Here is a 452,467-nt window from a genome sequence, read left to right on the forward strand (position 1 = left end):
GGACGGTTGGCGGGAATCCTGGTGGCGGGCAAGCGGGTCGTCATCGTCACGGCCCGCACGGCCGCCGACCCGGGGACCGCGACCGTGCTGGGCCGCATCGCCGAGCTGCTCGGAGCGCCGGTGATCGATCAGGGCGACCGCGCCAACCTGCCGCCGGGGCATCCGCTGCACGTGGTGGGCGACGCCACGCCGCTGGAGAGTGCCGACACGGTGCTGCTGCTGGACTCCGAGGTGCCCTGGGTGCCGTCGGAACTGGCCCGCCCGCGGACGCGCGGGTGGTGCAGATCGACGGGGATCCGGTCAAGCCGAGCATGCCGCTGTGGTCGTATCCGGTCGAGGTCGCATTGACCGCCGACACCCGCGTGGCGTTGCTGCTGCTCGAGCAGACACTGTTGCGGCTGGCCAACGACGAGCTGCGGGAGAAGTGGGCCGCGCGCCGGCAGGCGGCGGAGGCCGAGACCGCCGAACGCGGCCGCGACGCGATCCGCCGCGCCGCCTCCGACCGGCCGGCGGATCTCCCCGATGCGATGCTGGCCGCGCTGGCCGGCGCCCTACCCGACGACGCGGTCGTGGTCCAGGAGGCTGTGACCAACCGGGCCGCCGTGGCGCGGCAGGTGCGCCGGGCGCCCGGGCACCTGTTCGACACGGGCGCACCGGCTTTGGGCTGGGCGCTCGGCGGCGCCTTCGGGGTCAAACTCGCCCGGCCGGAGGCGCCCGTCGTCGCCATCTGCGGTGACGGATCGTTTCACTTCGGCGTGCCCACCGCCGCGTTGTGGTCGGCACATCGCCACGGCGCGCCGTTCGTGACGGTCGTCTTGAACAACCGGTCTTACCTGGCCTCCAAACTGCCGGTGATGGGGCTGTACCCGGACGGAGTGTCCGTGCGGGAGAACGACTTCGGCGAAACGCGGCTCACCCCGGACACCGACTACGCCGCCCTCGCCAAGGCGTGTGGCGGCAGCGGACGCAGCGTGCACACGCCGGCGGAGATGAGCGATGCCGTCAAATGGGCACTCGCCGAGGCCGAACAGGGGCGTTGCGCGGTGCTGGACGTGCGGTTGCCGGAAGCCTGACGCCGGTCAGTGGTGATGTTCGGATTCGCCGGCGCCGGGCGAGCCGCCCATCATGCGCACCATCGGCAGGCCCCCGGAGGTGACGAACCGGGCGACCAGGATGGCCGCGAGCGCCAGGAACGCGATGTTGAGCCAGGTCGTGTAGTTCCACGAGATCGACGCCTCGATCACCGTCGCGTTGCGCTGAGTGGGAATGAGATGGGTTGTGCCGAAGATCAATTCGACCAGATACCCGGCGGCGACCATCGCGGCGTAGAAGGTACCCAGCAGCGTCAGCATCATCTTGGTGCCGTAGTACTTGCGGTAGATGTTGAGGATCGGAAGGATCAGCAGGTCCGCGTAGATGAATGCGATGACGCCGCCGAAGCTGATGCCGCCGTTCCACAGCACCGCTGCCAGCGGGACATTGCCGATGGAGCACACGAAGGACACGATCGCCACGATGGGCCCCACGATCGGTCCCCATAACGCCGAGAGGCCCGGGTGATCGGCCAAAAAGAAGACCTGCCAAAACTTTTCGGGGACCCAGGCCCCCACGGCGCCCGCGATCAGCAGGCCCAGGACGAGGTCGCGCAGGATCGCCAGCCACTCCATCACGAATACGTGCGAGACCGACGTCAGGCCCGCGGGGGAGAACAGCCGTCGCCAGAACGAGCCTTCCCCCTGGATGGACATGTCCATGGCGGCGTGGCCTTCCATCGAGCCGGCGATTCCCCGCTCGGCCTGCTCGCGGGCGGCGTCGACGAGCCGTGACCGCACGAACAGCCGGAACAACACGGCCAGCACCACGATCATCAGCGGCCCGCCGACGAACTCGGCGGCGGTGAACTGCCAGCCCATCAGCAGCGCCAGGATGATGCCCAACTCCACCACCAGGTTGGTGGAGCCGATTTCGAACGCCATCGCGGCGGTGAAGTCGGCGCCCTTGCGGAACAGGGACCGCGCCAACGCCACCGCCGCGTACGAGCACGACGACGACGCCGCACCCAGGCCGGCCGAGATCGCCAGCGTGCGCGGGCGGTCGTCGCCCATCAGCGCCACGATCGTGGAGCGGCGCACCACGGCTTGCACCACCGCCGAGAGGGCGAAGCCCAGGATCAGCGCCCACAGGATTTCCCATGTCATCGAGCCCGCGAGCGTCAGGGCGTGCCCGACCGCTGATAGCACCGTCACTGTGTCCTCCTGCGGGAAACGAGTCGTTTCGGGGGCCGCCGGACCCCAGTGCGGAGTATACCCCTCGGGGGTATAGGTGACGGGCGAAACGTCGCCGTTTTTGCAAGACTCCACCCCGTGTGGATCCGACTGCTCGGTGCGCCGTGGTGGCAGCGGTGGCTGGTGCAGTTGTGCGTCGCCGTCGTCTGCTTCGGCCTGATCGCCCCGTTTGCCGCGCCGCACCTGATGGCCGGGATGCGCTGGCCCTGGCGGCTGCTGTTTGTCGGCGGTGCCGCCGTCTTTTTCGCCGCACTGATGGCGGTGTCCACCCGGCGGGCCTCCCGCGAGTATCGGGCGGCCACGCGCGGCCTTGACCGTGCCGAGCGATCGCGGGCGATCCGGGCGAGCCTGCGTGGCGAGGTGCCTGCCGGCACGGCCGTCGTGGCGGCGGCGCTGCGCATCGGCGCCATCCGGCTCGGGCACGGCCGGTCGACGCCGAACCGCATCGCCGTCACGTACGGCCTGCTGTTCGCCGGCTGGCTGCTGCTCACCGTCGGGGGCGTCTCCACGAACGCCACTCGCCAGACCGTGCTGCAGGGCACGTTGACCGTGTTGGTCGGCATCACCGGATTCCGTAGCTGGTTCGTTGCGCGCCGCGTCGAGCGTCGAGTTGCGTTGTTGCAGAGCGTATTAGAGCGTACCCCGGATGGGGTCGCCGCTCTCGCCGCGGTGCGGCGTGACACCCGCCGCCCACGCGACCAGTGGCGGCCGTCCGTGGTGCTGGTCACCGGCATGGTGCTGGTGGTCACCGGGGCGTTGGCGACGGTGTACCTGGCTCACCGCCCGCCGGCCGATTGCCGCGCCGTCGCCGACATGGAGCGGTTCGTGATCGCGCGTCGCGACATGCTCGACCCGGCCTTCATCTCCGCGGACAGCGGCGGGCCCGGTCTGGGCGACTACCAGGAGTGGAGCCGGCGACTCCGGGATTACGCGGCGAGCGTTTCGGCCCCCGACGTCGCGCCCCACGTGCGCAGCGTCGGCGATCTGTCCGATCAGGCCGTGGCAGTGGTCCGAGCCGCGCGGGCCGACCCGGTCGATGCGCAGGCGCCATCCCAACAACAGCGCCGGGGCTCCTATGCCGACATCATCGGCAAGCTGCTCGCCGAATTGAAGGCGCTCGACGCCGCGTGCCCGGCTCGGCGATGAAGGCTCGGATAGTGCCCCCGCCGCTCGCGACCTAGACTCGCTGGCAAATAGCCGGGACCCGGCAACGAAGATAAATGAACCACCCCGCGCGGTCGTCGTGGCCGCGCTAACAGCGTGAACGGGCGCTTCTGCGATGACACTGAGTTACCACCGCCGGACGGGAAACGCCGGACGAGGGCGTTTGAGGGGCCCCGAACGGGCGAATACCCGACACACCGGTGTCGCCACCGCAGTCACAGCGGCATCACCAGGCACACTAGTAACAACAGGATTTTGGCAGACGCCAGGAGGGTATGGCCGTGTATCGAGTCTTTGAGGCGCTGGACGAACTCAGCGCCATCGTGGAAGAAGCCCGTGGCGTTCCGATGACGGCCGGCTGCGTGGTGCCTCGCGGCGACGTGCTGGAGTTGATCGACGACATCAAGGATGCGATCCCGGGCGAGCTGGATGACGCCCAGGACGTCCTGGATGCACGCGACTCCATGCTGCAGGACGCCAAGGCGCACTCCGAGTCCATGGTGTCCTCGGCGACCACCGAGTCCGAGTCGATGCTCAACCACGCCCGCTCGGAGGCCGACCGGCTGTTGTCCGACGCCAAGGCGCAGGCCGACCGCATGGTGAGCGAAGCGCGTCAGCACAGCGAGCGGATGGTCGCCGAGGCCCGCGAAGAGTCGGTGCGCATCGCCACGGCGGCCAAGCGCGAGTACGAGGCGAGCGTCGGCCGCGCCCAGGCCGAAGCCGACCGGCTGCTGGAAAACGGCAACATCTCCTACGAGAAGGCCGTGCAGGAGGGCATCAAGGAGCAACAGCGCCTGGTCTCGCAGAACAGCGTGGTGGAGGCGGCCAACGCCGAAGCCACCCGGCTCATCGACTCGGCGCACGCCGAGGCAGACCGGCTGCGCGGCGAATGCGACATCTACGTCGACAACAAGCTCGCCGAGTTCGAGGAGTTCCTCAACGGCACGCTGCGGTCGGTGGGGCGCGGACGCCACCAACTGCGGACCGCGGCCGGGACCCACGACTACGCGGTCCGTTAGCCCTTCGCGGCGGTTCGCCGGGCGGGCGCGCCCTGGAAATATGCGGTCAGCGCCGTAGGATTTCCTGTTATGACGCGGCAGCACAGCACACCATCGACTCGGTCACGCCTGGCCGCGCCGATGGCGTTCGACATCAGCCGGCTCGGGCGCCGCCCCGGGGCGATGGTGACCTTGCGGAAAACCGTGCCCAGTCCGTCGCGCATCGGGCTGGACATGATCGCGATCGAGGCGGGCGCGCCGCTCGAGCTGGACTTGCAGATCCAATCGGTCTCCGAGGGCGTCCTGGTCACCGGGACGGTGACCGCGCCCACCGCCGGCGAGTGTTCGCGCTGCCTGACCCAACTCGAGGGGCAGGTGCAGGTACGGCTCACCGAGCTGTTCGCCTACCCGGACAGCACCACCGAGGCGACCACCGAGGAAGACGAGGTGGGCCACATCGTCGACGACACCATCGACCTCGAGCAATCCATCGTCGACGCGGTGGGCCTGGAACTTCCGTTCTCGCCCGTGTGCACGCCGGACTGCCCGGGGCTGTGCCCCGAATGCGGTGTTTCGCTGGCCGCCGAGCCGGATCATCAGCACGACCGCATCGACCCGCGCTGGGCGAAGCTGGCCGGCATGTTCACCGCGGAGTCGGACGAGCCGCGGGGTGAGCGGTGAGTTCACGGCAACTGCTGCTCGACGCCCTCGGGGTGGAGCTGTCCGAGGAACTGCTGTCCCTGGCGCTCACGCATCGCAGCTACGCCTACGAACACGGTGGCCTGCCGACCAACGAACGCCTGGAATTTCTGGGCGACGCCGTGCTGGGCCTGACCATCACCGACGAGCTGTACCACCGGCACCCCGACCGCACCGAGGGGGACTTGGCCAAACTGCGGGCGAGCGTGGTCAACACCCAGGCGCTGGCCGATGTTGCGCGCAAGCTGTGCGAGGGGGGCCTCGGCGTTCACCTGATGCTGGGGCGCGGCGAGGCGAACACCGGCGGCGCCGACAAATCGAGCATCCTGGCCGATGGCATGGAATCGCTGCTGGGCGCGATCTACCTCGATCACGGCATCGACGTCGCGCGCAAGGTGATTCTGCGGTTGTTCGGCCCGCTGCTCGACGCCGCGCCCACGCTGGGCGCCGGTCTGGACTGGAAGACCAGCCTGCAGGAATTGACCGCGGCCCGCGGCATGGGCGCGCCCTCCTACGTCGTCACCTCCACCGGGCCCGACCACGACAAGGAATTCACCGCGGTCGTGGTGCTCGCGGAGACCGAATACGGCACGGGCGTGGGCCGCTCCAAGAAGGAAGCCGAGCAGAAGGCCGCGGCGGCCACCTGGAAGACGCTCGACGTGCTGGACCCGGCGGGGAAAACCAGCGTCTAGATGCCCGAACTGCCCGAAGTCGAGGTGGTGCGCCGCGGCCTGCACGCCCACGTCGTCGGCAAGACGATGACGGCCGTGCGCGTGCATCACCCGCGCGCGGTGCGCCGCCACGAAGCCGGGCCCGCGGACCTCACCGTCCGGCTGCTGAACGCGCGGATCACCGGCACCGATCGGCGCGGCAAGTACCTGTGGCTGCTGCTCGACACGGAACCCGCTGGGCAGGAATCGGATACGGCGCTGGTGGTGCACCTCGGCATGAGTGGACAGATGCTGCTGGGCGAGGTGCCGCGCGCCGACCACGTCCGGATCTCCGCGCTGCTCGACGACGGGACCGTGCTGAGCTTCGCCGATCAGCGCACCTTCGGTGGGTGGATGCTGGCCGATCTGGTGGAGGTGGACGGCAGCGTGGTGCCGGAGCCCGTCGCACATCTGGCGCGTGACCCGCTGGACCCCCGCTTCGATGCGGATGCGGTAGTGAAAGTGTTGCGGCGCAAGCACTCCGAGATCAAACGGCAGCTTCTCGATCAGCAGGTGGTGTCCGGCATCGGCAACATCTACGCCGACGAGGCGCTGTGGCGGGCCAAGGTGAACGGCGCCCGGATCGCCGACACGCTGAGCCGCAAGCAGCTGACCGCGGTGCTCGACGCGGCCGCCGAGGTGATGCGCGATGCGCTGGCCCAAGGCGGGACCTCGTTCGATTCGCTGTACGTCAACGTCAACGGCGAGTCCGGATACTTCGACCGATCGCTGGACGCCTACGGCCGCGAGGGCGAAGCCTGCCGTCGTTGCGGGGCGGTGATGCGCCGGGAGAAGTTCATGAACCGCTCCTCGTTCTACTGCCCGAAATGTCAACCGCGACCGCGTGTTTGAACTGCCGCTCAATCGAAGATGTCGCGGTGCAGCGTCCCGGTGGGCAGCGCCGGGTCGACGAACCACTCGTGGCTGAACAGCGCGCCGAACACCTGCGGCGGCAACCGGAGTAGCAGGCCGAACACCCGCGCGGCCGGGCCGGAAGCGCCGATTTGGGAGCGGTGCGCGGCGAATGCGTCGCGCTTCTGGCGCGCGAATCCAAAGACGTTGACCCGGTGGGTGATGGTGGCCCGTGGCGCGTACGCGCCACGGACGATGTTGCGCTCGTATGGTCCGGGTAGCCGCAGCAGGTGCGCGACATCGCTGACGCGGAGCAGCATTTCGCGCGGCATCGTCACCTCGAGCACCCGCGGGGTGGCGGCGAGTTCGGCAGCCCGCTTGCCGACGTGATGCACCTGGACGTGGTCGCGGTGGCCGTAGCCGCCGTTGGGCTGGTAGCTGAGCAGCAGGTCGGCGCGTTCGTCGCGCAGGATGCCGGCCAGCCGCGCGGCGGCCTCGTCAAGATCGGCCCGCCCGAACCGGGTGCGCCCGGGTGGGTCCGGATAGAACAGGGGGCCGTAGCCGCTGTCGGCGTACCCGAGGCACTCCACCCGGTGCGCCCCGAGAATCCTTGCGCTTCGGCGTAATTCGTCGAGGCGGTGGTTCTCGTCCTCGTTGTGGACGCGCCCGTCGGTGGCCGTGACCACGACCACCCGGTGCCCGGCCGCGGCCGCCCGCGCCAGGGTGCCGCCGGTGAGCACGACCTCGTCGTCCGGGTGGGCGTGGAAAGCGACCACGGTGGCCATGCCAAGCAGTATGCCCGCGCGCCCGGGTTCGCCTCGCCCGGTAGAAATGAGCCATGGCCGAACTATGGGTGGAACGCACCGGAACTCGCCGCTACACCGGGTACAGCTCGCGCGGGGCGCAGGTGCTGATCGGTTCCGAGGACGTCGACGGCGTGTTCACGCCCGGTGAGCTGCTCAAGATCGCGCTCGCGGCGTGCAGCGGGATGTCCAGCGACCTGCCGCTGGGCCGCCGGCTGGGCGACGACTACAAGGCGGTCATCAAGGTCTTCGGTGCCGCCGACCGCGAGCAGGAGCGCTACCCGCTGCTCGAGGAGACCCTGGAACTGGATCTGTCGAACCTGGCCGACGAGGAGAGGGAGCGCTTGCTGGTCGTGGTCAACCGGGCCATCGATCAGGTCTGCACCGTCGGGCGCACGCTCAAGTCCGGCACGGAGGTCAAGTTCGAGGTGGACGATGTCGGATCGTGACGTCAGGCTCACCGCCTGGGTGCACGGGAAGGTCCAGGGCGTCGGCTTCCGCTGGTGGACGCGCAGCCGCGCCCTCGAGCTGGGCCTTAGCGGTTATGCGGCCAACCAGGCCGACGGTCGCGTTCTGGTGGTCGCGCAGGGGCCGCGCGACGCCGGTGAGAAGCTGCTGGAACTGCTGGAAGGCGCCGAGTCGTGGCCGTCGCGGCCGGGCCACGTGGACAAGGTGGTCGCCGACTGGTCGCCGCCGCAGGAGCGGTTCGAGGGGTTTGTCGAACGCTGAAACGGCGCCGCCATCGGCGCCCGGGGGCACGTCTGTCGCACCGAGACCGGCTGGGGCTTCGATGGTCGAGTTGGGAACCCGCCAGCACCGGTGCTAGCGCGTTTGCGACGGCCACATTCCCCTGTCTCCGTGGCTGATGTGACCACTGTGACCAGTGCGCCGACCGCTCTGAGCGCGGCCCCATTTCGGGCCTGCCGACACCCCCCGGTGAAGCCGTCCGGGGCGATTTGAGCGGTAGTCTGGCTCGCCGTGTACCTCAAGAGTCTGACGCTGAAGGGCTTCAAGTCCTTCGCCTCGCCGACGACTCTGCGCTTCGAGCCGGGCATCACCGCCGTCGTCGGGCCCAACGGCTCCGGCAAATCCAACGTCGTCGACGCGCTGGCCTGGGTGATGGGCGAACAGGGGGCAAAGACGCTGCGCGGCGGCAAGATGGAAGACGTCATCTTCGCCGGGACCTCGTCGCGGGCGCCGCTGGGCCGCGCCGAGGTCACCGTCACCATCGACAACTCCGACAACGCGCTGCCCATCGAGTACTCCGAGGTGTCGATCACGCGGCGGATGTTCCGCGACGGCGCCAGCGAGTACGAAATCAACGGCAGCAGTTGCCGTTTGATGGACGTCCAGGAGCTGCTCAGCGACTCCGGGATCGGCCGGGAGATGCACGTCATCGTCGGGCAGGGCAAGCTCGACGAGATCCTGCAGTCGCGCCCCGAGGACCGCCGCGCGTTCATCGAAGAGGCCGCGGGCGTGCTCAAGCACCGCAAGCGCAAGGAGAAGGCCCTGCGCAAACTCGACGCGATGCAGGCCAACCTGGCCCGGCTCACCGACCTGACCACCGAGCTGCGCCGCCAGCTCAAACCGCTGGGCCGCCAGGCCGAGGTCGCCCGTCGCGCCCAGACCATCCAGGCCGACCTGCGCGACGCCCGGCTGCGGCTGGCCGCCGACGACCTGGTCAACCGGCGCGGCGAGCGCGAGGCCATCTTCGAGGCCGAGGCGGCCATGCGCCGCGAGCACGACCAGGCCGCGTCGCGGCTGGCGTTGGCGTCCGAGGAGCTGACCACGCACGAGGCCGCGGTCGGGGAACTGTCGAGCCGGGCCGAATCGGTCCAGCACACCTGGTTCGCGCTGTCCGCCCTGGCCGAGCGGGTCGCCGCGACCGTGCGCATCGCCAGCGAGCGGGCGCACCACCTCGATGTGGAGCCGCTCGCCCCCAGCGACACCGACCCCGATGCGCTGGAAGCCGAGGCCGAGCAGGTCGCGATCGCCGAGCGTCAGCTGCTCGCCGAACTGGCCGGGGCGCGCACCCGCCTGGACGGCGCCCGCGCCGAGTTGGCCGAGCGCGAGCGCGAAGCCGCCGAGGCCGACCGGGCCCACATGGCGGCGGTGCGCGCGGAGGCGGATCGCCGAGAAGGCTTGGCGCGCTTGGCCGGTCAGGTGGAGACCATGCGGGCGCGCGTCGAATCGATCGACGACAGCGTGGCGCGCCTGTCCGAACGCATCGAACAGGCCGCCGCCCGCGCGCAGCAGGCCAAGGTGGAATTCGAGACCGTGCAGGGCCGGGTCGGTGAACTCGATCAGGGCGAGGTGGGTCTCGACGAACACCACGAGCGCACCGTGGCCGCGCTGCGGCTGGCCGATGAGCGGGTGGCCGAGCTGCAGTCCGCCGAGCGGGACGCCGAACGCCAGGTGGCGTCGTTGCGGGCCCGCATCGACGCGCTCGCGATCGGGCTGGACCGCAAGGACGGCGCCGCGTGGCTCACCCAAAATCACGGCGGCACAGGGATTTTGGGCCCGATGGCCAAGATGGTCAAGGTCCGTTCCGGCTACGAGGCGGCGCTGGCCGCGGTGCTGGGATCCGCGGCCGACGCGCTGGCCGCCGACAGCTTCGGCGCGGCCCGTTCGGCCGTCGCCGCGCTCAAGGAGGCGGACGGCGGCCGGGCCGCGCTGGTGCTGGGCGACTGGCCCGGCGATCAGCCCGCGCCGCAGCCCGCCCCGGCCGGCGCGCGGTGGGCGCTCGACCTGATCGACGCGCCGGCGCGGCTGCGCGGCGCGATCACGGCGATGCTCTCCGGTGTCGCGGTGGTCGACGACCTGGACCAGGCGCTGGCCCTGGTGGCGGCGCACCCGCAGCTGCGCGCGGTCACGCTCGATGGTGACCTGGTGGGCGCGGGCTGGGTGAGCGGCGGCTCGGACCGCAAGCTGTCCACGCTCGAGGTGACCTCGGAGATCGACAAGGCCGGCGACGAGCTGACCGCTGCGGAGGCCCGGGTCGCCCAGCTCGGCGCGGCGCTGTCCGGCGCGCTCACCGAGCAGGCCGCGCGCCAGGACTCGGCCGAGCAGGCGCTGGCGGCGCTCAACGAGTCCGACAGCGAGATCTCGGGGATGTACGAGCAGCTGGGCCGGCTCGGCCAGGAGGCCCGGACGTCCGAGGACGAGTGGAGCAGGCTGCTGCGACAGCGCGAGGAGCTGGAAGCGGGCCGGACCCAGACCGTCGCCGAGGTCACCGAACTGGAGACCCGGCTGCGCAACGCCCAGGAAACCCAGCACGCGCCGACGGAAGAGCCCGTGAACCGTCAGGAGATCGCGGCGGCCACCGAAACCGCCCGCAGCGTCGAGGTGGAGGCCCGGCTGGCGGTGCGGACCGCCGAGGAGCGGGCGAACGCGGTTCGCGGACGGGCGGATTCGTTGCGGCGCGCGGCCGCGGCCGAACGCGAAGCCCGGTTGCGGGCCCAGCAGGCGCGGGAGGCGCGGCTGCGCGCCGCCGCGGTGGCGGCGGCGGTGGCCGACTCCGGGCGACTGCTGGCGCAGCGGCTGACCGGGGTTGTCGGCGCCGCCTCCAAGATCCGCGACGCGCTGGCCGCCGAACGCCAGCAGCGCGCGACCGCGATGGCCGCGGTGCGCGACGAGGTGAACGCGCTGAGCGCAAGGGTGGCCGCCCTGACCGATTCGCTGCACCGCGACGAGGTGGCCAACGCCCAGGCCGCCATGCGGATCGAGCAGCTCGAACAGATGGTGCTCGAGCAGTTCGGCATGGCGCCGGCCGACCTGATCGCCGAGTACGGCCCGGACAATCAGCTGCCGCCCTCCGACCTGGAGATGGCCGAATACGAACAGGCCAAGGAGCGCGGCGAACAGGTCTTTGCGCCCGCGCCGATTCCCTACGACCGGCCCACCCAGGAGCGGCGGGCCAAGCGTGCCGAGCGCGAGCTGGCCGAACTGGGCAGGGTCAACCCGCTGGCGCTGGAGGAGTTCGCCGCGCTCGAGGAGCGCTACAACTTCCTGTCCACCCAGCTCGAGGACGTCAAGGCCGCCCGCAAGGACCTGCTCGGGGTGGTCGACGAGGTCGACGCCCGCATCCTGCAGGTGTTCAGCGAGGCCTACGCCGACGTCGAACGCGAGTTCACCGACGTCTTCACGGTGCTGTTCCCCGGCGGCGAGGGCCGGCTGCGGCTGACCAACCCCGACGACATGCTCACCACCGGCATCGAGGTCGAGGCGCGCCCGCCGGGCAAGAAGGTCACCCGGCTGTCGCTGCTGTCCGGCGGCGAGAAGGCGCTGACGGCGGTGGCGATGCTGGTCGCGATCTTCCGGGCCCGCCCGTCGCCGTTCTACATCATGGACGAGGTCGAGGCCGCCCTCGACGACACCAACCTGCGCCGGCTGATCTCGCTGTTCGAGCTGTTGCGGGCGCGCTCGCAGCTGATCATCATCACGCACCAGAAGCCGACGATGGAGGTCGCGGACGCGCTCTACGGCGTGACCATGCAGGGCGACGGCATCACCGCCGTCATCTCCCAGCGGATGCGCGGCCAGCAGGTGGACCAGCTGGTCACCAGTTCGTCGTAGCCGGACGATCGCGCGTCCGGAGGTGGTGGCTGCCGGGCGGCCATGCTGTCCCTGAAACAATGTCAGCGTGTCCCAAGGTCTTTGGATCGCCATCGCGGTCGTCGCTGCCCTGGTCGTCATCACCGCGCTGGTCCTGGGCCTGCTGCGGTATCGGCGGCGCCGCATCAGCTTCTCGACCCGGACAGAGCCCGGGGCGATCGACCGGTCCGGCGGCTACACCGCCTCCTCGGGCATCACGTTCAGCCAGACCACGACGGCCGACCGGCTCGACACCACCGGCCTGCCCGCGGTAGGCGACGACGCGGCCATTCCGCACGACGCGCCCCGACGCACCATCTCCGAGGTCGAACTCCCCGAACCCGAACCCGCACCCGAGCCCCAGCCCCCGGCGCCGGAAGCTACGGCCCGCCGGCAGCCGCGACCCCGGCGCCGCCAGCCCCGGCGCCCGAAGTCCCGGCGCCGGAAGCCCCCACATCGAGGAGATCGCGCCCACCGAGGGCCGGCTGGAGCGGCTGCGCGGCCGGCTGGCCCGCTCGCAGAACGCGCTCGGCCGCAGCATGCTGGGCCTGATCGGCGGCGGCGACCTCGACGAGGACGCCTGGCAGGACGTCGAGGACACGCTGCTGGTCGCCGACCTGGGCCCGGTGGTCGCCGAATCGGTGATCTCCCAGCTGCGCGGCCGGCTGGCCAGCAGTGACGTGCGTACCGAGGCCGACGCCAAGGCCGTGCTGCGCGACGTGCTCATCAAGGAGTTGCAGCCCGGCATGGACCGGTCGATCCGGGCGCTGCCGCACGCCGACCATCCCTCGGTGCTGCTGGTCGTGGGCGTGAATGGCACCGGGAAGACCACCACCGTCGGCAAGCTGGCGCGGGTCCTGGTCGCCGACGGGCGGCGCGTCGTCCTGGGCGCCGCCGACACGTTCCGCGCCGCCGCCGCCGATCAACTGCAGACCTGGGCGTCGCGGGTGGGCGCGGAGGTGGTGCGGGGCCCGAGGGAGCCGACCCGGCCTCGGTGGCGTTCGACGCCGTCGACAAGGGCATCGCCGCGGGCGCCGACGTGGTGCTCATCGACACCGCGGGGCGGCTGCACACCAAGGTCGGGCTGATGGACGAGCTCGACAAAGTTAAGCGGGTCGTAACACGGCGTGCCGCCGTCGACGAGGTGTTGCTGGTGCTCGACGCCACCATCGGGCAGAACGGGCTGGCCCAGGCCCGGGTGTTCGCCGAGGTGGTCGAGATCACCGGTGCGGTGCTGACCAAGCTGGACGGAACGGCTAAGGGCGGCATCGTTTTTCGGGTTCAGCAGGAGCTCGGCGTGCCGGTCAAACTCGTCGGGCTCGGGGAGGGCCCGGACGATCTCGCGCCGTTCGAACCGGCCGCTTTCGTCGACGCTCTGCTGGGCTGACACCCCTTACACGGCGAGCGGGACGTTAATCCCGCCGAAACACGGCGGCACCATCGCCGAAACAACAATCTCGCAATGTTCTGGTCAGGTCATCAGGCGTGTGTCTGGCGGCCAAATGTGGGCGACCGGAGGAGATTGCGAGTGACATACCCGATACTTGGCCAGCCCAATACCGGCGATACCGCCTGGATGTTGGCCAGTTCCGCGCTGGTGCTGTTGATGACGCCGGGTCTGGCGTTTTTCTACGGCGGTATGGTGCGCGCCCGAAGCGTGCTGAACATGCTCATGATGAGCATCAGCGCCATGGGCGTGGTCACCGTGCTGTGGGTGCTCTACGGCTATTCGATCGCCTTCGGTGACGACGCGGGCGGCGTTGTAGGAAAGCCGACCTCGTTCTGGGGCCTCAAGGGCCTCATCGGGGTCAACGCGGTGGCCGCCGACCCGAGCAAAGGCGTTGCGGCAACGGACATCCCGCTGGCGGGCACCCTGCCCGCCACCGTGTTCGTGGCGTTCCAGCTGATGTTCGCGATCATCACCGTCGCCCTGATCTCGGGCGCGGTGTCCGACCGGCTGAAGTTCGGCGCCTGGCTGGTGTTCGCCGGCCTGTGGGCGACGTTCGTCTATTTCCCGGTCGCCCACTGGGTTTTCGCGTTCGACGGCTTCGCCTCCGAGAAGGGCGGCTGGATCGCCAACAAGCTGCACGCGATCGACTTCGCCGGCGGGACGGCGGTCCACATCAATTCCGGTGTGGCGGGTCTGATGCTGGCGATCGTGCTGGGTAAGCGGCGCGGGTGGCCCACCACGTTGTTCCGGCCGCACAACCTGCCGTTCGTGATGCTCGGTGCCGGATTGCTGTGGTTCGGGTGGTACGGGTTCAACGCCGGATCGGCCACCAGCTCCAACGGCGTCGCCGGGTCGACGTTCATGACCACCACGGTCGCGACGGCCACCGCGATGCTGGGCTGGATGCTCACCGAACGCATCCGCGACGGCAAGGCGACGACGCTGGGCGCGGCGTCCGGCATCGTCGCGGGCCTGGTCGCCATCACGCCGTCGTGCTCGTCGGTCAACGTGCTCGGCGCGCTGGTGGTGGGACTGGTGGCCGGCGTGGTGTGCGCGCTGGCGGTCGGCCTGAAGTTCAAGCTCGGCTTCGACGACTCGCTCGACGTGGTCGGGGTGCACCTGGTCGGCGGTCTGGCGGGCACCCTGCTGGTGGGGCTGCTCGCCGCCCCGGAGAGCCCGGCCATCAACGGCGTCACCGGGGTGTCCAAGGGTCTGTTCTACGGCGGCGGCTGGGCTCAGCTCGAGCGGCAGGCAGTCGGCGCGTTCAGTGTCCTCATCTACTCTGGGGTGGTTACGCTGATCCTGGCGTTGATCCTGAAATACACCATCGGGCTTCGTCTGAACCCAGAGGCGGAAGCCGCGGGTATCGACGAGGCCGAGCACGCCGAGAGTGGATACGATTTCGCCGTGGCAACCGGTTCGGTTCTCCCGCCCCGGGTGGCTGTGGCGGATACCCGCAACGGCCTGGAGGAGGAGCGAGTGGGCGACAAAGTGGAGGCAGAGCAGTCATGAAGCTGATCACCGCGATCGTAAAGCCGTTCACGCTCGATGACGTGAAGACCAGCCTCGAGGACGCAGGCGTCCTGGGGATGACGGTCAGCGAAATCCAGGGCTACGGCCGGCAGAAGGGCCACACCGAGGTCTACCGCGGCGCCGAATACTCGGTCGACTTCGTGCCCAAGGTGCGCATCGAGGTCGTCGTCGACGACTCCATCGTCGACAAGGTCGTGGACAGCATCGTCCGGGCCGCGCGCACCGGCAAGATCGGTGACGGCAAAGTGTGGGTGAGCCCCGTGGAAACCATTGTGCGGGTGCGCACCGGCGAGCGTGGAACCGATGCGCTATGACATCCGCTGTCAATTGCTGATTCGACCCGGGCGGGCGCCGACGGCGTGACCCCGAACGACCCCGACCCGTCCGGGCATCTGGGCGGGACAGAAAGCGCCTGCGGGGCAGTCGATCTGGCTGCCTCGCGGCGCCAACTGCTATCTGAGGGCGGCAAGTTGCACGCCGCCGAACTGCGGCACGCCTGGCTGGATCTGCACGAATCGTGGTTGATGGCAAAGGCCGCCGAGATCGGAATCGCCGAAGACAGCGGCTTCGCGGTCGTCGGGATCGGGGGCCTCGGGCGCCATGAGCTGTTGCCGCATTCCGATCTTGATCTAATGCTGTTGCACGACAACAAGTCCGACGATGTGCTGGGCAAGGTCGCCGACAAATTGTGGTATCCGTTGTGGGACGCCAACGTTCGGCTCGACCACAGCGTGCGGACCGTCTCCGGGGCCTTGAGCGTCGCCAATGCCGACATGATCGCGGCGCTGGGCATGCTGGATGCCCGCCACATCGCGGGCGACGCGCGGCTCTCCGACGAGTTGATCGCCGGGGCACGACGCCAGTGGCGCAGCGCAATTCGCTCACGCATGAACGAGCTCGTCGAGATGACGCAAGCCCGCTGGGACCGGTGCGGCCGCATCGCGCAACGCGCCGAGCCGGACCTGAAGTCGGGTCGCGGCGGCCTTCGCGACGTGCAACTGCTCGACGCGCTGGGCGTGGCCCAGCTGATCGACCGCCACGGCATGGCGCGTCCGGAATCGCCGGGGGGTTCCCTCGACGATGCCCACCTGACGCTGCTCGACGTGCGCACCGAGCTGCACCGGGTGTCGGGGCGCGGACGCGACCAGCTGCAGGCCCAATACGCGGACGAGATCAGCGACGCCCTGCATATCGGGGACCGATTCGACTTGGCGCGCAAGCTATCCGATGCCGGACGCACCATCGCCTACCACACGGAGACGGGCATTCGGACCGCCGAGAACGCGCTGCCGCGCCGCGGGGTGACGGCGCTGGTGCGCCGCCCCAAGCGCCGCCCGCTGGACGAAGGCGTCGTCGAATATGCCGGCGAGATCGTGCTTGCCCGCGACGCACGCCCCGATACCGACGTGGGTCTGGTGTTGCGGGTGGCCGCCGCTTCGGCCGACACCGGCCTGCCGATCGGCGCCGCCACGCTGAGCCGGCTGGCCGCCAGCGCGCCGGAGATGCCTGTGCCGTGGCCGCGAGAGGCGTTGGACGACTTGCTGGTTGTGCTGTCCGCCGGCCCGACCACGGTGGCGACCATCGAGGCGCTCGACCGCACCGGGCTGTGGGGCCGGCTGCTGCCCGAATGGGACGCCATCCGCGACCTGCCGCCCCGCGATGTCGCGCACAAGTGGACGGTGGACCGCCACGTCATCGAGACGGCCGTCAACGCCGCACCGCTGTCCACCCGGGTCGCGCGGCCCGACCTGCTCGCGCTCGGCGCGCTGCTGCATGACATCGGCAAGGGCCGCGGCGTCGACCACAGCGTGCTCGGGGCCGGCCTGGCGCTCGAGATCGGCCCCAGGCTGGGCATGCCGCCGATCGAGGTCGAGCTGCTGGCGCAACTGGTGCGCCACCACCTGCTGCTGCCGATGGTGGCCACCCGCAGCGACCTCAATGACCCCAACACCATTGAGCGGGTGGTCAAAGCGCTGGGCGGGGATGCGCTGCTGCTCGAAGTGCTGCACGCGCTGACCGAGGCGGATTCCAAGGCCACCGGCCCCGGGGTATGGAGCGAGTGGAAGGCGTCGCTGATCGAGGACCTGGTCCGGCGCTGCCGGCTGGTGATGGCGGGGGAGTCGCTGCCTGAGGTGGAACCCGCTGCACCCCAATATCTTTCGTTGGCCGTGGACCGCGGCGTGCATGTGGACATCAAGCCCAGTGGCGGTGAGCGCCTGGACGTGGTGATGGCCGCACCGGATCAGCGGGGGCTGGTATCCAAGGCCGCCGCGGTGCTGGCGCTCAACTCGCTGCGCATCCATTCGGCCTCGGCCAGCACCCACGAGGGATTCGCGATCGTCGAATTCGTGGCGTCGCCGCTGTTCGGTTCGCCGCCGGAAGCGGGACTGCTGCGCCAGCAGTTCACCGGCGCGCTAGCCGGTGACGTCGACGTGCTGGGCACGCTGGAGAAGCGCGACAGCGACGCCGTCAGCGCGGCGACCAGCCGGGCCGGCGAGGTCCAGGTCGGGGTGCCCGTCACCCGGTCGAGCGCGCCGCCCCGCATCCTGTGGGTCGACTCCGCCTCACCCGACCAGCTGATCGTCGAGGTCCGCGCGATGGACCGGCTCGGGCTGCTCGCGCTGCTGACCCGGGCGCTGGAACGGGCCGGCACCGACATCGTCTGGGCGAAGGTCAACACCTTCGGCTCGACGGCGGCCGACGTGTTCTGCGTGACGGTGTCGGCCGAGGCGGCCGACGCGGCCGGAGACGCCGAGCACGGCGCGCGGGACGTGGTCGAGCAGGGCCTGCTGGCCGTGCTGGGCGGGCCGGCGGTCGAGGTGCTCGAGGAGCCCGTCGGCGACTGAGCCTATGGTGGCGACCCGCTGCGCCCGGCTACGCCGCGCTTGCGATCGCCACTGAGCCTAGCGCTCGGCGTTGAGCTGGCGCACGGCGTCGATGCGTGCGCGCAGCTGTTCGCGGCTGGCCGCGGCGATCGGGGGCCCACCGCAGCGGCGCCGCAGTTCGTTGTGGATCCACCCGTGCGGCTTGCCGGTGCGGTGATGGGCGATCGACACCAGGGTGTTCAGCTCGCGGCGGAGCTCCCGCAGCTGGCCGTGCACGGTGGCCGACGGGGCCTCGACGCCCGGCCCCGACCCGGCTTGTTGGGCCCGCTTCTGCAGCTGTTCTTCCTGGCGCTGGTGCAGCAGCGCGCGCATCTGGTCGGCGTCGAGCAGGCCCGGGATGCCGAGGTAGTCGGCCTCCTCGTCGCTGCCTGCCGCGGCGGCGGTGCCGAACGATGAGCCGTCGAAGATGAGCTGATCGAGTTCCGCGTCGGCGCCCAGCGACGTGAACCCCTTGTCCAGGTCGCTCTTCTCGTCCTGGGCCTTGGTGGCGGGATCGTTCTCGAGCGGGTCGCCCTCGGACACGCGATGCGGCTCGCCGAGCACGTGGTTGCGCTGGGCCTCCAGCTCGCTGGCCAGCTGCAGCAGGTTCGGCACCGACGGCACGAAGATGCTCGCGATCTCGCCCGGGCGCCGCGACCGCACGAACCGGCCGATCGCCTGGGCGAAGAACAGCGGCGTCGAGGCGCTGGTGGCGTAGATCCCCACCGACAGCCGCGGCACGTCGACGCCTTCGGAGACCATGCGCACCGCCACCAGCCAGCGGCTGGTGCTCGCGGCGAAGTCGCTGATGCGCGCCGAGGAGCCGGGGTCGTCGGAGAGCACCAGCGTCGGCGCCTCGCCGGTCAGCTTGGTCAGCAGGACGGCGTAGGCGCGGGCGGCGGTCTGGTCCGACGCGATGATCATGCCGCCGGCGTCGGGGATGTGGGTGCGCAGCTGGCGCAGCCGCAGATCCGCGGCGGTGATCACCGCGGGCATCCATTCACCGGCCGGGTCGAGCGCCGTGCGCCACGCGCGCGCGGTCTGCTCGGCGGAAAGCGGCTCGCCGAGCCGCGCGGCGTGCTCCTCGCCGGCGCTGTCACGCCACCGGGCCTCCCCGGAGTAGGCGAGGAAGACGACCGGCCGGACCACGCCGTCGGCGAGCGCGTCGGTGTAGCCGTAGGTGTGATCGGCCTGCGACCGCCGTATCCCGTCGGGACCCGCCTCGTAGGTCACGAACGGGATGGGGCTGTCGTCGCTGCGAAAGGGCGTCCCCGTCAGGGCCAGCCGGCGGGTGGCGTCGCCGAACGCCTCGCGGATCGCGTCGCCCCACGTCTTGGCGTCGCCGCCGTGGTGGATTTCGTCGAAGACGACCAGCGTCTTGCGCTGTTCGGTGCGCACCCGGTGCAACGTCGGATGCGCGGCGACCTGGGCGTAGGTGACCATCACGCCGTGATACTCCGGAGCGATCCGCGCATTGCTGTTGGAGAACTTCGGGTCCAGGGCCAGGCCGTAGCGCTGCGCGGCCTGCGCCCACTGCACCTTCAGGTGCTCGGTGGGCACCACGACGGTGATGTGCTCGACGGCCCGCTGGCCGAGCAGTTCGGCCGCCACCCGCAGGGCGAAGGTCGTTTTCCCCGAGCCCGGCGTGGCCACCGCCAGGAAATCGCGCGGCTGGGCGGCGAGGTACTTGACCAGCGCCCTGCGCTGCCAGCCGCGCAGCACGCCGGTGCCGCTGGTGTCGCCGGGAACGCTGTCGGGCTGCGCGTGGATGCTGCTGAGCGGCACCGACACAGGCCCCCCGTTCGTTACTCGTCGACGCGGCTGACTCGATTGAGTCGCGGCTGTGAAATCTAGCACGCCAACGCTTTTCGGCGCAGTAACGACTCGACTGGCTATCGTGTCGGGCTCACCGTTTCGCGGGTCTGCAGCCATTCGTCGATGCGTCCGGCAACGTCGGCCCAGCCCGGTTCCAGCATCATGTTGTGGCCCATGGAAAAGAATTCCGGCTCGGTCTTGTAGGCGCGCGCGGTGTTGCGCACCTCGCGGACGCTGACGAAGCCGTCGTACTCGGCGCCCAGGACGAGGATCGGCGTCCTCACCCGCTTGGTGCGGACGCGGCGGACGATCGGGTCGGTCATGGCGGCGCGAACGCTCTCGGCCCCGGCGCGCTGCCGGCAGGATTCGACGACGGCCTCGGGCGTGTCGGCGCAGAACAGGTACTCGCGGGCCAGCGCCGGGGTGGCGAGGAATCTGAGCAGCGTGGGATCGCTCCACGATTCGATCGTCATCGACGGCCGGCGGCGCCACACCCGCAACGCCAGGGTGAGCACGCCCTGCGGCGGCACCGAGCCCACCAGCACCGCGGCCGGGGTGCTGCGATCTTCGAGGTAGCGCTGGATCACGAAGCCGCCCAGGGAATGGCCGACCAGCACCGGCGCGCCGCCCAGGTCGTCGGCCACCGAACGGACGTCGTCGATGTAGTCGGCGATGGACACCTTCGGCAGTGGCTTGGCCGTGGGGCTGGCGCCGTGCCCGCGCAGGCTCATCGCGACCGCGCGGTAGCCGGCATCGGCGAAGAAGTCCAGGAAGTGTTCCCAGCACCACGCGCCGTGCCAGCCGCCGTGCACGAAGAGCAGCGGCACGGGATGCGCTTCGCTGCAGGACCCCTTGTCGATCACCTCGAGCATGAGCTGACCTTCGTTTGCCCGGCGGCCGGTCGTCAAGGCTTTCCGGCCTGTTCAGAGCCGCGGGTGTGCGGTTGGCCGCACACTCGACGTCGAGTGTGAAGCCAGCGGCACACTCGCGCACGCGCACGACCACTAGGCTGGCGGGGTGTTTGAATCGCTGTCCGACCGTTTGACCGGTGCCCTTGCCGGGCTGCGCGGCAAGGGTCGATTGACCGACGCCGATATCGAGGCCACCACCCGCGAGATCCGGCTGGCGCTGCTGGAAGCCGACGTGTCGCTGCCCGTGGTGCGCGCCTTCGTCACCCGGATCAAGGACCGCGCCAAGGGCGCCGAGGTGTCCGGCGCGCTCAATCCGGCGCAGCAGGTCGTCAAGATCGTCAACGAAGAACTCATCGGCATCCTGGGCGGCGAGACCCGCCAGCTGGCGTTCGCCAAGGCGCCGCCGACCGTGATCATGCTCGCGGGTCTGCAGGGTTCCGGTAAGACGTCGCTGGCCGGCAAGCTGGCCTCCTGGCTGCGCGGCCAGGGCCACACCCCGCTGCTGGTGGCGTGCGACCTGCAGCGCCCGGCCGCGGTGAACCAGCTGCAGGTCGTCGGTGAGCGCGCCGGCGTGCCGGTGTTCGCGCCGCATCCCGGCGAGTCGCCCGGATCCGGCCCCGGCGATCCGGTCGCGGTCGCGGCCGCCGGACTCGCCGAGGCCCGGGCCAAGCACTTCGACGTCGTCATCGTCGACACCGCCGGCCGGCTGGGCATCGACGACGAGCTGATGTCGCAGGCCGCGGCGATCCGCGAGGCGATCAATCCCGACGAAGTCCTGTTCGTGCTCGACGCGATGATCGGTCAGGACGCCGTCACCACCGCGGAGGCGTTCCGCGAGGGCGTCGGCTTCACCGGCGTGGTGCTGACCAAGCTGGACGGTGACGCCCGCGGTGGCGCGGCGCTCTCGGTTCGCGAGGTGACCGGCGTCCCAATCCTTTTCGCCTCCACCGGCGAGAAGCTGGAGGACTTCGACGTCTTCCACCCCGACCGGATGTCCAGCCGCATCCTGGGCATGGGCGACGTGCTGAGCCTGATCGAGCAGGCCGAGCAGGTCTTCGACGCCGAGCAGGCCGAGGCCGCCGCGGTCAAGATCGGCAGCGGCGAGCTCACGCTCGAGGACTTCCTGGAGCAGATGCTGGCCATCCGCAAGATGGGCCCGATCGGCAACCTGCTGGGCATGCTGCCCGGCGCCGGGCAGATGAAGGACGCGCTGGCCCAGGTCGACGACAGCCAGCTCGACCGCCTGCAGGCCATCATCCGCGGCATGACCCCCGCCGAGCGCGCCGACCCGAAGATCATCAACGCGTCGCGGCGGCTGCGCATCGCCAACGGCTCGGGCGTCACGGTGTCCGAGGTCAACCAGCTGGTGGACCGCTTCTTCGAGGCCCGCAAGATGATGTCGTCGATGCTCGGCGGCATGGGCATCCCCGGCATCGGCCGCAAGTCGGCGACGCGAAAGTCCAAGGGCGCCAAGGGTAAGGCGGGCAAGAAGGGCAAGAAGGCCGGACGCGGCCCGACGCCGCCGAAGGCGCGCAACCCGCTGATGCAGGGCATGCCGGCCGGATTCCCCGACCTGTCGCAGATGCCCGAAGGCCTCAACGAGCTGCCGCCCGGCCTGGCCGACTTCGACCTGTCCAAGCTGAAGTTCCCCGGAAAGAACTAGCCGCCCGGTGCGCATGCACGTGCGGGGCGTGGGGCTGCCCGACGAAACCGAGATCGAACTGTGGATCGTCGACGGCCGCATCAGCGCCGAACCGGTCGCCGGCGCCGACACCGTCTTCGACGGGGGCTGGATCCTGCCCGGGCTGGTCGACGCCCACTGCCACGTCGGCCTCGGTGATCACGGCGAGATCCCGCTGGACGACGCAATCGCGCAGGCCGAGATCGAACGTGACGTCGGCGCGCTGCTGTTGCGGGACTGCGGCTCGCCCACCGACACCCGCAGCCTCGACGACCGCGACGATCTGCCCCGCATCATCCGCGCCGGTAAGCACCTGGCCAGACCCAAGCGGTACGCGGCGGGCTTCTCGCGCGAGCTGGACGACGAATGGCAGCTGCCCGACGCGGTGGCGCAGGAGGCGAAGCGCGGCGACGGCTGGGTCAAGCTGGTCGGCGACTGGATCGACCGCGGCGTCGGCGATCTGGCCCCGCTGTGGTCCGACGAGGTGCTCAAGGCCGCCATCGAGACGGCGCACGCGCACGGTGCCCGGGTCACCGCGCACGTCTTCAGCGAGGACGCGCTGCCCGGCCTGATCAACGCCGGCATCGACTGCATCGAGCACGGCACCGGCCTGACCGACGACACCATCGAGTTGATGGTCGAGCGCGGGACCGTGCTGGTCCCGACGCTGGTCAACATCGTGGAGAACTTCCCCGGGATCGCCGAGGCCGCCGCGAAGTATCCGGCGTACGCGGCACACATGCGCGACCTGCACGCTCGCGGCCTGTCCCGGATCGCCGCGGCCCGCGAGGCGGGCGTGCCGATCTACGCCGGCAGCGACGCGGGCACCATGGTGGCGCCCGGGCGCATCGCCGACGAGGTCGAGGCGCTCAAGAGCATCGGGATGACCCCGACAGACGCGCTGGGCGCGGCGTGCTGGGACGCGCGCCGCTGGCTCGGCCGGCCCGCCCTCGATCACGGCGCATCGGCGGACCTGCTGTGCTACTCGAGCGACCCGCGCTCGGGCGCCGCCGTGCTGAAGAGTCCCGACCTGATCATGCTGCGCGGCAAGATCTTTCGTTCACCGGCCGGTTAGCCGCGCGTCGCGGCGCGCGGGCGGATAGGATCGCCGAATGTCGTTGCCCAGCGGCGCGAGCTTTGCCGGCTACATCGTGTCGCGAGGGCTGGGTTCAGGAGTGCGGGGTGAGGTCTACCTCGTCCAGGATCCCCAGTCGATGCGCCGGCAGGCGTTGAAGGTGCTGTCCGGCGAACTGTCGGCGGACCCCGATTTCAAGGCGCGGTTCCGGGAGGAAACCCCGATCGTCGTCAACCTGCACTACCCCCACATCGTCGAGGTGCACGAGCGCGGCCAGTTCGACGGGCGGCTCTACGTCGCGATGGAATACATCGAAGGCACCAGCGCCGCCCAGCTCATGACCGACCGGTTCCCGGCCGTGTCGCCGGCCGACGAGGTGCTGACCATGGTCACCGCCGTCGCCGGCGCCCTCGACTACGGCCACCTGCGCGGGCTGACGCACCGCGACGTGAAACCGGCCAACATCCTGCTGACCGATCGTGCCGGCGGAAAACAACGAATCCTGTTGACCGATTTCGGCATAGCCCGCCAACTCGCCCATGCAGCTGTCGACGCGACACATGTCAGTGTTGCTTACGCGGCACCGGAACAGTTGAGTGGCGGCGACGTCGACGGGCGTGCCGACCAGTACGCGTTGGCGGCCACCGCATTTCACCTGCTGACCGGCACGCCGCCGGTTGCGCATGCCGACCCCGCGGCCGCGCTGCGCCGGCACCGCGACGGCAAGCTGCCGCGGCTCAGCGACCAGCGTCCCGAGCTGGCGCACCTGGACAGCGTCTTCGCCAAGGCGCTCGCCGAACGACCCGAGGACCGATTCGAAACCTGCCACGACTTTGCCCAGGCGGCAAGCGAACTGGCGGGCCTGTCGACGGGTGTACGCCCCGAACCCGAAGCCGACCCTGAGTCGGACGACGACGAAACGGACACGGCGGCAGTGCCGGAGGGCGTCGCGGCCACGACGCCTGAACCGGACGTGCCCCGCAAGCGCGGGCCGCGAAAGCTCTTGGTGGGTGCCGCGGTGGTGGCACTCGTCGCGGGGGCGCTGGTTGCGGGCATCGCCATCGGGCGCCACACCGGCACCACGCCCAAGCGGGTCGCCGCTGCGGCGCCGACCACACCGGCGCCCCGGCCCGCCCCACTCGACGGCAGCTACCGCATCGAGGCCCAGCGCACCAAGCAGACCTACAACTACGTCGCCGATCCGCAGCCGCCGGACGTCAGTACGTGGTGGGCGTTCCGGTCGTCGTGCACACAGAAGGGCTGCTCGGCCGCCGCGATGCAGCTCGACGACAACGACCACGTCCAGGCAATGTCACCGGGCGGGGGATCCCTCTTCATGCAATTCGCGGACGGCGAGTGGCAGTCCGCGCCGGTGGACCTCGACTTCCCGTGCGTGGGTCCGGACGGATCGCAGTCCGCCCAGAGCACGACGATGGTGCTGGCGTTGCGACCGCAGCCCAACGGGGAGTTCGTCGGCGAGGAGGTCGTCACCGTGCGAACGGATGAGTGCGGCCAGCGGTCGGCCGTGATCAGGGTGCCCACGGTGGCGCGCCGGACGGGCGAGGTGCCGCCGGCCGTGGCCGTGCCGGAGCCCGGCTCGGGCCCGCAGAGCCCGGAGCTGCACCCGCCGAGCGCCGCGCCGACGGCGGCGCCGTTTCGGCCTCAGAACTGATCGATGACCGGATGAGCCGGCAGCTTTACCGGGTCGGCGTGTCGCCCCGGTAAAAGATTGCGAGTGATCGCTATCTATGTTAGCGTTCCGGGCATCGACGACATGGAGGAAACCATGGCCTACGACGTGATCATTCGCGACGGATTGTGGTTCGACGGCACGGGCAGCGCCCCGCTGACGCGCACGCTCGGCATCCGCGACGGCGTCGTGGCCACGGTGTCCGCCGAGCCGCTGGACGAGACCGGGTGCCCCGAGGTGATCGACGCGGCCGGCAAGTGGGTGGTGCCGGGGTTCCTCGACGTGCACACCCACTACGACGCCGAGGTGCTGCTGGATCCCGGACTGCGCGAGTCGGTGCGCCACGGCGTCACCACGGTGCTGCTGGGCAACTGTTCGTTGTCGACGGTGTACGCCGATTCCCAGGACGCCGCCGACCTGTTCAGCCGGGTGGAGGCGGTGCCGCGCGAATACGTCTTCGGCGCCTTGGATGCCAACCGGACCTGGTCGACGGCCGAGGAGTACATCAAGGCGATCGACGCCCTGCCGCTGGGGCCCAATATCGGTTCGCTGCTTGGCCATTCGGATCTGCGGACCGCGGTGCTCGGGTTGGATCGGGCCACCGACGCGACCGTGCGGCCCACCGAGGGCGAGCTGCAGAAGATGGCCGGCCTGCTCGACGAGGCCCTCGACGCCGGCATGCTCGGCATGTCCGGGATGGACGCCCCGATCGACAAACTCGACGGTGAGCGGTTCCGGTCGCGCGCCCTGCCGTCCACCTTCGCGACGTGGCGGGAGCGGCGCAGGCTGATCAAGGTGCTGCGCAAGCGGCGCCGCATTCTGCAGAGCGCCCCCAACGTGGCTAAGCCGTCGACGGGGATGCTGTTCTTCCTGGCCAGCAGCCGGATACTCAACTGGGGCAAGGGCGTTCGGATGAGTATGCTGGTTTCCGCCGACGCCAAATCGATGCCCCTGTCGGTCTATGTGTTCGGCCCGGGCACGCGCCTGCTCAACAGGCTGCTGGGTTCCCAGGTGAAATTCCAGCACCTGCCGGTGCCCTTCGAGTTGTACTCCGACGGAATCGACCTGCCGGTCTTCGAGGAGTTCGGCGCCGGGACGGCGGGCCTGCACCTGCGGGACCAGTTGGAGCGCAACGAGTTACTGGCGGACAAGGACTACCGCCGGCGCTTCCGGCGCGAGTTCGACCGCGTCAAGCTCGGGCCGTCGCTGTGGCACCGTGACTTCCACGACGCGGTCATCGTCGAATGCCCGGATAAGTCGTTGATCGGCAAGAGCTTCGGCGCGATCGCCGACGAGCGCAAGCTGCACCCGCTCGACGCGTTCCTGGACGTGCTCGTCGAGAACGGTGAACGCAATGTCCGGTGGACGACCGTCGTCGCCAACCACCGCCCGAAGCTGCTGGACGCGCTCGCCACCGAAAACAGCGTGCACATGGGCTTCTCGGATGCCGGTGCGCACCTGCGCAACATGGCGTTCTACAACTTCGCGCTGCGGATGCTCAAGCGCACCCGGGACGCCTACCGCGCGGGCGTGCCCTTCATGTCGATCGAACACGCCGTGCACCGCCTCACCGGGGAACTGGCCGAGTGGTTCGGCATCGACGCCGGCACGCTACGGCAGGGCGACCGCGCCGACTTCGTGGTGATCGACCCGGCCGGGCTCGACGGCTCCGTCGACGGCTACCACGAGGAGGCGGTGCCGTTCTACGGCGGCCTGCGGCGCATGGTCAACCGCAACGACGACGCCGTGGTCGCCACCGGCGTGGGTGGCGTGGTCGTCTTCGGCGGAAGCCATGCCAAAGGCGAATTCCGGGACGGCTACGGGCAATCCGTGCGGTCGGGCCGCTACCTGCGGGCGGGGGAGCGCGCCCGCCGGGACAGCGGCGCGCTGGGCGTCACCGCCTGACATGGCCAGAACCCAGCAGCAGCGCCGCGAGGAAACCGTCGGACGGCTCATCGACGCCTGCATCGCCACCATCATCGAGGTCGGCTACGCCCGCGCGTCCGCCGCGGTGATCACCAAGCGGGCCGGGGTGTCGGTGGGCGCGCTGTTCCGCCACTTCGACACCATGGGCGATTTCATGGCGGCCACGGCGTCCGAGGTGTTGCGCCGCCAGCTGGACTCGTTCACCAAGGGCGTCGCCGAGATACCCGCCGACCGGCCGGCGCTGGAAGCCGCGCTGGGCATCCTGCGCGACATCACCAGCGGCCCGGCCAATGCCGTCATCTATGAACTGCTGGTCGCCGCCCGCACCGACGAAAAGCTCAGGGAGACTTTGCAACACGAGCTGGGGCAGTACGCCGCGAAAATCCACGACGCGGCCCGCGCGCTCCCGGGCGCCGAGCGGTTCCCCGAGGACACCTTCCCGGTGTTCGTCGCGCTGATGACCAACGTGTTCGACGGCGCCGCCGTGGTGGAAGGCGTTCTGCCGCAACCGGAGATCGCGGCCCAGCGGATCCCGGTGCTGATGGCGCTGCTGACCGCGGCGCTGCCCGAAAACTGACGAGAACGGTTACAGCGAGCCGATGCTGGACTGCGGGCTCTGCGCGAATCCCCAGTCGAACAGCGTCGCCGCCTGATCCCAATACGTCGGTCCGCCCTCTTTGATCAGCCCGTACATCATGGCGATCACCAGCCGGCGGCCGCCGCGCGCTGCGGCCCCGACGAAGGTCTTGCGGGCGGCGTTGGTGAACCCGGTCTTGCCGCCGATGGCGCCGGGATAGCGCTGCAACAGCTCGTCCTGGTTGGTGATCGGGTGATCGCCGTTATCGCCGGGGAACATCGCCGACGGCTCGGCGGTGATCTGCGCGAACACCGGGTTGGCCATCGCCGCGCGGAAGATGACCGCCAGGTCATGGGCCGTGGACGCGCCCGACCCCCCGGGGCCGTCCAGGCCGGACGGGGTCGCGGCATGCGTGTTGGTGGCGCCGAGCGAGGCCGCCTTGGCGTTCATCTTGGCCACGGTGACGTCGGGGCCGCCGAGCATGTGCGCCAGCGTGTTTGCCGCGTCGTTGCCCGAGACCAGCAGCAGGCCGTCGAGCAGTTGGCGGGCGGTGTAGGTGCGGCCCGCTTTGACCCCGACGCAGTTGCACTCCACCTGGGTGTCGGCGACGTCGGCGACCACCGTGGAGTCCAGGCTCACCGAGTCCAGCACCACCTGGGCCAACAGGGTCTTGATGGTGCTCGCCGGCGGGTGCGGCACGTTCTGGTCGCGGCCGGCCAACACCTGACCGCTGTCCAGGTCGGCGACGATCCAGGTTTGCGCCGGCCCGTCGGGAATGGGGAGCGAGCCGACCGGTTGGCTGTTGTCGGCCCACGCGGTGGACATCGCGACGGTGGCGGTGCAGGTACCGAGGGCGAACAGGGTGGCGGCCATCCTGAACCCCAGGGCCGTGAGCTTCCGCATGGCCGCAAAGTCTAACTTCCGCCCCTGTCCGAGGCGGATCTTCAGTACTGTCCGATGCATGTTGAGCCTGGAAGAGATCTCGGATCGGCTCGAGATCCAGCAGCTTCTGGTGGATTACTCCACCGCCATCGACAACCGGCGATTCGACGACCTGGACGACGTCTTCACGCCGGATGCCTACATCGATTACACGGCGTTAGGCGGCATCGAGGGTCAATACCCGGAGGTCAAGAAGTGGCTGGCCGAGGTACTGCCCAACTTCCCGGTGTACGCACACATGCTGGGTAACTTCTCGGTCCAGATCGACGGCGACACGGCCTCGTCACGGGTGATCTGCTTCAACCCGATGGTGCTCGGTGGCACCAAGGACGGCGACGAGGAAAAAGCGCTGTTCTGCGGACTCTGGTACGACGACGAGTTCGTGCGCACGCCCGACGGCTGGCGCATGAGCCGGCGGGCCGAGACCAAGGTCTTCCAGAAAGTGATGTGACCCCGGGGTCCGGCCGCGGGTCGCGCGATTTCTGCTCATCGCGCCTGTTCTGGCACAATGGGCGGCTGTCCGCCGAGCGATCACGCATCGCCGACCGGTCACACACGCGAGGCAAAACCGGATCCGGGCATCCCGCCCCGATCGCTGAATTGCAGCGTGACACACACAGGAGCGCTCAACCATGGCTGTCAAGATCAAGCTCACCCGGCTTGGCAAGATCCGCAATCCCCAGTACCGCATCGCCGTCGCCGACGCACGCACCCGGCGCGACGGCCGCTCCATCGAGGTCATCGGCCGGTATCACCCGAAGGAAGAGCCGAGCCTGATCGAGATCGACTCCGAGCGCGCGCAGTACTGGCTGTCCGTCGGGGCTCAGCCCACCGAGCCGGTCCGCAAGCTGCTGCAGATCACCGGCGACTGGCAGAAGTTCAAGGGCCTGCCCGGCGCCGAGGGCCGCCTGAAGGTCGCCCCCGCCAAGCCCAGCAAGCTGGAGCTGTTCAACGCCGCGCTGGCCGACGCCGACGGCGGACCGACCACCGAGGCCGCGAAGCCGAAGAAGAAGACCCCGGCCAAGAAGGCCGCCAAGGGCGCGGACGAGGCCGCCGAGACTCCGGCCGAGGCCGCCGCCGAGGTTCCCGCCGAGACCGCCGCGCAGGCCGAGGCGCCCGCCCAGGGCGGCGAGCAGGCCGAGCCGACCACCGAGAGCTGACCGCGGCGATGAGTACGGTTGTCGTTGACGCTGTTGAGCACCTGGTCCGCGGGATCGTCGACAATCCCGATGACGTCCGGGTCGACATGGTGACCAGCCGCCGCGGGCGGACGGTCGAGGTTCACGTCCATCCCGACGACCTGGGCAAGGTGATCGGCCGCGGGGGTCGCACCGCGACCGCACTGCGCACCCTGGTCGCCGGCATCGGCGGTCGCGGCATCCGCGTCGACGTGGTGGACACCGACCAGTAGGCCGGCGCTGCTCATGGAACTCCCTTGGAGTTGACCGTCGGGCGCGTGGTGAAAGCCCACGGCATCACCGGCGAGGTGGTCGTCGAGGTTCGCACCGACGACCCCGATGCCCGGTTTGCGCCGGGAAACGCGTTGCGCGCCAAGCATTCGCGTGCCGGCTGGGAGCGTGAGCTCACCGTCGAGAGCGCGCGCGAACACGGCGGACGGCTGCTGGTGCGGCTGGCCGGCGTCACGGATCGGGACGCCGCCGACGCGCTGCGCGGCACCCTGTTCGTGGTCGATTCGGAGGCCTTGCCCGCCATCGACGAGGCGGACACCTACTACGACCATCAGCTCGAAGGCCTGCGCGTGCGCACCATCGCCGGCGAGCAGGTCGGTGTCGTGGCCGAGGTGTTGCACACCGCCGCCGGTGAACTGCTGGCGGTACGGCAGGATGCGGGCGACGAGAAGCGGGAAGTGTTGGTGCCGTTCGTGTCCGCGATCGTCACCTCGGTGTCGCTGGACGACGGCACCGTCGACATCGATCCGCCCGAAGGCCTGTTGGACCTGTAGGCCTCCGATATGAGAATCGACGTCGTCACGATCTTTCCGTCCTATCTGGACCCGCTGCGGCAATCGTTGCCGGGCAAGGCGATTCAGTCCGGCCTTGTCGATCTGGCGGTGCACGACCTGCGGCGCTGGACGCATGACGTGCACCGATCGGTCGACGATTCCCCCTACGGCGGCGGCCCCGGGATGGTGATGAAGGCGCCGGTGTGGGGTGAGGCGCTGGATGAAATCGCTTCCGAGGAAACACTTTTGGTCGTCCCCACCCCCGCAGGCCGGTTGTTCACGCAGGCGACGGCAGCGCGCTGGAGCGCCGAGTCCCACCTGGTGTTCGCGTGCGGCCGCTACGAGGGCATCGACCAGCGGGTCATCGACGACGCCGCGCGGCGGATGCGGGTCGAGGAGGTCTCGATCGGCGACTACGTGCTGCCCGGCGGCGAGTCGGCGGCCGTGGTGATGATCGAGGCCGTGTTGCGGCTGCTCGACGGCGTGCTCGGCAATCCCGCGTCGCACCGCGAGGATTCGCACTCGCCGGCGCTGGACCGGCGCCTGGAGGGGCCCAGCTACACCCGGCCGCCGAGCTGGCGCGGACTCGAGGTCCCCGAGGTGCTGCTGTCGGGCGACCACGCGCGGATCGCCGCGTGGCGCCGGGAGATCTCGCTGCAGCGCACCCGCGAACGCCGGCCCGAACTGCTCGAGCCCGGCCGTCGGGTCGAGCCGGACGACGATCGGACTCCTTAGAGCCCGTGTCGGGGCGCGTCGATGCGGCCCTCGGGAAAGATCGTCTTCACCGCGCGGGTGATGGTGTCGCGGGCGGTGGCGTCGTCGGCGGGCTGCAGGGACTGGACCACCATGATGTAGCGGTGGTCGGCCCCGATCACGCCGGTGGACAGGTGCATCCAGTCGCTGCCGATGCAGCACATCCAGCCCTGCTTGACCGCGACCGGCTCGGCGTACAGACCGTCCGGGATGCCGAACCGCTGCGGGTAGCCGTCGAGCCCGTTGGGGGTGGACTGCGCCAGGTCGTTGACGATGATCTTGGCGTCATCGGCCGGTAGGCCGCCCGAGCCGTCCAGCAGCATCTCGTAGTAGCGGATCAGGTCGGTCACCGAGCTCATGGTGTTCCACCACCGCCCATCGCTGGGCGGGGTGGTGGAGGACAGGCCGTAGCGAGACGCGACCTCCGTGATGATCGCGGCCCCACCGCCCTGTCCCCAGAACCTCTCGGCCGCGCCGTCGTCGGATGACTGCAGCATGATGTCCAGGGCCTGGCGGTCATCGGCGCTCAGCGGCGTCTTGCCCTCGGACTCGTGCAGCAGCAGATCGTCGGCGATGAACAGCTTGGCCACCGACGCGGTGCCGACGACCTGGCTGTTGCCGTTGGAGACCAGCTGATGGGTGCTGCGATCGAGGATGGCCACCGACAGGGCGGCGCCGTTGCCGGCGGCCTCGTCGGCGGCCTGCTGCACGCGGGCCTGCAACTGGCCGAATCCCGGGCCCGGTAGCGCCTGGGCCGGCTGCGGGGGCGTGGCCGCTTCGAGCATCAGCGCGGTCGGCTGCGGGGTAGTCGAGGTGGGCGGCGCGGAGATGACCCGGACGGGAGCGGTGACCGGCAGGCTGTACACCTTCGCCTGCACCAGCGCCTCGGAACCGGCGGCAACCACCAACGTCACCGCCGCGGTGGCGGTGAACAGCGTCAGCGGACGGACCCGCAATTCGACTCCTCAGGCGTGACCTCGACACAGTGCAACAGCGGGTCCGTCGCGCCACCTGCACCGGCCATCACGCTGCCGCGCGGGTAGCGCGTTCTGACCCCAGTCATATGTACCATTTACCAGCGCGTTTGGCGCGTTGTGAACCGCCGACTCGCTGTGATTTTCGCAGCACGCGCCCCGTCTGGCACAATTGACCAGTTGTCTCCAGCGGTTGCAGGCCGGTTGGGCCGTTTTCCGCCCGCTGCGAGATACGCCAGAAAGCCAAAACCATCGGCTGGGCGACGGCCTCACACCTGCGTGTGGGTAGCTGCCGTCGGCCGCGACCTCAAGGAAGTGTCTCGCATGAACCGGCTGGACTTCGTCGATCAGGCGTCGCTGCGCGACGATATCCCGGTGTTCGGCCCGGGCGACACCATCAACGTGCACGTCAAGGTCATCGAGGGCGCCAAGGAGCGCATCCAGGTGTTCAAGGGCGTGGTGATCCGTCGCCAGGGCGGCGGCATCCGCGAGACCTTCACCGTGCGCAAGGAGAGCTACGGCGTGGGCGTCGAGCGGACCTTCCCGGTGCACTCGCCCAACATCGACCACATCGAGGTGGTGACCCGCGGTGACGTCCGCCGCGCGAAGCTGTACTACCTGCGTGAACTGCGTGGCAAGAAGGCCAAGATCAAGGAGAAGCGCTGAGCCGGGACGCCTTGGCGGCGCTGCTGATTCGTCCCACCGTTTCTGCGGTGCGCCGGTTTAGGCGGCCCCCACGTGCGCTGGCTACGCTGATCTCGTGACCGATACCGCGGATTCATCGAAGCCCGAGCCCCACGCCGGCGAGTCAGATCCGAAGGTCTCTACCCGCGCCCCGGAGACGCCCCCCGACGAGGCCGCGACGGCCGCCGGATCGATCCCCGAGCCGGGGCCTGCGGCGAAGGCGCCCGGCGAGGGCGAACCGGAGGAGCCCAAGCGTTCGACGCTGCGCGAATTCGCGCTCTTGGCGGTGATCGCCGTCGTCCTCTACTACGTGATGCTGACGTTCGTGGCGCGGCCCTACCTGATCCCGTCGGAATCCATGGAGCCCACGCTGCACGGGTGCACCGGCTGCGTGGGCGACCGGATCATGGTCGACAAGGTCAGCTACCGCTTCAGCGCGCCGAGTCCCGGTGACGTCATCGTCTTCAAAGGCCCGCCGCCGTGGAACCTGGGCTACAAGTCGATCCGGTCCAACAACACCGTGCTGCGCTGGGTGCAGAACGCGCTGTCCTTCGTCGGCTTCGTGCCGCCGGACGAGAACGACCTGGTCAAACGCGTCATCGCGGTGGGCGGGCAGACGGTGCAATGCCGCGCCGACACCGGGTTGACGGTCGACGGCAAGCCGCTGAAGGAACCGTACCTGGATCGCACCACGATGGCCGCCGACCCGTCGGTGTACCCCTGCCTGGGCAGCGAGTTCGGGCCGGTTCACGTCCCGGCCGGACGGCTGTGGGTGATGGGCGACAACCGGACGCACTCGGCGGATTCGCGGGCCCACTGCACCAGCGTGCCGGCCGAGGCCCTCAAGGGTGTGCTGTGCACCGGCGACCCGACGTCGGGAACCGTGCCGGTGTCCAACGTGATCGGAAAAGCCAGGTTCATCGTGTGGCCGCCGTCCCGATGGGGCGGCGTGGGATCGGTGAACCCGCAGCAGAATCGGTAGCCATGGCCACGACGTGGCCGCCGCGGACGGTGATCCGGAAGTCGTCGGGGTTGCGCACCCTGGAGTCGGCGCTGTACCGCAGCGGGTTGGGCCCGGTGGCGGGCGTCGACGAGGTGGGTCGCGGCGCCTGCGCCGGACCGCTGGTGGTGGCGGCCTGCGTGCTCGGCCCCGGACGAATGGAAAGCCTTGCAGCGCTTGATGATTCCAAGAAGCTCACGGAGGCCGCCCGGGAGAAGCTGTTCCCACTCATCCGCCGCTACGCGCTGGCCTACCACGTGGTGTTCATCCCGCCGGCCGAGGTGGATCGGCGCGGCGTGCACGTCGCCAACATCGAAGGGATGCGCCGCGCCGTCGCCGGGCTGTCGGTGCGGCCCGGCTACGTGCTGAGCGACGGCTTCCGGGTGCCCGGGCTGGCCGTCCCGTCGCTCCCGGTGATCGGCGGCGACGCGGTCGCGGCGTGCATCGCGGCGGCCAGCGTGCTGGCGAAGGTCAGCCGCGACCGGCTGATGGTCGCGATGGAGGCCGACCATCCCGGCTACGGCTTCGCCCTGCACAAGGGCTACAGCACGCCCGCGCACAGCACGGCGCTGGCGCGGCTGGGCCCCTGCCCCGAGCATCGTTATTCGTTCATCAACGTGCGGCGGGTGGCCAACGGGTCGGGCGAACGGGTGGTGGCCGACTGCCAACCGGACCCACCGATGGAGCGCGACGGATATCGGTGAGGAAAGATGGGGCCAGGGTCCCGGGGACACTATGTGGGAGAAGGACGTCTGAGCGGATGAGTGGCAGATGAGTGCAGAAGATCTCGAAAAGTATGAAACCGAGATGGAGCTCTCGCTGTACCGCGAATACAAGGACATCGTCGGCCAGTTCAGCTACGTCGTGGAGACCGAACGGCGCTTCTACCTGGCCAACAGCGTGGAGATGACGCCGCGCAACGCCGACGGCGAGGTCTACTTCGAGCTGCGGCTGTCCGACGCCTGGGTGTGGGACATGTACCGGCCGGCGCGGTTCGTCAAGCAGGTGCGCGTGGTCACCTTCAAGGACGTCAACATCGAAGAGGTCGAGAAGCCCGAGCTGCGGCTGCCCGAGTAGCCGCTACGCGTTCGGCGGAAGCGGGTTGTCGCCGGGCACCGGCAGCTGGCCACGCTGCTCGATGACCTCCCGGGCGACGTCGGCGAGCTTGATGTTCAGCGCCTGGGAGTGGCGCCGCAACAGGTCGAAGGCGTGTTCCTCGTTCATGTCGTGCAGCATCATCAGCATGCCGACGGCCTTGCCGATCTCACGGTTGCTCAGCAGCCCGCGCCGCAGGCTCGCCGCGTCCTCGCCCTTGTTGACGGCGTTGATCGCGACGCTGGCGAACGCGGCCAGCACCGCCGCCCGCCCCGCGGATTCGGCGTCGAACATGTTCGGTGTGTCGCTGAACAGATTCAGCGCAGCGCCTTTGCGTTTGTCGACCAGCAGCCGGAACCCCATCGCGCCGCGCACCGGTGTCTCGGCGACCAGGACGGCCGCCAGCTTCGGCCACAGCGACGGCGTGGTCAGGTCCGGGTCTATCTGGGGTGTCTCTTCCTCGATCGCGTCGATACACGGGCCGTCGCCGGCACGCCGTTCGAGCTCGTCGATTGCCTGCGCCAGCCGGTCACTGGCGCCGACGGTGACGTATTTGTCGTTCTCGCGCACCAACAGGCTGGCGTGGTCGCAGCCGCGGACGGTCAAGGTGGCGGCGATGCAGATGGCGGCATACATCTGGTTGGCGTCGGAGCCCTGATAGATGATCTCGGCGAGCGCGGCGAAAACCGTCCCGGGGTCGGCCTTCTCCCCGCCATTCACGGACGCGTCCGCGCCGGTCCTCGATTCGTCCGCCATGCTGGGCCTCGTTTTCTGCGGTGCGTTCTCTGCGGTGTCGGACCGCTTTCGATCGCCGTAAATTATCGGTTGCCGAGACCAGCCTTACACCCGGTTTCGTCTGGTTGCGGCCAATCCGCGGGCATCTTGTTGGTCACCGTCGACCGCCAAGCTACCGCTGAGAAAGCGGTAGGCGCGCACTCCAGCCGCTCACGAACCGCGAGACGCTGGAAAGATGGTTCTACCACGCGCCGATCGCGCGCGCCCGGGGGCTCGGTGAGGTTCCGCACGCCCGGGTTTCGGCAGGCAGCGGTAGGGAAGGACGTTCTGATGGGAGTGACCGTCGCGGTGACCGGGCCGACCGGCGAGATCGGCCTCTCCGCGGTGACGGCGCTGGAACGCGAACCCGCCGTCGACGCGATCATCGGGATGGCTCGCCGTCCGTTCGACCCGCCGTCGCGCGGCTGGCTGAAGACCACCTATCAGCAGGGCGACATCCTGGACCGCGAGGCCGTCGACGCCCTGGTCGCGCAGGCCGACGTGGTGATCCACCTGGCCTTCATGATCATGGGTTCGCGTGACGAGAGCGCCCGGGTGAATCTGGAAGGTTCCCGCAACGTGTTCGAGGCGACGGTGGCCGCCGAGCGGCCCCGCCGCCTGGTCTACACCTCGTCGGTGGCGGCGTACGGCTACCACTCCGACAACCCCACCCCGCTGACCGAGGACGTGCCGGCCCGGGGATCCGAGGAGCACTACTACTCGGCGCAGAACGCGGCGTCCGAGGCGCTGCTCGCCGAGATCACCAAGGACTCGGCGCTCGAGGTGTTCGTGTTGCGGCCGTGCGTGGTCGCCGGGCCCAAAGCCACCGCGCTGGCCGACGCAATGCCGTGGAATCAGCTGCCCGGCCCGATGCGGGCCGTGGTCAAAGCCGTCCCGGCGCTGAAGCCGGTGGTGCCGGATCCGGGCTTCCCGCTGCAACTGGTTCACCACGACGACGTCGCGGCAGCGATCGCGCTGGCGGCCACCGCCCCGGCCCCGCCGGGTGCGTACAACATCGCCGGCGACGGGGTCGTAACGGTGGGCGACGTGGCCAGGGCGCTGGGCGGACGCCCGGTGCGGGTCCCCGCGGTCGCCGCCACGGCGGCCTCCGCGGCGATCTCGCGGGTGCCGCTGGTGCCGTCCATGCTCGAGTGGCTGCACACCGCGCGGACGTCGATGGTGATGGACACCACCAAGGCCAAGACCCAGCTGGGCTGGCGGCCGCTGCACTCGTCGGCCGAGACGCTGGAAGCGCTGGCCGCGGGGACGTGAGAGCGGTGTTGTTCCCGGCGGCCGCATGCCGGGTAGTTTGATCCGGTGGGGTTCCAGCGTTCTGGCGGTGAAATCGCCTAGTGGGGCACGTAACGTCGCGCCGGCGGGTCACGCATCTGACCGCAGAGGAGGCGGTCACCCGAGCGGAGACCCTGGTCGTCGAGGAGCCGCTGGAGATCCGGGTCGACGGCGCGGCCGTCACCGTGACGATGCGGACTCCGGGATCGGATTTCGAACTCGCCCAAGGCTTTCTGCTCACCGAAGGCGTCATCGCGGGCCGTGACGACGTGCACAGCATCCGCTATTGCGCCGGGCGCGACGACGAGGGCGCCAACACCTACAACGTGCTGGACGTGACGCTGGCGCCCGGGGTGGAGAAACCCGGCCTCGACGTCACCCGCAACTTCTACACCACCTCGTCGTGCGGGGTCTGCGGCAAGGCGTCGCTGGACGCGGTGCGACTGACCAGCCGGTTCGCGCCGGGTGCCGACCGCGCGACCGTGGCGGCGGAGACCCTCAAGGCGATGCCCGACCAATTGCGTTCGGCGCAAAAGGTTTTCGACAGCACCGGTGGCCTGCACGCCGCCGCTTTGTTCGGGGTGGACGGCACAATGCTGGTGGTCCGCGAGGACGTCGGGCGACACAACGCGGTCGACAAGGTGATCGGCTGGGCGACCGAGCACGAGCGGATACCGTTGCAGGTCTCGGTGTTGCTGGTCAGCGGGCGGGCATCGTTCGAGCTGACACAGAAGGCCGTGATGGCCGGCATCCCGGTGCTGGCGGCGGTGTCCGCGCCGTCGTCGCTGGCGGTATCGCTGGCCGAGGAGTCCGGCATCACGCTGGTGGCGTTCTTGCGGGAGGACTCGATGAACATCTACACCCGGGCGGACCGGATCACCTAGCCCGATTGGCGGCGACCCGTGGCGCCCGGCTACGCCGCGCTTGCGATCGCCGCTCGCCGATTGGCGGCGACTGTGGATGGGCGCCGCACTGGGGATAACCGGCCGTTCCGCGGGCCGCGGGTCGCGATGCCGGCCCCGCCCGTCGGGGGGATCGGGCACGGTGACCCCCATGACGACCGAAACGACGATGACCCGGATCCAGCTGGGGGCGATGGGCGAGGCGCTGGCCGCGGACCACCTGATGCGGATGGGCTTCCGGATCGTGGCGCGCAACTGGCGCTGCCGCTACGGCGAACTCGACATCATCGCCCGCGACGACGCCACGTCGACGGTGGTGTTCGTCGAGGTGAAGACCCGCACCGGGGACGGATACGGGGGGCTGGCCTACGCCGTCACCCCGCGCAAGGTGCTCCGGTTGCGCAGGCTGGCCGGCCTGTGGCTGGCCGGCCAGGACCAGCGCTGCGCGGCGATCCGCATCGACGTGATCGGCGTGCGGGTCGGGCGCCGCCGCACCCCCGAGATCACCCACCTGCGAGGGATCGGCTGATGGCGCTGGGACGCGCGTTCTCCGTCGCGGTGCGCGGCGTCGACGGGCAGATCGTGGAGATCGAAGCCGACATCACCTCTGGGCTGCCTGGCGTGCACCTGGTGGGCCTGCCCGACGCGGCCCTGCAGGAGTCGCGCGACCGGGTCCGGGCGGCGGTCGCCAACTGCGGCAACGAGTGGCCCCAGGCGCGGCTGACCCTGGCGCTGTCGCCGGCGACGCTGCCCAAGATGGGGTCGGTCTACGACATCGCCCTGGCCGCCGCGGTGTTGTCGGCGCAGCGCAGGAACCCGTGGGACCGGCTGGAAAAAACGGTGCTGCTGGGCGAGTTGTCGCTGGACGGCCGGGTGCGGCCGGTGCGCGGGGTGCTGCCGGCGGTGCTGGCCGCCAAGCGCGACGGCTGGCCGGGCGTGGTGGTCCCGGTGGACAACCTCGCCGAGGCCAGCCTGGTCGACGGCATCGACGTGTGGGGCGTGCGCACCCTGCGGCAGCTGCAGAAGTGGCTCAGCGGCTCGGGCGCTCTGGACGGCAGGATCGACGCGAGGCCGACGGACGGGGAACCCGCGGCGGATCTGGTCGACGTGGTCGGGCAGACGCAGGCGCGCTTCGCGGTGGAGGTGGCCGCCGCCGGGGCGCACCACCTGATGCTCACCGGCCCGCCGGGTGTCGGCAAAACGATGCTCGCGCAACGCCTTCCGGGGCTGCTGCCGCCATTGACGGATGAGGAGTCTTTGGAAGTCACCGCGATCCACTCCGTGGCCGGATTGTTGTCGGGTGACACACCGTTGATCACCAGGCCGCCGTTCGTGGCGCCACACCACAGCTCCAGCGTCGCCGCGCTGGTGGGCGGGGGATCGGGAATGGCCCGCCCGGGCGCCGTCAGCCGCGCCCATCGCGGGGTGCTCTTCCTCGACGAGTGCGCCGAGATCCGGGTCAGCGCGCTCGAAGCCCTACGAACGCCCTTGGAGGACGGCGAGATTCGGCTCGCCCGGCGCGACGGGGTGGCCTGCTATCCCGCCCGGTTCCAGCTGGTGCTGGCCGCCAACCTGTGCCCGTGCGCGCCGGCCGACCCGCAGGACTGCATGTGCGCGGCGTCGGCCAAGCGCCGCTACCTGGGCAAGCTGTCCGGGCCGCTGCTGGACCGCGTGGACCTGCGCGTGCAGATGCATCAGGTCAAGGCCGGGGCGTTCGCGGGCCGAGCCGGTGAATCGACGGAGCAGGTCCGACACCGGGTGGCGCAGGCCCGCGCGGCCGCCACCGAACGCTGGTCACCGCACGGATTCCACACCAACGGCGAGGTCAGCGGAACCCTCTTGCGCCGAAAGTTCCGTCCCAGCAACGCCGCGATGCAGCCGCTGCAACGGGCGCTGGACGGCGGGCTGCTCAGCATCCGCGGACTGGACCGCACGTTGCGGGTCGCGTGGAGCCTGGCCGACCTGGCCGGGCGCACCACGCCCGGGACCGACGAAGTCGCCGCCGCACTCAGCTTCCGTCAGCCCGGGACGCAGCGATGAGCGCCGCGGTCCACCGGCCGGACGCGCTACCAGCGCGCCATGCTCAGCCAATCGGTGTGCCCGCCCCGCACCGCGATTGCGGCGGTCACCAGGATCGCGAACGCGCGGGCGAATTGGGCCAGGGCGCGGCCGCTTTCACCGCGCTGTTCCATCTCGCGCAACCCGATGCAGGCCAGGCCGATGCTGATGATGGGGATGGGAAAGCCGATCCAGCTGACCAGGCTGAGCGCGAACGCCGCGACGGCCCAGGGGTTCTTCGGGCGCTCGGACACGCGGTACACCATCGGCGGGTCGAGGATCATGGTTCGTTCCGTTCCTTGCGGGCCGGCGTGCGGCGGGCGGCTGACGACACCACGTTCGCGCGCGGGGCTGCAAGGATCCTTGGCGGATTCTTGAAGCCGGGGGCGCGCCGATGACGACGGCGCTCGACGATCCCGCGCTGCGCGCGTGGGCCTATCTGTCCCGGGTGGCCGAGCCGCCCTGCGCCGAGCTGGCCGCCCTGGTGCGCCACGTCGGCCCGGTCGAGGCCGCCGAGCGCGTCCGCCGCGGAGTGGTCGACGACGACCTGGCCCGGCGCACCGAGGCACGCCGCGAGATCGACTGCGCTGCAGCCGATCTCGAGATGCTCGCCCGCCGTGGCGGGAGGTTGATCACCCCGAATGACGACGAGTGGCCGCTGCTGGCGTTCGCCGCCTTCCGCGGTGCCGCACCGCGACCCGGGGGCGCGCCGATGGTTGCGCCGATGGCTGTGTGGGCACAGGGACCCGTGCGGCTCGACGAGGTCGCGCACCGCGCGGCCGCCGTGGTCGGGACGCGCGCGTCGACCACCTATGGCGAACACGTCGCCGGCGACCTGGCGGCCGGGCTGGCGCAGCGCGACGTCGCGGTCGTCTCGGGCGGCGCGTACGGCATCGACGGCGCGGCACACCGCGCGGTGCTGGACTGCGACGGCGTCACCGTGGCCGTCCTGGCCGGTGGGCTCGACGTTCCCTACCCGAGCGGTCACACCGCGCTGCTGCACCGGATCGGCCAGCACGGGCTGGTCTTCACCGAGTACGCGCCCGGCATCCGCCCCGCCCGCCACCGGTTCCTGACCCGCAACCGCCTGGTGGCCGCCGTCGCGGGGGCCGCCGTCGTGGTCGAAGCCGGGCTGCGCAGCGGCGCGGCCAACACCGCGGCCTGGGCGCGCGCATTGGGGCGGGTGGTGGCCGCGGTGCCCGGGCCCGTCACATCGTCGGCGTCGGCGGGCTGCCACGCCCTGCTGCGCAACGGCGCCGAACTGGTCACCCGGGCCGACCACGTCGTCGAACTCGTCGGCCGCATCGGCGAACTGGCCCACGACGAGCCGCACCCCGCGACGCCTCTCGACGGCCTCAGCGACGCCGAGCGCCGGGTCTACGAGGCCTTGCCGGGCCGCGGCGCGGCCACCGTCGACGAGATCGCTGTCGCATCGGGAATGGTGCCCGAGCTGGCGCTCGGGCCGCTGGCGATGCTCGAACTGGCCGGACTGGTGCAGCGTCAGGACGGGCGGTGGCGGCTGGTCCGGGGTGCTGCGGCCCAAGCTGCGTCAACGCCGCGACTCGTATAGTCGACCGGGGGTCGGGGTTTGGACAGGAGGACACGTGGCAGGTCGACCACTGCAATGCTTCGAAGTTGTCGGTACCGAACAACTCACACCGCACATGATGCGGATAGTGCTCGGCGGCAAGGATTTTGACGCCTTCGTGCCCAGCAAGTTCACCGATTCCTACGTCAAGCTGGTGTTCGTCGCCGACGACGTGGACGTGGCCGCCCTGCCCGAGCCGCTGACCCTCGACAGCTTCGCCGACCTCCCCCCGGAGAAAAAGCCCTCGGTGCGGACCCTCACGGTCCGCCGCGTCGACATCGAGAAACGCCGCATCACGCTGGACGTCGTGGTGCACGGCGAGCACGGTATCGCGGGTCAGTGGGCGTCCACGGCCCAACCCGGCCAGTCGATCTACCTGATGGGCCCCGGCGGCGCGTACACGCCCGACCCCGCCGCCGACTGGCACCTGCTGGCCGGTGACGAATCGGCGCTGCCCGCCATCGCCGCGGCGCTCGAAGCGCTGCCCTCCAGCGCGGTCGGCAAGGCGTTCATCGAGGTCGCGGACCCAGAGGACGAGATCCCGCTGACCGCGCCCGAGGGCGTCGAGGTGCACTGGGTCTACCGCGGCGGCCGCGCCGACCTGGTTCCCGAAGACCGCGCCGGCGACCACGCGCCGCTGATCGAGGCCGTCACCAGCGCGCCCTGGCTGCCCGGACAGGTGCACGTCTTCATCCACGGCGAGGCCCAGGCCGTCATGCACAACCTGCGGCCCTACATCCGCAAGGAGCGCGGCGTCGACGCCAAATGGGCGTCGTCGATCTCGGGGTACTGGCGCCGCGGCCGCACCGAAGAGACCTTCCGGCAGTGGAAGAAAGAACTGGCGCAGGCGGAGTCGGCCGGCTCGTCAGGCTGACGGCCGCCTGGCATTGTCTTTTCCATGGCATTCGGCGACTACCAGAACGAGATCTACTTCAAGGGCCTGGGCGGGGTGGCTCCCGCGCTGCCGATGGCCTTCGCCGAGCTGGAGGCGCGCGCCGAGCGGGCCATGTCGCCGTCGGTGTGGTCCTACGTCACCGGTGGCGCCGGTGACGAACGCACCCAGCGGGCCAACCGCGAGGCGTTCGACCGCTGGGGCCTGATACCGCGCATGTTCGTCGGCGCCGCCGACCGCGACCTGTCGGTGGAGATGTTCGGCCTGAGCCTGCCGTCGCCGGTGTTCATGGCGCCGATCGGGGTCATCGGCATCTGCGCCCAGGACGGCCACGGCGACCTGGCCACCGCGCGGGCGGCCGCGGCCACCGGCGTCCCGATGGTCGTCTCCACGCTGACCGCCGACCCGATGGAAGACGTCGCCGCCCAGTTCGGTGACACCCCCGGCTTCTTCCAGCTCTACACGCCGAAGGACCGCGACCTGGCCGCCAGCCTCGTCCAGCGGGCCGAAGCCGCCGGCTACCGGGGCATCGTCGTCACCCTCGACACGTGGATCCCCGGGTGGCGCCCGCGCGACCTCAGCACGGCGAACTTTCCCCAGCTGCGCGGGCTCTGCCTGAGCAACTACACCAGCGATCCGGTCTTTCGCGCCCAATTGCAACGCCCGCCGGAAGAGGATCCGCAGGGCGCCGTGCTGCAGTGGGTGACGACCTTCGGAAATCCGTTGACCTGGGACGACCTGCCGTGGCTGCGCTCGCTGACGGAGCTGCCGCTGATCATCAAGGGCATCTGCCATCCCGACGACGCGCGGCGCGTCCGGGACGGCGGCGTGGACGGCATCTACTGCTCCACCCACGGCGGCCGCCAGGCCAACGGCGGCCTGCCCGCCCTGGCGTGCCTGCCCGCCGTCGTCGAGGCGGCCGACGGGCTGCCGGTGCTGTTCGACTCGGGGATCCGCAGCGGCGCGGACGTCGTCAAGGCGCTCGCGCTGGGCGCCACGGCCGTCGGCATCGGCCGCCCCTACGCCTACGGCCTGGCGCTCGGCGGCACCGACGGCATCGTGCACGTGCTGCGCTCGATCCTGGCCGAAGCCGACCTCATCATGGCCGTCGACGGCTACCCGACGCTCAAAGATCTCACCCCGGACACGCTTCGGCGCGTCGACTAGAACGCCGAGGGCCGCGCCTGCGACCGTGGGGGAGTGCAGGCGATCCTCGACGAGTTCGACGAATACCTGGACCTGCAGTGCGGCCGTTCCGCGCACACCCGTCGGGCCTACCTCGGCGACCTGCGCTCGCTGTTCGCCTTCCTCGGGGACCGTGGCGCCGGCCTGGACGGGCTGAGCCTGCCGCTGCTGCGCTCGTGGCTGTCCGCGGCGGCCGCGTCGGGCGTCGCCCGCACGACGCTGGCCCGGCGTACCTCGGCGGTCAAGGCCTTCACCGCCTGGGCCGTGCGGCGCGGCCTGCTGAGCACCGACCCGGCCGTGCGGCTGCAGGTTCCCAAGGCGCACCGCACGCTGCCGTCGGTGCTGCGCCGGGACCAGGCCGCCGACGCCATGGCCGCCGCCAAATCCGGTGCGCAGCAAGGTGATCCGCTGGCGCTGCGGGACCGGCTGATCGTCGAGATGTTGTACGCCACCGGGATCCGGGTCAGCGAGCTGTGCGGCCTGGACATCGACGACGTCGACACCCATCACCGGCTCGTCAGAGTCCTCGGCAAGGGCAACAAGCAGCGCAGCGCGCCGTTCGGCCGGCCCGCCGCCGAGGCGCTCGACGCGTGGCTGGCCGACGGGCGCCCGGCCCTGGCCAACGCCCAGTCGGGCCCGGCGCTGCTGCTGGGCCCGCGGGGCCGCCGGCTCGACGTCCGCCAGGCGCGCACGGTGGTGCATCAGACCGTCGCCGCGGTGGACGGCGCGCCCGACATGGGGCCGCACGGCCTGCGGCACAGCGCGGCCACGCACCTGCTCGAAGGCGGTGCCGACCTGCGCGTTGTCCAGGAGCTGCTCGGGCATTCGAGCCTGGCCACCACCCAGCTCTACACCCACGTCGCGGTGTCCCGGTTGCGCGCGGTGCACGACCAGGCCCACCCGAGGGCCTGAAGCCGCTCAGCGGTTCAACGGCTTGAGCCGCACCGGCGTGGAGCTCAGCAGGCCCAGCGGATCGACATAGCGGGCGCCCGACGCCGGGCCCCACATCGCACCCCAGTGCAGACACGCCGCGCCCGGACAGCCGGCATGCCCGGGCATCAGTTCCCCGAGCACCGTCGCGGCCGTCACGCGCTGGCCGGCCCGCACCGCCGCCCGCACCGGCTCGTAACTGGTGTGCAACCCACCGGGGTGGGCCAGCGACACCACCGGCCGCCCGGCCAGCACCCCGGCGAACACCACCGTCCCGGCGCCCGCGGCGTATACCGGCTGACCGGCGGCCCCGGCCAGGTCCACGCCCCGGTGTCCGGGATTCCAGTCGGGCGACGGGGCGTCGAATCCCCGGGCGACGGCAGGCGGCGGGCGCAGCGGCCAGTCCAGGCGATCCGCGGCGGCACCCGCCGGCACCGCGCTGACCAGGCCCGCACACAACAGCAGCGCCGTCCATCGCACCCAGGCAGTTCAGCGCGCCGCCGCCGCCCCGGCCACCCGGCTTCGCCGGTCTTGTGGACGAACGGCCCCGGCTGGGGAAGCGTGGCAAAACCACCTGCTGAGTCGGTGTAAACTGCTGGTCGCAGCTCGTTCGCGGGCTGACTTCGCGCGTCTGCATCGCGTCTCTGGTTCCACGAGGAGAACGCATCGCATGCCGGGCGGTCCCGTCCAACAACGGGTCCGGCATCGCAGCAGCCGCCAGGGCCCGGCCTCAACCCGATGCCAGGCGACAACCGACACACGTAAGGCACAACCATGGCCGTCGTAACCATGAAACAGCTGCTCGACAGCGGCACCCACTTCGGGCACCAGACCCGTCGCTGGAATCCCAAGATGAAGCGGTTCATCTTCACCGACCGCAACGGCATCTACATCATCGACCTGCAGCAGACGCTGACCTTCATCGATCAGGCATACGAGTTCGTCAAGGAGACCGTCGCGCACGGCGGCAGCGTGCTGTTCGTCGGCACCAAGAAGCAGGCGCAGGAATCGGTCGCGGCCGAGGCGACCCGCGTCGGCATGCCGTACGTTAACCAGCGCTGGCTGGGCGGCATGCTCACCAACTTCCAAACCGTGCACAAGCGGCTGCAGCGCCTCAAGGAGCTCGAGGCGATGGAGCAGACCGGTGGCTTCGAGGGCCGCACCAAGAAGGAAATCTTGATGCTGACCCGCGAGAAGAACAAGCTGGACCGCAGCCTCGGCGGTATCCGCGACATGGCCAAGGTGCCGTCGGCCATCTGGGTCGTCGACACCAACAAGGAGCACATCGCCGTCGGCGAGGCCCGCAAGCTCGGTATCCCGGTCATCGCGATCCTGGACACCAACTGCGACCCCGACGAGGTCGACTACCCGATCCCGGGCAACGACGACGCGATCCGTTCGGCCGCGCTGCTGACCAAGGTGATCGCCTCGGCGGTCGCCGAGGGCCTGCAGGCCCGCGCCGGAGTCGGCCGCGGCGACGGCAAGCCCGAAGCCGAGGCCGCCGAGCCGCTCGCCGAATGGGAGCAGGAGCTGCTGGCCTCCGCTACCACCACCGCCCCCACCGAAGCCGCTGCGGGCGCGCCCGAATCAACACCCACGGAAGGCTGATATGGCGAACTTCACCGCCGCCGACGTCAAGCGGCTTCGGGAACTCACCGGCGCCGGCATGCTCGACTGCAAGAACGCGCTGGCCGAGAACGACGGCGACTCCGACAAGGCCGTCGAGGCGCTCCGGATCAAGGGTGCCAAGGACGTCGGCAAGCGCGCCGAGCGCGCGACGGCCGAGGGTCTGGTCGCGGCCCAGGGCGGCGCGCTGATCGAGCTGAACAGCGAGACCGACTTCGTCGCCAAGAACGCGGAGTTCCAGGCGCTGGCCGACCAGATCGTGGCCGCGGCCGTGTCGTCGAAGGCCAAGGACGTCGACGAGCTCAAGGGCGCCAGCGTCGGTGACAAGACCGTCGAGGAGGCCATCGCGGAGCTGTCGGCCAAGATCGGCGAGAAGTTGGAGTTGCGCCGCGTCGCCAACTTCGACGGCACCGTCGAGACCTACCTGCACCGGCGGGCGGCCGACCTGCCCCCCGCGGTCGGCGTGCTGGTCGAGTACCAGGGCTCGGACACCGAGGCCGCGCACGCCGTCGCGCTGCAGATCGCCGCGCTCAAGGCCCGCTACCTGTCCCGCGACGACGTGCCCGAGGACGTGGTGGCCAGCGAGCGCCGCATCGCCGAGGAGACCGCCAAGGCGGAGGGCAAGCCGGAGCAGGCCCTGCCCAAGATCGTCGAGGGCCGGCTGAACGGCTTCTTCAAGGACTCGGTGCTACTCGAGCAGCCGTCGGTGTCCGACAGCAAGAAGACGGTCAAGGCGCTGCTCGACGACGCCGGCGTCACGGTGACGCGGTTCGTTCGCTTCGAGGTGGGTCAGGCCTGAGTCACGCCTGACCGCCCGGCACCGATCGCCTGGGCCTTGCATCCGCCGGGAAACCTCCCGGTGGCGCGGGTCCGCGGGCTAGCGTCAGTGCCATGCGACACGTGCATGCGTTCGGCGACGATGCCCTTGGCGACCTGGACGCGGTCGGCCTGGCCGACGCGCTGAAATCCGGCCGGGTCGGCAGGGCCGAGGTGGTCGAGGCCGCGATCGCCCGCACCGAGGCCGTCGACCCACTGCTGAACGGGTTGGCGTACGCGGCTTTTGACCAAGCGCGGGCGGCCGCGGCCGAACCCCCGAGCGGTTACTTCGCCGGCGTCCCGACGTTCATCAAGGACAACGTCGACGTCGCCGGGCAGCCCACCATGCACGGCACCGACGCGTGGACGAGCTGGAACGCCGTCGCCGACAGCGTCTTCACCGAGCTGTTCCTGGCCACCGGGCTGACCTCGGTGGGCAAGACGCAGTTGTCCGAGTTCGGGTTCAGCGCGTCGGCCGAGCACCCGCGGCTGGGCCCGGTCCGCAACCCGTGGGACACCGACTACACCGCCGGCGCGTCGTCGTCGGGGTCGGGCGCGTTCGTCGCCGCGGGTGTGGTGCCCATGGCGCACGCCAACGATGGCGGCGGTTCGATCCGGATCCCGGCCGCCTGCAATGGGCTGGTCGGGCTCAAACCCTCGCGCGGGCGGCTGCCGCTGGACGCGACGCTGCGCCGGATGCCGGTCGGCGTCGTCGCCAACGGGGTGGTGAGCCGTTCGGTGCGCGACACCGCGGCCTTCTACCGTGAGGCCGAGCGGATCTGGCGCAACCCCAAACTGGCGCCCGTCGGGGACGTCAGCGCGCCCGGCCGGCAGCGGCTGCGGATCGCGGTGCTGACCCGGTCGATACAGCGCGAAAGCAGCCCCCAGGTGCGGGAGCTGACGCTGAAGTCCGCCGGCCTGCTCGAGGAGCTGGGCCACCGCGTCGAACACGTCGACGAGCCCCCGGTCGCGGCCAGCTTCGTCGACGACTTCGTCATGTACTGGGGATTTTTGGCGCTGGCCCAGGTGCGCGGCGGTCGGCACATGTTCGGGGAGACGTTCGATCGCAGCAAGCTGGACAGCCTGACCCTGGGCCTGCTCCGGCACACCAGCCGCAACCTGCACCGCCTTCCCACGGCCATCGTGCGCCTGCGCCGGGCGCGCAGACGCACCGCGCGGTTCTTCCGCACCTACGACGCGGTGCTCACGCCGACCCTCGCCGACGAGACGCCGCGCATCGGATTCCTGGCGCCCACCGATTACCAGCAGGTGATCAGCCGGCTGATCGACTGGGTGTCGTTCACCCCGCTGCACAACGTCACCGGCGAACCCGCGATCTCGCTGCCGCTGGCCCAGTCCGCCCAGGGCATGCCGGTGGGCATGATGCTGTCGGCCGACGTGGGGCAGGAGGCGCTGCTGCTCGAATTGGCCTATGAGCTCGAAGAAGCCCAGCCGTGGGCGCGCATCCACGCCGCCGGGTGACGCGACTCCGGTGACCCGCGCGGCTAGTCGGAGCCGAGCTTCTCCAGCATCCTTTTGAATTCGCGCTGCTGAGGTTCGGTGAGCTTGGCCAGGATCCGGGCGTCGGCGCCGCGAACCGCTCCTTCGGCGCGCTTGAGCAGGGCCCGGCCCTGGCCGGTCAAGTTCGCCGGGAGCGCGCGCCCCGAGGACACCGACGACGGCCTTGCCACCGCCCCGACCTCCTCGAGCTTGCGCAGCACCGTGTTCATCGCCTGCGGGGTGACGTTGGTGTGGCGGGACAGCTCGGCGCTCGACATGCCCGGGAAGATCGAAAGTATGCGCAGGCAAACGAATTCGGGCAGGGTCAGGCCCAGCGGACCCAGCGCGGTGGCAACTTCCGGTCGCAGCACCGCCCCCACCCGGTAGAGCAGATAACCCAGCGGCGCATCGTCGGCCTGAATCATGTCAACGATATTGACATATTTCCGCCGGGCCGAGGCGCACATTGTTCGAACCGTGATTGTGCGCGCCGCGACGGGGTAACCGACCGGTTACCCGCAGCCGTTGCGGCACACGAGGAGGTTCGATGCCGAAGACGACGAAAGGCGGCGCCGCGAAGAAGAGCGAATTGCCCAGCACTCTGCGACGTTCCAGTGCGAAGGCCCAACGCACGTTCGCGAAAGCCCATGACGCGGCCGCCGACGAGTACGGCAGCGAGGAGCGCGCCCACCGGGTGGCGTACGCCGCGGTCAAGCACAGCTTCGAAAAGGTCGGCGACCACTGGGAGGCCAAGGACGAGAAGGGCCCGTCCGACGAGCGGGCCGAGAGGGGTGGCCTGCGGCCGACCGGGGAGTCGGCCGAGGGGGTGGACGCAAACGCCAGCAAAAAGCACCTGCTCGAGCTGGCCCGCCGCCTCGACATCGCGGGCCGGTCCACCATGAGCAAGCCGGAGTTGGTCGAGGCGATCAAGAAGCACAACCGCCGGGTCCGGGGCCGCTGACGTAGTTGACGCCGCCGAAATGGCCGCGCAACGCCCAGCCCCCGTCGTCGACGAGGTGGGTGCGGACCGGGGCTCGTGAGCGGTGCTGCGGGAAAACGACTTTCGTTAGAGAATCGGCCGGCCGCCGGTGACGGCCACCCGAGCCCCGGAGATGTAACTGGCGTCCTCGGAGGCCAACAGCACGTAGATCGGCGCCAGTTCGGCGGGTTGGCCGGCGCGCCCCAGCGGCACGTTGTCGCCAAAGGACTCCACACTGTCCGGCGGCATGGTCGACGGGATCAACGGCGTCCATATCGGCCCGGGTGCCACGCTGTTGACGCGAATTCCCTTGTCGCCCAATAACTGCGCCAGGCTGGCCGAGAAATTGGCGATGGCCGCCTTTGTCGCCGCATAAGGCGCCAGGGTGGGATTGGGTGTATCGGAGTTGACCGATGAGCTGCCGATGATCGACGAGCCGGGTCGCATGTGCGGCACGGCCGCCTTCGCGAGGTAGAAATAGGCACCGATGTTGAGCCGGAAGGTGTACTCCCACTCCTCGTCGCTGATCTCGTCGAGGCTTTTGTGCATCATCTGATAGGCGGAGTTGTTCACCAAAATGTCCACGCCACCGAGTTCCCGCACCGCCTGGTCGACGACCGCGCGGCAGTGCGCAGGGTCGGACAGATCCCCGGGCACGAGTACGCATTTGCGGCCGGCATTGGTGACGTAGCGGGCGACCTCGCGCGCGTCGTCGTCCTCGTTGAGGTAGGCGATCAGGACGTCGGCGCCTTCGCGTGCGAAGGCGATCGCGACCGCGCGGCCGATGCCGCTGTCTCCACCGGTGATGATCGCCTTTTTGCCCAGCAGTTTTCCCGAGCCTTGGTAACTGTTTTCACCACAGTCCGGAATCGGGTCCATCTGCGCCTGCACGCCGGGGACGGATTGTTGTTGCGCCACAAAGCCCATGCGAATTCCTTTACGGATTGTTCGGGTGATTGATAAACCGGGCGAGCCGGTCGGGGCGGCCGGCCTTGGCGGCCACCGCTTTACGTTTCGTGCCGTGTCGGACCGGCGGTCGGGACTTCCGGGTCGTCGTCGGCCGGCGGCTCCGGGTCGCGCCACTCCTCGCTGCGGCTGGAACGATTGCCGCGAACCGTGCCCTCCAATTCCTCCTTGAGCGCGTCGTCTTCGCGCGCGCCGTGCTTGGAGTTTCCACGCTCCACCTGACTGCCCCCCTTTTTCTGCGGCGGTCTCGGCTCGCCCACACCCGCGCCGATTGCCGGGTGTAAATGCCTCAGCGCACCGACTACCCGCCAGCGCACCGCGTAATCGCGCCGGCCGGCTGTGAGTATTGGTGCAGGTGTTATCCACCGGTGCCAAAGATGCTGTCCAAGAATGCAATCCCATTTCGCTGGCTAACCGGCCGATATAGGCGTTTTGCGGCCACAAATGTTTAAAGCTGTGGCCGGATGGCTATTTGCTGCATATATCTGTCTGCCCTTCGGGGGGCAATTGTTCGATACGAAAGGAATGAACAATGAAGGTCACCAGGATCGCTGCGACAGCTGCCGCTGCCGGGGGTATAGCGGTGGCAAGCGTTTTCGCGGCGACGCCCGCATCCGCCGCGCCCAACATTCAGGGCTTCGGCACCAGTGAGCAGCTTGTTGACGGGCCGCTCATCACCAACTACACGGTGAGCAACCTGCAGCCGAGCAACGTCGCCATCCCGGGCTACACGCCGAAGGGGACGCTGTATCAGGCTGACATCACCGCCAGGTCGGACGGCGGGCTCGTCACCCCGATGGTCAACGACTTCATCGCCCGCGGCCCCAACGGCCAGAACTACCGGGTGATCGACAAGGTGGGCGTCCCGAACGGGCTCAACCCGGCGCCGATCGCGCAGGGCAACGAGGCGACCGGCACGCTGTACTTCGACGTCACCGGTGCGCCCCCGAACGGGGTCGTCTACAACGACGGGATGCAGGACGTCCTGATGTGGACCTCCAACGTTCAGGGTGGCTCGGCGCCGGCCGCGCCGAACAGCCCGGCACCGGGTGCCCCGGCTGCGCCCGCGCCGGCACACACCTAAACCGGCTGTGAAATCTCCCCGCGCCGCGCCATGCGGCGCGGGGAGATTTGCGTCTGAGCGAATCGTGCGCGCCCGAATCGGGTATGCGACAAGGCATGAGTAATCCGGATCACAGGCCGGCGCCGATACGTGCTCAGGCGAAGCGGCATGCCGAAGAGGCCCGCGAGGCGATGGAGGAACGTCGCGACAAGCAAAGCGGCGGCCTGGGCGGCTGGGTGGCCGAGCGGGCCGCGCAGTGGGACCTCTCCGGTCAGGACGAGACCACCCTGCAACGACAGAAGTATCTGTGGAATGTGCTGGTGGACTATTGGTTCCGCATGGAGATCGACGGCTGGGAGAACATCCCGGAGTCACCGCCGGCGCTGCTGGTTGGCATCCACTCGGGGCCCCGTTTGTCTGGGACGCCTGGACCGTGGGATTGCAATGGTGGCGGCGGTTCGGCCAGGAGCGCCCCCTGCACGGCACCGCTCACGATGCGCTGATGGCAATCCCGTTGTTCGGGCGATACTTCCGGTCGATGGGGGTGCTGCCGGCGGCCCCGGACGCGATCGCCACCGCGCTCGCCGAAGGGCGCGACGTGGCGCTGTGGCCGGGCGGCGAGGTGGACTCATTGCGCCCGTGGACGGAGCGCGATCAGGCCAACCTGGCGGGGCGGACCGGTTTCGTCAAGATGGCGATCCGTGCCGGCGTGCCGATAGTTCCGATCGCCACGGTCGGCGGCGCCGACGCGATGCCGGTGTTGATCCGCGGCGACCGGCTGTCGAAAGCCCTGCGCCTGGACCGCATTCTGCGGCTCAAGGTGTTTCCGCTGGCCGTCTCGCTGCCATGGGGGATCGCGCCGGCGGCGCTGCCGCAGCTGCCCCTGCCCGCCAAGATCAGGACCCGGTTCATGCCTGCCGTGGAGCTCGACAACGATCCCGCGCGGGCCGACGACGACCAATACGTCGACCGCAAGTACCACGAGGTGCAAGACGCCATCCAGGACGGAATGGATGCGCTCGCGCGCAAGCGCGCCTTCCCGCTCTTCGGCTGATGGTACCACCAAAGGCGTTGCGGCGAAACGCGTTAGGACTCTGAGACTTGGGGGTCCGGCCGACCCGCCGGCGCGGTCGGCGAGGTCCAGATCGGGGTGAGCGCCGAGTCGGCGACGACCCATTCCGGCTGCGGCGGCGTCGCCGCCCGGTAGCCGACGCCGCGGACGGTATCCACCAGGAACTGGTGGCGCGTGCCCAGCTTGGCGCGCAGTCGTCGAATGTGCACGTCGACCGTGCGGACCTTGCCGGTGCTGTCGTGGCCCCACGCCTCCTGCATCAGCCGCGTCCGGGTGAATGCCTGACCGGCATGCTGCACAAGGAAATTCAGCAATTTGAACTCGGTGAGGGTCAGGCCCAGGTCGTTACCGTCCAGCGTGGCGGTGAAACTGGCCGGGTGCAGCTGCAGGTCTCCGAACCGCAATGTGCCGTCGACCGCGCCGCGCCTGCGGCCGATGGCCAGGCGCATCCGTGCCTGCAGTTCTTCGGCCCCGGTACCGGGCAGCATCACGTCATCGAAATTGCAGTCGACGTCGACGGCGGCACAATCGGCCGGGGCGACCAAAGCGACCACCGCGGTTCCGGGGTTGTCGGCCGTCAGTCGATGGCTGACGGCCTGTGCGACCTCGATGTTGCTGCGCGCATCGATGATCGCGATGTCGGCCGTGGCGAAATGCCCGTCGGGCTCGGCCGCCAGGGTGATGCGGCGCATCGGCTGCGCGAACGTCGCCAGATCCGGTAGGGCCGATTCGAAATCGTCCTCGTCCGTGAGCACCACCACGTCCAACGGCCATCTCCAAACTCATAACGTCCCGGCTTCCCCCCGGTCCGTAGGCACCTCTGCGGAGATGTCTTACAGCGCTACGCGTGAATACCCACCCTGCCCAAAACTATGCAAAGTCGTGCCGCTCTCAGCCTAGAGAGAGTCGACAAAAGCAATGGGCCCGGCCCGTTTCCACGGACCGGGCCCATCGACAACCACGTGCTACTGGTTGTCTTTCTGGCGCTCTTCGGCTGCCTTGGCGCCGCCGCGCGCGGCTTCGGCTTCGGCTTCCTTCTTCGCCGCGTCGCGCTGTGCGTCGGCCTTGTCCTGCTGCGCCTGGCCCTCGCGGGTGAGGTCATCGCGACCGGCCACCGCGCCTACGGCCTCCTTGGCCTTGCCTTTGACGTCCTCGACGACGCCCTTCACGGCTTCGGCAGGTCCCGACTTGTTTTCTTCAGCCATGGAAGTAACTCCTCCTCGTTGGCGTACTGCGAGCGATTGGCGCTCAACGGCGATCGCAAGCGATCGACCGGGTCATACGGCGAGGCCGGTCCTTATTGCTTAAGACCGCATAATTCTGCCGCGTTGATGCGGATTCCCAAGCCAACCGTCGCTCAAACGCGGGTCCGACGAACGGAATCTCGGCGTGAGCACAATCGTCGGCACAATCCGGGCCGGCAGCGGATCGGTGTGAAGCGGCGCTATCCAGCGCGCCGGTGGTGAAAGGCGTGGCGCTGGTGTGCGTGGCAGGTCCCGCATCCGCCTTGATGTCCCTGCACTGCGTGGTCCACGACCTTGGCCTGGGCGGGGGAGGCGGCGGTCGCCGGAACCAGTCCCAAACCCGCGGTGCCAAGCATTGTTACGGCTGCCAGGCGCGCCAATCGTCGCTGCATCAGTTAAGAATACCATACCCCCCTTGGGTATATGTCCCTCCGGTGGCGGTGGGGTCCGCTTTCGCGGCGACCCACTACCGAGAGGCTCCAAAATTGGTCCGGCGCGCCAACTATGCGCATAATGCACCCCGCCGACGCCGCATTGTGCTGCGATGAGGCAGGATGTGAAATGCCGTTCCGGGATCCAGATCGCCCGGGATGGCACTCTCATGCGAGGAGTCTGATGACGGAGTCCAGGGAGCCCCAAGTCGCCGGCTCGGCGGCTCCGAGGCCGGAGCCGACAGCCACCAGCAACGGCGTAACCGGACAGCCACCGAGCCGGGCCAGGTATTCGCGAGTGTTACTCAAGCTCGGTGGTGAGATGTTCGGCGGCGGCCAGGTCGGCCTGGATCCCGATGTCGTGGCGCGGGTGGCTCGGCAGATCGCCGAGGTGGTCCGCGACGGCGTCCAGGTCGCCGTCGTGATCGGCGGGGGCAACTTCTTCCGCGGGGCGCAACTTCAGCAGCGCGGCATGGAACGCACCCGCTCGGACTACATGGGCATGCTGGGCACCGTCATGAACAGCCTCGCGCTGCAAGACTTTCTGGAGAAGGAAGGCATCGTCACCCGGGTCCAGACCGCGATCACCATGGGCCAGGTGGCCGAGCCGTATCTGCCGTTGCGCGCTGTGCGCCACCTGGAGAAGGGCCGCGTGGTGATCTTCGGTGCCGGCATGGGGCTGCCGTACTTCTCCACCGACACCACCGCCGCGCAGCGTGCGCTGGAGATCGGTGCCGAGGTGGTCTTGATGGCCAAGGCGGTCGACGGCGTGTTCGACGCCGATCCGCGGCAGCATCCAGATGCCGAACTGATCGCGGCGATCAGTCACCGTGAGGTGATCGACCGCGGCCTGCGAGTGGCCGATGCCACCGCGTTCAGCCTGTGCATGGACAATGGCATGCCGATCCTGGTGTTCAACCTGCTGACCAATGGCAATATCGCCCGGGCGGTCGCTGGTGAGAAAATCGGGACTCTGGTCACCACCTGAGGGGAAGACGCGCACATGATTGACGAGGCTCTCTTCGACGCGGAAGAGAAAATGGAGAAGGCTGTGGCGGTTGCCCGCGACGACTTGTCCACCATCCGGACCGGGCGCGCCAACCCGGGCATGTTCTCGCGGATCGTGATCGACTACTACGGCACCGCCACGCCCATCACGCAGCTGGCCAGCATCAACGTGCCCGAGGCGCGCCTCGTCGTCATCAAGCCGTATGAAGCCAGCCAGGTGGGCGCGATCGAGACGGCGATTCGCAACTCCGACCTGGGGGTCAACCCCACCAACGACGGCACCCTGATCCGGGTGGCCGTGCCGCAGCTCACCGAGGAACGCCGCCGGGAGCTGGTCAAGCAGGCCAAGAGCAAGGGTGAGGACGCCAAGGTCTCGGTGCGCAACATCCGCCGCAAGGCGATGGAGGAGCTGCATCGCATCCGCAAGGACGGCGAGGCCGGCGAGGACGAGGTCGGCCGGGCCGAAAAGGACCTGGACAAGACCACTCACCAGTACACCACCCAGATCGAAGAGCTGGTCAAACACAAAGAAGGCGAACTGCTGGAGGTCTAGGCCTCAGCAGCTCAGTCCATCCAGGCCAGTGGCTACCCCAGAACCCAGCGCAGGCGACCCGCCCGACGATCCGTCGCGCGCCGCCAAGGAGACGATCGGACAGCCGGCCGAGAAGACATCGCGGGCAGGACGCGACCTGCGCGCCGCCATCGCGGTGGGTGCCGGCATCGGCGCCGTGCTGGTCGTGACGCTGGTGTTCGCGCCGCGCTTCTGGGTGCTGATCGTCGCGCTCGCCATCGTGGTGGCCACCCACGAGGTGGTTCGGCGGTTACGCGAAGCCGGCTACGTCATCCCGGTCATCCCACTGCTGGCCGGCGGCCAGCTCACCGTGTGGTTGACCTGGCCCTTCCACGCCGCGGGCGCACTGGCAGGCTTCGGCGTCACCGTCGTGGTCTGCAACGTGTGGCGGCTGTTCATGCAGGACAACCGCAAACGGCCGGAGCCGTTCGCCGGCTCGCCGTCGGCCAACTACCTCCGCGACGCCTCGGCCACCGCGTTCCTGGCCGCGTGGGTGCCGTTGTTCGCGTCCTTCGGCGTGCTGCTGGTCTACCCGCACGACGGCGCCGGGCGGGTGTTCTGCCTGATGATCACCGTCGTCGCCTCCGACACCGGCGGATATGCCGTGGGGGCGCTCATCGGCAAGCACCCGATGGTCCCGGCGATCAGTCCCAAGAAGTCCTGGGAGGGATTCGCCGGCTCCTTGGTGTTCGGCATCACCGCGGCGACCCTGACGGCGACCTTGCTGGCCGGCAAACCGTGGTGGATCGGCGTGCTGCTGGGTGTCGTCCTGGTGCTGACCGGCACGCTCGGCGATCTGGTGGAATCCCAGATCAAGCGCGACCTCGGCATCAAGGACATGGGACGGCTGCTGCCGGGCCACGGTGGTCTGATGGATCGGCTCGACGGCGTCCTGCCTTCGGCGGTCGCGGCCTGGACGGTGCTGACACTCGTTCCCTAGGCAGGGCCGAACGTGACCGATACTGGACAGGTCATGGTTGCACAATTGGTTTTCTCCGAGCCCCGGCGCGGCAAGCCGCCGCGGCACCTGGCCGACCTCGATGAGGACGGCCGCGCGTCCGCCGTCGCGGAGCTGGGCCTGCCCGCGTTTCGCGCCAAGCAGCTGGCGCATCAGTACTACGGCCGGCTGATCGCCGATCCGCGGCAGATGACCGACCTTCCGGCGGGCGTGCGCGACGCCATCGCCGAGACCATGTTCCCGATCCTGCTCTCCGCGGCCTCCGAGGTGACCTGTGATGCGGGCCAAACCCGAAAGACGTTGTGGCGCGCGCTCGATGGGGTCACCGTCGAGTCGGTGCTGATGCGCTATCCGCAACGCAACACCGTCTGCATCTCGTCGCAGGCGGGCTGCGGCATGGCCTGTCCGTTCTGCGCGACGGGCCAGGGCGGGCTGACCCGCAACCTGTCGACCGCCGAGATCCTCGAGCAGGTGCGCGCCGGCGCCGTAGCGCTGCGCGACGACTTCGGGGACCGGCTGTCCAATGTGGTGTTCATGGGCATGGGGGAGCCGCTGGCCAACTACGCCCGGGTGGTCGCCGCGGTGCGGCGCATCATCGCCGCGCCGCCACACGGTTTCGGCATCTCGGCCCGTTCGGTGACGGTGTCGACGGTGGGTCTGGCCCCCGCCATCCGCACCCTCGCCGACGAACGGCTCGGCGTCACGCTGGCGCTGTCGCTGCACGCGCCCGACGACGAACTGCGCGACACGCTGGTGCCGGTCAACAACCGGTGGAAGATCACCGAGGCCCTCGACGCCGCACGGTACTACGCCGACGTCACCGGTCGGCGGGTGTCGGTGGAGTACGCGTTGATCCGCGATGTCAACGACCAGCCTTGGCGCGCAGACCTTTTGGGGCAGCGCCTGCATCGCGCGCTCGGCCCGCTGGTGCACGTGAACCTGATTCCGCTCAACCCGACCCCGGGCAGTGAGTGGGACGCCAGCCCCAAGGCGGTCGAGCGGGAGTTTGTCCGGCGGGTCCGCGGCAAGGGGGTGTCCTGCACGGTGCGCGACACCCGCGGCCGGGAGATCAGCGCCGCGTGCGGACAGCTGGCCGCGGAACGCGGGTAGCTGGAGCGCAGGCGTTTCAGCACCGGCGTGCGGACAGCTGGCCGCGGAACGCGGGTGAACCTGGACGACGACGCTCACGTCTATAAGGCATAACGCCAGCAAACGGGGGTGCGTCATGATTCGCTTGTTCTCGCCGCTCAGGTTGTTCGCCGCGGCCGTTCTCGCCGCTGCACTGATATTCGTGCTGGGCGGCGCGCCCCGCGCGCTCGCCGCCGACGACCGGCTGCAATTCACCGGGACGACGCTGAGCGGTGCGCCGTTCAACGGCGCCAGTTTGCAGGGCAAGCCCGCGGTGCTGTGGTTCTGGGCGCCGTTCTGCCCGTTCTGCAACGCCGAAGCCCCGGGCGTCAGCCAGGTGGCGGCCGCCAATCCGGGTGTCACCTTCGTCGGGGTCGCCGGGCACTCGGACGTCGGCGCGGAACAGGCCTTCGTCTCCAAATACGGCCTGAACTTCACCAACCTCAACGACGCCGACGGGTCGATCTGGGCCCGCTACAACGTCCCCTGGCAGCCGGCCTACGTGTTCTACCGCGCGGACGGCAGCTCGACGTTCGTCAACAACCCGACTTCGGCGATGTCCCAGCAGGAGCTCTCGGACCGGGTCGCCGCCCTGAGGTCCTGACTTGGGGGACCAGGGTCTGGTCGGCCTCGCCTCCGCCGCGGGATTGGTGGCCGCGCTGAACCCGTGCGGGTTCGCCATGCTGCCCGCCTACCTCCTGCTGGTGGTGCGCGGCCAGCGTGCCGGGGCTTCGTCGGGGGTGACCGCCGCCAGCCGGGCGCTGGCGGCCACCGTCGGGATGGCGTTGGGCTTCCTGACCGTCTTCGGCGTGTTCGGCGCTTTGACCGTCTCGGCGGCCACCACGGTGCAGCGCTACCTGCCGTACGCGACCGTGGTCGTCGGCGTGGTCTTGATCGGGCTCGGGGCGTGGCTCCTGTCGGGCCGGGCGCTGTCGGCCCTGACTCCGCGGCCGCTGGCCCCGCGGTGGGCTCCCACCGCCCGGCTGGGCTCGATGTACGGCTACGGCATCAGCTACGCGATCGCCTCGCTGTCGTGCACCGTCGGGCCGTTTCTGGCCGTCACGGCCGCCGGTCTGCGCGGGGGATCGATCGCCACCGGCGTCGCGATCTACCTCGCCTACAGCGCGGGGCTCACCCTGGTGGTCGGTGTGCTCGCCGTCGCCGCGGCGACGGCGAGCTCGGCGATGGTGGACCGGCTGCGCCGCGCGCTGCCGTTCGTCAACCGGATCGGCGGCGCGCTGCTGGTGCTCGTCGGGCTGTACGTGGCCTATTACGGCAGCTACGAGGTGCGCCTGTTCGGCCCGAACGGCAACCCGCGTGACGCGGTGATCAGCGGGGCCGGGCGGCTGCAGGGCGCGGTGGCCGGCTGGGTACATCAGCACGGGGTGTGGCCGTGGGTGATCGCCATGGTCGCGCTGGCGGTCGTCGTGATCGGGGGCGCCTGGCGTCGCCGGGCGCACCGCTAGGACAAGGGGGTGGCTACCTGATCCAGCCGCGCCGGCGGCCCCACAGGTCGCGGATCAGCGCCACCAGGATCAGCGCCGCAAACCCGATCAGGAACCAGTTCTCGATATGACCGACGTGGTTGCCGCGCAGCATCGCCAGCAGGAAGCCGAAGCCGATCAGCCCGGCGATGTGCCAGGTTCGGTGGTTGATCCTGCTCCAACCCCACGCTGCCGACGGCACCTCGACGGCGTCGACGCCGTTGAAGTGCTCCACCTCGGTACTGGCCACGGCGAATCCCCTTCGGATCGGATTGGCTTGTCGAACCCAAATTCTGGCATACCCGCCACCGGGCCTGCGGGGCATGGCCCGCGTCGACGCCGGGCGGCACAATGAATGGGTGACCAACCCGACCACCGATGGGCAAACGCGGGACCGCCTGCGCGTGCTGGTGCTGGGCAGCACCGGTTCCATCGGCACCCAGGCGCTGGACGTCATCGCCGCCAATCCGGACCGCTTCGAGGTGGTCGGTCTGGCCGCGGGCGGCGCCAACCTGGACACGCTGTTGCGCCAGCGCGCCGAGACCGGTGTGACCAACATCGCGGTCGCCGATGAACGCGCCGCGCAGCGGGCCGGCGACATCCGGTTCTCCGGGCCCGAGGCGGCGACCCGGCTGGTCGAGGAGACCGAGGCCGACGTCGTGCTCAACGCGCTGGTGGGGGCGTTGGGGCTGCGGCCCACGCTGGCCGCGCTGGCGTCGGGCGCCCGGCTGGCGCTGGCCAACAAGGAATCGCTGATCGCCGGCGGACCGCTGGTGCTGCGGGCCGCCGCGCCAGGGCAGATCGTGCCGGTGGACTCCGAGCATTCCGCGCTGGCGCAATGCCTGCGCGGCGGAAGCCCCGACGAGGTCGCCAAGCTGGTGCTGACCGCCTCCGGCGGGCCGTTCCGCGGCTGGACGTCCGCCCAGCTCGAGGACGTCACCCCGGAGCAGGCCGGCGCCCATCCGACGTGGTCGATGGGCCCGATGAACACGCTCAACTCGGCCTCGCTGGTCAACAAGGGGCTGGAGCTCATCGAGACCCACCTGTTGTTCGGCATCCCGTACGACCGCATCGAGGTGGTCGTGCACCCTCAGTCGATTGTTCATTCGATGGTCACGTTCGTGGACGGCTCGACGCTTGCCCAGGCCAGCCCGCCGGACATGAGGCTGCCGATCTCGCTGGCCCTGGGCTGGCCCCAGCGGGTGCCCGGGGCGGCGGCCGGCTGTGACTTCAGCACGGCATCTAGCTGGGACTTCGAGCCGCTGGACGCCGACGTTTTCCCCGCGGTCGAGCTGGCCCGGCACGCCGGGCAGACCGGGGGCTGCATGACCGCGGTCTACAACGCGGCCAACGAGGAGGCGGCGGAGGCCTTCCTCGCGGGCCGGGTCGGGTTCCCCGCGATCGTCAAAACCATCGCCGACGTGCTGCACGCCGCCGACCAATGGGCCGTTACACCCGCTAACGTGGATGAGGTACTCGATGCGCAGCGCTGGGCACGTGACCGGGCGCAGCGTGCCGTCGCGCAAGCCCAGCCCGCCAAGGTGTCAGCAAAAGCCTCCGGAGTGGTGTGAGAAAGGTCCTCGCAGCCAAATGATGTTCGTCATCGGCATTGTGCTGTTCGCACTGGCCATCCTGATCTCGGTGGCCCTGCACGAGTGCGGGCACATGTGGGTCGCGCGTGCGACCGGCATGAAGGTGCGGCGCTACTTCGTCGGCTTCGGCCCCACCCTGTGGTCGACCCGGCGCGGTGAAACCGAGTACGGCCTCAAGGCGGTTCCGCTGGGCGGCTTCTGCGACATCGCCGGCATGACCTCGGTGGAGGAGCTCGCACCCGACGAGGCCGACCGCGCCATGTTCAAGCAGAAGGTCTGGAAGCGGGTCGCGGTGCTGTTCGCCGGCCCCGCCGCGAACTTCATCATCTGCCTGGTGTTGCTCTACGGCATCGCGTTGATCTGGGGGCTGCCCAATCTGCATCCGCCGACCCAAGCGGTCGTCGGCGAAACCGCTTGTGTGGCACCGGAAGTGGCTCCCGGCAAGATCGCCGACTGCACCGGGCCCGGGCCGGCGGCGCTGGCCGGAATCCGGCCCGGCGACGTCATCGTCAAGGTGGGCGACACCCCGGTGTCGACCTTCGACGACATGGCCGCCGCCATCCGCAAGGCGCACGGCAACGTCCCGATCGTCGCGCAGCGCAACGGCGCCACGATCACCACCTACGTCGACGTGACCACCACGCAGCGCTACCTGACCAGCGGGCAGGGCGCGCAGCAGCAGCCCTCGACGGTCGGCGCCATCGGCGTCGGGGCCGTCAAGGTGGCGCCCACGCGCTACGGGGTGTTCACCGCGATCCCGGCCACCGTCGCCTTCGCCGGTGACCTCACCGGCGAGGTGGGCAAGGCCCTGGTCGCGATCCCGACGAAGGTCGGCGCGCTGGTGCACGCCATCGGCGGGGGGCAGCGAGACCCGCAGACGCCGATGAGCGTCGTCGGCGCCAGCATCATCGGCGGCGACACCGTCGACCACGGGTTGTGGGTGGCGTTCTGGTTCTTCCTGGCGCAGCTGAACCTCATCCTGGGCGCGATCAACCTGGTGCCGCTGCTGCCGTTCGACGGCGGCCACATCGCCATCGCGGTGTTCGAGAAGATCCGCAACCTGGTCCGGTCGGCCCGCGGCATGGTCGCGGCCGCGCCGGTGAACTACCTCAAGCTGATGCCCGCGACGTACGTCGTGCTGGTGTTCGTGGTCGGCTACATGCTGCTGACCGTGACCGCCGATCTGGTCAACCCGATCAGGCTCTTCCAATGACGAAACCGAAGGAATCAACACCGTGACCACTGGCCTGGGCATGCCGAAGACCCCGGCGCCCACGCTCGCTCCCCGGCGAAAAACGCGTCAACTGATGGTCCGCGACGTCGGGGTCGGCAGCGACCATCCGATTTCGGTGCAGTCGATGTGCACCACCAAGACGCACGACGTCAACACGACCCTGCAGCAGATCGCCGAGCTCACCGCGGCCGGCTGTGACATCGTCCGGGTGGCCTGCCCGCGTCAGGAGGACGCCGACGCGCTGGCCGAGATCGCCCGGCACAGCCAGATCCCGGTGATCGCCGACATCCACTTCCAGCCCAAGTACATCTTCGCCGCGATCGACGCCGGGTGCGCCGCGGTGCGGGTAAACCCCGGCAACATCAAGGAATTCGACGGACGGGTCGGCGAGGTCGCCAAAGCGGCTGCGGCGGCGGACATCCCGATCCGCATCGGCGTCAACGCCGGCTCGCTGGACAAGCGGTTCATGCAGAAGTACGGCAAGGCCACCCCCGAGGCGCTGGTCGAGTCCGCGCTGTGGGAGGCCTCGCTGTTCGAGGAGCACGGCTTCGGCAACATCAAGATCAGCGTCAAGCACAACGACCCGGTGGTGATGGTCGCCGCCTACGAGCAGCTGGCCGAGCAGTGCGATTACCCGCTGCATCTTGGGGTCACCGAGGCCGGTCCGGCCTTCCAGGGCACCATCAAGTCCGCGGTCGCCTTCGGGGCGCTGCTGTCGCGCGGCATCGGCGACACCATCCGGGTGTCGCTGTCGGCGCCTCCGGTCGAGGAGGTCAAGGTCGGCATCCAGATCCTCGAGTCGCTGAACCTGCGGCCGCGCGGGCTGGAGATCGTGTCGTGCCCGTCGTGCGGTCGCGCGCAGGTCGACGTGTACACCCTCGCCAACGCGGTGACGGCCGGCCTGGACGGTCTGGACGTGCCGCTGCGCGTGGCCGTGATGGGCTGCGTCGTCAACGGCCCGGGGGAGGCCCGCGAGGCCGACCTCGGCGTCGCGTCCGGAAATGGCAAGGGCCAGATCTTCGTTCGTGGTGAGGTCATCAAGACCGTGCCGGAAGCCCAGATCGTCGAGACCCTGATCGAAGAGGCTCAGCGGCTCGCCGCCGAAATGGGCCACGAGATGAACAGCGAGGACGGACCGGAAGCAACATCCAGCGGTTCACCTGTTGTCACCGTAAGCTGATAAACGCCAGCGCCGGTCCAAGAGTTCGCACCACAGAGAGTTCGCCAGATGTCGGCTCCGCCCCTGTTCCGCCTTGTCGGTGAGCGACGGGTGTCCGTGGTGCGCGACGCGGCCGCGGTGTGGCGGGTGCTCGACGACGATCCCGTCGCGTCGTGCATGGTCGCGGCCCGGGTGGCCGACCACGGCATCGACCCCAATTCGATCGGCGGCGAACTGTGGACGCTGCGGGGTGCCGACGAATCGCTGTGCTTCGCCGGCGCCAACCTGATCCCGCTGCGCGGCGGGCCGGCCGACCTGAGCGCGTTCGCCGACGAGGCGATGCGCGGAACGCGGCGCTGCTCGTCGCTGGTCGGCAGGGCCGATCTGGTGATGCCGATGTGGGAGCGGCTCGAGGCGGCCTGGGGCCCGGCGCGTGACGTGCGTGACCACCAGCCGCTGCTGGCGTTGTCCAGCCACCCCAGCTGCGAGCTGGATCCCGGCGTGCGGCAGGTCCGGCCCGAGGAGCTGGACGCCTACCTAGTGGCCGCCGTCGACATGTTCATCGGCGAAGTCGGCGTCGACCCGCGGCTCGGCGACGGCGGCCGCGGCTACCGCAGGCGGGTGGCCAGCCTGATCACCGCCGGGCGGGCCTGGGCGCGGTTCGAGCACGGCCAGGTCGTGTTCAAGGCCGAGGTGGGTTCGCAGTCGCCGGGTGTGGGCCAGATCCAGGGGGTGTGGGTGCACCCGGAGTGGCGCGGCCTGGGCCTGGGCACCGCCGGCACCGCGACGGTCGCCGCGGTGATCGTCGGCACCGGGCGCACCGCCAGCCTCTACGTCAACGACTTCAACACGGTGGCGCGCGCCGCCTACGCCCGGGTGGGTTTCACCGAGATCGGCACCTTCGCGACGGTGCTGCTCGACTAGCGGGTCACCCCTTGCGGACGAGTGTGCGGCTGTCCGCACGCTCGGTACCGAATGCGCGGCTGCCCGCACATTCGCGCCGTGGCTCGCCCGCAATCCACGCATAACGGTTGGGTCTCGGTGTGTCGGCGCCGCAGTTCAGGCCGCAGTTCTTAACATTTGCACCGATGGTAACTAGAACAACATGGGCCTCATCCGCCTCAGGCTTGCTGCTGGTCGCGGTCATCGTCCTGTCCGGATGCACGCCCCGGCCCGACGGCCCGGGCCCGGCGGCCGAGAAGTTCTTCCGCGCCCTGGCCGTCGGCGACACCGCGACCGCCGCGCAGCTCAGCGACAGCCCCAATGAGGCGCGCGAGGCGCTCAACGCGGCCTGGTCCGGCCTGCAGGCGTCCCACCTCGACGCGCAGATCCTCAACGCCAAGTACGCCGAGGACAGCGGCACCGTCGGCTACCGCTTCACCTGGCACCTGCCCAAGAACCGCACCTGGACCTACGACGGCCAGCTGCGGATGGCGCGCGACGAGGGGCACTGGGCGGTGCGGTGGACCACCACCGCGCTGCACGCCAAGCTGGGCGAGCACCAGACGTTCGCGCTGCGTGCCGACCGGCCGCACCGCGCCTCGGTGAACGAGGTCGGCGGCAGCGACGTGCTGGTGCCCGGCTACCTGTACCACTACACGCTGGACGCCAGCCAGGCCGGACCGGCGTTGTTCAGCACGGCCCACGCGATCGTCGACGTGCTGCACCCCTTCAACGGGGCCCTCAACGACCCGCAGCTGCTTGCCGAGCAGGCCAGCTCGACGCCCCACCCCGTGGATCTGGGCGTGACGCTGCACCCCGACGACAACGACAAGGTGTCCCCGCTGGTCGGACACCTGCCCGGCGTCATCGTCACCCCGCAGCCCGAAATGCTGCCCACCGACCCGCATTTCGCGCCGGCGGTCATCTCCGCGGTGAAGAAGGCGGTGGTCGACCAACTCGACGGCCAGGCGGGCTGGCGGGTGGTGAGCGTCAATCAGAACGGCGTCGAGGTCGAGGTGCTACACGAGGTCCAAGGGTCGCCGGCGCCGTCGGTGTCGATCACCCTGGACCGGGTCGTGCAGAACGCCGCCCAGCGCGCGGTCGACAACAAGGGCGGCAAGGCGATGATCGTGGTGATCAAGCCGTCGACCGGGGAGATCCTCGCGATCGCGCAGAACGGCGGGGCCGACGCGGACGGTCTGCCCGCCACCAACGGCCTGTTCCCACCGGGGTCGACGTTCAAGATGATCACCGCCGGCGCGGCCGTCGACCGCGACATGGCCACACCCAACTCGATGCTCGGGTGCCCGGGCCACCTCGACATCGGGCACCGCACCGTGCCCAACTACGGCGGCTTCGATCTCGGCGTGGTGTCGCTGTCGCGCGCGTTCGCCAGCTCCTGCAACACCACCTTCGCGGAGTTGAGCAGCCGGATGCCGCCGCGCGGCCTGACCCAGACGGCCGCCCAATACGGGATCGGCCTCGACTACACGGTGGACGGCGTCACCACCGTGACGGGATCGGTGCCCCCGACGGTGGACCTGGCTGAACGCACGGAGGACGGCTTCGGCCAGGGCAAGGTGCTGGCCAGCCCGTTCGGCATGGCCCTGGTGGCGGCCACGGTCGCCGCCGGCAAGACGCCCGTGCCCCAACTGATCGTGGGCCGGCAGACCGCGGTTCAGGGGGACACGACGCCGATCAGCCCGAAGATGATCGATGCGCTGCGGCCGATGATGCGCCTGGTGGTGACCAACGGGACCGCCAAGGAGATCGCCGGCTGCGGCGAGATCTACGGAAAGACCGGTGAGGCGGAGTTTCCGGGTGGGTCGCATTCCTGGTTCGCCGGGTACCGCGGCGACCTGGCCTTCGCCTCGCTGATCGTGGGAGGCGGCAGCTCCGAATGGGCGGTCCGGATGACCAAGTTCATGTTCGAAGCGCTGCCGCCGAACTTTTTGGCCTAGCGCCCCCGGGCCGCAGCAGCGGTAAATTGCGAACATGACCGATACCGGCGGCGACATGGTGGCCTTGCGGGTTTCCGACGCCGACCGCAACGGCACGATGCGCCGACTGCACAACGCCGTCGCGCTCGGGCTGATCGACATCGACGAATTCGAGCAGCGCTCGTCGCAGGTGTCCTACGCGCGCACCCGCGGCGAGCTGGACGGGCTGGTCGGTGACCTGCCGGGACCGGGCGCCTTCGTCACCTCCGCGGCCGACCGGGTGGAACTGCGCGGCTGGGCGGGCTCGCTGAAGCGCCACGGCGAATGGACGGTGCCCACCCGCCTGGCCCTGGTCCGCCGCCTCGGCTCGGTGGAACTCGACCTCACCAAGGCGCGGTTCGCGGGCCCGGTGGTGGTCATCGAACTCGACATGAGGTTCGGCTCGGTGGAGATCCGCTTGCCCGACGGGGCCAGCGCCTCGATCGACGACGTCGAGGTCTACGTCGGCAGCGCCAGCGACCGGCGCAAAGACCCGCCCGGTGAGGGCAGGCCGCACGTGGTGCTGACCGGTCGGGTGGTGTGCGGCTCGGTCAACATCCGGGGACCGCGCCGTTCGCTGCTGCGCCGCCAGCGGCCGTAATCGCTTAGCTGGACCGCGGTTAAGCTGGTCGCATGCCTGCTCGCACCGCGCTTTCCCCCGGAGAGTTGTCCCCGACTCTGCCGGTGCCCGGCCGTATCCCGCGCCCCGAATACGTCGGCAAGCCCACGGCCCAGGAGGGCAGCGAACCGTGGGTGCAGACACCCGAGGTGATCGAGAAGATGCGCGTCGCCGGCCAGATCGCGGCCGCCGCGCTGGTGGAGGCGGGCAAGGCCGTCGCGCCCGGGGTGACCACGGACGAACTGGACCGCATCGCCCACGAGTACATGGTCGACCACGGCGCCTACCCTTCCACGCTGGGCTACAAGGGCTACCCGAAGTCGTGCTGCACGTCGCTCAACGAGGTCATCTGCCACGGGATCCCGGACTCGACGGTGATCGAGGACGGCGACATCGTCAACATCGACGTCACCGCCTACATCGACGGTGTGCACGGCGACACCAACGCGACCTTCCTGGCCGGCGATGTCTCCGAGGAGCACCGGCTGCTGGTGGAGCGCACCAGGGAGGCGACGATGCGCGCCATCAACGCCGTCAAGCCCGGCCGCGCCCTCTCGGTCGTCGGCCGCGTCATCGAGTCGTACGCAAACCGGTTCGGCTACAACGTCGTTCGTGACTTCACCGGGCACGGCATCGGTACCACGTTCCACAACGGTTTGGTCGTCCTGCACTACGACCAGCCGTCGGTGTCCACCGTCATGCAACCGGGGATGACGTTCACCATCGAACCGATGATCAACCTCGGCGGCCTGGACTACGAGATCTGGGACGACGGCTGGACCGTGGTCACTCGCGACCGCAAGTGGACCGCGCAGTTCGAGCACACCCTGCTGGTCACCGACACCGGCGTCGAAATCCTCACCCTGCCATGACGTTTGCCGGATGACCGGAGCGCTGCTGGTCGCGGGCACCAGCTCCGACGCCGGGAAATCGGTGGTGGTGGCGGGCCTGTGCCGGCTGTTGGCCCGCCGCGGCGTCCGCGTCGCGCCGTTCAAGGCGCAGAACATGTCCAACAACTCCGCGGTCACCGTCGAGGGCGGTGAGATCGGCCGCGCCCAGGCGATCCAGGCGCGTGCGGCGGGGCTGGAACCCAGCGTGCGGTTCAATCCGATCCTCCTCAAGCCGGGCAGTGACCGCACTTCGCAGCTGGTGATCAAGGGCCGGGTCGCGGACTCGGTCAGCGCCAAAAGCTATGTGCGGCATCGTGATCAGCTGGCATCCGTCGTCCTGGACGAATTGACCTGCCTGCGTGCCGAATTCGACGCGGTGATCTGCGAGGGGGCCGGTTCGCCGGCCGAGATCAACCTGCGCGCCACCGATCTGGCCAACATGGGTCTGGCCCGGGCCGCGCGGTTGCCGGTGCTGCTGGTCGGGGACATCGACCGCGGCGGCCTGCTGGCGCATCTGTTCGGGACGGTCGCCGTGCTCGAGCCGGACGACCAGGCCCTGATCGCCGGCTTCATCGTCAACAAATTCCGCGGCGACCGCGCGCTGCTCGAGCCCGGGCTGCGCCGGCTGCACGACCTGACGGGCCGCCCGACCTACGGCGTGCTGCCGTACGCCGACGAGCTGTGGCTGGACGCCGAGGACTCGCTGTCGGTGGTCGCGCATCGCGTCATCGGCACGCCCGCGCCGCCGTGCGGCGATCAGTGGCTGCGGGTGGCCGCCATCCGGCTGCCCCGGATCTCCAACTCCACCGACGTCGAGGCGCTGGCCTGCGAACCCGGCGTGCTGGTGCGCTGGGTCACCGATCCCGCCGACATCGCCGACACCGACCTGATCGTCATCCCCGGCAGCAAAGCGACTGTCGCCGACCTGGGTTGGCTGCGCGAGCACGGCCTGGACGACGCGATCACCGCGCACGCCGGCGCCGGCAAGCCGGTGTTGGGCATCTGCGGGGGATTTCAGATGCTGTGCAGTCGCCTAGACGATCCGGTGGAATCCGGGACCGCGGGCGTGTCCGGCCTCGGCCTGCTCGACGCCGACATCGCCTTCGATTCCGAGAAGACGTTGCGCCGCTGGCAGCGGCCCCTCGCCGGCTACGAGATCCATCATGGGCGGGTCACCCGCTGTGACGAGGAGAGCTGGTTCGCGCCCGACGCGGACCGGCGTCCGCAGGGTGTGGTGCGCGGCGCGGTCTTTGGAACCCATTGGCACGGCCTGCTCGACAACGACGATTTTCGGCGCGGGTGGCTGCGCCGGGTCGCGGATGCGGCCGGGCGCGGCGGCTTCGTGGTCGGTGACGTCAACGTGGCCGCGCACCGCGATGCCCAGCTCGATCTCGCCGCCGACCTGCTGGCGTCTCATCTGGACATCGAGGGTGTTCTCAGCCTGCTTGATGGTCCGCCGCCGCGGCGACCTGTTCTCGCAAGTCGCTTGTCGCAGTAGGGTATTCGCAGCACCGGCGGCATGAACGACGCCGTTGACGGGATGGTAAAAATTCCTCACTTGCGTACCAGATGCCCAAGAATCGTCGCGCTCGGATGCCGTTTGGCTGTAGCGTGCTTGGGTGTCCTCGATGATGACCACCCTGGACGGGTTCCCCGTGCCGGTGGTCGTGGCCGGTCCGGAGAACGGCGTCGTCGTCGTCATATTGGCCGACGAGGAGCGTGTCCCGGCGGCCTACGACGCCGTCTGCGAGCGGCTGCACACCGCGTCGCTTCGAACGGTCGTGGTCGGCTTCGACCCGCGCCTGACCCCCAAGTCGTTGATCGGCATCCTCGACGCGCTGGGCATCGGGTGGGCCGTGGTGATGGGCGACCGCGCCGGCGCTGAGCTCGCCTGGGAACTCACCGCGACCAAGCTGGGCCGGTTCGTCGGGCTGGTGGTGATCGACCGCGGCCACCCGCGGGCCGGCAACTACGAGGGCGCCATCACCGACGGGCACTGCCCACCGGTCGAGATCGGCACCACCGTGTTGGTCAGCTCGCCGGCCGCCCGGGCGGTGGCCCAGGCCAGCCAGCGCTACGTCTACGCCGACTACCGGGTGGTGCACCTGGGGCGGCGCACCGTGCAGGAGTCGACGGCCCAGCTGGCCGCCGAGATCATTTTGCGCACCAGCACCTGGTAGCGCCTGGTTGACTGACGGTCATGGTCAGTGAAGACAGTGCTGTGACCGAGCCCAACGCCGCCATGTTGTCCCTGCCCGCGCTCGACCGACTGATCGGCGCCGGCGAGATGGACACCGTCATCGTGGCGTTCCCCGACATGCAGGGCCGGCTGGTCGGGAAGCGGATCGACGCGCGGCTGTTCGTCGACGAGGTGGCCGCCCACGGCGCCGAGTGCTGCGGCTACCTGCTCGCCGTCGACGTCGACATGAACACCGTGGGCGGGTACGCGATGTCGAGCTGGGACACCGGCTACGGCGACACGGTGGCCAGGCCCGACCTTGCCACGCTGCGGCGCGTTCCCTGGCTGCCCGGCACCGCGTTGGTGATCGCCGACGTGGGCTGGCCCGACGGCAGCCCGGTCGCCGTGTCGCCGCGGGCGATCCTGCGCCGGCAGCTGGACCGGCTGGCCGACCGGGGACTGGCCGCCGACGTGGCGACCGAGCTGGAATTCATCGTGTTCGACGAGACCTATCGTCAGGCGTGGGCCAACGGGTACCGCGGGCTGACCCCGGCCAGCGACTACAACATCGACTACGCGATCTCGGCGTCGTCGCGCATGGAGCCGCTGTTGCGCGACATCCGCCGGGGCATGGTCGGCGCCGGCCTGCGATTCGAGGCCGTGAAGGGCGAATGCAACAGGGGGCAGCAGGAAATCGGCTTCCGGTACGCCGACGCGCTGGTCACCTGCGACAACCACGTCATCTACAAGAACGGTGCCAAGGAGATCGCCGACCAGCATGGCAAGAGCCTGACGTTCATGGCCAAATACGATGAGCGAGAAGGGAACAGCTGTCACATTCACCTTTCGCTGCGCGATCCGCAGGGCGGCGCGGTGTTCGCCGACCCCAGCCGGCCGCACGGCATGTCGTCGGCGTTCTGCGGTTTCCTGGCCGGCGTGCTGGCCACCCTGCGCGACCTCACGCTCTTTTACGCGCCGAACATCAACTCCTACAAGCGATTCGCCGACGGCAGTTTCGCGCCCACCGCGCTGGCGTGGGGGTTGGACAATCGCACCTGCGCGCTGCGCGTGGTCGGCCACGGGCCCAGCACCCGGGTCGAGTGCCGCGTCCCCGGCGGCGACGTCAACCCCTATCTGGCGGTGGCGGCGATCGTCGCCGGCGGGCTGTACGGTATCGAACGGGGCCTCGAGCTACCGGAGCCCTGCGCGGGAAACGCCTACCAGGTTCCCGGCGTCGAACGATTGCCGGGCACGCTGGCGGAGGCGGCCTCGGTGTTCGAGCACTCGACGCTCGCGCGCGATGTGTTCGGCGGCGAGGTGGTCGCGCACTACCTGAACAACGCCCGGGTGGAGTTGGCGGCGTTCAACGCGGCGGTCACCGACTGGGAGAGGATGCGTGGGTTTGAACGCCTCTGAACTTGATGGTGGCGACCCGCTGCGCCCGGCTGCGCCGCGCTTGCGATCGCCACGGCTTGATGGTGGCGACCCGCTGCGCCCCGTCGTCGGCCTGACCACCTATCTGGAACAGGTGCAGACCGGCATTTGGGACATCCGCGCCGGGTACCTGCCCGCCGACTACTTCGAAGGCGTCCTGCTCGCCGGCGGGATCGCGGTGCTGCTGCCGCCGCAGCCGGTGGACGCCGGAATCGTCGACGCGGTCCTGGACGGCCTGCACGCGCTGGTGATCACCGGCGGCTACGACCTGGACCCCGCCAGCTACGGCCAGCAACCGCACCCCACCACCGACACGCCGCGAACCGACCGCGACGCGTGGGAATTCGCGCTGCTGGAGGGCGCGCTGCGGCGGGGCCTGCCGGTGCTGGGTATCTGCCGCGGCGCACAGGTGCTCAACGTCGCGCTGGGCGGCACGCTGCACCAGCACCTGCCCGACGTCCTGGGCCACAGCGGGCATCGGGCGGGCAACGGGGTGTTCACCAGGCTGCCAGTGCGCACGGTGGCGGGCACCCGGCTCGCCGCGCTGGTCGGGGAGTCCGCCGATGCGCCGAGCTATCACCACCAGGCCGTCGACCGGGTGGGGGACGGCCTGGTGGTCAGCGCGCGGGACGCCGACGGCGTCGTGGAGGCGCTGGAGCTGCCGGGCGACAGATTTGTGCTTGCGGTGCAATGGCATCCGGAACAGTCGCTGGAAGACCTGCGGTTGTTCGCGGCGATCGTCGACGCCGCCCGGTCCTACGCGGAGCGCACGAGTTGAGCGCCGCGCGGCTGATCAACCCGGCGACCGAGGAGGTGCTGCGCTCGGTCGAGCACGCCGACGCCGCCGCCGTCGACGACGCGGTGGACCGGGCGCGGGCAGCCCAGCGGCGGTGGGCCGCGTTGTCCCCGGCCGAACGGGCCGCCGGCCTGCGGGACTTCGCCGCGGCCGTCGACGCGCATCTCGACGAGCTGGCCGCGCTCGAGGTCGCCAACTCCGGGCATCCCATCGGCTCAGCCGAATGGGAGGCCGGTCACGTCCGCGACGTGCTGAATTTCTACGCGGCCAGCCCGGAACGCTTGTCCGGCAAGCAGATTCCCGTCGCCGGCGGCCTGGACGTCACGTTCAACGAACCGATGGGCGTGGTCGGCGTGATCACCCCGTGGAACTTCCCCATGCCCATCGCGTCGTGGGGCTTCGCACCGGCGCTGGCCGCTGGCAACGCCGTGCTGATCAAACCCGCCGAGGCGACGCCGCTGACCACCATCCGGCTCGGCGAGCTCGCGGCGCAAGCCGGGCTCGACGCGGACCTGCTGCAGGTGCTGCCGGGTCGGGGCGCGGTCGTCGGGGAGCGGTTCATCACCCACGCGGGAGTCCGCAAAATCGTGTTCACCGGGTCCACCGACGTCGGCAAACAGGTGATGTCCCGCGCGGCCGCTCAGGTGAAGCGGGTGACTCTGGAACTGGGCGGCAAGAGCGCCAACATCGTGTTCGCCGACTGCGACCTCGAGCGGGCCGCCGCGACCGCACCGGCCGGGGTGTTCGACAACGCGGGGCAGGACTGCTGCGCTCGCAGCCGAATCCTGGTGCAGCGCAGCGTCTATGACAGGTTCATGGAGCTGCTCGAGCCCGCCGTCACCGGCGTCGTGGTGGGCGACCCGGCGTCCCGGGACACCGAGATGGGTCCGCTGGTGTCGGCCGCGCACCGCGACAAGGTGGCGTCCTACGTCCCCGACGACGCGCCCGTCGCATTCCGCGGCACCGCGCCGACCGGCCCCGGATTCTGGTTCCCTCCAACGGTTCTGACCCCGCAGCGCACCGACCGCAGCGTCACCGAGGAGATCTTCGGCCCGGTCGTCACGGTGCTGGCCTTCGACGACGAGCGCGACGCCATCGCGCTGGCCAACGACACCAGCTACGGGCTGTCCGGATCAATCTGGACCGACGACCTGTCCCGTGCGCTGCGCGTGTGCCGGGCGATCGAATCCGGGAATCTGTCGGTGAATTCGCACTCGTCGGTGCGGTACAGCACGCCGTTCGGCGGGTTCAAGCAGTCGGGGCTGGGCCGTGAGCTGGGCCCGGATGCGCCGTTGCACTTCACCGAGACCAAGAACGTATTCATCGCGATCAGAGAGGACTAGGCGGTGGCGGTCGATCTCACCCAACGATTGGCGGGCCGTGTGGCCGTCGTCACCGGCGCCGGCGGCGGCATCGGGCTGGCCGCGGCGCGGCGGATGCGCGCCGAGGGCGCCACCATCGTGGTCGGCGACATCGACGCCGACGCGAGCGCCGCGGCGGCCGACGAACTCTCCGGCCTGTTCGTGCCCACCGACGTGTCCGACGAAGACGCGGTCAACGCGCTCTTCGATACCGCGGCGCGGTCCCACGGGCGCATCGACATCGCGTTCAACAATGCCGGCATCTCACCGCCCGACGACGACCTGATCGAGAACACCGAATTGCCGGCGTGGCAACGCGTCCAAGACGTCAACCTGAAGTCGGTGTACCTGTGCTGCCGGGCGGCGTTGCGGCACATGGTTCCGGCGCGGAAGGGCTCGATCATCAACACGGCGTCGTTCGTCGCCGTCCTGGGGTCGGCGACGTCGCAGATCTCCTACACCGCGTCCAAGGGCGGCGTGCTGGCGATGTCGCGCGAGCTGGGTGTGCAGTTCGCCCGGCAGGGCATCCGGGTGAACGCGCTGTGCCCCGGGCCGGTCAACACCCCACTGCTGCAAGAGCTTTTCGCCAAGGACCCCGAGCGGGCCGCCCGCCGGCTGGTGCACGTCCCGGTGGGCCGATTCGCCAACCCGGACGAGATCGCCTCAGCGGTGGCATTTTTGGCCAGCGACGACGCATCGTTCGTCACCGCCTCGACGTTCATGGTCGACGGCGGCATCAGCGCGGCCTACGTCACCCCGCTTTAGCCGCCGTACTTATCGGCCGCGTGTGACTCGCTGCTCGCGACCAAGTGGATGGGCTCGCCGACCCGCTCCTCGCGCGGCCGCTCCATCATCGGGGCCGCGGCCACCCAGGCGCGCGGCACCGACAGCACGCCGAGCGCCGTCCCGCGGCCCAGGCCCGCGCGCACGCCGTCGGTGACAGCGGGCTTGGGGAACAGCGATCGCAGGGCCGCGGTCTTGTTCATGGAATTGAGGCGGCCGATCGCGAAGTCCGACGGCGCGGTCACCGAATTCAGTTTCGACAGCGACGGGGTGACCGCGGCGAGCGACGCCTCGAGCGTGGTCAGCGGCGACGACGACAGCCGGTTGAGGGTGTCGGGTATCGCCGACAGCAGTTCGCCGCCGGCCGAGATCACGTCCGGCGCCGATTGCAGGGCCCAATTACGTTTCTTGGCAACGGGATTGCCGGGCGGGGCGGGGAAGGGCGACATGGTCGCGGCACCGGCCGCGGCCGCGGCGTAGGCGCGCATGGCCTCGGCGTTGCGCGCCCACATCGCGTCGTACTCGGCGTCGACGTTCGCGATCGCCGCGCTCCGCTGGCCCAGGCAGTTCGTCGACAGCAGCGACGTCCGCTGCGCGCGGTTGCCGGCGATCTCCGGCGGCGGCACCGTCGCCGTGAAGGCCCGCTGATGCGCGCCGGCCGCCGCCGTGAGCTGGGCGGCCGCCTGCTGACTTCGGGCCGCGACGGCGCCGAGCCAGTCGACGTAGCGTGCCGCGGCGCCGGTGAGCACGGGGCCCGCGCCGCCCGCCGCCAGCTGAGCGGTCACCGCCCGGTAATCGGCCGCCGCGGTGAACAACCGCGCCGCCAACGTTTCCCACGCCGCGGCGGCGCACATCATCGATCCCGCGCCGGGACCGGAATACATCAGCCCGGAGTTGATCTCCGGAGCCAGCGTCGCGAAATCCATTACAGCCTCCGCCTGCCCATGGCGGCGTCAGTGGTGCCCGAACACATGAGGTCTTCTTTCACGAGATAGACACGGGGGTTACACGCCGTTGGGCGCTTGCCCGCCTCGGTAACCGTCGGCGACACACGCCCCTGGGTCACGATCAGCGGCGGGCGACGCAGATCCGGGTCAAGATATCTCGGTCGGACACGACGGCCGCGGGAGCGCGGGGTCCGGTGCCGCCGGGCGCAAACCCTGCCGGGGTGAACGACAGCGGCGCCGGCGTCAGCACCGAGTGCGGTGACAACCGGTTCCAGGTCAGGGGCTGTTCTTTGGTCATCCACGCGCTGCGGAACGGCTTCGTGTTGGTCTTTTTCGCCGGTGCCGAAGATTCCGCAGCGGCCAGGTCGGCCCGGCCGGGGGCGACGGGACGCTGCTGCGTCGGACCGCCGTGCGCGCCGACGGTCGGCGCTGACCACGCCGCCGGCTGCGGCGCGGCCGTCGCGGCGAGGTTGGGTCGCACCGAGGAACCCGTGAGCAGGGCGACGAACACCCCCAGCGCCGCGGTAACCGCGATGGCCAGCCGCCATCGCCGAGTTGCGCCAACGCCCTTGAAAACCACAGTGCACCGAATGTACCGCGCGAAGATCGGTGAACGGTTGCGGCGAGCTGTGAACTCGATCCGAGTCCGATGTGTGTTTGCGCAGCTACGGGCGGAAAACGATCAGCGGAATCGCCATCTCCGCCGCGGTGGCTCCGCCGTGAAAGCCGACCAGGCGCGCCGTTTCCGGGGGCTCGTGCGCGCTGGCCAGCACCGCGGTGTCGCCGGAACAGACGACCACCACGTCGCCGAGCCGCTCGGTGTGTGGCGCGGCGACCGGCCCGAACATGCCGGTGGCCACCGCCTGCTCGCGGCTGTATACGGTGGCCCGGCCGTCCAGCAGCTCACCCCACACGGCCTGCACGTCGGCGGCGGCGCCCGGCTCGGTGTGCAGGTACCGCACCCGCGGCTCGCCGGCCACCACCCGGATCCCCTCGGACAGCCGGGGGTCGGTGTCGAGGTCGACGCGCGCGTCGGGTGGGACGTTGATGCCGCCGTGGTCGGCGGTCACCAGCACCGCCGCGTTCGCCGGCAGCGCGTCCAACAGGCGCGACAGCAGCACGTCGATGTTGGCGGCCGCGGCGTGCCACTGCTCGGAGCCGATGCCGAAGACGTGGGCGGCGGTGTCGAGTTCGGCGGTGTAGCCGTAGACCAGCCCCGGCGCCGCGCGCAGCTCGTCGGCGACCAGCCCCGCGTAGTCCCCGGTGGGATCGGCCGGGTGCAACTCGGCGCCGCGATAGGCGGCCTCGGTCAGCCCGCTGCCGATGAAAGCGGCGGGCAGCACGGCGCGCGCGCTCACGCCGGCGTTCTTGAGCCGTTCGAACCAGGTCGGCACCGGCTGCCAGAGCGCGGGCGGCGGGTCGTCGCGCCACCGGACATGGTGGAGCACCCGGTCGGTGCCGGGCACCTTGAGCGTGAAGCCCAGGATCCCGTGTTCGCCCGGCAGCGCACCGGTGCCCAGCGACACCAGGCTGGTCGGAGTGGTCGACGGGAACGTGCAGTCCAGCCGGGTCAGGCGCCCGGTGGCACCGGCCAGCACGGACGCGAGCAGCGGCGCGCCGGCGGCCAGCTGGGGAAGCAGGTGCCAGCCCAGCCCGTCGACCAGCACGACGAGCACTCGGTCGATCCGGTCGGCGTCCGCCCAGTCCGCCACCGCCACGTTGTCCACCGCGGCCGGGACCCCGAGCAGCGCGGCCGCGGCGGGCAGCACGTCGCACAGGGAACCGGGCACGGGGCCAGTCTGGCGGTCAAGTCAGACGCGCGCCAGTCGGCCGCTGGTCGCCAGCAGCTGCCGATCCGTGCTGTCGGTCAGCGCGCACAGCTGCGCCGGCGACAGCCGGCCGCACAATCGGCCCCAGTGCATCGCCACCACATCACCGGCGGCCACGTCGGGCACCGCGCTGTACCCGTCGGCCCACACCTCGAGAACCCGGGGCGCCGGTTCGGACAGCGTCAGCGCCCGGCCATCCCAGGCCAGCCTTTCGCACAACACCTCGACGCGGTCGGCATCGCGGGAAAGCGCTGTGCCCCAAGTGATCCGGCAGTTGTCGAGCACACTCAACGGATGCTCATCCATGCCGCGCCCGAGAAACCGCGTCCACGGATACACCCCGAACACGTGGAAGCAGTGATTGCCGGCGGCCTCGCAGGCCAGATCGGCGGTCAGGTGCGACCAGTAGTGGCCGGCCTGCGGGCCGATGATCGCGAGCAGCGCGTCGAAGAAGTCCTGCGGGTCCAGACCGGCCGCGACGCCCCCGCCGAGCCAATACGATTCGACCAGACGGTAATCCAGCGGGTCGGCGATGCCGGTCAGTTGCGACAGCACCCGCAGATATGGCCACGCGCCGGAGAACTTCGTCGCCGCCCTGCGCACGTCGGCGACCGACCCGTCGCGCAGGGTGGCCCCCAACGGTGGACCGCAATAACCGAGCGCGTTGGGCGCATAGGCGTAGCGGGCGAACATCTCGGCGCCCATGTCAGCGGTCAAGTGCGCCCCACCAGCTTGACGGCGTCGCGGTGCATGCGCCCGAAGTTGTAGTAGGCCGCACAGGCGCCCTCCGGGGACACCATGCAGGTTCCGATCGGCGTCTCCGGTGTGCAGGCGGTACCGAAAACCTTGCACTCCCAAGGCTTGAGCACGCCCTTGAGCACCTCGCCGCATTGGCAGGCCTTCGGGTCGGCGACGCGCACGCCGGGCATCGCGAACCGCAGCTCGGCGTCGAACTCGGCGAAGTCGTCGTGCAGCCGCAGCGCGCTCTGCGAGATGAAACCCAGCCCGCGCCATTCGAAGTGCGGGCGCAGCGCGAACACCTTGCCCATCAATGCCAGCGCCGCGGGGTTGCCGTGCTCGGGTACCACGCGCTTGTACTGGTTCTCCACCTCGCAGCGGCCCTCGCGGATCTGGCGCAGCAGCATCGCGACCGAGGCCAGGATGTCCAGCGGCTCGAAACCGGCCACCACCAACGGCTTTCGATACACGTCCGGCACGAACCGGTACGGGCGGTTGCCCACCACGGTGGACACGTGCCCGGGACCGATGAAACCCGACAGCCGCAGGTCCGGTGACTCGAGGATGGCCCGGATCGGCGGCACGATGGTGACGTGGTTGCAGAAGACGCTGAAGTTGGGCAGGCCCAATTCGCGCGCCCGCACCAGGGTCACCGCGGTCGACGGCGCGGTGGTCTCGAAACCGATGGCGAAGAACACCACGTGTTTGTCGGGGTTGTCGACCGCGATCTTCAACGCGTCCAGCGGGGAGTAGACGAACCGCACGTCGGCCCCGCGGGCCTTGGCGTCCAGCAGGCTGCCGTGCGAGCCGGGCACCCGCATCATGTCCCCGAAGCAGGTGAAGATCACGCCGGGTTGGCCGGCCAGCCACATCGCGTCGTCGATGCGGCCCATCGGGATCACGCAGACCGGGCAGCCCGGCCCGTGCACCAGTTCGACGTTGTCCGGCAGCAGGTGTTCGATGCCGTGCCGGTAGATGGTGTGCGTGTGCCCGCCGCACACCTCCATGAATTTGAAGTCCTCGCCGCCGTCACCGGCCAGGTGTTCGATGGCCGTCAGCAGCTTGCGCGCTGCGGCCGGGTCACGGAATTCGTCAACGAATTTCATTGCCGCTCCTAGGGTCAGACGATGGCCGACGAATCGAAGGCCTGCATTTCGACCGCGTACGTGTCGCCGAGTTTCTTGATGGCGGCCAAGGTGAGCAGCGCCTCGGTCTCGTCGATCTTGGCCATCGCGAACCCGACGTGCACCAGCACCCAGTCGTCCGGGGTGGGCATGTCGTCTTCCAACAGGCGCACGCTGATCGTGCGTTGCACGCCGCTGACGTCAACCTTCGCCAAATAATTTGCAGGATCGGTGATCTCCACGATCCGGCCCGGAATTCCTAGGCACATGTCGGTGTATCTCCTCATCTATCAACAGATCCGGGGCAGCGGGTCGCCGACCAGCATGTCGACGATCCGGGTCCCGCCGAATCCGGTGCGCAGCACCACGCTTTCCGCCGGTTCGGTGACGATTTCCCCGACCTCGGCCGCCTGCGCGCCCAATGGGTGCGACCGTAACGCGGCCAGTCCGGCCTCGACCTCCTCCGGCGCGACGACGGCGACGAACTTGCCCTCGTTGGCGACATAGAGCGGATCGATGCCGAGCAGTTCGCAGGCGCCGTTCACCATGGGCGCCACCGGAAGTCGTTCCTCTTCGAGCAGCACCCCGAGGCCGCAGGCCTGGGCCAACTCGTTGCACACCGTGCCGACCCCGCCCCGGGTCGCGTCGCGCATCCACCGGGTGGACGGGGCGGCCGCCATCAGCAACTCGACCAGCGGGCTGACCGACGCGGTGTCGGAGGCGATGTCGGCCTCGATGGCCAGGTCGCCCCTGGCGAGCATCACCGCCATGCCGTGATCGCCCATCGACCCGGACAGCAGCACCTTGTCTCCGGCCCGGACCGACTGAGCCGACAGCGCGCGGCCCGCGGGGATGACGCCGGTTCCGGCGGTGGTGATGAACAGGCCGTCGGCCGCGCCCTTGGGCACCACCTTGGTGTCGCCGGTGACGACCTGCACCCCGGCGGCCGACGCCGCGGCGGCCATGTCGGCGACGATCTCTTTCAGTTCGCTGATCGGGAAACCTTCTTCGAGCACGAACGCCGCCGAGATCCAGGACGGCACGGCGCCGGCCACCGCCAGGTCGTTGCAGGTGCCGTGGATGGCGAGTTCGCCGATGGACCCGCCGGGAAACCGGCGGGGTTGCACCACAAAGGAATCCGTCGACATCGCCACCCGCTCGCCGCTGGGCAGGGCCAGGACGGCACCGTCGCCCAGCGACTCGAGCAGTGGATTGCGAAACGCCTCCACGAACACCGCGTCCACCAGCGCCGCCGACGCCTTGCCGCCCGCCCCGTGCGCCAGGGTCACATGGTCGTCGAGCAGCCGGGGGCGACGCCGGCGGAACGACTCGATCCGCTCGATCACGTCGCCTTCGCCGAACCGCGGCCCCGACGACAGGTAATCACCCGCGGGCTTGTTCATCACGCCGCCCCCCAATCGTGAGCAAGGCAATCGTGGACGGCCAGCCACAACTGGTAGCCGACCAGCGCCTGTGATTCCTGAATGCGGTGCACGCTCTGCGACCGAACGACGAAGCAGGCGTCCACGTTCGGGTTGTTGACGAACGCGCCGCCGTCGTAACCGGAAAAACCGATGGTGTACAGGCCGCGCTTGTGCGCCTCGGCCAGCGCCGTCAGCAGGTTGGGAGAATTGCCGCTGGTCGACATCGCGATCGCGATGTCGCCGTCGCGCGCGCGGGCGATCAGCTGCCGGGCGAACACCAGCTCGAACCCGACGTCGTTGCCCAGTGCGGTCAGGATCGCCTGGTCGGCGGTGAGCGACCAGGCCGGCAGGGGATTGCCCAGCGGCGGCCGCGCGAAGAGTCCGGCCAGCGTGGTGCAGTCGGTGCAGCTGCCGCCGTTGCCGAAGGTGAACATCCTTCCGCCGGCGGCGAATCGGCGCGCCAGCTCGGCGGCGGCGGCCGCCAGCAGGTCGGCGTTGGCTTCCAGCGTGGAGCGTCGCAGTGCGAGGCTTTCGGACGCCTTGGCCAGCGCGGAGGCGGCGAGGTCGGTGAGCAGCGCGGAGGGGTCGTCCTCTTCGGCGTCGATGAACGGGTACAAGAAGTTGGTGGGCTCCGGACTCATGAAACGTCCTCCTCATCCATGCGGCTGATCGCGGTGCCGGCGTGCACCAGCACCAACTCGCCGGGAGCGACCGGGTCGACGAGCGTGGTGACCACGTCCTCGACCCCCCGGGCGGTGCGCACCCGGGCCTGTCCGCCGGCCGAGGCGCTCACCACCTCGCCGAGCCGGCCCTCGTCGCTGCACGTGACACACACCTCGTCGTCGGGTTGGGGTTTGAGCAGCCCGGAGTGTTCGAAACACACATGGGTCAGCTCCCACAGCAGGTGGTAGAACAGCACGAAGCCACCGGTGGCGGGCACGCGCGGGTCGGGATCGTCCAGCCACAGCACGTGATCGGCCATGGCGGCGGGGGCCACCTCGCCACTGCCGATCCAGATCGTGGTGGCGCCCCAGGCCGGTGCGCGGCGCATCACCGCACGCACGTCCGCATTGTCGGCACCCGATATCGCGACCACGATGTCGCCGGGGCGCACCGAAACCCGCACCAGGTCCACCAGATCGGATCCGGTCAACGCCACGGCCGGCAAGGCCCGCTTGCCCATGATCACCGGGTGGACGAATTCGACCGCGATGTGCAGCGCATGGGGTTCCCACGACGGCGCGATGGACCACATGGTGGCGCCCGCGGCGAATCGCTTGGCCAGCGTCAGGGCGGTCGCGGCGAGGTCTTCGGCCAGTTCGGCGCTCAGCCCGCGATCGATGGCGGTGGTGATCATCGCGTCGACACCTCCTCCTGTGCGGTCAGCACCGAGACCGCGGCCTGTCCCAGGGCCAGCCCGCCGTCGTTCGGTGGCACGATGCGATGTGTGAGCACCTCAAACCCGTTCTGCCGCAACCGCGTACGGCAGGCTTCCAGTAGCAGGACGTTCTGGAACACGCCGCCGGTGAGCCCCACCAGCGCGGTGCCGCCGGCCACCTGGGTGACGACCTGCGTGACGGCGACCGCGACGGCCTGGTGAAACGCCGCGGCCAACACCGCCGGTGCTGTCCCGGCGTACAGCGCCGCGACCATGGTCTGCACCATCGGGGCGGGATCGATGACCCCGTCGGCACCCACCGTCAGGGGCAACGACGGCCGCGTGCGGGTATCGCCGGCCGACTGCGCCAGCGCTTCGAGTTCGATCGCGGCCTGCCCCTCGTAATCGATGCGGTGCCGCACCCCCAGCAGGGAGGCGACCGCGTCGAACAGGCGGCCCATGCTCGAGCAGGGCACGCAGGCCGCCCCGGTCTCCAATTGCGAACGGGTGAGCCGCAATTCGTCGTCGGACGCGGCCGCCACCGGCGCCAGGTCGGGGGTCCAGTCGATGTCGGCCGCCCACAGCTGGGACAGCGCCATCCGCCACGGGTTGCGCACCGCCGCGTCGCCACCGGGCAGCGGCACCGCCGACAGGTGGCCGGCCCGAACGAAACGATGGCTGCGGGCGTCGAGGGTGAGAATCTCACCGCCCCAGATGGTTTCGTCGCAGCCGTAACCGGTGCCGTCGAAGGCGACGCCGACGATGGGTTCGCCGAGACGCCCATGTTCGGCCAGCAGCGACACCACATGGGCGTGATGGTGCTGGACCAGATCCAGCGGACGCTCGCCGGCATGACGCTCCGCCCAGCTCCGCGTGTGATAGCCGGGATGCAGGTCGGCGGCCAGACGTGCCGGCCGGCCACGGATTTCGCTGAGCTGGCTCACCGCCCGCTCGAACGCGCGCAGCGTCTCCCAGGTGGCCATGTCGCCGATGTGTCCGGACAGGTAGGCCCGGCCGCCGTCGGTGAGGCAGAAAGTGTTCTTCAATTCGCCGCCCACGGCCAGCACGGCCGGGCCGTCGAGTCGCAGGTCGATCGGCAGCGGTGCGTAGCCGCGGGACCGGCGGATCGGCAGCTCGTGGGCCCCGTGTTCGTCGTGGACGACACGCACCACCGAGTCGTCGCAGGGCACGTGAATCGGCCGGTCGTGATCGAGCACCGCATCGCATAGCACCGGGAGTCGGTGCGCGGCATCACCGTCGGTGAAGCAGATGGGCTCGTCGGAGCGGTTGGCACTGGTCAGCACCAGCGCGTCGGGCGCCGGTGCGGAGCCGCCGGGTACCGGTGCCAGCAGCAGGTGATGGAGGGGGGAGTACGGCAGCATCAGTCCCAGCAGCGGGCTGCCCGGCGCGACAGCCTCGGCGACGGGCGCGCCGCCGCGCCGCCGCAGTAAGACGATCGGGCGGGCCGGGCCGGACAGCACCGCGGCCTCGGTGGCGTCGAGGTGGGCGTAGCGGCGCGCCACGCCGAGGTCGCGCACCAGCATCGCAAAGGGCTTGGCGCCGCGCGCTTTCCGGGCCCGCAACGCGGCGACCGCCGTCTCGTCGTCGGCGAGGCAGGCCAGGTGGTAGCCGCCGACACCCTTGATGGCCACCACGGCGCCGGACGCCAGGGCGCCCTGGGCGGCGGCCAGCGCCGCGTCCGCGCCGCTCACCCGCCCGGCCGGCGAGGCGAACCACAGGCTGGGCCCGCAGTCGGGGCAGGCGATCGGCTGCGCGTGGAATCGCCGATCAGCCGGGTCGTGGTATTCGGCGGTGCAGCGCGCACACATGGCGAACCGTGACATCGTGGTGGCGGGCCGGTCGTAGGGCAGTGCGGTGATGATGGTGAACCGCGGCCCGCAGTTGGTGCATGTCACGAACGGGTGCCGGTAGCGCCGGTCGAGCGGGTCGAACAGCTCGGTGACGCAGTCGTGACACACCGCGATGTCGGGGGGGATGGGAGTGCTGGTGCCGGCGGCCAATCGGCTTGGCACGATGCGGAATTCGGGTGGGCACGCGGGGTCGGCGGCGACGTCGGCAAGCTGTACGTCGGCGATCCGCGCCAGGGGCGGCGCCTCGGCGCGCAGCCGGCGCCCGAATTCCGCCACCGCGGCGGGCCGGCCCTGCACCTCGAGGAAGACCGCGCCCGAGTCGTTCCCGACGAACCCGGCCAGGCCCAGCTCGGTCGCGATCCGATGGACGAACGGGCGGAAGCCGACCCCCTGCACCACACCGGTGACCGTGGCGCGCTGCCGCACTTGGGTGTCGTGTGGGCCGCGCCGCAACAGCAGGGGGGTCTCGGTCATCTCAGCCGGCCTCCGGCTGGGGTGTCAGGTCGGTGCGGCCGCGGCCCATCAGCTCCAGGCCGGCCATGGCCTGCTCGGCCCCGGCCTGATCCGTCTTCTCGACGACGAAGCCCATGTGGATGATCACCCAGTCGCCGGGCGCGAACGTCTCCTCCGGCAACATGCCGACGTTGACCTTGCGTTGGTCACCGGCGACGTCGACCAGCGCGAGCTGTCCTTCGTAACCGTCCAGCATGGCGATGACCTGCCCCGGTATGCCCAAACACATGATTCAGCACCCCGTTTCGGCCGTCGGGGACGTGGCGCCGTGCAGCGCCGCGACGATCTCCTCGACCGCCCGCGCCGCCCGCGGGACGGCCTGCGCGACGGGCTCGGTGAGCCCGATGCCCTCCTGCACGCTGCCCGCCTCACACCCGACGACCACGGTGTAGGGCGGCTGGCCGCCCAGCGCCCGCAGGCTGGCGAAGACCGCGGCGGGATCCATGCTGTGCCCGTCGAGGCCGTTCGCCTCGGAGGACGAATCGTGGTCGGCCTGAAAGACGTGCAACGTGCCGGGATGCCCCTGGCTGGGCACGGCGTCGACCAGCACCAGCGTGTCCCACTCTTCGAGCAGGTCGTAGGCCAGGTGCATGCCCCGGATTCCGTAGTCGATGACCTGGACCGTCGGATCGTCCTGGGGCAGTTCGGCGTTGCGGACCACCTCGGAGCCGAACCCGTCGTCGCCCAGGAAGATGTTGCCGATCCCGGCTACCAGGATGCGCGTCGTCATGGTGGCACCCGTGTCGGCTACATCCGCCTCAACTTGAGATAGCGGCGGGCATCGGGCACCGATATCGCGCCGAGAACCAGCCCGATCGCGGCCACCAGCGCGACGATGGCGATGAAGATCCAACCTAGGACTTCCATGGTGAACTCCTTTTGTTTGTGCTGTGCTGCGGTTGCAGCGGTTCGACTTCGTCGGGGGAGAAGTACAGATAGCGGCCGTACCAGTCATGCAGGTCCGCGGCCGGGTCCTCGTCCACGACGACGCCGACGTGCTTGTTGCCCTCGACATCCTCATGCACCGAGGTGACGCGGGCGGTCTTGCCGGCGACGAAGATGTCCTGCGCGTCGGCGTTGCGCCGCGGCCGCAGCCGCACCTTGCTGCCCCGCGCTATCCGGACCCCGTTCACCAGCACCGCGTCGATCTCGGGCCGGACGGCGTTGTCGGCCAGCGGATCCCACCAATCCACGCCGTCGGGGATCTCGGGCACCATGCCGGCGGAGACATTGAGCCCGTGCGGGTCGCGCAGCACGCCGTGCAGCCGTGCCATGGCCTCGGGCGACATGGCGTCGCACTCGTCGATGATTCGCGCGGCCCGCGGGTCGGTCGCCCGGGCCTGCGCCTTCTCGTCGTCGGTCATGGTCATCACGCGCAGGGTGAGGATCTCGTCGATCTCCGTGCAGTCGTACAGCGCGGTGTCGCTCTGTTCGGCGACCTCGGGGTGGTCGTAGAGGATGATCGGTGAGATCAGCAGCATGTCGTCGGTGCCTTGAGGTCCCGCCAGCACCGGGAAGCAGCGGTGCCGCCGGCAGCGGGACACCGCGTCGGTCGCGGCCTGGGGTGGCTCGAGCAGCGAGATGAACCGGCCGCCAACCACTTCGGCGATGAGGTGCGTGCCGATCATCGATCGTGCGATCACCGAATTTTTGTCGTCGTCCGCGCGTACGGCCGCACCGGTGTTGGCGACCCGCACCGAGACCCGCCGCAGGTCGCCGTCGGGCTCGCTGGTGACGGTCAGTTCGCCCCGTATCTCGTGACGTTCGCGAACCAGCCGGCCGCCGTCCACGGTTTCGATGTCGGTGCCCGCTTCGGCGGTCACCGGCAGCGACCAGGGCTGGTCGCCGAACGCCAGCGGGCCGAAGGAGATCTCGCATTCCACGGCCTCGTCCCAGGTCAGCCACGATCCGGCTGGGGTGTGGAGTTCGTCGACGGCAACGAAATCGCCGTCGCCGGTGGCCCGTTCGGCCCGCCGGCGCTGCAACTGCAGGAAGCGCACCACCAGCGTCAGCGCCCGCGCGTCGTCGACCAGGAACTCCGCGGACAGGGTGTCGTCTTCGCCCAGGCCGGCCTCGGCCGCGCCGGGCGGTCCCAAAACCCCGAATTGCCAGCGTGATTGGTTCTTGCTCGACGTTCCCCGATACGGGTAGAGCAGATAACCCTCGTAGAGCACGGCGTCGGCGACGGCGCGCGCCCGGTCCCAGCTCGATGTCATCGCGCCACCTCGTGATCGACGGTGGCATCCAGCAGCGCGGTGACCGCGTGGTCGAAGTCGAGCATCCCGTGGGCCGACTTGTAACCGGCCAGTTCCGCGATGGTCTCGTGGCTCAGCCGGATCCATCCGCTGTTGGGGTAGTGCTGGGCGATCAGGTCGCGCCAGACCGTGACGGGCATGGCGTAGTTGTCCTCGCAGTCCCAGGACACCTGCTGCACCGAGAACCCGCGCTCGGAGTTGACGAAAATCGTTCCGCTGAACAGGAACTGCAGCGGCACCGCCCCGTCGCGTAGCGCGTGCAGGTATTTGGCGGCCGCGACCTCGAAGTCGTAAGTGCACTCCAGCGGCAGGGTCGCCGTCGTATGCCCGGTGAAGCCCGGCACCATCGCGGCGCAGTGCTGCCACAGGAAGGTGCGCTGGGTGCTGGCCCAGCGCTCGCGGCCGCCGAACAGATCCATCAGCCCGGCCGCCTCGTCGTCGGAGTAGCTACGGCGCAACGGCTCGATGCGGACCTGGCAGCGCAGGGCGATGGCGTGCACCGGGTCGGGGCCGGCGGCGGTGACGCCGACCCGGGCGGTGAGCACCGGGCTGACGGTGTACGGTTCGGCGGTCACGTCCAGGACCTCGAAGCTGACGTTCGTCGGCGGGGCGTTCATCGCGGTGTCTTTGTGGCGCGGGTGGCGAGCCGGTCGAAGAAGTCGTCGATGTATTCGCGGGCCTGTTGTCCGCCGTCGAAGCCGCGCCACACCATCCGCAGGCGTCCGACGAATTCATAGCAGGCGTCGATGGGCACCAGATAGGTTTGTGGCTGCGACAATTCGCCGTCCTGGGCGGTGTCGGCGACCCGGACGAGCAGCGCCTCGACGTCGTCGGCCAGCAGGCTCACCCGCGGGTCGGCGCCGCGGATGGTGTCCCAGACCTCCATGTCCAGTTCGGATTCCGTTGCCCCGGCCGGCCCCGGGTAGAAGGCGACGGTCTGGCCGAGGGCGGAGTTGGTGAAGAAGAACGCGACCCCGACCGGGATCTGCAGCGCCTCCCACACCAGGCGGTCGAGCGCGAAGTCGGGGAAGGACAGGTACCGGTCCGGCACCGCGCGGTAACGAAGGTCGGCTTCGGTGTCGGTGAACAGCAGATAGCAGGCGCGGCACACGCACATGAGCTGGCGGCCGGCCACATTGACCACGTGTTGGTGCTCGTCGGCGATCGACTCCGCGCACATCTCGCAGCGCTCACCCGCCGGCTCGGGGGCGCGGCGGTCGCTCCTGATGCTCGCCAGGACGTCGAACGGGGTGCTCATGCCGGCGCGCCCAACCCGTGCACCGGCTCGTGGGCCGGCAAGGCCACCGACAGCACGCCGTCCCGGGCCAGCAGCGGCATCGGATCCAGATGGGCGGCCGAACCCTCGGCGGCGGCCCCCGCACCGACGACGTCGAAATCCGTCCCGCAGCCGGCGCAGCGCAGCATGCGACCGTGCAGGTGCGAACCCGCCAGCGTGTCGTCACACACCGGGCAGTGATCTCGGTAGGCGAAGGTCCGGTCCCCGACCCGGCAGGCCAGCATCCTCACCCCGTCGATCGCGAATCCGGCGACCTCGCCGGGTATCAGCTCGGCCAGCTCGGGGGCCGGGCGCCAGGCGGTCGGCCCATGGCCGTTCGAATGCAGGTGCGCCAGTAGCGACTGCGCCGGAATGACGCTCGCCGGAGCGGTCGTCGTCTCGGCCGTCACCACCTCGATCGAGGAGATCTCCGGTGCCGCCGCGCGGACCGCGTCCTGCACGGCCAGCTCCAGCGTCACCGCGGACGACGGGCAGCTCTTGCAGCTGCCGGTGAAGGCCAGCCGCACGGTGTCGTCGGCCACCTCGAGCAGGTCGACGTCGCCGCCGTGCGAACCCAGGTAGGGCCGCACCCGATCCAGGGCGTCGGAGACCCTGCGGTGCACGTCGTGCGGATGCAGGCCGTGCACCAGGAGCAGGCTGGCCACCAGGTCGTCGGTGGCCAGCCGCTCGACCAGCCCCCCGTCCGGTTCGGGATCGCCGACCATCCACATGATCCGCTCCAGCCCGGCGCCGTACAGCCCGACCACCTCGCGAACCAGTTGCTGCGCACGGTCATACGCGGCGGTCCCACCCGCAGCGCAGGAATCCAGCAGTGTCTGGATCCGATCGCCCGCCTCACGCCACTGCGCGTCGTTCGCGGACTTGTCCGGGCGATCCGCCATGCGTTACTCCCCGACGGGTGACTGGGTGGGCGTGTGCAGTCTGTCCAGGGATTTGCCCTTCCCCAGGTACATGTGCACGCCACACGGCAGGCACGGATCGAAGCTGCGCACCGTGCGCATGACGTCGATTCCCTTGAAGTTGTCCCGGCCGTTCTCCTCGAAGATCGGCTGGCCCTGGACCGCGTCCTCGTACGGACCCGGCGTGCCGAAGCTGTCCCGCGGGTTGGCGTTCCACGGCGTCGGCGGGTACGGGTGATAGTTGGCGATCTTGCCGTCCCGGATCACCATGTGGTGGCTGAGCACACCGCGCACCGCCTCGGTGAAGCCGCATCCGATGGCCTCGTCGGGCACCTCGAACTTCTCCCACGTCTTGGTGCGTCCGGCGCGGATCTCCTCGAGCGCCTTCTCGGCGAAGTGCAGAGCGCACGCCGCCGCGTAGGCCTGGAAGTAGGTGCGCGCCCGGTCGCGTTCGAGCGTGTTGCTGCCGTACGTGGGGATCTTCCACTCCAGCTCGACCGGTCCCTTCAGGGCGGTCTTGGGCAGGTTGATCTTCACGCTCGAACCGGTCGCCTTGACGTAACCGATGTCGACCAGGCCGGCCAGCGCCGTCGACCACAGCCGGGCCAGCGGACCGCCACCGGTGTCCAGCGCCAGGTGGTCCTTGCCGTCGAACCAGCGCGGTGACATCACCCAGCTGTACTTGCCGCCCTCTAAGTCCCGCTTCTGCGGGTGCGGGTTGGTGTGCTGGTTCCACGGGTGGCGCCGGTCCACCGCGTTGCCCAGCGGATCGGTCTTGACGAACATCTCCTGGTCGGTCCAGTCATCGTAATATGAACTGCCCAAAAGGATTCGGATGCCGAGGTTGATGTCCACCAGTGAGTGGGTGACCAGTTTGCCGTCGACCACCACGCCAGGGGTGACGAACATCGCGTTACCCCAGCGCTCCATGTCCTTGTATTCGAAGTTGCACACCTCGGGGTCCTGGAAGGAGCCCCAGCAGCCCAGCAGGGTGCGGCGCAGCCCGACCTTCTCGTAACCGGGCAATGCGGTGTAGAAGAAGTCGAACAGGTCGTCGTGCATCGGGACGACCTTCTTCATGAACTCGACGTAGCGCATCAGCCGCGTCATGTAGTCGGTCATCAGCTGGATGGTCGCCACCGTGCCGACCCCGCCGGGGTACAGGGTGGAGGGGTGCACGTGGCGTCCCTCCATGAGGCAGAACATCTCTCGCGTCCACCGGCTGACCACCAGCGCCTCGCGGTAGAACTCACCGCTGAACGGGTTGAGCGAGCGCATGATGTCGGCGATCGTCTTGTACCCGTGGGCGTCCGCGTGCGGGGCGGGCGTCTTCTCGGCCAACGAGAGCACGCTCGGGTTGGTCTCGGAGACCATCTTCTCGCAGAAGTCGACGCCCACCAGGTTCTCCTGGAAGATGTTGTGGTCGAACATGTATTCCGCGGCCTCGCCGAGGTTGACGATCCACTCGCCCAGGTGTGGCGGCTTGACGCCATAGGCCATGTTCTGCGTATAGCACGAACAGGTGGCGTGGTTGTCGCCGCAGATGCCGCAGATGCGGCTGGTGATGAAGTGGGCGTCGCGGGGGTCCTTGCCCTTCATGAAGATCGAGTAGCCGCGGAAGATCGACGAGGTGCTGTGGCACTCGACGACCTCACGGTTCTCGAAGTCGATCTTGGTGTAGATGCCCAGGCTGCCCACGATCCTGGTGATGGGATCCCAGGCCATGTCGACCAGTTGGCCGGGCTCCCGCTTCGCATGGGTGGGTTCAGGAATGATGGTTGTCATCGCGTAACTTCTTCCCGCTTTGGCTGCTGTCAGCGTCCGCTGATGCGGCGACGGCTTTTCCGGACTGGAGGGAGGAGCGCGCACACCGGTAGGTGACCTACCAGGTGCGGCGCGCTCCAGTGGTGAGTTTGTCGCCGTTGTGGCGCCACCGCGGCTCTTTGTCGACGGTGCGTTCCGTGATACCCCTCAGACTGCGAATCACGGCTCCGTACAGACCCGACGCGGTGCTCGAGATCTTGCCGCCCGGCGGCTCGTCCATGAACGGCATGAACTTGTCCGGGAACCCCGGCATCGTGCAGCCGATGCAGATCCCACCGACGTTGGGGCAACCCCCGACACCGTTGATCCACCCGCGCTTGGGCACGTTGCATTTGACGACGGGGCCCCAGCAGCCAAGCTTCACAATGCATTTCGGCGACCCGTACTCGGTGGCGAAGTCGCCCTGCTCGTAGTAGCCGGCCCGGTCGCAACCCTCGTGCACGGTCTTGCCGAACAGCCACTGCGGGCGCAGCGCGTCATCGAGCGGGATCATCGGCGCCTGGCCGGTCGCCATGTAGAGCAGGTAGGTCAGCGTCTCCGACAGGTTGTCCGGCTGGATCGGGCAGCCGGGCACGCACACAATCGGGATGCCCGCCTTGCTCTTCCAGTCCCAGCCGAGGTAGTCCGGCACGCCCATCGCCCCCGTCGGGTTGCCGGCCATCGCGTGGATTCCCCCGTAGGTGGCGCAGGTCCCGACCGCCACGATGGCGGTGGCCTTGGGCGCCAACCGGTCGAGCCACTCGCTGGTGGTCATCGGCTGCCCGGTGGCCGGGTCGTTGCCGAAGCCGCACCAGTAGCCCTCGTCCTTGATCTTCTCGTTCGGAATCGATCCCTCGACCACCAGCACGAAGGGTTCCAGCTCGCCGCGGTCGGCTTTGAAGAACCACTCCAGAAAGTCGTCCGCGCCTCCGTTGGGGCCGCACTCGAAGTCGATCAGGGGCCAGTGCACGGCGACCTGGGGGAGTCCGGGCAGGGCTCCCAGGGCGATCTCCTCGACGCTGGGCTGGGTGGCAGCAGTCAATGCCACCGAATCACCGTCACAACTGAGCCCAGCATTGATCCATAGAACATGGATCAGTGTTTGTTCTGCCTTGACTGCTGCTTCTGTTGGCATGCTGCAGCTTTCCGGAGCCGGGCTGGGGCTCCTGCGCCGCCGGAGTCGACCGTCGGCCCACTTGCGCAGCGCTATTTTTTGGGTCTACTCCCGCTATCGTGCGTTGTCAACGGTCCGATATCCCGCGCTAGTACGCACGTGTCGCATAGCGCCGAAAAGCCATGGCGCGCTTGGCTGCTTCGCCGCGTCCGGGTATCGGTCGCGGACCGGTCGTCCTGCGAATGTTTCGCAGGAGAACGGCGGCGTCGGGCACGATTCAGGCGGCGTCCGCGGCAAACCGGCGCAGCCAGCCGAACCACGCGGCCATACCGTCGCCGGTGCGCGCGCTGAGCGGCAAGATCGTCGCTGCCGCATTGACTTTGCGGACGTGGGCGATGTACGTGTCGACGTCCACGTCCAGATGGGGCACCAGGTCGATCTTGTTGAGCAGCACCACATCGACCGACCGGAACATCACCGGGTACTTCAGCGGCTTGTCCTCCCCTTCGGTCACCGAATACACCATGGCCTTGGCGTGCTCGCCGACGTCGAACTCGGCCGGACAGACCAGATTTCCGACGTTCTCGATGATCACCATGTCCAGCGCGGTGAGGTCGAGGCCGGGCAGTGCGCGGTTGATCATGGGCGCGTCGAGGTGGCATTCGCCGCCAAATCCGTTGCTGGTATTGAGCAGCGATACCTGGGCGCCGCGGCCGCTGAGCTTGGCCGCGTCCAGGTCGGTGGCGATGTCGCCCTCGATCACCCCGATGCCCAGCTCGCCGGCGAGCTCGTCGAGCGTTGCCTGCAGGATGGTGGTCTTGCCCGATCCCGGCGAGCTCATCAGGTTGAGGGTGCGCACCCCGTTGCTCTCGAAGGCCGCCCGGTTGGCGTCGGCGAGCAGGTCGTTCTCGGCGAAGATCGCCTCCAGCACGTCGACGCGCTGGCTGCCGGTGCGATAGCGGCTGTGATCGCCGTGATCGTGATCGTGCGGAAGGTCATCGTGGGAGTGGGTGTGCACCGTTCCGTCGTCGTGCCGATGAAATCTACCCATCGCCAATGCCTTTCACGAGACATCCAGTGACGTCACCAAGAATTCGTTGCCGTGCAGCACCTCGACGTCGGAACTGTCGCACTCCGGACACCAGATCGACCACGGTGACGTGATCTCGGACTGCCCGCCGCATGCACGGCACCGGACCTCGGCGCCGACGCATTCGAGTTCCAGCTCGGCGTCGGGCATGTCCTCGGCGTCGCGGACCAGCGTCCAGCAGAAGGACAGCGACTCGGGCACCACCTGCCGCAGCGCACCCACCCGCACCCGCACCACGTCGACGTGCCGGCCGTCGGCGTGATCCTTGACCACGCCGGCGATCGCTTCGCACAGCGACAGCTCGTGCACCCGGTCACCGCCGATCCGCGAGCCGGGCGCAGGCCGAAAAGCCCATGAGCACTGTTCTACACCCGAACGGCCGCTTGCGGTCAGCCTCTTTGCGGCCCGCTCAGGACGAGGTCCACTTCTCTTCGATGCGCCCGTAGCGCCAGACGAGCAGGGCCACCGCCCACGTCACGACGAACATGCCGACGACGACGTAGCCGATCGTGTTCAGGTCCAGCCCGCCGATCCAGCTCCAGAACGCGCCCCGCCAACCGAACTGGTCGGCCAGCACGACGAGGAGCTCGATGCTGCCGATCAGCAGCGCGACCGCCACCGACAGGGCGGTGATGGTGAGGTTGTAGTAGATCTTGCGCACCGGGTTGGAAAACGCCCAGCCGTAGGCGAAATTCATGAACGAACCGTCGATGGTGTCCAGCAGGCACATGCCGGCGGTGAACAGCACCGGCAGGCACATGATCGCGTACCAGGGCAGCCCCGCGGCGGCGCTGGTGCCGGCCAGCACCAGCAGCGCGATCTCGGTGGCGGTGTCGAAGCCGAGCCCGAACAACAGGCCGACGGGATAGCAGTGCCAGGACTTGGTGATCGACTTGGTGACGCGGCCGAGCAACCGGTTCATCAGCCCGCGGTTGTCCAGGTGCCGCTCCAGTTCGGCCGCATCGGTGTCGGGATCGTATTCCCCGCGGCGCACCCGGGCGAAGACGCGCAGGATGCCGACCAGGACGATGACGTTGAGAAGCGCGATCGCGTACAGGAAGACACCCGAGACGCTGGTGCCGATCAGTCCGGTGTAGTGGTGCAGCGTCGAGGAGTCGTCCCTGACCGGACCCACCACCGCCTGCACCCCGCACGCCAGCAGCACCGCCAGCGCGAAGACCACCGTGGAGTGGCCCAGCGAGAAGAAGAAGCCGACGGCCAGCGGGCGCCGCCCGTCGTTCATCAGCTTGCGGGTGGTGTTGTCGATGGCGGCGATGTGGTCGGCGTCGAAGGCGTGACGCATGCCCAGGGTATAGGCAGTCAGCCCGACACCGACGCCGAAAGCCTTGCCGCCCAAGCTGTATTGGGACGGAGCGACGAAGACGACCAACGTGAACCAGCCGAGCAGGTGCAGGGCCACGATCACCGCTAGCATCGACGCCAGTCGCCACCACTCCGCCGGCGACAGGGCGCCGAGAAGCCTCGTCGCCCGTGACGGCCGCCGGTCGATCTCGGTGCTGGCCACTGGGGTCCTTCCGGCGCGTCCTTGCGGTATCGGCTGAGCACAACCGGCACGACTGTAAGTACCGCGACTCGCCAGATGCAAGTGAGTCGCAGGAATTGAGGTGCCGTGATCGCACCCAAGACTGGCGATCCCGCCGCTACGGCGCGACACTGAACCGGTGGCGCCCAAGCCGTCGGTACTGGATGCGTCGGTCACCGAGAGGATCGGCGATTTTCTGCGTGCCCGGGGGCTGCGACGGATGGCCTCGCGGATCCAGGTGCTGGCGGTGCTCGAACCCGTCAACGGCCACCTGCCGGTGGCCGAGATCGACAAGCGACTGCGGGAGTCCCTGCCGCCCGGCGCCCACGCGCCCGACGTGGCGACCGTCTATCGCACGGTGACGACGCTGGTCGATCAGGGGGTGTTGCACGCGTTGACGCTCGACGGCGGCGTGACGACCTACGGTCTGGCCACCGCGCCGCACCATCACGCGGTATGTACGAAGTGCGCCACCATCATCGAGGTGCCCGCGCGCCAGCTGAGTTCGGCCCTCGAACACGCGATGGCGGGCAGCTCGTTCGCGCTGTCGGAGGCGGCAGGGCTGACGCTGCACGGCTTGTGCCCGCGGTGCCAGGAGGACAAGCCCGCCGCGCGGCCGCGCCGGCGCTGAGGTCAGCGCAGGCCCAGTAGCGCGTTCTCCACCACCTCGGCCAGCGCCGGGTGGATCCAGTACTGCCCGCGGGCCATCTGCGGGGCGGTGAGGCCGAAACTCATTGCCTGGATCAACGGCTGGATGATCGACGAGGCCTGATGGCCCATGATGTGCGCGCCCAGCAGGCGCCCGGTGCCGCGTTCGGCGACGAGCTTCACGATGCCCGTGGTGTCCTCCATCGCCCAGCCGTAGGCGACGTCGCCGTAGTCCTGAATCTTGGTCGAGATCTTGAATCCCTGTGCGATGGCCTCGTTTTCGGTCAGACCGACGGAGGCGATCTGCGGATCGGTGAACACCGCCGACGGCACGTAGCGATGGTCGGTGACGGCCATCGCCTCCGTGTCGTCCCAGTCGCGGAGCAGGTTATGCTGCACCACGCGCGCCTCATGGTTGGCGACGTGCTTGAGCTGATACGGCGAGGAGACGTCGCCGAGGGCGAAAATTCCACGGGCCGTGGTCCGCTGGTACTGGTCGACGACCACCAGGCCATCCTCGACGGCGACGCCGGCCTGCTCGAGGTCGAGTTGATCCGCGTTGGACACCCGCCCGGTCGCCACCAGCAGCGCGTCGGCGTGCAGGGTGCGACCGTCGTCGAGGTGCACCGCCACGCCCGAGCCTCGGTTCTCGGCGCCCACCACATTGCGGTGGGTGTGCAGTTCCCACTTGTTCGCCACGATGCGGGTGAAGCGCTTGCACAGGACGTCGTCGCAGTGCCGCAGCAAGGCGGAGCCCCGGACCACCAGGGTGACCCGCGAGCCCAGCGAGGAGAAGATGTGCGCGAATTCGGCCGCGACGAATCCGCCCCCGACGATCACCAGATGCTCGGGCAACTCGGAGATCCGCATGATCGTGTCGCTGGTGTGGTAGCGGGCGCCGCACTCCAGGATCGCCGGCGGCACCACCGCCCGGGCGCCGGCGGCGATCACCACCTGGTCGGCGGTGAACTCGTCGCCGGCGTCGGTGCGCAACAGGTAGCGGCCGTCGTGCTGCACCGGACCGAACCTGGTGTGCTGCTTGTACACATCGATGTTGGGCTCCGAGCTGCGATAGTCCTCCCCGCTGACGCCGATCGGATCGATGCGCCCGAAGACGCGCGAGACGATGTCGTCCCAGCGCACCCGGTCGACGTGCGCGTCGATGCCGAAGCGCGCCGCGTCCCGGATCGTCTGGGCGACCTCGGCGGCGTAGACGAACATCTTGGTCGGGATGCACCCGACGTTCAAACAGGTGCCGCCGAAGGTGCCCTGCTCGCAGATCGCCACCCGCTTTTCGCCGAAGCGATCGTCGAGAATGGTGTTGCCCGAACCGGTTCCGATGATCGCGATGTCGTAGGTCTCCAAGCCCTCACCCCTTCCGCAGCGATGCCGAGGCGTCATTGTCGACGCGCAGGTAGCCCTCCAGCCAGAGGTCGAGTTCCCGATAGGCGACTTCGCGCGGCCCCGGCAGCGATAAGAACACGTCGTGCTTGGCGTCGGTCACCGGAACCACGGCGGTGCGGTTGCCGACGCAGCCGGCCCAGCGCGCGATCTGGGTGACGTCGAGAACCGCGTCCCCGCGCTGCATCGAGGCGGAATCGGCGCTTTCGTGCACGCTATGATCCGATCGCAGAATCAGATTCGGCACACCGACGTCGAGACCGCGATGCAGCCGGGCCTGGCCGCGGCGGACGGCGTGCAGCCAGCCGAAGGTGATGGGAAAGCCGCCCACGGGTTTCCACTGCAGGTTGTAGTCGAATTCACCGCCGTAGTCGCGGTGCAGGGTGGTGCCGTAGCCGCCCTCGCCCGGCGACCGCGCCACGCCCTTGGACCGCACGCGGGACAGGCCGGCGATCAGCGCCACGGTCGCGGAATGCCGCAGGATGGGCGGGCCGGGCAGCTCCAGGAAGGGACTGTTGAGCACCAGGCCGCCAACGCGGGCGTGCGCGGCCGGATTTCGCCGGCGCAACCGGTCCAGCCACAGCGACACGATCAGCCCGCCCGCCGAATGCGCGTACAGCAACACCTTGCCGCGCTCCGCGATGCCGGCCAGCGCCTGATCGAGTTCGGCCTCATAGTTGGTGAGGTCGGTGATGAAGTGCGGCGTCTGGCCGTCGCGCCGTGACCGGCCGCACTTATGGAGGTCCAGCGCATAGAACGTGAAGCCTCGGGCCGCGAAATGGTCGGCCAGCTCGGTGTGAAAGAAGTAGTCGGTGTAGCCGTGCACCGCAAGCACCGCGCGCGCGTCGGGCGCCGTCTCGCGGCCCGCCTTATCCGGTTCGGGGCCGCGCCGGATCAGCGTGGCGACGATGTCGCCCTCACCGGCGGGATCGGCCCCGAGGGCGATCGTGCGCTGCTGATAACCGGGGAGGACGTCGGGCACCCAGCCGGTCTCGTCGCCGGTCACCCTGCCAGTCACCCCGCCTTTCACCAAGCCAGCTTAGAGCTTTTGCTGGGCAGGGGGCGGCGCACGTCGTTCGTGTCCATTTTGCCTCGGGATAACCTGGGGATCGGCCCAGTCGAGGGAAGGACCAGCAAGCCGGTGTCATCGCTAGCCACAACCACGTCGACGGACGTCGTGCTGGTGGGCGCGGGCATCATGAGCGCGACGCTGGGAACGTTGCTGCACCGGCTGCAGCCGGACTGGTCGATGACCTTCGTGGAGCGTCTGGATGCCGTCGCCGCGGAGAGCAGCAGCCCCTGGAACAACGCCGGCACCGGCCATTCGGCGCTGTGCGAGCTGAACTACACCCCGCAGCGCGCCGACGGCTCGATCGACATCGGCAAAGCGGTGCGCATCAACGAGCAGTTCCAGGTGACCCGCCAGTTCTGGGCGCACGCCGTGCAGAACGGGATCCTGACCGATCGCCGCTTCCTCACCGCGATCCCGCACGCGAGCTTCGTGCGCAGCGCGCGCGGCGTCGAGTATCTGCGGCGCCGGCAGCGGGCGCTGGCGCCCAACCCACTGTTCGCCGGCATCGAATTGATCGAGGACGCGGGGGAGTTCGCCCACCGGTTGCCGTTCATGGCGGCCGGGCGCGATTTCTCCGAACCGACCGCGCTCAACTGGGCCGCCCACGGCACCGACGTCGACTTCGGCGCCCTGACCCGACAGCTCGTGGGGTACTGCGTGCGTGGCGGCGCGACGGCCCTGTTCGGCCACGAGGTGCGCAGCTTGTCCCGCCAGTCCGACGGCGGCTGGGTGCTGTCGATCCGCAACCGGCGCACCGGCGAAAAGCGCCGTCTGAAAGCCAGATTCGTGTTCGTCGGGGCCGGCGGTGATGCGCTGCCGCTGTTGCAGAAGTCCGGCATCCGCGAGGTCAGGGGGTTCGCCGGATTTCCGATCGGCGGCCGGTTCCTGCGCGCGGCCAACCCCGCGCTCACCGCCGCTCATCGGGCCAAGGTCTACGGAGCTCCGGCGCCGGGCGCGCCGCCGCTGGGCGCGCTGCATCTGGACCTGCGCTACGTCAACGGCAGGCCGTGGCTGGTGTTCGGCCCCTATGCGGGCTGGTCGCCGAAGTTCTTGAAGCATGGGCACCTCACCGATCTGCCCCGCTCGGTGCGGCCGGACAACCTGGCCTCGCTGCTCGGTGTCGGCGTCAGCCAGCTGACGCTGCTGCGATACCTGCTGGGTCAGCTGCGGCTCTCCGAACCGGGCCGGCTGCGCATGCTGCGCGAATTCGCGCCCACCGCAACGGGTTCGGATTGGGAGCTGACGGTGGCCGGTCAGCGCGTGCAGGTGATCCGGCGGGACAGGCGCAAGGGTGGGGTGCTCGACTTCGACACCACCGTGGTGGCCGACGCCGAGGGAAGCATCGCGGGGCTGCTCGGTGGCTCCCCGGGAGCGTCGACGGCGGTGCCGATCATGCTCGGGGTGCTGGAACGCTGTTTTGCCAACCGCTTTCAATCGTGGCTGCCGGCGCTCAAGGAGATGGTTCCGTCGCTGGGAGCGACGCTGTCGGATGAGCCGGCGCTGTACGACGAAGTCTTTGCCTGGGGAACGAAGGCGTTGGGGTTGGGCGTGTCATGACCCGTCCCGACGACGAGTACGCAGAGCGCAGCGATGAGGAGGAGCGGCGCCAGTGACATGCGACGACGACGATGCAGAGCGCAGCGATGAGGAGGAGCGGCGCCAGTGACATGCGACGACGACGATGCAGAGCGCAGCGATGAGGAGGAGCGGCGCCAGTGACAGAAGCACTGCGACGTATTTGGGCCAAAGACCTTGACGCCCAGACACTCTACGAGCTACTCAAGCTCCGGGTGGAGGTGTTCGTCGTCGAACAGGCGATCCCGTATCCGGAGCTCGACGGGCGCGACCTGCTCGCCGAGACCCGGCACTTCTGGCTGGAAACGCCCGACGGCGAGGTGATCTCCACGCTGCGGCTGATGGAGGAGCACGCCGGCGGCGAGAAGGTGTTCCGGATCGGGCGGCTGTGCACCAAGCGCAATGCGCGCGGCCAGGGGCACACCACCCGGCTGCTGCGCGCGGCGCTCGCCGAGGTGGGCGACTACCCGTGCCGGATCAACGCGCAGACCTATCTGGCGGACATGTACGCCCAGCACGGATTCGTCCGCGACGGCGACGATTTCCTGGACGACGGCGTTCCGCACGTGCCCATGCTGCGGCCCGGATCGGGTTTGGCGGCGCAGCCGTGAAGCCCTACCCGTTCAGCGCCATCGTCGGGCACGACCAGCTGCGCCTGGCCCTGCTGCTGTGTGCCGTGCGTCCGGAGATCGGCGGCGCGCTCATCCGCGGCGAGAAGGGCACGGCCAAGTCGACGGCCGTGCGCGGCCTTGCGGCGTTGCTGTCCGAGGCCACCGGGAGCGACGCCGGCCTGGTCGAAATGCCGCTCGGGGCAACCGAAGACCGGGTGATCGGCTCGCTGGACCTGCAACGGGTGTTGCGCGACGGCGAGCACGCGTTCTCGCCGGGCCTGCTGGCCCGCGCGCACGGCGGGGTGCTCTACGTCGACGAGGTCAACCTGCTGCACGACCACCTTGTCGACGTGCTGCTCGACGCCGCGGCGATGGGGCGGGTGCACATCGAACGCGACGGCATCTCGCATTCGCACGAGGCTCGATTCGTGTTGATCGGCACCATGAATCCCGAAGAGGGCGAACTGCGTCCGCAGCTGCTGGACCGGTTCGGGCTCACCGTCGACGTCCACGCCTCGCGCGACGTCGACGTGCGGGTGGAGGTCATCCGGCAGCGGATGGCCTACGAGGCCGACCCTGAGGGTTTCGCCGAGCGCTACGCCGACGCCGACGCGGAGCTCGCCCGCCGCATCGCCACCGCGCGTGCGCTGGTCGACGAAGTGGTATTGCCGGACAACGAATTACGGCGCATCGCCGCATTGTGCGCGGCGTTCGACGTCGACGGGATGCGCGCCGATCTGGTGGTGGCCCGCACCGCCGTCGCACACGCCGCGTGGCGCGGCGCGCACACCGTCGAGGAAGAAGACATCCGGGTGGCCGCCGAACTGGCGCTGCCGCACCGGCGCCGCCGCGATCCGTTCGACGACCCGGGCATCGACCGCGACCAGCTGGACGAGGCCCTGGCGCAAGCCGGCTCCGACACGGATCCCGATCCCGACCCCGACCCGCCCGGCGGTGGCGAGTCCACCCGCACTGAACACGATGCACCACAACAGCATTCATCGGACGGCGGCGCGCCCCAGGCCCCGAAGACCGGGCGCAGCGCGCCGCCGGCGAAGACCTTCCGCACCCGCGCGCTGCGAGTTCCGGGGGTCGGGGAGGGCGCGCCCGGGCGCCGGTCGCGGGCCCGCAACGCCGGCGGCAGCGTCATCGCCGCCGCCGACGCGAACGACACGAGTTGCGCCGGGCACGGGCTGCACTTGTTCGCTACGCTGCTGTCTGCCGCCGAGCGCGCCGGTGCCGGCCCGCTGCGGCCGCGGCCCGACGATGTGCGCCGCGCCGTGCGCGAGGGGCGCGAGGGCAATCTGGTGATCTTCGTGGTGGACGCGTCGGGTTCGATGGCGGCGCGCGATCGCATGTCCGCGGTCAGCGGCGCCGCGCTGTCGCTGCTGCGCGACGCATATCAGCGGCGCGACAAGGTCGCCGTGATCACGTTCCGGCAGCAGGAGGCTCGGCTGTTGTTGCCGCCGACGTCGTCGGCGCACATCGCGGGTCGGCGGCTGGCGAGCTTCGACACCGGCGGCAAAACCCCGCTGGCCGAAGGCCTGCTGGCCGCGCGTGAACTCATCGTGCGGGAGAAGGCGCGTGACCGGGCGCGGCGCTCGCTGGTGGTGGTGCTGACTGACGGCCGGGCCACCGCCGGTCCGGATCCGTTGGGGCGCAGTCGAACCGCGGCGGCCCGGCTGGTCGCCGAGGGTGCGGCCGCGGTGGTCGTCGACTGCGAAACGTCGTTGGTGCGGCTGGGTCTGGCCGAGCAGCTCGCCCGCCAGCTCGGTGCCCCGGCCATCCGGCTCGAAGAGTTGCACGCGGATTCCCTGACGCGTGCGGTGCGCGACGCGGCCTGAGCGGAAAGGGTAAACGCTGATGCCACAAGGCGTTCCACTGCAAGTTCCCGATGACGGCCTGACCACGCGGGCGCGTCGCCACACGCCCGTGCTGGCCGTGCACACCGGCCCCGGCAAGGGGAAGTCCACGGCGGCATTCGGCATGGCCCTGCGGGCATGGAACGCCGGGCTGTCCGTCGCGGTGTTCCAGTTCGTCAAGAGCGCCAAGTGGAAGGTGGGCGAGGAGGCCGCATTCGCCCACCTGGGCCGGTTGCATGAAGAGCACCAGGTCGGTGCGCCGGTCGAATGGCACAAGATGGGCGCGGGCTGGTCCTGGACCCGCAAGGCGGGCAGCGACGTCGACCACGCGGCGGCCGCGGCCGACGGCTGGGCGGAGATCGCGCACCGGTTGGCCGATCAGCGTCACGACTTCTACGTGCTCGACGAGTTCACCTATCCGCTGAAGTGGGGTTGGGTGGACGTCGACGCGGTGGTGGGGGAGTTGGCCGCCCGGCCCGGTCATCAGCACGTGGTCATCACCGGGCGCGACGCGCCGCAGCGCCTGATCGACGCGGCCGACCTGGTGACCGAGATGACCAAGGTCAAACACCCGATGGACGCCGGGCGCAAGGGGCAGAAGGGCATCGAGTGGTGAGTGTTCCCGCCGTCGTCGTCGCCGCTCCCGCATCCGGCAGCGGAAAGACCACGGTGGCAACGGGTTTGATTGGCGCCTTGCGACGGGTGGGCCACACCGTGGCGCCCTTCAAGGTCGGCCCGGACTTCATCGATCCCGGCTACCACGGCCTGGCCGCCGGCCGGCCGGGCCGCAACCTCGATCCGGTGTTGGTGGGGGAGAACCTGATCGGCCCGCTCTACGCCCACGGCGCACGCGGCGCCGACATCGCCGTGATCGAAGGGGTGATGGGGCTGTTCGACGGGCGGATCGGGCCCGCCGCCACGACTCCCGCGGCCGGATCGACGGCGCACGTCGCCGGCCTGCTCGGTGCGCCGGTCGTGCTGGTCGTCGATGCGCGCGGGCAGAGCCAGAGCATAGCCGCTCTGCTGCACGGCTTTTCGACGTTCGACGCCGCCACCCGCATCGCCGGCGTGATCCTCAACCGCATCGGGTCGGACCGCCACGAGCAGGTGCTGCGGCAGGCCTGCGAACAGGCCGGTGTCCCGGTGCTGGGCGCCATCCCGCGCGCCGCTGAATTAGAGCTCCCGACAAGGTATTTGGGACTCATCACCGCCGTGGAGTACGGGCAGCGGGCGCGGGAGGCGGTGGCGGCGATGACCGAATTGGTCGCGCGCCACGTCGACTTGGCGGCCATGGCCGCCGTCGCCGGCGGCCGGGTCGCGCAGCCGGCGTGGAATCCCGTGACGGCGGTAGGGGAGACGTCCGGGGGACGCGCCACCGTCGCGGTGGCGGCCGGCAAGGCCTTCAGTTTCGGCTATGCCGAACACTCGGAGCTGCTGGCGGCCGCCGGTGCCGACGTCGTCGAATTCGACCCGCTCGCCGACGCCCTGCCCGACGGCACCGACGCGGTGTTGCTACCCGGTGGGTTTCCCGAACAGTTCACCGCGGAGCTCTCGGCCAATGCGGTCGTGCGCCGGCAGATCAACCAACTGGCCGCCACCGGCGCGCCGATACACGCCGAGTGCGCCGGGCTGATCTATCTGGTCTCCGAGCTCGACGGCCATCCGATGTGCGGTGTGCTGGCGGGGCGGGCGCGGTTCACGCCGCGGCTGACCCTGGCGTATCGCGACGCCGTCGCGGTCGCGGATTCGTCGTTGTATGCCGCCGGCCAGCGTGCGGTCGGACATGAATTCCACCGCACCGCAGTCACATTCACCGACGACTATCAGCCCGCCTGGATGTACCGGACCCACGACGGCGACCGGCAGGGCGGCCCCGTGCGCGACGGCGTCGTGCACGCCGGTGTGCACGCGTCGTATCTGCACACCCATCCGGCCGCGGCGCCGGAGGCGGTGACGCGGTTCGTCGCACACGCCGGCGCCCGGCTTCGCCGCGCTGGCGATCGCCACTAGATCGATGGTGGCGACCCGCTACGCCCGGCTTCGCCGCGCTGGCGATCGCCACTAGGCTTGCCGGGTGACCGAGAGCGCCTACCTCGCTGGGCTGCGGCTGACCGGAAAAAAAGTCGTCGTGGTCGGCGGCGGCACCGTCGCCCAGCGCCGGCTGCCCTTGCTGATCGCCAGCGGCGCCGACGTCCACGTCATCTCCCGCAGCGCCACCCGCTCGGTCGAGGTGATGACGGGAATCACCCTGGCGTTGCGCGAATACCGCGACGGCGACCTCGACGGGGCGTGGTACGCGATCGCGGCCACCGATGATGCCCGAGTCAACGAGGCGGTGGTCGCCGAGGCCGAAAGCCGGCGCATCTTCTGCGTCCGCGCCGACATCGCCGTCGAGGGGACCGCAGTAACCCCAGCGTCTTTCGACTACGCGGGGCTGTCCGTCGGAGTCCTGGCCGGCGGCGACCACCGCCGCTCGGCGGCGATCCGCTCGGCCATCCGCGAGGCGCTGCAGACCGGGCTCATCACGCCCGACAGCCCGGTCGGCTCCGACGTCGTCAAGGGTGGTGTCGCGCTGGTCGGCGGCGGACCGGGCGACCCCGAACTGATCACCGTGCGCGGCCGGCGCCTCCTGGCCCAGGCCGACGTCGTGGTCGCCGACCGCCTCGCGCCGCCGGAACTCCTCGCCGAGTTGCCGCCGCACGTCGAAGTCATCGACGCCGCCAAGATCCCGTACGGACGGGCCATGGCCCAGGACGCCATCAACGACGTCATGATCGAACGCGCCCGCGCCGGCAGCTTCGTGGTGCGCCTCAAGGGCGGTGACCCTTTCGTGTTCGCCCGCGGCTACGAAGAGGTGCTGGCGTGCGTCGAGGCCGGGATACCCGTGACGGTGGTGCCGGGTGTGACGAGTGCCATAGGAGTGCCCGCATTGGCGGGCGTTCCGGTCACGCATCGGGCGATCAATCACGAGTTCGTGGTGGTCAGCGGCCATCTGCCACCCGGCCATCCCGAATCGTTAGTGAATTGGGATGCACTGGCCGCAATGTCAGGCACGATTGTTTTGCTGATGGCGGTCGAACGCATCGAGCTTTTCGCCGACGCGCTGCTCAAAGGCGGCCGACCTGCGGATACCCCGGTGCTGGTGGTTCAGCACGGAACGACCGCCGCTCAGCACACTTTGCGGGCCACCTTGGCCGACACGCCCGAAAAGATCCGCGCCGAGGGTATCCGACCTCCCGCGATCGTCGTGATCGGCGCCGTGGCGGCCTTCGGGCTTTAAACGGTTCTTAAGATTACTGTAAGGTAACCCTTTATGACGGCTCTCAACGATGCAGAGCGCGCGGTGCAGAATCAGGCCTCGGCGCGCCCCGATCGTCCGGCCCCGGTGAGCAGTGCGTTCCCGGCGGAGACCGCCTCCAAGCCCCCGGCGGAGACCGCCCTGAAGCGCATCAGCAAGTACTACCCGGCATGGCTGCCCTCCCGCCGCTTCATCGCGGCCGTGATCGCCATCGGCGGTATGCAGCTGCTTGCGACCATGGACAGCACCGTCGCCATCGTCGCGCTCCCCAAGATCCAGAACGAGCTGAGCCTGTCCGACGCCGGGCGCAGCTGGGTCATCACCGCCTACGTGCTGACGTTCGGCGGCCTGATGCTGCTGGGCGGTCGCCTCGGCGACACCATCGGGCGCAAGCGCACCTTCATCGTCGGCGTCGCGCTGTTCACCATCTCGTCCGTGCTGTGCGCGGTCGCCTGGGACGAGGCCACCATGGTGATCGCCCGGCTGTCGCAGGGCGTCGGCTCGGCCATCGCCTCGCCGACCGGTCTGGCGCTGGTGGCGACCACCTTCCCCAAGGGCCCGGCCCGTAACTTCGCGACCGCGGTATTCGCCGCGATGACGGCTGTCGGCTCGGTGATGGGGCTGGTGGTTGGTGGAGCGCTCACCGAGGTGTCGTGGCGGCTGGCGTTCCTGGTGAACGTGCCGATCGGCCTGGTGATGATGTACCTGGCCCGCACCGCGCTGCGGGAGACCAACCGCGAGCGGATGAAGCTCGACGCCACCGGGGCCTTACTGGCCACCTTGGCCTGCACCGCGGCCGTGTTCGCTTTCTCGATGGGGCCGGAAAAGGGCTGGGTGTCGATCACCACCATCGGATCCGGCGTGGTTGCGCTGGGTGCCGGGCTGGCCTTCATCATCGTGGAGCGCACCGCCGAGAACCCGGTCGTTCCGTTCGATCTCTTCCGCGACCGCAACCGGCTGGTCACCTTCACCGCGATCTTTTTGGCCGGTGGGCTGATGTTCAGCCTGACCGTGTGCATCGGCCTGTACGTGCAGGACATCCTCGGTTACAGCGCGCTGCGCGCGGGGGTCGGCTTCATCCCGTTCGTCATCGCGATGGGCATCGGACTCGGTGTCTCCTCGCAGCTGGTGTCCCGGTTCTCGCCGCGGGTGCTGACCATCGGCGGCGGGATCATGCTGTTCTGGGCGATGTTGTTCGGCTGGGCGTTCATGCACCGCGGCGCTGCGTACTTCCCCAACCTGGTGTTGCCCATCGTGGTCGGCGGAATCGGGATCGGCATGGCCGTCGTCCCCCTCACGCTGTCGGCCATCGCCGGCGTGGGCTTCGATCAGATCGGCCCGGTATCGGCGGTCACGCTGATGCTGCAGAGCCTGGGTGGGCCGCTGGTGCTGGCCGTCATCCAGGCGGTGATCACCTCGCGGACGCTGTACATGGGCGGCACCACCGGCCCGGTGAAGTTCATGAACGATGCGCAGTTGGCCGCACTGGACAACGGCTACACCTACGGACTGCTCTGGCTGGCCGGTGTGGCCGTCATCGTCGGCGGTGCGGCGCTGCTGATCGGCTACACCCCCGACCAGGTTGCGCACGCGCAAGAGGTCAAGGAAGCGATGGACGCCGGGGAGCTGTAGCTCACCACGCACGGACGCGCAGCACGCTGGACCCGATGGCGGTGACCTGCCGCGCCCAACTTCGTTGCGCGCGCAGTCACCGCTAGGCTGGCCCGCTGTGATCACCCGGATGTCCCAGTTGTTTTTGCGCACTTTGCGCGACGATCCCGCCGACGCCGAAGTCGCCAGCCACAAGCTGCTGATCCGGGCCGGCTACATCCGGCCTGTGGCGCCCGGGCTGTACAGCTGGCTGCCGCTGGGATTACGCGTGTTGCGCCGCATCGAGCGCATCGTCCGCGACGAGATGAACGCCATTGGCGGGCAAGAGATCTTGTTTCCCGCGTTGCTGCCGCGCGCACCGTACGAGACGACGAACCGGTGGACCGAGTACGGCGACTCGGTGTTCCGGCTGCAGGACCGCCGCGGCAACGACTATCTGCTGGGGCCCACCCACGAAGAGCTGTTCACCCTGACCGTCAAAGGCGAATACAGCTCCTACAAGGACTTTCCGGTCCTGCTGTATCAGATCCAGAACAAATACCGCGACGAGGCGCGGCCGCGGGCCGGCATCCTGCGCGTGCGGGAGTTCCTGATGAAGGACTCCTACTCGTTCGACATCGACGACGCCGGGCTCAAGGCCGCCTACCACGCGCATCGGGAGGCGTATCAGCGCATCTTCGCGCGGCTGCAGGTGCGCTACGTCATCGTCTCCGCGGTGTCGGGCGCCATGGGGGGCAGCGCCTCCGAGGAGTTCCTGGCCGAGAGCGCGGTCGGGGAGGACACCTTCGTGCGCTGCCTGGAGTCCGGCTACGCGGCCAACGTCGAGGCCGTCGTCACCGCCAAGCCGGAGCCGCCGCCCGCTGAAGTGGTGGCCGGGCTGCCCGAGGCGGTGGTCCACGAGACCGGCAACACCCCGACCATCGCCACGCTGGTGGACTGGGCCAATCAGGCGGATCTGGGCCGCACCGTCACCGCGGCCGACACGTTGAAGAACGTGTTGCTCAAGGTGCGCCAGCCCGGCGGGGAATGGGAGCTGCTGGCCATCGGGGTGCCGGGCGATCGTGAGGTCGACGACAAGAGGCTGGGCGCGGCGCTGGAACCGGCCGAATACGCCCTGCTCGACGACGCCGACTTCGCCAAATACCCCTTCCTGGTGAAGGGATATATCGGACCGAAAGCGTTGCAGGGCAACGGTGTTCGCTACCTCGTCGACCCGCGGGTGGTGGACGGCACCAGCTGGATCACCGGCGCCGACGAGCCCGGGCGCCACGTCGTCGGGCTCGTCGCCGGCCGCGACTTCACCGCCGACGGCACCATCGAGGCCGCCGAGGTGCGCGACGGCGACCCCTCACCGGACGGCGCGGGACCGCTGGTCTCGGCGCGCGGTATCGAGGTCGCGCACATCTTCCAGCTCGGGCGAAAGTACACCGACGCCTTCACTGCCGACGTGCTCGGCGAGGACGGCAAGCCGGTGCGCCTGACCATGGGCTCCTACGGCCTCGGGGTGTCGCGGATGGTGGCCGTCATCGCCGAGCAGCACCACGACGAGCTCGGGCTGCGCTGGCCGTCCGCGGTCGCGCCGTTCGACGTCCATCTGGTGATCGCCAACAAGGACGCGGAAGCTCGCGCCGGAGCCCTCGAGCTGGCGGACGAGCTGGATCGGCTGGGCGTCGAAGTGCTGCTCGACGACCGCCAGGCCTCGCCCGGCGTGAAGTTCAAGGACGCCGAGCTGCTCGGGATGCCGTGGATCGTCGTGGTGGGACGCGGCTGGGCGGACGGCGTGGTCGAGCTGCGCGACCGCTTCGGCGGCCAGACGCGAGAACTGGCCACCGGGCCGTCGCTGGCCACCGACATCGCGGCCGCCCTGGCCGGCTAGTCCGATGGTGGCGAGCCGCCACCTAGTCGTTGCCGCCGGGGAAGCTCGTCGTGATGGGCCAGGCGCCCAGCACCCGGCTCCACCGGGCCGCCATCACCGCGCTCTGAACCAGGGCTGTCGCGGCGAACGCGCGGTCCGCGCCGGTCTCCGCGTGCTCGGCGACCACGCGCCACGCGCCCGCGCCGTCGTTCTCCATCCGGGCGGCCAGCCGCGCGGCGTCGGCCGGGCCGCCGACCACCAGGGGCAGCTGGTAGCCGGCCGCGGCGATCGGGGCGGTCACCTTGCGGGCGGTCAGCATCGCGATGACGTCGTCGCGGCGCTGCCGATGCTGGGCGAGCGCCTCCACCACCATGTCGTTCACGCTGGGCGGCGACAGCGCGGACACGATGCCGTAGCCGTAGATCGTCGAGTGCTCGATGGCCAGCGCGTCGCACAAGGCCTGGTTGTCGGCGTCCTTCCCGGAGGTCATATCGACGGACCCCCGGGCACCAGCGCAACTGTGTACGAGGCCGTGCAGGACGCCGCGATCGAGGCGAGCAGCCCGGCCCGGTAACCCGATTCGGTGCCCACCAGCCGGCTCGCGCTGTCGGCCGAGGCGCGCAGCGCGTTGATCACGTCGGACACCGGCGGCGGGGGTGGTGGCGGCCCCGCCGGCTCGGCCTGACTCGGGCTGGGCGCTTCGCTGGTGGACGACGTGGCGAGCTTGCCCGCCGCGCGCGAGATCTCCGCGGACAGCGCGCGGGCGTGCGCGGCGCGCTGGCTGGCCACCACCGTCAGCGCGGCGGCGACCTGCGGTGGGTTGCCGACGGCCGCCGCGGCGGCACCGGCGAGGGTGCTGTCGTGCCGCGCCTGATCCAACGGCCCCAGCAGTTGTTCGACGGGCGGGGGCTTGGGCGCGGACTTGCCACAGGCGGTCGCGACCGCCCCGAGCGCAGCGAAAGCCACACCACCGGCGAGGACATCTCGCCTGTTGACGAACGGAACTGCGCTAGCCACAAGGACATCCTGCCATCGGCGCGGAAGCGGGCACGATGCCAGGACGCGATCGCGCCGTCATCGGCGAATCCTGGCGTATCGTGGATAGCTGGTTCTCGCAGAGGGCAACCACCGACAGCAACCGTCGGCACGGATGTTCCTCCGCCGGGACACCGGAAGTCGCCTACGAAGCCATCGGGGCGCCGACATCCGCCAGATGACCGGACAACTCAAGATGAGGAGCTCGCCGTGACCACCGGGCTACCGTCGCAGACGCAGGTGATCGAGCTACTCGGTGGAGAGTTTGCGCGCGCGGGATTCGAGATCGAAGACGTGGTCATCGACGGCCGGACCCGCCCACCGCGAATCCTGGTGATCGCCGACGGCGACGACGGCCTCGACCTGGATACGGCGGCCACCCTGTCCCGTTCGGCATCGGCATTGCTCGACGGCCTGGACACCATCGACGACCACTACGTGCTCGAGGTCTCCTCGCCCGGCGTCGACCGCCCGCTGACCAGCGCGAAGCACTTCCGTCGGGCCCGCGGCCGCAAGGTCGACGTCGTCCTGTCGGACGGTTCGAAGCTGACCGGCCGGGTCGGTGAGACCACCGACGACGCCGTGGCGCTGGTGGTCCGCGCCGGCCGGGACTGGACGGTGCGCGAGATCCCACTCGGTGACATCGCGAAAGCCGTTGTCCAGGTGGAGTTTTCGCCCCCTAATCAAGCGGAGCTGGAACTGGCGGGTATGGGTCAGGCCCTGAGGACGGAGGAGCGGCGCTGATGAACATCGACATGGCCGCACTGCACGCCATCGAGGTGGATCGTGGCATCTCGGTCAACGAGCTGCTCGAGACGATCAAATCGGCGCTGCTCACCGCCTACCGGCACACCGAGGGCCACCAGAACGACGCGCGGATCGAGATCGACCGCAAGACCGGCGTGGTGCGGGTGATGGCCCGGGAGACCGACGAAGACGACAACGTCATCAGTGAATGGGACGACACCCCCGAGGGTTTCGGCCGCATCGCCGCCACCACCGCGCGCCAGGTCATGCTGCAGCGCTTCCGGGACGCCGAAAACGAGCGGACCTACGGCGAGTTCTCCACCCGCGAGGGCGAGATCGTCGCCGGCGTCATCCAGCGGGACAGCCGGGCCAACGCGCGGGGGCTGGTGGTGGTCCGGATGGGCACCGAGACGAAGGCCTCCGAGGGCGTGATCCCGGCGGCCGAGCAGGTTCCCGGCGAGAGCTACGAGCACGGCAACCGCGTGCGGTGCTACGTGATCGGGGTGACCCGCGGCGCCCGGGAACCGCTGATCACCCTGTCGCGGACCCACCCCAACCTGGTGCGCAAGTTGTTCTCGCTGGAGGTCCCCGAGATCGCCGACGAATCGGTGGAGATCGTCGCCGTGGCCCGGGAGGCCGGCCATCGCTCCAAGATCGCGGTGAAGTCCAACCTTCCCGGCCTGAACGCCAAGGGTGCCTGCATCGGCCCGATGGGGCAGCGGGTCCGCAACGTGATGAGCGAACTCTCCGGCGAGAAGATCGACATCATCGACTACGACGAGGACCCCGCGCGCTTCGTCGCCAACGCGCTGTCGCCGGCCAAGGTGGTGTCGGTCTCGATCATCGACCAGGCGGCCCGCGCCGCCCGCGTGGTGGTGCCCGACTTCCAGTTGTCGCTGGCGATCGGCAAGGAGGGCCAGAACGCGCGGCTGGCCGCCCGGCTCACTGGGTGGCGCATCGACATCCGCGGGGACTCGCCCGGCGGCTCCGGGGGGCATTCGGAGAGCCAGTCCGAACACGGTGCCAGCCACGGAATGGCCCACGACCGCTAGCGGCGAGCGCGCACCGTCGGGTGGTTCTGACCATCTATTCGGTGACGCTAGACTGAGCCGTGATCCAGCGTGAACTTTCGGCTCCCGAAACCAGAGGGTCACACCGTCATGCGGGTGGACCCGTACGGACATGTGTCGGGTGCCGGAAGCGAGAGCTGGCCGTCGAGCTGCTTCGAGTGGTGGCTGTGCCGGACGGGAACGGCGGATTCGCCGTGATCGTTGACACAGGCAATAGCCTGCCGGGGCGGGGTGCATGGCTGCATCCCGGGCCGCAGTGCGCGCAACAGGCAATCCGGCGGCGGGCTTTCACCAAAGCGCTGCGCATCACCGGTTCACCGGACACATCCGCGGTGGTCGAGCACATAGAGTCTCTCTGTGCGCCCGAGCGCCCGGCAACAGAACAGGTAGCTAAGAACATGAGCACACCGTGAAGTCCCGATGACTCGCATTCCTATGCGTTACAGCTAATTCCCGAGGCGCGGCCCCACGACTGTCGCCTCATAGACAGGAGATGTAGTGGCAGGTAAGGCCCGCGTACACGAGTTGGCTAAGGAACTCGGTGTCACCAGCAAGGAAGTCCTCGCCCGACTGAACGATCAGGGCGAATTCGTTAAATCCGCATCGTCGACGGTAGAAGCGCCGGTGGCTCGCCGGCTGCGCGAGTCCTTCGGCGGCGGCAAGGCCGCCGAGAAGGCCCCGGCGAAGGCCTCCGCGCAAGCGGGGGCCAAGGCGCCCGCGGCCAAGGCCCCCGACAAATCGCTCGACAAGGCCCTCGACAACGCCATCGGCAGCGCCGGCGGCAACGGCGAGGCGACGGCGACACCCGCCAAGCCCGCCGCCCCGCAGGCCTCGGCCGCGGCGCCCGCCGAGGCCCGGCCCGCCCGGCCCGGCCCCGCGCGGCCATCCGCGCCGGCCCCGGCGAGCCGAAACCGCCCGCGGCCGGGCAGGCGCCCGGCCAGGCGCCGCGCCCCGGTGTGACGCCCGGTCCGCGTCCGGGCCCGATGCCCAAGCCCCGCGCCCCGCGCGTCGGCAACAACCCGTTCTCGTCGGCGCAGCCGGTCGACCGGCCCATCCCGCGTCCGCAGGCGCCCCGTCCGGGAGCGCCCCGCCCGGGCGCCCCGCGGCCCGGCGGCGCGTCGCCGGGCAACATGCCGCCCCGCCCCGCCGGTGCCGGTGGGCCCGGCCGCCCGGCCCGGCCCGGCGCCCCGCGTCCCGGTGGCGGCCGTCCCGGTGGTCCCGGCGGCCGTGACGGAGGCGGCGGCAACTACCGCGGTGGCGGTGGCGGCGGAGTCGGCGCCCCGCCCGGAGGTGGCGGCGGTTTCCGCGGCCGTCCCGGTGGCGGTGGCGGCGGTGGCCGTCCCGGCCAGCGCGGCGGTGCGGCCGGCGCGTTCGGCCGTCCCGGCGGTGCGCCGCGACGCGGCCGCAAGTCGAAGCGGGCCAAGCGCGCCGAATACGAGAACATGCAGGCGCCGGTCGTCGGCGGCGTGCGGTTGCCGCACGGCAACGGCGAGACGATCCGGCTGGCCCGCGGCGCATCGCTCTCCGACTTCGCCGACAAGATCAACGCGAACCCGGCCTCGCTGGTGCAGGCGCTGTTCAACCTCGGCGAAATGGTCACGGCCACGCAGTCGGTCGGCGACGAGACGCTCGAGCTGCTCGGCAGCGAGATGAACTACGTCGTCCAGGTCGTCAGCCCCGAGGACGAGGACCGCGAGCTGCTGGAGTCCTTCGACCTGAGCTACGGCGAGGACGAGGGCGGCGAGGAAGACCTGCAGACCCGCCCGCCGGTGGTGACCGTGATGGGCCACGTCGACCACGGTAAGACCCGCCTGCTGGACACCATCCGGAACGCCAGCGTCCGCGAGGCCGAGGCCGGCGGCATCACCCAGCACATCGGTGCCTACCAGGTGACCGTCGAACACGACGGGGAAGAGCGGCCGATCACCTTCATCGACACCCCGGGTCACGAGGCGTTCACCGCCATGCGTGCCCGCGGTGCGAAGGCCACCGACATCGCCATCCTGGTGGTCGCCGCCGACGACGGCGTCATGCCGCAGACGGTGGAGGCCATCAACCACGCGCAGGCGGCCGACGTGCCGATTGTGGTGGCGGTCAACAAGATTGACGTCGAGGGTGCCGACCCGGCCAAGATCCGCGGCCAGCTCACCGAATACGGTTTGGTGGCAGAGGATTTCGGTGGCGACACCATGTTCGTCGACATCTCCGCCAAGCAGGGCACCAACATCGAGCAGCTGCTCGAGGCGGTGCTGCTGACCGCGGACGCCGCCCTGGACCTGCGGGCCAACCCCGACATGGAGGCCCAGGGTGTGGCGATCGAGGCGCACCTGGACCGCGGTCGCGGCCCGGTCGCCACGGTCCTGGTGCAGCGCGGCACGCTGCGCGTCGGCGACTCGGTGGTGGCCGGCGACGCGTACGGCCGGGTTCGCCGCATGGTCGACGAGCACGGCGAGGACGTCGAGGAGGCGCTGCCGTCGCGGCCGGTGCAGGTCATCGGTTTCACCTCGGTGCCCGGTGCCGGCGACAACCTGCTGGTCGTCGACGAGGACCGCATCGCCCGGCAGATCGCCGACAAGCGCAGCGCCCGCAAGCGCAACGCGCTGGCGGCGCGCTCGCGCAAGCGGATCAGCCTGGAGGACCTGGACTCGGCGCTGAAGGAAACCAGCCAGCTGAACCTGATCCTCAAGGGCGACAACGCCGGTACGGTCGAGGCCCTCGAAGAGGCCCTGATGGGCATCCAGATCGACGACGAGGTGGCGCTGCGCGTCATCGACCGCGGCGTCGGTGGCATCACCGAGACCAACGTCAACCTGGCGTCGGCCTCGGATGCGGTGATCATCGGGTTCAACGTGCGCGCCGAGGGCAAGGCGACCGAGCTGGCCAACCGCGAGGGTGTGGAGATCCGCTACTACTCGGTGATCTACCAGGCGATCGACGAGATCGAGAAGGCCCTGCGCGGCATGCTCAAGCCGATCTACGAGGAGAACACGCTGGGTCGCGCCGAGATCCGGGCGATCTTCCGGTCCTCCAAGGTGGGCATCATCGCCGGCTGCATGATCAGCAGCGGCATCGTGCGCCGCAACGCCAAGGCGCGGCTGCTGCGCGACAACGTCGTCGTCACCGAGAACCTCACGATCAACTCGCTGCGGCGGGAGAAGGACGACGTGACCGAGGTCCGCGAGGGCTTCGAGTGCGGTATGACGCTGGGCTACTCCGATATCAAGGAGGGCGACATCATCGAGTCCTACGAGTTGGTCGAGAAGGAACGCACCTGACCACCACCGTCGACGCAGAAATGGACCGTGTGATGAGGTGGGGGTACCTCCCGCTTGCGGGGGAGAGGCGGTGAATCGAAATGGCTGACCCGGCCCGGGCGCGACGTTTGGCCAAGCGGATCAACACGATCGTCGCCTCGGCGATCGAGTTCGAGATCAAGGATCCCGGATTGGAGGGGGTCACCATCGTCGACGCGAAGGTGACCGCCGATCTGCACGATGCGACGGTGTTCTACACGGTGATGGGGCGCACGCTGGACGATGAGCCGGATTACGGGGCCGCCGCGGCCGCCCTGGAACGGGCCAAGGGTGCGCTGCGCACCATGGTCGGGGCCGGCACCGGTGTGCGGTTCACGCCCACGTTGACGTTCACGCGCGACACCACGTCGGACAACGTGCAGCGCATGGACGAGTTGCTGGCGCGGGCGCGCGCCGCGGACGCTGATCTGGCGCGGGTACGTTCGGGCGCCAAGCCGGCTGGGGAGGCCGATCCATACCGGGAGAGCGGATCGGGCGCGGAGCCCGGCCTGGACGGGAGCATCGGTGACGACGACCAACACGAATACTGACCTGGACGGCCCCAGGGTGGGGGCGCGCGTCGACGCGGTGGGAGCGGTCGATCTGCTGTCGGACGCCGACACGGTCGCGGTGATCGCGCACGTGCATCCCGACGCCGACACGATCGGCGCCGGCCTGGCGCTGGGGCTGGTGCTGGACAAGTGCGGCAAGCGGGTCGAGGTCAGTTTCGCCGAGCCGGCGGGGTTGCCCGAGTCGCTGGCGTCGCTGCCCGGCTGCCGGCTGCTGGTCAGGCCGGAGGCGATGCGGCGCGACGTGGATTTGGTTGTCACCGTTGACGTTCCGAGCGTCAAACGGCTGGGCGCGTTGAGCGACTTGGCCGTCGAGGCCGACGAGGTGCTGGTCATCGACCACCACGCCTCCAATGACGTGTTCGGCACCGCCAATTTCATTGACGTCCAGGCCGATTCGACCACGATGATGGTCGCGGACATCCTCGACGCGTGGGGCAAGCCGATCGATCCCGACGTCGCGCACTGCATCTACGCGGGGCTGACGACCGACACCGGATCCTTCCGCTGGGCCAGCGCGCGCGCCCTGCGGCTGGCGGCCCGGCTGGTCGACGCCGGCGTGGACAACGCGGCGATCAGCCGCACCCTGATGGACAGCCACCCGTTCGGCTGGCTGCCGCTGCTGTCGCGGGTGCTGGCCTCGGCCCAGCTGCTGCCGGACGCCGCGGGCGGGCGGGGTTTGGTGTATGCCGTTGTCAGCAACAGCGATTGGACCACTTCACGTCCGGAGGAAGTCGAGAGCATCGTCGACATCGTGCGGACCACGCAGCAGGCCGAGGTGGCCGCGGTGTTCAAGGAGATCGCGCCGCAGCAGTGGTCGGTGTCGATGCGGGCCAAGGCCGCGGTGGACCTGGCGTCGGTCGCGTCCGGGTTCGGCGGCGGTGGGCACCGGCTGGCTGCCGGCTACTCGACCAGCGGGACGATCGACGACGCGGTGGCGTCGCTGCGCACCGCGCTGGGATAGAACGCGCTGGGCTAGAACGCCCAGCTTCCCGAGCGCTGCACGACGAATCCGTGGTCGCCGCTGGTGGTGTCCAGGCAGGCGACCAGGTTGTCGGCGCCCACCGCGCAGGTGACGTTGAGGTAGCTCAACTTCTGGCCCGTTCCGAGCGCTTTGCCGCCGGCCGGAAGCGGGGGCGGGTTGCCGTCGCAGCCGCCGTAGGCCATCCGGCTCAGCTGGTAGCCCGGGCCCTTGAAGTCGACCGAACCCACCATGCAGTCGCCGGGCCGTGGGCGGCCGCCGGGGAAGGGCACGTCGTCCATCCCGAGCATGTCGCCCTTGCACTTGATGTCCTGCGACGGCTGCGGCACCGGCGGCGGACCGCCGTAGAAGTCGCAGACCAGCGCGGAACCGGCGGAGAAACTGACCCGCGGCGGGCTGCCCGGCGCGCCGGCACCCAGATAGCCGTCGGCCGGCACGGCGGTGAAGGCGTCGAGGTTGGGAAATCCCGGCGGCGGCGCCGCGCCCGCGTGCGGCGCGGACACCGCGATCGCCGGCGCGGCCGCCAGCGTCAGGCCGCCGAGCACCCGCACGATGACTCCGGCGACCGCGTTCATCAGCTGATCGTATGGTGCGGGGCGGACCCGGGGGAACGGACCGGCGCAGATCGGTACGTCAGCGCACCTGTGAGCGGCCGCGTTCCAGCACGGCCTCCCGGTTGGCGGCGATGTCGTCGCCGCTGGTTCGGAACTGGCGGGCCGCCGTCGCCTCCTGCCACAGCCCCGCGCTGGTCTGCGCGTCGTCGATGCGGTGATAAGACGCCAGCAACGCCCGCACCGCGTCCTGGTTGTTCCCGACGATCGAGGCCGCCACCGCCCGTGCCGCGCCCAGCAGCTGGTCGTGCGGCACCACCTCGGTCACCAGGCCGGCGCGCAGCGCGTCGGCGGCGGACAGGTAATCCCCGGTCATGCTCATCCGCCGGGCCAGCCCGACCCCCACCTTCTGCGGCAGCCGCACGCTCAGGCCCCACGTGGGCAGCAGCCCCACCCGGGCGTGCGTGTCGGCGAACCGGGCGTTCTCCGAGGCGATCAGGATGTCGCAGTACAGCGCCAGCTCCAGCCCGCCGGTCACCGCGGCGCCGTTGATCGCGCCGATCACCGGCTTGGTCAGCGCCGGCCACCGCGGCGAGATGTCGGGGAGCGCCGTGGAGCCGCCCAGCTCCTTGAGGTCCAGTCCCGCGCAGAACACCGGGTCGGCGCCGGTGACGATGACGACGTCGACGTCGTCGTCCGTTTCGGCGTCGGCCAGCGCGCCGAAGAAGCGGTCCCGCAACGCCGACGACAGCGCGTTGCGCGACTGCGGCCGGTTGAGGGTCAGGGTGCGCGCGCGCTCGTCGGTGTCGATCAGCAGGATCTCGTCGGTCATCACATCACCGTAGCCAGTCGTCGGTTGCGACCAGAGGCGGTGCCGCGGTGCAGCGCTTATCGTTGACCTTTATGTGCCGGAATATCACCGAACTGCGTGGCCTGCAGCCAGCGGCCACCGCCGAGGAAATCGCCGCCGCGGCCCGGCAGTACGTGCGTAAGGTCAGCGGCATCACCCATCCCTCGGCGGCCAATGCCTCGGCGTTCGAGGCGGCGGTCGCCGAGGTCACCGAGACGACGACGCGGTTGCTGGGTCAGTTGCCCGCGCGGCGCCAGCCACCCAAGACGGTCCCGCCGCTGCGGCGGCCCGAGGTGCTCGCCCGCATGGCGGGCGCGAAATGACCGTCACCACAACGGTGCCCGCGCTCAAGGAGTGGAGCGCGGCGGTGCATGCCCTGCTGGACGGGCGCCAGCGGGTGCTGCTGCGCAAGGGCGGCATCGGGGAGAAGCGATTCGAACTGGCGGCCCGCGAGTTCCTGTTGTTCCCGACCGTCGCGCACAGCCACGCCGAGCGGGTGCGCGCCGAACATCAAGACCTGCTGGCGCCCGCCGCCGCCGACAGCACCGACGACGAGTTGGTGATCCGGGCCGCCGCGAAAGTCGTTGCGGCGGTGCCGGTCGAGCGCCCGGACGGCCTTGCGGCCATCGAGGACTTGCACATCTGGACCCCGGAGTCGGTGCGCGCCGACCGGCTCGACTTTCGTCCCAAGCACAAGCTGGCCGTGCTGGTGGTGTCGGTGCGCCCGCTGGTCGAGCCCGTGCGGCTGGACCGGACTCCGGAGTACGGCGGCTGCAAGAGCTGGGTGGAGCTACCCGTGCAGGCGCCGCTGCGCGACCCCGTTCATGACCAGGCGGCGCTAGCCGCGGTCGCCGACCGGGTCCGCGCCGCCGTTGGCTGACGGCTCGGCCGGCCCGATCGGCAACAGCAGCCGGGAGCGCCCGTAGCGCACCGTGTGGGTGACCGGCGTCGGCTGCCGGCCGGTCAGCACCGGTTCGCCGGAGCCGAGGTTGTGTGCGTAGCGCGGTGACCAGCTGCCTGCGATCAGCACCCGGATGCGTGAGCCGGCCCGGAAGCGGTGCGCCATGCCGTCGAGATCGAGGCGAACGATCTTGTCGGACTTGGGTTTTGCCGCGGCCTGCAGCCGCCGGTACGCCTCGCTGACGTTACGCGACCGGCCCTTGGCGTCGACCTCGCTGACCCGCACGAACAGGTCGGCGTGCGGATTGTCCGCGCCATGGGCGAGCTCGACGACCGGGCTGCCGTAGACGTACACATCCTCGGTGAGCGTCGCGCTGGTGAACGCCAGCACGTCGTCACGCGACGCCAGCCGGCTGTCGTCGCGGTAGCCGCCGTTGGCCGACAGCAACGGGCCGCCGGTCGTCGGCGTCGGGTGGGCCGGGTCGTAACGAAAAGTGACCGGGGCCAACCCCTTCAGCGTCGGCGCGGTCTCGCCGAGGTAGCCGCCGGGCCGCAGGTAGAGGGCACGTTCGGTGGTGGCGGGCGGCCAGTCGGGCAGGTTGCGCCAGCCGCCGCCCGCGCCGCCGCCGGTGACGTAGACCCGGACCCGGCCGGGGCGGCGCGACGTCGCCGCGCCGGCCAGATGCGCGCCCAGCCAGTCCAGCGCCTCCCGGGCGCAGGTGGAGAACCCGCTGGTGAGCAGCTGGGTGTGCGTCCACGGGCCGACGGTGAGCGCGACGTCGACGCCGCGGCCGCGCAGGTGCGCGTACTGCTGCAGGGTCTGCCTGATGAAGATGTCCTGCCAGCCGCCCACCAACAGCACCGGCGCCTGCACGCGGTCCAGCGCGTCGTTGCACCGCAACGCGTCCCAGAACGGGTCGTCGGCTTCGCTGTGCTCGGCCCAGGATTCGAACCAGGGGGCGCCGGTGCCGAGCAGGTCGCGCGCGGCGTCGCCCAGCGGCACCGCGGTCGCGGCCCGCGCCACCCTGCGGCGGGTCTGCAGCTGGCGCAGCGCGGCGCGAACACGCACCGGGTCCTCCTGGTGCGCCACCATATCGCTCCACCCGAGGAAGTCGTTGACCGCGAATGTTCCTGTGCCCCAGGTTGATTCGTTGAAATCGTGCGGGCCGACCATGATGACGGCGGTGGCCAGTTCCGGCGGGGGATCCTGCAGCAGCGCCCACTGGGTGAAGCCCAGGTACGACATGCCGATGGTGGCGAAACGCCCGGTGAACCAGGGCTGTTCGCGCAGCCAGGCGACGGTGTCGGCGCCGTCGGCGACCTCGTTGGCCATCGGCTCGAACACCCCGCCCGATCCGAACGTGCCGCGCACGCTCTGCAGCACCACGTGGTAGCCGCGCGACGCGTACAAGGCGCCGAAGATCAGCGTGAACGGGAACCCGCGCCCGTAGGGACCGCGGACCAGCAAGGTGCCCAGGGCCGACGCGGTGGTCGGCGCGTAGTGGTCGGCCACCAGCCGCACCCCGTCGCGCATCGGCACGGCGACGCGCTGCACGGTGTAGTCGGTGGTCGCCGGCGGCAGGCCGAGCAGCCGGCCGGCGGCCTTGGTGCCCAGGTGCCGCAGGGTGTGCAGCGCCGGCTGCGCGGGTCGGACCGAGGTGAGACTCACGACCTAGAACTTGTAATACGGGGCGAGGTCGTTGGCGCGCTGCAGATTGGTCTGCATGCAGTCGACCTCGGGGTTGGAGTAGACGGTCGAGTAGTACAGCGCCTGCTGCAGCACGCCGTAGCTGGTCTTGAACGCGACCATGCAGGAGTAGAACCAGTAGCTGTTGTGGTAGGTCGGCTTGAGCACCCAGTACTGCGCGGCGCGGTGACCCGCGATCGTCGTCTCGACGGCGTCGGCGGGCAGCGACTGCTCGTAGGTGCGCCAGATGATCGGCTCGACGGCCACCTGATAGTTCCCGGCGTCGAAGTGGCAGCGCAGCCCGTCCTCGTGTTCGGGCGGTGTGAAGCCCAGGCCGAGCCCCTGGATGACGTCGAACGGGATGTCCTCGCACGCGTCGAAGGGGCGCGGATCCGTCGTCGCCACGATCGGGCTCTTCATCGTGGTCTCCATCGGCTGGGCGGTCGAGCGCAGCTCGACGGACCGGTCGCCGCCACCCGGCGCGGCCGGGCCGCTCAGCAAGCCCACCGTGCCCCCGATGGCCGCTGTGAGCAGCGCGCCCAGCGCCCCCATCAGACGAACATTGGCGAACACGACAACCCCCCTGACGCCTCAGCGGTCCTTTGGGGGGAGTGTACAAGTCCCGCGCGCGGCGTCACAGGCAAACCTGAACTTGTTCTAACTCGCCCGCTCGCGGGCCGAAATGGCGCCCGCGAAAGGGGCCTGCCCGGTTCGGGTCGTTAGGGTGGTTAATCGTGGCTGTGCATTCAGCGGGGCAGGAATCGACCAACGGTGGGCAACCGACGCTGTGGGCGGTGTCCGACCTGCACACCGGCCATCTGGGCAACAAGCCGGTCACCGAATCGCTGCACCCCTCCTCGCCCGATGACTGGCTGATCGTGGCCGGCGACGTCGCCGAACGCACCGACGAGATCCGCTGGGCCCTTGACCTGCTGCGACGGCGCTTCGCCAAGGTGATCTGGGTGCCGGGCAACCACGAGCTGTGGACCACCACCCGCGACCCGGTGCAGATCTTCGGCAAGGCGCGCTACGAGTACCTGGTCAACATGTGCGACGAGATGGGCGTGGTCACGCCCGAGCATCCGTTCCCGGTCTGGACCGAGCGCGGCGGCCCGGCCACGATCGTGCCGATGTTCTTGCTCTACGACTACAGCTTCTTGCCCGAGGGGGCCACGAGCAAAGCCGAAGGCCTGACCATCGCGCGCGAGCGCAACGTGGTGGCCACCGACGAGTTCCTGCTCTCCCCGGAGCCGTACGCCACGCGTGAGGCGTGGTGCCGCGAGCGCCTGCAGATCACCCGTGCCCGTCTCGAAGAGCTGGACTGGATGACCCCGACCGTCCTGGTGAATCACTTCCCGCTGGTCCGCGAGCCCTGCGACGCGCTGTTCTACCCGGAGTTCTCGCTGTGGTGCGGAACCACCAAAACCGCCGACTGGCATACCCGCTACAACGCGGTGTGTTCGGTCTACGGCCACCTGCACATCCCGCGCACCACCTGGTATGACGACGTGCGCTTCGAGGAGGTGTCGGTGGGTTATCCGCGGGAGTGGCGGCGCCGCAAGCCACCCAGCTGGCTGCGCCAGGTGCTGCCGGATCCGCAGTACGCGCCGGGCGACCTCAACGACTTCGGCGGCCACTTCGAGATCACTCCCGAGATGAAGGCGCAGGCCGCGCAGTTCCGGGAACGGTTGCGGCAGCGGCAATCACGATGACGGGGGACATGCTGGTTTCCTCGGTGCTGCCGGTCGCCGACGGCCTGGCCTACTCGGAGGTGTACGCCGACCCGCCCGATCTCGCGCCGCTGCCCGAAGAGGAGCCGCTGATCGCCCGGTCGGTGGCCAAGCGCCGCAATGAGTTCATCACCGTCCGGCACTGCGCCCGGATCGCGCTGGGCGAGCTCGGCCTGCCGCCGGTGCCGATCCTCAAGGGCGAGAAGGGTGAACCCTGCTGGCCCGACGGCGTCGTGGGCAGCCTCACCCACTGCACCGGCTATCGGGGCGCGGTGGTGGGCCGCACCGACGCGGTGCGCTCGGTGGGCATCGACGCCGAACCGCACGACGTGCTGCCCGACGGCGTGCTCAACGCGATCAGCCTGCCGGCCGAACGCAGCGAGATCCCCGCCAGCCTGACGGGTGAGCTGCATTGGGATCGAATCCTGTTCTGCGCCAAGGAGGCGACGTACAAGGCCTGGTTCCCGCTGACCAAACGGTGGCTGGGCTTCGAGGACGCGCACATCGCATTCGAGGCCGACGGACCCGGGGCGGCGACGGGCGGGTTCGTGTCGCGGATCCTGATCGATCCCGAGGCGCTGTCCGGGCCGCCGCTGACCGAGCTGCGCGGGCGATGGTCGGTCGAGCGCGGGCTGGTGCTGACCGCCATCGTGCTATGAGCCAAAGCCCCACCGGGCCAGGGATAGTCGTCGTCGACAAGCCCCCCGGAATGACCAGTCACGACGTGGTCGGGCGCTGCCGCCGGATCTTTTCCACCAGGCGGGTGGGGCACGCGGGGACGCTGGACCCGATGGCCACCGGCGTGCTGGTGATCGGCGTCGAGCGGGCCACCAAGATCCTCGGCCTGCTGACCGCGACCGCCAAGTCCTATACCGCCACCATCCGGCTGGGCCAGAGCACGTCCACCGACGACGCCGAGGGCGAACTCGTGCGCAGCGTCTCGGCGCGGCACCTGACCGGCGAGGCCGTCGAATCCGCGATGGGCGGCCTGCGCGGCGACATCGAACAGGTGCCCTCGACGGTCAGTGCCATCAAGGTGGACGGCAAGCGCGCCTACCGGCTGGCCCGCGAGGGCCAGACCGTCGAGTTGAAGGCGCGCCCGGTGCGCATCGACCGGTTCGAGGTGCGCGACATCCGATACCGCGACGACGTCGTCGACCTGGACGTCGAGGTGGACTGCTCGTCGGGAACCTACATCCGCGCCCTGGCCCGCGACCTCGGCGACGCGCTGGGCGTCGGGGGCACCTGACGGCGTTGCGGCGCACCAGCGTCGGGCGCTTCGGGCTCGACCAGGCGCACCAGCTCGACGAACTGGCGGAGCACCCGCGGCTCAGCTACAGCCTGGACGAGGCCTGCCTGCTGATCTTTCCGCGCCGCGACCTGTCCGCCGCGGAGGCCGAGGCGACCGGCCACGGCCGGCCGCTGGGCCCGGCGGGCATCGACGGCACCTACGCCGCCTGCGACCCCGCCGGCCGGGTGATGGCGCTGCTGCGCGACGAGGGTTCGCGGACCAAGCCGGTGGTGGTGATCCGCCCGGCGACGCTGTGACCGCCCCGGCCGAACGGTTGGTTGGGCTACGTTGCACACTGAATGCCTAGACCGTTCGGAAGGGGACAATGATGTCCGGCAAGATGTCCAGCAAGGTTTATGTCGTCGGCGTCGGAATGACGAAATTCGAGAAGCCTGGCCGCCGAGAGGGCTGGGACTATCCGGACATGGCCCGGGAATCGGGAACCAACGCGCTGACGGACGCCGGCATCGACTACCGCGAGGTCCAGCAGGGCTACGTGGGCTACTGCTCGGGCGACTCCACGTCGGGCCAGCGCGCGCTCTACGAGCTCGGCATGACCGGCATTCCGATCGTCAACGTCAACAACAACTGCTCCACCGGCTCGACGGCGCTGTTCCTGGCCGCCCAGGCCATCCGTGGCGGGATCGTCGACTGCGCGATCGCGCTCGGCTTCGAGAAGATGCAGCCCGGCTCGCTGGGCGGCGGCGCGCAGGACCGCGAATCGCCGATGGGCAAGCACGTCAAGGCGATGGCCGCGATCGACGAGTTCGCGATGCCCGTCGCGCCGTGGATGTTCGGCGCCGCCGGACGCGAGCACATGAAGCAATACGGCAGCACCGCCGAACATTTCGCCAAGATCGGCTACAAGAACCACAAGCACTCGGTCAACAACCCGTTCGCCCAGTTCCAGGAGTCCTACACGCTCGACGACATCCTGGCGGCGCGGATGATCTCCGACCCGCTGACCAAGCTGCAGTGCTCGCCCACCTCGGACGGCTCGGGTGCGGCGATCCTGGCCTCGGAAAGCTTCGTCGACAGCCACGGGCTGGCCGGCCAGGCGGTGGAGATCGTCGGGCAGGCCATGACCACCGACTTCGCGTCGACGTTCGACGGCAGCGCGAAGAACCTCATCGGCTATGACATGAATGTCCAGGCCGCGCAACAGGTTTACGACCAGTCCGGGCTGGGGCCGCAGGACTTCCAGGTGATCGAGCTGCACGACTGCTTCTCGGCCAACGAACTGCTGCTCTACGAGGCCCTCGGACTGTGCGGTCCGGGCGAGGCGCCCAAGCTGATCGACAACAACGACACCACCTACGGCGGCCGCTGGGTGGTCAACCCGTCCGGCGGCCTGATCTCCAAGGGGCACCCGCTGGGCGCGACCGGCCTGGCGCAGTGCGCCGAACTGACCTGGCAGCTGCGCGGGACCGCCGACAAGCGTCAGGTCGACAACGTCAGCGCCGCACTGCAGCACAACATCGGACTGGGCGGCGCAGCCGTCGTCACCGCCTACCAGCGCGCCGAGCGTTAGGCCGCCATGATCGAGTGGTCCGACACCGACCTGATGGTCCGGGATGCCGTGCGGCAGTTCGTCGACAAGGAGATTCGCCCGCACGTCGACGAACTCGAAACCGGCGCGATGTCGCCGTATCCGATCGCGCGCAAGCTGTTCAGCCAGTTCGGCCTCGATGCCATGGCCGCCGAGTCGGTCAAGAAGATGCTGGACCGCGAGCGGGCCAAGCTCGACGGCGCGCCCGCTCCCCAGGAACGTGACGAAAAGTCCGACGACTCAGGTGGTTTCGGTGGCGGCGCGCAGGGATCGATGATCGCGGTGCTGGTGTCCGAAATCGCCCGGGTCAGCATCGGGTTGCTCAGCACCGCGTCGGTGAGCCTGGGCCTGGGCGCGGCGACCATCATGAGCCGCGGCACGCTGGCCCAGAAGGAGCGCTGGCTGCCCGAGCTGATGACGCTGGAAAAGATTGCGGCATGGGCGATTACCGAGCCGGATTCGGGCTCGGACGCGTTCGGCGGCATGAAGACCTACGTCAAGCGCGACGGCCAGGACTACATCCTCAACGGCCAGAAGACGTTCATCACCAACGGGCCCTGCGCCGACGTCCTGGTGGTGTACGCGAAACTCGACGAGGGCGACGCGAGCCCGGACAAGCAGGACAAGCGCAACCGCCCGGTGCTGGTCTTCGTGCTCGACGCGGGCATGCCGGGCCTCACCCAGGGCAAGCCCTTCAAGAAGATGGGCATGATGTCCTCGCCGACCGGCGAGCTGTTCTTCGACAACGTGCGGCTGGGACCGGACCGGCTGCTCGGCGAGAGCGAACAGCACGCCGACGGTGACGGCCGCGACAGCGCCCGGGCCAACTTCGCCGCCGAGCGGATCGGGATCGCGATGATGGCCTTGGGCATCATCGACGAATGCCACCGGCTGTGCGTGGATTACGCCAAGAGCCGGACGTTGTGGGGCAAGAACATCGGGCAATTCCAGCTGATCCAGCTCAAGCTGGCCAAGATGGAGATCGCCCGAATGAACGTGCAGAACATGGTCTTTCACACCATCGAGCGCCAGCAGGCCGGCAAGCCGCTGACGCTGGCCGAGGCGTCGGCGATCAAGCTGTACTCGTCGGAGGCGGCCACCGATGTGGCGATGGAGGCCGTGCAGCTGTTCGGCGGCAACGGATACATGGCCGAATACCGGGTGGAGCAGCTGGCCCGCGACGCCAAGTCGCTGATGATCTACGCGGGCAGCAACGAGGTTCAGGTCACCCACATCGCCAAGGGCCTGCTGGCCGACTGAGCTAGACCTTGCGCGCCCCGCCGGGTCAGGCCGTCACCCAGATCGCCCGGGCCGCCGGGCTGCCCAGGTCGACCGTCGTCTCGGCGCCGTCGCCGGAGTCGATCGAGACCGAGATCATGCCGGCGAATTCGCGGCGGGTCAGGACCCGCAGCCGGGAGTCGAGGTTGATGCCGACGTCGGTGAAGTAGCGCAGCATCTCGGGGTCGGCGTCGGAGATGCGGGCCACCGTCCCGGTGTCCCCGTCGTCGCACGCCCAGAGCTGGCGGGCCGGCGGGGTGGGCACCTGCCCGTCCGAGGCCGGGATCGGGTCACCGTGCGGGTCGCGCTGCGGGAACCCCAGCTTGGCGTCGATGCGCGCCACCAGCCGATCGGACACCGCGTGCTCGAGCACCTCGGCCTCGTCGTGCACCTCGTCCCAGGCGTAGCCGAGTTCGTTGACCAGGAAGGTCTCCAGCAGCCGGTGCCGGCGCACCATCGCCAGCGCCGCGCGCCGGCCCGCCTCGGTCAGCGTCACCGCGCCGTACTTCTCGTGGTCGACGAGGCCCTGCTCGGCGAGCTTGCGGATGGACTCCGAGGCCGTGCTGGCCGACACCCCGATCTTCTCGGCCAGCATCTTGGTGCTGACCTTCTGCGGCGCGTCTTTGGGGGACCACTCCTGGGCATTCCAGATGACCTTGAGGTAGTCCTGGCCGACCGCGGTGATGCCGCCGTGCTCTTCGTCAGCCCTCACACCGAGAAAGTTTAGGCAACCCACGCCTCATCCGGCGTGTTCCCCGACACCATGGCGGGTGTTTGCCCCTCTGGATCTCCCGGCGGAACACTCGGCGCCGTAGGCTTGCGGGCGTGCAGCGGTGGCGCGGCCAAGACGAGATTCCCACGGACTGGGGCAGGTGTGTGCTCACCATCGGCGTGTTCGACGGTGTGCATCGCGGCCACGCCGAGCTGATCGCCCACGCGGTCAAGGCGGCGCGGGCCCGCAACGTGCCGACGGTGCTGATGACGTTCGACCCGCATCCGATGGAAGTGGTCTACCCGGGCAGTCACCCGGCGCAGCTGACGACGCTGACCCGGCGCGCCGAGCTGGTCGAGGAGCTGGGCATCGACGTCTTCCTGGTGATGCCGTTCACCACCGACTTCATGAAGCTCACCCCGGAGCGCTACGTGCACGAGCTGCTGGTGGAGAACCTGCACGTCGTCGAGGTTGTGGTGGGAGAGAACTTCACCTTCGGCAAGAAGGCGGCCGGCACCGTCGACACCCTGCGCAAGGCGGGGGAGCGGTTCGGCTTCTCCGTCGAGTCGATGTCGCTGTTGTCCGAGCATCACAGCAACGAGACCGTGACGTTCTCGTCCACCTACATCCGGTCCTGCGTGGACGCCGGCGACATGGTGGCGGCCACCGAGGCGCTGGGCCGCCCGCACCGCGTCGAAGGGGTGGTGGTCCGCGGCTACGGGCGCGGCATCGAGCTGGGTTACCCGACCGCCAACGTGGCGCCGCCGATGTACTCGGCCATCCCGGCCGACGGCGTGTACGCCGCGTGGTTCACCGTGCTCGGGCACGGGCCCGCCACCGGCACCGTCATCCCCGGCGAGCGCTACCAGGCGGCGGTGTCCGTCGGCACCAACCCGACCTTCTCCGGGCGCACCCGCACCGTCGAGGCGTTCGTCCTGGACACCACCGCCGACCTGTACGGCCAGCACGTCGCCCTGGACTTCGTCGCCCGCATCCGCGGTCAGCACAAGTTCGACTCCATCAAGGAACTCGTCGCCGCGATGGGCAAGGACACCGAGAAGGCGCGCACCCTGCTCACCGCGGGCTGACGCCGGGGAGCCGTCGCACAGCGCGATGCTCGGCGTTTATGCCCGCGGTGATCGCGCTGCTAAACTGCCGGACGACATCGGCGCGTGCTGCGGTTCGCGGTGGCCGCGCCTTCACCATTCACCTTTCGCGGACCGATTGATGGAGATAGTTTCGTGGCGCTGACTGCCGAGCAGAAAAAAGAAATCCTGGGCAACTACGGCCTGCATGGCACCGACACCGGTTCCCCCGAGGCGCAGGTCGCGCTGCTGACCAAGCGGATCGCCGACCTCACCGAGCACCTGAAGGTGCACAAGCACGACCACCACTCGCGGCGCGGGCTGCTGCTGCTGGTCGGACGCCGGCGCCGGCTGCTCAAGTACGTCGCGCAGATCGACGTCGAGCGCTACCGCTCGCTGGTCGAGCGGCTGGGCCTGCGTCGCTGACGTAAGCCCCACCGGGGCGACAGCGTCCCGCAAATTCCGAGCGATATGGCGGGCCGAGGTCGCCCGTGTAGAGTAAGGACGTTCTGGGCCGGTTCGGCCGGAGCAAACGGTGCGGTCACGCAGATCCGCGTGTGCCGTTCCAGCGTGTCACTACGCACGTTCGAGGGAGCAGCCAGTCTGCATCGGGCGGTCTTCGGTAGTGGCTGCCGGGCTCTCCGGATCTGGGGCAGGTCGGCCGCTTCGATCGATGGCCGTAGCCGTATTCAGACTCAGCGCCTCCCGCGGGTGACCCGCGGCCGTCAGGCCTGCGGTTCGCGCGTGGCCACGCGAAAAAGCTGAATACAAGAGAGGCCGTACGGACGTCTATGTCTGTCGCTGAAATTGAAGAGGGCGTGTTCGAGGCGACCGCCACCATCGACAACGGGAGCTTCGGCACCCGCACCATCCGTTTCGAGACCGGCCGGTTGGCCCAGCAGGCCGCTGGCGCCGTGGTCGCGTACCTCGACGACGAAAACATGCTGTTGTCGGCGACCACCGCCAGCAAGAGCCCCAAGGAGCACTTCGACTTCTTCCCGCTGACCGTCGATGTCGAGGAGCGGATGTATGCCGCCGGTCGCATCCCCGGTTCGTTCTTCCGTCGCGAGGGCCGTCCGTCCACGGACGCGATCCTGACCTGCCGGCTCATCGACCGGCCGCTGCGCCCGTCGTTCGTGTCCGGGCTGCGCAACGAGATCCAGGTCGTGGTCACGGTCATGAGCCTGGACCCCAACGACCTGTACGACGTGCTGGCGATCAACGCCGCGTCGGCCTCCACCCAGCTGAGCGGGCTGCCGTTCTCGGGTCCGATCGGGGGCGTGCGGGTCGCGCTCATCGACGGCCAGTGGGTGGCCTTCCCGACCGTCGAGCAGCTCGAGCGCGCCGTGTTCGACATGGTGGTCGCGGGCCGCAAGGTAGAGGGTGACGTCGCGATCATGATGGTCGAGGCCGAGGCCACCGAGAAGGTCATCGAGCTCGTCGAGGGAGGCGCCCAGGCGCCGACGGAAACCGTTGTGGCCGAAGGGCTCGAGGCCGCCAAGCCGTTCATCGCCGCGCTGTGCGCCGCGCAGGAGGAGCTGGCCGGGGCCGCCGCCAAGCCGGTCGGCGAGTTCCCGACGTTCCCGGACTACCAGGAAGACGTCTACTACTCGGTCGCCTCGGTGGCCACCGACGAGCTGGCCAAGGCGCTGACCATCGGCGGCAAGGCCGAACGCGACGCGCGCACCGACGAGCTCAAGGCCGAGGTGGCCCAGCGGCTCGCCGAGACCTACGAGGGCCGGGAGAAGGAGGTCAGCGCCGCGTTCCGCTCGCTGACCAAGAAGCTGGTGCGCCAGCGCATCCTGACCGACCACTTCCGCATCGACGGCCGCGGCATCACCGACATCCGCGCGCTGTCGGCCGAGGTCGCCGTGGTGCCGCGGGCGCACGGCAGCGCGCTGTTCCAGCGCGGCGAGACCCAGATCCTGGGCGTCACCACCCTGGACATGGTCAAGATGGCTCAGCAGATCGACTCGCTGGGACCGGAGACCTCCAAGCGCTACATGCACCACTACAACTTCCCGCCGTTCTCCACCGGCGAGACCGGCCGCGTGGGCTCGCCCAAGCGGCGCGAGATCGGGCACGGCGCGCTCGCCGAGCGCGCGCTGATCCCGGTGCTGCCGGGCGTCGAGGAGTTCCCGTACGCCATCCGTCAGGTGTCCGAGGCGCTGGGCTCCAACGGCTCGACGTCGATGGGTTCGGTGTGCGCGTCCACCCTGTCCCTGCTGAACGCCGGTGTGCCGTTGAAGGCGCCGGTGGCCGGCATCGCGATGGGCCTGGTCTCCGATGACGTCGAGGTCGACGGCAAGACGGAGCGCCGCTTCGTCACCCTGACCGACATCCTGGGCGCCGAGGACGCGTTCGGCGACATGGACTTCAAGTGCGCCGGCACCAAGGACTTCGTCACCGCGCTGCAGCTGGACACCAAGCTCGACGGCATTCCGTCGCAGGTGCTGGCGGGCGCGCTGGGGCAGGCCAAGGACGCGCGGTTGACCATCCTGGAGGTCATGGCCGAGGCGATCGACGCGCCCGACGAGATGAGCCCCTACGCCCCGCGGGTCACCACCATCAAGGTTCCGGTGGACAAGATTGGTGAGGTGATCGGGCCCAAGGGCAAGGTCATCAACGCGATCACCGAGGAGACCGGCGCCCAGATCTCCATCGAGGACGACGGCACCGTGTTCGTCGGCGCCACCGACGGGCCCTCGGCGCAGGCCGCGATCGACCGGATCAACGCCATCGCCAACCCGCAGCTGCCGACCGTGGGCGAGCGGTTCCTCGGAACCGTGGTCAAGACAACGGATTTCGGTGCGTTCGTGTCGCTGCTGCCGGGGCGTGACGGCCTGGTGCACATCTCCAAGCTCGGTAAGGGCAAGCGCATCGCGAAGGTCGAGGACGTGGTGAACGTCGGCGACAAGCTGCGCGTCGAGATCGCCGACATCGACAAGCGGGGCAAGATCTCGCTGGTTCTGGTGGAGGAAGACAACTCGGCTCCCGCCGATGCCCCGGCGGCCGCCCCTGCCGATGCCGCGACGGCGAGCAGCTGACTCATCGACCGGGACGCGTCCCGGTCGGGCCGGCGCGCTGCGCCGGAGCAAGGTCGCTGAGGAGGAATCGGCAACCCAGGCCGCGCTGCGGCGCACCACGCTGCCGGGCGGCTTGCGGGTGGTCACCGAGCACCTCCCCGCGGTGCGTTCCGCCTCGGTCGGGGTCTGGGTCGGGGTCGGCTCGCGCGACGAGGGTGCCACCGTGGCCGGCGCCGCGCACTTCCTCGAGCATCTGCTGTTCAAGTCGACCCCCAGTCGCACGGCGGTCGACATCGCGCAGGCGATGGACGCCGTCGGGGGAGAGCTGAACGCGTTCACCGCGAAGGAGCACACCTGCTACTACGCGCACGTGCTCGACAGCGACCTGGCGCTGGCCGTCGACCTGGTCGCCGACGTGGTGCTCAACGGGTGCTGCGCGGCCAACGACGTCGAGCTGGAACGCGACGTGGTCCTCGAAGAGATCGCCATGCGAGACGACGACCCCGAGGACGCGCTCGGTGACATGTTCCTGAGCGCGCTGTTCGGTGACCACCCGGTCGGCCGCCCGGTCATCGGCACCGCGCGCTCGGTGACGTCGATGACGCGCAACCAGCTGCACTCGTTTCATGTCCGGCGCTACACGCCGGAGCGGATGGTGGTGGCGGTGGCCGGCAACGTCGACCACGACGAGGTGGTGGCGTTGGTGCGCCGGCACTTCGGGCCGCATCTGGTTCGCGGCCGCGAACCGATCGCGCCGCGCAAGGGCGCCGGACGGGTCGCCGGCCGGCCCGCTCTGCTGCTGGGCAACCGGGACGCCGAGCAGGCCCACGTGTCGCTGGGTGTCCGCACGCCCGGGCGCGGCTGGGAGCACCGCTGGGCGCTGTCGGTGCTCAACACCGCTCTGGGCGGCGGCCTGAGCTCGCGGCTGTTCCAGGAGGTTCGGGAGCTGCGCGGCCTGGCCTACTCCGTGTACTCGACGGTGGACGTGTTCGCCGACAGCGGCGCGCTGTCGGTGTATGCCGCCTGCCAGCCGGAACGCTTCGCCGAGGTGATGGCGGTGACCAGCGGCGTGCTCGAGTCGGTGGCGCGCGACGGCATCACCGAGTCGGAATGCCGGATCGCCAAGGGGTCGTTGCGCGGCGGGCTGGTGCTGGGGCTGGAGGACTCCAGCTCGCGGATGAGCCGGCTGGGCCGCAGCGAGCTCAACTACGGTAAGCACCGCAGCATCGAGCACACCCTGCAGCAGATCGATCAGGTGACCGTCGACGAGGTCAACGCCGTGGCCCGACGGCTGCTCGGGCAGCGGTACGGCGCCGCGGTTCTGGGCCCCTATGCCACCAAACGATCACTGCCCCAACAACTTCGGGCGATGGTAGGGTAGCTCAAATGTCCGCCTCCTCACTCGCGCCGTGCGGGCGCGCGCCGTCGACGGACTAGCCGAATGGTACTGGGCTTTTGGGACATCATGGTGCCCATCGTGGGCGCACCCATGGCCGGCGGGCCCGGGACTCCCGCGTTGGCCGCGGCGGTGTCCAACGCGGGCGGGCTCGGCTTCGTCCCCGGCGGGCATCGCAGCGCCGAGCAGTTCGCCGACGACATCGCCGCGGCGCGCAAGGCCACCACCGGCCCGCTCGGGGTGAACTTGTTTGTGCCCCAACCCAGCGTCGCGGACTGGGTGGCCCTGCACTACTACGCGGCCGAACTCGAAGAGATCGCCGAGCACTACCAGGTCGAGGTCGGTCAGCCGCAGCACGGTGACGACGACGAGTGGGAGCGCAAGCTCGAGGTGGTGGCCGACGTCCGGCCCGAGTTGGTGTCCTTCACCTTCGGCGTGCCGCCGCCCGACGTGATCCGGCGGCTGGGCGCGCTGGGCCTGCTGGTGATGGTCACCGTCACCTCGGCCTACGAGGCCGGCATCGCCGTCGCGGCCGGCGCCGACAGCCTGGTGGTCCAGGGGCCCGCCGCCGGCGGCCACCGCGGCACCTTCGCACCGGACATGGAACCCGCCAACGAGTCGCTGCACCAGCTCATCGATCGCATCCGGCACGCCCACGACGTCCCGATCATCGCGGCGGGCGGCCTGGGCACCGCCGACGAGGTCGGGGCCGCGCTGCGCCGGGGGGCGGTGGCGGCCCAGGTCGGCACCGCGCTGTTGCTGGCCGACGAGGCGGGCACCAACTCCGCGCATCGCGTCGCGCTGAAGAACCCGCTGTTCGCCACCACCGTTGTGACGCGGGCGTTCTCGGGCCGCTACGCGCGGGGCCTGGAGAACGACTTCACCCGCATGCTCGACCACGTCGCGCCGCTGGGCTATCCCGAGGTCAACCAGATGACCTCGCCGATCCGGGAAGCCGCCGCGGCCATCGAGGATCCCAACGGCATGCCGCTGTGGGCCGGGACGTCGTTCAAGAACGCCTGCGCGGGCCCCGCGGCCGACATCATCGCCAACCTCGCGGCCACCAGCTAGCCGCGCCCCGGTCAGCCCAGAACGGCGGCCGGGCCGGTGAACGGCAGCCCGAGGTCGGTGGCCACCTGCTCGGACAGCAGCGCGCCATCGTGCGTCGAAAGACCTTTGGCCAGAGCGTGATCCGAGCGGCACGCCGCCCGCCAGCCACGGTCGGCGAGCGCGAGCACGTACGGCATGGTCGCATTGGTGAGCGCCACCGTCGACGTCTTGGGCACCGCGCTGGGCATGTTCGCAACGCAGTAGAACACGGTGTCGTGCACCGCGAAGGTGGGGTCGTCGTGCGTGGTGGGCCGCGAGTCCTCGAAGCAACCACCCTGGTCGATGGAGATGTCCACCAGCACGGCGCCCGATTTCATCTGCGAGACAAGGGAATTCGAGATCAGCTTGGGCGCCTTCGCACCGGGCAGCAGCACCGCGCCGATGACCAGGTCGGCGCGCTTGACGGTGCCCTCCAGGTCGTAGGCCGACGAGTAGCGGGTGCGGACCTGGCCGCCGAACTCCGCGTCGAGCAGCCGAAGCTTGTTGATGTTGACGTCGAGCACCGTGACCGACGCCCCCATGCCGCCCGCGACCCGCGCGGCGTTGTAGCCCGCCGTTCCCGCGCCCACCACCACGACGTCGGCGGGCTTGACGCCCGGCACCCCGCCCATCAACACGCCGCGCCCGCCGTGGGTGCGCATCAGGTGGTAGGCCCCCACCTGAGCGGACAGCCGGCCGGCGACCTCGCTCATCGGGGCCAGCAACGGCAGCGTGCCGTCGGCGCTCTGCACCGTCTCGTAGGCGATCGACGTCGTTCCCGACGCCAGCAGCGCCTCGGTGCACGCACGCGAGGCGGCCAGATGCAGATAGGTGAACAGGATCTGGTTGCGCCGCAACAGGTCATACTCTGCCGGCACCGGTTCTTTGACCTTGAGCAGCAGGTCCGCGTCGGCCCAGACCTGGTCGGCGGTGTCGGCCAGCTGGGCGCCCGCCGCCTTGAACTCCGCGTCGGTGATGGCCGACCCTTCCCCGGCGCCGGCCTGCACCAACACGTCATGGCCGCGGCGGGTCAGCTCGGCGACGCCGGCCGGGGTGAGGGCAACCCGGAACTCGTTGGTCTTGGTCTCGGTCGGTACGCCGACTCGCATGATCGCCCCTTGATCGCCGGTTCACCAACAAGTGTGAAGAAAGTTCGCGGGGGCCGCAAAAGCTCGGTGTTCGCTGGCTATGATCGGCGGATGACCGACCCGTGCGCGCAGGCCACCGTCCAGATCGACGCCCGGCCCGACGTCGTGTACCGGCTCATCACCGACCTGCCCACGCTGGCCGAGCTGGCCGAGGAGGCGGTGGCGATGGAGTGGCGCAAGGGCGACGCGGTGAGCCCGGGCGCGGTGTTCACCGGTCACAACCGCAGCGGCAGCCGGCGCTGGAGCACCAAGTGCACGATCACCGACGCCGAACCGGGCCGTCGCTTCGCGTTCGACGTGAGCCACACCATGATTCCGATCGCCCGCTGGCAATACGACATCGCCGCGGCCGGCGGCGGATGCGAGGTCACCGAAAGCACCTGGGACCGCAGGCCCGGCTGGTTCCGCAAGGTCGCCGGCAAGGCCACCGGCGTCAGCGATCGGGTGACCGCCAACACCGAGCACATCCGGCTCACCCTGCAGCGCCTCAAGCGCCGCGCCGAGACCGAGTAGCCCAAAACCGGGAGTTCCGATGACGCGACGCGATCCCGCCGTAGCCGTCATCGGCGCCGGCATGTCGGGCTTGTGCGTCGCAATTGCCTTGCTGCGCAGCGGTATCAGCGATGTGACCGTGTACGAGAAGGCCGACGAGGTGGGCGGCACCTGGCGCGACAATACCTATCCCGGTCTGGTCTGCGACGTCCCGTCGCGCATCTATCAGTACAGCTTCGCCAGGAAACCCGACTGGTCGCACCTGTTCTCGCCCGGCGGTGAGATCCAGGCCTACTTCCGCGACATCGCCGACCGTTACGCGCTGCGCGACCGGATCCGTTTCGGCACCGAGGTCTGCCATGCGCGTTTCGAGGACGGCCGCTGGGTGCTGCGCACCGCCGCGGGGCAGGAATTCAAGGTCGACTTCTTGATCTCGGCCACCGGCGTGCTGCACCACCCGCGACTGCCGTCGATCCGGGGCCTGGATGACTTCGGCGGCAACGTTTTTCACTCGGCCCGCTGGGATCACGGCGTCGACGTCCGCGGGCGGCGCGTGGCGATCGTCGGCAACGGGTCGACGGGCGTGCAGCTGGTGTGCGGCCTGGCCGGGGTGGCCGCACACGTCGCGCTGTTCCAGCGCACCGCGCAATGGGTGCTGCGCCTGGCCAATCCGCGCTACAGCGGCTTCACCGGGATCACCCGGCGCAAGATGCCGTGGCTGGACGGGTGGGCGTATCGCATCTACAGCCTCGGATTCGACTACTTCGCGGTCGGCCTGACCAAGCCGGGCCTGCGCCGCAAGATCATGGCGGCGTTGTGCCGCGCCAGCCTCTGGGAGATCCGCGATCCCGAGTTGCGGCGGTCCCTGACCCCCGACTACACGCCGGCGTGCAAACGCCTGGTCATGTCGAACGGTTTCTACCGGGCGATGCAGCGCGACGACGTCGACCTGGTGACGGCGGGCATCGACCATGTGGAACGGCGCGGCATCGTCACCGCCGACGGCGTCCTGCACGACGTCGACATCATCGTGCTCGCCACGGGGTTCGACACGCACGCGTTCTTCCGGCCGATGGAGCTGATCGGCCGCGACGGGATCCGCGCCGACGACGTCTGGCGCGACGGGCCCCGGGCCTACCAAACCGTCGCGCTGTCGGGCTTCCCCAACTTCTTCATGATGCTGGGGCCGCACAGCCCGGTGGGAAACCTGGCGCTGACGACGGTGGCCGAATCGCAGGCTGACCACATCGTGGGCTGGATCGAACGCTGGCGGCGCCGCGAATTCGACACGGTCGAGCCGACGGCCGCGGCGACGGAGCGGTTCAACGCGAAGCTGCGCGCCGCGATGCCGGACACCGTGTGGACCACCGGCTGCAACAGCTGGTACCTGAACAAGGACGGCGTGCCCGAGGTGTGGCCCCTGACGCCGGCCGAACACCGCCGGATGCTGGCCAACCCCGACCCCGGCCAGTATGACCTGCGCCGCCGCGTCGCTGCGGGCTGACAGCGACCACGGGCGATCACCAAAGAACCCAGTACCGGCGGTTTCGCATATCTGGATGTCGTACCTATACTTGGGACGCGCGACGCCCGCCGCAACACCGTGATCGAGGGCCGAACGCCGAGGTAGGGGGCATGATGCTGACCGCTGACAACCAACTCGACCAGGCAGCGGGGCCACATGACGCCTCGCTGGACCACGAGCGACTGGTGCTCGAGGCCCGCGACGTGGACTTCGACTGGACGCAGCTGCCGTTCCACTACGTGCCCGGTGAGCCGTTCGCCACCCACGTCCTCAACGTGCTGCACCTGCTGCTGCCCGCCGGCGAAGAGTTCTTCGTCGAGGTGTTCAAGCAGACGCTGCCGCTGATCAAGGACGACCAGCTGCGCCTGGACGTCCAGGGCTTCATCGGCCAGGAGGCCGTGCATTCGCAGGCGCACGCGAACGTGCTCGCCCACTTCGCCGCCCGCGACATCGACCTGACCCCCTACACCGGCCAGATCAAGTGGCTGTTCGCCAAGCTGCTCGGGCCCCGGCCCGATTGGAGCCGGCGCCGCCAGCAGGGCTGGCTTCTCGAGCAGGTTTCGATCGTCTCGGCGATCGAGCACTACACCGCCATCTTGGGCGAGTGGATTCTCGACTCGCCGGCGCACGACAGGATCGGCACCGATCCGGTGATGCTGGACATGCTGCGCTGGCACGGCGCCGAAGAGGTCGAGCACAAGGCGGTGGCCTTCGACACCATGAAGCATCTGCAGGCCGGCTACTGGCGGCAGGTGCGCGCCCAGCTGGTGGTGACGCCCGCCATGCTGCTGCTGTGGATCCGCGGCGTGCGGTTCATGTACTCGCTGGATCCCCACCTGCCGCCGCGCACCAAGCCGCGCTGGCGCGACTACTTCTCCGCGGCGCGCCGCGGCCTGGTGCCCGGGCCGCTGCGTTTCATCCGGGCGATCGGCAACTACTACCGCCCGGGCTTTCACCCCTCGCAGCTCGGCGGGCTGGAGCGCGCCGTCGACTACCTGGCCATCTCACCCGCCGCGCGCGCCTCGCACTGATGACCGTCTCCTCCACCATCACATCGACCATCAGCGCCTGCGACGGCGTCACGCTGGCCGTGCACCGGTACACCGACGTCGACCCGGCGCGCCCAACCATCCTGGCGATCCACGGCTTTCCCGACAATCACCACGTCTGGGACGGCGTGGCCGAGGAGCTGGCCGGCAAGCCGTACAACGTCGTGGCCTACGACGTGCGTGGCGCCGGTGAATCCACCCGTCCCGCAAAGAGATCCGGATACCTCTTCGCCCAGCTGGTCTCCGACATCGGCGTGGTGATCGACAGCCTGGGCGTCGGGCCGGTTCACCTGCTGGCCCACGACTGGGGGTCGATCCAGGCATGGGCGGCGGTCACCGACGACGCGGTGATGGACAAGATCGCGTCCTTCACCTCCATCTCGGGCCCGCACCTGAACTACGCCGGCGCGTTTCTGCGGTCGGCGCGCACGCCGCGGGCCGTGGCGCAGGTCGTCAGGCAACTGATCTCGTCGGGCTACATCGGCTTCTTCTTGTGTCCCGTTGTGCCGGAACTGTCGTTTCGCTCGCGCGTCGGCGTGAAAGTCGTTGAGGCACTTGAGCACATCGGCCGGTCGAGCACGCGCAGCCAGCGCCGCGACACCCTGCGCTCGGTCACCGACTACGTCTGTGGGCTCAACCTGTACCGGCAGAACATGCCGGCGCCGATGCTGGCGCCCGGACGCCGGCTCCCCGAGACCACGGTCGCCGTGCAGACTGTGGTGCCACGCCGCGACCTCTTCGTCACGCCCGCGCTGCAACGGTTCACCGGCTCGATTCCCCGGCGCGGCAGGGTGATCGAGATCGAGGGCGGGCACTGGGTCGTCACCTCGCGCCCGGACGTCATCGCCCGGCTGACCGCCGAGTGGGTCGACCGCAACGTGGCGGGCGAGCCTTCCGCCGGGGCGGCCGAGGTGCGCGGCGCGCGCCGCGAGGTGCGCGGCAAGCTCGCCCTGGTGACCGGCGCCGGCGCCGGAATCGGCCGGGCCACCGCGATCGAGCTGGCCCGCAACGGTGCCCGCAAGGTCGTGCTCGTCGATCGGGACCTGGCCGCCGCCCACGAGACCGCCGACGCCGTGCGCGCCGCGTGCGCCGAGGCCGCGGCCTACCAGGTCGACGTCAGCGACGAGGCCGCCATGAACGAGCTTGCGGCGCAGGTGCGCAACGAGCACGGCGTGGTGGACATCCTGGTCAACAACGCGGGCATCGGGATGGCGGGCCGGTTCCTGGAGACGAGCTCGGCGAACTGGGAAGACATCTTGGGCGTCAACGTCGGCGGCGTCATCTCGGGCAGCAGGGCGTTCGGCGCGCAGATGGTCGAGCGCGGCGAGGGCGGAACGATCATCAACGTGGCGTCGGCGTCGGCGTACCTGCCGTCGAAATCCATGGTCGCCTACAGCACCACCAAGGCGGCCGTGCTGGCGCTCAGCGAATCGCTGCGGGCCGACTTCGCCGACGAGGGCATCGACGTCACGGCGGTGTGCCCGGGATTCGTCAACACCAACATCGCGAAGAACACGATCTACGCCGGGATGAGCGCGGACCAGCAGGAGCGGGCGCGGGGCAAGGCCGATGCCGCCTACCGGCGCCGCAACTTCACTCCCGAAGCGACCGCGAAGGCGATCGTCAAGTCCGTCAAGACCGCTCCGGCCGTGCTGCCGATCGCCGCGGAGTCGCGGATCGGCTATGCGATGCGGCGCATCAGCCCAGGGGCCATCCGGCTGTTCGCGCGCTTGGACATTCGGCAGAAGTAAGGGGGCGGATTCGGTGCCGGAGAGCATTTGGGCCAGCAGACCCGCCGACCTGTACGGACGGCGCGACCACGACCGCTTCGGGTCGCTGCTGTGGGGCGTGCGGGCGTTGTTCGAGGGCTTCGCCACGGTGTCGCGGTGGTCGCCGGAGCGGGTGAAACCGGTGCAGCGCAAGCTGACCGCGGTGGTGACCAAGCGCGAGCTCGTCGCCCCGGACGTCGTCGCGCTGACCCTGGCCGACCCCGACGGCGGGTTGCTTCCGTCCTGGACGCCCGGTGGCCACATCGACGTCCTGTTGCCTTCGGGCCGGCGCCGGCAGTATTCGCTGTGCGGCGCGCCCGGGCGGCGCACCGACTACCGCATCGCCGTCCGCCGGATCGCCGGCGGGGGAGGCGGATCCGTCGAGATGCATGAGGCGTACGGCGTGGGCGACACGCTGGCGTTCGAAGGCCCACGCAACGCGTTCTACCTCGGCACCGCCGAGCGCGAGGTGCTGTTCGTCATCGGCGGCATCGGGGTGACACCCATCCTGCCGATGATCCGGGTGGCCGAGCAGCGCGGAATCGATTGGCGCGCAATCTATACCGGTCGCAGCCGGGAGTACATGCCGCTGCTCGACGAGGTCGTGTCGCTGGGGCCGGACCGGGTGACGGTGTGGGCCGACGACGAGCGCGGCCGCTTCCCGACCGTGGCCGAGGTGCTGGCCGGAGCGGGACCGGCGACCGCCGTGTACGTGTGCGGGCCGAGCTTGATGCTGGAGGCCGTCCGCGTCGCCCGCAACGAGCATGCCGGTGCGCCACTGCATTACGAGCGGTTCAGTCCGGCGCCCGTCGTCGACGGGGTTCCGTTCGAACTGGAGCTCGCGCGATCGGGGCAGCTGCTCGCGGTGCCGGCGAATCGGACCGCACTCGAGGTCATGCTCGATCGGGACCCGACCACCCCCTACTCGTGCCGGCAGGGATTCTGCGGGACGTGCAGGGTCAAAGTGCTTGCCGGACAAGTGGATCACCGCGGCCGCGCCGCGCCGGGGGACGACGGCATGCTGGTGTGTGTCTCGCGCGCCGACGGCGGGCGAATCGTCATCGACGCCTGAGGCGATAGCCCAGGTGGGGCACCTTGACGCCGGGCAGCGGTTCCCAGTCCAGGGTGCGCCCGTCGAGGCGAAAATCGTTCTTCTCGTAGAAGCGTCGCGCCACGCCGTTGGCCTGCGCGCACCACAGCACGACGTCACCGCGCGCGTCCGAGTCCAGGGCCTTGGCGAGCAGCAGGGCGCCGACGCCATGCCGTTGGCTCGCGTACGAGACATAGAGCGCATCGAGTTCGAGTTGCTCGGGGTCGTCGGGGTCCGGCCCGAAGATCGTCATGCCGATCAGCCGCCCGCCGGCCTCGGCGACCCACATGCGCCAGCCCGGGCGGCTGAGGTCGCGGGGGTAGCGCAGCACGGCCCAGCGCTTCGGCGACGTGAGCGTGTCGAGTACGTCGTCCGGCAGTATCCCGCACCAGGATTGCCGCCACACCGGATAGTGCATCGCGGCCACGTCGGCGAAATCGCTCGGCGCGGCCTCGCGGATGGTGACGCCGGCCATTACGGCCGGGACTGCTCGAGGTAGGCGGCCAGGGCGTTGGTCAGCCCGCGGCGCGCCATGTCCAGGTCGGCGTAGGAACCGAGCTGCCGCTCCGACACCAGGCCGCGCATCGCGCCGGGGATCAGGGCCGCGACCTCGCGGACGCGGTCCGGATCGACGGCCAGCCCGGCGAACGCGTGCTGGCAGGTCTCCAGCCAGCTCTTGCCCCAGGAGAACAGCTCGGCCGCGGTGCGGGGGTAGAGCCGCTCGAGCTCGTCCGGATCGCGGGGGAGCGCGGCCCGCAGGTTTTCGATCGCCCGCGAATCCGGGGACGCCAGGCCGCGGTAGAGGGTGTCGATGATCGCGCCGACGCGCTCACGCAGCGGCGCGTCCGGCGAGAGGGGCGTCGACAGCGTGGTGAACGTCGCGGCGCGCCGTTCGGCGGTGCGGTGCAGCACCGCCGCCCAGAACCCGTCGGTGTCGCCGAACTGGTATTGCACCGCGCCCCACGTGGCGCCGATGTCCTTGGCGATGCGGTTGGCCGATACCGAGCCCGGCTCGCCGGAGGCGAGGGAGCGCAACGCCGCCTCGAGCATGCTTTCGCGAGTCGCGTGGCCCCGCCGATTCGGGCGCCGGCCCGCGACGCCGGCGGCGTTGGGTGGGCGGGTCATTGGCCGATCTTATCCGTTGAGAAAGTTTCATAGAGGGTACTTTGATTTTGGCTGTGGCGCGGCCTATCATTCGTAGCCGAGGGAGGGCAGGACACATGGCAGGGCTCGATGGCTAAGCCACCGTTGTCGATGAAACCGACCGGCTGGTTCCAGGTCGCCTGGTCCGACGAGATCGGCGTCGGCGACGTGCACAAGATGAAGTACTTCGACGAGGAGCTGGTCGCCTGGCGCGGCGAATCCGGCGAGCTCACGGTCATGAACGCCTACTGCGAACACCTGGGCGCGCACCTGGGGTACGGCGGCAAGGTCGTCGGCGAGGTGCTGCAGTGCCCGTTCCACGGGTGGCAGTGGAGCCGGGAAGGGCGCAACGTCTGCATCCCGTACCAGGATCGACCCAACCGCGGCCGCCGCATCCGCACCTACCCGGTGGTCGAGCGCAACGCGTCGGTGTACATCTGGCACGACCTGGACCGCCGCGAACCTTACTTCGACGCGCCGGACGTGTTCGCCGCGTTCGAGGACGGCAGCAGCGCCGACGACTACTACCCACAGCAGCGGCTGTACCGCGAAAGCCTGGAACTGCACCCGCAATACGTGCTGGAAAACGGGGTGGACTTCGCGCACTTCAAGTTCGTGCACAACACCCCGATCGTGCCGGTGTTCACCCGCCACGACTTCGCCGAGCCGGTGTCCTACGTCGACTTCACCATCACCTTCGAAGGCGACGACGGCCAAAAGATCGAGGACGTCAACAGCGGCGTGCAGGCGATCAACGGCGGTCTGGGCATCGCGGTGACCAAGAGCTGGGGCATGATCGACAACCGCACCATCTCGGCGATCACGCCGATCGACGAGTTCACCTCCGATGTCCGGTTCATGGTCTACATCGGCCGGACGCCGCACAGAGACCCCGTAGCGGGCCCGGAAAAAGCTCGAGCGAAGGCGGACGAATTCGGGCGCGAGGTCATCCGCCAGTTCGAGCAGGACATCGAGATCTGGCAGCACCAGCGCTATTCGGATCCGCCGGCCCTGGCCCCCGACGAGTACGAAGGCTTCACCGCAATCCGCAAGTGGGCCAAGCAGTTCTATCCCGAGACGTACGCATCGCAGGAAGGCTTAACGCAATGAGCGCAGCACCGGTTCGCGTCTTTCAGGTCGGAAGCGGGAACGTCGGCACCGAGATGATCAGGCGGATCGCCACCCAGCCCGACCTCGAACTCATTGGGGTGCACTGTTATTCGCCGGATAAGGTCGGCAAGGACACCGGGGAGTTCGCCGGGCTGGCGCCCAACGGGGTCGCGTTCACCGGGACGATCGAGGAGATCATCGCCGCCAAGCCGGACGTGCTGACGTTCCACGGGGTGTTCCCCGACGAGGACCTGTACGTCAAAGTGCTCGAGGCGGGCATCAACATCGTCACCACCGCGGACTGGATCACCGGCTGGCACCGCGACAAGAACCACCCGCACCCGTCGGGCAAGCCGGTCAGCCGGCTGTTGGCCGAGGCGGCCGAGAAGGGCGGCGCGACGTTCTACGGCACCGGAATGAACCCGGGGCTCAACCAGATCCTGGGCGTGGTGTGCTCGGCCGACGTCGCCGACATCGAGAACGTCACCACCATCGAATCGGTCGACGTGTCGTGCCACCACTCCAAGGACACCTGGATCGAGGTGGGGTATGGACAGCCCGTCGACGACCCCGAAATCCCCTCGAAGCTCGAGAAATACACCCGCGTCTTCGCCGACAGCGTGTACATGATGGCCGACTGCTTCGACCTGCGGCTCGACGAGGTCAAGTTCAGCTACGAGCTGGGCGCGTGCACCAAGGATGTCGACCTGGGGTGGTACACCCTGCCCAAGGGTTCGCTGGGCGGTAACTACATCAAGTACCAGGGGATGGTCGACGGCGTGCCGCGGATCGAGACGCACCTGGAATGGCAGATGACCCCGCACACCGATCCCAGCTGGAACATCAAGGGCTGCTACATCACTCAGATCCAGGGCGACCCCTGCATCTACAACAAGCACATGATCTTCCCCAAGCCCGGCGTGGACCTGTCCAACCCGGACAACTTCGCCTCGATCGGCATGACCGTCACCGGCATGCCCGCGCTCGCCTCGATCAGGTCGGTGGTCGCGGCGCCGCCCGGACTCATCACCAGCGCCGACCTACCCCTGCGTGGATTCGCCGGGCGGTTCAGGAAGTAGCCTTTCGGGATGGTGAAAGTCGTTGCTCCGCACGCCGCGGTCTAGTTGAGGCGGCGGTATCCACTCCGTGTCGCCACGCCGTGTTTTTCTTGTCCGCCAACCCTTTTCGGTCAGCTTGTGGTGTGGCACGCAGGCGAATGTCAGGTTGCTCGCGTCCGTCGTGCCGCCGGCGGCCCACTCGTCGAGATGGTGCACCTCGCACCAGTAGCCGGGTGTGTCGCAGCCGGGGTGGGTGCAGCCTCGGTCGTGCGCGTACAACACGATGCGCTGATCCGGCGTGGCAATGCGCCGCGATCGGCCGAGATACAGCGGGCGGCTCGAGTGCTCGTCGAACACGGCGAGATAGTGGTAGGCGTGGCGGGACATTCGGATCACATCGCGCATCGGCAGCAGCGTTCCGCCACCGGTCACCGCGCGCCCGGTTGCCGACGTCAGTTCCTGCAGCGTCGTCGACACGATCACCGTCACCGGTAACCCGTTGTGCCGGCCCAGTTTCGGGTCGCCCAGCTGGCCGCGCACCAGCGCGTTGAGTGCGTCGTGCTGGCGCTGCGCGGGACTGCGCCTATCGCCGCGCGCCAGCTCGTCGTCGGGTTCGCCTGCAACACAGGGTGTTTGGTCGTCCGGATTGCACATCCCGGGGGCCGCGAACCGAGAAAGCCAGGCGTCGAGATTGGCGCGTAGCTCCGGCGAGGCGATCAGCTTCCCGACGCTCATGCCGTCGGGCCGTTGGCCGCACCAGGTGAAGCCGCGCCGGCGCGCTCGATCGACGTCGGAGAACTTTCCGTCCGGATTGATGCGCAGCGCGCATTGGTGCGCGAGCCTCTGCAGCTGATCCGGCCGCAGCGTCCGCGCCTGCCGGGCCAGGAACCGCTCGGCGTTTTCCACCGTGGCAGCCGGTATGGACTCCGGAAGATCCCGGACAAAGGTCTGGATCACCCGCAGGTGCTGACCGTCGAGGATGCCGTCGCGCCACGCCACCGCGGTGGCGGGCAACTGCGGCCCCAGCTCCTGGCCGGTCAGGGTCAGCCGCCCGGACAACTCTTTGGCGTCACGAAGGCGGCGGCACGCCTCGGCATAGCTGATCCGCAGCCGGTCGGCGACGACTTTGTGCACCGGGCCGCCGATGTCGGCGGGCTCCTCGGCCGCCAAGCCGGCAATGACGTCATGGCTTACCGCGATCTGCCGCCGGCGCGAGGCCTCCATCCGTTCGAGCACGCGCAGCCGGACGGCCGGGCTCAGCGCACCGAAGTTCAGCGCCTGGATCGCCGCGTCGGCGGCGTCCTGCGCGGCCAGGGCGGCGGACACCTCGGCCGGAACCTCGATCGAATGCATGTTCGAAGGCTATCGATTCGGGCCGGCCGGCCGCCACCGAAAAGGCGGCGCCTGTGGAGGGATGCCGAACTGTGGATCGTGCCGGGTGCACCCAAGCACCGCAACGGGGTTCACGTTTCGTCGGCCGGCCGGGCACCTTCAGCGCAGGCGTTTTTCGCGGCAGCGCCGCGGGTAACCACCCGTGGTGCGCGCGCGAGTTCTCAGTGCGGCAGCCGCGGTCACCGTGGTCGCTGCCGCATGCTCGTGCCCCACCGGTTCGGCCGACTCCACGCCGGAAAGTCCACCGTTCCCTACCGGTGAGATGGGCGTGCCCGCGCATGTGCGCGCGGCCGGCGGCGCGACCGCCGACATCACCGTCAACAGTGCGACGCGGCTACCGCCGGGGTGCGCCTCCCATTTCGCGAATCCGGCGTCTGACCCCGGATGCGACGTGGTGGAACTGACCATCACCGCGACGTCGCACCCGTTCTTCCATTTCAACCAGCGCTACATGTTCGCCGGGTACGGCGGCGGCAACGACGCACCCCAACCGGCAACGATGGCGGTCGATTACCAGCGACTCGACAAGATGCCCCCGCTGGAAACGGGCGGCCTGCACGACGGGCAGACTGCGCATGGATTCGTCGGCTTCGTTATGCCGGCGGGAGGCGACCTGTACCTCACGATCAACGATCCCGACCAACCCGCTCCCTACACCGAAGCGGCCTGGCTCATTCACACCTGATCGGCGCGACAAACCCACGTTCGCATTGCCATCACCCAATTCGACGCACGCCGCGGCGCAGAATTGGCCCGGTCTAGGGTGAACAACATGCGGGTAGGAGTGCTGGGAGCCAAGGGCAAGGTCGGATCGGCGATGGTGGCGGGGGTGCAGGCCGCCGAGGACCTGACCCTGTCAGCCGAAGTGGACGCCGACGACCCGATGAGCCTGCTAACCGACGGCGACACCGAGGTCGTCATCGACTTCACCCATCCCGACGCGGTGATGGACAACCTGAAGTTCGTCATCGACAACGGGATTCACGCCGTCGTGGGGACCACGGGCTTCACCGCCGAGCGGCTGCAACAGGTGCAGGACTGGCTGGCCGGGAGCGCGGGCACGTCGGTGCTGATCGCGCCGAACTTCGCCATCGGTGCGGTGCTGTCGATGCACTTCGCCAAGCAAGCGGCGCCGTTCTTCGACTCGGCGGAGGTGATCGAACTGCATCACCCGCACAAGGCCGACGCGCCGTCGGGCACCGCGACTCGCACCGCGAAGCTCATCGCCGAGTCGCGAAAAGGCTTGCCGCCCAACCCCGATGCCACCAGCACCGGCCTACCGGGTGCGCGCGGCGCCGACGTCGACGGCATCCCGGTGCACTCGGTGCGGCTGGCCGGCCTGGTGGCCCACCAGGAGATCCTGTTCGGCACCGAGGGCGAGACGCTGACCATCCGCCACGACAGCATCGACCGGACCTCGTTCGTGCCCGGTGTGCTGCTGGCCGTGCGGCGGATCAAGGAGCACCCCGGCCTGACGGTGGGTCTCGAGGCCCTGCTCAATCTGCACTGACCTGAATCCGCCATGACCAAAGCGCTGCGCACCCAATTGCTCGTCGCCTTCATGTGCGTCGCGCTGCTGGTGTACTTCGTGCTGCTGGGGCGGGTGGCCGTCGCGATGATCGGCTCCGGCCGCGCCGCCGCCATCGGCCTCGGCTGCGCGGTGCTGATCCTGCCCGTCATCGGGCTGTGGGCGATGATCGCCACCCTGCGCGCCGGGTTGGCGCACCAGAAGCTGGCCGGGCTGATCGCGGCCGACGGAATGGAACTGGACACCAGCGCGCTGCCGCGCCGCCCGTCCGGCCGCATCCGGCGCGACGCGGCCGACGAACTGTTCGCCACGGTGCGCGCCGAGGTCGAGGACCACCCGGACGATTGGCGGCGCTGGTACCGGCTGGCCCGCGCCTATGACTACGCCGGGGATCGCCGCCGCGCCCGCGAGGCCATGCGAACGGCCGTGGACTTACACCGCGACCTGCGGGACAACCCATGAGCAAGACGCTGCTGATCGTGCACCACACGCCGTCGCCGCACACACACGAGATGTTCGAGGCGGTGGTCTCCGGCGCCACCGACCCCGACATCGAGGGCGTGGAGGTGCTGCGCCGCCCGGCGCTGACGGTCTCACCGGCCGAGATGCTCGCCGCCGACGGTTACCTGCTGGGCACCCCGGCCAACCTCGGCTACATCTCGGGGGCCCTCAAGCACGCGTTCGACTGCGCCTACTACCAATTGCTCGACTCCACTCGCGGCCGGCCGTTCGGGCTGTACCTGCACGGCAACGAGGGCACCGAGGGCGCCGAGCGCGCCGTGGACAGCATCACCACCGGGCTGGGTTGGGCGAAAGTCGCAGAGACCGTGGTGGTTTCGGGCAAGCCGAGCAAGGACGACGTCGAGGCCTGCTGGAACCTCGGGGCGACGGTTGCCGCGCAGCTGATGGGGTGATGCCGGCGCTCTGGCCTCGACGGCCTAATCCGGCGACGGAGTATCCCGACGCCCCGGCGAGGACCGCAAACGTGATCAGCGTGGCGACCGTTGCGCGTCACGCATGCACGCCGATACGCGTCCCGCACAGCACGCCGAGCAGCGAAAGTCCCTCCGCCGCATCACCCCCGCGACGGCGACGAGCACAGTCGCGGGTGAACCAGCCGGGTGGCCACGCCGACGCGGTGCGCGGTCCATGAGTACCTAGGCGTAGGTCGGCTTGAAGGCGTCCGCGGGTTGGGCCAGGGCCAGCGCCGAGCTGGTGCCGAGCGGTCCGTGCCGGTCGAACAGCGTCGCGGCGCCGGTGGCGACACCGGCCGTGCCGTAGTGGCTCTGGGCGGCCAGGCCGAGGAATTCGCCGTCGGGCAGCCGGCTCGCGGTGACGGTGTAGTCGGCGTTGATGTAGCGCAATCCGCCGGTGCCCCAATGGGTGAGCGAGCTGGTGATGTCGCCGACGAAGGCCAGGCGGGTGAACGGGGTGAGCGGGTGTCCGTGCACCATCGGGCGAAACAGCCGGGCCCAGGCGAACTTCTGGGAATGCGTCTGCTCCCATTCGCCTGCGGCGATTCCGGGGCTGCCTTCCAGCGTGGCGCCGTAGCCCCAGATGAGAAACGGCATCTCGTCGGGAAAGCCCTCCGAGGACGACGGCAGGGGCGGCATCTGCGCCGGGGACGACCACACCTGCCCGTCGGGGTGATCACCGCGGCGCAGGAACAGCGCGCTGGCCCGCGCGACGACGGTGCCGTTCTGCACCAGGCTGCCGTCGACCAGCTTGATGCGCCGGCCCTCCCGCTGCACCGAGGTCCGGATCTGCACCGGCTCCATCAGGGCCGGGCGCAGCAGGTCAACGGTGAACCGGGCGGGCTGCAGGTCGGCGTCGATGCCGGACTGCTCTATGCCCCAACCCAACAGGCCGCCGACGATCTGGCCGCCCATGGCCGCGCCCCACGGGCCCTGCGTCATCTGACCCGGAACATAGGAGTCGCCGTCGACAGTGAAGAACGCCTCGGGCATGATGGCGGAATCCTCGATCGTCACCGCTATCACGATAGGGCAGCAGGATAGTAAGGACCGGGCATGCCTCCAGTGATCGAAATTCCGCGCGGCGCCAACCCGTTCCCGCTGACCGGAGTCTCCCGTGGCGCCGACGGCATTCCGCGCTATGACGACCTGCCGGCCACCCTGCTGGACATGCTCGCCGAACAGGTCGACGCCCGTCCGGACGCCGAAGCCCTGGTGGAGCTGGGGGCGAACCGGCTGACGTACCGGCAGCTCTGGGACCGGGCGGCGCGCGTGGCCGGGGGGCTGCGCACCGGCGGCCTGCGGCCCGGTGACCGCGTCGCGGTGCGTTACCCCGCCGGGATCGACTGGGCGCTGGCGTTCTGGGGCACCGTGATGGCCGGTGGCGTTGTGGTGGCGGTCAATACGCGATCGGCGCAACCCGAGGTCGAGTTCGTGCTGTCGGACTCCGGTGCGGCCGTGGATCTGGCGCCCGGCGCCGCCCTGCCCGACGGGCGGCCGTACGTCACCGGGCAACTCGGGCGGTCCGACATCGCCGCCCTGTTCTACACCTCGGGTACCACCGGACACCCCAAGGGCGTGCCGACCACGCACGAGGCGTTCCTGACCAACACCGAGAACGCGATCCGCTGCCTGCGGCAGCCGCGGGATCTCGGCGAGGCGATGCGCACGCTCATCTCGGTTCCGCTGTTCCACGTGACCGGTTGCAACACACAGCTGCTGGCAGCGGCCCGGCTGGGCGGAGCCTCGGTGATCATGCCCGCGCTCGACCTGGACGGCTTGCTCACCGCGCTGACCGCCGAGCGCGTGTCGGTGATGGTCACCGTCCCGGCGGTCTACTCGTTGTTGTTGCGGCACAGAGGCTTTGCGGCGCTCGACGTGTCCAACGTGCGATGGGTGGGTTACGGCGGGGCCCCGATCGCCCCGTCGCTGGTGCGCTCGGTGAAGGACGCTTTCGGCCACGCCACGGTGTTCAACGGCTATGGCATGACGGAGACGGCGTCGCTGATGACGGTGCTGCCCGATGACGAGGCCGTCGAGCACGCCGACTCCGTCGGTTACGCCGTCCCGTCGGTGGACCTCGGCGTGATCCCGTTCGGGGACGACCCCGGCACGGGCGAGTTGGTGGCGCGGGGCGCCAATGTGACTGCCGGCTACTGGAATCGCCCGGAGGCCACCGCCACCACCTTCGCGGACGGCTGGCTGCACACCGGTGACGTGGTCCGCGTCGACGAGGCGGGCCGGGTGCACATCGTCGACCGGCTCAAGGACATCATCAACCGCGGCGGCGAGAACGTCTCCAGCGTCGAGGTGGAGGCGGTGCTGCTGGCGGCGCCCAACGTGGCCGACGCCTGCGTGCTCGGGGTTTCCGACGACGTCATGGGGGAGAAGGTGGGTGCGGTGTTGTTCGGCGGTGAGGACGAGATCGACGTGCCCGCGGTGCTCGACCACTGCCGCGGCCAGCTCGCCGACTTCAAAGTGCCGCAATATGTCACGGTGGTTGACAGCGCGCTGCCGCGCAACGCCGGCGGCAAACTGCTCAAGGCCAGGCTGCGCGAGCAGGTCCGGTGGGGCGAGCCGCTGCGATGAACGCCAGCCTGCTGATTGCCAACCGCGGCGAGATCGCACTGCGAATCATCCGCACCGCAATCGAATTGGGTATGCGGACGGTGGCGGTGTACGCCGAGGACGATGCCGACAGCCCGCATGTGCACGCGGCCGACGAGGCGATCGGCCTGCCGGGCAGCGGCCCGCGGGCCTACCTGGACCAGGCCGCGATCCTGGCAGCGGCGAAAAGCTCCGGTGCGGGCCTGATCCATCCCGGTTACGGGTTCCTCAGCGAGAACGCCGAATTCGCCGACGCCTGCGTGGCGGGCGGCTACACCTTCGTGGGCCCCGACGCCCGGGTGCTCGAGTCGCTCGGCAACAAGACGTCGGCCCGCGGCGCCGCGATGGCCGCCGGGGTGCCGGTGCTGCCCGCGACCGAGGGGCCGAGCAGTGTCGAGGACATCAAGGCATTCTTCGCCGCTCAGGACGGCGGCATCATGATCAAGGCCCTCGCCGGCGGCGGGGGCGCGGAATGCGCAAGGTGCACAGCGCCGATCAGATCGACGAGGCCTACCGGCGCTGCGCCGCCGAAGCGCAGTCGGGCTTCGGTGACCCCGCGCTGTTCGCCGAGGCGCTGCGCGCCGACGCCCGCCACATCGAGGTGCAGGTCGTCGCCGCACCGGCCGGGCACCAGACGCACGCCCACGCCGTCGGCGATCGCGACTGCAGCATCCAGCGGCGCTTCCAGAAGTTGGTGGAAGTCGCTCCCGCCCAAGGTCTTTCGGACGATCTGCGTCGCGCCCTGCACCAGGCGGCGGTGCGGCTGTGCGCGCGCGTGGGCCTGCGCGGGCTGGCCACCGTCGAATTCCTGGTCAGCGGTGAGGACTTCGTCTTCCTCGAGGTCAACCCGCGCATCCAGGTCGAGCACACCGTCACCGAGGAAACCACCGGGCTCGATCTGGTCGCCGTGCAGCTGGCGATCGCCGGCGGCGCGTCCTTCTATCAGCTGGGACTGCCGTCCGGAATCGCCTCCGACGGGCTGGAAGTCATCGGCGAGCCGGCCGCGCGCCGCGGCATCGCCATCCAGCTCAGGGTCAACGCGGAGACCTTCGGGCCCGACTTCTCCGTCGTCCCCACGGCGGGCACGCTCACGGCGTTCTCGCCGCCCAGCGGCCCCGGCGTGCGCGTCGACACGTACGGCCGGGCGGGTCTGGTGATCAGCCCCCAGTACGATTCGCTGCTGGCCAAGCTCATCGTCTACGTGCACGGACCGTCGTGGCGGGCGGCGGTGCGCAAGGCGCGCACCGCCCTGGCCGAGTTCGGCATCGAGGGCGTCCACACCAACATCGGATTCCTGCGCGAGCTGCTGACCGCCGAGCTGATCGAATCCGGTTGGGTGAGCACACTTTTCCTCGACGAGAGGCTTCCCGAACTGGCCCGGGCCGCGCAGTCCCGCGAGCGAGAACCGCGGGTGGCGGCCGTCGAGCTCTATCCCGGGGAGGACGCGTTGCGCGCGCAGCTGGCCGGCACCGTGGTCGAGGTGGCGCCGGAGGGCGCCGAATGCGCCGCGGGTGGCCAGCTGGTTGTCCTGGAAGCGATGAAGATGCAGCACGTGCTCGTCGCGCCGGACGCCCTGCGCACCGTGCGGGTGCTGGTCACGCCCGGGCAGGTGGTCGCGACCGGAGACCCGCTGCTGGTCTTCACCCGCACCGCGGCGACCGCAGACGGCGAGTCCGTCTCGGCCGCACTGGATCTGGATCGGCCGCGGGCCGATCTGGACGAAGTCGTACACCGGCATTCCCTGACGCTGGACGAGGGCCGTCAGGCCGCGGTGGCCAAGCGGCACAGCCGAGGCAGGCGCACCGCGCGGGAGAACATCGCCGACCTCGTCGATCCCGGCAGTTTCGTCGAATACGGTGCGTTGGCCATCGCGGCGCAGCGCAGCCGCCGCTCGGAAGAGGAGCTGATCGTCAACACCCCGGCCGACGGACTGGTCGCCGGCCTGGCCACCATCGGCGCGGAGCGGTTCGGGCGGAGCGCGGCGCAGGCCGTCGTGGTGTCCTACGACTACACCGTGCTGGCCGGTACGCAGGGCATGCGCAACCACGCCAAGACCGACCGCGTGTTCGACCTCGCCGCGCGAAAGCGGTTGCCGGTGCTGCTGTTCGCGGAGGGCGGCGGGGGCCGCCCGGGCGACACCGACGTCGGCGGTGCCGCCGGGCTGGACGTCCCGACCTTCCGGATGCTCGCGGCACTGAGTGGGAAGGTGCCGCTGGTGTCGATCGTGTCGGGCCGGTGCTTCGCCGGCAACGCCGCGCTGGCCGGCGTGTGCGACGTGATCATCGCAACACCGGACGCGAACATCGGGATGGGCGGCCCGGCGATGATCGAGGGGGGTGGGCTGGGCGTGTATCCGCCGGAGGCGATCGGGCCGATCGGGGTGCAGCGCCGCAACGGCGTGGTCAGCCTGGTCGCCCGGGACGAGTCGCACGCCGTCGCGCTGGCCAAGCAATACCTCTCGTACTTTCAAGGCGCCGTGAGCGACTGGACGGCGCCCGACCCGCGGCTGGCTCGGCATGTGGTGCCGCAGAATCGGTTACGCGCCTACGACGTCCACCGGGCCATCGAGGCCATCGTCGACGTCGGCTCGGTGCTGGAGCTGCGGCCGGACTACGGCGTGGGCATCGTCACCGCGCTGGTGCGCGTCGAGGGAGTGCCGTACGGCTTGATCGCCAACAGCACCCATCACCTGGGTGGCGCGATCGACGCCGAGGCGGCCGACAAGGCCGGCGACTTCCTCGCCCTGTGCGAATCGTTCGGTCTGCCGGTGATCTCGCTGTGCGACACCCCGGGCTTCATGGTCGGGCCCGACGCGGAGACCCAGGCCGCGGTCCGCCGGTTCGGCCGGATGTTCATCCTGGGCGCCCGGCTCACGGTGCCGCTGGGAATGATCATCCTGCGCAAGGCATATGGCCTCGGGGCGATGGCGATGGCCGGCGGTTCGTTTCGTGCACCGCAGTTCACCGTCGCGTGGCCGACGGGTGAGATCGGCGGCATGGGCCTGGAGGGCGCCGTGCGCCTCGGGTTCAGCAAAGAGCTGGCCGCCGTCGAGGATCCCGCCGAGCGGCAAAGCCTGTTCGATCGCCTGGTGGCCGCGGCCTACGAGCACGGCAAGGCGCTGCGGGCGGCCACCACGTTCGAACTGGACGACGTCATAGACCCAGCAGCCTCCCGGGCCTGGATCACCAGGCTTCCGGGAGGCTGAAGGGTCTAGCGGTTATGCGTGGTTACGCGTGGCCGGAGCCGCAGCCGACGCCCGGCAGGCAGCCGGTGCCGCCCGGAATGCCGCCCGGGCCCGCGTTCTGGCCGCCGGAGCCGCAGCCGACGCCCGGCACGCAGCCCTGGCCACCCGGGCCGCCGCCGGGGCCGTTGAACTGGCCACCGGAGCCGCAGTTTCCATTGGCGTCGCAGCCACCGCCGCCCGGGTCGTCCTTGAAGGTCACGTGGGTGGGCGCGGGGGAGTTGGCGGCTGGTCCGGCGACGTAGACGTCAGCAGCGGCCGCGGGCGCGGCGGCGATGGCCGCAGCGACAGCCCCGGCGACAACCAGCGGTTTCATCAGTGTCAATTTCGATAGCATGCGCGTGGCATACCACCTCAACACGTGTCCAAAACATCGCGAATAAAATTCGACGGCAAACGAAGTCCCCGCTGCTCAACGGCGGCTCTCACCGCGACGGAAGGCCCGACACCATGACCTCACAAGATCTCACCGGCCGCACCGCGATCATCACCGGAGCGTCGCGCGGAATCGGGCTGTCGATCGCCCAGGAGCTGGCGGCGGCGGGGGCCAACGTGGTGCTCACCGCGCGCAAGCAGGAGGCCGCCGACGAGGCCGCCGCCCAGGTGGGGAAGAACGCCCTCGGGGTGGGCGCCCACGCGGTCGACGAGGACGCGGCGCGCCGCTGCGTGGAGCTCACGCTGGAGCGGTTCGGCTCCGCCGACATCCTGATCAACAACGCCGGAACCAACCCGGCATACGGTCCGCTGATCGAGCAGGATCACGCCCGGTTCACCAAGATCTTCGACGTCAACCTGTGGGCCCCGCTGCTGTGGACGTCGCTCGTGGTCAAGTCGTGGATGGGCGAGCATGGCGGGACGATCGTCAACACGGCCTCCATCGGAGGCCTGCATCAGTCGCCGGCGATGGGCATGTACAACGCCACCAAGGCCGCGCTGATCCACGTCACCAAGCAACTGGCGCTGGAACTTTCGCCGCGCATCAGGGTCAACGCGATATGCCCGGGTGTGGTGCGCACCCGGCTCGCCGAGGCGCTCTGGAAGGACCACGAGGACCCGCTGGCGTCATCGATCGCGCTCGGGCGCATCGGTGAACCGATCGACGTGGCCGCGGCGGTGGCCTTCCTGGTCTCCGACGCGGCCAGCTGGATCACCGGCGAGACCATGGTGATCGACGGTGGCCTGTTGCTGGGCGCCGCGCAGGGATTCCAGTCCGCGCCGGGCGGCGGGCAATGACCGCCGTCGACACCGCCGACCTGGACGCGCGGGTGCAGGCACTGCTCGACGAGCACGATCCGGCGACCAGCGACCCACGGGATTTCCTTGGCGCGCAATACGATGCGGGGCTGGCCTGGGTGCACCTGCCGCACGGTTTCGGCGGGCTGGATCTGCCGCGCACCGCCCAGGAGCGCGTCGATGCCCGGCTGGCCGCGGCTGGCGCGCCGGTGGGCGGCACCCGCAAGAATTACATCGGCATGGGCATGGCGGCGCCGACGATCGCGGCGTTCGGCACCGACGAGCAGAAGCGAAAGTTCCTGCGCCCGTTGTTCACCGGTGAGCAGATCTACTGCCAGCTGTTCAGTGAGCCGGGCGCCGGATCCGACCTGGCCGGGGTCGCCACCCGTGCCGTGCGCGACGGTGACGACTGGATTGTCAACGGGCAGAAGGTGTGGACCTCACAGGCGCAACACGCGCAGATGGCCATCCTGGTCGCCCGGACCGATCCGGCCGTGCCCAAACACCAAGGGCTGACCTATTTTCTGTGCGACCTGACGCAACCGGGTGTCGACATCCGGCCGTTGCGCCAGATCACCGGCGAGGCCGAATTCAACGAGGTGTTCCTCACCGACGTCCGGGTGCCCGATGCCAACCGGCTCGGACCGGAGGGCGGTGGCTGGCGGGTCGCCACCACCACGCTGAACAACGAACGCGTCGCGATCGGGTCGCGCGCCGGTGTTCCCCGGGAAGGCGGCCACATCGGCAAGGTCACCGAGGCCTGGCGAGACGAGCCCGCACTGCGTAACCCCGCGATGCACGACCAGCTGATGCGGCTGTGGGTCGAGGCGGAGGTCCTGCGGCTGGCCGGCGAACGGTTGCGGCAACAGGCGGCCACCGGTCAGCCCGGCCCCGAGGGGGCCGGCATGAAGGTGGCGTTCGCCAAGCTGGCACAGGCGATTTCGGGCTTCGAGATCGAGCTGCACGCCGAAGCCGGCCTGTATTACGACGACTGGACCCTGCGCAGGCCCGAGACGGTCGACCTGGTCGGTCGCGGCCCCGGCTACCGCTACCTGCGGGCGCGCGGCAATTCGATCGAGGGCGGTACGTCAGAAATCCTGCGCAACACCATCTCCGAGCGGATCCTCGGCCTGCCGGGTGAACACCGTGTCGACAAGGACGCCGCCTGGAAGGACCTGCCCCGATGAGCGCGCACACCGGCGACCTGCTGTACACCGACACCGAAGAGGCGTTGCGGGCCGGCGTCCGTCAGCTGTTCGCCGAGCGGTGCCCACCCGAATCGGTGGCGCGCCTCTATGACCAGCAACCGCAAGACTTCTCGGGCGTGTGGCGCACCCTGGCCGCCGAACTCGGCGTGGCAGGCCTGCTGGTTCCCGAGTCGCTGGGCGGGGCCGACGCGAGCGCCCGCGAGGCCGCCGTGGTGATGGAGGAGATCGGCCGGGCCGTCGCCCCGGTGCCGTTCCTGTCCAGCGCGATCCTCGCCACCATCGCGCTGCTTCGCGCCGGTGACACCGAGACCGTGTCGGCGCTGGCCCGGGGCGAGCTGACGGCGGCGTTGGTGGTGCCGCTGTCGAGCGCACCGTGCGACCCGATCACGGGCGTCGGCGGAAGCGCCGACGGGCTGAGCGGGTCGGTCACCAGCGTGGCCGGCGCGGATGCCGCCGATGTGCTGGTGGTCCCGGTCGCCGGGGGCGACGGGCTCGAGCTGCACACCGTCGCCCGCGACGCGCCGGGCGTCCAGATCTCCCCGGCGCTCGCGCTGGACATGACCAGACCCCTTGCCGCCGTGTCATTTTCGGGATCACCGTCGTCGCGGGTCGGGGCGGGCGACGAGCCGGTCACCGAAGCCATCCGGACCGGTGCGGCCCTGCTGGCGTCCGAGCAACTCGGGCTGGCCCAATGGTGCTTCGAGACCACGCTGGCCTACGCGAAAGAGCGCAGGCAATTCGGCCGCACGATCGGCTCCTACCAGGCGATCAAGCACCGGCTGGCCGACCTGTGGTTCGAGGTCGGGGCGGCCGCCGCCGCGGCCCGCTACGCGGCCGACACCTGCGCCGCCGGCGACCCCGACGCGGACGCCGCGGCGGCCGTCGCGCAGGCCTACTGCAGCGACGTCGCCGTGCACGCCGCCGAGGAGTGCGTGCAGCTGCACGGCGGGATCGGGATGACCTGGGAGTATCCCGCGCACCTGTACCTCAAGCGGGCCAAGAGCGACCAATTGGCGTTCGGCACCGCCTACCGTCACCGCGCCCGCCTGGCCGAATTGGTGGACCTGCCCGCGTTCTGATCTTCGGCGCCACCGCGGTCGTCGCCCCGGGCGCCCGCGCCGACGATAGAGTTTGCCGACCAACCAGGTGGGAGTGGCGCGAATGCGGGTGTTGCTGTCGGCGTACGACTCGCGCGGCGGCGTCGAGCCGCTCGCCGCGCTCGCGGCGCACCTGCGGGCGCTCGGCGTTGACGCGCGGGTGAGCGCGCCACCGGACGCCGAATTCGCCGAGCTGCTGGCCCGCGCCGACGTCCCGCTGCTGCCGTTCGGCGCCTCGTTGCGCGCGATGAAGACCGGGCCGCTGCCGTCCGAGGCGGACCTGCGCCGGCAGCTGGACGGCCTGATCGCCGTGCAGTTCGACGCCGTGGCCGCCGCGGCCGAGGGCTGCGATGCGCTGGTGGTGGCCGGCTTCCCGCCGGCCGCCGCGGCCGCCCGATCGGTGGCCGAGAGCCGGGGGATTCACTACGTCTACGTCAGTTACCAGCCCACCATCGTGCCGTCGCCGCACCACCCGCCGCCGACCTACGCCAACGGACCGTTCCCGCCCGGCACGGTCGACAACCGGGTGCTCTGGCAAGTCGACGCCCGGCACATGCAGGAACCGTTCGGTGCGACGCTCAACGACCATCGGGCGGCCCTCGGACTGCCGCCACTGGACAACCTGCGCGACTACGCGCTGACCGACCGCCCGTGGTTGGCGACCGATCCCATCCTGGACCCGTGGCGGCCCGCCGACCTGGACGTCGTGCAAACCGGCGCCTGGCTGCTGCGCGACCAGCGCCCGCTGCCGGACCAGCTGGTCGCGTTCCTCGACGCGGGCGCACCGCCGGTCTATGTCGGCTTCGGCAGCATGCCGATGCGCGCCTCGCAAGACGCCGCCCGGACGGCCATCGAGGCGGTCCGCGCCCAGGGCCGCCGCGCCGTGGTCTCGCGCGGCTGGGCCGACCTGGCGCCGATCGACGACCGGGACGACTGCCTGGCCGTCGGCGAGGTCAACCACCAGGCGCTGTTCGCGCGGGTCGCCGCCGTGGTGCACCACGGCGGGGCTGGCACCACGACGACTGCCGCCCGGGCGGGCGCGCCGCAGGTGGTGGTGCCCCAGGGCGCCGACCAGCCCTACTGGGCCGCAAGGGTGCGCGAACTGGGCATCGGCGCCGCCCACGACGGGCCCGCACCCACCACCGAGTCGCTGTCGACCGCGCTCAGGGCGGTCCTGACCGACCAGATGCGCGCGCGGGCGAAATCGGTCGCCGCGACGATCCGCACCGACGGCACCGCGGTGGCCGCGACGCTGCTGATGACCGCGCTAACGCGGTAGCTTCGCTGCGAACAGCTCCGTCATCGCGTCCCAATGCCGCTCGGCGGCGGCGGCGTCGTAGGGCGCGTTGTCCGGAACCGCGAATCCGTGGCCGGCCGAATACCACTCGATGGTGTGCTCGACGCCGGCCGCCGTCAGCGCCTTGTCGAGCTGCTCGGCGTCGCCGGCGGTGAACGACGCGTCGTTCTGGGCGCCGCCCACGTACACCGTCGCGCTGATCCGATCGGCCAACAGGTGCGGGCTGTCCTCGGTGTCGGTCACCAGGCCGCCGCCGTGGAAGGACGCCGCCGCGGCCACCCGGTCGGGCACCCGCCCGGCCACCAGCAGGGACGTCCGGCCGCCCATGCAGTAACCGCACACCCCGAATCGCTCGCCGCTCACCTCGGGGCGGGCGGCCAGGTAATCGAAGAACGCGCCGGCGTCGGCGGCCATCCGGTCCGGGGTGACGCTGCCGATCATCGAGAACAGGCGGCCGCGCTCCTTCTTGTCGCTGAACACGGTCGCCATGTCGAACGGCGCCCAGTCGGCGGTGCGGTAGTAGACGTCGGGCAGCAGCACGGTGTAGCCGAAGCCGGCCAGCTTGGCGGCCATCTGCTGGAACGTCTCGCGGACGCCGCCGGCGTCGGGATACATGACCACGCCGGGCCACGGGACTTGGGATTCCGGGCCCTCGGGGGTGAACAGGTGCACCGTGCAGGTGCCATCGGGGGTGGTGACGACGTCGATGATGTTCGGCATGGCACCCGTTCTACTCCGCGGGCTTGGACGTATTCTGGCGGCGTGCCGATCCCGACGCCCTACGAGGACTTGCTCCGCCTGGTGCTCGATCAGGGAACGGCCAAATCCGACCGCACCGGCACCGGGACCCGCAGCCTGTTCGGACAGCAGCTGCGCTACGACCTGGCGGCCGGCTTCCCGCTGCTCACCACCAAGAAGGTGCACCTCAAGTCGGTGATCTACGAACTGCTGTGGTTCCTGCGCGGCGACTCCAACGTCGCCTGGCTGCACGAGCACGGCGTCACCATCTGGGACGAATGGGCAAGCAGCACAGGCGATCTCGGGCCGGTCTACGGCGTGCAGTGGCGGTCCTGGCCGACGCCGTCTGGCGAGCACGTCGATCAGATCAGCGCGGCCCTCGACCTGCTGCGCACCGACCCCGACTCGCGGCGCATCATCGTGTCGGCGTGGAACGTCGGCGAGATCCCGCGGATGGCGCTGCCGCCGTGTCACGCGTTCTTCCAGTTCTACGTGGCCGACGGGCGGCTGAGCTGCCAGCTCTACCAGCGCAGCGCCGACCTGTTCCTGGGTGTGCCGTTCAACATCGCCAGCTATGCGCTGCTGACGCACATGATGGCCGCCCAGTCCGGTCTCGCGGTCGGCGAGTTCGTGTGGACGGGCGGGGACTGCCACATCTATGACAACCATGTCGAGCAGGTGCGGCTGCAACTGAGCCGCGAGCCCCGGCCGTACCCGGAACTCGTTCTGGGCGCTCGGGATTCGATTTTCGATTACACCTACGACGATGTCGTCGTAAAGAACTACGACCCACATCCGGCGATCAAAGCCCCAGTCGCGGTATGACGCGCGCCGGCCATCGGGCCGGCTCGGGCGGCATGCAGGCCGGGATCAAGGAGTAGCGCGTATGACCGAGGTGGGCCTGGTGTGGGCTCAGTCGACCTCCGGCGTCATCGGGCGCGGTGGCGACATCCCCTGGAACGTGCCGGAAGATCTTTCCCGGTTCAAAGAGGTGACCATCGGACACCCGGTGATCATGGGCCGGCGGACCTGGGACTCGTTACCGGCGAAGGTGCGCCCGCTGCCGGGGCGGCGCAACATCGTCCTGTCCCGCGACGCCGGTTTCGTCGCCGACGGGGCGCAGGTGGCCGGGACCCTGGACGAGGCCTTGGCCCACGGCGCGGACGGACCCGAGGCGTGGGTCATCGGCGGCGAGCAGATTTATTTGCTGGCGCTGCCGTACGCCACCCGCTGCGAGGTCACCGAGATCGAAATCGATTTGCGGCGCGACGACGACGATGCGCTGGCGCCGACGCTGGACGACACTTGGGTGGGCGAAACGGGGGAGTGGCTGGCCAGCCGCTCGGGGCTGCGGTACCGGTTCCACAGCTACCGCCGGCTCTCCGCGCACCCGTTCGCGCCCACGGCCTGACCTGACATACTCGGACCCAGGGGCGGGTCGCACAGCGTCAACCAGGCGTTCGGAGAGAAGGGGGAATCTGGCAGTGAAAACCGAACCCGTGAAGACGTTCTCTCGAAAATTCATGGGCTACGACGCGGCCGCGGTTGATGCTCACATCGAGATGCTGACCACCAAGCAGCAGCTGCTGCTCGACGACGTCGACAGCCTACGGGCCCGGCTGCAGGAATCCGGCGATCAGACGGCCGCGCTGCGCAAGGAGGTGGCCCTGCTCACGGACACCTCGCCGTCGCCGCACGCGGTGCAACAGCGGATGGCCAAGATGCTGAGCCGCGCGGTCGACGAGGTGGCCGAGATGCATGCCGAGGCGCGGGCCGAGGCGGATGCGGTGATCGCGGCTGCCGAGGCCGAGGCCGAGGAAACCCAGCGCAAACGCGAGCAGATGTTGGCGGACATGGCCGCGCAGCGCGAAGCCATGGAAGCCGAGTATCAGGAGACCAAGGAAAGGCTGGAGGCCGAGCTGGCCAGCCTGCGCGATGACGCCGAGCAGGCGCGTGAGCGGCTTCTCGCCGAGGCGAGGGAGAAGGCCGATCGGGATCGTGACGAGGCCCGACGGGCGGTGGACGAGGCGAGCCGGCAACGGATCAGGATTCTCGAGCAGTTGATGGGCGTCTACCGCGACCTGAAGTCGGTTCCGGACGCGCTCGATTCCGCCTACGAGGAACAGAAGAATGCGTCCGAGACGGATTCCGTGGTGCGGTTGGACGAGAAAGTCAGCGCCGGCTCAGCGTCCTAACGCGGAGCGTCGGACACGACCGGTATTCTCGGCGCCGTGTCGACCCGCAGGCTATCGGCCGCTCAAGCCCGGCGGATAGCCGTTGCGGCCCAAGGATTTACCGAGCCCCGCCCCGGTGGCGAGATCACCCGCGCGCACTTGAAGCGGCTGATCTCCAGAATTCAAGTGCTGCAACTTGATTCGGTTTCGGTGGCGGTGCGCGCGCATTATGCTCCGGTGTTCAGCCGGCTGGGCCCCTACGACCGTGACGTGCTCGACCGCGCCGCCTGGGGCCCGCGGTCGTCGCGGCTGCTGGCGGAGTACTGGGCGCACGAGGCCGCGCTGATGGCCGTCGAGGACTGGCCGCTGTTGCGCTGGCGGATGCGCCAGTACTCCCACGGCCGGTGGGGCACCCACATCGTCAAGGCCAACCCGCGGCTGGCCGACGAGATCGTCGCCGCCATCGCCGAGCTCGGACCGAGCACGGCGGGGCAGATCGAAGCGCACCTGGCCGCCGAGCCGCGGCGCAAGAAGGGCACCTGGTGGACGCGCAGCGACACCAAGTGGGTGGCCGAGGCGCTGTTTTCCGCCGGAGTGCTCACCACCGCCACCCGGGTGGGCTTCGCTCGCCACTACGACCTGGTGGAGCGGGTGCTGCCGGCCGCCGTGCTGGCCCGCGAGGTCGACGACGACGAGGCGATCCGGGAGCTCACCCTGCGGGCCGCCACCGCGCTGGGCGTGGGCACCGAGGCCGACATCCGCGACTACTTCCGGCTGTCGGCCCAGCAGGTCAAGCCGGCGATCGCCGCGTTGGTGGCCACCGGTGACATCGAGCCGGTCGACGTCGACGGGTGGTCGGCACCGGCCCACCTGCGGGCGGGCCGCACCGTGCCCCGCGCCGACCGCGGCACCGCGCTGCTGTGCCCGTTCGACCCGCTCATCTTCTTCCGCCCGCGCGTCGAGCGATTGTTCGAATTCCATTACCGCATAGAGATTTACACACCCGCCGCCAAGCGGCAGTACGGCTACTACGTGTGGCCGCTGTTGATGGACGGGCGGCTGGTGGCGCGGGTCGACCTCAAGGCCGACCGCGCCGCCGATTCGCTGCGGGTCCTGGGCGCTTTCGGCGAGCCCGACGTGCCCAGGGCCCGCGTGGCCGCGGCGCTGGCCGGTGAGCTCGAATCCATGGCGTCCTGGCTGGGCCTGGGCGGTTTCAGCGTCGCCGGGCCCGGCGATCTGTCCGGCGAGCTACGCGCGGCGGCCAAGCGGGTCAGCTGATGCCGGCGTCGACGTCCAAGGAGCTCAAGGCCACGCTGTGGAAGGCGGCCGAGAAGCTGCGCGGCTCACTGTCGGCCGGCGAGTACAAGGACGTGATCCTGGGATTGGTGTTCCTCAAGCGCGTCTCCGAAGCGCACTGGAAAGCGTTGGCGGACAACGTTGGATCCGGCGAGCTCGGCCGCCTGGCCGACGACGCGATGGACGCCGTGATGACGGCGAACCCGGCGCTGGCCGGGACGCTGCCCCGGCTATACGAAAACCTCGACCCGCGTCGGCTCGCCGAGCTGGTGACCGTGCTCGACGGCGCGCGAATCGGCGACGGCGGCGGGCGGGCGGGGGACCTGATGGGCGAGGTGTACGAATACTTCCTCGGCAATTTCGCCCGCGCGGAAGGCCGGCGGGGCGGCGAATTCTTCACCCCGCCCAGCGTGGTGCGGCTGCTCGTCGAGGTGCTCGAACCGACCGGCGGCCGGGTGTATGACCCGTGCTGCGGCTCGGGAGGGATGTTCGTGCAGACCGAACACTTCATCGCCGAACGCGACGGCGATCCGGCGAAAGTCACCCTCTACGGACAGGAAAGCGTCGAGCAGACCTGGCGGATGGCGAAGATGAACCTCGCCGTGCACGGCATCGACCACGCGGGCCTGGGCCCGCGGTGCGCCGACACGCTCGCCGTCGATCTGCACGCCGGCGTGCAGATGGACTACGTGCTGGCCAATCCGCCCTTCAACATCAAGGATTGGGCCCGAGACGAGGCCGACCCGCGCTGGCGCTTCGGTGTTCCGCCCGCGAGTAGCGCGAATTACGCCTGGATTCAACACATCCTGTCCAAGCTGGCCCCGGGCGGTGCGGCCGGCGTGGTGATGGCCAACGGCTCGATGTCGTCGAACGCGATGGGCGAGGGCGGCATCCGGGCCCGGATCGTCGACGCGGACCTGGTGTCGTGCGTGGTCGCGCTGCCCGCGCAGCTGTTTCGCAGCACCGGAATACCGGTGTGCGTGTGGTTTTTCGCCACCGACAAGGCGCACCGGTCGGCCCAGGTGCTGTTCGTCGACGCGCGCGGCCTGGGCTACCTGGTGGATCGGGCCGAGCGCGCCCTGACCCGCGAGGAGATCGCCCGGATCGCCGACACCTACCACGCGTGGTCGGGCACCGCGTCGGCGCTCGCCAAAGGCCTCAGCTATCAAGACGTTCCGGGCTTTTGTCAGTCCGTTCCGGTGGAGGCCGTCAGGGCCGCGGGCTACCCGCTGACGCCGGGACGGTATGTGGACGCGCCCACCGCGCCCGACGACGGTGAACCCGCCGCCGACAAGATCGCGCGGCTGACCGGCGACCTGCTGGCCGCGCTGGACGACTCGGCCCGGGCGGAAACCGTGGTGCGCCAACAGGTGAAGCGGCTGCGGTGAAGAGCGTCCTGGGCGAGCACCTCGACTTCAGCACCGGAAGCGGCGCCCCGCCGCGAGACTCCGACGGGAGCGTCCCCGTCTACGGCGCCAACGGCGCGATCGGCTACGCCGCCGCGCACAACGCCACCGGGCCGTTGATCGTGCTGGGGCGCGTCGGGTCGTACTGCGGCAGCCTGCGCTATTGCGACTCCGATGTCTGGGTGACCGAGAACGCGCTGGTGTGCCGCGCCAAAGACCCGCGAGAGACCCGGTATTGGTATTACGCCATGCAGACCTGCCGCCTGGCCGATCATCGATCCGGGTCGGGGCAGCCGCTGCTCAACCAGAGAATCCTGCACGACGTTCCGGTGTGGACCGTCGCCGCGCGCGAACGGCGGCGGATTGCCGAACTGCTGGGCGCATTCGACGACAAGATCGCCGCCAACGACCGGGTGATCGACACGGCGGAACGCTTGATGGTCGCCCTCGCGGAATCGGCGCCGGATCGGGTGCGGCTGTCGAGCCTGGCCACCCGGTCGACGGCGAGCGTCAGCGAGTTCGACGCTCGCGTCGCCCACTTCAGCCTCCCGGCGTTCGACGACGGGGCGAAACCTTGCCTGGTCCCCGCCGCGGAGGTGCGCAGCGCCAAGCTCCTGCTGACCCAGTCGTGCGTCCTGTTCGCCAAGCTGAACCCGCGGATCCCGCGGATCTGGAATGTGGTGGGCCTGCCGTCCGACATGGCGGTGGCCAGCACAGAGTTCGTCGTGCTGGTCCCGGTCGGCATCGATTCCTCGGCGCTGTGGTCGGCGCTGCGGCAACCCGACGTCTCGCGCCGGCTGCAGCGGCGGGTCGCCGGCACCTCCGGCAGCCATCAGCGAATTCAGCCGCGCGACCTGCTGGACGTGCTGGTCTCCGACGTGCGGCGGTTGAGCCCCGAGGCGCTGCGCACGCTCACCGGGCTGGGTGCGCTGTGTCACGCGCGCCGCACCGAAAGCGCGCGGTTGTCGGGGCTGCGCGACGCGCTGCTGCCGCTGCTGATCCGCGGCAAGGTGCGGGTCACAGACGCCGATCCGCCCGGCACGCCTGCGGCTGATTGCCCGGCTCCTCCTCGCGCCACTCCGCGGCGCGCATCGTCGCCGGGCTAAGGTGAGCGCCGTGGCCGAGATCGCGCCGCTGCGCGTGCAACTGATCGCCAAGACCGACTTCTTGGCGCCCCCGGACGTGCCGTGGAGCACCGACGCCGACGGCGGCCCCGCGCTGGTGGAGTTCGCCGGCCGGGCCTGCTATCAAAGCTGGTCGAAGCCCAACCCAAGGACCGCGACCAACGCCGGCTACATCAAGCACATCATCGACGTCGGCCACTTCTCGGTGCTCGAGCACGCGAGCGCGTCGTTCTACATCACCGGCGTCTCGCGGTCGTTGACGCACGAGCTGATCCGCCACCGGCACTTCTCCTACTCGCAGCTCTCCCAGCGCTACGTCCCGGAGAAGGACTCGCACGTCGTCGTGCCGCCGGGCATGGAAGACGATCCGGAACTGCAGCAGATCCTGGCCGCGGCCGCCGACGCCAGCCGCGCCACCTACACCGAGCTGCTGGCGAAACTCGAGGCGAAGTTCGCCGACCAGCCGAATGCGGTGCTGCGGCGCAAGCAGGCCCGCCAGGCCGCCCGCGCCGTGCTGCCCAACGCGACCGAGACCCGCATCGTCGTGACCGGCAACTACCGGGCGTGGCGGCACTTCATCGCCATGCGCGCCAGCGAGCACGCCGACGTGGAAATCCGCCGGCTCGCCATCGAGTGCCTGCGCCAGCTGGCGGGCGTGGCGCCCGCGGTGTTCGCCGACTTCGAGATCTCCACGCTGGCCGACGGCACGGAGGTCGCGACCAGCCCGCTGGCCACCGAGGCCTGAGCCGCCGACGCGCGTCGACGCGCGTCCACGTGGGTGCTAAATACCTTGCTGGCGCCAGGTAACCTGAACACCGTGAGCACGGTCGGATTCGACGCCCCAGCGCGGTTGGGAACTGTGCTGACCGCGATGGTCACACCGTTTCGCCCGGACGGCTCCGTTGATACCGCCGCGGCCGCCCAGCTGGCCAATCACCTGATCGACGCGGGCTGCGACGGGCTGGTGATCTCCGGAACCACCGGCGAGTCCCCGACCACCACCGACGACGAGAAGCGAGAGCTGCTGCGCGTCGTGCTGGAGGCGGTCGGCGACCGGGCCCGCGTCATCGCCGGCGCGGGCACGTACGACACCGCCCACAGCGTCCGGCTGGCCAAGACCTGTGCGGCCGAGGGCGCGCACGGCCTGCTGGTGGTCACCCCGTACTACTCGAAGCCGCCGCAGAGCGGGCTGATCGCCCACTTCACCACCGTCGCCGACGCGACCGAGCTGCCGGTGCTGCTCTACGACATCCCACCGCGTTCGGTGATACCGATCCAGCCCGAGACCATCCGTGCGCTGGCCGCCCACCCGAACATCGTCGGGATCAAGGACGCGAAGGCCGACCTGCACAGCGGTGGCCAGATCATCGCCGAGACCGGCCTGGCCTACTACTCCGGCGACGACGCGCTGAACCTGCCGTGGCTGGCCATGGGCGCCACCGGATTCATCAGCGTGATTTCTCACGTGGCGGCCGGACAGCTGCGGGAAATGTTGTCCGCGTTCAGCTCCGGAGACATCGCCACCGCCCGCAAGATCAACGCCACCGTCGCCCCGCTGTGTGACGCGATGGCCCGCCTGGGTGGTGTGACGATGTCCAAGGCGGGCCTGCGCCTGCAGGGCATCGAGGTCGGCGATCCGCGGTTGCCGCAAATGCCCGCGACGCCAGAACAACTCGACGCGTTGGCCGCCGATATGCGCGCGGCCTCGGTGCTGCGGTGACCGGAGGGGTTTCCGAGAAGTGGATGTAGACCTCGCCCCGCCAGGCCCCTTGGCCGCGGGAGGGTTGCGGGTCACCGCTCTTGGCGGCATCAGCGAAATCGGCCGCAACATGACGGTTTTCGAGCACCTGGGCCGGCTGTTGATCGTCGACTGCGGGGTGATGTTCCCCACCCACGACGAGCCCGGCGTCGATCTGATCCTGCCGGATCTGCGTCACATCTCCGACCGGCTCGACGACATCGAGGCGCTGGTGCTCACCCACGCCCACGAGGACCACATCGGCGGCATTCCGTTCCTGCTCAAGCTGCGCCCCGACATCCCGGTGGTCGGTTCGAAGTTCACGCTGGCGCTGGTCGCGGCGAAGTGCCGCGAGCACCGCCTCAAGCCGGTGTTCGTCGAGGTGGCCGAGGGGCAGAAGAGCACCCACGGCGTGTTCGAATGCCAGTACTTCGCCGTCAACCACTCCATCCCCGACGCGCTGGCGATCGCGGTACACACCGGCGCGGGGACGATTCTGCACACCGGCGACATCAAGCTCGACCAACTTCCGCTGGACGGGCGGCCCACCGACCTGCCCGGCATGTCCCGGCTCGGCGACGCCGGGGTGGACCTTTTCCTTTGTGACTCAACCAATTCCGAGCATCCAGGCGTCGGGCCGTCGGAAAGCGAAGTGGGCCCGACGCTGCACCGTTTGATCCGCGGCGCCGACGGCCGGGTGATCGTGGCGTGCTTCGCGTCCAACGTGGACCGGGTGCAGCAGATCATCGATGCGGCAGTCGCTTTGGGCCGGCGGGTATCGTTCGTCGGCCGATCCATGGTGCGCAACATGGGCATCGCCCGCGAGCTCGGCTTTTTGCGGGTGGCCGATTCGGACGTGATCGACATCGGCGCCGCCGAGATGATGCCGCCCGAGAAGGTGGTGCTGATCACCACCGGCACCCAGGGCGAACCGATGTCGGCGCTGTCGCGGATGTCGCGCGGCGAGCACCGCAGCATCACGCTGACCGCGGGTGACCTGGTGGTGTTGGCGTCGTCGCTGATCCCGGGCAACGAGGAAGCGGTCTACGGCGTCATCGACGAACTCGCCAAGATCGGGGCCCGCGTCGTCACCAATGCCCAAGCGCGCGTGCATGTTTCGGGCCACGCGTACGCCGGGGAATTGTTGTTCCTGTACAACGGGATTCGGCCGCGTCACGTCATGCCGGTGCACGGGACGTGGCGCATGCTGCGCGCCAACGCCAAACTGGCGGCCCGCACCGGCGTGCCGGAGGAGTCGATCCTGCTGGCCGAGAACGGGGTGAGCGTCGACCTGGTCGCGGGCAAGGCCTCGATCGCCGGCGCGGTGCCGGTCGGCAAGATGTTCGTCGACGGCCTGATCAACGGCGACGTCGGCGACATCACGTTGGGCGAGCGGCTCATTCTGTCGTCGGGTTTCGTGGCGGTGACCGTGGTGGTCGCGCGCGGCACCGGGCGTCCGGTCGCCCCGCCGCACCTGCAATCGCGCGGATTCTCCGAGGATCCCAAAGCGCTCGAGCCCGCGGTGCGCAGGGTGGAGGCGGAGCTGGAAGCGCTGCTGGCCGAGAACATCACCGATCCGAGCCGCATCGCCCAGGGCGTGCGGCGCACCGTCGGCAAATGGGTGGGCGAGACCTACCGCAGGCAGCCGATGATCGTGCCGACCGTCATCGAGGTCTAGATCTTCTCGGCGTAGGCCGACCACTCCAGTTGCGAGGCTTTGAGTTTGCGGCCGGTGGGCTCGACATAGCGCTGGGCGAGCTCGTCGGGCCCGGCCTGCTCCACCAGCCGCCAGCCGTACCCGCCCAGGAACGCCTCGACCTCGTCGGGCTGCAGCCCGAAACGCCACAGCTGGCGCCGCTGGCGCACGGTGCGATACAGCGTGCGGGTGCCATACCGGTTGGTGCCGTCGATGAAATCCCTACGGACGTAGGTGAACACCAAACGGCTGCCGGGTGCGGTCGCGCGCAGCCCGTCCAGCGTGCGCCGCACCGTCGCCTCGGTGAGGTACTGGGTGACGCCTTCGCAGATGAAGAACACCCGGTAGTCGGTGCGATAGCCGTGCTCGGCGAGCGAGGTGAGCAGGTCGTCGTGCTCGAGGTTCAACGCCACCAACCGCACCGACAGCGGCAGCTCGCCGAGCACCCGGCGCACCGTCTTGAACTTCCTGGCGACGTTCACCGGCAGATCGACCTCGAACACTGGGATGCGCACCCGCCGCGTCAACAGGTAGGCGCGGGTGTCCAGCCCCGCCCCGAGGATGACGACGGCGTTGATGTCGTCGATCGACTCCTTGAGCTTGTCGGCGATAAACCGCTTGCGGCAGGCCAGGTTTGCCCACAATCCCGGACCGGTGAACTCCGAGCCGCGGATCATCAGCCGGCGAACCGGCGCGAACCGGGTCGCCCCGACCAGCCACCGCAGCGGGCCGGGCAGGAAGAGCTCGGCGAAGTCGTCGTCGACCAGGCGGCGCCCGGGCGGCTCGTTCTGCTCGACGGCGGCGAGCACCATCGGGCCAAATGCAGTCTGCGCAACCGGGTTTCGTGCCATGACGACTACTTGTTCAGGAATCCCGCGTCGACCGGCAAGGTTACGCCGGTGATGTAGCGCGCCTGGTCGGACACCAGCCACGCCACCGCGTTGGCGATGTCCTCGACGTCGAGCACCTCGACCGGCATGGCGTTGCCCATGGCTCCCGGTGTGTCCGTCCCGGCGGCCATCTTGGCCAGCCATTCGCGGGTGAACTCGTTGTTGATCATCGGTGTCTCGACCCCGGATGGGTGGATTGAATTGACCCGGATCATCTGCCCGGCAAGCAGATTCGCGTAGACGCGCATCAGCCCGACCACCCCGTGCTTGGCCGCGGCGTAGCCGACCGAACCGGCGTCCGGGCTGCCGACCCCGGCCAGCCCCGCGCTCGAACTGATCAGCACGATCGAACCGCCGGTGCCCTGCTTGACCATCGTGGGTATCGCGACCTTGATGGTGTGGTAGACGCCGGTCAGGTTGACGTCGATGACGTCGCGCCAGCCGTCGTCACCGGATTGCATGGGGGCGATCCCCGCGTTGGCCACCACGATGTCCAGGCGGCCGAACTCGTCCAGGCCCGCCTGCAGCGCCGCCGACAGCGAGTCGCGGTCGCGGACGTCACCCTGCCGGGCGACGACGCGGGCGCCGGTGTCTTCCACCAGCTTCACGGTGGCCGCCAGGTCGTCCGGCGTGGCCAGCGAGTAGGGGACGCTGGCGATCTGGTCGCACAGGTCGACGGCGATGATGTCTGCGCCGTCGGCGGCCAGTCGCACCGCGTGCGCGCGGCCCTGACCGCGCGCGGCGCCGGTGATGAAGGCGACTCTCCCTTTCAAGGGCCCTTTCAGGGCTTCGTCCGACGAGCGGGTCATCAGGGCCGCAGCTGTCCCTTGGCCGGGTCGCCCGCGGGGACCGGCTGCAGCATCTTGATGTCGGGGGGCCCGTCCAGGTGTTCGCCGGCCGCGGTGAACATCTTGGTGACCGCCGGCGCGGTGCTGTGCGCCTTGAGCGCCTCGGCGTCGGCCCACTGCTCGACGAACACGAAGGTCTCGCCCGACTGGTGCAGCGAGTAGATCTCGCAGCCCGGCTCGTCGTGCACTTCTTCGACCGCCCGGGTCAGGATGTCGCGGACGGTGTCGACCGACTCGGGTTTGACGGTCATGGTGGCGACGACGACAACGGGCATTGCTGGCCTCCTGGGCGCGGTGGGGGTGGGTGACGAGCACGACTTCTCACAACCGAATGTCACCCTACTCACGCGATGTGGCGGCCGATTGGACCCATGCCCGACAAGCCGGACCGTTACCAGTGTGGCGGGTGGTGTAGATGATGCCGTTGCGACTACCCTTGCCGTCATGCCCAGTAAGACCGCCGCCCGCTCCGGAAGCCGAACGAGCAGGTCAAAGGCCACTTCGCGCGCCAGCGGGTCCCGGGGTGCGCGCCCGGCGGCGCCCCGCAAGAAGGTCAGCAAGCCCGCCAGGCGGCGCAACCACGCGCCGCTGGTCGGCGCCGGGCTCGCCTGCGGCCGTGCAGCGCGCGCCGTCTGGCTGATGGCCGCCCGGGGAACCGGCGGCGCGGCCCGGTCGATCGGGCGGGCCCACGACATCGACCCCGGCCACCGCCGCGACGGCATCGCGCTGCTGTTGCTGGGCTTTTCCGTGGTGGTCGTCGCGAGCTCGTGGTTCCACGCCGCCGGACCGGTCGGCACCTGGGTCGACACGCTGCTGCGGACCTTCCTCGGCGCGGGTGTGCTCGCGCTGCCGGTCGCCACCGCCGCGGTGGCGGTGACCCTGATGCGCACCGAGCCCAACCCCGAGGTGCGCCCGCGGCTGATCCTGGGCGCCACCCTGATCACGCTGTCGGTCCTCGGCCTGCGCCACCTGTGGTCCGGTTCGCCGGGAGACCCCGAAGCGCGCCGGCGCGCGGCCGGTTTCATCGGCTTCGCCATCGGCGGGCCGCTCTCGGACGGGCTCACACCCTGGATCGCCGCGCCCTTGTTGTTCATCGGCTTCATGTTCGGCCTGTTGCTGCTCACCGGCACCACCATCCGCGAAGTGCCCGTGGTGATGCGCAACCTGTTCCACACCCGGTTCGTCGACGAGGACTACGACGACGAGCCCTACGACTACGCGGACGAGTTCGCCGACACCGCCGAGGCGGAGCCCGCCAACTATTACGACGACGCGCCCGCCGTCCCGGACGAGGCGCCGCCGGCGTGGTCGCCCGACGACGACGCCCAGGCCGCGCTGCAGGACGACATCCCCACCGTGCCCGAGCCGGCAATTCAGCCAGGTGCGCGGCGCGACCGCAAGCGCGGCCGGTCCGGCAAGCACGACACCGTCGAGCTGGACCGGGTCGTCGAGGGCCCCTACACGCTGCCGTCGCTGAGCCTGCTGGTGGCGGGCGATCCGCCCAAGAAGCGCAGCGCCGCCAACAACGTCATGGCCGACGCCATCACCGAGGTACTGACCCAGTTCAAGGTGGACGCGGCCGTCACCGGCTGCACCCGCGGGCCCACCGTCACCCGCTACGAGGTGGAGCTCGGGCCGGGGGTGAAGGTCGAGAAGATCACCGCGCTGCAGAAGAACATCGCCTACGCGGTGGCCACCGAGAGCGTCCGCATGCTGGCCCCCATCCCCGGCAAGTCGGCCGTGGGCATCGAGGTGCCCAACACCGACCGGGAAATGGTGCGGCTGGCCGACGTGCTCACCGCGCCGTCGACCCGGCGCGACCACCACCCGCTGGTGATCGGGCTCGGCAAGGACATCGAGGGCGACTTCATCTCGGCCAACCTGGCCAAGATGCCGCACCTGCTGGTGGCCGGCTCGACCGGTTCGGGTAAGTCCAGCTTCGTCAACTCGATGCTGGTATCGCTGCTGGCGCGCGCCACCCCCGAAGAGGTCAGGATGATCCTGATCGACCCGAAGATGGTGGAACTCACGCCGTACGAAGGCATTCCGCATCTGATCACGCCGATCATCACCCAGCCCAAGAAGGCGGCGGCCGCGCTGGCGTGGCTGGTGGAGGAGATGGAGCAGCGCTACCAGGACATGCAGGCGTCCCGGGTGCGGCACATCGACGACTTCAACGAGAAGGTCCGCTCCGGTGCCATCACCGCGCCGCTGGGCAGCCAGCGCGAGTACCGGCCCTACCCGTACGTGGTGGCGATCGTCGACGAGCTGGCCGACCTGATGATGACCGCGCCGCGCGACGTCGAGGACGCCATCGTGCGGATCACCCAAAAGGCCCGCGCCGCAGGCATTCACCTGGTGCTGGCCACCCAGCGCCCGTCGGTGGACGTGGTCACCGGTCTGATCAAAACCAACGTGCCGTCGCGGCTGGCGTTCGCCACGTCGTCGCTGACCGACAGCCGCGTCATCCTGGACCAGGCCGGCGCCGAAAAGCTGATCGGCATGGGCGACGGTTTGTTCCTGCCGATGGGCGCCAACAAGCCGATCCGGCTGCAGGGCGCCTTCATCACCGACGAGGAGATCCACGCCGTCGTCACCGCCTGCAAGGACCAGGCCGAACCCGAGTACACCGACGGCGTCACCACCGCCAAGCCCACCGGCGAACGCACCGACGTCGACCCCGACATCGGCGACGACATGGACGTGTTCCTGCAGGCCGTCGAGTTGGTGGTGTCCAGCCAGTTCGGCTCCACGTCGATGCTGCAGCGCAAGCTACGCGTCGGTTTCGCCAAGGCCGGCCGGCTGATGGACCTGATGGAGACCCGCGGCATCGTCGGGCCCTCGGAGGGCTCCAAGGCGCGCGAGGTGCTGATCAAGCCCGACGAACTGGCCGGAACGCTGGCCCTGATCCGGGGCGGCGCCGACGCCGACGGGGGCGATCCAGAGGACTAGAGCCTCAACAGCATCCGCGAGTTGCCGAGGATGTTCGGCTTGACGTAGCTCAGGTCGAGGAACTCCGCGACGCCGATGTCGTAGGAGCGGCACATCTCCTCGAACACCTCGGCGGTGACTGGCGTGCCCTCGATCTCGGTGAATCCATGCCGGGCGAAGAACTCGGTTTCGAACGTCAACACGAACAGCCGCTTCAACTGCAGCTCGCGGGCGACTTCGAGCAGCCGGTCGACGATCGCGTGGCCGATGCCGTGTCCGGTCAGCGCCGGGGCGACCGCGACGGTGCGGACCTCGCCGAGGTCCGACCACATCACGTGCAGCGCCCCGCAACCGACCACCTGGCCCTCATGCTCGGCCACCCAAAACTCCTGGACAGCCTCGTAGAGCGTCACGAGGTTCTTCTCCAGCAGGATCTTTCCCGCGTAGGTGTCGACCAGGTTTTTGATGGCCGGCACGTCGGACGTTCGCGCGCGCCGAACCAGCGGATGAGGGCGCTGCGGACTTGTGCTCACGGCTAACAGTATCGACATCACGGACGGGTGCGCTGGTCAACCGTTATTCTGTTGCCGTGTCGGGGCAGCCGCAGACGGGTCCGATGGTAGGCCGCGCGAACATAGCCAACCTCGCCAATACGTTGACCCTGTTGCGGCTCGTGCTGGTGCCCGTCTTCCTGCTTGCGCTGTTCGCCGGAGACGGCCACCAAAACGGTTTCCGCGTGGTGGCTTTCGTCATCTTCGCGGCCGCCTGCATCACCGATCGGCTGGACGGCCTGCTGGCCCGCAACTACGGCATGGCGACCGAATTCGGCGCATTCGTCGATCCGATCGCGGACAAGACGCTGGTGGGGTCGGCGCTGATCGGGCTCTCCATGCTCGGCGAACTGCCATGGTGGGTCACGGTGCTGATCCTGGCCCGCGAATTCGGGGTCACCGTGCTGCGGCTGATCGTCATCCGCCGCGGCGTCATACCGGCCAGCTGGGGCGGCAAAGTCAAGACCGTGGTGCAGGTGCTGGCCATCGGATTGTTCATACTGCCGTGGGCGGGAACGCCGGGGCTCTTCCGGGTGATCGCCGCGGTGGTGATGGGCGCGGCGGTCGTGCTGACCGTGATCACCGGGATCGACTATGTCGTGTCGACCGTTCGGGAAGTGCGCCGCACGCCCGCCTGATTTCGGCGCATCCGACGGGAACCAGACCACCGCCGTCGGCGTTCACCTAATGAGCACCTGCCGGAGGCAAGCTGAGTACGTGCCGCGCAGGGCCGACTGGACGAAGGAGGGCGGGATGCCGCCATTGGTGCGAGAGGTCATCGGCGACGTGCTGCGCGAGGCGCGCACGACACAGGGCCGGACGCTGCGCGAGGTGTCCGATTCGGCGCGGGTGAGCCTCGGTTACCTGTCCGAGGTGGAGCGCGGCCGCAAGGAGCCCTCCAGCGAGCTGCTGAACGCGATCTGCGACGCGCTGGACGTCCCGTTGTCGTCGGTTCTCACCCACGCCGGCGAGCGGATGGCCAGCGAGGAGCGGGCGGCCGTCGGCGCGGCCACGGACGGCGCGAGCGGCACCAGCATCAAGGTCGTCATCCCGCCGGTGGCGTCGTTGGCGCTGGCCTGAGCGGCGGTACCGATCCCGCTCAAGGGGTGGGGCGATCGGCGCCGACCCACTAAATTGAGCGGCAGGCGCGGAGTCCCTCAGGCCCATCCGGGGACCATCCGGATCCTCAAGAAGCGAAGGTGGAGCTAACTCATGGCCAATCCGTTCGTCAAGGCGTGGAAGTACCTCACGGCGCTGTTCAACGCCAAGATCGACGAGCACGCAGACCCCAAGGTGCAGATCCAGCAGGCCATCGAGGAAGCGCAACGCACACACCAGGCGCTGACCCAGCAGGCCGCGCAGGTGATCGGCAACCAGCGCCAACTCGAGATGCGGCTCAACCGTCAGCTGGCGGACGTGGAGAAGCTGCAGGTGAACGTGCGTCAGGCGTTGACGCTGGCCGACCAGGCCACCGCGGCCGGTGACGCCGCGAAGGCCACCGAGTACAACAACGCCGCCGAGGCGTTCGCCGCCCAGCTGGTGACCGCCGAGCAGAGCGTCGAAGACCTCAAGACGCTGCACGACCAGGCGCTGGGCGCGGCCGCGCAGGCCAAGAAGGCGGTCGAGCAGAACGCCATGGTGCTGCAGCAGAAGATCGCCGAGCGCACCAAGCTGCTCAGCCAGCTCGAGCAGGCCAAGATGCAGGAGCAGGTGAGCGCCTCGCTGCAGTCGATGAGCGATCTGGCCGCCCCCGGCAACGTCCCCAGCCTCGACGAGGTGCGCGACAAGATCGAGCGCCGGTACGCGAACGCGATCGGGGCCGCCGAGCTCGCGCAGGGTTCGGTGCAGGGCCGGATGCTCGAGGTCGAGCAGGCCGGGGTGCAGATGGCCGGACATTCCCGGCTGGAGCAGATCCGCGCCTCGATGCGTGGCGAGGCCCTGCCGACCGGTGGGACGCCGGCCGCCGGGACGACGCCCGCCACTCCCGCGCCGGCGGAGAGCGCCGGCGGCTCGGTCCCCGAGAAGCCACTTGGCCAGTAGCCGAAGTGTGATGGCGGTGAAAGCGGGGCAGCCCGGTCCGTGGCGCGCGCTGCTGCATCGCGGCCTGGCCACCGCCGCCGACCTGTCCGACCTGGTGGCCCGCCGGATCAGCGCGGCCGCCGACCCGCGCGCCCGGCAGTTGCGGCGGCGTCGCCGCGCGCTGCGCTGGGGCCTGATCTTCAGCGCCGGATGCGTGTTCTGGGCCGCGGTGACGATGCTGCTCGCGGCCTGGGGCTGGTTCGCATTGCTGCTCGAAATCACCGGCGGCGTCGCGGTTTTCATGGCCATCCCGGCGACGCTGTTGCTGCTGCGGTATCGCTGGCTGCGGGCCGAGCCGTTGCCGACGCCGCGGACCACGAACGTGCGCCGGCTGCCGCCGCCGGGTTCGGCGGCGCGCCCCGCGATGTACGCGCTGGGCGCCTCCGAGCGCGGGTTTTCCTCGCTGATCGCCGTGATCGAACGGGGCGCGATGTTGCCGACCGCCGAGATCCGCGACCTGACCGCGGCCGCCACCAGGACCTCGGCGGCCATGGCGTCCACCGCCGCGCAGGTGGTGTCGATGGAACGCGCGGCGCAGGCCAGCGACGAGTCGCGGTCGTATCTGGTGCCCACCATCAACGCGTTCACCGCGCAGCTGGGCGCCGGCGTCCGCCAGTACAACGAAATGGTCACCGCCGCAGCGCAATTGGTGTCATCGGCGAACGGCGACGGGTCGGCCGCGTCGCAGCATTACCGCACCGAACTGGCCGGGGCGACCGATCGCCTGGTCGGTTGGGCGCAGGCGTTCGACGAACTCGGCGGGCTGCGGGGGACCGGCTAGGCGCCGGGGATCAGAACGTCGCCTTCAGCGACGGCAGCACCAGCGCCGCCAGGCCGCGCGCGATGGCCTTGAGCATGTCGAAGAAGTCGAAGTAGTCGCGCCACAACGTGATTCGCCCGTTCTGCACCTCGAACACACCGCACACCCAGAACTGCAGCCGCAGCGGGCCGAAGATCAAGGCGTCGGTGCGTTCGGTGAGCACCGCGCCGCCGTCGGCCGCGATGCGGTGGATCTTCACCTCGAAGGCGGCGCGCCCCTCCATCTGGCGAAACAGCTTGATGGCCCGGGCCCGGCCGTGGATGGTGGGCAGGCCGACGTTTTCGTAGACGAGGTCGTCGGCCAGCGCGGCGTCGGCGGCGTCGTAATCCGCGTCCTGCAGGGCGTTGAGGAATCCTTCGACCGTGCGGGTGTTCGCAACGGTTGTCCCAGTCAGCTCGGTCATCTTGCCAGCGTAGGCGCGTGGCAACCGGCCGCTGTGGCAGGGTAAGCACGATGCGCGTCGCCGTGGTCGCCGGGCCGGATCCCGGGCATGCGTTCCCGGCGATCGCGCTGTGCCGGCGCTTCGCCGAAGCCGGCGACGAACCCACCCTGTTCACCGGGGCCGAATGGCTGGACACCGCCCGCGGCGCCGGCATCGACGCCGCCGCGCTGGACGGGCTGGCGGCCACCGACGACGACGTCGACGCCGGGGCCAGGATCCACCGCCGCGCCGCGCGGATGGCCGTGCTCAACGTGCCCGCGCTGCGCGAGCTGGCGCCGGACCTGGTGGTGTCCGACGTCATCACCGCCGGCGGCGGCATGGCCGCCGAGTTGCTGGGCATCCCGTGGGTCGAACTCAACCCGCACCCGCTCTACCTGCCGTCGAAGGGTCTGCCGCCGATCGGCAGCGGGCTGGCGCCGGGCACCGGCATCCGCGGCCGGCTGCGCGACGCGGCGATGCGCGCGCTGACCGCGCGATCCGTGCGCACGGGCCTGCAGCAGCGCGCGAACTCGCGCGTCGAGATCGGGCTGCCGGCGCGCGATCCCGGGCCGCTGCGCCGGCTGATCGCGACGCTGCCCGCGCTGGAGGTTCCCCGCCCCGACTGGCCCGCCGAGGCCGTCGTCGTCGGGCCGTTGCACTTCGAACCGACCGACCGGATCCTGGAAGTCCCGGCGGGGTCCGGGCCGGTGCTGGTCGTCGCGCCCTCGACCGCCCTGATCGGCACCGAGGGCCTGGCCGAGGTCGCGCTGGGGTGCTTGACGCCGGGGGAGACCCTGCCGGCGGGTTCGCGGCTGCTGGTGTCGCGGTTGGACGGCCCGGAGCTGACGGTGCCGCCGTGGGCGACGGTCGGACTGGGACGCCAGGACGAGCTGCTGGCGCATGCCGACCTGGTGATCTGCGGCGGCGGCCACGGCATGGTGGCCAAGACGCTGCTGGCCGGCGTGCCGCTGGTAGTGGTGCCCGGCGGCGGCGACCAGTGGGAGATCGCCAACCGGGTGCAGCGCCAGGGCAGCGCCCGGCTGATCCGGCCGCTGAGCGCCGACGCGCTGGTGGCGGCCGTCGACGACGTGCTGTCGTCGCCGGCCTACCGCGCGGCGGCGCAGGCGGCGGCCGCCGGCATCGCCGACGTCGCCGATCCGGTCCGGGTGTGCCGCGACGCGTTGGCGGTGGCCGGATGATCCGCGGCGCGCCGCCCGGGTCGCCTTATGCTTTCGGCGGGAGGCACCCGATGAGAATCATCACGACAATCGCCGCCGGCGCGCTGCTGGCGGGCGGGCTGGCCGGGGCGGCCGTCGCGCATGCCGACAGTCCCGAGGAGCAGCAGGCCTGCCAGTTGATGGACGATCCGGCCGCCGCCCAACAGGGACTCGCGCCGGCCGAGTACGCCTTCATGCAGCTGCGCGCGACCATGTCGGCGCAACGCGCGCGCGACGTGATGTCCATTGCGGCGCAGGAGGACTGCCCCAACCACATCATCGACCTGCCGGCCAGCTGGCGGTAGCGCGCTTCGCGCTCAGGTGTCCGACGCCTGCGGGCTGGGTATGTTGACTGGCGTGCGGCTAACGGAGTTTCACGAGCGGGTAGTCCTGCGCTTTGGCACCACCTACGGGTCCTCGGTGCTGGTGGACCACGTGCTGACCGGCTTTGACGGACGCACGGCCGCCCAGGCCATCGAGGCCGGGATCGAGCCCCGCGACGTCTGGCGGGCGTTGTGTGTGGACTTCGACGTGCCCCGGGAACAGTGGTGACCTGACCCGTCAGGCGTACGCCGGATAGGCGTGCTGCCGCAGCACGGTGGCGAGGTGCACGGCGTTGCGGGCCGCATTGCGGGTCGCGGACGCGACGGCATCCGGCACGTCGTCGAGGTCGGTGTAGTCGGTGCCCTGCATGGCCTCGCCGTTCCAATAGGTGCAGCCCTGCGCGGCGATGGAGAACCCGATGTCGTTGAGCGCCTGGAAAAGGTCGGCCACGATCTTGTGCGCCCCGTCCTCGTTGCCCACGACCGCCGCCAGGGCCACCTTGCCCACCATCCGCGGCCGCCCCGCGTCGTCGGTGTCGGACAGCTCCGCGTCGAGACGCTCCAGCACGCGCTGCGCCACGCTGGACATGTGGCCGACCCAGGTGGGCGTCGACACGATGACGATGTCCGCCGACTTGACCTTGGTCAACAGCGCCGGCCACTCATCGCCGGGCCCCATGTCGGCCTCGACGCCGGGCAGCAGCGCCAGGTCCACGCACCGCACCTTCTCGCCCTCGACCCCCGCGCCGCGCAACTGATCGAGCAACTGGTCGGCGATCAGTTCGCTGCTGGACGGGGCCGGGCTCTTCTTCAACGAGCAGACCAGGGCGATGGCGCGCAGGGATTGCGGTGCGGCTGAGGACATGCTGGCCAGGTACCCGGGCGCGGCGACACCAAACGACGCCCGATCGGCGCTACCGCGGCGTCCGGTGCAGCGCGCAGTCGCCGCACAGCGAACTCCCCGGCAGTCGATAGAAGAGGCAGCAGCTGCGGCGCCGGAAGCCCAACCCGCTGCCGGTCATCGTGCCGGCCAGCACGCCGGTGTTCAGCAGCGAACCGGTGACCGCGACGATCGGCCCGCGTAGCTCGGGCCGCGCCGCCGCCAACGCCTGCGCGGTCCCGACGAGGGCGGACGCGATGTTGCCGGCCAGCAGATCGGGCGCCACCTTGACCCGCAATCCGGCGGCGAGCGGCTCCATGTGCTCGCGCACGACGACGCGGTACAACGCGGCGGGCAACGACGAGTCGCGCTCGACCGGGTCGCCGACGGGTTCGGGCAGCCGCAGCCGCGCCCCGTCGTCGGCCCGTTGCAGCCGCGTCAGATCGGGGATGACGCCGTGGGCCAGAGCGCACGCGAGGACGGGCGACCACAGCCGGGCGGCGTGGCCGAGCTGAACCAGGGACGCCCCGACCCGGCGCTCCGACGTGCGGTAACGCGCGACGGTGGCGTCGATCAGGTCGGCGTAGCCGTTGGCGTAGGACCGGGCGACCGGGTGCCATCCGGCGGCCCCGCCGCCGACGGTCACCGCGAAGAAGCCGCCGTAGGACGAGATTTCCGACAGCTCCGCGGAAATGTCCATCTGTTCGGGGGCGGGCCTTTCGCAATGTCGCACGCGCGGCGTGTCGAACTTGAATCGAACACCTGTTCGGCTACTGTGGTGAGCGTTCGGCCAGTCAACTTGTCGGTGGCCCTCTCTAGTGTCACCGACAACCGACCGATACCGGTCAGACGAACACCGACTATAGGAGAGGCACCATGGCGCAAGCCCCCGACCGCGAGAAGGCTCTCGAACTGGCGATGGCCCAGATCGAAAAGAGCTATGGCAAAGGCTCGGTGATGCGTCTCGGCGACGAGACGCGTCAGCCGATCTCGATCATCCCCACCGGATCCATCGCACTGGATGTGGCCTTGGGCATCGGCGGGCTGCCCCGCGGCCGGGTCGTGGAGATCTACGGCCCGGAATCCTCGGGTAAGACCACCGTCGCCCTGCACGCGGTGGCCAACGCCCAGGCCGCCGGCGGCGTCGCCGCCTTCATCGACGCCGAGCACGCCCTGGACCCGGAGTACGCCAAGAAGCTCGGCGTGGACACCGATTCGCTGCTGGTCAGCCAGCCCGACACGGGGGAGCAGGCCCTCGAGATCGCCGACATGCTGATCCGCTCCGGCGCCCTGGACATCCTGGTCATCGACTCGGTGGCCGCGCTGGTGCCGCGCGCCGAGCTCGAAGGCGAGATGGGCGACAGCCACGTCGGGCTGCAGGCCCGGCTGATGAGCCAGGCCCTGCGCAAAATGACTGGCGCGCTGAACAATTCGGGCACCACCGCGATCTTCATCAACCAGCTGCGCGAGAAGATCGGGGTGATGTTCGGCAGCCCCGAAACCACCACGGGTGGAAAGGCTTTGAAGTTCTACGCGTCGGTGCGCATGGACGTGCGCCGGATCGAGACGCTCAAGGACGGCACCAACGCGGTCGGCAACCGAACCCGGGTCAAGATCGTCAAGAACAAGGTGGCGCCGCCCTTCAAGCAGGCCGAGTTCGACATCCTTTACGGCCAGGGGATCAGCCGGGAAGGCTCGCTGATCGACATGGGCGTGGAGCAGGGCTTCATCCGCAAGTCCGGCTCCTGGTTCACCTATGAGGGCGAGCAGCTCGGCCAGGGCAAGGAGAACGCCCGCACCTTCCTGAAGGAAAACGACGAAGTCGCCAACGAGATCGAGAAGATGATCAAGGAAAAGCTCGGCATTGGCGCGGTCGTGACCGATGACGACGTCCTGCCCGCCCCCGTCGACTTCTGAGCCCTCCCGCGAAGAGCAGGCGCGGGCGCTGTGCCTGCGCCTGCTCACCGCGAGAGCGCGCACCCGGGCTGAGCTGCACGGCCGGCTGGCCAAGCGCGGCTATCCCGAGGACGTCAGTGCACGGGTGCTCGACCGGTTGGCCTCGGTCGGCTTGATCGACGACGCCGACTTCGCCCAGCAGTGGGTGCGGTCCCGCCGGGCGCACGCCGGGAAGAGCAAGCGCGCCCTGGCCGCCGAGCTGCACACCAAGGGCGTCGACAACGACGTGATCACCGCGGCGCTGGCCGGGATCGACGCCGGCGCCGAGCGGGACCGGGCGGAGCAGCTGGTCCGGTCCAAGCTGCGCAGGGAGACGCTGAACGACGACGACGCGCGGGTGACCCGCAGGCTGGTGGGCATGCTCGCGCGGCGGGGATACAGCCAGAACATGGCATGCGAGGTCGTGTTCGCCGAGTTGGCCGCCGAGCGGGAGCGCCGCCGGGTCTAGCCCGTGACGTGCGGTTTCTCGCGTGGCGACCGGTCGCCGTACCATGGCCCCGTGACTTCGATGGCAGCTCCGGCGCGTACCTACCAGGTGCGCACCTACGGCTGCCAGATGAACGTCCACGACTCGGAGCGGTTGGCGGGCCTGCTGGAAGCGGCCGGCTACCAGCGTGCGGTCGAGGGCGCCGACGCCGATGTGGTGGTGTTCAACACCTGCGCGGTGCGGGAGAACGCCGACAACAAGCTGTACGGCAACCTCAGCCACCTCGCGCCGCGCAAGCGCGGCAACCCGGAGATGCAGATCGCCGTCGGCGGCTGCCTGGCCCAGAAGGACCGGGATGCGTTGCTGCACAAGGCGCCCTGGGTCGACGTCATCTTCGGCACCCACAACATCGGGTCGCTGCCCACGCTGCTCGAGCGCGCCCGGCACAACAAGGTCGCCCAGGTGGAAATCGCCGAGGCCCTGCAGGAGTTTCCGTCGTCGCTGCCCAGTGCGCGCGAATCCGCTTATGCCGCTTGGGTTTCCATCTCCGTCGGATGCAACAACAGCTGCACGTTCTGCATCGTCCCGTCGTTGCGCGGCAAGGAGGTCGACCGCAGCCCCGACGACATCCTGGCCGAGGTCGCCTCGCTGGTCGACGACGGCGTCCTCGAGGTCACGCTGCTCGGCCAGAACGTCAACGCCTACGGGGTCTCCTTCGCCGATCCCGCCCTGCCCCGCGACCGCGGCGCCTTCGCCCGACTGCTGCGGGCCTGCGGCGACATCGACGGCCTGGAGCGGGTGCGGTTCACCTCGCCGCACCCGGCGGAATTCACCGACGACGTCATCGAGGCCATGGCGCAGACGCCGAACGTCTGCCCCGCCCTGCACATGCCGCTGCAGTCCGGATCCGACCGGGTGCTGCGCGCGATGCGACGGTCCTACCGGGCCGAGCGCTACCTCGGCATCATCGACCGCGTCCGGGCCGCCATGCCGCACGCCGCCATCACCACCGACCTGATCGTCGGATTTCCCGGTGAGACCGAAGAGGACTTCGCCGCCACGCTGGACGTGGTGCGCCGGGCCCGGTTCTCGGCCGCGTTCACCTTCCAGTACTCCAAGCGGCCCGGCACCCCGGCCGCCGAACTCGACGGGCAGATCCCGAAAGCCGTTGTCCAGGAACGCTATGACCGGCTCATCGAGCTGCAGGAGGCGATCTCGCTGGAGGGCAACCAGGCGTTGATCGGCCAGACCGTCGAATTGCTGGTCGCCAGCGGCGAGGGGCGCAAGGACAGCCGCACCGCCCGGATGACCGGGCGGGCCCGCGACGGCCGGCTGGTGCACTTCGCCGTCGACACACCCGGGGCCGTCAGGCCCGGCGACATCGTCACCACGGCGATCACCGGGGCCGCGCCCCACCACCTCATCGCCGACGCCGGCGTCGTCACGCATCGCCGCACCCGGGCGGGTGATGCGCAGGCCGCCGGGCAGCGCCCGCGCGGCATCGGCCTCGGCATGCCCGCCGTCGGGCCGCCCGTCGGCCCGGCCGAACCCCTTGGATGTGCGCTGTGAAAAAAGAAGTGAACAACGACGACGTACAGATCGGCGCCCTGCGCAGCGAGATCGAGGCCGCCGAACGCCGCGTGGCCCGCGGAATCGACCCCGGCCCGCGCGCCTTCTTCGTGTCGATCCTGGTCTTCGTGCTGTTGGCGTCGTTCATCCTGCCGCACACCGGCAGCGTGCGCGGCTGGGACGTGTTGTTCGGCAGCCACGGTGCCGGCGCGGCCGCCGTCGGGCTGCCGTCGCGGGTGTTCGCCTGGCTGGCGCTGGTGTTCGGGGTCGGCTTCTCGATGCTGGCGCTGGTGACCCGGCGCTGGGCGCTGGCCTGGGTTGCGTTGGCGGGCACGGCCATCGCGGGCGCCGCGGGCATGCTGGCGATCTGGTCGCGTCAGACCGTGGCCGCGGGGCACCCCGGTCCGGGCTGGGGCCTGATCATCGCGTGGCTGACCGTGCTCGTGCTCACCTATCACTGGGCCCGGGTGGTCTGGTCGCGCACCATCGTGCAACTCGCCGCCGAGGAGCAGCGGCGCCGCGTCGCGGCGCAGCAGCAGTCGGTCGGCCTGCTGGACGGCCTGGGCGATCCGGCCACGCCCGCACAGCCCGGCGACGACCCCGGCGCGACCCACGGGGCCTGACGGCCGCTACGGCTTGCGGCTCAGGGCCTCGACGGCCGCCTGCGCCCACTGTCGCCACTGCTCGGCGTTGGCCCTGGCCTCTTCGGCTTCCTTGGTGCGGCCCGCGGCCGCGGCCTTCTGCGCCTGCTGTTCGTATTGCTCGGCGCGGGCCTGGAACTGCTCGGCCCGGGCCTGCGCCTGTGGGTCGGCCCAGCCCGCGTCGCCGGCGTCGCGCACCTTCTTCTCGACCGCGCGCAGCCGGCGCTCCAGCTCGGCGGACCGCTCGCGCGGCACCTTGCCGATCGCGTCCCACTTCTCGGTGATCGCGCGCAGCGCGGCCCGGGCGGCGTCGTGGTTGCTGGTGTCCAGCTTCTCCGCCTCGGCCAGCAGCGCCTCTTTGGCGGTCGCGTTGGCCCGGAACTCTGCGTCCTTCTCCGCCGTCACCGCGTTGCGCGCGGTGAAGAACACGTCCTGGGCGGCCTTGAAACGTCGCCACAGGGCGTCGTCGACCTCGCGGGTCGCCCGGCCGGCCGCCTTCCACTCGGTGAGCAGCTTGCGGAATTCGGCGCTGGTGGCGGTCCAGTCGGTGGAGTCGGACAGCGCTTCGGCGCGCTCGCACAGGCGCTCCTTGGCCTGGCGGATCCCCGAACGCTCCCGGTCCAGCTCGGCGAAGTGCGAGCCCCGTCGCCGGTTGAAGGTCTCCCGGGCCGCCGAGTAGCGCTTCCACAGTGCGTCGTCGACCTTGCGGTCCACCCCGCTGATCGTCTTCCACTCGTCGAGGATGGCGCGGAACCGGTCGCCCGCGGCCTTCCACTGCGTCGAGTTGGCGGCCAACTCCTCGGCCTCCGCGGCCAGCGCCTCCTTGCGGGCGGTCTGCGTGGCGCGATGCTCCTCGCGCCGGGATCGCTCGGCGGCGACGGCCGTCTCGGCGTGCTCGGCGATGGTGGCCAGCCGGCCCGCGAGCGCGTCGATATCGCCCAGCACCGCGGCCGTCGGCAGCGTCTCGGCCAGCTCGGCCGCGTGCGCCTTGATCTTGCGCGCGTCACCGGACCCGGACGCCAGGCGCTCCTCCATCAGGGTGACCTCGGTGGCCAGGTCGTCGAAGCGCCGGCCGAAGTGGGCGAACGCCGCCTCGCGATCGCCGGCCTGCCAGGAGCCGATGATGCGCTCGCCGGCCGAGCTGATCAGCCACACCGTGCCGTCGTCGTCCACGCGCCCGAACTGGTGCGGATCGCTGTGCGGCGGCACCACCAGCGGGTGCGCGGTGGTGGGCCGCGGTGTCGGCCGGGGACCGGGACGCGGTCCCGGGCGCGGCGCGGGCCGAGCTGAATCGTCGCGAGGCTCGTCAGCCGTCATGCGCTCGTCACTACCCTTTCACAACCCTTCCGCGCGGTCCGTGCCCCGCGCGCCTGCCGCGCGTAGCGGCACCGTCTTCTGCGTCTGCCGGATGCCCGGGCCCGGGTTCGCCCAACAGCCGCTTAACAGTATTCAAGCAGCTTGCTCCGGCACGCGCCGCCGCCTTGCCATTCCCGACCGGCCCGGCGGTCGCGCGGCACCCCTGCGGTCTGAGCGCGGGCGGGTACCGTCGTGCTATCGCGCCACCGCACGGGGTTCGTCGAACCCCGGTGAGCGTTGTCTTCGGCCCTCGTCCGGGTCGCACGTCGACGGGAGGTCACCATCGCCAAGGTGGACATCGCGGCGCTCCTCGCGCTGATCGCCGCGCTGATGTCGGGCGTCGGCGACGTGATCCGGCAGCGCTCCGCGCAGGAAATCACCGACGAACAGGTGGGACACCTCGAGCTGTTGCGGATGTCGTTGCGCGACGCCCGGTGGTGGCTGGGCGGGCTCGCGGCGGTGGGCAGCTTCACGCTGCAGGCGGTGGCGCTGAGCCTGGGTTCGGTGGTGCTGGTGCAGGCCTTGCAGGTGACCGCGCTGCTGTTCGCCCTGCCGGTCTACGCCTGGCTGACCAAGCACCGGTTGAGCCGGCGGGAATGGATGTGGGCGGTCCTGCTGGCCGGCGCGGTGGCGGTCTTCGTCACCGTCGGCGAGCCGGCCGCCGGCTACCAGCGGGCGTCGCTGGATTCCTGGGCGGTGGTCGCGATGGTGCTCGGGCCGGCGATGGCGTTCTGCGTGCTGGGCGCGCGCCTGTGGTCGGGCCCGCTCGCGGCGGTGCTGCTGGCCCTGGTGTCGGCGTCGTCGTGGGCGTTGTTCGCGGTGCTCACCAAGGCGGTCGTCGACGTGCTGCCGGACGGGCCGGGGGCGCTGCTGCGCACCCCGGAACTGTACGGCTGGCTGCTGGTCGCGGTGCTCGGCACGATCTTCCAGCAGTCGGCGTTTCGGGCCAGCGCGCTCACCGCGTCGCTGCCGACGATGACGGTGGCCGAGCCGCTGGTCGCGTCGGTGCTGGGGATCACCGTGCTCGGTGAGACGCTGGGCGCCACGGGGCCCGCGGTCATCGCCCTGGTGGCCGCGGTGGTGGCGGTCGTCGTCGCGACCGCCGCCCTGGCCCGGGGAGAGGCCGCATCCCTGAACGCGGCCGGCGACGCGCCCGACGATCAGGGCGATGTTGTGACGCTGATCGCATCGCCCGCGGCGGGCGAGGCGTGAAAACGGCTGGCAGCGAACGGGCTTAGCCGTCGCGCCCGGCTACCTGTGTAGTTCTCTTAGAGTTATCCCACGCGTTACATAGGTTGCTGAAGTAATAGTTGAACGGTTACCTGCGGCGCAGTGAGCAACGTGTGGAACGTCATGAATTTGTAGTTGAACTGAACGCAAATTGTGCGTGTATTTGCTTGCGTTGCGGGGAAAGCTGGGTCGGACGGGTCGTGAGGCGGAGGGGTCGAGAATGTCGAAAGTTGATGTCGCAGCGTTACTAGCTCTGTGCGCGGCCCTGGCATCGGCGGTCGGCGACGTGATCCGGCAGCGCTCCGCGCACGAGGTCACCGACAAGCCGGTCGGGCATCTCGAGCTGTTCCGCATGTCGCTCAAGGACACCCGGTGGTGGCTGGGCGGCCTGGCCGCGGTCACCAACTACAGCCTGCAGGCCGCCGCGCTGGCGTGGGGCTCGGTCGTCATGGTGACCGCGCTGCAGGTGACGGCGCTGCTGTTCGCCCTGCCCATCTATGCGCGGCTGGCCCATCACCGGGTGAAGCCCCGGGAGTGGATGTGGGCGCTCGTCCTGGCCGCCGCGCTGGCGGTCGTCATCATCGTCGGCGACCCCGCGGCCGGTCATCAGCGCGGGCTGCTGCAAACCTGGCTCATCGTCGCCGTGGTGATGATCCCGCTGCTGGTGGCCTGCGTGGTGGCCGCGCGGCGCTGGTCCGGCAGCCCGTTCTCGGCCGTGCTGCTCGCGGTGGTGGCGGGTTCCTCGCTGGCGCTGTTCGCGGTGCTGACCAAGGGCGTCGTCGAGATGTCCGAGAACGGCCCGATGGCCGTGCTGGCGTCGCCGGAATTCGTGCCCTGGCTGCTGGTGGCCCTGGCCGGGATGATCTTCCAGCAGTCGGCTTTCCGCGCCGGTTCGCTGACCGCGTCGCTGCCGACCATGACGGTGGCCAAGCCGGTGGTCGCGGGGCTGCTCGGGGTTCTGGTGCTGGGCGAGACGATGAACGCCAGCGGCTTCAGGGCGTTCGTACTGGTCGGGGCGGTGGCAGTGGTCATTGTCGCGACCATCGCGCTGGCCCGCGGCGAGGCCGCCACCATCGACCGGGCCGAGCGGGGGGCGGGTGGTGCCCCGCGGGAAATGCCTGCCCGAGAGATGACCGAGGACGACGACTTCGGTCCCTTCAGTGACCGCCTGGTCGTGGCGGACAGCTTCCGCCGCTGACGTCCGGACGGCACGCCGCACCAGTGCCGGGCCGCCGCGTTAGTTTGGTGGCGTGCTGAGCGCCATTGCGATCGTCCCGTCGGCGCCGGTCCTCGTCCCCGAACTGGCCGGGACGGCCGCCACCGAGGTGGCCGACCTGGCGGGGGCGACGCTTGCCGCGGCCGCGCTGCTGCCCGACCGCTGGGTGGTGGTCGGGACGGGACCCGACGACGACGTGCTGGGTCCCGACACGGTGGGCACCTTCGCGGGTTTCGGCGCGGACGTCCGCGTCCGGCTCTCCCCGCAGGCCGACGAGGCCGCCCCGCCGCCGGCCCTGCCGGTCTGCGCGCTGCTGGCCGGCTGGGTGCGCGGCCAGGCGCAGCCGCACGCCAGCGCGCAGATCCGCGTCTACCGCGCCGACCACGACGCCGGCACCGCGCTGGGCCTCGGCGCCCAGCTGCGCGCCGAGATCGACCGGCTGGCCGAGCCGGTCGGGGTGCTGGTGGTCGCCGACGGCGCGAACACGCTGACGCCCGCGGCCCCCGGCGGATACGACCCGGACAACGCCGACGCCCAGCGGGCCCTGGACGACGCGCTGGCCGCCGGCGACATCGCCGCGCTGCGCCGCCTGCCGCGCCAGATCCTGGGGCGGGTCGCATTCCAGGTGCTGGCCGGCCTGGCCGAGCCCGGACCCCGATCGGCTAAGGAGCTGTACCGAGGAGCGCCCTTCGGGGTGGGCTACTTCGCCGGCGCCTGGCAGCTGTGACGGCCGCCGTGCGCCCCCTGGCGATCATCGGCCCCACCGGCACCGGCAAGTCGCAGCTGGCCCTCGACTTCGCGGAAGGTGTCGAGCGGCTCGGCGTCCGCGCCGAGATCGTCAACGCCGACGCGATGCAGCTGTACCGCGGCATGGACATCGGCACCGCCAAACTGCCCGTCGACGCCCGTCGCGGCATCCCGCATCACCAGCTCGACGTCCTCGACGTCACCGAGACCGCGACCGTCGCGCGCTACCAGGGCGCCGCCGCGGCCGACGTCGAAGCGATCGCGGCCCGGGGCGCGCTGCCGATCATCGTGGGCGGCTCCATGCTCTACATCCAGTCGCTGCTCGACGATTGGTCGTTCCCGGCCACCGACCCCGCGGTGCGCGCGCGCTGGGAGCAGCGGCTCGCCGAGATCGGGGTCGGCGAGCTGCACGCCGAGCTGGCCCGTCGCGATCCCGCCGCGGCCGCCTCGATCCTGCCCACCGACGCCCGGCGCACCGTGCGGGCCCTGGAAGTGGTCGAGCTGACCGGTCAGCCCTTCGCCGCCTCCGCGCCGCAGATCGGCGCCGCCAGATGGGACACCGCGATCGTCGGATTGGACTGCGACACAGCGCTTCTCGACGAGCGGCTGGCCCGGCGCACCGAGTCGATGTTCGACCAGGGTCTGGTCGGGGAGGTGATCGCGCTGCTGGACAGGGGCCTGCGCGACGGGGTCACCGCGTCGCGGGCGCTGGGCTACGCGCAGGTGCTGACCGCGCTGGACGCCGGTGGGGGCGACGCGCAGATGCGCACCGCGCGTGAGCAGACCTTCTTCGGCACCCGGCGCTACGTCCGGCGCCAGCGGTCCTGGTTCCGCCGGGATCACCGGGTGCAGTGGCTCGATGTCGCCGACGGCGCCCACGTCGTCGACGCCGCAGTGCGGGCGTGGCGGCACGTATCCTGAGCAGGTGCATTTCGCGAAGGGCCACGGCACCCAGAACGACTTCGTCGTGCTGCCCGATCCGCAGGCCGAGCTGAGCCTGACCGGGGCGGGCGTGGCCGCCCTGTGCGACCGGCGACGCGGGCTGGGCGCCGACGGGGTGCTGCGGGTCACCACCGCCGGGGCGGCGCTGTCGGCCGGCGTGCTCGACCGCGTGCCCGACGGCGTGGACGCCGGCGACTGGTACATGGACTACCGCAACGCCGACGGGTCCGTCGCGCAGATGTGCGGCAACGGCGTGCGGGTGTTCGCGCACTACCTGCGCGCCAGCGGCATGGAATCCCGCGACGAATTCGTCGTCGGATCGCTGGCCGGTCCGCGACCGGTCGCGGTGCACCGCGCCGACGCCACCACCGCCGACATCAGCGTGGACATGGGCAAGGCCAACACGCTGGGCCCCGGCGACGCGGTGGTGGGCGGCCGGCGGTTCTCCGGCCTGTCGGTCGACGTGGGCAATCCGCACCTGGCCTGTGTCGACCCACAACTGACGGCCGACGCGCTGGCGGCGCTGGACGTCGCGGCGCCGGTCAGCTTCGATGCCGCCCAGTTCCCGGACGGGGTGAACGTCGAGATCGTCACCGCACCGGCCGATGGGGCGGTACACATGCGCGTGCACGAGCGCGGAGTCGGCGAGACGCGCTCGTGCGGCACCGGAACGGTCGCGGCCGCGGTCGCCGCGCTGGCCGGGTCGGGCTCGGCGACCGGCACCCTGACCGTCCGCGTGCCCGGCGGGGAGGTCGTGGTCACCATCACCGACGCCACCAGCTTCCTGCGCGGACCGTCCGTCCTGGTGGCCCGAGGAGAGCTCAGCGAGGAATGGTGGCGCGCACAGCAGCGTTAAATCAGGTGCACGACACCGTTTTCGCGTGCATCATCTTTTATTGCCTATGACAGAACCAGAATTTCGTGACCCATCTCCGGCAACCCCGGAGCCCAGCACGGGCGAACTCGCCCTCGAGGATCGGTCTGCGCTGCGCCGCGTCGCCGGCCTGTCGACCGAACTCACCGACGTCTCCGAAGTCGAATACCGCCAGCTCCGGCTCGAGCGGGTCGTTTTGGTGGGCGTGTGGACCGACGGCACCGCCGCGGACAGCGAGGCCAGCATGGCCGAGCTCGCCGCCTTGGCCGAGACCGCCGGCTCCGAGGTGCTCGAGGGGCTGATCCAGCGCCGCGACAAGCCCGACCCGTCGACCTACATCGGCTCCGGCAAGGCGCAGGAATTGCGGGAGGTGGTCCTGGCGACCGGCGCCGACACCGTCATCTGCGACGGTGAGCTGTCCCCGGCGCAGCTGACCGCGCTGGAGAAGGCGGTCAAGGTCAAGGTCATCGACCGCACCGCGCTGATCCTGGACATCTTCGCCCAGCACGCCACCAGCCGGGAGGGCAAGGCGCAGGTCGCGCTGGCCCAGATGGAATACATGCTGCCCCGGCTGCGCGGCTGGGGTGAGTCGATGTCCCGGCAGGCCGGCGGCCGGGCCGGCGGCAGCGGGGGAGGCGTGGGCCTGCGCGGTCCGGGTGAGACCAAGATCGAGACCGACCGGCGGCGCATCCGCGAGCGGATGGCCAAGCTGCGCCGCGAGATCAAGGACATGAAGCAGGTCCGCGACACCCAGCGCAGCCGGCGGGTGCGCAGCGACCTGCCGGCGATCGCCATCGTCGGCTACACCAACGCCGGCAAGTCCAGCCTGCTCAACGCGCTGACCGGGGCCGGGGTGCTGGTACAGGACGCGCTGTTCGCCACGTTGGAGCCCACCACCCGGCGCGCCGAATTCGATGACGGCCGCCCGTTCGTGCTCACCGACACCGTCGGCTTCGTCCGGCACCTGCCCACCCAGCTGGTCGAGGCGTTCCGCTCCACGCTGGAAGAGGTCGTCGACGCCGATCTGCTGGTGCATGTCGTGGACGGCTCCGACGTCAACCCGCTGGCGCAGATCAACGCCGTCCGCCAGGTCATCTCCGAAGTGGTCGCCGACTACGGGACCGACCACGACGGCGACGCGCCACAGGAGCTGGTGGTGGTGAACAAGGTCGACGCCGCCAGCGATGTGGCGCTGGCCAAGCTCCGTCACGCCCTGCCGGGCGCCGTGTTCGTCTCCGCGCGCACCGGTGACGGCATCGACGCCCTGCGCCGCCGGATCGCCGAGCTCGCCGTCCCGGCCGACACCGCCGTCGACGTGGTGATCCCGTACCACCGCGGCGACCTGGTGGCCCGAATGCACGCCGACGGGCGCGTCCAGACCGAGGAGCACAACGCCGAGGGCACCCGGATCAGGGCCCGGGTCCCGACGGCCCTGGCCGGCCGGCTGCGCGAGTTCTCGACCGACTGAGCGGGCGTCTGCGCCGTCCGTAGGGGCGATTTGCGCAGCATGGGAGCCCGTCCAGCCCCGACGAGGCGACGGTGGCGACCCCGCCAACTGCCGACCAACCGTCCGGTTGGTATATGTTGGGCTGCAGAAATCCCAGTCGCCGGAGGTCTTCCATGAGCAGCGCCATCAAATACCAGCGCACGCTTTTCGAGTCAGAGCACGACCTGTTCCGTGAGTCCTACCGGGGCTTCCTCGAGCGCCACGTCGCGCCCTACCACGACGAGTGGGAGAAGGCGAAGATCGTCGACCGCGGTGTGTGGCTCGAAGCCGGCAAGCAAGGCTTCCTCGGCATGGCGGTGCCCGAAGAGTACGGCGGCGGCGGCAACCCGGACTTCCGGTACAACACAATCATCACCGAGGAGACCACCGCGGGCCGCTACAGCGGCATCGGTTTCGGCCTGCACAACGACATCGTCGCGCCGTACCTGCTGGCCCTGGCCACCGAGGAACAGAAACAGCGCTGGCTGCCGAAATTCTGCACCGGAGAGCTGATTACGGCGATCGCGATGACCGAGCCGGGAACCGGTAGTGACCTGCAGGGCATCAAGACCCGCGCGGTCAAGCAGGGCGACCACTACGTGCTCAACGGCTCAAAGACGTTCATCACCAACGGAATCAACTCCGACCTGGTGATCGTGGTCGCGCAGACCGACCCGGAAAAGGGTGCGCAGGGCTTCTCGCTGCTCGCCGTCGAGCGCGGCATGGAGGGCTTCGAGCGCGGTCGTCACCTGGACAAGATCGGGCTGGACGCCCAGGACACGGCCGAGCTGTCCTTCACCGACGTGCACGTGCCGGCCGAAAACCTGCTGGGCCAGGAGGGCATGGGCTTCATCTACCTCATGCAGAACCTGCCGCAGGAACGCATCTCGATCGCCATCATGGCGGCCGCGGCCATGGAGCAGGTGCTCGAGCAGACCCTGCAATACACCAAGGAGCGCAAGGCATTTGGCAAGCCGATCGGCAGCTTCCAGAACAGCCGCTTCGTGCTTGCCGAGCTGGCGACGGAGGCGACCGTGGTCCGCATGATGGTCGACGAGTTCGTCCGCCTGCACCTGGATCACAAGTTGACCGCTGAGCAGGCCGCGATGGCCAAGTGGTACTGCACCGAAAAGCAGGTGCATCTGATCGACCGCTGCCTGCAACTGCACGGCGGTTATGGCTACATGCGTGAATACCCCGTTGCCCGTGCTTATCTGGATGCCCGGGTGCAAACCATCTACGGCGGCACGACCGAGATCATGAAGGAAATCATCGGCCGCAGCCTCGGCGTATAGCGTTTCGTTTGCTGGATAGCGGCGCGCTCGCGGGGATGGCACACCGAACATTCGCCGGCCGCCTGACGCCGCGCTTGCGCCGGGGGGCGACAAACGCACCTATGCGTAATCGGCCGTAGCGTCGGGGTGAGGCGCTGAATGCGCCGATGGCTCACGTACCGTCGGCGCATGCGTTTCGGGTGTGGCGATCGCGTCCCGCGCAATTGCGCTGTGCGAGTCGGCAGTCCGGCGGCGTTGTCCGATCCCGCGTTCCCGCCACCTTTCGGTGCGCTATCCGCACCGCCGCGCGAACGTTGCCGCAATGAGTCGCGATTGGGCCATGGGCAGGCATCATTTCGACATCGGTGTGGTATCCGTTTTTGTAGAATTCGTGATTTGACTTCGCATTTCTTGCTGGCTGGAGCAAAGTTATGCGAGCCCGGCGATAAGGCTGATCGTGCGCGGGTGCATTTTCCGCGTAAGGACCATCCGCTCGCCGGTTATGCAGACAAGGGCATAGCCGCAGATAGAGCCATATCCGCCGGCTGGGAGGCTTGGTGAAGGTGCAGAGAGGTCACATGCGCAAGCTGATCGGAAGCGCGCTGGTCAGCTTGACGACCACAGCACTGGCCGCGGTGTTGCTGGCCCCCACCGCCGTCGCAAGTCCGATCGGCGACGCCGAGGCGGCGATGATGGCCGCATGGGACAAGGCCGGCGGCGACACCTCGCCGCTCGGCGCCCGCAAGGGCGACGTGTACCCGGTCGGCGACGGTTTCGGCCTGGACTTCGACGGCGGCAAGATGTTCTTCACCCCGGCCACCGGGGCCAAATTCGCCTACGGGCCCGTGCTGGACAAGTACGAGCAGCTGGGCGGCCCGGCCGGCAGCGACCTGGGCTTCCCGGCCATCAACGAGGTGCCCGGCCTGTCCGGTCCGGACAGCCGGGTGATCACCTTCTCGGCCAGCGACAAGCCGGTGATCTTCTGGACGCCCGAGCACGGCGCGTTCGTGGTGCGCGGCGCCCTGAACACCGCATGGGACAAGCTGGGCAGCTCGGGCGGCGTCCTCGGCGTGCCGGTCGGCGACGAGACCTACACCGGCGAGGTGTCCTCGCAGAAGTTCAGCGGCGGGCAGGTCTCGTGGAATCGGCAGACGAAGCAGTTCACCACCGAACCGCCGGCGCTGGCCGACCAGTTGAAGGGTCTGCAGGTGGCGATCGATCCCACCGCGGCGATCAACACGGCCTGGCGCGCGGCCGGCGGACCCACGGGACCCCTGGGCGCCAAGCAGGGTGGGCAGTACCCCGTCGGCGGCGACGGCATCGCCCAGAACTTCGCCGGCGGCAAGGTCTTCTTCACCCCGGCCACCGGCGCGAACGCCGTCGAGAGCGACGTCCTGGCCAAATACGAGTCGCTGGGCGGACCGGTCGGCAGCGACCTGGGATTCCCCACCACCAACGAAACCGACGGCGGCATAGGGCCTTCCACCCGCATCGTCACCTTCTCCGCGGCAGACAAGCCGGTCATCTTCTGGACGTCGGACCACGGCGCATTCGTCGTGCGCGGGGCGATGAAGGCCGCGTGGGACAAGCTGCGCGCCCCGGCCGGCAAACTCGGTGCGCCGGTGGCCGACCAGGCCGTCAACGGCGACATGATCTCCCAGCAGTTCACCGGCGGCAAGATTTCGTGGAACCGGGCCAAGAACACGTTCAGCACCGAACCGTCCAACCTCGCGCCGCTGCTGTCCGGCCTGCAGGTGTCAGGTCAGAACCAGCCGAGCAATTCGGCCATGCCCGCGCACCCGAAGAAGTTCACCTGGCACTGGTGGTGGCTGGTGGCCGCCATCCCGGTGCTGGCGCTGCTCGTGCTGCTGGTGTGGGTGCTCTTCGTCTGGCGCCGGCGCCGGCCCGGGCACGACGACGCCGCAGGTTACGGCCCCGGCCAGGGCGGGGACTTCGGCTACGACGCCGACGAACGCTGGGGGCACGACGAATCCGACCTCGACGCCGAGTCGTACGCGCTCAGCGCGCCGCATCAACCCGAGCCCGAACCCGACGCCGGGCGGGTCAGCTGGCAACGTCAGACCCCGGCCGAAAGCGACTACGGGTTCGCCGACGATGACCCCGACGCCGTCGACACCGACTCCATCCCGGTGGTCTCCGAGGAGATGCTGTCGGAGGCCGAGTATTCCGACGCGGGAGCCGATTACACCGACTACACCGACGCCGTCCCCGACGTCGCCGAGCCCGAGACGGCGGACGACGCCGCCTACGTCGACGCCGAGGATCCCGATGCCGGCTACGCGGAGGAGGTGTACCCGGAGGACGAATATCCCGACGTCGCCGTTCCGCACACCCCGCCGGACAGCGAAGCCGTGACCGGTGCCCTGGAAACGGCCGAGCCCGAGGAGGAATACGCCGACCTCGCGGCGCCGGAGCCGGACGTCGAGCCCCCCACCGACACACCGGCCGGTGCGGGCGTGGCGGATGCCGTGGTCGCCGGCGCGGTCGCGGCCGGGACGTCGGCACGAGGCGGCCGGCACGCCGCCGCGGACGCCGAAGACGCCTCGGAGAACGGCCTGGCCGGCCCGGATGGGCGACCCACGATCCACCTGCCGCTCGACGATCCGTATCAGGCGCCCGACGGATACCCGATCAAGGCGAGCGCTCGTTACGGCCTGTACTACACGCCGGGCAGCGACCTGTATCGGGACACGCTCGCCGAAATCTGGCTGTCGAGCGAAGAAGTCGCTGAGGCCAACGGCTTCACGCGGGCCGACTGACCCGCTCGCCGTCTCGTCAGACCTTGCGGATGACCGTGACGACCTTGCCCAGCACGGCGGCGTCATTGCCGGGGATGGGGTCGAACGCCGGGTTGTGCGGCATCAGCCACACCTGACCGCCGGCGCGCTTGAACGTCTTGACGGTGGCCTCGCCGTCGATCATGGCCGCGACGATGTCGCCGTTGTCGGCGACGTTCTGCTGACGCACCACCACCCAGTCGCCGTCGCAGATCGCGGCCTCGACCATCGAGTCACCGACCACCTTGAGCAGGAAAAGCGTTCCCTCGCCGACCAATTCGCGCGGCAGCGGAAAGACATCCTCGACGGCCTCTTCGGCGAGGATGGGTCCGCCGGCCGCGATGCGCCCGAGCACCGGAACGAACGTGGGCTCCGGCAGGGCGTCCGAGCCGGCCACCTCGGTGGCGGGCGCCGCCACGTCGTCGTCGGCCCCGCGGACGTCGACGGCCCGCGGACGGTTGGGGTCGCGGCGCAGGTAGCCCTTGCGCTCCAGGGTGCGCAGCTGGTGTGCCACCGATGACGTCGACGTCAGGCCGACGGCGTCGCCGATCTCCCGGATGCTCGGCGGGTAGCCGCGGCTGGTGACCGAGGCACGGATGACATTCAGGATGGTGCGCTGGCGTTCGGTCAGCGAGGAGTCCACGGAGTGCAACCGACCCTCGGGGCCGGCCGATGAGATGTCGTTGCTGTCGCCCATGGCACTGAATGTAGCCGCACCGTGGACAAGAATCAAACATGTGTTCGAGTGGCGTGTCGCGCCGGCCGGACCGCACTCGCGAAGGGCCGAAAGTCGGGTGAATCACAAATGTGTAACTCTTCCGAACATCGGGTATTTCTGCCTCGTGACAGTGGTAGAGGCCGACGAACTTGTCGGTGGTGTGATCTAGCGTTTGCTCGTGCGACACGCTTCGCTCAAATGTTCGGGTTTCGAACATACAAGCGATTAGAGTCGAACACACGAGCGAGAGCTAGTTGACCGGAGGAACGAAGATGACAGTCATCCACACGCCTGCGCCGCGTACCAGCAGTCTTCGGCGGCCGATCAACGGGCCCGTCCTGGGTGCACGCTACGGGCGGGACGGCCTGGCCAGGTCCCGCAGGCCCGCGCCGTCGCGGCCGGCTGGTGCGGCGACGCGCTACTACGGCACCGGGGTGGCTATGTCGGCCGCGCCGCACCGCCGGCGCGTCACCACCTGGGCCTCCACCATCGGGCTGGCGCTTGCCGCCGGGGCGATCACGCTGTGGCTGGGTCTCGTCGCGAACGTCGGCCAGGTCCTCAACGGCGACTCCTCGAACTCCGCGGCCCACGTTCCCGACCGCCTCGCCGTCGTCCGCGTCGATGCGGGGGAGTCACTGCAGGACTTCGCGCACCGGGTGGCGCCCGACGCGCCGACCACCCAGGTGGCCGACCGGATCCGCGAACTCAACGACCTGCACTCGCCGAATCTGATGGCGGGCCAGACCCTGATCGCTCCGGTCGGCTGAGAACCGTTGTGCGACCACGGCTCTGCACCGGCGGTGCCCGGCCGCCGGCGGTGGGTCCATAGGCCCGACGGCTCCATTGGCCGTGCAGGTCAGCGCGCGGGTACGCTCAAAGTTCAGCGATACCTTGTCGGCGCGATGAAGGAGCGGTCATGCACTGTCCGTTCTGCCGCCATCCCGACTCCCGGGTGATCGACTCGCGCGAAACCGACGAGGGTCAGGCCATCCGCCGCCGGCGATCCTGTCCCGAGTGCGGGCGGCGTTTCACCACCGTGGAGACCGCGGTCCTGGCGGTGGTCAAACGCAGCGGCGTCACCGAACCGTTCAGCAGGGAGAAGGTGATCAGCGGGGTTCGCCGGGCCTGCCAGGGGCGTCAGGTCGACGACGATGCGCTGAACCTGCTGGCTCAGCAGGTCGAAGACACGGTGCGCGCCGCAGGCTCGCCCGAGATCCCCAGCCATGAGGTCGGCCTCGCCATCCTCGGGCCGCTGCGCGACCTCGACGAGGTGGCCTACTTGCGGTTCGCCTCCGTATACCGGTCGTTCGAGTCGGCGGACGATTTCGAACGCGAGATCCAGGCGCTGCGCGATCACCGCGGAGTGGCGACCCCCGGCTAGTCAGCGGGCCGTCCCGGCCCGCATCGTCACCGGGCTGGTTGGAATTGCCCGGCTCCTCAGCGGGCCGTCCCGGCCCGCATCGTCACCGGGCTAGGCTCGGCTGCATGCCCCCTGACTTGCATCCCGACCTTTCCGCGCTGGCCCCGCTCCTGGGGACCTGGGCCGGGCAGGGTTCGGGTAAGTACCCGACGATCCCGCCCTTCGACTATCTCGAAGAGGTGGTCTTCGGCCATGTCGGTAAGCCGTTTCTGGCCTACGGGCAGAAGACCAAGGCGGTGGCCGACGGCAAGCCGCTGCACGCCGAGACCGGTTATCTCCGCGTGCCCCGAGAGGGTCACGTCGAACTGGTTCTGGCCCATCCCAGCGGCATCACCGAAATCGAGGTCGGCACCTATTCGGTCACCGGCGACGTCATCGAAATGCAGATGTCGACGACGACGGTCGGGCTGACGCCCAGCGCGAAAGAGGTGACGGCGCTTGGCCGTTCCTTCCGCATCGACGGCGACGAGCTGTCCTACACGGTGCAGATGGGTGCGGTCGGGCAACCGCTGCAGGACCACCTCGCCGCGGTGTTGCACCGGCAGCGCTGAACGCGGGGCCTCGGCCGCCGTCAGTCCAGGTGTCGCACACCGTCATTGACGACCCGCCCGGCCACCCCGACCCAGCCCTCGGCGCTCCACGTGGTGTCGATGACCGAGCCCTTGCCCTGGATGATCCGCAGGCTCTGGCTCAGGTAATCGGTGATCCGCATCGTCCGCCGAACCGGTCGCCTCGTCCTCGACCACCCCGAGGTTGGCGGCGAACATGCGCGACCGCAGCGACCCCGCCGCCCGGTCGGTCCAGGCCCACAGGTAGTGCGCGGCGTCGTCGGGGTAGTCCGCCGGGTCGGCCGCAAGAACCTCGTCGGCCGAACCGAATTCGTGCAGGGCGAATTCCGGCGCCCAGTCCGCGCGGGCGTTGATGCGGGCCCGGTGGCCGTCGTAACCCACCTGCACGATCCCGGCCGGCACCTGCAGCGTGTTGATCGGCGAACCGTGCTCGCGCAGCCACCACGTCGCGCCGACGGTCGGATGCCCGGCGAACGGCAGCTCGGTCCGCGGCGTGTAGATGGTGGCGTGCGCGGTGGGCGATCCGGGGGCCGGAAGATCGACGAAAACGGTCTCGCTGTAGCCCAATTGGGTCGCCAGCCGCTGCCGGGCCGTGGCCTCGACCTGGCCGGCGTCCACCACGCCCAGCGGATTACCGAAATTGCCGTCCGAATCGGTGAACACCCGCAACACCGTCACGTCGATCCCCATGGCCCGACTGTACGACGCGGCATCCGGCCGTATCGATCAAGGTGATCAGGTGGCGCTGCGCTCGTCGGACCCCATCGCGTTCAGCACCGCGACACGAGTGGGCGCCGGACCCGAGACGGCCTGCTCGCCGCCGCCGGTGCGGAGCAAAGCGCGAAGGCTGGCCTGGTCGTATTCGGCGGGGTCGGTGGAATCGATGAAGCGCTCGACGACGTCGATGAAGCGCGCCGGGTCGTCGTGAAAGGGAAAGTGGCCGGAGCCTTCGAAGATCTCCAGACGCGAGCCCGGCATCGCGGCATGCGCCATCCGCGCGTGCCGGACCGGAACCACCACATCCTTTGTGCCCCAGACGATCTGGACCGGAATGGCTTCGGTCAAATAACACCGGTCGAGCATCGTGACGATCTGCCCACGCCAGTCCACCACCGCGCGCAGCGTCCGGCTGAACGCCGCCGAGGCCGTCGGTTCGGGCAGGTCGTCGAGGATCCGCAGCACGTTGGGCAGGTCGCGGCCCAGCCCGGTGCTGCCCAACGCCAGACCCATGACGCGCCCCAGGGCCTGAACCGCCGGCAGCACCAGCGGCAACCGCAGCAGCGCGATCGCCTCGCTGCCCATCGGCAGCGAGGCCCAGCGCAGCACGAAGTTGACGTCCTTGGTGACGCCGCCGGCGCCCACCAAGATCAGCCGTTCCACCAAATGCGGGAATTGATAAGCGAATTGCATGGCCACGCCGCCGCCGAGCGAGTGACCGATGATCGTGACCCGCTCGATGTCGAGCACGCTGAGCAGGTCACGCATCCCGTTCGCATACGCCGCAATCGAGTAGTCGGCGCGCGGCTTGTCGGATCGCCCGTGGCCCAGCAGATCCGGGGCGATCACCGTGAAACGCTGGGCGAGCTTGGCCTGCACGGTATTCCACGTGGTCGAGTTGTCGCCGATGCCGTGGATCAGCAGGATCGCCGGCCCGGAACCGGCGATGCGGTAGGCCCGCTTGTACCCGTGGATGGTGCGGAACTCGAGTTTGGGTGCGGTCACTTCACGCACCGGGCGGAGCGTGGGATTGCGCTTCCGCTCGGTCATATCGCCAACCTTGGTGTCGGGCCGGGCTAAGGGCGATCCGGCGGGGGCGTCACGCTGAGGGGGTCAGGCCTTGTCGTCGTCGTCGTACTTCTTCTCCGCCTGCTGGGCCAGAAACCGCTCGAACTCCGCGCCCAGCTCGTCGCCGCTAGGCAGATCCTCGTCGCGAGCCAGTAACGATCTGTTCTCCTGAGCGTCGATGAAGGCATCGTACTGGCGCTCCAGCGCGGCCACCACTTGAGCGACCTCCGCGCTCGCTTCGACCTGTTCGTCGATCTTGGCCCGAATCACCTCCGCCGCTTCGGTCAGCGCCGTCAGCGGCAGCTCCAGCGACGCGGTCTTGGCGACCTGCTCGAGCAACGCCTGCGCGGCGGCCGGGTAATCGGTCTGGGTGAGGTAGTGCGGGACGTGCACGGTGTAGCCGACGACCTCGTGACCGTGCTGGCCCATCCGGTACTCCAGCAGGTTGGACGCGCTGCCGGGAACTTGGATCTCCGAGATCCACGGCTGGAAGTTGGCGATCAACTCCGGGTTGTTGGAGTGTGCGGTCATGGTGGTCGGACGGGTGTGCGGGACCGCCATCGGGACGGTGCCCAGGCCGATGGTCTGGCGCACGCCGAGGCGCTCGGCCAGCAGCCGAACGGCGGTGATGAAGCGCTCCCACTTGAGGTCGGGTTCCATGCCGGCGAGCAACAGGAACGGCGTGCCGACCGTGTCACGCATCGCGTAGAGGCTCAGCTCGGGGTCCTCGTAGTGGGTGAAGTGGTCGGTCTTGAACGTCATCAGCGGCCGCCGGGAGCGGTAGTCCAGCAATTCGTCGATCGCGAAAGACGCGACCAGCTCGGTGTCCAGCACCGCCTTGAGGTGCGCGGCCGCCAGTTTGATGGCGTGACCGGCGTCGGAAAAGCCCTCCAGCGCATGCACCAGCACCGGACCGCGGCCGTCGGACGTCGACAACTGCGGTGCCGGCAGCTCCAGCTCGTACATGCCAGCCTGCCCTGGCTGGTACTGATCACCTGGGTCTCGGTGGTGAGCCATCTGCAATCGCCTCCTCTCGGGAGTCTCTCCAGGGTGCCCTACCAAGTGTCCCCTGAATCGGGCGGCACCCAACAGCCATCAGCGAACTTCGCGATCAGCTATGAGCTGAAACGCGATAATCCGCAGGCGTAATCCGCGAACGAGATTGCCGCGGGCCGCCGTCGTGTGTGCCAGCAAACCCGTGGCGCACCGCGATGTGTGGAAGTCGGCTTGTCGACCACCGGTCAGGCATGATGAAGGCGATGCGCATTCGGATCCTGATGCTGTGCCTGGTCGTGGGGGTGGCTACGTCGCTGACGGCGTGTCGTCCTCCGGTCCAGCATGCGTCGGGCGCGCCGGTGTCCGCGCCGCGCGTCGGCGGTCCGGTGCAGCGGCTCAGCCAGCCCGAGCAGAAGGCCGTCGCGGGCCCGGTCGAGCCGGATCGGCGCATTGGGGCGATATTCATCGACGGTGGCCCGCTGCACGTGTGCACCGGCTCGGTGGTGCACTCGACGGGCGGCAACCTGATCATGACCGCCGCGCACTGCCTGGCCGGGGCCTCGCTGATCACCTTCGTGCCCGGTTTCGCCGGGGACGCCGCACCCGGCCCCGCCGATGTGTGGAAGGCCGACGCGGTCTACCTCGACCCACGCTGGATGGCGAGCAAGGACCCGCACGCCGACTACGCGATCGCGCGGGTCAGCAACGAGGCCGGCGCTCCCGTCGAGTCCCGGGTCGGCCTGGCGCTGACGCTGGGTGTGACGCCCCGCCCGGCAGTCGCGTCACCGTGCTGGGCTATCCGGCGGGCGTGGGTGGCTCGCCCATCGGGTGCCAGGCCAGCACGTCCGTCACCGACACCGGGTTCCCCGCACTGGCCTGCGAGGGGCTGGTGGACGGGACCAGCGGCGCGCCGTGGGTCAGCGGCACCACGCTGATCGGGCTGATCGGGGGTCTCGAGCGGGGCGGCTGCGCCGCGAACATGTCGTACTCGGCGCCGTTCGACGCGCAGACCGCGGAGCTGCTGAAGCGCGCCGAGGTCGGCGGTCCCGGCGATCCGGTCCCGAACGACCTCACCGACGCCTGCTAGCGGCGATCGCCACCGTCGCGTCAGTGGCGGAACTGGTTGAGCGCCCGGACCTTGTTCATCACGTCGAGCGCCGCCACCTTGTAGGCCTCGGAGAACGTTGGGTAGTTGAACACCGCGTCCACCAGGTATTCCACCGTGCCGCCGCACCCCATCACCGCCTGCCCGATGTGCACCATCTCGGTGGCGCTGGTGCCGAAGATGTGCACGCCGAGCACCTTGAGGTCCTCGGTGGACACCAGCAGCTTGAGCATCCCGTAGGAGTCGCCGGCGATCTGGCCGCGCGCCAGCTCGCGGTACCTGGCGACGCCGACCTCGTAGGGCACTGAGGCTTTCGTCAGCTCCACCTCGGTGGCGCCGACGTAGGAGACCTCGGGAATGGAGTAGATGCCGATCGGTTGCAGCTCGGTGATGCCGTCGCTCGCTTCCCCGAACGCGTGGTAGGCGGCCAGGCGTCCCTGCTCCATGGACGTCGCGGCCAGCGCGGGGAAGCCGATCACGTCGCCGACCGCGTAGATGTGGGGCACCTTGGTCTGGAAGTTGTCGTCGACGAAGATCCGGCCGCGGTTGTCGGCTTCCAGCTCGGCGTTGTGCAGGTCGAGGTGATCGGTCTGGCCCTGCCGCCCGGCCGAGTACATCACCGTCTCGGCGGGGATCTGTTTGCCGCTGGCCAGGGTGGTGACGGTGCCCGCCGACCCGACGTCGACGGCGGTCACCTCCTCGCCGAACCGGAACGTCACCGCGAGGTCGCGCAGGTGGAACTTCAGCGCCTCGACGACTTCGGGGTCGCAGAAGTCGAGCATGTCGTCGCGCTTCTCCACGACGGTGACCTTGGTGCCCAGGGCGGCGAACATCGAGGCGTACTCGATGCCGATGACACCCGCGCCGACCACCACCATCGAGGTGGGCAGCGACTTGAGGTCGAGGATCCCGTCGGAGTCGAGCACCCGGTGCTCGTCGAACTCCACACCGGAGGGGCGGGCCGGCCGGGTGCCGGTGGCGATGACGACGTAATTGCCTGTGATGGTTATCTTTTCGCGCCGCGACGGGTCCTCGACCTCGATGGTGTGTGGGTCTACGAAACGCCCGTGGCCGATCAGCAGGTCGATGCGGTTGCGCATCAGCTGGTTGCGGACCACGTCGACTTCCTTGCCGATCACGTGCTGCGTGCGGGCCAGCAGGTCGGCCGGGGTGATCTTCTCCTTCACGCGGTAGCTCGCGCCGTAGAGTTCGCGCTGGCTCATCCCGGTGAGATAGAGGACCGCCTCGCGCAACGTCTTTGACGGAATGGTGCCGGTCTGGACGCACACACCGCCGAGCATCTGGCCGCGCTCGACGACGGCGACCGACTTGCCGAGCTTGGCCGAGGCGATGGCGGCCTTCTGTCCGCCGGGCCCTGACCCGATGACCACCATGTCGTACTCTTGCGCCGAACTCATGGCTTAAACAGTAAGGCAGCACAACGCACAGTGCTGGGTTCATCCACAGGTCCGCCGCCGCACCCGCGCACGCGTGCACCGGTTGACGGTGGCGGCCGTCAGCGTTGTGCCCATGACGACGCCTCGAGAAGACTTCGAACTTTCCCGCCCCGGTGCGCTCATCGCCGCGCTGCCGGCCGTTCTCGGCTTCGTTCCCGAAAATTCATTGGTATTAGTGTCTTTGGGCGACGGGCAACTCGGCTCGGTGATGCGCGTCGACCTCTCCGAGGAACTTGTCGAGCGGGTCGAGCACCTGGCGGAGGTCGCCGCCGCGGCGGCCCCCGAGGCAGTGATCGCGGTGATCGTCGACGCGGACGGCGCCTACTGTCCCAGCTGCAACGAGGAATATCGGCAGCTGGCGGCGGCGCTCGCAGAAGCCTTGTCGCAGCACCACATTGAGCTGTGGGCCACGCACGTGGTCGACCGGGTGGCAATGGGCGGCCGCTGGCACTGCGCCGAGGGCTGCGGGTCCAGTGGGCTGGTCGACGACCCAGCGGCCTCCCCGCTGGCCGCCGCGGCGGTGCTGGAAGGCCGGCGGCTCTATCCGCGCCGTGCCGACCTGCAGGCGGTCATCGCGCCCGACGACCCGGCGCGCACCGCCGCGCTGGCCGGCGTGGTCCGTCAGCAGGCCACCCGGCGCCGGGCGGCGCATCGTGCCCATCCGGTCCGCTGCACCCGCGGCGACGTGGAGACGGTCATGGCCGCCGCCGCCCGCGTCGCGGCCGGGGAACCGCTGTCCGACACCGAGATGGCGACGCTGGGCTGTGCGCTGACCGACGCGCAGGTGCGCGACATTTTGTATGCGCTTGCGGTCGGGGAGAGCGCCGGCGAGGTCGAATCGCTGTGGGCGCTGCTGGCGCGCACGCTGCCGCCGCCGTGGCGGGTCGAGGCGCTGGTCCTGATCGCGTTCAGCGCGTACGCCCGCGGCGACGGTCCACTCGCCGGGGTGTCGCTACAGGAGGCGCTGCGCGGTGCGCCGGAGCATCGGATGGCGGGCATGCTGGACACCGCATTGCAGTCAGGTCTGCGGCCCGAGGACATCCGGGACCTGGCGCTGACGGGCTATCGGCTGGCCAAGCGGTTCGGTGTGCGGCTACCGCCGCGACGGCCGTTCGGCCGCAGGGCGGGATAGGTGGGCGCGAACTGCGCGGGTCAGACCTTCTCGACCTTGACCGCGTGCGCCATCTCGTGCGGCAGGGTGACGTTCTCGTGGCCGGGAATGACGATGGTCACCCCGGCGGCGCCGTTCTCGACGGTGACGCGCGCGTTCGGGACGACGCCGGCGTCCTTCAGCCGCGAGATCAGGTCGATGTCGCCCTGGACGTGCTCGGTCAGCTGGCGCACCACCACCGCCACCGGCGCGCCGGCGGGCAACTCGGTCAGCCGGACCAGGGGACCGTCCTCGGACCAGGACTCGGGGCCCACGCCCAGGTCCAGGAGTCCGGGGATCGGGTTGCCGAAGGGCGAGGTGGTCGGGTTGTTGAGCACCTTGACCAGCCGGCGCTCCACGTCCTCGCTCATCACGTGCTCCCAGCGGCACGCCTCGGCGTGGACCTCTTCCCAGGGCAGCCCGATGACGTCGACCAGCAGGCGCTCGGCGAGGCGGTGCTTGCGCATCACGGAGATGGCCAGCGCCCGACCCTTGTCGGTGAGCTCGAGGTGGCGGTCGCCGGCCACGTGAAGTAAACCGTCCCGCTCCATGCGCGACACGGTTTGGCTGACAGTCGGCCCGCTCTGATCGAGGCGCTCGGCGATGCGGGCACGCAGCGGCGTCACGCCCTCTTCTTCGAGGTCGTAGATGGTCCGCAAGTACATCTCGGTGGTGTCAACCAGGTCGTTCATTCAGCACCCTCCGTCGACGCTGAGTCTACTTGGCCAGCTACGCGAATGGTTGTAACGCCTCCCAGGCAAGCAGTATGCCCGCCGCTGACGCGGCGGGCATACCGTCTGCTACCTAGCTTGAGTGAGGTGTTAGCTCGCGTACGACCGTAGCCTGTCGGCGCGCTCCCCGTTGCGGAGTTTGGACATTACGTCCCGCTCGATTTGGCGGACCCGCTCGCGGGACAGCCCGAACAGCTTGCCGATCTGGTCCAGGGTGCGCGGCTGGCCGTCGTCCAGGCCGAAACGCAACCGGATCACCTGGTGCTCACGCTCGTCGAGGGTGGCCAGCACGCTGCGGATGTCGGTGTGCAGCAACTCGGCGATCACCGCGTTCTCGGCGGACATCGCCTCGGCGTCCTCGATGAAGTCGCCCAGCGGGGCCTCCTCCTCGGAGCCGACGGGCATGTCCAGGCTTACCGGGTCGCGACTGTGCTCGAGCAGGTCGTTGATCTTTTCGACCGGGATGCCGGACTCGGCGGCCAGTTCCTCGTCGGTCGCCTCGCGGCCCAGGTTCTGGTGCATCTCGCGCTTGATCCGCGCCAGCTTGTTGACCTGTTCCACCAGATGGACCGGCAGCCGAATGGTGCGGCTCTGGTCGGCCATGCCGCGGGTGATGGCCTGACGGATCCACCACGTCGCGTAGGTCGAGAACTTGAATCCCTTTGTGTAGTCGAACTTTTCCATCGCGCGGATCAACCCGAGGTTGCCCTCCTGGATCAGGTCCAGCAGCGGCATACCCCGACCCGTGTACCGCTTGGCCAGCGACACCACCAGACGCAGGTTCGCTTCCAGCAGGTGCCGGCGCGCGGCCTGCCCGTCGCGAACCACGGCCTCCAGATCGCGTTTGCGGTTCTCCCCGAGGCGCTTACGCGTTGCAAGCAGGTGTTCGGCGTAAAGCCCGGCTTCGATGCGCTTGGCGAGTTCGACTTCGCCTGCCGCGTTGAGCAGCGCCGTCTTACCGATTCCATTGAGATATACGCGCACTAGATCCGCTGCGGGGCTTTGAGCATCCAGATCGCCGTCAAATCTGCTCGTGCTGGCGTTCGCCATAGCGACCTCCCGTTCGGCTTTGTTCTGTCATGGAGTTCAACGACAGATCAGCTCTGAGAGTTCCCAGCGATTCGCCATCTCACACGTCTTGACGTGCAGAAATGTGCCGCCGACCTGAGAATGTCCTGAGAAGTCCGCCGGGGCGGCACCTTCAGCACGAACGACGGTCAGCCGTGATCGATTCCGCCCTGCGGGCCCTGGTGCCACTGCTGCTGCGGGTGTTGCGGGGCCTCGAGGGCGCGACGTTCGGCCCGCGGAAACAGGGGGGTGCGCTGGCCGGCGTTGTCGAACCGGCGTGGCTCGTCGGCGCTGCGCGGCGGCCGGTCGTTCGCGATCAGAACGGCCATCCACGGCAACGGTATTGACAGCGCGACGATCGCCAGCGAGATCAGCCCGTTGTGCCACGCGCCGTAGGCGACCGCGGCCAAAATGAGCGCCGGGATCCGGAAAGCCATCAAGGTCAGGTATTTACGGACCCGCGCACGGTGCTGCTCCTCGTACGAGGTCGCTGCGGCGGTGATGAGGACTGGGCGGCCCTTGTTGCCGTCAAAGTCATCGAACCCCGGATCGGAGCCGTGCTTCATTTCTCCACTGTCCCACAACTGGCCGATTCCGGCTTGGCCGGTTTCCGGGCCTGCTGGGCACTGCCCCGGGCGGTGCAACAATGTCAGGTATGCAGACCCAAACGATCGAGCGCACCGAGACCGACGAACGCGTCGACGACGGGACCGGCAGCGACACCCCGAAGTACTTCCACTACGTCAAGAAGGACAAGATCGCCGAGAGCGCGGTGATGGGCAACCACGTCGTCGCGTTGTGCGGCGAGGTCTTTCCCGTCACCAAGGCGGCCAAGCCGGGCTCACCGGTCTGCCCGGACTGCAAGCGGATCTACGAACGGATGAAGAAGGACTGATCAGCGCGGCGGCTCCGCCGGCGCGACGTCGCGCTGCGCGGTGATGGGGTTCTTGGTCACGGGATTCGACAGCGTGTCCGCCGCCTTCGCCAACGCGGGCGAGCGCGACAGCAGCCACCTGCGCAGCCGGTGCGCGTGCGTCCTGGGTGCGGGGAATTCCTCCTGGATGGCGGCATTGAGCTCGGCGCCGATCATGATCGCGAAGCCCCCGAAGAACGAGAACAGCAGGAACGCGATCGGCGTGGACAGCGCGCCGTAGGTGTAGCCCGTACTGGTGATCCATTGCAGATAGACCCGCAGGCCCAAGGTGGCGATCACGAAGACCGCGGTGGCCAGCGCCGCGCCGAAGATCAGCCGATGTGTCGGCAGCGGCTCCGGCAACGACACGCGGTACAAGATCACGACCCCGAACATCAGGGCGAGGATCAACGCCGGGTAGTAGCCGTAACGCAGCACGTTGGCCAGGCCCAGCGGGATGTGTTCACCCACCTTGCGCGGGCCCATTACCACCAGCGGCGCCGTTGCCACCACGAACACCAGCCCCACCACGTAGAGGAACAACGCGAACAGGCGTTGGCGTACCGGGTGGCGCAACGGCGTCTGGTCATGTGCCTCGACCACGGAGTCGACGAACGCCGAGATGGCCGACGAACCCGCCCACAACGAGATGATGAACCCCAGCGACACCACCTCGCCACGGGCGTTGTTGGCGATGTCCCGCACGGTCGGCTCGATGATCTCGTTGACCACGCTGCGGGAGAACACGCTATGTGCGGTCGAGATCAGCTGACGCAGGATGCTGGGCAGCATGTCCGGGCCGAACAGCGGGGCCACATAGGCCAGGGTGCCCAGCAGCCCGAGCAGCAGCGGCGGCAGTGACAACGCCGACCAGAAACCAGCCTGAGCCGACTCCGAGAAAATCGAGTCGTCCCAACTCTTGGACAGGGTCCTCAGGGTGATTCGCCAAATGTGGTGGCGCGACGGTTTCGCGACCTGCTCGCTCATACCCGTCCAGCATTACCGAAGATCGCTCGCACCGCCCACATTGGCGATGGGCGAGTTCGCCTACGGCCTAGCTTTCGCTGAACTCCAGCACGGCGTCCAGCTCGGTCAGCTTCGCCTCGTGCTCGTTGGCGTGGTGCTGGCAGAAGAGAAGCTCCAGTCCGGAAGGCAGCTTGGCGCGCACCCGGGCCGCAGCACCGCAGCGGTCGCAGCGGTCGGCCCGGGTCAGTTCGGGACTCGTCAGAGTTGCATTCATGGCTTCTCCGTTCTCGTACATTCACTTTCTCAGACGTATGGCGTTTTCGCCTTGTTCCCCGATCGTTATCGGGTGTGTCGTTTCTCACGGGCTGGTCAAGTTTGGTTTAGGCGGCCTCTAGGGTGTCGGAATTGTGACCTTCGTTCCCGACGTCCTGGTGCACCTGTGCGGAACCGAGCAGTGGGCGCAGGCCCGCCGTCGGGGCGCCATCCACCCGGATGACGCCGGCGGCGGCCAGTTCATCCACCTGTCGACGCCGGAGCAGGTGCACCTGCCGGCCAACCGGCTCTACCGCGGGCGGGGCGACCTGGTCCTGTTGCACATCGACCCGGCCCGGCTTGCCGCTCCGGTGCGGTGGGAGCCGGGGGTAGCAACCGATCCGGACTCGATGTTGTTCCCGCATCTGTACGGCGCGCTGCCGGTGGCCGCTGTGGTCCGGGTCACCGCCTACCCGCCTGCCGGCGACGGCTCCTTCGCGCCGATCTCGAGCGGCGAGCCGGGGGAGTCGACGTAGGCGTCGGCCTCGATCTCCACCATCAACTCGGGCGCGATCAGCGCCGAGACCTCGACCATGGTCGCCGCTGGGCGCACCGCGCCGAAGAACTGCTCGTGCACGGCTCCCACCTCGCGCCAGCGCGAGATGTCGGTGACGTAGATGCGGGTGCGCACCACGTCGGTGAGCGTGGCGCCCGCTTGGTGCAACGCGATCTCGATGCGGCGCAACGCATCTCGTGCCTGGGCGGCGATGTCGCCGGCGGGTCCGGTGCCGGTCGTCCCGGCCACCGCCACATGCGGGCCGACCCGCACCGCACGCGAGTAGCCGACCGTGGATTCGAAGCCGGATCCTGACGAGACGAGGGTGCGGTTGGTTGACATGGACGTCACCGTACGGCGCCCGCGCGGCGGGCGCAGCCGAATTTCAGCGGCCCCTCGAGAGGGCTTGTGGGGCAGCCGCTTTCGACCGCCTGCCGATGCGGCTAGTCGAGGTAGTCGCGCAGCACCTGAGAACGGCTGGGGTGGCGCAACTTCGACATCGTCTTGGACTCGATCTGGCGGATGCGCTCACGGGTCACGCCGTAAACCTGCCCGATCTCGTCCAGGGTGCGCGGCTGGCCGTCGGTGAGACCGAAGCGCAGCCGTACTACGCCCGCCTCGCGCTCCGACAGCGTCTCCAGCACCGACTGCAGCTGGTCCTGCAGCAGCGTGAACGACACCGCGTCCACGGCCACCACGGCCTCGCTGTCCTCGATGAAGTCGCCCAGCTGGCTGTCGCCCTCGTCGCCGATGGTCTGGTCCAGGGAGATCGGCTCGCGGGCGTATTGCTGGATCTCCAGCACCTTTTCGGGCGTGATGTCCATTTCCTTGGCCAGCTCTTCGGGCGTGGGCTCGCGGCCCAGGTCCTGCAGCAGCTCGCGCTGGATACGGCCCAGCTTGTTGATCACCTCGACCATGTGCACCGGGATGCGGATGGTGCGGGCCTGGTCGGCCATGGCCCGGGTGATGGCCTGGCGGATCCACCACGTCGCGTACGTGGAGAACTTGTAACCCTTGGTGTAGTCGAACTTCTCGACCGCGCGGATCAGACCCAGGTTGCCCTCCTGGATGAGGTCCAGGAACGCCATGCCGCGGCCGGTGTAGCGCTTGGCCAGCGACACCACCAGTCGCAGGTTGGCTTCCAGCAGGTGGTTCTTGGCCCGATCGCCGTCACGGCAGATCCACACCATGTCGCGGCGCTGGGCGGCGGGCAGTTTGTCGCCGCGCTCGGTCAGCTCGGTCATCAGCTGGGTGGCGTACAGCCCGGCCTCGATCCGCTTGGCCAGCTCGACCTCTTCCTCGGCGTTGAGCAGCGCGACCTTACCGATCTGCTTCAGGTACGCGCGAACCGAGTCGGCGGAGGCCGTCAGCTCGGCGTCCTTGCGGGCCTGCCGCAACGCTTCGGATTCGTCTTCGTCCCACACGAAATCGCCGGAGGCCTTGTCTTTTTCGCTGGGCTCGGCGATTTCCTCGTCGTCCTCGGCGGCGGCCTCGCCGGCCTTGGCGGGCTTCGCGGCGGCTACTTCCTCGCCCTCGGCCTCGTCGGAGTCGGCGTCGCTCTCGTCGGCGTCGGAGTCGTCCGCGGTTACCTCGTCCTCGAGGTCGTCGAGGCTGATGTCGGCGTCGATCTCGAGGTCTTCGCCGGGCTCACCCTCCAGGTCGGGTTCGTTGTCGAGATCCTCGACGGCACCGTCGGAATCGAGGGCGTCCGGATCGGCCGGCCCGCCCTTGGCCGCTTTGGTTCCGCGGGCTGCCTTGGCGCCCTTGGCCGCGGCGCGGGTCTTCTTGGCGTCGCCGGCCTCGGATTCGGTGGACGACGGTGCTGCCTTGGCGGCTCGCTTCGCGGGCGCCGATCCGTTGGCAGCTTTGGCCGCCGGTCGCTTGGCGGGGGACGACGGAGACTTCGTGGCCGTGCGTTTCACCGGCCCATCCGTCGCCGGGCTTGCTTTCGTCGCTGCCACTTACACCCCTTCGTTTGGGCTCACCTTCGGTGGGTATTGGGCATGGTTAACCGAAAGTGTCTGCTATGTCGATGTCGGCGTTGGTATCAGCGTGGTAGGTGCACGCTGTCGGTTGGGCGTTCGCCGAGGACCATTGTAACGACAGTGCGCGGTAGTACGGCTCTGCCGGGCGAAATCAGTGGGTCACGTCGGAGGTGGCGGCCATGGCGGCGCCGACGATCCCGGCGGTGTTGAGCAGGGCCGCGGCCACCACCGGGGTGCGGTTGGTCAGCAGCGGCACCCATTTGTCGGCCTTGCGGCTGATTCCGCCGCCCGCGATGAACAGATCCGGCCACACCGCGTTCTCGATGCTCACCAGCACTTTGGTCACCTGCTTGGCCCACTTTTCATAGGACCAGTCGTTCTTCTCCTTCACCGAGGAGGCCGCACGCTGCTCGGCCTCCTTGCCGCCGACCTCGAGATGGCCGAACTCGGTGTTGGGTATCAGCACCCCGTTGTGAATCACCGCGGAGCCGATCCCGGTGCCGAACGTCAGCAGCACCACCAGGCCCGACTGGCCCTTGCCCGCGCCATAGTGCTCCTCGGCCAGCCCGGCCGCGTCGGCGTCGTTGAGGACGGTGACTTCCTGCCCATTGAGCTCGGCGCTGATGATGTCGCGCGCGTTGCTGCCGATCCAGGCCTTGTCCACGTTGGCCGCCGTCTGCACCACGCCGTGGGTGACGACCCCGGGATAGGTCACGCCGAGCGGGCCGGTCCATTCGAACGCGTCGACCACCTGGGCGATGGTCTTGGCCACCGCCGAGGGCGTCGCTGGCTGCGGGGTCAGCAGCTTGACCCGCTCGCCGATCAGCTGGCCGGTGTCCATGTCGACGATGCCGCCCTTGATGCCACTGCCGCCGACGTCGATACCGAATCCGCGACGCTGCGGCCTGCCGTCGGCGACGGCGGTGCCGGGGGTGTCCGTGGTCGAGTCGGTGCTGGTCATCGAATCTCCTCGGCGTGACTGGGCTGTCCGCCCACCTTAGCGCCGCGTCGGTGCCGCCCGTGGCGTCTGCGCGGCCGAGGCGACTGTGATGCGATAGACCGGTGACCCCTCCCGATGACGAGCTCGTAGCGCTGCGCTCGGTCGCCGAAGCCCTGGCCGCCGAGGCCGCCGCGTTCGTGAGGCGGCGGCGGGCAGAGGTTTTCGGCGCTGAGACGGGCGGCTCGCAAGCACCAGACAGTGGCGCGGTGCGTTCGAAGAGCACCCCGACCGACCCGGTGACCGTGGTCGACACCGAAACGGAACGGCTGCTGCGCGACCGGCTGGCCGAATTGCGGCCCGGGGACCCAATTCTCGGCGAGGAGGGCGGCGGGCCCGCGGATCCGTCGGGCACACCGGCCGGATCGGTCACCTGGGTGCTCGATCCCATCGACGGCACAGTGAATTTCGTCTACGGCGTCCCCGCCTACGCGGTGTCGGTCGGGGCGCAGGTCGACGGCGAGTCGGTGGCGGGGGCGGTGGCCGACGTCGTCGGCAACCGGGTGTACTCGGCGGCGCTCGGCCTGGGTGCGCATGTCACCGACGACTCAGGGACGCAGCTGTTGCAGTGCTCCGCGGTGGACGATTTGTCGATGGCGTTGCTGGGCACCGGTTTCGGCTACTCGCGACAGCGCCGCGCGGCGCAGGCGGCGCTGTTGGCCCGGATGCTGCCGGTGGTCCGCGATGTCCGTCGGATCGGTTCGGCGGCACTGGATCTGTGCATGGTCGCCTCGGGCCGGCTCGACGCCTACTACGAGCACGGGTTGCAGGTGTGGGATCGCGCCGCCGGTGCGCTGATCGCCGCGGAGGCGGGGGCCCGGGTGGTGCTGCCCGCGCCGGGCGTGGACGGGGCCGGCCTGGCGCTGGCCGCCGCGCCCGGCATCGCCGACGAGCTGCTGGCCGTCCTGGAGCGCTTCCACGGCCTGGACCCGATTCTGGATTGACCGCCCGCGTCAGCAGCTGCTGGCGTGAATCTTGGCCAGCAGCGTGGGATCTGAGGGCTCGGTGGCGCCGGGGCGCAGGGTGGCGAGCACCGCGTCGATGTCGTCGTTGTGGGCCAGCGCGCTGAAGTCGGTGCCCAGGGACAGGTCGACGGAATCGTCGGCGCGGTTGTCGTTGAACAGCTCGGTGCACGGCGCCACCAGCCACACGGCCGCCGCGGTGGCCTGTCCGGCGGTGCCGAACCGGATCTGGCCCTGGCAGGTGAGCCTGGTGCCCGCGTAGAGCGGGTCGTTGGCGGCGGTCGGTTGCGCGAAGCCGAGGTCTTTCATCGCCCCGGCGACGTCGCCGGCCTGCCCGCCCCGGCCGCTGGCGTTGAGGACGCGAACCTTGGTGTCGGCGAGTTTGGCGGGCGTGACGTCCATCATGGCGCTGCGCGACACCTGCTCACCGAGCTGGGCCGGCGCCGAGCCGGCCGCCTGGGGCGGGGGATTGCACACCGCGGCCTCGTGCACCTTGGCGGGTCGCGTCAGCGCGATCGTCCAGATCACGCCGGTGGCCACCAAGAGCAGCACCACGACGACGATCGCCGGCCGGGGGTTGCGCCGCCGGAAGGGCCGACCGTGCTTGTCAAAGGCTGTACCCTCGGTGATTTGCGTGACCACAGCTGCACTCTAAACCCACTGTTCAGACACGAGCGCAAGGGTAAAAATAGGGGTGTGACGTAAATCACACCTTAATGGACCGCGATACGGGCACGAATCGTTTGGTGGATGCGTTCGACGCTGGTACAAAGCGATGCTTGGATAACGAGGGCATGTGAGGGGATAGGGCAATGCCTACCGACTATGACGCTCCACGGCGTACCGAGACTGACGACGTTTCGGAGGACTCGCTGGAGGAGCTCAAAGCGCGACGGAACGAGGCGGCTTCGGCCGTCGTCGACGTCGACGAATCTGAAACCGCTGAGAACTTTGAACTCCCTGGTGCCGACCTGTCTGGTGAAGAGCTGTCGGTGCGCGTGATTCCGAAGCAGGCCGACGAGTTCACCTGCTCGAGCTGCTTTTTGGTGCAACACCGCAGCCGGCTGGCCAGTGAGAAGAACGGCGTGATGATCTGTACCGACTGCGCGGCCTGATAGCCGCATTCACCGTGTCAGGGCCGACAGCACCCGCTCCGGGTGACGGCAGCTCACCAGCCAGTACGGCGTCGGATCGTCCGGATCGTCGAGTACGGCCAGGATCATCGGCCCCACCCATGCCCTGTGCAGCACGTACGCCGCCGGGTCGAGTTGCCGGCCCAGGGCGGCGGACTTGGCCGAAGGCGCTATCTCCGCGGACCGGGAGATCACGGTGACCGGCAGATGTGCCTGGCCGGCCCACAGTTGCACGTCGCCCGGCGCCGCAGGGTCGGCGGTGACCCGGATCTCGATGCGGCCCAGCCACAGCAGCGCGGCGGCCGCCACCGCGAACAGCGCCGCGTACGGCCACCAGGACGACTGCCGGGTGACGCCCATGTTGAATTCGAAGGCGACGATGCCGGCCAGCGCGAAGGCCGGTGGCCACCACCACCACGGGACCCACAATCGTTCGCGATACCGCACGTTGTGCGGCGCGACGCGCGTATCGGACACGCAGTCAAGGGTAGTCTGTGGCCCCGTGTCGACCAGTCTGGCCATCGTCCGCCTTGACCCCGAGCTCCCGCTGCCCAGCCGCGCCCACGAGGGCGACGCCGGGATCGATCTGTTCAGCGCCGAAGACGTCAAACTGGAACCCGGGCGACGGGCCCTGGTGCGGACGGGGGTCGCGGTCGCCATCCCGTTCGGAATGGTCGGCTTGGTGCATCCACGCTCGGGACTGGCTGCGCGAGTTGGGCTTTCGATCGTCAACAGCCCGGGTACCATCGACGCGGGCTATCGCGGCGAGATCAAGGTTGCGCTGATCAACCTGGACCCGACCGAGCCGATCGTGGTGCACCGCGGCGATCGCATCGCCCAGTTGTTGGTGCAGCGGGTCGAACTAGTGGAGTTGGTCGAGGTGTCGTCCTTCGACGAGGCGGGGCTGGCCGAAACATCCCGTGGCGATGGTGGTCACGGTTCCTCCGGCGGACATGCGAGTTTGTGATGCGCCGCGACGATGCACTGCAAGGCGATGAGGAGGAGCGGCGCTGATGGCTCCATTCGGTAAACGCACACCCAAAGACGACGACGCCTCCGACACCCCGGTGGCCGGCGAGGTCTCGACCCGCGACGCCGAGGACCCGGCTGCCGAGGAGCTCGAGGGCCCGTTCGACATCGAAGACTTCGACGACCCCGCGGTCGCGGAGCTCGCCCGGCTCGACCTGGGCTCGGTGCTGATCCCCATGCCGGAGGCCGGCCAGCTGCAGGTCGAGCTCACCGAAACCGGTGTGCCGAGCGCGGTCTGGGTCGTCACGCCCAACGGGCGCTTCACGATCGCCGCCTATGCCGCGCCCAAGACCGGCGGCCTGTGGCGGGAAGTGGCCGCCGAGCTCGCCGAATCGCTGCGCAACGACTCGGCCCAGGTCAGCATCAAGGACGGCCCGTGGGGTCGCGAGGTGGTGGGCACCGCGAGCGGCGTGGTGCGCTTCATCGGTGTCGACGGCTACCGCTGGATGATCCGCTGCGTCATCAACGGCCCGCACGAGACGATGGAAGCCCTGGAGCAGGAGGCGCGAGCGGCCTTGGCGGACACCGTGGTTCGGCGGGGTGACACGCCGCTGCCGGTGCGCACGCCGCTGACCGTGCAGCTGCCCGAGCCGATGGCGCAGCAACTGCGCGAGGCCGCCGCCGCGCAACAGGCGGCACAACAGGGCGACGCCCAGCAGGCCGAGGGGCAACAGGCGCCGCCCAGCGAGCCGGCCGCGCGGCGCAGCGTCGACGGGTCGGCCATGCAGCAGCTGCGCACCACCACCGGCGGCTGAGCGGACTACAGGTCGGCCAGCGCGCTCAGGCAGGCCGCGCCCAGGGCGGCCGGGTCCGCGCCGATCTGATCCAGCGTCACGGTCCGCAGCGCCGCACGCGGCGCGGCGGCGACCCAGTCGAGCCCGGCCTGCAACGGATGGATCGGATCGTCGACCGCCGACGCCACCCCCAGCGGCGCGGCCAGCCCGGCCAGCTCGTCGCAGCTCGGCGCGACGTAGGCGGCCGCCTCTTCCATGGCGTCGGGCAGATGGGGCCACTGGGCGCCCCACGACCGGGTCAATTCGTCGGCCAGCCAGGCCGGGCTGGACGCCCGCATCTGGACCGTCGTCGCCGCCAGCCCGTCGGCGCGCAACTGTGACGCCGAATACCGCGCCGCAAGGGCAGCGGGCGCGGACCCGGGCGCGCCCGCCCAGGCCGGCAGCGCGGCCAGTACCGCGACCGTGCGGTCGGGATGGGCGAGCGCCCAGGCGGCCGCGACCGCGGCGCCGATCGAGACCCCGCCCACAGCGATCGGCCCTCGGTGGCCCGCGTCATCCAGCGCCGCCAGGTAGCCCTCGATCAACCGGTCGGGCCGCGGCGACGGGGTCACCAGCCGCGCGCCGAGCTCGGCCAAGGGGCCGGAAAATGCCCGGTCAACGTAGTCGTCGTCGGAGCCGGTTCCGGGTAACAACACCGTCGTGACACCGCGCAGATCGACCACCACCTCTTGATAGTGCCCCGCCGTTCAACTGCGCTCCAACACGACGTTTGAGTCGGTTGGCGCTGGGGAACCAAGAGGTCTACGGTGTCCGTTGGCATAAATGGAAGCGTCGAGGCTTATCAGCATTGTCAGGAGTGGCCATGGGGGCCCAAGGGTATCTGCGCCGGCTCACCCGTCGGTTGACGGAGGATCCGGAGCGACTCGACTCGGAGGAACTTTCCGACGAAGTCGCCAGCACCGGCGCGCAACGCGCGATCGACTGCGAGCGTGGCCAAGAGGTCACGATGGTGGGCACGCTTCGTAGCGTCGAGTGCAACGGCAGGGCCTGCGCCGGCGGAGTGCGCGCCGAATTGTTCGACGGCAGCGACACCGTCACGCTCGTCTGGCTGGGACAGCGCCGCATCCCCGGCATCGACTCCGGCCGCACCCTGCGAGTGCGTGGGCGCCTCGGCAAGCTGGAAAACGGAAACAAGGCGATCTACAACCCGCACTACGAAATTCAGCGGTGACCGACCCCCAAGATCTGGGGGCAACCCCGCGGGAGTCGGGCGCGTCGGAACACATGACCTCTAACCGCATCAACCCCGAACGTCTGCTGGCACAGGCAGGCGGGGTCAGTGGCGTCATCTATTCGTCGCTGCCCGTGGTGGTCTTCGTCGTCGCGTCGAGCGTGTCGGGGCTGGTTCCCGCGATCGTGGCCGCGCTGGGTGTCGCCGCGCTGATCCTGGTGTGGCGGCTGATTCGCCGCGACTCGCCGCAACCGGCGTTCTCCGGGTTCTTCGGCGTCGCGCTGTGCGCGCTGATCGCCTACGTCCTGGGGGAGTCCAAGGGCTACTTCCTGCTGGGCATCTGGATGTCGCTGGTGTGGGCCGTGGTGGTCGCGGCGTCGGTGCTGATCCGGCGCCCTCTGGTCGGCTACGGGTGGAGCTGGGCCACCGGGCGGGGGGACGGCTGGCGCGAGGTGCCCCGGGCCGTCTACGCGTTCGACATCGCGTCGGTGGGCTGGGTGCTGGTGTTCGCCGCCCGGTTCGTGGTGCAGGGGCTGCTGTACGACGCCGACCGGACCGGATGGCTGGCGGTGGCACGGATCGCGATGGGCTGGCCGCTGACCGTGCTGGCCGCGTTGGCGACCTACGCGGCGATCAAGTCGGCGCAACGGGCCCTCGCCGCCGCCGACGGCGCCACGGTCGACGTGGAACCCGGCGCCGTCACCGACTGATCAGCCGCCGCCCGGATTGTGGCTGCCCAGTAGCAGCTTCTGCAGGTCCTCTTCCGCCTCGGCGACCGCGACGAACAGCAGCTCGTCACCGCCCTCCAGCGGCTCGTCCTCCTCGGGCACGATCACCCGCGGGCCGCGCAGGATCGTCACCAGCGAGGTGTCCCGCGGCAGTTGCAGTTTGCGCACCGGCTTACCGCCCCACGGCGTGTCGTCGGGCAGCGTGATCTCGACCAGGTTGGCCTGCCCTTTGCGGAATTCCATCAGCCGCACCAGATCACCGACGGCGACGGCCTCTTCGATCAGCGACGCCAGCATGCGCGGCGTCGACACCGCCACGTCGACCCCCCAGGCGTCGGTAAACAGCCATTCGTTGCGGGGATCGTTGACCCGCGCCACCACCCGCGGCACCGCGAATTCGGTTTTGGCCAAAAGGCTTAGCACGACGTTGGCCTTGTCGTCGCCGGTCGCGGCCACCACCACGTCGAACTCGTGCAGGTGCACCGACTCCAGCAGGCTCAGTTCGCAGGCGTCGCCCAGCCGCCAGTGCGCGGCCGGGATGGCGTCGACGTCGACGTGATCGGGATTACGTTCGATCAGCGTCACATCGTGGCCGTTGCCGATGAGCTCGCGGGTGACCGAGCGGCCGACCGCGCCGGCGCCAGCTACGGCTACTTTCATCTGCGCCGCTCCTCAACGTTCGAATTCATGACAGGTCTTCGCTGGGTGGCAGGGCGGCGATGGCCACCGCCTCGGCGGCGCGGCCGGAGATCGCGGCGACGTACACCTGGTCGCCGGCCTGGATCACCGATTTGGGTTCCGGCAACACGCCGGCCCCGAAACGGATGAGGAAGGCGACCCGGGCGCCGGTGGCCTGCTCGAGATCGGTGACCCGATGCCCGATCCAGTCCTCGTGCAGGACGACCTCGGACACCGCGACGGTGCCGGTCGGATCGCGCCACTTGGCCGTCTCGGTCTCGCGCAGCAGCGCGTTGAGCAGCCGGTCGGTGGTCCAGGGCACGGTCGCGATGGTGGGAATGCCCAGCCGCTCGTACACCTCGGCGCGCTTGGCGTCGTAGATGCGGGCCACCACCCGCTTGACGCCGAACGTCTCCCGGGCCAGCCGCGCGGAGATGATGTTGGAGTTGTCGCCGGAGGACACCGCGGCGAACGCGTCCGCCTCCTCGATGCGGGCTCTCAGCAGCACATCTCGGTCGAATCCCTGCCCCAGCACCCGCTCGCCGGCGTATTCCGGGCTGAGCCGGTTGAACGCGGTGCTGTCCCGGTCGATGACCGCGACGTCGTGACCGATGCGGGACAGACCGTCGGCCACTGAAGAGCCGACCCGGCCGCAGCCCATCACCACTACTCTCAACTTGAGGTCCTCTCGACCGCGTCCTTAGCCCTTCACCGGCAACCTACGTCGGCCAGCCGTTTCGGTCGGCGAACATTCTCCTACGAACGCTACCGCCAAACCCGTCTGGGCTTACTCTTGGCTCTCGTGTCCAAACTTTCAACCGCCACCCGACGGTTGCTTATCGGTCGGCCGTTTCGCAGCGACCGGCTGAGTCACACGCTGCTGCCCAAGCGGATCGCCTTGCCGGTGTTCGCCTCCGACGCGCTGTCCTCGGTTGCGTATGCGCCCGAGGAGGTCTTCCTGATGCTCTCGGTGGCCGGCGTGACGGCGTATGCGCTGACACCGTGGATCGGGCTGGCGGTGGCCGCGGTCATGCTGGTCGTGGTCGCCAGCTACCGGCAGAACGTCCACGCCTACCCGTCGGGCGGTGGCGACTACGAGGTGGTCACCACCAATCTCGGTGACACCGCCGGGCTAGTGGTCGCCAGCGCGCTGATGGTGGATTACGTTCTGACCGTTGCGGTCTCGACGGCCTCGGCGATGGCGAACATCGGCTCGGCGATCCCGATCGTGGCCCAGCACAAGGTGTTCTTCTGTGTGGTGTCCATCCTGTTGGTGATGGCGCTGAACCTGCGTGGGGTGCGCGAGTCCGGGTTGGCGTTCGCCATCCCGACCTATGCGTTCATCATCGGCGTGCTGGTGATGATCGGCTGGGGTCTGTTCCGGATCTTCGTGCTGGGCAATCCGCTGCGGGCCGAGTCCGCCGGATTTCAGATGCACTCCGCGCACGGCCAGGTCGTCGGTTTCGCGCTGGCGTTCTTGGTGGCGCGGTCGTTCTCGTCGGGGTGTGCCGCGCTGACGGGTGTCGAGGCGATCAGCAACGGGGTGCCGGCGTTTCAGAAGCCGAAGTCGCGCAACGCGGCGACCACCCTGCTGATGCTGGGCGGCATCGCGGTGACCCTGCTGATGGGCATCATCGTGCTGGCCCAGCAGATCGGGGTCCAGCTCGTCGAGGATCCGGCGACGCAACTGGGCGGCGCGCCCAAGGGGTACTACCAGAAGACCCTGGTCACCCAGCTGGCGCAAACGGTGTTCGGCAGCTTCCACATCGGGTTCCTGCTGATCGCCACGGTGACCGCGCTCATCCTGGTGCTGGCGGCCAACACCGCCTTCAACGGGTTCCCGGTGCTCGGTTCGATCCTGGCGCAGCACAGCTACCTGCCGCGCCAATTGCACACCCGCGGAGACCGATTGGCGTTCTCCAACGGCATCCTGTTCCTGTCCGGGGCGGCGCTGCTGGCGATCATCGCGTTCCGCGGCGAGGTCACCGCGCTGATCCAGCTCTACATCGTCGGCGTGTTCATCTCGTTCACCCTGAGCCAGATCGGCATGGTGCGGCACTGGACCCGGTTGCTGCGCACCGAAACCGATCCGCGGGCGCGGCGCAAGATGATGCGCTCGCGGGTGGTCAACACGGTCGGATTGTTGTCCACCGGTACGGTGTTGCTGGTGGTCCTGGTGACCAAGTTCGCGTCGGGTGCGTGGATCGCGCTGTTCGCGATGAGCCTGCTGTTCGGAATCATGAAAATGATTCACCGGCACTACAACACGGTGAACCGCGAGTTGGCGGAGCAGGCCGCCGCCCAGGACGACGTCGTCCTGCCCAGCCGCAATCACGCCGTGGTGCTGGTGTCGAAGCTGCACCTGCCGACGCTGCGCGCGCTGGCCTACGCCAGGGCCACCCGGCCCGACGTGCTGGAGGCGGTGACGGTCAGCGTCGACGACGCGGAAACCCGCGAGCTGGTGCACAAGTGGGAAGAAAGCGACATCAGCGTCCCGCTCAAGGTCATCGCCTCGCCGTATCGTGAAGTCACCCGTCCCGTCCTGGAATACGTCAGGCGGGCCCGGGAAGAGTCGCCGCGCACCGTGGTGACGGTGTTCATTCCGGAGTACGTGGTGGGCCACTGGTGGGAGCAGGTGCTGCACAACCAGAGCGCTCTTCGGCTCAAGGGCCGGCTGCTGTTCATGCCCGGCGTCATGGTGACTTCGGTTCCGTGGCAGCTGAGTTCGTCGGAACGGCGCAAGACCCTGCAGCCGCATGTGGCGCCGGGTGACGCTCGTCGGGGAATCTTCGATTGACCCGCGAATCGACCCGAGCGCCGCGCGCGGTCCCGCCCGCCGCGGGAGAGCTGACGCTGACCACCGATGCCCCGGCCAACGGCGGCAGTTGCGTCGCGCACCACGAAGGCCGCGTGGTGTTCGTCCGGTATGCGTTGCCCGGTGAGCGGGTGCGGGTCCGGGTCACCGCGGACCGCGGATCCTATTGGCATGCAGAGGTTATCGAGGTCATCGATGCGGCACCGGGCCGTGTCGCGTCGCTGTGCCCCATCGCCGGGGTGGACGGTGCCGGCTGTTGCGATCTGGCCTTCGCCGCCCCTGAGGTGGCCCGCACGCTCAAGGCCCAGGTGGTGGCCAACCAGCTCGAGCGCCTTGGCAGGCATGCGTGGCGCGGAGAGGCCGAGCCGCTGGGGGATTCCGCGCCGACGGGGTGGCGCACCCGGGTCCGCCTCGACGTGGGCCCCGACCGCCGACCGGGCTTTCACCGTTACCACAGCGACGATTTGGTGACCGACCTGCGTTGTGCTCAGCTGCCTGCCGGCATGCTCGACGGGATCGCCGACCTCGAATGGCCGCCGGCCGCCCAGCTGCATGTGGCCGTCGACGACGACGGCGCCCGCCACGTGGTGCGCACGCTGCGGCAGGGCAGGCAGACCGCGACGAAGGTGGTGGAGGGCCGCTACGAGGCGGTGCAGCGCGTGGCCGGGCGCAGCTGGCAGGTGCCGGTGACCGCCTTCTGGCAGGCGCACCGCGACGCGGCGGGGGTGTACAGCGAGCTGATCGCCGATTGGGCGCAGCTGGGCGCCGGCATGCGCGCATGGGATTTGTACGGGGGCGCGGGCGTTTTCGCCGCGGTGCTCGGCGAAGCCGTGGGCCCGTCCGGGCGGGTGCTCAGCGTCGACACCTCCCGCGCCTCGACCCGCGCCGCCCGGGTCGCCCTGGCCGATCTGACGCAGGTGCACATCGTCACCGACTCGGTGCGGCGGGCGCTGGCCGCACAGCGTGGGCGCGCCTCAAGAGCGGACGTGGCGGTGCTGGATCCGCCGCGGGCCGGGGCCGGGCGTGAGATCATCGATCTGCTGGCCGCCGCCGACATCCCGCGGGTAGTTCACATCGGTTGTGAGGCAGCATCTTTCGCCCGCGACATCGGGACCTACCTCGGGCACGGCTACACCGTCGAGAAGATCAGGGTGTTCGACGCCTTCCCGCTGACGCATCACACCGAATGCATCGCGCTGCTGACCCGTTGAACCGCGGCTAGGCCATCACGAAGTACCGCAGCCACAGGTAGAGCGCAGACAGCGCGACCGACACCGCGGTGACCACCACGCCCTTGCGGGTGAACTCCCAAAAGGAGATGGGACTGTCTGCGCGCCGGGCGATTCCGAGCAGGACGATGTTGGCGCTGGCGCCGATGGCGGTCAGGTTGCCACCGAAGTCGGTGCCCAGCGCCAGCGACCACCACAGGACCGTGGGGTTGGCGTGATCCCCCAGGGCCGGAACCAAACCGGCCACCACGGGCGCCATCGTCGCGGCGTACGGGACGTTGTCGACGATCCCGCTGACGATCACCGACGTGATCAGGATGACCATCGTCGCGAGTAGTGTGTTTCCGCCGGTGGCGGAAATCGCTAGGTGGGCAAGCTGTTTGACGACACCGGTCTTCACCAGGGCGCCGACCATGACGAACAGGCCGGCGAAGAACAGCAGCGTGTCCCACTCCACCCCGGATAGGTAGTCGGCGGGCTTCAGCCTGGACGCCACGATCAGGATGCCGGCGCCCAGCAGCGCCACCACCGACGGCTCCATGTGCAGCGGTGCATGCGCGACGAATGCGGTGAAGACCGCCAGCAGGACGACCCCGCAGGTGACGAGCAGCCGCGGATCGCGGATGGCCTCGCGTTCTTCCAGTGACATCACGTCGGCGACCCGTTCGGGGTCGACGGTGAACGCGCCGGGAAAAAGACGCGGCAGCAAGGCGATCAGGACGGCGACGACGATGACCACGATGGGTGTCAGGTGAAGGAGGAAGTCGTTGAAGGTCAGGCCGGCCCTGCTGGCGATGATGATGTTGGGCGGGTCGCCCACCAAGGTGGCCGCGCCGCCGACGTTCGACGCGAACACTTCGGCCATCAGAAACGGCGAAGCGGTGATCGCCAGCCGGTCGCACACCAGCAGCGTCACCGGGGCGACAAGCAACACCGTGGTGACGTTGTCGAGCAGGGCCGACGCGATCGCGGTCACCAGAACGAGCAGGATCATGACGCGCAGGGGCGAGCCGCGGGCGCGCTTGGCCGACCAGATCGCCACGTACTCGAAGACACCGGTCTGCCGCAGCACACTGACGATGATCATCATGCCGAGCAGCAAAAAGATGACGTCCCAATCGATTCCGGTTTCGCGTGAGTAGAAGACGTCGTCGGAATGAATGATCGGCAAGGTGACCATGATCGCCGCCCCGGCGAGCGCCACGAACGTCTTGTTCACGCGATCACTGGCGATCAGGGCGTAGGCGACCACGAACACCAGAATCGCGATGAAGCTCATCTATTTCCCTAGTGGGATCACGGCGTGAGCGCTGCCTCGAGCACGCGCGATGCCGTGATCACTCCGATCAGCCTGCCCTGCTTGGCGACCGCCACCAGCGGACTGCGCAGGCGCGCCATGAGCGCCGCGACCTCGATGATGGTGTCGTCGGCGTTGGCCGGAGGTATGTCCACCAGATGGTCCGGCAGCACGTCGCGGACCGTCTTGCCGCTCAACTTCTCCGCGCAGCGGTCGGCCATCGATTCGTTGAGCACCCCGGCCAGCGACGGATCGTCCTGCACGTAGCGGGGCACGATGAAGCGGACGACCTGGGAGGCGGGCAGCACCGCATAGGGGCGTCCCGAGCTGTCGGTGACCAGGAGGCCCGGCAGGCGGTGCTCGGCGAGCATCCGGGCGGCGTCCAGCGCGTCGGCCTCGATGCTGACGACCGGGAAGTCTTCGGCGATCTGCTCGGCGCGCACACTGCGACGATACGTCCGCAAGATCAGGTCCGGTACGGGCGGCGACTTGGTTCACGGCATACTCCGGGGCAGTAGAGAAAACGTGCCGACCAGGCTTCCCGGCTCACCGCGCACTGAGGCTACCAAAGCTGCGGCCGCGGCGAGGTGCGACGAATTCGGAACTTCCGGACGGTGCCATGCGGCGGGCGCTGCGTAGACTGACTGGATGCTGGAACAGATCCGTGGGCCCGCTGATCTGCAGCACCTTTCCCAACACGAACTTCACGAACTTGCCGGCGAGATCCGCGAGTTCCTGATTCACAAGGTTGCTGCCACGGGGGGACACCTGGGACCCAATCTGGGCGTGGTGGAGCTGACGCTCGCGCTGCACCGGGTGTTCGACTCGCCCCACGATCCGATCATCTTCGACACCGGCCATCAGGCCTATGTGCACAAGATGCTGACGGGCCGCTCCCAGGAGTTCGAGGGCCTGCGGAAGAAGGGCGGGCTGTCCGGGTACCCGTCGCGCGCGGAGAGCGAGCACGACTGGGTGGAGTCCAGCCACGCCAGCGCGTCGTTGTCGTACGCCGACGGCCTGGCCAAGGCCTTCGAACTGAGTGGGCACCGCAACCGGCACGTGGTCGCGGTGGTCGGCGACGGCGCGCTCACCGGCGGCATGTGCTGGGAGGCGCTGAACAACATCGCCGCCTCCGGCCGTCCGGTCATCATCGTGGTCAACGACAACGGCCGCAGCTATGCCCCGACGATCGGCGGTGTCGCCGACCACCTGGCCTCGCTGCGGCTGCAGCCGGCCTACGAGCAGGCGCTGGAGAGGGGGCGCGACGCGCTGCGTGCGCTGCCGCTGGTCGGCAAGATCGCCTACCGCGTCATGCACAGCGTCAAGGCCGGCATCAAGGACTCGTTGTCGCCGCAGCTGATGTTCACCGATCTGGGCCTGAAGTACGTCGGCCCGGTCGACGGTCACGACGAGCGCGCGGTGGAGGCCGCGCTGCGGCACGCCCGCGGCTTCGGCCGCCCGGTGATCGTGCACGTGGTGACCCGCAAGGGGATGGGCTTCGCGCCGGCCGAGGACGACGAGGCCGAGCAGATGCATTCCTGCGGCGTCATCGACCCGGTCACCGGCCAGGCGACCAAGATCGCCGGGCCCGGCTGGACGGCGACGTTCTCCGACGCCCTCATCGGCTACGCCCGGAAGCGCCGCGACATCGTGGCCATCACCGCGGCCATGCCCGGCCCGACCGGGCTGACCCCGTTCGGTCAGCAGTTCCCGGACCGCCTGTTCGACGTCGGCATCGCCGAGCAGCACGCGATCACGTCGGCGGCCGGCCTGGCGATGGGTGGCATGCATCCGGTGGTGGCCATCTACTCGACGTTCCTCAACCGGGCCTTCGACCAGATCATGATGGACGTGGCGCTGCACAGGCTGCCCATCACCATGGTGCTCGACCGGGCCGGCGTCACCGGGTCGGACGGCGCCAGCCACAACGGCATGTGGGACATGTCGATGCTGGGCATCGTGCCCGGCATGCGGGTGGCCGCACCCCGCGACGCCACCCGGTTGCGCGAGGAACTCGGTGAGGCGCTCGACGTCGACGACGGGCCCACGGCGCTACGCTTCCCCAAAGGTGATGTGGGCGAGGATATCCCGGCGATCGAACGCCGCGGGTCGGGCATCTCGGGTGTCGACGTGCTCGCGGTCCCTGCCGCGGGATGCAACCACGACGTGCTGCTGATCGGCGTCGGCGCCTTCGCGCCGATGGCGCTGGCGGTGGCCGGGCGGCTGCAGGACCAGGGGATCGGCGTCACGGTCATCGACCCGCGCTGGGTGCTGCCGGTCTCGGAGAGCGTTCTGGAGTTGGCGACCCAGCACAAGCTCGTCGTCACCTGCGAGGACAACGGGGTCAACGGCGGGGTGGGCTCGGCGGTGTCCGCCGCCCTGCGCCGCGCCGACATCGACGTGCCGTGTCGCGACGTCGGGCTGCCGCAGCAGTTCTACGAACACGCCTCACGCGGTGAGCTGCTGTCGGATCTGGCGCTGACCGACCAGGACGTGGCCCGCCGGATCACCGGCTGGGTCGCCGCGCTGGGTAGCGGCGTGGCCGAAGCGGAAATCCGCGAGCACCTGGACTAGTCAGCGGTTTCCGGCGGGGCCTGCAACGCCCGGGCCAGAACCGGATCCACCAATTCCCGTTGCCAGGGCCGGGCCTGCCCGGCCCGCAGGAACGCCTCGACGGCGTCCAGCGGATCGGGCGCGGGCGTCCAGTCCCAGCACAGCCGCCGCACCAGGTCCGGCGAGACCAGGTTCTCGGTGGGGACGTGGACCCGCTCGGAGACCTCGGACAGCGCCGAGCGTGCGGCCTCCAGCCGGGCGGCGGCCTCCGGTTTGCGCCTGCTCCACCGCGCCGGCGGCGGCGGACCGTTCGGCGGCTCGCTGTCCCCGGGCGGGTTCTTGTTCCGCCGGGCCTCGTCCAGCGCCCCCAGCCACGTGGCGGCGCTGCGCCGCTGGTTGCGGCCCCCGAACACCGGCAGCGCGACGAGCTCCTCGATGGTCGTCGGGTTGGCCAGTGCGGCATCGATGATGGCCGAGTCGGGCAGGATGCGGCGCGGCGCGATGTCGCGGCGCTGCGCGATCCGGTCGCGCGTCAACCACAGCTCGCGGACCGCCGCCAGGCCACGCTGATCGCGCACCCGATGGATGCCCGACGTCCGCCGCCACCGGTCCCGGCGCACGGCGGCACCCGGGTCTTTCGAGCCCGTGTCGCACAGGTAATCGAATTCCTGTGCGGCCCAGTCGGTTTTGCCCTGTTCGGCCAGCACGTCGGCGATCGCGGCGCGCAGCTCGATGAGCAGTTCCACATCCAGCGCGGCGTAGTTGAGCCATTCGGCGGGCAGCGGCCGCTTGGACCAGTCGGCCGCGCCGTGCCCCTTGGCCAGCCCGAAGCCCAGCAGTCGCTCGACCATGGTCGCCAGGTTGACCCGGTCGAACCCGGCCAGCCGTCCGGCGAGTTCGGTGTCATACAGCGCCGGCGGCCGCATGCCCACCTCGGCCAGGCACGGCAGGTCCTGGTCGGCGGAGTGCAGGATCCATTCGTCGCTGCCCAGCACCTCGGCCACCGGGCGCAGGGCTTCGAGCGGTTCGCCGCCGTGGCTCACCGGATCGATCAGCACGGTGCCGGAACCGGCCCGCCGGATCTGGATCAGGTAGGCGCGGTTGGAGTAGCGGAAGCCCGACGCCCGCTCGGCGTCCACGGCGAACGGGCCGTGCCCGCGATCCAGCCGCTGCGCGGCGGCCTCGATCTCGTGCACGCTCACCGAGATGGCCGGCACGCCCTCGGAGGGTCGCGGGAGCGGGGTGGGGGCGGGGTCGGTGCCTACGTCGCCGCGCGCGCTGCTGCCCGGCCCGTCGGCCGAGGGTACGCCCATGCTAAGCGCGTGACCGCGAGCTCAGGTCGGTGACTCCGGCGGGGGGTAGGCCCGCCGCGTGCTCCAATACCTCGCAGAACGCCTCGACGTGCCCGCCGACGGCGGGCGACGTCGCGGTCCAGGACGCGCGCAGCTCGAGCTGGTGGGCGCGCGGCGGCCCGGAGATGTCTCCGTAGCGGACCGACGTGGTGGCGGTGACGGTGCCGCCCAGGGCGACGACTTGTTCCATACGTGACTCCAGTGCCTCGACTAGCCAGCTCCACGCTACTTCGGGCAGCAGCGGGTCGACCGCCTCACTGGGGTCAAGGTCGGCCTGGATGTAGGCGACCATGCGGATGGTGCCGTCCCACGCGTCGGCCCCTTCGGGGTCGTACAGCAGGATCAACCGTCCGAAGGCGTCGCCGTCGGACCGTTCGGGAATGATTTCGCGATCGGGATGTTTGACCTCGGCGCCCAGGGCGTAGCTGTGGGGAGCCAAGCGTTGCGGCGGCCGGATGGGCCCCAACTCGATCTCCGGCCGCACGACGACTGCGTTCATCGCCGCCACCGCGTCGCGGAATGGGGCCGGTTCGGATGAGGTCACTTGACACCGCTCCTGTTCATCCCGACCGTTCTGCATCGTCACGGCACGGGTCACAGGGAACGACGGTAGACCTACGGCCCGACACGCCGCGACAGGCGCGCCGCGTTTCAAACCGGCCGCGACCAAGCCGTTACCAGGCCTCCACCAAAGCTATATGTGCAGCTCAGGCGGCGGTCAGCGGGTGAAACGCGCCTGGCGCTTCTCGCGGTGCGCGGCCAGGCCTTCCTGCACGTCAGGGCCGCTGAAACTGAGGAATTCCAGGCCCACCGAGGTCTCGAACGTGGGGCCCATCATGCGATACCAGTGGTTGAGGCTGCGCTTGGTCCACTGGATCGCGTTCTGCGCGCCCTGCGCCAGGTTCTCGGCGATGCGGGTGGCGGTGGACAGCACGTCGTCATCGTTGACGCAGGCCGACACCAGCCCGATCCGCTCGGCCTCCTCGCCCAGCAGCGTCTCGCAGGTCAGCAGGTAGTACTTGGCCTTGGCCATGCCGACCAGCAGGGGCCAGCAGATGGCGGCGTGGTCGCCGGCCGCCACGCCGAGCTTGGTGTGCCCGTCGATCAGCTTCGCGGTCCGGCCCGCCACCGAGATGTCGGCGAGCAGGGCCACCACCAGGCCCGCGCCCACCGCCGGCCCGCGGATCGCCGAGACGACGGGGGTGTCGCAGTTGATCAGGTTGTGCACCAGGTCGCGGGCCTCGCGCATGATGCGGATGCGGCCCTCGTAGTCGTTGATCGTCTCGTCGATCAGGTCGAAGCTGCCGCCGGAGGAAAAGGCCCTGCCCTCACCGCGGACCAGGACCGCGCGCACCGCGGGATCGCGGTCGATCACCGGCCAGATGTCGGCCAGGTCGCGGTGCATCTGCGGCCCCACCGAATTCAGCCCGGGGGAGTCGAGAACCAGCGTCAGCACTCCGTTGTCCCCGTGCTCGCAGCGCAGGCTGGGAAACGCGTCGTAACTCGCTGGTGGCTGACTCACTGGCATCTCCGGAGCTCCTGACGTTCAAACGGTCGCGGTGGTTGATCGTACGCAGCGCAGTTCGGTGTTCTCCGGTCATGGCAGCATTAAGGCTGATGAGTACTCGCCGCGACCTTCCCGAGTCGCCGTATCTGGCCGCCGTGAGCGGCCGCAAGCCCAACCGCGTGCCGGTGTGGTTCATGCGGCAGGCCGGTCGCTCCCTGCCCGAATACCGGGCGCTGCGGGCCCAGACCGACATGCTGTCGGCCTGCTTCGACGCCGAGCTGGTCTGCGAGATCACCCTGCAGCCGGTGCGCCGCCACGACGTCGACGCGGCGATCCTGTTCTCCGACATCGTGGTGCCGCTGCTCGGGGCGGGCATCGACCTGGACATCGTCGCCGGGGTCGGGCCGGTGATCGAATCGCCGGTGCGCACCGCCGCCGACGTTGCCGCTATCAAACCCCTTGAGCGGCAACGGGTTCAGCCGGTATCCGACGCGGTGTCGCTGTTGGTGGCCGCGCTCGGCGGCGTCCCGCTGATCGGCTTCGCGGGCGCCCCGTTCACGCTGGCCTCCTATCTGATCGAGGGCGGCCCCAGTCGCCACCACGCGCGCACCAAGGCGATGATGCTGGCCGAATCCGACACCTGGCACGCCCTGATGGAGAAGCTGACCGACATCACCGTGGGCTTCTTGCGGGTGCAGCTCGAGGCGGGGGTGGACGCGGTCCAGGTCTTCGACTCGTGGGCCGGCGCGCTGTCCCTGGCGAACTACCGCACCTACGTGCAGCCGCACAGCGCCCGGGTGTTCGCCGCGCTGGCCGAGCACGGCGTGCCGATGACCCATTTCGGGGTCGGCACCGCCGAACTGCTGGGCGCCATGTCCTCGGTCGGCGCCAACGTGGTGGGCGTGGATTGGCGGACCTCCCTGGCCGACGCCGCCACCCGCGTGCAGCCCGGCACGGCGCTGCAGGGCAACCTCGATCCGGTGGTGGCGCTGGCGGGCTGGCCGGTGGTGGAGCGCGCGGCGCGCGCGGTCGTGGACGACGGCCGGCGGGCGATCGACGCCGGCGCCGCCGGTCACGTCTTCAACCTCGGCCACGGCGTGTTGCCCGAGACGGACCCCGGTGTGCTGACCGACCTGGTGTCGCTGGTCCACTCCCTATGAGTCTTCCCTCGTATTGTGTTGTGGGGGGCGGCATTTCGGGTCTGACGGCGGCGTATCGGCTCCGCATGGCCGCCGGTGACGACGCCGCGATCACGCTGTTCGATCCGGGAGACCGGCTCGGCGGCGTCCTGCGCACCGAGGCGGTCGGCGGGGTGCCGATGGACGTGGGCGCCGAGGCGTTCGTGCTGCGCCGACCCGAACTGCCCGCGCTGCTGGGCGAACTGAATCTGTCTGGACGCCAACGGGTTTCGACGGGCGCGCGCCCGTTGATCTACAGCCTGCGGGAGTTGCGCGCGCTGCCCGCGGGCACTGTCGTGGGGATCCCGTCGTCGGCGGCGTCGGTCGCGGGACTCGTCGACGGCGCCACGGTGGCCCGCATCGAGGCCGAGCCCAGCCGCCCGCTGGCATGGGAACCGGGCGGCGACCCCGCGGTGGCCGACCTGGTGGGCGAGCGATTCGGCGAGCAGGTGGTGGCCCGGTCGGTGGATCCGCTGCTGAGCGGGGTCTATGCGGGTTCTTCGGCCACCATCGGCCTGCGCGCGGCCGCCCCGACGGTGGCGGCGGCACTGGACCGCGGCGCCACCAGCCTGACCGACGCCGTGGGGCGCGCGCTGCCGCCGGCCACCGGCGCGCCGGTGTTCGGGTCGCTGGAGGGCGGCTACCAGGTGCTGATCGATGAGCTGCTGGCGCGCGGGCGCCCGCGCTGGGTGCGCGCCGCGGTGTCGCGGCTCGAGCGCGCGGGCGCGGGCTGGACGGTGGTCGACGACACCGGCGCCGGCTGGGCCGCCGACGCGGTGATCCTGGCCGTGCCGGCGGCGCAGTGCAGCCGGCTGCTGGCCGGGATCGCCCCGCGCAGCGCCGCCGCGGCCGGCCGCGTCACCAGCGCATCGTCGGCGGTGATGGCGCTCGCCGTGCCCGGCGACACCGCGTTCCCGGACTGTTCGGGCGTGCTGGTGGCCACCGGCGAGCGATTACGTGCCAAGGCCATCACGCTCTCGTCGCGCAAGTGGGGCGCGCGCGGGGACGCCCAGCTGCTGCGGCTTTCGTTCGGGCGGTTCGGCGATCGCGTGGCGGCCGACACGTCCGACGACGAGCTGCTGACGTGGGCGCTGGGCGACCTGGCCACCGTGTTCGGGCTGGCGATAGAGCCCGTCGACGTCCGCATCCAGCGCTGGATCGACGCGATGCCGCAGTACGGGCCGGGCCACGCCGACCTGGTCGCCGAGGTGCGGGCGGGCCTGCCCCCAACGATCGCGGTGGCCGGCAGCTACCTCGACGGCATCGGCGTGCCGGCCTGCGTCGGCGCCGCCGGGCGTGCGGTCGAACGTGTGATCAGGGCCATCGGAGACTTGGACGCGCAGGTGGCACGATAGGTTCCATGGCCAAGCTCGACTACGACTCGCTCAACTCCACGATCCGCTACCTGATGTTCTCGGTGTTCTCCGTAGAGCCGGGTGAGCTCGGTGACCAGCGCGACGACGTCATCGACGAAGCGTCGACGTTCTTCAAGCAGCAGGAGGAACGCGGCGTCGTGGTGCGTGGCCTCTACGACGTCGCGGGTCTGCGCGCTGACGCCGACTTCATGATCTGGACCCACGCCGAACGCGTCGAAGCGTTGCAGGCCACCTACGCCGATTTCCGTCGCACCACGGCGCTGGGGCGGGCCAGTTCGCCGGTGTGGAGCAGCGTGGCGTTGCATCGGCCGGCCGAGTTCAACAAGAGCCACATCCCGGCGTTCCTGGCCGGCGAGGAACCCGGCGCCTACATCTGCGTGTATCCGTTTGTGCGGTCCTACGAGTGGTATCTGCTGCCCGACGAGGAGCGCCGCCGCATGCTCGCCGAGCACGGCATGGCCGCGCGCGAATACAAGGACGTCCGTGCCAACACCGTGCCGGCGTTCGCGCTCGGCGACTACGAATGGCTGCTGGCCTTCGAGGCTCCCGAACTGCACCGCATCGTGGACCTGATGCGCGAATTGCGCGCCACCGACGCCCGCCGGCACACCCGCGAGGAGACGCCGTTCTTCACCGGCCCCCGGGTTGCCGTCGAGCAGCTGGTGAACGCCCTGCCATGACAACCCCCTTCGATCCGACCGACCCCACCCGCTTCGAGGAGATGTACCGCGACCAGCGGACGTCGCACGGCCTGCCGGCCGCCACGCCGTGGGACATCGGCGGCCCGCAGCCGGTGGTCCAGCAGCTCGTCGCGCTGGGAGCCATCAAGGGTGAGGTGCTCGACCCCGGCACCGGCCCGGGTCATCACGCCATCTACTACGCGTCCAAGGGCTATTCGGCGACCGGGATCGACGGCTCGGCGACCGCCATCGAGCGGGCCCGGGAGAACGCCCAAAAGGCCGGGGTGTCAGTCAATTTCGAGCTCGCCGACGCGACGAAGCTGGAGGGGTTCGTCGGCCGGTTCGACACGGTGGTCGACTGCGCCTTCTACCACACCTTCAGCACCGAAGCCGAGTTGCGCCGGTCCTATGTGGACGCGCTGCACCGCGCCACCAAACCGGGCGCGCGGCTGTACATGTTCGAGTTCGGCGAGCACAACGTCAACGGCTTCAAGATGCTGCGGTCGTTGTCCGAGAACGACTTTCGCGATGTGTTACCGGAGGGTGGTTGGGAGATCACCTATCTGGGCACGACCACCTATCGGGTCAACATCAGCGCCGAGTCCATCGAGGCGATGGCCAAGCGCAACCCCGACATCGCCGATCAGGCCGAGAAGCTGCTGGAGCGCTTCCGGGTGATCGAGCCGTGGCTCGAGGGCGAGCGGGCGCACGCCCCGTTCTGGGAAGTGCACGCCACCCGGGTGGACTGACGCGGTTTCGCCGCACCGCCGCCACCGCCGCCACCGCCGCAGGAAGGTGGGCTTTTGCCCGCCTCCGAGCGACAACTCGATAGCTGCCGGCACGGGGCCGCAGGTGTTGCTGAATTGTCGCTCAGAGGCGGGCATTCAGACATGCCCCGCCTCCCTGGGACTCCTCAGACGTAGCCCCGCTATTCGCCCGCCGGCACCAGCCGCAGGCAGACCGAGTTGATGCAGTAGCGCTGATCCGTCGGCGTCGGGTAGCCCTCGCCGGCGAACACGTGGCCCAGGTGGCTGTGGCAGTTCGCGCACAGCACCTCGGTGCGCGTCGTGCCCATGGAATGGTCGGGCCGCAGGATCACCGCGTCGGACTTCGCCGGGTCGAAGAAGGACGGCCAGCCGCAGTGCGACTCGAATTTCTCTGTGCTGCGGAACAATTCGGCACCGCAGGCCCGGCACTGATACACGCCTTCGGTTTTGGTGTCGGTGTACTCACCGGTGAAGGGCCGCTCGGTGCCGGCCTGGCGCAGCACGTGGAACTCTTCGGGGCTGAGTTTCTTGCGCCACTCGTCATCGCTCAGTTGCACCTTGGGCTGCGACACATTGGGGGAGGTCATGCGTCCACGCTAGCGCGCATGGCGCGCCCGGCTCCACCGCGATCGCCGCGACGCTCAGTGCAGGTGAGCCGCCGCGCCCGGCTGCGCCGCGGGCGCGATCGCCTCGCGCTCGCGCTCGGCGGTCAGCCACTCCGGATCGATGCCGTCGTCCAGCCGGTTCTCGGCCCTGGCGTCGAGGTAGCGGAAGAGCAGCACGGTGAAGGCGACGATCAGCAGCAGCGACCAGCCATAGGTGATCTTGAGGTAGTGCAGCGCCCGGCCGTACCTCATCGCGCGATAGATCAGCCAGTCGTCCAGCGTCATGAAGCCATAGATCCCGAGCCAGGCGGGCCAGTTGCGGATCAGCGAGTTGCGCAGCACCACCGTCATCAAGAACGGGAACAGCATCATCGAGTAGTAGCCCTGGGCCAGCGGGAGCACCAGCCAGGAACACAACAGCAGCACGCCCGACGAGCTGGTGAACCAGAACAGCGGGTCGCGGGTGCGGTAGTAGCGGTACAGCAGCCACAGCGCGCCGATCGTGATCAGCACGAACATGATTCGCATGAACACGATCAGCCAGGTGGGCAGGCCGAAGTACACGCCGTTGCCCTCGATGGAGCTGTTGAAGTAGTCGCGGGTGCCCCCGATGTAGGGCAGCGTCTTGGTGACGAAGTCCATCGGGTCGCTCACCAACGGCCACGCCGCCAGGTTGACGACGACGGGGACCGCGATGGCCGGCACCAGCGTCCGCCACTGGCGGTTCAGCAGGGGCAGCAACAGCAGCGGGCCGAGCACGGGTTTGAGCGTGAGCGTCAGGCCGATCGCGAGGCCGGCCCACCACTGCCGGCTGACCCGCCCGTCCAACAGCCAGCGCAGGAACAGCATCTCGGCCAGCAGAACGCAGCCGTTGATGTTGGTGAACACCAGCGTGCTGGTCACGCTCTCGGTGCAGAACATGGCCAGCAGCAGGGCGGGCGCGGCGACCGAGGACAGCGTGAACTTGAACATCCGCAGCAGCAGGTACCAGGCGATCAGGATCGCGACGGTGTTGATCGCGATGAACAGGAACCGCGACGGCGTGAAGGGCAGGTATCCGAAGGGGGCCATCAGCAGGGTGCCGCCCGGCGGGTACAGGTAGTGCGGGTCGACGTAGTCGAAGTGCTCGTTGTAGATGTCCCAGCCGTGCCGGAAGTTGAGGACCGCGCGGTACACCGGCTTGAAGTCGTCGGTGATATTGCCGTTGAGGGTCAGGATGATGCTGCGGTGCAGCACCGAGAAGATGGCCAGCGGCCACAACGCCATCCGCAGCACGGTCGCGACGCTCGGCGCGCCGGTGCGGGGGCCGAAGGCGGCCAGGGTCCGATCGCGCAGGCCTGTTCGGGTCGATTCAGCTGCCGTCACCAGCGCACCGTACACCGGCGCCCGCGCGGGCCGGAAAGCAGCGTCAGGCCGGGCAGTAGGTGTCGGTATTGGGCAATTTGCCGCTGCTGAGGTAGCCGATCAGCGGCGGAACGGCGCAGCCCGAGAAGATGCTGGCGCCGTGGCCGATGCCCTGCCACATCACCCGCTTGCTGGCGGCGTTGGCGTTGATGATGCTGGCCGCGGTCGCCGCGACGCCATCGGTGCCGACGATCGGGTCGTTCTGCACGCCGAGCAGCAACACGTCGACCTTGAGGGACTTCGGCGTGGGCGGCGGCGAGCCGGTGGGCCAGTGCACGCACTTGACCATGTTCAACGCGGCGACGGTGCCGAAGTCGGGGTAGAGCTTGCCCCAGGCGACGACGAGTTCGCGTACCCGGTCGGGCGTGGGGCGGTTGACCGCGTCGCTGCACACGTTGACGAACTGGCCGTCGGAGTCCTGGATGGCGTTGGCGTGGTTGATCAGGTTGGTCAGCGCGTTGGTGTCGCCGGAGCGGGCACCCGCGAGGGCGTTGGCCAGGTCGGTGGTGGCGTTGACGCGGCCGCCGACTGGATAGCCGAGCGCGACGGTGATGGCGTTGGCCACCTGCGCCACCGACACGCCGCCGGGGCCCTTACCGGCGCGGGCGTCGGCCAGCAGGGCGCTGACGGCGCCCTTCGGATCGGCGCCCAGCGCGCAGTTCACCGCGATGCACTGCGCGGCGAAGGCGTCGAGCGCGGCCTGCTGCCCCTTGACCTGCTGCTCGGCGGCGGCTTCGGCGTTGGTGCCCAACGCAACCGGCGAGTCGAGGATCAACCGGGCCACCTTGTCCGGCCGTGATCCGGCGTAGGCCAGCGCCACCTGCGCGCCGTTGCCGATCCCGACCAGCGCGAGGGCGGGCACGTCCCACAGGCTGCGCAACCGCTCGATGTCGGAGGCGGCGTGCGCGTCGTCGTAGGACGAGGCGTTGGGCCCGATCCCGACGGCGTCGCCGCAGTTGGTGGTGGCGGTGTTGGAGACCTCGGAGAGGTTGGCCACCGGGTCGTCGCCGGTCTGGAATTGCGACTGGTCGCGCATCTGCTGCCGGTCGAACTTGTCGCGGCAGTCGATGGGGCTCGACATCCCGATGCCGCGGCGGTCGACGGACACGATGGGGTGGGTGGCGAGCACGTCGGCGCCGGCGCGCGACAGCCACACCGGCAATTGCGCCGAGGACGGCAGGTCGGAGCCGGTGGTGAAGATCAGCGGCCCGGCGTCCTGGGGTGTCTTGTCGGAGCGGGCGCGCACCACACCGATGCTCAGGGTGCCGCCCCCGCCGTTGACCGGGTCCAGGTCGGCGTCGTAGCTCGCGCAGTCCAGGCGGACGCCGGCGGCGGCGGGGACGGCCGCGTCGGCGAACACCTTGGAGGTGCAGTCGTGCCACGCCAAGTCGTTCTTGGGTGCGGCGATCGGCGGTGGGCCGCTGGGCGCGGGCTTCGAGGGCGCCACCCCCTGCGGTCGCGCGCCGGAGTTGGTGGCGAACCGCGGATCGGCGGCCAGGCCCGGGACGCAGCCGGCCAGCAACGCGGTCACCGCTACCAGGATCGTGGCGCACGTGTACGGCCGATTCATGCCGACCACAGTAGCTAGGCCTTGACGTAGCGGGTGTAAAGGTAGCCGGCGTCGTCGGTCAGGACGTGGGCACACCGCATCCGGGTGAGCAGCTGCCCCGGGCCGGTCGCGATGCGTCGTGCCTGGCCGCCGACGAGGCAGGGCGCGATCGTCAGGCACAGCTCGTCCAGCATGTCGCGCCGCATCAGCGAGTCCAGCAGTGTCGGCCCGCCCTCGGTGAGGATGTGGCGCATGCCGCGCGCGGCCAGCGCCGCCAGCAGGGCGGCCTCGTCGACCTTCTCGGGATCGCGGCCGGAGCAGTCGAGCACCTCGCACAGGCCGCTGAGGGCGCGGCGCGTCTGCTCGGCCGCCGCCGTGCAGGTGAGCACCAGCGGCTGCACCTCGGTGCGGGTGAACACCGCCATGTCCCGGTTGAGGTGGCCGGATCCGGTCACGATCGCCAGCTGCGGGACCTCGCTTTGGCCGCGGGCCTGCCGCCGCTGCCGTTCGGCGGCGCCGACCTGCGCGCCCGAGTAACCCTCGATCCGCACGGTGCCCGCGCCCACCACGATGACGTCGGCGAGCTCGCGCAGCAGGTTGAAGATGAACCGGTCGCCCGGCCCGCCCATCGCGCCGCTGCTGCCGCCCGTGGTGGCCCCGCCGTCGACGCTGGTGATGAAGTTCGCCCGCACCCACGTCCCGTCGTGTTCGGGATAGTCGTAGAGCCGGGGGAGGTCGCCGTCGTCGAGCCCGCGAACCGCGCCGAGCAGCGACAGCGGCGTCTCCGAGGTCGCCGAAGTCGCGAAACTCTCGGGGCCGCCAGAGTCGGGCATGAGTCTGATTGCAGCACGCCGCTACAGTTCCTGCATGCACGGGTCCACCTCCGCGGGCGCTTCGGGCGGCGTGGCCCACCTGGTGGATCGGCACCCGACGGTGTCGCCGGAACGGCTGATCGCCCAGTTGCGGCCGCCCCCGACCTTCGCCGACGTGAGCTTCGCGACGTACCAACCCGATCCGGCTGAGCCGACGCAGGCCGCCGCGGTGGTGGCGTGTCAGGAGTTCTGCCGGAAGGCCGTCGAGCGACGTGCAGGCCGGCGAAAACTGTTGGGCCGACGCGAGATTCTGCCCGGTGTCGGGCTCTACCTGGATGGCGGATTCGGTGTCGGCAAGACGCACCTGCTGGCGTCGGCCTACTACGCGCTGCCCGGTGACGGCCCCGGCGGGTCGCCGGATGGCCCGGCGCCCAAGGCGTTCGCGACGTTCGGTGAGCTGACCCAGCTGGCCGGGGTGTTCGGCTTCGTCGAGTGCATCGACCTGCTGGCCGATTACACCGCGGTCTGCATCGACGAATTCGAACTCGACGACCCGGGCAACACCACGCTGATCTCGCGACTGCTCTCGTCGCTGGTCGAGCGCGGGGTCTCGGTGGCCGCCACCTCCAACACGCTGCCCGAGCAGCTCGGCGAGGGCCGGTTCGCGGCACAGGATTTTCTGCGCGAGATCAACACGCTGGCAAGCATTTTCACCACGGTACGGATAGAGGGGCCCGACTACCGGCACCGCGGACTGCCGCCCGCGCCGCAACCGCTGTCCGACGACGAGGTGGCCGCGCGCGCCGCGCGGGTCGACGGCGCGACGCTCGACGACTTCGACGCGCTGTGCGCGCACCTGGCCAGCATGCACCCGTCGCGGTATCTGACGCTGATCGAGGGGGTGAGCGCGGTGTTCCTGACCGGCGTGCACGGTCTCGACGATCAGAACGTCGCGCTGCGGGTGGTGGCGCTGACCGATCGGCTCTATGACGCCGGCATTCCGGTGCTGGCCTCGGGCGCCCGGCTGGATACCATCTTCAGCGCGGAGATGCTGGCCGGGGGATATCGAAAGAAGTATCTGCGGGCCACTTCCCGGCTGCTGGCGCTGACCGCGGCGGCTAATCCAGCTCGCGGATCATGACATAGTCGTTCTCGACGCCCGCGCCGAGTTGAAACGTCCTGGTGCCGTTGATCGTGAACCCGCTCTTGAGGTAAAAGCGTTGTGCGCGTTGGTTTGCCCGGTTCACGCCCAGCCACACGCAGCGAGCGCCCCAGCCGGCCGCGACGGCGAGGATGCGTTCCATCAGCGCCGCCGCGGCCCCGCTCGCGTGGCGGTCGGGCAGGACATACATCTTCGACAGCTCGGCGGCGGGGCGGGATTCGACGGCCTGCTGGACGCCGGCGCGCTCGCGAACCAGCATGGCGTAGCCGACTATCCGGCCGTCCTGGCGCGCGGTGACGACGGCACGATCCGGGTCGGCCAGATACTGCGCGAAGTGCGCGGCCGACAGGTTGGCGTCGATGAACGACGCGATGTTCTCCGCGGTCGCCGAGGGCGGACACGCCAACGGAAACGTTTGTGCCGCAACGGCTGCCAGCTCCGTGGCATCGCCGGAATCCGCCGGCGCGATCTGCAACGCTCCGGTCAGAGGTTCCACTGCGCGAGGTGATAGCCCGTCTTCTTGTCCAGCAGGACGACGGTGGAGACGGGATCGCGGTAGGCGTCCCAGTAGACGCCGCCGCGCACGATCGCCCGGTTCGGGGCGTTGACGAGCACGTTGTCCAGCGCGTCGGGCGCATCGGAGGCCCGCGGCTTGTAGGCGTCGGCGTTGGGGGTCACGCCGTTGAAGTCCATCACGGTCGCCATCACGTACGGGTTGGGCACCCGGATCGCGCGGATGGTGACGTCGGCGCGCTCGACGGTGCTGCCCGGAAAGCCCTTGTAGGTGCCCTCGCGGGTGTAGCCGAATCCGGGCGGCGGGTCGCAGGGGCCCACGCCGCTCACGGTGACGTCGGCGATGAACGTGCCGGTGTCCACCCGCAGCGTGTCGCCGATGTGGCCGATCGGCGCATCGCCGGCCCACGCGCGGGGCGTCGGAACGGCGCCGACGCCGACGGCGATGATGCCGGCAACGGCGATCAGAAAGGCGGACGCCACCATCGGCCAGCGGTCCATCTTCGCCATGTCGTGCCTCCTTGGCGCCGTTGCGGGGGACCATCGCATGATTGCACACGCGGCGATGCCGAAGGGAGGGGTCGGCCGCCCCGTTCAGCCGCCTCCGGCCCCGCCCGCGGCGGCATCCCCGCCGCCGGACAGGGACTGCAGCGCGGTGATCAGATCCGCCTCGACCCGGTCTTTGTCGACGCCGTGTCGGTGCAACGGCCCGTCGCCGCCCTCCAGCTCGAGCAGCGCCAGCAGTTGGTGTTCGGTGCCGACGTAGTTGTGGCCGAGGCGGAGTGCCTCGCGCACGCTCAGTTCGAGCGCCTTGCGTGCCGGCCCGCTGAACGGAATGAGCTGTGGCGGTTGGGCATCCGCGTGCAGCGCGGCGATCGCCTGGGTCGCGGCGGCACGCAGCGCCTCGGTGTCGACCCGCTGCAGGTGCAACAGCACCGTCGCCAGGGCGGCCGCATCGCCGAGCACACCGAGCAGCAGGTGATCGGGCGTGATCTCGCCGTTGCCCGCCTCGTGCGCGGCGTTCTGCGCCGCGACCACCGCGCCCCGCGCCCGCGGGGTGAAGCGGGTGAATCCCTGTTCGAGATCGAGCGCGGCGGGCTCGGCGCGCGGCACGAAGCGCTTCTGGGCCGCCTGCTTGGTGACGCCCATGCTCTTGCCGATGTCGGTCCAGGACGCACCTGAGCGGCGGGCCTGGTCCACGAAGTGGCCGATCAGGTGGTCGGCGATCTCGCCGAGGTGTTCGGCGGCCAGGACGGCGTCGGCCAGCTGATCCAGCACGTCGGGCCGGGTGGCCTTGATGGCGTCGATCAGCTCGTCGAGGCGGATCGGGTAGGCGATGCGGACAGGCTCGGACATGGCGTCAACGCTAGGTTGACGCATCGGCACTGTCAACCCTGGGTTGACGATAATTCTCAAAGGGATGCGGGCCATTGACCGTTCTGGGAGAATTCGTCAGTCATGAAGCCACTGCTCGCGTTGTGCGGTCTGGCGGTCGCGGCCGGCCTGGCCGCACCGGCGCACGCCGACGCCACCGACGACTCGTTCATCGCGTCGCTGCACGCGGCCGGCATCAGCTTCTCCGACCCGGGCAAGGCCGTGGGCGCTGGCAAATGGGTGTGCGACTCGGTCGGCCAGGGCACGCAGATGCCCGACGTGGTCAAGACGCTGATGTCCAAGAACTCCGCGCTGAGCGAGGACAAGGCCAACCAGTTCGCGGCCATCGCCGCGACCACGTACTGCCCGAGCGCCGTCGCGACGAGCACCCCCAGCACGCCGAGCGCGCCGAGTGCCCCGGAAGCCCCGTGACACTCGAGATGCCAATCACCGCCAGGTTTGCGACAATCACTGCGTTATGCGATTTCTCCTGGGGCTGACCAGCCTCGCCACCGTGATCTTCCTGGCCGCGCCGGCGCACGCGGACATCGACAACGACCAGGACTTCCTCAAAGACCTCCGGGACGCAGGCCTCACCTACCAGGACGGCGGCAACGCGATCACCATCGGCAAGTCGGTCTGCGACCTGCTCGACGACGGTCAGTCGGACGCCAAGATCGTGACCGACCTGCGCAACCAGAACCCGGGCTTCCAGGGCGCCGCCGCGGCCAAGTTCACCTACCTCGCGGCCGCCCATTACTGCCCGAAGTACATCACCGGCGACGACCGCGGTCCGAAGCCGGACGGGGCCGTCGGCAACTGAGCCGACCGCGGCCGCAATAGGCTTGTGCCGTGCGCCTCGATCCCGGACCGCTGACATGGGACGCGGCCGCTGCGACCTGGCATGTCGACCTCGTCTCCGCGGCCGTCGTCGCAGCGCTCGCCATCGGGTACGCCTGGTGCTATCGGCGCACCCGCGCCGGCGAACGTCGGGTGCGCGCCGCGAACGCCGCCTGTTTCGGCGCGGGCGTGTTGGTGTGGCTGCTGGCCACGATCAGCGCGCTGGGTGCCTACGCCTACGTCCTGTTCTGGGTGCGCGCGCTGCAGGTGTTGCTGCTGCTCTACGTCGTGCCGTTTCTCATCGCGCAGGCCAAGCCGATCACCGTCTTTCGCGACGCCGTCGGGCCCGCCGGCCGCGGCCGCATCGATCGCTTGTTGGCGACGCGGTTCGCGCGCGTGCTCGTGCACCCGGCGACCACCTCGGTGGCGATGCTCGCCACGCCGTGGCTGCTGTACCTGACGCCCTGGTACACCGCGGCCCTGCGCACCGAGTGGGTGGGCGCGCCTACGCGAATCTTGTTGGTGGCCTTGGGCTTCTGCTACTTCTATGCCCGGCTGCAGGAAGATCCCGTGCCGCACCGGTATCCGCAGTCGATCTCGCTGCTGATCACCGTCGCCGAGGCGCTGGGCGACGGTGTCCTGGGGTTGGTCATCTGGCAGGGCTCGTTGATCGGCGCGGCGTATTACGCGGGGCTGCAACGGACTTGGGGCCCCGACCCGCGGCTCGACCAGACGATCGGGGCCGGCGTCTTGTGGATCCTCGGGGACCTGGTCGGGTGGCCGTTCGTGCTGCTGCTGATGCGCGCCATGTCCCGCGACGAGAAGGCCCACGCCGAAGCGGTCGATGCCGAACTGGACGAGGCCGAGGCGCGGGGCGCCGACAGTGCGGGCGCCGAGACCGAAACCCCTGCGCCGTCGGGGCTTTGGTGGGAGAACGACCCGCAGCTGCGGGAGCGGTTCCGCCGCTGAGCTACCTCAGGTCGCGCGTGCCGTCCAGGTGAAGCTCTGCATCTCCGGGATCTGTGGCGCGAGCGCCGCGGCGACGTTGCGACCGATCTGGTCGGAGACCGCCAGCGACGTGTCGGCGCTGAGAAACCCTTCGACCTCGACGCGCAGGGTCCGCCCGGTCCACCGGGCCCGGGCGTGCGCATGCGTCACACCGGGGACCGAGGCGGCGACGGCCTCGGCGGTGGTGATGATGTCGGGGTCGACACCGTCGAGCAGGCGGTGCGCGATATCGGTGGTCACCTCCCAGCCGACGTGGCAGATGAACCCGGTGACCACTATCCCGGCGACGGCGTCGGCCCAGCCCCAGCCGACTGCCACGCCGATCAGCCCGAGCACCGCACCGCCCGACGACAACGCGTCGAGCCACGAATGCTTGGCGTCGGCCACCATGGTCGCCGACCGAATTCGCCTGCCTACCACCAGCTTGTAGCGGGCCACCAGCTGATTGCCCACCACGCCGACGACCGCCGCGCCGATGCCCCAGCCCACGTGACCGGTGCCGCCGTGACGAAGCAGCTTGCTCACGCTTTCGAAACCGGCGACGACGGCGCTGCCCCAGATCACCAGCGCCACCCCGATCCCGGCGAGGTCTTCGGCGCGTTCGTAGCCGTAGGGATACCGCTCGGTGGGCAGCTTTCGCGACGCGCGGAAGCCGATGAACACCAGGGCGCTGGTGGAGACGTCCGACAGGTTGTGCAGCGCGTCGCCCAGCAGCGCCACCGAGCCGGACAGCAGCGCGATGACCAATTCGACCATGCCGGTCAGCGCCAGTCCGACGGCGCTGACGGCGACGGCGCGATTGGCCTGCCGGCGCTCGCCGGCGTCGTCCGCCACGTTGTCGAGGGGGAAGCTTGCGGCGGGGTCACGCACTCCGTTGATCACATGCATACCGCCAGCATGCCCCACTCGGTCGCGGCGCCCAAGTCCTTCAGGGGCGGGCCCGCTCGTACACCGTCACCCGATCGCGTTGACCCCACCACAGCACCGGTTGGCGAGAATCGATTTCGGTCCACTGCGTTTCGAGGATCTGATGCATCTGGTCGTCACCCGTGCCACCGCCGCGGCCATCGCCGACATAGATGAGACGATTCCCCTTGTACGCCAGCAGTATTCGTGCGCCGACGTCCTGGTCGTGGGGCGGCCAGGACAGGAACAGCGTCCGATCGGGATGCAGGGCCGCCGCCTCGGCGCAGTCCTTCGCGACGATGGGGACGTAGAGGTCATCGCCGTGCCACCCGTTGGTCAGCAGGTCAGTGCCGGGATTCAGGTCGTAGCAGACGACGTCGACGCCCAGCTGGGTCAGCAGGTAGGCCCAATAGCCCGTGCCCGCTATGGGATCGAGCAAGCCGCCGTCGGCGTGGTCGGCCACGAACTGCACGGTGTCCGGGTCGGGGACGGTCCAGCAGTATCGGCGTACGAGCAGTTGCCGGTTCGGCGAGCGGGCCATGTTCTCCTCGACCGTGCGGTCCAGGCTGAAGTAGCCGACCACCGGATTGCCGTCGACGCCGTCGGCCTCGACGCAATCCTTGACCGCGTCCCAGTAGGGGTTGTCGATGGCCACCGTCGGTGGTTCCGCCGCCGCGACCCGCCCGCCTGTGCGGAACCGCTACTTGGCCTGTTCGGGGTTGGACGGACCATCGCGCCAGGGGCGGGGGCTCTTCGGCAGGATCATGAACGCCACCGGAAGGCGCACCAGGGCGTCGCGGGCGGCGACCTCGAGGAACACGATCTCCATTTCCAGGCGGTTCAACGGCCGCGTTTCCATCATGAAACGCGTCCGCAGGTAGCGGGGCGTCCTGAGCCACTCGACCAAATTCATGCCCGCGACTCTACCCCTATAGCGGAAATACTTGATTTGCACAATGTTTCACGGCAACCATTGCTGGTTGGTGCTGAAATTCGCGACGTCAGCTCATGCCGATGCGAATGTTCTTCACCTGCAGAAACTCGTACAGGCCTTCGGCGCCACCGGTGCGGCCGAACCCGCTCTGCTTGTAGCCGCCGTAGGGGCCCTGGGGCTCGATGTCGCTGTGCCTGTTCACCCACACCGAGCCCGCCTGTAGCTGCCGCGCAACACGGTGTGCACGTTCCAGGTTGGAGGTCGCGACGAAGGCGTTGAGGCCGTAGCGGGAATCATTGGCGATCCGGACCGCCTCGGCCTCGTCGCCGAACGGCATCACCGACGCCACCGGACCGAAGGTTTCGGTCTGCGCCAGTGTGGAGCGGTTGTCGACGTTGGTGAAGATCGTGGGCTCGATGAAGTAGCCGGACGCCAGCGCACCACCCAGTCGCCGTCCGCCGGTGGCCAGATCACCGGCCCCTTCGCTGACCGCCCGGTCGATGACCGCGAGGACGCGATCGGCGGCGGCTTCGGTGATGACGGGGCCGAGCATCACGTCCGGTCGCAACGGATCACCGATCTTGGCGGCCCGCACCGTCGCCACGAGCTTCTCCACGAAGGGGACGTACACGGATGCCTCGACGAGGATCCGCGAGGCGCAGGCGCAGCTTTGGCCGGCCTGGGTGATCGGCCCCTGGTGCGCGGCGACGACGGCGGCCATGTCGAGGTCGGCGTCGGCGAACACGAGATAGGCGGATTTGCCGCCCAATTCGGCGGTCACGGGGGTGAGGTTGTGCGCCGCGGCCTGCAGCACCTTCTGGGCGGTGCCCTGCCCGCCGGTGAAGTGGATCTTGCCCACCCCGGGATGACGCACCAGCGCGTCGCCGCCGGCCGGTCCGGCCGGCAACACGTTCACCAGTCCCGGCGGCAGGCCCGCCTCCAGGCACAGTTCACCAAACCGCAAGGGCGCCAACGACGCAAGCTCGGAGGGTTTGAGGATCACCGCGTTACCCGCCGCCAGCGCGGGGGCCACCGCCGCGCCGGCGACCACCAGCGGCCCGTTCCACGGCGCGATGACACCGACGACGCCGTAGGGTTCGCGCTCGACGAGGTTGACGTCGAAGGCGCCGGCGACGGGCGTGCTCGCCCCGTGCGCCTTGTCGGCATAACCGGCGTAGTAGCGCAGGAATCGTTCGGTCAGCACGGAGTTACCGGCCACCGAGATCGGGACTCCGTAGTCGTGCACGTTGAGCTCGGCGAGCTCCGCGAAGTGGTCGCGCACCACATCGGCCAACGCGAACAGCAGGTCGCGCCGGCGGTCGACGGGATAGGACATCCATTCCCGGTGCGCCTCCCGGGCGCTGTCGACCGCCCTGTCGATCTCGCTCTCGCCGGCCATCGGGATGGTCGCGTTGGGCCGGCCGGTGCCGGGGTAGACGTGCTCGTGGGTGCCGCCGGATGCCGTGGTGATCCGTTCTCCGCCAATGAGTAACGCCCCCGAGCGCGGTGGTGAGGACGCGGTTGCCGTCATGGGCGAGTCTTCCTCCGTTGTGGCGTCAGCCGACGGGCGTGTGCTCGGCCTGCTTCTCGGCCGTCACCCGCTGTTTCTGTTCGGCGATCACCTGGTTGAGGTATTCGGCCTTGGCGCATCCGTAGTACGCCGCGAAATGCAGTGCGAGTTCGTCCATTTCCTCGAAGGAGACGTCGCCACTCTTCAGCGCCGCGTACACGTGCGACATGATCGGGATGTCGGCGTCCTGAAAGGCGACGCAGGCGACGGTGATCAGCCGGCGCTCCTTCATGCCCAAGCCGGGGCGCAGCCACATCTCGCCGAAGACGAAGTTCAAGATGCCCGCGCCCGAGTACGGGTTGTCGCGCATCGGCGCGAACGGCAGGCAGTTGATCTGCTTGAATGACTCCTCGCCGCCGCGCAGCCGCTGCTCGGGGTCGCTGGCGGTGACCAGCGGCAGCAACGGTTCCGGGGCAGGGGGTGGCTCGCCGCGCGCCTCGGCGATCTTGGCCCACTGCATGTCCACCGCGATGTTGAACCGGGACGCCTTCGGCCAGCCCGCGTAGACGGCGAAATGCAATACGGTTTCCCGCATTTCGGTGATGGTGAGGTCGCCGCTGTTGAGTGCGGCGTAGACGTGTTGTTCCAGGGGGGCCTGCGCGTCGGCGGCCGCGACACAGGCCAGTGTCACGAACCGTCGATCGCGGCGGCTCAGGCCCGGTCGCGACCACACCTCGCCGAAGACGAAGTCGATCAACCCGCCCGCGTACGGGCTGTCGCCGTCGGGTGGGTCGATCGTCATCACCTCGGCGAAGGTGCGCACCCCACGTTCGTGTCGCGCACCGTCGTGCATCGCAGCCTTATCGGATCGTGACACCGGCGTCGACTTTCAGTTCGAGTCCTGTGACGTAACGGGATTCATCCGATATCAGGTAGAGCACCGCGTTGCTCACGTCGGACGCTTCGATCAGCGGTGCGGGCAGGGCGTTGAGGAAGATGGGCACCAGGTCGGGTCGCTGCTCGGCGATCAGCGTGTGCATGCTCGGCGGCGCCATCCCGGTGGCCACCCCGGTGGGGTGCACGGTGTTGACCCGAATGTTCTGTGCGGCAAGCTCGTTGGCCAGGGCCAGGGTCATCCCGACGATACCGTGCTTGGACGCCGTATAGGGCACGTGCAGCGGGGTGCCCTTGATGCCGGCCGACGAGCTGATGTTGACCAGGCTCCCGCCGCCCCGGGCGACCAGGTGGGGGAGCGCGGCCGCGCAGGTGTTCCAGGCGCCGATGAGGTTGACCTCCAGGACGAGCCGCCACTGTTCGGCGGTGGTGGTGTCCCAGGTGCCGACGGTGAGCACGCCGGCGTTGGCGACCGCGCCGTCGAGCCCGCCGAGCTCGTCGACGGCCGCGTCGACCGCCGACTTCATGGCGGCCTCGTCCCGGACGTCGACGACTGTGGCGATCGCCCGGCGGCCGTGTTTTTCGACCAGTCGCGCGGTCTCGTTCAGGTCGTCCTCGGTGGCCAGCGGGTATTCCAAACCCTCTGGTGTGGAACAAATGTCCACCAGGATGCAGTCGGCGCCCTCTTCGGCCAGCCGCACCGCGTGCGAGCGGCCCATGCCGCGGGCGGCCCCGGTGACCAAGACCCGCTTGCCCGCGACCCGGCCCGTTGCGTTGTTCGTTGTCATCCGCGTATCAAACCTTGTTGCAGAAGCCCGCGTCGACGGGGAAGGTCACGCCGGTGACGTACTTCGCGTCGTCGGAGACCAGGTAGGCGATCGCGGCGCTGACGTCCTCGGGTTCCATCATCCCGACGGGCATCGGGTTCTGCAGATGGGGGCCCGCGCCGGGATTCTTCTCCAGGAATTCGGTCATGTCGGGATTGGTCGCCATCATCGTGTTGACCGCGGTCGGGTGCACGGTGTTCACCCGAATGCTCAGCGGCGCAAGCGCATTGGCCAGGGTGCGCATCAGCCCCACGATGCCGTGCTTGGATGCCGCATAACCCAGGCCGCCGCCCTGCAGCCCACCGAAGCCCTTGATCCCGGCGGTAGAGCTGGTGAAGATGATGACCCCGCCGCGGTTGCCGGACAACAGGTGTGGCACGGCCGCCCATGCCGTGTGGTAGGCCCCGTCGAGGTTGACGCTGGTGACCGCCCGCCACTGCGCCAGCTCCTCCGCGAGGCTCAGCTGCCGAAACGCCAGCGGCGCGATCCCGGCGTTGGCCAGCACGATGTCGAGGCGGCCGAAGTGTTCGACGCCGGCGTCCATCGCTGTCTTGACGTGCTCGAAGTCGCGGACGTCGGCGACCGTGCCCAGCATCTTGCCGCCGGCCTCTTCGACCAGCGCCACGGTCTCGTCCAGCTCCTCATGGGAGGCCATCGGATAGCCGTTGGCGGGGATGTCGGCGCAGATGTCGATGCCGATGATGTTGGCGCCCTCGCGGGCGAGCCGTACCGCGTGGCTGCGGCCCTGGCCGCGCGCCACCCCGGTGATGAAGGCGACTTTGCCATCTAGTGACCCCACGGCGCTCGTCCTCTCTGTTCATCGCCCCAGTTCAGGGCAGAGTAACGCCGTTACTCAGGTACGCACAGTAACATGGTTACTGTGACGGCAAAAGGGGTCCCGGCGCGGCCCGCGGAGGGCGGTTCCGGGCGGCAGGCCGATCCGATCCTGGACATCGTTGTCGAGATGCTCGACAACGAGGGCTATGAGGCCGTGCAGCTGCGCGAGGTGGCCCGGCGGGCCCGGGTCTCCCTGGCGACCATCTACAAGCGATATCGCACCCGCGACGAACTCATCGTCGCGGCCCTCGACGGGTGGATGGACGCCAATCGCTATGCGCGCCTGCCGTCGCTGATCGGCGATCTGCCCGGCGAGTCGATCTATGTGGACCTGATGCACGTGATGAGGACGATCTTCGAACCCTGGGAACGCCATCCGTTGATGCTGCGCTCCTACTTCCAGGCGCGCTCGGGCCCCGGGGGAAAGCGCCTGATCCAGCGCGGCGTCGACGCCGTGGTGCCCGTTGCGAAAGCCGTTCTGGCGCAAGCGGAGCCGGGCTTCGCGAAGGATCTCGAGCTCATCCTCACCGGCGTGGTCTACGGATTGCTCACCCGGTTCGCGCAGGGGGAGATCGACGTCACCGAAATCGTGCCGGGGATCGAACGCACGGTGTTCTGGTTGACCACGGCGTACGAGCATGGTTCCGCCGGCGTGACACCGGGCTGACGGCGAAGCCGGGCGCCGTTGGTGGCGCGGGAATCCGATTATTCAGCCGTTTATAAGCTACATTTTCCCGGCCGTCCCTATTCTTCGTCTTCATGCCGCTATGGGTCGACGGCATCGTGAACGTCCACAAGAAGGGAAGCGCATGATGTCCTCACCTCGCCGGCTGGCCGCATTGGCCGTCCCCGTCCTGGCGGGCGCGGCGCTCGTCGCCAGCGCCGCGGTCGCTACCGCCGACCCCCTCGATGACGCGTACCTGGCTCAGTTGCGCGGCGCCGGTTTCAGCTGGCCGCCCGAGCACGACGCCGCCCTCACCGGAATGGGCCGCCTGATCTGTGACGATATCGGGTGGGGCTGGACGTACGACCAGATCGCCCAGAGCATCCACCAAACCCTGGATCCGAGGAACGTGACGTTCGGAGAGGTCGGATCCATGGTGAGCCTTGCGCATTCGACCTACTGCCCGCTGCAGCGATGCTGGACCGATCACTGCTGAGCCTTGCCGAAAGTTCTTCAGCTGGCGGAAGAGGCGACCCTGTCTTTGTATTGCGGGCAGTAGGTGGCCACCGAGAGTCCGACGAAGTAGCCGGCTTGCCTCGGCGACAGGAAGCTGTCCCTCGCCAGCACAAATGCCAGCACGGGTGCGGTGGGATTCGTATCGAGGTTGCTGCACACCATGCGGGCCGTCCCAACCGCATCAGCGTTGTCCGGCATGGTGATTCCGCCCTTGGCCAGGTTCGCGATGAAGGCGTCGTCCGTGTCATCCGCTGCGGCCGGCGTCGCGACGCCGAGCGCGGCGGCGGACAGGAACACCGCACACACGGCCGACCACTTTCCAGCCTTCATCGGGGTCATGGCCTCTCCTCGGTGCGCGGGCCAAATCGGCGGCGGGTCAAGGACGACTCTTTGAACGATAGTCGAATCGTGTCCTCTGGTCCGCTACTGCCCTGGCAATGTCACCGTCTTGCAGAAAGCGTGCTGATCGCTCGGATTGTCCGGGTCGGCCTAGGCGCCATCCGCGCCCACGGCTAGCCAGCTTGAACGAGCAGAGCGAGTCTGAGTTTCGCTGCTTTTTTCATTTTGTGTCCTTACCAAATCACTACTTCGGCCGTGTTGTTGTCGCCCCCGATGCAGTGGGTCGAGATGTGTTGTTCGCCATCATTGAAGGTGGCCAGATAGTGGCCGAAACAGGTCATTTCGTACCGGTCGAGGGTGGCGGGCGAGTAGGCGACTATCTCATCATTCATGCCCGACGCATAGAAGGCGCGGCGCACGTTCTCGGCGAACGCGCACGTTGTGTGGCCGCCGACGACACCTTCATGGCCATCGGGACAAACCATAAATACGTCGGCGCGGGCCGAGGCGGCTACGTACAGCGAGGCTGTTGTGAAGCCGATAAGGCTGGCGGTGAGGACTGCATTCTTGTACTTCACGTTATTTCTTCCAGACATGAGCCGATCAGTGACGCGGGCAGCCCGATGCCTTGACCCTGATTTTTGCCCTCGTCAGGCGTCTACGGCTCGAAATGGAAAAAATTGCGGTCAGGAATTACCGTCCCGTCGAGCGCGCATAGACGTGTTATCGACTCGGCGAACCGGGAGGCACGCTGGCTGATCAGAGATCTTCCGAGAAGGCCTGCGGCAATCGCGTTGGATCTTGCGGACCGCACGACGTCGCGCTGTCCGAAATTAATCCCCCTGTGGCAACTGATGATTCGGCCAGCATGCATACAGTGACATCGCGACGAAACCGAGCGTCACGCGCCGGCTGTACTGCTAGCACCGCCGTTATGGTGTTCGATCACGAACTGACGGATGCAAGCATTCACTTCGTCAGGAACCTCCGCCGGCAGAGCATGTGAAGCCTTGGGCCACAGGTGATACCGCCACGCGGGCACCAACGACTGTATCCGCCGAAGCGCCTTCTCTGAATCGTGAATTGTGTTGCCCGCCAGAAGTACCTGGACAGGAAGATGCACCGAGCCCAGCAAACGATCACTAGGGACGAGCAGCGGGGGCGTACTCAATGGTGGTGCGAAGGCGGCGAATCCGGCCACGAACAGTCCTGCGAGCATATCGACGCGACTGCCTGGCACGGGGTTTCCCGTGACCCACTGCGCAGCGCGTCGCGCCCGTACGGAATGCGGCTGCGACAACAGGAGCGCGAGGTTCAACCAGAACCTTGCGGAGAGTCGAGTCACCGTGCTGGCAGGATCAACCAGTGTTACCGTCGCCAACCGACGCGGTGCGCGCGCCGCAGTATGCGTGGCAAGCCAACCCCCATACGAATGCGCAACCAGATGCACATCGCGCAGCCGCAGCCCCTCCAGAACCGCATCGATGCTGCGTGCGCATTCTGCGGGCGTAGACATTGATTTCGACTGAATGCTTGCTCCGGGTTGACCCAACATATCCATCGCATAAACGGTGAAGTCGTTGGTCAGGCCCGTGACTTGCCCCCACCACATGGCTGAGGTTAGGAAAAACCCGTGTATCAGCACGACGGGAACGCCGCGGTCTGGCCCGTGCTGATATACCCGCACGTTGCCAAACGTCGTTGGAACATCGTGCACGACGTCCGGCTGCGGACTTAAGCCCCGCACCTCGTCATACACCGCCAAATAGCGCCGCTGCGCGTTCGCGCCCCTAAACCCCCCGTCAGCCAAGCCCAATGGCAACTCCTTGGTCAATGCGGGAGTGCAGCATTGAGGCCACAGTAGTAGGCCTCGGTGTTCGGTCGATACGTGAATGTGTAGCGGCAGATGAGTTTGACGCCGGAGCGCGAATCTTCCATTGAGCGACTCCTCGGCACTCCACGCAGATCGCTTGCGAGGCCTGATTGGTTGAGCTTGGTACGCACTGCGCATGTCAGGACGAGCAGTGGGTGGTCTTGACCCGTCCGTTGGGTGAGCCCAGCTTGGCCAGCGCGTCGTTCGCGGACGCCGTCGTGTCGGGACCCGAGCCGCCCTGGAACCGGCCGGAGGCGCGGTCGAACGCGACCGATGCGCACCCGTTGCGCGTGCCGGCCACGACCTCACAGGGGTCGCCGGCTTCGGCGGTGCAGTGGGCCAGCGCGATGTGGTTCGCCTCCTCCTGACTGCCGCCGGTGCCCCAGCCGGCGGCTCGTCCGGTCCCGACGGACACGGCCAGCGCAACGAAGGCGTCGTCGGCCCGGGCCGCCGGCGCCGGCAGCGCGACGGCCCCGCTGACGACCGCAACGACGATGGCAATGATCGATCGCACCGCTTCACTCCTTTGCAATGCTCAGGAGAGGAATCTAGCGCCGACGGCGGCGACCGCGCGGGCGAATGGGCCGCCGCGTCGCCGGGCTACGAGTTGTCTTCCGGGTCTTCGGCCAGGTAGGTGACCTCGTACCAGCGCCGGTTGGGTTCGGCGTCGAAAGCCTCGGTCGCGGTTGCCCGCTCGAGCCGGACGTCGGTCAGGTGCGGATTATCCACGCGGATGCGGTCTTCGAGCTCGGCATGCAGCGCGTCGCCGTCCAGGGCGATATCGGCGTCCGCGCGGCCCGTGTACCTCGTCCAACTCACGCCCACATTGTGCTCCGGTGGCTGCGCGCCACGAAATCCTCGGGCCACCTGCGGGTCTCACGAACGAAATTCGGCCTTCGCGAGCCGATCCGTTTCTTCTATACTCGGCATACTCTCGTGGAGGATGCGATGGCTACAACCTGGGACACGCTCGATCGCTATGTCGTCATCTCGACGGACACCCACGCCGGGGCGGATCTGTACGGCTACAAACCGTATCTGCCGGCGCGGCTGCACGAGGAGTTCGACGCCTGGGCCAAGGCCTACGCCAGCCCGTTCGACGATCTGATCGTCGCCACCGCCGCCCGGAACTGGGACCACGAGCTGCGGATCTCCGAGATGGACGCCGACGGGGTGGCCGCCGAGGTGCTGCTGCCCAACACCGTTCCGCCGTTCTTCCCGAGCACCCCGAACATCACCATCAGCCTGCCCCGCACTCGTGCGGACTTCGAGAACCGCTGGGCCGGCGTGCAGGCGCACAACCGATGGCAGATCGACTTCTGTTCGCTGGCTCCGGCCCGGCGCCGCGGGCTGATTCAGATCTTTCCCAACGACATCGAGCTGGCGCTGGAAGAGATCCGCTGGGGCGCGGAGCAGGATTGCTTTGGAGGCGTGCTCATTCCAGCGGTCTCGCCCGGTGACCCGCACGTGGCCCCGCTCTTTCACACCCGCTATGAACCGATCTGGGCGCTCTGCGCGGACTTGGACCTGACGGTGGTGCAGCACGCGGGTGCCGGCAGCCCCGAGATGCCGATGGACCAGCCGGCGTCCAACGCGGTGTTGATCACCGAGATGGCGATCTGGGCCCAGCGCACCCTCGGTCACCTGATCTTGGCCGGGGTTTTCGAGCGCCATCCGACGTTGCGGTTCGTGCCGACCGAGCAGGGCACGCTGTGGGTGCCCGGGCAGCTCGGCGTCCTCGACGCCATGGTGCCCACCATGAAGTCCGACGCCGGCAACCGCACCTACGGAATGTTCGGCGGATCCTCCGTCGATGCGCTGACCCTGACTCCCAGCGAATACGTGCAGCGGAACTGCTATCTGGCCAGCGAGCTGATGCCCTTCGACGGCTCGATGATCGACTTCATGGGGCCCGAGCACATCATGTGGGGTAGCGATTATCCGCACGAGGAAGGCTTTGCGCCCCACTCCAAGTTGGCCATTCGCTGGGCCCTGCACGACAGGCCGCAGGATGACTGCCGAAAGATCTTGGGCGGCAACGCCGGTCGCCTGTACCGATTCGACCTCGACGCACTGGCCCCGGTGGCTGCCAAGATCGGCCCCACCGTTGCCGAGGTGCACACGCCCTTGGAGGACACCGGCTATCGCGCGCCGGCCGCGTTCGGCTACCGACCGTTCGAGGGCGGGCTGGCGCTCAAGCGGCTGGCCCCGCAGCGACGCTAAGCGTCTTCGGTCAAGGCGGCGCTGAGTCGCCGTGTCGCAGTGCAGAGTTGGGCGCCCAGGTGAGTGACCGCCGCGCCGCTCATCGGCGCGGCGCTGGGCACCAGGCTGAGCATCAGCGCGATGCGCGAATCGCGTTGCAGGATCGGGGAGTCGATGTGGCTCACCTCGTAGGTGCGGTCCGGGTCCAGGTCGACGGGAAACCACTCCTCCTGATGGATGAGTTCGTCGGTCAACTCCTGCGCCAGCCGGCTCAGCCGGGTGGACCGCACCTCGGCAGTGCGCACGATCTGCGCCAGTTCCCGCAGCCGCAGATCGGGCAGGATGTGCAGACCGACGGCGTAGCCGCGCCGCTGGGCGGCGGTGATGGCCTGGCGGTAGCGATCGCGCACGTCGTCGGGCAGCGCGCCCAGCCAACTCTCTCGAGCGTCCGGCCCGGCCCAGGCGACGGTCGATGCGCCATAGGGAGGGCGGTGGGGGAACTGGGTGCCGATGGGCATCGGGTGACCGCCGCCGTGCGGGCTTCGCACCTGATCGACGACGGTGGAGTAGTCATCGCTCACCGAGAACGCGACGCAGTGCGCGCCCGTCGCGGCCGACAGCTCGGCCATCGCGGAGCGGGCCAACACCAGGGCCGGATAGCGGGCCGCGGCCTCCCGGCCCAGCCGGACCAGGGCGGGACCGAGGTGATACGTCTTGCGGTTCGGGTCGCGCAGCAGCCAGCCGGCGCGGAGCAATTCGGACAGCATCGAATGGCAGCTGGCCTTGTGCACGCTCAGGTGGCGCGACACCTCGGCTAAGGTCATGCCCCCGCCGGTATCGCGCGCCAGCTGCTCGAACAGGTTCACGACCCGTTCGGTCTGCGGGGAGGGGCGCGGCGCCATAGCCGCAATAGTCGCATAGTGCGACTACTTGCGGTGTTATGCGCGACCATGTGACGATGGCCACAATGAAGGACCTTCCGGGCAAGGTGGCGGTCGTGACCGGTGGAGCCGGCGGCATCGGCCGGGCCATGGGCAGGCGTTTCGGTCAAGAGGGCATGAAGGTCGTGCTCGCCGACGTCCTCGCCGAACCGCTGGACAAGGCGACCCGGGAACTCGCCGACGAGGGCGTCGACGTGGCCGGGGTGGTCACCGACGTCACCGATTACTCGTCGGTCGAGTCGCTGGCCAAGGAGGCGGTGTCTCGCTTCGGCGCGGTGCACGTGGTGTGCAACAACGCCGGCACCGGCGGGGTCTCCGAGGGGTACATGTGGGAACACGACCTCGCCGATTGGCGCTGGGGGATCGACGTCAACGTGCTGGGCGTCATCCACGGCATCAAGGCCTTCGTGCCCCTCCTGCTCGAGCAGGGCGAAGGGCACGTCGTCAACACCTGTTCGGGCAACGGCGGATTCGCGCCGATCGCCCGCGGGGCCATGGGCGGACCGGCCACCGCGGTGTACCCGATGACCAAGGCCGCGGTGCTCTGCCTGACCGAGAGCCTCTACACGCACCTGGAGATGACCGGAACGCGGGTTCGCGCGCATGTCTTGTTCCCCGGCGGCTTTCTGAACACCGGCATCTGGGAGTCGTGGCGGCACCGGCCGCAGCGCTACGCCGTGACCCAGGAACGTCGCACCCCGGAGCAGACGCTGGCGAAGGTGGTGGCCCGGTTCGAGACCGCGGGGGCGCATGTCGAGTTCACCCCGCTCGAGACCGTCGCCGAGCAGGTAATGGACGGAATCCTGGCGGACCGCTTCTGGATGATGGGTCCGCCCACGCCGGCCGATGAGGTGGTGAGCCGCAAGGCGGCATCGATCCTGAATCGCGGCGCGCCCGATTACCTGGTCGACGTCCTCGGCCGACATGCCGAAGGCGACGCGGAACCGGAAGGAGAAAAGCGGTGAGCAGCAAGGTAATTCGCTACGGACCCCGCCCACCCGAGGCGCAGGTCGACCACGAGATCGATGCCACCAAGGCGCCCATCGCCACCGAGGCGGTGACGGTCACCTACCGCACCGATCCCGAGATTGTCGCGGCCGTGCTGCCCAAACCGCTGGAGCCTGCGGCCGAACCACTGGTGCGAATCCAGCTGCAACGGGTCCGGATCGAGGGCATGGCGCCCTTCGGGTCGGCCGTGTTTTCGGTGACCGCCCGGCACGGCGAACGCGAGGGCGACTACCCACTGTTCATGCCCCAGTCCACCGAACAGTCGGTCACCGGCGGCCGCGAAACATTCGGCGAGCCAAAGAAACTGGCCCACATCGCGGTGGAGCGCGACGCGGACCGCATCACCGCCGTGGTTGACCGGCTCGGCTACCCGCTGATCACAGTGAGCGGCCGCGTCGAGGGCCCGGCCGAGCTGCCGCCCGACCAGATGAACACCGAGTTCTACTTCAAATTCCTGCGCGCCCCCGACGGCGGCGGCATCACCGACCCCCACCTGGTGTACGGCGAGTACCACCGCCACTACGAGCTGCTGGAGAACGTCCACGGAACCCTCGAGTTGGGCGAGTCGCCGTTGGATCCGGTGGCCGACATCGTCGTTCGCCAGATCCGGTCGATCACCTGGTGTCGCCGGCGCACCATCCAGGTGGGCCGGATCGCGGCACGGGTGCCGCAGGAATGGCTGCTGCCCTACGTGCACCAGCGCTACGACGACGTGGCCTTGCTCGCCGCCCCTCGGCCCGAACCGGCCCGGGCATAGCGCGATGGAGCGGTACACGGTCATTTCGGCCGACTGCCACGCCGGCGCCGACCTGCTCGGCTACCGCGAGTACCTCGATCCGCAATACCGGGACGAATTCGACGGCTGGGCAAAGACATTCGTCAACCCGTTCGGTGATCTCACCGAGCCCGAGGCGGAGCGCAACTGGAACAGCGATCGGCGCAACGCCGATCTGGATGCCGAAGGGACCGCGGGGGAGGTCATCTTCCCCAATACCGTGCCGCCGTTCTTTCCTCAGGCCAGCCTGGCCGCGCCGCCGCCGGAGACCGCCCGGGAACTCGAGCTGCGCTGGGCCGGGCTGCGGGCGCACAATCGCTGGCTGTCCGACTTCTGCTCGTTGTCGCCCGAGCGGCGCGCGGGGGTGGGCCAGATCCTGCTCTCAGACCTCGACGAAGCCGTCGCCGAGGTGGCGCAGATCGCCAAGCTGGGGCTGCGCGGCGGTGTGCTGCTGCCCGGAGTCGCACCCGGCACCGGGATTCCCGCGCTCTACGCCGAGCACTGGGAGCCGCTCTGGGCGGCGTGCGACGAGGCCGGCCTGGTGGTCAACCACCACGGCGGCAACGCCGGACCGACCCCGACGGACGGGTGGGGCAGTTCGTTCGCGGTGTGGGTGTACGAGACACACTGGTGGGCGCATCGGGCGTTGTGGCACTTGATCTTCAGTGGTGTGCTGGATCGCCATCCGGAACTGACCGTGGTCTTCACCGAGCAGGGCGCCGGGTGGATACCGGCGACCTTGGACTCGCTCGACGTCGCGGCGGCCCGGTACGGCCGGGCGAATTCGGCGATCGCGCGCTTCGCCGGGCCCACCGCCGGCTCGCTGAGGCTCAAGCCCAGCGAGTACTGGTCGCGTCAGTGTTACGTCGGTGCCAGCTTCATGCGACCGGTGGAATGCGCGGAGCGGTACGGAATCGGCGTCGACCGAATCATGTGGGGGAGTGACTACCCGCATTTCGAGGGGACCGCCCCCTACACCCGAGAGGCGTTGCGCCACACCTTCTCCTGTGTCCCGGCGGAAGAGGTGGCGGCCATGGTGGGCGGGAATGCGGCGACGGTGTACGGCTTCGACCTCGACGCCCTCGCGCCTCTGGTCGACCGAATCGGCCCGACCGTGGCCGAGGTCGCCGAGCCGCTGGCGGCGGTGCCCGCGGACGCGCGCAGCACCGTTTTCGAACCCGACCCCATCCGTACCTGGTAGCGAAAGGTCCACCGTGAACCCCTACATCATCATCTCCGCGGACACCCACGCCGAGCTCCCGACGGAGCGGTACCGCGAATACGTCGACCCCGAATACCGGGAGGACTTCGAGGCCTACCTGGCCGAGAAGACCGCCGCGGCCCAGGCGGGCGGATTCATCGACGAGGAATTTGCCGAGCAGTGGTTCTCCGAGCACGGTGACGGCATCGCCGGCGGATGGGATGTAGGCCTGCGGGACAAGGAATTAGACGGCGACGGGGTGGTGGGCGAGGTCATCTTTCCCGACGCCGACGCCGTCACCGGGGTAGCCGGGGCACCGTTCGGGGCAGGCCTGGGCCAGTCGGGTGACCTCGACCCCGGGCGCGCGATGGCCGGGGCGCGTGCCCACAACCGCTGGTTGGCTGAGTTGTGCAGCCACAATCCCGAGCGGCGGGCCGGCGTCGCGGTCGTGCCGATACTGGCGGACGTCGACGCGGCGGTCGCCGAGATCACCCGGGCGGCGGAGTCCGGACTGCGGGGCGGGATCCTGATTCCGGCGCGCTGGGTCGGCTACCCGCCCTACCACGACCGTCGCTACGACAAGGTCTGGGCCGCCTGCCAAGACCTGCAGATGCCGGTCCACACCCATTCGGGCCCCGCCCCGCAGGAGGAGTACGGAGGACACCTGGGCATCTATGTCACCGAGGTGCGCTGGTGGGGCGCCCGGCCCCTGTGGTTCGCGCTGTGGTCCGGCGTGTTCGAGCGCTTCCCCGGGCTGCGATGGGGGGTCACCGAGTGCGGTGCCTTTTGGGCCAATGATCTTCTCTGGCTGATGGATACGCGGTATCTGCGTGAGCACTCGGCGAAGAAGATGAGTCACATGATGGAGGGCGACCTGACGATGCCGCCCTCGGCCTACTTCGACCGGAATTGTTTCATCGGGGCGACCACCACCGAGCGCAGGGAGCTGGCGCGGCGCTACGAGATCGGTGTCGCAAACCTGCTGTGGGGCAATGATTTTCCCCATCCGGAGGGAACCTGGCCGCACACCCGTGACTGGCTGCGCCGGTCCTTCTGGGACATCCCCGTCGAGGAGACGCGACAGATGCTGGGCCTGGCGGCGGCCGACATCTACAACTTCGATCTTGATGCCCTCGCCGGGCTGGCCGACCGCATCGGCCCCACGCCGGAGGACCTGGGCCAGGACGACGCGGTGAGCATCCCCAAATGGGAGGCGGCCCGCCGGGCCGGTCGTCACTGGTTGACCGACGCGGAGCCCATCTCCGACCTGGTGGAGAACTGAGCCGGGAGGACCAGAGCGCGGACGCCAGCGCTTTCGAAATTCACCGAGTGGGTGGGTCACCCGGGCATCCCGTGCTGTACAGGCGTACAGTGTCTTGCGGCCAGTCGATGACCACGAGGAGGCGCTGTGCGGCTGCACTTCGATGCCGACGTCGAGGCATTTCGGGCCGAATTCGTCGACTTCCTGACCGAACACCTGCCCAGCGAGGCCGAAGCCGAAGCGCAGCGTTCCCGCTCCAGCGCCGACGTTCCGCCGTGGGCCCGTCGGTGGCAACGTCTCCTGTTCGACAACGGATGGCTGCAACCGGGCTATCCGCCGGCCTTCGGTGGTCGCAACGCGACGGTCATCGAGCAGTACGTGTACCTCCAGGAGCTTTCGCGCCGCCGCATCTACCAGACGTTCAACCCGCAGGGGGTCGGGATCATTGCCGCGTCCCTGATCCAGCACGGCACCCCCGAACAGCATCGACGGTGGGCGGTGCCGATTCTGCGGGCGGAGATCGTCGCCGCACTGGGGATGAGTGAGCCGGGGGCCGGTTCGGATCTTGCGTCGCTGCGTACGCGGGCGGTCCGCCAAGGGGACCACTTCGTGGTCAACGGGCAGAAGGTGTGGACCTCGGGAGCGCACGACGCGGACGTTCTGTTCACTTTGGTCCGCACCGATGCTTCTGCGCCCAAGCACAAGGGGATCAGCGTCCTGCTCATTCCGACCGATACCCCGGGGGTTACCCGCCGTCCCTTCGCCTCCGCTTGTGGGCTCGACGATGTCGACTTCAACGAGGTCTTCTTCTCCGATGCACGAGTGCCCGCTGAGAATCTGGTGGGCGCGATCAACGAGGGCTGGAAGGTCGCCAACTCCTCACTCGGCCATGAGCGGACCTTGTTGTGGCTCAGCTACGTCGACCGGCTGGAGGAGTTTCTCGATGACTGGGCGCCAAGCAGCGCGCTCGCACGGGACGCCTACGCCACCCTCGCCATGGACACGTGGTCGCTACGCTTGCTCGGATCCGCGGAACTGGCCCGCGCGAATGGTGGAACCAGCGACCCGTCCTCGATGTCGGTTCTCAAATTGCTTGGCTCGGAGTCGATTCAAAGTGCAGCAGACGCGGCACTCACCACGGCCGGCGTTGACGGGCTGCGCCGCTCAGGCCAAACCAGTTCGTTTTCGCCCTACCACCTAGAGGCATACACCAGTACGTGGTTCGACCGGTATCTGCGTAGCTTCGGTGCCACCATCGCCGGCGGTACCTCTGAGATTCAGCGCAACATCATCGCCCAGCGCGTCCTCGGGTTGCCGCGCGGCTGAAGCGCTTCGGATTCACCGAATGCTGCACTCGCTCAGCCGAACTGTGTGATCCCGCCGTCGACGACGAGCGACTGCGCGGTGATGTAGGCGGAGTCCGCGCCCAGCATGAAGACCGTCGCGTAAGCGATGTCCCACGCGCTGGCCTGGCGTCCGAGAGGCCAACGGATCTTCGTCCTGCCCGTCACGGTGCTGTCGCCGACGCGACCAAGCGGGGTGTCGACCGGCCCAGGAATGACGTAGTTCGCCCGGATGCGCCGGGGTGCTCCCTCGAGGGCCACGTGGCGAGTGAGCCCGAACAGGGCCGCCTTCGTGGAGTCGTAGGCAGGAAATCGTGTTCCTGCCTTCAGTCCGGCTGCCGATCCGATGAACACGAATGCTGCGTCGTCGTCGAGCAACGGCATCGCGGCTCGGGCTATCAAGAAGTGCGAGCGCACGTTTACCGCGAAGATGTCGTCCCACAATTCGGGTGTCGTGCCCTCTAGCCCCTTGCCTTCTCCGTATCCAACGTTGGCCACCACGCCGTCAATGCCGCCGAGCTTGTCGTTTGCTTCGTCGACGAGTCGCTGGCACGCGTTGGCATCGCGAACGTCGGCGACCACGGTCACCGCCGGACCGTTGCCCTCCTGTTCGATGAGGCGCGCCGTGTGAGCCGCGGCGTCCGCGTCGACGTCCACGCACGCGACGCGCGCGCCCTCTCGCGCACAAAGCACGGCGATGGCCCGGCCGTTGCCGATGGTGACTTCCGGGTCCGGCGATGGCCGCGTTCCGGCGCCGACGACGATGATGCGCCGGCCCTGAAGTCGACCGCGCCCGGGCGCTATGCCGGCTGATTCGGGAGCAAGGGTCATGAGGCCGAACGTAACACCGATGCTATACGTCTGTACAGTCGCTCGTATGACTGCGCACGATCGAACCGGCAGCGCGCCTCGCTTGGCGCCACTTCCGAACGACAAATGGGATGCCGAGCACGTGGAAGCTTTGCGTAATACCTTTCCGCACAAGGCTGTTACGAAATTCCAGCAGCCGGGCCAGGCACCCAACGTGCTCGCGACGATGCTGCACAATCCCGCACTGGCTGGTTCGTTCAACCGGTTCGGTAACGTGCTGCTTCAACAACCCGCGATCAGCCACCGGGCGCGCGAGTTGATGCTGCTGCGGGTCGCGTGGCGTACGCGCGCCCGGTACGAGTGGGTGCACCACGTCCGGCTTGCAAAGCGTTACGGACTGACACCTCACGATGTCGCCGCGATTGCGGTGGGCTCCTCTGAATCGTGGACGCCCTTGGAACGCGACCTGGTTGCGGCCACCGACGAAATGTTGGATCACTACCGCATCGAGGCGGATACCTGGAATCGACTCGCCGGGGCGCTGGATGAGCGCCAGCTGGTCGAGGTGCCGCTCGTCGTCGGCACCTATGCGTGCCTGGCCATGGCGTTCAACAGTTGGGGTGTGCAAGTCGAGGACGGTGTCGATACGAGCGGCGTGCCGGAGTTGCCAACGTCGCGCTTCATGCCCTTAGCGTGACGCTCGCGTCAGGCGATGGTCGCGGGCATGCTGTCCCAACCGCGCACCGTCGACGTACGGGAGCGGCGAGCGGCTGCCAGGTCGATGTCCCATTCCGGCCACCGCTTGAGCACCTCTTCGAGTGCCACGCGACCCTCCAAGCGGGCCAGCGGAGATCCGACGCAGAAGTGGGCGCCGCGGCCGAAGGTGAGGTGACCGCCGGGCTTGCGGTGGATGTCGAACTTATCGGGATTGTCGAAATGCCGTTCGTCGCGGTTGGCCGACGCGAGCATGAGTAACAGGGCGCTGCCGGCCGGAACCACTTGGTCGTGAAAGGTCACGTTGTCGGTGGCGACATAACGTGCCACATGCGGGCCCGGCGGTTCGTAGCGCAGCAGTTCCTCGATGGCGGTGGGAATCAGCCCGTGGTCCTGGGCCAATTCCTTGCGTTGATCGGGGTGTTCGGCCAAGACCTTGCCCATCCAGCCGAAGAGGCGGCCTGTCGTTTCGACGCCGGCGCCGGCTACCACGGCCAGAAACACGATGAGTTCCTGCTTCGTCAGTTTGCGCGTCGTACCGTTCTCGTCTTCGAACTCGACGTTGAGCAATTCGGTGATCAGATCGTCGGACGGATTCTTCTCGCGCCACTCGACGTAGTCCCCGAACATCTCACCGGTGAAGTAGCGATCCTTCTTAATGTCCATGGGCTTGCCCGGTGTGTTGCGCAGCACCTGGTTGGCGTGCTCACGAACCGCGGGCTGTTCGGAGTCCGGGATCCCGGCCAGCATGCCGATGGTGCGCATGGGAAGTTCGGCGCCGAGGTCTTGTACGAAGTCGAAGCGGTCCCCACCGACGAGCGGATCCAGGCAAGCGACACAGAAATTGCGGACTTTGTCCTCGATCGCGCGCATCTTCTTCGGCGTGAACGCGCGCGAGACGATGGCTCGATGGATGGTGTGTAGCGGCGGGTCTTCGTTGATGAAGATGCCTGGCGGCATCACCGGATCCGCCATGACCACTTCCAGGATGTCGCCCTTTGCCGAACTGAGTCGCGCCGTGTCTTTGAGCGCGGAATCGACATGGGCGTAACGGCTTACGCCCCAGAAATCATGCCGATCGTTGTAGTAGACCGGGCACTCATCGCGAAGGCGGCGGTAGGTGGGGTAGGGGTCGAGGTCGATGTCGAAGTCCCATGGGTCGTAGTACAGATCGTTCAACTTCGGCTCCTTGGGGGTGATGATTCGAAAAAGCGCGCACCAGGCGTATGCTGTACGACCGTACAGTAGCTGGTGTTCGGCAGGCAACCATGCGAACCGGCCACGGCGTCATCGGCATCTGCTATACGATCGTACAACCGGGCTGGTGACCGCTTGGGTCGGCCACACACGAACTCGAGGAGCGCTATGGGCAGTCGATTCTCACTCGATGGACGCGTCGCCGTCATTACCGGCGGCGGTACGGGTATCGGCCGCGGCGCGGCCTTGGTGCTGGCCGAGCATGGGGCGGACGTCGTGCTGGCAGCCCGCCGTCCCGACCCGCTCGAGTCCACCGCGAAGGAGGTGATGGCGCTGGGGCGACGCGCCGTCGCTGTGTCAACGGATGTCACGACGGCCGAAGCCTGCCGCCGGCTGGTGGACACCACCATGGCCGAGTTCGGCCGACTTGATGTCCTGGTGAATTGCGCCGGCGGGGCCGAGACCAAATCGATCCTCAAATGGCCCGACGACGACTTCGAGAATGTGCTCGCCTTGAACTTCAAGGCCGTGTGGCATCTTTCGAAGGCGGCGGCGAAGCCGATGATGGATCAGGGCAAGGGGGCGATAGTCAACATCTCCTCCGGCGCAAGCCTTCTGGCGATGCCGCAAGCGGCACCATATGGCGCAGCCAAGGCCGCGGTGAACAACCTGACCGGGTCGATGGCGGCGGCGTGGGCGAAGAAGGGGATCCGCGTCAACGCCATCGCCGTCGGCGCTGTCCGGGCGGCCACCTTGACCGACGATGCGGCGCGATACGGATTGGATCCGGAGGCCATCGCGTTGAGCAACGGGCTGGCCGACTGGGCGAACCGGACGAAATCGGTTACGGCGTCTTGTTCTTCGCATCCGATGCATCGAGCTTCTGTTCGGGCCAGACCCTGTACATGCATGGTGCCCCCGGCCCCGCCGGTGTCTGAGTCTTGTGCGCAGCAGGCCACGTACGCTATACACTCGTACAGCGCACGGCATGATAGTGACCACGGATCGAGGGACGGTGTGATTTGAGCCGAGTAGCGGTGGTGACCGGTGGGGGGTCGGGCCTGGGACGGGCGATCAGCATCAAGCTCGCCGCCGATGGTCACCGGGTGGCCGTCATGGACGCCAACGTAGAAGCGGCGGAGAGCGTGGCCGCAGAGGTGCGGGCCGCCGGCGGCATTGCGTTAACGTCCGGCGTCGACGTCTCTGACGAAAATGCCGTTGACTCGGCCTTCGCGACAGTCCGAGACACCTTCGGTGCAGTGGGAATCCTCGTTACGAGTGCAGCGATTGCGGGCTTCACGCGCTTCGACAAGATCACTCTCAGCGAATGGAACCGGTACCTCGCCGTCAACCTCACCGGTACTTTCTTGTGCGTTAGGGCCGCGTTATCGGATATGGTCACGGCCGGATGGGGCCGCATCGTCACCATCTCATCGGCGGCCGGTCAGAGGGGCGCGCCTGCACAGGGCCACTACTCGGCCACCAAGGGCGGCGTCATCGCAATGACCAAGACACTTGCCCTGGACTATGCGGCCAAGGGCATCACGGCGAACACAGTCCCGCCGTTCGTGATCGATTCACCAATGCTGCGTGAACAACAGCGGGAGGGAAAGTTGCCGCCGACCGAGCATCTCGCCAAGGCGATTCCCGCCAACCGCGTGGGGTCTGGTGATGATGTTGCCGCCGTGTGCTCATTCTTGTGCTCCGAGGCCGCGGGTTACGTCAACGGACAAGTCATCGGCGTCAACGGCGGCGCCATCATCTGAGGGCCGCGATAACCGAACGGGCCCGCACGACAACGGAGTACGTGGAGGAACGACGTGAGAGTACGAGTAGATGGATCGCGGTGCCAAGGCCACACGCTGTGCGCCATGATCGCTCCGGATTCCTTTCAGCTCGATGACGTCGATGGTCACGCCCACGCCGCGACGGATATCGTCGCCGGCGAGTACCGCGATGTGGTCCAAGAGGCGGCGAGGTCCTGCCCGGAACAGGCCATCGAGATCGTCGCGGAGGCGTCGGATCGCGCCCGCGCGGAGCGAAACGGCGCGGTGCTGTGATCGCCGACAACGGCGATTCCGGCGCCGCGCCGTCGGCTGCGCGCTATCACTTCGACCGGCATGCCGCTGACTACCGGAGCAAGTTCCTAGATATCACTCACGAGATGCATCGCAGTTGCCCGGTCGCATGGACGGACACTTACGACGGGCACTGGGTGGCGGCGGGCAGCGACGAGGTCTTCGAGCTCGCTCGTTGCCCACACGTATCCAATGACCACGATGTCAACCACGAGCGGCGCGGGTACAAGGGCATCTCCATCCCGTTGATGCTGGAGGCCGAAAACTTTCGCGGCGGAATGCTCGAAATGGACGATCCCGAACACCGCTACTACCGCACGGCGCTCAACCCCTATCTCTCACCGGCCGCGGTCAAGCGCTGGGAGCCGTTCGTTGACGAGATCGTGCGCGCCTGCATCGACGATCACATCGAGTCGGGCAGCATCGATTTCGTCGACGACCTTGCCAATGTGGTGCCCGCGGTGCTGACGCTGGCCATGCTCGGGGTGCCGCTCGACAAGTGGGCCATGTACAACGAGCCGGCGCACGCATCGATCTATACGCCGCCGGATTCCCCCGATGCGGCACGCGTGCGCGAGCAATACATGGCGATGGGCATGGACTTGTTCGCCAACCTGGTGGAGATCCGCGAACGGCCTCGTCCCGGGATCATTGACGCGTTGGCCAAGTTGCGCCTCGACGGTCAGGCGCCGCCCGACATCGAGTTGATCGGGATGTTGAACCTGTTGATCGGTGGGGGATTCGACACCACCACCGCCCTGACCGCGCACGCGCTGGAGTGGCTTTCACAGCATCCCGAGGAACGTGCGCGGTTGAGCCGCGACCGTGAAACCCTGCTGAACCCTGCCACCGAGGAGTTCCTGCGGTATTTCACCCCCGCGCCGGGCGACGGTCGCACCGTCGCCCGGGACATGGAACTCGGCGGCATCACATTCAAGGAAGGCGACCGATTGTGGCTGTCGTGGGCGATGGCCAATCGCGATCCGGCCTTGTTCGAGCAACCCGATGCCGTCATGCTCGATCGGAAAGGTAACCGTCACTTCAGCTTTGGCCTCGGTGTGCACCGGTGCATAGGCTCAAACGTCGCTCGGACGGTATTCAAGTCGATGCTGACCGCAGTGCTCGACAGGCTGCCGGACTATCAGTGCGCGGCGGAGGGGACCGTGCATTACGACAGCATCGGCGTGATCCAAGGGCTGAAGCACCTTCCGGCTACGTTCACCCCCGGACGCCGCCGCGGTCCGGGAGTATCCGAGACCGTTCCGCGGCTGCAACGTGCCTGTGAAGAACACGGTTTGGCCCGTCCCATCACCGAACTCAAGGAGTCCGCGAAGATCGCGGACTGACTCCACGCGGAAACCGACCACACGCCCACAAGGAGACCTCAATGACCGAACACAGCACCGTGGCCCTGGTGACGGGAGCCAGCCGCGGCGCGGGCGCAGGCATCGCCAAGGCGTTGGGGAGCCACGGCTGCACGGTCTATGTCACGGGCCGGACCCGCAGCGGCGACGGCTCGTCGCTCACGGGCACTATCGACGAGACCGCCGCGCAGGCGAGCGCTGCCGGTGGCCGAGGCATCGCAGTACGGGTCGACCACGGCAACGACGACGAGGTCAAAGAACTCTTCGACCGGATCCGCGACGAGCAAGGCCGCCTGGACATTCTGGTGAATAACGCGGCCATCATCCGCGACGAGATGATGGGCCGAACGAAGTTCTGGGAGGAACCACTCAACGTCATCGATACCTTGGACGTCGGAGTGCGCAGCAGCTACGTGGCCACGGTTTACGCCGCGCCACTGATGATTCCGCAACGCAAGGGCCTCGTCGCCTTCTCCTCGTCGTCGGGTTCGGTCCACTACGCGTTCGGCCCCGCCTACGGCGTGCCGAAGGCCGCCACGGACAAGATGGCCGCGGACATGGCTTTCGACTTGCGCGAGTTCGGCGTCGCCGCAGTATCGATATGGATGGGCTCGCTGCTGACCGATCGCGTCAGGAAAATCATCGCGAGCAAGCCCGAGAAGTTCGGACACATCCTCGACACCGCCGAAACACCCGAACTAACGGGCCATGTCATCTGGGAGCTCTACAAGGACCCGGAGTTGATGACGCTAAGCGGCCAGACCGTGATCGGCGCAGAGCTGGCGGCCAAGTACGGCATCGAAGACGAGGGTGGGCGTCGGCCACCGTCCTACCGCGACATGTTCGACGTCCACCCGTGTCAGCAATACCCGCACATAATGCGATGATCACGGGAAGGCCTGACGTGCAACGCCATCGGAGCGAACCCGCACACACACTGAGTAGTGATCGCCTGATCGATGCGGCGACGGAAGCCACCGGCTTGGCCGATTTCGGGAAGGATGGCTGGCGCGAAGGGCTCGACCGGCTGGTAGATGCGCTCGTGACGGAGGCGGCGCTCAACGACCTCGGAGTGGCTGCGGCCTACAAAGAGCTGAAGTACCTGCTCATCGCCCGACTAGGCGTAGTGGCGCACCGCAACGCTCATGCAAACATCACGGAGGCCGGCGTCGCCCCTCCGGTGGTGATCATCGGTCAGGCCCGCACGGGCACCACCATCCTGCACGACCTGCTGGCCCAAGACCCGGCCGCGCGCGTACCGCGCACCTGGGAAGTGGAGCGTCCGTGCCCGGCGCCGGAGACGGCCAGTTACTCGACTGATCCGCGCATCGAGGCCGTCGACGCACGGATCGCCGCGGTCGGTGCCGTGATGCCCGACCTCTTCGGGATGCATCCGATGGGTGCACAGTTGGGTCAGGAATGTGTGTGCATCACCGCATCCGACTTCCGCAGCATCCTGTTCGCCACCGAATACCGCATCCCCTCCTACGCGCGATGGCTCTTCGCCGAGGCCGACCACGCTTCCGTCTACGGGTGGCATCGAATATTTCTGCAACACTTGCAATTCCGCCATCCCACTGACCGGTGGGTTCTCAAGTCACCCGGTCATATATGGACACTGGCTGAACTGACCGAAGCCTACCCCGATGCGCTACTCGTTCAGACCCATCGTGACCCGCTGCGCATCATCGCTTCGGTGACGTCGATGTACACCACCTTGCGCGGCCTCACCAGCGATGCAGCCAACCCCCACGAGATCGCCTCCGAATGGGCCGGGTACATCCTCGACGGACTCGATCGGTCGGTCACGGCGCGCATGGACGGAACCGTGAACTCTGCCAAGGTGATCGACGTCAATTTCCGTGATTTCGTGGGCAATGAGGTCAGAACGGTCGACAAGATCTACCACCGATTCGGCATGCCGTTCAGCGACGTTGTCCGTGGGCGCGTGGCCGACTTCCTGGCCAATCATCCCCAGGACAAGCGCGGCGGCCACCGCTATACCTTCGCGTTTACAGGTCTCGATGCGGGGACGTGGCGTGAGCGGGCCCGCCGATACCAGGAGTATTTCGACGTGCCGTCCGAGAGTCTGGACTGATCGTGACCGGTGAGATGCATGGCAACCGTGTACTTTTCATCGCCGGCGCCGGACCGCAGATTGGTGCCGCGACGGCTCACATTGCCGCGCGGGAGGGCGCGTGCGTCGCGTTGGCGGCGCGTCGCCTAGAGGTTGCCGAGGACATCGCAGATTCGGTAAGGATGGCCGGCGGCGAGGCCGTCGCAGTCAGGTGCGATGTCACCTCAGACGAGGACGTGCAGCGCGCCCTCGACGTCACCAGGTGCGAGTTCGGCGTCATCGACCGGGTGTTCTTCAACGCGGCGTATTACGACAACCGCCAAGCATCCGTCGACGTCGACGATGACGCGTGGGACACCTCCATGGACGTCAACCTGAACGCGGCTGTTCGCATCGCGCGGCGCACGGTGCCCGCGATGATCGAACACGGCGGTGGATCGTTCGTCTTCACCTCGTCGGCGGCCTCCATCGTGGCCGGCGATACGCGTTTCGGTTACCAGGTGTCGAAGGCGGGTTTGAACGCCGTCACCCGATTCGTCGCCGCAAAATATGGAAGAAAAGGCATTCGGGCCAACGCCGTGCTGCCGTTCGTGCTCGAGGGCCCTGTGGGCGAGGCGGCCGCGTCGCTGAACTGCCTCGGCCGATCACCGACCGCCGAGGAAATCGGTGAGGCCGTGGCCTTCCTGCTGTCGGACCGCGCGGCCGCCATCACTGGCCAACTGATCCACCTCGACGGTGGTCTGTTCGTCCGCGCCCCGTGGCCGACGCCGGCATCCGCGCCACGCACATGACCGGCGACCTCAGCGGCGGTCTCGATGAAGCGCGGGAGTACTTCCTAGTCGATCCCCCGGATCCGGAGATGCGGGACTCGGCCAGCTTCTGGGCCTACGACGACGCGGGTTTCATCGGCTTTCCCCGCATCGGCGTTGAGGCGGTCGGTTCGAAATGGACCGAACATCAATACCAGGTGAACGTCGCCTTCGCCGACGGAAGGGTGTTGCGCGTTCGAGACACCGGTGCACGACACTCGCCGATCGGGCTCGACGGCAATCCATCGGTGCTCGGTGCCGGCCCGCTCGAATTCCGTTGTGTGCGACCGTTCGAGGTCTCGACGGCATCGTTCGACGGGGTCGCGCTGCAGACCACAACCGACGCGCTACTGCGCGGCGAACTCGAGGGCGATCCGATCAGGCTCGAGTTCCACATCGAGGCTACGATGGCAGCGCCGCCGTGGGCTAATGGATCGCTGTCGCAGGAGGCGGCGCGCCACATGAACTCGTCCGTGGAAGGCGTGTTCATGGGAGGCGCGCGGTTCGAGCAGCTGTTTCGCGCCGTCGGCGCCCTGCGCGCCGGGCATGAGGAATATCGGTTCACCGGAAGTGGTACTCGTGTGCGCCGTCAAGGAGCGCGTGACATGGCGGGCTTCTGGGGACATTGTCAGCAATCGGCAACATTCCCGAGCGGCCGAGGGTTCGGTTACATCGCGTACCGTCCGCGCCCCGACGGCGCCGGTTCGTACAACGAGGGTTACCTCTTCACCGGCGACGGAGAGCTGGTTCCGGCACAGGTGGTGCGTGCTCCATGGTTATCGACGCCACCCCGTATTGGGGACGACGTCTCGCTAGTCCTCGAATCCGCCTTGGGCACTGTGGAAATCGAGGGAACTACCACCGTGTCGGTGTTCAACCTCGGAGATCCGCGATCCGGCAATGCCCTGGCCGCGTTGCATCAAGCGGGCGTCCGCTATCGGTGGAACGGGGAAACCGCCTCCGGGGCTCTAGAACGGTCGACCCCGCCGCTCGAGATCTTCGGTCTCGCAGGTCTTGCTCGCTGACTCTCGCCTGGAGCGCCCGATAGTATGCTATACAGGCGTACAGCATTTCTCAGGTAGTCGTCGATAAGGGGCGCCATGTCCAAGCGGTTGATCTTCACCCTGCTCTTGATGGACTCGATCGGTCACAACTTCCACGGCATCTGGCGACATCCGCGCGCCCGCAACCGGGAATTCAAAGGATTCGACCTCTGGCTAGATCTCGCCAGGAAGGCAGAACAGGCCAAGGTCGACGCATTCTTCTTCACCGACTTAGTTGGTGTACAAGGTGAACACAACGGATCCCGCGACGTGATCTTCGAGATGGCGGTAAACGTACCCATCGGGGACTGCACCATGGTGATTCCCGCAATGGCGAACCACACAACCGATCTTGGCTTCCTCTACACCAGTTCGGTCATTCAACACCATCCATTTGTCTTCGCGCGTGCCGTTTCGACGCTCGACAGTTTGAGCAACGGAAGGATCGGATGGAACATCGTCACATCGGCCAACGAGAAGGCCTTCCGTAACCTCGGATTGCCCACCAGCCCATCCCATGAGGATCGCTACGCCTGGGCCGAGGAGTACGTCGATGTCACCTACAAACTGTGGGAAGGATCTTGGGACGTCGACGCCGTCGTCAACGATCCCTCCACTGGCGTGTACGCGGACCCGACAAAGGTGCACGACATCAACCACGAAGGCAAGCGTTACAGCGTCGAGGGATTCAACCTCATGGAGCCCTCACCGCAACGCACCCCCGTGCTGGCGCAAGCGGGCGGATCACCCGCGGGACTGGATTTCGCCAGCGCGCACGCCGAACTTATGTTCCTGTCGGCGATGACACTGGAAACCATTACCCAGCAAGTCAATACCGTCCGAAAACTCGCCCGTGAACGCGGTCGTCGCGACGGCGACATTCTCTTCCTTCAGGGCATGATGTTCATCGTCGGGTCGACCGACGAAGAGGCCTACCGCAAGTGGGGAGATCTCGAGGAATTCCGGAGTCAGGAAGCCCAGACGGCCTATTTCTCCAGCCTGAGCGGCATGGACCTAGGGCGCTACGCTCCGTCGACGCCGCTAGAGGACATCATCGACGACATACCCGGCATCCGCGGGGCATTCCTCGCCGTTATCAATGCCTGGCCGGAAGGCTCGAAGCCGACCGTTAAGGACTTCCTGTCCTCGCTATCGTTGCCGCAGATGGTCGTTGGGGCTCCAGAGACCATCGCCAAGCGGCTCACCGAGTATCAGGGCGCTGGCGTCGATGGCGTGCAGGTAATGAACGCGTTGATGCCGGAGAGCTACGAGGATTTCTTCGAACACCTCGTGCCGGTGCTCCAAGACAAGGGTCTGATGCAACGGGAGTACCAACCAGGCACCCTGCGCGAGAAGCTGTTTGGAACGACGGGCGCCGACATCAGCGAGCGTCATCCCGCCTACGGATACCGCGGCATGTTCTGCGGCCGATGACCGTGCCGTCCGAACCGCAAACCGTGGTGGTGCTGCTCGGGAAGCCTGCGACGGGCCTCGATCAATAGCCAGTTGGTGCGCGTGGCGGCCGGCCGCGCGCCGCAGTCAGCGCTTGCTCGGTGCGCGACGCCTGCTCGACGAGGGTTTGCGCTTCTTTGGTGCTGGAGCAGGCTCCAACGTGTCGAGGTAGCGCTCGAACGCCTCGGTCACCTCGGCGTGCGCGGACTTCACGCCGATGCCCTCCTCGAGGTTGAGGAACTTCGGCAGGCCCGACATCAACAACTGCAACGCCGGAAGGGACAGGTCGCCCAAGAACCGCGCATCCTTGCCGAATTTCGCGACGAGCGCGTCCAACTGCATCTTGCGCACACTCTCGGTGACCGCGGCAATCTCCGTTCGAATCGACTTGCGGTGGTTGCCCAGCGCCATGAACTCGGTCATCAGCGCGCCGGTCGCCTCGTCCCAGCTGTACTCCCACACCGCCCGAAGCGGATCGCCGGCGCGCCGCTCCAAAGTCTCTGCGAGGAAGGCGAGGTTGCGCTCGGCATAGCGTCGGATCGCCGCTACGAAGATGTCGTCGAGACTGGGGAAGTAGTACTGCACGAGGCTGGGCGTGACTCCGGCCCTGGTGGCCAGAACGCGGTAGGTGACGCTCGCGTACCCCTCCTCAAGCATCAACGTCTCGACGCAGTCGAGAAGAACGTCCCGCGTCTTGGACGTTTCAGCGCCTATACGCCGAGACGATGCTGCCATGGTCACCTCGCTCATTCGGTTCTTTGTATTGTGACATCAACCGAGTGCTATACAGTCGTATGGTGGTAACGATTTACGCTCGCGCAAATGGAGCCCGGTGCTGCAGAACTCGGTGCAGGGCACGAAAGGCAGGAAGCCATGACCGTCGATACGAGCTTGGAAGCGCTGCACCGGGACGTGCGCTACCTCCTGGACCGCACTGAGATTCTCGACTGTATCGCGCGGCATGCGCGTGGCTGCGACCGTCATGATGTCGACCTGATCGCCGCGGCGTATCACAGCGACGGGATCGACGAGCACGGTTACGCCACCAATGCAGGACCCGCCTACGGTGCGTGGGCCAACGCCACGCACGCGCAGACTTCCCGCGTGCACACCCACAACATCACCACCCATACGTGCGAAATCGGCGGCGACACAGCACACGCCGAAAGCTATGTGATCGTGGTGCTCATCGGCCCCGATGCCAAGAGCGCCCAGTTCATCACCGGCCGCTACCTCGACCGGCTCGAGCGGCGGGATGGGCAGTGGCGCATCGCTGTTCGTCGGTCGACGGTGGAGGGCATGTTCATTGCCGATGCGAGAGTGTTGCAGTCTTCGTTCTTCACCGAGAAGGGATATCTCGTCGGCACCCGAGATCGGGCCGACCTGTCCTATCAACGCCCACTGACCATCGACACGCCCGCACCTGCTCGCTGGTAGCCAGACGGACGGATCCTGTCGATTCAGTCCGAAGACAGGCATGTCGCTCGGCGAGGCCCAAGCGCAGTGACCGTCCTTTTCGGCACATTCGGACGAACTCGGCCAAATCTCGATACCGACCAACGTGGAGGTGCTTGCGGACCGGGCGCCTAGCCTGTTGGCTGTAGCAGAGGCGTGGGCAGCCGGTTCCGAGTAGAAAAATCCTCATTCCGTGGGGCATAAATCAGCGGGGAGGCCGTATCTTATTGCGGCACATACTACTTAGCCACGCTGGAGCGCCTGGCGTCCGCACCGCTGTGTGCGCGACAGCGAATCACTGGTTCTGATGGGTCTTGCGTGACCCTCAAACGCGTCGACGAATTGCAGCCCGGGGACCGGATCCGGATGAAGATCGGGCACGCCACCGTCGTCGCCACTGAGCCCCTGGATGACGACCGCACGATGCTCACCTTCACCTACGGGACGAAGGGCCCCGCCGACAACGCGCTCACAGTGGATGTCCTCGACGACGACGAGTGGGGCTGGTAAGGCGCCAAGCACCTTGTCGGCGGCGGTTCGGCATATGACTATTGGAGGGGTATGGACCCGGAGGAGGAACCATGGCTCCAGACCGTCTGACCGGGTTGGCCGGTGCAGCCGCCTTGTCGCTCGCGATGGCCTTACCGCTTTCCCCGACGGCTCTTGCCGACAACCCGTCCTGGAACGGCCAGTACGCGATCACGTTCATGGTGGGTCCCAAGGCCGGGACCAGCATGGCGGTCGGCGACCCGGAGACGCAGCACACCGAGACCTACGGGCTCCGCTCGAGCTGCACCAACGGGAAGTGCGTCGCCACCATCGTCAGCGGCCCTCCGCCGACCAACCCGACGGTTCCGCAGCCGGTGCAGTTCACCTGGGATGGCAAGTCCTGGTCGCAGACCAACGACTTCCAGTGGGACTGCATGATGCCCGACACCACGATCCAATGGAATCCGGCCAGGGCGCAGACGCGCTACACGCCCCAGCCCGACGGGTCGCTGGCCGGCGTTATGCACACCGACATTTTGAGCGGCGCGTGCCAGGGCACCATCGACATGGATATGACGGCCGTGCCCGTGTGAGCGCTAGGCGCCGTCGCGGCGATCGCGCAGGCAGTCAATCATGCTCTGCAACAGCCGAAACGCCTCCGACTGCTCGGCCTCGGTCATACCTGAGAGCATTCTGACTTCGACGGACCGGACCGCGGCGGTCGCCTTCTCCAGGCTCCGCCGGCCGCGGGGCGTGAGCCGCGTGGGCAGAGCCTTGCCGACGGGTGCCTGCGCGGGTCTGCTCACGTAGCCGTCTCGTTCCAGGGTCTGCAGCAGCACATTCATCGACTGCCGTGTCACGAACGCGCCCCGCGCGAGCTCGGAGTTCGACAAGCCCGGGCGCTGGGCCAGCAGTTCGAGGCAGGAGTAGTGCGTCACGCTCATCCCGAGCGGCCGCAGCACCTCCTCCATGGCCGCGCGCAGGGCGCTCGACGCCTCTTTCAGTAGGTAGCCCAGTGACGTATCCAGGTCGACGCCGTCTTGACTCATGTCAGTATTCTGACATAGGTTGATGTATGTCAGAAAACTGACACGATCCGAAGGAGCACTGCCATGCCCGCCACCGGCCCCGACTTCATCTCTTTGCAGGCGCGCGACCTCGATGCGTCGCAGGCGTTCTACGAGCGGTACCTCGGCCTCGTCCGCTCGCAGGCCGGACCGCCGCACGCCGTCGTCTTCGAGACGAAGCCGATCGCGTTCGCACTGCGCGACGTCATTCCCGGCACCGATCTCGCATCCGTTGCTCAGCCCGGCGTCGGTGCGGCGATCTGGCTCCACGCCACCGACGTCCAGGACATTCACGATGCTCTCGCCGCCGACGGTCACACCATCGTCTCCGCACCGATTGACGGCCCCTTCGGCCGGACGTTCACGTTCGCCGACCCCGACGGCTACCAGATCACTCTGCACGACCGCGCCTGATGAGTCCGGTTGCCCCTTAAGGCAATTCGTTCACAACGTGATTACGCTCAGGTGTGGACTTTCCAGCCCGCCAGCGGGGTCGGCGCCGCGGGAGCATCGGGATCGTTGAACTCGATGTACAGGTCGCCCTGCTTGATGTCGCTGTCGTAGGCGATGAATCCGTGGGCGGTCTGGCCGGTAGTGACGCTGCCCGAGCGCAGCGGCGGCGTCTTGTTGATCTTCTGGTAGTCGACCAAAGACGAGCCGACCTGGACGTCGCGGTTCGGGTCTTGCCGCCACGGGGAAGAGGCGGCGGTCAGGGACGCCTGACTGTAGGTGAACGGCGCGCTGGACTTGCCCTCGATGGTAAGTTCGATGACGTTGCAGCCCCCGCCGCCGGAGCAGCCGGACGAGACCCAGGTCGCGTTGTTGAGCGTGACGTCGGCGGTCGCGGTGCTGTACTCCGTGACATGGATGCTGGTGCCGGATTTCCCCGTCGGGAAAGGCGACTGCTGGGACGTCGGGTCGGCGGTGCCGTGGGGCGCGGTCAACCCCGCCGTCAGCGCCAGGGTCGCTGCGAATGCGCTCATGTGAGCGGGTCTGGTCACTGCGCGAAGATAGCGCATTCGGGGATTTGGGGGCGAGTTCGCGGCGTCACGGCTGCGGGGGTGGGGGCGGCGGTGCGGGCGGGTTGTCTGAGCTAGTGCGGCAGGTTGGCCAGATAACACCGCACCCGGGTGGTGGCGTCCTCCGGCTTGACTCCCATAGTGATCAATCGCTGAACGACTTCGGACGAGGGGATGCCAGAAGCAATGTCGTTGTCGATCACATGAACGCTGGGGAACCAATTCTCCGCGCTGACCCCCGGTGGCGGCGGCTTCGCATCGCCCCCGATGCACTGGACGTAACCGTTGACGCCGGTGTCAGCCTGGGCTGGCGGCGCCGCCAGGGGGGCGGCGACGGCCATGGCGACCGCCGCAGTGACGAAGACGAAACGCATGCGGGCATTATCCCGTGTTCGCACTGTTTAACAACCACAAATTTGGATCGTCCGCGCGACGACGGTTCCGATTTTCCCTCTCCTGAGCCGCCGCTGGCCTTACACTGCATGAGAAATGAGCGCCTATCAGACGGTCGTGGTCGGCACCGATGGCTCGGACTCCTCGCTGCGCGCGGTCGAGCGCGCGGCCGCGATAGCCGCGGAGCACGGCGCGAAGTTGATCGTTGCGACCGCCCATCTCCCCGTCCCCGAGGAACGCGGCCGGTACGCCATCCCGCCGGGGAGCGACCACGGTCAGGACTACCGGACGGTGGGCGAGGCCCCCTACTACGCGATCCTGCGGGACGCCAGGGAGCGCGCGCACCAAGTCGGGGCCAAGAACGTCGAGGAGAAGTCGATCGTCGGCGCCCCGATCAACGTGCTGGTGCAGCTTGCCGAGGAGGCCCATGCCGACCTGCTGGTGGTCGGCAACGTCGGACTCAACAGCGTCGCCGGCCGGCTGCTCGGATCGGTTCCCGCCGCCGTCTCCCGTCGGTCCAAGACCGACGTGTTGATCGTCCACACGACCGACGTCTGAGCCTGGCTAGTAATCGGCCGGGTCGACCCGGCAATGTTTGCTGATTGTCGGGCGTCATCGTTGGGTAATCATGTGACGTGCGTCTCACCTCCGCCGCCGCGATCGGTGCCGCGATCGCCGTATTGTTCAGCGCACCGGCGACGCTGACGGTCGCGGCCGCGCACGCCGACTTCAGTGGTTACCGGCGCTGCGTGGGAAAGATGACTGAACCGATGTCGGGACATGACCCGCAAAACTTGCAGCTTGTCGGAGTCATCGAACAAGATCTCGACTCCGGAGTGTCACCCGCCGCCGAGGCCCAACGGGTGTCCCACATGGGATTCGACCCGTCCTTCGCCAGCGGCATCGTTCAGTGCGTGATTGAAGAGCGCCCGTAGGCGCATCCAAGCGACCGGTCGAGCCCCTCGAGTGTCGGCCGGGCGTGGGCGCACCAAGTCATCCGTTTGCCGCGTCCGCCGCGGCGATCAACGCGTGGGCCAGCTTCCGGGCTTCGGCCGGCGCGATGATCGGGGTATCGGGACAGTCGATGACGACCTGGCACTCGGCGTGCCCGTCAACGTACTGCCGCCCGATGACGGAGACCACGATGCCGGTCTGTGGCCCCGGTCGGCCGGTGCAAGGTTGGATTTCATGACTAGATCGTTTCCGCGATCCCGGCCGCGGGCACGAGTAGTGCACTACTTCACTTGTTCGTCATCGCACAACAGGGGACCCGTTGGCTGCCGCACGTCTGAGCCAACCTCGTCGCTACGCGCCGAGATCCATCATGCGCTCGGGCGACAGCACCTGACCCACGCAGCCCTTGAGGCAGAGGGCCCGCTGCGCGATTACCGGCAGGGGAGCACCGCCATGCGCGTCGTCCTGCTTCATGTAGACCGCGACGGGGCCGCCGCACAGCTCGCAGTACTCCTCGTCTACCCAGTACTCCGATGGCATTCGCGTGCTCCTAGCTCAGAAGGCAAGTACACCTAGCAGGCTAGGACAGGTTGCCCACGCCGCCAGGTATTTCCTGGGCGGGTCACGTGCGCAATGGTCTGCGAGTATGCAGCCGGAAAGCCAGGGCCGTATGCGCATGGTGTTTGATGCCACTCGGCACTGCCTCACTCAATCGCGGTGCGTGGGCTGAGGCCCGGGGAAACCACCAGAGTGATTGCACTGCAGAGGATTTGGCGGCAAGCGGGCGCCACCAATTAGATGGGTGCATCAGCATCCCTGGCCGCCATGACGCCGTTCTTGTTGATCACCGCAACGGTTGTGTGGGGGGGCTTTGGCGAATCACCTTGGGAACCGGTAGGCCATCTTGGCGTAGGGCGCCGGGGAAGCATGGTGACGTGGCGACAATGGTCGGTGGATATTCGGGGGGATATGCCGCTTTGATTTGTATCCGGTATCCGTCTGGGAAGTAACCGAATTGGTTGGGCTTTTCAAAGCCGTCGCGTTCCATCACCGTGATACCCCAGCTTCGCCAGAGTTCTCCGGCGCGCGCGATGAGTTCTGCCGGCTTCACGCCTGCAGGCCCGATCACGTTGGCGAACAACGAAAATTCGGTGGGGCCAGGGCCGGGGCCGGTGTAGTTGTCGTCGCATCCGAGGTTGCTGCCACCGATGGTGTCGCTCAAGTCGAGGACCGTGCCCGGTGGCAACCCGTCGACTGTTTTCTGTAGGTAGCGAAGCGCTGAGTCCTGGGCCTCTTGTTGGCTTTTCGGGATCTTCGGTGACGGCGCGATGGGTGTGGGTTCCAGGGGCCCTCCTGGAATGGTTGTTGCGCCGGACGGGGCTGATGGGCCCGCCCCAGTGTGGTTGGTTGGATTGGTCGACGAGCACGCGGCAAGTACAGCCGCTGCCAACAGAGCAGCGAACACGTCGAGCAATTCGCGAGCTTTTGTCTTCGTCATCCTGTTGCCGTCACTTGTGGCGTCACATCGGTGCGTCTGGTGATTAAGCGTCGCATGTCATTGGGGCCGGGGTTCCATAGTCCCAGTAGCTGCTAATTCCTCTTCTCGACGGGCCAGCTGTCCGGCTGCTGCCTCGATGTGATGCGGCGCTGAGCGTCGCGGCTGCTCCGATGGCCGGGCGCCAGGCCGGGTGGCCAGCTTCGAGTCGCGGGTCGCGGCGTTGAAAGTCGGGTGGCCGCGGATCATGCAGTGGGCAGCTGGCTGCGAATCGCCGCTATTGCTGGTTTATGTTCGGCGCTTGCCGAACCAGGCCCGGTAGGCGTTATAGCCCATCAACACAGCGAGACCCCCAGTACTGATCAAGCCCAGCCACGTGCCGTGGATGACGTTTACCACGAACAGCGCCAGCAATAGCGCAGCCATCACTGCGAAGAACACTGGGCTGTACAGAGGGTTCCTTCTCACGCGGGCATTCTCCCCTGTCGGTGGCGTGTCTGGATTGAGCATGCCAGTCGTCATTCAGTGTGTGCTGTTGGCGGCATCAAGGTAGGCATTTGTCCCGGGCGTTCAGGCCGTCGGCGACCGCCCAGGCCGTGGTTCGTGAAGTGCACGATGGTGCACCGGAGGCTGTCGACGAGTTGCTGCATTTGTGATGCCCCGCGCTGGTTGCGGCCGTTGGGTGATGGCCTGCGGCACCGGAAAGGGCCGGCGGTCTTTCTAGTGCGGGGAACTGCTGCGATCGTCGACGTCGGGGGTGCTGCGGTTGTCTAGCGCTCTCGCGGTGATCACGATCGTCCACAACAGAACGACGTAAGCAAGCGCGTAGCTGGGGGCCATGACCCACAGTGATTTTCCGCCCATGAAAAGTCCAGCTACCGCGCTCACAATGTCGCCCACGAAGCTCGATACCACCACCCCCGCCATGATGGCAATGTAGGCGTGTTCGCGTTTCGGTGTGATCTTCCCGGCGCTCCGCTGTGTGAAGTACCAGATGCCAACGGCGACAACGATAATCGCGCACGCGATGAAGCCGACCACTATCCAGACCGGCAGCGGTTTGGTGGGGCTGATGTGGGCTGATTTGAACACAATGTCCACGGTGATCATGGCCGCGACGTACAGCGGCAAAAAAAGAACCGCCCGCTTCAAGTTGATCATGGCACCCCTGGGATCGGATCGACGCATTCCACCGCGCCCTCGACTGCGGCTTTAACCGGCGCTTCCAAAAGCCCTTTCGCGAAGCCGCCGACAAAGCCTAGGACAGCCCCGGGTATCGCACCAGCGCCGCCGATTTCCGGGGTGATCACCCCGCCACCTATAGCACCGCCGATAGCGCCCTTGATCGCGGTCTCGTATCCGCTTTTGATCATGTCTTTGCCGACGTTGGCCTTCACCTGTCCTCCCACGCACTGACCGAAGCTGGGTGGAGGCGGGAAGGTGGGCGCTGGCCCCGGTACCGGCTGCGGTCCAGGGTCAGGGGGCTTACCGAATGCCGGCATCGGGACAGCGGGCGGCGGAGATTGCGGTCCAGTCGAAGTGAGTTGCTGCTCGTATTGGTCTAGGAACCCTGGCTGCTGTCCGGGCTTCGGAGGCCCGGGCTGCGGCTGAGGCTGCGGTCCGCCGTCTTGTTTGAAGTAGTCGACTAACTTCGCTCCGTTGTTGCGGTTCGACCCCGGAGTGGTGTGGTGGTCGGCCGGGCTGCCATGGCTGGAGCCCGATCCTGGCGCAAAGCCGCCGCCACTGAGGCCGGCAGTAGCGGCGGTGAGCTGACCGGAGACCTTGACGTCTGCCCCCTCGAGTTGCTCGGCGCGCAGCCGGAGGTCAGCGGCGAACGCTTCGGCCTGGGTTTGGCGCGCTGCCCGTTCTGCCGGGCTAGTACTGCGGGTGTCGGTGACCGATAAGTCTTCTCCCACAGCAAATCCCGCGTTCTGGGCATCTTCGACGCCGTAGAGGACGCGCCGCTGGGCCGCGCTGATGTCGCTGGCGCCGTTGCGGGCTATCCCGGCGGCCTGCCTTAGCAGGTCGGCTTTGTCGCTGACGACCGATACGTCGGCTCCGGTGCGTTGCCGTAGCGCCTCGCCGCCGGCGCCGTGCCACGTGATGGATTGCGCCTGGTTGCGCATCGTCAAAAAGGCGTCTTCCCAGCGGTCGGCGGTTTGCGTCCAGTAGGCGGCCGCGTCGACGAGGTGCTCGGTGCTCCACACCTCGATTTGCGAGAGGGTTGGTGGCATCTAGACCACCGTCACTCCGGTGACGGCGGCTATGTCGGCGGCAGATGTGGCCTCTTGGGCGGTGTATCCGCCGGCGGCCTGGGTCACACCGCCGACCGTTTCCTGCGTCCGCGCTGCAAAGGATGCTGCGGTGACACCGATCGCCGCGTTGACCGCGTTCACCGCCGCAGTGGTGGCCTGGAACGGTTGCCCCGGCACCGGAGGCACCCCGGCCAGTTGGGAGGTCAGCGCTCCCCACTGGCCCGCTATGGCTGCTAGCTCGGCGGGGACGACCTGCAATGAATCTTGCCCCATAAACGCCTGAGTTTATGCGGGTCAGTGGTGGATTGCTATTCACCGCATAGGAACCTTTTCGGCCCATAGTGCGGCCGTACGGTCGACCTCGTCGCAATTTGTGGCGACGAGCCTATCCCGGTGTTTGGATGGTGCCGCCCCACGCCTCCACGGTGGTCTCGGTCATCCCAATGAACGGTTGCTCTACGAAACGCGCATCAAGGTGCAACCGCAATCGCCTGCTCGGTATAAACGTCCCCGCCCGGGGAAGAGATAACCAGGCCAGCACGGCTTACGTCATAGCGTGTGCCATCGATGTTACTCACGGTAAAACCGGTTGCTGTCGGAAAGGCGCTTGGCAGTTCAAGTTTCGCGTTGTCCTTGAGGCGTAGTCCCTTATAGCTATAGGTTCCCGAGCCATCGTCGCAGATCACCACCGCTGATTGAGCGGTGCGGAGCATGAAGGCAGCTCGGTAGGTGCAACGCGGACCATCGAGGAAGCCGGCGGCGTCTGTGCCGGGCATCGTGGTGGTCGTCCCGGGGTTCGCGGGTGGCTGGACGGCAGTAGTGTTGCTCGGCGCCGATGCGAGAGACCATGTTTGGCAGTCCTGTGTGAGAAACGCCCGATCGGTAGGGAGAATGTCGACGGCTTGCGGGCCGGTGCTGTTGTTGTTGTCAATGATGTCGCTGGTATCGAGGCTACGCAGACGCGCCCAATAGCAGCGAGTGCCGCCAGGCGACCGGTACATCCCCGGCAGGATGTCCACCCCGACTACATAGGTCCCGTCCCTATCGATCTCCGTTTTTGGGCCAGTCAGGGTTGGAGTGGATGGCTGCGCGTACGTCCTCGTAGACGACGTGGCAGGGGGCGTCACTGTCACGGTTTTAGTCGATGGGCTTGTCCCATTAGGTACCGTGATGCTGCATGCGGCACAAGTGCATGCAGCAATAGCGAAGAGCGCCAAACGTTTCATGCGATCGAATGGTAAGCGCGCCGCGCCGGTTGCACGGGCGTTTGCTGTGACCGAGACACGCTGCACCTGCAGCAAACTGCGTCGTGACCGGACTTAATCCATTTTGATCCGCACGTTTTAGCAAAATGCGGATCGCGTGGCTACGGCTGGGGTGGCGGGGCCCCTGGTACGGGCGGGTTTATCGGAACGAGTCCTCCTGGTGCGGGCATGGGGGCCGCCGGGTAGTTGATGCATGTTCCCGGCCCGTTCCCCGCGGTCCCAAGAGACGTGCAAACCTGGTAACTCCCATCCGGGTTAAAGCACGTGGTGCGCGAGCCGATAGTGATACCCATGTCCGTCACCCAAACGGGAGCAGTACAACTCTGACTGGGATCAGCATGGGCCACGCCCAATTCCAAGACCGATATCACTTGGGTTGCCGCAGGGATAATTGCGGCAATCAGAATTGCGCGAAGCGACATACTCCCAGCCCTTCCAATTGATGGCGTACTGCCCGTCGATGGCAGCGTATGTCTTGGGCGGTTGATAACAACTCAGATTGTGGAAACCATCGTAATTCGGGCGAGTGATCATCAGACCAAAGAATCCAAACGTCTCATCGGTGAAGTGCGGCACGAGGCGGCGGAACTTATGCTGGCCAGTCACGCGAGACATCGCGACCATCGATGGCGAACTGGCCTAGTGACGCGAGCGCGGTGGCAGCTCGGCAACTCCGCGGCCGCAGGCCGAGTACCGCATTAATCGATCAGTTGCTGGACGAGCGCACGGCGGCAAATCGCACTCCAGCGTCGGTGGAACCGGCGTGGAGAGGTTATCAGCGAGGGTAGCGTCATAGCTGCTTTAGCAGAACAGGGTGCGGATTTGCAGGCGGTGGAATGCAGCTGAGATGGCTTAGCGTTGCCGGTCTGATCGCTCAGGCCGGCGGCGATCCGTGGGCTATCAACCAGAGCCTGCAGGCTGGCAGCCCGTCACAGATTTCGAGCCTGGCCGAGGCCTTCAACGGCGCGGGCCGACACACCGCCGAGGCAGACCACGCGTTCGAGCAAGCTCGGCAACGATTCAACGCTGCCTGGAACCACCAGAATGGTGACCACCCGATCAACGATTCTGCTGAAGTGCAGCGACTCGTCAAATCTCTTGGCGCGCAATCCGAACAGTTACCCAAGATCGGGGCTGACTTGGAGAACATCGCCGCCGCACTGGCCGACGCGCAGAAAGCCGGAGCTCAACGGATCTCTACTTTAGAACATGCGTTGCAAGGGCTGGACAACATCATCGACGCAGCGGAAGACGATCTGAAGAATGGCCACCCCGACGCGAAGACCGAAGCCTTTCTAAAGAAATTGATCGACGACGCGAAAGCCGACGCTGCCGATGATGTCCGAGACGCTCTTCACGACATGCAGTCAATCCGCGGCGGCTACGCCACCACTCTGCAGAACTCACTGGGCAATTTGCGCACCGACGGCTACGACCCCGACATCCTGCGCCAGGTGGACGCCGACACAAAACTCCCGCCAGCCGGGACCAGCACCGAAGATGTGCACAAATGGTGGACATCGCTGACGCCAGAAGAACGACAACGCCTTATCGCCGAGCACCCCAAAGACCTCGGCAACCTCAGGGGCGTCCCGATCGATGTCCGTGGCCAGGTCAATGAGGCCGTAATGAACGATGACCTTCACCGTGTGGAAGACCTTGCTAAGAACGGGATCTCAGTCAATGACATCCTGGCTGACCCCAGCAAGTACGGTCTGTCACCCAATCAGGTCATGCGCTACAACAACGCCGTGCAGGCAAGGAACGGGCTCGCCACTTCGTCGAAAGCCACCGACGCATTCGGCCGCCATCCGCCCGTCTATCTGATGAAGTATGAGCCGGAAGCTTTCAACGGTGAAGGTTCCGCTGCCATCGCGATGGGCAACCCGGACACCGCAGCCAACACAGCGGTTCTCGTCAAGGGGTTGCAGACCGGGGTACGCGAAGGCACCTTGTCCAACCCCGACGGCGTTCGCCTCTACGAGGAGACTGCCCGTGCCGATTGGAACAAGCAGACCGCCGTGGTGATGTGGGTCGGCTATGACACCCCGCACAGTCCTGCGGACCCGGGTCTCTACGAACCATTTAAGGCCCAAGCGGGAGCGCAACTGCTGGCCGCGGACGTCAACGCGCTGCCGGTCACCCACCTGGGCGCACCTTCGCACATGACGGTGGTCGGCCACTCATACGGCTCCACCGTGGTGTCCGACGCGGCAGCCGGGTTCGGTATGCACACCAACGACGTGGTTCTGGTGGGCTCACCCGGCACGGACTTGGCGCATTCGGCAGCCGACTTCCATTTGGCGCCTGGCGGCCACGTTTACGTCGGCGCGGCCTCGGCAGACCCGGTTACCTGGTCGCCCGGCGAGGTGCACGGCCCCGGCCTGGTCGGCCCCAAGCTTGGTGGGCTCGGAACCGACCCTGCTGTGGATGGCTTTGGGTCCGTCCGGTTCAAGGCCGAAAATCCTGGCTACGAACACAGCCCGATCTACGACCATTCCCACTATTTCGACGATGGGTCCGAATCGCTGTTCAGCATCGGCGATGTGGCCTCGGGCCATGGGGATGCCCTGGAGCACGATGGCATGACCGCCCACCACCGGGGCGAGTACGGGATGCCGGGATGGGTTGAGCCTGAAGCCTTCAGGGAAGGAAGCCTCGGCCACCGCCATAGCGGAGTTACCGGATGACGGAAATGCCCGAGCATTGACCAGTGGAAGGAAGTGACGAGTGTGGACTTTCGCAACCAGGATCGCCGTGGCGGCGTCAACTATCGCTTTGATGGCGAGCGGGTGTTCTGAAGTGGCCCATCCGATCCCGCCAACGCAGGCACGGGATCAAGTCATCGGCGCCGCGCGCGACATCGTCCACGCCCTGCACGCCGAAGTGACCGAAGCGAACTTCAGCTACGAATCGTGCAATGACCAGGGGGAGGCCCCTTTTCGGGGCGTCGTAAACCTAGCGTTTTGGATGCCCGCCGTCCCTCACAACCGACCCGCCGACCCCCAGGCGGTCATCAAAGGACTGGTCGCGCATGGGTGGAGCACCGATTCCGACTTTGTTTCCCATGGGCAGACGCTTAAGAAGAATGGTGTGAACATCATCCTGACCGTCGCACCCCAGCCGCCACCTACGGTCAGCCTCATCCAGCACGTGGGCGTCAAAGTCGACGGTGAATGCCGCGACACCACCGACCACCGCACCGACGGCTCCACAGCGCCAGTCGACGTTAGCAAAGAAGTCCAGTAACGCGACCCGAACTCTTTGTAGGTCGCGCTTTAACAGTCGACTGCGCCCTGAAACAGCCTTCGCTGCTTAGGAATCGGATCGCCAAGCTAGCCGACGGTTGGTGCGGACAACGCGCCGCAATCGCGGGAACGTTCGTCAGCGCATCCGCGCCGATAGTCCGCAACCTGGCACGCACGACGCGCAGTTAGGGCTTTTCGAGGTGTCCGTCATGGTGAGCCAGAATGTCCGCGGGCCCCCAGCGCATCGCTCAGGTCGAGGCGTACACGAGGACATTCACCTGAGCCGTCCTGCCTCTGAACCATTCCGCGCGATGTAAGCGCATCGCCTCGATAGGCGGTTCCCGTCTAAGCCCAGTAGCTTAGTGTGAGGCCGATTACCGAGATGGCAACTCCTGCAGTGGCTAGACGGAGATCAACCAGCTGCCTCTCGGCAAGTTGAGTGCGGAAGGCCTCAAGCTCGCCTGATACACGGGAGAGGGTATCGGCCCCCTGCGACGACGCGTCAGCGCTTGCCTTCTCAATCAACTTTTGGAGGCCGAAATCTTCGGACTTCAGTTGTCGGATCAAATCGCGGTGCCGTCTTAACTGTTCCGCTAGCTGCTCGAGCTGTCCATCAAGGGATAAGGACTTGTCGAGATTGAAGACTTGATAGGCGTCCAATGTTGAAAGCTGAACTCTTCCACCGAGACTCGCATCGACACTACGCGCCGTTGTGCTGGGTGCTGCGCCACCCCGGAACAACATCTTGATGAGGGTAATTATCGAGCTGTGACCATACTTTTCGCGGAGGAACGCATATTGCAACCCTAAAGCGGTCACGATGGCTCCGACAAGCTGGAACGTTTTGGAGAGCACGGCGATGATTGCCATGCATCAAATGATATGCGCCCGCGGCCCCGCTAAAGGCGGCGTGGCGCCGCGCCAAGAGGAGGACCGACAAGGGGCCCAACGAACTCACTCCATTCCGGCGGACCGCTTGAAAGATGAGACCTCAAGTTCTTTAGCGAAGGTTGCGTTGCCCGGATGAACGCGCCGGCGTAAGACCGCCTGCGCACCGGTGACCTTAGGCCCCTCATTGCATCTTGTTGATCCAGTCCTTCAGCGCGTCATCGAGGGCTTCTCCTTTGGAGCCTTTGAACTCGCTTGTGAGGCGTTCGAACTCGCGGAGCAGTTTTAGGTCCGCTTGGATTTTGAGCCGTTCTCGTCCCGTCTTGCGCTCGGCGGGCTTCTGCCTGAGTTCGTCGGCGGGGAAGGCTTTGAGGAGTTCGCAGTAGTTCTGCGGTGTGGGTGTCATCAGGTCACCGGTCTTGAACCACTTGAGCAGCTTGCAACCGTCCGATTGACCGGATATGCCGCCACGATGGACGTAGTCGTGGCGCATCCGGCCAAGGTCGCCGAAGTAGTCGATCTGAAAGTTGCGCTCATCGCAGCCATGAACGGCGGCCAAAGCGGTGCGGTAGTGCTCTTCCCAGTCAGTGTAGAAGTTCACAATTGCCTGTGCCGCAGACTGTTTGGCGACGGCGGGCGGAGATTTCGGTAGTGATTCAATGTTGGGGTTGCTATCGCCCAAGGAGATGTCTCGGTTGGCGAAGTACTTGAACCCTGCCAGGCTGAGTGTGGTATGTGACGGTTGTTCGACGAACTGATTTGTTGCCAAGTCAAAGTATCCTCTGGGCTTTGCGGCGGGCGCGGGCGTGCCTCCTCGTCGCATGAGGCCGTTCAAACTATGCGCAAGTGCCTCGGCGGCGACGCCCTGGAAATAGCGGGCAAATTCTTCGGTGAAAAGCCGAATGAACCCTTGCTGGCCTACAGCGGAGATGAGCAGTGTCGTCTTGAGCGCGAACAGGATGTCTGTGATGACTTCGTCCACTGTCGGCTCGCCCATAGGCTGTGTGTCCAGGGCTGCGAGAGCGGTCCGGGCCCCAACCGTGAGGCGGCCCCACTGCGGCGGGAGTTCCTTGTCGGGGGTGAAGGCGATCACGGCGTCGTGCACGGGCTGCAATACCGCCAGCAATGCCGAATCAGTTGGGTAGTCGGCCGCCCATAGGTCAGTAAATGGGGTTGACACGGCCCGCGAGATGATGCTGGCCAACCATTGATAGAGCGGGCCATCGGGGCGTAGTTGCGGGATGTTGAATTGCTCGCGCATCCGTTGGCCGCTCGGCATTGCGCCGATTTGTTCGATGTCCAGCAGCGCGCCGCGCCATCTCTGCAACGACTCAGCTGTTGCCACGCAGTACAGAGTAGGTCTGCTGTGGCGTCGGCGTACTGAGGAATCGCCTGTGTATGGGATCCGGTAAACGCTCGCCGCGCTGTTCCGCTTGAATTACCTACCGGGCAAACACCCCAAATCCTCCCGACAGTCCAAAGTCGTGTTGACGCCTAGCGGCATGCGTGGCTGTACGTTAGAGGAAGTGGTGCATATGTGGTGCAGGCCTTGGTTAGGCGAGCCATATAGATACGCTGAGCTGCACAAACTCTGGTGCGCGATACTGGGATTGAACCAGTGACCTCTTCCGTGTCAGGGAAGCGCTCTCCCGCTGAGCTAATCGCGCCGGGAAACCAAAAAGCTGGAGGTGGAGACGGGAATCGAACCCGTGTGCACGGCTTTGCAGGCCGTTGCCTCACCACTCGGCCACTCCACCGTTGGGGTCCACGCCACTTGCACCTTCGAGCGGATGACGGGATTCGAACCCGCGACCCTCACCTTGGCAAGGTGATGCGCTACCAACTGCGCTACATCCGCGCGCCTCGGACGAGATCGTCGCCCGGTGCGAAGCACGACGATAGTCCACGTGAGCGGGCACATACAAATTTCTTGGTACGAGCCGTGTCCAGGCTAGCGCGACGACGTGCCCTACGACGCGGCCGGTATTGTCGGGGGCTGGCGCGTGCTAGTCTTCGACGTCGTTCGCCGTCTCGGCGCCGGTCCCGTGGCTCAGTGGGAGAGCGTCCGCTTCACACGCGGAAGGTCGCTGGTTCGATCCCAGCCGGGACCACAAGTCTCAATCCAGGTCAATGAATGGTTGACCGCATCATCTCGCGCCTGCGCCTCTCATGCCGCGCCCCATCGGCCCCGCCGGACCACGTCGCTATTGCCGGATCGCGCCCGCTAAGCCACCATGAACTGCATGAGTAAGGTCACCCTAACTACCGAGCTGCCGATCCCGGCGGAGACGGCCTCGGCCTTGGCGCGCAAGCCGGAGCTGATGAAGCACGTCCTCAGCCCGGTGCTGCGCGCCTACCGCGTCGAGATCCCCGAGCGCATCGAGGTCGGCACCCAGGGGTCGGCGCGGTTCTGGTGGTTCGGCGTGATCCCGGGCTGGACACATCACCTCACCATCAAGCGGCTCGACCCGACCGAGATCTACACCAACGAGCACGGCGGACCCGTCCGCACCTGGAACCACCGCCTGACGTTCGACCCCATCGGCGACCGCAGCTGCCGCTACACCGACGAGATCGAAACCGACGACGGCGTGCACGGGCTGCTGACCCGTGCCTTCGTGCGCGTCATGTTCCGCCACCGGCACCGGCGGTGGCGCAAGCTCGCGCAGATCCTGCACTGACCGCGAACCCGAGAGGACGGTGAACCATGGTCGGCAACCAAGAGGGCGTCGGCATGCTGAAACTCGAATGCCCGCAAAACCATCCGGTCGGCCGCATCCTCAAGGACGCGCCGCATCAGGCCGTGCAGTTCGACCCCGGCGCCCAGGTCGGGCCGCGCCGGTTCTGGCCGGACGAGGACGAACAGCCGAACTTCACAACGCGCTGCAGGTTCTGCGATAAGCCGGTGGGGGACACCACGTCCACCCTGCAAACCAAACTCGCCTCGGTGCTCGCCGATTCGTCGGCGACCGCCGAGACGACCACGCTGCCTTACGTGTAGGCGCCCGGCCGCGCCGATACCGTAAGAGCTACAGTAGCCACGCCGACCCGAGAGGAGTCCCGTGGCGCAGACACCGCACAACAGTCCCCGCCCACCCGAAGGTGATTGGTTGGGCACGCCCTACCTGCGCTTCGAGCGCCACGGCCCGATCGCCGTCTGCACCATCGATCGGCCGGAGGCGCGCAACGCCCTGAGCCCGGCGATGTACTTCGGGATCCGTTATGCCGTAGGACGTCTCAACGAGGACAAGGACCTGGCCGGGCTGGTGCTGACCGGTACCGGCGACGTCTTCGCCCCCGGCGGCGACATGGGCGGCGGGGGAGGCGAAGACAACTGGATCACCTTCGGTTCCGCGCTGGGCATGGACGTGACGCCGTTCGACGCGGTGCGCACCTCGGCCAAGCCGATCGTGTCCGCGGTCAACGGGCTCTGCCAGGGCGGCGGTTTCCAGATCGCGCTGTGCAGCGACCTGTCGGTGGTGAGCGATCGGGCGACCTTCCGGGTGCCCGAACTGTTCCGCGGCTACGCCGACACCTACTACAGCCAGATGCTCACCCGCGTCATCGGGCCGGTGCGCACTCGCGACCTGATGTTCACCGGACGGGTGCTCACCGCGGTCGAAGCCCTCGACTGGGGCCTGGTCACCCGCGTGGTGCCGCACGAGGGTCTGCTGGACGCGGCGAAAGACCTTCTCGCGCAATGCTGTCGAACCGCGCCACGCGCCCGCGGCGTCATCAAGTCCAGCATCGACAGCTACCTGGGCCTCTATGACCGCATCGGCATGACCGCCAGCCTGTCCGACGCCGAGGCCATCGAAGGCTTCCGCTCGTTCAAGGAGCGCCGCTCACCCGACTGGGTGCACCCGGAGCTGCGCGTCGAAGGCCGGCTATAAGTCGATCCACTCGCCGTGGGGAGCGACCTTCAGCACGCTGCTGATGCCGGCCTGATCGAACGCCGTGACGAACTCGTCGACGCCCTCGCTGAAGTGCGCCCAGCCGTCTACGTGCGCCGGGATCACCGCCGCGGCGCCGAGCAGTTCGGCCGCGGCCGCCGCGCGCGCCGCGGTCAGCGTCAACGGCCGCCCGCGCTCCTTGGTCGGCACGCTCGCCGCACCGGCGAACAATACCGCGACGTCGACCCGGCCGACGCGATCGGCGACGTCCTTGACCGCGGCCATCGACGCGTTGTCGCCGCTGAGATAGACCGTCGGCAGCCCGGGCCCGGACAGCACGAAACCCGTCACCTCGCAGTTGACGTAACCGCCGGCGTCGCGCTGCCCGTCGGCCGGGCCGTGAACGGCCGGAACCGCTTGCACGGTAAGCGATCCGGATCCGCCGCCGAGTTCGTGGGACTGCCAGGGCGCCAGCCCGATCGCGGGCGGGCCCAACCGGCCGGCGGCGCCGGGGTGGGTGAGCAGCAGCGGCGCGGCCAGCGCCATGCGGCGGCCGTCGTCGTCGAAGTTGTCGGGGTGCTGGTCGTGGCTGACCAACACCGCATCCACCGGCCCCAGGGCCTCGGCGCTCACCGCGGGCCCGGTCAGCTTGGTCAGATAGTCGTGCACGCCCGGCGAATCGAACGTCGGGTCCATGACGATCCGGCGGCCCGCGATGTCGACCACCGTCGTCGGCCCGCCCAGCACGCTGATCGCGCGGTCGCGCCGCGCCGCGCCCACCCGAGCGCTCATATGCCGCGCGTCCGGTCTCGCCAAAATGGTTCCCGCAGCTGAGTTTTCAGGATCTTTCCGCTGGCGTTGCGGGGGAGTTCGGTCACGAAGTCGACGGTTCGCGGGCATTTGAAGCCGGCCAGGTGCTGTCGGCAGAACTCGATGACGTCGGCCGCGTCGACCCCGCCGTCGGCCACCACGATCGCCTTGACGGATTCGCCCCAGAAGTCGTCGGGGACCCCGATCACCGCCGCGTCCTGCACGGCGGGATGCTCGATGAGCACACTCTCCACCTCGGGGCCGTACACGTTCTCACCGCCGGTGATGATCATGTCCTTGATGCGATCTTCGATGTAGACGTAGCCGTCGGCGTCCAGCCGTCCGATGTCACCGGTGCGCACCCAGTCGTCGGCGGTGATCGTCTCGGCCGTCGCGTCCGGACGGTTGAGGTAGCCGGTCATGTTCTGGTTGCTGCGCACCCACACCTCGCCGGATTGCCCGGCCGGCAGGGAATTTCCCGTCTCCGGGTCGACGACGCGAATCTCGCAGCCCAGCACCGCCTTTCCGGCCGCCAGCTGCAGCTCGGGCCGCGCCGCATCGCGGTGATCGTCGTCGGACAGCGCGGTCACCGCGCCGCACAATTCCGTCTGCCCGTACACCTGGACGAATTTCGTGTCGGGCCACGTGGACAGCGCCCGGTGCAGCAGCGGCAGCGGCATCGGGGCGGCGCCGTAGACGATGTAGCGCAGGCCGGCGATCGCGGCGGTCGCCGGCTCACCCGCCTCGAGGAACCGGGCGATCACCGGCGGGACGAAGAACGCGTGTGTGGCGCCCGCGCGCACCGCGCCGATCAGCGCCGCGGCGTCGGGCTCGCGGGTCATGAATGTCGGTGCCCCGGAACGGATTCCGAACAAGGCATAGCCAATCCCACCGACATGAAACAAGGGCATCGCCACCAGATTCGCGTCGCCGTTGGCGAAGGGGAAGGCGGGAGCCAGGTTCGACGCGTGATTGACCAGGGCGCGCTGGCTGAGCAGCACGCCCTTGGGCCGGCCGGTGGTGCCGGAGCTGTAGATCACCAGCGCCGTCTCGTTCTCCTCGACGCTCGGGTCCGGCGGCGTCGGCGCCGCCGCGGCGAGCAGCGATTCGTACTCGTCGCCGATCTCGATGATGCGTTCGACGCCCGGTGCCCGCTCGGCGGCCGCCGCGGCCGCGGCGCGCAGCTCGGCGCCCACCAGCAGCACGCGGGCGCCGCTGTCGGCCAGGACGTGCACGAGCTCGTCGCCGATCACCCGCCAGTTGACCACGGTGGTGACCACGCCGATGGAGGCGCCGGCGATGAGCACTTCCAGGCAGGCGGGGTGATTCTTGTCCAGGACGGCCACACACTGGCCCCGCTTCAGGCCGGCATCGCGCAGCGCCCCGGCCGTGCGACGAATCCGCGAGCTCCACTGGCCCCACGACCACTGGCGTTCGCCGAACCGGATGGCGATCGCGTCGGGGCGCTGCCGCGCGTGTCGTTCCACGATGCCGGCGAGCGTCTCCGCCGTGCTGGTCGTCGTGTCGGCTGGTGGCATGGACCCCTCCGCGTTCGATGTGTTCCCGTTGTTAATACGCGGTCGGTCCCGCGCCCGCGACGCCGACCCTCGCCCGCGCGGGCCGGCGGCTCACTCCATGGAGCCGATCATCATTCCGCCGTCGCCGGCGGCCTGGGTGGTCGCGCTGCTGTCCTGCCGGAAGTCGATGAACGCCGATCGGCCGGTCGAGGTGTTCAGCAGCTCGGTGAACGTGCCGATGACCGGGATCGGGCCCTGCGGGTTCACCACGGTCGCGGTGTAGTTGACCGAGGCTTCCTGCTGGAAGTTCGCGCCGGGCAGCGGCTTGGTGTCGGGCGGGTTCAGCCGGTTCACATCCGTCAAGATGGCCGCGGCGCCGCCGGTGAACTGGTCGATGTCGGCCTGCAGCAGGGCGGCGGCGTCCGCGCCGCCCGCGGGCTTGACCGTGATCCGCAGCTGCGCGGTGGTGTCGGCGTTGTTCAGCGCCACCCAGTTCGGGCCGCGATTTCCCACCGTCCAGCCGGGGGCGAGGGTGACCGAGACGCCCTGCGCGATGGCGATCGCGTCGTCGGACGCCAGCGCCACCGCGGCGCCGCGTTCGCCCCGGTGGGCGGTGGTGGCCACGATGGCGAGCGCGGTCAGGGCGGCCGCGCCCACCGCTGCGACGCGCCGTCCCGTCCGACGGGATTGAGTTGTTGACATCGTCACTCCTAACGCCGTCGGGCCCAGCGAAATTCACCCGTGGGCCTATCGTCCTCCAGCGGCGGCGGCACTGTCCAAGACGGCTTTGCTATAGCCTGATACAGCCCCGCTATCAAACCGCCGGGCTGGTGTGGAAAGCACACGGCGCGAACCGGTTTGGCGCCAACTCCGATGTTCGCCGGGGCGGTGTGTCACCATGACTGGGCCGACCGGCCGCACCGACCCAGACAAGGATCCGACATGGTGAACCCCGAGCGCGCCCGTTCCCGCACCTTCGTCGTGACCGGTGCCGCGTCGGGCATCGGGCTGGCCACCGCGCGTCGCCTGTTGGCCGAGGGCGGCACCGTGATCGGCGCCGACCTGGCCGCACCGCCCGACGACCTGGGTCCGGGGTTCACCTTCGTGCCCGCCGACGTGACCGACGAAGCCGCGATCGCCGCGGTGCTGGCCGCGGTGCCGGGCCGCCTCGACGGCCTCTTCCACGCCGCGGGTGTGGCCGGGGGCGGCCCGGTACACCTGCTCGACCGCGCCGAATGGGACCGGGTGATCGGGATCAACCTCACCGGCACCTTCCTGGTCGCCAAGGCGGCCCTGGCCACAATGATCGAACAACCCCGGGCCGACGGCGAACGGGGCTCGATCGTGACGGTCGCCAGCGTCGAGGGCCTGGAGGGCACCGCGGGCGGCAGCTCGTACAACGCGGCCAAGGGCGGCGTCGTGCTGCTCACCAAGAACATCGCGCTCGACTACGGGCCCAGCGGCATCCGGGCCAACGTCATCTGCCCCGGCTTCATCGATACGCCGATGGCGCACAGCGTCTTCAGCATTCCCGGGATGGAGGCCCCGCTGGCCTCCATCACCAAGGAACACGCCCTGCAGCGGCTGGGGCAGCCCGACGAGATCGCCGCCATGGCCGCCTTCCTGCTGTCTCCCGACGCCTCGTTCGTCAGCGGCCAGGCCCTCGCCGTCGACGGCGGCTACACCGCCGGTCGCGATCACGGTGTCGTCGAACTCTTCGGCTTTCCTAGGTGAGCCGACTAAGATTCGTCCATGAGCGGTGGACTTACTCCTGACCAGGCGATCGAGGCGATTCGGGGCGCCGGGGGAGCACGGCCCGGTTGCCGCGCACTGCACGCCAAAGGCACCCTGTATCGGGGCACGTTCACCGCGACCCCCGACGCGCTCATGCTCTCGCGCGCACGGCATCTCGACGGCTCGACCGTTCCGGCGCTGATCCGCTTCTCCAACGGATCGGGCAACCCCGAACAACGCGACGGCGCCTCCGGCGTGCGCGGAATGGCGGTCAAGTTCACCCTGCCCGACGGCTCCACCACCGACGTCTCGACGCAGACCGCCCGCCTGTTCGTCTCCAGCACGCCGGACGGCTTCATCGACCTGCTCAAGGCGATGCGGCCCGGCCTCACCACACCGCTGCGCCTGGCCAAGCACCTGCTCTTCCATCCGGGGCTGCTCGGCGCGCTGCCCATCCTGCGTGAGGCCGGCCGCGTCCCGGCCAGCTACGCCACCATCGAATACCACGGCCTGCACGCCTTCCGCTGGACGGCCTCCGACGGCAGCGCGAGATTCGTTCGCTACCACCTGGTTCCGACCGCGCCCGAGGAGTACCTGTCGGGGTCGGACGCCGGGCACAAGGATGCGGACTTCCTCACCGACGAGCTGAAGGCGCGGCTGGACGACGGGCCGGTGCGGTTCGACTTCCGGGTGCAGATCGCCGGGCCCACCGACTCGACGGTGGACCCGTCGGCGGCCTGGCAGAGCACGCAGATCGTCACCGTCGGCACGCTGTCGATCACCGGCCTGGACACCGAACGCGAGCACGGCGACGACATCGTGGTGTTCGACCCGATGCGCGTCACCGACGGGATCGAGCCCTCCGACGATCCGGTCCTGCACTTCCGGACACTGGCGTATTCGGCCTCGGTCAAGCTGCGGACCGGCGTGGACCGCGGCGCCGAGGCCCGCCCGCCTGATCGGGGGAGTCGGGGCGATCCTCGCCTCGCGCCGAAATCGGCGGCAGGCTAAGGTTTTTCTTCGGTGTCGCCATCTCAGATGTTCCTCATATGCCTGGCCGGGCTGGGCGCTGGTGCGATCAACGCGCTGGTCGGGTCCGGCACCCTGATCACCTTCCCGACCCTGGTCGCACTCGGGTATCCGCCGGTGACAGCCACCATGTCGAACGCGACGGGTCTGGTCGCCGGCAGCGTCTCGGGCACCTGGGGCTATCGCGCCGAACTGCGCGGTCAGTGGGATCGGCTGCGGTGGCAGATCCCGGCATCGCTGGCGGGCGCGGTGCTGGGCGCCTACCTGCTGTTGCATCTGCCGGAGAAAGTCTTCGCCGAGATCGTGCCGGTGCTGCTGGTGCTGGCGCTGGTGCTGGTGGTGATCGGCCCGCGAATCCAGGCGTGGACGGCCCGGCGCGCGCAGGAGGCGGGACGCTCGGCCGAGCACGTCAGCCCGCGCCGGATGGCCGCGCTGGTGTTCGGCACCTTCGCCGTGGGCGTCTACGGCGGCTATTTCACCGCCGCGCAAGGCATCCTGCTGGTCGGCCTGATGGGTGCCCTGCTGCCGGAGTCGGTGCAGCGGATGAACGCCGCCAAGAACCTGCTGGCCCTGGTGGTGAATGTTGTTGCCGCCGTTGCGTATACGTCGGTGGCATTCGACCGGATCAGCTGGCCGGCGGCCGGCCTGATCGCGGCGGGCTCACTGGTCGGCGGGCTGCTCGGGGCGCGTTACGGGCGCCGGCTGTCGGGCAACGCGCTGCGCGGCGTCATCGTGGTCGTCGGCCTGATCGGCCTGTATCGCCTGCTCGCCGTGGCCTGACGAGGGACCGGGCCCGGCGACGGCGTTGGCCGCGTTGCCTCAACTCAACGTGGCCGCGGCGGCTTCGGCGATGACATCCATCACCTCGCCGCGTCGGCGCCACGCCCGCAGCTGGCGCATCGCCCCGTTGCCGGTGGCGATGACACGGTCGAGTTCGCTGCGAACGCGGTCGTATTCGCCCAGCGACTCCAGTGCGGGACGCACCCGCCGCACCAGCGCGCCCAGTTGCTCACCCGCCGGCACCGCACCGCGGCCGTGGATCAAATCCAGTGTGCGGCCTGATAATCCGTCGTGCGCGGCCTTCCAGTACGCCGCGCGCAGCGCACCGGGCGGTAGCCGCCGCGCCTCATCGGGCGAGTCGAGGGCGGTCATCACCGCCGCCCGGATCAGGGTGGCGAGCAGCACGGTCTCGGCGACGGTGGCCGGCACGTCGGCCACCCGGACCTCGACCGTCGGGAAGTCCGCGGAAGGGCGCACGTCCCAATAGATCATGTCCTTGTCCAGGATCACTCCGGTATCGACCAACCGGCGCACCGCGTCGTCGTACTCGTCGGGTGAGGCGAAAAACGGCGGCGCCCCGGCGGCCGGCCAGCGCCGCCACAGCACGCTGCGCCAGCTCGCGTAGCCGCTGTCCGCGTTGCGGTAGATCTGCGAATTCGCCGACAGCGCAAGCAAAGACGGTAGCCACGGCCGCAGCCAATTGCTGACGTGGATGGCCGCGGCGCGATCGGGCACCTGCACATGCACGTGGCATCCGCAGATGCCCTGTTCGTGGGCGATCATCCCGAACTCCTCGCCGATCCTGCGGTAGCGCGGGGTGTCGGTGACGGGAAACTCGTGCGGTGTGGTCGGCGGAAGCCCGCAGGCCAGCAGCTGGACGCCGGCGTCCTCGGCGGCCCGCGCGGCGGTGCGCCGCAGCCGGCTGAGTTCCTCGCCGAGCTCGGCGCTGGTCGAAGCAACCTGCGAGGTGGTTTCCACCTGACAGCTGCTCAATTCGAGCTGTAACTCGACGCCGCGCTGCTCGGCTTCCTCGGCCACCGCCGCGTTGCGCGGGGCGGGCGCGCCGGTCTGCGGGTCGACGAGGAGGAATTCTTCCTCGGCACCGACGGTGGGATGGTCGCCCATGAGCCGATGACGGCCCGGCGATCTACCAGCGAGCGGCCGCGGACAGCGCCGAGTCGACGGTCGGGTAGATCGGCAGCAGGCGGCCGAGCCCGCAGGCGTCGACGATGCGCTCGACGATCGGGTCGCGGCTGACCAGGCGCAAATCGATGTCGCGCTCGCGGCAGCCCTTGGCCTCCTCGGCCAGCACCGCGAAGGCGCAGCAGCCCATGAAGTCGAGCCCGGTGACGTCGACGACGAAGAAGCCGGGCGCGGTGACACCGCTGGCCGCCTCGCGCACCAGGTGCCCCCAGGTGTCCTCGTTGTAGGCGTCGACCTCGCCGCCGGCGTAAATCACCACCGACGCACCGCTGCGATCCGCGGTCGCGCGCAGCGTGGAGTTGGGGTCGCCGAGCTCGTAGACGAGTTTGGTGCTCAGCGTCAGGTGACTGGTGGGCATCGCTTCAACAATGGCGAAATTCATGGTGGACCCCCTGATCGATAAGCGCCTGAGGCGCTCCGATGGATGCCCGTCCTAATGTCTGAAGACAGACTGTTCGCGGATGCGAATCTCTTTTCTATAACGAGACAGGGCGGTCTGTCTACCGGCGGGGGCCTAAGAGTACGTTAAGTCCTATATGACTTCTCCGGAGGTCGGAGCACCCACCGCGTCGCCTCGCGAACGCGTATTGATCGCCGCCTATGACCTGTTCAGTCGGCGTGGCATCCGCGCGGTGGGCACCGACGAGGTGATCGCACGGGCCGGTGTCGCCAGGGCGACGCTGTACCGCCATTTCGCGACCAAGAATGACCTGGTGCTGGCCGTGCTGGTGCGCCGCGAGGAGATCTGGACCCGCGGGCTGATCGAGGAGCAGTCGCGTCAGCGCGGCAACACCCCCGAGGAGCAGTTGCTGGCGATCTTCGACGTCATGCACGACTGGTTCCAGCTGAGCGACCGGTACGAGGGTTGCTCGTTCATCAACGTGCTGCTCGAGGTGGGGTCCGATCACCCGGTCGGTCAGGCCTGCATCACCCACATCGACCACGTCCGCGACATCGTGCGGCGCCGCGCCGTTGCGGCCGGCCTGACCGACGTCGAGGAATTCGCCTCGTCCTGGCACATCCTGATGAAAGGCGCGATCGTGCTGGCCGCCGTCGGCGACATGGACGCCGCGCTGCGCGCCCGCAAGATGGCCCGCGCCTTGATCGACGAACACCGGCCGCCGCTGGTGGCGGACACCGGCGAGGCCGTCTAGTCAGACGGTGTCGGACGCGGCGGTGCCGGTCTTGCGATAATGCTCGGCCTCCAATTCCGCGATCATCCGGGATGTGCGTTCCCGCAACAGGATTGCGGCGGTGAGCCCGGCCACCACGGCGATCACCAGACCGATCCAGGAGAACCGTTCCAGCCAGCGCTCGGCGGCGATTCCGGCGAAGTACACCAGCGCGGTCGTGCCGCCGGCCCAGCAGATCGCGCCCGAGACGTTGGCCGCCAGGAACCGCGGGTAGTGCATCTTCAGCGCCCCCGCCAGCGGGCCGGCCAAGATCCGCAGCAACGCGATAAAGCGGCCCAGGAACACGGCGCGAACGCCCCAGCGGTTGAACAACTTTTCGGCGAGCGCGATGTGGCCGGGCCCGAAATGTTTCGGGAACCGCCGGCCCAGCCGGTCGAAGAGCGGCATGCCGAACCGGCGCCCGATCGCGTAGCCGATCGAATCGCCGATCACCGCGCCGATCACCGCGGCGACACCGACGCCGACCGGGTTGACGGCCAGGTCGTGGTGCGACGACATCAGCGCGGCGGTGACCAGCACGATCTCACCCGGCAGGGGGATGCCCAGGCTCTCGATCCCGACCACACCGCCGACCACCAGGTAGACCGCGAGCGGGGGAATCGAGTGCAGCAAGGGCTCCAGATTCATGCGTCAAGGATGCCTGACCGGTCGCGAATCCGTGTCCTAAGGTGTGCGCTTGAATTCGCTCGGGGTGTCCAGGCCCTCCAGCCGCGGGCGTTTGGGTTCGCGCCCGTCGTACGACGACAGGCCGCGCAGCCGCCGCCAGATCCACGGGAAGAAGCTCTCCTGCGTCCAGCGCAACTGCTCGAAGGTGCCCGCCGCGAGGGAACGCTGCGTGGGGTTGAGGCCGCCGCGCGCCCAATCATGGTTGCTGTCAGGCAAATTGAGCGCCTCTGCGGCCGCGGCGGCGAACAGCATGTGACCCTTGCTGGACGCGTGCACCCGGTCGATGGCCCAGGTGTCCAACTCGCGCATCGACGGCGCGTTGTACAGGTCGACCAGCCGGAAGCCGTAGCGATGGGCCGCCGCGCTGATGGCCCCGTTGATCCGGGCGAGCCGCCCGGCCACCAGCCGTCCCAGCGGCAGGAACTGGGCGACGTTCGGGAAGGTCGTCGTCACCACCGTCGCGCCCGAATCGGCCAGCGCGGCGTAGATGTGCTCGAGGTCGGCAAGGGCGGGCGCGAAGGATCGCCCGGGCTGGATGACGTCGTTCATGCCCGCGCAGACGGTGATCAGGTCGGGCCGCATCGCCAGCGCCTGCGGGAGCTGCTCGGTGAGCACGTGGCCGATCCGTTTTCCGCGGATCGCGAGGTTGGCGTATTGCAGGCCGGGATAGAGCGAATCGACCATCACCGCGAGCCGGTCGGCGAATCCGAGCAGGCCGATGGTGTCGTCGCCGTCCCACAGGCCCTCGGTCTGGCTGTCACCGATGGCGACGTAACGGCGGTATCCAGCGTGAATAGCCCCGCTCACGATGCCGAGAATAATAGCTGTCCTCCGATTCCGGATCATGTGAAACGCGGCATCGTCCCGCCGTGGCCGCGGCCACCCGGGGCGCGCCGCGGGCCGGCTTTGGTCTAGCGTCATGGACCATGGCGAAGCCATTGCCGGTCAAGGCAATTGGGGCGTTGCAACGCGCGGACGTCGCATGGGGTGTGTTGGCCGCATCGGCGGTGTTCGTGATCGGACTGCTCTGGGCCAAGTGGACGCCGTATGTGACCAAGGCCATGAGCGCCGGGCGCACCCATCATTGGTCCGCCCGCAACATCTTGTCCGTGGGTTCGGTGCACGCCGGCGACAGCCCTTCGTGGCATGCCGCCGCGACGTTCTTCCACGCGTACTGGTCATCGATCTGGCCGGCCCTCGTGGTGGCGTTGCTGATCAGCGCGTCGGTGCAGGCGCTGTTGCCGAGCTCATGGCTGCCGCGGGCCCTGAACCGTCGCCATCCGATCGCGAGCGCGCTGGCCGGCGGGGTCGCCGGCATGCCGTCGATGATGTGCACGTGCTGCGCCGCGCCGGTCGCCGTGACGTTGCGCCGCAACGGCGTCGCTTCCCCCGCGGCCGTCGCGTACTGGCTGGGCAATCCGTTGCTGAATCCGGCGGTGATCGTCTTCCTGTCCTTCGTCGCCCCCTGGCAGTGGACGCTGACCAGAGTGGTCGTCGGTCTGGCCACGGTGCTTGCGGTCGCGGGGGCGGTGGCGCTGGTGACTCCCGCGGACGGCGGCCCGGCCCCGGCGGCCGCGGCGATCGATGCGCCCGGTGCGGGCGAGCCGGTGGGGAGACGGTGCCGGTTCGGGCGAGCGCTGCTGGGCCTGTGCGTGTTCTTGTTGCCCGAGTACGCGATCCTGGTGCTGCTGGTGGGCGCGTGTCGCGGCTGGCTGCTCACCCTCGTTCAGCCGGTGCACCACGGCCTGCTGCAGGGCCTCGTCATGGTGGTGCTCGCCGCGATCGTCGGCACTCTGCTCGTCATTCCCACGGCCGGCGAAATCCCCGTCCTACAGGGCCTGGCCGTGCTCGGGGCCTCGTCGGGGATGCTCGGCGCGCTGTTGATTACCCTTCCCGCCGTCAGCATCCCGGGCGCGGCGATGGTCGCCCGCAGCTTCGGCGGGAAGGCCGTCGCGGCCAGCACCGGCGTCGTGATGGCCGCGGGATTGCTGGGCGCGATCATGCTGAGCCTGCTCTAACCGGGGCAATTTTTCACGGAGCCGCGAGTACCGTCATGTCATGCAGAAAAAGCGCGAGCCCGTCGCCGATTCGCTTGCGCCGCAGTATCCGATCGAGTCGGTCGACAACGCGCTCAAGCTGTTGCTGCTGTTGGGTGAACAACCCCAGATCCGGTTGAGCGAGGCGACGCGCTACCTGGGCGTCGCGTCGTCGACCGCGCATCGCTTGCTGGCGATGCTGGCCTACCGCGGGTTCGTCCGCCAGGACCCGGTGTCCAAGGCCTATCTGCCCGGTCCCTCGTTGACCGGGGTGGCGTTCGCCATCTTCGGCCGCATCGACATCGCGCGATCCGCCGCGCCCGTCATGCGCAGCCTCAGCGAACAGCTGCGCGAAACGGTGCACGTCGGCATGCTCGACGGCGCCACGGTCCGATTCGTCGCCGCCGTGGAGGGGCCCGCGGCCGTGCGGGTGGCCTCGCGGCTGGGCCGCGCGATGCCGGCCCACTGCACCTCGACGGGCAAGGTCATGCTGGCCCAGTTGCCGGAACCGGAACTGCACGCGCTGCTGCCGCGCGAGCAACTGGAGCGCATCACCTCGCATTCGATCGGCAGCCGCACCGAGTTGGAAGCCGAGCTCGCCGGCATCCGCGAACGCGGCTACGCCACCAACTCCGAGGAGAGCGAGGAAGGCGTCGCGTCGGTCGCCGTGCCGATCCCGACCCGCGCGCCCGGGCTGCGGCTCGCGCTCAACGCCGCCGCGCCGCTGAACCGGCTGGCGGCCTCGCGGTATCCGGTGGTGGCCGCCGCACTTGTGGCCGCCGCCAAGGAGATTGGCGATCAGCTCTCGTAGCGTTCGGTGAGCCGTGCCACCTCGTGCCGCCAGGCCGCCTCGGCGGTGAAGGAAAACCCCAGGTCCGGCAGGTCATCCCAGTCCGCGTCGTCGATGGCGCGCAGCGTGCCACCGGCCGCGCGCACCCGCAACGACATCCGGGCCAGGGCGTCGAGGCTGATCGCCTGCAGCACCGCCTGCTGCACGGTGGCGGCGGCGCTGGTGATCCCGTGTCCGCGGCAGATCACCACCGGCCGGCCGCGCATCGCGGCCACCATTTCCCTGCCCAGCCGCGAATTCCGGATCAGCACCGCGCGTTCGTAGACGGGCACCCCACCGCGTGCCAGCCAGGCGCCGGGAATGTCGTAGGCGCCGTAGATCGGCCGGATCGTGATGCCCGCCAGATCGGCGGCGACCACGTCCGGCGGATGCAGGTGCGCGACGGCGACGTGTCCCGGGTCGGCCTGCATGGTCTCGACGTGGATCGGCAGTTCGTTGGGAACGCGGTACCCGTCGAGTTCGCCTGGGGCACCGGCGGTCCCGTCGAATCTGATCAGCCGGATGTCGCCGGGCCGGGTGAATGCCACCCCGGTGTCGGCCTCGCCTCGGCAGCGCACCAGCAGGCGCTCGTCATCGACCCGCAGGCTCAGGTGGCCGAGGATGCCGTCGACCAGCCCGCGGGCCGCCGCGACGCGGCAGCCCTGCGCCACCAGCGCGCGCCGCTGATCCAGGCCGGTCATCGCGGGGCCAGCCCGAATCCGCCGTCGGGCCGGACGGTTTCGCCGGTGATCCCGCGGCTGCGCTCGGACGCCAGGAACACGTAACTCCACGCGTGGTCCTCGCCGGTGAGCGCGACGCGCAGGGGAGTGCGTGCCGCTATCTCGCTCGCCCGGTCGGGGCTGTCGTCCAGCCGGGTCGCGTCCAGCCCCAGGCTGGACAGGCCGCGCAGGTCGGTGTTCAGCGTGCCGCCGGGCGCCACCCCATTGACCCGGATGTCGGGCGCCAGTTCGTGCGCCAAGGCCGAAACAAGGCCGCGCACCGCGAATTTCGATGACACGTAGAGCACGCCGCCGCGCCCGGGATAGAACGACGACGCGGACTCGGTCAGCACGATCGAGGAACCGCTCCCGCGTCGCAGCGCCGCCATCGCGGCCTTGACCGACTGCAGATGGCTCAGCACGTTGGTGCGAAACATCTCGTCGAACGCATCGGGGAGAGCGTCGGCCTCGATGTCGCCCAGCCCCCGGTAGAAGTCGAAGACCCCGACACAGTTGACCAGCGTGTCCAGCCCGCCGAAGGCGTCGGCCGCCGCGGCGACGGCGCGGTCGTTGGCCTCGCGGGTGGTGGCGTCACCCTCGACCACCGGCACCTGCGGCAACTGCTGGCGCAACGCGTCGCACTTCTGCGGATCACGTTCCAGCACAGCGACATTCGCTCCCTCTGCGGCGAACGCCGCCAGCACGGCGCGGCCGATCCCCGAACCGGCGCCCACGACCAGGGCGCGTTTGCCCTCCAGCCAGCCGGTCACGGCTGGGCTTCGCTCTCGTCGGGCAGCAGCGGCGCATGCGAATTGCCGACCATGGCGGCCAGCGTACGGGGGTTCTGCCAGGTCAATGCCTCGACCTCCAGCGCGTCGAGGGTGATCCACTGCCCGGATCTGGGCGCGCTGATCAACAGCCGCGATCCGTTGCGGGTGTCCACCCGGCGCACCACGACCTCGGTGAATTCGTTTGCGACGCTGAGCGCTTCACCGACCGCGCCGTCGAGCAGCCGCTGCAGTTCATCGTTCACAGGAACACCGCCAGGTTCTGCATCCGCAGCACCGACTCGTCGGGGATGATCGTGCGGCGGGCCAGCTTCCAGCGGCCATCGCAGCGGCGCAGCACGTCGCGGCGCCCGCACGACATCAGGGCGCTGTCGTTGACGTCACCCCTGCTGCGGAACAGCAGCTCGGCGGATTCGACCGCCAGGTGGGCCTCGTCGTCGCCGGGAAAGGTGCGCACGTTGGTGATGAAATGCCGCAGCCGCGACGGGGGGTCCTCGGCCCACACGTGCTCGGTGCCCATCCGCGCGACCCGCTGGGACAGCGAGTATTTGTCCTCGTCGAAATGGTCCATGCCGGGCCCCCTTTCCGGTGACGCGTCGAAGCCCGCACCGCGCGCGGTCGTGACGCGCACCGGCATGGTGTAACGCACGTCGTCGGTCAGCGTGTCCAGCCACGCCTCATACTCCTGGGCGTCGAGCAGGTACGCCTCGTCCACCAGGAACTGATGCGCTTCCAGGTGACGAGTGTCGCTGAAAGGCAGGCACGGCAACGGCTTTCTCATGCGGGCGCCCCTTGCAGGTAGTCGGCCCACATGTTCAGCAGCGTGCGCTGGTTGTGCTCGTTGTAGCCGACCTGCGCGCGCCCGGGGCCGTGGAAAGCGTTGGGGGACAACGCCTCGATGACGGGACGGTCGTCGGCGAGCAGGCCCATCCTGCTGTTCAGCAGCAGCCGTCGCGCCATGGAACCGCCCGCGGTGGTGGTCAGCGACACCCAGTTCTCCACGTCGTCCTGCTCGAACATGCCGGTGGAACCGAAGCACATCAAATAGGCCTTGTACGAGTCTTGTTTGTACTGTTCGGGAGCCGCGGAGTCCACCGCGAACCACGAACACACCTCGGTCTCGTTCTCGCTGATCGGCTGCCACAACCGGATGGAGATGAACGGCAGCACCTCGTCGTCGTGACCGTCGCGCACCTTGGGCCAGTTGTGCACGAAGCTCAGGTTCGGAAAGCACGTCGCGGCCGAGATCATGAATCCGTCCTCGCCGACCACCCGTTGCTGTTGCGGTGTCCAGGAGTCTTTGATCCGGCCGATCATGTCGTCGGGGTAGCCGACGTAGCGCATCCTCTCCTCGAAGCCGCCCGGCGGGAGCTTGTAGGTGGTTCCACCGCCGCGGTGTGCCCAATAGGTGGCACCGTCCTTGCGCTTCTGGGCCTTCGGCTCGCGGAACAGCCCGATGTCGACGATCGACGCGTGGGTGTGCGGGGTGTGGTACATGTCGCCGGCGAAGTTCTCCGCGCCGATCTTCCAGTTCGCCCTGATCCGCCAGCGCTGCGGCCCGCGCACCTGGATACCGCCGGCGCTTTGCTTCGTGTAGTAGTCCAGATAGAACCTGAAGTCGCCCAGGAACTCTTCCAGCGGTTCGGCTTTCGGATCCAGGCTGATGAACATCAGGCCGTTGTAGCTTGCGAAATTCGGTGCGGGCAGCAGGGTTTGGTCCTTGGCGAACCCCTCGTCGCCGCCGTAGGCCTCCCGGTGGAACGGCAATCCGGTGAGCCGGCCGTCGTTGCGGTAGGTCCAGCCGTGATACGGGCAGCGGAAGTTGGAGGCGTTTCCCATCTCGGCGCGACAGACCTGCATTCCGCGATGCAGACACATATTGAACAGAGCCCGCACGGTGCCCCGCGAATCGCGGGTGATGATGAACGAGTCGTCGAGCACGCGGCGCACCACGTAGTCGCCGTCCTGGCCGATCTCGGACTCGTGTCCCACGAACGTCCACGCGCGGCTGAACAGCCGCTGCTTCTCCAGCGCGAACAGTTCGGCGTCGTTGTAGATGTGTGCGGGGATCAGTCCCCGGCGCACGTTCGCGAAGACCTCGGCGAATTCGCCGCGCTGGTCTGCCATGGCCCCTCTGTGATTTCTCTGTCTAACAGAATAATTCTCCGCTCAGTAGAATCTCGCAGTCTCGGGCGCCGGTCAATCACCGTATGGCGCCCACCGCCAGGTTTCTACAAGAATGCTTGGCGCTAATTCACAGGTTGCACGCAATTAAATGGCGGAAGCCCGCGGCTACGGTGGGTCACGACAGCCGTTCCATGCATGTGTGCGCGGCGTAAACAAGGGGTAAACGTTCGGTTCTGCGGTCGTAGCCGTGGATTTTCCACTGATCTGAGGAAGGAACTGGTGCCATGGTGGGTCGGCCACGAGCGGGTCGATTGCAGCAGGTCGGATCGAAGGTTCTGGCCGCTATCGGGCGCCAGGAGTGGATAGATCGGCCGAGTTATCGGTTCGAACACCTGCTCAGCTTCGCCTACAACGGGCTCGGCGGCGCCCGCAACACCGTCGCCAACGCGCTCAACGGCGTCTGGCTCGGTCACCCGGTCCACCCGCCGCTGGCGTCGCTGACGAGTGGTGCGCTCGGGACGACGGTGGCGCTCGACGCGCTGAGCATCCTGCCCGGACAGCCGGCCTCCGAGGTCGTCGATGCGTCGCGATTCGCGTCGCGCGCGCTGGGGGTGGGCATCTTGGCGAGCCTCGGCTCGGCCGTCACCGGCGTCACCGACTGGCAGCACACCCACGAGGAGGACCGCCGGATCGGCGCGGTGCACGGCCTGGTGAACGTCGCCGCCACCGCGCTGTACATGCAGTCGTGGTGGGACCGGCGCAAGGGGCGCCACGGTCGCGGCATCCTGCTCACCGCCCTCGGTTACGGCATCACGGTGGCCGGCAGCTACCTCGGTGGCGCGCTGGTCTTCGAGTCCGGGATCGGTATCGACCAGTCCGGTCCGCGGCTGCGCACCTCCACCTGGACTCCGGTGCTGCCCGCAAGTTCGTTGAACGGCAAGCCGGTACGGGTCGAGGTCGACGGCGTGGGCCTGGTCGTCTGCCAGACCAAGCCCGGCGAGGTCGCGGCGTACGGGGAATTCTGCCCCCATCTGGCCGCGCCGATGGCCGACGGCTGGATGGACCGGGGCCGGCTGGTGTGCCCCTGGCACGGTTCATGGTTCGCCGCCGAGTCCGGCGAAGTTGTGCGCGGTCCGGCAGCAGCGCCGCTGCCGTGCTACGAGGCCCGATTGGTCGACGGAGTGGTCGAAGTCCGCGGCGAGCAGCAGCCCGCTCCCGGCGGCGCGGTAGGAATCGCAAAAGGAGGAGCCAATTGAACGCCTATGACGTGCTCAAGGATCACCACGTCGTGATCAAGGGCCTGGGTCGCAAGATCAGTGAGGCGCCGGTGAATTCCGAAGAGCGCCATGCCCTTTTCGACGAAATGCTGATCGAGCTCGACATCCACTTCCGCATCGAGGACGACCTGTACTACCCGGCGCTCAAGGCTGCTAGCAAGCTGATCGCGGTCGCCCACGCCGAGCACCGCCAGGTGGTCGACCAGCTCTCCGTGCTGCTGAGGACGCCGCAGAGCGCGCCCGGCTACGAGGACGAGTGGAACTCGTTCAAGACCGTGCTGGAGGCGCACGCCGACGAAGAGGAGCGCGACATGATTCCCGCTCCGCCGGAGGTGAAGATCACCGACGCCGAGCTCGAGGAGCTGGGCAACAAGATGGCCGCCAGGATGGAGCAATACCGCGGCTCGGCCACCTACAAGATGCGCACCAAGGGGCGAGCGGCGCTGGTGCGCTCTCTCTGACCCCGACGACACCGCCGGCTTGCGGGATTCGGTGGGCCACCGAGAGTAGCCTCACGGCACATGAACGCCGAGCGTGTCGCTTCTCAGGGTGACATCACGGCGGAGATCGCCCGCATCGCAGCGCAATACCAGGGCGGGGGAGCCGCGCACGTCGGGCAGCCGCGGCTCGACTATCCCCCGTACCGCAGCACGATCCTGCGCCACCCGAAGCAACCGCTCGTCGTCGTCGACCCCGAGGGCGTCGAACGCTGGGCGCCGTGCTTCGGCCACCAGGACGTCGACCCGCTCGACGCCGACCTGACGTCCGGACATCCGGGCGAGCCGATCGGGGAACGCGTCGTGGTGAGCGGGCGCGTCCTCGACGAGGCCGGCCGGCCGGTGGCGGGCCAGCTGGTGGAGATCTGGCAAGCCAACGCCGGCGGGCGCTACCGCCACCAGCGCGACCAGCACCCCGCGCCGCTCGACCCGAACTTCACCGGCGCGGGCCGCTGCCTGACCGGGCCGGACGGCACCTACCGCTTCCTGACCATCAAGCCCGGCCCCTACCCGTGGCGCAATCACCACAATGCGTGGCGCCCGGCGCACATCCATTTCTCGGTGTTCGGAACGGCTTTCACCCAGCGCCTGGTCACCCAGATGTACTTCCCGGGCGACCCGATGTTCGAGTTGGACCCGATCTTTCAGGCCATCCTCGATCCCGCCGCGCGCCGACGGCTGATCGCCCGCTACGACCACGACCTCACCGAGCCGGAGTACGCGACCGGGTACCGGTGGGACATCGTGCTGGCCGGCGGCGCGGCAACCCCGACCGAGGCCGAACGTGACTGAATCGGCCTGCACGCCAGGGCAAACCGTCGGCCCCTTCCTCGACCTGGGACTGCCGTATCCTGGTGACAACCTGCTGGTGGACGACGGCCATCCGCGGGCCATCCGGCTACACGGCACCGTGTACGACGGCGCCGGCGACGCCGTCCCGGACGCCCTGGTGGAACTGTGGCAGCCCGACGGCGCGGGAAACGTTCCGCGGCAAGCCGGTTCGCTGCGCCGTGGATCCCACTTCACCGGCTGGGGGCGCTGCGCGACCGACGCCGCCGGCCGCTACTCCTTCACCACCCTGGCACCCGGATCGGCGACCGGCGGGCGCCCGCCGTTCTTCGCGCTCACCGTGTTCGCCCGCGGGCTGCTGAACCGGCTGTTCACCCGCGCCTATCTGCCCGGCGCCGGGGCGCACGCCGACCCGCTGCTGGCGGCGTCCGGCGAGCGCCGGTCCACATTGTTCTGCGTCGACGAAAACGACGGCGCCGCTTACCGTTTCGACATTCACCTGCAGGGGCCGACCGAGACCGTGTTCCTGGCCTACTCCGAAGGCGCGCGATGAGCAACCTGTTGTGGCCCGGAGACCATCGTGCCGGCGAGCACATGACCGATGAGGCGATGCTGGAATCGATGGTCGCGACGGAATGCTCGTGGCTGGACGCGCTGGTGGCCGGCGGACTCGCGCCCGCCGAGTGCGCCCAAGCGGACCTGTGGAATCTGCTGACGCACACCGACCGCGAGTCGCTGGCGGTGAGCGCCGAAGACGGTGGCAACCCGGTCATCCCCCTGGTCAGGCTGCTGCGACAGCGCGCCGAGCCGGCCATCGCGCCCTGGATCCACCGCGGGCTCACCAGCCAGGACGTCCTGGACACCAGCCTGATGCTGGCCGTGCGCGGGATCGCCGACGAAGTGACATTCCAGCTGAGACGCCAGATTTCCACACTGAGTGAACTCGCCACCCGGCACCGGGGCACACCGATGCCGGCCCGCACCCTGACCCAGCACGCCGCACCCACCACCTTCGGGCTCAAGGCCGCGGGATGGCTGAACGGGATCGTCGACGCGTTCGAGCGTATGACCGCGCTGACCACGCCGATCCAAATCGGCGGCGCCGCAGGCACGTTGGCCGCAACGACGGAGTTGGCCGTATTGCTCACCGGGGCGGACGACCCGGCCGGCGTCTCGTTACAGCTGATGCGAAGTGCCGCAACAACATTAGGCCTGCACGAAAGGCTCCCGTGGCACACCGCCCGCGCGCCCGTCACGGCGGTCGCCGACGCCTTCGTCGGCTGCACCGACGCCTGGGGGCGCGTCGCCTCCGACATCGTCACCCTGGCCCGCCCGGAGATCGCCGAGCTCGGCGAGCCGGCGGCCGCCCACCGGGGCGGCTCGTCGTCGATACCGCACAAGCGAAACCCGGTGCTGTCCATCCTGATCCGCCGCGCGGCCATCGCCGCGCCGCCGCTGGCCGCGACGCTGCACACGGCGGCGGCGCTGGCCGACGACGAGCGCCCCGACGGGGCGTGGCACGCCGAATGGGACACGCTGCGGCAGCTGGCCCGTCGCACCCTGGTCGCGGGATCCCAAAGCGGCGAGCTGCTCGCCGGGTTGAGCGTGCACACCCAGCGGATGGCCGAAAACCTGAATGCCGCAGACCTGTCGGGGGAGCAGCGCGCGATCGCCGAGCTGGTGGGCAAGGAGCCGTCGCCGAGCTACTTCGGCGCCGCCGAGCGGTTGATCGACGAGAGCCTGGGCCGCGCGGGGCGGGCGCTCGGTCAGCGCTGGTAGATGCTGGCCAGCCAGATGTGCAGCAGCGTGTCGATCACCCGGTCTTCGGGTATCGCCTGGTCCTCGGCGGTGAACGTCGCGGCCATCATCCGCTCGCTGAGCATGTTGAGCGCCACGGACAGCTCGGCGGCCGGGATGGTGTCGGGGGCAGCGCCGCGACCGCGTTCGGCCTTGATCGCGATGGTGGTGTAGGAGATCCACTTGCCCATGAGCGCGGACCAGAGCTGGCGCACCTCGGGGTTGGTCGCTTTGGCCGCGGCCCCGCGACGGCGACCGCCCGGTGCGATCCGGACACCTCGAAGAACGATTCGATGCGGGCCCGCCAAATCGCCTCAGGATCACCGGAAGACACGACGTCGAGCGCCCGAGCGCGGCCTGCGCCTTGCTGTTCATCTGGTCCAGCAGCGACAGCAGCACCGCGTTCTTCGACCGGAAATAGAAGTAGAAGGTGGGCCGCGATATCCCGGCGCCTTTTGCTAGGTCGTCGACGGAAAAGTCGGCCAGCGGCCTTTCCTGCAGCAGTCGCTCGGCGGTGGCGAGTATCGCCTGCTCGCGGTCGTCGCCGGGGTAGTGCGACGCCCGCCGGCCCCTCGAGGCCTGCGGATACTTTGTTTGTGTCGGGAGGTCGGACACGCCCGTTACTGTTGGGCACGTCGATATACGTCAACAAAACTGTCGATGAAAACCAGCAATAATGTCGATTAAGAACCGCGCTTTGCTGGACGACAAGTTGACTAGTCGGCCACCGCGATCTCGATGGACAGGCACTCGCTCAGCGCGTGTGCGGCCGCCCAGTCGCCGCCGCAGACGGCGCGCTCGAGTTCGTCGACCAACGGGCTGTCGGCACCGAGGTCGGCCAGCCACGCCGCAACCGTCGCCGTGATCTGGTGTGCGGGGACACGAGCGATCTGTCCTTTGTGGAGGCGGTCGGTCAGCTGGTAGATCGTGGCCGTCGGCCTGCGCTGCGGCCAATGAACCGTCCATTTCGGTGAATTCATCGTCCCCTCCCCGCTAGCTTCGACGACTCAGCCGACCCCGGCCGTGCGCTCAGCTCTAGGGCACAATAGTACGTCTGTACCAATGCGCCGGTCGGTATTTTCGCCGTGCGAAATCCGGATTTTTTGAGGTTTTCGGTCATCGGATCGCCTACCTGGTCCTACGGAAGAAATCGGGCCCGTCATTGCCGCGCCAGCGTGGCGCGGCCGCGGGCCATGATGCGTTCCAAGACGGTGTGGGACAGGTCGCCGTCGTTGGCCACCCTGGCGAGTCCGCGCCGCCGCAGAAACATGTCGAGCCGTCGATCCGGTGACCAATCGGCGTAGATGGACCCGAGGTAGTGCGACTGCAGAAAGTCCGACGCCAACGCGTCGAGGTCGGACTCCGTCAACAACGGTGGGGTAGCACCCATAACCGGCAAGCTCCTTTGTTCTCCCCGCAACTGCCGCAGCCAAGTTTTGTCAGGGGGCGTAACCAAACCGTCACGCAGAGATTGCGGAACGGCCCCAAACTCGGCCGGGGTGCAAACGCGAAGGTCGAAGCGTTGCAGCGGTTGTCAGGCGGTCTGCGCTGCCGCCGGTTTGTGGGCGACGATGGCGACGGCGGCCAACCGCTTGCGATGTTTGTGGAACGTGCGGCGCATGGTCAGGACCCGCTTGCGGGCGTCGCGGTGCACGAGCACGTTCCTGGCGAATCGCAGCGCGCCGAGTAGCCCCTCGTCGGATACCAGCCGGCGCGGCTGCAGTAGCGCCATGGGGGCGGTCGCGACCCGGTCGACCACCAATCCGTGCTCGGCGAGCAGGTTCGACCACTCCGCGACCGTCAACGGGCGCGCGTTCACCTTGATCGCCCGGGCGAGCGCCTGCCGGATGTCGGTGCTGATGTCCTCCGGCACGTCGTCCGGGGTAAGGGCGAGCTCGTGGATGGCGTAGCGGCCGCCCGGCCGCAACACCCGCGCCGCCTCGGCGACGATGGCCGCCTTGGCCGCCTCGCCCTGCATGCTCAGCATCGCCTCTCCGATGACGACATCGCTGCTGGCGTCCGGCAATCCGGTCGCCGCGGCGTCCGCGACCCGGACGGCCGCGTTCTGCGCACCCAGGTCGCTCAGCACCCCCCGCACCACGTTTGCCGCGTCCGGGTCGCCCTCGGCGCCGACGTACGACCGCGGGCCTTGGGCCACGATCTCGGTGGCGGTACGGCCCAGGCCGGGTGCCAGCTCGACGACGTCGGCCCCGCTCAGCTTGGCGTGCGCCAGCAGGGTGCGGGTCAGCTCGACACCGCCGGGGCGTAGCACGCGCTTGCCGAGCCGCGCCAGCAGCCAATGGCCGGCGACCGCGTCGTCGGCGCGGCTCGAGGACGGTAGCGGAAGTTCGGCACCTGCTCGTTGTCCTGGCATCAGATCTCCTGCCGCGCAGAGCTTTCCAGTGGTTCCAGGGCCAGCTCGAGGTGTCCGGTGTGGCGCACCGGGGGCGGGGTGTCGACGAGTTTACCGATCCGGATCCGCCAGACCGTCGGGCCTTTGTCGAGGTACTCCCACTCGTAGCCGCCCGGGTAGTCGGATTCGAATTCGTCGTGCAGGTGCTTGGGGTCGTGGTTGTTGACCAGAACGAACGATTCGCCGACCTGCAGCGCGGCGTAGGTCGCGAAGATCGTCGGGTGCTTGTCCGGCTTGCGCAGCTGGCGTACGTCAAGTTCGTTGGCGGCCATGGGTTCTCCGACCTTTGCTCTAGTTTTTACAAGTAACGTTGTGTAAACTCTAGCGCATGACCTACGTGATCGGGAAGCCATGCATCGATGTGATGGACCGCGCTTGCGTCGACGAGTGCCCGGTGGATTGCATTTACGAAGGCGGCCGGGCGCTCTACATTCATCCCGACGAATGCGTCGATTGCGGCGCGTGCGAACCGGTATGTCCGGTGGAGGCGATTTACTACGAAGATGACCTGCCTGAGGATCTCAAACCCTACCTGGCCGACAATGAGGCGTTCTTCACTGAAACGCTGCCGGGTCGCGACGCGCCCCTGGGGTCCCCGGGTGGGGCCGGAAAGCTCGGGCCGCTCGGTGTCGACACACCGCTGGTGGCGGGCCAGCCCAGTGCCACCCACTCGGACGGGGCGTGACGGACTAGAAACGGGAGGGGCCCTGTGAAATCCGACAATTCCCAGAAGTCGCAGGACTCGTCAATCGGGGAATCGGCCGGCCGGCGGCGCGCCGTGATGCGGCTGTTGCGGGCCTCGCCGGATCCGATGAGCATCGCCGGAATCGCCGACGTGCTGGGCGTGCACCCCAACACCGTCCGCTTCCACCTCGACAGCCTGGTCGCCGACGGGCAGGTGGAGAATGTCGAACTCGATCGGAAGGGCCCGGGGCGTCCACCGTTGATGTTCCGCGCGGTCCGGCAGATGGATCGCGGCGGGCCGCGGCACTACCGGCTGCTGGCCGAGATTTTGGCGACGGCCCTCGCCACCGAGCGCGATCCCGGCCCCAAGGCCCTGGCCGCCGGCCGCGCCTGGGGGCAGAAGATGGATGCCGAACTGCACCCGCTGCCCAAGGACGCCGACGGCGCCGAAGAGGCCATCGCCCGATTGATCGACGTGCTCGATGAACTCGGCTTCGCGCCGGAGCGCCGGGTGAGCGACGGCGAGCAGCAGGTCGGCCTGCGGCACTGCCCGTTTCTGGAATTGGCCGAGAACTCCTCGAGCGTCGTCTGCCCGGTGCACCTGGGCCTCATGCAAGGGGCCATGGAAACCTGGGGCGCGCCGGTGTCGGTGGACCGGCTCGACCCGTTCGTCGAGCCGGACATGTGTCTGGCTCACCTGACACTGCAGGGGCCGCCAAATGAGCACCGGCACAGCGATTGCCGTCGCGCTGACCTTCATCTGGCTCGGCATGGTGCTGGCGATCTCGTTCCTGGAAGCCCCGCTGAAATTCCGGGCACCCAACGTGACGTTGCAGGTCGGGCTCGGCATCGGGCGGCTGGTCTTTCGCGCGCTCAACACCGTCGAGGTGGTTTTCGCCCTCGTCATCGGGGCCATTGTGGTGGCCGGCCCGACCCCGGCGGGCGTCGTGGTGGCGATCGCCGTCGCCGTGGCCGCACTGGCCGTCCAGCTGGTCGCGGTGCGTCCCGCACTGACCCGTCGCGCCGACAAGGTGCTCGCGGGATCGGACGGGCCGCGCTCGCGCGCCCACTACGCCTACGTCGCCCTCGAGACGGTCAAAGTCATCGGCCTCGTCGTGGCGGGGATACTCCTATTGAGCGGTTAAGTCCCAACCTCGAGGCCCGTGCAGGCCTTGCAACCCCGAAGGACTCACTTATGGAATCCATCTCGCTGACCGACCTCTCGTCCGAGAAGATCGCCGAAGCCAAGCAATCGCACAGCGGACGGGCCGCCCACACCATTCACGGGGGTCACACGCACGAGCTTCGCCAGACGGTGCTTGCGCTGCTGGCCGGTCACGACCTGTCCGAACACGACAGCCCGGGTGAGGCGACGCTGCAGGTGCTGCAGGGCCACGTGCGCCTGACGACCGGCGGCGACGCCTGGGACGGCAAGGCCGGTGAATACGTCGCGATTCCGCCCGAACGTCACGCCCTGCACGCGGTCGAGGACTCGGTGGTCCTGCTCACCGTGCTGAAGAGCCAGCCCGGGGCTCACTAGCGGAAATGCTGTCCACGCCCTGGTCAACGAATTTCGGTCTGCGGGTCCCCATCGTCAACGCCCCGATGGGCGGGGTCGCCGGCGGCCGCCTGGCCGCGGCGGTCACCGCGGCCGGTGGCCTCGGCATGGTCGGCATGGGCAGCGTCGCGACCAGGGAGTTGCTCGCCGAGCAGCTACGCCACGTCGACGGGCGGTTCGGCATCGGCATGGTCGACTGGGTGATGCGCAATGAGGCCGGACTGCTCGAGGACGCGCTGGCCGCACGGCCCGCCCTGTTGTCGGTGAGCTTCGGCACCGAATGGTCGTGGGTCGCCAAGGCTCACGACGCCGGAATCCCTACCGTCACACAGGTTTACGACAGCGACGGGGCCCGCCGGGCCGTCGACGCCGGCGTCGACATCCTGGTCGCGCGCGGGTCCGAGGGCGGCGGCCACGGCGAGGACAAGCTCGGGCTGCTGCCGCTGCTGGACGCCGTGCTGGACGCCGTCTCCGTCCCGGTGCTGGCCGGCGGCGGTGTCGCCTCGGCGCGCAGCCTGGCCGCCGTGCTGGCCGCCGGTGCCGGCGGCGCGTGGGTGGGCACCCGGCTGTCGGCATGTCCGGAGGCGCTGACCGGTGACGCCGGCCGCCGGGCCCTGGTCACGGCGACCGAAACCGACACGGCGGTCACCCGGGTGTTCGACGTCGCCAAGGGGCTGCCCTGGCCGGCGCGGTTCCCGTCGCGGGTGTTGGCCAACGATTTCGTCGAGCACTGGACCGGCCACGAGGAGGCGCTGGACGCGAGGGCCTGCGACGAGTTGGCCGCGGCCGTCGCCGCCGGGGACTGCCGGATCGCGCCGGTGGACGCCGGGCAGGGCGTCGGGATGATCCGCACTGAAGCGTCGGTGGCCGAGGTGATCGGCGAGATGTGCACGGGCGCCGACGAATTGCTGTCCCGCTGGGGGTCTACCGGCGACCGGGCGTGAGCACGACGCAACACCGCTCCGGGCCGGGGCAGAGTCGGACGTCGGGCCCGTGCGGTGCGAGCGCGTCGGCCACACCGGTGATCAGCGCGTGGTTCATGGTGCAGGCCAGCTCGGTCTGCTCCTGCGCCAGCGCGTGGAACGGGCAGTTGGCGAGCTCGACCTCGCTCTCGGAGAAGCGCGGCTCGTAGCCGTACCGGCGTAGCAGGCGGATCGCGCGCTGCATCGCCGCCCCGGCATCCGTCGGGGGCGCCGACCCCGCGGCCATGGCGCGGCCGTACTCGCGGGCCACGCGGTTCAGCACCTCGGCAACCGGCTCGCCGGTACCGGCCGAGCGTGCGATGGCGGTCGCCATCAAGCGTCCGGCCAATTCGTACTCGCGCTGGGGGAGGCTGACCGCGATGTCGCGGCCCGCCCGGCGATACAGCTTGGAGGTGCGCCCGGCGCCGGGGCCGGACCGGCCGGTCAGGCGCGCGTACTCGGATTCCAGCAGCCCCTCGGCCGTGAGCCGGTCCAGGTGGAACTTGGCCTGGTGGTGGGGGATGCCGACGGCGTCGGCCGCCTGGTCACGGCTCACCAGTCCCGGCTGGGAGCAGACGAACCGATAGAGCTGTCGGCGCACCGGATCGGCGAGCGCGCCAATGCCTGCGGCGTCGCGCTCCAAGGCGTCCGCGTCGTCCATCCGACCACCGTTTCTAACAGACAAAATGCTTGACGCTACAGTCTACCCAATCTAACGTTCAAACTATTATCTGTTAGAAATGGAGGCTCCCATGAGCACCAAGCAAGTCACCGCGGCCCCCGCCCTGGCCGACCAGCTGAGGGACCCGGGCTACTCGGCATACGTCGCGCTGCGCACCGTGTTCACCATCGCGCCCATCGTTTTCGGGCTGGACAAGTTCTTCAATCTGCTCACCCACCCGCACCACTGGAGCATGTATCTGGCGGGATGGATCAACGATCTGGTGCCCGGGACGGCCGACCAGTGCATGTACCTGGTCGGCATCATCGAGATCGTGGCCGGCGTGCTGGTCGCGGTGGCCCCGCGCTGGGGCGCCTGGGTGGTCGCGGCGTGGCTGGCCGGCATCATCATCGATCTGGTCACCGGGCCGGGCTTCTACGATGTCGCGCTGCGCGACTTCGGTTTGCTCGTCGGCGCCGTCGCGCTGGCCCGGCTGGCGCAGGGCGTGCACAACGGCACCGTCGGGGGCGGCCTCGCGGCGCGTTAGCGGTCAGACCGCGCGCAGGTAGCGCTTGGCGATCAGGCGCTGACCCACCTTCACCACCGGCCCGCCGGCCTTGCTCCACCAGGTCGCGGGCCGGGAGAAGGCGGACACCTCCGCGTACACCGCGTCGGACACCGGGTCGCGACGAACCACGAACCGTTCCTCGCCTGATTCCGGATGGCCCGGCAGAGTCCCGTAGCCGAAGCCGCGGATGTCGGGTTCGTCGACGACGTAGACGACGCGACACGGCGCAGGCAGAAAGCCCATCTTCACCACCACCACCGCGTCGACGACGGCGATCTCGGAACTGGCCTGCACCCGCAGCCCGGACCCGCGCTGCATGCCCCAGCGCATGACAGCGGCCGCCGCCTGCTCGAAACGCCGCTCGCCCGTGCCGATTTGGCGCTCGGCGTGTTGATGGTCGTAGCCGGCGGGCAGTTCGCCGGAAGCCGTCGCCCCCACTTCGGCGTAGGTCAGGGGGAGTTCCTCGAGCGCTCGTAGGTCCACGTGCCCAGCTTGCCACGCCGGGATGCGCGGCCGCAGGTGGCGCGTACGGTCGTAGAAGTGACCGCAGAAAACTCGAAAACCGTTGCAGGGGCCGCCGGAACCTTCACCTTCGGCGGCGACCTGACCGTCAACCGACTCGGCTTCGGCGCCATGCGCCTCACGGCGAAAGGCGTGTGGGGCCCGCCCGACGACCGCGCCGAATGCGTCCGGGTGCTGCGCCGGGCCGTCGAACTCGGCGTGAACTTCATCGACACCGCCGACTCCTATGGCCCGTACGTGTCCGAGGACATCATCCGCGAGGCGCTGCATCCCTATGACGGCCTGGTGATCGCGACCAAGGCGGGGCTGCTGCGCACCGGCCCGGACGTCTGGATTCCGTTGGGCAATCCGAACTACCTGCGCCAGGAATGCGAGATGAGCCTGCGCCGGCTGGGCGTGGACACCATCGACCTCTTCCAGCTGCACCGCATCGACTCGAACTTCCCGTTGGAAGATCAGGTGGGCGAGCTGCTCACCCTCAAGAACGAGGGCAAGATCCGCCACATCGGCCTGTCCGAGATCGACGTCGACCAGCTGAACGCCGCGCTGCGCATCACCGAGATCGTGTCGGTGCAGAACATGTACAACCTGACGTCCCGCGGCGCCGAGCCGCTGCTGGACGCCGCGACCCGACAGGGCATCGGGTTCATCCCGTGGTTCCCGCTGGCCGCCGGGCCGCTGGCCGCACCCGACGGCCCGCTGCAGCGCATCGCCGCCGAGCACGACGCGTCGCCGTCGCAGTTGGCGCTGGCGTGGTTGCTGAAGCGCTCGCCGGCGATGGTGCCGATCCCGGGCACGTCCAAGGTCGCGCACCTGGAGGAAAACGTCGCCGCCGCCCAGATCGAACTGTCCGACGACGAATTCGACACGTTGGCGGCCGCCGGCGCGCAGCAGCCCGTCTAACCACCACGCGAAACCCCGTCCGCCGGGCAATACGGTGTTGTGGTGGCCGAACATCAGCGACACCCCGGCGGCGGGTTCAACCCACCGGACCCGACGACCAAGGGCGGGCCCGACTACGGCCGGTTCATCGACGCCGTGCGCGCGTTGCAGGACCACGCCCGGGCCGCCGACGCGCCCGACGAGGTGATCACCGAGGCGGCTGACCTGCTGGAGAAGGTGTCGGCGCTGCTGGCGCCGTTCGACGCCGACGAGTGGGCGTCTCCGTCGGGCCGGCGGATGGACCTGCCGATGCGCGGCAACATCCTGACCATCCCGATGTCGGCCCACAAGGGTGAGGACGGCCGGGTCCACGGCCAGGCCCGCTTCGCCCGGTTCCACCTGGGCCGCAACGGCGCCGTGCACGGCGGCGCGCTGGGGATGCTGTTCGACTCCATCCTCGGGCTGTCGGCGTCGGTGCTCACCGGCAACCCGCGCCAGCGCACCGCGTACCTCAAGATCGACTACCGGCACATCGTCCCGGTGGAGAAGGAACTGCAGTTCGACGCGGGCGTCGACCGGGTGGACGGGCGCAAGATCTTCGTATCGGGCCGGCTGACCGACGGCGATCAGTTGCTGACCGAAGCCGACGCACTGTTCGTACGGCTCAAACCTGGTCAGCCCTGAGCGCGGTCGGCACGTCTGGGTACCCGTAGACGACACAACTGCGGGACCACGCGGTAGAGGGGGATGGCGGTGTGGCGATCGCCGAACTGACAGTGACGGACTTGTTCCGCGCGGTGGACCTGACCGGCGTGTTCGGCAACGCGCTGTTGGGTGGTGTGGTCGCCCGCAGGGAAGAATTGGATGCCGTCGGTTTCGCCGCGCTCGCGGTGTTGTCGGGCCTGGGCGGCGGCATCATCCGCGACACCTTGCTCCAGCGCGGGACCCCTGTCGCTCTTACCGACTTCGCCTACTTGCTGACGGCGCTGGCGGGAGCGGCGATAGCGTTCGTGTTCCGAGTCGATGGCCGAGTGTGGAATTGGGTATGGCCGATCGTGGACGCGCTGGCGCTGGGATGCTGGGCCGCGACAGGTGCCCACAAGACGCTCGCCTTAGGACTCGGCTGGTTGGCCGCGCTGCTGTTGGGCACGATCTCGGCAGTGGGCGGTGGCGCGACGCGCGACATCGTGATGCGGCGGGTGCCCGGAATCTTCGGCGGCAACACCCTTTACGCCACTTGCGCGCTGGCTGCGAGTGGTGTGCTGGTGCTCTTTCACTATCAAAACCACCCAACGCCAGGGTTATTGGTGGCAGCACTGACCGGAGCGGCATTGTGCTGGCTGGCCCAGCGGCGCGGTTGGATGTTGCCCGCCGCCGACGCATGGTCGCCCGCAAGGTTTTTCTCCGGGCGTCGGTCGCGGCGGCGGATACGCAAGACCCACAACCCGAAGGACGTGAACGATGACCTCTGAGATGCCTTCTGCACTGGTGCTCGAGAACCTGGCCGATGTCCGAGGCTGGCAGGAGACCTTGTACCGCGACCTGCATCAGCATCCGGAACTGTCGCACCAAGAACACAGGACTGCGGCAGCGGTGGCTTATCGGTTACGGGGCTTCGATTACGACGTACACGAGGGCATCGGAGGCACCGGAGTCGTCGGGATCTTGCGCAACGGCGACGGTCCGACCGTGCTGCTTCGCGCCGATATGGACGCGCTGCCTGTGCGGGAAGGCACCGGCCTCCCGTACGCCAGCCGCGTCACCACCACCGATACGTCCGGCAACCAAGTCCCGGTGATGCACGCCTGCGGACACGACGTCCATGTGACCTGTCTGCTGGGCGCCGCTGCACTGCTCGCTGACGCGCGGGCGCACTGGCAAGGCACCATGGTCGCGTTGTTTCAGCCCGCCGAGGAACTCGGCGATGGCGCACGACGCATGGTGGCCGACGGACTCGCGAAGCTCGTCGGCCACGTCGACGCCGCCCTGGCGCAGCATGTCCTTCCATTTCCTGCCGGCCAGGTCTGCACGCGATCGGGTCCCGTCCTTGCGAGTGCCGACAGCATGCGGATCACCGTGTACGGCCGTGGTGGACACGGATCGATGCCGCAAGCGACCGTCGATCCCGTGGTGCTTGCCGCCATGATCGTGATCCGACTGCAGACCGTGGTCTCCCGCGAGGTCGCACCCACTGAACCCGTGGTGTTGACGATCGGCAGGATCGAGTCGGGAGCCAAGAGCAACATCATCGGCGACCGTGCGGTCTTGGAACTGAATCTGCGGACCTACAGTGAGCAGAGCAGGGACAGGGTCCTCGATGCGATCCGCCGTATCGTCACCGCCGAATGCGAGGCTTCTGGGTCCCCTGCGCAGCCCGACTTCGAGCTCTTCGAGCATTTCCCGGCGACCGAGAACGATCCAACGGTCACCGAGCGTGTGCGCGCGGCGTTCGACAACTTCTTCGGTGATCGGGCACGAGACCTTCCGCTGCAGACCGCGAGCGAGGACTTCAGCGACATTCCCGACGCGCTCGGTGTTCCGTACAGCTATTGGGGCGTCGGCGGAATCGATCCCGACAGCTATCGACAAGCCGACTCAGCAGGCCGGCTGGCCGAGGACATCCCCGTCAACCACGCCCCGACGTTTGCCCCGGTCATCCAACCCACCCTCGACACCGGCACTCAGGCGCTGACGATCGCGGCGCTCGCCTGGTTGGCAAGATCCTAGGATCCGCCCGCCGATCATCGATTTTGGGCGGCTGCTTGACGGCCCTGCTTGCCTCCAGACCGCCCGGATAGCATGGTCGTCGACCCATCGAGCCTTGGAGACCGCCGCAATGACCGCCGCCGCAGAGCCCACACCGCAAGCCCCGATCCGGGTGCCTGCCGGGACCACCGCGGCCGCCGCGGTGGGCGAAGCCGGGTTGCCGCGCCGGGGCACCCCCGACGCGATCGTGGTGGTGCGCGACGCCGACGGCAAGCTGCGCGACCTGAGCTGGACGCCCGACACCGATGCCGACGTCGTCCCGGTGGCCGCCAACACCGAGGAGGGTCGCAGCGTCATCCGGCACTCGGCCGCCCACGTGCTGGCCCAGGCCGTCCAGGATCTGTTCCCCGGGGCCAAGCTTGGGATCGGCCCTCCCATCACCGACGGCTTCTACTACGACTTCGACGTGACCGAGCCGTTCACGCCGGAGGATCTGACGAAGCTGGAAAAGCGGATGCGCCAGATCGTCAAGGACGGGCAGCTGTTCGATCGGCGCGTGTACGCGTCCAAGGACGCGGCGCGCGCGGAGCTGGCCGACGAGCCCTACAAGCTCGAACTCGTCGACGACAAGTCCGGTGATCCCGACGTAATGGAGGTCGGTGGCGACGAGCTCACCGCCTACGACAACCTGAATCCCCGCACCCGGGAACGGGTTTGGGGCGACCTGTGCCGGGGCCCGCACATCCCGACCACCAAGCACATCCCGGCGTTCAAGCTGACCCGGAGCTCGGCCGCCTACTGGCGCGGCGACCAGAGCAACGCCAGCCTGCAACGCATCTACGGCACCGCCTGGGAGTCGCAGGAGGCGCTGGACGCCCACCTCGAGCTGATCGAAGAGGCGCAGCGCCGCGACCATCGCAGGCTCGGGGTCGAGCTGGACCTGTTCAGCTTCCCCGACGAAATCGGTTCCGGTTTGGCGGTTTTCCATCCCAAGGGCGGCATCATCCGTCGCGAGCTGGAGGAGTACTCGCGCCGCAAGCACATCGAGGCCGGGTACGAATTCGTCAACACCCCGCACATCACCAAGGAGCAGCTGTACATCACCTCGGGCCACCTCGAGTGGTACGCCGACGGCATGTACCCGCCGATGCACCTCGACGCGGAGTTCAACGCGGACGGGACGGTGCGCAAGCCGGGGCAGGACTACTACCTCAAGCCGATGAACTGCCCGATGCACCACCTGATCTACCGGTCGCGCGGGCGGTCGTATCGCGAACTGCCGTTGCGGCTCTTCGAGTTCGGCAGCGTGTACCGCTACGAGAAGTCCGGCGTGGTGCACGGGCTGACCCGGGTGCGCGGCATGACGCAGGACGACGCCCACATCTACTGCACCCGAGAGCAGATGCGCGACGAGCTGACCTCGCTGCTGCGCTTCGTGCTGGACCTGCTGGCCGACTACGGGCTCAACGACTTCTACCTGGAGCTGTCCACCAAGGACCCGGAGAAGTACTCCGGCTCCGACGAGATGTGGGACGAGGCCACCGAAGTCCTGCGCGAGGTCGCCGAGGCCTCCGGGCTGCACTTCGTGCCCGACCCCGGCGGCGCGGCGTTCTACGGCCCCAAGATCTCGGTACAGGTCAAGGACGCGCTGGGCCGCAGCTGGCAGATGTCGACCATTCAGCTCGACTTCAACATGCCGGACCGGTTCGAGTTGGAATACACCGCATCCGACGGGTCGCGGCAGCGGCCGGTGCTGATCCACCGGGCGCTGTTCGGGTCGATCGAGCGGTTCTTCGGCATCCTCACCGAGCACTACGCGGGGGCCTTCCCGGCGTGGCTGGCGCCCGTGCAGGCGGTGGGCATCCCGGTCGCCGACGAGCACGTGGAATACCTGGAAAGCGTTGCCGCACAGCTCAAGTCGCACGGCGTGCGTGTCGAGGTCGACACCAGCGACGACCGGATGGCCAAGAAGATCGTCAACCACACCGCCCAGCGGGTGCCGTTCATGCTGCTGGCCGGTGACCGCGACGTGCAGGCCGGCGCGGTCAGCTTCCGTTTCGGGGACCGCACCCAGATCAACGGCGTGCCCCGCGACAGTGCCGTCGATGCGATCGTGAAGTGGATCGCCGATCGCGAGAATGCCGTGCCCACAGCCGAACTCGTGAAAGTGTCAAGTGGTGAGTGACCGTGACTGATCGCGAACCGGCCGAGCGGGACGCCGACGACACCATCCTGGACAGGGGAGTCGGCGAACAGGATCACCTGCAGCGGCTGTGGACGCCGTACCGGATGACCTATCTGGCCGAAGCGCCGATGAAGCGCGACGCCAACTCTTCAGGCAAAAGCGAGCAGCCGTTCACCGACATCCCGCACCTCACCGACGAAGACGGTTTGGTGGTCGCCCGCGGCGAGCTCGTCTACGCGGTGCTCAATCTCTACCCCTACAACCCCGGACACCTCATGGTGGTGCCCTACCGGCGGGTCTCGGAGCTCGAGGACCTGACCGACCCGGAAAGCGCGGAGCTGATGTCCTTCATCCAGAAGGCGATTCGCGTCATCAAGAACGTCTCGCGGCCGCACGGTTTCAACGTCGGCCTGAACCTGGGGACGTCGGCCGGTGGCTCGCTCGCCGAACACCTGCACGTGCACGTCGTGCCGCGCTGGGGCGGCGACGCGAACTTCATCACCATCATCGGCGGGTCGAAGGTGATCCCGCAATTGCTGCGCGAGACGCGCCAGCTGCTGGCCACGGAGTGGACAAATCAACCATGAGCAAAATGCCGTTCCTGTCGCGGGCGGCGTTCGCGCGGCTGACCACTCCCACCGCACGGGCATGCCTGCGGCTGGGATTGACCCCCGACGTCGTCACCGTCCTGGGCACCATCGTCGCGGTGGCCGGCGCGCTGACGCTGTTCCCGATGGGCAAGCTGTTCGCCGGCACGCTGGTGGTCTGGTTCTTCGTCCTCTTCGACATGCTGGACGGGGCGATGGCCCGGGAACGCGGCGGCGGCACCCGATTCGGCGCGGTGCTGGACGCCACCTGCGACCGGGTCAGCGACGGCGCCGTGTTCTGCGGGCTGCTGTGGTGGATCGTCTTCGGCCTGCACGACAAGCTGCTGGCGGTCGCCACGCTGATCTGCCTCGTCACCTCCCAGGTGATCTCCTACATCAAGGCCCGCGCCGAAGCCAGCGGGCTGCGCGGCGACGGCGGCCTGATCGAACGGCCGGAGCGGCTGATCATCGTCCTCGTCGGCGCGGGCCTGTCGGACCTTCCGGTGTATCCGCTGCCGTGGGCGCTGCCGGTGGCGATGTGGGTGCTGGCGGTGGCCAGCCTGCTCACCTGCGCGCAGCGGTTGCACGCGGTGCGCACCTCGCCGGGCGCGACCGACCGGGTGGTGAGCGAGCCGTGATTCCCACTCCGCCGGGCATGAAAATGGTTGGGGCGCAACGCCGGATGGCCCGCCGGCTGGCCGGCCGGGCGATGGGCGGCCTGACGGGCGGGAGGGCGACCGACTGGGCGTACGCGTCCGGCTGGATGGCGGTGCGCGCGATGCCGGAGTTCGCCGCGCGCAACGCCTTTGAGGCGGGCGCGCGTTACGCCGCCCGCGGCGGCGGCCCCGACCAGCTGCGCAAGAACCTGGCCCGCGTGATCGGTGTGCCGGCCGCGGAGGTGCCCGACGCGCTGATGCGGGCCTCGCTGGCCTCCTACGCCCGGTACTGGCGCGAGGCGTTCCGGCTGCCGGGCATGGACCTGGCCGCCGTGGGCCGCGAGCTGCACGACTCCGTCCTGGGCCGGGACCACATCGAGGCGGCGCTGTCCGCCGGCCGCGGCGCGGTGATCGCGTTGCCGCACAGCGGCAACTGGGACATGGCCGGGGTATGGCTGGCGCAGACACACGGCACCTTCACCACCGTCGCCGAGCGCCTCAAACCCGAGTCGCTGTACCGGCGCTTCATCGGCTACCGCGAAGGCCTCGGCTTCGAGGTGCTGCCCCACTCCGGGGGAGAACGGCCGGCGTTCGACGTGCTGTGCGATCGGCTGCGGGACAACCGGGTGGTGTGCCTGATGGCCGAGCGCGACCTCACCCGCACCGGCGTGCAGGTCGACTTCTTCGGTGAGCCCACCCGGCTGCCGGCCGGGCCGGCGAAGCTCGCGATCGCGACCGGGGCCGCCCTGCTGCCGGCGCACTGCTGGTTCGAGGACCGGGGCTGGGGCGTCGACATACAGTCGCCGCTGGATTGCGCCAGCGGCGACGTCAGCGGCATCACCCAGGCGATGGCCGATCAGTTCGAGAAGAACATCGCCACCTACCCCCAGGACTGGCACATGATGCAGCCGCAGTGGCTGGCCGACCTTCCCGAAGCCAAGCAGGCCCGGCTCAAGGACGCCTGATGCGGATCGGGATGGTCTGCCCCTACTCGTTCGACGTTCCGGGCGGGGTGCAGTCGCACGTCCTGCAGCTGGCCGAGGTGATGCGCGCGCGGGGCCACGACGTCAGCGTGCTCGCGCCGTCCTCGCCGCACGCCGCGCTGCCCGACTACGTCGTCTCGGCGGGCAAGGCCGTCCCGATTCCCTACAACGGGTCGGTGGCCCGGCTGCGGTTCGGGCCGGCCACCCACCGCAAGGTGAAAAAGTGGCTCGCCGACGGCGATTTCGACGTGCTGCACCTGCACGAGCCCAACGCGCCGAGCCTGTCCATGCTGGCGCTGAACATCGCCGAGGGCCCGATCGTGGCGACGTTTCACACGTCGACCACCAAATCGCTGACGCTGACGGTGTTTCAGGGCATCCTGCGCCCGATGCACGAAAAGATCGTCGGGCGGATCGCGGTCTCCGACCTGGCCCGGCGCTGGCAGATGGAGGCGCTGGGCACCGACGCGGTGGAGATCCCCAACGGCGTCGACGTCGCGTCGTTCGCCTCCGCGCCGCTTTTGGACGGCTACCCGCGCGCCGGCAAGACGGTGCTGTTCCTCGGCCGCTACGACGAGCCGCGCAAGGGCATGTCCGTGCTGCTCGACGCGCTGCCCGGGCTGGTCGAGCGTTTCGCTGACGTGCAGTTGCTGGTCGTCGGTCGCGGCGATGAGGACCAATTACGGGTCCAGGCAGGCGAATTGGTGGACCACATCCGCTTCCTCGGGCAGGTCGACGACGCCGGCAAGGCCTCGGCCATGCGCAGCGCCGACGCCTACTGCGCGCCCAACCTCGGCGGGGAGAGCTTCGGCATCGTGCTGGTCGAGGCGCTGGCCGCCGGGACCCCGGTAGTGGCGAGCGACCTGGACGCCTTCCGGCGCGTGCTGTGCAACGGTGACGTCGGGTGCCTGGTGCCCGTCGGCGACGGCGACGCGCTCGCCGATGCGCTGATCGCGGTGCTGGAGGATGATGTGCTGCGGGAACGTTATGTGACGGCCGGTTCGGCCGCTGTCCAGCGCTACGACTGGTCGGTGGTGGCCAGCCAGATCATGCGGGTATACGAGACGGTCGCCGCGTCAGGCGCCAAGGTTGAGGTGGCCAGTTGATGACATGGCTGATTGTCGCCATCGCGGTCTTCGTCGCCGTGCTGGCGGTCTTCGGCGCGTGGGCGTACCGGACGGCCAACCGGCTGGACCGCCTGCACGTCCGCTACGACCTGTCGTGGCAGGCGCTCGACGGCGCGCTGGCACGGCGCGCGGTGGTGTCGCGCGCCGTCGCCATCGACGCGTACGGCGGTGCGTCCGAAGGGCGGCGGCTGGCGGCGCTGGCCGACGCCGCGGAAGGGGCGCCGCGGCCCGCGCGGGAGAACGCCGAGAACGAGCTGTCCGCCGCGCTGGCTGTCGTCGATCCGGCGTCGCTGCCGGCCGGCCTGATCGCCGAGCTGGCCGATGCCGAGGCCCGGGTGGTGCTGGCCCGCCGCTTCCACAACGACGCGGTCCGCGACACCCTGGCCCTGGCCGAACGACCCCTGGTGCGGCTGTTCCACCTCGGCGGAACCGCCGCGCTGCCCAGCTATTTCGAGATCGTCGAGCGGCCGCACGCGCTGGCCCACGGCGATCACGGCGTCCTCAACCACCGCACCTCGGCGCGCGTCGTGCTGCTCGACGACACCGGCGCGGTGCTGCTGCTGCGCGGGTCGGATCCCGCGCTGGCCGAGCAGCACGCCCCGAAGTGGTGGTTCACGGTGGGCGGCGAGGTGCAGCAGGGGGAGCGGCTGGCCGAGGCCGCCGCGCGGGAGCTGGCCGAGGAGACCGGGCTGCGCGTCGCGCCGGGCGAGATGATCGGGCCGGTCTGGCGGCGCGACGAGGTCTTCGAATTCAACGGCTCGCTGATCGACAGCGAGGAGTTCTACTTTGTCCACCGCACCCGGCGGTTCGAGCCGTCGCGCACCGGGCGAACCGAGCTGGAACGCAGCTACATCCACGGTCACCGCTGGTGTGACGCTGCTGACATCGCTGCGCTGGTCGCGGCGGGCGAGACGGTGTACCCCATGCAACTATCCGGACTGCTCACCGACGCGGCCGCGCTCGCCGCCGGCCGTACCCCCGGGCCGCTGCTGTCCATCCGCTGACTCCGCGGGCCAAAGCGCCTCATTAGACTGGGTCGACAACGGTTGAAGGAGATCATGCAGTGAGTACCGCCCACCCGAACAACGGGCGAACCGGAACGGCCCGCGTCAAACGCGGCATGGCCGAGATGCTCAAGGGCGGCGTCATCATGGACGTCGTCACCCCCGAGCAGGCCAAGATCGCCGAGGCCGCCGGCGCCGTCGCCGTCATGGCGCTGGAGCGGGTGCCCGCCGACATCCGCGCGCAGGGCGGGGTGTCGCGGATGAGCGACCCGGACATGATCGAGGGCATCATCGCCGCGGTGACCATCCCGGTGATGGCCAAGGCCCGCATCGGCCACTTCGTCGAGGCGCAGATCCTGCAGAGCCTGGGCGTGGACTACGTCGACGAGTCCGAGGTGCTCACCCCCGCCGACTACACCCACCACATCGACAAGTGGAAGTTCACCGTGCCGTTCGTGTGCGGGGCGACCAACCTCGGCGAGGCGCTGCGCCGCATCAGTGAGGGCGCGGCCATGATCCGCTCCAAGGGTGAAGCCGGCACCGGCGACGTCTCCAACGCGACCACGCACATGCGGGCCATCGGCGGCGAGATCCGCCGCCTGACGTCGCTGTCCGAAGACGAGTTGTACGTTGCCGCAAAGGAATTGCAGGCCCCCTACGACCTCGTCGTCGAGGTGGCCCGGGCGGGCAAGCTGCCGGTCACGCTGTTCACCGCGGGCGGCATCGCCACCCCGGCGGACGCGGCGATGATGATGCAGCTCGGCGCCGAGGGCGTGTTCGTGGGCTCGGGCATCTTCAAGTCCGGCGACCCCGCGCAGCGCGCCGCCGCGATCGTCAAGGCGACCACCTTCTACGACGACCCCGACGTGCTGGCCAAGGTGTCACGCGGGCTCGGCGAGGCGATGGTGGGCATCAACGTCGAGCAGATCGCGGAGCCCCACCGGCTGGCCGAACGCGGCTGGTAAAAACAGTCCGTGGCGATCGAAGAGATCCTCGATCTCGAGCAGCTCGAGTTCAACATCTACCGTGGCAGCATCTTCAGCCCAGAGTCGGGCTTCCTGCAGCGCACCTTCGGTGGGCATGTAGCCGGCCAGTCGCTGGTGTCGGCGGTGCGCACCGTGGACCCGCAGTACCAGGTGCACTCGCTGCACGGGTACTTCCTGCGGCCGGGGGACGCCCAGGAGCGCACGGTGTTCATCGTCGAGCGCTCCCGCGACGGCGGCTCGTTCGCCACCAGGCGGGTGAACGCCATCCAGCACGGGGAGATCATCTTCAGCATGGGTGCCTCCTTCCATACCGATCAGGAAGGCATTCACCACCAGGACCCGATGCCGGCCGCGCCGCCCCCGACGGGCTGCCGGGACTGGATTCGATCAAGGTCTTCGACGACGCCGGCTTCAAGCAGTTCGAGGAGTGGGACGTCTGCATCGTGCCGCGCGAGCAGCTGCACCTGCTGCCGGGCAAGGCCTCCCAGCAGCAGGTCTGGTTCCGCCACCGCGACCCGCTGCCGGACGACCCGGTGCTGCACATCTGCGCGCTGGCCTACATGAGCGACCTGACCCTGCTGGGCTCGGCGCAGGTCACCCACCTCGACGTGCGGGAGCACCTGCAGGTGGCCTCGCTGGACCACGCGATGTGGTTCATGCGCCCGTTCCGGGCCGACGAGTGGCTGCTCTACGACCAGAGCTCGCCGTCGGCCAGCGGCGGCCGCGCGCTGTGCCAGGGCAAGATCTTCACGCAGTCCGGCGAGATGGTCGCGGCCGTCATGCAGGAGGGGCTGACCCGCTTCAAACGCGGCTACCAGCCGACCCACCAGTGAGCGCGCCGTGACCGGTCCAAGGATCGGGGTTCTGGCGCTGCAGGGTGACACCCGCGAGCACCTGGCCGCCCTGCGCGAGGCCGGCGCCGAGTCGATGCCGGTGCGCCGGCGCGCCGAGCTCGAGGCGGTCGACGGGCTGGTCATTCCCGGTGGGGAATCGACCACCATGAGCCACCTGCTGCTGGACCTGGGCCTGCTCGAGCCGCTGCGCGGCCTGCTGGCCGACGGGTTGCCGGCCTACGGCGCCTGCGCCGGGATGATCCTGCTGGCCAGCGAGATCCTGGACGCCGGCGCGGGCGGGCGCGAAGCGCTGCCGCTGCGTGCCATCGATATGACGGTGCGACGCAACGCTTTCGGGCGGCAGGTCGATTCGTTCGAGGGCGACATCCCGTTCGTGGGGCTCAGCGATCCGGTGCGCGCGGTGTTCATCCGCGCGCCCTGGGTCGAGCGCGCCGGTGACGGCGTGGAGGTGCTGGCCAGCGCGGCCGGGCACGTCGTCGCGGTGAAACAGGGCCGCAAACTGGCGACGGCGTTTCACCCCGAGATGACCGGCGACCGGCGCATCCACCACCTGTTCGTCGACTTGGTCAGGGGCACCTAGCAGACGCCGAACGTCACGCAGGAGTGACGTTGGGCGGCGACTGCCGCTCTGGCGTGACGCTCGGTGCATCCGACCGTCCACGTAGACTCGTCTGGCCACAAAGACAAGAGGACTTTCAGATAGGACACCGATGAGCGGCCATTCCAAGTGGGCCACCACCAAGCACCAGAAGGCCGTCAAGGACGCGCGCCGCGGCAAGGAGTTCGCCCGGCTGATCAAGAACATCGAGGTCGCCGCCCGTACCGGCGGCGGTGACCCGGCCGGCAACCCGACGCTGTACGACGCCATCCAGAAGGCGAAGAAGACCTCGGTGCCCAACGACAACATCGAGCGCGCCCGCAAGCGGGGCGCGGGCGAGGAGGCCGGCGGCGCCGACTACCAGACGATCATGTACGAGGGCTACGGCCCCAACGGCGTGGCGGTGCTGATCGAGTGCCTCACCGACAACCGCAACCGCGCGGCCGGCGAGGTCCGGGTGGCGGTGACCCGCAACGGCGGCAACATGGCCGATCCCGGATCGGTGTCCTACCTGTTCACCCGCAAGGGCGTCGTCACGCTGGAAAAGAACGGCCTGACCGAGGACGACGTGCTGACCGCCGTCCTCGACGCCGGCGCCGAGGACGTCAACGACCTCGGCGAGAGCTTCGAGATCATCTCCGAGCCGACCGACCTGGTGGCGGTGCGCACCGCGCTGCAGGACGCCGGCATCGACTACGAGTCGGCCGAGGCCAGCTTCCAGCCGTCGGTCAGCGTGCCCGTCGACGTCGAGGGCGCGCGCAAGGTGTTCAAGCTGGTCGACGCGCTGGAGGACAGCGACGACGTGCAGAACGTCTGGACCAACGTCGACCTGTCCGACGAGGTGCTCGCCGCGCTCGACGAGGAGTAGCTAGTCGTATCCGTGCCGCATGTCCTCGACGATGCGCGGATTGTCCAGCGTCGACGGCTCCACCGGGCGCGGGCCGATGTCGCCGCCGAAGACGCACGCCGCGTCGAGCACCTGCTGGTTGAGGTAGCGCAGCGGGGGCGCGTCGGCGGGCACTTTCGGCGTGGGCGCGGCGCCCGCGCGCTGCGCGAGGGCGAATCCCCAGTCGCCGAAGGTGGGCACGTGCGCGTGATACGGCGTGACGGCGTAGCCGGCGGCCCGGATCGTCGACACCGTGCGCCAATACGCCGTCGGGGTGGAGAACGGGCTGCCCGCCTGCACCGCCATCAGGCCGCCGGGAGCCAGCGCGTGGGCGACCAGCGCGTAGAACTCCGTCGAGTACAGCCGCCCCAGCACCGGGGTGTCCGGATCGGGCAGGTCCACGATGACCGCGTCGAAGCGGTCCACGTTCGGCCCGCGCAACCAGTTCATCGCGTCCTCGGTCAGCACCGCCACCCGCGGGTTGTCCAGCGAACCGCCATTGGCGCCGCGCAGCGTGGTGCGCGCGATGTCGATCACCGCGGGGTCGAGCTCGACCTGCACGATCCTGGAAATGCCGGGCTGGCGCAGCAATTCGCGGGCCGCCAGGCCGTCGCCGCCACCGAGCACCAGCACCGAATGGGCGCCGTTGCCCAGGGCGGGGTAGACGAGGCTCTCGGTGTAGCGGTACTCGTCGCGGGTGGAGAACTGCAGGCCGCCATCGAGATACAGCCGGGTGTCGTTGCCGCGACGGGTCACCACGATCTCCTGATAGGCCGTGTGCCGGTAGGCGACGATCGGGTCTGCGTAAAGCCTTTGCCTGCTTGTTGTTTCGACGTCGGCTGAACGCAGCAGCAGGGTGGCGAGCAGCCCCGCGGCGGCGGCCAGCGCGCCCAGCGCAAGTGCCAGCTGCCGCATCGAAACCACTTGGCGCAACAGGAAAATCGCCACCACGGCCGCGGCCGCCAGGTTGATCATGCCGGTGGCCGCCGCACCGCGAATCATCCCCAGTTGCGGCAGCAGCAGGAACGGCCAGACCAGCCCGCCCAGCAGCGCGCCCAGGTAGTCGGCGGCGTTCAGGTTGGCCAGCGTCCGCCCGGCGTCGGCGGGACCCGCCGTCCGGCCGCGTTGCAGCAGCGTCATCAAGAGCGGCACCTCGGCACCGACCAGGGCACCGATCAGCGCCGTGCTCACCGCCAGCACCCAGGTGGAGCCGACCGACCCGTCCAGGAACGCGAACACCACATACAGCCCCGCCGCCGACAGCCCGCCGACGATGCCCAGCAGCGCCTCGACGGCGACGAAGGTGATCGCCGCGTGCGCGAGCAGCGGCTTGACCAGCAGCGCCCCCACGCCCAGCGCGGCGATGTAGCCGGCGACGATCAGCGAGGTGGCCACGATCCCGCCGCCGTCCAGGCTGGCCGACAGCGTCAGCAGCGCGAGTTCGTAGATGATGCCGCACGCCGCGCACGCCGCCACGGCGGCCAGCAACAGCGCCCGCCACCGGCCCGACACCGGCGCGGGTGCCGCCGCCTCGGGCGCCCGCACCTCGCCCTCCGACCCGACGACGCTCATGACACCGCCGCGGCGGTCACCCCTCCGACGGCGAGCAGTATCAGCGCCACCGCGAACGATCCCGGATGCAGCTCCGGCTCGTCGATGTGCTCGTGAAAACTGCCCGGGATCAGCAGGTGCATCGCCAGCAGCGCGACGCCCAGCAGGAGCACGCCCATCAGCCCGTACACCGCAACCCCGACGAGTCCCTGGCCCAGTTGGCTGTAGCTGTTGGCGATGGCGGTGATGATGACGGCCGTCAGGGCGATGTACATCGCGCCCGCGACCACCACGGCGTTGGGCCGGCGGTCGATGAACACCAGCTGGCGCAGCTTTCCCGGGGTCAGGACGTCGACCGCGTAGAACCCGACCAGGAGCACGGCCATGCCGACGACGAAGTACAGGATCGTCGCGACTGCGCCTTTCAGCACGGGATTGAGGTCGACGGTGCCGACCTCGACGGCGAGATACATGGTGTTCTCCTTTGCGGTGGTGCCCTCACTTGGTTCCGCCGGGGCCGCCGGGGGTGCCCCCGGCGCCGCCCGACGGGGATCCCGGGGAAAACCCGGGGCCGAGAAAGATGAAGGCGCCGTGGCTGTATCCGGCGCTCAGCGGTTCGACGCGGATGCTGCACGGGTAGCCGCCGTCGGGGCCGACGATCACGATGTTGTTGCTGTAGCGCAGGTACTCGGTCTTGCCGTTGTCGGCCCGCGCGTCGGGTTCGGCGTAGTCGGCCAGCGTGTCGGCCACCTGATCTGGCGACCCGCTGCACTGGTAGCGAGTCCCGTTCACGTCGCGGGCGTACTCGTGATAGTGGCCGGCGACATACGAGGCAATATTCTTCTGCAGCAACAGGATTCCGAATATCAGACACGTCACGCCGGCCACCCCCAGCACACCGGCGATCACGAACAGGCGGTTGCGGCTCACGGGCGCCACCGGCTGGCCGTGTGCACCACCGTGCCGCCGTTGCCGGGGGACGCCCCGGATAGAGGTGCCAGGTCTGCCAGCGCCAGCCGGCGCCGTCGGGTTCGGCGGCCAGCACGGTCAGCGCGGCGTCATCACCGGGAAACGTGCCACCGAGCCAGCCCGCCCGGTGGGCGCAACGGCCGCGCAGGTCGCGCGCGAGGCGGCGAAAGCTGGCCTCGTCGTGGGTGTCGGTATGGGATTGCAGGCGGTAGCCGGGCGCCTCGGTGCGCGCCGGCAGGTCGGCCCCGAGACTGCGTGCGGTGCAAGAGATCTCCTCGGAAAACGCCTGCTCGACGGCGACGACATGGGAGGCGCCGAGCACACCGAGCAGCAGCGCGGCGCCGCCGTCGGGGTGGTCCAGCCGGCAGCTGGCCAGCGGCGCCGGTACGGGCGCGTTGAGCGCGAGTCCCAGCCGTTCGCCGGATACGTCGGCCGGGGTCACGGCGAGCTGATGGAGGGGCACCGAGGAGACCTCGTGCTCTACGCCGGGGTGGGTGGGGGAGCCGGGTACACGGTGATCTCCCCGGGCGAGACGGACTTGCCCGTCGACACCTCCCAGGGCATGTCCGGGGCCCAGCGCTCGAACGACAGCAGCGCCGACTCGTCGTCGTTGGTGCAGTCGACGAACTCCATCTCGCCGCCGGCCGGCAGGCCGGTGGTGCCCTCGGTCGTGTAGGAGGCGCGGCCGCGTTCGGACTCGTGGAACATCACGCCGTCGACGACGTAGGGGTCGCCGGGCCGCAGCGGCACGTCCTTGCGGGTGACCCACATCGCCAGCTCCAGGCGCCCGTCGTCTTCCTCGACGCTGAACCAGATCGGCTGGTCGCCGCCCTCCAGCAGGTGCTCCCACCAGACGAAGGGGCCCTCGCGGAAGGTGACCGAACCGCGCACGATGTAGTCGATGCCGCCGTAGCTGACGATGGCGCCGGGCCCGAGTTGGCGCGGCCCGAACTGCGGCATCGCGTCGTCGGCCATCGGATCCGGGCGCCCGGCCCGCTGGGCGGGCTGCTTGGGCCGCCGCAAAGCCACCACCAGCACCACGATGGACGCGATGAAGAGCACCACGGCGATCATGACCAGCAGAGATCCCACGCCAACCCCTCCGTTGCCACATTGCTCGAGCGAACGTGGGCTAAAGCTAACAGCTTTTCCCCGGGTTCCGCGCCGTAACGTCGGCGCGGGAATCGGCGCCTCGGCCGCGTGTCCTACCCGGGCCCGTCGGCGCCGGCCGCTAGGGTATCGAACAGCTGTTCTACTAGGTGGGAGCGGGAATGCGGGTGATGGGCGTCGATCCCGGCCTGACCCGATGCGGTCTGTCGGTCGTCGAAAGCGGGCGTGGGCGCACGGTCGTCGCGCTGGACGTCGACGTGGTGCGCACGCCCGCGGACGCCCCGCTGGCCCAGCGGCTGCTCAAGATCAGCGACGCCGTCGAGCACTGGCTGGCCACCCACCGGCCCGATGTGGTGGCGATCGAGCGGGTGTTCTCCCAACTCAACGTGTCGACGGTGATGGGCACCGCCCAGGCCGGCGGCGTCGTCGCCCTGGCGGCGGCCAAGCGCGGCGTCGACGTGCACTTCCACACCCCCAGCGAGGTCAAGGCCGCGGTCACCGGCAACGGTGGGGCCGATAAGGCTCAGGTCACCGCGATGGTCACCAGAATCCTTGCGCTACAAGCGAAACCGTCACCGGCCGACGCCGCCGACGCGCTGGCGTTGGCCATCTGTCACTGCTGGCGCGCGCCGATGATCGCCCGGATGGCCGCTGCCGAGGCGCTGGCCGCCCAGCAGCGACAGAAGTACAAGGCAAAGTTGGACGCCAAGCGCAAGGCCGCGCGATGATCGCCTCGGTGCGCGGGGAGGTCCTCGAAGTGGCGCTCGATCACGCGGTGATCGAGGCCGCCGGCGTCGGCTACCGGGTGAACGCCACGCCGTCGACGCTGTCCACGCTGCGGACCGGGAGCGAGGCGCGGCTGATCACCGCGATGATCGTCCGCGAGGACTCGATGACGTTGTACGGCTTCACCGACACCGATACCCGCGATCTGTTCCTGACGCTGCTGTCGGTGTCGGGGGTCGGGCCGCGGCTCGCGATGGCCACCCTGGCCGTGCACGACGCCGGCGCGCTGCGCCAGGCGCTGCACGACAGCGACGTCACCGCGCTCACCCGGGTGCCCGGGATCGGCAAGCGCAGCGCCGAACGGATGGTCTTGGAATTGCGCGACAAGGTCGGCGTCGGGGTCGCGACCGGGGGAGCGTCGCCGGGTGCGGCCCACAACGGCCACGCGGTGCGCGGGCCCGTGGTGGAGGCCCTGGTCGGGCTCGGTTTCGCCGTCAAGCAGGCCGAGGAGGCTACCGATAAGGTGCTGGCCACCGAACACGACGCCAGCACGGCGGCCGCCCTGCGCGCCGCCCTGTCCCTATTAGGTAAGAAATGACCGACGAGGACTCTTCGGATCGCGAGGTCTCCGGGGCGCTGGCGTCCGGCGAGGCCGACATCGACGTCAGCCTGCGCCCGCGGTCGCTGCGCGAGTTCATCGGCCAGCCGCGGGTGCGCGAGCAGCTGCAGCTCGTCCTCGAGGGCGCCAAAAACCGCGGCGGCACACCGGATCACATTCTGTTGTCCGGTCCGCCGGGGCTGGGCAAGACGTCGCTGGCGATGATCATCGCGGCCGAGCTCGGGTCCTCGCTGCGGATGACGTCGGGCCCGCGCTGGAGCGCGCGGGTGACCTCGCGGCGATGCTGTCCAACCTGGTCGAGCACGACGTGTTGTTCATCGACGAGATCCATCGCATCGCGCGGCCCGCCGAGGAGATGCTGTACCTGGCGATGGAGGACTTCCGGGTGGACGTGGTGGTCGGCAAGGGCCCCGGGGCGACGTCCATTCCGCTGGAGGTGGCACCGTTCACCCTGGTCGGCGCGACCACCCGGTCCGGCGCGCTGACCGGTCCGCTGCGGGACCGGTTCGGCTTCACCGCGCACATGGACTTCTACGAGCCCCCCGAGCTGGAGCGGGTGCTGGCCCGCTCGGCCGGGATCCTGGGCATCGAACTCGGCGGCGACGCGGCCGAGGAGATCGCCCGGCGCTCGCGCGGCACGCCGCGGATCGCCAACCGGCTGTTGCGCCGGGTCCGCGACTTCGCCGAGGTGCGCGCCGACGGCGTGATCACCCGCGATGTCGCCAAGTCCGCGCTGGCGGTCTACGACGTCGACGAGCTGGGCCTGGACCGGCTGGACCGCGGGGTGCTCTCGGCGCTGACCCGCAGCTTCGGCGGCGGCCCGGTCGGGGTGTCGACGCTGGCGGTGGCGGTGGGCGAGGAGGCCACCACCGTCGAGGAGGTGTGCGAGCCGTTCCTGGTGCGCGCCGGCATGATCGCGCGCACGCCCCGGGGCCGGGTGGCCACCGCCAAGGCGTGGACACACCTCGGCATGACCCCGCCGGCCGGGGTCACCGGCCTCGGCCAGGCCGGGCTGTTCGACTAACGGCGGTCGCGAGCGCGGCGGTGGCGGGTCGCGGCCATTTCGCGGCCAAATCGTGACCTTTGCGCCGGCCGGTTCCTGCAATCCTCGGCCGGCGCGGCAGACGGCCTGCTCAGGCCGCCCACGCCGCGGCAGGCCCGGCCGCAACCGCGCCCGCCGGCGGCCGTTTCGGCGGGCCCCAGCAAACACCAACCGGCGCGTGGTCGGTTACACCCCGGCACCGCCGGGTAACCAGCCTCACAACAGTCATACCTGTTTAAGGAGGTTCCGATGAGGACCACGAGCCACGACTACGATCGCCCACGCGCGCTGTACATGCCACGGACCCGCGGCGCGCTAACCGGGTTACTCCTGATTCTTCTGGGTGCGTGGGGTGCGCTGGTCCCGTTCTTCGGACCCAACATCGACTGGGCCTACATGGCCGACCCGGCATGGACCTGGACCACGGCCAAGGGCTGGCTCGAGGTGCTCCCCGGGGCCGCCGCGGCGGTCGGCGGGCTGCTGGTGCTGATGTCCAACAACCGCGCCAGCGCCGTGTTGGGCGGCTGGCTGGCGGTCGCCGGCGGCGCCTGGTTCGTGGTCGGCCGCCCGTTCGCGGCGACGCTCGGTATCGGTGACATCGGTCAACCGATGGCGGCGACGGACCTGAAACGAGCGCTGCTCGAGGTCACCTACTTCACCGGCCTGGGCGCCCTGATCGTGTTCCTGGGCGGTGCCGCGGTGGCGCGCCTGGCTGTTCGGCACGCGCGCGATGTCGTCGCGACGCAGCCGGCGCCGGTGGCGGGCGAGGCCGTTCCGGCGGCCCAACCGGCCATGTACGACGAGACCCGCGGTCCGGTGGGGGCGGACGCCATGGCGGCGCCCGCGAGCGCACCGGTGGCGGCCTGTTCCGTCGGCGCACCGGTGGCGGCCTGTTCCACCGGCACCATCACGCCGGCGCGTAGCGCGCAATCTCCTAGGCGGGAGGCACCGGTAGCCATTGGCTATCGGTGCCTTTTCGCGTCAGGCTGGCCCGGCTCACCGCCGGTCGGTAATGTTCAGCGGCCGGGACAAGCGAAAACGTGACCCCGCTGGCGGGCCGCGACCGGCGAGGAGGAGCGATGATCGCCACCGCGTTGGTGTTCGCCGCACTGGCGGCGTTGCTACACGTCTACATCTTTGTGATCGAATCGTTGACCTGGACCTCCGAGCGCACCCGCGCCACCTTCGGCACCACCCCGGCCGAGGCGGAAACCACCAAGCTGCTCGCCTTCAACCAGGGCTTCTACAATTTGTTTCTCGCGATCGTCACCGGCGTGGGCATCGTCGCGGTTGCCTTGGGGCACACAGGGATTGGAGCGGCGCTGATCTTCGCGGGTGTCGGGTCGATGGCCGCGGCCGCGGTGGTGCTGATCGCGTCCGACCGCGAGAAGGCCCGCGCCGCCGCGACGCAGGGCACCTTCCCGGTGATCGCCATCGTTCTCCTGCTGCTCGGCCTTCAGCAGTAACACCAGTCCCAGCAGCCTCAAATGCCACTGCTACCGGTGGCTTTCGGCTTCCTCGTGGGTTAGTAGTGGAAGGCGCTGGGTAACCATCCCAGGCCGGAATTCAACCCGGTATTCAACGAGGGGATGTCATGAAATACGCAGAGGACGGCCGACCCCGCGGGCTGAGTATGCCGCGCTCGCGCGGCGCGGTCAGCGGATTGCTCCTGGTCATTTTGGGAGCTTGGGGGGCGTTAATACCGTTTGTTGGTCCGCACTTCAATTTCGCCTACACACCGGACCGGGACTGGGCATGGAGCACGGCCCGGGGCTGGCTGGAGGTGGCGCCCGGGGCGGCCACCGTGCTGGGCGGTTTGCTCCTGATCGTCGCGGGCAACCGGGTCGCCGCCATGCTGGGCGGCTGGCTGGCCGTGCTGGCCGGCGCCTGGTTCGTGGTGGGCGGCCAGTTCGCCCCATTGCTGGGGATCGGCTCGGCCGGTGATCCGATCGCCGCGACCGACCGCAAGCGCGCGGTGCTCGAGGTCACCTACTTCTCGGGCCTGGGCGCGCTGATCATCTTCGTGGGGGGCGTTGTGCTGGCGCGCACCGCCGTGCGCCTCGCCAAAGACGTGCATCCGGTGGCGGGCGAACCCGTCGCCGCGGCGCCGGGCGTTGAGCCCTACCGGGACTCGGTCTACGAGCCCGCCGAGGTGTCCTCGGGCGCGCTGACCAAGCCGCGGTCCGCGGCGGACCCCGAGCCGAAGCGGGGCTGGCGCAAGAACCGCGCCGGTGCCGGGGCCGGGGCCAACGCCGCGTACCTGCGCTGGCCGCATCCGCAGCAGTAGTTCGCACCTACCAATAGCAATCGCCCAGTCCCGCAACGGGACTGGGCGATTGCGTTGTTGCCGTTACAGCAGTCCGAGCAACTGCAGGTTGGTGATGTACTTGACGATCACCGGCGCCGACACGTGCGGAATGTCTTTGTCGGGGCCGATCTTCGCTTCCTGCACCGCCGCGCGGAACACATCGGTGGGTGCCATCGAGCCGTTGATCGGCTTTTCCGGCTTCTGGTAGTTGTGCAGCAGCGGCAGCAGTGAGTACTGACGTTGCCGATCCGGCAGGGCCCGCAGCGAGGTCTCGAACCGCCGCAGCCACTCGGAGTAATCCGGGATGCGCTCGATCGAGTACCCGGCCTCGACCAGCCAATCGATGTACTCGTCGAGTCCGATGCCGTCGTCGTAGGGGTTCATCACGTGGTAGGTCTGGAAACCGGTGTCGCTGTCGGTGATCTGGGTTCCCAGTGTCGAGATCGCCGCGGCGATGAACTCGACCGGCAGCCCGTCGTAGTGCGCCCGCTGCCGGTTGCCCTCGGCGTCGAGCTCGTAGAACGAACGCGGCGCGATACCGGTGGCCACCACGCTCAGCATCAGCCGGGTGAACATGTCGGGCAGGTTGAGCTGTCCGGCGTAGGTGGTGTCGGCCAGGATCATGTCGCAGCGGAACACCGAGACCGGCAGGCCGCACAGGTCGTGTGCCTCACGCAGCAACACCTCGCCGGCCCACTTGCTGTTGCCGTAGCCGTTGGCGTAGTTGTCGTTGATCTCGCGGGTGGCGCTGATCTGCCGGATGTCGGCGTTCTCGACGAACTTGCCGGGCTGGATCTGGTCGCCCACGCCGATCGTCGACACGTACGTGTACGGCTTTTGCTTGGACGTCAACGCGATGCGGATCAGCTCAGCGGTGCCCAGGGCGTTGGGCCCGAACAGCTCGCTGTAGGGCAGCACGTGGTTCACCAGCGCCGCCGGGTCGACGATGATGTCGACCGTGTCGGCCAGGCGCTGCCAGGTCTGCTGGTCGAGGCCCAGGTTGGCCTCGCCCTTGTCGCCCGCGATGACCTCGAGGTGATCAGCGGCCAACTCCTGGTAGTGCGCCAGCAGTGTCGGGTCGCCGCTGTCGAACGTCTTGTCCAGCCGGGCGCGCGCCTCCTCGTCGGAGCGGGCCCGCACCAGGGCGATGACCTTGCCGTCGACCATGTCCATCCGCTCGAGCCAGTCCAGCGCCAGGTAGCGGCCCAAAAATCCGGTCGCGCCGGTCAACAGCACGGTGCGCACCTCGGTCGACGGCTTCGGCAGGCTCGGCGCGCCGGCCAAAAGGGCCTCGTCGAGGAACTTGTCCAGCGTGAGGTCACCGGCGCGCACGGTGGTGGCGCCGCGTCCATGCACCGCGGCGAACGTCGGCCGCTTGGAGCCCTGCCGCTCGGCCTCGATGTAGGCGGCGATGGCCGCCAGGTCGTTGGCCGGGCTGACGATGACACCCACCGGGACGTCGACGTCGAAGATCTCGCGCAGCAGGTTGCCGAATGTCAACGCCGACAACGAGTCTCCACCCAGATCGGTGAAGTGGGCATCGCCGGACAGATCGCCGGTCGCGGCCCCCAGCATCGCGGCCGCAGCGCGGCTCACGGTCTGCAGCACCGGTGCCTGCGCGCCGCTGCGGCGCAGTTCGGCCAGCTCGTTGGCCTGACCCGCGGCCAGGTCGGCGTACATCTGCTCGAGACGCTCGCCGTAATGCTGCTTCAGCTTCGGCCACGCCAGCTTGCGGATCCCGGTCAGCAGGCCGTTTTCCAACGTGAACGGGGTGGTCTCGATGATGAAATCGCGCGGCACCTCGTAGGACTGCAGCCCCGTCTCTTTGGCGACCTTCTGCAGCGAGTCGGCGATCTTCGGCTTGAGGGCCTCGATGTCGTTGTCCGCCAAGGCCTCTTCGGTCGGCACCACGACGGCCAGCAGGTAGGGCTGGGCGCTGTTGCCGTAGACGTAGATCTGGCGGATCAGCGGGCTGTTGCCGAACACCGCTTCGAGCTTGGCCAGCGTCACGAACTCACCCTGGGCCAGCTTGAGCACGTTGTTGCGGCGGTCGACATACACCAGCCGGTCCGGAGCGATCTCGGCGAACACGTCACCGGTGCGGTAGTAGCCGTCGTCGTCGAAAACGCCGGCGGTGGTCTCGGCGCGCTTGTAGTAGCCGGGGAACATGTTCTCGGTCCGCAGCAACAGCTCACCGCGCGGGTACGGGCGGTCGGTGCTGAAGTAACCCAGGTCCGGAACGTCGACCAGCTTGTAGTCGATCACCGGCGGACGCTGAATCTCCCCGTCGAACAACACCATTCCGGCCTCGGTCGAGCCGTAGCCGTCCATCAGGTGCATCTGCAGCAGCGACTCGGCCCACTTCTTCAACTCCGGTGAGGTGGGCGCGGAGCCCGTCATGGCGAAGATGAACCGCCCGCCCAGCAGGTACTGACGCTGTTCTTCCAGCACCTCGGCCTCGACCGCCTCGCGGTCGGCCCCGTCGGTCAGGCGGCGCTCGACCTGGCGCTGGAATTCGCCGTACAGCGTCTCCCAGATCCGCGGGACGAAGTTCATCTCGGTGGGCCGCACCAACTCGAGGTCCTCGAGCAGGGTGGACAGGTCACTGCGGGCCGCGAAGTAGGCGGTGCCGCCATTGCCCAACGTGCCGTAGAGGATGCCGCGGCCCATGACGTGGCTCATCGGCATGAAGTTGAGGGTGATCGACGCGGCGCTCTCGCCGAACCAGTTCTTGCTGCCGCGCCGCCACATCTTGCCGACGTTGCTCTGCGGGTACATCGCGCCCTTGGGCGCGCCGGTGCTGCCGGAGGTGTAGATCAGCAGCGCGAGGGAGTCCTCGTCGGTCTGCTGCTCGGGCACCGGGGGCAGGTCCTTGCCGCGCCGCAACACGTCGGCGAGCTGCTCGACGACCACGCCGATGCCGGCCAGCCGGGCCACGGCGCTTTCCACGGCCTCGCGCTGGTCGTCGACCTCGGGCTGGTAGTCGAACACGACCAGCCTGCCGGGCACGTGGTCGCCGGCCAGGATCAGCTCCACGGCGTCGGGCAGCTGGTTGACGCTCGAGGCGATCAGGCTGGGTTCGGTCTCGGCCACGATCGGCTGCAGCGACGAGAGCGCCGCGCTGGTCTGCAGCGGCACCGACACGGCACCGATGGTGCCCAGCGCGATGTCGATGGTGGCGTAGTCGACGCTGTTGAAGCCCAGCACGCAGACGCGGTCGCCGGGGCTCACCGAGTCACTGGCCCAGGCCCGGCCGAGGGCCGAAACCCGTTGGCCGAGTTCGCCATACGTGACGGTCTCGAAGCGGGGGAGCAGCTCGGCAGACGTCCGTCCGGTCTTGGCGTCCTTGACGAACTCCACCACCCGCTGGCCCAGCGCCGGCCGGTCGGCGTAGCCGTCCAGCACGGTCCGGATGATCTGCGGCAGCCGCAGACCGGGCTGTTCGGTGGCGGCGGTGATCGCCGGGTCCGGTCGGGTGGCGGCGAACTGGGGGTCGGTGGCAACCAGGTGCTCGATGCGGCGGTCGAGTTCTTCGTCGTGAATGGCAGTCGACATAAACAGATCCCTTGCAAATGAAAGTTAGCGAGTCAATGTGCGCTGTCCGCGCTGACACATAGAACGTTAGCTAAAGTAACGGTATTCCACCACGATCCGGCCTTTGTGGCGTTTGTGAGATTGCCCACGCGGGGCGGGACGCTTCCCCAGTTCTAGAGGTCGCGCAGGAGCCCGCCGAGGATCTCGATGCCCTCGGCCAGTAGCTCGTCGCTGATGGTCAGCGGCGGCAGCAGCCGGATGATGTTGCCGTACATGCCACACGTCAGGACGATCACGCCGGCCGCGGCGGCCGCGACGGTCAGCTTCTGCGTCAGTTCCTTGTCGGGCTCGGCGGTTCCCGACTTCACCAGTTCGATGGCGATCATGGCGCCCCGACCGCGCACGTCGCCGATCCGGTCGTCGCCGGCCTGCAGGCGCAGCAGTGGCTCGGTGATCAGGCGTTCCAATTGCTGGGCCCTGGCGATCAACCCGTCGTTCTCGATCGTCTCGATGGTCGCCAACGCGGCCGCGCAAGCCAACGGGTTTCCGCCGAAGGTGCCACCCAAACCGCCGACGTGCGGCGCGTCCATGATCTGTGCCCGGCCGGTGACCGCCGACAGGGGCAGCCCGTCGGCGATGGCCTTGGCGGTGCAGATCAGGTCGGGCTCGATGCCCTCGTGCTCGCAGGCGAACATGGCGCCGGAGCGGGCGAACCCGGTTTGCACCTCGTCGGCGATGAACACCACGTCGTTCTTGTGGCACCACGCCAGCAGCGTGGGCAGGAAGCCCTCGGCCGGCACGATGAACCCGCCCTCACCCTGGATGGGCTCGATGAGGAGGGCGGCCAGGTTGTCCGCGCCGATCTGGCTGTCGATGACGTTGATGGTGCGCGCGGCGGCCTTTTCCCCGTCGGTGGCCAGCTCTTTGTCGATCAGCCCGTCCCGGTACGGATAGGACAGCGGCGCGCGGTAGACCTCCGGCGCGAACGGGCCGAAGCCGCTCTTGTAGGGGGCCGACTTGGCGGTCAGTGCCATGGTCAGGTTGGTGCGGCCGTGGTAGGCGTGGTTGAACGCCACCACGGCGGGCTTGCGGGTGTACGCGCGCGCGACCTTGATGGCATTCTCGACCGCCTCGGCGCCGGAGTTGAACAGCACCGAACGCTTCTCACCCGACCCCGGGGTGATCCGGTTGAGCGTCTCGGCGACGGCGACGTAGGACTCATACGGCGTCACCATGAAGCACGTGTGGGTGAACTCGGCCACCTGCGCGCGCACCGCGTCGACCACCCGGGGCGACGAGTTGCCGATGGTGGTCACCGCGATGCCGGAACCGAGGTCGATCAGCCGGTTGCCGTCGACGTCCTCGATGATGCCGCCGCCGGCGCGCTTCACGAAGACCGGCACCGACACGTTCACCGCGCGCGACACCGCCGCCGCCCGGCGTTTGGTCAGTTCCAGCGACGCCGGACCGGGGATCTCGGTGACCAGCTGGCGAGTCTGCTCGAGGCTGGCCACCACATAACTCCTCCCCGCGGCGCGCGTGTCACGTCGCATCAAAAGCCTATCGACCTTGGCGCCGGCGGGCACTCCGTGCACCGTGGCGGTCGGCCGTGACCCGCGGCCTGCCAGACTGAACGGGCACACTGGACCGTTACGAGGTGCGCGACGCTCGAGTCGTACCGGCACCCAGCCACCAGGAAAGCCCCGATAATTTACGACGAAAGACAGGCGCGTCCATGCAAAGTTTGATCCTGTTCCTGCCGTTCCTGCTCATCATGGGCGGGTTCATGTACTTGGCGTCGCGCCGCCAGAAGCGCGCGATGCAGGCCACCATCGACCTGCACGAGTCGCTGCGTCCGGGCGACCGGGTGCACACCACGTCGGGCCTTCAGGCCACCGTCGTCGCGATCACCGACGAAAACGTCGACCTGGAGATCTCACCCGGCGTGGTGACCACCTGGATGAAGCTCGCGATCCGCGACCGGATCCTGCCCGACGACGACGAAGACCTGGCCGACGGCGAGGACTCCGCCGACGAGGGCTCGATCAGCAAGGATCTCTGACGGGGATTCCGCTCCGTCCCTGGACCGCTTGCGCAACGGGCGAGTGGGGGCCACGTAGGCTCTGTCCGGGGTAACTAACCGATTCTCGAGGAGATAGAAGGAACGTGGCATCGTCTTCGGCGCCGGTGCACCCTGCCCGCTACCTGTCGGTCTTCTTGTTATTGCTCGTCGGCGTGTACCTGCTGGTGTTTCTCACCGGGGACAAGCGGGCCGCCCCAAGCTGGGTATCGACCTGCAGGGCGGCACCCGCGTCACGCTGACCGCGCGGACCCCGGACGGCTCCAAGCCCAGCCGTGAGGCGTTGGCGCAGGCCCAGCAGATCATCGGCGCCCGGGTCAACGGGCTTGGCGTCTCCGGTTCGGAGGTCGTCGTCGACGGCGACAACCTGATCATCACGGTTCCCGGGAACGACGGCAACGAGGCACGCAACCTGGGCCAGACCGCCCGCCTCTACATCCGGCCGGTGCTCAACTCGATGCCGGCCCAGAGCGCCGAGCCCAAGCCGCCGGCGCGCCAGCCCGCCGGCGGTCAGCCGGCTCCCGGTCAGCCGGCTCCCGGTCAGCCCGCTCCGGGCCAGCCCGCTCCGGGCCAGCCGGCTCCGGGTCAGCCCGCCCCCGCCCAGCCGGCCCCGCTCAGCCCGCTCCGGGCCACCCGGGCGCTCAGCCGCGGCCGTATCCGCAGGACCCGCCGCCGACGCCCAGCCCCGCACCGGCTCCCGCACCCGGCGCTCCCGCACCGGCGCCCGCACCCGGCGCGCCAGCGCCGGCGCCCGCACCCGGCGCACCGGCCGGCGAGGCCCGCCCGCCGAAGCGCCCGCGCCCCCGACCCGCGCAAGGAACTCGCCGAGCGCATCGCCGACGAGAAGAAGTGGCGCCAGAGCACCCGTCAGGGCATCCAGTTCCTCGCCCTGCAGTTCCAGGCGACGCGCTGCGACAAGGAAGACATCCTGGCCGGCAACGACGATCCCGCCCAGCCGCTGATCACCTGCTCGACCGACCACAAGGTCGCCTACCTGCTGGGCCCGTCGATCATCAGCGGTGACCAGATCCAGGACGCCAGCGCGAGCCAGAACCAGCGCGGCATCGGCTACGTCGTCGACCTGCAGTTCAAATCCGCGGCGGCCAACACCTGGGCCGACTTCACCGCCGCCCACATCGGTACCCAGACCGCATTCACCCTGGACTCGCAGGTCGTCAGCGCACCGATGATCCAGGAAGCCATTCCCGGCGGACGGACCCAGATCAGCGGCGGCGACCCGCCGTTCACCGCCGCCACCGCCAAGCAGCTGGCCAACGTCCTCAAATACGGCTCGCTGCCGCTGTCCTTCGAATCGTCGGAGGCCCAAACCGTCTCGGCGACACTGGGATTGACCTCGCTGCGGGCCGGACTGGTCGCGGGCGCGATCGGCCTGATCCTGGTGCTGCTGTACTCGCTGCTCTACTACCGGGTGCTGGGACTGCTCACGGCGCTGTCGCTGGGCGCTTCCGGGGCAATGATTTTCGCGATCCTGGTGATCCTGGGCCGCCAGATCAACTACACGCTGGACCTGGCCGGCATCGCGGGTCTGATCATCGGTATCGGCACCACCGCCGACTCGTTCGTCGTCTTCTTCGAGCGCATCAAAGACGAGATCCGCGAAGGCCGTTCGTTCCGATCGGCGGTGCCGCGAGGGTGGACGCGGGCCCGCAAGACGATCGTGTCGGGTAACGCCGTCACCTTCCTGGCCGCCGCGGTGCTCTACGCGCTGGCCATCGGCCAGGTGCGCGGATTCGCCTTCACGCTGGGCCTCACCACGGTCCTCGACATCGTGGTGGTGTTCCTGGTGACCTGGCCGCTGGTGTACCTGGCGTCCAAGTCCCCGACGCTGGCAAAGCCGGCCTACAACGGCCTGGGCGCCGTTCAGCGGGTCGCCCGCGAACGCCGGGCTTCGGCGCAGGTCAAGACGGGACGGGGATAACGCATGACTCCCTCCAAAGGCTCCAAAGACGCAACCGAGCTCACCGAAGCATCCGAGGGCGCAACCGAATTGACCGACAGCGGCGCCGCCGGGCAGCCGCACCACGGCTTCCTGTCGCGCCTCTACACCGGCACCGGCGCGTTCGAGGTGGTCGGCCGGCGCCGGTTGTGGTTCGGCATCAGCGGCGCGATCGTCGCCATCGCCGTGCTGTCCATCCTGTTGCGGGGCTTCACTTTCGGCATCGACTTCAACGGCGGCACGACGGTCTCGATGCCCGCCGCCGGGAAGGCCGGCACCGTGCAGACCTCGCAGGTGTCGGAGGTGTTCCGCAAGGCCCTCGGCAACGATCCGGAGTCGGTGGTCGTCGTCGGCAACGGCGCGGGCGCGACCGTGCAGATCCGCTCGGAAACGCTGACCAACGACCAGACCACGAAGCTGCGCAACGCGCTGTTCGACGCCTTCAAGCCCAAGGGCGCCGACGGTAAGCCCAGCAAGCAGGCCATCAGCGACGCCGCGGTCTCCGAGACCTGGGGCGACCAGATCACCGACAAGGCGCTGATCGCGCTCGCCGTCTTCCTGGTGCTGGTCGGCGTCTACATCATGATCCGCTACGAGCGGTACATGGCCGTCTCCGCGCTGACCACCATGGTTTTCGACCTGAGCGTCACCGCCGGGGTGTATTCGCTGGTCGGTTTCGAGGTCACGCCGGCCACCGTCATCGGGTTGCTGACGATCCTCGGTTTCTCGCTCTACGACACCGTCATCGTGTTCGACAAGGTCGAGGAGAACACCCACGGCTTCCAGCACACCACCCGGCGCACCTTTGCCGAGCAGGCCAACCTGGCGATCAACCAGACGTTCATGCGTTCCATCAACACCAGCCTGATCAGCGTGCTGCCGGTGCTGGCGCTGATGGTGGTGGCGGTGTGGCTGCTGGGTGTCGGCACGCTGAAGGACCTGGCGCTGGTGCAGCTGGTCGGCATCCTGGTCGGCACCTACTCGTCGATCTTCTTCGCCACCCCGCTGCTGGTCACGCTGCGCGAGCGCACCGAGCTGGTGCGCACCCACACCCGGCGCGTGATGCGGCGGCGCAGCCCCGGCTCGCGCGCGGCGGCCGAGACCGGCGACGACGAGGCCGACACCGCCGAGGAGACGGAAGAAGCGGCGGCCGCGCCGTCCAAGCCCGCGCCGAGCAAGCCGGCGCCGGGTGCGCGTCCCGTGCGGCCGACGGGGACCCGCCGTCCCACCGGCAAGCGGAACGTCGGCCGGCGGTAGGCCCATGGCCACCAGGTACCGGGGGACTCGGGCCGATCGTGGCGTGCTCATCGGCCGTCGGGCCCTCGCGGGATGGATCGGCGCCGGATTGGCGGTAGCGCTGGCGGCCGCGGCCACGCTGACCGCCTGCGCGGGCAGCGCCGCCTCCCAGATCGACTACGTCGTCGACGGCCCGCTGTCCACCTACAACACCAACACCGTCGCCGGCGCCGCCTCGGCCGGAGCGCAGGCGTTCGCCCGCACGCTCACCGGCTTCAGCTACCACGGCCCCGACGGGCAAACCGTCGCCGACCGCGACTTCGGCACCGTGTCGGTGGTCGGCGGCACGCCGCTGGTGCTGGACTACCAGATCGCCGACAACGCCGTCTACTCCGATGGCAAGCCGGTGACCTGCGACGACATCGTGCTCGCGTGGGCGGCCCAGTCCGGCAAGTTCCCCGACTTCCACGCCGCCACCCAGGCTGGCTACCTCGACATCGCCAACGTCGAATGCATGCCCGGGCAAAAGAAGGCCCGGGTGTCCTTCATCCCGGACCGCGGCGTCGTCGACTACGCCCAGCTGTTCACCGCGACCACGCTGATGCCGTCGCACGTCATCGCCGACCAACTCAACGTCGACGTGACCGCCGCCCTGCTCAGCAACAACGTGCCGCTGGTGCAGCAGATCGCGAGGCTGTGGAACACCATCTGGGACCTCAAGCCAGGCTTGAAGCCTGAGGAGATCCTCAAGCGTTTCCCGTCGTCGGGGCCGTACAAGATCGAGTCCGTGCTGGACGGCGGCGCGGTGGTGCTCGTCGCCAACGACCGGTGGTGGGGGCCCAAGGCCATCACCAAGCGGGTGACGGTGTGGTCGCAGGGGCCCGACATCCAGGACCGGGTCAACAGCCGCAGCGTCGACGTGGTCGACGTCGCCGCCGGGTCCTCGGGGGCGCTGACCACGCCGGACAACTACGAACGCTCCGACGGCCCGTCGGACGGGGTCGAACAGCTGATCTTCGCCCCGCAGGGGCCGCTGGCGGCGCCCAAGGCCCGGCGCGCGGTCGCGCTGTGCACGCCCCGCGATTCGCTGGCCAAGGACGCGGGGACACCGATCGCCAACTCGCGGCTGGACCCGGCCGGCGACGACGCCGTGTCGGCCGGTGACGGGGCCGCCGAGGCCGAACCGTTCAGCAAGGCCGATCCGGCCGCCGCGCGCACCGCGCTGGGCGGCGCGCCCCTGACCGTGCGGATCGGCTATCAGGGGCCCAACGCGCGGCTCGCGGTCAACGTCGGCGTCATCACCAAGGCGTGCGCCGCGGCGGGCGTCACCGTGACCGGCGTCATCCTGGACGGCCCGGGCCCGCAGGCGCTGCGGGACGGCAAGATCGACGCATTGCTGGCCAGCACCGGCGGCGCCACCGGCAGCGGGTCGACGGGGTCGTCGGCGCTCGACGCCTACACCCTGCACACCGGCAACGGCAACAACCTGTCCGGGTACTCGAATCCGCAGGTCGACAACGCCATCAGCGCGCTGGCCGTTTCGGCCGACGCCGCCGAGCGGGTCCGGCTGCTGACCGAAACCGCCCCGGTGCTGTGGGGCGACATGCCCACCCTGCCGCTGTACCGTCAGCAGCGCACGCTGCTGACCTCGAAGAAGATGTACGCGGTCGGCAAGAACCCGACGCGGTGGGGCGCGGGCTGGAACATGGACCGATGGGCGCTGATCCAGTGAGGCTCCGATGACGAACGCCGGCGAGCGCACGCCGGTGGCGGAGCTGATCGCGTCGCTGACGCGCAAGGTGGCCGATTTCCCCAAGCCCGGTATCCAGTTCAAGGACCTCACCCCGGTGTTCGCGGACGCGACGGCGATGACGGCGGTCACCGGCGCGTTGGCCGAGATCGCGTCCGGCGCGGATCTGGTGGCCGGCATCGAGGCCAGGGGCTTTCTGCTGGCCGCGGCCGTCGCCGACCGGCTGCAGACCGGCGTGCTGGCCATTCGCAAGGCCGGCAAGCTGCCGCCGCCGGTCCACGCCGAGCGCTACGAGCTGGAATATGGCAGCGCGACGCTGGAAATCCCCGCCGACGGCATGGACCTGCGCGGGCGCCGCATCACGATCATCGACGACGTGCTGGCCAGCGGCGGTACCCTGGCCGCGTCGGCGCGGCTGCTCGAGCGCGCCGGGGCTGACGTGCTGGCCGCGGCGGTGGTGTTCGAACTCGAAGCGCTGCGCGGCCGGGACGCGGTCGCGCCGCTGGCGGTACACAGCCTGACTTGCGAGTAGCCCTCTTGCCTCCGGCGACGATGCCCGTCGCGAAGCGGCGTGCGGAGGCGCCGGGCAATCGGATCGAGAGGAGATATCCTCGATTTCGGAGGTGACCAACGTGGCGGACGAAAACAGTGCGGCGCAAGCGCTCGACGCGCCCACCAAAGCCCCGGAGTCGCCGGCCATCACCCAGCCGATGGAGATTCCGGAGCCACCGGCCGAATCCCTGAAAACGTCCAGCAGCGCGTCGCGCCGGGTCCGGGCCAGGCTGGCCCGCCGGATGACGGCTCAGCGCAGCACGCTCAATCCGGTGCTCGAACCGCTGGTGGCGGTGCACCGGGAGATCTACCCGAAGGCTAACGTGTCGCTGCTGTCGCGCGCCTTCGAGGTCGCCGACCAGCGGCACGCCACCCAGCTACGGCATTCCGGCGACCCCTACATCACCCACCCGCTGGCCGTCGCGACCATTCTGGCCGAATTGGGCATGGACACCACGACTTTGGTGGCCGCGCTGCTGCACGACACCGTCGAGGACACCGGGTACACCCTGGATGCGTTGAGCGAGGAATTCGGTGAAGAGGTGGGCCATCTGGTCGACGGCGTCACCAAGCTGGACCGGGTGGTGCTGGGCAGCGCCGCCGAGGGCGAGACCATCCGCAAGATGATCACCGCGATGGCCCGCGACCCGCGGGTGCTGGTGATCAAGGTCGCCGACCGGCTGCACAACATGCGCACCATGCGCTTCCTGCCGCCGGAGAAACAGGCGCGCAAGGCCCGCGAGACGCTGGAAGTCATTGCCCCCCTTGCGCATCGGCTGGGTATGGCCAGCGTCAAGTGGGAGCTCGAGGACCTGTCGTTCGCCATCCTGCATCCCAAGAAGTACGAGGAGATCGTTCGGCTGGTCGCCGGGCGGGCGCCGTCGCGGGACACCTACCTGGCCAAGGTCCGCGCCGAGATCGTCAACACCCTGAGCGCATCCAAGATCAAGGCGACGGTGGAGGGCCGCCCCAAGCACTACTGGTCCATCTACCAGAAGATGATCGTCAAGGGCCGCGACTTCGACGACATCCACGACCTGGTCGGCATCCGCATCCTGTGCGACGAGATCCGCGACTGCTATGCCGCTGTCGGCGTGGTGCATTCGCTGTGGCAGCCGATGGCGGGGCGGTTCAAGGACTACATCGCCCAGCCGCGGTACGGCGTCTACCAGTCGCTGCACACCACCGTCGTGGGGCCGGAGGGCAAGCCGCTGGAGGTGCAGATCCGCACCCGTGACATGCACCGCACCGCCGAGTACGGCATCGCCGCGCACTGGCGCTACAAGGAAGCCAAGGGGCGCAACGGACTTCCGCATCCGCATGCCGCAGCCGAGATCGACGACATGGCGTGGATGCGTCAGCTGCTCGACTGGCAACGGGAGGCCGCGGACCCGGGTGAGTTCCTCGAGTCCCTGCGCTATGACCTTGCGGTACAAGAGATCTTCGTGTTCACCCCCAAGGGTGACGTGATCACCCTGCCCAACGGTTCGACGCCGGTGGACTTCGCGTACGCGGTGCACACCGAGGTCGGCCACCGCTGCATCGGCGCCCGGGTGAACGGGCGGCTGGTGGCGCTGGAGCGCAAGTTGGAAAACGGGGAAGTCGTCGAGGTGTTCACCTCCAAGGCGGCCAACGCCGGGCCGTCGCGCGACTGGCAGCAGTTCGTGGTCTCACCGCGCGCCAAGGCCAAGATCCGGCAGTGGTTCGCCAAGGAGCGCCGCGAGGAGGCGCTCGAATCCGGCAAGGACGCCATGGCCCGTGAGGTGCGTCGCGGCGGACTTCCGTTGCAGCGCTTGGTCAATGGCGAGACGCTGGCGGCGGTGGCGCGCGAACTGCACTACACCGACGTATCCGCGCTCTACACGGCGATCGGTGAGGGGCATGTGTCGGCCCGCCACGTCGTGCAGCGGCTGCTGGCCGAACTCGGCGGCATCGACCAGGCCGAGGAGGACCTCGCCGAAAGGTCCACGCCCACAACCATGCTGCGCCGTCCGCGCAGCAGCGACGACGTCGGCGTCTCGGTTCCGGGGGCCCCTGGCGTGCTGACCAAACTGGCGAAGTGCTGCACCCCGGTGCCCGGCGACCAGATCATGGGGTTCGTCACCCGCGGCGGTGGCGTGAGCGTGCACCGCACCGACTGCACCAACGCGGCCTCGCTGCAGCAGCAGTCCGAGCGCATCATCGAGGTGCACTGGGCGCCGTCGCCGTCGTCGGTGTTCCTGGTGGCCATCCAGGTCGAGGCGCTCGACCGGCACCGGCTGCTGTCGGACGTCACCCGGGTGCTGGCCGACGAGAAGGTCAACATCCTGTCCGCGTCGGTCACCACCTCCGGTGACCGAGTTGCGATCAGCCGCTTCACCTTTGAGATGGGCGACCCCAAGCATCTCGGCCACCTGCTCAACGTCGTGCGCAACGTCGAAGGCGTCTACGACGTGTACCGGGTCACGTCCGCCGCCTAGCTCAGTCGCACCGAGGTGATCTTGACCGGGTTGGTGGGCGCGCCGCTCTGACGATTGCCGGCGACGCCGGCCCGGGCGATCTTGTCCAGGGTCTCCAGCCCGGCCTGGTCGATGGTGCCCAGCACCGTGCTCTGCGGTTCCATCTCGGAATCTTTGAAGATCAAGGCGAATTGGCTGCCGTTGGTGTTGGGTCCCTCGGTGGCCATCACGATGGTGCCGCGCGGGTAGACCACCGTCGCGCGCAGCGCGGGGTCGTCGGGCTTGTACTGATCCGTGGGGTACTCGTCGCCGAATTCGTAACCGGGACCGCCCGATCCGTCCACCTCGGGGCCGCCGCACAACAGCGACCCGCCGTCCTGGGAGCTGATCAGCCGGGCGCACTGGGTGTTGTCGAAGAACTGCTGTTTGGCCAGGCTGACGAAGCTGTTCACCGCGCACGGGGATTCGGAATTGGCGAGCTGGATGGCGATGTCACCGACGTTGGTGGAGATGACGGCGCCGATCTGCGGGGGAGTGGTGGACACTTGGCCCGATGGCGGCGGGTTCACCGGTCGGGTGACGGAGTCGGGCACCGAACGGTATTGGCAGTTGGCGCCCAGGTCGGCCGGCGGCGCGAAGGCCGGCAGCGGCGGCACGGTCGCCGACGCACTGGAACCGGGGTTGGATCCGGTCCTGCCGGGCGCCCGGACCCGGGTCTGGGTGGACGCCGTCGCGCTGTCGGCCGAACCGTGGCTCTGGGCGACCAACGCGATGACCAACGCCGCCACCGCGGCCAGCGCCAGCGCGGATGCGCCGACGATGCCGACCAGCAAACGCCGCGAATGCGTTGGGCGGCCGGGCTGCAACCGCGGATCGGGTGCGCCGCCCGCCGGGGCGGCCGCGGGCCCGGCGGCGCCGCGCCCGGCGGCCCGACGCCGCAGCCGCGCCACCACCGACCAGCACCGCTCTGGCGGCCTCGGCGAGCTCGATGGCGGTCTGATACCGCTGTTCGGGGTCCTTGGCCATGCCGCGGGCGACGACGGCGTCGAAGCCCGGGGAACGCCGGGTGCGGTCGCGGACGGTCGCGGCGGCGGCGCGTTCAGGTGCGCGTTGAGCTGTTCTTCGAGGCTCTCTCCCGCGTAGGGGCGCTTGCCGGTCAAGCACTCGTGCAAGACGCAGGCCAGCGAGTAGACGTCGGCGCGGTGATCCGTTTTGCCTTTGAAGCGCTCGGGCGCCATGTACGCGACGGTGCCCATCGTGGCGCCCGTCTGGGTGAGTTGGGTATCGGCCTCCGTGCGGGCAAGGCCGAAGTCGATCAGATAGACGAAATTGTGTGCGGTGGTGACCAAGATGTTCATCGGTTTGATGTCGCGGTGGATCAACCCCGCCTGGCGGGCGCTGTCCAGCGCCGCCGCAACCTGCTCGATCACCGCGACCGTCTGCTCGGGGCTGAGGCGGTCGCCGTTTTCGTTGATGTACTGGGACAAGTGGCGGCCCTCGATCAGCCGCATGTCGACGTAGAGCCGGCCGTCGAGTTCGCCGAAGCCGTGGATGGGCACCACGTGCGGGTCGTTGAGGGCCGCCGCGATGCGGGCCTCTCGGCGGAAACGCTGCTGGAAGTCTTGATCCTCAGCCAGATGCGGCGGAAGCACTTTCAGGGCGACTACCCGGTCCGTGGTTGTGTCGTAGGCACGGTATACGCGTCCCATCCCGCCGCGCCCCAACAAGTCCAGGATTCGGTAATGACCGAATGAGTCCGGATCCAGATTCACCCAACGACCATAAGCTCTCCGGGCTGCGCGTCGGGCGAATCCCGCCGATCAGAGGGAGTTTCGGTCGATCCGGCGCTGTCCTGACGGGGCCGCACGCGCGCCGCGCTTGCGATCGACGCTGTGCTGATGGCGCCGACCCGCTGCGCCCGGCGCGCGCGCCGCGTTTGCGATCGACGCTAGTCGAGCTGCACGGAGGTGATGGTCACCGCGGTGGCGGGCGCCCCGTCTTCGCCGCCGCCGGCGACGCCGCCCTTGGCGATCTTGTCCAGGGTGGCCAGCCCGTCGGGCTGGATGGTGCCGAACACGGTGTACTGCGGTGGCAGCTGGGAGTCCTTGTACACCAAGAAGAATTGGCTGCCGTTGGTACCGGGCCCGGCGTTCGCCATGGCCAGGGTGCCGCGCGGATAGACGACGGGCTCCTGCGCCTTGGGGTCGTTCGGCGGGAACTGGTCGGTCGGGTATTCGTTGGCGAACTGATAGCCCGGGCCGCCGGTGCCCTCGCCCTTCGGGTCGCCGCACTGCAGGACGCCCAGGCCCTGCGAGGTGGTCAGCCGGTGGCACTTGGTGTTGTCGAAGTATTTCTGGCCGGCCAGGCTCGCGAAACTGTTGACGGTGCAAGGTGATTCGTTGTTCGCCAGCATCAGGCCGATGTGGCCCTGGTTGGTCACCATGCTGACGCTCACCTGGGCGGGATCGGTGGGCACCTTGCCGGTCCGCGGCGGCTTGACCTGCTTGGCCGCCGGCTCGGGTGAGGCCGGGTACTGACAGTTGGCGCCCACCTCGGCCGACGGCTTGAACGGCGGCAGCGGCGCGGTCTGACCCGGCTGGCCGGGCGCCGTCGTCTCCGGCGCGCTGCTGCTGGCGGTCGTGGACGCCGCGGTGTTGCTCTTGTGGTCGTCGTGCTTGGTGTTGACGATCGTGATCACCACCGCTGCGATCACGGCCACGGCCACGATCGAGCCGGCCGCGATCAGCACGATCCGGCGTGTCTTGGCTTGCTTCGCGCGCCGCTCCAGTTGGCGTTCGAGCTTGCGTTTGGCGTTGGCACGTCGCTGTTCGTTGGTCGGCACGGCCGCTATGCCTCCATGATTGGATCGGAGTCCCTTAACCGGGAGAGGTGCCAGCTCAGGCTAATGTGGGCGCCGCGACTGGTGTCAAGTGGGGCCCGTGGGAAACTGGGAACCGTGTTGATCACCGGATTTCCCGCCGGCATGTTGCAGTGCAACTGCTACGTGCTGGCCGAGCGGCCAGGAACGGACGCCGTCATCGTGGATCCGGGGCAGCGGGCGATGGGCCCGCTGCGCGACATCCTGGACAAGAACCGGCTCACACCGGCCGCGGTGCTGCTGACCCACGGGCACATCGACCACATGTGGTCGGCGCAGAAGGTGTCCGACACCTACGGTTGCCCGACCTACATCCATCCCGAGGACAGGTTCATGCTCACCGACCCGATCTACGGCCTGGGCCCGCGCCTGGCGCAGATGGTGGCGGGTGCCTTCTGGCGGGAGCCCAAGCAGGTCGTCGAGCTGGACCGTGACGGCGACAAGCTGGACCTGGGCAGTGTGGCCGTCAACGTCGATCACACGCCCGGGCACACGCGCGGGTCGGTGGTGTTCCGGGTGGCGTCCGATACCGACGTGGTGTTCACCGGTGACACGCTCTTCGAACGTGCGGTGGGGCGCACCGACCTGTTCGGCGGCAGCGGCCGGGACCTGCTGACCTCGATTGTGGACAAGCTCCTGGTGCTCGACGACACGACCGTGGTGCTGCCGGGACACGGCAACGCCACCACCATCGGCGCCGAACGGCGCCTCAACCCGTTCCTCGAAGGCCTGTAGCCCGTGAGCGAACTCTCCGCGTTTACGTCGTTTTCCGCGCCCAAGGGCGTGCCCGACTACGTCCCGCCGGAATCGGCGCAATTCGTCGCGGTGCGCGACGGCCTGCTCGGCGCCGCCCGGCGGGCCGGCTACGGCGACATCGAGCTGCCCATCTTCGAAGACACCGCCCTGTTCGCCCGTGGCGTGGGCGAGTCCACCGACGTGGTGTCCAAAGAGATGTACACGTTCGCCGACCGCGGCGATCGTTCGGTGACGCTGCGGCCCGAGGGGACCGCGGGCGTGGTGCGCGCCGTCATCGAGCACGGGCTGGACCGCGGCGCGCTGCCGGTCAAACTCTGTTACGCGGGGCCGTTTTTCCGCTACGAACGTCCGCAGGCGGGCCGCTATCGGCAGCTGCAGCAGGTCGGTGTGGAGGCGATCGGCGTCGACGACCCGGTCCTGGACGCCGAGGTGATCGCGATCGCCGACGCCGGCTTCCGCTCGCTCGGCCTGGACGGATTCCGCCTCGAGATCACCTCGCTGGGCGACGACAGCTGCCGGCCGCAGTATCGGGAACTGTTGCAGGAGTTCCTGTTTGCGCTCGATCTGGACGAGGAGACCCAGCGGCGCGCGCGGCTGAATCCACTTCGCGTGCTCGACGACAAGCGGCCCGAGGTGCGCGCCATGACGGCCGACGCTCCGGTGCTGCTCGATCATTTGTCCGATGCGGCCAAGCAGCACTTCGACACCGTGCTGGCGCACCTGGATGCGGTGGGGGTGCCCTACGTCATCAACCCCCGCATGGTGCGCGGGCTGGACTACTACACCAAGACGACGTTCGAGTTCGTACACGACGGCCTGGGTGCGCAGTCCGGCATCGGCGGCGGAGGCCGCTACGACGGCCTGATGCGCCAGCTCGGCGGACAAGACCTGTCCGGCATCGGGTTTGGGCTCGGCGTGGACCGAACGCTGCTGGCCCTGCGCGCGGAGGGCAAGAGCGCGGGGGAGACCGCGCGGTGCGAGGTGTTCGGCGTGCCGCTGAGCGAGCAGGCCAAGCTGCGGCTGGCGGTGCTGGCCGCGCAGCTGCGCGCCGCCGGTGTGCGCGTCGACCTGGCCTACGGCGACCGCGGGCTCAAAGGCGCCATGCGTGCGGCCGACCGCTCCGGGGCGCGGATCGCGCTGGTCCTCGGCGACCGCGACATCGAGGCCGGCGCCGTCGGGGTGAAGGATCTCGGGACCGGGGAGCAGGTCCCCGTCCAGCTGGACTCCGTCGTCGCCGAGGTGGTCGGGCGGCTCGGCCGATAGGGATTGTCGCCCGCCGCTGCTAGAATCGAACACATGTTCGAAGAGGTGCGGGCCCGGTTCGACGAGCTTGTCGAGCGCCATCACCCGTCGGCGACGCCGGTGTCGGCGGGCCTGCTGAAGCGGATCGGAGCGGCCGCGCGGGCGGAGAACCGAGCCGCTGCCGCGCAGCTGGTAGCGATCGGTGAACTGTTTTCCTACCGGCTGTCACGCTGTTCGGAGACCGTGGAGTGGGCCGTCGACACCGAGGCGGCGGTCAGTGCCGAGGTCGCCGCCGAGTTGCGGATCGGCCAGGGACTGGCCGGGAGTCGCGTGCGCTATGCCCGCGCGATGCGCGAGCGGCTGCCGGAAGTGGGCGAGGTCTTCGCGGCCGGCGATATCGACTATCGAATGTTTCAAACGATCGTGTTCCGCACCGACCTGATCACCGACTCCGACGTGCTGAGCGCCGTGGACGCCACGCTGGCCGCCAAGGTCACCAGGTGGCCGTCGCTGAGCCAGGGCCGGTTGGCCGCGCAGGTGGACAAGATCGTCGCGCAAGCCGACACGGACGCGGTACGCCGCCGCAAGGAGAGCGTGGCCGATCGCGAGATCTGGATCGTCGACTGCGGCGATGGCATGTCGCATATCGAAGGCGGCCTGATGAGTCCGGACGCGCATGCGTTGGATAAACGATTGAATGCATTGGCGGCAACGGTGTGTGAGCATGATCCGCGCACCCGCGAGCAGCGCCGCGCTGATGCGTTGGGGGCGCTGGCGGCCGACGCGGATCGTTTGGGGTGTCGGTGCGGTCGATCGGATTGCGCGGCCGGCAAACGGCCCGCGTCGGGCCCGGTGGTGATTCATGTGATCGCCGAGCCGGCCACGCTGGATGGCGGTCAGATGCCGGGCGTCGAGATAGGTGGCGAGGGGTTGATCCCGCCGGAGTTGCTCGCCGAGTTGGCCGCCTCCGCCAGGCTGGCGCCGCTGGTTCATCCGACGGATGCACCTCCGGAGCCGGGTTACGTCCCGTCCAGGGCGCTGGCCGATTTCGTGCGCTGCCGGGACCTGACGTGTCGTTGGCCCGGGTGCGACCGCCCGGCCACCGACTGCGACCTCGACCATACGATCCCGTACGCCGACGGTGGTCCCACGCACGCGTCGAATCTCAAATCGTATTGCCGCACACACCATTTGGTGAAAACGTTTTGGGGCTGGCGGGATACCCAATTGCGCGATGGGACCCTGATCCTGACTTCCCCGTCGGGGCAGACCTATGTCACCACCCCGGGCAGCGCACTGCTGTTCCCCGGCTTGTGCGCGCCGACGGGCGCGGCCGCTTTGCGCCCGGTCACCAGCGCCGAGCCGTGTGGTGATCGGACGGCGATGATGCCCAGACGCCGCCGCACCCGGGCGCAAGACCGCACCGCACGGGTCGCCGCCGAACGCCGCCGCAATCGAATGGCGCGTCAGGTCGAAAAGCCTTCGTACACTTGGAGTTCCGACTTAACCCATGCCGTTGGCGACGGTGAGCCACCGCCCTTCTGACGCGCTATTTTTTGCTGGGAATGATGATCACGACGATCAACGTCAGGATCGAGAAGAACAGCCCAAGGATTCCCCAGCCCAGCGGGTTTCGGCCCTTCATCATGGCGATGACGCCGCAGACTATCGCGGCGATGATGCTGCCGATGGCGACGAAGATTCCCTTGATGCCACGGAGGATAAAGCCGGCCGCGACCGGGTCCGAACTCGCCAGAATTACCTGATGCAACATGACGGGTCCTTTCGTGAGGGGTCATGAGGTGATACCCGCGCGAATGTCGCGCAAAACAGCGCCGCCATTTGCCCGCTCACCCAAAGGCGATGAGCAACTCCGCGTGTGGCGCGGGCGGGGTTAGCCGCGCGGATAACCGCGGCGCACGGTGCGGTCGAGAATTCCGAGAGTCGCCCGCAATGCGCCCTCGGACAGGATCGGGAAAATTCCGGCTTCCCGCCACTTCGGGTCGATGTTCGACCAGTCGTAGAACGAGGTGACGACGGTGGCCGCGCCGTCCTCGGTGGGGGTGAGCGCGTAGCCGTAGACGTGGCCGATCGGCGGCTGGATCTGGCCGAGAACCGTCCAGGAGATCAGCCGATCCTGCTCGAACTCCTTGATGTCGACGGTGACGTCGTATCTGCCCAATTCCGGGAAATCGTTCAATGATTCGCGGTCCATGTGGACGACGAATTGGTCACCGGCGGCGCGCACCGGATCGCCCTCGGCGCCTTGCAACATCCCCGACGAGTCGATCGCCACGTGGCCCTGCGGGTCGCACAGCACCGCGAAGATGGCCGGGGCGGGCGCGGCGATGGTGCGGGAAGTCTCGATGCGTTCGGTCATGGTTCCTCGCGGCCGGCGTCAGACGGTACGGTCGTCGCTCACTGTACGACTCGCGCGTGCACGACGCGGCGCCACACTTGACTCGCCCTCGAACTAGTGTTCGAATAGCTGGATGCGCTGGGCGAACCAGGCCGTCGCGGTGAACGGGACGCCGGTCGAGGACGGGGCGCTGCCGGGGCTGCAGCGCATCGGCTTCCTGCGCAGCGTGCGCTCGCCGCAGTTCGACGGGATCACCTTCCACGAGGTGGTGTGCAAGTCCGCGCTGAACAAGGTGCCCAACGCGGCGGCGCTGCCGTTCCGCTATACCGTCAACGGCTATCGCGGCTGTTCGCATGCCTGCCGGTACTGCTTCGCCCGGCCCACCCACGAATACCTGGAGCTGGACTGCGGCAACGACTTCGACACTCAGGTCGTCGTCAAGACCAACGTCGTCGAGGTGCTGCGTCGCGAGCTGCGGCGGCCGTCCTGGCAGCGCGAGACCGTCGCGCTGGGCACCAACACCGATCCGTATCAGCGGGCCGAGGGCGCTACGCGCTGATGCCTGGCATCATCGGCGCGCTGGCCGAATCGGGCACGCCGCTGTCGATCCTGACCAAGGGCACGCTGCTGCGGCGCGACCTGCCGCTGATCAGCCAGGCCGCGTCGCAGGTTCCCGTCTCGGTCGCGGTGTCGCTGGCCGTCGGCGATCCCGAGCTGCACAAGGACGTCGAGCCCGGCACGCCCACGCCGCAGGCGCGGTTGGGCCTGATCAGCGCGATCCGTGCGGCCGGGCTGGACTGTCATGTGATGGTCGCGCCGGTGCTGCCGCATCTCACCGACTCCGCCGAGCAGCTCGACGGGCTGCTCGGCCAGATCGCGGCGGCCGGCGCCAGCAGCGTCACGGTTTTCGGCCTGCATCTGCGCAGCTCCACCCGGGGCTGGTTCATGGCGTGGCTGGCACGCTCGCATCCCGAGCTGGTCGGCCGCTATCGCGAGCTGTACCGCCGCGGCGCCTACCTGCCGCCGGGCTACCGCGACATGCTGCGGCAGCGGGCCGCGCCGCTGATCGCCAAGCATCGACTGGCCGGCGACCACCGCCCGTTCTCGCGAGCGGTCTCACCGGCGCCGGTGCCGAAAGCCGTTCAGGCGACGCTGTTTTGAGCTAGTCGGGCTCGACGACCCGGCGCGTCCGCCGCCGGGCGAAGGCGGTGAAGTGCCGGGTGCGCTGGGTGTCCTCGTTGATGTCGTGCAGGCGGGCGGCAAGCAGGTCCTGCAGCAGCAGGTGGCCTTGTTCGGTGCCCTCCGGCGACAGGACCCGCAGCGCGCGGCCCCCCGATTCGGCGAGGATGTTCGCGGCATGCCGCAGGGTGTCGCGGGTGCTGACGTCGCCGCCCGTGGGCATGTCCGCCGGCTCGGGACGCATGACGTCGGCGACGAAGAACGCTTCGAGCGGGTCGGTGGTGTAGTCGCGGGTCAGGTGCAACCCGCGCCGCGCGATCTTCTCGGTCAGAACGGATCGGTCGAGCATCATCACCGACGCGGCGTACGCGGTGGTCGAGGCCACGATCAAGGGGAGCAGCGAGGGCCAGGCGTGGGTGAGTTCGAGGGTGAACACGATGCCGGTCAGCGGCGAGCGCATGACGCCGCCCACCACCGCCGCCAGCCCGAGGATCGCCCAGAAACCGGGAAACACGTGCGGCATGCCTTGCCCCACCAGGGCTCCGAGCGCGCCGCCGATCATGAACACCGGCGCGAGCACGCCGCCCGAGGTGCCCGAACCCAACGACAGTGACCAGATGGCGGTCTTCACGATGAGGATGCCGACGATCAACGACAGGGTGGCGCGGCCGGTGAGCAGCGCGTCGATCACGTCGTAGCCGACGCCGAGGGCCCGCGGCTCGATCAGCCCGCCCACCCCGATCACCAGGCCGCCGATCGCGGGCCACCACATCCAGTGGATCGGCAGGCGGGAGAAGGCGTCCTCGGCCAGGTACACCAACCGCGTCGCGGCGATGGCGACCACCGCGCCGCACGCCCCGATCACGAGCGCCAGCAGGTCGATCTTCCAGTCGACGCGGCTCAGGTGCGCAACGTCGACCGGGAAGACCGGGTCGCCGCCGAGAATGAACTGGCGTACGACGGTCGCGACGACGACCGCCGCGGTCACCGGAATCAGGCTGCGGGGCCGCCATTCGAAGAGCAGCAGCTCGACCGCCAGCAGGATGGACGCCAGCGGCGAATTGAAGGTGGCCGCCATCCCGCCGGCGGCTCCGGAGACCAGCAGGATCTTGCGCTCGTCGGCGGTCAGATGCAGGTGTTGGGCGAGGATCGACCCGAGCGCGCCGCCGGTCATGATGATCGGCCCCTCGGCGCCGAACGGGCCGCCGGTGCCGATGCTGATCGCGGCCGAAATGGGTTTGAGGATGGCGACTTTCGGTTCGACACGGCTGCCCTGGGTGAGAATCGCCTCGATCGCTTCGGGCATCCCGTGACCGCGGATCTTCTCCGAGCCGAGCCGCGCCATGACGCCGACAACCAGGCCGCCGGCGACTGGGGCGCCCAGCAACAACCACCACGGATGGGGGTGGGACCCCGGCGCCACCAGGCCGACGGCCCAGCGCTGGTAGAAGACGAGGTTGGTGACCAGCCCGATCAACCGGAGCAGGCACCACGCGGCGCCGGCGGCGAGCGCCCCGATCGGCACCGCGAGCGCCGTGATCAGCAGCATGCGCCGATCGACCACGAAGTCCGCCAAGCGGCCCCGGCGACCGGACCACCCGGCGATTCAACCATTTTCGAAGTATTTCACAGGGATAAAATCCGCTGTGGTCATGTTGCTGGGTCGGGCTAGCCGGCCTTGTCTCCGCGCGGCTTGGTGAGCGTGAATTCGTCGATCACGGCGACCTCACCGGACGGCCCCCGCAGCGCGTAGTGCGTCGCCTTGATCGAGGTGTCGCCGCCGGGCTGGCCCGGGTCGACGTCGAATGCCACGAAGCCATAAGGGTTTTCGCGGTCACGAAACGCCGACCACGGAGCGTCCTCCAGCACGTAGATCGGGGCCTTGCGCCCCAGTCCGGGATCGAAGGCGCCCACGCCGGTGACCACGCGGCACCGGAGATCGGGGAAGAACATCGCGTTGCTCGGCGCGGAGGTGCCGCCGCCACCGATGACCAGATGCACAGTGCCGCGCGTGGCGTCGATGACGTCGTTTCGGGTGTCGACGGGTATCGGCGTGCGGGTGTCGGTGCCCAGCGCGCCGCGCAGCGGATGGGAGCGCTCGTAATGGTGCTCGTGGCCGCACACCACCAGGTCCACCCGGTACTGGTCGAACAGCGGCAGCCATTCCTCGCGGATGCCCAGGTCGGCGCCGTTGGTCTTGTCGGCGGTGGAGATCGCCGTCTGGTGCATGCACACGACGATCCAGTCGATGTCCGGGTCGTGCCGGGCCGCGGCCAGTTCGCTTGCCAGCCAGCGTTTTTGCTCGCCGCCGGAGTAGCCGTGCACGTAGAAGTTGCCGCCGTCCTGGAAGGCGACGTCGTCGTTGCTCAGGCTGATCACGCGGACCGAGCCGGCGGTGAACGAGTACCACATGCCGCGGGTCTCGGGGCTGGACCCGGAATCGGGTACCGCGAAGTAGGCCTGATACGCCCCGTAACCGATTGGCCCGTTACCCAATTCGTTCTCGTGATTGCCGGCCGCCGGCATCCAGGGCCGGTACCGCGCCGAGCGGGTGTTGTTCTCGAACCAGTTCGACCACGTGCGCACCCGGTCGCGGGCCAGGTTGGCGTAGCACAGGTCGCCGTTGACCAGGTTGAACAGCGGCCCCATCCGTTCGATCGCCATGGTGGTGTCGGCCGCGGCCGGCGAGCCGATGTTGTCGGTGGCGTACCTGCCGTCGGGCATCTTGGCCAGTGCCGGTGTGGACTGGTCACCGAAGCTGGTGAACAGCAGCCGTTTTCGGCCTGCCGGCGCGGTGCGCACGGTGCCCTGCTCCGGTTCCGCGCCGTCGTGCACCGCGGCGTACACGTAGTCGGTGTCGGGGGTGAGGTCGGTCAGCCTGGCGTGGTTGACGCGAACTTCGGTGCCCGACTTCGCGTCCCGATAGGTGCGGGTTTCCGCGGCGACCGTGCGACCGAAACCGGACGTCGGCGTCCCGAGCAGCACCCGCGGATTGCGCACCGCGCCGGTGGTGTGCCAGGACACCACCACTTCGGCGCCGGCGTTCTTCCCGAACTGCAGGTGCAGCCCGCCGACCGGCGGCGCGCCGTGGCGATCGGGTTGCAGCCAGGCCATCGGGCCCCGCGGGCGTGACCACAGCAGCACGGCACCGCCGCCGATGCCCACCCCCAGGGCGGCCGACACCGCCCCGGTCGTCAGCAACCGACGGCGGGTCACCGGCGCTTCGGCGCTGTCGGCCCGTTTCGGGGCCGGACGCGTCTCCTCGCTCATGCTTGCTTCATACCGGAGCCGGGCAACCGCGGGCACAGCTGCCGGTAAACAGCGAATCGCCGCTAACGAATCCGGTAGCGTTTTCGATATGACGAACGTGCACAGGACAGCGAGCGCGATCTCGGCGGTGACGCTGGCAATGGCCGCGGGGGCGGTGCTGACGCCGGCGACGGCGCAGGCCGACGGCCACCAGGTGACGTACACCGTGACGAGCCCGAACAATCTGACCGCCAACGTCTCCTACGTGAACGCCGACCCGCCCAACCAGGCCGCCTTCACCGCGGACCCGTCGAAGTTCTCGACCAGCGTGCAGGCGCCGCTCAGCGGCGGAACGCCGGTCACCTACACCGCCACGCTGGCGAACCCCAAACAGTTCGCGAGCATCACCGCCAGCGGCATGCTGCACTGGCCGGATTCGGGCAACGGCCCCGCCCAGTTCCACTGCGAGATCGCCGTGGACGGCCAGGTGGTCGCGCAGCAGGACGCCACCACCACCGTCACCTGCCGACCCAGCTAGTCAGCCGGCAAACACGTACACCCACGCGGTCGGGCCGGAGCGCAGCGGCACCTCGATGCGTCGATAGTCGTCCACCTCGTACGCGTCGGCGGCGGCCAGCTCGGTTTCGCTGATAGCGAACACCGTGCCGTCCACGTGCGCGTCGCTGATGGTGACGTAGTCCAGGTGGTAGCCGACGATCGCGTCGCGGTGGCCGGTGAGCTCGCGGCCGAAGGTCGCGCGCTGGACCTCGGGCTGCTGCGGCGTGCCGTAGGAGAACAACAGCTGGATCATCGGTGCACCCGCAGCGCCAGGTAGTACTCGTGCTGCCGGGCGCTGTCGACGGTGTAGCTCACCGCGGTCGCCAGGCCGTCGTGGTCGGACTCCAGCCAGCGCTCGGTGTGCTGGTGCTGAAACTCGGTCCAGGACGGCACGGTGAACCGCTCGAGGACCGCGTCAGGGTCTTCGATGCTGTGATAGAGCCGCCAGCTGTGTCCGCCGGTGCGTAGCCGCGATCTGCGCACGGCGCTCATCGCCTTGACGAACTCCTGAAGTTTGTCCGCCGCCACCCGATAGCGGATGGCCACCAGGACCGGTCCGTCGTTGGGGCAGGGTTCGAACACGACCATGGGCGACGGCCATGCCCTGGAGATGTCCCGGCTGAGCTTGCCGGTGGATGGCCGCAAGGGGAGAACGGCGACGCTGAGGGCGGCGGCGCCCAGGAACGCGGCCGACACGACGAGCGCCAGATCAAGCCCCCACCGGGTGGCGATCGCGCCCCACAGGTAGGACCCGAATGCCTGGGAGCCCGTGAATACCAGGAGATACACCGACAATCCGCGGGCCCGCACCCATTGCGGCAGGTGGAGTTGCGCCGCGGCGTTCAGCGTCGTCAAGGTGATCAGCCAGGTCGTCCCGGACAGCACCAGCAGCGGCGCCGCCGCGGCGAACGGCAGCCACACCACCGCGAGCGGTGCCAGTGCGTACGCGGCGGCCGAAACGGCCAGCAGGGCGTTGGGTGGCACCTTCTGACGCAGCGCGCCGGGCACCGCGACGGCCAGCACCGCGCCAAAGCCGATGGCGCCCAACGCCACACCGTAGCCACCGGCCCGCAGGTGCCAGCGGTCGGCGGCGGCCACCGGGAGCAGCGCCAGCAGCGCCGAGGCCGGAAACACGAAAAGGGCTGTGCGCAAGAGGATCCTGCGGAAGATGGGGCCGTTGGCGACGTACCGGAAGCCGGTGACGATGGCCTGGCTGAAGTGTTCCCGTTCGACGGGCGGCTCTTGTCTGGGTCGACGCCACGTCGCCAGGGCGACGATGATGCCGGCGAAGGATATCGCGTTGATGGCGAAGACGGCCCCGGGGCCGGTCGCCGCCAGCACCACGCCGCCGATCGCGGGCCCGACCACGCGGGCGATGTTCACCGAGACGCTGGCCAGCGTCGCCGCGGCCGGAATCTGCTCGCGCGTGACGACCTCGGGTTGGATGGCCTGCCAGGCCGGCGCGGTCAGGGCCGAGGCGAAGCCGACCGCCAGGGTGAACAGCAACAGCGACGTCGGGGTGAGGGTGCCGAGGAACGTCAGCACGGCCAGGGCCAGGGTCACCAGCACCGCGTACGACTGCAAAAAGATCAGCAGGCGCCGCCGGTCGAAGAGGTCGGCCAGCGCCCCCGCGAAGAAGCCCAGCAGCAGCGTGGGTCCCAGGCTCGCGGTTTGAACCAGGGCCACGACGACGGGGCTGCTGTGGTCTTCGATCAGGAACCATTGTGCGGCGACGCTTTGCATCCAGGTCCCGACGTTGGAGACGAACTGCGCGATGAACAACGCGCGGAACACGCGATTGCGCAGCGGTGCCCAGGCGGATGCCTGCGGGTCCTCGGCATGCGGTGAAGGCATTCGGCAACGCCTTTCGCGTTCTGCGGGAGGAAGCGACGGGGGATAGCAGTCTAGGACACAAAGATGTCGCCGGCGCTGCGGGCGCCGGGCTCGGCATGCGCGACAACGACGACTTCGGCGCGTTCGGCGCCGACCGCCCGGATCTTGTGGCTGACCGAGGCGTCGAAATAGGCGCTGTCGCCCGGCCCGAGCGTGAACGTCTGGTCCCCGTAATCGAGTTCGACGGTTCCGGCGTGCACGAACACGAATTCCTGGCCGGCGTGGTCGGGATGGGGATCGTCGGCAAGCTGCTCGGTGGGGCGAACCACGAACGGCGACATCGACTTTCCCAGCAGCGACGAGGCGAGCACCCGGTAGCGCTCTCCCTCGGCGTGGTCGGTGGCACGCTCGACGGTGATCTTCTCCTGCGCCGCCTCCTCGGAGAACAGCCGCCCCACGTCGACGTCGAGGGCCTTGGCGACCTTGAGGGCCACCGCGATCGACGGTGTGCTGCAACGGCGTTCGATCTTGGACAGGTAGCTCTTGGTCAGCCCGGTCTGCCGGGCCAATTCCTCCAGGGTGAGGCCGCGTTGCTTGCGGACGGCGCGCAGCAGTGCGGTCACGGGCCACCCCTCTCATGACACAAGGTTTCCTATAGTGATAATATTGTGTCACACGTTCGCGTCGAGGGAGCCGTCATGGCCAACACGTTCACCGAGTCGAAGTCCGAACTGATGCGCCGGGCCGCCGAGCAGTTGACGGCCAACGTCGCCGATTCGCAGTTGACCACCCGCCAGAAGCTGGCCCTGACGTGCCGCGCGCTGTTCGACGCCGGGCATGACTCCGGGCTGGCCGGGCAGATCACCGCCCGCGCCGAGGCGGACGGCACCTATTACACCCAGCGGCTGGGCCTGGGGTTCGACGAGATCACCGACGGCAACCTGCTGCTGGTCGACGAGGACCTCAACGTGCTCGACGGTGACGGAATCGCGAACCCCGCCAACCGTTTTCACAGCTGGATCTATCGCGCCCGACCCGACGTCCAGTGCATTGTGCACACCCACGCGTTCCACGTCGCGGCGCTGTCGATGCTGGAAGTCCCGCTGATCGTCTCCCACATGGACACCACGCCGCTCTACGACGACTGCGCGTTCTTGCCGAAGTGGCCGGGCGTGCCGGTGGGCAACGAAGAGGGCGAGATCATCAGCGCCGCCCTCGGCGACAAGAAGGCGGTGCTGCTGGCGCACCACGGCCACGTCATCGCCGGTGCCAGCGTCGAGGAGGCGTGTTCGTTGGGAATCCTCATCGAGCGCGCCGCCAAACTGCAGCTGGCCGCCATGGCCGCCGGAACCGTCAAGGAACTGCCCGAAGCGCTGGCCCGCGAGGCCCACGACTGGACGCTGTCACCGCAGCGCAGCCGCGCCAACTTCGCCTACTACGCCCGCCGCGCCCTGGCCCGGCACCCCGACGTGCTGACCAGCTGAACCCTTATCCGCCAACATAATCCGAGGAGCCCCGCTGTGCCGCAGACGCCCACGCCCAAGATCCACGGCATCATCGCCTACCCGGTGACCCCGTTCTCCGAACAGGGGATCGACACCGAACGGCTGGGCGCGCTGGTCGAGCGGCTGGTGTCCGCCGACGTGCACGCGATCGCGCCGCTGGGCAGCACCGGCGAACTGGCGTACCTTGAGGAACCCGAATTCGACACCGTCGTCGACACCACCATCGCCACCGTGGCCGGCCGCGTCCCGGTGATCGTCGGGGTGTCGGATGTGACCACCGCCAAGACCATTCGGCGCGCCACCTACGCCCAGCAGGCCGGGGCCGACGCGGTGATGATCCTGCCGGTGTCCTACTGGAAGCTCACCGAGCGCGAGATCTTCCAGCATTACCGCGCCATCAGCGACGCCATCTCCATCCCGATCATGGCCTACAACAACCCGGCCACCAGCGGCGTCGACATGCCTCCCGAGCTGCTGGTGCGCATGTTCGAGGGCATCGACAACGTCACCATGGTCAAGGAATCCACCGGTGACCTGACCCGGATGCAGCGCATCGCCGAACTGTCCGGCAACCGGTTGCCCTTCTACAACGGCAGCAACCCGCTGGTGCTCGACGCGCTGAAGGCCGGAGCGTCCGGATGGTGCACGGCCGCACCGAATCTGCGGCCCCAACCCTGCATCGACCTGTACGAGGCGGTGCGCGCGCAAGACCTCGAGACCGCGCAGAAGCTCTACGACGATCTCAAGCCGCTGCTCACGTTCATCGTCGCGGGCGGGCTGGCCACCACCGTGAAGGCCGGCCTGGAGCTGCTCGATTTCGGAGTCGGCGACCCGCGCGCGCCGCTCTTGCCGCTCGACGAGCAGGGCCGCGCCGAGCTGCGGAGCCTGCTGGCCTAGCGGCGACTAACCGAGGTCGGGCGCGGAGAAGGTGTCACACTTCTTCGGGTCACCGGTCTGGTAGCCGATGGTGAACCACTTCTGCCGCTGCTCTGAGGAGCCGTGCGTCCAGGACTCGGGGTTGACCCGGCCGGTGGACTCCTTCTGGATCCGGTCGTCGCCCACCGACGCCGCCGCGGAGAGCGCATCGGCGATGTCCTTGTCGCTCAACGGTTCCAGGTAGGGCACGCCGGTGCTCTCCTGCTTGACCGTGGAGGCGTAGTGCGCCCAGATGCCGGCGTAGCAGTCGGCCTGTAGCTCGGTGCGCACGCCGTTGCCGCCGGCGCCCTGCGCGCCCTGCTGCGAGCGGCCGAGCAGGCCCTGCAGCTGCTGCACGTGATGGCCGTATTCGTGGGCGACCACATACTCCTGGGCGAACGGCCCACCGCTGGAACCGAATCGATCGACCAGCTCCTGGAAGAAGTCGGTGTCGAAGTACGCCGTCTGGTCGACCGGGCAGTAGAACGGACCGACCGCGGTGGTGGCCGCCCCGCAACCGGTGCTCACCCGGCCGGTGAACAGCCTGACGTGGGGCCGGGTGTAACCCGGCAGCAGCTGGTGCCACACCGCGTCCACGGAGTTGCCGGTCGCGACCACGCGGCACTGCACGTACTTGTTGGCGTCGGCGCCGGTCTTGCACTGGCTCAGGTCGAAACCGGGCGCCGAGTAGCCGCCGGTGTTGGTCTGCTGGGAATTCATCACGCGGCCGGGATCGACGCCAAGGAACAGCGCGCCGATGAGGATGAGCAGCCCCAGCCCGCCACCCCCGACGGCCATTCCCATGCCGCCCCCACCGGAGGAGGACGCGGTGCTGGTGTCGATCTGCATGCCCTCGTTGAAGGTCATGGCGCGCTCCTAACGTTGCCGGGTCGCAAGGGAGTCGGTGTAGCTGCGCAGGTTGCGCAGGTAGCGGCGCAGGGCCAGGTTCAGCAGCGGCCCCACCACGACCATCGCCAGCTTCGCCGGCCCGGCCGGTTTCTGGGCCATGGTCCAGGTCAGTCGGCAGCCCCCCGGGATGGTCTCGACCCGGTAATCCTCGGCGAAGGCCACCACGGATTTGGTCGAGCATTCATTGAACCGAAAGGCCATGTGCGTGAAGGGTTCCCAGGCGAGGAATTCTTCGTTGCCGACGATTCCGCCGCGCATCTCGACGACGCGGGTGGTCCCGACGCCGCGCGGCTCGGGGCTGGTCCAGGTCACCTTCGTGATCACCTTCGCCCACCGCGGCCAGGACTGGGCGTCGGACAGCACGTCGAACAGCTGCTCGGGGGTGATCGCCAGGTCGACGCTGTTGCGGAAGCGAAACGGCGCGCTGTCGGTGAAGCTGGTATCGACGCGCTCGCAGGGGAACATGACAAACAACTTAGCCGGGGCCGTCGCTGGCCGCGGCCAGTAACGGCACTATGACGTCGCTGATCGGCGTGGCCAGGCCGTGGGCCCGGCCCTTGCGGACGATCACGCCGTTGCGGATGTCCCATTCCATCGGGCGCTGCTGTTCCGCGTCGGTCAGGATCGACGTGCCCAGGTCCTCGGCGGCGTTGCGGAACATGCCGACCAACTCGTCGGCCACGCCGTCGGCCAGCCGGGCGCCCTCGGCCCGCGCCACCGCCAGGCACTCGGCGACATAGCGCCGCGACAGCGCGGCCACGTCGTCGCGGCGGAACATCCCGGACCGCCTGCGCGCCAGCGCCATGAACCCCGCCAGGGCGTTGGTGAGCAGCTTGTGCCAGGCCGCGGTGATGATGTCGGGGTCGCACTCCACCCGGCAGCCGGCGCCGCGCAGCAGCTCGGCGACGGCCTGCCCGGACGGCCCGCTGGGCAGCACCAGGGCCGGCTCGGTGCGCAACCGCACCCATCCCTCGGGCTGGGTCTGGGCCGAGTACCACACGATGCCGGGGATGACGGGGGACAGCGGGCAGTGCGGCTGCACCTGTTCGACCTGCTCGACGCCGTTCTGCAGCACCACGACGATGGTGTGGACGTCGCACAGCCGGGCCAGCCAGCCGGCCGCCGCGTCGTTCTGGGTGGCCTTGACGGCCAGCAGCACCACGTCCACCGGCCCGGTCACCTCGGCGGGATCGGTGCGCACCGGCCCGGGGACGACGATGGGGTCGGCCCCGTCGGGCCGCAGTTCGATGGCGTCGCGCGGGGTGCGGCCGCACACCATCACCGAATGACCGGCGCGGTAGAGCAGCGCGGCGGCCGTCGTGCCGACGGCGCCGGGACCGACTAGGGCGATGTGGGTGGCAATAGCACCGAAGTTACCTGCTCTAGACTTGGCTTTCGTTTCAGACCAAGGGGAGTGTTTTCGTGCTGCGCAGTCACGCCGCGGGTTCGCTGGACAGTAGCGACGCCGGGCAGCAGGTGACGCTAGCGGGCTGGGTGGCCCGCCGCCGCGACCACGGCGGCGTCATCTTCATCGACCTGCGCGACGCCTCCGGGATCGCCCAGGTGGTGTTCCGCGAAACGGACGTGCTGGCCCAGGCGCACCGGCTGCGCGCCGAGTTCTGTGTCGCGGTCACCGGTGTGGTCGAGATCCGGCCGGAGGGCAACGCCAACCCGGAGATCGCCACCGGCGACATCGAGGTCAACGCCACCACGCTGACCGTGCTGGGGGAGAGTGCGCCACTGCCGTTCCAGCTCGACGAGCCGGCGGGCGAAGAGCTGCGGCTGAAGTACCGCTACCTGGACCTGCGCCGCGACGGCCCCGCCGAGGCGATCCGGTTGCGCTCCAAGGTGAATGCCGCCGCGCGGGCGGTGCTCGCCCAACATGACTTCGTCGAGATCGAAACCCCGACGATCACCCGGTCGACACCGGAAGGGGCGCGCGACTTCCTGGTGCCGGCCCGGCTGCACCCCGGCTCGTTCTACGCGCTGCCGCAGAGTCCGCAGCTGTTCAAGCAGCTGTTGATGGTGGCCGGCATGGAGCGCTACTACCAGATCGCCCGCTGCTACCGCGACGAGGACTTCCGCGCCGACCGCCAGCCGGAGTTCACCCAGCTCGACATGGAGCTGAGCTTCGTCGACGCCGAGGACGTCATCGCCATCTCCGAGGAGATCCTGTCCGCGCTGTGGGCGCTGATCGGCTACCGGATCCCGACGCCCATCCCGCGGATCAGCTACGCCGACGCGATGCGGCGATTCGGCTCCGACAAGCCGGACATGCGCTTCGGTCTCGAGCTCGTCGAGTGCACAGAGTTCTTCAAAGACACCACATTTCGCGTCTTCCAGGCGCCGTACGTCGGCGCCGTGGTGATGCCCGGCGGCGCCTCGCAGCCGCGGCGCACGCTGGACGGCTGGCAGGAGTGGGCCAAGCAGCGCGGGCACCGCGGCCTGGCCTACGTGCTGATCGCCGACGACGGCACGCTGGGCGGCCCGGTCGCCAAGAACCTATCCGACGCCGAGCGCGACGGGTTGGCCGCGCACGTGGGGGCGAAGCCGGGCGATTGCGTCTTCTTCTCGGCGGGCCCGGCCAAGCCGTCGCGGGCCCTGCTCGGGGCCGCCCGCGGTGAGATCGCCCGCCGGCTCGACCTGATCGATCCCGACGCCTGGGCGTTCGTCTGGGTGGTGGACCCGCCGCTGTTCGAGCCCGCCGACGATGCGACCGCCGCCGGCGACGTCGCCGTCGGGTCCGGGGCGTGGACCGCGGTGCACCACGCGTTCACCTCGCCCAAGCCCGGGCACGAGGGCGACATCGAGACCGACACCGGCAACGTGCTCGCCGACGCCTACGACATCGTCTGCAACGGCAACGAGATCGGCGGCGGATCGATCCGTATCCACCGCCGCGACATCCAGGAGCGGGTGTTCGCGGTGATGGGCCTGGACCACGCCGAGGCCCAGGAGAAATTCGGATTCCTGTTGGAGGCCTTCACCTTTGGCGCACCCCCGCACGGCGGGATCGCGTTCGGCTGGGACCGGATCAACGCGCTGCTGTCCGGGGTGGACTCCATCCGCGAGGTGATCGCCTTCCCGAAGACCGGCGGCGGCGTCGACCCGCTGACCGATGCGCCGGCGCCCATCACCGCCCAGCAGCGCAAGGAGTCCGGAATAGACGCCAAACCCGAAAAGGTTGACCGGGCATGACCGACTTCCATGACACCGCAACCATCAAGGCGTTCAATAAGAACGTCGTCGAGGAATTCCGGGCCAACGGCGGCAAGGTCGCCGGGCCGTTCGCAGACGCCGAATTGCTGCTTCTGACCTCCACCGGCGCCAAGTCCGGCCAGCCCCGGGTGTCTCCGCTGGCCTATTTCAACATCGATGACAAGCTGGTCGTCATCGGCTCCTTCCACGGCGCCGCCTTCGATCCGGCCTGGGTGCACAACCTGCGGGCCGACCCGCGGGCACGCATCGAGGTCGGGACCGACGCGTTCGATGTGACGGCGCGCGAACTGCCCCCGCCGAGCGCGAGGAGCTCGTCCCGAAGCTGACGGAGCTGGCGCCGGTGTTCGCCGAGTCCCAGGCCAAGATCAGCCGGGTGATTCCGCTCTTCGAGTTAAACCGGACCTAGCCGGTGGGCGCGTCGCGGCGGGCGGTGCCATCGCTGGTTCTCGCCGCCGCGCGCGCGGGCAGTAAACGGCTGCGGCCGGTCTGGTTCAACCTGGTGCAGACCGCGGTGGCCGCGGGCCTGTCCTGGTATCTGGCGCACGACGTCCTGGAACACCCGCAGCCGTTCTTCGCACCGATCGCCGCCGCGGTGTCGTTGTCGACCAGCAACGTGCTGCGCGCGCAGCGCGCCATCCAGATGATGATCGGGGTGACCCTGGGCATCGGGGTGGGCTCGCTGGCGCAGGCGCTGCTCGGTGCCGGCGACGTGCCCATCGCGGTGGCCGCGCTGGTGGCGCTGGGCGCCGCGGTCTTCATCGGGGGCGGTTTCATCGGGCACGGCATGATGTTCGCCAACCAGACCGTGGTGTCGGCGATCCTGGTGCTGGCCCTCTACCGCGGCGGCGTCGGCCTGGAACGCATCTTCGACGCGCTGATCGGCGGTGCGGTGGCCATCGTCTTCGCCGTCGTGCTGTTTCCCGCGGACCCGCTCAAGGTGCTGCGCAATGCCCGCGTCGGCGTGCTCGGGGTGCTGCACGACGTGCTGTCCCGGGCCGCGGACGTCGCCGTCGGCCGCAAGGAGCCGCCGCCGGACTGGCCGCTGACGGCCGTCGACCGGGTGCACGAACAACTCAGCGGGCTGCTCGAGGCGCGTACCACGGCGCGCCACGTGGTCACGATCGCGCCGCGGCGGTGGCGCCTGCGGACCGCGATCCGCGCCGCCGATCATCAGGCGGTGCACGTGGCCCTGCTGGCCGGCTCGGTGCTGCAACTGGCCCGCGCCGTCTCGCCGGGCCCGGATCCAAGTCCGGAAGGTGGCCGCGAGCGCGTTCCGCAGTCCGTGCCGACCGTGCTGGTGGTGCTGGCGGCCGCGATCGCGCTCGCCGACACCGACCCCGCCGGCGCGTGCGCGTACACGGCCTCGGCCCGTCACCACGCCGCGGACCTGCAGTCCGGCGCGCGCGAGAGGACGCAGGTGGTGCTCGCCGACGTCGTCAGCGCGTGCGTCGACGACCTGCAACGGGTCATCGACCTCCGGCACGTCCGAGCTCTCTAGCGCGAGTCGGCCAGGAACTCCTGAACCAGCTTCCGCGGCGCCTGAATCAGCCAGGCCTCGGTGATCAGCTCCTCGAGATCGCGCACCGAGATTTCGGCCAGGTTGACCAGCACCGCGGGATAGCCGTCGAAATGCGGTGTGGTGAAGTAAGTCCCGGGCTCGTCGTCGATCAGCGCGAACTTGACGCCCTCGTCGGACACCCGCACCCCGAGGATGTCGCCCTGCGGCGGTCGGGGGCCGTTGCGCTCCAGCGCCTCGCGCTCCGAGGGCCGCAGCGGCCGCTCCCAGGCCAGCAGCTTCTTGCCGACCCGCCAGTCATGCGGTGACGGCTCGGAGGTGAGTGCCAGCTCACCAACGATTCGGGCGACCTCGCCCCACGTGGCCACAACACGATTGTGCTCTCGTTTTGGCCCGAATGCCGTTGGATCGGCAAACGATGCGCGACCGGGCGTCCCACGCACCCCCCGCGACCGTCCGGCATGTGATGAGATCAGCGGTGAGGAGGAGGAAGCGCTTGCCAGCAGAACGAGGCGAACCGGGCGCCGGGGCCGCGCGCCGCCACCGGGTGACGCACCGCACCGAGTACCGCTACTCCGACGTCGTGACCAGCTCGTACGGTCGCGGATTCCTCACCCCGCGCGATTCGCTGCGGCAGCGTTGTGTCGCGCATCGGTTGATCATCGACCCGGCCCCCGCCGATAGCTCCACCAGCGAGGACAGCTACGGCAACATCAGCTCCTATTTCCACGTGACCGAGCCGCACGAGGTCCTGAAGGTGACCAGCGACTCGATCGTCGACGTCTATCCGCCCGGCCCGGATCTCTACACCGGCGGACCGGCGACGCAGCCGTGGGAGGCCGCCCGGCCGGCCGGGCCCGGCGGCGCGCTGGCGACCGAGTTCACCCTGGACCTCAACCCGCCCGAGATCACCGACGACGTCCGCGACTACGCGGCGCCCAGCTTCACCCCCGGGCGCCCGCTGATCGAGGTGTTGAGCGAACTGACGTCACGCATCTTCACCGATTTCACCTACCGGTCGGGGTCGACGACGATTTCCACCGGGGTCAATGAGGTTCTGGCCGCCCGCGAAGGGGTATGTCAAGACTTTGCCAGGCTGGCGATCGCCTGCCTGCGCGCCAACGGGTTGGCGGCCAGTTACGTATCCGGGTACCTGGCCACCGATCCGCCACCGGGAAAGGATCGGATGATCGGCATCGACGCCACCCACGCCTGGGCAGCGGTGTGGACCCCGCAGCAGCCGGGCCAATTCGAGTGGCTGGGGCTCGATCCCACCAACGACCAGATGGTCGACGAGCGCTACATCGTGGTGGGCCGGGGCCGCGACTACGCGGACGTCCCGCCACTGCGGGGCATCATCTACACCAACTCCGAGCACAGCGTGATCGACGTCGCCGTCGACGTGGTGCCCTACGAAGGCGAAGTGCTGCATGCGTGACTTCACCTGCCCCAACTGCGGCCAGCGCCTGACCTTCGAGAACTCCACCTGCCTGAATTGCGGTAGCGCGCTGGGGTTTTCGCTTGACCAGATGGCGTTGCTGGTGATCTCGGAGGACGATGCCACCGAGCACGCCGGCTTCGTGCACGCCAGCGAGTATCAGCTGTGCGCCAATTTGCTTCTTGCCGAATGCAATTGGCTGGTTCCGGTCAACAACCCCCGGCTGCTGTGCACCTCCTGCGCGCTGACGATCGAACGGCCCAACGACGCCGATACCGTCGGGATGGCCGAGTTCGCCCGTGCCGAGGCGGCCAAGCGCAGGCTGATCGCCGAGCTGCACGAGCTGAAGCTGCCGATCGTCGGGCGCGACAGCGATCCCGACTACGGCCTGGCGTTCCGGCTGCTGTCCAGCGCGCACGAGAAGGTGCTGACCGGCCACGAAAACGGGGTCATCACCATCGATTTGGCCGAGGGCGACGACGCGCACCGCGAGCAGTTGCGCGTCGAGATGGACGAACCGTACCGGACCCTGCTGGGGCACTTCCGCCACGAGATCGGCCATTACTACTACTACCGGCTGATCGCTCCGTTCGCCGACTACGTGCAGCGCTTCAACGAGCTGTTCGGCGACCACGAAGCCGACTATCAGGAGGCGCTGGACCGCCACTACAGCGAGGGCGCTCCGGAGGGCTGGCAGGAGGACTTCGTGTCGTCCTATGCCACCATGCATCCCGCCGAGGACTGGGCCGAGACGTTCGCCCACTACCTGCACATCCGCGACACGCTGGACACCTCGGCGTGGTGCGGACTGGCGCCGGCCTCGGCCACCTTCGACCGGCCCGCCCTGGGCCCCAGCGCTTTTCAGACGATCATCGACATGTGGCTGCCGTTGTCGTGGTCGCTGAACATGGTGAACCGCTCGATGGGCCACGACGACCTGTACCCGTTCGTGCTGCCGGTCACGGTGCTGGAGAAGATGAAGTTCATCCACACCGTGGTCGACGAGGTGACCTCGGAATCCCGCGGTCGCGCGTCGATAGCCGGCTAGGGACCCACGGTGTGCTTCTCGATCACGGCGGACCTGGTGGTGGGCACCGCCCTGGTGCCGGTGGCCGTGGCGACCCTGCGTGAGGTGAAGCACTGGCGCGAGGTGCCGTTCGCGGTGTTGCCGACGGTGTTCGCGGTCCACCAGTTCATCGAGGCCGCCGTGTGGCCCAACGGCGTCGTCTCCCCGGGCATGGCCAACCTGGCGATGCGGGCCTACGTCTTCATCGCCTTGCCGCTGCTGCCCGCGCTGGTCCCGTGGGCGATCGTGATGCTGGAGCCGCGCGGCGCCCGGCTGCGGGTGACGCCGTTCGCGGTGCTCGGCACCGTCGTGTCGGTTTACCTGGCCGTCGTGGTGCTCACCGAACCGGTCACGGTGACGAAGGGTCCGCATGCGTTGCAGTACCAGACCGGGGTTTCCGACGGCTACGTGTGGGCGGTGCTCTACGTCATCGCCGTCATCGGGCCGGCGCTGATGTCGGGCTATCGCTCGATTGTGGTGTTCGGGTTGGCGAACCTGGTGGGGCTGATCGTGGTCGCGATCCTCTACACCCAGGCGTTCGCGTCGCTGTGGTGCATCTACGCCGCCGCGCTGTCGGTCCTGGCGCTCGTGCACATGGTGCGGCGCCGGCGACTGCCCGACCCGCACCGCCTGCACGGCGTGAAAGATGCGGTGGCGGCGCGAAACTAGCCCGGATCGCCCGCGGGCGGCACCGTTAGGCCGGCATCACCCGTCGTGCGTCGGGACCCCAAATCGGCTGCATGCCACCGGGCAGCGCCAGCTGGGTGGTGGTGATCACCTCGGCCAGGTTGCGCAGCTCGGCATGCACCGCGGCGAGCAACTCCGCCAGCTCCGCGCGCCGGCCGTCGCCGCCGACCCGCTCGAGCTCGGCGGGAATGGACCGCCGCAGCAGAGTGCCGATCTCGTCCACCAGGCGTTCGGGGCGCGACGACCCCGACGATCCGGGCAGGTCCCGCAGATTGATCCGCAGCCGCTCCAACTGGTACAGCAGGGACCGCGGGTTCTGCGCGTCGAACAGCATCAGCTCGGCCATGGCGGCCACGCTGATCTTGCCCACCGTGCGGCGCCGGTAGATGACCGAGGACTCGCACGCCACCAGCGTGGACTCGATGACGGTCTGTTCGGCCGCGGCGCCGCGGCCGACGGTCAGGGTGGCCTGCAGCAAGGCCGTCAGCCACAGCCCGCGTTCGATCCGTTTGCCGATGTCCATCATCGTCCAGCCCACGTCGCGCACCATCGACTCGCTGGCCACCCCGGACAGGGTGAGCATGCCGGCCAGCGTCTGCGCCTGGGCGCCGGTGAGCAGGGCGTCGGCCTCGGAAAGCGAGTCCGGCGGTTCGCTTCTCAGCGCCAGCGCGCGCTCCACCGCGGCCAGCACCATCCAGGTGTCGTTCGACATCTGGTCGCGCACCGCCCGCGCGGCCAGCGCCAACCCCTCCACCGATTGCACCAGGGAGCCGGGCCGGTGCGGATCGACGGTGAGCGACCACAGCGTCGACGGCGCGATCGCGATCATCTCGGCGTGATCGCCGTCGCTGTCGGCCGCGATGTCGGTCCCGGTGATCCGGCCCAGCGCCGTCATCAACACCGGCACGCATTCGCTTTCCTCGCTGTGCTGGTGATGACGGTAGACGTGGAACCGGTCGCGGGCGACGATCAGCAGCCGCGCCATGCTTTCCGCGCGCTCGCCGTAGCGGCCGATCCAGAACAGGTCGGACAGCACACGCGGGGAACTGACGCCCCAGGTTCCCGCGGCCGTCTTCGCCGGCGCCTCCGGCGTCGGCAGGCTGACCGCCTCAGCGTGGGCCCGCTCGGTGGGCCGCACCCAGACATCCTTTGCCGCAATGGTTTTCAGAGTATATGCGGCGGATCCGGGTGCCAGTACGTAGCCGATGCCGCCGATCATCGGCGCGTAGCCGCCGCGCTGGGCCACGGTGAACAACCGGATGCCGACGCCCGCCGACGACAGCACGCCGGCGTGGTCGGTGGGCGCGGACGAGAATTGCGGCAGCTCCTGGCCGATCCACTGCCACGGGGTCTGCTCGATGCGGGCCGCCACCTGTGTCAGCTGCTGCGCCGAAAGTGTGGGCCCGACAAGGGTTTTCGCGCCGACCGTGGACTTCAGCAATAACGACGACAGGTTCGCCAGCAGGTGCGAGCGTTCGGCGGCGATGCCGCCCCAGTAGACTCCGGCGGTGGGCAGCTGCAGCGTCTCCGACAGCAGGTGCTCGGCCATCGCGGGCAGGAAGCGCAGCAGCCCAGGGTTTTCCAGAATTCCGCTGCCCAGCGTATTGACCACGGTCACCGTCCCGCGGTGCTGGGCCTCCACCAAACCGGCCACCCCCAGCCGGGAGTCGGCGCGCAGATCCAGCGGATCGGTGTAGTCGGCGTCGACCCGGCGCAGCACGACGTCGACGCGCTTGAGCGTGCCCAGCGAGCGCATCCACAGCATGCCGTCGCGCACCACCAGGTCGGCGCTTTCCACCATCGGGAAACCCAGCAGGGTGGCCAGGTACGCCTGGTCGAACGCGGTCTCGGAGTAGATGCCCGGGGACAGCACCACCACGACCGGGTCCTGGGCGTCGTCGGGTGCCGCGTCGATCAGCGCCAGCCGCAGCGCCTGGGCGAACGGCGTCGTCGGCCGCGGCGCGATGCGCTCGTAGAGGTCGGGGATGGAGTGCGCGACGACGCGCCGGTCGGCCAGCGCGTACCCGGCCCCCGAGGGCGCCTGGGTGCGGTCGCCGTTGACGACGAACGCGCCGTCCGGGCGCCGGCTCACATCGCAGGCATGCATGAAAAGCTGGTGGCGGCCCGGGATTTCGATACCGTTGGCCGCGCGCACGTACCCCGGGTGGCCGAACAGCAGCTCGGGGGGCAGGACGCCTTCGGTGAGCAGGCTGCGCGGACCGTACAGGTCGGCCAGCACCGCGTCGAGCACCCGCGACCGCTGCAGCAGGCCGGCCTCGAGCGCCTCCCAGTCGGCCGCGGACAGCACGATGGGCAGGGTGTCCAGCTGCCACGGCCGGGGCTCCTGGCCGCGGCCGCCGGGTTCGACGTCGGTGTAGGTGATGCCGTCGTTGTCGATGAGGTCGTGCACCACCGAGCGCAGCCGGTCCAGCCCGGCGCGGCCCCGCTCCGCGATGGCGTCGGCCAGCTCGGCCCACGCCGGGCGCACGTTGCCGTCCTCGTCGACGAATTCGTCGTAGCCGCTCGCCGGGCCGTGCCGCAGATCGAAGAGCGCCTCCTGCGCCCGTGCCGCGCGGTATCCGGCCAGCAGGCGGTCGGCGTCATAGCGCGCGGCGCCGGCCACCGAGCCGGGCCCAGCCGGTGCGCCGGTGCCGAATGTCATGTCCGCAAACGTCATTACTGCGCAACGGTACGCACGCGGCGCAGGTCGAGGATGCCCGGCGCGCCGACATCGGTGAAGATCCGGGCCTGCTTCTCCCGGATGCCGGACAGGTCGACTTTGCCGGGCGTGAAGCCGGTCGCCTCGAAGCGGCGGGCGCGGCGCGCCTCGGCCTCCACGGCGTTGACCGGTGGCGTGTCGTAGGCCCGCCCGCCGGGGTGGGCGACGTGGTAGGTGCAGCCCCCGCGCGAGGTGCCGGTGGTCAGGTCGATCAGCTCGAACCGCAACGGCCCGTCGGTCGAGATGGTGGGGTGCAGCGCGCTGGGCGGCTGCCAGGCCTTGAACCGCACCCCGCCCACGTGGATGTCGGGATTGTCGGTGGCCAGCAACGGCACCGGATAGCCGTTGGCCGTCAACACATAACGGTGCCGGTCGGCCCCGATGATGCGGACCTGGATGCGCTCGACCGAGGAATCGACGTAGCGCGCGGTGCCCGTCGCGATGGACTCCTCGCCCAGCGTCGTCCACGGCTCGATGGCCCCGCGCAGTTCGATCTCCACGCCGTCGAACACCGCGGTCCCGATGCGCGGGAACCGGAACTCGGTGAACGGATCCAGCCAGCTGGTCTCGAACGCGATGCCGTGCGCGCGCAGGTCCGCGGCGACGTCGGCGATGTCATGAATCAGGAAGTGCGGCAACAGGTATCGGCCGTGCAGGTTGGCGCCGTGGCGGATCAGCGGCGCGCGCAGCGGCTCGTCCCAGAACCACGCGACCAGTGAGCGCACCAACAGCGACTGCACCATCGCCATGTGCAGGTGCGGCGGCATCTCGAAGCCGCGCAGCTCCAGCAGGCCGAGCCGGCCGCGGGCGCTGTCGGGACTGTAGAGCTTGTCGATGCAGAACTCGGCGCGGTGCGTGTTGCCGGTGATGTCGGTCAGCAGGTGGCGCAGCGCGCGGTCGATCACCCACGGCTTGGTGGCGCCACCGCCGCCCAGCCGGGCGATCTCGGCGAACGCGATCTCGAGTTCGTAGAGGGCATCGGCGCGGCCCTCGTCCACGCGCGGCGCCTGCGACGTGGTCCCCACGAACCGGCCGGCGAACAGGTAGGACAGCGACGGGTGGCGCTGCCAGTACGTCAGCAGCGACACCAGCAGGTCGGGGCGGCGCAGCAGCGGTGAGTCCGCGGGCGTCACGCCGCCCAGGGTGATGTGGTTGCCGCCGCCGGTGCCGCCGTGCGTGCCGTCCACGTCGAAGGACTCGGTGGACAGGCGGGCCAGCCGGGCCTGCGCGTACAGCGTCTCCAGTTGCCGGTGCTGTTCGGCGAAGCTGGCGGTGGGTGCGACGTTGACCTCGATGACGCCGGGGTCCGGGGTGATGGTCGTCGAGCGCAGCCGCGGGTCCGGCGGGGGATCGTAACCCTCGATCACCACCGGGCAGCCGGCCTTCGCCGCCGCGGCCTCGACCCGGGCGATGAGATCGACGTAGTGCTCGAGCGCCCCGGTGGGCGGCATGAAGACGAAGAGCAGCCCGTCCCGAATCTCGGTGACCAGCGCGGTCGGCGGCGCGCCGTCGGGGTCGACGAGCACGGCGCCTGCCGACTCCGTCGACAGGGCGCCGCCGACGGTGAGGGGATCGGCATCGAACGACGGGCGCGGCGGTTTCCAGCTGATCGAGTCCAGTGGCAGCCGCAGCCCCGCCGGGGAATCCCCGGGCAGCAACACGATACGGCCGCGGCGCAGCCGCCAGTCGGCGCTGGCCCATCCGAGGTCATCGTCGCGCCGGTGCAGTGGCAGCACGAATGCGGCCGGGGCCGTGACGGATTCGTCGAGGCGGGCGAGCAGCGCCGCGCGGCGCGCGGGGGAGTCGTCCTCCAGGTCGTCGGTGGCCTCCACCGGAACCCCTTGGGGCTCACGGACTGCGGCCGCCAGCCGGTGCAGTGGGTCCTCGTAGGCCGGCCGTACCTGCGAGGCGGGCAGGCCCAGGCCGTCGGCGATCCCGGCGAGCAGCCGGGCGGCCGCCTCGCCGTCGACGGGGCATGGCGCCGCGGGGCTCCAGGGGTCGGCCAGCAGCGTGTCGTCCGCCCACAGCGGACGCCCGTCGGTGCGCCAATGCAGCGCAATCTGCCAGCGGGGCAACGGTTCTCCGGGATACCAGCGACCCTGCCCGCGCTGGATCACGCCGCCCGGCGCCCACACGGACTTCAGCCGGGCGGCCAGCTCGGAGGCGCGCTCCCGCTTGTGCGGGCCGTCGGCGGCCGTGGTCCATTCCTCGGCCGGCCCGTCTGGGGGAAGGTCCACCGCAACAAAGGTCGGCTCACCGCCGATGGTCAGCCGGACGTCGGCCGCGGCCAGCCGCTCGTCGACGCGCCGGCCGACGTCGTGGATGGTCCGCCACGCGTCGTCGGTGTAGGGCAGGGTGACGCGCGGATCTTCGTGCACCCGGGTGACGGTGTTGGAGAATTCCAGCGTCGAGGCGCAGGGTTCGGTCCCCCCGCTGATCGGTGCCGCCGACGTCGGGTGCGGCGTCGCCGCGAGCGGGATGTGGCCCTCGCCCGCGAACAGCCCGGACGTCGGATCGAGCCCGATCCAGCCCGCGCCCGGGATGTACACCTCGGTCCAGGCGTGCAGGTCGGTGAAGTCGGCGGCGGGTCCCGACGGCCCGTCGAGCGCCTCGACGTCGGAGGCCAGCTGCACCAGGTAGCCGGACACGAAGCGGGCGGCCAGCCCCAGCTCGCGCAGGATCGACACCAGCAGCCAGGCCGAGTCGCGACACGAGCCGACGCCGGCGCGCAGCGTGTAATCCGGCGTCTGCACACCGGGTTCCATCCGCAGGCTGTAGGCGACGTCGGCGTTGATCGCGTGGTTGAGCTCGACCAGCATGTCGATGGTGCGCGTGCCGGCGGGCACCGAGAAATTGTTCAGCCAGTCCCGGACCAGCTCGCCGGGGCCCGAGCCGCTGGAGTCCGGACCCGCTTCGTCGACCGGACGCAGGTAGGGCTCCAGGTCGTCGGCCAGCTCCCGGGGGTAGGTCAGCCCGGCCCGTCCGTTGGCGGGGACCCACCGTTCGGCCCAGTCCTCGATGAAGAAGTCGAACGGGTTGATCACCTTGAGCTCGGCGATCAGCCCAACGGTGATGCTCAGTCGTTGCATCGGAGTCGGAAATACCAGCCGGGCAAGGAAATTGCCCACCGCGTCCTGCTGCCAGTTGATGAAGTGTTCGTCGGGCTCGATGCGCAACGAGTACGCCTCGATGGGCGTACGGGTGTGGGGCGCCGGGCGCAGCCGCACCACGTGCGGATACACCCGGACCAGCCGGTCAAAGGTGTAGCTGGTGCGGTGCTCCAGCGCAACTTTGATGCTCATAATCGCTGATCCCATCACACGCGCGGACGCGGCGCAGCGCGCCGCAATTGCGGCTTACCGCGCCGTGATACGACAGACCCGCGCGCAGCCTCAGGCCGGTGCGTGTCCCGGTGGGGTGCCCGGCGGCGGGCCGGCCTGGTATCCCGCCTGCTGCGGCGCGACGACCTGGCCACCGGAGAACTTGCGGTACGCGTAGATCCCGACCAGGGCGGCGACCGGGACCGCCACCAGCACGCCGACGCCACACGCCAGGAAACCGACGATGACTGCGGCGACCTCGACCAGCCAGACCAGCAGGGCGTTGCCGAAGTTCGCGGCGACGGTGGAGAAGCTGGAGGTGAGCGCCTTGATGGGCTGCTCGGACCGATCGATCGCGTACGGGATGGTGAACTGGGCAAAGATCCCCAGGATCAGGCCGGGCAGGAAGCACAGCATCGAAGCGATCGAGGTGAGGATCCCCACCAGCAGCGCCGCCAGAAACACCATGCCGAAGTTGCGCGGCTTGAAGAACGACCCGATGGTCACCGGGCGGCCGTCGGTCAGATCCAGGCAGCCGGACAGGAACGCGGACTGGGCGAACGCCCCCACAAGGTAGGCGACGAGATAGCCGAGGATCAGCAGCGCCATCCCGCCGCCGTTGAGGTTCGCGGTAAACGTGAAGTAGTCGTCGTCGGAGCTGCTCGTCGTGGTGCCCATGTCCTGGCTCAGGCCGATCAGGGTGGAGGCGATGGCGAACAACACCGCGTATGCGAGGGCCGGAACGATAAGTGTCACAGCATTTTTGGTGAACGTGTTCCACGCCCAACCGAACGCGTCCCCGATGCTGAACGCGGGTGGGCCGCCGTAGCCGGGGGCGGCCCGTAGCCGGGAGGGGCGCGCCGTATCCGGGCGGCGGTCCGTAGCCCGGCGGCGGGGGAGGTGTGCCATAACCCGGAGGCGGCGGTGGGGGTGCGCCGTAGCCCGGCGGCGGGTAGCCGGGAGGGTTGCTGCCCTGGGGTTCTGCCGGATGCTCGGGAGGTTGGCTCATGTCCGTCCTTGCTGTCGGATTTCCTCGGGTGGCGAAGTGTCCTGGGAGGCAACGCGCGCGCAACTTGGCAAACTCGGAACTTAGCAAAGATGCGGGCGGCACGCGCGGCTTGCCGCCCGCGCGCCTGGGCCGGCGCGGGTGTCCGCCCGCCGTGGTATGCCTGAAACCGTGTCCGACGGTCTGTTCGACCTCCCCGGTGCGCCGCAGCCGACCGATCACGGGCTGGGCGTGTCGGGCGGTGCACCGCTGGCGGTCCGGATGCGTCCGGCATCGCTGGACGAGGTGGTCGGGCAGGACCACCTGCTGGCGCCCGGGTCTCCGCTGCGCCGGCTGGTCGAGGGCTCGGGCGTGGCGTCGGCCATCCTGTACGGCCCGCCCGGCAGCGGCAAGACCACGCTGGCCGCGCTGATCTCCCGGGCGACCGGCCGCCGGTTCGAGGCGCTGTCGGCCCTGTCGGCCGGTGTCAAAGACGTTCGGGCGGTGATCGAGAAGGCTCGTACCGCGCTCCTTCATGGTGAGCAGACGGTGCTGTTCATCGACGAGGTGCACCGCTTCTCCAAGACCCAGCAGGACGCGCTGTTGTCCGCCGTGGAGAACCGGGTGGTGTTGCTGGTCGCGGCGACCACGGAGAATCCGTCGTTCTCGGTGGTGGCGCCCCTGCTGTCGCGCTCGCTGATCCTGCAGCTGCGGCCCCTGAGCGGCGAGGACATCCGGGCCGTGGTGCAGCGCGCGATCGACGATCCGCGCGGTCTGGGCGGCCAGATCGCGGTCGCCCCCGAGGCGGTCGACCTGCTGGTGCGGCTGGCCGCGGGCGACGCCCGGCGCGCGCTGACGGCGCTGGAGGTCGCCGCTGAAACCGTACGGGCGGCCGAGCCCGACGGCGAGCTGACCGTCGCCGCCGTCGAGCAGTCGCTGGATGAGGCCGCGGTGCGCTACGACCGCGACGGCGACCAGCACTACGACGTCATCAGCGCGTTCATCAAGTCGGTGCGCGGTTCGGACGTCGACGCCGCGCTGCACTACCTGGCCCGCATGCTGATCGCCGGCGAGGACCCACGGTTTGTCGCGCGCCGGCTGATGATCCTGGCCAGCGAGGACATCGGCATGGCCGACCCGAACGCGCTGCAGGTCGCGGTGGCGGCCGCGCAGACGGTGGCGCTGATCGGCATGCCCGAGGCGCAGCTCACGCTGGCGCACTGCACGATTTATCTGGCCACCGCGCCGAAGTCGAACGCGGTCACCACCGCGCTGGCCGCGGCGATGGCCGACATCAGGGCCGGCAAAGCCGGTCTGGTTCCGCCCCATCTGCGCGACGGCCACTATTCGGGTGCGGCGGGGCTGGGCAACGCGCAGGGCTACAAGTACTCCCACGACCACCCGGATGGGGTTGTCGCGCAACAGTATCCGCCGGATGAGCTGGCAGGGGTCGACTACTACCGGCCCACCGGGCGCGGCGGTGAGCGCGAGATGGCGGGCCGGCTGGACCGGCTGCGCGCGATCATCCGCCGCAAGCGCGGCTAGCGCGCAGCGGTGCTAGACCAGCTCGGGCACCCGCAGGTGCGCGATCGCCAGCTCGAACTCGGCCACGTCGATCACCTCGGCGCCCAGCTCGCGCACCCGGCGGCTGCGCAGTTCGCTGGCGCGGTCGCGGTTGCGGGCCATCGCCTCCATCGAGTCGAACGTCGAACACGTCACGGCCCGCCGGCACGCGGGGTGATCGACCATCAGGCTGGCGCTGCAGAACCCGTCGAGGTTCTGCATCTCGGGCAGCACCGCCATCCGGTAGAACTCCAGCGACCGGTCGAGCTGATCCGGCACCACCTTGAGCCAGGTGGCGCGCACGCACGCGCCCGGGCGGGAGGGGTGCGCGCGGTGCAGCAACGGGATGTCCCACTCCTCGACCCGCGCGCTGCCGTCGAACATCAGCGCGGCCCGGTCGCGGATGGGTGCGACCTGCTCGGCGCTGCCGCGCATCGCCTCCATGGTCTCCCACGAGCTGGTGGCGATGCAGGTGCCCGACTGCCGGTCAACCAGCAGCGACAGTCCGACACACCCGTCGATCTCGGTGAGCGCGGGCATCACGACGTCGCGAACGTGCGCAATGCCGATGTCGACCGACAGGGGTTGCGCCTGGATGGTGGTGGAGCGTGCGTACACGGTCGACCCCTCCTATGTCGGGGCGGCGCCCCGGTGGCGCCACCGGTCCCACCCGCTACCTTCCTCCTGCCGATAACCCGCCGCAATGCCCAAATGTGGTCGGGCTCACAAACGGTTGGCTGGCCCCGACGCACGCGCCGTAGGCTTGGCCGGGTGCATACCGATGTGTTGGACGTGGACACCTCGCGCCGCCGCATCGTCGATCTCACCGAGGCGGTGCGCGGCTTCTGCTGGTCGCGGGGCGACGGCCTGTGCAACGTGTTCGTCCCGCACGCCACGGCGGGGGTGGCCATCATCGAGACGGGTGCCGGTTCCGACGACGACCTGGTCGACACGCTGGAACGGCTGTTGCCGCGCGACGACCGCTACCGGCATTCGCACGGCTCCGCGGGCCACGGCGCCGACCACGTGATGCCGGCGCTCGTCGCGCCGTCGGTGACGGTTCCGGTGTCGGCGGGTGAGCCGATGCTGGGGACGTGGCAGAGCATCGTCCTGGTCGACCTGAACCGGGACAACCCGCAGCGCTCGGTCCGGCTGAGCTTTCTGCAGGGCTAGCGGCTCGGTGCCCGGCGCGCCGGGGCAGGTACTGTGAGCGGTCGAAATGCGTCGTGAGACGGGCTTGCCGTGCCCCGGCGAATAGGCTGGGAGCCAGACGTCGAAGTAACGGAAAGAAGCGGACTCGAAAGTGCAGACACACGAGATCAGGAAGCGGTTTCTTGATCATTTCGTGAAGGCGGGCCACACCGAGGTGCCGAGCGCATCGGTGATCCTCGACGACCCCAACCTGCTGTTCGTCAACGCGGGCATGGTCCAGTTCGTGCCCTACTTCCTGGGCGCGCGCACCCCCGAATACTCGACCGCCACCAGCATTCAGAAGTGCATCCGCACCCCCGATATCGACGAGGTCGGTATCACCACGCGGCACAACACGTTCTTTCAGATGGCCGGCAACTTCTCGTTCGGCGACTACTTCAAGCGGCGCGCCATCGAGCTGGCCTGGACCCTGCTGACCAACGGTGTCGAGCAGGGCGGTTACGGCCTGGATCCCGAACGCATCTGGACGACGGTGTTTTTCGACGACGACGAGGCCGTGCGGCTGTGGCAGGAGATAGCCGGGCTGCCGGAGGATCGCATCCAGCGCCGCGGCATGGAGGACAACTACTGGTCCATGGGCATCCCCGGCCCGTGCGGCCCGTCCTCGGAGATCTACTACGACCGCGGGCCCGAGTTCGGCGTCGAGGGCGGCCCGATCGCCAACGAGGACCGCTACATCGAGATCTGGAATCTCGTGTTCATGCAGAACGAACGCGGCGAGGGCACCGGCAAGGCCGACTTCGAGATCCTGGGGCCGTTGCCCCGCAAGAACATTGACACCGGCATGGGTGTGGAGCGGGTCGCCTTCATCCTGCAGGGCGTGCACAACGTCTACGAGACCGACCTGTTGCGGCCCGTCATCGACGCCGCGGCGGCGCGGGCGCCGCGCGGATACGACGCCGGCAACCACGACGACGACGTGCGCTACCGGGTCATCGCCGACCACAGCCGCACCGCGGCGATCCTGATCGGCGACGGCGTCACCCCCGGCAACGACGGCCGCGGCTATGTGCTGCGCCGGCTGCTGCGCCGGGTGATCCGCTCGGCCAGGCTGCTCGACATCGAGGGGCCGATCGTCGGCGATCTGATGGCCACCGTGCGCGACGCGATGGGCCCGTCGTATCCGGAGCTGGTCGCCGACTTCGATCGGATCCGGCGCATCGCGGTCGCCGAGGAGACCGCGTTCAACCGCACCCTGGCGGCGGGTTCCAAGCTGTTCGACGAGGTGGCTGGCACCACCAAAGCCTCTGGCGCGAAAGCGATCTCGGGTTCGGATGCCTTCACCCTGCACGACACCTACGGGTTCCCCATCGAGCTCACGCTGGAGATGGCGTCCGAGGCCGGCCTGCAGGTGGACGAGATCGGCTTCCGGGAACTGATGGCCGAGCAGCGCCGCCGCGCCAAGGCCGACGCCGCCGCGCGCAAGCACGCACACGCCGACCTGACCGCCTACCGGGAGCTGGTCGACGCCGGGCCCACCGAGTTCACCGGCTTCGACGAATTGACTTCCGAGGCAAAGATTCTCGGCATCTTCGTGGATGGCAAGCGGGTCCCGGTGGTCACCCACGGCACCGACGGGGCCGACCGGGTCGAGCTGGTGCTGGACCGCACGCCGCTGTACGCCGAGGCCGGCGGTCAGATCGCCGACGAGGGCACCATCAGCGGAACGGGCGCCGGGCAGAGCGCGCGGGCCGCGGTCACCGACGTGCAGAAGATCGCCAAAACCCTGTGGGTGCACCGGGTCAACGTCGAATCGGGTGAATTCGTGGAGGGCGACACGGTCGTCGCGGCCGTCGACCCGCAGTGGCGCCGGGGCGCCACCCAGGGGCACTCGGGCACCCACATGGTGCACGCCGCGCTGCGACAGGTGTTGGGGCCCAACGCCGTTCAGGCCGGGTCGTTGAACCGCCCGGGATACCTGCGGTTCGACTTCAACTGGCAGGGTCCGCTGTCCGAAGAGCAGCGCACCCAGGTCGAAGAGGTGACCAACCAGGCCGTGCAGGCCGACTTCGAGGTGCACACCTTCACCGAGCAGCTGGAGAAGGCCAAGGCGATGGGCGCGATGGCGATGTTCGGCGAGGCCTACCCCGACGTGGTCCGGGTGGTCGAGATCGGCGGCCCGTTCTCGCTGGAGCTCTGCGGCGGGACCCACGTGCACAACTCGGCGCAGATCGGGCCGGTGACCATCCTGGGCGAATCCTCGGTCGGTTCCGGGGTGCGCCGGGTGGAGGCCTACGTCGGGCTGGAGTCGTTCCGGCACCTGGCCAAGGAACGCGCGCTGATGGCGGGCCTGGCGTCGTCGCTGAAGGTGCCCTCCGACGAGGTGCCCGCCCGGGTGGCCAACCTGGTGGAGCGGCTCAAGGCGGCGGAGAAGGAACTCGAACGCGCGCGGCTGGCCGGCGCGCGGGCCGCCGCCACCAACGCCGCGGCAGGCGCGGAGCGCATCGGTAACGTCCGGGTCGTGGCGCAACGGATGTCCGGCGGAATGACGGCGGCCGATCTGCGCTCCCTGGTCGGTGACATTCGCGGCAAGCTGGGCAGCGATCCCGCGGTGGTCGCGCTGATCGCCGAGGGTGAAAGCGGGTCCGTGCCCTACGCCGTCGCCGCCAACCCGGCCGCCCAAGACCTCGGCCTTCGGGCCAACGACCTGGTCAAGCAGCTCGCCGCGACTGTCGACGGCCGCGGCGGCGGCAAGGCGGACCTGGCGCAGGGTTCCGGCAAGGATCCGAGCGGCATCGACGCAGCGCTGGACGCGGTCCGGTCCGAGATCGCCGTGATAGCGCGGGTCGATTGAGTGGCCTTGACACAGCACCGCTCGCCTGACCGGCCCGGCGATCCCCACCAGGACCCCGGGCGGGGACGACGGCTCGGCATCGACGTGGGCAGCGTCCGCATCGGCGTGGCCTGCAGCGACCCCGACGCGATCCTGGCCACCCCGGTCGAGACCGTGCGCCGCGACCGCGGCGGCAAACACCTGCGGCGGCTGGCCGCGCTGGCCGCCGAATACGAGGCCGTCGAGGTCGTCGTCGGGCTGCCGCGCACGCTGGCCGATCGCACCGGCCCGTCGGCGATCGACGCGATCGAGGTGGCCGACGCGCTGGCGGAAGTGCTGGCCCGCCGAGTGCCGCCCGTTCCGGTGCGGCTGGCCGACGAGCGACTGACCACGGTGGCCGCGCAGCGTTCGCTGCGCGCGGCGGGTGTGCGGGCCAAGGAACAGCGTGCGGTGATCGATCAGGCGGCGGCGGTGGCCATCCTGCAGAGTTGGCTGGATCAGCGTCGCGCGGCGGTGGCGGGGGAGCTCAGCGATGGTTGACAGCGCACGGCGGGAACGGGCCGAGCCCGAGGCGGTGGGTGCGCCGTCGCGGCGCAGGTCGAGCCGCGTCTCCCGGAAACGGGCCGAGCGGGGCCGTCGGCGGCGGTTCGCCGGCAAGATCGCGCTCGCGGTGCTCGTCGTGGTGGTGGTCGCCGGTGTCTTCCTCGGCGGCAGGCTGTGGCACACGCTGTTCGGGCCCGGCGACGACTACAGCGGTGGCGGCAAGCGGGACTTGGTGATCCAGGTGCAGGCCGGCGACTCGACCACCAACATCGGCGAGACGCTGCAAAAAGAGCAGGTCATCAAGACGGTGCGGGCGTTCGTCAACGCCGCGCACGGCAACAGCGCCATCAACTCGATCCAGCCCGGCTTCTACCGGATGCGCACCGAGATCCCGGCGGCCAACGCCGTCGCGCGGCTGACCGACCCGAAGAGCCGGGTGGGCCGGCTGGTCATCCCGGAGGGCCGCCAGCTCGACGACACCACCGACATGAAGACCAACGTGGTGACGCCGGGGATCCTGACCCTGATCTCGCGCGCCACCTGCGTGGATCTCGACGGTGACACGCACTGCGTCCGGGCGGAGGATCTGCGCGCGGCGGCGACCAACAGCTCTCCGCTGGCGCTGGCGGTGCCGCCATGGGCCACCGAACCCGTCGGTGAGCTCGGCAAGGACCACCGCCGGATCGAGGGCCTGATCGCGCCCGGCACCTTCAACATCGATCCGTCCGCGTCGCCGGAGAGCATCCTGGCCACCCTGATCGGCGCCGGCGGTGAGGAGTACGTGAAGTCCGGGCTGGTGGACACCGCACAGGCCATGGGCCTGTCGCCCTACGACATCCTGGTGGTGGCGTCGCTGGTGCAGCAGGAATCCAACTCCCAGGACTTCGCCAAGGTCGCGCAGGTCATCTACAACCGCCTGCACGCCCACCACACGCTCGAGTTCGACTCGACGGTCAACTACCCGCTGGACCGCCGCGAGGTGGCCACCAGCGACGCCGACCGGGCCCAGAAGACGCCGTGGAACACCTACGTGTCGCAGGGCCTGCCGGCCACCGCGATCTGTTCGCCCGGCACAGACGCGCTCAACGCCGCCGAGCACCCGCAGCCCGGCGACTGGCTGTACTTCGTCACCATCGACGCCCAGGGCACGACGCTGTTCACCCGCGACTACCAACAACATCTGGCCAACATCGAGCTGGCTAAGCGCAACGGTGTCCTCGACAGCACGCCCCGTTAGCCCGGGCCCCCGCAAGGCGGCCGTGCTCGGCAAGCCGATCGCCCACTCGAAGTCCCCGCAGCTGCATCTGGCCGCCTACCGCGCGCTGGGCCTGGCCGACTGGACGTACGAGCGCATCGAATGCGACGCCGAGCAGCTGCCCGGCGTGGTCGGCGGCATGGGCCCCGAATGGGTCGGGGTGTCGGTGACCATGCCCGGCAAGTTCGCCGCTTTGCGATTCGCCGACGAGCGCACCGACCGGGCGCAGCGGGTGGGATCGGCCAACACGCTGGTGCGCACCCCGGCGGGGTGGCGCGCCGACAACACCGACATCGACGGGGTCGCCGGGGCGCTCGCGTCAACAAAGCGGACCTCGGGATGGGCGCTCGTCTGTGGATCGGGCGGCACCGCGCCGGCCGCCGTCGCCGGCCTGGCCCAGTTGGGCGTCGCCGGCATCACCGTGGTGGCCCGCAACCCCGATAAGGCGGCCCGCCTGCTGGGCCTGGGCGACGAGCTGGGCGTGCCGACCCGCTTCTGCGACCTGGACGGGCACGGGCTGGCCGATGAGGTGGCGGGCGCGGAGGTGCTGGTCAGCACCATTCCGGCGGACATCGCCGAACGCTACGCCGGCACCTTCGCACGCATCGGTGTGCTGCTGGACGCCGTCTACGACCCGTGGCCCACGCCGCTGGCCGCCGCGGTCGGCGCCGCCGGCGGGCGGGTGGTCAGCGGCCTGCAGATGCTGCTGCACCAGGCTTTCGCGCAGGTGGAACAGTTCACCGGGCGGCCCGCCCCGCGCGAGGCGATGACTTGCGCGCTGACCGCGCCGCAATAGCCTGCCGCGCATGCGGATTGCGTGCGCGTGCCTGGTGCTGGCCTGGCTGGCGGCGTTGAGTTGCTACGACATCCGCGAACGCCGCCTGCCCAACGCGCTGACGCTGACCGGGGCCGCGGCGATCCTGGCGGCCGCGACGCTGGCCGGGCGCGGGCCCGCGGCGCTGGGCGGAACCGCGGCGCTGACCGCGATCTACCTGGTGGTGCACTGCGCCGCGCCGGACGGAATGGGCGCCGGCGACGTCAAGCTGGCCCTGGGCCTGGGCGCGTTGACCGGTTGCTTCGGGGTCGGCGCGTGGTTCCTGGCGGCGCTGGGCGCGCCGCTGCTGACCGCGGCGGTCGGTTTGGTCCGGACTGCCCGGCGCGCCGGTGCCGCGGTGCCGCACGGCCCGTCGATGTGTCTGGCCAGCGCGGCGGCGGTGGGGCTGACGCTGTACTGATGCCCTCAGTGCGGGACGGCGGTGGGGCGCAGCAGCGGCAGCAGCTGGTCGCCGAGCCTGACCGTCTCCGACTGGTACGGGGTGTCCGACAGCACGAAATGGGTGACCCCGAGATCGGCGTATTTGCGCAGCGCGGCGGCGACTTCGGCGGCCGAGCCGACCAGCCAGGTGGTCCCGGCGCCCTCCCCGCCGTACTTGCTCGGCGTCGTGTACAGGCAGGAATCGACCACCTCGCTGCGCCCGGCGAGGTCGTTGAGCCGCCGCTGGCCCTCGGACCCGGCCGGGTCGTGCAGCAGCAGCATGGTCGGCGTGCCGGCCAGCTTGGCGACCTTCGCCTCGGCGTCGCGCCAGGCCTGCTCGGAGGTGTCGCGCACCAGCGTCGTCACCCGCAGGCCGAACTCGAGCGGCGCGTGCTCGCGACCGAGCTTGTGGGACAACGACTTCAGCCGGTCGATGCGCTCGGCGATGCCGTCCAGCGACTCGCCCCAGAACAGCTGGACGTCGGCGTCGGTCGCGGCGACCTGCTCGGCGGCCGCCGATGCGCCGCCGAAGTAGAGCTTCGGGTAGCGGCCGTCTTCCGCACCCAGCGGGCGCGGCTGCAGCGTCGAGTGTTCGACGCCGAAGAACTCGCCCCGGAAGGTGACGTCGTCCTCGCTCCACAGGCGGCGAACCAGCCGGATGAATTCGCGGGTGCGGTCGTAGCGGCGGCCCTTGTCGACTTCGGTGTCGCCGTACGCGGCCAGATCATCGGCGCCGCTGACGACGTTGATCAGCAGCCGGCCGCCGTTGAGCCGATCCAGGGTCGCCGCCGCACTGGCGAAATGCGCCGGCTGCCAATACCCGGGCCGCACCGCCACCAGCGGGGCGAAGTTGGTGGTGCGCGCGGCGATCGCGGTCGCGACGGTGAAGGTGTCCGGCCGTCCCCAGCCGGTGCCGATCAGCGCGCCTTCCCAGCCGTGTTGCTCGGCGCGCAGCGCCAGATCGACCGAATAGTCCAGGCTTCCCCAGCCGTCGACGGTGTCGTCGCCGCGATGGCCGGGCTCGACGGTATTCGGTATGTACCAGAGAAATTGACCCTTATCGGCGGGCACGGTGCACCTTCTCTCTTGGGTTCACGCGGCGGCGACGTACCGGTCGCCGGTGAGCCGTTCGCGCAGCGTCTTGTCCGTGTACGAGGTGCGGAAGAGCCCGCGGGACCGCAGAATCGGCACCACCTCGTCGACGAACACCTCCAGACCGTCGGGGAAGACGTCGGGCATCAGGTTGAAGCCGTCGGCGGCACCGGTTCGGAACCACCGCTCGATGGTGTCGGCCACGTCGACCGGCGACCCCACGATCACCCGGTGGCCCGAGCCGCTGAACTCGCGGAGGGTCTCCCGCAGCGTCAGCCCGCGGCCGGTCACCAGACGCACGACCGACTCCCGAAAACCCAGCGAGCCAACGAATTTCGACGGGTCCGGCACGGCCCCCAGCAGCTGCGGGGGGATGGGCTCGTCCAGCGGAAGTCCCGACAGATCCGCCCCGAGGGTCTGTGACAACCGCTCAACGTCGTGGCCGGCGGGCAGGAGCTCGTTCTGCTCGTCGTAGCGCCGCTGCGCTTCGGCGCGGCTGCTGCCGATGGTGGTGATCAGTCCTGGCAGGATGCGTACCGCGTCACGGCCGCGACCGTGCGCCACGGCGGCGTCCTTGACGTGGCGGTAGTGCTCGATACCGGCGTCCAGGTCGAGTTCCGCGCTGAACACCGCATCCGCGACCCGGCCGGCCAGGTCCCGGCCCTGCGGCGACCCGCCGGCCTGCACCAGCAGCGGATGCCGTTGCGGGGAGGGGCCCTGCGGCAACGACCCGGTGACGCCGAAGAATTCGCCGCGGTGGTCGATGCCGCCCCCTCCGGCCGCGGCGTCGCGCCACAAGGCCAGCACCACGTCGACGAACTCCGCGGCGCGCCGGTATCGGGTCTGCCGGTCGGGCAGGTCGGCGAGACCGAAGTTGCCGCCGGCCGCCTCGGAATACGTGGTGACGACGTTCCAGCCGAGGCGCCCACTGGAGAGGTGATCGAGGCTGAGCAACCGGTGCGCCAGCTCCACCGGGTCGTTGAATGTCGTGGACAACGTTCCGATGAGCCCGAGATGCTCCGTCTCTGCCGCGACAGCGGCCAGGATCACGCTCGGCTCCAGGGCCTGTGACGGGCGCAGAGCCGGGTGATCGCGCAAGGCGGGCCCGTCGGCCAGGAACAGCGCGTCCAGGGTTCCGCGTTCGGCGATCTCGGCCATTCGCACGTAGTACCCGGGATCGGTGAACGCGGCGGGCGCCTCGGTCGACCGGCGCCACGATGCGGTGTGAATGCCCAGGTTCAACACGTTGACGTTGAGCGTCAGCCGGCGCTCGTGGCTGCTCACAGGCGGGCTCCCGCATTCGGGGCGCCGTCAAAGGCGCGGCGGTGTGCCGACAGGTCGGGGACGGCGGGCGCGGGTAGCCGAAGCTGCTGTCGCAGTGTGCCGGCGCGGGGTGTGGCCACAACACCCCGTCGTTGCGCCGCGGCGACCACGTCGTCGAGCACCGCTGTCAGGGAGTCCGGTGGCACCCGCAACAGCACGCCGCGGACGCCCGGCGTGGCCGCCACCCGATCCAGCGCCGCGTGATCGACCGACCGCACGCGGATGACGGCGCCGTCCGGGACAGGCTCGCCGTCCTCGACGACGACCACGTCCGGGTGCGCAGTGGGGGCACCGGCCTGCTGCCACACCGGCGGGTCGCCGTGCGGCGAACCGGGCACGTTCAACGGCCCGGCGATGCGATAGGTGCCTCGCACGTCGGCCCGCCGAATCTGTGCGGCGTCGGCGAAAACGCCGGCCTCGCTGTCACCCACCAGCGATGCATGGGGCCATGTGCGCCACAGCGTTCGCACCGCCTCGATCGCCGCCGCGGTGTGCGCCGGGCCGAGGGCGGCGCCGGTCCAGGTGTCGGCAACCGCGTTGAGCCCGATGCGCCGGTCTGCATCGAGGGCGAACCAGCCGACGCGCCCTGGCGCGGCGTGCTCGACCGACAGCAACCGGCGGGCGAGGTTGTAGGGGTGGTCGCGATGCGCGGACGCGGCCACGACCAGGCCCAGCCTGGTGCTGTGCCGGGCCGCGACGGTGGCGATCAGCGACGCGTCCAGGGCGGAGGCACCGAGCGGTTCGTTGCGGTCGGCGCCGATCACCCAGTAGTGCACACCGGCGGATTCCAGGCGATGCGCCAGCCCGGCGACGCCCCGCACGGGCGGCTGGTCGCCGATCCCGTCGCCGGCGACCTCGATCCCGACGGACAGCGTGACAGGCATGAGTCACGACGTTACGTGCGGGCACGCGCGACGCAACCGGCGCGTGCAACGCCGACTCGAAGATGGCTGACCACACGCCATTCCACTTAAAAATTGTGACGCTATAAACCGTTGTCGGCATAGTGGGCGGCGCATAGGTTTTGGGGCTGGCTGCCGTGGATCGCCGCGGCACGGACCCATCCGGAAGGCTTTGTCACACATGTCCGTTGGAGTTCACCGCCACGACACACCCGCAGGCCCGCAGGTGATCGGCGACGCGCTCGCCGAGATCGCCGCGGACTATCGCCTGCGGTTGGCCGACGGGGGAACCGAACCGCCGCTGCGTGGGCTCAAACTCATTCGCGACCATCGGCTGGGCGCGGTGCGATTGGCCCGCGAACTCGGCGGTGCCGGCTTCACGGTGCCGGAGTTCTTCGACTTTCTCGTCACGCTGGCCGCCGCCGACCCCGACCTGGCGCACATTTTGCGGATCCATTACGCGCTGGTCGAGGAGCTCCAGGTCAAGCCCGGACGCGTCGGCAGCGACCGCTGGATCGCCGTGGTGGCCGAGGGCGGATTGATCGGGGGCGCCAACGCCGAACAGAGCCAGAAGTCCGTGGGCGGCACCAACCGCGACACGCGGTTGGTGGCCACCGAGGACGGGTTGCGGTTGCGCGGCAGGAAGTTCTACAGCACCGGCGCGCAGTTCTCCGACTACCTGCGGATCACCGCGCAGGACGATGACGGCGCCCCGACCGCCGTTGTGATTCCGGTGGACCGGGCCGGCGTCGAGCACCTCGACGATTGGGACGGCATCGGCCAGCGTCAAACCGGAAGCGGGACAACGGTCTTCAATGATGTCTCGGTCGCGGCCGATGAAGTCTTCCCGCTGGGCGCCACCATCGGGGTGAACCGCGCCCGGGGTGCGCTGGTGCAGCTGTACCTGCATGCGGTGGCCGCCGGCATCCTGCGCAGCCTGACGGCGGATGCTGCGGCGCTGGTGCGTGGGCGGCGCCGCACCTACACCTTTGCCAGCACCGACACGCCGACCGCCGACCCGCAGTTGCTGCAGATCGTCGGCGAGATCGACGCGGTCGCCTACTCCGCGCAAGCGCTGGTGCGCAGCGCGGCGGCCGACCTCGCACCCGCGCTGGAGGCCGCGCGCGGCACCGGGATCGATCCCGAATTGGAAGCCGCGGCGTCGATCGCCGCCGCGCGGGTCAAGGTTGCGATCCAGGAGCCCGCGCTGCGGGCGGCGTCCCGCGTTTTCGACGCCGGGGGTGCGTCGGCCGTTCAGGCCTCGGCGCTGCTGGACCGGCACTGGCGAAACCTGCGAACGCTGTTCTCGCACAACCCGACGATCTACAAGGCGCGGGTGCTGGGCGACATCGCCGTCAACGGCACGGCGCTGCCCGACACCAGTTTCTTCTGACGCGGCCCGGATGTCGAAGGCAGCGACGCGCGCGGCGATGCTGGGCGTGGTCTTCTCCCTCGTGGTGGCGGGGTGTTCGAGCCACCGGCACGCTCCCAGCACCGGGCCCACCGGGGCGCCGGTGCGCGGTGGCACGTTGACCTACTCCGATGTCCAGTTCGTCACCGACACCATGGCGGCCAACTACAGCGCGAACAACCTGATGTTCCAGGTGCTCGACCGGGTGGTGTACGTCGACCCGAAGACCGACACGGTGCACGGGTGGCTGGCAGAAGCCTTCTCGCGCAACCAGAACGCCACCCGGTACACCTTCACGATCCGCGACCGGGTGACATTCAGTGACCGGACACCGCTGACCGCCGAGGTGGTGAAGGCGAACTTCGACCAGCTCGGCAAGGGCGACCCGGGCAAGAAGATGCCGGCCTTCGCCGATTTCGTGGGCTACGACCACAGCGAGGTCAGCGGAAACGTCGTGACCGTGTTCCTCAACCGGCCCAATACCAACTTCTACAAGGTTTTGTCCTACAGCCGCGCGGGGATCCGCGCGCCGTCGACGCTGGCCCTCGATTACCAGCGCCAGGCCAAGATCGAAAATGTCGTCGGCTCAGGGCCGTTCGTTTACCAATCGCAGATTCCCGACCAACAGGTGGTGCTCACGAAGCGCCCGGATTACGCGTGGGCGCCGTCGTCGTGGCCGAACCGGGGGGCCGCCTATCTGGACAAGGTCGTCTTCCGGGTGATCGCCGAACCGGGCCTGCGTGCGGGTGCGGTCCAGTCGCATCAGGTGGACGTGGCCCGCGGGATCCAGCCGACCGACGAACCCGCGCTCAAACAGGGTGGACTGCAGGTGATCTCGGTTGCAGCACCCGCCGAGACCGCGAACCTGGTCGGGTTCAGGATCAACGACCAGGTCGTCAACGACGTGCGGGTGCGCCGGGCGCTGCAGTTGGGCATCGACCGCCAAGCGGTGGTGGATACGGTGCTGTCGGACAGTTATCGGGCAAGTGATTCCGTTCTCGGCCACGACGACCCACTGTTCGCCAACGTGAGCGCCGACATCGGATACGAACCGGAGCGGGCGGCCAGCCTGCTCGATGCGGCCGGATGGCGACCCGGCAGCGACGGTGTGCGCGAAAAAAACGGTAAGAAGCTGAATTTGACGCTGGCGGCGTCCAACCAGAGTGTGGTGTTCCGCCCGGCGTTCGAGTTCATCGAATCGCAGTGGCGAGAACTGGGCGTCGTCCTGCAGAACCGGGCGGGTGATACGACGTTCTTCAACGCCTCCAGCAGCCAACAGTCGACTCCGCTGTTCGGCACCCGAATTCAATACAACATCGGCCTGGGCCTGCTGTTCGGCCGCCCGAAGAGCAACCTGACATTCGCCAAGAACGACGATCTGATCGCGCTATCGGAGGAAGAGCTCAAGGAGACCGATCCGGCCCGGCTCAAAGACATCGTCGCTCGCGAACAGCGCAAGATCATCGACGACCAGCTGGCGTTGGTGCTCTGGGACGAGGTGCAGGTTCACGCCGCCGCGCCGAATGTCCACGTGGAGTTCACCCGCTACACCGAGCCGTTGCTGCAGAGCGCGTGGAAGGCCTGAGCCGATGGTCACCTACATCGCCACCCGGGTCGGCCAGTCGGCGATCGTGCTGCTGGTGGCCTTCACGGTCGTCTTTTGGGGGGTCAGCATCCTGCCGACCGATCCCGCGGCAATCTTCGTGGCCAAGGGCGAGGGCTATTTCAACCCCGACATCGTGACCCAGGTCAGGGCGTTCTACGGCTATGACCGGCCGTTGTGGGTGCAGTACTTCTCGCAGCTGAATCAGGTGCTGCACGGGCATTTCGGCTTTTCGCTGTCCAGCGGTCAGTCCGTCACCGATCGCATCGGCGGGGTGATCGGCGAGACGGTGAAGTTGGCGGCCACGGCAACCGTGTTCGCGCTGCTGTTCGCTGCCGTTATCACGGTGCTGGCGACCACGTGCGCGCCGGTGCGGTCGTTGGTGCGCGCGATTCCGCCGCTGTTCGGCGCCATTCCGACGTTCTGGCTGGGATTGGTTGTACTGCAGGTTTTTTCGGTGCAGCTCGGGCTGATATCGCTGTTTCCGGACGGATCTGTGACCTCGCTCGTGGTCGCGGCGCTGGTGCTCGCGGTGCCCATCTCGGCGCCGATCGCGCAGGTGCTGGGCAAGAACATCGATGCCACACTGGCGCTTCCGCACATCAACACCGCGCGCGCCAAGGGCGGCACACCCGGGTGGGTGATCCGCAAGCACGTGCTGAAGAACGCCGCCGCGCCGGCGCTGACCGTGACCGCGACGACGGTGGGTGCGTTACTGGGTGGCTCGGTGGTCACCGAAACCGTGTTCTCTCGTTCCGGTTTGGGTGCCGTCCTGCTGCAGGCGGTTTCCAACCAGGACATCTCGCTGATCCAAGGCCTGGTGCTGCTGACGGCGGTGGTCATCGTCGCGGCGAATCTCGTGGTCGACTTGATCTATCCGCTGCTGGATCCGCGCGTCACCAAGCTGCAGCGCCGCGGCTTCACCACCCGGCTGGGCAGGTTCGGTTGAGCGCGGTCGCGGCACCCGCCCGCCGCGAGCGGCGTTCGGCGTCCTGGTCGGTGCGGCTGTCCGCGGCCTTACTGATCCTGGTCGCCGCATGGGCGGTCGCTCCCGGGCTGTTTACCGGCCGAAACCCGTTGAAGGGAAAGTCCGTTGACAAGTTTCAGCCGCCCAGCTCGGCGCACTGGTTCGGCACCGACCATCTGGGCCGCGATGTGCTGACGCGGGTCATCTACGGGACTTCGCACACCATCGCGACGGCCGGGCTGGCGGTGGCGGTGGGACTGCTGATCGGCAGCGTCGTCGGCGTCCTCGCCGGCGTATCCGGGCCGGTCGTCGACGCGGTCGGCATGCGATTTGCCGATGTGCTGCTGGCGCTGCCGGGTTTTCTGGTGTCCGTATGGATCGTCACCGCCTACGGTCCGGGCCCGCTGTCGGTTGGCATCGGTGTGGGCATCGGTTCGATCGCGGTCTTCGCCCGGGTGTTTCGCGCCGAGGTGCTACGCGTTCGGGCGCTGGACTATGTCGAGGCGGCCTTCCTGTCCGGGGAGACCCGCTGGTCGGTGATCCGCCGCCACATCGTCCCCAACGCGGCGGGGGTCGTTATCGCCCTGACCGTCATCGATCTCAGCAGCGCGATCTTGTTGATCTCGGCGTTGGGTTATCTCGGCTACAGCGCCCCGCCGCCGACACCGGAGTGGGGGCTGCTGGTCGCCGAGGGCCGCCGCTACCTGGCGACCGCGTGGTGGCTCACCACGCTGCCCGGCGCCGTCGTCCTGCTGGTGATCCTGGCGCTCGGTGTGGTGAGCCGCCGGGCGCTGACGTCCAACCGGATCTGAACGGAAGGAACACACCGTGGCCCCACCGCTGCTCGACGTGTCCGGCCTCACCGTGACCTACCCGGGGGATCCGCCCAAGGTGGCCCTCGACCACCTCGATCTGGCGGTGGCAGCGGGAGAATTCGTCGCCGTGGTCGGCGAATCCGGTTCGGGCAAAACCACTTTGGCGAACGCGGTGCTCGGGCTGCTACCGCCGGCCGCGACGATCACCGCGGGGTCGCTGGCCATCGGTGGCCGCCACGCGCTCGGCCTCAGTGAGCGCCAGTGGTGCGGGCTGCGGGGCAGCACCGTCGGATTGGTTCCGCAGGATCCCGGTACGTCGCTGAACCCGGTGCGCACCATCGGATCTCAGCTCGCCGAGGTCTTCACCCTGAAAGGGGAGAGGCTCTCCCGGCGCCAGATCCGGCAGCGCTGCGTCGACCTGTTGGACCGGGTCGAAATCGACCGCGCCGCGCAACGGCTGAAGCAGTATCCCGGTGAGCTGTCCGGGGGGATGCGTCAGCGCGTGCTCCTGGCGATCGCGTTCGGTCTCAATCCCGAGCTGCTGATCGCCGACGAGCCGACGTCCGCCCTCGATGTGACCGTCCAGCGCCACGTCTTGGCCGTGTTCGACCGGCTGGTCGCCGAGCACGGCACCACCGTCGTCTTCATCACCCACGACATCGGGGTGGCCACCGATCATGCGTCGCGCATCGTGGTGATGCGCGACGGCGCCGTCGTGGAAGATGCCGCGGCCGACGCGATCGTCGCGGCGCCGCGCACCGAGTACGCCGCGCACCTGATCCGTCGGCTCGGGGCACAGCAGCCGGACGTCGCGCACGCCGGTTCCGAAGACGTCATCGAGGTCGCCGCCGTCGCCAAGGAGTTCCGGGTCGGCGCCCGGGACACGCACACCGCCGTGGCGGACCTGACCTTCACCGTCCGGCGCGGCGAGACGCTGGCCTTGGTGGGGGAGTCCGGGTCGGGCAAGTCGACGACCGCGAAGATGATCGTCGGCCTGCTCAAGCCCAGCCGGGGGACGGTTTCTGTGCTGGGCCGCGACATCGCCTCGCTGTCGGCGCGGGGACGGCGCGAGCACTGGCAGGACATCCAGTTCGTTTATCAGAACCCCGGTTCGGCGCTCGACCCCCGATGGACCGTCCGTCAGATCCTGGAGAGCCCGCTGCGCTCCTACGGGCTGGCCGACAGGGGTCGGCGGGCGCTGCGTATCTCGGAGGCGATGGCCGGCGTCGGGCTGAGCCTGGACAAGCTCGACCGGCGGCCCGCCGAGCTGTCCGGCGGTGAATGCCAACGCGTCGCGATCGCCCGCGCGCTGGTGGTGCGACCGCAGATCGTGCTGCTCGATGAACCGCTGTCGGCGCTGGATGTCGTGACGCAGGAACAGATCATCGGCCTGCTGCAGCGGCTGCAGGAGGAGCTGGGCCTGACGTATCTGTTCATCTCCCATGACCTGTCGGTCGTCCGGCGGGTGTCGCATCGCGTCGTGGTGCTGCGGGCGGGACGGGTGGTGGAACGCGGGGACACCGCGGCGGTGTTCGCGGCGCCGGCCGCGGAGTACACCCGCGCGCTCGTGGACGCCGCCCCGGGCCGCCGGTTGGCGCATCTGGCGCTGTCCGCCTCCGGATAGTGGCCGCACCCCACTACCGCCGCGGGCTGCGCGAATCGGCTTTTCGGAAGTCGACATGGGAAGATGGGACCCGTGTTGCGTTGGATCACTGCTGGGGAGTCGCACGGCCGCGCGCTGGTGGCCGTGCTCGAAGGCATGGTCGCCGGTGTGGAGGTCACCTCCCTCGACATCGCCGAACAGCTGGCCCGTCGTCGTCTCGGTTACGGCCGCGGCGCCCGGATGGCGTTCGAGCGGGACGCGGTGAGCGTGCTGTCCGGGGTGCGGCACGGCGTCACCCTGGGCGGGCCCATCGCCGTCGAGATCGGCAATACCGAATGGCCGAAGTGGGAGACCGTGATGGCCGCGGACCCGGTCGACCCGGGCGAGCTGGCGGACAGCGCGCGCAACGCGCCGCTGACCCGGCCGCGGCCGGGCCACGCCGACTACGCGGGCATGCTCAAGTACGGCTTCGACGACGCCCGGCCGGTGCTGGAGCGGGCCAGCGCCCGCGAGACCGCGGCGCGCGTGGCGGCCGCCACCATCGCCCGCGCGTTCCTGCGCCAGGCGCTCGGCGTCGAGGTGCTCTCGCACGTCATCTCGATCGGGCCGTCGGCGCCCTACGACGGCCCGCCGCCCGGCCCGGCCGACCTGCCCTCGATCGACGCCAGCCCGGTGCGCGCCTTCGACAAGGCCGCCGAGGAGGCGATGATCACCGAGATCGAGGCCGCCAAGAAGGACGGCGACACGCTCGGCGGCGTCGTCGAGGTGGTGGTCCTCGGCCTGCCCGTCGGGCTGGGCTCGTTCACCAGCGGGGACAACAGGCTGGACAGCCAGCTCGCGGCCGCCGTCATGGGCATCCAGGCCATCAAGGGCGTCGAGATCGGCGACGGCTTCGAGACCGCACGCCGCCGCGGCAGCCGCGCCCACGACGAGATGTACCCCGGGCCCGACGGCGTGGTCCGCTCGACGAACCGCGCGGGCGGCCTGGAGGGCGGCATGACCAACGGCCAGCCGCTGCGGGTGCGTGCCGCGATGAAGCCCATCTCCACGGTCCCGCGGGCGCTGGCCACGGTCGACATGGCGACCGGCGACGAGGCCGTCGCGATCCACCAGCGCTCGGACGTGTGCGCGGTGCCCGCCGCCGGCGTGGTGGTCGAGGCCATGGTGGCGCTGGTGCTGGCGCGGGCCGCGCTGCAGAAGTTCGGCGGCGACTCGCTGGCCGAAACCCGCCGCAACCTGGAGTCCTACCGGCAGGCGGTCGCCGAGCGGGAGGCGCCGGCCGCCCGGGGTACCGCGTAATGGCTCCCAAGGCCGTCCTGGTGGGTCTGCCGGGGTCGGGCAAGTCCACCATCGGCCGGCGGCTGGCCAAGGCCCTCGGCGTCGACTTCCTGGACACCGATGTGGCCATCGAGCAGCAGACCGGGCGCCGCATCGCCGACATCTTCGCCACCGACGGCGAGCCGGAATTCCGCCGCATCGAGGAGGACGTGGTGCGCGCCGCGCTGGCCGGCCACGACGGCGTGGTGTCGCTCGGCGGCGGCGCCGTGACCAGCCCGGGGGTGCGCGAGGCGCTCGCCGGTCACACCGTCATCTATCTGGAGATCAGCGCCAGCGAGGGCGTGCGCCGCACCGGCGGCAACGCCGTGCGCCCGCTGCTGGCCGGCCCCGACCGCGCCGACAAGTACCGCGCGCTGCTGGCCGAGCGCAGCCCGCTGTACCGGCGCGCGGCCACCATCCGCGTCGACACCAACCGGCGCAACCCCGGAGCGGTGGTCCGCTACATCGTCTCGCGGTTGCAGGCTCCCGCCGGGGCGGCCACATGACCCGCAACGGCGATCCGGTCACCATCGAGGTGGCCGTCGACCCCCCCTACCCGGTGATCGTCGGCACCCGCCTGCTGGGTGAGCTGGACGAACTGCTCGGCGGCCGGCACAAGGTGGCCATCGTCCATCAACCGGTGCTGACCGAGACCGCCGAGGTGATCCGAAGCCGGTTGGCGGACAAGGGCGTTGACGCGCACCGCATCGAAATCCCGGACGCCGAGGAGGGCAAGGACCTCCCGGTGGTGGGCTTCCTGTGGGAAGTGTTGGGCCGCATCGGGATTGGGCGCAAGGACGCGCTGATAAGCCTCGGCGGCGGCGCGGCCACCGACGTCGCCGGATTCGCGGCGGCCACCTGGCTGCGCGGCGTCGACATCGTGCATGTGCCGACCACGCTGCTCGGCATGGTCGACGCGGCCGTCGGCGGCAAGACCGGGATCAACACCGACGCGGGCAAGAACCTGGTCGGGTCGTTTCATCAGCCGCACGCCGTCCTGGTCGACCTCGACACGCTGCAGACGTTGCCGCACAACGAACTTGTGGCCGGGATGGCCGAAATCGTCAAGGCGGGATTCATCGCGGATCCGGTGATCCTGGACCTCATCGAGGCGGACCCGCAGGCCGCCGTCGACCCGTCGGGTGACGTGCTGGCCGAGCTGATCCGCCGCGCGATCGCCGTCAAGGCGGAAGTGGTGGCCGCCGACGAGAAAGAGTCGGAGCTGCGCGAAATCCTGAACTACGGTCACACTCTGGGGCACGCCATCGAGCGTCGCGAGCGCTACCAATGGCGGCACGGCGCCGCGGTGTCGGTGGGGCTGGTCTTCGCCGCCGAGCTGGCCCGGCTGGCCGGCCGCCTCGACGACGCCACCGCCCGGCGGCACCGCACCATCCTGTCCGCGCTCGGCCTGCCGGTCAGCTACGACGCCGACGCGCTGCCGCAGTTGCTGGAATACATGGCGGGAGACAAGAAGTCACGGGCCGGGGTGTTGCGTTTCGTGGTCCTCGACGGCCTGGGCAAGCCGGGCCGGATGGCCGGCCCCGACCCGTCGCTGCTGGCGGCGGCCTATGCCGGACTCGCGGAGGCGTCATGACCACGACGGTGAACGTCATCAACGGACCCAATCTGGGCCGGCTGGGCCGGCGCGAGCCGGACGTGTACGGCGACACGACCCATGGCCAGATGGCGGCGCTGATCGAGCGGGAAGCCGACGCGCTCGGCCTCAAAGCCGTTGTGCGGCAAAGCGACAGCGAAGCCGAATTGCTGGACTGGATTCATTCCGCGGCCGACGCCGGCGAGCCGGTGATCCTCAACGCCGGCGGCCTGACCCATACGTCGGTGGCGCTGCGCGACGCGTGCGCGGAGCTGAGTGCGCCCCTGATCGAGGTGCACATCTCCAATGTCCATGCGCGCGAAGAGTTCCGGCGACACTCCTACCTCAGCCCGGTCGCGACCGGAGTGATCGTCGGGCTGGGGGTGCAGGGCTATCTGCTCGCGCTGCGCTATCTGGCCGGGGAGCCCGGCGCCGGCGGCTAGCCCTTGTCGTGTTCGGTGCCCGGCTTGGTGTGCTCGTCGCCGGTGCGGATCACCTCGGTCTTCGGGTCGTCCTCGGGCTTGGCGATCGTTTCGGTCGGTGATTCGGTGGTGGCCACCGAGTCGGTGGGCGCCTCGCGCTCGGCCGTGGCGACCGCCGCGGTCCGCGCCTCGGCCTGGGCGCCGGACGTCTGCGCCGGGATCTCCCCGGTGGGGGCGTCGTCGGCGCGCACCGCGGAGAACACGTCGGTGTCGGCCCGGTCCTCGTCGGTGCCCGGCCGGCGCGGCGGGGGATTGCGGTCCACCCGCCAGCGCCCGATGGTCACGCCGATGATGCCGGGCAGGAAGACGCACAGCGCGGTGAAGGCCGCGAACGTCGTCACCTCGTTGAGCAGCCCGCCGGTGTACAGGCCGTTGTAGACGAGCGCGATCAGCCAGGAGACGGCCCCGCTGAGCACACCGGCCACCAGCCCGGCCAGCAGCCATGTCATCGCCAGGTCGCCGCGACGATCCGGATCCGGGTTGTCGATGGCGTCGCGGCGGCCGTCGAGAACCCCCCACACGGCCACACCGATGACGAACAACAGCAGCAGCGTCACGCTGAACAGGGTGGCCTGCGTCTGCCACGCGTTGATCAGTGCACCTTGGAACAATCGGACGACGACCATCGCCGCGGCGTAGACCAATCCGCGCAGCATCCAGTTACTCATGGCCCAGAAGCGTAGCGAGTACCGTCAAGACCTGTGACACATTCACAGCGTCGAGACAGGCTCAGAGCGCGACTTGAGGCCAGCGGATTGGATGCGCTGCTGGTCACGGACCTGGTGAACGTCCGTTACCTCTCCGGTTTTACCGGGTCCAACGGCGCGTTGCTGGTGTTCGCCGACGATCGCGGCCCCGTGCTGGCCACCGATGGCCGATACCGGACCCAGGCCGCCGAGCAGGCGCCGGACCTCGACGTCGCCATCGAGCGGGCGCTGGGGCGCCACCTGGCCGCGCACGCCGCCGCGGCCGGCGCGCAGAAGCTGGGCTTCGAAAGCAACGTGGTGACCGTCGACGGATTCGACGCCCTGGCCCGCGAGCTACAGGAGCGGAAGGCGACCACCGAGCTGGTCAAGGCCGCCGGAACCGTCGAGGCGTTGCGCGAGGTCAAGGACGCCGGCGAGGTCGCCCTGCTGCGGCTGGCGTGCGAGGCCGCCGACGCGGCGCTGACCGACCTGGTGGCGCGGGGCGGCCTGCGGCCGGGGCGGACCGAACGCGAGGTCAGCCGCGAGCTGGAGGCCCTCATGCTCGACCACGGCGCCGACGCGATTTCGTTCGAGACCATCGTGGCCGCTGGGCCGAATTCGGCGATCCCGCATCATCGCCCCACGGACGCGGTGCTGGCGGGCGGCGACTTCGTCAAGATCGACTTCGGTGCGCTGGTCGGCGGCTACCACTCCGACATGACCCGCACCTTCGTGCTCGGCAAGGCCGCGGACTGGCAGCTGGAGATCTACCAGCTGGTCGCCGACTCGCAGCGGGCCGGCCGGGAGGCGCTGCACGCGGGCGCCGACCTGCGCGAGGTGGACGCAGCGGCCCGCCGGGTGATCGCCGACGCCGGCTACGGCGATCAGTTCAGCCACAGCCTGGGCCACGGCGTGGGGCTGGAGATCCACGAGGCGCCGGGCATCGGCGCCACGTCCACCGGCACGTTGCTGGCCGAATCCGTGGTGACCGTGGAACCCGGCGTCTACCTGCCCGGCCGCGGCGGCGTGCGCATCGAGGACACGCTGGTGGTGCCGGACGAAACCCTCGGCACGCCCCCGGAACTGCTGACCAAGTTCCCCAAGGAGCTCGCCGTTTTGACGTAGCCGGACGTCGCTGGACGGCTTTGCCGGGGTTGCGCGCCCGAGTACAGTCGGGTGCGTGAACGGGGTGGCACGGGGTTTGGCGCGCCTGCGGGATTTCCGGTGGGACATGTATGCCCAGCCCCTTCGGGAGATGCGGCTGGAGATGCAGATCGTCTACTTCGCGATCCACATGCCGTTCGCCAGCGGGGTCACGCTGCACGTCCCGCTGCTGACGATGATCAAGCCGCTGCCGTCGCCGGACGAGCACGCCGCGGTCGGCCCCGAACACGTCCACCACTAACGGCGTTTCGCGCGTCACGGCCCGACCCCGGCCCGCGGGGCGCGGTCGCGGAGCGCTCTAAACTGGCCGACAAGTTACAGACAGTTCCGTAGCGACTGTCCAACGTCTGAGGAGATATACCGAACCGTGGCAAGCACTGCCGATTTCAAGAACGGACTGGTGCTGGTGATCGACGGCCAGCTGTGGCAGATCGTCGAGTTCCAGCACGTCAAACCGGGCAAGGGCCCGGCCTTCGTGCGGACCAAGCTTAAGAACGTGCTCTCCGGCAAGGTCGTCGACAAGACGTACAACGCCGGCGTGAAGGTGGAGACCGCCACCGTCGACCGGCGCGATGCCACGTACCTGTACCGCGACGGCTCGGACTTCGTGTTCATGGACAGCGAGGACTACGAGCAGCACCCGCTGTCCGAGTCGCTGGTCGGCGATTCCGCGCGGTTCCTGCTGGAGGGCCTGCCGGTGCAGGTGGCGTTCCACAACGGCGCCCCGCTGTACCTCGAGCTGCCCGTGTCGGTGGAGATGGAGGTCACGCACACGGAGCCGGGCCTGCAGGGCGACCGGTCCAGCGCTGGCACCAAGCCCGCCACCGTGGAGACCGGTGCCGAGATCCAGGTGCCGCTGTTCATCAACACCGGAGACAAGCTGAAGGTCGACACGCGCGACGGCAGCTACCTGGGGCGCGTCAACGCGTGAGCAGACCCGTGCGGGGACGCCACCAGGCCCGCAAGCGCGCCGTCGACCTGTTGTTCGAGGCCGAGGCCCGCGGGCTGAGCCCGGCGGAGGTCGTCGACGTCCGCACCGGGCTCGCCGAGACGAACCCCGAAGTCGCGCCCCTGCAGCCGTATACGGCCGCGGCGGCCCGGGGCGTCGGCGAACACGCCGCGCACATCGATGACCTGATCAGCTCGCATCTGCAGGGCTGGACGCTGGACCGGCTGCCCGCCGTGGACCGCGCCATTCTGCGGGTCGCGGTGTGGGAGCTGCTCTACGCCGACGACGTGCCGGAGCCGGTCGCCGTCGACGAGGCCGTCCAGCTGGCCAAGGAGCTGTCCACGGACGACTCACCGGGTTTCGTCAACGGGGTGCTCGGCCACGTCATGCTGGTGACACCGCAGATCAGGGCCGCCGCCCAGGCGGTCCGCGGCGCGGTGGGTTCCGACACCACACCGGAGGACCACGGACCGCAACCATGACCCGGCTGGAGCTGCGCCTGCTCGTGGCGGCCATCCTGGCCGCGACGGTGGTGCTGGGTGCGGTGATCTGCGCCGCCTTCGGCCTGGCCATCGTGGCCTCGGTGCTGGCCATCTACGCGCTGGGGGTGGGCGCGTGGCTGTATCACTGCGCCGAACGGGTGGCCGTCGCCCGCCGCATCAGCACGGTCCGTTCGGCGGCCAGGCCGCTGCAGCCGCTGCTGCCGGTGATGGCCGCGATCATGGGGCTGACGCAGGGCGTGGTGCGCTCGCTCAGCGACGTCACCGAGTCGCCGGTCCGTCGCCTCGAGCTGCCCATGCTGCGGTGGGCGGACGGCGCGCGGGGTAATCGGCGCCCGCGGGGCGAGGTCGTGGACGGCGACGACGAGGCGGATCGCTGAGCAAGCTGAGGTGAAACGACCACGAGGCGTGGCGCCGCGGGTTCACAATACGAGCGGCACGTCAGCGGCGGCGATCCGAGAAGAACAGGTGAGGTCATGATTCGATACAGCACCCAGCCGCGACGACTACGAGTGTCCGCACTGGCGGCCGTCGCCAACCCGTCCTACGCCCGCGTCGACACCTGGAACCTGCTGGACGACGCCTGCCGTCACCTCGCCGAGGTGGACCTCGCCGGACTGGACAAGACCCACGACGTGGCGCGGGTGAAGCGCCTGATGGATCGCATCGGCGCTTACGAGCGGTACTGGCTGTACCCCGGTGCGGAGAACCTGGCGATCTTCCGGGCCCACCTGGAGAGCCTGTCCACGGTGCGGCTCACCGAGGAGGTCTCGCTGGCCGTGCGGTTGTTGAGTGAATATGGTGACCGCGCAGGGCTTTTCGACACCTCCGCGCCGCTGGACGACCAGGAGCTGGTCGCCCAGGCCAAGCAGCAGCACTTCTACACGGTGCTGCTCGCCGACGACGCCCCGGGCACCGCCCCGGACAGCCTGGCCGAGTGCCTGCGCGCGCTGCGCTGCGCGTCCGACGACGTACAGTTCGAGATCCTGGTGGTGCCCAGCGTCGAGGACGCGATCACCGCGGTGGCGCTGAACGGCGAGATTCAGGCCGCGATCATTCGCGACGACCTGCCGCTGCGTTCCCGGGACCGGCTGCCGCTGATGAACACACTGCTGGGGCCCAACGAGGATGCGGACGGGGTCATTCCGGATCGGGCCAACGACTGGGTGGAGTGCGGCGAGTGGATCAGGGAGCTGCGGCCCCACATCGACCTGTATCTGCTGACCGACGAGTCGATCGCGGCCGGCGATGACACCGAGCCCGACGTCTACGACCGCACGTTCTACCGGCTCAACGACGTCACCGACCTGCACAGCACGGTGCTTGCCGGGCTGCGAAACCGCTACGCCACACCGTTTTTCGACGCGCTGCGCGCGTATGCCGCCGCGCCGGTAGGCCAGTTCCACGCCCTGCCCGTCGCGCGCGGCGCCAGCATCTTCAACTCCAGGTCGCTGCAGGACATGGGGGAGTTCTACGGCCGCAACATCTTCATGGCCGAAACGTCCACCACCTCCGGCGGCCTCGACTCGCTGCTGGATCCGCACGGCAACATCAAGAAGGCGATGGACAAGGCCGCCAAGACGTGGAACGCGGACCACACCTACTTCGTCACCAACGGGACGTCGACCGCCAACAAGATCGTCGTGCAGTCGCTGACCCGGCCGGGCGACATCGTGCTGATCGACCGCAACTGCCACAAGTCGCACCACTACGGCCTGGTGCTGGCGGGCGCCTATCCGCTGTACCTGGACGCCTATCCGCTGCCGCAGTTCGCGATCTACGGCGCGGTGTCGCTGCGCACCATCAAGCAGACGCTGCTGGACCTGGAGGCGGCCGGACAGCTGCACCGGGTGCGCATGCTGCTGCTCACCAACTGCACCTTCGACGGCGTGGTCTACAACCCGCTGCAGGTCATGCAGGAGGTGCTGGCGATCAAGCCGGACATCTGCTTCTTGTGGGACGAGGCGTGGTACGCGTTCGCCACGGCCGTGCCGTGGGCCCGGCAGCGGACCGCCATGGTGTCCGCCGAGCGCCTGGAGCAGATGCTGGCCTCGCCGGAATACGCTGCGGAATACCGGAAGTGGGCCGCCACCATGGACGGGGTCGACCGGTCGGAGTGGATCGAGCGCGAGCTGATGCCCGACCCGGCCACCGCCCGGGTGCGCGTCTATGCCACGCACTCCACGCACAAGTCGCTCTCGGCGCTGCGGCAGGCGTCGATGATCCACGTGCGGGACCAGGATTTCAACGCGCTGACCCGGGATTCCTTCGCTGAGGCGTTCCTGACGCACACGTCGACCTCGCCGAATCAGCAGCTGCTGGCGTCACTGGACCTGGCCCGCCGGCAGGTCGACATCGAGGGCTTCCAACTGGTCCGGCAGGTCTACGACATGGCGCTGGTCTTCCGGCACCGGGTGCGCAAAGACCGGCTGATCAGCAAATGGTTCCGCATCCTCGACGAATCCGACCTGGTGCCAGAGGAATTCCGGGAGTCCTCGGTGAGTTCCTACCGCGAGGTCAGGCAGGGGGCGCTGGCCGAGTGGAACGAGGCCTGGCGCTCCGACCAGTTCGTGCTGGACGCGACGAGGGTGACCTTGTTCGTGGGGGCCACCGGGATGAACGGCTACGACTTCCGCGAAAAGATCCTGATGGAGCGGTTCGGCATCCAGATCAACAAGACGTCGATCAACAGCGTGCTGCTGATCTTCACGATCGGCGTCACCTGGTCCAGCGTGCATTACCTTCTCGACGTGTTGCGAAGGGTGGCAACCGATTTCGACCGCATCGAGAAGGCGGCCAGCGTCGCAGACCGGGCGCTGCAGGAGCGTCACGTCGAGGAGATCACCGAGGATCTGCCGCATCTGCCCGACTTCAGCGAATTCGACGTGGCGTTCCGGCCCGTCGACGAGTGCAACTTCGGCGACATGCGCTCGGCGTTCTACGCCGGCTACGAGGAGTCCGACCGCGAACACGTGCTGATCGGCATGGCCGGGCGGCGACTGGCCGAGGGCAAGACCCTGGTGTCGACGACCTTCGTGGTGCCCTACCCGCCGGGCTTCCCGGTGCTGGTCCCGGGCCAGGTGGTCTCCAAGGAGATCGTCTACTTCCTGGCCCAGCTCGACGTCAAGGAAATCCACGGGTACAACCCCGATCTCGGGCTGTCGGTCTTCACCGAGACCGCGCTGGCCCGCATGGAGGCGCAACGCAACGCAGCGATGGCGGCGGTGGGCTCGGTGACGGCGGCCTTCGAGCTGCCGGCGGACGCATCGGCGACCAACGGCGCGCGCAACAACGGCGCCGACGACGCCCCGGCCGTTCCGTCGGTCGCGGACAGCGGCTGACCGATCAGCCGGCCGTCGGAGCCGGATGCGCGCCGCACGTGGTGCGGGCCGAGGTCTGCGGTGCGCCCGGCGACCAGTCGGCGATGCCTTGCCGGATCCCTTGCAGGAGCGCGTCGCGGCCCGCGGGAGCCGTCTGGTTGCAGCTCGAACTGAGGGTGCTGAACGGACTCGGGTCGGCGCCCGCCGGCGCCGCCGCCAGGGCACCGGAGCCGACCATGACTGCCGCGCTGACCAGGATTCGTGCGATCGCACGATCGATACGACGCATAGGGCGTGCAGTACTGAACATGACGGTCCCAGGCTAGGACGCGACCGCTGAGAGGCCGCTGAGAACGCGCTGAGCTTGGTGTTTTCACCCGGGCCGCGGGGCCTGCAGAATTAACGACGTGCGAACATCCGGTGTCTGGCCATTCCGGCGAGGCGGGCGAGCGGGTTGGTGGCGCCTCGGGCACCTGGGCATCTCGGCCCGCTCGGCGGCCGTGTCGGCGATCGTCGTGCTGTGTGCGCTCAGCGTGGCCGGCGCCGGTCTGGACGCGATCCTGTACCGCACGTTGCTGACTGGCGTGGATTACGCCGCGGCCGAACGGGTCCGCGACATCACCAAGGCGCTGCAGTTCGATTCGCCCGAGGATCTCGACAACCATTTGCTGACCACCGACCAGCGGGTGGTGGCAGCCCAACTGCTCGGCCCGGATGGCAACGTGGTCAAGCGATCCGACTCCGCCCCCAAGACGCCGCTGGTTCCGGCCAGCCAGTTCGACTTCAAGCTGCGGCGCGGCCTGCCCGACGACGCGGTGGCCGGTGACGACATGCGCGTCAGTGGCCAGAAAGTCGCGACCCGGTCCGGGGTGTACACGGTGCTGGTGGGCGGAGGCAGCGAGGCGGTCGAGGCCACCGCGCGGACCCTGGCGATTCTGTTGGCCTGCAGCGCACCGGTGATCGTCGGCGTGGTGGCGGCGGCGACCTATTGGCTGGTGCGCCGCTCGCTGCAGTCGGTGGACGCGATCCGCACCAGGGTGGCCGACATCTCGACGTCGGATCTGGCCGAGCGGGTACCGGTGCCGGACAGCAACGACGAGATCGCGGCCCTGGCCGTCACGATGAACGAGATGCTCTCCCGGCTGGAAGCGGGTCACCGTGCGCAGCAACGCTTTGTCGGCGACGCGTCGCACGAATTGCGCAGCCCGCTGGCCACCATCATCTCCGGGCTGGAAGTGGCCGAGGCCCATCCCGATCTGCTCGACGCCGACCTGGCGGTCAACACGCTGCTGCCCGAGGCGCAGCGCATGCACACCCTGATCGAGGACCTGCTGCTGCTGGCCCGCGCCGACGAGCAGACGCTGCTGCGGCGCACGGAGCAGGTGGCGCTCGACGACCTCGCACGCGCGGAAGCCGACCGCGCGCGCCGCGGCACGCCATGCGTGGTGCATACCGATGTGCGTCCGGTGTACCTGGAGGCCGACCCGATAGCCATGTCGAGGATGATCCGTAATCTGGTGGAAAACGCTGTCCGCCACGCGGTTTCATGCGTATCCATCGAAGTCGGCGGCCGGGACGGGGCGGCGGTCCTCACCGTCAGCGACGACGGCCCGGGCATAGCCCCCGCCGACAGGGACCGCGTGTTCGAACGCTTCGTGCGCCTGGATTCCGACCGGGCCCGCAGCGGGGGAGGGACGGGCCTCGGCCTGGCGATCGTCGCCGAGGTAGTTGCCGCGCACGGGGGCACGGTCGTCATCGACGCACCGCCCTCCGGCGGAACCCGGATGACCGTGACGTTGCCGGTCTCTCAGCACAGCAATCGGTAACCGACGCCCCGAATCGTCTCGATGGTGTTGGTGCCGAAGGGGACATCGATCTTGCGCCGCAGATATCCCACGTAGACCTCGACGACGTTGTCGGGGCCGTGAAAATGCGCGTCCCAGACGTTCTGCAGTATCTCGGCCTTTGTCACCACCACGTCCTTATTGCGCATCAGGAATTCGAGCACCCCGTACTCGCGCGGCGTCAGCGCGATCGGCGTCGAACCCCGTTTGACCGTGTGCCGGGCCGGATCCAGCGTCAGCGTCCCGGCTTTCAGCACCACCGGGCGCGCCGGCGCGCCGCGACGGATCAACGCCCGCAACCGCGCCACCAGCACCCGGAACGAGAACGGCTTGGTCAGATAGTCGTCCGCGCCCAGATCGAAGGCGTCGGTTTCGTCGTACTCACCGTCCTTGGCGGTCAGCATGAGCACCGGCGTCCACACGTTGTGCGACCGCAGCCGGCGCAACACCTCATAGCCGCTGAGGCCGGGCAGCATGATGTCGAGAATGATTACGTCGAAACCGTTTTCGGTGGCCTCCCGCAGGCCGTCGACGCCGTTGCCGACGGCCATCACGACGAACCCCTCCGCCTTGAGCCCCCGGACCACGGTGGCGGACAGCCGCGGTTCATCCTCGACGAGCAGGACTCTCATGTTTCAACGCTACGTCGAGCGCCGGACACACCCTCAATCGGGCCAGCGTGCCTCGATCAGCACCTCGGCGAACGGGCCGCCCATCCGGCAGAAACGGTCGGTCGTTACCCACACGACGCCGGGGTTTACCAGGGTGATTTGCGCCGGGTGGCCGACGATGGTCTCACCGGGATTGGTGTGGCTGAATAACGTCGTCAGCTTGTCGACGTCGACGTCGACTTTCCAATCAGGCCACGGCCGTTGAAAGAAATCGCGGTTGAACCACATCGTCGGGCATTCTTCGATGCGGCGCTCGCGCAGGGCCATCGGGGGAAGCATCATGAGGGCCGTCGCCTGCCGCTGCTGCGTGCCGCGTGGCATCCCGCTCCTTTGTGACCTTGTGCCGCCGTCATTACCGACGCCAAATCGTACGGCCAGGCCGCTGTGAAATCGTTGAGAATCCCCCAGCGCCGGCGTCGTTACCGCACGTGGCGCCCGGTGTGGGCGTTGAATTCTCGATGAGCGCGGCCGGTCAGCGTGGATCCTGATCCGGTTGCTGGACGCCGGTTTCGGGATGATGTTCGGCCGCATCGTCTTTGGGCCGGCCGGGGTGCCGACCGGGCCGCTGCGGTATGACGGCGATCAACACCGCGATCAGCGCCGCGAGCACCGCCGAGGCGAGCGGGCGGCTCCACGCCAGGCCGCCGTCGGCGACGGGCTTGTCGATGAAGTCACCGACGGTCGCGCCCAGCGGCCTGGTGAGGATGAACGCCAGCCAGAACAAGGCGACGCGGGAGATCGAGGTCCAGAAGTACAGGGCCGCCACCACCGCGAGGCCCACCGCGAAAACCAGCGCGCCGCGTTCGTAACCGAAATCGCGTGTGTCGGCCAGCCAATCGCCGAGCGCGGTGCCCAGCGTCTGGGAGAACGTGATGGTGGCCCAGTAGAAGGCCTCCACCTTGGGCGTGGCGACGGTGCTGACCGATACGGTGCCCTGCGACCAGCGCCAGAGTCCCAGCGTGGCCAGCAGGCACGCCAGCAGCAGCAGCGACCCGCCCGTGTAGCCGATGCCCAGCGATCGGTCCGCGAAATCGGCCAGCACGGTGCCGAACGTCGTCGAGGCCACGATCGTCGCCCAGTAGAGCGCCGCATGGAACCGCTTGGCGAGGATCTGCGCCGCCACCAGCGCCACCAGCGCGACGCCGAAAATCGCGACCCCGGCGGCGTAGCCCCAATTCAGCGTCATCGTGACGGTGTCGCCGCCGGTCTCGCCCAACGTCGTCGCCAAGACCTTGATGACCCAGAACCCCAGGGTGACCGCCGGCACCTTGGTCAGCGCGTGCTTCGAAACGTCCGTCATGCACGCCATCTTGCGCCGTCGGGAGCCCATCCGGGAATCGGCGGGTGCCGCGGCGTGGCGGGTTCTGCTCACCGGGATCACAAAGCCGGCGCGTTCTCGCAGGTGGCGCAATAGCGCGGCGGCCGGCGGTTTTAGCTGGTCGGGCCTCGGGGCCGCCCGGCGCAATGCGCGCGGCCGCCGCCCCGGGGCCCCGCCGGCGACCCGAAAAACGGCCCTGAGCTGCGTTAGCGTGACTCCCGTGGCGCAACCAGTACCCATCGCAGGACCCCGGGCCGACCGCGCCCGCCGGGTCGCCGACGTGCTGCGCCAGCAGATCCACTCCGACGCCTACCCGGATGGCCTGCCCGCCGAGCTGGAGTTGGCCGCCGAATTCTCGGTATCCCGCAACACCATTCGCGAGGCGCTGACCGTCCTCAAGCACGAGGGGCTGATCGACCGCGGCCCCAAGGTCGGCACGCACGTCGCGCAGCGCAAGTACGACCACGGGCTCGACGCGCTGCTGGGTCTGAAGGAGACCTTCAAGGACCTCGGCGAGGTCCGCAACGAGGTGCGCGCCGCGATGGCGGTCACCGCGCCGCCGTCGGTGGCCCGCCGGTTGCGGCTGCAACCGGGCGAGCAGGCGGTGTTCATCGAGCGGCTGCGGTACCTGGGGGACCTGCCGCTCAGCCTCGACCTGACCTACCTCGCCCCGGACATCGGCCGCGAGGTGCTGACCCACCCGCTGGAGAGCAACGACCTGTTCGCGCTCATCGAGGAGGTGAGCGGGCAACGGCTGGGGTCGGCGGCGCTGGCGCTGGAGGCCATTCCCGCCGACGCGCACTCGGCCGCCACGCTGCAGGTGCCCGACGGCGCGGCCCTGCTGATGCTGGAGCGGCTCACCAGCCTCGCCGACGGCACGCCCGTCGACCTGGAATACATCCGGATGCGGGGCGACCGAATCACCATGCGGGGCAATCTCGTTAGGGCCGAGCCGATGAGGAGCAACCCATGACGCTGATCAACAACAACCGCGCCGACGTGCCCGTCACGATCGACGAGTCGCTGTGCATCGACGGTTGCACGTTGTGCGTGGAGGTCTGTCCGCTCGACGCGCTGGCCATCGACCCCGACACCGGCAAGGCCTTCATGCATGTCGACGAGTGTTGGTACTGCGGCCCCTGCGCGGCCCGCTGTCCGACCGGCGCCGTCACGGTCAACATGCCCTATCTCCTTCGCTGAAAAGCCTCTGACCCCAGGACCTTTCATGAAACGACGCGCCGTCCGGCTGGCGTCGGTGGTGATCGCGATCGCCGCGCTCACCACCGGCTGCTCACTGGAATCCCTGTCGCAGTCCTCCGGTGTGGTCAACGTGGTGGTGGGATATCAGTCCAAGACCATCAACACCGTCACCGCCGGCACGCTGCTGCGCGCGCAGGGCTACCTGGAGCGCCGGCTGGCCGACATCACCAACCGCACCGGCACCAAATACGCGGTGCGGTGGCAGGATTACGACACCGGCGCGCCGATCACCGCGCAGATGCTCGCCGAGAAGATCGACATCGGCTCGATGGGCGACTATCCGATGCTGATCAACGGTTCCAAGACGCAGGCCAACCCGCTGGCGAAAACCGAGATCGTCTCCATCACCGGCTACAACCCCAAGGGCGCGCTGAACATGGTGGTAGTGGCGCCCGGTTCGTCGGCGACCACGCTGCGCGACCTGGCCGGCTCGAAGGTGTCGGCGAGTGTGGGGTCGGCCGGTCACGGCACGTTGATGCGGGCGCTGGACCGGGCCGGGATCAACGGTGTGGAAGTGCTCAACCAGCAACCGCAGGTGGGCGCCTCCGCGTTGGAATCTGGTCAGGTGCAGGGCCTTTCGCAGTTCGTCGCCTGGCCGGGGCTGCTGGTGTACCAGGGCAAGGCCAAACTGCTCTATGACGGGGCCGAGCTGAACCTGCCCACCCTGCACGGGGTGGTGGTGCGGCGCTCGTACGCGGCGTCGCATCCGGAGGTGCTGGGCGCCTTCCTGCAGGCCCAACTGGACGCCACCGATTTCCTGAATCGCAAGCCGCTGGAGGCCGCCCGGATCGTCGCCCAGGGCAGCGGACTGCCGCAGGAAGTCGTGTACCTCTACAACGGCCCCGGTGGCACGTCGTTCGACACGACGCTCAAACCGTCCCTGGTCGAGGCGTTGAAAAACGATGTGCCGTACCTGAAGTCGATCGGCGACTTCGCCGACCTGGACGTGTCCGGCTTCGTCCAGGACGGGCCGCTGCGCAGCGTGTTCGGCGCCCGCGGCCTGAACTACGACGCGGCGCGCGCGGCCACCGCCAACCCGTCCGCGCTGCGCGGGGATCCCGCGCTGGCCAGCGAATTATGGCTGGACGGTTCGGATTCCACGCAAACGGTCGCCAACCCCACCGGGCTGCTCCGGGCGGTTCGCGAGGCGACCGCCCGCGGCGCCAAGATCCGGGCCGCCTATGTTCCGGACGCGGAGCTGGGCACCCGGTGGTTCGCCGACAAGGCGGTCTGGGTGCGGGACGGCCAGAACTACCTGCCGTTCGGGACACCGGCCGGCGCGCATCGCTATCTCGCCGCGCACCCGGGCGGCGCCGTCGTCAATTACCAGCAGGCCCTTGGAGGTTCGGTATGACCGCTTATCTCACCGGCGACCCGGCAGCCCCGGTGTCGGCGCAAGTCGTCGACGCGGCCCCGGCGGCGGCCACCCCGCGCCGCGCGGGCTCGCCATGGCAGTGGCGGCTGCTGCGGCTCGCCTCGGTCGCCGCCGCGATCGGGCTGTGGCAGGCGCTCACCGCCGACAAGGTGCGGCTGCTGCTGCGCTTCGACACGCTGCCCACCGTCACCGAGATCGTGCACGCGCTGGGGCGCCGGCTGGGCACCTCCGAGTACTGGCTCGACCTGGCGCAGTCGCTGATCCGCATCCTCACCGGCTTCGGACTGGCCGCCGTGGTCGGGGTCGCGACGGGGGTGCTGCTGGGACGTTCCCGCTTGTTCGCCAACACCTTCGGCCCGTTGACGGAGTTGGTCAGACCCGTTCCGGCCATCGCAATCGTGCCGGTGGCGATCCTGCTGTTCCCGACCGACGAGGCGGGCATCGTGTTCATCACCTTCCTCGCCGCGTACTTCCCGATCCTGGTCAGCACCCGGCACGCGGTCCGGGCGCTACCCACGCTGTGGGAGGACTCGGTGCGCACCCTGGGCGGCGGCCGGTGGGACGTGCTCAGGCAGGTGGTGTTGCCGGGCATCCTGCCCGGAGTGTTCGGCGGCCTGTCGGTCGGTATGGGCGTGGCGTGGATCTGCGTGATCTCCGCCGAGATGATCTCTGGTCGACTCGGCATCGGCTATCGCACCTGGCAGGACTACACCGTGCTGGCCTACCCCCAGGTGTTCGTCGGCATCATCACCATCGGCGTGCTGGGTTTCGCGACGGCGGCGGCCGTCGAGGTCGTGGGTCGCCGGGTCACCGGCTGGCTGCCGCGCGCGGAGGAGGAGCAGCGATGACTGTCGGAGTGAGCCTGGAGCTGGATCGAGTTCGCTTGTCCTACACCGGGGAACCGGTGATCGACGGGCTGAGCCTGACCGTGCGCCCGGGGGAGATCCTGGTGCTCACCGGCCCCTCGGGCTGCGGCAAGTCGACGGTGCTGCGGGCCCTGGCCGGGCTGCTGCGGCCCGACGAGGGCCGGATCGTCGCCGACGGCGACGAGGTGACCGCCACCTCGGGCGACCGGGGCATGGTGTTCCAGGACAATGCGCTGCTGCCCTGGCGCACCGTGCGCTCCAACATCGAGCTGGCCCTGCGGCTGCGCGGCGTCGCCCGGGCCGGCCGCCGCGCCGAGGCCGACCGCTGGATCGCCGAGCTCGGTCTCACCGGCTTCGGCGACTATCTGCCCAAGAGCCTGTCCGGCGGCATGCGGCAGCGCGTCCAGCTGGCCCGCGGGCTGGCCGGGGCGCCGCGCGCGGTGATGATGGACGAGCCGTTCGGCGCGCTGGACACTCAGACGCGCACGGCCATGCAGCGGCTGCTGATCGACACCTGGCGCGCCCATCCGACGACGATCGTCTTCGTCACGCACGACGTCGACGAGGCGCTGCTGCTGGGTGATCGCATCGCCGTGCTGGGCAGGGCCGGTCAGCCGCTGCGCACCCTGATCGACGTGCCCGAGCCGCGCGCCGACCGGCAGCGCGCCGCCCTGCGCGCCGAAGTCATTGCGGCACTGAATCACTCGGCGGTGGCGGCATGATGCAGATTCCCGACCCGGCGACCCCGGTCCGGCTCGACTGTGACGTCCTGGTCATCGGCGGCGGCACCGCGGGCACCATGGCCGCGCTGTCGGCCGCGGAGAGCGGCGCGCAGGTGCTGCTGCTGGAGAAGGCCCACGTGCGCCACTCCGGAGCCCTGGCGATGGGCATGGACGGCGTCAACAACGCCGTGATCCCGGGCAAGGCCGAACCCGAGGACTACGTCGCCGAGATCACCCGCGCCAACGACGGAATCGTCAACCAGCGCACCGTGTATCAGACCGCCACCCGGGGCTTCGCGATGGTGCAGCGGCTGGAGCGCTACGGCGTGAAGTTCGAGAAGAACGAGCATGGCGAATACGCGGTGCGCCGGGTGCACCGCTCGGGCTCCTACGTGCTGCCCATGCCCGAGGGCAAGGACGTCAAGAAGGCGCTGTATCGCGTGCTGCGGCAACGGTCGATGCGCGAGAAGATCCAGATCGAGAACCGGCTGATGCCGGTCCGGGTGCTGACGCACGAGGGCCGGGCCGTGGGCGCCGCGGCGCTGAACACCCGCACCGGTGAATTCGTCACGGTCGGCGCCAAGGCGGTCATTTTGGCCACCGGCGCGTGCGGCCGGCTCGGCCTGCCCGCATCGGGTTACCTGTACGGCACCTACGAGAACCCCACCAACGCCGGCGACGGCTACTCGATGGCCTACCACGCGGGCGCGGAGCTGTCCGGCATCGAGTGCTTCCAGGTCAATCCGCTGATCAAGGATTACAACGGCCCGGCGTGCGCGTACGTCGCCAATCCCTTTGGCGGATATCAGGTCAACGCGCACGGCGAGCGGTTCGTCGACTCCGACTACTGGTCGGGGCAGATGATGGCCGAGGTCAAATCCGAGATCGATTCCGCGCGCGGACCCATCTACCTCAAGGTGTCGCACCTGCCCGACGAGACGCTGACCGCGCTGGAAAACATCCTGCACACCACCGAGCGGCCCACCCGGGGCACCTTCCACGCCAACCGCGGCCACGATTACCGCACTCACGACATCGAGATGCACATCTCCGAAATCGGCTTGTGTAGCGGGCATTCCGCGTCAGGCGTGTGGGTCGACGAGCACGCGCGCACCACGGTGCCCGGGCTGTATGCGGCGGGTGACATGGCCTGCGTCCCGCACAACTACATGATCGGGGCGTTCGTGTTCGGCGACCTGGCCGGCACGCACGCCGCCTCGACCCTGGCCGACGTCGCAGCGCCGCAACAACTCCCGGCCGACCAGGTGCGTGAGGCGCACGAGCTGATCTACCGGCCGCTGCGGCATCCGGACGGCCCGCCGCAGCCCCAGGTCGAATACAAGCTGCGCCGCTTCGTCAACGACTACGTCGCGCCGCCCAAGACCGGGGCCAAGCTGTCGCTGGCCATCCGCACCTTCGAGCGGATGAGCGCCGAGATCGCCGAAATGGGCGCCCGCAATCCGCACGAGCTGATGCGCGCGGTGGAGGTGTCGTTCATCCGCGACTGCGCCGAGATGGCCGCCCGCTCGTCGCACACCCGCACCGAATCCCGTTGGGGCCTCTACCACGATCGCGCCGACCTGCCCGGCCGCGACGACAGCCAGTGGGGCTATCACCTCAACCTGCGCAAGGACGCCGGTGGCCAGATGGTCTTCCTCAAGCGGCCGGTGGCACCGTACTTCGTGCCGGTCCCGGAACTCGACGGCCTGCCGCCCACCGACCAGACGGTGTACCCGGTGGAGCAGCCGCCGCTCATCGGCGGCCAGGCCCCGGCCACCGCGGTGTCCCGAATCGGTTCGGCCACAACCACCTTCGAGCCGCCCTCACCGCGCATCGCCGAGGTCCTGGCGCTCGAGGAGCCCACGATGGACGACCTCGATCGCTACCTCGCCGACGCGGATCCCGGCGTGCGCCGCACCGCGGTGTCGACGCTGACCGAGCACATCCCCGCCGGGTACGCGCCGGCCCTGGTGGCCGCGCTGAAGGACGACGACGCCACGGTCCGCCGCACCGGCGCCGACGGCATCCGCGAGCTGGTCGAGGTGTTGCCGCAGCCGGAAAGCGTGCGCGAACACCTGGATTCGGTCGATCGGGTGGTGCGCGCCGCCTCGCTGTACGTGCTGGCCGCGCGGCGGGCCGGTGACGCCGCGCAGTACCGTCGGGCCCTCGACGACGTCGATCATCGGGTGCGCATCGAGGCGGTGCGCGCGCTGGTGTCCGTCGACGATGTGGCGGGTGTCGTCGCCGCCGCCGGTGACGAGAACCGCGAGGTTCGCATCGCGGCGGCCGCCGGGCTGGCGACGCTGCGGGCGGCGGCGGCCCCGGCTGGTGGGGCGGTGCGCCGGCTGGTCGCCGACTCCGATCCGCTGGTGCGCGCCGCCGCGCTGGCCGCGCTGGGCCAATTGGGTTGCGGTCAAGACGATTACGCCGCCATCAAGCAGGCGCTGCGGGCGCCGGCCTGGCAGGTGCGCGAAGGCGCGGCCCGCGCGCTGGCCGGCGCGCCGGTCGATTTCGCGGTTCCGCATCTGTCCGAGGCGCTGAGTGACGCCCATCTGGACGTGCGCAAGGCGGCCGTGCTCAGCCTGACCCGGTGGGCCGGGGAGCCCGCCGCCCGGGACGCGCTGGGGCTTGCGCTCAAGGACGGCGACGCCGACGTGCGCGCCTACGCGCGCCGTGCGCTCGAGCGGGATGGCTAGTCAGCGCAGGATCTTGGCGTAGAGCAGGCTGTCCTGAGGTTCGGGCCCCATCGTGGGGTAGACCGCGTGCCGGGCCAGCCGACCCTCCAGGAAGAACCCGGCGTGCTCGAGCAGGCGCGCCGAGCGCTCGTTGTCCACACTGCAGGTGGCCCAGACGCGGTACACCTCGCGATCAGCGTCGAGCGCGGCGAGCAGCATGCCGAGCACCTCGGACATCAGCCCCTTGCCCCACCATCGCCGGCCCAGGCAGTAGCCCACCTCGACCGAGTGCGGCGCGCTGCGCCGGCAGCTGGCCAGCCCGATCACCTCGCCGCGGTGCCGCGACTCGATGACCCAGGTCTTCTCGTCGGCGCTGGCGTTGAGCTTTTCGGTGATCACGCGCCGCGTAGCGGCCACGTCGGGGTGCGGCGCCCACAGCAGGTACTTGGTGACCTGGGGATCGCGGGCGACCCGCTGGAACAGCGCCCCGGCGTCGTCGAGCGTGGGTGGGCGCAGCAGCAGGCGCGGACCGCTGATCCGGTCGGGTGGGTATTCGGGCATCGGGATGTGACTTTAAAGGTCGAGGGCGCGATAGGTGCTGCGGACGAATCTCGGTTGCGCCGTGCGGAGTTTGGCCAGCGACGTGTTCCCGGCGACGGCGGTGGCGGCGTCGACCGTCAGGTCCGGCAGGTTCTGGATCAGGTAGAGCAGGATCAGGTCCGCGCTGGGGTCCGCCTGCCACCAGGTTCCGTAGGCGCCGGGCCAGCTGAAGGTGCCGAGGCCGCCGGGCCCGAAAAGCGGTGTGCTCCTGGCCGGATCGGTCACCAGCGACAGGTTCAGCCCGAAGCCGCGGCCGACCCAGTACGGCGCGCCCAGGAAGTTGTGCCGCTTCTGCTCCTCGGTGAGCCGATCGGTCCGCATCAGCCGGACGGACTCTTCGGAGAGCACCCGCACGCCGTCGACCGTTCCGCCGGCGAGCAGCATCCGCACGAACCGCAGGTAATCGTCGGCGCTCGACCACAATCCGCCGCCGGCGTTGCAGAACGACGGCGGCGTGATGTGCGGGGGGCCCATCACGCCGTGATGCAACCGGCTTTGTTCGTCGAGCGAGTACATGGTCGCGGCCCGGCGCCGCGCCTCGGGCGAGACGAAGAACCCGGTGTCGGTCATGCCCGCCGGGCCCAGGATCCGTTCGTCGAGCACCTCGTGGAACGCCTTGCCCTCCACGCGGGCGGCGATGACGCCCAGCAGGTCGATCGAGTGGCTGTACGTGACCCGATCACCGGGCTGATGCACCAGCGGCAGCTTGGCCAGCTCGGCCAGCCAGGCGTCCGGGCCCTGATTGAAGGGCAGCCGCATGTAGGCCTTGGAGATCGGCCCGGACACCGAGAAGCCGTAGGCCAGCCCGCTGGTGTGGGTGAGCAGATCCTCGATCAAGATGGTGCGGTCCGCCGGGTGCGTCCGGTCGAGCGGGCCGTGCGGATCGTCGAGCACCCGCACGCCGGCCAGCTCCGGCGCCCAGCGCGTGACCGGATCCTTGAGCGTCAGCTTGCCGTCGTCGACCAGGCTCATCACCGCTGCGACCGTCACCGGCTTGGTCATGGACGCGATGCGAAACAGCGTGTCGCGCCGCATCGGCAGGCCCGCGTCGACGTCTCGGTAGCCGATCTCGTTGACCTGCAGCAGTTCTCCGCGCTGCCAGACCACCGTCACCGCACCGGCGAGCAGGCCGGCGTCGCACACCTCACGAATGGAAGCGGCATTGCCGTCAAGATTCACCTGGTCAGGTTAGCGGGCCGGTGACGGCGCCCCATTGGCCCCACCTCACGGACGAAATAGCGCGCCATTCTTCGCGCAATATAACGCCTCTGTACATTTCGCCAGGACAAATTAGAATTGACCGCCATGGCCAATCTAACGGCCAGGACGGTAGCCGCAGCGTGCGGTGGTGCTGCCGTATTTGCCCTGGCGCTAAGTGGAATCGGCGGTGTCCCGGCGCCGCGTACCAACATGACCGACCCTGTGACCACCGTGGAACCGACGCCCACATCGCCGGATGACGTTTGCTGCGATACGCCACAACCGCAGGCAAGTGGCTGGGAATGCAAAATCGGCCTGAACTGCGGGCCGATCAACCCGCGCCGCACCTGGCCCCCGCCGCCGCCCCCTCCTCCGCCTCCGCAATAGGCCGCCGCCGCGAAATTCGCCGTTCGCGTTCGTCGAATGTCTGTGGGCCGGACATAATTGGTCCCCGCCTTTCGGCGACAAATCGCGATTGATCGCGGCCCGCGGCGGCGCCGGCCGTTCGCTGTGCGACGGGCGCGCACCCCAGGTGCCCCTTTCCCGAGACCCATGGGACGGGTGTGACTGGCGCGGGTGGGATCGGCTTGCGCCACACGTGCCTGGCGGCGTGGCACCCGGAATAAGTGCTACGCTGCCTCGCAGTCGACATCCTTTAACGATCCGTCCGGCGAGGCGGAGAAGGAGGTCAAGTTTCGTTATGGGTGCTGCGGGCGACACCGGCTGGTCCGGTTTCAGGGGCAGCGATTCCCGGGAGTTGATGTCGGCGGCCGACGTGGGCCGCACCATTTCCCGCATTGCGCATCAGATCATCGAAAAGACCGCGCTGGACGGTCCCGACGCGCCACGGGTGGTGCTGCTGGGCATCCCGACCCGCGGTGTGATCCTCGCCAACCGGCTCGCCACCAACATCGGTGAATTCAGCGGCGTCGACGTCGGCCACGGGGCCCTGGACATCACGCTGTACCGCGACGATCTGATGCAGAAGCCACCGCGGCCGCTGGAAGCCACCTCGATTCCGGCCGGCGGCATCGACGACGCTCTGGTGATCCTGGTCGACGACGTCTTGTACTCCGGCCGCTCGGTCCGTTCCGCGCTGGACGCGCTGCGCGACGTGGGCCGGCCGCGGGTGGTGCAGCTGGCGGTGCTGGTCGACCGCGGCCACCGCGAACTGCCGCTGCGCGCCGACTATGTGGGCAAGAACGTCCCCACCTCGCGCGGCGAGAGCGTGCACGTGCTGCTGCGCGAGAACGACGGCAACGACGGGGTGGTGATCTCACGATGACGCGTCATCTGCTGGCGGCCGGCGACCTAAGCCGCGATGACGCCACGGCCATCCTCGATGACGCCGACCGGTTCGCGGAGGCGCTGGTGGGACGCGAGATCAAGAAGCTGCCGACGCTGCGCGGCCGCACCATCGTCACGATGTTCTACGAGAACTCGACCCGGACGCGGGTGTCGTTCGAGGTGGCCGGCAAGTGGATGAGCGCCGACGTGATCAACGTCAGCGCGTCCGGATCGTCGGTGGGCAAGGGGGAGTCGCTGCGCGACACCGCGTTCACGTTGCGCGCCGCCGGCGCCGACGCGCTGATCATCCGGCACCCGGCCTCCGGGGCCGCGCACCTGCTCGCCGAATGGACCGCGGCGAACGACGTGGCCGCCCAGGGCGGGCCGTCGGTGATCAACGCCGGCGACGGCACCCACGAGCACCCGACCCAGGCGCTGCTGGACGCGCTGACCATTCGCCAGCGGCTGGGCGGCATCGAGGGCCGTCGCATCGTGATCGTCGGCGACATCCTGCACAGCCGGGTCGCGCGCTCCAACGTGATGCTGCTGGGAACCCTGGGCGCCGAAGTGGTTCTGGTCGCGCCGCCGACGCTGCTGCCGGTCGGGGTCGAGGGCTGGCCGGTGACGGTGTCGAACGACTTCGACGCCGAGTTGCCCGCCGCCGACGCGGTGCTGATGTTGCGGGTGCAGGCCGAGCGGATGAACGGCGGGTTCTTCCCCTCGGTGCGCGAATACTCCTCGCTGTACGGGCTTTCCGATCGCCGCCAGGCGATGCTGCCCGGCCACGCCGTGGTGCTGCACCCGGGGCCGATGCTGCGCGGCATGGAGATCGCCTCGTCGGTGGCCGATTCGTCGCAATCGGCCGTGCTGCAACAGGTTTCCAACGGTGTCCACGTGCGGATGGCGGTGCTGTTCCACGTGCTGGTGGGCACCGAACTGGCCGGAGAAGAGGGTGCGGCGTGAGCGTGCTGATCCGCGGCGTGCGTCTTTACGGCGAGGGCGACAGGGTCGACGTGCTGGTCGATGACGGCCAGATCGCCGACATCGGCCCACGCCTGGAGGTTCCCGACACCGCCGACGTGATCGACGCGACCGATCATGTCCTGCTGCCCGGCCTGGTCGACCTGCACACCCATCTGCGCGAGCCCGGGCGCGAATACGCCGAGGACATCGAAACCGGCTCGGCCGCAGCGGCTTTGGGCGGCTACACCGCGGTGTTCGCGATGGCCAACACCAATCCGGTCGCCGACAGCCCGGTGGTCACCGACCACGTCTGGCACCGAGGCCAGCAGGTGGGCCTGGTCGACGTGCACCCGGTGGGCGCGGTCACCGTCGGGCTCGCCGGCAAAGAGCTCACCGAGATGGGCATGATGGCGGCCGGTGCCGCGCAGGTGCGGATGTTCTCCGACGACGGCATCTGCGTGCACGACCCGCTGGTGATGCGCCGCGCCCTGGAATACGCCACCGGGCTGGGCGTGCTCATCGCCCAGCACGCCGAGGAGCCGCGGCTCACCGTCGGCGCCGTCGCCCACGAGGGGCCCACCGCGGCCCGGCTCGGTCTGGCGGGATGGCCCCGGGCCGCCGAGGAGTCGATCGTGGCCCGCGACGCGCTGCTGGCCCGCGACGCCGGCGCCCGGGTGCACGTCTGCCACGCCTCCACGGCGGGCACCGTCGAGATCGTGAAATGGGCTAAGGGGCAAGGGATCTCGATCACCGCCGAGGTCACCCCGCACCACCTGATGCTCGACGACAGCAGGCTGGCCAGTTACGACGGGCAAAACCGCGTGAACCCGCCGCTGCGCGAAGCGGCCGACGCGGTGGCGCTGCGCCAGGCGCTGGCCGACGGCGTCATCGACTGTGTGGCCACCGATCACGCCCCGCACGCCGAGCACGAGAAGTGCGTGGAGTTCTCCGCGGCGCGCCCGGGCATGCTGGGTCTGCAGACGGCGCTGTCGATCGTGGTGCAGACGATGGTCACCCCCGGCCTGTTGACCTGGCGGGACGTCGCCCGGGTGATGAGCGAAAACCCCGCCCGGATCGTGGGCCTGCCCGATCACGGCCGTCCGCTGGAGGTGGGGGAGCCGGCCAATCTCACGGTGGTGGATCCCACGGCCTCGTGGACCGTCGCCGGATCCGACCTGGCCAGCCGGTCCGCCAACACGCCCTACGAGGCGATGACCCTGCCCGCCACCGTGACCGCCACGTTGCTGCGCGGCAAGGTCACCGCCCGAGACGGGAAGTCGCCGGCATGAATTCGGGCACGCTGGTGGGATCGCTGATCTTCGCCGCCGCGATGGTGGTGGTGATCACGGTGGTGATCCAGCTGATGATGCGATCCTGGCACCGTCGCTCGCAGCGGCAGGCGGAGCTGATCGGGGAGTTGCCCGAGATCCCGGACCAGGTGGGGGCGGCGACCATCACCACCCGCGGCCACTACTGCGGCTCCATGATGGCGCCGGGCTGGGCCGAGCGGATCGCGGCCGGCGATCTGGGTTACCGCAGCAAGGCGGTGCTGACCCGCTATGCCGGGGGCATCATGGTGGAACGCGTCCGGGCCCATCCGATTTGGATTCCCCGGGACTCGATCAAGCAGATCCGTATGGAACGCAGGATGACCGGCCGGATCGGGATCCTGGCGATCCGCTGGCGGCTGCCGTCGGGCGTCGAGATCGACACCGGCTTCAGGGCCAACGACCGTGGCGAATACGACCGGTGGCTGGAATCGCAGCATGAGGAGGAGCGGCGCTCGTGACTAAGGCGCAGTTGGTACTCGAGGACGGGCGCGTCTTCACCGGCAGGCCGTTCGGCAAGGTCGGCCAAACATTGGGCGAGGCAGTGTTTTCCACCGGCATGTCCGGCTACCAGGAGACGCTGACCGATCCGAGCTACCACCGCCAGATCGTGGTGGCCACCGCCCCGCAGATCGGCAACACCGGTTGGAACGGCGAGGACGCCGAGAGCCGCGGCGACAAGATCTGGGTGGCCGGCTACGCGGTGCGCGATCCGTCGCCGCGCCCGTCCAACTGGCGGTCCACCGGCACCCTGGAGGACGAACTGGTCCGCCAGCACGTCGTCGGGATCGCCGGCATCGACACCCGCGCGGTGGTCCGGCATCTGCGCACCCGCGGCTCGATGAAGGCCGGGGTGTTCTCCGGTGACTCGCTCGCCGATGCGGACGAACTGCTGGCACGGGTGCGCGGGCAGCGGTCGATGCTGGGGGCCGACCTGGCCGGCGAGGTCAGCACGCCGGACACCTACATCGTGGAACCCGAAGGCTCACCGCGGTTTACGGTGGCCGCGCTGGACCTCGGCATCAAAACCAACACGCCGCGCAACTTCGCCCGCCGCGGCGTCCGCACCCACGTGCTGGCCTCGTCGGCGACCTACCAGCAGATCGCCGACCTCAAGCCCGACGGCGTCTTCCTGTCCAACGGCCCCGGCGACCCCGCCACCGCCGACCACATCGTCGCGGTCACCCGCGAGGTGCTGGGCGCCGGAATCCCGTTGTTCGGCATCTGTTTCGGCAATCAGATCCTGGGCCGGGCGCTGGGACTGTCCACCTACAAGATGGTGTTCGGCCACCGCGGCATCAACATCCCGGTGATCGACCACGCCACCGGGCGGGTGGCCGTCACCGCCCAGAACCACGGCTTCGCGCTCGAGGGTGAGGCCGGCCAGACGTTCGACACGCCGTTCGGCCAGGCCGTCGTCAGCCACACCTGCGCCAACGACGGAGTGGTCGAAGGCGTCAAACTCACCGACGGGCAAGCCTTCTCGGTGCAGTACCACCCGGAGGCCGCGGCCGGACCGCACGATGCGGAGTATTTGTTCGACCAATTCATCGAGCTGATGGCAGGGGAGGGCCGCTAGTGCCACGTCGCACCGACCTCAACCACGTGTTGGTGATCGGCTCGGGGCCGATCGTCATCGGTCAGGCCTGCGAGTTCGACTACTCGGGAACCCAGGCCTGCCGGGTGCTGCGCGCGGAGGGGCTCCAGGTCAGCCTGGTCAACTCCAACCCGGCCACCATCATGACCGACCCGGAGTACGCCGACCACACCTACGTCGAGCCGATCACGGCGGCGTTCGTGGAGAAGGTGATCGCTCAGCAGGCCGAGCGCGGCAACAAGATCGACGCGCTGCTGGCCACCCTGGGCGGGCAGACCGCGCTGAACACCGCCGTCGCGCTGTACGAGAACGGGGCGCTGGAGCGGCACGGCGTCGAGCTCATCGGCGCCGACTTCGACGCCATCCAGCGCGGCGAGGACCGGCAGATGTTCAAGGACATCGTCGCGAAGGTCGGCGGTGAATCCGCCCGCAGCCGAGTGTGTTTCACCATGGACGAGGTCCGCGAGACGGTCGAGGAGCTCGGCCTGCCGGTCGTGGTGCGGCCCAGCTTCACCATGGGCGGCCTGGGTTCGGGGATGGCGCGGTCCGTCGAGGAGGTCGACCGGATGGCCGGCGCCGGGCTGGCCGAAAGCCCCAGCGCCAACGTGCTGATCGAGGAATCGATCTACGGCTGGAAGGAATTCGAGCTCGAGTTGATGCGCGACGGCAACGACAACGTCGTCGTGGTGTGCTCGATCGAGAACTTCGACCCGATGGGCGTGCACACCGGTGACTCCGTCACCGTCGCGCCGGCGATGACGCTGACCGACCGGGAATACCAGCGGATGCGCGACCTGGGCATCGCGATCCTGCGCGAGGTCGGGGTGGACACCGGCGGCTGCAACATCCAGTTCGCGATCAACCCCGTCGACGGCCGGCTGATCGTCATCGAGATGAACCCCCGGGTGTCGCGGTCCAGCGCGCTGGCGTCCAAGGCGACCGGTTTCCCCATCGCCAAGATCGCCGCCAAGCTGGCCATCGGGTACACGCTCGACGAGATCGTCAACGACATCACCAAGGAAACGCCGGCCTGCTTCGAGCCCACCCTGGATTACGTGGTGGTCAAGGCGCCGCGCTTCGCGTTCGAGAAGTTCCCGGGCGCCGACCCCACGCTGACCACCACCATGAAATCCGTCGGCGAGGCAATGTCGTTGGGCCGCAACTTCATCGAGGCGCTCGGCAAGGTGATGCGCTCGCTGGAGACAACCCGCGCCGGTTTCTGGACCAAGCCCGACCCCGAGGGCGACGTTGCCGAGGTGCTGACCCGGCTGCGGACGCCGACCGAGGGCCGGCTCTACGACATCGAGCTGGCGCTGCGGCTGGGCGCCTCGGTGGAGCAGGTGGCCGAGGCCAGCGGCGTGGATCCCTGGTTCGTCGCGCAGATCGGCGAGCTGATCGAGCTGCGCGCGGAGCTGATCGCCGCCCCGGTGCTCGACGCCGACCTGCTGCGTCGCGGCAAGCACAGCGGGCTCTCGGATCGCCAGATCGCCGCGCTGCGGCCCGAATTGGCCGGCGAGAACGGGGTTCGGTCGCTGCGCGAGCGGCTGGGTGTGCACCCGGTGTACAAGACCGTCGACACCTGCGCGGCGGAGTTCGAGGCCAAGACGCCGTACCACTACAGCAGCTACGAGCTGGATCCCGCGGCCGAGACCGAGGTGGCGCCGCAGACGCAGCGGCCCAAGGTGTTGATCCTGGGGTCGGGGCCCAACCGTATCGGCCAGGGCATCGAATTCGATTACAGCTGCGTGCATGCCGCAACGACGTTGTCGCAGGCCGGTTTCGAGACCGTGATGGTCAACTGCAACCCGGAGACGGTGTCCACCGACTACGACACCGCGGACCGGCTGTACTTCGAACCGCTAACCTTCGAGGACGTCCTCGAGGTGTTCCGCGCCGAGCAGCAGTCCGCGGGTGACGGCCCGGGTGTGGCCGGGGTGATCGTGCAACTGGGCGGCCAGACCCCGCTCGGGCTGGCGCAGCGCCTGGCCGACGCGGGCGTGCCGATCGTCGGCACCCCGCCGGAGGCCATCGACCTGGCCGAGGACCGCGGCGCCTTCGGCGACGTGCTCACCGCGGCCGGCCTGCCGGCGCCGAAATACGGCACCGCAACCACTTTCGCCCAGGCCCAGCGGATCGCCGAGGACATCGGCTACCCGGTGCTGGTGCGGCCGTCCTATGTGCTGGGCGGCCGGGGCATGGAGATCGTCTACGACGAGGAGACGCTGCGGGGCTACATCACCCGCGCCACCGAGCTCTCACCGGAGCACCCGGTGCTCGTCGACCGCTTCCTCGAGGACGCGGTGGAGATCGACGTGGACGCGCTGTGCGACGGCACCGAGGTCTACATCGGCGGCATCATGGAGCACATCGAGGAGGCCGGCATCCACTCCGGCGACTCGGCGTGCGCGCTGCCGCCGGTGACGCTGGGCCGCAGCGACATCGAGAAGGTGCGCCGCGCGACCGAGGCCATCGCGCACGGCATCGGCGTGGTGGGCCTGCTCAACGTGCAGTACGCGCTCAAGGACGACGTGCTCTACGTCCTGGAGGCCAACCCGCGCGCCAGCCGCACGGTGCCGTTCGTGTCCAAGGCCACCGCGATCCCGCTCGCGAAGGCGTGCGCCCGGGTCATGTTGGGCGCCAGCATCTCTGAGCTTCGCGAGGAGGGCATGCTGGAGGCGTCCGGCGACGGCGCCCATGCCGCGCAGAACGCCCCGATCGCGGTCAAGGAGGCCGTGCTGCCCTTCCACCGCTTCCGCCGCGCCGACGGCGCCGCCATCGACTCGCTGCTGGGCCCGGAGATGAAGTCCACCGGCGAGGTGATGGGCATCGACCGCGACTTCGGCAGCGCCTTCGCCAAGAGCCAGACCGCCGCCTACGGGTCGCTGCCCGCGCAGGGCACCATCTTCGTGTCGGTGGCCAACCGGGACAAGCGCTCGCTGGTGTTTCCCGTCAAGCGGCTGGCCGACCTGGGCTTCCGCGTCCTCGCCACCGAGGGCACCGCGGAGATGTTGCGCCGCAACGGGATTCCCTGTGACGAGGTGCGCAAGCACTTCGAGGACCCGCAGCCGGGCCGGCCGGCGCAGTCGGCGGTGGACGCGATCAAGGCCGGGGAGGTCGACATGGTGATCAACACGCCCTACGGCAACTCCGGCCCGCGCATCGACGGCTACGAAATCCGTTCGGCCGCAGTGTCGGTCAACATCCCCTGTGTCACCACGGTGCAGGGCGCCTCGGCCGCCGTCCAGGGCATCGAGGCGGGCATCCGCGGCGATATCGGCGTGCGCAGCCTGCAGGAACTGCACAGCCAGATGTCGGACAAGGGCGCGCGGTGACCGGGTTCGGCGTCCGGCTGGCGGAGGCGAAGGCGGAACGCGGGCCGCTGTGTGTGGGCATCGACCCGCACCCCGAGCTGCTGCGCGCCTGGGACCTGCCCACGACGGCCGACGGCCTGGCCGCGTTCTGCGACATCTGCATCGAGGCGTTTTCCGGATTCGCCGTCGTCAAACCGCAGGTCGCGTTCTTCGAGGCGTACGGCGCCGCGGGTTTCGCCGTGCTGGAACGCACCATCGCGGCGCTGCGATCCGCCGGCGTGCTGGTGCTGGCCGACGCCAAGCGCGGCGACATCGGCACGACGATGGCGGCCTACGCCGCCGCCTGGGCGGGCGATTCGCCGCTGGCCGCCGACGCCGTGACGGCCACCCCGTACCTGGGCTTCGGCTCGCTGCGGCCGCTGCTGGAGGCCGCCGCGGCGCACGACCGCGGGGTGTTCGTCCTGGCGGCGACGTCCAACCCCGAGGGCGCCACCGTGCAGCGTGCCGCCTTCGACGGCCGCACCGTGGCCCAGCTGGTCGTCGATCAGGCGGCGGTGGTGAATCGCTCCGCGACCCCGTCCGGGCCCGGATATGTCGGCGTGGTGGTGGGCGCGACGGTGTTGCAGGCGCCCGACCTGAGCGCGCTGGGCGGTCCGGTCCTGGTGCCGGGGCTCGGCGTGCAGGGTGGGCGCCCGGAGGCGCTCGCCGGGCTGGGCGGGGCGAAATCCGGCCAGCTGCTGCCCGCGGTGGCCCGCGAGGTGTTGCGGGCCGGGCCGGGCGTGGCCGAGCTGCGCGCGGCGGCCGACCGCATGCTGGACGCGGTCTCCTACCTGGCGGTGTGAGCGGGGTTGCTGTTTAGTCCGACGCGACCGCGGTGCTGGGCCGCGCGGTTTCAACGATGACGGTGGTGGCCTTGACGACGGCCACCGCGACGCTGCCGGGACGCAGCTGCAGTTCCTCGGCGGCCTCGGTGCTCATCAGCGACACCACCGTGAAAGGGCCGCACTGCATCTCGACCTGGGTCATCACCTTGTCGCTGACCACGGAGGTGACCAGCCCGACGAACCGGTTGCGGGCCGAGCTGCCGATGCTGAGCGGGTCCGCTGGCGGGGCGGGCGCATTGGTGCGGGAGAAGTGGGCGAGGTCCTCGCTCGCGATCACCTTGCGGCCGGCGGCGTCGTGACTGACCGCGAGTGTGCCCTGGTTGATCCAGCGCCGCACGGTGTCGTCGCTGACGCCAAGCAGCTCAGCTGCCTGGCGAATTCGCAGGTTGGACACGTCTCGATCGTATCGGATTCCCCGCCCCCGATTAGCTGAAATGGGCCGCGGTCAAGGCGTCGATCCGCAATTACGGGCTTGGTGCGAGCCTAAGTCCGCGTGTGCGGAATTAGGGCCAAAGACCTCTCGGGTTCCGCGGAAGCGGCCACCCGTCATCGGCCGCGCGCGTCCGGCGCCGCGGCCACTGCGGGGCCGTCAACTGCGCTGCGGCCCTTGGTGGTTGGTGAAAGTTCACCGGTTGTTCAGGCGCGCAGACCTTGATCGGGGCCGGGCTGGTCCGGCCCGGGCGCACGCGCGGCCGCCCGCGGGCGAACGTCCGCACGTCGCGACGCGGCGGCCCGCGGGGCCGGCGACTGTGCCGACGAATCCCGGCCGTTTCGACGGTTGCTGACGGTGCGCGCGTGACCTGCGCAAGGCCGCCCAGGGCGGCCGCCCCGGGTCCGGGAGCTCGGCGGAGCCTCGGTGATGCCCGCACGGCCAGATTCGGGGCCACCAGGCCGCCTCGAGGCCCCTACGGGGACCGTCAGGACCGGTGTGCGGGCCGAACTGCGGCGTTGGCCTGGCGTTTGACCGAGCGCTGCGACACGCGCGACACGCCGCAACAAATCCGTGATCCCTCGCACCAGGCGTGACGGCGGCCCACCGGCGGCTTTCCGGACCGCCCGGCCGTCCTAACCGTCGCCGCCGCCGTCAGGTAAATCCGCAGGTAGACGGCCTATCGAGGGGCCGGAACGGAGGCGGCGCCGCCCCAGGACGGCGCCGCGCGGGGCGCTCGTGGGCCCCGCCCGAGGCATCGCTTTGGCCGGCTACACGCCTGTGCATGCTGGGACTTTGCCCCCATAAGCAGGGGGTCGGGTTAGATTTCGTCAGGAGGCCTGAGTACGGTCGTCTCCGCTGGCAGAAGTACCGGCGAGACAAAATGAGATCGATTGAAATTGATTGATCAGATACGGAGGAATCGTGGCCCTTCCCCAGTTGACCGACGAGCAGCGCGCGGCCGCGTTGGAGAAGGCGGCTGCCGCACGTCGAGCGCGAGCAGAGCTCAAGGACCGCCTGAAGCGTGGCGGCACCAACCTGACCCAGGTCCTCAAGGACGCCGAGACCGACGAAGTCCTGGGCAAGATGAAGGTTTCCGCGCTTCTCGAGGCGTTGCCCAAGGTGGGCAAGGTCAAGGCGCAGGAGATCATGACTGAGCTGGAGATCGCCCCCACCCGCCGTCTGCGCGGTCTTGGCGATCGTCAGCGCAAGGCCCTGCTGGAAAAGTTCGGCTCCTAACCGAGCCGTGGGCGCACCGGCCCAGGGAGCGCCTGTGAGCGCCGGCGGGGGACCGGACGTCCAGCACGGGACACGTCCTGAACCATCAGGTAACGGACGTGTGGTCGTGCTGTCCGGTCCCTCCGCGGTCGGCAAGTCGACGGTGGTCCGATGCCTGCGAGAGCGGGTCCCGGACCTGCATTTCAGCGTCTCGGCCACGACGCGGGCGCCGCGGCCCGGGGAGGTCGACGGCGTCGATTACCACTTCGTCACCCCGGCCCGCTTCCAGCAGCTCATCGACGAGGGCGCGCTGCTGGAGTGGGCCGAAATCCACTCGGGGCTGCACCGGTCCGGCACCCTGGCCGAGCCGGTCCGGGCCGCCACCGCCCGCGGATTCCCGGTGCTGATCGAGGTAGACCTGGCCGGGGCCCGGGCCGTCAAGAAGGCGATGCCCGAGGCCCTCGCGGTCTTTTTGGCGCCGCCCAGCTGGGAAGACCTCAGGGCCAGGCTCGTCGGCCGCGGCACCGAAACGCCGGAGGTCATGCAGCGACGCCTGGAGACGGCCCGCATCGAAATGGCGGCCCAAAACGACTTCGACCGGGTGGTCGTGAACAGTGAATTGGAGTCAGCGTGCTCCGAATTGGTATCCTTGCTGGTGGGAACTGCGCCGGGCCGGCATGACCCGTCTGGCCAGACCAGAAGCCGAACCACATCCCAGCAAGATTGAGCACCGTTTTCAGTATTTTTCAGCGGCTTTCCAGTGGTGGAGAGCCGCTCCAATCCGCCAGGAGATTGACCTAAGTGAGTATCCCGCAGTCCGATGCGGCATTGGCCGCCGTCCCCGACCGGTTCGATCCGTCCGCCGGGGGACCGGGCGCCTACGACACCCCGCTGGGCATCACCAACCCGCCCATCGACGAGCTGCTGGACCGCGTCTCGAGCAAGTACGCCCTGGTGATCTACGCCGCCAAGCGGGCCCGCCAGATCAACGACTACTACAACCAGCTCGGTGAGGGCATCCTCGAATACGTCGGTCCGCTGGTCGAGCCGGGGCTGCAGGAAAAGCCGCTTTCCATCGCGATGCGCGAGATTCACGGCGACCTGCTCGAGCACACCGAGGGCGAATAACAGGGCCGGGCCGGGCGCGCTGTGGACAACCGCGATCGGGTCGCGAAGAGAGTAATCGTCGGCGTCTCCGGCGGTATCGCCGCCTATAAGGCGTGCACCGTGGTTCGTCAGCTCGCCGAGGCCGGTCATTCGGTCCGCGTCATCCCGACCGAGTCCGCGCTGCGTTTCGTCGGGGCCGCCACATTCGAGGCGCTCTCCGGCCAGCCGGTGCACACCGGCGTCTTCAACGACGTGCCGGAGGTTCCGCACGTCCAGCTCGGCAAGCAGGCCGATCTGGTCGTGGTGGCCCCGGCCACCGCGGATCTGCTGGCCCGTGCGGTGCACGGCCGCGCCGACGACCTGCTGACCGCCACCCTGCTCACCGCGCGATGCCCCGTGCTGTTCGCGCCGGCCATGCACACCGAGATGTGGTTGCACCCGGCCACCGTCGACAACGTGGCCACGCTGCGCCGCAGGGGAGCGGTGGTGCTCGAACCCGCCGCCGGGCGGCTCACCGGGACGGACAGCGGCTCGGGCCGGCTGCCCGAGGCCGAGGAGATCACCACGCTGGCTCACCTGCTGCTGGAGCGCCACGACGCGCTGCCCTACGACCTGGCCGGCTGCAAGATGCTGGTGACGGCCGGGGGCACGCGTGAACCGGTCGACCCGGTGCGCTTCATCGGCAACCGCAGCTCCGGCAAGCAGGGCTACGCGGTGGCGCGGGTGGCCGCCCAGCGCGGCGCCGAGGTCACGCTGATCGCCGGGCACACCGCCGGGCTGATCGACCCCGCCGGCGTCGAGGTGGTCCACGTCAGCTCGGCCGAGCAACTCGGCGACGCCGTCGCCAAGCACGCGGCCGAGGCGGACGTGCTGGTGATGGCCGCCGCCGTCGCCGACTTCCGGCCGGCCCGGGTTGCGGCCGCCAAGATCAAAAAAGGCCCGCAGGAGCAAGACCGCCCGCCCGCGATCGAATTGGTCCGCAACGACGACGTGCTGGCGGGTGCGGTGCGGGCGCGCGCCAACGGCGAGCTGCCCAACATGCGCGCGATCGTGGGTTTCGCCGCCGAGACCGGCGACGCCAACGGGGACGTGCTGTTTCACGCCCGGGCCAAGCTGCGCAACAAGGGCTGCGACCTGTTGGTCGTCAACGCGGTGGGCGACGGCCGCGCCTTCGAGGTGGACAGCAACGACGGCTGGCTGCTGGCGGCCGACGGCACCGAGTCGGCGCTGCAGCACGGCTCCAAGACTTTGATGGCCAGTCGTATCGTGGATGCGATCGCCGCGTTCCTGCACGGGGACGGCGGATAGAACGGTCGAGTTCTTCTCGGCACCGGGGCAGGTGCTGGCCGGGCCGACGCCAGCCGATATAATTCGGCTAACTAATTAATTGGAAGGATTGGCATGAGCGAAAAGGGTCGCCTGTTTACCAGTGAGTCGGTGACTGAGGGACATCCCGACAAGATCTGTGACGCGATCAGCGACTCGGTCCTCGATGCCCTGCTGGCGCAGGACCCCCGCTCACGTGTCGCCGTCGAGACGCTGGTCACCACCGGGCAGGTGCACGTGGTGGGTGAGGTGACCACCACCGCCAAGGAGGCGTTCGCCGACATCACCAACACCGTTCGCGAGCGCATCCTCGACATCGGCTACGACTCCTCGGACAAGGGCTTCGACGGCAGCACGTGCGGGGTCAACATCGGCATCGGCAAGCAGTCGCCCGACATCGCCCAGGGCGTCGACACCGCCCACGAGCACCGCGTCGAGGGCGCCGCCGACCCGCTGGACCTGCAGGGCGCCGGCGACCAGGGTCTGATGTTCGGCTACGCGATCAACGACACCCCCGAGCGGATGCCGCTGCCCATCGCGCTGGCCCACCGGCTGTCGCGGAAGCTGACCGAGGTCCGCAAGAACGGCACGCTGCCCTACCTGCGCCCGGACGGCAAGACGCAGGTCACCATCGAGTACGAGGACGACGTTCCGGTCCGCCTGGACACCGTGGTGGTCTCCACCCAGCACGCCGACGGCATCGACCTGGAGAAGACGCTGGACCCCGACATCCGCCAGCACGTGCTCAAGACCGTGCTGGACGAGCTCGCCCACGACACCCTGGACTCGTCGGCGACGCGGGTGCTGGTGAACCCCACCGGCAAGTTCGTTCTCGGCGGCCCGATGGGCGACGCCGGCCTGACCGGCCGCAAGATCATCGTGGACACCTACGGCGGCTGGGCCCGCCACGGCGGCGGCGCCTTCTCCGGCAAGGATCCCTCCAAGGTGGACCGGTCGGCGGCCTACGCGATGCGCTGGGTGGCCAAGAACATCGTCGCCGCCGGGCTGGCGGAGCGGGTCGAGGTGCAGGTGGCCTACGCCATCGGCAAGGCGGCCCCGTCGGGCTGTTCATCGAGACCTTCGGCACCGCCACGGTCGACCCGGTCAAGATCGAGAAGATCGTGCCCGAGGTGTTCGACCTGCGGCCCGGCGCGATCATCCGCGACCTGGACCTGCTGCGCCCGATCTACGCGCAGACCGCCGCGTACGGCCACTTCGGCCGCACCGACATCGAGCTGCCCTGGGAGCAGCTCAACAAGGTCGACGACCTCAAGCGCGCGATCTAGGCGGCGGGTGGTCCGCGTCCAGCGCGGGCAGCCCGTCGATGCTGCGCCGGTTGCGTTCGACCAGCCGGACATACGCCTCGTCGGGAGCCTTGGCGTGGTGCGCGTCGAGCACCGGCCGTTCGTCGACGAGATCGTAATAGGGCACCGCGAATCCGCACGCGTCGGCGATCCGCTCCACGTCGACCACGATGATGGCGCGGGCCCCGGCGCGCCGGCCGCCGAAATGCCGCATCAGATCGGCGAATTCGGCGTGGTCCGGGCGGATCGCCCGTCCGGTGCCGAACAGCCGCAGGATCCGCGAGTTGCGGGTGAACGAGCAGAACATCACGGTGATGCGGCCGTTGTCGCGCAGATGGGCGATGGTTTCCACGCCGCTGCCGAACAGGTCAAGGTAGGCAACGGTGTGCTCGTCGAGCACCGCGAAGGTGTCGCGATATCCCTTGGGGGACAGGTTGATTCGTCCACCCTCGGACGGTGCGGTGGCAACGAAGAATACGGCCTGTTCGTGGATGAAGTCGCGCAGCGACCCGTCGATGCTTTCAAATTCCTTCGCCACGTGAGCAGCGTAGCCGCTAGCTGGTGAACCGGTAGTCGTCCAGGTTGAACCGCCGGCTGCGCCAGTACACCTCCGGGGTGGTGCCCGGGCGCAGCGGCACGTCGCCGTTCTTGTCGAAGTAGTAGCTGTTGGCCAGCCGGCAGCTGTCCTGCCAGAAGATCTGTTTGGGCCGCCGGCGCATCATCTCGGCGAAGTAGCGGTCGTTGGCCTCCTGGCTCACCTCGACGCGGGTCGCGCCGACGCGCTTGGCCCGCTTCAGGCAGCGCACGATGTGGTGGGTCTGCGCCTCGATCAGCGCGAAATACGAAGAGCCGACGTAACCGTACGGGCCGAACACGGTGAACAGGTTGGGGAACCCCGGCACCGTGACGCCCTCGTAGGCCTGCAGCCGGTGCTCGTCCCAGAAGCGGCTCAACGACTTTCCGCCGCTGCCGGTCACGGCGAAGGTGGGCACGTTGTCGGGATCCATCACCTTGAAGCCGGTAGCCAGGATCAGCACCTCGACCTCGTGGTTCTCGCCGTCGGTGGTGGCCACCGCGTCGGGCGTGATCTTGTCGATCGGTTCGGTGACCAGCCGCACGTTGTCGCGGTTGAAGGTGGCGAGGTAACCGTTGTGGAAGCCGGGGCGTTTGCAGCCGACGGCGTACTGCGGGGTGAGCTGTTCGCGCACGACGGGGTCCCGAACCTGTTGCCGCAGATAGGACTTCCCCAGCGAGGCCATCCTCTTGGCCAGCGGGAGGACCGTGAAATAGTGCGCCGAGATGGGGAAGGTGAGCTCCACGTAGGCCTGGCTGAGCAGGCGCTGCAGGAACTTGCCGCCGGGAACTCGCATGGCCCAGCGCGCCGGTGCGGGCAGCGGGACGTCGAACTTCGGGAAGCACCAGATCGGGGTGCGCTGAAAGACCGTGAGCGACGACACGATCGGCGCGATCTCGGGAATCACCTGCACGGCCGAGGCGCCGGTGCCGATCACCGCCACGCGCTTGCCGCGCAGATCCTGGCCGTGATCCCACCGGGCCGTGTGCATGGTGATGCCGCCGAACGAGTCCACGCCGTCGATGTCGGGCAGGTTCGGCACCGTCAGCACGCCGCAGGCGCTGATCAAGAACCGGGCCGTGATTTCTCCGGCCGGGTCGGTCTGCACCCGCCACAGGCCGCGCTCGTCGTCGAACTCGGCGGTTTGCACCTTGGTGTTGAACCGGATCCGGGAGCGGATGCCGTACTTGTCGGCGCAGTGTTCGGCGTAGGCCTTGAGCTCGCGGCCCGGCGCGTAGGTGCGCGACCAGTGCCGGCTCTGTTCGAAGGAGAACTGGTAGGAGAACGACGGAATGTCCACGGCGATACCGGGGTACGTGTTCCAGTGCCAGGTGCCGCCGACCCCGTCGCCGGCCTCGATCACCAGGTAATCGGGCAGCCCGGCCCTGTCTAGGTTGATCGCCGCACCGATGCCGGAGAACCCGGCCCCGATGATCAGCGTGTGATAGTCCGGGACTTCGTCGTCGTGCGTCACCATCGTTGCCTGCCTAGGGGTGCAGCGCTTTATGGAGAGCCGTCAGGCCGCGCTCGGTGGCCTCCGCGGCGGCGGGGATCGCCAGGGCGAAGCTGACGAAGCCGTGCACCAGGGTGGGCTCGTTGCTCAGCTCCACCGGCACGCCGGCGGCGCCCAGCAGCTCGGCGTAGCGGGCGCCGTCGTCGCGCAGCGGATCGTGTCCGGCGGTGCCGATGTAGGCCGGCGCCAGCCCGGACAGGTCCGCGGCGTTGGCCGGGGCCATGGTGGTGGGCAGCGACTTCGGGTCGGTGATGTCGAGGTCGGGCACGTACCAGGACAGAAACGCGTCGATGACCTCACGGTTCAGGATCGGCGCCTCGGCGTTGTCGGTGTACGACGGCAGCGACTGGTCGGCGGTGACCGTGGGGTACCACAGCAACTGGAACCGCAGCGCCGGGCCGCCGTTGTCGGCGTTGTCGCGGGCCAGCAGCGCCGTCACCGCGGCGAGGTTGCCACCCGCCGAGTCGCCGGCCACGGCGATGTTGTCCGGGTCGCCGCCGAGCTCGGCGGCGTTCTCGGCGACCCAGCGCAGGGCCGCCCAGCAGTCGTCCACGCCGGCCGGGAACGGGTGCTCGGGCGCCAGCCGATATCCGACGGACACCACGATGGCCTCGGCGCCGACGGCGTGTGCGCGGGCGACCGGGTCATGGGTGTCCAGGTCGCCCAGGCAGAAGCCGCCGCCGTGGTAGAAGACGACCACGGGCAGCGGGCGCAGCTCGCTGTCGGGCCAGTAGATGCGCACCGGGATGCCGGTGCGCTCGCCGTGGGCGATCGTGCGGTCCTCGATCCGCAGGTCCGGCAGCATTTTCGGCGGCACCTTGAGCATCCGGAGCCGCGAGCGGGCGACCTCGACACCGTCGGCCTCGCGGAAGGTCATCGGGAAGGCGTCGAGCAGCGCCTTGAACGCCGGATCGATCCCGGGCCGGGCGGCGGTCGGCTCGCTCATGGGTTCACCGTACGCCGCGCGGTCAGCGGTGCAGGGCGGTTCGCAGCGCCTCCAGCCCGGCCTCGAGGGCCGCGGTGGCGGCGGGCACCACGCCGGCATAGCCCAGGTAGCCGTGCACCAGCGTCTCGGCGTTGTGCACCCGGGCGTCGACACCGGCGGCGGTCAGCAATTCGCCGTAGCGGATGCCGTCGTCGCGCAGCGGGTCGTACCCGGCGACGGCGATGTAGGCCGGCGCCAGGTTGCTCAGGTCCTTCGCGCGCCCCGGCGCCATGTCCGACGGCGGATCGGACAGGTCGACTTCGCCCGCGTACCAACGCGAGAACTCCGCGACGGCCTTGACGTCCAGGATCGGCGCGGTGGCGTTCTCGGTGAACGACGGCAGCGACGCGTCCCACATGGTCGACGGGTACCACAGCAGCTGGAACACGATCGGCGGGCCGGCGTTGTCCCGTGCCCGCTGCACCACCGCGGCGGAGATGGTGCCGCCGGCCGAATCCCCGGCGACGGCGACCCGGTTCGGGTCGCCGTGCAGTTCGGCGGCGTGCTCGGCGACCCAAAGCGTTGCGGCCCAAGCGTCTTCGACGGCGGCGGGGTAGGGGTGCTCGGGCGCCAGCCGGTAGTCGACCGACACGACGATCGCGTCGGCGCCGACCGCGTGCTGACGCGCGGTGCCGTCGTGGGTGTCGAGGTCGCCGATGACGAACCCGCCGCCGTGGAAATACAGCACGACGGGCGCCGCGGGGCCTTCCACGGGCCCATCGGAATGGCTTGGCGGCCAATAGATCCGGACCGCGATGGCGCCCGCGGGCCCGGGAATCGTGCGGTCCTCGACCCGCAGCTCGGGATGCAGCGGCCGGCGCGGCAGATCCCGGAACCGCTGCCGCGCCGCGTCGATTCCGTCCTCAGTGGATAGCCGGAACGGAACCGCATCCAGTACCTTCTGCAGGATGGGGTCGATAGCGGGTTTCTCGTCGGCTGTGTTATCCAAGCTGGGCATGGACGTACCGTACGCACCTCGTGTGGTGGCCGGCGCCTGGGTGGTGGCCGGCTGGGTGGCCCTCGGCTACGGCATCTACCTGACCGTGCTGGCGCTGCGCTCGCCACCGGGAATCGAGCTGACCGGGCACTGGGTGGCGCAGCCGGCGTTCAAGGCCTCGATGGCGTTGCTGCTGACCCTGGCCGCGGCCGGGCACGCCGTCGTCCGCGAGCGGCGGTGGCTGATGGCGGCGCTGCTGCTCTCGGCGGTCGGCGACTGGGTGCTGGCGATCCCGTGGTGGACGCTGTCTTTCGTGGTGGGCCTGGCGGCATTCCTGTTGGCGCACATGTGTTTTGTGGGCGCGCTGCTGCCGCTGGTGCCGACGTTCTCGAAGGATGCGCCGCCGTCGACGGCGCGCGTCGTTGCGGTGGTCCTGATGTGTGCGGCGTCGATCGTGCTGCTGGGCTGGTTCTGGCCGCACCTGGGCGCGGAGAAGCTGACGCTTCCGGTGACGGTCTACATCGTGGTGCTGACCGCGATGGTGTGCACGGCCCTGCTGGCCAAACTGCCGACGATCTGGACGGCGGTGGGGGCGGTGTGTTTCGCGGCCTCGGACTCGATGATCGCCATCGCCCGCTTCATCCTGGGCAATGAGGCGCTGGAGGTGCCGATCTGGTGGTCGTATGCGGCGGCCCAGATCCTGATCACGGCCGGGTTCTTCTTCGGCCGCGAGTTTCCCGCCCAGCAATCGGGGGCGGCCGCCGGAGATGCCCCGGCGCCCGCCGAGGGCTGATTGTCACCCGTGCCCGCTAGGCTGCGGACCGGACGGTAAAAACATTGAATGACACCATGATTCGCGGTCCGGGGTCGCGATGAGCCCCGGCGTGCGCACGCCCGTCGAGGTGGAGCCCATCGCCCGGGTGCTGCCGATGCTGTCGGTGCCGCACCTGGATCGCGAGTTCGACTACCTGGTGTCGGCCGAGCAGTCCGACGACGCCCAGCCCGGGGTGCGGGTGCGGGTGCGCTTCCACGGCCGGCTGGTCGACGGATTCGTGCTGGAGCGCCGCAACGACACCGATCACCCCGGCAAGCTCGGCTGGCTGGATCGCGTCGTGTCGGCCGAACCGGTGCTCACCCCGGAGATCCGCCGGCTGGTCGACGCGGTGGCCGCCCACTACGCGGGCACCCGTCCCGACGTGCTGCGCCTGGCCGTGCCCGCCCGCCACGCCCGGGTGGAGCGGGAAGCCCTGGTCAGCCGCGATCCGGTCGTCCCGGACCCCGTCGACCCGTCGGCCTGGGACGGCTACGGCCGCGGCGCCCAGTTCCTGGCCGCCCTGGCCGAATCGCGCGCCGCCCGCGCCGTCTGGCAGGCGCTGCCGGGCGAGTCGTGGACGGACCGCTTCGCCGAGGCCGCCGCGCACACCGTGCGGACCGGCCGCTCGGTGCTGGCGATCGTTCCCGACCAGCGCGACCTGGACGCGCTGTGGCAGGCCGCGACGGCGCGGATCGACGAGGGCAGCGTGGTGGCCCTGTCGGCCGGCCTGGGTCCGGCGGCCCGGTACCGGCGCTGGCTGGCGGCGCTGCGCGGTACCGCCCGGCTGGTGATCGGCACGCGCAGCGCGGTGTTCGCGCCGCTGAGCGATCTCGGGCTGGTCATGGTGTGGGCCGACGCCGACGACAGCCTGGCCGAGCCGCGTGCGCCCTACCCGCACGCCCGCGAGGTGGCGATGCTGCGTGCCCATCAGGCCCGGTGCGCGGCACTGATCGGCGGCTACGCGCGCACCGCCGAGGCCCAGGCGCTGGTGCGCAGCGGCTGGGCCCACGACATCGTCGCGGCCCGGCCGGTGGTGCGCGCGCGTACGCCGCGGGTGATCGCGCTGGACGACACCGGCTACGCCGACGAACGCGACCCGGCGGCGCGCACGGCGCGGATACCGTCCATCGCGCTGCGCGCCGCCCGCTCGGCGCTGCAGGCCGGGGCGCCGGTGCTGGTGCAGGTGCCGCGGCGGGGCTATGTCCCGTCGCTGGCGTGCGCGCGGTGCCGGACCATCGCCCGCTGCCGGCACTGCACGGGCCCGCTGTCGTTGCAGGAGGGCGGCGCGGCGCTGCTGTGCCGTTGGTGTGGCCGCGTCGACCCGACGCGACGGTGCGTGCGCTGCGGGTCGGACGCGGTGCGCGCCGTCGTCGTCGGCGCCCGGCGCACCGCCGAGGAACTCGGACGCGCGTTTCCCGGCACGGCGGTGATCACGTCGTCGGGTGACGGCGTGGTGCCCGAGGTCGCGGCCGGCCCGGCGCTGGTGGTGGCCACCCCGGGCGTCGAGCCCCGCGCGTCCGGCGGTTACGGGGCCGCGCTGCTGCTGGACACCTGGGCGCTGCTGGGCCGCCAGGACCTGCGCGCGGCCGAGGATGCGCTGTGGCGCTGGATGACCGCCGCCGCGCTGGTGCGCGCCCGCGGCGACGGCGGTGTGGTGATGGTGGTCGCCGAATCGTCGCTTCCCACGGTGCAATCGCTGATCCGCTGGGATCCGGTGGGTCATGCGGAGGCCGAAGTGATCGCGCGGGCCGAGGTCGGTCTGCCGCCCAGCGTCCACATGGCCGCCGTCGACGGGACGGCCGGCGCCGTGACCGCGCTGCTCGAGGCGGCCAGGCTATCCGACCAGGAGTCCTTCGACGCGGATTTGCTTGGGCCGGTGGACCTTCCGGCCGGCGTGCGTCGCCCGGCCGGAACTCCGCCCGGTGCCCCGGTGACGCGAATGCTGGTGCGCGTGCCCCGCAGGCAGGGGCTGGCGCTGGCGGGAGCGCTGCGGCGCGGCGTCGCCGTGCTCAGCGCCCGCCAGACCCATGAGCCGGCCCGGGTGCAGATCGACCCGTTGCACATCGGCTAGGCTTCACGAACTATTACCCTAGGCGACAGTATGCGCGTGCAATAATCTCTTTTTACGACATTAGAGTGTTGCTACACTTTCTAATCCTTAGCCGCCGAGAGGTCCGGAAACCATCCGGGAAGGGGCGATATGGCAGCCGACAACACCACGGTTGACGAATCGTTGGACGTCATCACCGATGCCCTGCTGACGGCCTCCCGTTTGCTGATGGCCATCTCGGCTCGCTCCGTCGGGCAGGTCGACGAGACCATCACCATCGCGCAGTTCCGGACGCTGGTGATCCTGTCCAATCGCGGACCGGTCAACCTGGCCACGCTCGCCGGCCTGCTGGGCGTGCAGCCGTCGGCCACCGGCCGGATGGTGGACCGGCTGGTCGCCGCCGGGCTGATCGACCGCTTGCCGCACCCGACCTCGCGGCGCGAACTGCTCGCCGCGCTGACCGCGCGCGGCCGCGACGTCGTCCACCAGGTCACCGCGCACCGGCGCACCGAGATCGCCGCCATCGTGGCGAAGATGCCGCCGGCCGAGCGGCACGGCCTGGTGCGTGCCCTGACGGCCTTCACCGCCGCCGGCGGCGAGCCCGACGTCCACCTGGACGCCGACATCGACCTTTAGCCGCCCATCCGCTTCCGGGCGGTCAGCAGCAGGTACTCCCAGCCCATCGTGCCGGCTGCCAGGTGCTGCTGCGCGAGTTCGACGAGCTGGGCGTCCAGCTCAGCCGTCAGCACCGGGTTGTGGCCGATGTTCGCGTACGCCTCGATCGTCGGGCCGTAGTGCCGCTTGAAGTACGCGTGCACGGCCTCGGCGCTGTCGAACCGGTTGACCGCCAACATGCCTCGCGCCGTGGTGATCTCGCCGATCTGGCTGCCGAGCAGCGCGGCGGCATAACGCGGGCGTCCCCACAGCGCGGCCGGCGGCACCGGGTGCGACAGGCTGGGGCGGTAGGGCCGAATGGTGGCGAGCATGCGGCCGAAGAACCCCTCGGGGGTCCAGCTGATCACGCCGATGGTGCCGCCCGGCCGGCAGACCCGGACCAGCTCGGAGGCGGCGCGCTGTTGATCGGTGGCGAACTGCACGCCGATCGCGGACAGGACGACGTCGAACTCGCCGTCGCCGAACGGCAGCGCGTGCGCGTTGGCCTCCCGGTAGTCGATCTTCAGGCCCCGCGCCTCGGCCCTGATCCGCGACCGCTGCAGCAACTCCGGGGTGAGGTCGGTGGAGACGACGGTGGCACCGGCGGCGGCCGCCGGCAGCGAGATGTTGCCTGAGCCGGCCGCGACGTCGAGGACCCGCAGGCCGGGCCGGATGCCGGTGGCTTCGACCAGCGCGGGGCCAAGGGGCGCCATCACTTCCTCGGCCATCAGGGCGTAGTCGCCCAGCGCCCACACCATGCGGGACGTCGCGGCGGCCGAAGCGTCGTTGATCGGGGTATCGAGGGTCATCTAGACCTCCTTGGAGAGGGGAAGGGTTTGTCTTTCGACCTCGTTGTCGACGTGAATCGGCAGAGCCGCTCGCACCGCCAGTTAATGGCTGCCAGAAATAATAGCCATAGGCAACAGTGTACGCACGCACATCCCGCCGGCGCGGGCGGGTCGGGCCCGCGCCCGGCGCTTCCTAGACTGGGCCGGTGCGTCTCGTCTTCGCCGGAACCCCCGAACCCGCGCTACCCGCGCTGCGCCGCCTCATCGAGTCGCCGCGTCACGAGGTGATCGCGGTACTGACCCGGCCCGACGCCGCCGCCGGGCGGCGCGGCAAACCGGAGCCGTCACCGGTGGCCCGCGAAGCGCTCGATCGCGGGATTCCGGTGTTGCGGCCATCGCGGCCGAACTCGGACGAGTTCGTCGCGCAGCTGTCGGAGTTGGCGCCGGACTGCTGCGCGGTCGTGGCCTACGGCGCGCTGCTGCGCGACGGCCTGCTGGCCGTGCCCCCGCGGGGCTGGATCAACCTGCACTTCTCGCTGCTGCCCGCCTGGCGCGGCGCCGCGCCGGTGCAGGCGGCCATCGCCGCGGGCGACAGCATCACCGGCGCCTCGACGTTCCAGATCGAGCCGAGCCTGGACTCCGGCCCGATCTTCGGCGTCGTGACCGAGACGATCCGGCCGACCGACACCGCCGGGGAACTCCTTGAGCGACTGGCTGTTTCGGGCGCGGCACTGCTGTCGACCACGCTGGACGGCATCGCCGATGCGACGCTGACACCGGTGCCACAGCCCGCCGACGGGGTCAGCATCGCACCCAAGGTCACCGTCGAGCAGGCCCGGGTGCGCTGGGACCTGCCGGCGTTGGTCGTGGATCGCCGCATTCGCTCCGTCACGCCCAACCCCGGCGCGTGGACGCTGATCGGCGACCTGCGCATCAAACTGGGGCCGGTACAGGTTGCCGAGGCCACCGCCTTGCCCGGGCCGTCAGAACCGTTGCCGCCCGGTGCTATTCACGTCGACCGCAAGAGCGTCTGGGTCGGGACGGGCTCCGACCCGGTGCGGCTGGACCAGATCCAGCCGCCCGGAAAGAAATTCATGAACGCGGTCGACTGGGCGCGCGGCGCCCGCCTCGACCCCGAGGTGCGGGCGACATGAGCACCGGGCGCGACAGGCCGCAGCGCGGCCGCCCGGAGCGCAAGCCGCCGCGACCGCAGCAGCGTGACCGCCGGCCGCCGCGCCGGCCCCTGGACCCGGCCCGGGCCGCCGCGTTCGACGTGCTTCGGGCGGTCCGCGAACGCGATGCCTACGCGAACCTGGCGCTGCCCGCGCTGCTGCGCGACCGCGGAATCACCGGCCGCGACGCGGCATTCGCCACCGAGCTCACCTACGGCACCTGCCGCTCCCGCGGGCTGCTCGACGCCGTCATCGGCGCGGCCGCGGGGCGCTCGCCGGAAGCCATCGACCCGGTGCTGCTCGACCTGCTGCGGCTCGGCGCGTATCAGTTGCTGCGCACCCGGGTCGACGCGCACGCCGCGGTGTCCACTACCGTCGAGCAGGCGGGAATCGAATTCGACTCGGCGCGAGCGGGTTTCGTCAACGGAGTGCTGCGCACCATCTGCGGGCGCGACGAGCAGTCCTGGGTCGCCGAGCTGGCCCCCGACCCGGCGCAGGATCCGATCGGGCGCGCCGCGTTCGTGCATGCCCACCCGCGGTGGATCGCGCAGGCCTTCGCCGATGCGTTGGGTGCCGCCGCGACCGAACTCGACGCGGTACTGGCCAGCGACGACGAGCGGCCCCAGGTGCACCTGGCCGCCCGCCCCGGCGCGCTGACCGCCGCGGAACTGGCCGACGCGGTGGACGGGACCGCCGGCCGCTATTCGCCGTACGCGGTGTACCTGCCGGGCGGCGATCCCGGGCGGCTGGCGCCGGTGCGCGACAAAGTCGCGCTGGTCCAGGACGAGGGCAGCCAGCTGGTGGCCCGGGCGCTGGCCCTGGCCCCGGTCGACGGCGACGGCGGCCGGTGGCTGGACCTGTGCGCCGGGCCGGGCGGGAAGACGGCGCTGCTGGCCTCACTGGGCGTGCAGCAATTTCCGGAGTCCTTCCGGCTCACCGCGGTGGAGCCCGCGCCGCGCCGCGCCGAGCTGGTCGCCGAGAACACCCGCGGCCTGCCGGTCGATGTGCTGCGGGTCGACGGCCGGCAGACGGGGCTGGAGCCGACCTTCGACCGGGTGCTTGTCGACGCGCCGTGCACGGGACTGGGGGCGCTGCGCCGCCGGCCTGAAGCCCGGTGGCGGCGTCAGCCCGCGGACGTGCCCGCGCTGACCAGGTTGCAGCGCGAGTTGCTGGGCGCCGCGATCGCGCTGACCCGCCCCGGCGGCGTGGTGCTCTACGCCACCTGCTCGCCGCATCTGGCCGAGACCGTCGGCGTGGTCGCCGACGCGCTGCGCCGCCAACCCGTGAGCGCGCTGGACACCCGGCCGTTGTTCGAGCCCGTCGAAGACCTGGGCGACGGGCCACACGTCCAGCTGTGGCCACACCGGCACGGCACCGACGCGATGTTCGCGGCCGCGCTGCGCCGCGAGGCGGGGTAGCGGGGCCGCGGCAGATAGGACCCGGTCGCGGCCGCGCTGCGCCGGATGTGAAGCGGGCCGCGCGGCTCAGTAGTCTGGCGCTCATGCCTCGCAACCCGGAACCGTTACAGGGGCCTCTGATCGCGCCGTCGATCCTCGCCGCGGACTTCTCCCGGCTCGCCGACGAAGCCGCCGCAGTGACCGGCGCCGACTGGTTGCACGTCGACGTGATGGACAACCACTTCGTGCCGAATCTGACCCTCGGGCTGCCGGTGGTGGAGAGCCTGCTGGCC

Annotated in this window: 452 protein-coding genes, 4 tRNA genes and 18 pseudogenes (2 of these 474 only partly in view); 291 read left to right on the forward strand and 183 right to left on the reverse strand. The window is 69.2% G+C overall.

Features of this window, described 5'->3' with window-relative positions; all coding sequences use genetic code 11:
* Positions 1-1,073: pseudogene (locus tag B9D87_RS27765) on the forward strand (thiamine pyrophosphate-requiring protein) (it extends 636 nt beyond the left edge of the window).
* Between the two features lie 6 nt (positions 1,074-1,079).
* Here B9D87_RS27765 and B9D87_RS00595 read toward each other — a convergent pair.
* Complete coding sequence (locus B9D87_RS00595; protein ID WP_052002578.1) at positions 1,080-2,198, reverse strand: permease; 1,119 nt, start codon at positions 2,196-2,198, stop codon at positions 1,080-1,082.
* Between the two features lie 165 nt (positions 2,199-2,363).
* Between B9D87_RS00595 and B9D87_RS00600 the strand changes: the two genes are divergently transcribed.
* The 5 genes from B9D87_RS00600 (at position 2,364) to mutM (ending at position 6,708) form a co-directional block, all read left to right on the forward strand.
* Positions 2,364-3,431, forward strand: a complete 1,068-nt coding sequence (locus B9D87_RS00600) for a hypothetical protein (RefSeq protein ID WP_007775417.1) — start codon at positions 2,364-2,366, stop codon at positions 3,429-3,431.
* Between the two features lie 299 nt (positions 3,432-3,730).
* Positions 3,731-4,468 carry a cell division protein SepIVA gene (gene sepIVA, locus B9D87_RS00605; protein WP_007775415.1) on the forward strand — a complete coding sequence of 246 codons (738 nt, stop codon included), beginning with the start codon at positions 3,731-3,733 and terminating at the stop codon, positions 4,466-4,468.
* Between the two features lie 69 nt (positions 4,469-4,537).
* Positions 4,538-5,128, forward strand: a complete 591-nt coding sequence (locus B9D87_RS00610; RefSeq protein WP_007775412.1) for a YceD family protein — start codon at positions 4,538-4,540, stop codon at positions 5,126-5,128.
* A complete protein-coding gene (rnc, locus tag B9D87_RS00615; protein WP_007775408.1) occupies positions 5,125-5,838 on the forward strand; it encodes a ribonuclease III in 714 nt (237 codons plus the stop codon). Before B9D87_RS00610 ends, rnc begins: the two co-directional genes overlap by 4 nt.
* Positions 5,839-6,708: a DNA-formamidopyrimidine glycosylase gene (mutM, locus tag B9D87_RS00620; protein ID WP_007775407.1), complete on the forward strand. Its 870-nt coding sequence runs from the start codon at positions 5,839-5,841 to the stop codon at positions 6,706-6,708. It abuts the gene before it with no gap.
* 8 nt (positions 6,709-6,716) lie between these two features.
* On the opposite strand, the gene B9D87_RS00625 is transcribed toward mutM, so the two are convergent.
* On the reverse strand, positions 6,717-7,493 hold the full coding sequence (locus B9D87_RS00625) for a PIG-L deacetylase family protein (RefSeq protein ID WP_007775405.1): 777 nt from the start codon (positions 7,491-7,493) through the stop codon (positions 6,717-6,719).
* A 53-nt stretch (positions 7,494-7,546) separates the two neighbouring features.
* Between B9D87_RS00625 and B9D87_RS00630 the strand changes: the two genes are divergently transcribed.
* The 7 genes and pseudogenes from B9D87_RS00630 to B9D87_RS00660 all read left to right on the forward strand — a co-directional run bounded on the left by B9D87_RS00630 (position 7,547) and on the right by B9D87_RS00660 (position 17,933).
* A complete protein-coding gene (locus tag B9D87_RS00630) occupies positions 7,547-7,960 on the forward strand; it encodes an OsmC family protein (protein ID WP_007775403.1) in 414 nt (137 codons plus the stop codon).
* On the forward strand, positions 7,947-8,240 hold the full coding sequence (locus B9D87_RS00635) for an acylphosphatase (RefSeq protein WP_007775401.1): 294 nt from the start codon (positions 7,947-7,949) through the stop codon (positions 8,238-8,240). The genes B9D87_RS00630 and B9D87_RS00635 overlap by 14 nt, the downstream gene beginning before the upstream one ends.
* Before the next feature lie 249 nt (positions 8,241-8,489).
* The gene (gene smc / locus B9D87_RS00640) at positions 8,490-12,086 is read left to right on the forward strand and encodes a chromosome segregation protein SMC (RefSeq protein WP_007775398.1); all 3,597 of its coding nucleotides are present in this window, start codon (positions 8,490-8,492) and stop codon (positions 12,084-12,086) included.
* Between the two features lie 67 nt (positions 12,087-12,153).
* Positions 12,154-13,491, forward strand: a pseudogene (ftsY, locus tag B9D87_RS00645) (signal recognition particle-docking protein FtsY).
* 189 nt (positions 13,492-13,680) lie between these two features.
* Complete coding sequence (locus tag B9D87_RS00650) at positions 13,681-15,066, forward strand: ammonium transporter (protein WP_052002570.1); 1,386 nt, start codon at positions 13,681-13,683, stop codon at positions 15,064-15,066.
* Positions 15,063-15,401 (forward strand): nitrogen regulatory protein P-II, encoded by a 339-nt coding sequence (glnB, locus tag B9D87_RS00655; protein WP_003878721.1) that lies wholly within the window; start codon positions 15,063-15,065, stop codon positions 15,399-15,401. The genes B9D87_RS00650 and glnB overlap by 4 nt, the downstream gene beginning before the upstream one ends.
* A gap of 78 nt (positions 15,402-15,479) precedes the next feature.
* Positions 15,480-17,933: a [protein-PII] uridylyltransferase gene (locus B9D87_RS00660; RefSeq protein ID WP_080598640.1), complete on the forward strand. Its 2,454-nt coding sequence runs from the start codon at positions 15,480-15,482 to the stop codon at positions 17,931-17,933.
* Between the two features lie 57 nt (positions 17,934-17,990).
* Here B9D87_RS00660 and B9D87_RS00665 read toward each other — a convergent pair whose 3' ends face one another.
* Entirely contained in the window at positions 17,991-19,742 is a 1,752-nt protein-coding gene (locus tag B9D87_RS00665) for a DEAD/DEAH box helicase (protein WP_007775388.1), read from the reverse strand.
* A gap of 101 nt (positions 19,743-19,843) precedes the next feature.
* On the reverse strand, positions 19,844-20,638 hold the full coding sequence (locus B9D87_RS00670; protein WP_007775386.1) for an alpha/beta hydrolase: 795 nt from the start codon (positions 20,636-20,638) through the stop codon (positions 19,844-19,846).
* Between the two features lie 145 nt (positions 20,639-20,783).
* On the opposite strand from B9D87_RS00670, the gene ffh reads away from it, so the two are divergent.
* From ffh to B9D87_RS00695, 5 genes are all read left to right on the forward strand, one after another.
* Positions 20,784-22,340, forward strand: a complete 1,557-nt coding sequence (ffh, locus tag B9D87_RS00675) for a signal recognition particle protein (protein WP_007775384.1) — start codon at positions 20,784-20,786, stop codon at positions 22,338-22,340.
* A 13-nt stretch (positions 22,341-22,353) separates the two neighbouring features.
* On the forward strand, positions 22,354-23,433 hold the full coding sequence (locus B9D87_RS00680) for a metal-dependent hydrolase family protein (protein WP_007775381.1): 1,080 nt from the start codon (positions 22,354-22,356) through the stop codon (positions 23,431-23,433).
* Between the two features lie 37 nt (positions 23,434-23,470).
* Positions 23,471-25,105: a serine/threonine-protein kinase gene (locus B9D87_RS00685; protein WP_007775380.1), complete on the forward strand. Its 1,635-nt coding sequence runs from the start codon at positions 23,471-23,473 to the stop codon at positions 25,103-25,105.
* A 102-nt stretch (positions 25,106-25,207) separates the two neighbouring features.
* Positions 25,208-27,028: an N-acyl-D-amino-acid deacylase family protein gene (locus tag B9D87_RS00690; RefSeq protein ID WP_040631495.1), complete on the forward strand. Its 1,821-nt coding sequence runs from the start codon at positions 25,208-25,210 to the stop codon at positions 27,026-27,028.
* Between the two features lies 1 nt (position 27,029).
* On the forward strand, positions 27,030-27,626 hold the full coding sequence (locus B9D87_RS00695) for a TetR/AcrR family transcriptional regulator (RefSeq protein ID WP_007775378.1): 597 nt from the start codon (positions 27,030-27,032) through the stop codon (positions 27,624-27,626).
* A 9-nt stretch (positions 27,627-27,635) separates the two neighbouring features.
* On the opposite strand, the gene B9D87_RS00700 is transcribed toward B9D87_RS00695, so the two are convergent.
* Positions 27,636-28,529, reverse strand: coding sequence for a D-alanyl-D-alanine carboxypeptidase family protein (locus tag B9D87_RS00700; protein ID WP_007775375.1), 894 nt, complete (start codon positions 28,527-28,529; stop codon positions 27,636-27,638).
* Between the two features lie 58 nt (positions 28,530-28,587).
* Here B9D87_RS00700 and B9D87_RS00705 point away from each other — a divergent pair, with 58 nt between their 5' ends.
* The 5 genes from B9D87_RS00705 (at position 28,588) to trmD (ending at position 31,266) form a co-directional block, all read left to right on the forward strand.
* Positions 28,588-29,019 (forward strand): nuclear transport factor 2 family protein, encoded by a 432-nt coding sequence (locus B9D87_RS00705; protein WP_007775374.1) that lies wholly within the window; start codon positions 28,588-28,590, stop codon positions 29,017-29,019.
* A gap of 181 nt (positions 29,020-29,200) precedes the next feature.
* Complete coding sequence (gene rpsP / locus B9D87_RS00710; protein ID WP_007775371.1) at positions 29,201-29,728, forward strand: 30S ribosomal protein S16; 528 nt, start codon at positions 29,201-29,203, stop codon at positions 29,726-29,728.
* A gap of 8 nt (positions 29,729-29,736) precedes the next feature.
* Positions 29,737-29,979, forward strand: coding sequence for an RNA-binding protein (locus B9D87_RS00715; protein WP_003878715.1), 243 nt, complete (start codon positions 29,737-29,739; stop codon positions 29,977-29,979).
* A 24-nt stretch (positions 29,980-30,003) separates the two neighbouring features.
* Positions 30,004-30,531, forward strand: coding sequence for a ribosome maturation factor RimM (gene rimM, locus B9D87_RS00720; RefSeq protein ID WP_007775362.1), 528 nt, complete (start codon positions 30,004-30,006; stop codon positions 30,529-30,531).
* 9 nt (positions 30,532-30,540) lie between these two features.
* Positions 30,541-31,266, forward strand: a complete 726-nt coding sequence (gene trmD, locus B9D87_RS00725) for a tRNA (guanosine(37)-N1)-methyltransferase TrmD (protein WP_007775361.1) — start codon at positions 30,541-30,543, stop codon at positions 31,264-31,266.
* On the opposite strand, the gene B9D87_RS00730 is transcribed toward trmD, so the two are convergent.
* Positions 31,263-32,240 carry a serine hydrolase gene (locus tag B9D87_RS00730; RefSeq protein WP_007775360.1) on the reverse strand — a complete coding sequence of 326 codons (978 nt, stop codon included), beginning with the start codon at positions 32,238-32,240 and terminating at the stop codon, positions 31,263-31,265. The genes trmD and B9D87_RS00730 overlap by 4 nt on opposite strands.
* A gap of 342 nt (positions 32,241-32,582) precedes the next feature.
* Here B9D87_RS00730 and rplS point away from each other — a divergent pair, with 342 nt between their 5' ends.
* The 4 genes from rplS to B9D87_RS00750 all read left to right on the forward strand — a co-directional run bounded on the left by rplS (position 32,583) and on the right by B9D87_RS00750 (position 35,019).
* Entirely contained in the window at positions 32,583-32,924 is a 342-nt protein-coding gene (gene rplS / locus B9D87_RS00735; RefSeq protein WP_007775353.1) for a 50S ribosomal protein L19, read from the forward strand.
* 94 nt (positions 32,925-33,018) lie between these two features.
* A complete protein-coding gene (gene lepB, locus B9D87_RS00740) occupies positions 33,019-33,924 on the forward strand; it encodes a signal peptidase I (protein WP_007775351.1) in 906 nt (301 codons plus the stop codon).
* A 2-nt stretch (positions 33,925-33,926) separates the two neighbouring features.
* Positions 33,927-34,646, forward strand: a complete 720-nt coding sequence (locus tag B9D87_RS00745) for a ribonuclease HII (RefSeq protein ID WP_007775350.1) — start codon at positions 33,927-33,929, stop codon at positions 34,644-34,646.
* A 67-nt stretch (positions 34,647-34,713) separates the two neighbouring features.
* The gene (locus B9D87_RS00750; protein WP_003875077.1) at positions 34,714-35,019 is read left to right on the forward strand and encodes a DUF2469 domain-containing protein; all 306 of its coding nucleotides are present in this window, start codon (positions 34,714-34,716) and stop codon (positions 35,017-35,019) included.
* A gap of 3 nt (positions 35,020-35,022) precedes the next feature.
* On the opposite strand, the gene B9D87_RS00755 is transcribed toward B9D87_RS00750, so the two are convergent.
* Complete coding sequence (locus B9D87_RS00755; RefSeq protein WP_007775335.1) at positions 35,023-35,793, reverse strand: GAF and ANTAR domain-containing protein; 771 nt, start codon at positions 35,791-35,793, stop codon at positions 35,023-35,025.
* A gap of 309 nt (positions 35,794-36,102) precedes the next feature.
* Between B9D87_RS00755 and B9D87_RS00760 the strand changes: the two genes are divergently transcribed.
* The 4 genes from B9D87_RS00760 to B9D87_RS00775 all read left to right on the forward strand — a co-directional run bounded on the left by B9D87_RS00760 (position 36,103) and on the right by B9D87_RS00775 (position 40,043).
* On the forward strand, positions 36,103-37,083 hold the full coding sequence (locus tag B9D87_RS00760; protein WP_007775333.1) for an NAD-dependent epimerase/dehydratase family protein: 981 nt from the start codon (positions 36,103-36,105) through the stop codon (positions 37,081-37,083).
* 80 nt (positions 37,084-37,163) lie between these two features.
* Complete coding sequence (gene fdhD, locus B9D87_RS00765; protein ID WP_007775330.1) at positions 37,164-37,985, forward strand: formate dehydrogenase accessory sulfurtransferase FdhD; 822 nt, start codon at positions 37,164-37,166, stop codon at positions 37,983-37,985.
* 169 nt (positions 37,986-38,154) lie between these two features.
* A complete protein-coding gene (locus tag B9D87_RS00770; RefSeq protein WP_007775322.1) occupies positions 38,155-38,532 on the forward strand; it encodes a YraN family protein in 378 nt (125 codons plus the stop codon).
* Positions 38,532-40,043 carry a YifB family Mg chelatase-like AAA ATPase gene (locus B9D87_RS00775; RefSeq protein WP_007775320.1) on the forward strand — a complete coding sequence of 504 codons (1,512 nt, stop codon included), beginning with the start codon at positions 38,532-38,534 and terminating at the stop codon, positions 40,041-40,043. The genes B9D87_RS00770 and B9D87_RS00775 overlap by 1 nt, the downstream gene beginning before the upstream one ends.
* Before the next feature lie 26 nt (positions 40,044-40,069).
* Here the strand turns inward: B9D87_RS00775 and B9D87_RS00780 are convergent, their stop codons facing one another.
* The gene (locus tag B9D87_RS00780; protein WP_007775318.1) at positions 40,070-40,345 is read right to left on the reverse strand and encodes a DUF4190 domain-containing protein; all 276 of its coding nucleotides are present in this window, start codon (positions 40,343-40,345) and stop codon (positions 40,070-40,072) included.
* Positions 40,346-40,455: 110 nt separating this feature from the next.
* On the opposite strand from B9D87_RS00780, the gene dprA reads away from it, so the two are divergent.
* The 4 genes from dprA to B9D87_RS00800 are packed head-to-tail and all read left to right on the forward strand — an operon-like array spanning position 40,456 to position 44,638.
* Positions 40,456-41,631 carry a DNA-processing protein DprA gene (dprA, locus tag B9D87_RS00785; RefSeq protein WP_007775315.1) on the forward strand — a complete coding sequence of 392 codons (1,176 nt, stop codon included), beginning with the start codon at positions 40,456-40,458 and terminating at the stop codon, positions 41,629-41,631.
* Positions 41,632-41,665: 34 nt separating this feature from the next.
* Positions 41,666-42,523, forward strand: a complete 858-nt coding sequence (locus B9D87_RS00790) for a siderophore-interacting protein (protein ID WP_007775314.1) — start codon at positions 41,666-41,668, stop codon at positions 42,521-42,523.
* A gap of 24 nt (positions 42,524-42,547) precedes the next feature.
* Positions 42,548-43,708, forward strand: a complete 1,161-nt coding sequence (locus B9D87_RS00795) for a lactate 2-monooxygenase (protein WP_007775312.1) — start codon at positions 42,548-42,550, stop codon at positions 43,706-43,708.
* Positions 43,709-43,741: 33 nt separating this feature from the next.
* Positions 43,742-44,638, forward strand: coding sequence for a tyrosine recombinase XerC (locus B9D87_RS00800; RefSeq protein WP_007775311.1), 897 nt, complete (start codon positions 43,742-43,744; stop codon positions 44,636-44,638).
* Between the two features lie 6 nt (positions 44,639-44,644).
* Here B9D87_RS00800 and B9D87_RS00805 read toward each other — a convergent pair whose 3' ends face one another.
* Complete coding sequence (locus tag B9D87_RS00805) at positions 44,645-45,136, reverse strand: M23 family metallopeptidase (RefSeq protein ID WP_007775308.1); 492 nt, start codon at positions 45,134-45,136, stop codon at positions 44,645-44,647.
* 294 nt (positions 45,137-45,430) lie between these two features.
* Here B9D87_RS00805 and rpsB point away from each other — a divergent pair, with 294 nt between their 5' ends.
* The 3 genes from rpsB (at position 45,431) to B9D87_RS00825 (ending at position 48,580) form a co-directional block, all read left to right on the forward strand.
* Positions 45,431-46,264: a 30S ribosomal protein S2 gene (gene rpsB, locus B9D87_RS00815; protein WP_007775306.1), complete on the forward strand. Its 834-nt coding sequence runs from the start codon at positions 45,431-45,433 to the stop codon at positions 46,262-46,264.
* A 1-nt stretch (position 46,265) separates the two neighbouring features.
* Positions 46,266-47,081, forward strand: coding sequence for a translation elongation factor Ts (tsf, locus tag B9D87_RS00820; RefSeq protein ID WP_007775305.1), 816 nt, complete (start codon positions 46,266-46,268; stop codon positions 47,079-47,081).
* 92 nt (positions 47,082-47,173) lie between these two features.
* Positions 47,174-48,580 carry an amidase gene (locus B9D87_RS00825; RefSeq protein WP_007775304.1) on the forward strand — a complete coding sequence of 469 codons (1,407 nt, stop codon included), beginning with the start codon at positions 47,174-47,176 and terminating at the stop codon, positions 48,578-48,580.
* Between the two features lie 23 nt (positions 48,581-48,603).
* Here the strand turns inward: B9D87_RS00825 and B9D87_RS00830 are convergent, their stop codons facing one another.
* Positions 48,604-49,023, reverse strand: coding sequence for a MarR family winged helix-turn-helix transcriptional regulator (locus B9D87_RS00830; RefSeq protein WP_007775303.1), 420 nt, complete (start codon positions 49,021-49,023; stop codon positions 48,604-48,606).
* 122 nt (positions 49,024-49,145) lie between these two features.
* On the opposite strand from B9D87_RS00830, the gene B9D87_RS00835 reads away from it, so the two are divergent.
* A complete protein-coding gene (locus B9D87_RS00835) occupies positions 49,146-49,559 on the forward strand; it encodes a ChaB family protein (RefSeq protein ID WP_007775302.1) in 414 nt (137 codons plus the stop codon).
* A 105-nt stretch (positions 49,560-49,664) separates the two neighbouring features.
* On the opposite strand, the gene B9D87_RS00840 is transcribed toward B9D87_RS00835, so the two are convergent.
* Together B9D87_RS00840 and B9D87_RS26935 are read right to left on the reverse strand one after the other, a co-directional pair.
* Positions 49,665-50,504 carry an SDR family oxidoreductase gene (locus B9D87_RS00840; protein WP_007775301.1) on the reverse strand — a complete coding sequence of 280 codons (840 nt, stop codon included), beginning with the start codon at positions 50,502-50,504 and terminating at the stop codon, positions 49,665-49,667.
* An 80-nt stretch (positions 50,505-50,584) separates the two neighbouring features.
* Positions 50,585-50,761, reverse strand: a complete 177-nt coding sequence (locus tag B9D87_RS26935) for a hypothetical protein (RefSeq protein WP_007775300.1) — start codon at positions 50,759-50,761, stop codon at positions 50,585-50,587.
* A gap of 314 nt (positions 50,762-51,075) precedes the next feature.
* On the opposite strand from B9D87_RS26935, the gene B9D87_RS00845 reads away from it, so the two are divergent.
* Both B9D87_RS00845 and B9D87_RS00850 read left to right on the forward strand, forming a co-directional pair.
* Complete coding sequence (locus B9D87_RS00845) at positions 51,076-51,627, forward strand: MPT63 family protein (RefSeq protein WP_007775298.1); 552 nt, start codon at positions 51,076-51,078, stop codon at positions 51,625-51,627.
* A 95-nt stretch (positions 51,628-51,722) separates the two neighbouring features.
* Positions 51,723-52,660, forward strand: a pseudogene (locus B9D87_RS00850) (lysophospholipid acyltransferase family protein).
* Positions 52,661-52,692: 32 nt separating this feature from the next.
* Here the strand turns inward: B9D87_RS00850 and B9D87_RS00855 are convergent.
* Together B9D87_RS00855 and mbp1 are read right to left on the reverse strand one after the other, a co-directional pair.
* Positions 52,693-53,445, reverse strand: coding sequence for a winged helix-turn-helix transcriptional regulator (locus tag B9D87_RS00855; protein WP_007775292.1), 753 nt, complete (start codon positions 53,443-53,445; stop codon positions 52,693-52,695).
* A gap of 198 nt (positions 53,446-53,643) precedes the next feature.
* The gene (gene mbp1 / locus B9D87_RS00860; protein WP_007775289.1) at positions 53,644-53,883 is read right to left on the reverse strand and encodes a microaggregate-binding protein 1; all 240 of its coding nucleotides are present in this window, start codon (positions 53,881-53,883) and stop codon (positions 53,644-53,646) included.
* Positions 53,884-54,537: 654 nt separating this feature from the next.
* Here mbp1 and pyrH point away from each other — a divergent pair.
* The 6 genes from pyrH to B9D87_RS00890 all read left to right on the forward strand — a co-directional run bounded on the left by pyrH (position 54,538) and on the right by B9D87_RS00890 (position 59,484).
* Positions 54,538-55,341: a UMP kinase gene (pyrH, locus tag B9D87_RS00865; RefSeq protein WP_040631486.1), complete on the forward strand. Its 804-nt coding sequence runs from the start codon at positions 54,538-54,540 to the stop codon at positions 55,339-55,341.
* A gap of 15 nt (positions 55,342-55,356) precedes the next feature.
* Entirely contained in the window at positions 55,357-55,914 is a 558-nt protein-coding gene (gene frr, locus B9D87_RS00870) for a ribosome recycling factor (protein ID WP_007775283.1), read from the forward strand.
* 28 nt (positions 55,915-55,942) lie between these two features.
* The gene (locus B9D87_RS00875; RefSeq protein ID WP_007775281.1) at positions 55,943-56,872 is read left to right on the forward strand and encodes a phosphatidate cytidylyltransferase; all 930 of its coding nucleotides are present in this window, start codon (positions 55,943-55,945) and stop codon (positions 56,870-56,872) included.
* A gap of 33 nt (positions 56,873-56,905) precedes the next feature.
* Positions 56,906-58,000 (forward strand): dual-specificity RNA methyltransferase RlmN, encoded by a 1,095-nt coding sequence (gene rlmN, locus B9D87_RS00880; protein WP_007775280.1) that lies wholly within the window; start codon positions 56,906-56,908, stop codon positions 57,998-58,000.
* Positions 58,001-58,115: 115 nt separating this feature from the next.
* Positions 58,116-58,622 carry a disulfide bond-forming protein DsbE gene (dsbE, locus tag B9D87_RS00885; RefSeq protein WP_007775278.1) on the forward strand — a complete coding sequence of 169 codons (507 nt, stop codon included), beginning with the start codon at positions 58,116-58,118 and terminating at the stop codon, positions 58,620-58,622.
* Position 58,623: 1 nt separating this feature from the next.
* Entirely contained in the window at positions 58,624-59,484 is an 861-nt protein-coding gene (locus B9D87_RS00890; RefSeq protein ID WP_007775276.1) for a cytochrome c biogenesis CcdA family protein, read from the forward strand.
* 13 nt (positions 59,485-59,497) lie between these two features.
* Here B9D87_RS00890 and B9D87_RS00895 read toward each other — a convergent pair whose 3' ends face one another.
* Positions 59,498-59,752 carry a DUF2631 domain-containing protein gene (locus B9D87_RS00895; RefSeq protein WP_007775274.1) on the reverse strand — a complete coding sequence of 85 codons (255 nt, stop codon included), beginning with the start codon at positions 59,750-59,752 and terminating at the stop codon, positions 59,498-59,500.
* Positions 59,753-59,861: 109 nt separating this feature from the next.
* Between B9D87_RS00895 and dxr the strand changes: the two genes are divergently transcribed.
* From dxr to B9D87_RS00960, 13 genes are all read left to right on the forward strand, one after another.
* The gene (gene dxr, locus B9D87_RS00900) at positions 59,862-61,073 is read left to right on the forward strand and encodes a 1-deoxy-D-xylulose-5-phosphate reductoisomerase (RefSeq protein WP_007775272.1); all 1,212 of its coding nucleotides are present in this window, start codon (positions 59,862-59,864) and stop codon (positions 61,071-61,073) included.
* A 19-nt stretch (positions 61,074-61,092) separates the two neighbouring features.
* Entirely contained in the window at positions 61,093-62,307 is a 1,215-nt protein-coding gene (locus tag B9D87_RS00905) for a M50 family metallopeptidase (RefSeq protein WP_007775270.1), read from the forward strand.
* Positions 62,308-62,329: 22 nt separating this feature from the next.
* A complete protein-coding gene (ispG, locus tag B9D87_RS00910; RefSeq protein WP_007775268.1) occupies positions 62,330-63,508 on the forward strand; it encodes a flavodoxin-dependent (E)-4-hydroxy-3-methylbut-2-enyl-diphosphate synthase in 1,179 nt (392 codons plus the stop codon).
* 48 nt (positions 63,509-63,556) lie between these two features.
* Positions 63,557-64,411, forward strand: a complete 855-nt coding sequence (locus B9D87_RS00915; protein ID WP_007775261.1) for a GNAT family N-acetyltransferase — start codon at positions 63,557-63,559, stop codon at positions 64,409-64,411.
* 164 nt (positions 64,412-64,575) lie between these two features.
* Entirely contained in the window at positions 64,576-66,390 is a 1,815-nt protein-coding gene (locus B9D87_RS00920; protein WP_007775259.1) for a penicillin-binding transpeptidase domain-containing protein, read from the forward strand.
* A gap of 34 nt (positions 66,391-66,424) precedes the next feature.
* Positions 66,425-67,009: a DUF1707 SHOCT-like domain-containing protein gene (locus tag B9D87_RS00925; protein WP_007775257.1), complete on the forward strand. Its 585-nt coding sequence runs from the start codon at positions 66,425-66,427 to the stop codon at positions 67,007-67,009.
* Between the two features lie 32 nt (positions 67,010-67,041).
* Positions 67,042-67,899: a type I methionyl aminopeptidase gene (gene map, locus B9D87_RS00930; protein WP_007775242.1), complete on the forward strand. Its 858-nt coding sequence runs from the start codon at positions 67,042-67,044 to the stop codon at positions 67,897-67,899.
* A 10-nt stretch (positions 67,900-67,909) separates the two neighbouring features.
* The gene (locus B9D87_RS00935) at positions 67,910-69,415 is read left to right on the forward strand and encodes a cobyric acid synthase (RefSeq protein WP_007775239.1); all 1,506 of its coding nucleotides are present in this window, start codon (positions 67,910-67,912) and stop codon (positions 69,413-69,415) included.
* 130 nt (positions 69,416-69,545) lie between these two features.
* Complete coding sequence (locus B9D87_RS00940; protein ID WP_007775237.1) at positions 69,546-70,097, forward strand: alpha/beta hydrolase; 552 nt, start codon at positions 69,546-69,548, stop codon at positions 70,095-70,097.
* Positions 70,098-70,117: 20 nt separating this feature from the next.
* Positions 70,118-71,512, forward strand: coding sequence for a glutamine synthetase family protein (locus tag B9D87_RS00945; RefSeq protein WP_040631480.1), 1,395 nt, complete (start codon positions 70,118-70,120; stop codon positions 71,510-71,512).
* On the forward strand, positions 71,493-72,308 hold the full coding sequence (locus B9D87_RS00950; RefSeq protein WP_007775222.1) for a gamma-glutamyl-gamma-aminobutyrate hydrolase family protein: 816 nt from the start codon (positions 71,493-71,495) through the stop codon (positions 72,306-72,308). Before B9D87_RS00945 ends, B9D87_RS00950 begins: the two co-directional genes overlap by 20 nt.
* A complete protein-coding gene (locus tag B9D87_RS00955) occupies positions 72,305-73,669 on the forward strand; it encodes an aldehyde dehydrogenase family protein (RefSeq protein WP_007775219.1) in 1,365 nt (454 codons plus the stop codon). Before B9D87_RS00950 ends, B9D87_RS00955 begins: the two co-directional genes overlap by 4 nt.
* 3 nt (positions 73,670-73,672) lie before the next feature.
* Positions 73,673-74,452: a 3-oxoacyl-ACP reductase gene (locus B9D87_RS00960; protein ID WP_007775218.1), complete on the forward strand. Its 780-nt coding sequence runs from the start codon at positions 73,673-73,675 to the stop codon at positions 74,450-74,452.
* On the opposite strand, the gene B9D87_RS00965 is transcribed toward B9D87_RS00960, so the two are convergent.
* The 22 genes from B9D87_RS00965 to nicT all read right to left on the reverse strand — a co-directional run bounded on the left by B9D87_RS00965 (position 74,449) and on the right by nicT (position 94,277).
* Entirely contained in the window at positions 74,449-75,396 is a 948-nt protein-coding gene (locus tag B9D87_RS00965) for a PPE family protein (RefSeq protein WP_007775216.1), read from the reverse strand. The two genes, B9D87_RS00960 and B9D87_RS00965, sit on opposite strands and share 4 nt — an antisense overlap.
* Before the next feature lie 142 nt (positions 75,397-75,538).
* Positions 75,539-75,997 (reverse strand): hypothetical protein, encoded by a 459-nt coding sequence (locus B9D87_RS00970; RefSeq protein ID WP_007775213.1) that lies wholly within the window; start codon positions 75,995-75,997, stop codon positions 75,539-75,541.
* An 85-nt stretch (positions 75,998-76,082) separates the two neighbouring features.
* Positions 76,083-77,207: an alkaline phosphatase family protein gene (locus tag B9D87_RS00975; RefSeq protein ID WP_007775209.1), complete on the reverse strand. Its 1,125-nt coding sequence runs from the start codon at positions 77,205-77,207 to the stop codon at positions 76,083-76,085.
* A 21-nt stretch (positions 77,208-77,228) separates the two neighbouring features.
* A complete protein-coding gene (locus B9D87_RS00980; protein ID WP_080598638.1) occupies positions 77,229-77,939 on the reverse strand; it encodes a DUF6390 family protein in 711 nt (236 codons plus the stop codon).
* Between the two features lie 20 nt (positions 77,940-77,959).
* The gene (hypD, locus tag B9D87_RS00985) at positions 77,960-79,090 is read right to left on the reverse strand and encodes a hydrogenase formation protein HypD (RefSeq protein WP_007775205.1); all 1,131 of its coding nucleotides are present in this window, start codon (positions 79,088-79,090) and stop codon (positions 77,960-77,962) included.
* Between the two features lie 14 nt (positions 79,091-79,104).
* Complete coding sequence (locus tag B9D87_RS00990) at positions 79,105-79,377, reverse strand: HypC/HybG/HupF family hydrogenase formation chaperone (protein WP_007775203.1); 273 nt, start codon at positions 79,375-79,377, stop codon at positions 79,105-79,107.
* A gap of 21 nt (positions 79,378-79,398) precedes the next feature.
* Positions 79,399-80,511, reverse strand: a complete 1,113-nt coding sequence (gene hypE, locus B9D87_RS00995; protein ID WP_007775201.1) for a hydrogenase expression/formation protein HypE — start codon at positions 80,509-80,511, stop codon at positions 79,399-79,401.
* Positions 80,511-81,173, reverse strand: coding sequence for a D-sedoheptulose-7-phosphate isomerase (locus tag B9D87_RS01000; RefSeq protein WP_007775198.1), 663 nt, complete (start codon positions 81,171-81,173; stop codon positions 80,511-80,513). The genes hypE and B9D87_RS01000 overlap by 1 nt, the downstream gene beginning before the upstream one ends.
* Positions 81,170-81,889: a HypC/HybG/HupF family hydrogenase formation chaperone gene (locus B9D87_RS01005; RefSeq protein WP_007775196.1), complete on the reverse strand. Its 720-nt coding sequence runs from the start codon at positions 81,887-81,889 to the stop codon at positions 81,170-81,172. Before B9D87_RS01005 ends, B9D87_RS01000 begins: the two co-directional genes overlap by 4 nt.
* Positions 81,886-84,255, reverse strand: coding sequence for a carbamoyltransferase HypF (gene hypF, locus B9D87_RS01010; RefSeq protein ID WP_007775192.1), 2,370 nt, complete (start codon positions 84,253-84,255; stop codon positions 81,886-81,888). Before hypF ends, B9D87_RS01005 begins: the two co-directional genes overlap by 4 nt.
* Position 84,256: 1 nt before the next feature.
* Positions 84,257-84,523: a HypC/HybG/HupF family hydrogenase formation chaperone gene (locus B9D87_RS01015; RefSeq protein ID WP_040631476.1), complete on the reverse strand. Its 267-nt coding sequence runs from the start codon at positions 84,521-84,523 to the stop codon at positions 84,257-84,259.
* A 3-nt stretch (positions 84,524-84,526) separates the two neighbouring features.
* Complete coding sequence (locus tag B9D87_RS01020; protein ID WP_007775187.1) at positions 84,527-85,024, reverse strand: hydrogenase maturation protease; 498 nt, start codon at positions 85,022-85,024, stop codon at positions 84,527-84,529.
* 17 nt (positions 85,025-85,041) lie between these two features.
* The gene (locus B9D87_RS27885) at positions 85,042-85,161 is read right to left on the reverse strand and encodes a DUF6893 family small protein (RefSeq protein WP_085977876.1); all 120 of its coding nucleotides are present in this window, start codon (positions 85,159-85,161) and stop codon (positions 85,042-85,044) included.
* Positions 85,149-86,510, reverse strand: a complete 1,362-nt coding sequence (locus B9D87_RS01025) for a hypothetical protein (protein ID WP_007775185.1) — start codon at positions 86,508-86,510, stop codon at positions 85,149-85,151. The genes B9D87_RS27885 and B9D87_RS01025 overlap by 13 nt, the downstream gene beginning before the upstream one ends.
* Complete coding sequence (locus tag B9D87_RS01030; RefSeq protein ID WP_007775181.1) at positions 86,507-87,166, reverse strand: DUF6084 family protein; 660 nt, start codon at positions 87,164-87,166, stop codon at positions 86,507-86,509. The genes B9D87_RS01025 and B9D87_RS01030 overlap by 4 nt, the downstream gene beginning before the upstream one ends.
* The gene (locus B9D87_RS01035; protein ID WP_007775178.1) at positions 87,163-87,807 is read right to left on the reverse strand and encodes a DUF5947 family protein; all 645 of its coding nucleotides are present in this window, start codon (positions 87,805-87,807) and stop codon (positions 87,163-87,165) included. The genes B9D87_RS01030 and B9D87_RS01035 overlap by 4 nt, the downstream gene beginning before the upstream one ends.
* Positions 87,804-88,727 (reverse strand): NifU family protein, encoded by a 924-nt coding sequence (locus B9D87_RS01040; protein WP_007775172.1) that lies wholly within the window; start codon positions 88,725-88,727, stop codon positions 87,804-87,806. Before B9D87_RS01040 ends, B9D87_RS01035 begins: the two co-directional genes overlap by 4 nt.
* A 3-nt stretch (positions 88,728-88,730) precedes the next feature.
* Positions 88,731-90,530, reverse strand: coding sequence for a nickel-dependent hydrogenase large subunit (locus tag B9D87_RS01045; protein ID WP_007775170.1), 1,800 nt, complete (start codon positions 90,528-90,530; stop codon positions 88,731-88,733).
* Positions 90,531-90,627: 97 nt separating this feature from the next.
* Positions 90,628-91,683 (reverse strand): NADH-quinone oxidoreductase subunit B family protein, encoded by a 1,056-nt coding sequence (locus tag B9D87_RS01050; protein ID WP_007775168.1) that lies wholly within the window; start codon positions 91,681-91,683, stop codon positions 90,628-90,630.
* Between the two features lie 256 nt (positions 91,684-91,939).
* Positions 91,940-92,713, reverse strand: coding sequence for a hydrogenase nickel incorporation protein HypB (hypB, locus tag B9D87_RS01055; RefSeq protein ID WP_007775166.1), 774 nt, complete (start codon positions 92,711-92,713; stop codon positions 91,940-91,942).
* A gap of 12 nt (positions 92,714-92,725) precedes the next feature.
* A complete protein-coding gene (locus tag B9D87_RS01060) occupies positions 92,726-93,061 on the reverse strand; it encodes a hydrogenase maturation nickel metallochaperone HypA (protein ID WP_007775163.1) in 336 nt (111 codons plus the stop codon).
* A 100-nt stretch (positions 93,062-93,161) separates the two neighbouring features.
* Positions 93,162-94,277, reverse strand: coding sequence for a Nickel transporter NicT (gene nicT / locus B9D87_RS01065; protein ID WP_007775160.1), 1,116 nt, complete (start codon positions 94,275-94,277; stop codon positions 93,162-93,164).
* Between the two features lie 157 nt (positions 94,278-94,434).
* On the opposite strand from nicT, the gene B9D87_RS01070 reads away from it, so the two are divergent.
* The gene (locus B9D87_RS01070) at positions 94,435-94,926 is read left to right on the forward strand and encodes a Fur family transcriptional regulator (protein WP_007775159.1); all 492 of its coding nucleotides are present in this window, start codon (positions 94,435-94,437) and stop codon (positions 94,924-94,926) included.
* 2 nt (positions 94,927-94,928) lie between these two features.
* Here B9D87_RS01070 and mtr read toward each other — a convergent pair whose 3' ends face one another.
* Both mtr and B9D87_RS01080 read right to left on the reverse strand, forming a co-directional pair.
* The gene (mtr, locus tag B9D87_RS01075) at positions 94,929-96,308 is read right to left on the reverse strand and encodes a mycothione reductase (RefSeq protein WP_007775157.1); all 1,380 of its coding nucleotides are present in this window, start codon (positions 96,306-96,308) and stop codon (positions 94,929-94,931) included.
* A gap of 4 nt (positions 96,309-96,312) precedes the next feature.
* Positions 96,313-97,326: an alpha/beta hydrolase gene (locus B9D87_RS01080; RefSeq protein ID WP_040631719.1), complete on the reverse strand. Its 1,014-nt coding sequence runs from the start codon at positions 97,324-97,326 to the stop codon at positions 96,313-96,315.
* A 216-nt stretch (positions 97,327-97,542) separates the two neighbouring features.
* On the opposite strand from B9D87_RS01080, the gene mqo reads away from it, so the two are divergent.
* The 8 genes from mqo (at position 97,543) to B9D87_RS01120 (ending at position 108,249) form a co-directional block, all read left to right on the forward strand.
* Entirely contained in the window at positions 97,543-98,973 is a 1,431-nt protein-coding gene (mqo, locus tag B9D87_RS01085) for a malate dehydrogenase (quinone) (protein ID WP_052002577.1), read from the forward strand.
* A gap of 158 nt (positions 98,974-99,131) precedes the next feature.
* On the forward strand, positions 99,132-99,602 hold the full coding sequence (locus B9D87_RS01090; protein ID WP_007775145.1) for a GNAT family N-acetyltransferase: 471 nt from the start codon (positions 99,132-99,134) through the stop codon (positions 99,600-99,602).
* Positions 99,599-101,446 (forward strand): magnesium chelatase subunit D family protein, encoded by a 1,848-nt coding sequence (locus B9D87_RS01095; protein ID WP_007775143.1) that lies wholly within the window; start codon positions 99,599-99,601, stop codon positions 101,444-101,446. The genes B9D87_RS01090 and B9D87_RS01095 overlap by 4 nt, the downstream gene beginning before the upstream one ends.
* A gap of 19 nt (positions 101,447-101,465) precedes the next feature.
* Complete coding sequence (cobO, locus tag B9D87_RS01100) at positions 101,466-102,080, forward strand: cob(I)yrinic acid a,c-diamide adenosyltransferase (protein WP_007775141.1); 615 nt, start codon at positions 101,466-101,468, stop codon at positions 102,078-102,080.
* The gene (locus B9D87_RS01105; RefSeq protein WP_040631472.1) at positions 102,077-103,474 is read left to right on the forward strand and encodes a cobyrinic acid a,c-diamide synthase CobB; all 1,398 of its coding nucleotides are present in this window, start codon (positions 102,077-102,079) and stop codon (positions 103,472-103,474) included. The genes cobO and B9D87_RS01105 overlap by 4 nt, the downstream gene beginning before the upstream one ends.
* Before the next feature lie 64 nt (positions 103,475-103,538).
* The gene (gene cobA / locus B9D87_RS01110) at positions 103,539-104,744 is read left to right on the forward strand and encodes a uroporphyrinogen-III C-methyltransferase (RefSeq protein ID WP_007775137.1); all 1,206 of its coding nucleotides are present in this window, start codon (positions 103,539-103,541) and stop codon (positions 104,742-104,744) included.
* A 33-nt stretch (positions 104,745-104,777) separates the two neighbouring features.
* The gene (locus B9D87_RS01115) at positions 104,778-106,394 is read left to right on the forward strand and encodes an MFS transporter (protein WP_007775136.1); all 1,617 of its coding nucleotides are present in this window, start codon (positions 104,778-104,780) and stop codon (positions 106,392-106,394) included.
* A gap of 97 nt (positions 106,395-106,491) precedes the next feature.
* Positions 106,492-108,249, forward strand: a complete 1,758-nt coding sequence (locus B9D87_RS01120) for a proline--tRNA ligase (RefSeq protein WP_007775135.1) — start codon at positions 106,492-106,494, stop codon at positions 108,247-108,249.
* Positions 108,250-108,271: 22 nt separating this feature from the next.
* On the opposite strand, the gene B9D87_RS01125 is transcribed toward B9D87_RS01120, so the two are convergent.
* Both B9D87_RS01125 and B9D87_RS01130 read right to left on the reverse strand, forming a co-directional pair.
* A complete protein-coding gene (locus tag B9D87_RS01125; protein WP_007775134.1) occupies positions 108,272-108,718 on the reverse strand; it encodes a ferritin-like domain-containing protein in 447 nt (148 codons plus the stop codon).
* On the reverse strand, positions 108,715-109,245 hold the full coding sequence (locus tag B9D87_RS01130; RefSeq protein ID WP_040631469.1) for a hypothetical protein: 531 nt from the start codon (positions 109,243-109,245) through the stop codon (positions 108,715-108,717). Before B9D87_RS01130 ends, B9D87_RS01125 begins: the two co-directional genes overlap by 4 nt.
* 228 nt (positions 109,246-109,473) lie before the next feature.
* Between B9D87_RS01130 and rimP the strand changes: the two genes are divergently transcribed.
* From rimP to B9D87_RS01160, 6 genes and pseudogenes are all read left to right on the forward strand, one after another.
* Entirely contained in the window at positions 109,474-110,007 is a 534-nt protein-coding gene (gene rimP / locus B9D87_RS01135; protein WP_007775130.1) for a ribosome maturation factor RimP, read from the forward strand.
* Positions 110,007-111,062: a transcription termination factor NusA gene (gene nusA, locus B9D87_RS01140; RefSeq protein ID WP_007775127.1), complete on the forward strand. Its 1,056-nt coding sequence runs from the start codon at positions 110,007-110,009 to the stop codon at positions 111,060-111,062. Before rimP ends, nusA begins: the two co-directional genes overlap by 1 nt.
* A 185-nt stretch (positions 111,063-111,247) precedes the next feature.
* Positions 111,248-111,493, forward strand: coding sequence for a YlxR family protein (locus B9D87_RS01145; protein WP_367648974.1), 246 nt, complete (start codon positions 111,248-111,250; stop codon positions 111,491-111,493).
* An 85-nt stretch (positions 111,494-111,578) separates the two neighbouring features.
* A pseudogene (gene infB, locus B9D87_RS01150) lies at positions 111,579-114,355 on the forward strand (translation initiation factor IF-2).
* A gap of 80 nt (positions 114,356-114,435) precedes the next feature.
* Positions 114,436-114,924, forward strand: a complete 489-nt coding sequence (gene rbfA / locus B9D87_RS01155) for a 30S ribosome-binding factor RbfA (protein WP_007775117.1) — start codon at positions 114,436-114,438, stop codon at positions 114,922-114,924.
* The gene (locus B9D87_RS01160) at positions 114,899-115,906 is read left to right on the forward strand and encodes a DHH family phosphoesterase (protein WP_085977875.1); all 1,008 of its coding nucleotides are present in this window, start codon (positions 114,899-114,901) and stop codon (positions 115,904-115,906) included. The genes rbfA and B9D87_RS01160 overlap by 26 nt, the downstream gene beginning before the upstream one ends.
* Positions 115,907-115,917: 11 nt before the next feature.
* Here the strand turns inward: B9D87_RS01160 and B9D87_RS01165 are convergent, their stop codons facing one another.
* A complete protein-coding gene (locus B9D87_RS01165; RefSeq protein WP_007775110.1) occupies positions 115,918-116,499 on the reverse strand; it encodes a hypothetical protein in 582 nt (193 codons plus the stop codon).
* 58 nt (positions 116,500-116,557) lie between these two features.
* Positions 116,558-117,307 (reverse strand): enoyl-CoA hydratase, encoded by a 750-nt coding sequence (locus B9D87_RS01170; RefSeq protein ID WP_007775107.1) that lies wholly within the window; start codon positions 117,305-117,307, stop codon positions 116,558-116,560.
* A gap of 71 nt (positions 117,308-117,378) precedes the next feature.
* Here B9D87_RS01170 and B9D87_RS01175 point away from each other — a divergent pair, with 71 nt between their 5' ends.
* Complete coding sequence (locus tag B9D87_RS01175) at positions 117,379-117,648, forward strand: DUF2277 domain-containing protein (protein ID WP_007775106.1); 270 nt, start codon at positions 117,379-117,381, stop codon at positions 117,646-117,648.
* Positions 117,645-118,205 (forward strand): DUF1802 family protein, encoded by a 561-nt coding sequence (locus B9D87_RS01180; RefSeq protein WP_007775105.1) that lies wholly within the window; start codon positions 117,645-117,647, stop codon positions 118,203-118,205. Before B9D87_RS01175 ends, B9D87_RS01180 begins: the two co-directional genes overlap by 4 nt.
* Here the strand turns inward: B9D87_RS01180 and B9D87_RS01185 are convergent.
* On the reverse strand, positions 118,164-119,894 hold the full coding sequence (locus B9D87_RS01185; RefSeq protein WP_007775103.1) for a CocE/NonD family hydrolase: 1,731 nt from the start codon (positions 119,892-119,894) through the stop codon (positions 118,164-118,166). The two genes, B9D87_RS01180 and B9D87_RS01185, sit on opposite strands and share 42 nt — an antisense overlap.
* A 3-nt stretch (positions 119,895-119,897) precedes the next feature.
* On the reverse strand, positions 119,898-120,485 hold the full coding sequence (locus B9D87_RS01190) for a DUF3558 domain-containing protein (protein ID WP_040631466.1): 588 nt from the start codon (positions 120,483-120,485) through the stop codon (positions 119,898-119,900).
* Between the two features lie 161 nt (positions 120,486-120,646).
* Between B9D87_RS01190 and pptH the strand changes: the two genes are divergently transcribed.
* The 5 genes and pseudogenes from pptH (at position 120,647) to B9D87_RS01215 (ending at position 125,742) form a co-directional block, all read left to right on the forward strand.
* The gene (gene pptH / locus B9D87_RS01195) at positions 120,647-121,624 is read left to right on the forward strand and encodes an ACP phosphodiesterase PptH (RefSeq protein ID WP_040631463.1); all 978 of its coding nucleotides are present in this window, start codon (positions 120,647-120,649) and stop codon (positions 121,622-121,624) included.
* Entirely contained in the window at positions 121,621-122,301 is a 681-nt protein-coding gene (gene pptT, locus B9D87_RS01200) for a 4'-phosphopantetheinyl transferase PptT (protein WP_007775097.1), read from the forward strand. The genes pptH and pptT overlap by 4 nt, the downstream gene beginning before the upstream one ends.
* Positions 122,298-123,190: pseudogene (gene truB, locus B9D87_RS01205) on the forward strand (tRNA pseudouridine(55) synthase TruB). The gene pptT and the pseudogene truB overlap by 4 nt, the downstream one beginning before the upstream one ends.
* An 83-nt stretch (positions 123,191-123,273) precedes the next feature.
* A complete protein-coding gene (locus tag B9D87_RS01210; RefSeq protein WP_007775094.1) occupies positions 123,274-124,464 on the forward strand; it encodes a lipid-transfer protein in 1,191 nt (396 codons plus the stop codon).
* Positions 124,465-124,470: 6 nt separating this feature from the next.
* Positions 124,471-125,742: an acyl-CoA dehydrogenase family protein gene (locus B9D87_RS01215; protein WP_007775090.1), complete on the forward strand. Its 1,272-nt coding sequence runs from the start codon at positions 124,471-124,473 to the stop codon at positions 125,740-125,742.
* A 25-nt stretch (positions 125,743-125,767) separates the two neighbouring features.
* Here B9D87_RS01215 and mntR read toward each other — a convergent pair whose 3' ends face one another.
* A complete protein-coding gene (mntR, locus tag B9D87_RS01220; RefSeq protein WP_007775086.1) occupies positions 125,768-126,472 on the reverse strand; it encodes a manganese-binding transcriptional regulator MntR in 705 nt (234 codons plus the stop codon).
* 113 nt (positions 126,473-126,585) lie between these two features.
* Here mntR and B9D87_RS01225 point away from each other — a divergent pair, with 113 nt between their 5' ends.
* The 5 genes from B9D87_RS01225 (at position 126,586) to B9D87_RS01245 (ending at position 133,050) form a co-directional block, all read left to right on the forward strand.
* On the forward strand, positions 126,586-127,560 hold the full coding sequence (locus B9D87_RS01225) for a bifunctional riboflavin kinase/FAD synthetase (protein ID WP_040631457.1): 975 nt from the start codon (positions 126,586-126,588) through the stop codon (positions 127,558-127,560).
* 153 nt (positions 127,561-127,713) lie between these two features.
* Positions 127,714-127,983 (forward strand): 30S ribosomal protein S15, encoded by a 270-nt coding sequence (gene rpsO, locus B9D87_RS01230; protein ID WP_007775081.1) that lies wholly within the window; start codon positions 127,714-127,716, stop codon positions 127,981-127,983.
* 365 nt (positions 127,984-128,348) lie between these two features.
* Positions 128,349-130,604, forward strand: coding sequence for a polyribonucleotide nucleotidyltransferase (locus B9D87_RS01235; protein ID WP_077091607.1), 2,256 nt, complete (start codon positions 128,349-128,351; stop codon positions 130,602-130,604).
* Positions 130,558-131,964: a M16 family metallopeptidase gene (locus B9D87_RS01240; RefSeq protein WP_007775076.1), complete on the forward strand. Its 1,407-nt coding sequence runs from the start codon at positions 130,558-130,560 to the stop codon at positions 131,962-131,964. The genes B9D87_RS01235 and B9D87_RS01240 overlap by 47 nt, the downstream gene beginning before the upstream one ends.
* A gap of 60 nt (positions 131,965-132,024) precedes the next feature.
* Positions 132,025-133,050, forward strand: coding sequence for a nitronate monooxygenase (locus B9D87_RS01245; protein WP_007775074.1), 1,026 nt, complete (start codon positions 132,025-132,027; stop codon positions 133,048-133,050).
* Between the two features lie 11 nt (positions 133,051-133,061).
* On the opposite strand, the gene ald is transcribed toward B9D87_RS01245, so the two are convergent.
* Positions 133,062-134,177, reverse strand: a complete 1,116-nt coding sequence (gene ald, locus B9D87_RS01250) for an alanine dehydrogenase (protein ID WP_007775072.1) — start codon at positions 134,175-134,177, stop codon at positions 133,062-133,064.
* A 90-nt stretch (positions 134,178-134,267) separates the two neighbouring features.
* Between ald and B9D87_RS01255 the strand changes: the two genes are divergently transcribed.
* The 5 genes from B9D87_RS01255 (at position 134,268) to B9D87_RS01275 (ending at position 140,123) form a co-directional block, all read left to right on the forward strand.
* Complete coding sequence (locus B9D87_RS01255) at positions 134,268-134,729, forward strand: SRPBCC family protein (protein ID WP_007775071.1); 462 nt, start codon at positions 134,268-134,270, stop codon at positions 134,727-134,729.
* 19 nt (positions 134,730-134,748) lie between these two features.
* Complete coding sequence (locus B9D87_RS01260; RefSeq protein ID WP_007775068.1) at positions 134,749-136,212, forward strand: flavin-containing monooxygenase; 1,464 nt, start codon at positions 134,749-134,751, stop codon at positions 136,210-136,212.
* 134 nt (positions 136,213-136,346) lie between these two features.
* A complete protein-coding gene (locus B9D87_RS01265; RefSeq protein WP_007775066.1) occupies positions 136,347-137,264 on the forward strand; it encodes a metal-dependent hydrolase in 918 nt (305 codons plus the stop codon).
* The gene (locus B9D87_RS01270; RefSeq protein ID WP_007775062.1) at positions 137,264-139,033 is read left to right on the forward strand and encodes an SDR family oxidoreductase; all 1,770 of its coding nucleotides are present in this window, start codon (positions 137,264-137,266) and stop codon (positions 139,031-139,033) included. Before B9D87_RS01265 ends, B9D87_RS01270 begins: the two co-directional genes overlap by 1 nt.
* A gap of 13 nt (positions 139,034-139,046) precedes the next feature.
* Positions 139,047-140,123: a PDR/VanB family oxidoreductase gene (locus tag B9D87_RS01275; protein ID WP_040631455.1), complete on the forward strand. Its 1,077-nt coding sequence runs from the start codon at positions 139,047-139,049 to the stop codon at positions 140,121-140,123.
* On the opposite strand, the gene B9D87_RS01280 is transcribed toward B9D87_RS01275, so the two are convergent.
* Positions 140,110-140,616, reverse strand: coding sequence for a GNAT family N-acetyltransferase (locus tag B9D87_RS01280; protein WP_007775057.1), 507 nt, complete (start codon positions 140,614-140,616; stop codon positions 140,110-140,112). The two genes, B9D87_RS01275 and B9D87_RS01280, sit on opposite strands and share 14 nt — an antisense overlap.
* Positions 140,616-141,266 (reverse strand): TetR/AcrR family transcriptional regulator, encoded by a 651-nt coding sequence (locus B9D87_RS01285; protein ID WP_007775055.1) that lies wholly within the window; start codon positions 141,264-141,266, stop codon positions 140,616-140,618. The genes B9D87_RS01280 and B9D87_RS01285 overlap by 1 nt, the downstream gene beginning before the upstream one ends.
* A 108-nt stretch (positions 141,267-141,374) precedes the next feature.
* Here B9D87_RS01285 and B9D87_RS01290 point away from each other — a divergent pair, with 108 nt between their 5' ends.
* Both B9D87_RS01290 and B9D87_RS01295 read left to right on the forward strand, forming a co-directional pair.
* Positions 141,375-142,394 (forward strand): aromatic ring-hydroxylating dioxygenase subunit alpha, encoded by a 1,020-nt coding sequence (locus B9D87_RS01290; protein ID WP_040631453.1) that lies wholly within the window; start codon positions 141,375-141,377, stop codon positions 142,392-142,394.
* On the forward strand, positions 142,391-143,473 hold the full coding sequence (locus tag B9D87_RS01295) for an NAD(P)H-dependent amine dehydrogenase family protein (protein ID WP_007775051.1): 1,083 nt from the start codon (positions 142,391-142,393) through the stop codon (positions 143,471-143,473). The genes B9D87_RS01290 and B9D87_RS01295 overlap by 4 nt, the downstream gene beginning before the upstream one ends.
* On the opposite strand, the gene B9D87_RS01300 is transcribed toward B9D87_RS01295, so the two are convergent.
* Positions 143,435-144,805: an HNH endonuclease signature motif containing protein gene (locus tag B9D87_RS01300; RefSeq protein ID WP_007775049.1), complete on the reverse strand. Its 1,371-nt coding sequence runs from the start codon at positions 144,803-144,805 to the stop codon at positions 143,435-143,437. The two genes, B9D87_RS01295 and B9D87_RS01300, sit on opposite strands and share 39 nt — an antisense overlap.
* 184 nt (positions 144,806-144,989) lie before the next feature.
* On the opposite strand from B9D87_RS01300, the gene B9D87_RS26940 reads away from it, so the two are divergent.
* The 4 genes from B9D87_RS26940 to B9D87_RS01320 all read left to right on the forward strand — a co-directional run bounded on the left by B9D87_RS26940 (position 144,990) and on the right by B9D87_RS01320 (position 147,286).
* Positions 144,990-145,529 carry a hypothetical protein gene (locus tag B9D87_RS26940; protein WP_040631716.1) on the forward strand — a complete coding sequence of 180 codons (540 nt, stop codon included), beginning with the start codon at positions 144,990-144,992 and terminating at the stop codon, positions 145,527-145,529.
* 87 nt (positions 145,530-145,616) lie between these two features.
* The gene (gene dapB / locus B9D87_RS01310) at positions 145,617-146,354 is read left to right on the forward strand and encodes a 4-hydroxy-tetrahydrodipicolinate reductase (protein WP_007775046.1); all 738 of its coding nucleotides are present in this window, start codon (positions 145,617-145,619) and stop codon (positions 146,352-146,354) included.
* Between the two features lie 12 nt (positions 146,355-146,366).
* Complete coding sequence (locus B9D87_RS01315) at positions 146,367-146,834, forward strand: tetratricopeptide repeat protein (RefSeq protein ID WP_007775043.1); 468 nt, start codon at positions 146,367-146,369, stop codon at positions 146,832-146,834.
* Positions 146,831-147,286, forward strand: coding sequence for a flavodoxin family protein (locus B9D87_RS01320; protein ID WP_007775040.1), 456 nt, complete (start codon positions 146,831-146,833; stop codon positions 147,284-147,286). Before B9D87_RS01315 ends, B9D87_RS01320 begins: the two co-directional genes overlap by 4 nt.
* 243 nt (positions 147,287-147,529) lie before the next feature.
* Here the strand turns inward: B9D87_RS01320 and B9D87_RS01325 are convergent, their stop codons facing one another.
* Positions 147,530-148,363 carry a thioesterase family protein gene (locus B9D87_RS01325; protein WP_007775038.1) on the reverse strand — a complete coding sequence of 278 codons (834 nt, stop codon included), beginning with the start codon at positions 148,361-148,363 and terminating at the stop codon, positions 147,530-147,532.
* A gap of 39 nt (positions 148,364-148,402) precedes the next feature.
* On the opposite strand from B9D87_RS01325, the gene B9D87_RS01330 reads away from it, so the two are divergent.
* Positions 148,403-149,935 carry a class I adenylate-forming enzyme family protein gene (locus tag B9D87_RS01330; protein WP_174320964.1) on the forward strand — a complete coding sequence of 511 codons (1,533 nt, stop codon included), beginning with the start codon at positions 148,403-148,405 and terminating at the stop codon, positions 149,933-149,935.
* Positions 149,932-153,158: pseudogene (locus tag B9D87_RS01335) on the forward strand (acetyl-CoA carboxylase family protein). The gene B9D87_RS01330 and the pseudogene B9D87_RS01335 overlap by 4 nt, the downstream one beginning before the upstream one ends.
* A gap of 22 nt (positions 153,159-153,180) precedes the next feature.
* Here B9D87_RS01335 and B9D87_RS01340 read toward each other — a convergent pair.
* Positions 153,181-153,510 (reverse strand): hypothetical protein, encoded by a 330-nt coding sequence (locus B9D87_RS01340; RefSeq protein WP_007775027.1) that lies wholly within the window; start codon positions 153,508-153,510, stop codon positions 153,181-153,183.
* A gap of 134 nt (positions 153,511-153,644) precedes the next feature.
* Here B9D87_RS01340 and B9D87_RS01345 point away from each other — a divergent pair, with 134 nt between their 5' ends.
* The 4 genes from B9D87_RS01345 to B9D87_RS01360 all read left to right on the forward strand — a co-directional run bounded on the left by B9D87_RS01345 (position 153,645) and on the right by B9D87_RS01360 (position 158,011).
* Positions 153,645-154,427, forward strand: a complete 783-nt coding sequence (locus tag B9D87_RS01345; RefSeq protein WP_007775026.1) for an SDR family oxidoreductase — start codon at positions 153,645-153,647, stop codon at positions 154,425-154,427.
* Positions 154,424-155,614: an acyl-CoA dehydrogenase family protein gene (locus B9D87_RS01350; protein WP_007775024.1), complete on the forward strand. Its 1,191-nt coding sequence runs from the start codon at positions 154,424-154,426 to the stop codon at positions 155,612-155,614. Before B9D87_RS01345 ends, B9D87_RS01350 begins: the two co-directional genes overlap by 4 nt.
* Positions 155,611-156,714 carry an acyl-CoA dehydrogenase family protein gene (locus B9D87_RS01355; RefSeq protein WP_007775022.1) on the forward strand — a complete coding sequence of 368 codons (1,104 nt, stop codon included), beginning with the start codon at positions 155,611-155,613 and terminating at the stop codon, positions 156,712-156,714. Before B9D87_RS01350 ends, B9D87_RS01355 begins: the two co-directional genes overlap by 4 nt.
* 82 nt (positions 156,715-156,796) lie before the next feature.
* On the forward strand, positions 156,797-158,011 hold the full coding sequence (locus B9D87_RS01360) for a glycosyltransferase (RefSeq protein ID WP_040631449.1): 1,215 nt from the start codon (positions 156,797-156,799) through the stop codon (positions 158,009-158,011).
* On the opposite strand, the gene B9D87_RS01365 is transcribed toward B9D87_RS01360, so the two are convergent.
* Positions 158,000-158,749, reverse strand: a complete 750-nt coding sequence (locus B9D87_RS01365) for a dienelactone hydrolase family protein (RefSeq protein WP_007775018.1) — start codon at positions 158,747-158,749, stop codon at positions 158,000-158,002. The genes B9D87_RS01360 and B9D87_RS01365 overlap by 12 nt on opposite strands.
* A 42-nt stretch (positions 158,750-158,791) precedes the next feature.
* Here B9D87_RS01365 and B9D87_RS01370 point away from each other — a divergent pair, with 42 nt between their 5' ends.
* From B9D87_RS01370 to B9D87_RS01410, 9 genes are all read left to right on the forward strand, one after another.
* Positions 158,792-159,592, forward strand: a complete 801-nt coding sequence (locus tag B9D87_RS01370) for a thymidylate synthase (RefSeq protein ID WP_007775015.1) — start codon at positions 158,792-158,794, stop codon at positions 159,590-159,592.
* A gap of 61 nt (positions 159,593-159,653) precedes the next feature.
* On the forward strand, positions 159,654-160,178 hold the full coding sequence (locus B9D87_RS01375; RefSeq protein WP_007775012.1) for a dihydrofolate reductase: 525 nt from the start codon (positions 159,654-159,656) through the stop codon (positions 160,176-160,178).
* 73 nt (positions 160,179-160,251) lie between these two features.
* Positions 160,252-160,962: a coiled-coil domain-containing protein gene (locus B9D87_RS01380; RefSeq protein WP_007775009.1), complete on the forward strand. Its 711-nt coding sequence runs from the start codon at positions 160,252-160,254 to the stop codon at positions 160,960-160,962.
* A gap of 36 nt (positions 160,963-160,998) precedes the next feature.
* Entirely contained in the window at positions 160,999-162,219 is a 1,221-nt protein-coding gene (locus B9D87_RS01385; protein ID WP_040631446.1) for a winged helix-turn-helix domain-containing protein, read from the forward strand.
* Positions 162,219-163,625, forward strand: coding sequence for a class I SAM-dependent DNA methyltransferase (locus tag B9D87_RS01390; RefSeq protein ID WP_007775005.1), 1,407 nt, complete (start codon positions 162,219-162,221; stop codon positions 163,623-163,625). The genes B9D87_RS01385 and B9D87_RS01390 overlap by 1 nt, the downstream gene beginning before the upstream one ends.
* Positions 163,622-164,749, forward strand: coding sequence for a restriction endonuclease subunit S (locus tag B9D87_RS01395; protein WP_007775002.1), 1,128 nt, complete (start codon positions 163,622-163,624; stop codon positions 164,747-164,749). Before B9D87_RS01390 ends, B9D87_RS01395 begins: the two co-directional genes overlap by 4 nt.
* Before the next feature lie 10 nt (positions 164,750-164,759).
* Positions 164,760-165,512 (forward strand): FAD-dependent thymidylate synthase, encoded by a 753-nt coding sequence (gene thyX, locus B9D87_RS01400; RefSeq protein WP_007775000.1) that lies wholly within the window; start codon positions 164,760-164,762, stop codon positions 165,510-165,512.
* Between the two features lie 72 nt (positions 165,513-165,584).
* On the forward strand, positions 165,585-166,487 hold the full coding sequence (gene dapA, locus B9D87_RS01405; RefSeq protein WP_007774997.1) for a 4-hydroxy-tetrahydrodipicolinate synthase: 903 nt from the start codon (positions 165,585-165,587) through the stop codon (positions 166,485-166,487).
* Positions 166,488-166,506: 19 nt separating this feature from the next.
* Positions 166,507-168,183, forward strand: a complete 1,677-nt coding sequence (locus tag B9D87_RS01410) for a ribonuclease J (protein WP_007774994.1) — start codon at positions 166,507-166,509, stop codon at positions 168,181-168,183.
* On the opposite strand, the gene B9D87_RS01415 is transcribed toward B9D87_RS01410, so the two are convergent.
* From B9D87_RS01415 to B9D87_RS01425, 3 genes are read right to left on the reverse strand one after another with little or no spacing between them, the layout of a single operon-like run.
* A complete protein-coding gene (locus B9D87_RS01415; RefSeq protein ID WP_080598624.1) occupies positions 168,180-169,052 on the reverse strand; it encodes an SAM-dependent methyltransferase in 873 nt (290 codons plus the stop codon). The two genes, B9D87_RS01410 and B9D87_RS01415, sit on opposite strands and share 4 nt — an antisense overlap.
* A 5-nt stretch (positions 169,053-169,057) precedes the next feature.
* Positions 169,058-169,900: a mycofactocin-coupled SDR family oxidoreductase gene (locus tag B9D87_RS01420; RefSeq protein WP_007774988.1), complete on the reverse strand. Its 843-nt coding sequence runs from the start codon at positions 169,898-169,900 to the stop codon at positions 169,058-169,060.
* Positions 169,900-170,214, reverse strand: a complete 315-nt coding sequence (locus B9D87_RS01425; RefSeq protein ID WP_007774985.1) for a putative quinol monooxygenase — start codon at positions 170,212-170,214, stop codon at positions 169,900-169,902. The genes B9D87_RS01420 and B9D87_RS01425 overlap by 1 nt, the downstream gene beginning before the upstream one ends.
* A 169-nt stretch (positions 170,215-170,383) precedes the next feature.
* Between B9D87_RS01425 and B9D87_RS01430 the strand changes: the two genes are divergently transcribed.
* A complete protein-coding gene (locus B9D87_RS01430) occupies positions 170,384-172,891 on the forward strand; it encodes an FtsK/SpoIIIE family DNA translocase (protein WP_007774982.1) in 2,508 nt (835 codons plus the stop codon).
* Here B9D87_RS01430 and B9D87_RS01435 read toward each other — a convergent pair.
* Positions 172,888-173,421, reverse strand: a complete 534-nt coding sequence (locus B9D87_RS01435) for an amino-acid N-acetyltransferase (protein ID WP_040631443.1) — start codon at positions 173,419-173,421, stop codon at positions 172,888-172,890. The two genes, B9D87_RS01430 and B9D87_RS01435, sit on opposite strands and share 4 nt — an antisense overlap.
* Positions 173,422-173,486: 65 nt before the next feature.
* Here B9D87_RS01435 and pgsA (B9D87_RS01440) point away from each other — a divergent pair, with 65 nt between their 5' ends.
* The 4 genes from pgsA (B9D87_RS01440) (at position 173,487) to pspM (ending at position 176,281) form a co-directional block, all read left to right on the forward strand.
* Positions 173,487-174,059 carry a CDP-diacylglycerol--glycerol-3-phosphate 3-phosphatidyltransferase gene (pgsA, locus tag B9D87_RS01440; protein WP_007774979.1) on the forward strand — a complete coding sequence of 191 codons (573 nt, stop codon included), beginning with the start codon at positions 173,487-173,489 and terminating at the stop codon, positions 174,057-174,059.
* 115 nt (positions 174,060-174,174) lie between these two features.
* A complete protein-coding gene (gene clgR, locus B9D87_RS01445; protein WP_007774977.1) occupies positions 174,175-174,501 on the forward strand; it encodes a transcriptional regulator ClgR in 327 nt (108 codons plus the stop codon).
* A 132-nt stretch (positions 174,502-174,633) separates the two neighbouring features.
* Positions 174,634-175,461 carry a phage shock protein PspA gene (pspA, locus tag B9D87_RS01450; RefSeq protein WP_007774976.1) on the forward strand — a complete coding sequence of 276 codons (828 nt, stop codon included), beginning with the start codon at positions 174,634-174,636 and terminating at the stop codon, positions 175,459-175,461.
* Between the two features lie 10 nt (positions 175,462-175,471).
* A complete protein-coding gene (gene pspM, locus B9D87_RS01455) occupies positions 175,472-176,281 on the forward strand; it encodes a phage shock envelope stress response protein PspM (protein WP_007774974.1) in 810 nt (269 codons plus the stop codon).
* A gap of 10 nt (positions 176,282-176,291) precedes the next feature.
* On the opposite strand, the gene B9D87_RS01460 is transcribed toward pspM, so the two are convergent.
* Complete coding sequence (locus B9D87_RS01460; protein ID WP_007774972.1) at positions 176,292-176,723, reverse strand: limonene-1,2-epoxide hydrolase family protein; 432 nt, start codon at positions 176,721-176,723, stop codon at positions 176,292-176,294.
* A gap of 50 nt (positions 176,724-176,773) precedes the next feature.
* Here B9D87_RS01460 and B9D87_RS01465 point away from each other — a divergent pair, with 50 nt between their 5' ends.
* Genes B9D87_RS01465 through B9D87_RS01475 form a run of 3 tightly spaced genes read left to right on the forward strand, consistent with a single transcriptional unit; the run spans position 176,774 to position 178,510 of the window.
* Entirely contained in the window at positions 176,774-177,940 is a 1,167-nt protein-coding gene (locus B9D87_RS01465) for a glycosyltransferase (RefSeq protein WP_007774969.1), read from the forward strand.
* A 50-nt stretch (positions 177,941-177,990) separates the two neighbouring features.
* Positions 177,991-178,263 carry a hypothetical protein gene (locus B9D87_RS01470; RefSeq protein ID WP_007774966.1) on the forward strand — a complete coding sequence of 91 codons (273 nt, stop codon included), beginning with the start codon at positions 177,991-177,993 and terminating at the stop codon, positions 178,261-178,263.
* Between the two features lie 52 nt (positions 178,264-178,315).
* Positions 178,316-178,510, forward strand: coding sequence for a DUF3046 domain-containing protein (locus B9D87_RS01475; protein WP_411431584.1), 195 nt, complete (start codon positions 178,316-178,318; stop codon positions 178,508-178,510).
* Positions 178,511-178,519: 9 nt separating this feature from the next.
* Here B9D87_RS01475 and B9D87_RS01480 read toward each other — a convergent pair whose 3' ends face one another.
* A complete protein-coding gene (locus B9D87_RS01480) occupies positions 178,520-179,146 on the reverse strand; it encodes a flavodoxin family protein (protein WP_007774963.1) in 627 nt (208 codons plus the stop codon).
* 49 nt (positions 179,147-179,195) lie between these two features.
* A complete protein-coding gene (locus tag B9D87_RS01485; protein ID WP_007774961.1) occupies positions 179,196-179,861 on the reverse strand; it encodes a (2Fe-2S)-binding protein in 666 nt (221 codons plus the stop codon).
* A 176-nt stretch (positions 179,862-180,037) separates the two neighbouring features.
* Here B9D87_RS01485 and recA point away from each other — a divergent pair, with 176 nt between their 5' ends.
* From recA to B9D87_RS01505, 4 genes are read left to right on the forward strand one after another with little or no spacing between them, the layout of a single operon-like run.
* Complete coding sequence (recA, locus tag B9D87_RS01490) at positions 180,038-181,078, forward strand: recombinase RecA (RefSeq protein WP_007774959.1); 1,041 nt, start codon at positions 180,038-180,040, stop codon at positions 181,076-181,078.
* Positions 181,044-181,565: a recombination regulator RecX gene (recX, locus tag B9D87_RS01495; protein WP_007774956.1), complete on the forward strand. Its 522-nt coding sequence runs from the start codon at positions 181,044-181,046 to the stop codon at positions 181,563-181,565. Before recA ends, recX begins: the two co-directional genes overlap by 35 nt.
* A gap of 60 nt (positions 181,566-181,625) precedes the next feature.
* Positions 181,626-183,113, forward strand: a complete 1,488-nt coding sequence (miaB, locus tag B9D87_RS01500; RefSeq protein WP_085977874.1) for a tRNA (N6-isopentenyl adenosine(37)-C2)-methylthiotransferase MiaB — start codon at positions 181,626-181,628, stop codon at positions 183,111-183,113.
* The gene (locus B9D87_RS01505; protein ID WP_040631436.1) at positions 183,101-183,736 is read left to right on the forward strand and encodes an Rv2732c family membrane protein; all 636 of its coding nucleotides are present in this window, start codon (positions 183,101-183,103) and stop codon (positions 183,734-183,736) included. The genes miaB and B9D87_RS01505 overlap by 13 nt, the downstream gene beginning before the upstream one ends.
* Positions 183,737-183,742: 6 nt before the next feature.
* Here B9D87_RS01505 and B9D87_RS01510 read toward each other — a convergent pair whose 3' ends face one another.
* Positions 183,743-185,071 (reverse strand): DUF349 domain-containing protein, encoded by a 1,329-nt coding sequence (locus tag B9D87_RS01510; RefSeq protein WP_007774951.1) that lies wholly within the window; start codon positions 185,069-185,071, stop codon positions 183,743-183,745.
* A 321-nt stretch (positions 185,072-185,392) separates the two neighbouring features.
* Between B9D87_RS01510 and B9D87_RS01515 the strand changes: the two genes are divergently transcribed.
* The 8 genes from B9D87_RS01515 to B9D87_RS01555 all read left to right on the forward strand — a co-directional run bounded on the left by B9D87_RS01515 (position 185,393) and on the right by B9D87_RS01555 (position 195,659).
* Entirely contained in the window at positions 185,393-186,322 is a 930-nt protein-coding gene (locus tag B9D87_RS01515; protein WP_040631704.1) for a DMT family transporter, read from the forward strand.
* Between the two features lie 238 nt (positions 186,323-186,560).
* Positions 186,561-187,538, forward strand: a complete 978-nt coding sequence (locus B9D87_RS01520) for a DMT family transporter (protein WP_007774939.1) — start codon at positions 186,561-186,563, stop codon at positions 187,536-187,538.
* A 52-nt stretch (positions 187,539-187,590) separates the two neighbouring features.
* Entirely contained in the window at positions 187,591-188,283 is a 693-nt protein-coding gene (locus B9D87_RS01525) for a class III extradiol ring-cleavage dioxygenase family protein (protein WP_007774937.1), read from the forward strand.
* An 8-nt stretch (positions 188,284-188,291) separates the two neighbouring features.
* Positions 188,292-189,224: a tRNA (adenosine(37)-N6)-dimethylallyltransferase MiaA gene (gene miaA / locus B9D87_RS01530; protein WP_007774936.1), complete on the forward strand. Its 933-nt coding sequence runs from the start codon at positions 188,292-188,294 to the stop codon at positions 189,222-189,224.
* Between the two features lie 4 nt (positions 189,225-189,228).
* Positions 189,229-190,101: a diaminopimelate epimerase gene (gene dapF, locus B9D87_RS01535; protein WP_007774929.1), complete on the forward strand. Its 873-nt coding sequence runs from the start codon at positions 189,229-189,231 to the stop codon at positions 190,099-190,101.
* Between the two features lie 46 nt (positions 190,102-190,147).
* Positions 190,148-191,587: a GTPase HflX gene (gene hflX, locus B9D87_RS01540; RefSeq protein ID WP_007774926.1), complete on the forward strand. Its 1,440-nt coding sequence runs from the start codon at positions 190,148-190,150 to the stop codon at positions 191,585-191,587.
* A gap of 152 nt (positions 191,588-191,739) precedes the next feature.
* Entirely contained in the window at positions 191,740-192,900 is a 1,161-nt protein-coding gene (locus B9D87_RS01545) for an acyl-CoA dehydrogenase family protein (protein ID WP_007774924.1), read from the forward strand.
* A gap of 557 nt (positions 192,901-193,457) precedes the next feature.
* Positions 193,458-195,659, forward strand: a complete 2,202-nt coding sequence (locus B9D87_RS01555) for an LGFP repeat-containing protein (RefSeq protein WP_007774920.1) — start codon at positions 193,458-193,460, stop codon at positions 195,657-195,659.
* A 16-nt stretch (positions 195,660-195,675) separates the two neighbouring features.
* Here B9D87_RS01555 and lexA read toward each other — a convergent pair whose 3' ends face one another.
* On the reverse strand, positions 195,676-196,374 hold the full coding sequence (gene lexA / locus B9D87_RS01560) for a transcriptional repressor LexA (protein ID WP_040631433.1): 699 nt from the start codon (positions 196,372-196,374) through the stop codon (positions 195,676-195,678).
* A 293-nt stretch (positions 196,375-196,667) separates the two neighbouring features.
* Here lexA and B9D87_RS01565 point away from each other — a divergent pair, with 293 nt between their 5' ends.
* The 3 genes from B9D87_RS01565 (at position 196,668) to B9D87_RS01575 (ending at position 198,366) form a co-directional block, all read left to right on the forward strand.
* Positions 196,668-197,162 (forward strand): LysM peptidoglycan-binding domain-containing protein, encoded by a 495-nt coding sequence (locus B9D87_RS01565; protein WP_040631431.1) that lies wholly within the window; start codon positions 196,668-196,670, stop codon positions 197,160-197,162.
* A gap of 149 nt (positions 197,163-197,311) precedes the next feature.
* Positions 197,312-197,776, forward strand: a complete 465-nt coding sequence (nrdR, locus tag B9D87_RS01570; RefSeq protein ID WP_007774910.1) for a transcriptional regulator NrdR — start codon at positions 197,312-197,314, stop codon at positions 197,774-197,776.
* Between the two features lie 104 nt (positions 197,777-197,880).
* Positions 197,881-198,366: a peroxynitrite isomerase gene (locus B9D87_RS01575; RefSeq protein ID WP_007774906.1), complete on the forward strand. Its 486-nt coding sequence runs from the start codon at positions 197,881-197,883 to the stop codon at positions 198,364-198,366.
* Between the two features lie 20 nt (positions 198,367-198,386).
* Here the strand turns inward: B9D87_RS01575 and B9D87_RS01580 are convergent.
* From B9D87_RS01580 to B9D87_RS01590, 3 genes and pseudogenes are all read right to left on the reverse strand, one after another.
* Positions 198,387-199,074, reverse strand: a pseudogene (locus tag B9D87_RS01580) (PhzF family phenazine biosynthesis protein).
* A gap of 45 nt (positions 199,075-199,119) precedes the next feature.
* Positions 199,120-200,151 carry an alpha/beta fold hydrolase gene (locus B9D87_RS01585; protein WP_007774900.1) on the reverse strand — a complete coding sequence of 344 codons (1,032 nt, stop codon included), beginning with the start codon at positions 200,149-200,151 and terminating at the stop codon, positions 199,120-199,122.
* Between the two features lie 63 nt (positions 200,152-200,214).
* A complete protein-coding gene (locus B9D87_RS01590; protein ID WP_040631428.1) occupies positions 200,215-201,186 on the reverse strand; it encodes a proteasome assembly chaperone family protein in 972 nt (323 codons plus the stop codon).
* 230 nt (positions 201,187-201,416) lie between these two features.
* Here B9D87_RS01590 and B9D87_RS01595 point away from each other — a divergent pair.
* A pseudogene (locus B9D87_RS01595) lies at positions 201,417-202,252 on the forward strand (trypsin-like serine peptidase).
* A 20-nt stretch (positions 202,253-202,272) separates the two neighbouring features.
* Here B9D87_RS01595 and sthA read toward each other — a convergent pair.
* Positions 202,273-203,688 (reverse strand): Si-specific NAD(P)(+) transhydrogenase, encoded by a 1,416-nt coding sequence (gene sthA / locus B9D87_RS01600; RefSeq protein ID WP_007774895.1) that lies wholly within the window; start codon positions 203,686-203,688, stop codon positions 202,273-202,275.
* 112 nt (positions 203,689-203,800) lie between these two features.
* On the opposite strand from sthA, the gene B9D87_RS01605 reads away from it, so the two are divergent.
* Complete coding sequence (locus B9D87_RS01605) at positions 203,801-204,859, forward strand: DUF4192 domain-containing protein (RefSeq protein WP_007774894.1); 1,059 nt, start codon at positions 203,801-203,803, stop codon at positions 204,857-204,859.
* A 20-nt stretch (positions 204,860-204,879) separates the two neighbouring features.
* Here B9D87_RS01605 and B9D87_RS01610 read toward each other — a convergent pair whose 3' ends face one another.
* The 3 genes from B9D87_RS01610 to B9D87_RS01620 all read right to left on the reverse strand — a co-directional run bounded on the left by B9D87_RS01610 (position 204,880) and on the right by B9D87_RS01620 (position 207,260).
* Positions 204,880-205,569 (reverse strand): iron-dependent transcriptional repressor DtxR, encoded by a 690-nt coding sequence (locus B9D87_RS01610; RefSeq protein ID WP_007774893.1) that lies wholly within the window; start codon positions 205,567-205,569, stop codon positions 204,880-204,882.
* Between the two features lie 129 nt (positions 205,570-205,698).
* Positions 205,699-206,658 (reverse strand): sigma-70 family RNA polymerase sigma factor SigB, encoded by a 960-nt coding sequence (sigB, locus tag B9D87_RS01615; protein ID WP_007774892.1) that lies wholly within the window; start codon positions 206,656-206,658, stop codon positions 205,699-205,701.
* Between the two features lie 167 nt (positions 206,659-206,825).
* Positions 206,826-207,260 carry a DUF3099 domain-containing protein gene (locus B9D87_RS01620; protein ID WP_007774891.1) on the reverse strand — a complete coding sequence of 145 codons (435 nt, stop codon included), beginning with the start codon at positions 207,258-207,260 and terminating at the stop codon, positions 206,826-206,828.
* A gap of 71 nt (positions 207,261-207,331) precedes the next feature.
* On the opposite strand from B9D87_RS01620, the gene B9D87_RS01625 reads away from it, so the two are divergent.
* Entirely contained in the window at positions 207,332-207,571 is a 240-nt protein-coding gene (locus tag B9D87_RS01625) for a DUF3039 domain-containing protein (protein ID WP_007774890.1), read from the forward strand.
* Here the strand turns inward: B9D87_RS01625 and B9D87_RS01630 are convergent, their stop codons facing one another.
* Both B9D87_RS01630 and B9D87_RS01635 read right to left on the reverse strand, forming a co-directional pair.
* Entirely contained in the window at positions 207,572-208,576 is a 1,005-nt protein-coding gene (locus tag B9D87_RS01630; RefSeq protein WP_007774889.1) for a YihY/virulence factor BrkB family protein, read from the reverse strand.
* A 67-nt stretch (positions 208,577-208,643) separates the two neighbouring features.
* A complete protein-coding gene (locus B9D87_RS01635; protein ID WP_007774888.1) occupies positions 208,644-208,829 on the reverse strand; it encodes a DUF7455 domain-containing protein in 186 nt (61 codons plus the stop codon).
* Positions 208,830-208,959: 130 nt separating this feature from the next.
* On the opposite strand from B9D87_RS01635, the gene B9D87_RS01640 reads away from it, so the two are divergent.
* Positions 208,960-209,343, forward strand: a complete 384-nt coding sequence (locus B9D87_RS01640) for a DUF952 domain-containing protein (protein ID WP_415623614.1) — start codon at positions 208,960-208,962, stop codon at positions 209,341-209,343.
* On the opposite strand, the gene B9D87_RS01645 is transcribed toward B9D87_RS01640, so the two are convergent.
* The 3 genes from B9D87_RS01645 to ppgK form a co-directional block, all read right to left on the reverse strand.
* Complete coding sequence (locus B9D87_RS01645; RefSeq protein ID WP_007774886.1) at positions 209,277-209,705, reverse strand: RidA family protein; 429 nt, start codon at positions 209,703-209,705, stop codon at positions 209,277-209,279. The genes B9D87_RS01640 and B9D87_RS01645 overlap by 67 nt on opposite strands.
* Before the next feature lie 101 nt (positions 209,706-209,806).
* A complete protein-coding gene (locus B9D87_RS01650; protein WP_007774885.1) occupies positions 209,807-211,324 on the reverse strand; it encodes an RNA polymerase sigma factor in 1,518 nt (505 codons plus the stop codon).
* Positions 211,325-211,499: 175 nt separating this feature from the next.
* On the reverse strand, positions 211,500-212,309 hold the full coding sequence (gene ppgK / locus B9D87_RS01655) for a polyphosphate--glucose phosphotransferase (protein ID WP_007774883.1): 810 nt from the start codon (positions 212,307-212,309) through the stop codon (positions 211,500-211,502).
* A 101-nt stretch (positions 212,310-212,410) separates the two neighbouring features.
* Here ppgK and B9D87_RS01660 point away from each other — a divergent pair, with 101 nt between their 5' ends.
* Complete coding sequence (locus tag B9D87_RS01660) at positions 212,411-213,289, forward strand: inositol monophosphatase family protein (RefSeq protein ID WP_007774880.1); 879 nt, start codon at positions 212,411-212,413, stop codon at positions 213,287-213,289.
* A 9-nt stretch (positions 213,290-213,298) separates the two neighbouring features.
* On the opposite strand, the gene cei is transcribed toward B9D87_RS01660, so the two are convergent.
* Complete coding sequence (gene cei / locus B9D87_RS01665) at positions 213,299-213,949, reverse strand: envelope integrity protein Cei (protein WP_007774878.1); 651 nt, start codon at positions 213,947-213,949, stop codon at positions 213,299-213,301.
* Between the two features lie 170 nt (positions 213,950-214,119).
* On the opposite strand from cei, the gene B9D87_RS01670 reads away from it, so the two are divergent.
* Positions 214,120-214,422, forward strand: a complete 303-nt coding sequence (locus B9D87_RS01670; RefSeq protein ID WP_007774871.1) for a DUF4193 domain-containing protein — start codon at positions 214,120-214,122, stop codon at positions 214,420-214,422.
* A 9-nt stretch (positions 214,423-214,431) separates the two neighbouring features.
* Here B9D87_RS01670 and B9D87_RS01675 read toward each other — a convergent pair whose 3' ends face one another.
* A complete protein-coding gene (locus B9D87_RS01675; protein ID WP_007774870.1) occupies positions 214,432-214,917 on the reverse strand; it encodes a DUF3093 domain-containing protein in 486 nt (161 codons plus the stop codon).
* A 25-nt stretch (positions 214,918-214,942) separates the two neighbouring features.
* Between B9D87_RS01675 and dut the strand changes: the two genes are divergently transcribed.
* Positions 214,943-215,407: a dUTP diphosphatase gene (gene dut / locus B9D87_RS01680; protein ID WP_007774869.1), complete on the forward strand. Its 465-nt coding sequence runs from the start codon at positions 214,943-214,945 to the stop codon at positions 215,405-215,407.
* 46 nt (positions 215,408-215,453) lie between these two features.
* Positions 215,454-216,224 (forward strand): DUF3710 domain-containing protein, encoded by a 771-nt coding sequence (locus B9D87_RS01685; RefSeq protein ID WP_007774868.1) that lies wholly within the window; start codon positions 215,454-215,456, stop codon positions 216,222-216,224.
* Positions 216,225-216,229: 5 nt separating this feature from the next.
* Here the strand turns inward: B9D87_RS01685 and B9D87_RS01690 are convergent, their stop codons facing one another.
* Complete coding sequence (locus tag B9D87_RS01690; protein WP_007774866.1) at positions 216,230-216,928, reverse strand: hypothetical protein; 699 nt, start codon at positions 216,926-216,928, stop codon at positions 216,230-216,232.
* Positions 216,929-217,065: 137 nt separating this feature from the next.
* Between B9D87_RS01690 and B9D87_RS01695 the strand changes: the two genes are divergently transcribed.
* Both B9D87_RS01695 and B9D87_RS01700 read left to right on the forward strand, forming a co-directional pair.
* Positions 217,066-217,434: an OB-fold nucleic acid binding domain-containing protein gene (locus B9D87_RS01695; RefSeq protein WP_007774864.1), complete on the forward strand. Its 369-nt coding sequence runs from the start codon at positions 217,066-217,068 to the stop codon at positions 217,432-217,434.
* A 53-nt stretch (positions 217,435-217,487) separates the two neighbouring features.
* The gene (locus B9D87_RS01700) at positions 217,488-218,144 is read left to right on the forward strand and encodes a DUF3159 domain-containing protein (RefSeq protein ID WP_040631420.1); all 657 of its coding nucleotides are present in this window, start codon (positions 217,488-217,490) and stop codon (positions 218,142-218,144) included.
* Here B9D87_RS01700 and B9D87_RS01705 read toward each other — a convergent pair whose 3' ends face one another.
* Both B9D87_RS01705 and B9D87_RS01710 read right to left on the reverse strand, forming a co-directional pair.
* Positions 218,145-218,822 carry a potassium channel family protein gene (locus B9D87_RS01705; RefSeq protein ID WP_007774860.1) on the reverse strand — a complete coding sequence of 226 codons (678 nt, stop codon included), beginning with the start codon at positions 218,820-218,822 and terminating at the stop codon, positions 218,145-218,147.
* Positions 218,823-218,847: 25 nt separating this feature from the next.
* Positions 218,848-219,516 carry a potassium channel family protein gene (locus tag B9D87_RS01710; RefSeq protein WP_007774857.1) on the reverse strand — a complete coding sequence of 223 codons (669 nt, stop codon included), beginning with the start codon at positions 219,514-219,516 and terminating at the stop codon, positions 218,848-218,850.
* Between the two features lie 126 nt (positions 219,517-219,642).
* On the opposite strand from B9D87_RS01710, the gene B9D87_RS01715 reads away from it, so the two are divergent.
* The gene (locus B9D87_RS01715; protein ID WP_007774855.1) at positions 219,643-221,637 is read left to right on the forward strand and encodes an APC family permease; all 1,995 of its coding nucleotides are present in this window, start codon (positions 219,643-219,645) and stop codon (positions 221,635-221,637) included.
* Positions 221,634-222,866 (forward strand): class I SAM-dependent RNA methyltransferase, encoded by a 1,233-nt coding sequence (locus B9D87_RS01720; protein ID WP_007774853.1) that lies wholly within the window; start codon positions 221,634-221,636, stop codon positions 222,864-222,866. Before B9D87_RS01715 ends, B9D87_RS01720 begins: the two co-directional genes overlap by 4 nt.
* Before the next feature lie 7 nt (positions 222,867-222,873).
* Here B9D87_RS01720 and B9D87_RS01725 read toward each other — a convergent pair whose 3' ends face one another.
* Both B9D87_RS01725 and B9D87_RS01730 read right to left on the reverse strand, forming a co-directional pair.
* Entirely contained in the window at positions 222,874-224,163 is a 1,290-nt protein-coding gene (locus tag B9D87_RS01725) for an ArsB/NhaD family transporter (RefSeq protein ID WP_007774851.1), read from the reverse strand.
* Between the two features lie 17 nt (positions 224,164-224,180).
* Complete coding sequence (locus tag B9D87_RS01730; protein WP_007774850.1) at positions 224,181-224,624, reverse strand: CBS domain-containing protein; 444 nt, start codon at positions 224,622-224,624, stop codon at positions 224,181-224,183.
* Between the two features lie 205 nt (positions 224,625-224,829).
* Here B9D87_RS01730 and dxs point away from each other — a divergent pair, with 205 nt between their 5' ends.
* Complete coding sequence (gene dxs / locus B9D87_RS01735; protein ID WP_007774848.1) at positions 224,830-226,755, forward strand: 1-deoxy-D-xylulose-5-phosphate synthase; 1,926 nt, start codon at positions 224,830-224,832, stop codon at positions 226,753-226,755.
* Here dxs and B9D87_RS01740 read toward each other — a convergent pair.
* From B9D87_RS01740 to B9D87_RS01750, 3 genes and pseudogenes are all read right to left on the reverse strand, one after another.
* A complete protein-coding gene (locus tag B9D87_RS01740; RefSeq protein ID WP_007774846.1) occupies positions 226,752-228,047 on the reverse strand; it encodes an HRDC domain-containing protein in 1,296 nt (431 codons plus the stop codon). The two genes, dxs and B9D87_RS01740, sit on opposite strands and share 4 nt — an antisense overlap.
* A 1-nt stretch (position 228,048) precedes the next feature.
* A pseudogene (locus tag B9D87_RS01745) lies at positions 228,049-228,715 on the reverse strand (DUF3000 domain-containing protein).
* 89 nt (positions 228,716-228,804) lie between these two features.
* Positions 228,805-229,614, reverse strand: a complete 810-nt coding sequence (locus B9D87_RS01750; RefSeq protein ID WP_040631416.1) for an enoyl-CoA hydratase/isomerase family protein — start codon at positions 229,612-229,614, stop codon at positions 228,805-228,807.
* Positions 229,615-229,703: 89 nt separating this feature from the next.
* Between B9D87_RS01750 and hemE the strand changes: the two genes are divergently transcribed.
* The 4 genes from hemE to B9D87_RS01770 are packed head-to-tail and all read left to right on the forward strand — an operon-like array spanning position 229,704 to position 233,576.
* Positions 229,704-230,753 (forward strand): uroporphyrinogen decarboxylase, encoded by a 1,050-nt coding sequence (gene hemE, locus B9D87_RS01755; protein ID WP_007774840.1) that lies wholly within the window; start codon positions 229,704-229,706, stop codon positions 230,751-230,753.
* Positions 230,750-232,126 carry a protoporphyrinogen oxidase gene (locus B9D87_RS01760; RefSeq protein WP_007774839.1) on the forward strand — a complete coding sequence of 459 codons (1,377 nt, stop codon included), beginning with the start codon at positions 230,750-230,752 and terminating at the stop codon, positions 232,124-232,126. Before hemE ends, B9D87_RS01760 begins: the two co-directional genes overlap by 4 nt.
* Positions 232,127-232,131: 5 nt before the next feature.
* Positions 232,132-232,827, forward strand: a complete 696-nt coding sequence (gene hemQ, locus B9D87_RS01765; protein WP_007774838.1) for a hydrogen peroxide-dependent heme synthase — start codon at positions 232,132-232,134, stop codon at positions 232,825-232,827.
* Positions 232,824-233,576, forward strand: a complete 753-nt coding sequence (locus tag B9D87_RS01770; RefSeq protein ID WP_007774837.1) for a class I SAM-dependent methyltransferase — start codon at positions 232,824-232,826, stop codon at positions 233,574-233,576. The genes hemQ and B9D87_RS01770 overlap by 4 nt, the downstream gene beginning before the upstream one ends.
* A gap of 179 nt (positions 233,577-233,755) precedes the next feature.
* Here B9D87_RS01770 and msrB read toward each other — a convergent pair whose 3' ends face one another.
* Genes msrB through B9D87_RS01790 form a run of 4 tightly spaced genes read right to left on the reverse strand, consistent with a single transcriptional unit; the run spans position 233,756 to position 237,985 of the window.
* On the reverse strand, positions 233,756-234,181 hold the full coding sequence (msrB, locus tag B9D87_RS01775) for a peptide-methionine (R)-S-oxide reductase MsrB (protein ID WP_040631412.1): 426 nt from the start codon (positions 234,179-234,181) through the stop codon (positions 233,756-233,758).
* A 54-nt stretch (positions 234,182-234,235) separates the two neighbouring features.
* The gene (gene aftC, locus B9D87_RS01780; protein WP_007774834.1) at positions 234,236-235,579 is read right to left on the reverse strand and encodes an arabinofuranan 3-O-arabinosyltransferase; all 1,344 of its coding nucleotides are present in this window, start codon (positions 235,577-235,579) and stop codon (positions 234,236-234,238) included.
* 28 nt (positions 235,580-235,607) lie between these two features.
* Positions 235,608-237,173 carry an alpha/beta hydrolase gene (locus B9D87_RS01785; RefSeq protein WP_052002565.1) on the reverse strand — a complete coding sequence of 522 codons (1,566 nt, stop codon included), beginning with the start codon at positions 237,171-237,173 and terminating at the stop codon, positions 235,608-235,610.
* 14 nt (positions 237,174-237,187) lie between these two features.
* Positions 237,188-237,985, reverse strand: a complete 798-nt coding sequence (locus B9D87_RS01790) for a pyrimidine reductase family protein (RefSeq protein WP_007774830.1) — start codon at positions 237,983-237,985, stop codon at positions 237,188-237,190.
* Between B9D87_RS01790 and zapE the strand changes: the two genes are divergently transcribed.
* A complete protein-coding gene (zapE, locus tag B9D87_RS01795) occupies positions 237,984-239,105 on the forward strand; it encodes a cell division protein ZapE (RefSeq protein WP_007774828.1) in 1,122 nt (373 codons plus the stop codon). The genes B9D87_RS01790 and zapE overlap by 2 nt on opposite strands.
* Here the strand turns inward: zapE and B9D87_RS27280 are convergent.
* From B9D87_RS27280 to B9D87_RS01805, 3 genes are all read right to left on the reverse strand, one after another.
* Complete coding sequence (locus B9D87_RS27280) at positions 239,083-239,622, reverse strand: GNAT family N-acetyltransferase (protein WP_007774826.1); 540 nt, start codon at positions 239,620-239,622, stop codon at positions 239,083-239,085. The two genes, zapE and B9D87_RS27280, sit on opposite strands and share 23 nt — an antisense overlap.
* On the reverse strand, positions 239,610-240,140 hold the full coding sequence (locus B9D87_RS27285) for a hypothetical protein (RefSeq protein WP_007774824.1): 531 nt from the start codon (positions 240,138-240,140) through the stop codon (positions 239,610-239,612). The genes B9D87_RS27280 and B9D87_RS27285 overlap by 13 nt, the downstream gene beginning before the upstream one ends.
* A 93-nt stretch (positions 240,141-240,233) precedes the next feature.
* A complete protein-coding gene (locus B9D87_RS01805) occupies positions 240,234-240,995 on the reverse strand; it encodes a Clp protease N-terminal domain-containing protein (RefSeq protein WP_007774823.1) in 762 nt (253 codons plus the stop codon).
* Positions 240,996-241,097: 102 nt separating this feature from the next.
* On the opposite strand from B9D87_RS01805, the gene B9D87_RS01810 reads away from it, so the two are divergent.
* From B9D87_RS01810 to B9D87_RS01820, 3 genes are read left to right on the forward strand one after another with little or no spacing between them, the layout of a single operon-like run.
* On the forward strand, positions 241,098-241,445 hold the full coding sequence (locus B9D87_RS01810) for a DUF732 domain-containing protein (protein ID WP_007774822.1): 348 nt from the start codon (positions 241,098-241,100) through the stop codon (positions 241,443-241,445).
* A 46-nt stretch (positions 241,446-241,491) separates the two neighbouring features.
* Positions 241,492-241,836, forward strand: a complete 345-nt coding sequence (locus tag B9D87_RS01815; RefSeq protein WP_007774821.1) for a DUF732 domain-containing protein — start codon at positions 241,492-241,494, stop codon at positions 241,834-241,836.
* Between the two features lie 29 nt (positions 241,837-241,865).
* Positions 241,866-242,822, forward strand: a complete 957-nt coding sequence (locus B9D87_RS01820) for a cytochrome c oxidase assembly protein (protein WP_007774820.1) — start codon at positions 241,866-241,868, stop codon at positions 242,820-242,822.
* A 6-nt stretch (positions 242,823-242,828) separates the two neighbouring features.
* Here B9D87_RS01820 and B9D87_RS01825 read toward each other — a convergent pair whose 3' ends face one another.
* The 7 genes from B9D87_RS01825 to B9D87_RS01855 all read right to left on the reverse strand — a co-directional run bounded on the left by B9D87_RS01825 (position 242,829) and on the right by B9D87_RS01855 (position 248,731).
* Complete coding sequence (locus B9D87_RS01825; protein WP_007774818.1) at positions 242,829-243,749, reverse strand: cation diffusion facilitator family transporter; 921 nt, start codon at positions 243,747-243,749, stop codon at positions 242,829-242,831.
* A gap of 40 nt (positions 243,750-243,789) precedes the next feature.
* A complete protein-coding gene (locus tag B9D87_RS01830) occupies positions 243,790-244,422 on the reverse strand; it encodes a hypothetical protein (RefSeq protein WP_007774817.1) in 633 nt (210 codons plus the stop codon).
* Positions 244,423-244,467: 45 nt separating this feature from the next.
* Positions 244,468-244,680, reverse strand: a complete 213-nt coding sequence (locus B9D87_RS01835) for a hypothetical protein (protein WP_007774815.1) — start codon at positions 244,678-244,680, stop codon at positions 244,468-244,470.
* 88 nt (positions 244,681-244,768) lie between these two features.
* A complete protein-coding gene (locus B9D87_RS01840; RefSeq protein ID WP_007774813.1) occupies positions 244,769-246,232 on the reverse strand; it encodes an aldehyde dehydrogenase family protein in 1,464 nt (487 codons plus the stop codon).
* A gap of 25 nt (positions 246,233-246,257) precedes the next feature.
* Positions 246,258-247,088: a carboxymuconolactone decarboxylase family protein gene (locus tag B9D87_RS01845; protein ID WP_174320963.1), complete on the reverse strand. Its 831-nt coding sequence runs from the start codon at positions 247,086-247,088 to the stop codon at positions 246,258-246,260.
* Complete coding sequence (locus B9D87_RS01850) at positions 247,072-247,893, reverse strand: mycofactocin-coupled SDR family oxidoreductase (protein WP_007774808.1); 822 nt, start codon at positions 247,891-247,893, stop codon at positions 247,072-247,074. The genes B9D87_RS01845 and B9D87_RS01850 overlap by 17 nt, the downstream gene beginning before the upstream one ends.
* A 7-nt stretch (positions 247,894-247,900) precedes the next feature.
* Positions 247,901-248,731, reverse strand: a complete 831-nt coding sequence (locus B9D87_RS01855; protein ID WP_007774805.1) for a mycofactocin-coupled SDR family oxidoreductase — start codon at positions 248,729-248,731, stop codon at positions 247,901-247,903.
* A 72-nt stretch (positions 248,732-248,803) separates the two neighbouring features.
* On the opposite strand from B9D87_RS01855, the gene B9D87_RS01860 reads away from it, so the two are divergent.
* Both B9D87_RS01860 and B9D87_RS01865 read left to right on the forward strand, forming a co-directional pair.
* Entirely contained in the window at positions 248,804-249,436 is a 633-nt protein-coding gene (locus B9D87_RS01860; protein WP_052002564.1) for a TetR/AcrR family transcriptional regulator, read from the forward strand.
* Between the two features lie 142 nt (positions 249,437-249,578).
* On the forward strand, positions 249,579-249,929 hold the full coding sequence (locus B9D87_RS01865; RefSeq protein ID WP_007774801.1) for a DUF732 domain-containing protein: 351 nt from the start codon (positions 249,579-249,581) through the stop codon (positions 249,927-249,929).
* 17 nt (positions 249,930-249,946) lie between these two features.
* Here B9D87_RS01865 and B9D87_RS01870 read toward each other — a convergent pair whose 3' ends face one another.
* The 5 genes from B9D87_RS01870 to B9D87_RS01890 all read right to left on the reverse strand — a co-directional run bounded on the left by B9D87_RS01870 (position 249,947) and on the right by B9D87_RS01890 (position 252,980).
* Positions 249,947-250,288 (reverse strand): DUF732 domain-containing protein, encoded by a 342-nt coding sequence (locus B9D87_RS01870; RefSeq protein ID WP_007774799.1) that lies wholly within the window; start codon positions 250,286-250,288, stop codon positions 249,947-249,949.
* A 233-nt stretch (positions 250,289-250,521) separates the two neighbouring features.
* Positions 250,522-250,866, reverse strand: a complete 345-nt coding sequence (locus B9D87_RS01875) for a hypothetical protein (protein ID WP_007774796.1) — start codon at positions 250,864-250,866, stop codon at positions 250,522-250,524.
* A 323-nt stretch (positions 250,867-251,189) separates the two neighbouring features.
* A complete protein-coding gene (locus B9D87_RS01880; protein WP_238553486.1) occupies positions 251,190-252,122 on the reverse strand; it encodes an alpha/beta fold hydrolase in 933 nt (310 codons plus the stop codon).
* A 178-nt stretch (positions 252,123-252,300) separates the two neighbouring features.
* Positions 252,301-252,675, reverse strand: coding sequence for a DUF4189 domain-containing protein (locus B9D87_RS01885; protein ID WP_007774791.1), 375 nt, complete (start codon positions 252,673-252,675; stop codon positions 252,301-252,303).
* Between the two features lie 86 nt (positions 252,676-252,761).
* Positions 252,762-252,980, reverse strand: coding sequence for a hypothetical protein (locus tag B9D87_RS01890; RefSeq protein WP_007774784.1), 219 nt, complete (start codon positions 252,978-252,980; stop codon positions 252,762-252,764).
* A 129-nt stretch (positions 252,981-253,109) separates the two neighbouring features.
* Here B9D87_RS01890 and B9D87_RS01895 point away from each other — a divergent pair, with 129 nt between their 5' ends.
* Complete coding sequence (locus B9D87_RS01895; protein WP_007774779.1) at positions 253,110-254,384, forward strand: amidohydrolase family protein; 1,275 nt, start codon at positions 253,110-253,112, stop codon at positions 254,382-254,384.
* On the opposite strand, the gene B9D87_RS01900 is transcribed toward B9D87_RS01895, so the two are convergent.
* Entirely contained in the window at positions 254,381-255,265 is an 885-nt protein-coding gene (locus B9D87_RS01900) for an IclR family transcriptional regulator (protein ID WP_007774778.1), read from the reverse strand. The two genes, B9D87_RS01895 and B9D87_RS01900, sit on opposite strands and share 4 nt — an antisense overlap.
* Positions 255,266-255,330: 65 nt before the next feature.
* Here B9D87_RS01900 and B9D87_RS01905 point away from each other — a divergent pair, with 65 nt between their 5' ends.
* From B9D87_RS01905 to B9D87_RS01925, 5 genes are all read left to right on the forward strand, one after another.
* Complete coding sequence (locus tag B9D87_RS01905) at positions 255,331-256,269, forward strand: SDR family oxidoreductase (protein WP_007774777.1); 939 nt, start codon at positions 255,331-255,333, stop codon at positions 256,267-256,269.
* Positions 256,266-257,069, forward strand: coding sequence for an acetoacetate decarboxylase family protein (locus tag B9D87_RS01910; RefSeq protein WP_007774776.1), 804 nt, complete (start codon positions 256,266-256,268; stop codon positions 257,067-257,069). Before B9D87_RS01905 ends, B9D87_RS01910 begins: the two co-directional genes overlap by 4 nt.
* A gap of 4 nt (positions 257,070-257,073) precedes the next feature.
* Positions 257,074-258,288, forward strand: coding sequence for an amidohydrolase family protein (locus B9D87_RS01915; protein WP_007774775.1), 1,215 nt, complete (start codon positions 257,074-257,076; stop codon positions 258,286-258,288).
* Between the two features lie 13 nt (positions 258,289-258,301).
* Positions 258,302-259,570 (forward strand): amidohydrolase family protein, encoded by a 1,269-nt coding sequence (locus B9D87_RS01920; RefSeq protein ID WP_007774773.1) that lies wholly within the window; start codon positions 258,302-258,304, stop codon positions 259,568-259,570.
* A gap of 126 nt (positions 259,571-259,696) precedes the next feature.
* The gene (locus B9D87_RS01925; protein ID WP_007774771.1) at positions 259,697-260,875 is read left to right on the forward strand and encodes an acyl-CoA dehydrogenase family protein; all 1,179 of its coding nucleotides are present in this window, start codon (positions 259,697-259,699) and stop codon (positions 260,873-260,875) included.
* A 32-nt stretch (positions 260,876-260,907) separates the two neighbouring features.
* Here the strand turns inward: B9D87_RS01925 and B9D87_RS01930 are convergent, their stop codons facing one another.
* A complete protein-coding gene (locus tag B9D87_RS01930; protein WP_007774770.1) occupies positions 260,908-261,723 on the reverse strand; it encodes an SDR family NAD(P)-dependent oxidoreductase in 816 nt (271 codons plus the stop codon).
* A 46-nt stretch (positions 261,724-261,769) separates the two neighbouring features.
* Between B9D87_RS01930 and B9D87_RS01935 the strand changes: the two genes are divergently transcribed.
* Entirely contained in the window at positions 261,770-262,399 is a 630-nt protein-coding gene (locus tag B9D87_RS01935) for a carboxymuconolactone decarboxylase family protein (RefSeq protein WP_157373236.1), read from the forward strand.
* Positions 262,400-262,407: 8 nt separating this feature from the next.
* On the opposite strand, the gene B9D87_RS01940 is transcribed toward B9D87_RS01935, so the two are convergent.
* Positions 262,408-263,595 (reverse strand): cytochrome P450, encoded by a 1,188-nt coding sequence (locus B9D87_RS01940; protein ID WP_007774768.1) that lies wholly within the window; start codon positions 263,593-263,595, stop codon positions 262,408-262,410.
* A 186-nt stretch (positions 263,596-263,781) separates the two neighbouring features.
* On the opposite strand from B9D87_RS01940, the pseudogene B9D87_RS01945 reads away from it, so the two are divergent.
* From B9D87_RS01945 to B9D87_RS01985, 9 genes and pseudogenes are all read left to right on the forward strand, one after another.
* Positions 263,782-264,551, forward strand: a pseudogene (locus tag B9D87_RS01945) (SDR family NAD(P)-dependent oxidoreductase).
* 84 nt (positions 264,552-264,635) lie between these two features.
* Positions 264,636-265,379, forward strand: coding sequence for an SDR family oxidoreductase (locus tag B9D87_RS01950; RefSeq protein ID WP_040631407.1), 744 nt, complete (start codon positions 264,636-264,638; stop codon positions 265,377-265,379).
* A 54-nt stretch (positions 265,380-265,433) separates the two neighbouring features.
* Positions 265,434-265,673, forward strand: a complete 240-nt coding sequence (locus tag B9D87_RS01955) for a ferredoxin (protein WP_052002562.1) — start codon at positions 265,434-265,436, stop codon at positions 265,671-265,673.
* Positions 265,670-267,037, forward strand: coding sequence for a cytochrome P450 (locus B9D87_RS01960; RefSeq protein WP_007774759.1), 1,368 nt, complete (start codon positions 265,670-265,672; stop codon positions 267,035-267,037). Before B9D87_RS01955 ends, B9D87_RS01960 begins: the two co-directional genes overlap by 4 nt.
* 41 nt (positions 267,038-267,078) lie before the next feature.
* A complete protein-coding gene (locus B9D87_RS01965) occupies positions 267,079-267,942 on the forward strand; it encodes an SDR family NAD(P)-dependent oxidoreductase (protein WP_007774756.1) in 864 nt (287 codons plus the stop codon).
* Positions 267,939-269,153, forward strand: coding sequence for a sulfotransferase family protein (locus B9D87_RS01970; protein ID WP_101896829.1), 1,215 nt, complete (start codon positions 267,939-267,941; stop codon positions 269,151-269,153). The genes B9D87_RS01965 and B9D87_RS01970 overlap by 4 nt, the downstream gene beginning before the upstream one ends.
* 14 nt (positions 269,154-269,167) lie before the next feature.
* Entirely contained in the window at positions 269,168-269,923 is a 756-nt protein-coding gene (locus tag B9D87_RS01975) for an SDR family NAD(P)-dependent oxidoreductase (protein ID WP_238553492.1), read from the forward strand.
* The gene (locus B9D87_RS01980; protein ID WP_040631673.1) at positions 269,920-270,966 is read left to right on the forward strand and encodes a DUF7064 domain-containing protein; all 1,047 of its coding nucleotides are present in this window, start codon (positions 269,920-269,922) and stop codon (positions 270,964-270,966) included. The genes B9D87_RS01975 and B9D87_RS01980 overlap by 4 nt, the downstream gene beginning before the upstream one ends.
* Positions 270,967-271,041: 75 nt before the next feature.
* The gene (locus tag B9D87_RS01985; protein ID WP_007774744.1) at positions 271,042-272,418 is read left to right on the forward strand and encodes an LLM class flavin-dependent oxidoreductase; all 1,377 of its coding nucleotides are present in this window, start codon (positions 271,042-271,044) and stop codon (positions 272,416-272,418) included.
* 105 nt (positions 272,419-272,523) lie between these two features.
* On the opposite strand, the gene B9D87_RS01990 is transcribed toward B9D87_RS01985, so the two are convergent.
* The gene (locus B9D87_RS01990) at positions 272,524-273,171 is read right to left on the reverse strand and encodes a TetR/AcrR family transcriptional regulator (protein ID WP_040631671.1); all 648 of its coding nucleotides are present in this window, start codon (positions 273,169-273,171) and stop codon (positions 272,524-272,526) included.
* Positions 273,172-273,309: 138 nt separating this feature from the next.
* Here B9D87_RS01990 and B9D87_RS01995 point away from each other — a divergent pair, with 138 nt between their 5' ends.
* The 3 genes from B9D87_RS01995 (at position 273,310) to B9D87_RS02005 (ending at position 274,973) form a co-directional block, all read left to right on the forward strand.
* Entirely contained in the window at positions 273,310-273,873 is a 564-nt protein-coding gene (locus B9D87_RS01995; protein WP_007774740.1) for a nuclear transport factor 2 family protein, read from the forward strand.
* A 336-nt stretch (positions 273,874-274,209) separates the two neighbouring features.
* On the forward strand, positions 274,210-274,401 hold the full coding sequence (locus B9D87_RS02000) for a hypothetical protein (protein WP_007774738.1): 192 nt from the start codon (positions 274,210-274,212) through the stop codon (positions 274,399-274,401).
* Positions 274,402-274,472: 71 nt separating this feature from the next.
* The gene (locus tag B9D87_RS02005) at positions 274,473-274,973 is read left to right on the forward strand and encodes an Rv2253 family sensor-like surface protein (RefSeq protein ID WP_007774736.1); all 501 of its coding nucleotides are present in this window, start codon (positions 274,473-274,475) and stop codon (positions 274,971-274,973) included.
* 3 nt (positions 274,974-274,976) lie between these two features.
* On the opposite strand, the gene B9D87_RS02010 is transcribed toward B9D87_RS02005, so the two are convergent.
* Complete coding sequence (locus B9D87_RS02010; protein ID WP_007774734.1) at positions 274,977-275,429, reverse strand: MarR family winged helix-turn-helix transcriptional regulator; 453 nt, start codon at positions 275,427-275,429, stop codon at positions 274,977-274,979.
* 63 nt (positions 275,430-275,492) lie between these two features.
* Here B9D87_RS02010 and B9D87_RS02015 point away from each other — a divergent pair, with 63 nt between their 5' ends.
* Complete coding sequence (locus B9D87_RS02015) at positions 275,493-275,861, forward strand: VOC family protein (RefSeq protein WP_007774731.1); 369 nt, start codon at positions 275,493-275,495, stop codon at positions 275,859-275,861.
* Between the two features lie 47 nt (positions 275,862-275,908).
* Here B9D87_RS02015 and B9D87_RS02020 read toward each other — a convergent pair whose 3' ends face one another.
* Together B9D87_RS02020 and B9D87_RS02025 are read right to left on the reverse strand one after the other, a co-directional pair.
* A complete protein-coding gene (locus tag B9D87_RS02020) occupies positions 275,909-276,430 on the reverse strand; it encodes a hypothetical protein (protein ID WP_007774729.1) in 522 nt (173 codons plus the stop codon).
* 110 nt (positions 276,431-276,540) lie between these two features.
* The gene (locus B9D87_RS02025; protein ID WP_007774727.1) at positions 276,541-276,840 is read right to left on the reverse strand and encodes a hypothetical protein; all 300 of its coding nucleotides are present in this window, start codon (positions 276,838-276,840) and stop codon (positions 276,541-276,543) included.
* A 115-nt stretch (positions 276,841-276,955) separates the two neighbouring features.
* Between B9D87_RS02025 and B9D87_RS02030 the strand changes: the two genes are divergently transcribed.
* Both B9D87_RS02030 and B9D87_RS02035 read left to right on the forward strand, forming a co-directional pair.
* Positions 276,956-277,417, forward strand: coding sequence for a universal stress protein (locus B9D87_RS02030; RefSeq protein ID WP_007774716.1), 462 nt, complete (start codon positions 276,956-276,958; stop codon positions 277,415-277,417).
* Between the two features lie 77 nt (positions 277,418-277,494).
* Complete coding sequence (locus B9D87_RS02035) at positions 277,495-277,794, forward strand: hypothetical protein (RefSeq protein WP_007774714.1); 300 nt, start codon at positions 277,495-277,497, stop codon at positions 277,792-277,794.
* A gap of 58 nt (positions 277,795-277,852) precedes the next feature.
* On the opposite strand, the gene B9D87_RS26945 is transcribed toward B9D87_RS02035, so the two are convergent.
* From B9D87_RS26945 to B9D87_RS26805, 9 genes are all read right to left on the reverse strand, one after another.
* Positions 277,853-278,002 carry a hypothetical protein gene (locus tag B9D87_RS26945; protein ID WP_157373235.1) on the reverse strand — a complete coding sequence of 50 codons (150 nt, stop codon included), beginning with the start codon at positions 278,000-278,002 and terminating at the stop codon, positions 277,853-277,855.
* Between the two features lie 162 nt (positions 278,003-278,164).
* Positions 278,165-278,353 (reverse strand): hypothetical protein, encoded by a 189-nt coding sequence (locus tag B9D87_RS02040; RefSeq protein WP_007774712.1) that lies wholly within the window; start codon positions 278,351-278,353, stop codon positions 278,165-278,167.
* Between the two features lie 304 nt (positions 278,354-278,657).
* Positions 278,658-279,035, reverse strand: a complete 378-nt coding sequence (locus B9D87_RS02045; RefSeq protein WP_238553485.1) for a hypothetical protein — start codon at positions 279,033-279,035, stop codon at positions 278,658-278,660.
* Between the two features lie 561 nt (positions 279,036-279,596).
* Positions 279,597-279,776, reverse strand: a complete 180-nt coding sequence (locus B9D87_RS02050) for a hypothetical protein (protein WP_040631405.1) — start codon at positions 279,774-279,776, stop codon at positions 279,597-279,599.
* Between the two features lie 252 nt (positions 279,777-280,028).
* Positions 280,029-280,469 (reverse strand): hypothetical protein, encoded by a 441-nt coding sequence (locus tag B9D87_RS02055; protein WP_007774704.1) that lies wholly within the window; start codon positions 280,467-280,469, stop codon positions 280,029-280,031.
* On the reverse strand, positions 280,466-281,542 hold the full coding sequence (locus tag B9D87_RS02060) for a hypothetical protein (RefSeq protein ID WP_007774702.1): 1,077 nt from the start codon (positions 281,540-281,542) through the stop codon (positions 280,466-280,468). The genes B9D87_RS02055 and B9D87_RS02060 overlap by 4 nt, the downstream gene beginning before the upstream one ends.
* Positions 281,543-281,836 (reverse strand): hypothetical protein, encoded by a 294-nt coding sequence (locus B9D87_RS02065; RefSeq protein ID WP_040631402.1) that lies wholly within the window; start codon positions 281,834-281,836, stop codon positions 281,543-281,545. It lies immediately after the preceding gene.
* 197 nt (positions 281,837-282,033) lie between these two features.
* The gene (locus B9D87_RS27290; protein WP_238553484.1) at positions 282,034-282,582 is read right to left on the reverse strand and encodes an Rv1352/Rv1906c domain-containing protein; all 549 of its coding nucleotides are present in this window, start codon (positions 282,580-282,582) and stop codon (positions 282,034-282,036) included.
* 579 nt (positions 282,583-283,161) lie between these two features.
* A complete protein-coding gene (locus B9D87_RS26805) occupies positions 283,162-283,434 on the reverse strand; it encodes a hypothetical protein (protein ID WP_148664678.1) in 273 nt (90 codons plus the stop codon).
* A gap of 230 nt (positions 283,435-283,664) precedes the next feature.
* On the opposite strand from B9D87_RS26805, the gene B9D87_RS02075 reads away from it, so the two are divergent.
* On the forward strand, positions 283,665-285,518 hold the full coding sequence (locus B9D87_RS02075; protein ID WP_007774699.1) for a putative alpha/beta hydrolase: 1,854 nt from the start codon (positions 283,665-283,667) through the stop codon (positions 285,516-285,518).
* Between the two features lie 40 nt (positions 285,519-285,558).
* Entirely contained in the window at positions 285,559-286,077 is a 519-nt protein-coding gene (locus B9D87_RS02080; protein WP_007774697.1) for a lipoprotein LppJ family protein, read from the forward strand.
* Between the two features lie 344 nt (positions 286,078-286,421).
* Here the strand turns inward: B9D87_RS02080 and B9D87_RS02085 are convergent, their stop codons facing one another.
* The 5 genes from B9D87_RS02085 to B9D87_RS02105 all read right to left on the reverse strand — a co-directional run bounded on the left by B9D87_RS02085 (position 286,422) and on the right by B9D87_RS02105 (position 288,822).
* The gene (locus tag B9D87_RS02085; RefSeq protein WP_007774695.1) at positions 286,422-286,946 is read right to left on the reverse strand and encodes a hypothetical protein; all 525 of its coding nucleotides are present in this window, start codon (positions 286,944-286,946) and stop codon (positions 286,422-286,424) included.
* A 202-nt stretch (positions 286,947-287,148) separates the two neighbouring features.
* Entirely contained in the window at positions 287,149-288,309 is a 1,161-nt protein-coding gene (locus B9D87_RS02090; protein ID WP_085382791.1) for a hypothetical protein, read from the reverse strand.
* A gap of 247 nt (positions 288,310-288,556) precedes the next feature.
* Positions 288,557-288,631, reverse strand: a tRNA-Val gene (locus tag B9D87_RS02095).
* Between the two features lie 16 nt (positions 288,632-288,647).
* Positions 288,648-288,721 (reverse strand) — tRNA-Cys (locus B9D87_RS02100).
* 28 nt (positions 288,722-288,749) lie between these two features.
* A tRNA-Gly gene (locus B9D87_RS02105) sits at positions 288,750-288,822 on the reverse strand.
* A gap of 181 nt (positions 288,823-289,003) precedes the next feature.
* Between B9D87_RS02105 and B9D87_RS02110 the strand changes: the two genes are divergently transcribed.
* From B9D87_RS02110 to B9D87_RS02125, 4 genes are all read left to right on the forward strand, one after another.
* A tRNA-Val gene (locus B9D87_RS02110) sits at positions 289,004-289,075 on the forward strand.
* Positions 289,076-289,198: 123 nt separating this feature from the next.
* A complete protein-coding gene (locus B9D87_RS02115; RefSeq protein WP_040631398.1) occupies positions 289,199-289,645 on the forward strand; it encodes an Rv1443c family protein in 447 nt (148 codons plus the stop codon).
* 26 nt (positions 289,646-289,671) lie between these two features.
* Positions 289,672-289,965, forward strand: a complete 294-nt coding sequence (locus tag B9D87_RS02120; RefSeq protein ID WP_007774680.1) for a hypothetical protein — start codon at positions 289,672-289,674, stop codon at positions 289,963-289,965.
* A 61-nt stretch (positions 289,966-290,026) separates the two neighbouring features.
* Entirely contained in the window at positions 290,027-290,857 is an 831-nt protein-coding gene (locus tag B9D87_RS02125) for an enoyl-CoA hydratase/isomerase family protein (RefSeq protein WP_040631396.1), read from the forward strand.
* Here B9D87_RS02125 and B9D87_RS02130 read toward each other — a convergent pair.
* The 3 genes from B9D87_RS02130 to B9D87_RS02140 all read right to left on the reverse strand — a co-directional run bounded on the left by B9D87_RS02130 (position 290,852) and on the right by B9D87_RS02140 (position 293,769).
* Positions 290,852-291,637: an MBL fold metallo-hydrolase gene (locus tag B9D87_RS02130; RefSeq protein WP_007774675.1), complete on the reverse strand. Its 786-nt coding sequence runs from the start codon at positions 291,635-291,637 to the stop codon at positions 290,852-290,854. The genes B9D87_RS02125 and B9D87_RS02130 overlap by 6 nt on opposite strands.
* 8 nt (positions 291,638-291,645) lie before the next feature.
* Entirely contained in the window at positions 291,646-293,205 is a 1,560-nt protein-coding gene (locus B9D87_RS02135) for a long-chain-fatty-acid--CoA ligase (protein WP_007774672.1), read from the reverse strand.
* Between the two features lie 90 nt (positions 293,206-293,295).
* Entirely contained in the window at positions 293,296-293,769 is a 474-nt protein-coding gene (locus tag B9D87_RS02140) for a hypothetical protein (protein ID WP_080598632.1), read from the reverse strand.
* Between the two features lie 357 nt (positions 293,770-294,126).
* Between B9D87_RS02140 and B9D87_RS02145 the strand changes: the two genes are divergently transcribed.
* The 3 genes from B9D87_RS02145 to B9D87_RS02155 are packed head-to-tail and all read left to right on the forward strand — an operon-like array spanning position 294,127 to position 296,727.
* Entirely contained in the window at positions 294,127-294,918 is a 792-nt protein-coding gene (locus B9D87_RS02145; protein WP_007774666.1) for an SDR family NAD(P)-dependent oxidoreductase, read from the forward strand.
* Positions 294,919-294,936: 18 nt separating this feature from the next.
* Positions 294,937-295,929, forward strand: coding sequence for a catalase family peroxidase (locus B9D87_RS02150; RefSeq protein ID WP_085382792.1), 993 nt, complete (start codon positions 294,937-294,939; stop codon positions 295,927-295,929).
* Between the two features lie 12 nt (positions 295,930-295,941).
* Positions 295,942-296,727: a sulfite exporter TauE/SafE family protein gene (locus tag B9D87_RS02155; protein WP_007774661.1), complete on the forward strand. Its 786-nt coding sequence runs from the start codon at positions 295,942-295,944 to the stop codon at positions 296,725-296,727.
* Between the two features lie 39 nt (positions 296,728-296,766).
* On the opposite strand, the gene B9D87_RS02160 is transcribed toward B9D87_RS02155, so the two are convergent.
* Both B9D87_RS02160 and B9D87_RS02165 read right to left on the reverse strand, forming a co-directional pair.
* Positions 296,767-297,852, reverse strand: a complete 1,086-nt coding sequence (locus tag B9D87_RS02160) for a glutamate--cysteine ligase 2 (protein WP_007774659.1) — start codon at positions 297,850-297,852, stop codon at positions 296,767-296,769.
* 22 nt (positions 297,853-297,874) lie between these two features.
* Positions 297,875-298,312, reverse strand: a complete 438-nt coding sequence (locus B9D87_RS02165) for an anti-sigma factor antagonist (RefSeq protein WP_007774657.1) — start codon at positions 298,310-298,312, stop codon at positions 297,875-297,877.
* 154 nt (positions 298,313-298,466) lie between these two features.
* On the opposite strand from B9D87_RS02165, the gene B9D87_RS02170 reads away from it, so the two are divergent.
* Positions 298,467-299,084 (forward strand): TetR/AcrR family transcriptional regulator, encoded by a 618-nt coding sequence (locus B9D87_RS02170; protein WP_040631394.1) that lies wholly within the window; start codon positions 298,467-298,469, stop codon positions 299,082-299,084.
* On the opposite strand, the gene B9D87_RS02175 is transcribed toward B9D87_RS02170, so the two are convergent.
* Positions 299,085-299,750 (reverse strand): DedA family protein, encoded by a 666-nt coding sequence (locus B9D87_RS02175; RefSeq protein WP_007774653.1) that lies wholly within the window; start codon positions 299,748-299,750, stop codon positions 299,085-299,087. It lies immediately after the preceding gene.
* A gap of 36 nt (positions 299,751-299,786) precedes the next feature.
* Positions 299,787-300,596, reverse strand: coding sequence for an SGNH/GDSL hydrolase family protein (locus B9D87_RS02180; protein ID WP_007774651.1), 810 nt, complete (start codon positions 300,594-300,596; stop codon positions 299,787-299,789).
* Between the two features lie 119 nt (positions 300,597-300,715).
* Between B9D87_RS02180 and B9D87_RS02185 the strand changes: the two genes are divergently transcribed.
* Positions 300,716-301,807 (forward strand): permease, encoded by a 1,092-nt coding sequence (locus B9D87_RS02185; RefSeq protein ID WP_007774649.1) that lies wholly within the window; start codon positions 300,716-300,718, stop codon positions 301,805-301,807.
* Positions 301,808-301,847: 40 nt separating this feature from the next.
* Positions 301,848-302,636, forward strand: a complete 789-nt coding sequence (locus B9D87_RS02190) for an IclR family transcriptional regulator (protein WP_007774648.1) — start codon at positions 301,848-301,850, stop codon at positions 302,634-302,636.
* Here B9D87_RS02190 and phtC read toward each other — a convergent pair.
* Genes phtC through B9D87_RS02215 form a run of 5 tightly spaced genes read right to left on the reverse strand, consistent with a single transcriptional unit; the run spans position 302,624 to position 306,288 of the window.
* Positions 302,624-303,355, reverse strand: coding sequence for a 3,4-dihydroxyphthalate decarboxylase (phtC, locus tag B9D87_RS02195; RefSeq protein ID WP_007774646.1), 732 nt, complete (start codon positions 303,353-303,355; stop codon positions 302,624-302,626). The two genes, B9D87_RS02190 and phtC, sit on opposite strands and share 13 nt — an antisense overlap.
* A complete protein-coding gene (gene hcaB, locus B9D87_RS02200) occupies positions 303,352-304,143 on the reverse strand; it encodes a 3-(cis-5,6-dihydroxycyclohexa-1,3-dien-1-yl)propanoate dehydrogenase (protein ID WP_007774644.1) in 792 nt (263 codons plus the stop codon). The genes phtC and hcaB overlap by 4 nt, the downstream gene beginning before the upstream one ends.
* Positions 304,140-304,406, reverse strand: coding sequence for a hypothetical protein (locus tag B9D87_RS02205; protein WP_007774641.1), 267 nt, complete (start codon positions 304,404-304,406; stop codon positions 304,140-304,142). The genes hcaB and B9D87_RS02205 overlap by 4 nt, the downstream gene beginning before the upstream one ends.
* Positions 304,403-304,942: a 3-phenylpropionate/cinnamic acid dioxygenase subunit beta gene (locus B9D87_RS02210; protein ID WP_007774638.1), complete on the reverse strand. Its 540-nt coding sequence runs from the start codon at positions 304,940-304,942 to the stop codon at positions 304,403-304,405. The genes B9D87_RS02205 and B9D87_RS02210 overlap by 4 nt, the downstream gene beginning before the upstream one ends.
* Positions 304,939-306,288 (reverse strand): aromatic-ring-hydroxylating dioxygenase subunit alpha, encoded by a 1,350-nt coding sequence (locus B9D87_RS02215; protein WP_007774637.1) that lies wholly within the window; start codon positions 306,286-306,288, stop codon positions 304,939-304,941. Before B9D87_RS02215 ends, B9D87_RS02210 begins: the two co-directional genes overlap by 4 nt.
* Before the next feature lie 284 nt (positions 306,289-306,572).
* Between B9D87_RS02215 and B9D87_RS02220 the strand changes: the two genes are divergently transcribed.
* The 5 genes from B9D87_RS02220 to B9D87_RS02240 are packed head-to-tail and all read left to right on the forward strand — an operon-like array spanning position 306,573 to position 310,630.
* Complete coding sequence (locus B9D87_RS02220; protein ID WP_007774635.1) at positions 306,573-307,544, forward strand: Rieske (2Fe-2S) protein; 972 nt, start codon at positions 306,573-306,575, stop codon at positions 307,542-307,544.
* Positions 307,541-308,026 carry a hemerythrin domain-containing protein gene (locus B9D87_RS02225; protein WP_007774632.1) on the forward strand — a complete coding sequence of 162 codons (486 nt, stop codon included), beginning with the start codon at positions 307,541-307,543 and terminating at the stop codon, positions 308,024-308,026. The genes B9D87_RS02220 and B9D87_RS02225 overlap by 4 nt, the downstream gene beginning before the upstream one ends.
* 60 nt (positions 308,027-308,086) lie before the next feature.
* Positions 308,087-308,854 carry a protocatechuate 3,4-dioxygenase subunit beta gene (pcaH, locus tag B9D87_RS02230; protein WP_007774628.1) on the forward strand — a complete coding sequence of 256 codons (768 nt, stop codon included), beginning with the start codon at positions 308,087-308,089 and terminating at the stop codon, positions 308,852-308,854.
* Entirely contained in the window at positions 308,847-309,404 is a 558-nt protein-coding gene (gene pcaG / locus B9D87_RS02235) for a protocatechuate 3,4-dioxygenase subunit alpha (RefSeq protein ID WP_007774624.1), read from the forward strand. Before pcaH ends, pcaG begins: the two co-directional genes overlap by 8 nt.
* The gene (locus B9D87_RS02240) at positions 309,401-310,630 is read left to right on the forward strand and encodes a lyase family protein (protein ID WP_007774621.1); all 1,230 of its coding nucleotides are present in this window, start codon (positions 309,401-309,403) and stop codon (positions 310,628-310,630) included. Before pcaG ends, B9D87_RS02240 begins: the two co-directional genes overlap by 4 nt.
* Here B9D87_RS02240 and B9D87_RS02245 read toward each other — a convergent pair.
* The 5 genes and pseudogenes from B9D87_RS02245 to B9D87_RS02265 form a co-directional block, all read right to left on the reverse strand.
* A pseudogene (locus tag B9D87_RS02245) lies at positions 310,618-311,263 on the reverse strand (TetR/AcrR family transcriptional regulator). The gene B9D87_RS02240 and the pseudogene B9D87_RS02245 overlap by 13 nt on opposite strands.
* Before the next feature lie 101 nt (positions 311,264-311,364).
* Positions 311,365-311,628: an Rv2628 protein family gene (locus B9D87_RS02250; RefSeq protein WP_007774608.1), complete on the reverse strand. Its 264-nt coding sequence runs from the start codon at positions 311,626-311,628 to the stop codon at positions 311,365-311,367.
* A 179-nt stretch (positions 311,629-311,807) separates the two neighbouring features.
* On the reverse strand, positions 311,808-312,017 hold the full coding sequence (locus B9D87_RS02255) for a hypothetical protein (protein ID WP_174320969.1): 210 nt from the start codon (positions 312,015-312,017) through the stop codon (positions 311,808-311,810).
* 165 nt (positions 312,018-312,182) lie between these two features.
* On the reverse strand, positions 312,183-313,022 hold the full coding sequence (locus tag B9D87_RS02260) for a methyltransferase domain-containing protein (RefSeq protein WP_007774605.1): 840 nt from the start codon (positions 313,020-313,022) through the stop codon (positions 312,183-312,185).
* Positions 313,022-313,333, reverse strand: a complete 312-nt coding sequence (locus tag B9D87_RS02265) for a DUF2249 domain-containing protein (RefSeq protein ID WP_007774603.1) — start codon at positions 313,331-313,333, stop codon at positions 313,022-313,024. Before B9D87_RS02265 ends, B9D87_RS02260 begins: the two co-directional genes overlap by 1 nt.
* Before the next feature lie 56 nt (positions 313,334-313,389).
* On the opposite strand from B9D87_RS02265, the gene fdxA reads away from it, so the two are divergent.
* The 5 genes and pseudogenes from fdxA (at position 313,390) to B9D87_RS02290 (ending at position 316,247) form a co-directional block, all read left to right on the forward strand.
* Entirely contained in the window at positions 313,390-313,746 is a 357-nt protein-coding gene (gene fdxA / locus B9D87_RS02270) for a ferredoxin (RefSeq protein ID WP_007774601.1), read from the forward strand.
* A 29-nt stretch (positions 313,747-313,775) separates the two neighbouring features.
* Positions 313,776-314,457: pseudogene (locus tag B9D87_RS02275) on the forward strand (helix-turn-helix transcriptional regulator); the annotation flags it as partial.
* A gap of 7 nt (positions 314,458-314,464) precedes the next feature.
* Positions 314,465-314,890: a hypothetical protein gene (locus tag B9D87_RS02280; protein ID WP_007774595.1), complete on the forward strand. Its 426-nt coding sequence runs from the start codon at positions 314,465-314,467 to the stop codon at positions 314,888-314,890.
* 50 nt (positions 314,891-314,940) lie between these two features.
* Positions 314,941-315,285, forward strand: coding sequence for a cupin domain-containing protein (locus tag B9D87_RS02285; RefSeq protein ID WP_007774592.1), 345 nt, complete (start codon positions 314,941-314,943; stop codon positions 315,283-315,285).
* A 5-nt stretch (positions 315,286-315,290) separates the two neighbouring features.
* Positions 315,291-316,247: an NAD(P)H-dependent flavin oxidoreductase gene (locus B9D87_RS02290; RefSeq protein WP_007774590.1), complete on the forward strand. Its 957-nt coding sequence runs from the start codon at positions 315,291-315,293 to the stop codon at positions 316,245-316,247.
* On the opposite strand, the gene B9D87_RS02295 is transcribed toward B9D87_RS02290, so the two are convergent.
* Positions 316,228-316,926, reverse strand: a complete 699-nt coding sequence (locus B9D87_RS02295; RefSeq protein ID WP_007774588.1) for a helix-turn-helix transcriptional regulator — start codon at positions 316,924-316,926, stop codon at positions 316,228-316,230. The two genes, B9D87_RS02290 and B9D87_RS02295, sit on opposite strands and share 20 nt — an antisense overlap.
* Positions 316,927-317,017: 91 nt before the next feature.
* Here B9D87_RS02295 and B9D87_RS02300 point away from each other — a divergent pair, with 91 nt between their 5' ends.
* Entirely contained in the window at positions 317,018-317,473 is a 456-nt protein-coding gene (locus tag B9D87_RS02300) for an Rv2617c family stress response/phage resistance protein (RefSeq protein ID WP_007774587.1), read from the forward strand.
* Between the two features lie 3 nt (positions 317,474-317,476).
* On the opposite strand, the gene B9D87_RS02305 is transcribed toward B9D87_RS02300, so the two are convergent.
* Positions 317,477-317,977, reverse strand: coding sequence for a DUF1990 domain-containing protein (locus B9D87_RS02305; protein WP_007774585.1), 501 nt, complete (start codon positions 317,975-317,977; stop codon positions 317,477-317,479).
* A gap of 57 nt (positions 317,978-318,034) precedes the next feature.
* Between B9D87_RS02305 and B9D87_RS02310 the strand changes: the two genes are divergently transcribed.
* The 14 genes and pseudogenes from B9D87_RS02310 to B9D87_RS02375 all read left to right on the forward strand — a co-directional run bounded on the left by B9D87_RS02310 (position 318,035) and on the right by B9D87_RS02375 (position 331,452).
* On the forward strand, positions 318,035-318,919 hold the full coding sequence (locus B9D87_RS02310; protein ID WP_007774583.1) for an aldo/keto reductase: 885 nt from the start codon (positions 318,035-318,037) through the stop codon (positions 318,917-318,919).
* Between the two features lie 39 nt (positions 318,920-318,958).
* On the forward strand, positions 318,959-319,582 hold the full coding sequence (locus B9D87_RS02315) for a PaaI family thioesterase (protein ID WP_007774581.1): 624 nt from the start codon (positions 318,959-318,961) through the stop codon (positions 319,580-319,582).
* A 71-nt stretch (positions 319,583-319,653) separates the two neighbouring features.
* Entirely contained in the window at positions 319,654-320,370 is a 717-nt protein-coding gene (locus B9D87_RS02320; RefSeq protein WP_007774578.1) for a trimeric intracellular cation channel family protein, read from the forward strand.
* Positions 320,360-321,625 carry an amidohydrolase gene (locus B9D87_RS02325; protein WP_007774574.1) on the forward strand — a complete coding sequence of 422 codons (1,266 nt, stop codon included), beginning with the start codon at positions 320,360-320,362 and terminating at the stop codon, positions 321,623-321,625. Before B9D87_RS02320 ends, B9D87_RS02325 begins: the two co-directional genes overlap by 11 nt.
* Before the next feature lie 109 nt (positions 321,626-321,734).
* Entirely contained in the window at positions 321,735-323,789 is a 2,055-nt protein-coding gene (gene thrS, locus B9D87_RS02330) for a threonine--tRNA ligase (protein ID WP_007774571.1), read from the forward strand.
* Between the two features lie 2 nt (positions 323,790-323,791).
* The gene (locus tag B9D87_RS02335; RefSeq protein ID WP_007774569.1) at positions 323,792-324,376 is read left to right on the forward strand and encodes an ATP adenylyltransferase; all 585 of its coding nucleotides are present in this window, start codon (positions 323,792-323,794) and stop codon (positions 324,374-324,376) included.
* A complete protein-coding gene (pgsA, locus tag B9D87_RS02340; protein ID WP_007774568.1) occupies positions 324,373-325,014 on the forward strand; it encodes a phosphatidylinositol phosphate synthase in 642 nt (213 codons plus the stop codon). Before B9D87_RS02335 ends, pgsA (B9D87_RS02340) begins: the two co-directional genes overlap by 4 nt.
* A gap of 44 nt (positions 325,015-325,058) precedes the next feature.
* Positions 325,059-325,997 carry a phosphatidylinositol mannoside acyltransferase gene (locus B9D87_RS02345; RefSeq protein WP_007774566.1) on the forward strand — a complete coding sequence of 313 codons (939 nt, stop codon included), beginning with the start codon at positions 325,059-325,061 and terminating at the stop codon, positions 325,995-325,997.
* Positions 325,997-327,121 (forward strand): glycosyltransferase family 4 protein, encoded by a 1,125-nt coding sequence (locus B9D87_RS02350; protein WP_007774557.1) that lies wholly within the window; start codon positions 325,997-325,999, stop codon positions 327,119-327,121. Before B9D87_RS02345 ends, B9D87_RS02350 begins: the two co-directional genes overlap by 1 nt.
* Positions 327,121-328,146, forward strand: coding sequence for an NUDIX hydrolase (locus B9D87_RS02355; protein ID WP_007774555.1), 1,026 nt, complete (start codon positions 327,121-327,123; stop codon positions 328,144-328,146). Before B9D87_RS02350 ends, B9D87_RS02355 begins: the two co-directional genes overlap by 1 nt.
* A gap of 116 nt (positions 328,147-328,262) precedes the next feature.
* Positions 328,263-329,111: a pyridoxal 5'-phosphate synthase lyase subunit PdxS gene (gene pdxS, locus B9D87_RS02360; protein WP_231117784.1), complete on the forward strand. Its 849-nt coding sequence runs from the start codon at positions 328,263-328,265 to the stop codon at positions 329,109-329,111.
* A gap of 9 nt (positions 329,112-329,120) precedes the next feature.
* Positions 329,121-329,965 (forward strand): annotated as a pseudogene (tesB, locus tag B9D87_RS02365) (acyl-CoA thioesterase II).
* A gap of 7 nt (positions 329,966-329,972) precedes the next feature.
* The gene (gene pdxT / locus B9D87_RS02370; RefSeq protein ID WP_007774545.1) at positions 329,973-330,566 is read left to right on the forward strand and encodes a pyridoxal 5'-phosphate synthase glutaminase subunit PdxT; all 594 of its coding nucleotides are present in this window, start codon (positions 329,973-329,975) and stop codon (positions 330,564-330,566) included.
* A gap of 130 nt (positions 330,567-330,696) precedes the next feature.
* Complete coding sequence (locus B9D87_RS02375) at positions 330,697-331,452, forward strand: YebC/PmpR family DNA-binding transcriptional regulator (RefSeq protein WP_007774544.1); 756 nt, start codon at positions 330,697-330,699, stop codon at positions 331,450-331,452.
* Here B9D87_RS02375 and B9D87_RS02380 read toward each other — a convergent pair whose 3' ends face one another.
* From B9D87_RS02380 to B9D87_RS02400, 5 genes and pseudogenes are all read right to left on the reverse strand, one after another.
* A complete protein-coding gene (locus B9D87_RS02380; protein ID WP_007774543.1) occupies positions 331,453-333,042 on the reverse strand; it encodes a polyamine aminopropyltransferase in 1,590 nt (529 codons plus the stop codon). It lies immediately after the preceding gene.
* Positions 333,039-333,494 carry a DUF350 domain-containing protein gene (locus B9D87_RS02385; protein WP_007774541.1) on the reverse strand — a complete coding sequence of 152 codons (456 nt, stop codon included), beginning with the start codon at positions 333,492-333,494 and terminating at the stop codon, positions 333,039-333,041. Before B9D87_RS02385 ends, B9D87_RS02380 begins: the two co-directional genes overlap by 4 nt.
* A gap of 25 nt (positions 333,495-333,519) precedes the next feature.
* Entirely contained in the window at positions 333,520-333,951 is a 432-nt protein-coding gene (locus B9D87_RS02390) for a DUF4247 domain-containing protein (protein ID WP_040631650.1), read from the reverse strand.
* Positions 333,948-334,453, reverse strand: a pseudogene (locus B9D87_RS02395) (DUF2617 family protein). The gene B9D87_RS02390 and the pseudogene B9D87_RS02395 overlap by 4 nt, the downstream one beginning before the upstream one ends.
* A 17-nt stretch (positions 334,454-334,470) precedes the next feature.
* Positions 334,471-335,082, reverse strand: a complete 612-nt coding sequence (locus B9D87_RS02400) for a DUF4178 domain-containing protein (protein ID WP_007774532.1) — start codon at positions 335,080-335,082, stop codon at positions 334,471-334,473.
* A gap of 179 nt (positions 335,083-335,261) precedes the next feature.
* On the opposite strand from B9D87_RS02400, the gene ruvC reads away from it, so the two are divergent.
* The 6 genes and pseudogenes from ruvC to B9D87_RS02430 all read left to right on the forward strand — a co-directional run bounded on the left by ruvC (position 335,262) and on the right by B9D87_RS02430 (position 339,774).
* Positions 335,262-335,828, forward strand: a complete 567-nt coding sequence (ruvC, locus tag B9D87_RS02405; protein WP_007774531.1) for a crossover junction endodeoxyribonuclease RuvC — start codon at positions 335,262-335,264, stop codon at positions 335,826-335,828.
* A complete protein-coding gene (gene ruvA, locus B9D87_RS02410) occupies positions 335,825-336,424 on the forward strand; it encodes a Holliday junction branch migration protein RuvA (protein WP_007774530.1) in 600 nt (199 codons plus the stop codon). Before ruvC ends, ruvA begins: the two co-directional genes overlap by 4 nt.
* Positions 336,421-337,469, forward strand: a pseudogene (ruvB, locus tag B9D87_RS02415) (Holliday junction branch migration DNA helicase RuvB). Before ruvA ends, ruvB begins: the two are co-directional and overlap by 4 nt.
* Positions 337,470-337,736: 267 nt before the next feature.
* Complete coding sequence (locus B9D87_RS02420; protein WP_254425548.1) at positions 337,737-338,531, forward strand: hypothetical protein; 795 nt, start codon at positions 337,737-337,739, stop codon at positions 338,529-338,531.
* Positions 338,532-338,566: 35 nt separating this feature from the next.
* Positions 338,567-338,953 (forward strand): DUF1304 domain-containing protein, encoded by a 387-nt coding sequence (locus B9D87_RS02425; RefSeq protein WP_007774526.1) that lies wholly within the window; start codon positions 338,567-338,569, stop codon positions 338,951-338,953.
* 128 nt (positions 338,954-339,081) lie between these two features.
* Positions 339,082-339,774 carry a hypothetical protein gene (locus B9D87_RS02430; RefSeq protein ID WP_040631391.1) on the forward strand — a complete coding sequence of 231 codons (693 nt, stop codon included), beginning with the start codon at positions 339,082-339,084 and terminating at the stop codon, positions 339,772-339,774.
* 63 nt (positions 339,775-339,837) lie between these two features.
* Here the strand turns inward: B9D87_RS02430 and car are convergent, their stop codons facing one another.
* Together car and gabT are read right to left on the reverse strand one after the other, a co-directional pair.
* Entirely contained in the window at positions 339,838-343,350 is a 3,513-nt protein-coding gene (gene car, locus B9D87_RS02435) for a carboxylic acid reductase (RefSeq protein ID WP_007774522.1), read from the reverse strand.
* Between the two features lie 152 nt (positions 343,351-343,502).
* Positions 343,503-344,843 (reverse strand): 4-aminobutyrate--2-oxoglutarate transaminase, encoded by a 1,341-nt coding sequence (gene gabT, locus B9D87_RS02440; protein WP_007774517.1) that lies wholly within the window; start codon positions 344,841-344,843, stop codon positions 343,503-343,505.
* 221 nt (positions 344,844-345,064) lie between these two features.
* On the opposite strand from gabT, the gene yajC reads away from it, so the two are divergent.
* The 7 genes from yajC to B9D87_RS02470 all read left to right on the forward strand — a co-directional run bounded on the left by yajC (position 345,065) and on the right by B9D87_RS02470 (position 353,363).
* A complete protein-coding gene (gene yajC, locus B9D87_RS02445) occupies positions 345,065-345,391 on the forward strand; it encodes a preprotein translocase subunit YajC (RefSeq protein ID WP_007774510.1) in 327 nt (108 codons plus the stop codon).
* Between the two features lie 104 nt (positions 345,392-345,495).
* On the forward strand, positions 345,496-345,651 hold the full coding sequence (locus B9D87_RS27295) for a hypothetical protein (protein WP_254425549.1): 156 nt from the start codon (positions 345,496-345,498) through the stop codon (positions 345,649-345,651).
* A complete protein-coding gene (gene secD, locus B9D87_RS02450; RefSeq protein WP_254425572.1) occupies positions 345,624-347,348 on the forward strand; it encodes a protein translocase subunit SecD in 1,725 nt (574 codons plus the stop codon). The genes B9D87_RS27295 and secD overlap by 28 nt, the downstream gene beginning before the upstream one ends.
* A gap of 3 nt (positions 347,349-347,351) precedes the next feature.
* Positions 347,352-348,623 (forward strand): protein translocase subunit SecF, encoded by a 1,272-nt coding sequence (gene secF, locus B9D87_RS02455; protein WP_007774504.1) that lies wholly within the window; start codon positions 347,352-347,354, stop codon positions 348,621-348,623.
* A gap of 4 nt (positions 348,624-348,627) precedes the next feature.
* Entirely contained in the window at positions 348,628-350,334 is a 1,707-nt protein-coding gene (locus tag B9D87_RS02460; RefSeq protein ID WP_040631389.1) for an ABC transporter substrate-binding protein, read from the forward strand.
* A 7-nt stretch (positions 350,335-350,341) separates the two neighbouring features.
* The gene (locus B9D87_RS02465; RefSeq protein WP_007774497.1) at positions 350,342-350,884 is read left to right on the forward strand and encodes an adenine phosphoribosyltransferase; all 543 of its coding nucleotides are present in this window, start codon (positions 350,342-350,344) and stop codon (positions 350,882-350,884) included.
* 100 nt (positions 350,885-350,984) lie between these two features.
* Complete coding sequence (locus B9D87_RS02470; protein WP_007774495.1) at positions 350,985-353,363, forward strand: RelA/SpoT family protein; 2,379 nt, start codon at positions 350,985-350,987, stop codon at positions 353,361-353,363.
* Here B9D87_RS02470 and B9D87_RS27770 read toward each other — a convergent pair.
* Both B9D87_RS27770 and B9D87_RS02480 read right to left on the reverse strand, forming a co-directional pair.
* Positions 353,360-355,114, reverse strand: coding sequence for a protein kinase domain-containing protein (locus B9D87_RS27770; protein WP_437340116.1), 1,755 nt, complete (start codon positions 355,112-355,114; stop codon positions 353,360-353,362). The genes B9D87_RS02470 and B9D87_RS27770 overlap by 4 nt on opposite strands.
* 176 nt (positions 355,115-355,290) lie before the next feature.
* On the reverse strand, positions 355,291-356,184 hold the full coding sequence (locus B9D87_RS02480) for a peptidylprolyl isomerase (protein ID WP_007774491.1): 894 nt from the start codon (positions 356,182-356,184) through the stop codon (positions 355,291-355,293).
* 114 nt (positions 356,185-356,298) lie between these two features.
* On the opposite strand from B9D87_RS02480, the gene B9D87_RS02485 reads away from it, so the two are divergent.
* Genes B9D87_RS02485 through B9D87_RS02495 form a run of 3 tightly spaced genes read left to right on the forward strand, consistent with a single transcriptional unit; the run spans position 356,299 to position 359,763 of the window.
* A complete protein-coding gene (locus B9D87_RS02485) occupies positions 356,299-356,955 on the forward strand; it encodes an MBL fold metallo-hydrolase (protein WP_007774488.1) in 657 nt (218 codons plus the stop codon).
* Positions 356,956-356,958: 3 nt separating this feature from the next.
* Positions 356,959-358,239, forward strand: coding sequence for a histidine--tRNA ligase (gene hisS / locus B9D87_RS02490; protein ID WP_007774486.1), 1,281 nt, complete (start codon positions 356,959-356,961; stop codon positions 358,237-358,239).
* A gap of 33 nt (positions 358,240-358,272) precedes the next feature.
* On the forward strand, positions 358,273-359,763 hold the full coding sequence (locus tag B9D87_RS02495; RefSeq protein WP_007774483.1) for an HNH endonuclease signature motif containing protein: 1,491 nt from the start codon (positions 358,273-358,275) through the stop codon (positions 359,761-359,763).
* 4 nt (positions 359,764-359,767) lie between these two features.
* On the opposite strand, the gene B9D87_RS02500 is transcribed toward B9D87_RS02495, so the two are convergent.
* The gene (locus B9D87_RS02500) at positions 359,768-359,992 is read right to left on the reverse strand and encodes a hypothetical protein (RefSeq protein ID WP_007774482.1); all 225 of its coding nucleotides are present in this window, start codon (positions 359,990-359,992) and stop codon (positions 359,768-359,770) included.
* 120 nt (positions 359,993-360,112) lie between these two features.
* Positions 360,113-360,598, reverse strand: a complete 486-nt coding sequence (locus B9D87_RS02505; RefSeq protein WP_007774480.1) for an SRPBCC family protein — start codon at positions 360,596-360,598, stop codon at positions 360,113-360,115.
* A 112-nt stretch (positions 360,599-360,710) separates the two neighbouring features.
* On the opposite strand from B9D87_RS02505, the pseudogene B9D87_RS02510 reads away from it, so the two are divergent.
* Positions 360,711-361,738, forward strand: a pseudogene (locus B9D87_RS02510) (Rv2578c family radical SAM protein).
* A gap of 1 nt (position 361,739) precedes the next feature.
* Here B9D87_RS02510 and B9D87_RS02515 read toward each other — a convergent pair.
* A complete protein-coding gene (locus B9D87_RS02515; RefSeq protein ID WP_254425551.1) occupies positions 361,740-363,320 on the reverse strand; it encodes a chloride channel protein in 1,581 nt (526 codons plus the stop codon).
* A 104-nt stretch (positions 363,321-363,424) separates the two neighbouring features.
* Positions 363,425-365,026, reverse strand: a complete 1,602-nt coding sequence (locus tag B9D87_RS02520) for a purple acid phosphatase family protein (RefSeq protein ID WP_007774475.1) — start codon at positions 365,024-365,026, stop codon at positions 363,425-363,427.
* Positions 365,027-365,114: 88 nt separating this feature from the next.
* Here B9D87_RS02520 and B9D87_RS02525 point away from each other — a divergent pair, with 88 nt between their 5' ends.
* Positions 365,115-365,543, forward strand: coding sequence for an Rv2576c family protein (locus B9D87_RS02525; RefSeq protein WP_007774472.1), 429 nt, complete (start codon positions 365,115-365,117; stop codon positions 365,541-365,543).
* Here the strand turns inward: B9D87_RS02525 and B9D87_RS02530 are convergent, their stop codons facing one another.
* The 3 genes from B9D87_RS02530 to B9D87_RS02540 are packed head-to-tail and all read right to left on the reverse strand — an operon-like array spanning position 365,544 to position 368,019.
* On the reverse strand, positions 365,544-365,816 hold the full coding sequence (locus B9D87_RS02530; protein ID WP_007774469.1) for a gamma-glutamylcyclotransferase family protein: 273 nt from the start codon (positions 365,814-365,816) through the stop codon (positions 365,544-365,546).
* Entirely contained in the window at positions 365,813-367,417 is a 1,605-nt protein-coding gene (locus B9D87_RS02535; protein WP_007774465.1) for an MFS transporter, read from the reverse strand. The genes B9D87_RS02530 and B9D87_RS02535 overlap by 4 nt, the downstream gene beginning before the upstream one ends.
* 50 nt (positions 367,418-367,467) lie before the next feature.
* A complete protein-coding gene (locus B9D87_RS02540; RefSeq protein ID WP_007774463.1) occupies positions 367,468-368,019 on the reverse strand; it encodes a helix-turn-helix domain-containing protein in 552 nt (183 codons plus the stop codon).
* A 75-nt stretch (positions 368,020-368,094) separates the two neighbouring features.
* Between B9D87_RS02540 and B9D87_RS02545 the strand changes: the two genes are divergently transcribed.
* Together B9D87_RS02545 and B9D87_RS02550 are read left to right on the forward strand one after the other, a co-directional pair.
* Positions 368,095-368,880, forward strand: coding sequence for an aldolase (locus tag B9D87_RS02545; protein ID WP_007774461.1), 786 nt, complete (start codon positions 368,095-368,097; stop codon positions 368,878-368,880).
* Between the two features lie 36 nt (positions 368,881-368,916).
* A complete protein-coding gene (locus B9D87_RS02550; protein WP_007774458.1) occupies positions 368,917-369,798 on the forward strand; it encodes a dihydrodipicolinate synthase family protein in 882 nt (293 codons plus the stop codon).
* Between the two features lie 6 nt (positions 369,799-369,804).
* On the opposite strand, the gene ypfJ is transcribed toward B9D87_RS02550, so the two are convergent.
* The 3 genes from ypfJ to B9D87_RS02565 are packed head-to-tail and all read right to left on the reverse strand — an operon-like array spanning position 369,805 to position 372,088.
* On the reverse strand, positions 369,805-370,683 hold the full coding sequence (gene ypfJ, locus B9D87_RS02555) for a KPN_02809 family neutral zinc metallopeptidase (protein WP_007774455.1): 879 nt from the start codon (positions 370,681-370,683) through the stop codon (positions 369,805-369,807).
* A gap of 9 nt (positions 370,684-370,692) precedes the next feature.
* Positions 370,693-371,190 carry an SRPBCC family protein gene (locus B9D87_RS02560; protein ID WP_007774453.1) on the reverse strand — a complete coding sequence of 166 codons (498 nt, stop codon included), beginning with the start codon at positions 371,188-371,190 and terminating at the stop codon, positions 370,693-370,695.
* A 10-nt stretch (positions 371,191-371,200) separates the two neighbouring features.
* On the reverse strand, positions 371,201-372,088 hold the full coding sequence (locus B9D87_RS02565) for an oxidoreductase (protein ID WP_174320967.1): 888 nt from the start codon (positions 372,086-372,088) through the stop codon (positions 371,201-371,203).
* Positions 372,089-372,147: 59 nt separating this feature from the next.
* Here B9D87_RS02565 and aspS point away from each other — a divergent pair, with 59 nt between their 5' ends.
* The 3 genes and pseudogenes from aspS (at position 372,148) to B9D87_RS02580 (ending at position 375,442) form a co-directional block, all read left to right on the forward strand.
* Entirely contained in the window at positions 372,148-373,923 is a 1,776-nt protein-coding gene (aspS, locus tag B9D87_RS02570; protein ID WP_007774448.1) for an aspartate--tRNA ligase, read from the forward strand.
* Positions 373,920-374,350 (forward strand): annotated as a pseudogene (locus B9D87_RS02575) (nitroreductase family deazaflavin-dependent oxidoreductase). The gene aspS and the pseudogene B9D87_RS02575 overlap by 4 nt, the downstream one beginning before the upstream one ends.
* A gap of 3 nt (positions 374,351-374,353) precedes the next feature.
* On the forward strand, positions 374,354-375,442 hold the full coding sequence (locus B9D87_RS02580) for an FUSC family protein (RefSeq protein WP_007774446.1): 1,089 nt from the start codon (positions 374,354-374,356) through the stop codon (positions 375,440-375,442).
* On the opposite strand, the gene B9D87_RS02585 is transcribed toward B9D87_RS02580, so the two are convergent.
* Positions 375,439-375,828 carry an MmcQ/YjbR family DNA-binding protein gene (locus B9D87_RS02585; RefSeq protein WP_007774445.1) on the reverse strand — a complete coding sequence of 130 codons (390 nt, stop codon included), beginning with the start codon at positions 375,826-375,828 and terminating at the stop codon, positions 375,439-375,441. The two genes, B9D87_RS02580 and B9D87_RS02585, sit on opposite strands and share 4 nt — an antisense overlap.
* A gap of 98 nt (positions 375,829-375,926) precedes the next feature.
* Between B9D87_RS02585 and B9D87_RS02590 the strand changes: the two genes are divergently transcribed.
* From B9D87_RS02590 to B9D87_RS02600, 3 genes are read left to right on the forward strand one after another with little or no spacing between them, the layout of a single operon-like run.
* Positions 375,927-376,898 (forward strand): transglutaminase-like domain-containing protein, encoded by a 972-nt coding sequence (locus B9D87_RS02590; protein WP_044488263.1) that lies wholly within the window; start codon positions 375,927-375,929, stop codon positions 376,896-376,898.
* On the forward strand, positions 376,891-377,946 hold the full coding sequence (locus B9D87_RS02595) for a zinc-binding metallopeptidase family protein (protein WP_007774443.1): 1,056 nt from the start codon (positions 376,891-376,893) through the stop codon (positions 377,944-377,946). Before B9D87_RS02590 ends, B9D87_RS02595 begins: the two co-directional genes overlap by 8 nt.
* A 9-nt stretch (positions 377,947-377,955) precedes the next feature.
* Positions 377,956-378,633 carry a DUF6629 family protein gene (locus B9D87_RS02600; protein WP_007774441.1) on the forward strand — a complete coding sequence of 226 codons (678 nt, stop codon included), beginning with the start codon at positions 377,956-377,958 and terminating at the stop codon, positions 378,631-378,633.
* Between the two features lie 25 nt (positions 378,634-378,658).
* Here the strand turns inward: B9D87_RS02600 and B9D87_RS02605 are convergent, their stop codons facing one another.
* From B9D87_RS02605 to B9D87_RS02615, 3 genes are all read right to left on the reverse strand, one after another.
* Positions 378,659-381,313, reverse strand: coding sequence for a circularly permuted type 2 ATP-grasp protein (locus B9D87_RS02605; RefSeq protein WP_007774439.1), 2,655 nt, complete (start codon positions 381,311-381,313; stop codon positions 378,659-378,661).
* A gap of 14 nt (positions 381,314-381,327) precedes the next feature.
* On the reverse strand, positions 381,328-384,672 hold the full coding sequence (locus tag B9D87_RS02610) for a transglutaminase family protein (protein ID WP_007774438.1): 3,345 nt from the start codon (positions 384,670-384,672) through the stop codon (positions 381,328-381,330).
* Positions 384,673-384,762: 90 nt separating this feature from the next.
* A complete protein-coding gene (locus B9D87_RS02615) occupies positions 384,763-385,446 on the reverse strand; it encodes a hypothetical protein (protein ID WP_007774437.1) in 684 nt (227 codons plus the stop codon).
* 409 nt (positions 385,447-385,855) lie between these two features.
* Between B9D87_RS02615 and B9D87_RS02620 the strand changes: the two genes are divergently transcribed.
* Positions 385,856-387,220, forward strand: a complete 1,365-nt coding sequence (locus tag B9D87_RS02620) for a replication-associated recombination protein A (RefSeq protein ID WP_007774435.1) — start codon at positions 385,856-385,858, stop codon at positions 387,218-387,220.
* 12 nt (positions 387,221-387,232) lie between these two features.
* Here the strand turns inward: B9D87_RS02620 and B9D87_RS02625 are convergent, their stop codons facing one another.
* Positions 387,233-387,856 (reverse strand): hypothetical protein, encoded by a 624-nt coding sequence (locus B9D87_RS02625; RefSeq protein ID WP_007774434.1) that lies wholly within the window; start codon positions 387,854-387,856, stop codon positions 387,233-387,235.
* A gap of 165 nt (positions 387,857-388,021) precedes the next feature.
* Between B9D87_RS02625 and B9D87_RS02630 the strand changes: the two genes are divergently transcribed.
* The 6 genes from B9D87_RS02630 to B9D87_RS02655 all read left to right on the forward strand — a co-directional run bounded on the left by B9D87_RS02630 (position 388,022) and on the right by B9D87_RS02655 (position 394,256).
* Positions 388,022-388,411 carry a secondary thiamine-phosphate synthase enzyme YjbQ gene (locus tag B9D87_RS02630; protein WP_007774433.1) on the forward strand — a complete coding sequence of 130 codons (390 nt, stop codon included), beginning with the start codon at positions 388,022-388,024 and terminating at the stop codon, positions 388,409-388,411.
* Between the two features lie 130 nt (positions 388,412-388,541).
* Positions 388,542-391,244 (forward strand): alanine--tRNA ligase, encoded by a 2,703-nt coding sequence (gene alaS, locus B9D87_RS02635; protein ID WP_007774432.1) that lies wholly within the window; start codon positions 388,542-388,544, stop codon positions 391,242-391,244.
* Entirely contained in the window at positions 391,245-391,763 is a 519-nt protein-coding gene (ruvX, locus tag B9D87_RS02640; RefSeq protein WP_007774431.1) for a Holliday junction resolvase RuvX, read from the forward strand.
* On the forward strand, positions 391,756-393,003 hold the full coding sequence (mltG, locus tag B9D87_RS02645; protein ID WP_007774430.1) for an endolytic transglycosylase MltG: 1,248 nt from the start codon (positions 391,756-391,758) through the stop codon (positions 393,001-393,003). Before ruvX ends, mltG begins: the two co-directional genes overlap by 8 nt.
* Positions 392,978-393,817, forward strand: coding sequence for a shikimate dehydrogenase (locus tag B9D87_RS02650; protein WP_040631381.1), 840 nt, complete (start codon positions 392,978-392,980; stop codon positions 393,815-393,817). The genes mltG and B9D87_RS02650 overlap by 26 nt, the downstream gene beginning before the upstream one ends.
* A gap of 10 nt (positions 393,818-393,827) precedes the next feature.
* Positions 393,828-394,256, forward strand: coding sequence for a prepilin peptidase (locus B9D87_RS02655; RefSeq protein ID WP_040631378.1), 429 nt, complete (start codon positions 393,828-393,830; stop codon positions 394,254-394,256).
* A 5-nt stretch (positions 394,257-394,261) separates the two neighbouring features.
* Here B9D87_RS02655 and B9D87_RS02660 read toward each other — a convergent pair whose 3' ends face one another.
* From B9D87_RS02660 to B9D87_RS02670, 3 genes are read right to left on the reverse strand one after another with little or no spacing between them, the layout of a single operon-like run.
* Positions 394,262-395,347 carry an LLM class flavin-dependent oxidoreductase gene (locus B9D87_RS02660; protein WP_007774427.1) on the reverse strand — a complete coding sequence of 362 codons (1,086 nt, stop codon included), beginning with the start codon at positions 395,345-395,347 and terminating at the stop codon, positions 394,262-394,264.
* A 21-nt stretch (positions 395,348-395,368) separates the two neighbouring features.
* Entirely contained in the window at positions 395,369-396,613 is a 1,245-nt protein-coding gene (locus B9D87_RS02665; RefSeq protein WP_040631645.1) for an LLM class flavin-dependent oxidoreductase, read from the reverse strand.
* 35 nt (positions 396,614-396,648) lie between these two features.
* The gene (locus tag B9D87_RS02670; protein ID WP_007774425.1) at positions 396,649-397,575 is read right to left on the reverse strand and encodes an LLM class oxidoreductase; all 927 of its coding nucleotides are present in this window, start codon (positions 397,573-397,575) and stop codon (positions 396,649-396,651) included.
* A 199-nt stretch (positions 397,576-397,774) separates the two neighbouring features.
* Between B9D87_RS02670 and B9D87_RS02675 the strand changes: the two genes are divergently transcribed.
* The 9 genes from B9D87_RS02675 (at position 397,775) to aroQ (ending at position 407,346) form a co-directional block, all read left to right on the forward strand.
* Positions 397,775-398,986, forward strand: a complete 1,212-nt coding sequence (locus tag B9D87_RS02675; RefSeq protein WP_007774423.1) for an acyl-CoA dehydrogenase family protein — start codon at positions 397,775-397,777, stop codon at positions 398,984-398,986.
* A 10-nt stretch (positions 398,987-398,996) separates the two neighbouring features.
* On the forward strand, positions 398,997-400,589 hold the full coding sequence (locus tag B9D87_RS02680) for an ABC transporter substrate-binding protein (protein ID WP_007774421.1): 1,593 nt from the start codon (positions 398,997-398,999) through the stop codon (positions 400,587-400,589).
* A gap of 4 nt (positions 400,590-400,593) precedes the next feature.
* A complete protein-coding gene (locus B9D87_RS02685) occupies positions 400,594-401,556 on the forward strand; it encodes an ABC transporter permease (protein WP_007774419.1) in 963 nt (320 codons plus the stop codon).
* On the forward strand, positions 401,553-402,386 hold the full coding sequence (locus tag B9D87_RS02690; RefSeq protein ID WP_007774417.1) for an ABC transporter permease: 834 nt from the start codon (positions 401,553-401,555) through the stop codon (positions 402,384-402,386). The genes B9D87_RS02685 and B9D87_RS02690 overlap by 4 nt, the downstream gene beginning before the upstream one ends.
* 16 nt (positions 402,387-402,402) lie before the next feature.
* Positions 402,403-404,013 carry an ABC transporter ATP-binding protein gene (locus tag B9D87_RS02695; RefSeq protein WP_007774416.1) on the forward strand — a complete coding sequence of 537 codons (1,611 nt, stop codon included), beginning with the start codon at positions 402,403-402,405 and terminating at the stop codon, positions 404,011-404,013.
* 72 nt (positions 404,014-404,085) lie between these two features.
* Positions 404,086-405,291, forward strand: a complete 1,206-nt coding sequence (gene aroC, locus B9D87_RS02700) for a chorismate synthase (RefSeq protein ID WP_007774415.1) — start codon at positions 404,086-404,088, stop codon at positions 405,289-405,291.
* Positions 405,291-405,815 carry a shikimate kinase gene (locus B9D87_RS02705; RefSeq protein WP_007774414.1) on the forward strand — a complete coding sequence of 175 codons (525 nt, stop codon included), beginning with the start codon at positions 405,291-405,293 and terminating at the stop codon, positions 405,813-405,815. Before aroC ends, B9D87_RS02705 begins: the two co-directional genes overlap by 1 nt.
* Positions 405,812-406,903 (forward strand): 3-dehydroquinate synthase, encoded by a 1,092-nt coding sequence (gene aroB, locus B9D87_RS02710; protein ID WP_007774413.1) that lies wholly within the window; start codon positions 405,812-405,814, stop codon positions 406,901-406,903. The genes B9D87_RS02705 and aroB overlap by 4 nt, the downstream gene beginning before the upstream one ends.
* Positions 406,900-407,346, forward strand: coding sequence for a type II 3-dehydroquinate dehydratase (aroQ, locus tag B9D87_RS02715; protein ID WP_007774412.1), 447 nt, complete (start codon positions 406,900-406,902; stop codon positions 407,344-407,346). The genes aroB and aroQ overlap by 4 nt, the downstream gene beginning before the upstream one ends.
* Here the strand turns inward: aroQ and B9D87_RS02720 are convergent.
* Positions 407,343-408,053: a B-4DMT family transporter gene (locus tag B9D87_RS02720; protein WP_174320962.1), complete on the reverse strand. Its 711-nt coding sequence runs from the start codon at positions 408,051-408,053 to the stop codon at positions 407,343-407,345. The genes aroQ and B9D87_RS02720 overlap by 4 nt on opposite strands.
* Positions 408,054-408,086: 33 nt before the next feature.
* Here B9D87_RS02720 and B9D87_RS02725 point away from each other — a divergent pair, with 33 nt between their 5' ends.
* The 6 genes from B9D87_RS02725 to B9D87_RS02750 all read left to right on the forward strand — a co-directional run bounded on the left by B9D87_RS02725 (position 408,087) and on the right by B9D87_RS02750 (position 414,025).
* A complete protein-coding gene (locus tag B9D87_RS02725) occupies positions 408,087-409,196 on the forward strand; it encodes a M24 family metallopeptidase (protein WP_007774410.1) in 1,110 nt (369 codons plus the stop codon).
* A 55-nt stretch (positions 409,197-409,251) separates the two neighbouring features.
* Positions 409,252-409,476: a hypothetical protein gene (locus B9D87_RS02730; RefSeq protein ID WP_007774409.1), complete on the forward strand. Its 225-nt coding sequence runs from the start codon at positions 409,252-409,254 to the stop codon at positions 409,474-409,476.
* 126 nt (positions 409,477-409,602) lie between these two features.
* On the forward strand, positions 409,603-410,166 hold the full coding sequence (efp, locus tag B9D87_RS02735; protein ID WP_007774408.1) for an elongation factor P: 564 nt from the start codon (positions 409,603-409,605) through the stop codon (positions 410,164-410,166).
* The gene (gene nusB, locus B9D87_RS02740) at positions 410,163-410,666 is read left to right on the forward strand and encodes a transcription antitermination factor NusB (RefSeq protein WP_040631374.1); all 504 of its coding nucleotides are present in this window, start codon (positions 410,163-410,165) and stop codon (positions 410,664-410,666) included. The genes efp and nusB overlap by 4 nt, the downstream gene beginning before the upstream one ends.
* Positions 410,663-411,064 carry a hypothetical protein gene (locus tag B9D87_RS02745; protein WP_007774405.1) on the forward strand — a complete coding sequence of 134 codons (402 nt, stop codon included), beginning with the start codon at positions 410,663-410,665 and terminating at the stop codon, positions 411,062-411,064. The genes nusB and B9D87_RS02745 overlap by 4 nt, the downstream gene beginning before the upstream one ends.
* Positions 411,065-411,160: 96 nt before the next feature.
* Complete coding sequence (locus B9D87_RS02750) at positions 411,161-414,025, forward strand: aminotransferase class I/II-fold pyridoxal phosphate-dependent enzyme (RefSeq protein ID WP_040631372.1); 2,865 nt, start codon at positions 411,161-411,163, stop codon at positions 414,023-414,025.
* Positions 414,026-414,029: 4 nt separating this feature from the next.
* Here B9D87_RS02750 and B9D87_RS02755 read toward each other — a convergent pair whose 3' ends face one another.
* A complete protein-coding gene (locus B9D87_RS02755) occupies positions 414,030-414,293 on the reverse strand; it encodes a hypothetical protein (RefSeq protein ID WP_007774401.1) in 264 nt (87 codons plus the stop codon).
* A 118-nt stretch (positions 414,294-414,411) separates the two neighbouring features.
* Between B9D87_RS02755 and B9D87_RS02760 the strand changes: the two genes are divergently transcribed.
* A complete protein-coding gene (locus tag B9D87_RS02760; RefSeq protein ID WP_007774400.1) occupies positions 414,412-415,830 on the forward strand; it encodes a sensor histidine kinase in 1,419 nt (472 codons plus the stop codon).
* On the opposite strand, the gene B9D87_RS02765 is transcribed toward B9D87_RS02760, so the two are convergent.
* The 3 genes from B9D87_RS02765 to B9D87_RS02775 form a co-directional block, all read right to left on the reverse strand.
* Positions 415,812-416,480: a response regulator transcription factor gene (locus B9D87_RS02765; protein WP_007774399.1), complete on the reverse strand. Its 669-nt coding sequence runs from the start codon at positions 416,478-416,480 to the stop codon at positions 415,812-415,814. The two genes, B9D87_RS02760 and B9D87_RS02765, sit on opposite strands and share 19 nt — an antisense overlap.
* Before the next feature lie 33 nt (positions 416,481-416,513).
* On the reverse strand, positions 416,514-416,840 hold the full coding sequence (locus B9D87_RS02770) for a hypothetical protein (protein ID WP_007774398.1): 327 nt from the start codon (positions 416,838-416,840) through the stop codon (positions 416,514-416,516).
* Positions 416,841-416,991: 151 nt separating this feature from the next.
* Entirely contained in the window at positions 416,992-417,819 is an 828-nt protein-coding gene (locus B9D87_RS02775; RefSeq protein WP_052002575.1) for a COG4705 family protein, read from the reverse strand.
* Positions 417,820-418,048: 229 nt separating this feature from the next.
* On the opposite strand from B9D87_RS02775, the gene B9D87_RS02780 reads away from it, so the two are divergent.
* The 6 genes from B9D87_RS02780 to B9D87_RS02805 are packed head-to-tail and all read left to right on the forward strand — an operon-like array spanning position 418,049 to position 424,756.
* Complete coding sequence (locus tag B9D87_RS02780) at positions 418,049-418,810, forward strand: GntR family transcriptional regulator (RefSeq protein WP_040631367.1); 762 nt, start codon at positions 418,049-418,051, stop codon at positions 418,808-418,810.
* Positions 418,807-419,037 (forward strand): 4Fe-4S dicluster domain-containing protein, encoded by a 231-nt coding sequence (locus tag B9D87_RS02785; protein WP_007774395.1) that lies wholly within the window; start codon positions 418,807-418,809, stop codon positions 419,035-419,037. Before B9D87_RS02780 ends, B9D87_RS02785 begins: the two co-directional genes overlap by 4 nt.
* A 25-nt stretch (positions 419,038-419,062) precedes the next feature.
* Complete coding sequence (locus B9D87_RS02790) at positions 419,063-420,451, forward strand: ABC transporter substrate-binding protein (RefSeq protein WP_007774394.1); 1,389 nt, start codon at positions 419,063-419,065, stop codon at positions 420,449-420,451.
* The gene (locus tag B9D87_RS02795; protein ID WP_007774393.1) at positions 420,448-421,320 is read left to right on the forward strand and encodes an ABC transporter permease; all 873 of its coding nucleotides are present in this window, start codon (positions 420,448-420,450) and stop codon (positions 421,318-421,320) included. The genes B9D87_RS02790 and B9D87_RS02795 overlap by 4 nt, the downstream gene beginning before the upstream one ends.
* Positions 421,317-422,060, forward strand: coding sequence for an ABC transporter ATP-binding protein (locus B9D87_RS02800; RefSeq protein WP_040631364.1), 744 nt, complete (start codon positions 421,317-421,319; stop codon positions 422,058-422,060). The genes B9D87_RS02795 and B9D87_RS02800 overlap by 4 nt, the downstream gene beginning before the upstream one ends.
* Positions 422,057-424,756 carry a fumarate reductase/succinate dehydrogenase flavoprotein subunit gene (locus B9D87_RS02805; protein ID WP_101896830.1) on the forward strand — a complete coding sequence of 900 codons (2,700 nt, stop codon included), beginning with the start codon at positions 422,057-422,059 and terminating at the stop codon, positions 424,754-424,756. The genes B9D87_RS02800 and B9D87_RS02805 overlap by 4 nt, the downstream gene beginning before the upstream one ends.
* Here B9D87_RS02805 and B9D87_RS02810 read toward each other — a convergent pair whose 3' ends face one another.
* A complete protein-coding gene (locus B9D87_RS02810; protein ID WP_007774390.1) occupies positions 424,757-425,296 on the reverse strand; it encodes a GNAT family N-acetyltransferase in 540 nt (179 codons plus the stop codon).
* Between the two features lie 12 nt (positions 425,297-425,308).
* The gene (locus tag B9D87_RS02815) at positions 425,309-426,514 is read right to left on the reverse strand and encodes a serine hydrolase domain-containing protein (RefSeq protein WP_040631360.1); all 1,206 of its coding nucleotides are present in this window, start codon (positions 426,512-426,514) and stop codon (positions 425,309-425,311) included.
* 721 nt (positions 426,515-427,235) lie between these two features.
* Between B9D87_RS02815 and pyrR the strand changes: the two genes are divergently transcribed.
* Genes pyrR through pyrF form a run of 7 tightly spaced genes read left to right on the forward strand, consistent with a single transcriptional unit; the run spans position 427,236 to position 435,863 of the window.
* Positions 427,236-427,820, forward strand: coding sequence for a bifunctional pyr operon transcriptional regulator/uracil phosphoribosyltransferase PyrR (gene pyrR / locus B9D87_RS02820; RefSeq protein WP_007774388.1), 585 nt, complete (start codon positions 427,236-427,238; stop codon positions 427,818-427,820).
* Entirely contained in the window at positions 427,817-428,785 is a 969-nt protein-coding gene (locus B9D87_RS02825; RefSeq protein ID WP_007774387.1) for an aspartate carbamoyltransferase catalytic subunit, read from the forward strand. Before pyrR ends, B9D87_RS02825 begins: the two co-directional genes overlap by 4 nt.
* Positions 428,782-430,074 carry a dihydroorotase gene (locus B9D87_RS02830; protein ID WP_007774386.1) on the forward strand — a complete coding sequence of 431 codons (1,293 nt, stop codon included), beginning with the start codon at positions 428,782-428,784 and terminating at the stop codon, positions 430,072-430,074. Before B9D87_RS02825 ends, B9D87_RS02830 begins: the two co-directional genes overlap by 4 nt.
* On the forward strand, positions 430,071-430,574 hold the full coding sequence (locus B9D87_RS02835; RefSeq protein WP_007774384.1) for a PH-like domain-containing protein: 504 nt from the start codon (positions 430,071-430,073) through the stop codon (positions 430,572-430,574). Before B9D87_RS02830 ends, B9D87_RS02835 begins: the two co-directional genes overlap by 4 nt.
* Positions 430,571-431,692, forward strand: coding sequence for a glutamine-hydrolyzing carbamoyl-phosphate synthase small subunit (gene carA / locus B9D87_RS02840; RefSeq protein ID WP_007774383.1), 1,122 nt, complete (start codon positions 430,571-430,573; stop codon positions 431,690-431,692). Before B9D87_RS02835 ends, carA begins: the two co-directional genes overlap by 4 nt.
* On the forward strand, positions 431,692-435,042 hold the full coding sequence (gene carB / locus B9D87_RS02845) for a carbamoyl-phosphate synthase large subunit (protein WP_007774382.1): 3,351 nt from the start codon (positions 431,692-431,694) through the stop codon (positions 435,040-435,042). Before carA ends, carB begins: the two co-directional genes overlap by 1 nt.
* Positions 435,039-435,863 (forward strand): orotidine-5'-phosphate decarboxylase, encoded by an 825-nt coding sequence (pyrF, locus tag B9D87_RS02850; RefSeq protein ID WP_007774381.1) that lies wholly within the window; start codon positions 435,039-435,041, stop codon positions 435,861-435,863. Before carB ends, pyrF begins: the two co-directional genes overlap by 4 nt.
* A gap of 13 nt (positions 435,864-435,876) precedes the next feature.
* On the opposite strand, the gene B9D87_RS02855 is transcribed toward pyrF, so the two are convergent.
* On the reverse strand, positions 435,877-436,299 hold the full coding sequence (locus B9D87_RS02855) for a TOBE domain-containing protein (protein ID WP_007774380.1): 423 nt from the start codon (positions 436,297-436,299) through the stop codon (positions 435,877-435,879).
* Between the two features lie 960 nt (positions 436,300-437,259).
* On the opposite strand from B9D87_RS02855, the gene mihF reads away from it, so the two are divergent.
* The 5 genes and pseudogenes from mihF to metK all read left to right on the forward strand — a co-directional run bounded on the left by mihF (position 437,260) and on the right by metK (position 441,272).
* Positions 437,260-437,574: an integration host factor, actinobacterial type gene (gene mihF, locus B9D87_RS02860; protein WP_007171927.1), complete on the forward strand. Its 315-nt coding sequence runs from the start codon at positions 437,260-437,262 to the stop codon at positions 437,572-437,574.
* Positions 437,575-437,608: 34 nt separating this feature from the next.
* Complete coding sequence (gene gmk, locus B9D87_RS02865; protein ID WP_085977871.1) at positions 437,609-438,280, forward strand: guanylate kinase; 672 nt, start codon at positions 437,609-437,611, stop codon at positions 438,278-438,280.
* A 74-nt stretch (positions 438,281-438,354) separates the two neighbouring features.
* Positions 438,355-438,681, forward strand: a complete 327-nt coding sequence (gene rpoZ, locus B9D87_RS02870) for a DNA-directed RNA polymerase subunit omega (RefSeq protein WP_007774376.1) — start codon at positions 438,355-438,357, stop codon at positions 438,679-438,681.
* A gap of 21 nt (positions 438,682-438,702) precedes the next feature.
* On the forward strand, positions 438,703-439,968 hold the full coding sequence (gene coaBC, locus B9D87_RS02875) for a bifunctional phosphopantothenoylcysteine decarboxylase/phosphopantothenate--cysteine ligase CoaBC (RefSeq protein ID WP_007774375.1): 1,266 nt from the start codon (positions 438,703-438,705) through the stop codon (positions 439,966-439,968).
* Between the two features lie 93 nt (positions 439,969-440,061).
* A pseudogene (metK, locus tag B9D87_RS02880) lies at positions 440,062-441,272 on the forward strand (methionine adenosyltransferase).
* Here the strand turns inward: metK and B9D87_RS02885 are convergent.
* Genes B9D87_RS02885 through B9D87_RS02900 form a run of 4 tightly spaced genes read right to left on the reverse strand, consistent with a single transcriptional unit; the run spans position 441,256 to position 445,320 of the window.
* Positions 441,256-441,828 carry a pyridoxamine 5'-phosphate oxidase family protein gene (locus B9D87_RS02885; RefSeq protein ID WP_007774373.1) on the reverse strand — a complete coding sequence of 191 codons (573 nt, stop codon included), beginning with the start codon at positions 441,826-441,828 and terminating at the stop codon, positions 441,256-441,258. The pseudogene metK and the gene B9D87_RS02885 sit on opposite strands and share 17 nt — an antisense overlap.
* Positions 441,829-441,844: 16 nt before the next feature.
* A complete protein-coding gene (locus B9D87_RS02890) occupies positions 441,845-443,341 on the reverse strand; it encodes a flavin-containing monooxygenase (RefSeq protein WP_040631357.1) in 1,497 nt (498 codons plus the stop codon).
* A 10-nt stretch (positions 443,342-443,351) separates the two neighbouring features.
* Positions 443,352-444,323 carry an alpha/beta hydrolase gene (locus tag B9D87_RS02895; protein WP_007774371.1) on the reverse strand — a complete coding sequence of 324 codons (972 nt, stop codon included), beginning with the start codon at positions 444,321-444,323 and terminating at the stop codon, positions 443,352-443,354.
* Between the two features lie 22 nt (positions 444,324-444,345).
* Entirely contained in the window at positions 444,346-445,320 is a 975-nt protein-coding gene (locus B9D87_RS02900) for an esterase LipI (protein ID WP_007774370.1), read from the reverse strand.
* On the opposite strand from B9D87_RS02900, the gene B9D87_RS02905 reads away from it, so the two are divergent.
* The 3 genes from B9D87_RS02905 (at position 445,319) to B9D87_RS02915 (ending at position 448,799) form a co-directional block, all read left to right on the forward strand.
* Complete coding sequence (locus B9D87_RS02905; protein ID WP_040631355.1) at positions 445,319-446,092, forward strand: lysoplasmalogenase; 774 nt, start codon at positions 445,319-445,321, stop codon at positions 446,090-446,092. The two genes, B9D87_RS02900 and B9D87_RS02905, sit on opposite strands and share 2 nt — an antisense overlap.
* 79 nt (positions 446,093-446,171) lie before the next feature.
* Entirely contained in the window at positions 446,172-448,184 is a 2,013-nt protein-coding gene (locus B9D87_RS02910; protein ID WP_174320961.1) for a primosomal protein N', read from the forward strand.
* A gap of 129 nt (positions 448,185-448,313) precedes the next feature.
* Positions 448,314-448,799, forward strand: coding sequence for a MarR family winged helix-turn-helix transcriptional regulator (locus B9D87_RS02915; RefSeq protein ID WP_007774365.1), 486 nt, complete (start codon positions 448,314-448,316; stop codon positions 448,797-448,799).
* Here the strand turns inward: B9D87_RS02915 and B9D87_RS02920 are convergent.
* A complete protein-coding gene (locus tag B9D87_RS02920) occupies positions 448,796-449,626 on the reverse strand; it encodes a class I SAM-dependent methyltransferase (protein WP_007774363.1) in 831 nt (276 codons plus the stop codon). The genes B9D87_RS02915 and B9D87_RS02920 overlap by 4 nt on opposite strands.
* Before the next feature lie 185 nt (positions 449,627-449,811).
* On the opposite strand from B9D87_RS02920, the gene fmt reads away from it, so the two are divergent.
* From fmt to rpe, 3 genes are all read left to right on the forward strand, one after another.
* Positions 449,812-450,759, forward strand: coding sequence for a methionyl-tRNA formyltransferase (gene fmt / locus B9D87_RS02925; protein WP_007774362.1), 948 nt, complete (start codon positions 449,812-449,814; stop codon positions 450,757-450,759).
* Complete coding sequence (locus B9D87_RS02930; protein ID WP_007774361.1) at positions 450,756-452,195, forward strand: RsmB/NOP family class I SAM-dependent RNA methyltransferase; 1,440 nt, start codon at positions 450,756-450,758, stop codon at positions 452,193-452,195. The genes fmt and B9D87_RS02930 overlap by 4 nt, the downstream gene beginning before the upstream one ends.
* Before the next feature lie 83 nt (positions 452,196-452,278).
* Positions 452,279-452,467 carry the 5' portion of a ribulose-phosphate 3-epimerase gene (gene rpe, locus B9D87_RS02935; protein ID WP_007774360.1) on the forward strand. It continues 510 nt past the right edge of the window, so the window shows 189 of its 699 coding nt (coding positions 1-189); the start codon lies at positions 452,279-452,281; the stop codon falls past the right edge of the window.

This window comes from Mycobacterium colombiense CECT 3035, from assembly GCF_002105755.1.
Classification (GTDB): domain Bacteria; phylum Actinomycetota; class Actinomycetes; order Mycobacteriales; family Mycobacteriaceae; genus Mycobacterium; species Mycobacterium colombiense.

Bases quoted from the DNA above. Each gene is read 5' to 3' on its own strand.
- B9D87_RS00595 (WP_052002578.1), bottom strand. From the start codon at position 2,198: ATGACATGGGAAATCCTGTGGGCGCTGATCCTGGGCTTCGCCCTCTCG.
- B9D87_RS00610 (WP_007775412.1), top strand. From the start codon at position 4,538: ATGACGCGGCAGCACAGCACACCATCGACTCGGTCACGCCTGGCCGCG.
- mutM (WP_007775407.1), top strand. From the start codon at position 5,839: ATGCCCGAACTGCCCGAAGTCGAGGTGGTGCGCCGCGGCCTGCACGCC.
- B9D87_RS00625 (WP_007775405.1), bottom strand. From the start codon at position 7,493: ATGGCCACCGTGGTCGCTTTCCACGCCCACCCGGACGACGAGGTCGTG.
- B9D87_RS00630 (WP_007775403.1), top strand. From the start codon at position 7,547: ATGGCCGAACTATGGGTGGAACGCACCGGAACTCGCCGCTACACCGGG.
- B9D87_RS00635 (WP_007775401.1), top strand. From the start codon at position 7,947: ATGTCGGATCGTGACGTCAGGCTCACCGCCTGGGTGCACGGGAAGGTC.
- B9D87_RS00650 (WP_052002570.1), top strand. From the start codon at position 13,681: ATGTTGGCCAGTTCCGCGCTGGTGCTGTTGATGACGCCGGGTCTGGCG.
- glnB (WP_003878721.1), top strand. From the start codon at position 15,063: ATGAAGCTGATCACCGCGATCGTAAAGCCGTTCACGCTCGATGACGTG.
- B9D87_RS00670 (WP_007775386.1), bottom strand. From the start codon at position 20,638: ATGCTCGAGGTGATCGACAAGGGGTCCTGCAGCGAAGCGCATCCCGTG.
- B9D87_RS00680 (WP_007775381.1), top strand. From the start codon at position 22,354: ATGCACGTGCGGGGCGTGGGGCTGCCCGACGAAACCGAGATCGAACTG.
- B9D87_RS00685 (WP_007775380.1), top strand. From the start codon at position 23,471: ATGTCGTTGCCCAGCGGCGCGAGCTTTGCCGGCTACATCGTGTCGCGA.
- B9D87_RS00690 (WP_040631495.1), top strand. From the start codon at position 25,208: ATGGAGGAAACCATGGCCTACGACGTGATCATTCGCGACGGATTGTGG.
- B9D87_RS00695 (WP_007775378.1), top strand. From the start codon at position 27,030: ATGGCCAGAACCCAGCAGCAGCGCCGCGAGGAAACCGTCGGACGGCTC.
- B9D87_RS00700 (WP_007775375.1), bottom strand. From the start codon at position 28,529: ATGCGGAAGCTCACGGCCCTGGGGTTCAGGATGGCCGCCACCCTGTTC.
- B9D87_RS00705 (WP_007775374.1), top strand. From the start codon at position 28,588: ATGTTGAGCCTGGAAGAGATCTCGGATCGGCTCGAGATCCAGCAGCTT.
- rpsP (WP_007775371.1), top strand. From the start codon at position 29,201: ATGGCTGTCAAGATCAAGCTCACCCGGCTTGGCAAGATCCGCAATCCC.
- B9D87_RS00715 (WP_003878715.1), top strand. From the start codon at position 29,737: ATGAGTACGGTTGTCGTTGACGCTGTTGAGCACCTGGTCCGCGGGATC.
- trmD (WP_007775361.1), top strand. From the start codon at position 30,541: ATGAGAATCGACGTCGTCACGATCTTTCCGTCCTATCTGGACCCGCTG.
- rplS (WP_007775353.1), top strand. From the start codon at position 32,583: ATGAACCGGCTGGACTTCGTCGATCAGGCGTCGCTGCGCGACGATATC.
- B9D87_RS00745 (WP_007775350.1), top strand. From the start codon at position 33,927: ATGGCCACGACGTGGCCGCCGCGGACGGTGATCCGGAAGTCGTCGGGG.
- B9D87_RS00750 (WP_003875077.1), top strand. From the start codon at position 34,714: ATGAGTGCAGAAGATCTCGAAAAGTATGAAACCGAGATGGAGCTCTCG.
- B9D87_RS00755 (WP_007775335.1), bottom strand. From the start codon at position 35,793: ATGGCGGACGAATCGAGGACCGGCGCGGACGCGTCCGTGAATGGCGGG.
- B9D87_RS00760 (WP_007775333.1), top strand. From the start codon at position 36,103: ATGGGAGTGACCGTCGCGGTGACCGGGCCGACCGGCGAGATCGGCCTC.
- B9D87_RS00770 (WP_007775322.1), top strand. From the start codon at position 38,155: ATGACGACCGAAACGACGATGACCCGGATCCAGCTGGGGGCGATGGGC.
- B9D87_RS00775 (WP_007775320.1), top strand. From the start codon at position 38,532: ATGGCGCTGGGACGCGCGTTCTCCGTCGCGGTGCGCGGCGTCGACGGG.
- B9D87_RS00780 (WP_007775318.1), bottom strand. From the start codon at position 40,345: ATGATCCTCGACCCGCCGATGGTGTACCGCGTGTCCGAGCGCCCGAAG.
- dprA (WP_007775315.1), top strand. From the start codon at position 40,456: ATGACGACGGCGCTCGACGATCCCGCGCTGCGCGCGTGGGCCTATCTG.
- B9D87_RS00795 (WP_007775312.1), top strand. From the start codon at position 42,548: ATGGCATTCGGCGACTACCAGAACGAGATCTACTTCAAGGGCCTGGGC.
- rpsB (WP_007775306.1), top strand. From the start codon at position 45,431: ATGGCCGTCGTAACCATGAAACAGCTGCTCGACAGCGGCACCCACTTC.
- tsf (WP_007775305.1), top strand. From the start codon at position 46,266: ATGGCGAACTTCACCGCCGCCGACGTCAAGCGGCTTCGGGAACTCACC.
- B9D87_RS00825 (WP_007775304.1), top strand. From the start codon at position 47,174: ATGCGACACGTGCATGCGTTCGGCGACGATGCCCTTGGCGACCTGGAC.
- B9D87_RS00830 (WP_007775303.1), bottom strand. From the start codon at position 49,023: ATGATTCAGGCCGACGATGCGCCGCTGGGTTATCTGCTCTACCGGGTG.
- B9D87_RS00835 (WP_007775302.1), top strand. From the start codon at position 49,146: ATGCCGAAGACGACGAAAGGCGGCGCCGCGAAGAAGAGCGAATTGCCC.
- B9D87_RS00840 (WP_007775301.1), bottom strand. From the start codon at position 50,504: ATGGGCTTTGTGGCGCAACAACAATCCGTCCCCGGCGTGCAGGCGCAG.
- B9D87_RS00845 (WP_007775298.1), top strand. From the start codon at position 51,076: ATGAAGGTCACCAGGATCGCTGCGACAGCTGCCGCTGCCGGGGGTATA.
- mbp1 (WP_007775289.1), bottom strand. From the start codon at position 53,883: ATGGCTGAAGAAAACAAGTCGGGACCTGCCGAAGCCGTGAAGGGCGTC.
- pyrH (WP_040631486.1), top strand. From the start codon at position 54,538: ATGACGGAGTCCAGGGAGCCCCAAGTCGCCGGCTCGGCGGCTCCGAGG.
- frr (WP_007775283.1), top strand. From the start codon at position 55,357: ATGATTGACGAGGCTCTCTTCGACGCGGAAGAGAAAATGGAGAAGGCT.
- rlmN (WP_007775280.1), top strand. From the start codon at position 56,906: ATGGTTGCACAATTGGTTTTCTCCGAGCCCCGGCGCGGCAAGCCGCCG.
- dsbE (WP_007775278.1), top strand. From the start codon at position 58,116: ATGATTCGCTTGTTCTCGCCGCTCAGGTTGTTCGCCGCGGCCGTTCTC.
- B9D87_RS00905 (WP_007775270.1), top strand. From the start codon at position 61,093: ATGATGTTCGTCATCGGCATTGTGCTGTTCGCACTGGCCATCCTGATC.
- B9D87_RS00915 (WP_007775261.1), top strand. From the start codon at position 63,557: ATGTCGGCTCCGCCCCTGTTCCGCCTTGTCGGTGAGCGACGGGTGTCC.
- B9D87_RS00920 (WP_007775259.1), top strand. From the start codon at position 64,576: ATGGTAACTAGAACAACATGGGCCTCATCCGCCTCAGGCTTGCTGCTG.
- B9D87_RS00925 (WP_007775257.1), top strand. From the start codon at position 66,425: ATGACCGATACCGGCGGCGACATGGTGGCCTTGCGGGTTTCCGACGCC.
- map (WP_007775242.1), top strand. From the start codon at position 67,042: ATGCCTGCTCGCACCGCGCTTTCCCCCGGAGAGTTGTCCCCGACTCTG.
- B9D87_RS00935 (WP_007775239.1), top strand. From the start codon at position 67,910: ATGACCGGAGCGCTGCTGGTCGCGGGCACCAGCTCCGACGCCGGGAAA.
- B9D87_RS00940 (WP_007775237.1), top strand. From the start codon at position 69,546: ATGATGACCACCCTGGACGGGTTCCCCGTGCCGGTGGTCGTGGCCGGT.
- B9D87_RS00945 (WP_040631480.1), top strand. From the start codon at position 70,118: ATGGTCAGTGAAGACAGTGCTGTGACCGAGCCCAACGCCGCCATGTTG.
- B9D87_RS00965 (WP_007775216.1), bottom strand. From the start codon at position 75,396: ATGGATTTCGCGACGCTGGCTCCGGAGATCAACTCCGGGCTGATGTAT.
- B9D87_RS00980 (WP_080598638.1), bottom strand. From the start codon at position 77,939: ATGTTCGCCCGCTACGCCTATGCGCCCAACGCGCTCGGTTATTGCGGT.
- hypD (WP_007775205.1), bottom strand. From the start codon at position 79,090: ATGAAATTCGTTGACGAATTCCGTGACCCGGCCGCAGCGCGCAAGCTG.
- B9D87_RS00990 (WP_007775203.1), bottom strand. From the start codon at position 79,377: ATGTGCCTAGGAATTCCGGGCCGGATCGTGGAGATCACCGATCCTGCA.
- hypE (WP_007775201.1), bottom strand. From the start codon at position 80,511: ATGAACAAGCCCGCGGGTGATTACCTGTCGTCGGGGCCGCGGTTCGGC.
- B9D87_RS01000 (WP_007775198.1), bottom strand. From the start codon at position 81,173: ATGAGTCCGGAGCCCACCAACTTCTTGTACCCGTTCATCGACGCCGAA.
- B9D87_RS01005 (WP_007775196.1), bottom strand. From the start codon at position 81,889: ATGATCACCACCGCCATCGATCGCGGGCTGAGCGCCGAACTGGCCGAA.
- hypF (WP_007775192.1), bottom strand. From the start codon at position 84,255: ATGACCGAGACCCCCCTGCTGTTGCGGCGCGGCCCACACGACACCCAA.
- B9D87_RS01015 (WP_040631476.1), bottom strand. From the start codon at position 84,523: ATGTGTTTGGGCATACCGGGGCAGGTCATCGCCATGCTGGACGGTTAC.
- B9D87_RS01020 (WP_007775187.1), bottom strand. From the start codon at position 85,024: ATGACGACGCGCATCCTGGTAGCCGGGATCGGCAACATCTTCCTGGGC.
- B9D87_RS27885 (WP_085977876.1), bottom strand. From the start codon at position 85,161: ATGGAAGTCCTAGGTTGGATCTTCATCGCCATCGTCGCGCTGGTGGCC.
- B9D87_RS01025 (WP_007775185.1), bottom strand. From the start codon at position 86,510: ATGACATCGAGCTGGGACCGGGCGCGCGCCGTCGCCGACGCCGTGCTC.
- B9D87_RS01030 (WP_007775181.1), bottom strand. From the start codon at position 87,166: ATGAACGCCCCGCCGACGAACGTCAGCTTCGAGGTCCTGGACGTGACC.
- B9D87_RS01035 (WP_007775178.1), bottom strand. From the start codon at position 87,807: ATGAGCACCCCGTTCGACGTCCTGGCGAGCATCAGGAGCGACCGCCGC.
- B9D87_RS01040 (WP_007775172.1), bottom strand. From the start codon at position 88,727: ATGGCGGATCGCCCGGACAAGTCCGCGAACGACGCGCAGTGGCGTGAG.
- B9D87_RS01045 (WP_007775170.1), bottom strand. From the start codon at position 90,530: ATGACAACCATCATTCCTGAACCCACCCATGCGAAGCGGGAGCCCGGC.
- B9D87_RS01050 (WP_007775168.1), bottom strand. From the start codon at position 91,683: ATGCCAACAGAAGCAGCAGTCAAGGCAGAACAAACACTGATCCATGTT.
- hypB (WP_007775166.1), bottom strand. From the start codon at position 92,713: ATGGGTAGATTTCATCGGCACGACGACGGAACGGTGCACACCCACTCC.
- mqo (WP_052002577.1), top strand. From the start codon at position 97,543: ATGAGCGCGACGCTGGGAACGTTGCTGCACCGGCTGCAGCCGGACTGG.
- cobO (WP_007775141.1), top strand. From the start codon at position 101,466: ATGCCACAAGGCGTTCCACTGCAAGTTCCCGATGACGGCCTGACCACG.
- B9D87_RS01115 (WP_007775136.1), top strand. From the start codon at position 104,778: ATGACGGCTCTCAACGATGCAGAGCGCGCGGTGCAGAATCAGGCCTCG.
- B9D87_RS01125 (WP_007775134.1), bottom strand. From the start codon at position 108,718: ATGACCTCCGGGAAGGACGCCGACAACCAGGCCTTGTGCGACGCGCTG.
- nusA (WP_007775127.1), top strand. From the start codon at position 110,007: ATGAACATCGACATGGCCGCACTGCACGCCATCGAGGTGGATCGTGGC.
- rbfA (WP_007775117.1), top strand. From the start codon at position 114,436: ATGGCTGACCCGGCCCGGGCGCGACGTTTGGCCAAGCGGATCAACACG.
- B9D87_RS01165 (WP_007775110.1), bottom strand. From the start codon at position 116,499: ATGAACGCGGTCGCCGGAGTCATCGTGCGGGTGCTCGGCGGCCTGACG.
- B9D87_RS01170 (WP_007775107.1), bottom strand. From the start codon at position 117,307: ATGACCGACGAGATCCTGCTGATCGACACCGACGAGCGCGCGCGCACC.
- B9D87_RS01175 (WP_007775106.1), top strand. From the start codon at position 117,379: ATGTGCCGGAATATCACCGAACTGCGTGGCCTGCAGCCAGCGGCCACC.
- B9D87_RS01180 (WP_007775105.1), top strand. From the start codon at position 117,645: ATGACCGTCACCACAACGGTGCCCGCGCTCAAGGAGTGGAGCGCGGCG.
- pptT (WP_007775097.1), top strand. From the start codon at position 121,621: ATGACGGGGGACATGCTGGTTTCCTCGGTGCTGCCGGTCGCCGACGGC.
- B9D87_RS01210 (WP_007775094.1), top strand. From the start codon at position 123,274: ATGTCCAGCAAGGTTTATGTCGTCGGCGTCGGAATGACGAAATTCGAG.
- B9D87_RS01215 (WP_007775090.1), top strand. From the start codon at position 124,471: ATGATCGAGTGGTCCGACACCGACCTGATGGTCCGGGATGCCGTGCGG.
- B9D87_RS01235 (WP_077091607.1), top strand. From the start codon at position 128,349: ATGTCTGTCGCTGAAATTGAAGAGGGCGTGTTCGAGGCGACCGCCACC.
- B9D87_RS01240 (WP_007775076.1), top strand. From the start codon at position 130,558: ATGCCCCGGCGGCCGCCCCTGCCGATGCCGCGACGGCGAGCAGCTGAC.
- B9D87_RS01245 (WP_007775074.1), top strand. From the start codon at position 132,025: ATGGTACTGGGCTTTTGGGACATCATGGTGCCCATCGTGGGCGCACCC.
- ald (WP_007775072.1), bottom strand. From the start codon at position 134,177: ATGCGAGTCGGCGTACCGACCGAGACCAAGACCAACGAGTTCCGGGTT.
- B9D87_RS01255 (WP_007775071.1), top strand. From the start codon at position 134,268: ATGACCGACCCGTGCGCGCAGGCCACCGTCCAGATCGACGCCCGGCCC.
- B9D87_RS01260 (WP_007775068.1), top strand. From the start codon at position 134,749: ATGACGCGACGCGATCCCGCCGTAGCCGTCATCGGCGCCGGCATGTCG.
- B9D87_RS01265 (WP_007775066.1), top strand. From the start codon at position 136,347: ATGCTGACCGCTGACAACCAACTCGACCAGGCAGCGGGGCCACATGAC.
- B9D87_RS01270 (WP_007775062.1), top strand. From the start codon at position 137,264: ATGACCGTCTCCTCCACCATCACATCGACCATCAGCGCCTGCGACGGC.
- B9D87_RS01280 (WP_007775057.1), bottom strand. From the start codon at position 140,616: ATGGCCGGCGTCACCATCCGCGAGGCCGCGCCGAGCGATTTCGCCGAC.
- B9D87_RS01285 (WP_007775055.1), bottom strand. From the start codon at position 141,266: ATGACCCGCCCACCCAACGCCGCCGGCGTCGCGGGCCGGCGCCCGAAT.
- B9D87_RS01290 (WP_040631453.1), top strand. From the start codon at position 141,375: ATGGCTAAGCCACCGTTGTCGATGAAACCGACCGGCTGGTTCCAGGTC.
- B9D87_RS01295 (WP_007775051.1), top strand. From the start codon at position 142,391: ATGAGCGCAGCACCGGTTCGCGTCTTTCAGGTCGGAAGCGGGAACGTC.
- B9D87_RS01300 (WP_007775049.1), bottom strand. From the start codon at position 144,805: ATGCATTCGATCGAGGTTCCGGCCGAGGTGTCCGCCGCCCTGGCCGCG.
- dapB (WP_007775046.1), top strand. From the start codon at position 145,617: ATGCGGGTAGGAGTGCTGGGAGCCAAGGGCAAGGTCGGATCGGCGATG.
- B9D87_RS01315 (WP_007775043.1), top strand. From the start codon at position 146,367: ATGACCAAAGCGCTGCGCACCCAATTGCTCGTCGCCTTCATGTGCGTC.
- B9D87_RS01320 (WP_007775040.1), top strand. From the start codon at position 146,831: ATGAGCAAGACGCTGCTGATCGTGCACCACACGCCGTCGCCGCACACA.
- B9D87_RS01330 (WP_174320964.1), top strand. From the start codon at position 148,403: ATGCCTCCAGTGATCGAAATTCCGCGCGGCGCCAACCCGTTCCCGCTG.
- B9D87_RS01340 (WP_007775027.1), bottom strand. From the start codon at position 153,510: ATGAAACCGCTGGTTGTCGCCGGGGCTGTCGCTGCGGCCATCGCCGCC.
- B9D87_RS01345 (WP_007775026.1), top strand. From the start codon at position 153,645: ATGACCTCACAAGATCTCACCGGCCGCACCGCGATCATCACCGGAGCG.
- B9D87_RS01350 (WP_007775024.1), top strand. From the start codon at position 154,424: ATGACCGCCGTCGACACCGCCGACCTGGACGCGCGGGTGCAGGCACTG.
- B9D87_RS01355 (WP_007775022.1), top strand. From the start codon at position 155,611: ATGAGCGCGCACACCGGCGACCTGCTGTACACCGACACCGAAGAGGCG.
- B9D87_RS01360 (WP_040631449.1), top strand. From the start codon at position 156,797: ATGCGGGTGTTGCTGTCGGCGTACGACTCGCGCGGCGGCGTCGAGCCG.
- B9D87_RS01365 (WP_007775018.1), bottom strand. From the start codon at position 158,749: ATGCCGAACATCATCGACGTCGTCACCACCCCCGATGGCACCTGCACG.
- B9D87_RS01375 (WP_007775012.1), top strand. From the start codon at position 159,654: ATGACCGAGGTGGGCCTGGTGTGGGCTCAGTCGACCTCCGGCGTCATC.
- B9D87_RS01390 (WP_007775005.1), top strand. From the start codon at position 162,219: ATGCCGGCGTCGACGTCCAAGGAGCTCAAGGCCACGCTGTGGAAGGCG.
- B9D87_RS01415 (WP_080598624.1), bottom strand. From the start codon at position 169,052: ATGGCACGAAACCCGGTTGCGCAGACTGCATTTGGCCCGATGGTGCTC.
- B9D87_RS01420 (WP_007774988.1), bottom strand. From the start codon at position 169,900: ATGACCCGCTCGTCGGACGAAGCCCTGAAAGGGCCCTTGAAAGGGAGA.
- B9D87_RS01425 (WP_007774985.1), bottom strand. From the start codon at position 170,214: ATGCCCGTTGTCGTCGTCGCCACCATGACCGTCAAACCCGAGTCGGTC.
- B9D87_RS01430 (WP_007774982.1), top strand. From the start codon at position 170,384: ATGCCCAGTAAGACCGCCGCCCGCTCCGGAAGCCGAACGAGCAGGTCA.
- B9D87_RS01435 (WP_040631443.1), bottom strand. From the start codon at position 173,421: ATGTCGATACTGTTAGCCGTGAGCACAAGTCCGCAGCGCCCTCATCCG.
- pgsA (WP_007774979.1), top strand. From the start codon at position 173,487: ATGGTAGGCCGCGCGAACATAGCCAACCTCGCCAATACGTTGACCCTG.
- clgR (WP_007774977.1), top strand. From the start codon at position 174,175: ATGCCGCCATTGGTGCGAGAGGTCATCGGCGACGTGCTGCGCGAGGCG.
- pspA (WP_007774976.1), top strand. From the start codon at position 174,634: ATGGCCAATCCGTTCGTCAAGGCGTGGAAGTACCTCACGGCGCTGTTC.
- pspM (WP_007774974.1), top strand. From the start codon at position 175,472: ATGGCGGTGAAAGCGGGGCAGCCCGGTCCGTGGCGCGCGCTGCTGCAT.
- B9D87_RS01460 (WP_007774972.1), bottom strand. From the start codon at position 176,723: ATGACCGAGCTGACTGGGACAACCGTTGCGAACACCCGCACGGTCGAA.
- B9D87_RS01465 (WP_007774969.1), top strand. From the start codon at position 176,774: ATGCGCGTCGCCGTGGTCGCCGGGCCGGATCCCGGGCATGCGTTCCCG.
- B9D87_RS01470 (WP_007774966.1), top strand. From the start codon at position 177,991: ATGAGAATCATCACGACAATCGCCGCCGGCGCGCTGCTGGCGGGCGGG.
- B9D87_RS01480 (WP_007774963.1), bottom strand. From the start codon at position 179,146: ATGTCCTCAGCCGCACCGCAATCCCTGCGCGCCATCGCCCTGGTCTGC.
- B9D87_RS01485 (WP_007774961.1), bottom strand. From the start codon at position 179,861: ATGGACATTTCCGCGGAGCTGTCGGAAATCTCGTCCTACGGCGGCTTC.
- recA (WP_007774959.1), top strand. From the start codon at position 180,038: ATGGCGCAAGCCCCCGACCGCGAGAAGGCTCTCGAACTGGCGATGGCC.
- recX (WP_007774956.1), top strand. From the start codon at position 181,044: ATGACGACGTCCTGCCCGCCCCCGTCGACTTCTGAGCCCTCCCGCGAA.
- miaB (WP_085977874.1), top strand. From the start codon at position 181,626: ATGGCAGCTCCGGCGCGTACCTACCAGGTGCGCACCTACGGCTGCCAG.
- B9D87_RS01505 (WP_040631436.1), top strand. From the start codon at position 183,101: ATGTGCGCTGTGAAAAAAGAAGTGAACAACGACGACGTACAGATCGGC.
- B9D87_RS01510 (WP_007774951.1), bottom strand. From the start codon at position 185,071: ATGACGGCTGACGAGCCTCGCGACGATTCAGCTCGGCCCGCGCCGCGC.
- B9D87_RS01520 (WP_007774939.1), top strand. From the start codon at position 186,561: ATGTCGAAAGTTGATGTCGCAGCGTTACTAGCTCTGTGCGCGGCCCTG.
- hflX (WP_007774926.1), top strand. From the start codon at position 190,148: ATGACAGAACCAGAATTTCGTGACCCATCTCCGGCAACCCCGGAGCCC.
- B9D87_RS01545 (WP_007774924.1), top strand. From the start codon at position 191,740: ATGAGCAGCGCCATCAAATACCAGCGCACGCTTTTCGAGTCAGAGCAC.
- B9D87_RS01555 (WP_007774920.1), top strand. From the start codon at position 193,458: ATGCGCAAGCTGATCGGAAGCGCGCTGGTCAGCTTGACGACCACAGCA.
- lexA (WP_040631433.1), bottom strand. From the start codon at position 196,374: ATGGGCGACAGCAACGACATCTCATCGGCCGGCCCCGAGGGTCGGTTG.
- B9D87_RS01565 (WP_040631431.1), top strand. From the start codon at position 196,668: ATGACAGTCATCCACACGCCTGCGCCGCGTACCAGCAGTCTTCGGCGG.
- nrdR (WP_007774910.1), top strand. From the start codon at position 197,312: ATGCACTGTCCGTTCTGCCGCCATCCCGACTCCCGGGTGATCGACTCG.
- B9D87_RS01575 (WP_007774906.1), top strand. From the start codon at position 197,881: ATGCCCCCTGACTTGCATCCCGACCTTTCCGCGCTGGCCCCGCTCCTG.
- B9D87_RS01585 (WP_007774900.1), bottom strand. From the start codon at position 200,151: ATGACCGAGCGGAAGCGCAATCCCACGCTCCGCCCGGTGCGTGAAGTG.
- B9D87_RS01590 (WP_040631428.1), bottom strand. From the start codon at position 201,186: ATGGCTCACCACCGAGACCCAGGTGATCAGTACCAGCCAGGGCAGGCT.
- sthA (WP_007774895.1), bottom strand. From the start codon at position 203,688: ATGAGTTCGGCGCAAGAGTACGACATGGTGGTCATCGGGTCAGGGCCC.
- B9D87_RS01605 (WP_007774894.1), top strand. From the start codon at position 203,801: ATGACGACGCCTCGAGAAGACTTCGAACTTTCCCGCCCCGGTGCGCTC.
- B9D87_RS01610 (WP_007774893.1), bottom strand. From the start codon at position 205,569: ATGAACGACCTGGTTGACACCACCGAGATGTACTTGCGGACCATCTAC.
- sigB (WP_007774892.1), bottom strand. From the start codon at position 206,658: ATGGCGAACGCCAGCACGAGCAGATTTGACGGCGATCTGGATGCTCAA.
- B9D87_RS01625 (WP_007774890.1), top strand. From the start codon at position 207,332: ATGCAGACCCAAACGATCGAGCGCACCGAGACCGACGAACGCGTCGAC.
- B9D87_RS01630 (WP_007774889.1), bottom strand. From the start codon at position 208,576: ATGAGCGAGCAGGTCGCGAAACCGTCGCGCCACCACATTTGGCGAATC.
- B9D87_RS01635 (WP_007774888.1), bottom strand. From the start codon at position 208,829: ATGAATGCAACTCTGACGAGTCCCGAACTGACCCGGGCCGACCGCTGC.
- B9D87_RS01645 (WP_007774886.1), bottom strand. From the start codon at position 209,705: ATGTCAACCAACCGCACCCTCGTCTCGTCAGGATCCGGCTTCGAATCC.
- ppgK (WP_007774883.1), bottom strand. From the start codon at position 212,309: ATGACCAGCACCGACTCGACCACGGACACCCCCGGCACCGCCGTCGCC.
- B9D87_RS01670 (WP_007774871.1), top strand. From the start codon at position 214,120: ATGCCTACCGACTATGACGCTCCACGGCGTACCGAGACTGACGACGTT.
- B9D87_RS01685 (WP_007774868.1), top strand. From the start codon at position 215,454: ATGGCTCCATTCGGTAAACGCACACCCAAAGACGACGACGCCTCCGAC.
- B9D87_RS01695 (WP_007774864.1), top strand. From the start codon at position 217,066: ATGGGGGCCCAAGGGTATCTGCGCCGGCTCACCCGTCGGTTGACGGAG.
- B9D87_RS01700 (WP_040631420.1), top strand. From the start codon at position 217,488: ATGACCTCTAACCGCATCAACCCCGAACGTCTGCTGGCACAGGCAGGC.
- B9D87_RS01705 (WP_007774860.1), bottom strand. From the start codon at position 218,822: ATGAAAGTAGCCGTAGCTGGCGCCGGCGCGGTCGGCCGCTCGGTCACC.
- B9D87_RS01725 (WP_007774851.1), bottom strand. From the start codon at position 224,163: ATGAGCTTCATCGCGATTCTGGTGTTCGTGGTCGCCTACGCCCTGATC.
- dxs (WP_007774848.1), top strand. From the start codon at position 224,830: ATGCTGGAACAGATCCGTGGGCCCGCTGATCTGCAGCACCTTTCCCAA.
- B9D87_RS01740 (WP_007774846.1), bottom strand. From the start codon at position 228,047: ATGGGCGTACCCTCGGCCGACGGGCCGGGCAGCAGCGCGCGCGGCGAC.
- B9D87_RS01750 (WP_040631416.1), bottom strand. From the start codon at position 229,614: ATGCCAGTGAGTCAGCCACCAGCGAGTTACGACGCGTTTCCCAGCCTG.
- hemE (WP_007774840.1), top strand. From the start codon at position 229,704: ATGAGTACTCGCCGCGACCTTCCCGAGTCGCCGTATCTGGCCGCCGTG.
- B9D87_RS01760 (WP_007774839.1), top strand. From the start codon at position 230,750: ATGAGTCTTCCCTCGTATTGTGTTGTGGGGGGCGGCATTTCGGGTCTG.
- hemQ (WP_007774838.1), top strand. From the start codon at position 232,132: ATGGCCAAGCTCGACTACGACTCGCTCAACTCCACGATCCGCTACCTG.
- B9D87_RS01770 (WP_007774837.1), top strand. From the start codon at position 232,824: ATGACAACCCCCTTCGATCCGACCGACCCCACCCGCTTCGAGGAGATG.
- msrB (WP_040631412.1), bottom strand. From the start codon at position 234,181: ATGACCTCCCCCAATGTGTCGCAGCCCAAGGTGCAACTGAGCGATGAC.
- B9D87_RS01785 (WP_052002565.1), bottom strand. From the start codon at position 237,173: ATGAATCGGCCGTACACGTGCGCCACGATCCTGGTAGCGGTGACCGCG.
- zapE (WP_007774828.1), top strand. From the start codon at position 237,984: ATGAGTCTGATTGCAGCACGCCGCTACAGTTCCTGCATGCACGGGTCC.
- B9D87_RS01790 (WP_007774830.1), bottom strand. From the start codon at position 237,985: ATGCCCGACTCTGGCGGCCCCGAGAGTTTCGCGACTTCGGCGACCTCG.
- B9D87_RS27285 (WP_007774824.1), bottom strand. From the start codon at position 240,140: ATGGACCGCTGGCCGATGGTGGCGTCCGCCTTTCTGATCGCCGTTGCC.
- B9D87_RS01805 (WP_007774823.1), bottom strand. From the start codon at position 240,995: ATGTCCGAGCCTGTCCGCATCGCCTACCCGATCCGCCTCGACGAGCTG.
- B9D87_RS01810 (WP_007774822.1), top strand. From the start codon at position 241,098: ATGAAGCCACTGCTCGCGTTGTGCGGTCTGGCGGTCGCGGCCGGCCTG.
- B9D87_RS01815 (WP_007774821.1), top strand. From the start codon at position 241,492: ATGCGATTTCTCCTGGGGCTGACCAGCCTCGCCACCGTGATCTTCCTG.
- B9D87_RS01825 (WP_007774818.1), bottom strand. From the start codon at position 243,749: ATGCATGTGATCAACGGAGTGCGTGACCCCGCCGCAAGCTTCCCCCTC.
- B9D87_RS01835 (WP_007774815.1), bottom strand. From the start codon at position 244,680: ATGAATTTGGTCGAGTGGCTCAGGACGCCCCGCTACCTGCGGACGCGT.
- B9D87_RS01840 (WP_007774813.1), bottom strand. From the start codon at position 246,232: ATGACGGCAACCGCGTCCTCACCACCGCGCTCGGGGGCGTTACTCATT.
- B9D87_RS01850 (WP_007774808.1), bottom strand. From the start codon at position 247,893: ATGACAACGAACAACGCAACGGGCCGGGTCGCGGGCAAGCGGGTCTTG.
- B9D87_RS01860 (WP_052002564.1), top strand. From the start codon at position 248,804: ATGGTTACTGTGACGGCAAAAGGGGTCCCGGCGCGGCCCGCGGAGGGC.
- B9D87_RS01865 (WP_007774801.1), top strand. From the start codon at position 249,579: ATGATGTCCTCACCTCGCCGGCTGGCCGCATTGGCCGTCCCCGTCCTG.
- B9D87_RS01870 (WP_007774799.1), bottom strand. From the start codon at position 250,288: ATGACCCCGATGAAGGCTGGAAAGTGGTCGGCCGTGTGTGCGGTGTTC.
- B9D87_RS01895 (WP_007774779.1), top strand. From the start codon at position 253,110: ATGGCTACAACCTGGGACACGCTCGATCGCTATGTCGTCATCTCGACG.
- B9D87_RS01900 (WP_007774778.1), bottom strand. From the start codon at position 255,265: ATGGCGCCGCGCCCCTCCCCGCAGACCGAACGGGTCGTGAACCTGTTC.
- B9D87_RS01905 (WP_007774777.1), top strand. From the start codon at position 255,331: ATGAAGGACCTTCCGGGCAAGGTGGCGGTCGTGACCGGTGGAGCCGGC.
- B9D87_RS01915 (WP_007774775.1), top strand. From the start codon at position 257,074: ATGGAGCGGTACACGGTCATTTCGGCCGACTGCCACGCCGGCGCCGAC.
- B9D87_RS01930 (WP_007774770.1), bottom strand. From the start codon at position 261,723: ATGACCCTTGCTCCCGAATCAGCCGGCATAGCGCCCGGGCGCGGTCGA.
- B9D87_RS01935 (WP_157373236.1), top strand. From the start codon at position 261,770: ATGACTGCGCACGATCGAACCGGCAGCGCGCCTCGCTTGGCGCCACTT.
- B9D87_RS01965 (WP_007774756.1), top strand. From the start codon at position 267,079: ATGACCGAACACAGCACCGTGGCCCTGGTGACGGGAGCCAGCCGCGGC.
- B9D87_RS01970 (WP_101896829.1), top strand. From the start codon at position 267,939: ATGATCACGGGAAGGCCTGACGTGCAACGCCATCGGAGCGAACCCGCA.
- B9D87_RS01975 (WP_238553492.1), top strand. From the start codon at position 269,168: ATGCATGGCAACCGTGTACTTTTCATCGCCGGCGCCGGACCGCAGATT.
- B9D87_RS01980 (WP_040631673.1), top strand. From the start codon at position 269,920: ATGACCGGCGACCTCAGCGGCGGTCTCGATGAAGCGCGGGAGTACTTC.
- B9D87_RS01985 (WP_007774744.1), top strand. From the start codon at position 271,042: ATGTCCAAGCGGTTGATCTTCACCCTGCTCTTGATGGACTCGATCGGT.
- B9D87_RS01990 (WP_040631671.1), bottom strand. From the start codon at position 273,171: ATGGCAGCATCGTCTCGGCGTATAGGCGCTGAAACGTCCAAGACGCGG.
- B9D87_RS01995 (WP_007774740.1), top strand. From the start codon at position 273,310: ATGACCGTCGATACGAGCTTGGAAGCGCTGCACCGGGACGTGCGCTAC.
- B9D87_RS02005 (WP_007774736.1), top strand. From the start codon at position 274,473: ATGGCTCCAGACCGTCTGACCGGGTTGGCCGGTGCAGCCGCCTTGTCG.
- B9D87_RS02010 (WP_007774734.1), bottom strand. From the start codon at position 275,429: ATGAGTCAAGACGGCGTCGACCTGGATACGTCACTGGGCTACCTACTG.
- B9D87_RS02015 (WP_007774731.1), top strand. From the start codon at position 275,493: ATGCCCGCCACCGGCCCCGACTTCATCTCTTTGCAGGCGCGCGACCTC.
- B9D87_RS02020 (WP_007774729.1), bottom strand. From the start codon at position 276,430: ATGAGCGCATTCGCAGCGACCCTGGCGCTGACGGCGGGGTTGACCGCG.
- B9D87_RS02025 (WP_007774727.1), bottom strand. From the start codon at position 276,840: ATGCGTTTCGTCTTCGTCACTGCGGCGGTCGCCATGGCCGTCGCCGCC.
- B9D87_RS02030 (WP_007774716.1), top strand. From the start codon at position 276,956: ATGAGCGCCTATCAGACGGTCGTGGTCGGCACCGATGGCTCGGACTCC.
- B9D87_RS02040 (WP_007774712.1), bottom strand. From the start codon at position 278,353: ATGCCATCGGAGTACTGGGTAGACGAGGAGTACTGCGAGCTGTGCGGC.
- B9D87_RS02055 (WP_007774704.1), bottom strand. From the start codon at position 280,469: ATGATCAACTTGAAGCGGGCGGTTCTTTTTTTGCCGCTGTACGTCGCG.
- B9D87_RS02060 (WP_007774702.1), bottom strand. From the start codon at position 281,542: ATGCCACCAACCCTCTCGCAAATCGAGGTGTGGAGCACCGAGCACCTC.
- B9D87_RS02065 (WP_040631402.1), bottom strand. From the start codon at position 281,836: ATGGGGCAAGATTCATTGCAGGTCGTCCCCGCCGAGCTAGCAGCCATA.
- B9D87_RS02075 (WP_007774699.1), top strand. From the start codon at position 283,665: ATGCAGCTGAGATGGCTTAGCGTTGCCGGTCTGATCGCTCAGGCCGGC.
- B9D87_RS02085 (WP_007774695.1), bottom strand. From the start codon at position 286,946: ATGGCAATCATCGCCGTGCTCTCCAAAACGTTCCAGCTTGTCGGAGCC.
- B9D87_RS02115 (WP_040631398.1), top strand. From the start codon at position 289,199: ATGAACTGCATGAGTAAGGTCACCCTAACTACCGAGCTGCCGATCCCG.
- B9D87_RS02120 (WP_007774680.1), top strand. From the start codon at position 289,672: ATGGTCGGCAACCAAGAGGGCGTCGGCATGCTGAAACTCGAATGCCCG.
- B9D87_RS02135 (WP_007774672.1), bottom strand. From the start codon at position 293,205: ATGCCACCAGCCGACACGACGACCAGCACGGCGGAGACGCTCGCCGGC.
- B9D87_RS02145 (WP_007774666.1), top strand. From the start codon at position 294,127: ATGGTGAACCCCGAGCGCGCCCGTTCCCGCACCTTCGTCGTGACCGGT.
- B9D87_RS02150 (WP_085382792.1), top strand. From the start codon at position 294,937: ATGAGCGGTGGACTTACTCCTGACCAGGCGATCGAGGCGATTCGGGGC.
- B9D87_RS02160 (WP_007774659.1), bottom strand. From the start codon at position 297,852: ATGGGCGACCATCCCACCGTCGGTGCCGAGGAAGAATTCCTCCTCGTC.
- B9D87_RS02165 (WP_007774657.1), bottom strand. From the start codon at position 298,312: ATGAATTTCGCCATTGTTGAAGCGATGCCCACCAGTCACCTGACGCTG.
- B9D87_RS02170 (WP_040631394.1), top strand. From the start codon at position 298,467: ATGACTTCTCCGGAGGTCGGAGCACCCACCGCGTCGCCTCGCGAACGC.
- B9D87_RS02175 (WP_007774653.1), bottom strand. From the start codon at position 299,750: ATGAATCTGGAGCCCTTGCTGCACTCGATTCCCCCGCTCGCGGTCTAC.
- B9D87_RS02185 (WP_007774649.1), top strand. From the start codon at position 300,716: ATGGCGAAGCCATTGCCGGTCAAGGCAATTGGGGCGTTGCAACGCGCG.
- B9D87_RS02190 (WP_007774648.1), top strand. From the start codon at position 301,848: ATGCAGAAAAAGCGCGAGCCCGTCGCCGATTCGCTTGCGCCGCAGTAT.
- phtC (WP_007774646.1), bottom strand. From the start codon at position 303,355: ATGACCGGCCTGGATCAGCGGCGCGCGCTGGTGGCGCAGGGCTGCCGC.
- B9D87_RS02210 (WP_007774638.1), bottom strand. From the start codon at position 304,942: ATGAGAAAGCCGTTGCCGTGCCTGCCTTTCAGCGACACTCGTCACCTG.
- B9D87_RS02215 (WP_007774637.1), bottom strand. From the start codon at position 306,288: ATGGCAGACCAGCGCGGCGAATTCGCCGAGGTCTTCGCGAACGTGCGC.
- B9D87_RS02220 (WP_007774635.1), top strand. From the start codon at position 306,573: ATGGTGGGTCGGCCACGAGCGGGTCGATTGCAGCAGGTCGGATCGAAG.
- pcaH (WP_007774628.1), top strand. From the start codon at position 308,087: ATGAACGCCGAGCGTGTCGCTTCTCAGGGTGACATCACGGCGGAGATC.
- B9D87_RS02240 (WP_007774621.1), top strand. From the start codon at position 309,401: ATGAGCAACCTGTTGTGGCCCGGAGACCATCGTGCCGGCGAGCACATG.
- B9D87_RS02250 (WP_007774608.1), bottom strand. From the start codon at position 311,628: ATGAATTCACCGAAATGGACGGTTCATTGGCCGCAGCGCAGGCCGACG.
- B9D87_RS02260 (WP_007774605.1), bottom strand. From the start codon at position 313,022: ATGCCAGGACAACGAGCAGGTGCCGAACTTCCGCTACCGTCCTCGAGC.
- B9D87_RS02265 (WP_007774603.1), bottom strand. From the start codon at position 313,333: ATGGCCGCCAACGAACTTGACGTACGCCAGCTGCGCAAGCCGGACAAG.
- fdxA (WP_007774601.1), top strand. From the start codon at position 313,390: ATGACCTACGTGATCGGGAAGCCATGCATCGATGTGATGGACCGCGCT.
- B9D87_RS02280 (WP_007774595.1), top strand. From the start codon at position 314,465: ATGAGCACCGGCACAGCGATTGCCGTCGCGCTGACCTTCATCTGGCTC.
- B9D87_RS02285 (WP_007774592.1), top strand. From the start codon at position 314,941: ATGGAATCCATCTCGCTGACCGACCTCTCGTCCGAGAAGATCGCCGAA.
- B9D87_RS02290 (WP_007774590.1), top strand. From the start codon at position 315,291: ATGCTGTCCACGCCCTGGTCAACGAATTTCGGTCTGCGGGTCCCCATC.
- B9D87_RS02295 (WP_007774588.1), bottom strand. From the start codon at position 316,926: ATGGACGACGCGGACGCCTTGGAGCGCGACGCCGCAGGCATTGGCGCG.
- B9D87_RS02300 (WP_007774587.1), top strand. From the start codon at position 317,018: ATGAGCACCAAGCAAGTCACCGCGGCCCCCGCCCTGGCCGACCAGCTG.
- B9D87_RS02325 (WP_007774574.1), top strand. From the start codon at position 320,360: ATGACCTCTGAGATGCCTTCTGCACTGGTGCTCGAGAACCTGGCCGAT.
- thrS (WP_007774571.1), top strand. From the start codon at position 321,735: ATGACCGCCGCCGCAGAGCCCACACCGCAAGCCCCGATCCGGGTGCCT.
- pgsA (WP_007774568.1), top strand. From the start codon at position 324,373: ATGAGCAAAATGCCGTTCCTGTCGCGGGCGGCGTTCGCGCGGCTGACC.
- B9D87_RS02345 (WP_007774566.1), top strand. From the start codon at position 325,059: ATGGCCCGCCGGCTGGCCGGCCGGGCGATGGGCGGCCTGACGGGCGGG.
- B9D87_RS02350 (WP_007774557.1), top strand. From the start codon at position 325,997: ATGCGGATCGGGATGGTCTGCCCCTACTCGTTCGACGTTCCGGGCGGG.
- B9D87_RS02355 (WP_007774555.1), top strand. From the start codon at position 327,121: ATGACATGGCTGATTGTCGCCATCGCGGTCTTCGTCGCCGTGCTGGCG.
- pdxS (WP_231117784.1), top strand. From the start codon at position 328,263: ATGGCCGAGATGCTCAAGGGCGGCGTCATCATGGACGTCGTCACCCCC.
- B9D87_RS02375 (WP_007774544.1), top strand. From the start codon at position 330,697: ATGAGCGGCCATTCCAAGTGGGCCACCACCAAGCACCAGAAGGCCGTC.
- B9D87_RS02380 (WP_007774543.1), bottom strand. From the start codon at position 333,042: ATGAGCGTCGTCGGGTCGGAGGGCGAGGTGCGGGCGCCCGAGGCGGCG.
- B9D87_RS02385 (WP_007774541.1), bottom strand. From the start codon at position 333,494: ATGTATCTCGCCGTCGAGGTCGGCACCGTCGACCTCAATCCCGTGCTG.
- ruvC (WP_007774531.1), top strand. From the start codon at position 335,262: ATGCGGGTGATGGGCGTCGATCCCGGCCTGACCCGATGCGGTCTGTCG.
- ruvA (WP_007774530.1), top strand. From the start codon at position 335,825: ATGATCGCCTCGGTGCGCGGGGAGGTCCTCGAAGTGGCGCTCGATCAC.
- B9D87_RS02420 (WP_254425548.1), top strand. From the start codon at position 337,737: ATGAGGACCACGAGCCACGACTACGATCGCCCACGCGCGCTGTACATG.
- B9D87_RS02425 (WP_007774526.1), top strand. From the start codon at position 338,567: ATGATCGCCACCGCGTTGGTGTTCGCCGCACTGGCGGCGTTGCTACAC.
- B9D87_RS02430 (WP_040631391.1), top strand. From the start codon at position 339,082: ATGAAATACGCAGAGGACGGCCGACCCCGCGGGCTGAGTATGCCGCGC.
- car (WP_007774522.1), bottom strand. From the start codon at position 343,350: ATGTCGACTGCCATTCACGACGAAGAACTCGACCGCCGCATCGAGCAC.
- yajC (WP_007774510.1), top strand. From the start codon at position 345,065: ATGCAAAGTTTGATCCTGTTCCTGCCGTTCCTGCTCATCATGGGCGGG.
- secF (WP_007774504.1), top strand. From the start codon at position 347,352: ATGACTCCCTCCAAAGGCTCCAAAGACGCAACCGAGCTCACCGAAGCA.
- B9D87_RS02460 (WP_040631389.1), top strand. From the start codon at position 348,628: ATGGCCACCAGGTACCGGGGGACTCGGGCCGATCGTGGCGTGCTCATC.
- B9D87_RS02465 (WP_007774497.1), top strand. From the start codon at position 350,342: ATGACGAACGCCGGCGAGCGCACGCCGGTGGCGGAGCTGATCGCGTCG.
- B9D87_RS02495 (WP_007774483.1), top strand. From the start codon at position 358,273: ATGTTCGAAGAGGTGCGGGCCCGGTTCGACGAGCTTGTCGAGCGCCAT.
- B9D87_RS02500 (WP_007774482.1), bottom strand. From the start codon at position 359,992: ATGTTGCATCAGGTAATTCTGGCGAGTTCGGACCCGGTCGCGGCCGGC.
- B9D87_RS02505 (WP_007774480.1), bottom strand. From the start codon at position 360,598: ATGACCGAACGCATCGAGACTTCCCGCACCATCGCCGCGCCCGCCCCG.
- B9D87_RS02520 (WP_007774475.1), bottom strand. From the start codon at position 365,026: ATGAGCGAGGAGACGCGTCCGGCCCCGAAACGGGCCGACAGCGCCGAA.
- B9D87_RS02525 (WP_007774472.1), top strand. From the start codon at position 365,115: ATGACGAACGTGCACAGGACAGCGAGCGCGATCTCGGCGGTGACGCTG.
- B9D87_RS02530 (WP_007774469.1), bottom strand. From the start codon at position 365,816: ATGATCCAGCTGTTGTTCTCCTACGGCACGCCGCAGCAGCCCGAGGTC.
- B9D87_RS02535 (WP_007774465.1), bottom strand. From the start codon at position 367,417: ATGCCTTCACCGCATGCCGAGGACCCGCAGGCATCCGCCTGGGCACCG.
- B9D87_RS02545 (WP_007774461.1), top strand. From the start codon at position 368,095: ATGGCCAACACGTTCACCGAGTCGAAGTCCGAACTGATGCGCCGGGCC.
- ypfJ (WP_007774455.1), bottom strand. From the start codon at position 370,683: ATGACCTTCAACGAGGGCATGCAGATCGACACCAGCACCGCGTCCTCC.
- B9D87_RS02560 (WP_007774453.1), bottom strand. From the start codon at position 371,190: ATGTTCCCCTGCGAGCGCGTCGATACCAGCTTCACCGACAGCGCGCCG.
- B9D87_RS02590 (WP_044488263.1), top strand. From the start codon at position 375,927: ATGAGATCAGCGGTGAGGAGGAGGAAGCGCTTGCCAGCAGAACGAGGC.
- B9D87_RS02595 (WP_007774443.1), top strand. From the start codon at position 376,891: ATGCGTGACTTCACCTGCCCCAACTGCGGCCAGCGCCTGACCTTCGAG.
- B9D87_RS02605 (WP_007774439.1), bottom strand. From the start codon at position 381,313: ATGACATTCGGCACCGGCGCACCGGCTGGGCCCGGCTCGGTGGCCGGC.
- B9D87_RS02610 (WP_007774438.1), bottom strand. From the start codon at position 384,672: ATGAGCATCAAAGTTGCGCTGGAGCACCGCACCAGCTACACCTTTGAC.
- B9D87_RS02620 (WP_007774435.1), top strand. From the start codon at position 385,856: ATGCCTGAAACCGTGTCCGACGGTCTGTTCGACCTCCCCGGTGCGCCG.
- mltG (WP_007774430.1), top strand. From the start codon at position 391,756: ATGGTTGACAGCGCACGGCGGGAACGGGCCGAGCCCGAGGCGGTGGGT.
- B9D87_RS02655 (WP_040631378.1), top strand. From the start codon at position 393,828: ATGCGGATTGCGTGCGCGTGCCTGGTGCTGGCCTGGCTGGCGGCGTTG.
- B9D87_RS02670 (WP_007774425.1), bottom strand. From the start codon at position 397,575: ATGCCTGTCACGCTGTCCGTCGGGATCGAGGTCGCCGGCGACGGGATC.
- B9D87_RS02675 (WP_007774423.1), top strand. From the start codon at position 397,775: ATGTCCGTTGGAGTTCACCGCCACGACACACCCGCAGGCCCGCAGGTG.
- B9D87_RS02680 (WP_007774421.1), top strand. From the start codon at position 398,997: ATGTCGAAGGCAGCGACGCGCGCGGCGATGCTGGGCGTGGTCTTCTCC.
- B9D87_RS02685 (WP_007774419.1), top strand. From the start codon at position 400,594: ATGGTCACCTACATCGCCACCCGGGTCGGCCAGTCGGCGATCGTGCTG.
- B9D87_RS02705 (WP_007774414.1), top strand. From the start codon at position 405,291: ATGGCTCCCAAGGCCGTCCTGGTGGGTCTGCCGGGGTCGGGCAAGTCC.
- aroB (WP_007774413.1), top strand. From the start codon at position 405,812: ATGACCCGCAACGGCGATCCGGTCACCATCGAGGTGGCCGTCGACCCC.
- aroQ (WP_007774412.1), top strand. From the start codon at position 406,900: ATGACCACGACGGTGAACGTCATCAACGGACCCAATCTGGGCCGGCTG.
- B9D87_RS02720 (WP_174320962.1), bottom strand. From the start codon at position 408,053: ATGAGTAACTGGATGCTGCGCGGATTGGTCTACGCCGCGGCGATGGTC.
- B9D87_RS02745 (WP_007774405.1), top strand. From the start codon at position 410,663: ATGACCCGGCTGGAGCTGCGCCTGCTCGTGGCGGCCATCCTGGCCGCG.
- B9D87_RS02750 (WP_040631372.1), top strand. From the start codon at position 411,161: ATGATTCGATACAGCACCCAGCCGCGACGACTACGAGTGTCCGCACTG.
- B9D87_RS02755 (WP_007774401.1), bottom strand. From the start codon at position 414,293: ATGCGTCGTATCGATCGTGCGATCGCACGAATCCTGGTCAGCGCGGCA.
- B9D87_RS02765 (WP_007774399.1), bottom strand. From the start codon at position 416,480: ATGAGAGTCCTGCTCGTCGAGGATGAACCGCGGCTGTCCGCCACCGTG.
- B9D87_RS02770 (WP_007774398.1), bottom strand. From the start codon at position 416,840: ATGCCACGCGGCACGCAGCAGCGGCAGGCGACGGCCCTCATGATGCTT.
- B9D87_RS02775 (WP_052002575.1), bottom strand. From the start codon at position 417,819: ATGACGGACGTTTCGAAGCACGCGCTGACCAAGGTGCCGGCGGTCACC.
- B9D87_RS02785 (WP_007774395.1), top strand. From the start codon at position 418,807: ATGACGCTGATCAACAACAACCGCGCCGACGTGCCCGTCACGATCGAC.
- B9D87_RS02790 (WP_007774394.1), top strand. From the start codon at position 419,063: ATGAAACGACGCGCCGTCCGGCTGGCGTCGGTGGTGATCGCGATCGCC.
- B9D87_RS02795 (WP_007774393.1), top strand. From the start codon at position 420,448: ATGACCGCTTATCTCACCGGCGACCCGGCAGCCCCGGTGTCGGCGCAA.
- B9D87_RS02800 (WP_040631364.1), top strand. From the start codon at position 421,317: ATGACTGTCGGAGTGAGCCTGGAGCTGGATCGAGTTCGCTTGTCCTAC.
- B9D87_RS02805 (WP_101896830.1), top strand. From the start codon at position 422,057: ATGATGCAGATTCCCGACCCGGCGACCCCGGTCCGGCTCGACTGTGAC.
- B9D87_RS02810 (WP_007774390.1), bottom strand. From the start codon at position 425,296: ATGCCCGAATACCCACCCGACCGGATCAGCGGTCCGCGCCTGCTGCTG.
- pyrR (WP_007774388.1), top strand. From the start codon at position 427,236: ATGGGTGCTGCGGGCGACACCGGCTGGTCCGGTTTCAGGGGCAGCGAT.
- B9D87_RS02825 (WP_007774387.1), top strand. From the start codon at position 427,817: ATGACGCGTCATCTGCTGGCGGCCGGCGACCTAAGCCGCGATGACGCC.
- B9D87_RS02835 (WP_007774384.1), top strand. From the start codon at position 430,071: ATGAATTCGGGCACGCTGGTGGGATCGCTGATCTTCGCCGCCGCGATG.
- B9D87_RS02890 (WP_040631357.1), bottom strand. From the start codon at position 443,341: ATGGTGACGCACGACGACGAAGTCCCGGACTATCACACGCTGATCATC.
- B9D87_RS02895 (WP_007774371.1), bottom strand. From the start codon at position 444,323: ATGAGCGAGCCGACCGCCGCCCGGCCCGGGATCGATCCGGCGTTCAAG.
- B9D87_RS02905 (WP_040631355.1), top strand. From the start codon at position 445,319: ATGGACGTACCGTACGCACCTCGTGTGGTGGCCGGCGCCTGGGTGGTG.
- B9D87_RS02900 (WP_007774370.1), bottom strand. From the start codon at position 445,320: ATGCCCAGCTTGGATAACACAGCCGACGAGAAACCCGCTATCGACCCC.
- B9D87_RS02910 (WP_174320961.1), top strand. From the start codon at position 446,172: ATGAGCCCCGGCGTGCGCACGCCCGTCGAGGTGGAGCCCATCGCCCGG.
- B9D87_RS02915 (WP_007774365.1), top strand. From the start codon at position 448,314: ATGGCAGCCGACAACACCACGGTTGACGAATCGTTGGACGTCATCACC.
- B9D87_RS02920 (WP_007774363.1), bottom strand. From the start codon at position 449,626: ATGACCCTCGATACCCCGATCAACGACGCTTCGGCCGCCGCGACGTCC.
- B9D87_RS02930 (WP_007774361.1), top strand. From the start codon at position 450,756: ATGAGCACCGGGCGCGACAGGCCGCAGCGCGGCCGCCCGGAGCGCAAG.